Source organism: Flavobacterium sp. I3-2 (assembly GCF_013389595.1).
GTDB lineage: Bacteria > Bacteroidota > Bacteroidia > Flavobacteriales > Flavobacteriaceae > Flavobacterium.
The window spans coordinates 2,652,285-3,113,657 of sequence record NZ_CP058306.1 but is presented as its reverse complement, the minus strand read 5'-3'; the positions used below and the strand labels follow the sequence as shown (position 1 = coordinate 3,113,657).

General features: G+C 30.1%; 401 protein-coding genes, 10 tRNA genes, 6 rRNA genes and 4 pseudogenes (2 of these 421 running past the window's edge). 226 read left to right on the top strand and 195 right to left on the bottom strand.

From position 1 onward, the window contains the following. From HW119_RS14765 to HW119_RS14755, 3 genes are all read right to left on the bottom strand, one after another. Window positions 1-1,898, bottom strand: partial view of a hybrid sensor histidine kinase/response regulator gene (locus tag HW119_RS14765; protein WP_177765696.1) — the 5' portion only. The gene continues 556 nt to the left of window position 1, outside the view; the window shows 1,898 of its 2,454 coding nt (coding positions 1-1,898); the start codon lies at window positions 1,896-1,898; the stop codon falls past the left edge of the window. A 49-nt stretch (window positions 1,899-1,947) separates the two neighbouring features. Further along, on the bottom strand, window positions 1,948-2,478 hold the full coding sequence (locus tag HW119_RS14760) for a rhodanese-like domain-containing protein (protein WP_255497931.1): 531 nt from the start codon (window positions 2,476-2,478) through the stop codon (window positions 1,948-1,950). A gap of 169 nt (window positions 2,479-2,647) precedes the next feature. After that, window positions 2,648-3,787: an acyl-CoA dehydrogenase family protein gene (locus tag HW119_RS14755; protein WP_177765692.1), complete on the bottom strand. Its 1,140-nt coding sequence runs from the start codon at window positions 3,785-3,787 to the stop codon at window positions 2,648-2,650. A gap of 88 nt (window positions 3,788-3,875) precedes the next feature. Here HW119_RS14755 and HW119_RS14750 point away from each other — a divergent pair, with 88 nt between their 5' ends. The 3 genes from HW119_RS14750 (at window position 3,876) to HW119_RS14740 (ending at window position 7,234) form a co-directional block, all read left to right on the top strand. Then, on the top strand, window positions 3,876-4,937 hold the full coding sequence (locus tag HW119_RS14750; protein WP_177765689.1) for an anhydro-N-acetylmuramic acid kinase: 1,062 nt from the start codon (window positions 3,876-3,878) through the stop codon (window positions 4,935-4,937). A 96-nt stretch (window positions 4,938-5,033) separates the two neighbouring features. Beyond that, window positions 5,034-6,260 (top strand): Glu/Leu/Phe/Val dehydrogenase dimerization domain-containing protein, encoded by a 1,227-nt coding sequence (locus HW119_RS14745; RefSeq protein ID WP_177765686.1) that lies wholly within the window; start codon window positions 5,034-5,036, stop codon window positions 6,258-6,260. 53 nt (window positions 6,261-6,313) lie between these two features. Then, window positions 6,314-7,234: an energy transducer TonB gene (locus HW119_RS14740; protein ID WP_177765684.1), complete on the top strand. Its 921-nt coding sequence runs from the start codon at window positions 6,314-6,316 to the stop codon at window positions 7,232-7,234. 115 nt (window positions 7,235-7,349) lie between these two features. On the opposite strand, the gene HW119_RS14735 is transcribed toward HW119_RS14740, so the two are convergent. The 6 genes from HW119_RS14735 to HW119_RS14710 form a co-directional block, all read right to left on the bottom strand. Next, a complete protein-coding gene (locus HW119_RS14735) occupies window positions 7,350-8,111 on the bottom strand; it encodes a hypothetical protein (RefSeq protein ID WP_177765682.1) in 762 nt (253 codons plus the stop codon). A gap of 3 nt (window positions 8,112-8,114) precedes the next feature. Next, window positions 8,115-8,834 (bottom strand): head GIN domain-containing protein, encoded by a 720-nt coding sequence (locus HW119_RS14730; RefSeq protein WP_177765680.1) that lies wholly within the window; start codon window positions 8,832-8,834, stop codon window positions 8,115-8,117. A 43-nt stretch (window positions 8,835-8,877) separates the two neighbouring features. Beyond that, a complete protein-coding gene (locus HW119_RS14725) occupies window positions 8,878-10,089 on the bottom strand; it encodes a SecDF P1 head subdomain-containing protein (protein WP_177765678.1) in 1,212 nt (403 codons plus the stop codon). Window positions 10,090-10,095: 6 nt separating this feature from the next. Further along, entirely contained in the window at window positions 10,096-10,773 is a 678-nt protein-coding gene (locus HW119_RS14720) for a hypothetical protein (protein ID WP_177765676.1), read from the bottom strand. Window positions 10,774-10,861: 88 nt separating this feature from the next. Next, window positions 10,862-11,455 (bottom strand): DUF4291 domain-containing protein, encoded by a 594-nt coding sequence (locus HW119_RS14715; RefSeq protein ID WP_177765674.1) that lies wholly within the window; start codon window positions 11,453-11,455, stop codon window positions 10,862-10,864. A gap of 370 nt (window positions 11,456-11,825) precedes the next feature. Continuing rightward, window positions 11,826-11,910 (bottom strand) — tRNA-Ser (locus tag HW119_RS14710). A 507-nt stretch (window positions 11,911-12,417) separates the two neighbouring features. On the opposite strand from HW119_RS14710, the gene HW119_RS14705 reads away from it, so the two are divergent. The 3 genes from HW119_RS14705 (at window position 12,418) to HW119_RS14695 (ending at window position 14,057) form a co-directional block, all read left to right on the top strand. Next, window positions 12,418-12,855 (top strand): MarR family winged helix-turn-helix transcriptional regulator, encoded by a 438-nt coding sequence (locus tag HW119_RS14705; RefSeq protein ID WP_177765672.1) that lies wholly within the window; start codon window positions 12,418-12,420, stop codon window positions 12,853-12,855. A 14-nt stretch (window positions 12,856-12,869) separates the two neighbouring features. Beyond that, window positions 12,870-13,349 (top strand): DUF2798 domain-containing protein, encoded by a 480-nt coding sequence (locus HW119_RS14700; protein ID WP_177765669.1) that lies wholly within the window; start codon window positions 12,870-12,872, stop codon window positions 13,347-13,349. A gap of 225 nt (window positions 13,350-13,574) precedes the next feature. Further along, window positions 13,575-14,057, top strand: a complete 483-nt coding sequence (locus HW119_RS14695) for a hypothetical protein (RefSeq protein WP_177765667.1) — start codon at window positions 13,575-13,577, stop codon at window positions 14,055-14,057. A 60-nt stretch (window positions 14,058-14,117) separates the two neighbouring features. Here HW119_RS14695 and HW119_RS14690 read toward each other — a convergent pair whose 3' ends face one another. Continuing rightward, on the bottom strand, window positions 14,118-14,831 hold the full coding sequence (locus HW119_RS14690) for a LytR/AlgR family response regulator transcription factor (RefSeq protein WP_177765665.1): 714 nt from the start codon (window positions 14,829-14,831) through the stop codon (window positions 14,118-14,120). Continuing rightward, window positions 14,828-15,931, bottom strand: a complete 1,104-nt coding sequence (locus HW119_RS14685) for a sensor histidine kinase (RefSeq protein ID WP_177765663.1) — start codon at window positions 15,929-15,931, stop codon at window positions 14,828-14,830. The genes HW119_RS14690 and HW119_RS14685 overlap by 4 nt, the downstream gene beginning before the upstream one ends. A 165-nt stretch (window positions 15,932-16,096) precedes the next feature. Here HW119_RS14685 and HW119_RS14680 point away from each other — a divergent pair, with 165 nt between their 5' ends. After that, window positions 16,097-16,537, top strand: coding sequence for a hypothetical protein (locus tag HW119_RS14680; protein ID WP_177765661.1), 441 nt, complete (start codon window positions 16,097-16,099; stop codon window positions 16,535-16,537). Between the two features lie 11 nt (window positions 16,538-16,548). After that, complete coding sequence (locus tag HW119_RS14675) at window positions 16,549-16,755, top strand: hypothetical protein (RefSeq protein ID WP_177765659.1); 207 nt, start codon at window positions 16,549-16,551, stop codon at window positions 16,753-16,755. 117 nt (window positions 16,756-16,872) lie between these two features. On the opposite strand, the gene ribB is transcribed toward HW119_RS14675, so the two are convergent. The 9 genes from ribB to HW119_RS14630 all read right to left on the bottom strand — a co-directional run bounded on the left by ribB (window position 16,873) and on the right by HW119_RS14630 (window position 24,917). After that, complete coding sequence (gene ribB / locus HW119_RS14670) at window positions 16,873-18,003, bottom strand: 3,4-dihydroxy-2-butanone-4-phosphate synthase (protein WP_177765657.1); 1,131 nt, start codon at window positions 18,001-18,003, stop codon at window positions 16,873-16,875. Then, on the bottom strand, window positions 17,996-19,474 hold the full coding sequence (locus HW119_RS14665; protein WP_177765655.1) for an LptF/LptG family permease: 1,479 nt from the start codon (window positions 19,472-19,474) through the stop codon (window positions 17,996-17,998). Before HW119_RS14665 ends, ribB begins: the two co-directional genes overlap by 8 nt. Before the next feature lie 7 nt (window positions 19,475-19,481). Further along, the gene (locus HW119_RS14660) at window positions 19,482-20,108 is read right to left on the bottom strand and encodes a LolA family protein (RefSeq protein ID WP_177765653.1); all 627 of its coding nucleotides are present in this window, start codon (window positions 20,106-20,108) and stop codon (window positions 19,482-19,484) included. Further along, entirely contained in the window at window positions 20,108-22,627 is a 2,520-nt protein-coding gene (locus HW119_RS14655; RefSeq protein ID WP_177765651.1) for a DNA translocase FtsK, read from the bottom strand. Before HW119_RS14655 ends, HW119_RS14660 begins: the two co-directional genes overlap by 1 nt. Beyond that, complete coding sequence (locus HW119_RS14650) at window positions 22,627-23,004, bottom strand: diacylglycerol kinase (protein ID WP_410503960.1); 378 nt, start codon at window positions 23,002-23,004, stop codon at window positions 22,627-22,629. The genes HW119_RS14655 and HW119_RS14650 overlap by 1 nt, the downstream gene beginning before the upstream one ends. Continuing rightward, on the bottom strand, window positions 23,004-23,501 hold the full coding sequence (tpx, locus tag HW119_RS14645) for a thiol peroxidase (protein ID WP_177765649.1): 498 nt from the start codon (window positions 23,499-23,501) through the stop codon (window positions 23,004-23,006). Before tpx ends, HW119_RS14650 begins: the two co-directional genes overlap by 1 nt. A 122-nt stretch (window positions 23,502-23,623) precedes the next feature. Continuing rightward, window positions 23,624-23,881, bottom strand: coding sequence for a DUF6952 family protein (locus HW119_RS14640; protein ID WP_177765647.1), 258 nt, complete (start codon window positions 23,879-23,881; stop codon window positions 23,624-23,626). 6 nt (window positions 23,882-23,887) lie between these two features. Continuing rightward, window positions 23,888-24,196, bottom strand: a complete 309-nt coding sequence (locus tag HW119_RS14635; RefSeq protein WP_177765645.1) for a thioredoxin family protein — start codon at window positions 24,194-24,196, stop codon at window positions 23,888-23,890. 79 nt (window positions 24,197-24,275) lie between these two features. Beyond that, the gene (locus tag HW119_RS14630) at window positions 24,276-24,917 is read right to left on the bottom strand and encodes a peroxiredoxin (protein ID WP_177765643.1); all 642 of its coding nucleotides are present in this window, start codon (window positions 24,915-24,917) and stop codon (window positions 24,276-24,278) included. A 229-nt stretch (window positions 24,918-25,146) separates the two neighbouring features. Between HW119_RS14630 and HW119_RS14625 the strand changes: the two genes are divergently transcribed. Then, a complete protein-coding gene (locus HW119_RS14625) occupies window positions 25,147-27,072 on the top strand; it encodes an amino acid permease (RefSeq protein ID WP_177765641.1) in 1,926 nt (641 codons plus the stop codon). Between the two features lie 76 nt (window positions 27,073-27,148). Here HW119_RS14625 and HW119_RS14620 read toward each other — a convergent pair whose 3' ends face one another. From HW119_RS14620 to HW119_RS14585, 8 genes are all read right to left on the bottom strand, one after another. Then, window positions 27,149-28,372: a hypothetical protein gene (locus HW119_RS14620; protein WP_177765639.1), complete on the bottom strand. Its 1,224-nt coding sequence runs from the start codon at window positions 28,370-28,372 to the stop codon at window positions 27,149-27,151. Window positions 28,373-28,527: 155 nt separating this feature from the next. Further along, window positions 28,528-29,094, bottom strand: a complete 567-nt coding sequence (locus tag HW119_RS14615) for a DUF6642 family protein (RefSeq protein ID WP_177765637.1) — start codon at window positions 29,092-29,094, stop codon at window positions 28,528-28,530. A gap of 103 nt (window positions 29,095-29,197) precedes the next feature. Then, window positions 29,198-29,271: transfer RNA gene (locus tag HW119_RS14610), tRNA-Met, on the bottom strand. A 189-nt stretch (window positions 29,272-29,460) separates the two neighbouring features. Then, window positions 29,461-30,198: a tyrosine-protein phosphatase gene (locus tag HW119_RS14605; protein ID WP_177765635.1), complete on the bottom strand. Its 738-nt coding sequence runs from the start codon at window positions 30,196-30,198 to the stop codon at window positions 29,461-29,463. A gap of 287 nt (window positions 30,199-30,485) precedes the next feature. Then, entirely contained in the window at window positions 30,486-31,049 is a 564-nt protein-coding gene (locus HW119_RS14600; RefSeq protein WP_177765633.1) for a hypothetical protein, read from the bottom strand. Window positions 31,050-31,256: 207 nt separating this feature from the next. Continuing rightward, a complete protein-coding gene (locus HW119_RS14595; RefSeq protein ID WP_177766711.1) occupies window positions 31,257-32,843 on the bottom strand; it encodes an ABC-F family ATP-binding cassette domain-containing protein in 1,587 nt (528 codons plus the stop codon). 246 nt (window positions 32,844-33,089) lie between these two features. Next, the gene (locus HW119_RS14590) at window positions 33,090-34,163 is read right to left on the bottom strand and encodes a two-component regulator propeller domain-containing protein (RefSeq protein ID WP_177765631.1); all 1,074 of its coding nucleotides are present in this window, start codon (window positions 34,161-34,163) and stop codon (window positions 33,090-33,092) included. 186 nt (window positions 34,164-34,349) lie between these two features. Next, window positions 34,350-34,811: a hypothetical protein gene (locus tag HW119_RS14585; protein WP_177765629.1), complete on the bottom strand. Its 462-nt coding sequence runs from the start codon at window positions 34,809-34,811 to the stop codon at window positions 34,350-34,352. Between the two features lie 329 nt (window positions 34,812-35,140). Here HW119_RS14585 and HW119_RS14580 point away from each other — a divergent pair, with 329 nt between their 5' ends. Further along, complete coding sequence (locus tag HW119_RS14580) at window positions 35,141-35,677, top strand: DUF4240 domain-containing protein (protein WP_177765627.1); 537 nt, start codon at window positions 35,141-35,143, stop codon at window positions 35,675-35,677. A 57-nt stretch (window positions 35,678-35,734) separates the two neighbouring features. Here the strand turns inward: HW119_RS14580 and HW119_RS14575 are convergent, their stop codons facing one another. Continuing rightward, the gene (locus HW119_RS14575) at window positions 35,735-38,182 is read right to left on the bottom strand and encodes a tetratricopeptide repeat protein (RefSeq protein ID WP_177765625.1); all 2,448 of its coding nucleotides are present in this window, start codon (window positions 38,180-38,182) and stop codon (window positions 35,735-35,737) included. Window positions 38,183-38,343: 161 nt separating this feature from the next. On the opposite strand from HW119_RS14575, the gene HW119_RS14570 reads away from it, so the two are divergent. Next, window positions 38,344-38,835 (top strand): DinB family protein, encoded by a 492-nt coding sequence (locus HW119_RS14570; RefSeq protein WP_177765622.1) that lies wholly within the window; start codon window positions 38,344-38,346, stop codon window positions 38,833-38,835. Window positions 38,836-38,963: 128 nt separating this feature from the next. Here the strand turns inward: HW119_RS14570 and HW119_RS14565 are convergent, their stop codons facing one another. The 9 genes and pseudogenes from HW119_RS14565 to HW119_RS16960 all read right to left on the bottom strand — a co-directional run. Beyond that, window positions 38,964-39,503 (bottom strand): hypothetical protein, encoded by a 540-nt coding sequence (locus tag HW119_RS14565; protein WP_177765619.1) that lies wholly within the window; start codon window positions 39,501-39,503, stop codon window positions 38,964-38,966. Between the two features lie 66 nt (window positions 39,504-39,569). Next, complete coding sequence (locus tag HW119_RS14560) at window positions 39,570-40,163, bottom strand: hypothetical protein (RefSeq protein WP_177765617.1); 594 nt, start codon at window positions 40,161-40,163, stop codon at window positions 39,570-39,572. 223 nt (window positions 40,164-40,386) lie between these two features. Beyond that, the gene (locus HW119_RS14555) at window positions 40,387-40,779 is read right to left on the bottom strand and encodes a hypothetical protein (protein WP_177765615.1); all 393 of its coding nucleotides are present in this window, start codon (window positions 40,777-40,779) and stop codon (window positions 40,387-40,389) included. A gap of 165 nt (window positions 40,780-40,944) precedes the next feature. After that, window positions 40,945-41,697: a hypothetical protein gene (locus tag HW119_RS14550; protein ID WP_177765613.1), complete on the bottom strand. Its 753-nt coding sequence runs from the start codon at window positions 41,695-41,697 to the stop codon at window positions 40,945-40,947. A 106-nt stretch (window positions 41,698-41,803) separates the two neighbouring features. Further along, window positions 41,804-42,130: a hypothetical protein gene (locus HW119_RS14545; protein WP_177765610.1), complete on the bottom strand. Its 327-nt coding sequence runs from the start codon at window positions 42,128-42,130 to the stop codon at window positions 41,804-41,806. Window positions 42,131-42,150: 20 nt separating this feature from the next. Continuing rightward, window positions 42,151-42,855: a hypothetical protein gene (locus tag HW119_RS14540; protein WP_177765608.1), complete on the bottom strand. Its 705-nt coding sequence runs from the start codon at window positions 42,853-42,855 to the stop codon at window positions 42,151-42,153. A gap of 34 nt (window positions 42,856-42,889) precedes the next feature. Then, the gene (locus HW119_RS14535; protein WP_177765606.1) at window positions 42,890-43,444 is read right to left on the bottom strand and encodes an SMI1/KNR4 family protein; all 555 of its coding nucleotides are present in this window, start codon (window positions 43,442-43,444) and stop codon (window positions 42,890-42,892) included. A 434-nt stretch (window positions 43,445-43,878) separates the two neighbouring features. Further along, window positions 43,879-44,190: a hypothetical protein gene (locus HW119_RS16790; protein ID WP_255497930.1), complete on the bottom strand. Its 312-nt coding sequence runs from the start codon at window positions 44,188-44,190 to the stop codon at window positions 43,879-43,881. Window positions 44,191-44,201: 11 nt separating this feature from the next. Then, a pseudogene (locus tag HW119_RS16960) lies at window positions 44,202-44,444 on the bottom strand (hypothetical protein); the annotation flags it as partial. Between the two features lie 1,088 nt (window positions 44,445-45,532). Between HW119_RS16960 and HW119_RS14525 the strand changes: the two are divergent. From HW119_RS14525 to rrf (HW119_RS14475), 11 genes are all read left to right on the top strand, one after another. Further along, window positions 45,533-47,048 (top strand): 16S ribosomal RNA (locus HW119_RS14525). 59 nt (window positions 47,049-47,107) lie between these two features. Then, window positions 47,108-47,181 (top strand) — tRNA-Ile (locus tag HW119_RS14520). Between the two features lie 121 nt (window positions 47,182-47,302). After that, window positions 47,303-47,379: transfer RNA gene (locus HW119_RS14515), tRNA-Ala, on the top strand. Between the two features lie 227 nt (window positions 47,380-47,606). Then, window positions 47,607-50,490, top strand: a 23S ribosomal RNA gene (locus HW119_RS14510). A gap of 141 nt (window positions 50,491-50,631) precedes the next feature. Beyond that, window positions 50,632-50,743 (top strand): 5S ribosomal RNA (rrf, locus tag HW119_RS14505). A gap of 37 nt (window positions 50,744-50,780) precedes the next feature. Continuing rightward, window positions 50,781-50,855, top strand: a tRNA-Val gene (locus tag HW119_RS14500). 210 nt (window positions 50,856-51,065) lie between these two features. Further along, window positions 51,066-52,581: ribosomal RNA gene (locus HW119_RS14495) — 16S ribosomal RNA — on the top strand. A 59-nt stretch (window positions 52,582-52,640) separates the two neighbouring features. Beyond that, window positions 52,641-52,714: transfer RNA gene (locus tag HW119_RS14490), tRNA-Ile, on the top strand. Between the two features lie 121 nt (window positions 52,715-52,835). After that, a tRNA-Ala gene (locus HW119_RS14485) sits at window positions 52,836-52,912 on the top strand. 227 nt (window positions 52,913-53,139) lie between these two features. Beyond that, a 23S ribosomal RNA gene (locus HW119_RS14480) occupies window positions 53,140-56,023 on the top strand. 141 nt (window positions 56,024-56,164) lie between these two features. Next, a 5S ribosomal RNA gene (gene rrf, locus HW119_RS14475) occupies window positions 56,165-56,276 on the top strand. The 16S, 23S and 5S rRNA genes sit together here with 5 tRNA genes alongside, the layout of an rRNA operon. Before the next feature lie 278 nt (window positions 56,277-56,554). Here the strand turns inward: rrf (HW119_RS14475) and HW119_RS14470 are convergent. Next, window positions 56,555-57,088 carry a hypothetical protein gene (locus HW119_RS14470; RefSeq protein ID WP_177765604.1) on the bottom strand — a complete coding sequence of 178 codons (534 nt, stop codon included), beginning with the start codon at window positions 57,086-57,088 and terminating at the stop codon, window positions 56,555-56,557. Window positions 57,089-57,561: 473 nt separating this feature from the next. On the opposite strand from HW119_RS14470, the gene aroC reads away from it, so the two are divergent. Then, window positions 57,562-58,605, top strand: coding sequence for a chorismate synthase (gene aroC, locus HW119_RS14465; protein WP_177765602.1), 1,044 nt, complete (start codon window positions 57,562-57,564; stop codon window positions 58,603-58,605). Here aroC and HW119_RS14460 read toward each other — a convergent pair. Then, a complete protein-coding gene (locus tag HW119_RS14460) occupies window positions 58,602-59,264 on the bottom strand; it encodes a thiamine diphosphokinase (RefSeq protein ID WP_177765600.1) in 663 nt (220 codons plus the stop codon). The genes aroC and HW119_RS14460 overlap by 4 nt on opposite strands. A 96-nt stretch (window positions 59,265-59,360) precedes the next feature. Between HW119_RS14460 and HW119_RS14455 the strand changes: the two genes are divergently transcribed. From HW119_RS14455 to HW119_RS14445, 3 genes are read left to right on the top strand one after another with little or no spacing between them, the layout of a single operon-like run. After that, entirely contained in the window at window positions 59,361-59,666 is a 306-nt protein-coding gene (locus HW119_RS14455) for a rhodanese-like domain-containing protein (protein WP_177765598.1), read from the top strand. Next, window positions 59,645-60,499: an endonuclease/exonuclease/phosphatase family protein gene (locus HW119_RS14450; protein WP_177765596.1), complete on the top strand. Its 855-nt coding sequence runs from the start codon at window positions 59,645-59,647 to the stop codon at window positions 60,497-60,499. The genes HW119_RS14455 and HW119_RS14450 overlap by 22 nt, the downstream gene beginning before the upstream one ends. A gap of 10 nt (window positions 60,500-60,509) precedes the next feature. After that, window positions 60,510-61,160 carry a DedA family protein gene (locus tag HW119_RS14445; RefSeq protein ID WP_177765594.1) on the top strand — a complete coding sequence of 217 codons (651 nt, stop codon included), beginning with the start codon at window positions 60,510-60,512 and terminating at the stop codon, window positions 61,158-61,160. Window positions 61,161-61,265: 105 nt separating this feature from the next. Here HW119_RS14445 and HW119_RS14440 read toward each other — a convergent pair whose 3' ends face one another. Both HW119_RS14440 and HW119_RS14435 read right to left on the bottom strand, forming a co-directional pair. Continuing rightward, window positions 61,266-61,496: a hypothetical protein gene (locus HW119_RS14440; protein WP_177765592.1), complete on the bottom strand. Its 231-nt coding sequence runs from the start codon at window positions 61,494-61,496 to the stop codon at window positions 61,266-61,268. 10 nt (window positions 61,497-61,506) lie between these two features. Next, window positions 61,507-62,892 carry an MATE family efflux transporter gene (locus HW119_RS14435; protein ID WP_177765590.1) on the bottom strand — a complete coding sequence of 462 codons (1,386 nt, stop codon included), beginning with the start codon at window positions 62,890-62,892 and terminating at the stop codon, window positions 61,507-61,509. A 99-nt stretch (window positions 62,893-62,991) separates the two neighbouring features. Here HW119_RS14435 and HW119_RS14430 point away from each other — a divergent pair, with 99 nt between their 5' ends. The 11 genes from HW119_RS14430 to HW119_RS14380 all read left to right on the top strand — a co-directional run bounded on the left by HW119_RS14430 (window position 62,992) and on the right by HW119_RS14380 (window position 70,823). Next, window positions 62,992-63,498, top strand: coding sequence for a hypothetical protein (locus tag HW119_RS14430; protein ID WP_177765589.1), 507 nt, complete (start codon window positions 62,992-62,994; stop codon window positions 63,496-63,498). A 55-nt stretch (window positions 63,499-63,553) separates the two neighbouring features. Further along, window positions 63,554-63,988 (top strand): META domain-containing protein, encoded by a 435-nt coding sequence (locus HW119_RS14425; protein ID WP_177765587.1) that lies wholly within the window; start codon window positions 63,554-63,556, stop codon window positions 63,986-63,988. Window positions 63,989-64,064: 76 nt separating this feature from the next. Further along, on the top strand, window positions 64,065-64,754 hold the full coding sequence (locus tag HW119_RS14420) for an SIMPL domain-containing protein (RefSeq protein WP_177765585.1): 690 nt from the start codon (window positions 64,065-64,067) through the stop codon (window positions 64,752-64,754). 91 nt (window positions 64,755-64,845) lie between these two features. Beyond that, entirely contained in the window at window positions 64,846-65,562 is a 717-nt protein-coding gene (locus HW119_RS14415; protein WP_177765582.1) for a 3-ketoacyl-ACP reductase, read from the top strand. Between the two features lie 179 nt (window positions 65,563-65,741). Continuing rightward, the gene (locus tag HW119_RS14410; RefSeq protein ID WP_177765580.1) at window positions 65,742-66,530 is read left to right on the top strand and encodes a LamG domain-containing protein; all 789 of its coding nucleotides are present in this window, start codon (window positions 65,742-65,744) and stop codon (window positions 66,528-66,530) included. A gap of 61 nt (window positions 66,531-66,591) precedes the next feature. Next, a complete protein-coding gene (locus HW119_RS14405; protein WP_177765578.1) occupies window positions 66,592-67,371 on the top strand; it encodes a DUF3667 domain-containing protein in 780 nt (259 codons plus the stop codon). Between the two features lie 4 nt (window positions 67,372-67,375). Continuing rightward, window positions 67,376-68,041, top strand: a complete 666-nt coding sequence (locus HW119_RS14400; protein ID WP_177765576.1) for a hypothetical protein — start codon at window positions 67,376-67,378, stop codon at window positions 68,039-68,041. Between the two features lie 21 nt (window positions 68,042-68,062). Then, window positions 68,063-68,527 carry a hypothetical protein gene (locus tag HW119_RS14395; RefSeq protein WP_177765574.1) on the top strand — a complete coding sequence of 155 codons (465 nt, stop codon included), beginning with the start codon at window positions 68,063-68,065 and terminating at the stop codon, window positions 68,525-68,527. Window positions 68,528-68,535: 8 nt separating this feature from the next. After that, the gene (locus HW119_RS14390; protein WP_177765572.1) at window positions 68,536-69,249 is read left to right on the top strand and encodes a hypothetical protein; all 714 of its coding nucleotides are present in this window, start codon (window positions 68,536-68,538) and stop codon (window positions 69,247-69,249) included. A 6-nt stretch (window positions 69,250-69,255) separates the two neighbouring features. Beyond that, complete coding sequence (locus HW119_RS14385; protein WP_177765570.1) at window positions 69,256-69,810, top strand: sugar transferase; 555 nt, start codon at window positions 69,256-69,258, stop codon at window positions 69,808-69,810. A 5-nt stretch (window positions 69,811-69,815) separates the two neighbouring features. Beyond that, window positions 69,816-70,823 carry a hypothetical protein gene (locus HW119_RS14380; RefSeq protein ID WP_177765568.1) on the top strand — a complete coding sequence of 336 codons (1,008 nt, stop codon included), beginning with the start codon at window positions 69,816-69,818 and terminating at the stop codon, window positions 70,821-70,823. Here the strand turns inward: HW119_RS14380 and meaB are convergent. Next, window positions 70,807-71,901 (bottom strand): methylmalonyl Co-A mutase-associated GTPase MeaB, encoded by a 1,095-nt coding sequence (gene meaB, locus HW119_RS14375; RefSeq protein WP_177765566.1) that lies wholly within the window; start codon window positions 71,899-71,901, stop codon window positions 70,807-70,809. The genes HW119_RS14380 and meaB overlap by 17 nt on opposite strands. Window positions 71,902-72,012: 111 nt before the next feature. Between meaB and HW119_RS14370 the strand changes: the two genes are divergently transcribed. The 7 genes from HW119_RS14370 (at window position 72,013) to HW119_RS14340 (ending at window position 81,099) form a co-directional block, all read left to right on the top strand. Beyond that, window positions 72,013-73,233 carry an MFS transporter gene (locus tag HW119_RS14370; RefSeq protein WP_177765564.1) on the top strand — a complete coding sequence of 407 codons (1,221 nt, stop codon included), beginning with the start codon at window positions 72,013-72,015 and terminating at the stop codon, window positions 73,231-73,233. 2 nt (window positions 73,234-73,235) lie between these two features. Further along, window positions 73,236-74,666, top strand: a complete 1,431-nt coding sequence (locus HW119_RS14365) for an FAD-binding oxidoreductase (RefSeq protein WP_177765562.1) — start codon at window positions 73,236-73,238, stop codon at window positions 74,664-74,666. Window positions 74,667-74,907: 241 nt separating this feature from the next. Beyond that, entirely contained in the window at window positions 74,908-77,472 is a 2,565-nt protein-coding gene (locus HW119_RS14360) for an adenosylcobalamin-dependent ribonucleoside-diphosphate reductase (RefSeq protein ID WP_177765560.1), read from the top strand. A 69-nt stretch (window positions 77,473-77,541) separates the two neighbouring features. Continuing rightward, window positions 77,542-78,135, top strand: a complete 594-nt coding sequence (locus tag HW119_RS14355) for a YceI family protein (RefSeq protein ID WP_177765558.1) — start codon at window positions 77,542-77,544, stop codon at window positions 78,133-78,135. A 91-nt stretch (window positions 78,136-78,226) separates the two neighbouring features. After that, window positions 78,227-79,300 carry a peptide chain release factor 1 gene (gene prfA / locus HW119_RS14350; RefSeq protein ID WP_177766709.1) on the top strand — a complete coding sequence of 358 codons (1,074 nt, stop codon included), beginning with the start codon at window positions 78,227-78,229 and terminating at the stop codon, window positions 79,298-79,300. A 167-nt stretch (window positions 79,301-79,467) separates the two neighbouring features. Further along, complete coding sequence (gene pyrF / locus HW119_RS14345; RefSeq protein ID WP_177765556.1) at window positions 79,468-80,289, top strand: orotidine-5'-phosphate decarboxylase; 822 nt, start codon at window positions 79,468-79,470, stop codon at window positions 80,287-80,289. Window positions 80,290-80,292: 3 nt separating this feature from the next. Beyond that, window positions 80,293-81,099: an ABC transporter substrate-binding protein gene (locus tag HW119_RS14340; protein ID WP_177765554.1), complete on the top strand. Its 807-nt coding sequence runs from the start codon at window positions 80,293-80,295 to the stop codon at window positions 81,097-81,099. A gap of 188 nt (window positions 81,100-81,287) precedes the next feature. Here HW119_RS14340 and HW119_RS14335 read toward each other — a convergent pair whose 3' ends face one another. The 4 genes from HW119_RS14335 to HW119_RS16860 form a co-directional block, all read right to left on the bottom strand. Next, window positions 81,288-82,184, bottom strand: a complete 897-nt coding sequence (locus HW119_RS14335; protein WP_177765552.1) for a 3-hydroxyacyl-CoA dehydrogenase — start codon at window positions 82,182-82,184, stop codon at window positions 81,288-81,290. 50 nt (window positions 82,185-82,234) lie between these two features. Continuing rightward, window positions 82,235-83,941, bottom strand: coding sequence for a CotH kinase family protein (locus HW119_RS14330; protein WP_177765550.1), 1,707 nt, complete (start codon window positions 83,939-83,941; stop codon window positions 82,235-82,237). Between the two features lie 13 nt (window positions 83,942-83,954). After that, entirely contained in the window at window positions 83,955-84,347 is a 393-nt protein-coding gene (locus tag HW119_RS16865) for a vancomycin high temperature exclusion protein (RefSeq protein WP_317171537.1), read from the bottom strand. 79 nt (window positions 84,348-84,426) lie between these two features. Next, window positions 84,427-84,588 (bottom strand): hypothetical protein, encoded by a 162-nt coding sequence (locus HW119_RS16860; RefSeq protein WP_317171489.1) that lies wholly within the window; start codon window positions 84,586-84,588, stop codon window positions 84,427-84,429. 90 nt (window positions 84,589-84,678) lie between these two features. Here HW119_RS16860 and purB point away from each other — a divergent pair, with 90 nt between their 5' ends. Next, window positions 84,679-86,025, top strand: coding sequence for an adenylosuccinate lyase (purB, locus tag HW119_RS14320; protein WP_177765548.1), 1,347 nt, complete (start codon window positions 84,679-84,681; stop codon window positions 86,023-86,025). A 42-nt stretch (window positions 86,026-86,067) separates the two neighbouring features. On the opposite strand, the gene HW119_RS14315 is transcribed toward purB, so the two are convergent. The 4 genes from HW119_RS14315 to HW119_RS14300 form a co-directional block, all read right to left on the bottom strand. Further along, entirely contained in the window at window positions 86,068-86,889 is an 822-nt protein-coding gene (locus HW119_RS14315; protein ID WP_177765546.1) for a hypothetical protein, read from the bottom strand. Window positions 86,890-86,938: 49 nt separating this feature from the next. After that, window positions 86,939-87,415 (bottom strand): hypothetical protein, encoded by a 477-nt coding sequence (locus HW119_RS14310; RefSeq protein ID WP_177765544.1) that lies wholly within the window; start codon window positions 87,413-87,415, stop codon window positions 86,939-86,941. 204 nt (window positions 87,416-87,619) lie between these two features. Then, complete coding sequence (locus HW119_RS14305; protein WP_177765542.1) at window positions 87,620-89,395, bottom strand: AMP-dependent synthetase/ligase; 1,776 nt, start codon at window positions 89,393-89,395, stop codon at window positions 87,620-87,622. A gap of 127 nt (window positions 89,396-89,522) precedes the next feature. Continuing rightward, window positions 89,523-90,797 carry a DEAD/DEAH box helicase gene (locus tag HW119_RS14300; RefSeq protein ID WP_177765540.1) on the bottom strand — a complete coding sequence of 425 codons (1,275 nt, stop codon included), beginning with the start codon at window positions 90,795-90,797 and terminating at the stop codon, window positions 89,523-89,525. A 114-nt stretch (window positions 90,798-90,911) separates the two neighbouring features. Here HW119_RS14300 and HW119_RS14295 point away from each other — a divergent pair, with 114 nt between their 5' ends. Then, window positions 90,912-92,993, top strand: a complete 2,082-nt coding sequence (locus tag HW119_RS14295) for a M1 family metallopeptidase (protein WP_177765538.1) — start codon at window positions 90,912-90,914, stop codon at window positions 92,991-92,993. A gap of 466 nt (window positions 92,994-93,459) precedes the next feature. Here the strand turns inward: HW119_RS14295 and HW119_RS14290 are convergent, their stop codons facing one another. Together HW119_RS14290 and HW119_RS14285 are read right to left on the bottom strand one after the other, a co-directional pair. Further along, window positions 93,460-94,491, bottom strand: a complete 1,032-nt coding sequence (locus tag HW119_RS14290; RefSeq protein ID WP_177766707.1) for an AMP-binding protein — start codon at window positions 94,489-94,491, stop codon at window positions 93,460-93,462. 3 nt (window positions 94,492-94,494) lie between these two features. Beyond that, window positions 94,495-95,382, bottom strand: coding sequence for a CPBP family intramembrane glutamic endopeptidase (locus HW119_RS14285; RefSeq protein WP_177765536.1), 888 nt, complete (start codon window positions 95,380-95,382; stop codon window positions 94,495-94,497). Between the two features lie 56 nt (window positions 95,383-95,438). Between HW119_RS14285 and arsC the strand changes: the two genes are divergently transcribed. Further along, entirely contained in the window at window positions 95,439-95,780 is a 342-nt protein-coding gene (gene arsC / locus HW119_RS14280; protein ID WP_177766705.1) for an arsenate reductase (glutaredoxin), read from the top strand. 89 nt (window positions 95,781-95,869) lie between these two features. Further along, entirely contained in the window at window positions 95,870-98,338 is a 2,469-nt protein-coding gene (locus tag HW119_RS14275) for an outer membrane beta-barrel family protein (RefSeq protein WP_177765534.1), read from the top strand. A gap of 74 nt (window positions 98,339-98,412) precedes the next feature. Here the strand turns inward: HW119_RS14275 and HW119_RS14270 are convergent, their stop codons facing one another. After that, on the bottom strand, window positions 98,413-99,111 hold the full coding sequence (locus HW119_RS14270) for an OmpA family protein (protein ID WP_177765532.1): 699 nt from the start codon (window positions 99,109-99,111) through the stop codon (window positions 98,413-98,415). Window positions 99,112-99,132: 21 nt separating this feature from the next. Continuing rightward, window positions 99,133-99,570 (bottom strand): lipocalin family protein, encoded by a 438-nt coding sequence (locus HW119_RS14265; RefSeq protein ID WP_177765530.1) that lies wholly within the window; start codon window positions 99,568-99,570, stop codon window positions 99,133-99,135. 171 nt (window positions 99,571-99,741) lie between these two features. Between HW119_RS14265 and htpG the strand changes: the two genes are divergently transcribed. Continuing rightward, window positions 99,742-101,589, top strand: coding sequence for a molecular chaperone HtpG (gene htpG, locus HW119_RS14260; protein WP_177765528.1), 1,848 nt, complete (start codon window positions 99,742-99,744; stop codon window positions 101,587-101,589). Between the two features lie 243 nt (window positions 101,590-101,832). Next, window positions 101,833-102,951, top strand: coding sequence for a TlpA disulfide reductase family protein (locus tag HW119_RS14255; protein WP_177765526.1), 1,119 nt, complete (start codon window positions 101,833-101,835; stop codon window positions 102,949-102,951). 265 nt (window positions 102,952-103,216) lie between these two features. Here the strand turns inward: HW119_RS14255 and HW119_RS14250 are convergent, their stop codons facing one another. The 7 genes from HW119_RS14250 to HW119_RS14220 all read right to left on the bottom strand — a co-directional run bounded on the left by HW119_RS14250 (window position 103,217) and on the right by HW119_RS14220 (window position 120,871). After that, entirely contained in the window at window positions 103,217-103,819 is a 603-nt protein-coding gene (locus HW119_RS14250) for a hypothetical protein (RefSeq protein WP_177765524.1), read from the bottom strand. A 112-nt stretch (window positions 103,820-103,931) separates the two neighbouring features. Further along, window positions 103,932-105,191 carry a TolC family protein gene (locus HW119_RS14245; RefSeq protein ID WP_177765522.1) on the bottom strand — a complete coding sequence of 420 codons (1,260 nt, stop codon included), beginning with the start codon at window positions 105,189-105,191 and terminating at the stop codon, window positions 103,932-103,934. Between the two features lie 3 nt (window positions 105,192-105,194). Next, a complete protein-coding gene (locus HW119_RS14240; RefSeq protein WP_177765520.1) occupies window positions 105,195-106,328 on the bottom strand; it encodes an ABC transporter permease in 1,134 nt (377 codons plus the stop codon). A gap of 2 nt (window positions 106,329-106,330) precedes the next feature. Then, the gene (locus HW119_RS14235; protein ID WP_177765518.1) at window positions 106,331-107,263 is read right to left on the bottom strand and encodes an efflux RND transporter periplasmic adaptor subunit; all 933 of its coding nucleotides are present in this window, start codon (window positions 107,261-107,263) and stop codon (window positions 106,331-106,333) included. Next, window positions 107,244-107,945, bottom strand: coding sequence for an ABC transporter ATP-binding protein (locus tag HW119_RS14230; protein WP_177765516.1), 702 nt, complete (start codon window positions 107,943-107,945; stop codon window positions 107,244-107,246). The genes HW119_RS14235 and HW119_RS14230 overlap by 20 nt, the downstream gene beginning before the upstream one ends. 173 nt (window positions 107,946-108,118) lie before the next feature. Continuing rightward, window positions 108,119-115,993: a T9SS type A sorting domain-containing protein gene (locus tag HW119_RS14225; RefSeq protein WP_177765513.1), complete on the bottom strand. Its 7,875-nt coding sequence runs from the start codon at window positions 115,991-115,993 to the stop codon at window positions 108,119-108,121. 471 nt (window positions 115,994-116,464) lie between these two features. After that, a complete protein-coding gene (locus HW119_RS14220) occupies window positions 116,465-120,871 on the bottom strand; it encodes a T9SS type A sorting domain-containing protein (protein ID WP_177765511.1) in 4,407 nt (1,468 codons plus the stop codon). 902 nt (window positions 120,872-121,773) lie between these two features. On the opposite strand from HW119_RS14220, the gene HW119_RS14215 reads away from it, so the two are divergent. The 7 genes from HW119_RS14215 (at window position 121,774) to HW119_RS14185 (ending at window position 131,866) form a co-directional block, all read left to right on the top strand. Beyond that, entirely contained in the window at window positions 121,774-122,958 is a 1,185-nt protein-coding gene (locus HW119_RS14215; RefSeq protein ID WP_177765509.1) for a hypothetical protein, read from the top strand. Between the two features lie 321 nt (window positions 122,959-123,279). Then, window positions 123,280-124,146 (top strand): helix-turn-helix domain-containing protein, encoded by an 867-nt coding sequence (locus HW119_RS14210; protein WP_177765507.1) that lies wholly within the window; start codon window positions 123,280-123,282, stop codon window positions 124,144-124,146. An 89-nt stretch (window positions 124,147-124,235) separates the two neighbouring features. Beyond that, entirely contained in the window at window positions 124,236-126,299 is a 2,064-nt protein-coding gene (locus tag HW119_RS14205; RefSeq protein ID WP_177765505.1) for a TolC family protein, read from the top strand. Continuing rightward, on the top strand, window positions 126,296-127,339 hold the full coding sequence (locus HW119_RS14200; RefSeq protein WP_177765488.1) for an HlyD family efflux transporter periplasmic adaptor subunit: 1,044 nt from the start codon (window positions 126,296-126,298) through the stop codon (window positions 127,337-127,339). The genes HW119_RS14205 and HW119_RS14200 overlap by 4 nt, the downstream gene beginning before the upstream one ends. Window positions 127,340-127,347: 8 nt before the next feature. Next, complete coding sequence (locus HW119_RS14195; protein WP_177765486.1) at window positions 127,348-128,310, top strand: hypothetical protein; 963 nt, start codon at window positions 127,348-127,350, stop codon at window positions 128,308-128,310. Further along, window positions 128,307-129,614 (top strand): glycosyltransferase family 2 protein, encoded by a 1,308-nt coding sequence (locus tag HW119_RS14190; protein ID WP_177765483.1) that lies wholly within the window; start codon window positions 128,307-128,309, stop codon window positions 129,612-129,614. Before HW119_RS14195 ends, HW119_RS14190 begins: the two co-directional genes overlap by 4 nt. 110 nt (window positions 129,615-129,724) lie before the next feature. After that, window positions 129,725-131,866 carry a hypothetical protein gene (locus tag HW119_RS14185; RefSeq protein WP_177765481.1) on the top strand — a complete coding sequence of 714 codons (2,142 nt, stop codon included), beginning with the start codon at window positions 129,725-129,727 and terminating at the stop codon, window positions 131,864-131,866. A 111-nt stretch (window positions 131,867-131,977) separates the two neighbouring features. Here HW119_RS14185 and HW119_RS14180 read toward each other — a convergent pair whose 3' ends face one another. Both HW119_RS14180 and hutI read right to left on the bottom strand, forming a co-directional pair. Then, window positions 131,978-133,018, bottom strand: a complete 1,041-nt coding sequence (locus HW119_RS14180) for a formimidoylglutamase (protein WP_177765479.1) — start codon at window positions 133,016-133,018, stop codon at window positions 131,978-131,980. A 209-nt stretch (window positions 133,019-133,227) separates the two neighbouring features. Beyond that, entirely contained in the window at window positions 133,228-134,463 is a 1,236-nt protein-coding gene (gene hutI / locus HW119_RS14175) for an imidazolonepropionase (RefSeq protein WP_177765477.1), read from the bottom strand. Between the two features lie 69 nt (window positions 134,464-134,532). Here hutI and corA point away from each other — a divergent pair, with 69 nt between their 5' ends. The 13 genes from corA to HW119_RS14110 all read left to right on the top strand — a co-directional run bounded on the left by corA (window position 134,533) and on the right by HW119_RS14110 (window position 148,181). Next, a complete protein-coding gene (gene corA / locus HW119_RS14170) occupies window positions 134,533-135,612 on the top strand; it encodes a magnesium/cobalt transporter CorA (protein WP_177765475.1) in 1,080 nt (359 codons plus the stop codon). An 89-nt stretch (window positions 135,613-135,701) separates the two neighbouring features. Next, window positions 135,702-136,712, top strand: coding sequence for a metal-dependent hydrolase (locus tag HW119_RS14165; RefSeq protein ID WP_177765474.1), 1,011 nt, complete (start codon window positions 135,702-135,704; stop codon window positions 136,710-136,712). An 86-nt stretch (window positions 136,713-136,798) separates the two neighbouring features. Further along, window positions 136,799-137,563, top strand: coding sequence for a peroxide stress protein YaaA (gene yaaA / locus HW119_RS14160; RefSeq protein ID WP_177765472.1), 765 nt, complete (start codon window positions 136,799-136,801; stop codon window positions 137,561-137,563). Window positions 137,564-137,680: 117 nt separating this feature from the next. Next, the gene (hutH, locus tag HW119_RS14155; RefSeq protein WP_177765470.1) at window positions 137,681-139,180 is read left to right on the top strand and encodes a histidine ammonia-lyase; all 1,500 of its coding nucleotides are present in this window, start codon (window positions 137,681-137,683) and stop codon (window positions 139,178-139,180) included. 105 nt (window positions 139,181-139,285) lie between these two features. Beyond that, on the top strand, window positions 139,286-140,518 hold the full coding sequence (locus HW119_RS14150; RefSeq protein WP_177765468.1) for an HD domain-containing protein: 1,233 nt from the start codon (window positions 139,286-139,288) through the stop codon (window positions 140,516-140,518). 32 nt (window positions 140,519-140,550) lie between these two features. Continuing rightward, complete coding sequence (gene lpxD / locus HW119_RS14145) at window positions 140,551-141,570, top strand: UDP-3-O-(3-hydroxymyristoyl)glucosamine N-acyltransferase (RefSeq protein WP_177765466.1); 1,020 nt, start codon at window positions 140,551-140,553, stop codon at window positions 141,568-141,570. Between the two features lie 33 nt (window positions 141,571-141,603). Next, window positions 141,604-142,995, top strand: coding sequence for a bifunctional UDP-3-O-[3-hydroxymyristoyl] N-acetylglucosamine deacetylase/3-hydroxyacyl-ACP dehydratase (locus tag HW119_RS14140; RefSeq protein ID WP_177765464.1), 1,392 nt, complete (start codon window positions 141,604-141,606; stop codon window positions 142,993-142,995). A 16-nt stretch (window positions 142,996-143,011) separates the two neighbouring features. Then, window positions 143,012-143,797: an acyl-ACP--UDP-N-acetylglucosamine O-acyltransferase gene (gene lpxA / locus HW119_RS14135; protein WP_177765462.1), complete on the top strand. Its 786-nt coding sequence runs from the start codon at window positions 143,012-143,014 to the stop codon at window positions 143,795-143,797. 30 nt (window positions 143,798-143,827) lie between these two features. Then, on the top strand, window positions 143,828-144,394 hold the full coding sequence (efp, locus tag HW119_RS14130; RefSeq protein ID WP_177765460.1) for an elongation factor P: 567 nt from the start codon (window positions 143,828-143,830) through the stop codon (window positions 144,392-144,394). 3 nt (window positions 144,395-144,397) lie between these two features. Then, window positions 144,398-145,309: a UDP-3-O-(3-hydroxymyristoyl)glucosamine N-acyltransferase gene (locus HW119_RS14125; RefSeq protein ID WP_177765458.1), complete on the top strand. Its 912-nt coding sequence runs from the start codon at window positions 144,398-144,400 to the stop codon at window positions 145,307-145,309. An 86-nt stretch (window positions 145,310-145,395) separates the two neighbouring features. Further along, window positions 145,396-145,686, top strand: coding sequence for a nuclear transport factor 2 family protein (locus HW119_RS14120; RefSeq protein ID WP_177765455.1), 291 nt, complete (start codon window positions 145,396-145,398; stop codon window positions 145,684-145,686). Window positions 145,687-145,780: 94 nt separating this feature from the next. Continuing rightward, a complete protein-coding gene (sucD, locus tag HW119_RS14115; protein WP_177765453.1) occupies window positions 145,781-146,653 on the top strand; it encodes a succinate--CoA ligase subunit alpha in 873 nt (290 codons plus the stop codon). Window positions 146,654-146,789: 136 nt separating this feature from the next. Next, the gene (locus HW119_RS14110; protein ID WP_177765451.1) at window positions 146,790-148,181 is read left to right on the top strand and encodes a peptidoglycan-binding protein; all 1,392 of its coding nucleotides are present in this window, start codon (window positions 146,790-146,792) and stop codon (window positions 148,179-148,181) included. Window positions 148,182-148,191: 10 nt separating this feature from the next. Here the strand turns inward: HW119_RS14110 and HW119_RS14105 are convergent, their stop codons facing one another. Further along, window positions 148,192-148,896: a LuxR C-terminal-related transcriptional regulator gene (locus tag HW119_RS14105; protein ID WP_177765449.1), complete on the bottom strand. Its 705-nt coding sequence runs from the start codon at window positions 148,894-148,896 to the stop codon at window positions 148,192-148,194. A gap of 491 nt (window positions 148,897-149,387) precedes the next feature. Here HW119_RS14105 and HW119_RS14100 point away from each other — a divergent pair, with 491 nt between their 5' ends. From HW119_RS14100 to HW119_RS14090, 3 genes are all read left to right on the top strand, one after another. Continuing rightward, window positions 149,388-150,272: a YihY/virulence factor BrkB family protein gene (locus tag HW119_RS14100; protein ID WP_177765447.1), complete on the top strand. Its 885-nt coding sequence runs from the start codon at window positions 149,388-149,390 to the stop codon at window positions 150,270-150,272. Window positions 150,273-150,366: 94 nt separating this feature from the next. Then, window positions 150,367-152,250 (top strand): DNA topoisomerase IV subunit B, encoded by a 1,884-nt coding sequence (locus HW119_RS14095; RefSeq protein ID WP_177765445.1) that lies wholly within the window; start codon window positions 150,367-150,369, stop codon window positions 152,248-152,250. A gap of 41 nt (window positions 152,251-152,291) precedes the next feature. Continuing rightward, the gene (locus tag HW119_RS14090) at window positions 152,292-154,958 is read left to right on the top strand and encodes a DNA gyrase/topoisomerase IV subunit A (RefSeq protein WP_177765443.1); all 2,667 of its coding nucleotides are present in this window, start codon (window positions 152,292-152,294) and stop codon (window positions 154,956-154,958) included. A gap of 47 nt (window positions 154,959-155,005) precedes the next feature. On the opposite strand, the gene HW119_RS14085 is transcribed toward HW119_RS14090, so the two are convergent. From HW119_RS14085 to HW119_RS14060, 6 genes are all read right to left on the bottom strand, one after another. After that, the gene (locus HW119_RS14085) at window positions 155,006-155,638 is read right to left on the bottom strand and encodes a hypothetical protein (RefSeq protein ID WP_177765442.1); all 633 of its coding nucleotides are present in this window, start codon (window positions 155,636-155,638) and stop codon (window positions 155,006-155,008) included. 308 nt (window positions 155,639-155,946) lie between these two features. Beyond that, a complete protein-coding gene (locus HW119_RS14080; protein WP_177765440.1) occupies window positions 155,947-156,318 on the bottom strand; it encodes a DUF423 domain-containing protein in 372 nt (123 codons plus the stop codon). A gap of 1 nt (window position 156,319) precedes the next feature. Further along, window positions 156,320-157,252: a transglutaminase domain-containing protein gene (locus HW119_RS14075; protein WP_177765438.1), complete on the bottom strand. Its 933-nt coding sequence runs from the start codon at window positions 157,250-157,252 to the stop codon at window positions 156,320-156,322. Beyond that, window positions 157,253-158,098, bottom strand: coding sequence for a substrate-binding domain-containing protein (locus HW119_RS14070; protein WP_177765436.1), 846 nt, complete (start codon window positions 158,096-158,098; stop codon window positions 157,253-157,255). An 85-nt stretch (window positions 158,099-158,183) separates the two neighbouring features. Beyond that, window positions 158,184-161,882, bottom strand: coding sequence for an AAA family ATPase (locus HW119_RS14065; protein ID WP_177765434.1), 3,699 nt, complete (start codon window positions 161,880-161,882; stop codon window positions 158,184-158,186). A 2-nt stretch (window positions 161,883-161,884) separates the two neighbouring features. After that, on the bottom strand, window positions 161,885-163,132 hold the full coding sequence (locus tag HW119_RS14060) for an exonuclease SbcCD subunit D (protein ID WP_177765432.1): 1,248 nt from the start codon (window positions 163,130-163,132) through the stop codon (window positions 161,885-161,887). A gap of 160 nt (window positions 163,133-163,292) precedes the next feature. Here HW119_RS14060 and HW119_RS14055 point away from each other — a divergent pair, with 160 nt between their 5' ends. Next, complete coding sequence (locus tag HW119_RS14055; protein WP_177765430.1) at window positions 163,293-164,726, top strand: MBOAT family O-acyltransferase; 1,434 nt, start codon at window positions 163,293-163,295, stop codon at window positions 164,724-164,726. 10 nt (window positions 164,727-164,736) lie between these two features. Then, window positions 164,737-165,780, top strand: a complete 1,044-nt coding sequence (locus HW119_RS14050; RefSeq protein ID WP_177765428.1) for an SGNH/GDSL hydrolase family protein — start codon at window positions 164,737-164,739, stop codon at window positions 165,778-165,780. Between the two features lie 2 nt (window positions 165,781-165,782). Here HW119_RS14050 and HW119_RS14045 read toward each other — a convergent pair whose 3' ends face one another. From HW119_RS14045 to HW119_RS14035, 3 genes are all read right to left on the bottom strand, one after another. Then, window positions 165,783-166,427 (bottom strand): alpha/beta hydrolase, encoded by a 645-nt coding sequence (locus HW119_RS14045; RefSeq protein ID WP_177765426.1) that lies wholly within the window; start codon window positions 166,425-166,427, stop codon window positions 165,783-165,785. Between the two features lie 182 nt (window positions 166,428-166,609). Further along, a complete protein-coding gene (coaD, locus tag HW119_RS14040; protein ID WP_177765424.1) occupies window positions 166,610-167,062 on the bottom strand; it encodes a pantetheine-phosphate adenylyltransferase in 453 nt (150 codons plus the stop codon). Further along, complete coding sequence (locus HW119_RS14035) at window positions 167,059-168,039, bottom strand: D-alanine--D-alanine ligase (protein WP_177765422.1); 981 nt, start codon at window positions 168,037-168,039, stop codon at window positions 167,059-167,061. Before HW119_RS14035 ends, coaD begins: the two co-directional genes overlap by 4 nt. A 111-nt stretch (window positions 168,040-168,150) precedes the next feature. Here HW119_RS14035 and HW119_RS14030 point away from each other — a divergent pair, with 111 nt between their 5' ends. The 8 genes from HW119_RS14030 to HW119_RS13995 all read left to right on the top strand — a co-directional run bounded on the left by HW119_RS14030 (window position 168,151) and on the right by HW119_RS13995 (window position 177,295). Next, the gene (locus tag HW119_RS14030) at window positions 168,151-168,774 is read left to right on the top strand and encodes a PASTA domain-containing protein (protein WP_177765420.1); all 624 of its coding nucleotides are present in this window, start codon (window positions 168,151-168,153) and stop codon (window positions 168,772-168,774) included. A gap of 5 nt (window positions 168,775-168,779) precedes the next feature. Continuing rightward, window positions 168,780-169,832, top strand: a complete 1,053-nt coding sequence (locus HW119_RS14025) for an RluA family pseudouridine synthase (RefSeq protein ID WP_177765419.1) — start codon at window positions 168,780-168,782, stop codon at window positions 169,830-169,832. Window position 169,833: 1 nt separating this feature from the next. Then, window positions 169,834-170,355, top strand: a complete 522-nt coding sequence (locus tag HW119_RS14020) for an NADPH-dependent FMN reductase (protein WP_177765416.1) — start codon at window positions 169,834-169,836, stop codon at window positions 170,353-170,355. After that, entirely contained in the window at window positions 170,356-171,648 is a 1,293-nt protein-coding gene (locus HW119_RS14015; protein ID WP_177765414.1) for an anthranilate synthase component I family protein, read from the top strand. 55 nt (window positions 171,649-171,703) lie between these two features. Next, the gene (gene tilS, locus HW119_RS14010; RefSeq protein WP_177765412.1) at window positions 171,704-173,020 is read left to right on the top strand and encodes a tRNA lysidine(34) synthetase TilS; all 1,317 of its coding nucleotides are present in this window, start codon (window positions 171,704-171,706) and stop codon (window positions 173,018-173,020) included. Further along, a complete protein-coding gene (locus HW119_RS14005; protein WP_177765410.1) occupies window positions 173,017-174,993 on the top strand; it encodes a protein-disulfide reductase DsbD family protein in 1,977 nt (658 codons plus the stop codon). The genes tilS and HW119_RS14005 overlap by 4 nt, the downstream gene beginning before the upstream one ends. A 10-nt stretch (window positions 174,994-175,003) precedes the next feature. Beyond that, window positions 175,004-175,852 carry a DUF2911 domain-containing protein gene (locus HW119_RS14000; RefSeq protein WP_177765408.1) on the top strand — a complete coding sequence of 283 codons (849 nt, stop codon included), beginning with the start codon at window positions 175,004-175,006 and terminating at the stop codon, window positions 175,850-175,852. Between the two features lie 153 nt (window positions 175,853-176,005). Continuing rightward, a complete protein-coding gene (locus HW119_RS13995) occupies window positions 176,006-177,295 on the top strand; it encodes a glycosyltransferase family 4 protein (protein WP_177765406.1) in 1,290 nt (429 codons plus the stop codon). Window positions 177,296-177,310: 15 nt separating this feature from the next. Here HW119_RS13995 and uvrA read toward each other — a convergent pair whose 3' ends face one another. Next, a complete protein-coding gene (gene uvrA, locus HW119_RS13990) occupies window positions 177,311-180,118 on the bottom strand; it encodes an excinuclease ABC subunit UvrA (protein ID WP_177765404.1) in 2,808 nt (935 codons plus the stop codon). A gap of 232 nt (window positions 180,119-180,350) precedes the next feature. Here uvrA and HW119_RS13985 point away from each other — a divergent pair, with 232 nt between their 5' ends. Both HW119_RS13985 and HW119_RS13980 read left to right on the top strand, forming a co-directional pair. After that, entirely contained in the window at window positions 180,351-180,935 is a 585-nt protein-coding gene (locus tag HW119_RS13985; protein WP_177765402.1) for an RNA polymerase sigma factor, read from the top strand. Then, window positions 180,928-181,122 (top strand): hypothetical protein, encoded by a 195-nt coding sequence (locus HW119_RS13980; RefSeq protein ID WP_177765400.1) that lies wholly within the window; start codon window positions 180,928-180,930, stop codon window positions 181,120-181,122. Before HW119_RS13985 ends, HW119_RS13980 begins: the two co-directional genes overlap by 8 nt. 16 nt (window positions 181,123-181,138) lie before the next feature. On the opposite strand, the gene HW119_RS13975 is transcribed toward HW119_RS13980, so the two are convergent. Then, window positions 181,139-181,798, bottom strand: coding sequence for an endonuclease III domain-containing protein (locus tag HW119_RS13975; RefSeq protein WP_177765398.1), 660 nt, complete (start codon window positions 181,796-181,798; stop codon window positions 181,139-181,141). Between the two features lie 83 nt (window positions 181,799-181,881). Between HW119_RS13975 and bcp the strand changes: the two genes are divergently transcribed. Further along, window positions 181,882-182,334, top strand: coding sequence for a thioredoxin-dependent thiol peroxidase (bcp, locus tag HW119_RS13970; protein ID WP_177765396.1), 453 nt, complete (start codon window positions 181,882-181,884; stop codon window positions 182,332-182,334). 24 nt (window positions 182,335-182,358) lie between these two features. On the opposite strand, the gene HW119_RS13965 is transcribed toward bcp, so the two are convergent. From HW119_RS13965 to HW119_RS13950, 4 genes are all read right to left on the bottom strand, one after another. After that, window positions 182,359-183,795, bottom strand: coding sequence for a TonB-dependent receptor (locus tag HW119_RS13965; protein WP_177765394.1), 1,437 nt, complete (start codon window positions 183,793-183,795; stop codon window positions 182,359-182,361). A gap of 298 nt (window positions 183,796-184,093) precedes the next feature. Then, window positions 184,094-184,426 (bottom strand): DMT family transporter, encoded by a 333-nt coding sequence (locus HW119_RS13960; protein WP_177766703.1) that lies wholly within the window; start codon window positions 184,424-184,426, stop codon window positions 184,094-184,096. A gap of 40 nt (window positions 184,427-184,466) precedes the next feature. Further along, a complete protein-coding gene (locus HW119_RS13955; RefSeq protein WP_177765392.1) occupies window positions 184,467-185,291 on the bottom strand; it encodes a VanW family protein in 825 nt (274 codons plus the stop codon). Between the two features lie 34 nt (window positions 185,292-185,325). Beyond that, window positions 185,326-186,117 (bottom strand): DUF4261 domain-containing protein, encoded by a 792-nt coding sequence (locus tag HW119_RS13950; RefSeq protein ID WP_177765390.1) that lies wholly within the window; start codon window positions 186,115-186,117, stop codon window positions 185,326-185,328. 156 nt (window positions 186,118-186,273) lie between these two features. Here HW119_RS13950 and HW119_RS13945 point away from each other — a divergent pair, with 156 nt between their 5' ends. From HW119_RS13945 to HW119_RS13930, 4 genes are all read left to right on the top strand, one after another. Further along, window positions 186,274-186,837 carry a DUF6646 family protein gene (locus HW119_RS13945; protein ID WP_177765388.1) on the top strand — a complete coding sequence of 188 codons (564 nt, stop codon included), beginning with the start codon at window positions 186,274-186,276 and terminating at the stop codon, window positions 186,835-186,837. Window positions 186,838-186,916: 79 nt separating this feature from the next. Then, entirely contained in the window at window positions 186,917-187,345 is a 429-nt protein-coding gene (locus tag HW119_RS13940) for an adenylyltransferase/cytidyltransferase family protein (protein WP_177765386.1), read from the top strand. Window positions 187,346-187,348: 3 nt separating this feature from the next. Beyond that, on the top strand, window positions 187,349-188,386 hold the full coding sequence (gene galE, locus HW119_RS13935) for a UDP-glucose 4-epimerase GalE (protein ID WP_177765384.1): 1,038 nt from the start codon (window positions 187,349-187,351) through the stop codon (window positions 188,384-188,386). A gap of 343 nt (window positions 188,387-188,729) precedes the next feature. Then, a complete protein-coding gene (locus tag HW119_RS13930) occupies window positions 188,730-190,046 on the top strand; it encodes a nucleotide sugar dehydrogenase (protein WP_317171487.1) in 1,317 nt (438 codons plus the stop codon). A 3,529-nt stretch (window positions 190,047-193,575) separates the two neighbouring features. Here the strand turns inward: HW119_RS13930 and HW119_RS13925 are convergent. The 6 genes from HW119_RS13925 to HW119_RS13900 form a co-directional block, all read right to left on the bottom strand. After that, on the bottom strand, window positions 193,576-195,006 hold the full coding sequence (locus HW119_RS13925; protein WP_177765382.1) for an anion permease: 1,431 nt from the start codon (window positions 195,004-195,006) through the stop codon (window positions 193,576-193,578). Between the two features lie 17 nt (window positions 195,007-195,023). Further along, window positions 195,024-196,196: a porin gene (locus tag HW119_RS13920; RefSeq protein WP_177765380.1), complete on the bottom strand. Its 1,173-nt coding sequence runs from the start codon at window positions 196,194-196,196 to the stop codon at window positions 195,024-195,026. Window positions 196,197-196,200: 4 nt separating this feature from the next. Then, window positions 196,201-196,953 (bottom strand): succinate dehydrogenase/fumarate reductase iron-sulfur subunit, encoded by a 753-nt coding sequence (locus HW119_RS13915; protein ID WP_177765378.1) that lies wholly within the window; start codon window positions 196,951-196,953, stop codon window positions 196,201-196,203. Window positions 196,954-196,961: 8 nt separating this feature from the next. Further along, a complete protein-coding gene (locus tag HW119_RS13910) occupies window positions 196,962-198,881 on the bottom strand; it encodes a fumarate reductase/succinate dehydrogenase flavoprotein subunit (RefSeq protein ID WP_177765376.1) in 1,920 nt (639 codons plus the stop codon). Between the two features lie 7 nt (window positions 198,882-198,888). Next, window positions 198,889-199,539 carry a succinate dehydrogenase cytochrome b subunit gene (locus HW119_RS13905; RefSeq protein WP_177765374.1) on the bottom strand — a complete coding sequence of 217 codons (651 nt, stop codon included), beginning with the start codon at window positions 199,537-199,539 and terminating at the stop codon, window positions 198,889-198,891. 93 nt (window positions 199,540-199,632) lie between these two features. Then, window positions 199,633-200,220 (bottom strand): hypothetical protein, encoded by a 588-nt coding sequence (locus HW119_RS13900; protein WP_177765372.1) that lies wholly within the window; start codon window positions 200,218-200,220, stop codon window positions 199,633-199,635. Window positions 200,221-200,550: 330 nt separating this feature from the next. On the opposite strand from HW119_RS13900, the gene HW119_RS13895 reads away from it, so the two are divergent. From HW119_RS13895 to HW119_RS13825, 15 genes are all read left to right on the top strand, one after another. After that, window positions 200,551-201,174, top strand: coding sequence for a hypothetical protein (locus HW119_RS13895; RefSeq protein WP_177765370.1), 624 nt, complete (start codon window positions 200,551-200,553; stop codon window positions 201,172-201,174). Between the two features lie 2,889 nt (window positions 201,175-204,063). Next, entirely contained in the window at window positions 204,064-206,991 is a 2,928-nt protein-coding gene (locus HW119_RS13890) for a hypothetical protein (protein WP_177765368.1), read from the top strand. A gap of 639 nt (window positions 206,992-207,630) precedes the next feature. Next, window positions 207,631-208,491, top strand: a complete 861-nt coding sequence (gene rfbA, locus HW119_RS13885; RefSeq protein WP_177765366.1) for a glucose-1-phosphate thymidylyltransferase RfbA — start codon at window positions 207,631-207,633, stop codon at window positions 208,489-208,491. Window positions 208,492-208,496: 5 nt separating this feature from the next. Then, window positions 208,497-209,471: an SDR family oxidoreductase gene (locus tag HW119_RS13880; RefSeq protein WP_177765364.1), complete on the top strand. Its 975-nt coding sequence runs from the start codon at window positions 208,497-208,499 to the stop codon at window positions 209,469-209,471. 17 nt (window positions 209,472-209,488) lie between these two features. Beyond that, complete coding sequence (locus tag HW119_RS13875; RefSeq protein WP_177765362.1) at window positions 209,489-210,802, top strand: nucleotide sugar dehydrogenase; 1,314 nt, start codon at window positions 209,489-209,491, stop codon at window positions 210,800-210,802. A gap of 16 nt (window positions 210,803-210,818) precedes the next feature. Next, the gene (locus tag HW119_RS13870; RefSeq protein ID WP_177765360.1) at window positions 210,819-212,378 is read left to right on the top strand and encodes an MATE family efflux transporter; all 1,560 of its coding nucleotides are present in this window, start codon (window positions 210,819-210,821) and stop codon (window positions 212,376-212,378) included. Then, on the top strand, window positions 212,347-212,949 hold the full coding sequence (locus tag HW119_RS16785) for an acyltransferase (RefSeq protein ID WP_177765358.1): 603 nt from the start codon (window positions 212,347-212,349) through the stop codon (window positions 212,947-212,949). The genes HW119_RS13870 and HW119_RS16785 overlap by 32 nt, the downstream gene beginning before the upstream one ends. Continuing rightward, entirely contained in the window at window positions 212,942-214,078 is a 1,137-nt protein-coding gene (locus HW119_RS13860) for an O-antigen ligase family protein (protein WP_177765356.1), read from the top strand. The genes HW119_RS16785 and HW119_RS13860 overlap by 8 nt, the downstream gene beginning before the upstream one ends. Then, entirely contained in the window at window positions 214,075-215,217 is a 1,143-nt protein-coding gene (locus HW119_RS13855) for a glycosyltransferase (RefSeq protein WP_177765354.1), read from the top strand. The genes HW119_RS13860 and HW119_RS13855 overlap by 4 nt, the downstream gene beginning before the upstream one ends. Then, window positions 215,207-215,716, top strand: coding sequence for an acyltransferase (locus HW119_RS13850; protein WP_177765352.1), 510 nt, complete (start codon window positions 215,207-215,209; stop codon window positions 215,714-215,716). The genes HW119_RS13855 and HW119_RS13850 overlap by 11 nt, the downstream gene beginning before the upstream one ends. After that, window positions 215,716-216,996 (top strand): phenylacetate--CoA ligase family protein, encoded by a 1,281-nt coding sequence (locus tag HW119_RS13845; RefSeq protein ID WP_177765350.1) that lies wholly within the window; start codon window positions 215,716-215,718, stop codon window positions 216,994-216,996. Before HW119_RS13850 ends, HW119_RS13845 begins: the two co-directional genes overlap by 1 nt. Window positions 216,997-216,999: 3 nt before the next feature. Beyond that, on the top strand, window positions 217,000-217,749 hold the full coding sequence (locus HW119_RS13840; protein WP_177765348.1) for a glycosyltransferase family 2 protein: 750 nt from the start codon (window positions 217,000-217,002) through the stop codon (window positions 217,747-217,749). 3 nt (window positions 217,750-217,752) lie between these two features. After that, on the top strand, window positions 217,753-218,709 hold the full coding sequence (locus HW119_RS13835) for an MraY family glycosyltransferase (RefSeq protein WP_177765346.1): 957 nt from the start codon (window positions 217,753-217,755) through the stop codon (window positions 218,707-218,709). Next, on the top strand, window positions 218,709-219,179 hold the full coding sequence (locus tag HW119_RS13830; RefSeq protein ID WP_177765344.1) for a transferase: 471 nt from the start codon (window positions 218,709-218,711) through the stop codon (window positions 219,177-219,179). The genes HW119_RS13835 and HW119_RS13830 overlap by 1 nt, the downstream gene beginning before the upstream one ends. 18 nt (window positions 219,180-219,197) lie before the next feature. Continuing rightward, window positions 219,198-219,362 (top strand): hypothetical protein, encoded by a 165-nt coding sequence (locus HW119_RS13825; RefSeq protein ID WP_410503959.1) that lies wholly within the window; start codon window positions 219,198-219,200, stop codon window positions 219,360-219,362. 205 nt (window positions 219,363-219,567) lie between these two features. On the opposite strand, the gene HW119_RS13820 is transcribed toward HW119_RS13825, so the two are convergent. The 3 genes from HW119_RS13820 to HW119_RS13810 form a co-directional block, all read right to left on the bottom strand. Beyond that, the gene (locus HW119_RS13820) at window positions 219,568-220,665 is read right to left on the bottom strand and encodes a hypothetical protein (RefSeq protein WP_177765342.1); all 1,098 of its coding nucleotides are present in this window, start codon (window positions 220,663-220,665) and stop codon (window positions 219,568-219,570) included. A 175-nt stretch (window positions 220,666-220,840) separates the two neighbouring features. Next, on the bottom strand, window positions 220,841-221,329 hold the full coding sequence (locus tag HW119_RS13815) for an ecotin family protein (RefSeq protein WP_177765340.1): 489 nt from the start codon (window positions 221,327-221,329) through the stop codon (window positions 220,841-220,843). 28 nt (window positions 221,330-221,357) lie between these two features. Next, the gene (locus tag HW119_RS13810) at window positions 221,358-221,738 is read right to left on the bottom strand and encodes a hypothetical protein (protein ID WP_177765338.1); all 381 of its coding nucleotides are present in this window, start codon (window positions 221,736-221,738) and stop codon (window positions 221,358-221,360) included. A 4,233-nt stretch (window positions 221,739-225,971) separates the two neighbouring features. Here HW119_RS13810 and HW119_RS13805 point away from each other — a divergent pair. From HW119_RS13805 to HW119_RS13775, 7 genes are all read left to right on the top strand, one after another. Beyond that, window positions 225,972-226,925, top strand: a complete 954-nt coding sequence (locus HW119_RS13805) for an IS110 family transposase (protein WP_177761900.1) — start codon at window positions 225,972-225,974, stop codon at window positions 226,923-226,925. Window positions 226,926-227,998: 1,073 nt separating this feature from the next. Next, window positions 227,999-229,117 carry a Fic family protein gene (locus HW119_RS13800; protein WP_177765336.1) on the top strand — a complete coding sequence of 373 codons (1,119 nt, stop codon included), beginning with the start codon at window positions 227,999-228,001 and terminating at the stop codon, window positions 229,115-229,117. Window positions 229,118-231,592: 2,475 nt separating this feature from the next. Beyond that, the gene (locus HW119_RS13795) at window positions 231,593-234,583 is read left to right on the top strand and encodes a SusC/RagA family TonB-linked outer membrane protein (RefSeq protein WP_177765334.1); all 2,991 of its coding nucleotides are present in this window, start codon (window positions 231,593-231,595) and stop codon (window positions 234,581-234,583) included. An 11-nt stretch (window positions 234,584-234,594) separates the two neighbouring features. Then, complete coding sequence (locus tag HW119_RS13790) at window positions 234,595-235,962, top strand: RagB/SusD family nutrient uptake outer membrane protein (RefSeq protein WP_177765332.1); 1,368 nt, start codon at window positions 234,595-234,597, stop codon at window positions 235,960-235,962. A 2-nt stretch (window positions 235,963-235,964) separates the two neighbouring features. Further along, a complete protein-coding gene (locus HW119_RS13785) occupies window positions 235,965-238,508 on the top strand; it encodes an alpha/beta hydrolase family protein (RefSeq protein WP_177765330.1) in 2,544 nt (847 codons plus the stop codon). A gap of 116 nt (window positions 238,509-238,624) precedes the next feature. Continuing rightward, complete coding sequence (locus HW119_RS13780; protein ID WP_177765328.1) at window positions 238,625-238,864, top strand: hypothetical protein; 240 nt, start codon at window positions 238,625-238,627, stop codon at window positions 238,862-238,864. Beyond that, window positions 238,852-239,586 (top strand): hypothetical protein, encoded by a 735-nt coding sequence (locus HW119_RS13775; RefSeq protein ID WP_177765326.1) that lies wholly within the window; start codon window positions 238,852-238,854, stop codon window positions 239,584-239,586. The genes HW119_RS13780 and HW119_RS13775 overlap by 13 nt, the downstream gene beginning before the upstream one ends. A 42-nt stretch (window positions 239,587-239,628) precedes the next feature. Here HW119_RS13775 and HW119_RS13770 read toward each other — a convergent pair whose 3' ends face one another. The 6 genes from HW119_RS13770 to HW119_RS13745 form a co-directional block, all read right to left on the bottom strand. Continuing rightward, window positions 239,629-239,913 carry a DUF6520 family protein gene (locus HW119_RS13770; protein ID WP_255497923.1) on the bottom strand — a complete coding sequence of 95 codons (285 nt, stop codon included), beginning with the start codon at window positions 239,911-239,913 and terminating at the stop codon, window positions 239,629-239,631. 285 nt (window positions 239,914-240,198) lie between these two features. Continuing rightward, complete coding sequence (locus HW119_RS13765; protein ID WP_177765322.1) at window positions 240,199-240,549, bottom strand: four helix bundle protein; 351 nt, start codon at window positions 240,547-240,549, stop codon at window positions 240,199-240,201. Between the two features lie 179 nt (window positions 240,550-240,728). Beyond that, a complete protein-coding gene (locus HW119_RS13760) occupies window positions 240,729-241,775 on the bottom strand; it encodes a hypothetical protein (protein ID WP_177760573.1) in 1,047 nt (348 codons plus the stop codon). Window positions 241,776-241,818: 43 nt separating this feature from the next. Further along, on the bottom strand, window positions 241,819-242,232 hold the full coding sequence (locus tag HW119_RS13755) for a MauE/DoxX family redox-associated membrane protein (protein ID WP_177765319.1): 414 nt from the start codon (window positions 242,230-242,232) through the stop codon (window positions 241,819-241,821). A 97-nt stretch (window positions 242,233-242,329) separates the two neighbouring features. Then, window positions 242,330-243,235: a helix-turn-helix domain-containing protein gene (locus HW119_RS13750; RefSeq protein WP_177765318.1), complete on the bottom strand. Its 906-nt coding sequence runs from the start codon at window positions 243,233-243,235 to the stop codon at window positions 242,330-242,332. A 3-nt stretch (window positions 243,236-243,238) separates the two neighbouring features. Continuing rightward, the gene (locus tag HW119_RS13745) at window positions 243,239-243,613 is read right to left on the bottom strand and encodes a hypothetical protein (protein ID WP_177765317.1); all 375 of its coding nucleotides are present in this window, start codon (window positions 243,611-243,613) and stop codon (window positions 243,239-243,241) included. Window positions 243,614-243,801: 188 nt separating this feature from the next. Between HW119_RS13745 and HW119_RS13740 the strand changes: the two genes are divergently transcribed. Both HW119_RS13740 and HW119_RS13735 read left to right on the top strand, forming a co-directional pair. Continuing rightward, window positions 243,802-246,180, top strand: a complete 2,379-nt coding sequence (locus HW119_RS13740; protein ID WP_177765315.1) for an aminotransferase class I/II-fold pyridoxal phosphate-dependent enzyme — start codon at window positions 243,802-243,804, stop codon at window positions 246,178-246,180. A gap of 31 nt (window positions 246,181-246,211) precedes the next feature. Further along, window positions 246,212-247,051: an RteC domain-containing protein gene (locus HW119_RS13735; protein WP_177765313.1), complete on the top strand. Its 840-nt coding sequence runs from the start codon at window positions 246,212-246,214 to the stop codon at window positions 247,049-247,051. A gap of 1,418 nt (window positions 247,052-248,469) precedes the next feature. Here the strand turns inward: HW119_RS13735 and HW119_RS13730 are convergent. The 4 genes from HW119_RS13730 to HW119_RS13715 form a co-directional block, all read right to left on the bottom strand. Next, window positions 248,470-249,288, bottom strand: coding sequence for a YoaK family protein (locus tag HW119_RS13730; protein ID WP_177765311.1), 819 nt, complete (start codon window positions 249,286-249,288; stop codon window positions 248,470-248,472). A 12-nt stretch (window positions 249,289-249,300) separates the two neighbouring features. Next, the gene (locus tag HW119_RS13725; protein ID WP_177765309.1) at window positions 249,301-249,792 is read right to left on the bottom strand and encodes a hypothetical protein; all 492 of its coding nucleotides are present in this window, start codon (window positions 249,790-249,792) and stop codon (window positions 249,301-249,303) included. A gap of 97 nt (window positions 249,793-249,889) precedes the next feature. Further along, on the bottom strand, window positions 249,890-251,269 hold the full coding sequence (locus tag HW119_RS13720; RefSeq protein WP_177765307.1) for a sensor histidine kinase: 1,380 nt from the start codon (window positions 251,267-251,269) through the stop codon (window positions 249,890-249,892). Then, entirely contained in the window at window positions 251,262-251,972 is a 711-nt protein-coding gene (locus tag HW119_RS13715; protein ID WP_177765304.1) for a response regulator transcription factor, read from the bottom strand. The genes HW119_RS13720 and HW119_RS13715 overlap by 8 nt, the downstream gene beginning before the upstream one ends. A gap of 1,234 nt (window positions 251,973-253,206) precedes the next feature. Here HW119_RS13715 and HW119_RS13710 point away from each other — a divergent pair. The 9 genes from HW119_RS13710 to HW119_RS13675 all read left to right on the top strand — a co-directional run bounded on the left by HW119_RS13710 (window position 253,207) and on the right by HW119_RS13675 (window position 260,873). Continuing rightward, window positions 253,207-253,872, top strand: coding sequence for a hypothetical protein (locus tag HW119_RS13710; RefSeq protein ID WP_177765302.1), 666 nt, complete (start codon window positions 253,207-253,209; stop codon window positions 253,870-253,872). Between the two features lie 621 nt (window positions 253,873-254,493). Then, the gene (locus tag HW119_RS13705) at window positions 254,494-255,267 is read left to right on the top strand and encodes a sensor histidine kinase (protein ID WP_177765300.1); all 774 of its coding nucleotides are present in this window, start codon (window positions 254,494-254,496) and stop codon (window positions 255,265-255,267) included. Continuing rightward, window positions 255,260-255,925: a response regulator transcription factor gene (locus HW119_RS13700; RefSeq protein ID WP_177765298.1), complete on the top strand. Its 666-nt coding sequence runs from the start codon at window positions 255,260-255,262 to the stop codon at window positions 255,923-255,925. Before HW119_RS13705 ends, HW119_RS13700 begins: the two co-directional genes overlap by 8 nt. Before the next feature lie 302 nt (window positions 255,926-256,227). Beyond that, the gene (locus HW119_RS13695) at window positions 256,228-257,016 is read left to right on the top strand and encodes a DUF2589 domain-containing protein (protein ID WP_218620369.1); all 789 of its coding nucleotides are present in this window, start codon (window positions 256,228-256,230) and stop codon (window positions 257,014-257,016) included. A 94-nt stretch (window positions 257,017-257,110) separates the two neighbouring features. Next, window positions 257,111-257,725, top strand: a complete 615-nt coding sequence (locus HW119_RS13690; RefSeq protein WP_177765296.1) for a DUF2589 domain-containing protein — start codon at window positions 257,111-257,113, stop codon at window positions 257,723-257,725. Window position 257,726: 1 nt separating this feature from the next. Then, a complete protein-coding gene (locus HW119_RS16650; protein WP_218620367.1) occupies window positions 257,727-257,912 on the top strand; it encodes a hypothetical protein in 186 nt (61 codons plus the stop codon). A gap of 12 nt (window positions 257,913-257,924) precedes the next feature. Continuing rightward, window positions 257,925-259,232, top strand: coding sequence for a DUF2589 domain-containing protein (locus tag HW119_RS13685; protein ID WP_177765294.1), 1,308 nt, complete (start codon window positions 257,925-257,927; stop codon window positions 259,230-259,232). Between the two features lie 806 nt (window positions 259,233-260,038). Beyond that, window positions 260,039-260,593 carry a glycoside hydrolase family 19 protein gene (locus HW119_RS13680; RefSeq protein WP_177765292.1) on the top strand — a complete coding sequence of 185 codons (555 nt, stop codon included), beginning with the start codon at window positions 260,039-260,041 and terminating at the stop codon, window positions 260,591-260,593. A 22-nt stretch (window positions 260,594-260,615) separates the two neighbouring features. Then, the gene (locus tag HW119_RS13675; RefSeq protein WP_177765290.1) at window positions 260,616-260,873 is read left to right on the top strand and encodes a hypothetical protein; all 258 of its coding nucleotides are present in this window, start codon (window positions 260,616-260,618) and stop codon (window positions 260,871-260,873) included. Between the two features lie 604 nt (window positions 260,874-261,477). Here HW119_RS13675 and HW119_RS13670 read toward each other — a convergent pair. Next, a complete protein-coding gene (locus tag HW119_RS13670) occupies window positions 261,478-262,038 on the bottom strand; it encodes a hypothetical protein (RefSeq protein WP_177765288.1) in 561 nt (186 codons plus the stop codon). 217 nt (window positions 262,039-262,255) lie between these two features. Between HW119_RS13670 and HW119_RS13665 the strand changes: the two genes are divergently transcribed. The 4 genes from HW119_RS13665 to HW119_RS13650 all read left to right on the top strand — a co-directional run bounded on the left by HW119_RS13665 (window position 262,256) and on the right by HW119_RS13650 (window position 264,916). Further along, window positions 262,256-263,011 carry a hypothetical protein gene (locus HW119_RS13665; protein WP_177765286.1) on the top strand — a complete coding sequence of 252 codons (756 nt, stop codon included), beginning with the start codon at window positions 262,256-262,258 and terminating at the stop codon, window positions 263,009-263,011. A gap of 12 nt (window positions 263,012-263,023) precedes the next feature. Next, window positions 263,024-263,425, top strand: coding sequence for a DUF5675 family protein (locus HW119_RS13660; protein ID WP_177765284.1), 402 nt, complete (start codon window positions 263,024-263,026; stop codon window positions 263,423-263,425). A gap of 11 nt (window positions 263,426-263,436) precedes the next feature. Further along, the gene (locus HW119_RS13655; RefSeq protein WP_177765282.1) at window positions 263,437-263,682 is read left to right on the top strand and encodes a hypothetical protein; all 246 of its coding nucleotides are present in this window, start codon (window positions 263,437-263,439) and stop codon (window positions 263,680-263,682) included. A 514-nt stretch (window positions 263,683-264,196) separates the two neighbouring features. After that, window positions 264,197-264,916, top strand: a complete 720-nt coding sequence (locus tag HW119_RS13650) for a transposase (protein ID WP_177765280.1) — start codon at window positions 264,197-264,199, stop codon at window positions 264,914-264,916. Between the two features lie 148 nt (window positions 264,917-265,064). Here HW119_RS13650 and HW119_RS13645 read toward each other — a convergent pair whose 3' ends face one another. The 3 genes from HW119_RS13645 to HW119_RS13635 form a co-directional block, all read right to left on the bottom strand. Beyond that, window positions 265,065-266,579 carry a hypothetical protein gene (locus HW119_RS13645; protein WP_177765278.1) on the bottom strand — a complete coding sequence of 505 codons (1,515 nt, stop codon included), beginning with the start codon at window positions 266,577-266,579 and terminating at the stop codon, window positions 265,065-265,067. Window positions 266,580-266,765: 186 nt separating this feature from the next. Next, window positions 266,766-266,867: a hypothetical protein gene (locus HW119_RS16955; RefSeq protein WP_410503995.1), complete on the bottom strand. Its 102-nt coding sequence runs from the start codon at window positions 266,865-266,867 to the stop codon at window positions 266,766-266,768. Window positions 266,868-267,354: 487 nt separating this feature from the next. Beyond that, the gene (locus HW119_RS13635; RefSeq protein WP_177765276.1) at window positions 267,355-267,717 is read right to left on the bottom strand and encodes a DUF2200 domain-containing protein; all 363 of its coding nucleotides are present in this window, start codon (window positions 267,715-267,717) and stop codon (window positions 267,355-267,357) included. 110 nt (window positions 267,718-267,827) lie between these two features. Here HW119_RS13635 and pfkA point away from each other — a divergent pair, with 110 nt between their 5' ends. Genes pfkA through HW119_RS13620 form a run of 3 tightly spaced genes read left to right on the top strand, consistent with a single transcriptional unit; the run spans window position 267,828 to window position 270,716 of the window. Then, complete coding sequence (gene pfkA / locus HW119_RS13630; RefSeq protein ID WP_177765273.1) at window positions 267,828-268,817, top strand: 6-phosphofructokinase; 990 nt, start codon at window positions 267,828-267,830, stop codon at window positions 268,815-268,817. Window positions 268,818-268,830: 13 nt separating this feature from the next. Then, complete coding sequence (gap, locus tag HW119_RS13625; RefSeq protein WP_177765271.1) at window positions 268,831-269,835, top strand: type I glyceraldehyde-3-phosphate dehydrogenase; 1,005 nt, start codon at window positions 268,831-268,833, stop codon at window positions 269,833-269,835. A 35-nt stretch (window positions 269,836-269,870) separates the two neighbouring features. After that, window positions 269,871-270,716 (top strand): N-acetylglucosamine kinase, encoded by an 846-nt coding sequence (locus HW119_RS13620; protein ID WP_177765269.1) that lies wholly within the window; start codon window positions 269,871-269,873, stop codon window positions 270,714-270,716. A gap of 29 nt (window positions 270,717-270,745) precedes the next feature. Here HW119_RS13620 and HW119_RS13615 read toward each other — a convergent pair whose 3' ends face one another. Both HW119_RS13615 and fabV read right to left on the bottom strand, forming a co-directional pair. After that, entirely contained in the window at window positions 270,746-271,981 is a 1,236-nt protein-coding gene (locus HW119_RS13615; protein ID WP_177765267.1) for a DUF445 domain-containing protein, read from the bottom strand. Between the two features lie 431 nt (window positions 271,982-272,412). Beyond that, window positions 272,413-273,609, bottom strand: coding sequence for an enoyl-ACP reductase FabV (fabV, locus tag HW119_RS13610; protein WP_177765265.1), 1,197 nt, complete (start codon window positions 273,607-273,609; stop codon window positions 272,413-272,415). Window positions 273,610-273,960: 351 nt separating this feature from the next. Here fabV and HW119_RS13605 point away from each other — a divergent pair, with 351 nt between their 5' ends. Then, window positions 273,961-274,422, top strand: a complete 462-nt coding sequence (locus HW119_RS13605) for a hypothetical protein (protein ID WP_177765263.1) — start codon at window positions 273,961-273,963, stop codon at window positions 274,420-274,422. A gap of 55 nt (window positions 274,423-274,477) precedes the next feature. Here HW119_RS13605 and HW119_RS13600 read toward each other — a convergent pair whose 3' ends face one another. From HW119_RS13600 to HW119_RS13560, 9 genes are all read right to left on the bottom strand, one after another. Further along, window positions 274,478-275,596, bottom strand: a complete 1,119-nt coding sequence (locus tag HW119_RS13600) for a GNAT family N-acetyltransferase (protein WP_177765261.1) — start codon at window positions 275,594-275,596, stop codon at window positions 274,478-274,480. Then, window positions 275,596-276,486, bottom strand: coding sequence for a transporter (locus tag HW119_RS13595; RefSeq protein WP_177765259.1), 891 nt, complete (start codon window positions 276,484-276,486; stop codon window positions 275,596-275,598). Before HW119_RS13595 ends, HW119_RS13600 begins: the two co-directional genes overlap by 1 nt. Before the next feature lie 9 nt (window positions 276,487-276,495). Next, window positions 276,496-277,164: a spermidine synthase gene (locus HW119_RS13590; protein ID WP_177765257.1), complete on the bottom strand. Its 669-nt coding sequence runs from the start codon at window positions 277,162-277,164 to the stop codon at window positions 276,496-276,498. Between the two features lie 33 nt (window positions 277,165-277,197). After that, window positions 277,198-277,677 carry a helix-turn-helix domain-containing protein gene (locus HW119_RS13585; protein WP_177765255.1) on the bottom strand — a complete coding sequence of 160 codons (480 nt, stop codon included), beginning with the start codon at window positions 277,675-277,677 and terminating at the stop codon, window positions 277,198-277,200. A gap of 236 nt (window positions 277,678-277,913) precedes the next feature. Beyond that, complete coding sequence (locus HW119_RS13580) at window positions 277,914-278,138, bottom strand: DUF4261 domain-containing protein (RefSeq protein ID WP_177765253.1); 225 nt, start codon at window positions 278,136-278,138, stop codon at window positions 277,914-277,916. 465 nt (window positions 278,139-278,603) lie between these two features. Next, window positions 278,604-279,236 carry a murein L,D-transpeptidase catalytic domain-containing protein gene (locus HW119_RS13575; RefSeq protein ID WP_177765251.1) on the bottom strand — a complete coding sequence of 211 codons (633 nt, stop codon included), beginning with the start codon at window positions 279,234-279,236 and terminating at the stop codon, window positions 278,604-278,606. Window positions 279,237-279,326: 90 nt separating this feature from the next. After that, window positions 279,327-279,560 (bottom strand): hypothetical protein, encoded by a 234-nt coding sequence (locus tag HW119_RS13570; protein ID WP_177765249.1) that lies wholly within the window; start codon window positions 279,558-279,560, stop codon window positions 279,327-279,329. A 17-nt stretch (window positions 279,561-279,577) separates the two neighbouring features. Next, the gene (locus HW119_RS13565; RefSeq protein WP_177765247.1) at window positions 279,578-280,240 is read right to left on the bottom strand and encodes a peptidoglycan recognition family protein; all 663 of its coding nucleotides are present in this window, start codon (window positions 280,238-280,240) and stop codon (window positions 279,578-279,580) included. Beyond that, window positions 280,237-280,584, bottom strand: a complete 348-nt coding sequence (locus tag HW119_RS13560; RefSeq protein ID WP_177765245.1) for a YARHG domain-containing protein — start codon at window positions 280,582-280,584, stop codon at window positions 280,237-280,239. Before HW119_RS13560 ends, HW119_RS13565 begins: the two co-directional genes overlap by 4 nt. Window positions 280,585-280,948: 364 nt before the next feature. Between HW119_RS13560 and HW119_RS13555 the strand changes: the two genes are divergently transcribed. Then, window positions 280,949-281,335 (top strand): carboxypeptidase regulatory-like domain-containing protein, encoded by a 387-nt coding sequence (locus HW119_RS13555; protein ID WP_177765243.1) that lies wholly within the window; start codon window positions 280,949-280,951, stop codon window positions 281,333-281,335. Between the two features lie 73 nt (window positions 281,336-281,408). Here the strand turns inward: HW119_RS13555 and HW119_RS13550 are convergent, their stop codons facing one another. The 8 genes and pseudogenes from HW119_RS13550 to HW119_RS13515 form a co-directional block, all read right to left on the bottom strand. Then, on the bottom strand, window positions 281,409-281,786 hold the full coding sequence (locus HW119_RS13550) for a GreA/GreB family elongation factor (RefSeq protein ID WP_177765241.1): 378 nt from the start codon (window positions 281,784-281,786) through the stop codon (window positions 281,409-281,411). 306 nt (window positions 281,787-282,092) lie between these two features. After that, window positions 282,093-282,407 (bottom strand): annotated as a pseudogene (locus HW119_RS13545) (radical SAM protein); the annotation flags it as partial. A gap of 47 nt (window positions 282,408-282,454) precedes the next feature. Then, window positions 282,455-283,252, bottom strand: a complete 798-nt coding sequence (locus HW119_RS13540) for a M48 family metallopeptidase (RefSeq protein ID WP_177765239.1) — start codon at window positions 283,250-283,252, stop codon at window positions 282,455-282,457. Continuing rightward, window positions 283,233-283,685: a DUF4870 domain-containing protein gene (locus tag HW119_RS13535; protein ID WP_177765237.1), complete on the bottom strand. Its 453-nt coding sequence runs from the start codon at window positions 283,683-283,685 to the stop codon at window positions 283,233-283,235. The genes HW119_RS13540 and HW119_RS13535 overlap by 20 nt, the downstream gene beginning before the upstream one ends. After that, window positions 283,682-284,095 carry a DUF2752 domain-containing protein gene (locus HW119_RS16950; protein WP_177765235.1) on the bottom strand — a complete coding sequence of 138 codons (414 nt, stop codon included), beginning with the start codon at window positions 284,093-284,095 and terminating at the stop codon, window positions 283,682-283,684. Before HW119_RS16950 ends, HW119_RS13535 begins: the two co-directional genes overlap by 4 nt. After that, window positions 284,092-284,433 carry a TM2 domain-containing protein gene (locus HW119_RS13525; RefSeq protein WP_177765233.1) on the bottom strand — a complete coding sequence of 114 codons (342 nt, stop codon included), beginning with the start codon at window positions 284,431-284,433 and terminating at the stop codon, window positions 284,092-284,094. Before HW119_RS13525 ends, HW119_RS16950 begins: the two co-directional genes overlap by 4 nt. A gap of 117 nt (window positions 284,434-284,550) precedes the next feature. After that, a tRNA-Met gene (locus HW119_RS13520) sits at window positions 284,551-284,624 on the bottom strand. A 768-nt stretch (window positions 284,625-285,392) separates the two neighbouring features. After that, window positions 285,393-285,659 carry a helix-turn-helix domain-containing protein gene (locus HW119_RS13515; RefSeq protein WP_177765231.1) on the bottom strand — a complete coding sequence of 89 codons (267 nt, stop codon included), beginning with the start codon at window positions 285,657-285,659 and terminating at the stop codon, window positions 285,393-285,395. Window positions 285,660-286,016: 357 nt separating this feature from the next. Here HW119_RS13515 and HW119_RS13510 point away from each other — a divergent pair, with 357 nt between their 5' ends. The 3 genes and pseudogenes from HW119_RS13510 (at window position 286,017) to HW119_RS13500 (ending at window position 289,925) form a co-directional block, all read left to right on the top strand. Continuing rightward, the gene (locus HW119_RS13510) at window positions 286,017-286,325 is read left to right on the top strand and encodes a helix-turn-helix domain-containing protein (RefSeq protein ID WP_177765229.1); all 309 of its coding nucleotides are present in this window, start codon (window positions 286,017-286,019) and stop codon (window positions 286,323-286,325) included. 82 nt (window positions 286,326-286,407) lie between these two features. Next, complete coding sequence (locus HW119_RS13505; RefSeq protein WP_177765227.1) at window positions 286,408-287,856, top strand: DUF3945 domain-containing protein; 1,449 nt, start codon at window positions 286,408-286,410, stop codon at window positions 287,854-287,856. 6 nt (window positions 287,857-287,862) lie between these two features. Further along, a pseudogene (locus tag HW119_RS13500) lies at window positions 287,863-289,925 on the top strand (DNA topoisomerase). Between the two features lie 167 nt (window positions 289,926-290,092). Here the strand turns inward: HW119_RS13500 and HW119_RS13495 are convergent. From HW119_RS13495 to tatC, 5 genes are all read right to left on the bottom strand, one after another. Further along, a complete protein-coding gene (locus HW119_RS13495; RefSeq protein WP_177765225.1) occupies window positions 290,093-291,166 on the bottom strand; it encodes an alanine racemase in 1,074 nt (357 codons plus the stop codon). 1 nt (window position 291,167) lies between these two features. Continuing rightward, window positions 291,168-291,611, bottom strand: coding sequence for a GNAT family N-acetyltransferase (locus HW119_RS13490; RefSeq protein WP_177765223.1), 444 nt, complete (start codon window positions 291,609-291,611; stop codon window positions 291,168-291,170). A 158-nt stretch (window positions 291,612-291,769) separates the two neighbouring features. Then, on the bottom strand, window positions 291,770-292,933 hold the full coding sequence (gene nhaA, locus HW119_RS13485; protein ID WP_177765221.1) for a Na+/H+ antiporter NhaA: 1,164 nt from the start codon (window positions 292,931-292,933) through the stop codon (window positions 291,770-291,772). Between the two features lie 23 nt (window positions 292,934-292,956). Next, a complete protein-coding gene (locus HW119_RS13480) occupies window positions 292,957-293,187 on the bottom strand; it encodes a hypothetical protein (RefSeq protein WP_218620364.1) in 231 nt (76 codons plus the stop codon). Window positions 293,188-293,585: 398 nt separating this feature from the next. After that, window positions 293,586-294,374 (bottom strand): twin-arginine translocase subunit TatC, encoded by a 789-nt coding sequence (tatC, locus tag HW119_RS13475; protein ID WP_177765219.1) that lies wholly within the window; start codon window positions 294,372-294,374, stop codon window positions 293,586-293,588. 127 nt (window positions 294,375-294,501) lie between these two features. Here tatC and HW119_RS13470 point away from each other — a divergent pair, with 127 nt between their 5' ends. The 3 genes from HW119_RS13470 to HW119_RS13460 are packed head-to-tail and all read left to right on the top strand — an operon-like array spanning window position 294,502 to window position 298,365. Continuing rightward, the gene (locus HW119_RS13470) at window positions 294,502-295,920 is read left to right on the top strand and encodes an alanine/glycine:cation symporter family protein (protein ID WP_177765217.1); all 1,419 of its coding nucleotides are present in this window, start codon (window positions 294,502-294,504) and stop codon (window positions 295,918-295,920) included. An 8-nt stretch (window positions 295,921-295,928) separates the two neighbouring features. Continuing rightward, complete coding sequence (locus tag HW119_RS13465) at window positions 295,929-297,665, top strand: TrkH family potassium uptake protein (RefSeq protein WP_177765215.1); 1,737 nt, start codon at window positions 295,929-295,931, stop codon at window positions 297,663-297,665. 7 nt (window positions 297,666-297,672) lie between these two features. Next, window positions 297,673-298,365 carry a potassium channel family protein gene (locus tag HW119_RS13460; protein WP_125020142.1) on the top strand — a complete coding sequence of 231 codons (693 nt, stop codon included), beginning with the start codon at window positions 297,673-297,675 and terminating at the stop codon, window positions 298,363-298,365. A gap of 57 nt (window positions 298,366-298,422) precedes the next feature. On the opposite strand, the gene HW119_RS13455 is transcribed toward HW119_RS13460, so the two are convergent. The 16 genes from HW119_RS13455 to HW119_RS13385 form a co-directional block, all read right to left on the bottom strand. Further along, window positions 298,423-299,760 carry a TIGR00341 family protein gene (locus tag HW119_RS13455; RefSeq protein WP_255498081.1) on the bottom strand — a complete coding sequence of 446 codons (1,338 nt, stop codon included), beginning with the start codon at window positions 299,758-299,760 and terminating at the stop codon, window positions 298,423-298,425. Between the two features lie 871 nt (window positions 299,761-300,631). After that, window positions 300,632-301,327, bottom strand: a complete 696-nt coding sequence (locus tag HW119_RS13450; RefSeq protein ID WP_125020144.1) for a DUF2490 domain-containing protein — start codon at window positions 301,325-301,327, stop codon at window positions 300,632-300,634. A 124-nt stretch (window positions 301,328-301,451) separates the two neighbouring features. Continuing rightward, on the bottom strand, window positions 301,452-302,999 hold the full coding sequence (locus tag HW119_RS13445) for a bifunctional metallophosphatase/5'-nucleotidase (protein WP_235830396.1): 1,548 nt from the start codon (window positions 302,997-302,999) through the stop codon (window positions 301,452-301,454). A gap of 47 nt (window positions 303,000-303,046) precedes the next feature. Further along, the gene (locus HW119_RS13440) at window positions 303,047-303,457 is read right to left on the bottom strand and encodes a DoxX family protein (RefSeq protein ID WP_125020146.1); all 411 of its coding nucleotides are present in this window, start codon (window positions 303,455-303,457) and stop codon (window positions 303,047-303,049) included. A gap of 55 nt (window positions 303,458-303,512) precedes the next feature. After that, window positions 303,513-303,851, bottom strand: a complete 339-nt coding sequence (locus HW119_RS13435; RefSeq protein ID WP_125020147.1) for a hypothetical protein — start codon at window positions 303,849-303,851, stop codon at window positions 303,513-303,515. Between the two features lie 3 nt (window positions 303,852-303,854). Beyond that, window positions 303,855-305,315 (bottom strand): MBL fold metallo-hydrolase, encoded by a 1,461-nt coding sequence (locus tag HW119_RS13430; RefSeq protein WP_255497907.1) that lies wholly within the window; start codon window positions 305,313-305,315, stop codon window positions 303,855-303,857. A gap of 101 nt (window positions 305,316-305,416) precedes the next feature. After that, window positions 305,417-305,710, bottom strand: a complete 294-nt coding sequence (gene trxA / locus HW119_RS13425) for a thioredoxin (RefSeq protein WP_125019676.1) — start codon at window positions 305,708-305,710, stop codon at window positions 305,417-305,419. Between the two features lie 2 nt (window positions 305,711-305,712). Then, complete coding sequence (locus tag HW119_RS16775) at window positions 305,713-305,907, bottom strand: DUF6132 family protein (RefSeq protein WP_255497906.1); 195 nt, start codon at window positions 305,905-305,907, stop codon at window positions 305,713-305,715. Next, complete coding sequence (locus HW119_RS13420; protein ID WP_177765213.1) at window positions 305,904-306,134, bottom strand: hypothetical protein; 231 nt, start codon at window positions 306,132-306,134, stop codon at window positions 305,904-305,906. Before HW119_RS13420 ends, HW119_RS16775 begins: the two co-directional genes overlap by 4 nt. Window positions 306,135-306,138: 4 nt before the next feature. Further along, the gene (locus tag HW119_RS13415) at window positions 306,139-306,627 is read right to left on the bottom strand and encodes a methyltransferase domain-containing protein (RefSeq protein ID WP_255497905.1); all 489 of its coding nucleotides are present in this window, start codon (window positions 306,625-306,627) and stop codon (window positions 306,139-306,141) included. A 124-nt stretch (window positions 306,628-306,751) separates the two neighbouring features. Then, on the bottom strand, window positions 306,752-307,126 hold the full coding sequence (locus HW119_RS13410; protein ID WP_255497904.1) for a rhodanese-like domain-containing protein: 375 nt from the start codon (window positions 307,124-307,126) through the stop codon (window positions 306,752-306,754). Next, the gene (locus HW119_RS13405) at window positions 307,102-308,514 is read right to left on the bottom strand and encodes an MBL fold metallo-hydrolase (protein ID WP_177765211.1); all 1,413 of its coding nucleotides are present in this window, start codon (window positions 308,512-308,514) and stop codon (window positions 307,102-307,104) included. The genes HW119_RS13410 and HW119_RS13405 overlap by 25 nt, the downstream gene beginning before the upstream one ends. 74 nt (window positions 308,515-308,588) lie before the next feature. Continuing rightward, window positions 308,589-309,377 (bottom strand): sulfite exporter TauE/SafE family protein, encoded by a 789-nt coding sequence (locus HW119_RS13400; RefSeq protein ID WP_177765209.1) that lies wholly within the window; start codon window positions 309,375-309,377, stop codon window positions 308,589-308,591. 106 nt (window positions 309,378-309,483) lie between these two features. After that, complete coding sequence (locus HW119_RS13395) at window positions 309,484-310,116, bottom strand: Crp/Fnr family transcriptional regulator (RefSeq protein WP_177765207.1); 633 nt, start codon at window positions 310,114-310,116, stop codon at window positions 309,484-309,486. A gap of 10 nt (window positions 310,117-310,126) precedes the next feature. Beyond that, complete coding sequence (locus HW119_RS13390) at window positions 310,127-310,540, bottom strand: DUF6691 family protein (protein ID WP_177765205.1); 414 nt, start codon at window positions 310,538-310,540, stop codon at window positions 310,127-310,129. A gap of 2 nt (window positions 310,541-310,542) precedes the next feature. Next, window positions 310,543-311,091, bottom strand: a complete 549-nt coding sequence (locus HW119_RS13385; protein ID WP_177765203.1) for a YeeE/YedE family protein — start codon at window positions 311,089-311,091, stop codon at window positions 310,543-310,545. 213 nt (window positions 311,092-311,304) lie between these two features. Between HW119_RS13385 and HW119_RS13380 the strand changes: the two genes are divergently transcribed. From HW119_RS13380 to HW119_RS13345, 8 genes are all read left to right on the top strand, one after another. Continuing rightward, a complete protein-coding gene (locus tag HW119_RS13380) occupies window positions 311,305-311,634 on the top strand; it encodes an ArsR/SmtB family transcription factor (protein WP_177765201.1) in 330 nt (109 codons plus the stop codon). A gap of 60 nt (window positions 311,635-311,694) precedes the next feature. Further along, the gene (locus HW119_RS13375; protein WP_177765199.1) at window positions 311,695-312,162 is read left to right on the top strand and encodes a DUF6428 family protein; all 468 of its coding nucleotides are present in this window, start codon (window positions 311,695-311,697) and stop codon (window positions 312,160-312,162) included. A 28-nt stretch (window positions 312,163-312,190) separates the two neighbouring features. Then, window positions 312,191-313,315 carry a chromate efflux transporter gene (gene chrA, locus HW119_RS13370; protein WP_177765197.1) on the top strand — a complete coding sequence of 375 codons (1,125 nt, stop codon included), beginning with the start codon at window positions 312,191-312,193 and terminating at the stop codon, window positions 313,313-313,315. Window positions 313,316-313,319: 4 nt separating this feature from the next. Then, the gene (locus HW119_RS13365; protein WP_177765195.1) at window positions 313,320-313,937 is read left to right on the top strand and encodes a low molecular weight phosphatase family protein; all 618 of its coding nucleotides are present in this window, start codon (window positions 313,320-313,322) and stop codon (window positions 313,935-313,937) included. Continuing rightward, complete coding sequence (arsB, locus tag HW119_RS13360; RefSeq protein ID WP_177765193.1) at window positions 313,937-314,977, top strand: ACR3 family arsenite efflux transporter; 1,041 nt, start codon at window positions 313,937-313,939, stop codon at window positions 314,975-314,977. The genes HW119_RS13365 and arsB overlap by 1 nt, the downstream gene beginning before the upstream one ends. 317 nt (window positions 314,978-315,294) lie before the next feature. Next, window positions 315,295-316,965, top strand: coding sequence for a hypothetical protein (locus HW119_RS13355; RefSeq protein WP_177765191.1), 1,671 nt, complete (start codon window positions 315,295-315,297; stop codon window positions 316,963-316,965). 403 nt (window positions 316,966-317,368) lie between these two features. Next, on the top strand, window positions 317,369-318,256 hold the full coding sequence (locus HW119_RS13350) for a helix-turn-helix transcriptional regulator (protein WP_177765189.1): 888 nt from the start codon (window positions 317,369-317,371) through the stop codon (window positions 318,254-318,256). 59 nt (window positions 318,257-318,315) lie between these two features. Beyond that, window positions 318,316-318,777, top strand: a complete 462-nt coding sequence (locus tag HW119_RS13345; protein WP_177765187.1) for a hypothetical protein — start codon at window positions 318,316-318,318, stop codon at window positions 318,775-318,777. Here HW119_RS13345 and HW119_RS13340 read toward each other — a convergent pair. Then, a protein-coding gene (locus HW119_RS13340; RefSeq protein ID WP_255497901.1) for an IS3 family transposase occupies window positions 318,712-319,886 on the bottom strand; the annotation gives its coding sequence in 2 pieces (ribosomal slippage) (window positions 318,712-319,619 and window positions 319,619-319,886; 1,176 coding nt in all). The genes HW119_RS13345 and HW119_RS13340 overlap by 66 nt on opposite strands. A gap of 75 nt (window positions 319,887-319,961) precedes the next feature. Between HW119_RS13340 and HW119_RS13335 the strand changes: the two genes are divergently transcribed. The 15 genes from HW119_RS13335 to HW119_RS13270 all read left to right on the top strand — a co-directional run bounded on the left by HW119_RS13335 (window position 319,962) and on the right by HW119_RS13270 (window position 333,010). Continuing rightward, window positions 319,962-320,162, top strand: a complete 201-nt coding sequence (locus HW119_RS13335; protein WP_177765185.1) for a hypothetical protein — start codon at window positions 319,962-319,964, stop codon at window positions 320,160-320,162. A gap of 34 nt (window positions 320,163-320,196) precedes the next feature. Beyond that, a complete protein-coding gene (locus HW119_RS13330) occupies window positions 320,197-320,433 on the top strand; it encodes a hypothetical protein (RefSeq protein ID WP_177765183.1) in 237 nt (78 codons plus the stop codon). A 68-nt stretch (window positions 320,434-320,501) separates the two neighbouring features. Further along, a complete protein-coding gene (locus HW119_RS13325) occupies window positions 320,502-321,311 on the top strand; it encodes a hypothetical protein (RefSeq protein ID WP_177765181.1) in 810 nt (269 codons plus the stop codon). Between the two features lie 4 nt (window positions 321,312-321,315). Further along, window positions 321,316-321,939 carry a hypothetical protein gene (locus tag HW119_RS13320; protein ID WP_177765179.1) on the top strand — a complete coding sequence of 208 codons (624 nt, stop codon included), beginning with the start codon at window positions 321,316-321,318 and terminating at the stop codon, window positions 321,937-321,939. Continuing rightward, window positions 321,936-322,427: a 3'-5' exonuclease gene (locus tag HW119_RS13315; RefSeq protein ID WP_177765177.1), complete on the top strand. Its 492-nt coding sequence runs from the start codon at window positions 321,936-321,938 to the stop codon at window positions 322,425-322,427. The genes HW119_RS13320 and HW119_RS13315 overlap by 4 nt, the downstream gene beginning before the upstream one ends. Window positions 322,428-322,461: 34 nt before the next feature. Beyond that, window positions 322,462-323,289, top strand: coding sequence for a PD-(D/E)XK nuclease family protein (locus HW119_RS13310; RefSeq protein ID WP_177765175.1), 828 nt, complete (start codon window positions 322,462-322,464; stop codon window positions 323,287-323,289). A 12-nt stretch (window positions 323,290-323,301) separates the two neighbouring features. Beyond that, window positions 323,302-323,886: a hypothetical protein gene (locus HW119_RS13305; RefSeq protein WP_177765173.1), complete on the top strand. Its 585-nt coding sequence runs from the start codon at window positions 323,302-323,304 to the stop codon at window positions 323,884-323,886. A 92-nt stretch (window positions 323,887-323,978) separates the two neighbouring features. Then, on the top strand, window positions 323,979-324,392 hold the full coding sequence (locus tag HW119_RS13300; protein ID WP_177765171.1) for a hypothetical protein: 414 nt from the start codon (window positions 323,979-323,981) through the stop codon (window positions 324,390-324,392). A gap of 3 nt (window positions 324,393-324,395) precedes the next feature. Further along, the gene (locus HW119_RS13295; protein ID WP_177765169.1) at window positions 324,396-324,704 is read left to right on the top strand and encodes a cyclic-phosphate processing receiver domain-containing protein; all 309 of its coding nucleotides are present in this window, start codon (window positions 324,396-324,398) and stop codon (window positions 324,702-324,704) included. Next, complete coding sequence (locus HW119_RS13290) at window positions 324,679-325,230, top strand: metallophosphoesterase (RefSeq protein ID WP_177765167.1); 552 nt, start codon at window positions 324,679-324,681, stop codon at window positions 325,228-325,230. Before HW119_RS13295 ends, HW119_RS13290 begins: the two co-directional genes overlap by 26 nt. Before the next feature lie 111 nt (window positions 325,231-325,341). Next, window positions 325,342-327,681, top strand: coding sequence for a class I SAM-dependent DNA methyltransferase (locus tag HW119_RS13285; RefSeq protein ID WP_177765165.1), 2,340 nt, complete (start codon window positions 325,342-325,344; stop codon window positions 327,679-327,681). 2 nt (window positions 327,682-327,683) lie between these two features. Further along, the gene (gene rhuM, locus HW119_RS13280; protein ID WP_255497903.1) at window positions 327,684-328,496 is read left to right on the top strand and encodes a RhuM family protein; all 813 of its coding nucleotides are present in this window, start codon (window positions 327,684-327,686) and stop codon (window positions 328,494-328,496) included. Continuing rightward, on the top strand, window positions 328,493-328,681 hold the full coding sequence (locus tag HW119_RS16770) for a hypothetical protein (protein ID WP_255497902.1): 189 nt from the start codon (window positions 328,493-328,495) through the stop codon (window positions 328,679-328,681). The genes rhuM and HW119_RS16770 overlap by 4 nt, the downstream gene beginning before the upstream one ends. Next, window positions 328,681-329,955 carry a restriction endonuclease subunit S gene (locus HW119_RS13275; protein WP_177765162.1) on the top strand — a complete coding sequence of 425 codons (1,275 nt, stop codon included), beginning with the start codon at window positions 328,681-328,683 and terminating at the stop codon, window positions 329,953-329,955. The genes HW119_RS16770 and HW119_RS13275 overlap by 1 nt, the downstream gene beginning before the upstream one ends. Before the next feature lie 43 nt (window positions 329,956-329,998). Then, window positions 329,999-333,010: a type I restriction endonuclease subunit R gene (locus tag HW119_RS13270; RefSeq protein ID WP_177765160.1), complete on the top strand. Its 3,012-nt coding sequence runs from the start codon at window positions 329,999-330,001 to the stop codon at window positions 333,008-333,010. Between the two features lie 206 nt (window positions 333,011-333,216). Here the strand turns inward: HW119_RS13270 and HW119_RS13265 are convergent, their stop codons facing one another. Next, window positions 333,217-334,248, bottom strand: a complete 1,032-nt coding sequence (locus HW119_RS13265; RefSeq protein WP_177765158.1) for a macro domain-containing protein — start codon at window positions 334,246-334,248, stop codon at window positions 333,217-333,219. Next, entirely contained in the window at window positions 334,245-334,760 is a 516-nt protein-coding gene (locus HW119_RS13260; protein WP_317171536.1) for a DUF4433 domain-containing protein, read from the bottom strand. The genes HW119_RS13265 and HW119_RS13260 overlap by 4 nt, the downstream gene beginning before the upstream one ends. 69 nt (window positions 334,761-334,829) lie before the next feature. Here HW119_RS13260 and HW119_RS13255 point away from each other — a divergent pair, with 69 nt between their 5' ends. Next, window positions 334,830-335,129, top strand: coding sequence for a transposase (locus HW119_RS13255; RefSeq protein WP_177765156.1), 300 nt, complete (start codon window positions 334,830-334,832; stop codon window positions 335,127-335,129). Window positions 335,130-335,240: 111 nt separating this feature from the next. Here HW119_RS13255 and HW119_RS13250 read toward each other — a convergent pair. Continuing rightward, a protein-coding gene (locus HW119_RS13250) for an IS3 family transposase (protein ID WP_255497901.1) occupies window positions 335,241-336,415 on the bottom strand; the annotation gives its coding sequence in 2 pieces (ribosomal slippage) (window positions 335,241-336,148 and window positions 336,148-336,415; 1,176 coding nt in all). A 50-nt stretch (window positions 336,416-336,465) separates the two neighbouring features. Between HW119_RS13250 and HW119_RS13245 the strand changes: the two genes are divergently transcribed. After that, a complete protein-coding gene (locus HW119_RS13245; RefSeq protein ID WP_177766684.1) occupies window positions 336,466-337,269 on the top strand; it encodes an IS3 family transposase in 804 nt (267 codons plus the stop codon). A gap of 242 nt (window positions 337,270-337,511) precedes the next feature. Here HW119_RS13245 and HW119_RS13240 read toward each other — a convergent pair whose 3' ends face one another. The 10 genes from HW119_RS13240 to HW119_RS13195 form a co-directional block, all read right to left on the bottom strand. Next, on the bottom strand, window positions 337,512-337,661 hold the full coding sequence (locus HW119_RS13240; protein WP_177765154.1) for a hypothetical protein: 150 nt from the start codon (window positions 337,659-337,661) through the stop codon (window positions 337,512-337,514). A gap of 195 nt (window positions 337,662-337,856) precedes the next feature. Continuing rightward, on the bottom strand, window positions 337,857-338,288 hold the full coding sequence (locus HW119_RS13235) for a hypothetical protein (protein WP_177765152.1): 432 nt from the start codon (window positions 338,286-338,288) through the stop codon (window positions 337,857-337,859). A gap of 10 nt (window positions 338,289-338,298) precedes the next feature. Next, window positions 338,299-338,952, bottom strand: coding sequence for an SLATT domain-containing protein (locus HW119_RS13230; RefSeq protein ID WP_177765150.1), 654 nt, complete (start codon window positions 338,950-338,952; stop codon window positions 338,299-338,301). A 19-nt stretch (window positions 338,953-338,971) separates the two neighbouring features. Further along, entirely contained in the window at window positions 338,972-340,384 is a 1,413-nt protein-coding gene (locus tag HW119_RS13225) for a protein kinase domain-containing protein (protein WP_177765148.1), read from the bottom strand. Window position 340,385: 1 nt separating this feature from the next. Next, window positions 340,386-340,901 carry an HNH endonuclease gene (locus HW119_RS16645; RefSeq protein ID WP_218620363.1) on the bottom strand — a complete coding sequence of 172 codons (516 nt, stop codon included), beginning with the start codon at window positions 340,899-340,901 and terminating at the stop codon, window positions 340,386-340,388. 154 nt (window positions 340,902-341,055) lie between these two features. Then, window positions 341,056-343,086, bottom strand: a complete 2,031-nt coding sequence (locus HW119_RS13215; protein WP_177765146.1) for a UvrD-helicase domain-containing protein — start codon at window positions 343,084-343,086, stop codon at window positions 341,056-341,058. After that, entirely contained in the window at window positions 343,071-345,071 is a 2,001-nt protein-coding gene (locus HW119_RS13210; protein ID WP_177765144.1) for an ATP-dependent nuclease, read from the bottom strand. Before HW119_RS13210 ends, HW119_RS13215 begins: the two co-directional genes overlap by 16 nt. A gap of 129 nt (window positions 345,072-345,200) precedes the next feature. After that, complete coding sequence (locus HW119_RS13205) at window positions 345,201-345,887, bottom strand: hypothetical protein (RefSeq protein WP_177765142.1); 687 nt, start codon at window positions 345,885-345,887, stop codon at window positions 345,201-345,203. 42 nt (window positions 345,888-345,929) lie between these two features. Then, a complete protein-coding gene (locus HW119_RS13200; RefSeq protein WP_177765140.1) occupies window positions 345,930-346,286 on the bottom strand; it encodes a hypothetical protein in 357 nt (118 codons plus the stop codon). A gap of 33 nt (window positions 346,287-346,319) precedes the next feature. Next, on the bottom strand, window positions 346,320-346,553 hold the full coding sequence (locus HW119_RS13195) for a helix-turn-helix domain-containing protein (protein ID WP_177765137.1): 234 nt from the start codon (window positions 346,551-346,553) through the stop codon (window positions 346,320-346,322). A 3,363-nt stretch (window positions 346,554-349,916) separates the two neighbouring features. On the opposite strand from HW119_RS13195, the gene HW119_RS13190 reads away from it, so the two are divergent. From HW119_RS13190 to HW119_RS13180, 3 genes are read left to right on the top strand one after another with little or no spacing between them, the layout of a single operon-like run. Next, window positions 349,917-352,907 carry a SusC/RagA family TonB-linked outer membrane protein gene (locus HW119_RS13190; RefSeq protein ID WP_177765135.1) on the top strand — a complete coding sequence of 997 codons (2,991 nt, stop codon included), beginning with the start codon at window positions 349,917-349,919 and terminating at the stop codon, window positions 352,905-352,907. An 11-nt stretch (window positions 352,908-352,918) separates the two neighbouring features. Continuing rightward, complete coding sequence (locus tag HW119_RS13185; protein ID WP_177765133.1) at window positions 352,919-354,286, top strand: RagB/SusD family nutrient uptake outer membrane protein; 1,368 nt, start codon at window positions 352,919-352,921, stop codon at window positions 354,284-354,286. A gap of 1 nt (window position 354,287) precedes the next feature. Then, on the top strand, window positions 354,288-356,831 hold the full coding sequence (locus tag HW119_RS13180; RefSeq protein WP_177765131.1) for an alpha/beta hydrolase family protein: 2,544 nt from the start codon (window positions 354,288-354,290) through the stop codon (window positions 356,829-356,831). Between the two features lie 90 nt (window positions 356,832-356,921). Here the strand turns inward: HW119_RS13180 and HW119_RS13175 are convergent, their stop codons facing one another. From HW119_RS13175 to HW119_RS13155, 5 genes are all read right to left on the bottom strand, one after another. Continuing rightward, window positions 356,922-357,206, bottom strand: a complete 285-nt coding sequence (locus HW119_RS13175) for a DUF6520 family protein (RefSeq protein WP_255497897.1) — start codon at window positions 357,204-357,206, stop codon at window positions 356,922-356,924. A 245-nt stretch (window positions 357,207-357,451) separates the two neighbouring features. Further along, window positions 357,452-357,802 (bottom strand): four helix bundle protein, encoded by a 351-nt coding sequence (locus tag HW119_RS13170; protein ID WP_177765127.1) that lies wholly within the window; start codon window positions 357,800-357,802, stop codon window positions 357,452-357,454. Between the two features lie 18 nt (window positions 357,803-357,820). Beyond that, window positions 357,821-359,290, bottom strand: coding sequence for a MauE/DoxX family redox-associated membrane protein (locus HW119_RS13165; RefSeq protein ID WP_410503958.1), 1,470 nt, complete (start codon window positions 359,288-359,290; stop codon window positions 357,821-357,823). Window positions 359,291-359,419: 129 nt separating this feature from the next. Beyond that, the gene (locus HW119_RS13160; RefSeq protein WP_177765123.1) at window positions 359,420-360,328 is read right to left on the bottom strand and encodes a helix-turn-helix transcriptional regulator; all 909 of its coding nucleotides are present in this window, start codon (window positions 360,326-360,328) and stop codon (window positions 359,420-359,422) included. A gap of 5 nt (window positions 360,329-360,333) precedes the next feature. Continuing rightward, complete coding sequence (locus HW119_RS13155) at window positions 360,334-360,714, bottom strand: hypothetical protein (RefSeq protein ID WP_177765121.1); 381 nt, start codon at window positions 360,712-360,714, stop codon at window positions 360,334-360,336. Window positions 360,715-360,898: 184 nt separating this feature from the next. On the opposite strand from HW119_RS13155, the gene HW119_RS13150 reads away from it, so the two are divergent. The 7 genes and pseudogenes from HW119_RS13150 to HW119_RS13120 all read left to right on the top strand — a co-directional run bounded on the left by HW119_RS13150 (window position 360,899) and on the right by HW119_RS13120 (window position 368,126). Then, complete coding sequence (locus HW119_RS13150) at window positions 360,899-361,561, top strand: pyridoxal phosphate-dependent aminotransferase family protein (protein ID WP_177765119.1); 663 nt, start codon at window positions 360,899-360,901, stop codon at window positions 361,559-361,561. A gap of 57 nt (window positions 361,562-361,618) precedes the next feature. Beyond that, the gene (locus HW119_RS13145; protein ID WP_177765117.1) at window positions 361,619-363,292 is read left to right on the top strand and encodes an aminotransferase class I/II-fold pyridoxal phosphate-dependent enzyme; all 1,674 of its coding nucleotides are present in this window, start codon (window positions 361,619-361,621) and stop codon (window positions 363,290-363,292) included. Between the two features lie 118 nt (window positions 363,293-363,410). After that, complete coding sequence (locus HW119_RS13140; protein ID WP_177765115.1) at window positions 363,411-364,259, top strand: RteC domain-containing protein; 849 nt, start codon at window positions 363,411-363,413, stop codon at window positions 364,257-364,259. A 123-nt stretch (window positions 364,260-364,382) separates the two neighbouring features. Then, window positions 364,383-365,588 carry an NO-inducible flavohemoprotein gene (gene hmpA, locus HW119_RS13135; RefSeq protein WP_177765113.1) on the top strand — a complete coding sequence of 402 codons (1,206 nt, stop codon included), beginning with the start codon at window positions 364,383-364,385 and terminating at the stop codon, window positions 365,586-365,588. Window positions 365,589-365,640: 52 nt separating this feature from the next. Then, window positions 365,641-366,912 carry a chloride channel protein gene (locus tag HW119_RS13130; RefSeq protein ID WP_177765111.1) on the top strand — a complete coding sequence of 424 codons (1,272 nt, stop codon included), beginning with the start codon at window positions 365,641-365,643 and terminating at the stop codon, window positions 366,910-366,912. A gap of 6 nt (window positions 366,913-366,918) precedes the next feature. Further along, window positions 366,919-367,491 (top strand): annotated as a pseudogene (locus HW119_RS13125) (uracil-DNA glycosylase family protein). A gap of 38 nt (window positions 367,492-367,529) precedes the next feature. Further along, window positions 367,530-368,126: a Crp/Fnr family transcriptional regulator gene (locus HW119_RS13120; RefSeq protein WP_177765109.1), complete on the top strand. Its 597-nt coding sequence runs from the start codon at window positions 367,530-367,532 to the stop codon at window positions 368,124-368,126. 22 nt (window positions 368,127-368,148) lie between these two features. Here HW119_RS13120 and mobC read toward each other — a convergent pair whose 3' ends face one another. After that, window positions 368,149-370,143: a conjugal transfer protein MobC gene (gene mobC, locus HW119_RS13115; protein WP_177765107.1), complete on the bottom strand. Its 1,995-nt coding sequence runs from the start codon at window positions 370,141-370,143 to the stop codon at window positions 368,149-368,151. A gap of 136 nt (window positions 370,144-370,279) precedes the next feature. Between mobC and HW119_RS13110 the strand changes: the two genes are divergently transcribed. From HW119_RS13110 to HW119_RS13090, 5 genes are all read left to right on the top strand, one after another. Next, window positions 370,280-370,891 carry an SCO family protein gene (locus HW119_RS13110; protein WP_177765105.1) on the top strand — a complete coding sequence of 204 codons (612 nt, stop codon included), beginning with the start codon at window positions 370,280-370,282 and terminating at the stop codon, window positions 370,889-370,891. Further along, the gene (locus tag HW119_RS13105) at window positions 370,892-371,269 is read left to right on the top strand and encodes a hypothetical protein (protein ID WP_177765103.1); all 378 of its coding nucleotides are present in this window, start codon (window positions 370,892-370,894) and stop codon (window positions 371,267-371,269) included. Window positions 371,270-371,315: 46 nt separating this feature from the next. Further along, on the top strand, window positions 371,316-372,182 hold the full coding sequence (locus HW119_RS13100; protein ID WP_125020295.1) for a helix-turn-helix domain-containing protein: 867 nt from the start codon (window positions 371,316-371,318) through the stop codon (window positions 372,180-372,182). A gap of 168 nt (window positions 372,183-372,350) precedes the next feature. Beyond that, a complete protein-coding gene (locus HW119_RS13095; protein WP_177765101.1) occupies window positions 372,351-373,820 on the top strand; it encodes a c-type cytochrome in 1,470 nt (489 codons plus the stop codon). Further along, window positions 373,804-375,168, top strand: coding sequence for a c-type cytochrome (locus tag HW119_RS13090; protein ID WP_255497892.1), 1,365 nt, complete (start codon window positions 373,804-373,806; stop codon window positions 375,166-375,168). Before HW119_RS13095 ends, HW119_RS13090 begins: the two co-directional genes overlap by 17 nt. Before the next feature lie 250 nt (window positions 375,169-375,418). Here the strand turns inward: HW119_RS13090 and HW119_RS13085 are convergent, their stop codons facing one another. Further along, entirely contained in the window at window positions 375,419-375,892 is a 474-nt protein-coding gene (locus HW119_RS13085; protein ID WP_177765099.1) for a GNAT family N-acetyltransferase, read from the bottom strand. Window positions 375,893-376,152: 260 nt separating this feature from the next. Here HW119_RS13085 and HW119_RS13080 point away from each other — a divergent pair, with 260 nt between their 5' ends. From HW119_RS13080 to HW119_RS13050, 7 genes are all read left to right on the top strand, one after another. Beyond that, complete coding sequence (locus HW119_RS13080; protein ID WP_255497891.1) at window positions 376,153-376,521, top strand: hypothetical protein; 369 nt, start codon at window positions 376,153-376,155, stop codon at window positions 376,519-376,521. A gap of 201 nt (window positions 376,522-376,722) precedes the next feature. Further along, window positions 376,723-377,649 carry a hypothetical protein gene (locus HW119_RS13075; RefSeq protein WP_177765097.1) on the top strand — a complete coding sequence of 309 codons (927 nt, stop codon included), beginning with the start codon at window positions 376,723-376,725 and terminating at the stop codon, window positions 377,647-377,649. 4 nt (window positions 377,650-377,653) lie between these two features. Then, complete coding sequence (locus HW119_RS13070; RefSeq protein WP_177766676.1) at window positions 377,654-379,633, top strand: TonB-dependent receptor plug domain-containing protein; 1,980 nt, start codon at window positions 377,654-377,656, stop codon at window positions 379,631-379,633. Window positions 379,634-379,668: 35 nt separating this feature from the next. After that, complete coding sequence (locus HW119_RS13065) at window positions 379,669-380,547, top strand: MbnP family protein (RefSeq protein ID WP_177765095.1); 879 nt, start codon at window positions 379,669-379,671, stop codon at window positions 380,545-380,547. Between the two features lie 71 nt (window positions 380,548-380,618). Beyond that, complete coding sequence (locus HW119_RS13060) at window positions 380,619-381,635, top strand: cytochrome-c peroxidase (protein ID WP_177765093.1); 1,017 nt, start codon at window positions 380,619-380,621, stop codon at window positions 381,633-381,635. Between the two features lie 257 nt (window positions 381,636-381,892). Next, a complete protein-coding gene (locus HW119_RS13055) occupies window positions 381,893-382,219 on the top strand; it encodes a heavy-metal-associated domain-containing protein (protein WP_177765091.1) in 327 nt (108 codons plus the stop codon). Between the two features lie 7 nt (window positions 382,220-382,226). Further along, complete coding sequence (locus HW119_RS13050) at window positions 382,227-382,538, top strand: hypothetical protein (RefSeq protein ID WP_177765089.1); 312 nt, start codon at window positions 382,227-382,229, stop codon at window positions 382,536-382,538. 6 nt (window positions 382,539-382,544) lie between these two features. Here the strand turns inward: HW119_RS13050 and HW119_RS13045 are convergent, their stop codons facing one another. The 5 genes from HW119_RS13045 to HW119_RS13025 all read right to left on the bottom strand — a co-directional run bounded on the left by HW119_RS13045 (window position 382,545) and on the right by HW119_RS13025 (window position 386,234). Continuing rightward, complete coding sequence (locus HW119_RS13045) at window positions 382,545-383,924, bottom strand: site-specific integrase (protein WP_177765087.1); 1,380 nt, start codon at window positions 383,922-383,924, stop codon at window positions 382,545-382,547. Window positions 383,925-384,196: 272 nt separating this feature from the next. Then, window positions 384,197-384,281: transfer RNA gene (locus HW119_RS13040), tRNA-Ser, on the bottom strand. A gap of 130 nt (window positions 384,282-384,411) precedes the next feature. Continuing rightward, window positions 384,412-385,551 (bottom strand): glutathionylspermidine synthase family protein, encoded by a 1,140-nt coding sequence (locus HW119_RS13035; RefSeq protein WP_177765085.1) that lies wholly within the window; start codon window positions 385,549-385,551, stop codon window positions 384,412-384,414. Between the two features lie 3 nt (window positions 385,552-385,554). Then, window positions 385,555-385,935, bottom strand: coding sequence for a hypothetical protein (locus tag HW119_RS13030; RefSeq protein WP_177765083.1), 381 nt, complete (start codon window positions 385,933-385,935; stop codon window positions 385,555-385,557). A gap of 2 nt (window positions 385,936-385,937) precedes the next feature. Further along, window positions 385,938-386,234, bottom strand: a complete 297-nt coding sequence (locus tag HW119_RS13025; protein WP_177765081.1) for a hypothetical protein — start codon at window positions 386,232-386,234, stop codon at window positions 385,938-385,940. Window positions 386,235-386,512: 278 nt separating this feature from the next. Here HW119_RS13025 and HW119_RS13020 point away from each other — a divergent pair, with 278 nt between their 5' ends. Continuing rightward, complete coding sequence (locus tag HW119_RS13020; RefSeq protein ID WP_177765079.1) at window positions 386,513-389,977, top strand: pyruvate carboxylase; 3,465 nt, start codon at window positions 386,513-386,515, stop codon at window positions 389,975-389,977. A gap of 141 nt (window positions 389,978-390,118) precedes the next feature. Here HW119_RS13020 and HW119_RS13015 read toward each other — a convergent pair whose 3' ends face one another. Both HW119_RS13015 and HW119_RS13010 read right to left on the bottom strand, forming a co-directional pair. Further along, window positions 390,119-390,514, bottom strand: a complete 396-nt coding sequence (locus tag HW119_RS13015; protein WP_177765077.1) for an ExbD/TolR family protein — start codon at window positions 390,512-390,514, stop codon at window positions 390,119-390,121. After that, window positions 390,495-391,208: a MotA/TolQ/ExbB proton channel family protein gene (locus HW119_RS13010; protein WP_177765075.1), complete on the bottom strand. Its 714-nt coding sequence runs from the start codon at window positions 391,206-391,208 to the stop codon at window positions 390,495-390,497. Before HW119_RS13010 ends, HW119_RS13015 begins: the two co-directional genes overlap by 20 nt. A 182-nt stretch (window positions 391,209-391,390) precedes the next feature. Between HW119_RS13010 and HW119_RS13005 the strand changes: the two genes are divergently transcribed. The 4 genes from HW119_RS13005 (at window position 391,391) to eptA (ending at window position 395,249) form a co-directional block, all read left to right on the top strand. Then, entirely contained in the window at window positions 391,391-392,605 is a 1,215-nt protein-coding gene (locus tag HW119_RS13005) for a bifunctional folylpolyglutamate synthase/dihydrofolate synthase (protein ID WP_177765073.1), read from the top strand. A 75-nt stretch (window positions 392,606-392,680) separates the two neighbouring features. Next, window positions 392,681-392,755: transfer RNA gene (locus HW119_RS13000), tRNA-Val, on the top strand. A 159-nt stretch (window positions 392,756-392,914) separates the two neighbouring features. After that, window positions 392,915-393,742 (top strand): phosphatase PAP2 family protein, encoded by an 828-nt coding sequence (locus HW119_RS12995; RefSeq protein ID WP_177765071.1) that lies wholly within the window; start codon window positions 392,915-392,917, stop codon window positions 393,740-393,742. Then, on the top strand, window positions 393,729-395,249 hold the full coding sequence (eptA, locus tag HW119_RS12990; RefSeq protein WP_177765069.1) for a phosphoethanolamine--lipid A transferase EptA: 1,521 nt from the start codon (window positions 393,729-393,731) through the stop codon (window positions 395,247-395,249). The genes HW119_RS12995 and eptA overlap by 14 nt, the downstream gene beginning before the upstream one ends. A 45-nt stretch (window positions 395,250-395,294) precedes the next feature. Here the strand turns inward: eptA and HW119_RS12985 are convergent, their stop codons facing one another. Further along, entirely contained in the window at window positions 395,295-395,717 is a 423-nt protein-coding gene (locus HW119_RS12985; protein ID WP_177765067.1) for an NUDIX domain-containing protein, read from the bottom strand. A 1-nt stretch (window position 395,718) separates the two neighbouring features. Next, window positions 395,719-396,570 (bottom strand): DMT family transporter, encoded by an 852-nt coding sequence (locus HW119_RS12980; RefSeq protein WP_177765065.1) that lies wholly within the window; start codon window positions 396,568-396,570, stop codon window positions 395,719-395,721. Window positions 396,571-396,746: 176 nt separating this feature from the next. Here HW119_RS12980 and HW119_RS12975 point away from each other — a divergent pair, with 176 nt between their 5' ends. The 5 genes from HW119_RS12975 to gap (HW119_RS12955) all read left to right on the top strand — a co-directional run bounded on the left by HW119_RS12975 (window position 396,747) and on the right by gap (HW119_RS12955) (window position 401,003). Further along, window positions 396,747-397,103, top strand: a complete 357-nt coding sequence (locus tag HW119_RS12975; RefSeq protein ID WP_177765063.1) for a hypothetical protein — start codon at window positions 396,747-396,749, stop codon at window positions 397,101-397,103. 28 nt (window positions 397,104-397,131) lie between these two features. Then, window positions 397,132-397,419 (top strand): DUF3817 domain-containing protein, encoded by a 288-nt coding sequence (locus HW119_RS12970; RefSeq protein WP_177765061.1) that lies wholly within the window; start codon window positions 397,132-397,134, stop codon window positions 397,417-397,419. Window positions 397,420-397,527: 108 nt separating this feature from the next. Continuing rightward, window positions 397,528-398,874 carry an OmpA family protein gene (locus HW119_RS12965; protein WP_177765059.1) on the top strand — a complete coding sequence of 449 codons (1,347 nt, stop codon included), beginning with the start codon at window positions 397,528-397,530 and terminating at the stop codon, window positions 398,872-398,874. A gap of 217 nt (window positions 398,875-399,091) precedes the next feature. Continuing rightward, window positions 399,092-399,964 (top strand): lipoyl synthase, encoded by an 873-nt coding sequence (gene lipA, locus HW119_RS12960; RefSeq protein WP_177765057.1) that lies wholly within the window; start codon window positions 399,092-399,094, stop codon window positions 399,962-399,964. Window positions 399,965-400,007: 43 nt separating this feature from the next. Then, on the top strand, window positions 400,008-401,003 hold the full coding sequence (gap, locus tag HW119_RS12955) for a type I glyceraldehyde-3-phosphate dehydrogenase (protein ID WP_177765055.1): 996 nt from the start codon (window positions 400,008-400,010) through the stop codon (window positions 401,001-401,003). Between the two features lie 572 nt (window positions 401,004-401,575). Here gap (HW119_RS12955) and HW119_RS16765 read toward each other — a convergent pair. The 3 genes from HW119_RS16765 to HW119_RS12945 form a co-directional block, all read right to left on the bottom strand. Further along, complete coding sequence (locus tag HW119_RS16765; RefSeq protein ID WP_255497890.1) at window positions 401,576-401,704, bottom strand: hypothetical protein; 129 nt, start codon at window positions 401,702-401,704, stop codon at window positions 401,576-401,578. A gap of 96 nt (window positions 401,705-401,800) precedes the next feature. Beyond that, window positions 401,801-402,118 (bottom strand): hypothetical protein, encoded by a 318-nt coding sequence (locus tag HW119_RS12950; RefSeq protein WP_177765053.1) that lies wholly within the window; start codon window positions 402,116-402,118, stop codon window positions 401,801-401,803. Then, complete coding sequence (locus tag HW119_RS12945) at window positions 402,118-406,578, bottom strand: translocation/assembly module TamB domain-containing protein (RefSeq protein ID WP_255497889.1); 4,461 nt, start codon at window positions 406,576-406,578, stop codon at window positions 402,118-402,120. Before HW119_RS12945 ends, HW119_RS12950 begins: the two co-directional genes overlap by 1 nt. A gap of 154 nt (window positions 406,579-406,732) precedes the next feature. On the opposite strand from HW119_RS12945, the gene tsaD reads away from it, so the two are divergent. Genes tsaD through HW119_RS12920 form a run of 5 tightly spaced genes read left to right on the top strand, consistent with a single transcriptional unit; the run spans window position 406,733 to window position 410,652 of the window. Then, window positions 406,733-407,755, top strand: coding sequence for a tRNA (adenosine(37)-N6)-threonylcarbamoyltransferase complex transferase subunit TsaD (tsaD, locus tag HW119_RS12940; protein WP_177765051.1), 1,023 nt, complete (start codon window positions 406,733-406,735; stop codon window positions 407,753-407,755). A gap of 2 nt (window positions 407,756-407,757) precedes the next feature. Beyond that, window positions 407,758-408,462, top strand: coding sequence for a 16S rRNA (uracil(1498)-N(3))-methyltransferase (locus tag HW119_RS12935; protein WP_177765049.1), 705 nt, complete (start codon window positions 407,758-407,760; stop codon window positions 408,460-408,462). Between the two features lie 3 nt (window positions 408,463-408,465). Beyond that, window positions 408,466-409,647, top strand: coding sequence for a class I SAM-dependent methyltransferase (locus HW119_RS12930; RefSeq protein WP_177765047.1), 1,182 nt, complete (start codon window positions 408,466-408,468; stop codon window positions 409,645-409,647). Window positions 409,648-409,649: 2 nt separating this feature from the next. Beyond that, window positions 409,650-410,225 carry a hypothetical protein gene (locus HW119_RS12925; protein ID WP_177765045.1) on the top strand — a complete coding sequence of 192 codons (576 nt, stop codon included), beginning with the start codon at window positions 409,650-409,652 and terminating at the stop codon, window positions 410,223-410,225. A gap of 25 nt (window positions 410,226-410,250) precedes the next feature. Then, window positions 410,251-410,652, top strand: coding sequence for a hypothetical protein (locus HW119_RS12920; RefSeq protein ID WP_177765043.1), 402 nt, complete (start codon window positions 410,251-410,253; stop codon window positions 410,650-410,652). A gap of 38 nt (window positions 410,653-410,690) precedes the next feature. Here the strand turns inward: HW119_RS12920 and HW119_RS12915 are convergent, their stop codons facing one another. Then, a complete protein-coding gene (locus HW119_RS12915; RefSeq protein WP_177765041.1) occupies window positions 410,691-412,310 on the bottom strand; it encodes an ABC-F family ATP-binding cassette domain-containing protein in 1,620 nt (539 codons plus the stop codon). 157 nt (window positions 412,311-412,467) lie between these two features. Between HW119_RS12915 and HW119_RS12910 the strand changes: the two genes are divergently transcribed. Then, window positions 412,468-413,856, top strand: a complete 1,389-nt coding sequence (locus HW119_RS12910; protein WP_177765039.1) for a TlpA family protein disulfide reductase — start codon at window positions 412,468-412,470, stop codon at window positions 413,854-413,856. Here HW119_RS12910 and HW119_RS12905 read toward each other — a convergent pair. Then, window positions 413,853-414,242 (bottom strand): group III truncated hemoglobin, encoded by a 390-nt coding sequence (locus HW119_RS12905; RefSeq protein ID WP_177765037.1) that lies wholly within the window; start codon window positions 414,240-414,242, stop codon window positions 413,853-413,855. The genes HW119_RS12910 and HW119_RS12905 overlap by 4 nt on opposite strands. 67 nt (window positions 414,243-414,309) lie before the next feature. On the opposite strand from HW119_RS12905, the gene HW119_RS12900 reads away from it, so the two are divergent. The 9 genes from HW119_RS12900 (at window position 414,310) to HW119_RS12860 (ending at window position 423,837) form a co-directional block, all read left to right on the top strand. Continuing rightward, on the top strand, window positions 414,310-415,074 hold the full coding sequence (locus HW119_RS12900) for a Rossmann-like and DUF2520 domain-containing protein (protein ID WP_177765035.1): 765 nt from the start codon (window positions 414,310-414,312) through the stop codon (window positions 415,072-415,074). After that, window positions 415,058-415,585, top strand: coding sequence for a KdsC family phosphatase (locus HW119_RS12895; RefSeq protein WP_177765033.1), 528 nt, complete (start codon window positions 415,058-415,060; stop codon window positions 415,583-415,585). The genes HW119_RS12900 and HW119_RS12895 overlap by 17 nt, the downstream gene beginning before the upstream one ends. 18 nt (window positions 415,586-415,603) lie before the next feature. Next, window positions 415,604-416,512 carry a UbiA family prenyltransferase gene (locus HW119_RS12890; protein ID WP_177765031.1) on the top strand — a complete coding sequence of 303 codons (909 nt, stop codon included), beginning with the start codon at window positions 415,604-415,606 and terminating at the stop codon, window positions 416,510-416,512. Continuing rightward, window positions 416,502-417,086 carry a Maf family nucleotide pyrophosphatase gene (locus tag HW119_RS12885; RefSeq protein WP_177766672.1) on the top strand — a complete coding sequence of 195 codons (585 nt, stop codon included), beginning with the start codon at window positions 416,502-416,504 and terminating at the stop codon, window positions 417,084-417,086. Before HW119_RS12890 ends, HW119_RS12885 begins: the two co-directional genes overlap by 11 nt. Continuing rightward, on the top strand, window positions 417,086-417,595 hold the full coding sequence (locus HW119_RS12880; protein WP_255497886.1) for a mechanosensitive ion channel domain-containing protein: 510 nt from the start codon (window positions 417,086-417,088) through the stop codon (window positions 417,593-417,595). The genes HW119_RS12885 and HW119_RS12880 overlap by 1 nt, the downstream gene beginning before the upstream one ends. Further along, window positions 417,595-420,072, top strand: a complete 2,478-nt coding sequence (locus HW119_RS12875) for a PIG-L family deacetylase (RefSeq protein WP_177765029.1) — start codon at window positions 417,595-417,597, stop codon at window positions 420,070-420,072. Before HW119_RS12880 ends, HW119_RS12875 begins: the two co-directional genes overlap by 1 nt. A gap of 92 nt (window positions 420,073-420,164) precedes the next feature. Next, window positions 420,165-421,853 (top strand): sodium:solute symporter, encoded by a 1,689-nt coding sequence (locus HW119_RS12870; RefSeq protein WP_177765027.1) that lies wholly within the window; start codon window positions 420,165-420,167, stop codon window positions 421,851-421,853. Between the two features lie 118 nt (window positions 421,854-421,971). Beyond that, the gene (gene nhaA, locus HW119_RS12865; RefSeq protein WP_177765025.1) at window positions 421,972-423,138 is read left to right on the top strand and encodes a Na+/H+ antiporter NhaA; all 1,167 of its coding nucleotides are present in this window, start codon (window positions 421,972-421,974) and stop codon (window positions 423,136-423,138) included. A gap of 48 nt (window positions 423,139-423,186) precedes the next feature. Beyond that, a complete protein-coding gene (locus tag HW119_RS12860) occupies window positions 423,187-423,837 on the top strand; it encodes an NAD(P)H-binding protein (protein ID WP_177765023.1) in 651 nt (216 codons plus the stop codon). A 34-nt stretch (window positions 423,838-423,871) separates the two neighbouring features. On the opposite strand, the gene HW119_RS12855 is transcribed toward HW119_RS12860, so the two are convergent. Further along, complete coding sequence (locus HW119_RS12855) at window positions 423,872-424,744, bottom strand: pirin family protein (protein ID WP_177765021.1); 873 nt, start codon at window positions 424,742-424,744, stop codon at window positions 423,872-423,874. A gap of 324 nt (window positions 424,745-425,068) precedes the next feature. Here HW119_RS12855 and HW119_RS12850 point away from each other — a divergent pair, with 324 nt between their 5' ends. Next, the gene (locus HW119_RS12850) at window positions 425,069-428,509 is read left to right on the top strand and encodes a T9SS type A sorting domain-containing protein (protein WP_177765019.1); all 3,441 of its coding nucleotides are present in this window, start codon (window positions 425,069-425,071) and stop codon (window positions 428,507-428,509) included. 285 nt (window positions 428,510-428,794) lie between these two features. Beyond that, on the top strand, window positions 428,795-431,185 hold the full coding sequence (locus tag HW119_RS12845) for a T9SS type A sorting domain-containing protein (protein ID WP_177765017.1): 2,391 nt from the start codon (window positions 428,795-428,797) through the stop codon (window positions 431,183-431,185). A 97-nt stretch (window positions 431,186-431,282) separates the two neighbouring features. On the opposite strand, the gene HW119_RS12840 is transcribed toward HW119_RS12845, so the two are convergent. Next, window positions 431,283-431,858 (bottom strand): hypothetical protein, encoded by a 576-nt coding sequence (locus tag HW119_RS12840; RefSeq protein ID WP_177765015.1) that lies wholly within the window; start codon window positions 431,856-431,858, stop codon window positions 431,283-431,285. A gap of 121 nt (window positions 431,859-431,979) precedes the next feature. On the opposite strand from HW119_RS12840, the gene HW119_RS12835 reads away from it, so the two are divergent. The 3 genes from HW119_RS12835 (at window position 431,980) to HW119_RS12825 (ending at window position 433,872) form a co-directional block, all read left to right on the top strand. After that, window positions 431,980-432,594 (top strand): hypothetical protein, encoded by a 615-nt coding sequence (locus tag HW119_RS12835; RefSeq protein ID WP_177765013.1) that lies wholly within the window; start codon window positions 431,980-431,982, stop codon window positions 432,592-432,594. Window positions 432,595-432,657: 63 nt separating this feature from the next. Further along, window positions 432,658-433,149, top strand: coding sequence for a hypothetical protein (locus tag HW119_RS12830; RefSeq protein WP_218620360.1), 492 nt, complete (start codon window positions 432,658-432,660; stop codon window positions 433,147-433,149). A 33-nt stretch (window positions 433,150-433,182) separates the two neighbouring features. Then, window positions 433,183-433,872 carry a hypothetical protein gene (locus HW119_RS12825; RefSeq protein ID WP_177764996.1) on the top strand — a complete coding sequence of 230 codons (690 nt, stop codon included), beginning with the start codon at window positions 433,183-433,185 and terminating at the stop codon, window positions 433,870-433,872. 30 nt (window positions 433,873-433,902) lie between these two features. On the opposite strand, the gene HW119_RS12820 is transcribed toward HW119_RS12825, so the two are convergent. Next, the gene (locus HW119_RS12820) at window positions 433,903-434,523 is read right to left on the bottom strand and encodes an L-threonylcarbamoyladenylate synthase (protein WP_177764994.1); all 621 of its coding nucleotides are present in this window, start codon (window positions 434,521-434,523) and stop codon (window positions 433,903-433,905) included. Between the two features lie 20 nt (window positions 434,524-434,543). Continuing rightward, window positions 434,544-436,880, bottom strand: coding sequence for an ATP-dependent helicase (locus HW119_RS12815; RefSeq protein ID WP_177764992.1), 2,337 nt, complete (start codon window positions 436,878-436,880; stop codon window positions 434,544-434,546). A 122-nt stretch (window positions 436,881-437,002) separates the two neighbouring features. Between HW119_RS12815 and HW119_RS12810 the strand changes: the two genes are divergently transcribed. The 3 genes from HW119_RS12810 to HW119_RS12800 all read left to right on the top strand — a co-directional run bounded on the left by HW119_RS12810 (window position 437,003) and on the right by HW119_RS12800 (window position 439,353). Continuing rightward, the gene (locus HW119_RS12810; RefSeq protein ID WP_177764990.1) at window positions 437,003-437,527 is read left to right on the top strand and encodes a hypothetical protein; all 525 of its coding nucleotides are present in this window, start codon (window positions 437,003-437,005) and stop codon (window positions 437,525-437,527) included. Between the two features lie 46 nt (window positions 437,528-437,573). Next, window positions 437,574-437,774: a hypothetical protein gene (locus HW119_RS12805; protein WP_177764988.1), complete on the top strand. Its 201-nt coding sequence runs from the start codon at window positions 437,574-437,576 to the stop codon at window positions 437,772-437,774. Between the two features lie 61 nt (window positions 437,775-437,835). Further along, window positions 437,836-439,353, top strand: a complete 1,518-nt coding sequence (locus HW119_RS12800) for a hypothetical protein (RefSeq protein WP_177764986.1) — start codon at window positions 437,836-437,838, stop codon at window positions 439,351-439,353. Between the two features lie 147 nt (window positions 439,354-439,500). On the opposite strand, the gene HW119_RS12795 is transcribed toward HW119_RS12800, so the two are convergent. From HW119_RS12795 to HW119_RS12765, 7 genes are all read right to left on the bottom strand, one after another. After that, entirely contained in the window at window positions 439,501-440,202 is a 702-nt protein-coding gene (locus tag HW119_RS12795) for a potassium channel family protein (RefSeq protein ID WP_177764984.1), read from the bottom strand. Window positions 440,203-440,302: 100 nt separating this feature from the next. Continuing rightward, window positions 440,303-440,821, bottom strand: coding sequence for a hypothetical protein (locus HW119_RS12790; protein ID WP_177764982.1), 519 nt, complete (start codon window positions 440,819-440,821; stop codon window positions 440,303-440,305). A gap of 90 nt (window positions 440,822-440,911) precedes the next feature. Next, window positions 440,912-442,384: an IMP dehydrogenase gene (gene guaB, locus HW119_RS12785; RefSeq protein WP_177764980.1), complete on the bottom strand. Its 1,473-nt coding sequence runs from the start codon at window positions 442,382-442,384 to the stop codon at window positions 440,912-440,914. Between the two features lie 59 nt (window positions 442,385-442,443). Continuing rightward, on the bottom strand, window positions 442,444-443,307 hold the full coding sequence (locus HW119_RS12780) for a hydroxymethylglutaryl-CoA lyase (protein WP_177764978.1): 864 nt from the start codon (window positions 443,305-443,307) through the stop codon (window positions 442,444-442,446). Between the two features lie 66 nt (window positions 443,308-443,373). After that, the gene (locus HW119_RS12775; RefSeq protein WP_177764976.1) at window positions 443,374-443,991 is read right to left on the bottom strand and encodes a LysE family translocator; all 618 of its coding nucleotides are present in this window, start codon (window positions 443,989-443,991) and stop codon (window positions 443,374-443,376) included. A gap of 4 nt (window positions 443,992-443,995) precedes the next feature. Then, complete coding sequence (locus HW119_RS12770) at window positions 443,996-445,015, bottom strand: quinone-dependent dihydroorotate dehydrogenase (protein WP_177764975.1); 1,020 nt, start codon at window positions 445,013-445,015, stop codon at window positions 443,996-443,998. 93 nt (window positions 445,016-445,108) lie between these two features. Further along, the gene (locus tag HW119_RS12765; protein WP_177764973.1) at window positions 445,109-445,801 is read right to left on the bottom strand and encodes a DsbA family protein; all 693 of its coding nucleotides are present in this window, start codon (window positions 445,799-445,801) and stop codon (window positions 445,109-445,111) included. A 128-nt stretch (window positions 445,802-445,929) separates the two neighbouring features. Here HW119_RS12765 and HW119_RS12760 point away from each other — a divergent pair, with 128 nt between their 5' ends. The 5 genes from HW119_RS12760 (at window position 445,930) to HW119_RS12740 (ending at window position 453,050) form a co-directional block, all read left to right on the top strand. Next, window positions 445,930-446,310, top strand: a complete 381-nt coding sequence (locus HW119_RS12760) for a hypothetical protein (protein WP_177764971.1) — start codon at window positions 445,930-445,932, stop codon at window positions 446,308-446,310. A 70-nt stretch (window positions 446,311-446,380) separates the two neighbouring features. Further along, complete coding sequence (locus HW119_RS12755) at window positions 446,381-450,712, top strand: CusA/CzcA family heavy metal efflux RND transporter (protein WP_177766668.1); 4,332 nt, start codon at window positions 446,381-446,383, stop codon at window positions 450,710-450,712. A 2-nt stretch (window positions 450,713-450,714) separates the two neighbouring features. Next, on the top strand, window positions 450,715-451,854 hold the full coding sequence (locus HW119_RS12750; protein ID WP_177764969.1) for an efflux RND transporter periplasmic adaptor subunit: 1,140 nt from the start codon (window positions 450,715-450,717) through the stop codon (window positions 451,852-451,854). Between the two features lie 118 nt (window positions 451,855-451,972). After that, on the top strand, window positions 451,973-452,404 hold the full coding sequence (locus tag HW119_RS12745; protein WP_177764967.1) for a VOC family protein: 432 nt from the start codon (window positions 451,973-451,975) through the stop codon (window positions 452,402-452,404). Between the two features lie 85 nt (window positions 452,405-452,489). Continuing rightward, window positions 452,490-453,050, top strand: coding sequence for a helix-turn-helix domain-containing protein (locus HW119_RS12740; protein WP_177764965.1), 561 nt, complete (start codon window positions 452,490-452,492; stop codon window positions 453,048-453,050). Between the two features lie 35 nt (window positions 453,051-453,085). Here the strand turns inward: HW119_RS12740 and HW119_RS12735 are convergent, their stop codons facing one another. Further along, window positions 453,086-454,576: a DnaJ domain-containing protein gene (locus HW119_RS12735; protein ID WP_177764963.1), complete on the bottom strand. Its 1,491-nt coding sequence runs from the start codon at window positions 454,574-454,576 to the stop codon at window positions 453,086-453,088. A gap of 126 nt (window positions 454,577-454,702) precedes the next feature. Continuing rightward, on the bottom strand, window positions 454,703-455,794 hold the full coding sequence (locus HW119_RS12730; protein WP_177764961.1) for a DnaJ domain-containing protein: 1,092 nt from the start codon (window positions 455,792-455,794) through the stop codon (window positions 454,703-454,705). A 43-nt stretch (window positions 455,795-455,837) separates the two neighbouring features. Here HW119_RS12730 and HW119_RS12725 point away from each other — a divergent pair, with 43 nt between their 5' ends. Then, the gene (locus HW119_RS12725; protein WP_177764959.1) at window positions 455,838-456,299 is read left to right on the top strand and encodes a hypothetical protein; all 462 of its coding nucleotides are present in this window, start codon (window positions 455,838-455,840) and stop codon (window positions 456,297-456,299) included. A gap of 36 nt (window positions 456,300-456,335) precedes the next feature. Here HW119_RS12725 and HW119_RS12720 read toward each other — a convergent pair whose 3' ends face one another. Further along, entirely contained in the window at window positions 456,336-456,572 is a 237-nt protein-coding gene (locus tag HW119_RS12720) for a hypothetical protein (RefSeq protein WP_177764957.1), read from the bottom strand. After that, a complete protein-coding gene (locus HW119_RS12715) occupies window positions 456,572-457,735 on the bottom strand; it encodes a class I SAM-dependent RNA methyltransferase (protein WP_255497882.1) in 1,164 nt (387 codons plus the stop codon). Before HW119_RS12715 ends, HW119_RS12720 begins: the two co-directional genes overlap by 1 nt. Before the next feature lie 97 nt (window positions 457,736-457,832). On the opposite strand from HW119_RS12715, the gene HW119_RS12710 reads away from it, so the two are divergent. Further along, complete coding sequence (locus HW119_RS12710) at window positions 457,833-458,564, top strand: SAM-dependent methyltransferase (protein WP_177764955.1); 732 nt, start codon at window positions 457,833-457,835, stop codon at window positions 458,562-458,564. Window positions 458,565-458,572: 8 nt separating this feature from the next. Then, window positions 458,573-459,421, top strand: a complete 849-nt coding sequence (locus HW119_RS12705) for a ZIP family metal transporter (protein ID WP_255498079.1) — start codon at window positions 458,573-458,575, stop codon at window positions 459,419-459,421. 413 nt (window positions 459,422-459,834) lie between these two features. Here HW119_RS12705 and dnaN read toward each other — a convergent pair whose 3' ends face one another. Both dnaN and gldG read right to left on the bottom strand, forming a co-directional pair. Continuing rightward, on the bottom strand, window positions 459,835-460,953 hold the full coding sequence (dnaN, locus tag HW119_RS12700; protein ID WP_177764950.1) for a DNA polymerase III subunit beta: 1,119 nt from the start codon (window positions 460,951-460,953) through the stop codon (window positions 459,835-459,837). An 88-nt stretch (window positions 460,954-461,041) separates the two neighbouring features. Continuing rightward, a protein-coding gene (gene gldG, locus HW119_RS12695) for a gliding motility-associated ABC transporter substrate-binding protein GldG (protein WP_177764948.1) crosses the window boundary here: on the bottom strand, window positions 461,042-461,373 show its 3' portion. 1,351 nt of this gene lie beyond the right edge of the window; the window shows 332 of its 1,683 coding nt (coding positions 1,352-1,683); the start codon falls outside the window, past its right edge; it ends in the stop codon at window positions 461,042-461,044.

Here is a 461,373-nt window from a genome sequence, read left to right as displayed (position 1 = left end):
ATTTGATACCCGCTGAAATTAGGCATTTGAATGTCAGAAATAATCAAATCAAAGTTCTGTTTTGTCAAAACAGCATCAAGTAATTCACCATTATTTAAAGTTGAAATTAAGGCTACTTTATCTTTTAAAATTTCAGATAACAATTGCAATTGCATCAAATCATCATCAATAATTAGAACCTTTTTATTGCTTAATTTTCTATCGTTATTAAAATAAGGAATTACTTTTTCGGTGTTTTCAATGTTTTTTCTAATTTTTGGAAGATAAATTGTAAACGTAGTTCCTTTACCAAATTCACTACTAAATTCAATTCTACCTCCAAGCAGTTCAACCAATCCTTTCGAAATATTTAAGCCTAAACCAGTTCCGCCATAAACTTTTTCAATATCTCCATGCGCTTGTTTGAATTCTTTAAAAATATCCGATTGGTATTTTTCTTCAATTCCAATTCCGGTGTCAGAAATTGTTATTTTTATTTCTTGATTTTCGATTTTGGCATCAACCGTAACTTCACCTTGATTGGTGAATTTAATTGCATTGGTTGCAATATTGGTTAAAATTTGTTTGATGCGATACGGGTCAGAATAAAAGAAATCATTTAAATTTTGGTCAACTTCATAAATTAAATCGATATTTTTTTGATTAGCCGAATCTGTCAATGGCTCAAAAGTACTTTCCATCAATTCAAGAAAATTAAAATTTTCTCTTTTTAACGTAATTTTATTGTATTCAAGTTTAGAGAAATCAACCAAATCATTGGATAAATTTCGAATATAATTAGTAGAATGTTTAATGTTTTTGATGTAGTTTTTTTGAGTTTTAGTTTCTAAAGTAGGTTCTAAAAGTTCTGTAAATCCGATTAAAGTGTTCAATGGCGAAACGATATCGTGAGTTACAGTTGCAAAAAACATCGATTTCTGACGCATTAATTTTTCTAAATCAGCATTTAAATTTTCTAGCTCTTTTTTGTATCGATGACTTTTATTTAAATCACGTACAACGATTAATCCTAAAATTAAAACTAAAAGTAAAGCAGCAGCACCAACATAAATTACATCGGTAGTAGTTTCGTCTATTTTTTGTTTCGAAATCCTAATTTTTTCACTAGAATTTGCAATTACATTTTGTTCGACTTGAGCTAATAAAAGCTTAATTTCATCATTCAAATATTTATTTTCTAAAACCAAACGTTCTTCTTTTTGCGTGTATTGATTTTGTAATTTGTTTTCTTTTTGAATGGCTTCGTTAAAAATTTGTTCGGCTTGTTGCGCTAAACTATCTCTTTTGATTTGATGTTGTTCTTCAATTTTAATTCGATTTTCAACTACTTTTTCAAGTTTCTTTTTTTCTTCTTCTTCATCGGTTGAATTGAATATACGCTGAATTAAAGATTTTTTTTCAGTCGGAACCGTTTCAATATTTACATCTGCATACGAATCAAATTTCTTTTTTTCGTTCCTAAACTTCTCAAATGCCTGATTGAAATTATTTGCGTTCAGATATTTTTTTTTCAGTTTAATAATTTCATTGAAGTTTTTTTCTTTGTCAGATATTAAAATTTCAATTGTATTTATTTTTTGAATAATACTTTCATCTTCAATTAGTTTTTTGAAATTGTTTAATTGAATTTTTACGCTATCTGATTGATTTATATATCTTTTTATGTCTTTATTTGATGTAGTTATTAAAGCAATTCGTCCTAATGATTCGGTTGTGTAAATTGAATTTATGGTGTTTCCGACAGCAAAAATAACATCGTTTTCACGTAAAAGTTCTTCACGTGGAGAATTGATTTTTTTAATTTCTGAAAGTAAATAGCAAATCGAAAATAGGGCAGTTGCACCTAGAATAATGTAACCTAGTGTTAGTTTTAGTTTTATCGATTTGTCGTTTATCATTTCCAATTTTTTTCAGCTAGGAAAGTTATAAAAAAAAACAAATGTATTTCTATTCAAAAAAGCTTGATATTTTTTTTACTTCAGAACCCTCAAATTCTATTCTATCATCATTTATATTAACTAATTCATCTAATTCATAGATGTTTTTATAACCATATCCGTATAGATTTAAATAAGTAGGTATATTTAGAGCTAGCATAATTGGTTTTCTGTTATTTAATATTTGAGTTTCAAGTTTGTTTTTAGGATTATACATTTTTGTTGCAAATTCAATTTGGTCTCCTTCGAAATTATTATTACAATAAATCAAAATTAAGGTATTTGGGTCTGGTATTAATTTTTGTAAGTTTTTTTGTGTAAAATCTGTAAAATCCAAATGAATAGCTCCTTTTAAATGCTTTCTTTCATATCTAAAATTAGAACGCGTATCTAAAATAACAACGTTACGGTCTTTACTTTTTGTTAAAAATTCATCAAGACTTATCAAACGATTATTTCGATGAGATTCGACTTCTGTTACGAGATTTTTAAAATCATCATAATCAACATATGCTTTCGGATACTCAATCTTTTTATTCATATCTTCATTTTTTTTAAAATTTTGGGAATAAAACAAGGAAGTTGTAAAACAACAAATTATTAAATAAAATACTTTTTTCATTTCATTTTTTTTATAAAATTTTATTAAAGATATAAAAAAAGTCCGATTTAATTAAAAACCGAACTTTATTATTATATTTTAAAAGAAATTATTTAGCAATTCCTCTTGAAATAACAATTTTTTGGATTTCTGAAGTTCCTTCGTAAATCTGAGTGATTTTTGCATCACGCATCATACGTTCCACATGATATTCAGCAACATATCCGTTACCTCCGTGAATCTGAACAGCTTCGATTGTCGTGTCCATTGCCGTTTTAGAAGCAAATAATTTTGCCATTGCCCCAGAGATTGAAATATCTTCTCCGTTATCTTTTTCAGCTGCAGCTTTGAAACATAACATACGAGCAGCAGAAATTTGAGTTGCCATATCAGCTAACTTAAATGCAATTGCTTGGTGATTGATAATTTCTGTTTTGAATGCTTTACGTTCTTTAGCATATTTTAAAGATAATTCGTAAGCACCTTGAGCAATACCTAAAGCTTGAGAAGCAATTCCGATACGACCTCCGTTTAATACATTCATTGCAAATGCAAAACCAAATCCGTCTTCACCAATTCTATTTTCTTTAGGAACTTTAACATCTGTAAACATTAATGAATGTGTATCCGAACCTCTAATTCCCATTTTTTTCTCTTTTGGTCCAATTTCAAAACCTTCCCATCCTTTTTCAACGATGAAAGCATTGATTCCTTTATGACCTTTTTCTGGATGTGTATGTGCAATTACTAAATAAGTAGAAGCAGTTGCTCCATTTGTAATCCAGTTTTTAGTACCGTTTAATAAGTAATAATCTCCCATATCAACCGCAGTTGTTTTTTGAGAAGTTGCATCAGAACCTGCTTCTGGTTCAGATAAACAGAAAGCTCCGATTACTTCACCTTTAGCTAATGGCACTAAATATTTCATTTTTTGCTCTTCGTTGCAGTATTTTTCCATACCAGCACAAACTAAAGAGTTGTTTACTGACATAACTACTGCTGCAGAAGCATCAACTTTTGCAATTTCTTCCATTGCAAGTACGTATGATACGCTATCTAATCCAGAACCACCGTATTTTGGGTCAACCATCATTCCTAAGAATCCTAATTCTCCCATTGTTTTCACAGCATCAGTAGGAAACTTTGAATGTTCGTCTCTTTCTATGACTCCCGGTAATAATTCAGCTTGAGCAAAATCTCTTGCTGCTTGTTGAATCATTAATTGTTCTTCTGTTAATTTAAAATCCATTATATGTTTCGGTTAATTAATATATTTTATAATCTTCAAATATAAAATTTAATTAGGAAATCTTCAAAATATATGAGTACTTTTAAGCATGAAATTCGAAAAAATTAAAATTTTAGGGATTATGTCGGGAACTTCATTAGATGGAATCGACTTTGCAGTTGTAGATTTTCAATTGATTAACGAAAAATGGCAGTTTCAAATCCATGAAAATGCGACCTTTTCGTATTCGGATGAATGGTTTTCTCGACTTAAATTCGCAGCTCATTTATCAGTTGATGAATTGGTTGAATTAAATAAAGAATATACGTCTTATTTAAACGCTCAAATCCATAAGTTTATATCTGATAATCAGATTGAAAATCTGGATGCGATTGCATCCCACGGACATACCATTTTACATAATCCAAAAGAAGGTTATACCTTACAAATTGGAAATCTTCCAGAAATTAAATCAGGTTTTTCAATTCCTTTTATATGTGATTTTAGAGTTCAAGATGTGAAATTGGGTGGGCAAGGTGCTCCGTTGGTTCCGATTGGTGACCGTTTACTTTTTTCGGATTTTGATTTTTGTTTAAATCTTGGCGGATTTTCTAACATTTCATTTGAACAAAATGATATTCGCATTGCATTTGATATTTGTCCGGTTAACACGGTTTTGAATTACTATGTAAATCAATTAGATTTGGAATATGACGACCAAGGAAAAATTGCAGCTTCTGGTACAATCAATCAAAATCTATTTGATAGTTTAAACGCTAATGATTTTTATTCAAAAACTTTTCCGAAATCTTTAGGAATCGAATTTGTTTTTACTGAAGCTATTCCTACAATTGATAAATTTAACTTACCGATTGCAGATGTTTTAGCAACTTATGTTGAACATATTGCGTATCAGATTTCAAATCAATTAAAAAATAAAAAAGGAAAATTATTGATTACTGGTGGCGGAGCATTCAATGTTTTTTTGATTGATCGGATTAAAAAACACAATCCGAATATGCTTGTTGAAATCCCAAATTCTGAAATAATTAATTACAAAGAAGCTTTGATTTTTGCTTTTCTTGGAGTTTTAAGATTAAATAACAGCAATAATGTTTTGGCTAGTGTTACAGGTGCGAAACACGACCATTCGTCAGGTGTTATTTTTTAAGTTATATTCGATAATCATCTACATATTTTTAGAAATTATGATAGATTCATTTATATTTGTGGAATTAAAAAACAATAAAACAAACTTTAAATTATAATGAAAGATTTATTAAAGAAATTCGAAGACAAAGCACCTGAGGTTGTTTTTCATTGGAATGATTCTGAAACGGAAGCAGAAGGATGGGCAGTAATTAACTCTTTACGTGGCGGTGCTGCTGGAGGTGGAACTCGTATGCGTAAAGGTTTGGATATGAACGAAGTTCTTTCTTTAGCTAAAACAATGGAAGTTAAATTTACAGTTGCAGGACCTGCGATTGGTGGTGCTAAATCTGGAATTAATTTTGATCCAAATGATCCTCGTAAAGAAGGTGTTTTAAAACGTTGGTATAAAGCTGTTTATCCATTGTTAAAAAACTATTACGGAACAGGTGGAGATTTAAATGTTGACCAAATGAACGAGGTAATTCCTATGACAAGTCCATTAGGATTACTTCACCCGCAAGAAGGTGTTTTTAATGGACATTTCAATGCGACTGAAGATCAAAAAATGAATCGCATCAACCAATTGCGTCAAGGAGTTTCTAAAGAAGTAACACATCCTGATTATACACCAAGTGCTGATAAAAAAATTGCTGTAGGTGATTTAATTACTGGTTTTGGAGTTGCTTATTCTGTATATCATTTTTATTCAGTTTTTGGAGGTGATGTAAAAGGTAAAAAAGTAATCATTCAGGGATTTGGAAATGTTGGTGCTGCTGCAGCTTACTATTTTGCACAAATGGGAGCTAAAATCGTTGGAATTATCGATCGTGATGGTGGTATTTTAAATGCAGAAGGTTACACTTTCGAAGAAGTTAAAGAGTTATTCTTAAACAAAAACGGAAATACTTTAGTGGCTGAAAACATGATTCCTTTTGCAGAAATCAATGAGAAAATTTGGTCTATTGGCGCAGAAGTTTTTGCTCCATGTGCAGCTTCACGTTTGGTACAACAATCTCAAGTTGAGCAGATGATTAAATCTGGTTTAGAGGTTATTACTTGTGGTGCAAATGTTCCTTTTGCTGATAAAGAGATTTTCTTTGGACCAATTATGGAATATGTAGATCAGAATGTTACTTTAATACCAGATTTTATTTCTAACTGTGGTATGGCTCGTGTTTTTGCATATTTAATGGAAAGTGAAGTTTCTATTATCGATTCAGAAATTTTTGAAGATACTTCAGCTAGAATTAGAAAAGCAATTGAAAATATTCATAATATTCATACAGATAAAACAAATATTTGCGCTACAGCTTTTGAAATTGCTTTAAAACAATTGGTGTAATTTGTAATAATTTATTTCGTATTTTCGTGTAGAAAAAGAAACCAACCGTTGTTATGAAAACATTTAATTTTACAGAAGAAGAAAAAAAATCTGCATTTATTACTTTTTGCATTTTTTCAATAACGCTTACGATTTTATTTTATATTCGATTTACAATTACTACCGAAACGGATTCCTTTTTAGAAGGTGGAGGCGGAGGTGGAGGTGTAACTGTGAATATTGGAGATAGTGATTTTGGCTCCGGAGATAATTATCAAAGCGAATTGGCTCAAGTTTCTCTTGAAAAACAAGCAAATTCTGTAGAAGATGATTTTGTAGAAGAAACAATTTTAACCCAACAATCAGTTGCGAATTCTGATTATACAATCGAAAAAAAAGAAACAACAAAAAAACCTAAAGAAACCAAGGTAAATATTGATAAGCCTAAAAATCAAATAAAGCAAGAGTCAAAAAAAGAAACTATTTCTAAAGAAACTAATAATGCTTTAGCCAATCTTTTAGGTGGAAATAATAGTGGAGATGGAGATGATTCAAAAGCAGGAAATAAAGGAAAAGCGAATGGGTCGTCAAATTCAAAGAATTACTACGGCTCAGGAAGTGGTTCAGGCTCTGGTAACGGTTCCGGAAGTGGCTCAGGTAGCGGTTCCGGAAGTGGTTCAGGTTCAGGATATGGTTCAGGATTTGGTTCAGGTTCAGGCTCTGGTTCAGGATATTCTTTAGGTGGAAGAAAAGCAATTTCAAAACCTCTTCCTGTTTATAATTGTAACGAATCTGGTAAAGTAGTTGTTGAAGTTACAGTCGATAAAAATGGTAAAACATTAAGCGCAACACCTGGTGTTCGTGGAACAACAAATAATGCAAAATGCTTATTAGATCAAGCTAAAATAGCTGCGATGAACACCAAATGGGAGGCTTCTGAAAAAGCACCTGAAAAACAGATTGGTTCAATTATATATCATTTTACGTTGAATTAATTTTTAAATACGAAAACTAAAAAACAAAAGCCGTAATTGAATTCAATTACGGCTTTTTGTTTTAAGTATCAAATTGTTGATCTAAAGTGATTGTAAATAAATTTAGAGTCGATGTTTAATTAAAAAGAGCTTCTAAATTTTTAATTAATTCTTTTTTAACTTTCTGATTTTTCTTACTTGTGTTTTCAAAATCTTTGTTAGTATCATCAATAAAACTCATCGTTTCAAAAGTTAATTGAGCTTTTTCTTGTTTTAAATGATCAAAGTATTTTATCATTTTAGGAGTTGCTACAAAATAAAATGTAAAGGTTTGTGGTAATTTATCCTGTGTTGAATCGAATACTATTTTCTCACAACCTAAATCTTTCAGAAGCTCATAAATCACTTTTTGTTTAGGTGAATTAACCAATTTAATTTGATAAATTTCGTCCGTTAATTGCTCTCCATAACGATAATAAACGCCCAGTAAAAATGATAATTTTTCTTCGTCTGTCACAAATTTTTCATAGATAATTTGTCCATCACCATTATAAAAATTGGTATGTAATCTTTTAGCAAGATTAGGAACATACAACTCAATATTATTATCATCTTTAAAAACCAATTCATTTTTTACTTTGTAATTATTAGTAATAAAAAAAGAAATATATTTTGCTAAAGATTTTTCTTTTGAGGAATAACGGTCAATTTGAGTTTCTTTTTCGATATAATAAAAACGACCTAAATAATCGCTGAAAGAACCAACTAAAAAAGCATCCGGAAAAATATGAACCCTATAATTTGTCATTTCAAGTTCATTTTTTTTTAAATTTTGAGAAGTAACAGGATTAACAAAAAACGCAAAAAATAAAAAAGAAATTAAGAGATTTGTTTTCATTTGTTATTTTTTACTAATAGAAATATCCCCACTACCTTGAACTTTTTGAGTAACATTTGTAGGATTTCCATATATACGAATATCACCAGAACCAAAAACATAAGCATCAACTTCGTTTGTTGTTGTTGAATCAATATCTCCAGAACCATTCACCTTTAATTCACTTTTCAAAACTGTCAGTTCTTTTGATTTTAAATCACCGCTACCATTTACCATTCCTTTCAATTCGTTTGCTTTTCCTTTCAAAAGAATATCGCCAGAACCATTCACTTCGGCTTTAACGCTTTGACAATTAACGTTCAAAGAAATGTCGCCAGAACCGTTTACGTGCAAATTTAAATCATCAAGATTTAGTAAATTGGTACCGATTATATCTCCAGAACCTTTCAGTTTTAAATCTGAAATTTCTTGAATCGGAACTGTTATTTTTACACCTTTTTTTGATGAATAACTAAAATTATCTTTGAATTTAACAATCAATTCATTGCCTTTTACAACCGTTTCTACATACGGAAGAATATTTGACTCAGCAGAAACTGTTAATTTACCTTCAGTTCCTTTAATCAACTCAACTTTTGCCGAACCAATTAAAGTAATTTTATCATAAGATTCTGTTTGTCTTGAATCTTGAACCACATTTCCGTTTCCTTTGATGGATTTTTGTGCACAGCTAGTTTGACTTATTAGTATAACAGCTGAAATCAATAAGTATATTTTTTTCATTTTGCTAAGTAAGAATTAAATTTTAATTTATTTTTAAAGTTAATCAATTATTTATCTTTTGAAGAGCAACTATAAAATTGTCTATTTCTGATTCTGTGAATTGTCCGTAAATAGAAATTATTCCTGTCGAAATTACCGAAGTTATTATTGGAGCCAAGACTATTTTTTTATCAATAACAATTGCTAGTGGTTGCTCTAAATTGTTTTGAGTTAATTTTTCGAATTTAATTCGTCCCGTTTCATTTAAGGTGATTTCAATTTCAAAAGTAGAAAAATATTCAGATAATTTTTTTTCAACTTTCTCAATATCTGCAATCGGAATGCTTGGATTTTCAGCTAATTTGTAATTAAAAAGTGTCGTTTGATTTTTTTTGTAATTAGTCACTTCATAAAAACCATTTTCGCGATTCACAATCGGTAAATCGTAATTAATTTTTGTTTTTTCACAATCGGCTATAAAATAGGGTGCTGATTTCGAAGGTTCGCTAATCACCATTTTTTCATTTTTTATAGGTGCGATTTTTGTTCCTTTTACTATTGCATTTTTTTCTTCTAGATATAATTTTATGTTTACTAAGAATTTTTCAATATCACTTTCTGTTAAATTATTTTTTTCTAATTCATCATTATTATTAAGTAAATAGGAGTTTTTTCTTTTGCTTATGATCAAGTCTATATTTTCTAGCAATGCGTTTTTGTCAAAACCAATCGTGTAATAATTATAATTTTTGTCAATTTCAAATGTATAGTTTATAACATGATACGGATATGTTGTTATTTCGCTAGCAAATTCAGGATTTTCAGGAACCGCAATACGCAGCCATTTCACATCATTGATTTTCTTTGAAATTATAAAATCAGAATCAGTGCAATTTGGAGATTCGTTAAAAATTGAGACGAGTTTGTTTTCAGAATTTATATCCGAAGTAAAGTCAATAAAACCATGAGCATTAGGTAAATTGCTGACATCTATTTTAATTTCGGATAAATTTCTTTTGTAACTTCCATAGACCAAAATTGGAATTTCGTTTTTTTTGTTTCCAAACAATTTTATGTTTTTTTTGTCAATTTGTTTCCATTTACCAGTCGTTATATAATCCAAGCTTAACAAATAATAAGTATCATTTGGTAAAATGTATAAATAAGTATTTGGAATATCTCTTCCTCCATCGTGAATAATGTACTGACCGACAAATTCAGATTGTGAAAAAGAATTTATTGAAAAGAAAATAAGCAATAATCTAAATATTTTCATTTTATATTATTTTTTTATTGTTCCAAAAAATTCATTTTCAATCCAATCTTGAGTTGCTAACTCAATTTCTTTTTTCATCACTTTTCGAACCTCTTTTTCAAGTTTTGTTCTTTGTTCATCTACCACAAATTTTGCATGATATTCACGTTCTATATTTTTTTTGTAATCAATTAAGGCATTCCTTTCATATGAATTTGAAGGTGTGTTTTTTAAAAATTGAATTCCTTTATGTAAGTAATCATTTGTGTCATAATAAATCTTATTTTTCTCGTTTTTTGTAATTGAAGTTTCAAGATATATTTGAGATTCAATGGATTTTATTTTACCATTTGATTCTACTTCATAAACTTGTTTTCTGAAACCAAAAGGTAAAATATAGGAAGGTAAACGGTCATAATTTGCCCAAAATGAATAAAAAATGATGGTATTATTGATAATCTTATAGATACCGATTTCAACTGTGGCGCTCATGCAATCACCATCTTCAAAATATAAAACATGTGATATTATTTTCAGATGGTTTCGAAATAATGTAACTTCCGTACAATTTTCTGCAGCACATTCAAGTTTTGAAGTTTTGAATATAAGATCAATTCCGTTTATGTTCTTTTTTTCAGATTGTGCAAATAAATCTGAATGTAGAAACAAAAGAAACACACATACAAGGTAAATTTTAAATTTCATAAAAGTGTAAGTTGGTCATTACAACTAATTTACAAAAAAATATTAATGTGCTGGTTATGCAAACAAAAATTCCAGTATAATTAAGCTACTAAAAATCAGTAATAGTTTTTCTAAGTTCATGTGACAACGGATAAATATTTTCAACAGTAAGCAAGATCTTTGCTTCCTCTATTTTATTATCTAACAACAAAGAATGTATTTTTTTACAAAAAGGTGTAATATCATTAATTGAGATAATCCAATCATTTACATAATGACAAACAGCAGTACCATTAAGTCCAATTTGTATACTGCGGTAGTGTAGGTTTTGCAAATGAATATCTTTTTCAGGATCCCATTGTAGGCGTACAGGTGAGTTTTGTAGTTTTATCTTCCATTCTTCTTGTGATGAAAAAAGCGAACTTTCGAAATGTGATAAGCAACTGTTTTTTAAAGCCCATTCAAATCCTTCTCGTTTTATTTTGATAGCTAAAATATGTTCTTGACCTTCTTTGGTTGCCCATCCAGAACGATACATCATCCATAAAAAGGAAGGTTTTATCCAAGTCATTCGTTCCATTTTAAAAGGAAAAACAAATTTTTGATGAGCTACAGCTGAAATGGCTATTTCTTTTCTGTAGGCTTGATAAACTGTTATAGTCTCTTCATTGTAGACAGCACGTATTTGTTTTTCAAATGTCATAAAATGTTTTTTTATAATTAATTTTTTTCTACTAAAAATACGTAAAAATTAACTAAAAAAAATATTAAGATTGCGCGTTTTTTCAACATCGATGGTACGAATTGCAGATCATGCTTTTATATAACATTTCAAAAGGCAAACTGATATTCATAAAAAATTACAATAAACGCTTATTTTTAAATATATGCACAAAAAATTGCTTAGATAAAGAATTTAAGAAGTTTGCAATTTAATCATTCAAAATTACATCAGTTTTTTAGGAGTATTAAATTCATCAAATTAAAAAGAAAGTTAATTAGATTTTTAATTGGTTTTGTTATATCAAATTTTTTAAAATAAAAAACCGATTAGAATAAACTAATCGGTTTAGCGGAGAAAGAGGGATTCGAACCCCCGGACCTGTTACAGTCAACAGTTTTCAAGACTGCCGCATTCGACCACTCTGCCATTTCTCCTTAGGTCTGTAATAATGTTTGTTGTTTCATTATAACGGGTGCAAATATACAAGTTTTTTCAGTATCTACAAGAAGTTGATAATTTTTTTTGTAAATATTTTTTTTTTGAAATATCGTTAAATCTAATTGTAGATTTTTAAATATAGAATTTGTTATGAAATGCCTTCTATTGTTTTAACTGTTAATCTAAATTCTAAATTAGTCATTAGTTACAATATGTTAGTTAACAGTGTTTTGTGAAAAGTGATAGAAATTGATGACTAATTGATTTAATTAAATTAATTTATAATTTCTAAATCTCACTTCCAGCAGATAGCATTTTTTTTGCCAATAAAATTAGTTTTTGTTAAAGCTTCAAAGCTTTCGACATTTTTTATATGATCAGATTCAAAACTCATCTTTAGTACTTTATTTATAATGTAAAATTAAATTATTTTCAAAGGACAAAATATTTTGTATTTATAATTTTAGATGTAATTTTGTAATCGTTATATTTATAACTATATTATGTCTAAAAAAATTGCAATAGAATTAAACTGTGTCGATCTTTTAAAACATGTTTTATACAAAGATTATACGTTTCCGGAAGTTATCAATCATTTAAATTTAACTCAAGAACGCATTTTAATGACCGTTAGAAATTCGGATCATTTGCCTATGGTAACCATTGCGCGTGCAATTGGTTTAGAAAAGGGACCTTTTTCTCAGACTGTTGATAAATTAGTCGATTTAAATTTGCTTTCTCGTGTAAAATCTACAATAGATAAACGTTTGGTTTTTTTAGAATTAACTCAAAAAGGAGAAGAGCTGACGCAATTAATTGAAGACAGCATGGAATTACACTTTTCAAAAAAATTAAATGCATTGACAGTAAGTCAGGTCAATGATTTTTTCAACGCATTAGAGGTTTTAAATAAAACCGCAACAATTTTAATATCTAAATAATAATTATGAACCCAATGCCAGTTAATAAAAGAGAGAATTTAGTTTATACGTTTTTAATGGTTACTGTAATGGCAGGAGTTATGACCACTTATAATCTTGTACTTCATCAGGGATTTTCAATTTCAACCATAAAAAACGCCTGGATTGTTTTTCCGTTAACATTTACAATTGCTTTTATTGTTGAATGGTTTTTTGTAAGTAAAACGGCTCATACTTTAATTCACAAATTTGTTAAAGAAGAAGACGCTTTACCTAAAAAAATACTAATCAGTTCTTTTTGTTTTGTAACGCAAATGGTCATTTTAATGTCGGTAATAGGATCTTTGTTATTTAATGACTTAAATGACAATTGGTTTTCAGAATTATTTATCTCAATTCCAAGAAATTTTATAATGGCTTATCCATTACAAATTTTAATCGCAGGACCTTTAGTTGGTTTTGTATTCAGAAAATTATTTCCTTTAGGAACCATTGTAGATCCGATAAAAGAATAATTAAAATCATAAAAAATAACTTTAGGTTCTCACTTAAAGTTATTTTTATTTTGGATTTATTTTATTTATTAAATTCATAATTGTAGTTTAGTATAAATTTTAAGGTTGTTTGTATAAAAAGATTTAAACCATTTTTATTAATTATTTTCTTTGGATAAGTATTGAACATTTATCGTTTTAATTTTAACCTAGAAATGTTTTTATCTATTGAAAATAAACAAAAAAATGCAACCAAAGTTTTTATATCATTCCAAAGAAATTATTTTTATAACCTTACTTTGGGTTTTAATGAATTTATTTTTTGTGTTTGTTAAATATCATTTTTTACAAGAAAACGTTTTATTTGAAACCGTGAATTTAGTTTCTCATATTTCGATGCAAACAATATATCGAACAACTATTCAAACAATGTTACCTTTAGGTTTGGTTTTAGGAATATTTCATTCGTTTTTTTACAATTGGATTTATCAAAACAAAAGTTTTTTGACTTATCTTTTATCTCGAACAGCTATGTTTTGTGTATTTTTAATATTAGCATTGATGACGATGTTAGTAATAAATCCTAAATTAAACAGTTTACTTTTTTCTGAAAATTCAATTTCTAAAACAACCATTATTTTAGCAATTTTTTGGATTGTAATCGATATTTCAATTAGTTTACTTTTCAAATTAAAGAAAAGTAGGAGCGAAGTCTTCATAAAAGTTTAAAGAAGCTGAAAACTTATTTCTATTATACCAAAGTAAAATCAAATGGAATTGAAATTTAGATTAGAAATTTAAAGTTCCATTTGAATAATTTTTATAAAAATCTTTTTTGTAAACTTCACCCAACGGAATTTCATTTTCATTGATATAAATTGTGTGTGAATCAAAAGAGCTTACTTGGTTCAGATTTACAATGTAGGATTTACTAACTCGAATGAATTTTGAAAGAGGTAATTTTTTCGAAATGGTTTTAAGATTCAAGGCAGTTATTAATTTTTGATTTGCTGTATGAATAATTACATAATCTTTTAAACCTTCAATAAATAAAATGTCATTAAAAAGCACTCTATAAAAACGACGGTCTGCTTTAATAAAAAGATATTCATCCGAATTTTCGTCTAAAGCTTCTTTATTTGGATATAACAATTCAAAATGTTCAGTTGCCCTATTAATTGCTTTCAAAAGTCGGTCAGAATCTATTGGTTTTAAAAGATAATCAAGTGCATTTAAATCATAACTTTTTAGTGCGTATTGTCCGTACGCAGTCGTGAAAATGACCATGGTTTCTGAAGTTATTTTTTTAGCAAACTCCAAACCGTTTAAATGCGGCATTTCAATATCCAAAAAAATCAAATCAACTTTGTTATTTTCTAAAAATTCTAAAGCCTTCAAAGCCGATGAAAACTTAGCCAAGATTTCAATAGTAGCAACTTCGTTTATTAGCGCTTCAAGCTCTTGGCGTGCTAATGGTTCGTCGTCTATAATGATGCAATTCATACCGGAAAAATTAAAGTTACTGTGTATTTATTGAGTGTCGATTCAATTTGTAATTGATGTTTCTTACCAAAAATAAGTTCTAATCTTCTTTTAATATTAACCAAACCTAAACCGTTATAGTTTGTGTTTTTATTAATTGTAATTTTACTATCGGTTGAATTTACGCAGGTAAAATGCAAATGATTATTTATGATAGTTAGGTAAACTTTGACATAAACTTCATCATCGTTTAATGATACGCTATGTTTTATGGCATTTTCAATAAAAACTGTAAATAATCCAGGCGGAATCATCAAGCGATTTAAATCAGATTGTTTGACATTGTTTTCAAATTCAACCTGAAAATTGTCTTTTCTGATTTGTTCTAACCTAAGAAAATTGGTCATGAATTCAATTTCAGATATAAGTAATACTTTTTCTTTATTATTCTCATATAGCTGATAACGTAAAAACTCTGATAATTGTATAATTACTGTATTTGCCATTTCAGGATTGATTCGAATTAAAGCTTTGACATTGTTTAGCATATTAAACAAAAAATGTGGACTTATTTGATTTTTTAATTCATTAAGTTCCATTTCAAATGTAATATTTTTTAGTTCATTGATACGTTTGTTATCTTTAATCCACCGTTGCAATAATTTAATAGTTGTTGAAACTGAAATTAAAGATGCACAAACAATTACAATTCTACTCAAATCATTTTTTAGATAAGAATTTCTTTCAATAAAGGCAGGGTCATGAAGTAAATTGTTTTCTAAAAGCGGATAAAAATAATTTCTGTTTATAAATCCTAAAATGGTAATTCCAAAAGTTGCTAATAAGATTAATAAAATAGTATAAGGAACATATTTTGATTTAAATAAAAAGACAGGAACCAAAATGTACATATTGATATAAAACATAAGTACAAAGATGATGTAAATGTTCAAGGCAATATAATTTCCAACTGGTGAACCGTAAATGGTATTCTGATTTCCTGTAAATGTAATTATGAAAAAAACACTTAGAAACAAAACATGTCTTTTCCATCTAGATTTATCCTCAGTTAAAAAGTCTAAAACTCTTTGGTCTTTATTATTAATTTTAAAATCTTCCATCGTAACAAAAATACTTTAAGTTTTAGTTTGTCAAGTTATTTTTATACAAACCTTTAATAAATTTATATAAAATAAAAGCTCTTTTGTAGCGTTAGAATGTAGGTTGATAGAAAAACAAATATTCATGTTTGTATTTGTATTTATTTTGTACCAAAGTGAAATAAAATGAACATCGAGATTTTTCATAAATTTTCAAATCGTATTGATGCTGATTTGACAAAAGAAGAAAATTTATTGAAACAAATACAAATTGCAGATTCAATAAATTTTATCGAATCATTAGATACAAATTTTAAACTTATAGAATGCACTTCTTATCCTTTAAATATTTTTCAAAAAGACACAAATAGATTTGGGGTTTTATTTTATGAGTTAGCAATTATTGATAATGAGTTTTTGTTTCCGAATATTCACAATCATTATGCAACGTCATTTTATAAAGAACAAATAGGAATTGATGAATTTTGGTTTGTATTCGTTGAAGATAAAGTACATAAAAAGCAAAGTGATTATTTTCAATTTATTGAAAAACATCAATTAAAATATAAGTTTGATAGTTTTTATTTATTTAACTATCAGGATAAGGTGAATAGAAAATTGAAATAAAAAATGTTTTGATGGTAAAGATTTTTAAAACAAATGTTGAAACTACAGCTGAAGCTTTCTTTATTTTAAGAGAGCTTAATCAACTGTATATTGGAAATATAAATTTTGATTTAGAGGATTGTGATCGTATTTTACGAATTGATGCGACAAATTATTCGAGTTCAGATATTATAAAAACATTTGAAAGTTTAGGTTTTTATTGCGTTGAAATACATTGAAATTGAAATTTGAGACTTTTTAATTTAAAAAAACCGATTAGTTTTTTCTAATCGGTTTTTTACAAAGAAAGAGAAATAAGATTTCCCGATAAGGTTCAATTTTTTTATTTGAAAGAATTAAAAATTAATATAATCCATAATTTCTAAACCATATCCAATCATACCAACGCGTTTCGTTTCGCCAGAATTAGACATCAATTTAATTTTAGAAATATTTAAATCGTGTAAAATTTGGGCACCAATTCCAAAATCTTTTGCATCTAAAACTACTTTTGGAGCTTTGGCAACTTCAGTTTCTGATTGATTTGCTTTTAGTTCTGCTAAACGATTTAATAAATTTAAGTTTGAATTATCTTGGTTGATAAAAATAATGGCACCACGACCTTCTTTATCAATTGCTTTAAACATTTTGTCTAACTTTTCTTCGTTATTGTTAGTTAATGTTTCTAAAATATCGTTATTAATTTGTGTTGAATTAATACGAGTTAAAACCGTATCACCATTGTTCCAAACACCTTTTGTAAGTGCAATATGAATCTGTTTGTTTGTAACTTGTAAATATGCTCTTAAACGAAATTGACCAAATTTAGTGTTGATTTCAAAATCTTCTTTTTTCTGAATCAAACTGTCGTGTTTCATTCGGTAAGCAACCAAATCTTCAATTGAAATAAGTTTTAAATCAAAGCGTTTTGCTACTTCAACTAACTGAGGTAAGCGAGCCATAGATCCATCTTCATTTAAAATTTCAACTAAAATTCCAGCTGGTTTAAAACCTGCTAAACGAGCAAGATCGACTGCAGCTTCTGTATGTCCAGTTCTTCTTAAAACACCACCTTCTTTAGCAATTAAAGGAAAAATATGTCCAGGTCTTCCAAAATCTTCTCCTTTTGCATTTTCGTTTACTAAATATGAAATGGTTTTAGATCGATCATGTGCAGAAATTCCTGTTGAACAACCATGACCAATTAAATCTACAGAAACTGTAAAAGCAGTTTGATGCAAAACAGTATTGTTAGTTACCATTGGATGTAAATCTAATTCTTTACATCTTTTTTGTGTTAAAGGAGCACAAATTAAACCTCTTCCGTGTGTTGCCATGAAGTTAATCATCTCAGGAGTAACTTTTTCTGCAGCAGCAATAAAATCTCCTTCGTTTTCTCGGTTTTCATCATCAACTACAATGATTACTTTTCCTTGGCGAATATCTTCAATCGCCTCTTCAATTGTATTTAGTTGAATGTCAGACATTTTTATTTTGTTTTTTATTGAATGTTTTCTTAAAAAATTCTTTTACAGAATATATTATATTATCAAAGCTATTTATACCTCGATCTTTTGTTGCTTTTGATGTAAAGCTTATTGCCAAAGGAAGTAACACTAGAGTTGACAACCAAGCTCCAAGTACTGGCGGAATTCCGTTTTCTTGAGCCAATTTTCTTCCAAATGTATTAATGAAATGATAGGTAATAAAAATTAAAACGGCGAAAACCATAGGTAAACCTAAACCACCTTTTCTAATAATTGCACCTAGTGGAGCACCTATAAAAAACATCAATAAACAAGAAAACGCAACAACAAATTTTTCATAAAAAGAAATGTAATGCTTATTTATGTTTTTTTGTTTTTCAAGCATATTTTGTTCATTATTTTTTAACGTATAATAAATGCTTTCAACGTTAGATGAAGCTAATCTATAAATTTGAGATTTTGTGTTTTTAGATTGCTTATCAATGATTTCAATAATTTCAATAATTTCTATTTTTTTAGAGACTTGAGGAAGCGAATCAAGTTTGTTAATCATAAGATTACTCAATTGTGTATTAACTCTAATACCAAGATTATCCAAATTCGATTTGTTTTCGTCTCTAAAATTGTTATTCAACGAATCCAAAGTATAGTTCAATTGATTAATACTCATCATTGAAGCGGTGTTAGTAATCTCAATTTTTTCTTCTTCTGAATTATCAAATTGTGATAAATCAATATTTATTGTATATTTTTCAAAATATGTTTTTACAAAAGGGACTTTGTTTTGTGAAACATTACTATTTGTTGAAGGAGAAACATCTTCATAATAATTTCCATTAAAAAGATGAAGTTGCAAAATACTTGAATTGTCATCTGTTTCTAATTCACCCTTTTCAGCTTTGATAACTGTTTTGTTTTCAAAATTAGAATTAGATTTAATGTGCATGGTCACGTTTTTTAGATGTTGACCACGATCTCCCGTTTTTTCATCAACTTTGATATTAATATTTCCGAGATCATTAAATTGTCCAGCTGTAATTGCCATTGCTGGTTTGGTATGTAAAATATCTTTACGAAGATTTACAAATTTAAATTCAGATTTTGGAGCTACATCATTAACAAACCAAAATGAAATTCCTGCTAAAATTAAAATGAAAATTATCAATGAACGCATCGCGCGTTGTAGAGAAATACCTGCAGATTTCATAGCGGCAAACTCATAATTTTCAGAAAAATCTCCAAAAGTCATAATTGAAGCTAACAAAACAGATAGTGGTAAAACCATCGGAATCATCTTTGGAGAATAGTAAAATAAAAATTTTACAATAGTAAGAACGTCTAAGTCTTTACCTGCTAATTCAGCGATAAAGACCCAGACGCCTTGTAAAACGAATATAAAATATAATATCGCAAATACCGATAAGAATGTTTTTATAAATGTTGTTAGAATATATCGATCAAGAATTTTCACTCTTTATTTAATCTATTTTGTTGATGTAATATTTTGGATACTTTGATTCGGTAAAGGTAAAATGATTTTTCGATAAAGTTTGATTTGTTTTAAATGATTTTACAGTTAATGTTGATTTTGAACCATTTTTGTAAACGTCAATTTTATTGTATATATGTTTTGTTTTACTATCAATCCCTAGTAGTATCTCTTTTACATCTGATTTTCCGGTAGGTTTTAATTTGATGTATTGAATGTTTCTTCCATTTACATTCTGAGAAATATCCCAAGAAAATGTGTATCCCGAATTAAAAAACGTTAATAACTTAGATGGTGTTAAAGATTCGTCTCCGCTTTTCTTTGGATTTTGGATGGTTACTTCTTCGTCTTCTGGATTTATAGTATAAACTTTTGAACCATCAAATATTCTAGTAATTCCCATATAATTCAGAACATATTTATCTCCACTTAAAGTAATATTACCTTTACTATTCTGACCGTTGTTATTCACATCAAAATCGATAGCAATATTATTATATGATTTTACTTTAGTAGTCACTTCATTAAGTAAAGCTTTTGCTTTATCCGAATTTTGTGCATTTACTTGACTAAAACTAATTAAAGTGATAGCTATAAGGGCAAATAATTTTTTCATTAATTGTTGTTGTTTTCGTTATTCAAAAAATGATCAAGAGAAGCTAAATCTGTGATGTTTACAGAACGCGCTTTACTACCTTCAAAAGGACCTACAATTCCTGCAGCTTCTAATTGATCGATAATTCTTCCAGCTCTGTTGTATCCTAATTTCAATTTACGCTGTAATAAAGAAGCAGAACCTTGTTGTGCAGTTACAATAATTTCAGCAGCTTCTCTAAACATTACATCTCTGTCGGCAATATCTATATCAAGACTTGTGCCAGTTTCTTCACCTACATATTCAGGTAATAAATAAGCATCAGAATAACCTTTTTGTGAACCGATAAATTCGGTGATTTTTTCAACTTCGGGTGTGTCAACAAATCCACATTGCACACGAATAGTATCGTTACCTTGTGTAAAAAGTAAATCTCCACGACCAATTAATTGATCTGCTCCTGGACCATCTAAAATGGTTCTTGAATCGATTTTAGAACTTACTCTAAACGCAATTCGGGCAGGGAAATTGGCTTTAATAATACCTGTGATTACATTTACAGACGGACGTTGTGTTGCAATAATTAAATGAATTCCAATAGCTCGAGCTAACTGTGCTAAACGGGCAATCGGAGTTTCAACTTCTTTACCAGCTGTCATAATCAAATCGGCAAACTCATCGACAACCAAAATGATATACGGTAAAAATTTATGTCCGTTTTCAGGATTTAATTTTCGTTGCTTAAATTTCTCATTATATTCTTTAATGTTACGAACCATTGCATCTTTTAATAAAGAATAGCGATTGTCCATTTCAATACATAATGAATTTAAGGTATTGATAACTTTAGTATTATCAGTTATAATCGCTTCGTCTGTATCGGGTAATTTTGCCAAATAATGACGTTCGATTTTATTGAATAAAGTAAGTTCAACTTTTTTCGGGTCAACCAATACAAACTTAACTTCAGCTGGATGTTTTTTGTATAACAACGAAGTTAAAACAGCATTTAATCCAACCGATTTACCTTGACCTGTTGCACCAGCCATCAATAAGTGAGGCATTTTAGCTAAGTCAAATACAAAAGTTTCGTTTGAAATGGTTTTACCTATTGCAATCGGAAGTTCCATTTCTGCATTCTGAAATTTCGGTGAAGATATCAAACTACGCATTGAAACTGTAGTTGGATTTGTATTTGGAACTTCAATACCAATAGTTCCTTTTCCTGGAATAGGAGCAATGATACGAATTCCTAAAGCTGCTAACGAAAGCGCGATGTCATCCTCTAAACTTTTAATTTTAGAGATTCGAATTCCTGCATCTGGAACAATTTCGTACAAGGTTACCGTCGGACCAACTGTTGCTTTAATTTGCGCAATACCAATTTTGTAATTGTTTAGCGTTTCAACAATTCTATTTTTATTTTCTTCAAGTTCAGCCTGATTAATTGTGATTCCTTTCGTGGTATGTTCAATTAAAAGTTCTGACGAAGGAAATTGATATTTAGATAACTCTAAAGTTGGGTCAAATTCTCCAAAATCGGCTACTAATTTATTAGCTAAATTTTCTTCGATGGTTAATTCTTCTTCAACTTGTTCAATGATAAATTCTTCTGTTGACTCTAAAGGAATTTCAATTTGTTTTGGTGCAACTTCTGTTTTTAAATCAAACGAATTGGTATTGTCTAACGAATGAATTGTTGATAATTCAGGTCCTTCGTATGATTTTTTGTCGTTATTTAATTGATGATTTTGATTGTTAAAAACTATTTCAGATTTTGTTTCTTCATCTTCTTTTAAAATAGTTGGTTTGTTAGTTGGCGGAACTATTTCATTTAAAGTTTCTTTTTCTGTTGGGATTACAACGTTTTTAGTTGTTTGATTATCTGTTTCGTTGTTTTTAATTAATTCTTCAGCTTTTGCAATATTTTCGTCTAAAGTGTTTTTTGCACCTTTTACAATATCTGTAAAACGTTCTGGTGACATTTTGATTCTAAAAAGTAAATAAAATAAAATGAAGAAAACAATTAATAAAGTTGTTCCTAAATTTCCTAAATAACTTTGGATATAAGCATTCATTTCAAAGCCAACGTTACCGCCAAGATATAAATGATTTTTACTGAAATGACCTAAAGATACCGACAAAATAATGATTGCAAATAAATCCCAAAAGATTATTCTTCTCAATTTCGAAGCAGGAAATTTAAAGATAAAATAAGCAGAAATACTGATGGATATTTTTACAAAAAGAAATGAAGCGATTCCAAAACCTTCATAAATGAAAAAATTTGCTAAAAAAGCACCTAGTTTTCCAAGCCAATTATCTGATTTAACATTACTATCTCCGATTAAATCAATTACACTTTGATCGTAATTTCCAGTTGAAAAATAGGAAATGAAACTAAGTAATAAAGCAATACCGGTGAATAAAAAAATTGTAGCAATCAAAAAAATTATTCGATTGCCATTAGTTGCTTTTTTAGGTTCCGTTTTAGCCTTACTTGTATTTTGTTTCGTATTCTTTTTGTTATTGTTTGCCATTAAAATAAATTAAATTTTGGTAAATAAATAATTGCAAGGATTATCAATGTACCAAGTGCTGCAAAAGTTACAGCACCAGCTGCAATGTCTTTAATTTCTCCGATTTTTTTGTGATAGTTAGGATGAATAAAATCAGCAATTTTTTCGACTGCTGTGTTTAGTCCTTCTACACTTAAAATTAAAAAGAAAGCCAAAGTTTGAATCATCCATTCGGTTGCTGAAATCTTAAAATAGAATCCAGCACAACTCATGATGAATAATCCGATTAATTGCGTAATTATTGAATGTTCGGTAGTTGCTAGTTTCTTAAAACCAATAAAAGCATATTTGATACTAGCAATTCTTCCCGAAATAAAAGATTGATTTTTTTGTAACATTATTTGGTAGCTTCTAGAGCAGCTTCGTAATTTGGTTCAGTTGTAATTTCAGGAACTAATTGAGAATAAACAACGATTCCTTCTTCATTTAAAACAACAACTGCTCGAGCTAATAAACCTTTTAAAGGGCCATCTGTTAATTCAACGCCATATTTTCTCCCAAAGTCTGATCTAAAGTCAGAAGCCATAATAACGTTGTTTAAACCTTCTGCAGCACAAAAACGATTCTGAGCAAATGGTAAATCTTTTGAAATACAAATGACAACCGTATTTTCTAAAGAACTCAAGTCTTTATTGAATATACGAACAGATTGCGCGCAAACTCCAGTGTCAACACTTGGAAAGATGTTTAAAACTACTTTTTTTCCTAAATAGTCTGTGAAGTTTAAAGCTGATAAATCGGTTTTAACCAATTCGATATTTTCTGCTTTTGATTGATTTTGAGGAAGATTTCCAATTGTATTTAAAGTATTCCCTTTTAAAGTAACTGTTGCCATAATTTTAGTTTTTTATAGTTTCAAAAATAAGGAAATTTAACTTAGTAATGTAATTTTATTTCACAAAAAAGCGCCTTTGAAAAATCAAAGACGCTCAGGAAATATTTGTTGTTTGTTGAATGTTATTTGTCAATCGAACCTAAAACACGTTGCATGAAAGTGTTTAAAGCTTCTTTTTTAGGCATTCCTGCCTTAACCATTTTGTCTACTTCAACAGCACCATACATGTTCGAAATTAATTCGGCAATTACATCTAATTCTTCATCTTTTAATGAAGGAACTTCGCATAATGCTTCTAAAACTTCAATGGTTTCGTTTACGTAATCTTGGTCGTTATCCTCAATAAATTGAGTCAAATGTTTGATGATAGGTAATTTCATAATTAATTAAGCAATTTCGTTAACTAAATCAGCTAAAACTTCAGCTTTATTGGTTTGTGTTTCGTTTACTAATTTTCCGTCAACAAAAGTTGCGAAAGTTGGTAAGTTAGAAACGTTTGCTAATTTTCTTGATTCTGGAAATTTTTCAGCATCAACAATTACGAAAGTAATATCTTCTTTTTCAGTTGACATTTTTTTGAATTTCGGTTTCATGATACGACAGTTTCCACACCATGAAGCTGAAAATTGAACAGCAACTTTGTTATTTCCGTTTACAATTTCTTGTAAATTATCTTGATCTAATTCTAATAACATGATTTTTGATTTTAAATAAAAATCCAAACTCAAGTTAATGAATTTCAAGAATTTGGATTATGTTAGTTAAATGTATTGATTAGTTTAATTTTGCTAAATATTCTGCAGTAGAATTTCTGTCAGCGTGCATTGCTTCTTTTCCTTCTTCCCAGTTAGCTGGACAAACTTCTCCGTGCGTTTGAACGTGTGTGTACGCATCGATTAAACGTAAAAACTCGTTTACATTACGTCCTAATGGCATATCGTTAACTGCTTCGTGGAAAATTTTTCCTGTTTCGTCAACTAAGTAAGTTGCGCGGTAAGTAACGTTTGAACCTTCGATAACCACTTGGTCTAATTCTTCATTGTATTCAGAAGATTCGATATCTAAAATTCCTAAAGCTGTAGATAAATTACGAGTTGTATCAGCTAATAAAGGGTAAGTTACACCTTCGATTCCTCCGTTATCTTTTGCAGTGTTTAACCAAGCAAAGTGAACTTCGTTTGTATCACAAGAAGCACCGATTACCATCGTGTTTCTTTTTTCAAACTCAGCTAAAGCTGCTTGAAAAGCGTGTAATTCAGTTGGACAAACGAAAGTGAAATCTTTTGGATACCAGAATAATAATACTTTTTTATTGTTTTTTGTAGCTTCTTCTAAAACGTTAATTCTTAAATTATCTCCCATTTCAGAAATTGCGTCAACAGTAATGTTTGGGAATTTTTTTCCAACTAATGCCATGATTTATATATTTTAAAGTTAATAATTTCTCTATTTTATTATACTGCAAATTTACGCCTTATGTTTAGATTTTCCTTATCAAGTTGATTATTATTTCTTATTCAAGAATAGAATTTATTTATACTAACTTTTATTTCTATAATGCTATTCTACTTTTTATTTTTATCTTTATTTTAGCCAAGTTGAATGTGTTATTGAAACATTATTATTTAAATAAAACAAACACTGAATGAATTTATTTCGAAAAAAGTCGGTTACCGATATTTTAAATCAACTAGAATCAGACCAAAAAGATAACAAATCATTAGGAAAATATCTTACCCAACGTGATTTAATTTTCTTTGGAATTGCTGCAATAGTTGGTGCAGGTATTTTTAGTACCATTGGAAAAGCTAGTGCCGACGGAGGTCCAGCAGTAATCTTTTTATTTATTTTTACAGCAATGGCTTGTGCATTTGCTGCTTTTGCTTATGCCGAATTTGCTTCGATGGTTCCTGTTTCTGGAAGTGCTTATACCTATAGTTATGTCGCTTTTGGAGAATTGATAGCATGGATTATTGGTTGGGCATTGATTATGGAATATGCCATTGGTAATATTACGTTGGCCATTTCATGGAGTGATTATTTTACTGGATTACTCGATAATATAGGAATTCATTTACCACAATGGATTCAAATGGATTATTTAACTGCAAGTAGAGGATATGCTGATGCAGAAGCTTTGATGTTAAATGGAAAAACATTTGATAATTTGCCTTTGTATCTACAACATGCGCATCAAGCTTGGTTGAGTGCTCCGCAAATTGGCTCGTTTCATTTTGTAGCTGATATTCCTGCCTTAGGAATTATTGTATTGATAACTTGGTTGGTTTATCGCGGAATGAAAGAATCGCGAAATGCGAGTAATATTATGGTTATCGTTAAATTAGCTGTAATCGCATTGGTTTTAATTGTAGGGATTTTTTATGTCGATACATCGAATTGGGATCCATTTGCTCCAAACGGAATCACTGGTGTTTTAAAAGGAGTTTCAGCAGTTTTCTTTGCTTATATTGGTTTTGATGCGATTTCTACAACTGCTGAAGAGTGTAAAAATCCACAACGAGATTTACCACGCGGGATGCTTTGGTCGATTGTAATTTGTACGATTATTTATATTTTGATTGCTTTAGTTTTAACCGGTATGGTGAATTATAAAGAACTAAATGTTGGTGATCCTTTAGCTTTTGTTTTTGATAAATTAAATCTAAAATGGCTTTCTGGTGTAATTGCAGTAAGTGCCGTTGTTGCCATGGCGAGTGTACTTTTGGTTTTTCAGATGGGACAACCACGTATTTGGATGAGTATGAGCCGTGATGGATTGTTACCTGAAAAATTCGCAACCATTCATCCGAAATATAAAACGCCTTCGTTTGCAACTATTGTTACAGGTTTTGTTGTGGCTATTCCAGCTTTGTTTATGAATCTAACCATGGTAACTGATTTGTGTTCTATCGGTACTTTATTTGCGTTTTCATTGGTATGTGCAGGTGTGCTAATTCTTCAAGATAAAGATATTCCTCGAGGTAGTTTTAAAACGCCATATGCAAATGCAAAATATTTTTTACCATTAATTACGATTGGAATTCTTGTTTATGCATTTACAATTAAAAAATCTGATACAATCGCTTTTATAACAAATGCTCCTGAAATTGTACAACCTCATGATTTGGTAACGTCGTTAAATAAAGATGAAGCTACTATTTTGTTAAACTATTTATCTGAAAACGATTTGATTCAAACTACTGAACATTCAGATGATTTAGAATATAATCTAACGTATTTAAAAGAACATTCAAATGCTGATTATGATAATGTAATTGCGCAATCTCCTTTAAGTTTTGAATCTAAATATGAAACCGGATTTGAATTGTTTAAACATAAAATCCCACTTTGGATTTTTTCGTTCTTTATGATATTTTTTAATATTTGGGCAATTCGTAAAAACTTATCATTAATACCGATGTTAGGTTTGGTTTGTTGTTTTTACATGATGGCAGAATTAACCGTTTGGAATTGGTTGTATTTTGGAATTTGGTTGGTAATTGGTTTGGTAATTTACTTCAGTTATTCAAGATTTCACAGTAAACTTAATCTTGATTTAGAAGCTAAATAAATTCTAAAATTTAGATTTTAATTTAGATTCGGAATATCTATAAATAAACAGCAGTCATTTTTGACTGCTGTTTTTTTTATAATAAAATCATGGCTTGAATAGTAAATACTTGATTTGCATTTTTTGGTAGGTAATTAGATTTTTGATATTCGACTGTTACTTTTGCATTTAATCCATCTATATACCAATTCGCGCCTAATTTAAAGTCATTTGCAGCTTTGTCTAGTCCCGTAAAATCCCGAGTTGAATATGCAATATATGGTTGGAATCTGTTTTTGTATTTTGATTCGCCTTCTCTTATTTTTTTAGGAATAAGATAACCAACATGACCGCTAAATTGGTTTCCATTTCCAACAACAAAACCTTGCAAATAACGATCTCCTAAATCAGAGTTTTGAAATTTGGCGTATGCTGTTATGGATGAGCTTTCGCCAATTGGTGCATCGTAAAATAAATCTAATGCGTAGTGTTTTGCATCTTTTGAGATTAAATTACCATTTAAGTTTTCAACAATTGCATCATTTTGACTGAAAAAACCAGCACCAATATTAAATATTTTCTTGCTTCCTAAATAGGTTCCAACTCGATAAGGAAGAAGGTTCGATTCTTGGTCTAAAAATTGATAATCTACATAACCTGAATAAGCATATTTTGCTTTTTGTAATAAAGCTTTTCCTAAATATTTTTCTTCACCAGGATTTAAAATGGTATTCGAATCGCCGTCTAGCGTTGAAACTACAGCATCACTGATTGAAAAACGATAATTGAATTTGTCAATTTTACCTTTTGCAAACATTCCCAAATGATTTAAATATTGGTCTGATAAGCCTAAAGTTGACCAATCTGACCTATTGTTATCAAGTGTTAACATATTTATAGAACCTTGACCATTACCTCGAGAAATACCACCATAATTATGTAAACCTCCACCTAAAGATAAAAAATCAGTTACTTTGTACTGAAGAATCATTTCGTGAAGAAAAATTTGTACATCGTTTCCTTTTCCCATTGGACTTAGATTGTTGTCAGAAATTCCATTCGCGCCAAAATGAGTTAGGATCATGAATTTATCGTTTAACTGTGAATATGCAATTAAACGGGCTCTTTTTACTGAAAAACCATCATTCTGATTATGACCTTCGTAATCTTGAAACCAAGCTTGACCAAATAAAATGAATCGAATGTATTTTTTTCCGTCGTCGTTTAATTTTACCACATAGCCACTCTCATATTCTGATGCGTATTGTGCTTTTATGGATAATGTAGAAAATAAGAATAAAGCTAAAAGTAGTTTTTTCATTAAAGTTGAAATAATTTATTTGATAATTGTTTTTAAAAATACTTCAAAAAATAGATTTGAAAATGAATAAACTTTTGTTTTTGAGTATTTTTATTGATTTGTATAAAAAATTAAGAAATAAAAAAAGATAATAAAAATATTTTAGTCTTTAAAATTTAATAGTATAGTCTAAAACCCATATTTGTGCAAAGTGCGTACTGTTGTTCAAATAACTTTTCGATGAGTTCAAAAATATTATCATATACTTGATAGAGTTTAAAATAATGATAATCTAAAATATTACTAAAAATAGGGGAGTTATTTGTATAGCCAGAAATTGCTTTGGCGCCAGTAATGTCTAAAAAATATTGTGCTGTTTCTTCATCTAAATTTAAATCTTTAGTGTTGGCAAAGTGTAAAATTTTATTATTTAGTTTTCCTTGAAATACTTCGGCGATTTCTTCAAAAGAATATAAATATCCATCGATTTCAATAGTGCCATTTTTTCCTGAAAGAATTAGATAAATCAATTCATATTCTTTGAAATTTCTATCTGTGTAAACTAAAGTTTCCAAACTTTCTTGAAATGATTCAATACTGTCAAAATTTTTATAAACATTTGTAATACCAAAATTTAAAGTTAGTTTTTCTAACATGAAGAAAACGTTTAATTCGGGATTTTCTTCTAATTCGGAAGTGTTTTGTAGGCAATAAAGTTTATAACTCTCTTCTGCAAAATTCATTTTCTAGTTGATTTAATTGGTGGCTGATAAATTATGAAAAAAAAAAATCTATATTTAAAATTTGAGAATAAAAAAAGGAAACAATTTCTTGTTTCCTTTGTTGTAGCGAAGACGGGAGTTGAACCCGTGACCTCAGGGTTATGAATCCTGCGCTCTAACCAACTGAGCTACCTCGCCATAAATTGGTTAATTGTTTTTCAGATTATAATTTAATATTAATTAAACTTTAATTTTTCCTGATTTCAACGGTGCAAATATAGAGACTCTTTCTAGAAAATACAAGCTTTGTGAAAGTTTTTTTTATCTGTAAGATGTTTTTTTTTATTAACTGTTAATACTCAATTCAATGCGTTTTTTTGTTGTAAATTATTCAAGATAAATATTTTTCATCAATTCTAAATCTACTTTTAATACTGCTTTTAAATAATTCTCAACAGATTGATACGTTTCATTGATTGCCTCAAATGCATTTTTTAAATAAGTAGGTTGAACTAAAAATACATCCGCCAAAGCTGGATTTTGAGAAATATACGTTTGATATTTAGTTTTTAAAAATACGTTTGAAAGCATATAATCTGATTCGATTTCATTCCAATTCACATTTAAAGCTTCAAGAATTAATGCTGTAGCAACTCCGGTTCTATCTTTTCCAGCTGTACAATGATAAATAATCGAAGAGTTTTCGTGGTTTTCAAGTACTTTAAAAAAAGCCGAATATTCTTTTATTGCATCGTCACTTAAAACCATTTCTTTATAAAAATTCATTAAAAGAGGTTTAAAATCGGAAATTCCTTTTTGAATTTCTGTCATAAAAGACTCCATATTAGCAGCTAAAATATCCAAGTGAATTTGGTTTTTACATGTGGTAGGAACTTTGTCAATAGATTGAGATCTTTCAAAATCTGTTCTAAAATCTACAACTGTTTGAATGTTTAGTTGAGCTAACAATTCTAAATCTATAGGTTGTAGATTACTTAATTCGTCTGTTCTAAATAGTAAATTGCGTTTTATTGTTTTACCATCTTTTGTAGGAATTCCACCTAAATCTCTAAAATTGAATCCGCCTTTTATCGGTAATATTCTGCTTGTTTCTTGTGTTGTCATTTTAATTTTCTTATACAGAATCTAAAATTACGTTTTTTCTAGTTTATTAATTAAAAAAAATAACTTATTATTGTTTGTATTACAAACTTAATTACTTTTGAGTCATTGTTTTGATTTTCTATTTCTGGGGAATATTTTTAAATAACTTATTATTTAAATGAAGAGTTTATAATTTTGTATGTAAAAACATTATTAAAAAAAACATTTATTGTTTTGTGTTTACTTTCAATTTAGAAAACATAGTCGTTATTTTAGTAGAAATTTAATATTTAAATGTATCTCATTTTTCATTCAATGTTATGATATATGTATGTAGTATCGAGTTCGTATTTATATTTGACTTTATTAAATTTAAAAACAGATATTTTTAGTTTTGAGGGATTATATGCTTCTAACTCTTCACTCGAACGAATTGTCCATAAACCTTCTTTTTCTTTTTCATATTCTGGATTTTTCAAGTAATCCAAAAATGCTAATTTGTAATAATTTACATGTTGATTTAAAAATAAACCAGCCAAACATCCGCCCGTTCCACAAGCTTTTAAATTTACTAATACATCTTTCTTTCCATCTGCATTAAAGTCTTCAATAGTGGTTATTTCAGTTTGAGAAGTTATTTCTACAAATTCGAAATTTTTAGGTGGAATAATTTTGACATAATTTTCATCAAGTTTTTTAATTAACATAAATAGACTATCGTCGGAATTGTTGGTTAACAATTCTTTAGATAAGGTTTGAAATTTCTTTTCGTCGATAGTATCAGTTTCTTTTTGTTTAGCTACTGCGCATTTGTGAGTGTACGAAGTAAAATTTAGAAACGTTAAAGCTAAAATTGCAATAATCTCTTTCAATTTTGTTTTTTTATAAAGATTTCTTCTTCAATTCTTTTTAAGAAGTATTAATTCTAGAAACAATTATGATTGCTTATTTTTTTAACATTAACAAATTTAATAAAAACAAAAGTAAAAAGCATTTTACATTATATAAAATTCAAAATTAGTCAAATTTATTTCGCCGATTAAATGAAACCACCAACCTTTGCTCCTAATTGTTTATAATTAAAGAACAATCGCTCCCTCAATCTTTATTTGTTCCAAAAATGTTTCATCGTGCGATACAACAATCAATGTTCCTTGATATTCGTTGATGGCAGTTGTTAAAATTTCTACATTCTGAATATCCAAATTATTAGTTGGTTCGTCCAAAATAATAATGTCAGGCGATTTACTATTAATCATCAAACAGCAAAGTAACAAACGCATTCTTTCGCAGCCACTCAACGCATTGCACGATTTATCCCAATCGTCTTTTGAAAACAAAAAGCGGTTGAGTCTGATTTTAATTTCGTGTTCTGGCATTGCCGTAATATTAAATTGTTGCGCTTGTGCATAAACACTCAATTTATTGTCGAGCAAAGAATAATCTTGGTCAATATAAACCGTTTTGTTATCTGCCTTGTAAATTGTTCCTATTGGAGTTTCAATATCACCTAAAATAAGCTTGATTAAAGTTGTTTTTCCAGCACCATTTTTTCCTTTCAAAGCCATTCTTTCGCCACTTGCAATTTCAAAATTCAAATGATTGTTCCAAAGAAGTTTTGTATCGTAAGCAAAATTAAGATTGGTTGCCCTAAACAAAACTTTTCCTTTATGCAAGGCAGAGTTATCAAATCCAAATTTCATTTTATCAATATCGGGTAGGGAAGTGCGAAGCTCGTGCAAGTCTTGCGTTATGCCACCGATTTTTTCTGCATGAACACTTTTTAATTTGGAACTGCTATTTTCAGCATTGTTTCGCAAGGTGTTCATCATTATGCGTGCAACACCCGATTTTTCTTGTTTACCTTTTCCGCGACTGTCTAACTTTTGTTGTCGTTCTATAGTTTCGCGCTCTTTTTCTTTCGCTTTTCGCAAGGCTTTTTCTTTACTTTGAATATCTTGAGTTAAGGCATTATTTTCAATTTGCTTTTGTTTCTTATAAAAATCGTAATTGCCGCCGTACACTTTAATTCCGTGTTTATTTAACTCACAAACGCTGTTCAATAAATTGAGCAATTTTCTGTCGTGACTTACAACAATCAAGGTGCTTTTAGTATTTTGAACAAATTGATATAAGATTTCTCTACTTGCAATATCCAAATGATTGCTCGGTTCGTCTAACAAAATTAATTCGGGTTGATGAATAGAAATTCCCGCCAAAAATACTTTTGTTTTCTGTCCACCACTTAAGGTTTCCATTTTTAGCGATAAGTCCAAATCATCTAATTGCCAATAGTTCAAGGCTTCTTTGCAACGCTCTTCGATGGTCCAATCATCATTCAGTAAATTGAAATTTTCTTCGCTTGTATTTCCGTTTAAAATCTCTTTCAAAGCATTCAATTTGTCTTCAATTCGCAATGCTTGCGCAATGGTTAAATGATTGAATTGTCCAAAAATTTGTGGAACATAATACGGCTTGCTTTCAATGTTTAATAAACCGTTTGAAGCTTGTAATTCTTGAGCGATAATTTTGAGCAAAGTAGATTTTCCTACTCCGTTGTTGCCGATTAATGCAGTCTTTTCGCGATTGTTTACTGTTAAATTGATGTCGCTAAACAGTAAATCTTTGTTTTGATGTATATATGAAATGTTTTGTAAAATAACCATAATTTCTTTCTTAAAAGATGAAACAATTAACAACACGCTTCCAATTTTGGTTGCTGTTCTGAATTTGTCTGAAAGAAATTATTTTTTACATTTTATCTTGTATAGATTTTTGAGTGGTACAAATATAGTTTTTTTTGATGGGTTTGTTATGTAAAATTGAAATTATGATGATGTGTTAAATAATAAATTTATTGAAAATCAAATAGCCTTATAATTTGCCTTTTATTTATAAATTGTTTTTTGATTTTAAAAATGTTTTTCAAATGTTTTCCCATTAAATTTATAAACAGCACCTTCAGCCATTCCAAATAGCAAATTTTTGTTTTGGTCTTGGTAAATGCTCCAAATCATTTGAGAGTTTAACTTTGAATCAATTTTATAATTTGTTAACGTTTTACCGTCAAATTTCCAAGCTCCTGAATCTCTATCTCCAAACCAAATATTTCCGTATGAATCTTCTTCTATAGCAAAAACAGATTGCAATCCTGTGTTTTTATTGAATTGTTCTGATTTAGTATTAGTTTTAAATTCGTTAATAGGAATTAATTTTTTTTGTTCTTTTGAAAAATGAATTATAGAATCTCCTTTTAAAAGTATTACACCAATTCCATTATTTCCAATCCAAATTTGACCCTTTGAATCTGCTAACACACTTCTGATATGCAAATATTCATCATCTTTTAGATTTAATTTATAGTTATCAAAAATATGTACCAAATTACCATCATAGTTAAATAATGCAGCGTAGGTTGCAATCCAAATTTTACCGTTTTTATCTTTTGAAATACCAGTTACGCCATAACTATTGTAATAATCTTTATTTTTAGGTTTTGGAAAAATAAGATATTTCATATGCTCGCCGTCAAACCGATTTACACCGTCTTCTTCTCCTGCATAAAACCATAAATCTCCGTTGGTTTCATTCCAATTAAAAATTGGATTATTAAAACTTGTTGTGTAGGTTTTAATAGTTCCGTTATCATATACACTTATTCCTTTTGCTGTTTCAATCCAAATTTTACCATTTTTATCTTCCTGAACAGAACGAACTTGGTTATCAAATAGACCTTCTTTGTTTTTAAAATATTCAAATGATTTACCATCATATAAACTAAGCCCTTCATTATGACTTCCAAACCAATAATTGCCTTTACTGTCTTGAAAAATAGCACGTATTCCTGAAGTAAATTTTAAGGTATCGGTTTTTGAATTCGTTTCCAACTTTGGTTTAGTTATTTCTTGTTCAGTAGATTTCTTTTCAAAACAAGAAACGTTTAGTGACAATATAAAAATCAAGAAAATCAATTTTATTTTGTGCATTTTTGTTATTATGGATTGATAAACAGTGTTTTGTAATTTACATAAATTTAAAAAATAAAATTGAAATAATAATGTGTTGGTTTGTTTTGGCGTGATTATTTGAATTAAAAATTTAATTTCTTGTGAAGTTAAATCGAAAGTTTACTACTCAATTCATAATTTGCTAAAACTCTATTTAATGGCAGACTATATTAAAAAATCTGAATATCTATTTTCTATAGAATTTAAATCTTTTTGTAAGTTCTCAATTGTCCAATCCCATTCATCACCAGGTACCCAATTTCCACTTAAAGACATCATTAAGTTTTGCAAAAAACGTTCAAATGATTCTGAATTCAAAGAATCTTCTAATTTAAAATAATAAATTCTGTCATATAAAGTTCTGCATTCTAATTTATTATTTATCCATTTATTTATGAGTAAAACTAATTTCTCGTTTTTTGATAATTTTTCTTTTTCAGTAATACCGAAAGCTGGATATAAATATGGTAATATGTCTGACCTCGTAGGTTTATACAAATTAATTATCTTAATCATAAAATCATTCTTTTCAATTGATTCAATACTATTGATTAATTCATTAGGTAAATTTTCTGGGTAAATTTCTCCAATTTCAAATTCGACAAATATCTGTTTTAAAGTCTTCATTTTTTAACTTGTTATTAATGTGGCTAAGCTTGTTGTATGTGACCAAAATTTAAAGCCCAATCTTTATGATTAACCAAAACTATGTATCGTTTTTTTGTTTTAAATTTAATGAATAAAATAGAGATAGGCGAGTAGAAAAAAAATCATTTGAAAAGTTTATTTATTTATGCTATGACTAGATTTATTTTGCAAATAGTTTTTTTTATTGAATCAATATTTAAGTATTAATTTTTTTAGTTTATAAATTTTTGCTATAGGTATGATTTATAAGTTTTTGAAATGTTAAAATTGTATTATATTTAGTTAATAAATACTAACTCTTATTAAAGATGAATTTAAATGCAAAAGATTATATTTCAGAGCAAGAATTTTGGAATATTATTGAACAATCAGAAAAAGGTAAAAATTTAGAACATATTTTGATGCCAATTACAAGACAAGAAATCATTGGTTATGTTTATTGGTGGATTTATTTCAATAAAATTTCATATCGTCAAGATTTATGGGCAGTTGCCTATACTGTTTTAGGAGGTTGTAGTGATGATGGATTTGATTATTTTAGATTTTGGCTAGTTGCCAGAGGAAAAGAAGTTTTTTACGAAGCATTGGAAAATGCCGATTCGTTATGTAATGAATTTTTAAATTTATCCGATGACGAATATCCAGAAGCAGAAGATTTTGATTATGCTTATATCAATGTTTTTAATCAACGATTTGGTGAAGATTCTTTTTATTCAGATGAAGAATGCGATTTTGATTATACTCGTCCAGAAATTGTTTTTACTTGGAATGAAGATGATGAAGAAAGCATTCGTAATATTATTCCAAAAACATTTGATAAATGGTGGGGAAATGACATTTTCTAAACATTATAAGAAAGTCCAATTAAATTAAAAATTGGACTTTTTTTGTTTTTAAAAAAACTATTTAGCAATTGCTTCGTTCCAAATGGTTACAATTTTTGGAGAATAAAAATAACCTTCTTTTGATAAATCTTGTAGTAAGTTTTGATTTACTTTGTAATTTTTAAATTTCTTTTCGATAATTTTAGTGTACTTTTTTACACTGGAATTATCTCTTAATAAATAATTTGTAAGAATCAATCCAATAACTGTATCAATTTCATTTTCATTTAAATTGAATGCTTTTTCAAAATTAATCAAAGCTTCATCAGGTTTGCCAATTTCTAAAAGACAATAAGCATAATTAGAAAACGCCACATCATTTAACGAATTAAAAGCAATATATGTTTGATAGCAAGGAACAGCTTTGTCATATTTTTTCATCATTTGATAGGCTTGCGCTTTTAATAAAGACTTTTCGCTTTTTTCAATATTTAAACGATAGGCATTATTTTTTGAATTTTTTATGTCATTGTCCATCAATTCAAAACTTTTTTCAAAATAGTTTATCGCCTTTTCTGTTTCACCTTGTTTATATAAAAAATCTGCTAAATTGTAATAAGCTGTATATGAATTAGGAAATTTTTCAATCAATGATTGCATGGTTTTCATCATTTTATTTTTGTCGCCCATATCTTGATAAACAGAAGCTAAATTAAGATAAGGTTCTGAATCTAAAGTATTTTTTTCGATGGCAAGGAGATAATTTTTTTCTGCATTTTTTAAATCTTTTTTTCGTAAAAAATAAAAATTACCTAAATTGTAATAGGCACTTGATTCTTCTGAATTTACATTAATAGCTTTTTTCAAGGTTTCAATAGCCATATTCACTTGATTGTTATCAGCATATGTGATTCCTAAATTAACAAGTAATTTGTAGCTTTTTGGATAGTTTTTAATTCCTTTTTCTGCGATTTCTAAAGCTTTTTGGTATTGATTGGAATTAGATAAAAACGAAACGTAATCTATATAAAATTGTTCAATAGAAAGATTACTTTCTTCAGCTAAATTGAAATATTGTTGTGCTTGATTGTCATCATTTAATTGCATATACATTTTTGCAAGTACATAATATGCTGTTGTTTGCTCTGGATTTAATCTTACAGCTTCTAAATAATCGTCTTTGGCTTCTTTATATTTTTGTAAATTTTTATAAGAATTTCCTCTATTATGATATAAAATTGCATATTTCGGATTTTTAATAATTCCTTTTGTATACATTTCAAGCGCTTTTTCTTCATCATCAAGTTCAGTATAACAAATACCCAGTTGATTATAAGCTTCAACAAATTCTGGATTACTTTCGATTGCCTTTTCTAAATAAGGAATTGCAGTTTTATAATCTTTTCTTTTCATGGCATCATAACCTTGATTATAAAAAGGAACATGTGTTTCAAAACCATTTTCAATAGCTTTTTTATATGCTAAATCAGATTCTTCTTTTCTACCTAAATCTTTATATAAAAGCGCTAAATTGTTATATACTTGTTTGTTTTCTGGATTGAGTTCAATGGCTTTATTAAAACTTTTTAAGGCGTCATCATATTTTTTTAAACCCTTGTATGCACTACCTAAATTTTGATAAAAATCAGAATCTTCAAAACCATACTTTTGTGCAAGTTTGAAATCTTTTAAGGCTTCGTCATATTTATCCATATCTAAATAAACGCTACCTCGATTGTAGTAAATCAATCCATCTTTTGGACTTAACGAAATAGCTTTGTTGTAATCTAAAAGCGCATTTGTATTATCTTTTTTATCGCTATATATATTTGCTCTATTGCTATAATATCCAGCAAAATTAGGATTTATATCAATCGATTTGTTTAATAATTCAAGTGCTTTTTCTTTGTTATTTGTATAATAATATGCTAATGATCCATAAAAATGAATATCGGCTTCAAATTGTTCATTGTCTTTCATAATTTGAGAATATTCTTCCATCGAATCGAAGTATGTTTGATAAACACGAATTGCTGTATCGAATTTCCGTTCATCAATTAGAGTAGTTAAAAAATTATTATAATAACGCGCATTTAGTTTTTCAAATTGCAACATTTTCTCATATGCTAGAAGTGCTTCATCGTTCTTTCCTAAAAAACTTAATGAATTTGCTTTTAGGTCATACAATTGGTCATTTTCGTCATCAAGTTTTAAACCTAAATTAGCTGTTGTAATTACATTTTCATATTCTTTGAGATAAGCAAATATATAAGCTTTCAAAACATAGTTTTCAATCGATGTTGAGTCTTCATTTATAGCTTTATTAATGTTGATTAAAGCTTCTTTGTATTTTTTGTTTTTGTATAATTCAAAAGCGATTCTATAATAATCTGTATCATCATCAGTTTTTACTTCAACAGCAGCTGATTCAACTGTTACTTCTTCTGTTGTGGTTACTTGTGCTTGTGCTTGTGCTTGTGAAAATGTAGCAAATACAGAAAATAATAATAATTTGATTTTTTTCATTTTATGTTTTTGTGTTGGTTTTTTAATGTAAAAACTATTAATAATTTACATACTAAGTTAAATATTTTATTAATTGATTTGTTTTTTTAAAAGAGATAATTTGTTTTCCTTTTAAATTCATATCATAATAAATCGTATTTTTGAGAAAAACGAATTAAATCATGAGTATTCAAAATGCATTATTAGTTGAATTAGAACGTGAGAAAAATAACACCTTACGTATATTAAATAACTTGCCAAACGATAAGTTTGATTACAAACCACATCCAAAATCGATGTCTTTAGGCGAATTAACAAATCATATAGTTGAATTACATAACTGGGTTGAATTGGCTTTAGAGCGCGATACGTTTGATTTTCATACAGATTACACACCTTCAACATTAGAAACTGTTGAAGAACTAAAAGAGGCTTTAGAAGATGGTTATTTACGTAACATAACGTTAATTGAAAATTTAACAGAAGCTGATTATTTTAAAACTTGGACTTTGAAAGCTGGTGAACATGTTATTGTTTCGTTACCAAAAGCAGGTGCATTACGTTTTATAATCAACAATCATTTGATCCATCATCGTGGACAATTAAGCGTTTATATGCGTTTGTTAGATATTCCGGTTCCAGGAATTTACGGACCATCTGCTGATGATAAATAATATTTATATCTAAAGTTATAATTACAAATTCAACTTACTAACAAAATTGATTTAAAAAAAAAATTTTTTTAAGAAAATTCCGTATAAACAGTAGTAGGTTTTTCTTGCTACTGTTTTTTATTTCAAAATTAAACACGTGAGTAAACGATTGAAATCTCACAACCTAATTTTTTTCTGAATTCATCAATAAATTGTTCCGTAAAATTAGACCAATACCAAAAGGTAAACCCCAAATTACTAAATCCCCATGTTGGCACAAATGTAAAGTAATGAATATTAGATGATATATTACAAACAGGGCATTTAATACTATCTTTTTCTTTGGACCAATTATCTAAAAAACTCCAATCTTTCAAAGCAATATTCACTTTACATTTTGGACATATACACTCTTCAAGACCATATTCTCCTGCATGAAATATCTCATTTCTTAATGTAATTTCAAGTCCATTAACTATTAAATTAAAGGGTAAATCTCTTGGAAAATTGGTTACTGTCGTAGCGCCCTCCGATATTGCATACCCTTCTTCCGAACTCAAAATGCAATCTGAAAGTGTTGGCTGAACGACATCTTGATTCTGCAACCAATCTAATATTTCCTTAGCTTTTTTATGATTTTCTGGATAGTTAGATATTTTTGGCACAATTGAAATGCTGTTATCGCTCATCATGAATTATTTAAAAAATATTAACACTTACGTTAAGTATAGATTTTTAATTGGTTTAAACAATGATTATTGCCATAAAAACTTTGCGGTTTTACCTTCTTTGCAATCAAATAAAAAACCTGTCCCTCCAGCAAAATTCATTGAAGTTTCGTAAACTGGCCCTTCTTCTAATTGAGCTACAAATCGCATAGGTTTATCACAACAATCACAATTAGGTGTTTCATCGGCCTGCATCCACATAGGTTCTCCAAATAAATGTCCTAATAAAGTTCTAGGACCACCATCCCAATTATCATAAGCAACATCGTAACTTGCACAATCTTGTTCAACAATATTGACTCCATATTCAGTCGTTCGAAGTGCCACATCTGAATTATTTGGAAAAACAAATTCAACAGCACTATCATCAATAATAATTGCTTTATTTCCGCCAGCATTAGCATCCCAATCTTCGCACATGCCCGGATTACTTTGGCATTGAAAAATTAATTCGTAGCCCAAATCTGTTTTAATTTTACCTTGAAATTGCATTTCCTTTTGGCAATATTTACAAATTGGCCATTCAAAACTTGTATTAACTAATTTTACTGGATTACCTCCAAAACTTGTTTCAGTTAATAGATTCGTTTTATTTGCATCATAAACTATTAGCTTCATCATATTATCTTATATTTATTGTTAATCATTGAATTTTTACATGAATACATTGTATTTTATACCTAAATAATTTTTAGTATAGTTAACTATGTTAGAATAAATAGATTTGATTAAATGGATATTGTCATTTAAAAAAGGAGTTAAATTTTTAGCACTTGCTTTGATTTTTACAAAGAGTGAATTTGGTTCAGATCTAAAATTTTACTTTTTGAATAGTTAATAATTTTTACCAAATTTTGGCTATAGGTAAATAATAAAAAGTTGTATCGACCTCTTCCTGCCATGGTGCTTGATGAAAACACCAATATTCAGGGATATTATCAAACCATCGGACTCTATCTTTACTTCCCCATTGATAGCTAACGTTATAATCAACATCATTACTAGTAATAGTACCAAATATAACTGGTGTACTACCACCAGAAACGCCATTAGTATATTGAACAGCTTTTTCTAATTTTAATGAAGTACCTTTGGGGATTTCAATAATTTGTTCTACATCATCTGATTCTATTAATCGATGAAGATATTCCCAATCTGGATGTCTATTGTCCATTAAAATATATGGATAGTTTTTATCTTCCATACTGTTATATGTTTTATATTTAAACAACTTCATATTATTGTTTAATATTACCGTTTTACCTACCCATTCTTTAAAAGGGGCATATTTATTAAGGCTCGTCGTTTTTGTTTTAACTGTTTGATAAAGCCAAAAAATAAAAAGTACTATTACAGAAAATACGACTATTCCAATTATTTTACCTACTGACATAAATTACTATTATTTGTTGTTTTTTATCGTTTCAAGAATTTTCTTCAAATACATATGAATATATGGGCTGATATAAACAAATTCCCCATCTTTCATGACAATGCTTCTCTCTTTCCATTTAGATGTTTGGTCTAATATCAGGATTTCACAAAAATCGGAAACTTTTAATTCTGAATGATTCCCAGTTCCCCCAAGTACACCAGGGTGTATAGGATTGAGATAAACATAAAAATCACCTATTGGATAGAATGGATTATCACTATACATTTGTCGGTACGTGTTGGTTTGTCCTTGATCCAAAATGAATTTCACAATGGTTTCAAAACCTTCCTTTGTTAGTTCTGTATTATTCTCGGCTTCACTACCTAAAGAATCCAATTGTATAGATATTATTTCGGATCGATTTATCAAATGATTATTATAATCGAACTTAATGCCCTCGTTTGTGATATACGTTTCTTTCGATTTATCGGGTTGAATTACAATGTTATATTTTTCTCCCGGAATAAAGTTAAAATCAAAATTAGATTCTAATTGATATATAGCATTAGGTTCAAATTCTATATTCTTTACTTTAATACTTTCAGATAAATCTCTGTCAACTTTAAATCCGGTTATCAATCTTGAGCGTGTTTTGTTTTTATTGTAATACTGCGCTGGACCCGTTTCTTTATAAAAAGTACCAATAAAAGTAATTCTAATTTCTTCGTATTTATCCATAGTTTTATTATTCAACGAATCATGAGCGATCTGAGCAAACATTTTTTGATGTATGCTAAGGTTAATAATTATATAAATGAATATATAGCGCATAATTATTGAATTTTAAATTTCCTTTTGTTTTTTTAATTCGTTTTTGATTTTTCATTTATTTTTTAGGAATAAAGAAAAGCATGATAAAGATTACGAATTGAATAATGAATAAAGCTAATCCGATTGCAATTGTTTTTCCAGCTATTTGTGATAGCTTTTGATCATGCTCTCTGTTGATTTCTACTTCTTGTATAAGCTTTTCTTTCTCACATTCAGAAATATCTATTCTTTCTTTAATTTCTTCGATTTTTGCATGATGAATATTGATAGATTTGAACGACTCTTTTGTAGGAATTAAAATTATATTAATATGATTTTTTAACAGCAAAAAAATTATAATCAATGTTGATAGGCTAAGCAATATTAATATTATTTTATTCATAAATATTTTTTAATGATTATTTACATTTTTTGATTATAGTATTCTATAATCCAATTTTTTGTAGCAGATTTAATTTCTTTTTTTAGAGCTTTTCGTACTTCTTTTTCTAATTTCTTTTGCTCAAGTCCTAGTACAAAATTAGCATTGAAATTTCGTTCTATTAATCCCATATAATCTTTAAGTGCTTCTTTTTCAAATTCAGTTTTAGGTTCTTTGTATATAAAATCCATTCCTATATGTCGACCATTAAAATACTCCTCAAAATAAATTTCATTCTTTTCAATATCTTCATAATCATCAGAGAAAATATTATCTTCAATAAAAATTTTACTATCTAATTTTACAAAGTTTCCATTTTTATCTATTGTATAAACATCTTTTTTGAAGCCATAACGCTGAAACGTGACATTTGTTTGATTTGCCCAATAACTATAAATAACAATAGTATTTTTAATTATTTTATGTTTTCTTATTTCTAATAATCTAATACCACATTCATCATCATGCACTAATGAACTATGTTCTAAAACAGGTTTATCATTTACACTTATAATAAGTATAGTATCGGTACCATTACGTTCAAATTTTCCAGGGAAAAGATCATAATGATCTACACTATTTAATGTATTGAAAGTAACTTCATATCCATTTATTTTTACTTTCTCTACTTGCCCATAAAGAAATATTGGCAGAAAGTAAATAACGAAGATTACAAATTTTTGCATAATTTGTTAGATAAATATTTAAGAAAGACTTTTCTTATTCGATAATAAATTTTTTTGGAAAGTTGTCAATGTTTTCAATATCAAAATATTGATCTGTAACTTGAAATCGATTTTTTTCATACATTTCGATTATTTTTTCAAGAAACATTTCAAGTGTTGGAGCAATTACATTACGGTCATTATCAACATGCCAATATTCAATCAACTGACCTTGCTGTTCAGTAAAAATACCTTTTAAGTCATAGCATATACTGTCACCACCACCGTTTTGAAAAATTGGAATCCAATTTTCATTCCACCAATTTTCGATTTCAAAATCAAAACCAATCATTTCTGTTAGTTCAGAAGCGTCAAATAGCGCCTGTTCTAAAGGGATAAAACAAGAATTATTTACAAATGCTTTATGACAATTTGAATTTTGTCCATTTTTCCATTTATATAAAGTGCGTAAATCTTTAGGGATTACAATTTTATAATATTCTTCGAGTTTATTTAACTGCGAATCATTTAATGGTGCGTTTAATTCTGAATAATATTCAGGTCTTGTTTTTAATAAACATTTTTCTAATTTTTGAATTTTTTCATTCATTTTTTAGTGATTTGGTAGTTAGTTTATTTTAGAGCATTGAATTTTAATGCGTTATTTTAATATGTAATTAAAAGTTGTATTTTCGAATTCAAAACAGTTAAATTTATTTTTGACCTTAAAATTAATGAATTTAATTTAAATAGATTAGTTTTATGAAATGATTGAGTTAAATATTTATGTTAAAATATTGTAAATAAATATTATTTTAAGTTTTTTATTATTCCGTTAATTTGATTCAAATGTCTAATTGTGTGATTAATGAAAAACTGAAAAGTGTCACCTAGTTTTAACTTTATTAAACTAGAAATTGAAATATCTATTCTTACCTTATTCAAGCTTACATTTTTTGAGTTGTTTAGCAATTTTAAAAGTTGGATTTGTTGTTGAATGAATTTATAAATAACGTTTTTGTCGAGTTTGCTGTTTAAAGTATCTTAGTCTTTAAAAGTTCTCATCTTGTTTAGCTTTTCTTTTGGTAACATAATTTTAGAAAAATAGCTACCAAAAATCCCACTTATAAATTCTGTCTCAAATTTAGAATTAGAGTTTTTGCTTTTACTTTCTATTTGTGGTAAATAAAAATCACCGTACAAATTTAAATGTTCTAAGCATTCTAAAACGCTCCATGAACTTGAATTTTCTTTCCATGTCAATGTAGAAAAATCATGTTTTTTTAGCTTTTCAACTCGATTTAGATTTTGTTTTGTTGTTTCTAAAAGAGATTGTATTAATATTTCTGACTGCATAATTTGAAGTTTTATGCTAAGTTCTGAAAAGTTACTTTTTTAAATCTTGATTGTAGTCTAGATTTTTTTAATCTTGATAAAGTTTCTGCACTCATACGTAAATAATTAGCAATATGTCGATTTGGAATTTCTTAAAAAAGTTTAGAGCTTCGATTTAAAACACGTTGATATCTTTCTTTTGGTGAATTTGTCAAGATGTCAATTTCTCTTTGCATTTGCTGTACGACTAAATTCTCTAAAATAGTAGTCCATAAAATTCTATTGTTATTTCTTTTTCAGAAAGTTGAATAATTTTTTCCATTTTATTATTTTTTGAAAATGATTAATAATCAAGATAAATATTTTATATAAATATATGAGTAAATTTCTTTTTAAAAGATTTGATTTTTTAGGCTTTGAAATAAACTCATCAAAAATTTCAAAAAAATTTATAATATCAATACTTGGCTGCTTAACTTTAAGAAATGTGTTTTTTAATCCGATTTAAGTTTTATTTTAAAGATGTTTTTTGTTTATTATTCCAAAATAAGATGATTTTTTTTTGATTTATTCAAATTTTCAAAATCCCCTATGTTTTTTTTAATTTGTTTGTAATTATAATTTACAATTTCTAATTCTACCTATTAACACATTTTCAAATTTCACATTCGTGTATCTATGGTAATTCAAAATTTTATTTGTCATTCCAACGATAGGAGTAATCCTCTCAATACTCAAAACTTTAGTCTGGCTACTAATTTAAATCTCCAAATCAACACATTTCCAAATTTACCTCCGTGCATCTGTGGTAAAATTAAATTTTATATTGTCATTTCGGCGACAGGAGAAATCTTTCTCAATACTCAAATCACTAGACTCATTACTAATTTTAATTTTCAAATCTCCAAATTATTGAATTTTTAATTTTAAATATTTCAATTCCAGTCAACTAAAAAATAATCAAAAAATAACTTCAAAAAAGCTTGTTTGGCATAGAAAGAAGGCGGTATATTTGCACCGTTGAAAAACAGAAGTTCATACAAATCACTAAAAACAAATTTAAAAATTAACAAAAATAAATTTGGAAGATAAGGATTAAAGGTTGTAGTTTTGCAATCCGATTCTGAAACAAGAAACGACGCAGAAGTTCTTTAAACGTTGAAAAATCTTTCAAAAATATTATCAAAATAAATTTGCGAGATTCAAAAAGAGTTTCTACTTTTGCAACCGCTTAGAAGATAAGCGAACAATAGAGAAGACAAGTTCATAGACATATTGGATTAACAGAGAATTAAAGAGTAAGGTTATTCTTTTAGAGATAAAAGAAAATCTTGAACGAACATCAAAAAATATTAAAAATTATACGATGAAGAGTTTGATCCTGGCTCAGGATGAACGCTAGCGGCAGGCCTAACACATGCAAGTCGAGGGGTAGGCATCTTCGGATGTTGAGACCGGCGCACGGGTGCGTAACGCGTATGCAATCTACCTTTTACTAAGGGATAGCCCAGAGAAATTTGGATTAATACCTTATGGTATTACGAATTGGCATCGATTTGTAATTAAAGATTTATTGGTAAAAGATGAGCATGCGTCCCATTAGTTAGTTGGTAAGGTAACGGCTTACCAAGACGATGATGGGTAGGGGTCCTGAGAGGGAGATCCCCCACACTGGTACTGAGACACGGACCAGACTCCTACGGGAGGCAGCAGTGAGGAATATTGGTCAATGGAGGCAACTCTGAACCAGCCATGCCGCGTGCAGGATGACGGTCCTATGGATTGTAAACTGCTTTTGTACAGGAAGAAAAAGTACCACGTGTGGTATATTGACGGTACTGTAAGAATAAGGATCGGCTAACTCCGTGCCAGCAGCCGCGGTAATACGGAGGATCCAAGCGTTATCCGGAATCATTGGGTTTAAAGGGTCCGTAGGCGGCTTTATAAGTCAGTGGTGAAAGTTTGCAGCTTAACTGTAAAATTGCCATTGATACTGTAGAGCTTGAATTTTTGTGAAGTAACTAGAATATGTAGTGTAGCGGTGAAATGCTTAGATATTACATGGAATACCAATTGCGAAGGCAGGTTACTAACAAACAATTGACGCTGATGGACGAAAGCGTGGGTAGCGAACAGGATTAGATACCCTGGTAGTCCACGCCGTAAACGATGGATACTAGTTGTTTGGCTGCAAGGCTGAGTGACTAAGCGAAAGTGATAAGTATCCCACCTGGGGAGTACGAACGCAAGTTTGAAACTCAAAGGAATTGACGGGGGCCCGCACAAGCGGTGGAGCATGTGGTTTAATTCGATGATACGCGAGGAACCTTACCAGGGCTTAAATGTAGATTGACGTATTTGGAAACAGATATTTCTTCGGACAATTTACAAGGTGCTGCATGGTTGTCGTCAGCTCGTGCCGTGAGGTGTCAGGTTAAGTCCTATAACGAGCGCAACCCCTGTTGTTAGTTGCCAGCGAGTCATGTCGGGAACTCTAGCAAGACTGCCAGTGTAAACTGTGAGGAAGGTGGGGATGACGTCAAATCATCACGGCCCTTACGTCCTGGGCCACACACGTGCTACAATGGCCGGTACAGAGAGCAGCCACTGGGTGACCAGGAGCGAATCTATAAAGCCGGTCACAGTTCGGATTGGAGTCTGCAACTCGACTCCATGAAGCTGGAATCGCTAGTAATCGGATATCAGCCATGATCCGGTGAATACGTTCCCGGGCCTTGTACACACCGCCCGTCAAGCCATGGAAGCTGGGGGTGCCTGAAGTCGGTGACCGCAAGGAGCTGCCTAGGGTAAAACTGGTAACTAGGGCTAAGTCGTAACAAGGTAGCCGTACCGGAAGGTGCGGCTGGAACACCTCCTTTCTAGAGATGGTTCAAGTCTCTTACTCTTTACTGTTGATTCAAAAAAAAATAAAATACAGAGTCTCGTAGCTCAGCTGGTTAGAGTACTACACTGATAATGTAGGGGTCGGCAGTTCGAGTCTGCCCGGGACTACAATTTTAATTACGAATTAGAAATTACGAATTAAAAGTATTTTATTACAAAGGAAATTTTAGAAGTTGAGAGGTTATGAATTATAACATTCGTAATTCGTAATTCACAATTAATAAAAATTGGGGGATTAGCTCAGCTGGCTAGAGCGCCTGCCTTGCACGCAGGAGGTCATCGGTTCGACTCCGATATTCTCCACCAGATGGTATCAAGATGATAGTATCAAGAATTAAGATCAAGTCTTAATGCTTTATACAAAAATCTTAATACTAATAAAAGTTCATTGACATATTGAGATACAAATTAAAAAGTAGAAAAATATTAGAAATAATATAAGCACAAAATTAGTCGAAAGACGAAAGTCAAAAAGTTAAAAGTCTTCTGACTTTAGACCTTAAGACTTTCAACTTGAAGACTGAAATAGAGCACAATAAGCAAAATAAGGGCGTATGGGGAATGCCTAGGCTCTCAGAGGCGAAGAAGGACGTGATAAGCTGCGAAAAGCTACGGGGATTGGCACACACGAATAGATCCGTAGATATCCGAATGGGGCAACCCACTATGTTGAAGACATAGTACATCGATAGATGAGCAAACCCGCTGAACTGAAACATCTAAGTAGGCGGAGGAGAAGAAAACAAAAGTGATTCCGTAAGTAGTGGCGAGCGAACGCGGATTAGCCCAAACCAATGTTGTTTCGGCAATATTGGGGTTGTAGGACCACGATATTTTAAGCAAAGCGAATTAGAATAACCTGGAAAGGTTAACCGTAGAGGGTGATAGTCCCGTATAGGTAAGCGATGTATTAGATAGTGGTATCCTGAGTAGGTCGGGGCACGTGAAACCTTGATTGAAACTGGCGGGACCATCCGCTAAGGCTAAATACTCCTGAGAGACCGATAGTGAACCAGTACCGTGAGGGAAAGGTGAAAAGAACCGTGAATAACGGAGTGAAATAGAACCTGAAACCATACGCTTACAAGCGGTCGGAGCCCATTCGTTGGGTGACGGCGTGCCTTTTGCATAATGAGCCTACGAGTTACCGTTGCTGGCGAGGATAAGTGATTCAGTCACGGATCCGAAGCGAAAGCGAGTCTGAATAGGGCGCATGAGTCAGTAATGGTAGACGCGAAACCGTGTGATCTACCCATGGACAGGTTGAAGCTGTGGTAACACACCGTGGAGGACCGAACCCGTTGACGTTGAAAAGTCTTGGGATGATCTGTGGGTAGGGGTGAAAGGCCAATCAAACTCGGAAATAGCTCGTACTCCCCGAAATGCATTTAGGTGCAGCGCTTATAGAGTTTATTAGAGGTAGAGCTACTGATTGGATGCGGGGGTTTCACCACCTACCAATTCCTGACAAACTCCGAATGCTAATAAATGCTTATAAGCAGTGAGGGCATGGGTGCTAAGGTCCATGTCCGAGAGGGAAAGAACCCAGACCATCAGCTAAGGTCCCCAAATGTATGCTAAGTTGAAAAAACGCGGTTTGTTTGCATAGACAGCTAGGATGTTGGCTTGGAAGCAGCCATTCATTTAAAGAGTGCGTAACAGCTCACTAGTCGAGCGAACGAGCATGGATAATAATCGGGCATAAGTATACTACCGAAGCTATGGATTTGACATTTAGTTGTCAAGTGGTAGGGGAGCATTCTAAACTGGGTAGAAGGTGATAGGCGACTATTGCTGGACTGTTTAGAAAAGAAAATGTAGGCATAAGTAACGATAATGCGGGCGAGAAACCCGCACACCGAAAGACTAAGGTTTCCTGAGCTATGCTAATCAGCTTAGGGTTAGTCGGGACCTAAGGCACACCCGAAGGGGGACGTCGATGGCCAACGGGTTAATATTCCCGTACTTGTTATAGTTGTGATGGAATGACGGAGTGATGAAAGCACCGCGAACTGACGGAATAGTTCGTTGAAGTACCTACCTATATCTTTAATAGTAAAATGCGTTAAGGATGGGGAAATACGATAGTACTGAGCGCCTTCGGGCAATTAGATAGTGTGCCTAAGGGCTTCCAAGAAAAGTTTCTAAACCTAGATTATAACAACCCGTACCGTAAACCGACACAGGTAGTCGAGGAGAGAATCCTAAGGTGCTCGAGAGATTCATGGCTAAGGAATTAGGCAAAATAGACCTGTAACTTCGGGAGAAAGGTCGCCAGCAGCAATGCTGGCCGCAGTGAAAAGGTCCAGGCGACTGTTTATCAAAAACACAGGGCTCTGCCAAATCGTAAGATGAAGTATAGGGCCTGACACCTGCCCGGTGCTGGAAGGTTAAGAGGAGATGTTATCTTCGGAGAAGCATTGAATTGAAGCCCCAGTAAACGGCGGCCGTAACTATAACGGTCCTAAGGTAGCGAAATTCCTTGTCGGGTAAGTTCCGACCTGCACGAATGGTGTAACGATCTGGACACTGTCTCAGCCATGAGCTCGGTGAAATTGTAGTATCGGTGAAGATGCCGATTACCCGCAGTGGGACGAAAAGACCCTGTGCACCTTTACTATAGCTTAGTATTGTTCTTGGATAAGTGATGTGTAGGATAGGTGGGAGACTTCGATCCTGCGTCGCCAGGCGTAGGTTAGTCATTGTTGAAATACCACCCTTTGCTTATTTGAGATCTAACTCGTGATACATGAGGACATTGCTTGGTGGGTAGTTTGACTGGGGTGGTCGCCTCCAAAAGAGTAACGGAGGCTTCTAAAGGTTCCCTCAGCACGCTTGGTAACCGTGCGTAGAGTGCAATGGTATAAGGGAGCTTGACTGAGAGACATACAGGTCGATCAGGTACGAAAGTAGAGCATAGTGATCCGGTGGTTCCGTATGGAAGGGCCATCGCTCAAAGGATAAAAGGTACGCCGGGGATAACAGGCTGATCTCCCCCAAGAGCTCATATCGACGGGGGGGTTTGGCACCTCGATGTCGGCTCGTCACATCCTGGGGCTGGAGAAGGTCCCAAGGGTTGGGCTGTTCGCCCATTAAAGTGGCACGCGAGCTGGGTTCAGAACGTCGTGAGACAGTTCGGTCTCTATCTACTGTGGGCGTTAGAAATTTGAGTGGATCTGATTCTAGTACGAGAGGACCGAATTGGACTAACCTCTGGTGTATCAGTTGTGCCGCCAGGTGCATCGCTGAGTAGCTACGTTGGGAAGGGATAAGCGCTGAAAGCATATAAGCGCGAAACCCACCACAAGATGAGATTTCTTTAAAGGGTCGTAGAAGATGACTACGTTGATAGGCTACAGATGTAAAGGCAGTAATGTCATAGTCGAGTAGTACTAATAGCCCGTAAGCTTATGTGCTCTAAGGAGTTGCTTATAAAGTATAGTATTAAGATTTGAGTATTAAGTATGAAGACTAAAGAAAGAATCCTCTACGAAAAAAAATGAAAAGTATCGGAAATATGTTAACAAAATATTGTTAGAGAAACCTAGCAAACCGATTTAAGGTGGTTATTGCGTCGGGGCTCACCTCTTCCCATTTCGAACAGAGAAGTTAAGCCCGATTGCGCAGATGGTACTGCATTTTAATGTGGGAGAGTATGTCGCTGCCTTTTTTTTGAAAGTCTCAATGAAAGTTGAGACTTTTTTATCGGGCGATTAGCTCAGTTGGTTCAGAGCACCTCGTTTACACCGAGGGGGTCGGGGGTTCGAATCCCTCATCGCCCACAAATACTCAGAAATCTTTCAAAAATATTTATAAAATAAATTTGCGAGATTCAAAAAGAGTTTCTACTTTTGCAACCGCTTAGAAGATGAGCGAACAAAGAGAAAATAAGTTCATAGACATATTGGATTAACAGAGAATTAAAGAGTAAGATTAATCTTTTAGAGATAAAAGATGATCTTGAACGAACATCAAAAAATATTAAAAATTATACGATGAAGAGTTTGATCCTGGCTCAGGATGAACGCTAGCGGCAGGCCTAACACATGCAAGTCGAGGGGTAGGCATCTTCGGATGTTGAGACCGGCGCACGGGTGCGTAACGCGTATGCAATCTACCTTTTACTAAGGGATAGCCCAGAGAAATTTGGATTAATACCTTATGGTATTACGAATTGGCATCGATTTGTAATTAAAGATTTATTGGTAAAAGATGAGCATGCGTCCCATTAGTTAGTTGGTAAGGTAACGGCTTACCAAGACGATGATGGGTAGGGGTCCTGAGAGGGAGATCCCCCACACTGGTACTGAGACACGGACCAGACTCCTACGGGAGGCAGCAGTGAGGAATATTGGTCAATGGAGGCAACTCTGAACCAGCCATGCCGCGTGCAGGATGACGGTCCTATGGATTGTAAACTGCTTTTGTACAGGAAGAAAAAGTACCACGTGTGGTATATTGACGGTACTGTAAGAATAAGGATCGGCTAACTCCGTGCCAGCAGCCGCGGTAATACGGAGGATCCAAGCGTTATCCGGAATCATTGGGTTTAAAGGGTCCGTAGGCGGCTTTATAAGTCAGTGGTGAAAGTTTGCAGCTTAACTGTAAAATTGCCATTGATACTGTAGAGCTTGAATTTTTGTGAAGTAACTAGAATATGTAGTGTAGCGGTGAAATGCTTAGATATTACATGGAATACCAATTGCGAAGGCAGGTTACTAACAAACAATTGACGCTGATGGACGAAAGCGTGGGTAGCGAACAGGATTAGATACCCTGGTAGTCCACGCCGTAAACGATGGATACTAGTTGTTTGGCTGCAAGGCTGAGTGACTAAGCGAAAGTGATAAGTATCCCACCTGGGGAGTACGAACGCAAGTTTGAAACTCAAAGGAATTGACGGGGGCCCGCACAAGCGGTGGAGCATGTGGTTTAATTCGATGATACGCGAGGAACCTTACCAGGGCTTAAATGTAGATTGACGTATTTGGAAACAGATATTTCTTCGGACAATTTACAAGGTGCTGCATGGTTGTCGTCAGCTCGTGCCGTGAGGTGTCAGGTTAAGTCCTATAACGAGCGCAACCCCTGTTGTTAGTTGCCAGCGAGTCATGTCGGGAACTCTAGCAAGACTGCCAGTGTAAACTGTGAGGAAGGTGGGGATGACGTCAAATCATCACGGCCCTTACGTCCTGGGCCACACACGTGCTACAATGGCCGGTACAGAGAGCAGCCACTGGGTGACCAGGAGCGAATCTATAAAGCCGGTCACAGTTCGGATTGGAGTCTGCAACTCGACTCCATGAAGCTGGAATCGCTAGTAATCGGATATCAGCCATGATCCGGTGAATACGTTCCCGGGCCTTGTACACACCGCCCGTCAAGCCATGGAAGCTGGGGGTGCCTGAAGTCGGTGACCGCAAGGAGCTGCCTAGGGTAAAACTGGTAACTAGGGCTAAGTCGTAACAAGGTAGCCGTACCGGAAGGTGCGGCTGGAACACCTCCTTTCTAGAGATGGTTCAAGTCTCTTACTCTTTACTGTTGATTCAAAAAAAAATAAAATACAGAGTCTCGTAGCTCAGCTGGTTAGAGTACTACACTGATAATGTAGGGGTCGGCAGTTCGAGTCTGCCCGGGACTACAATTTTAATTACGAATTAGAAATTACGAATTAAAAGTATTTTATTACAAAGGAAATTTTAGAAGTTGAGAGGTTATGAATTATAACATTCGTAATTCGTAATTCACAATTAATAAAAATTGGGGGATTAGCTCAGCTGGCTAGAGCGCCTGCCTTGCACGCAGGAGGTCATCGGTTCGACTCCGATATTCTCCACCAGATGGTATCAAGATGATAGTATCAAGAATTAAGATCAAGTCTTAATGCTTTATACAAAAATCTTAATACTAATAAAAGTTCATTGACATATTGAGATACAAATTAAAAAGTAGAAAAATATTAGAAATAATATAAGCACAAAATTAGTCGAAAGACGAAAGTCAAAAAGTTAAAAGTCTTCTGACTTTAGACCTTAAGACTTTCAACTTGAAGACTGAAATAGAGCACAATAAGCAAAATAAGGGCGTATGGGGAATGCCTAGGCTCTCAGAGGCGAAGAAGGACGTGATAAGCTGCGAAAAGCTACGGGGATTGGCACACACGAATAGATCCGTAGATATCCGAATGGGGCAACCCACTATGTTGAAGACATAGTACATCGATAGATGAGCAAACCCGCTGAACTGAAACATCTAAGTAGGCGGAGGAGAAGAAAACAAAAGTGATTCCGTAAGTAGTGGCGAGCGAACGCGGATTAGCCCAAACCAATGTTGTTTCGGCAATATTGGGGTTGTAGGACCACGATATTTTAAGCAAAGCGAATTAGAATAACCTGGAAAGGTTAACCGTAGAGGGTGATAGTCCCGTATAGGTAAGCGATGTATTAGATAGTGGTATCCTGAGTAGGTCGGGGCACGTGAAACCTTGATTGAAACTGGCGGGACCATCCGCTAAGGCTAAATACTCCTGAGAGACCGATAGTGAACCAGTACCGTGAGGGAAAGGTGAAAAGAACCGTGAATAACGGAGTGAAATAGAACCTGAAACCATACGCTTACAAGCGGTCGGAGCCCATTCGTTGGGTGACGGCGTGCCTTTTGCATAATGAGCCTACGAGTTACCGTTGCTGGCGAGGATAAGTGATTCAGTCACGGATCCGAAGCGAAAGCGAGTCTGAATAGGGCGCATGAGTCAGTAATGGTAGACGCGAAACCGTGTGATCTACCCATGGACAGGTTGAAGCTGTGGTAACACACCGTGGAGGACCGAACCCGTTGACGTTGAAAAGTCTTGGGATGATCTGTGGGTAGGGGTGAAAGGCCAATCAAACTCGGAAATAGCTCGTACTCCCCGAAATGCATTTAGGTGCAGCGCTTATAGAGTTTATTAGAGGTAGAGCTACTGATTGGATGCGGGGGTTTCACCACCTACCAATTCCTGACAAACTCCGAATGCTAATAAATGCTTATAAGCAGTGAGGGCATGGGTGCTAAGGTCCATGTCCGAGAGGGAAAGAACCCAGACCATCAGCTAAGGTCCCCAAATGTATGCTAAGTTGAAAAAACGCGGTTTGTTTGCATAGACAGCTAGGATGTTGGCTTGGAAGCAGCCATTCATTTAAAGAGTGCGTAACAGCTCACTAGTCGAGCGAACGAGCATGGATAATAATCGGGCATAAGTATACTACCGAAGCTATGGATTTGACATTTAGTTGTCAAGTGGTAGGGGAGCATTCTAAACTGGGTAGAAGGTGATAGGCGACTATTGCTGGACTGTTTAGAAAAGAAAATGTAGGCATAAGTAACGATAATGCGGGCGAGAAACCCGCACACCGAAAGACTAAGGTTTCCTGAGCTATGCTAATCAGCTTAGGGTTAGTCGGGACCTAAGGCACACCCGAAGGGGGACGTCGATGGCCAACGGGTTAATATTCCCGTACTTGTTATAGTTGTGATGGAATGACGGAGTGATGAAAGCACCGCGAACTGACGGAATAGTTCGTTGAAGTACCTACCTATATCTTTAATAGTAAAATGCGTTAAGGATGGGGAAATACGATAGTACTGAGCGCCTTCGGGCAATTAGATAGTGTGCCTAAGGGCTTCCAAGAAAAGTTTCTAAACCTAGATTATAACAACCCGTACCGTAAACCGACACAGGTAGTCGAGGAGAGAATCCTAAGGTGCTCGAGAGATTCATGGCTAAGGAATTAGGCAAAATAGACCTGTAACTTCGGGAGAAAGGTCGCCAGCAGCAATGCTGGCCGCAGTGAAAAGGTCCAGGCGACTGTTTATCAAAAACACAGGGCTCTGCCAAATCGTAAGATGAAGTATAGGGCCTGACACCTGCCCGGTGCTGGAAGGTTAAGAGGAGATGTTATCTTCGGAGAAGCATTGAATTGAAGCCCCAGTAAACGGCGGCCGTAACTATAACGGTCCTAAGGTAGCGAAATTCCTTGTCGGGTAAGTTCCGACCTGCACGAATGGTGTAACGATCTGGACACTGTCTCAGCCATGAGCTCGGTGAAATTGTAGTATCGGTGAAGATGCCGATTACCCGCAGTGGGACGAAAAGACCCTGTGCACCTTTACTATAGCTTAGTATTGTTCTTGGATAAGTGATGTGTAGGATAGGTGGGAGACTTCGATCCTGCGTCGCCAGGCGTAGGTTAGTCATTGTTGAAATACCACCCTTTGCTTATTTGAGATCTAACTCGTGATACATGAGGACATTGCTTGGTGGGTAGTTTGACTGGGGTGGTCGCCTCCAAAAGAGTAACGGAGGCTTCTAAAGGTTCCCTCAGCACGCTTGGTAACCGTGCGTAGAGTGCAATGGTATAAGGGAGCTTGACTGAGAGACATACAGGTCGATCAGGTACGAAAGTAGAGCATAGTGATCCGGTGGTTCCGTATGGAAGGGCCATCGCTCAAAGGATAAAAGGTACGCCGGGGATAACAGGCTGATCTCCCCCAAGAGCTCATATCGACGGGGGGGTTTGGCACCTCGATGTCGGCTCGTCACATCCTGGGGCTGGAGAAGGTCCCAAGGGTTGGGCTGTTCGCCCATTAAAGTGGCACGCGAGCTGGGTTCAGAACGTCGTGAGACAGTTCGGTCTCTATCTACTGTGGGCGTTAGAAATTTGAGTGGATCTGATTCTAGTACGAGAGGACCGAATTGGACTAACCTCTGGTGTATCAGTTGTGCCGCCAGGTGCATCGCTGAGTAGCTACGTTGGGAAGGGATAAGCGCTGAAAGCATATAAGCGCGAAACCCACCACAAGATGAGATTTCTTTAAAGGGTCGTAGAAGATGACTACGTTGATAGGCTACAGATGTAAAGGCAGTAATGTCATAGTCGAGTAGTACTAATAGCCCGTAAGCTTATGTGCTCTAAGGAGTTGCTTATAAAGTATAGTATTAAGATTTGAGTATTAAGTATGAAGACTAAAGAAAGAATCCTCTACGAAAAAAAATGAAAAGTATCGGAAATATGTTAACAAAATATTGTTAGAGAAACCTAGCAAACCGATTTAAGGTGGTTATTGCGTCGGGGCTCACCTCTTCCCATTTCGAACAGAGAAGTTAAGCCCGATTGCGCAGATGGTACTGCATTTTAATGTGGGAGAGTATGTCGCTGCCTTTTTTTATAAACTCAAGCTCAAAAGGCTTGAGTTTTTTTGTTTATATGAGCAGCGTGTCCCTTCGGTCGAACCGCTGCCTTTTTTTGAAAGTCCTTTACTGAAAAGTAAGGGATTTTTTTTGTTATATATAGATCGTGTTTTTGTCAATTAGTAAGTTCGTGTTGCAGCTTTTTTGAAAGATTTTACTGAAAAGTGAGGGATTTTTTATTACTCCTTCAGAGTTTTATACAAAATTATTATTATAATAAAAGCTGAATAATATGTACTTACATAAATATTTTTATAATTTATATTTTTTAATAAATCTGTGGACAGACATTTCAGATGTATTGTATTTTAGGCCAATTTTTTTTAATGAAAAATTTTGATTTCTTAAATTCTTAATAATTTCAATTTGATCTTCTTTAATTTTTTGATTATTGTTGTTTAAGTAACATTTTTCAGTTGGTTTAATATTGTACTTTTTATTAATTTCACTTTGGGTTACAAAAGTTAAATTATTAATACTTAAATCTTCTAAGTTGTTGTTTTTTAGAGTTATTTTGGGCATTTCTGTAATTTTATTATAGTTATGTTTGCCAAAAACAAACATTATCAAACGACTAACAAGATGTTTACCAGAGGTGCCCAAATCATATGTATAATAATATTTATCAGAAGTTTTACCTGGATTTTTAACTTTTTTAAGAAATTTATTTGAGCGTAAAGAATAAACTCGTCCGTCTGGATAGATGATATAATATGCTGAAAATGGAAGTAATTTTCCATTACTTTCCATTTGATCTAATTGGTCTAACATTGAAAGTTGTTTCATAAATAACTATTTAGAAATTGATAATAGTTTATTTTCTAATTAATTAAAATTAGAAAATATTTTTCAATGTTTTTTTTGGATTTAGATTATGCAAAGATAAGTTATTGTTTTTTTAAAATCATTTTTTTAACTTAAAAGATACTCATCAATCAGTGAATGTTGAATTTCAAAATAAAAAGTATTAAAATAAATTCAGTTAAATTCGAATTTTCGTATGGATTTCTTTTTTTTATTTTGAATTCTAAATAAATATTAATTTTTTCATATAAAAACATTTAATTTAAATAAACTTTTAATTATTGCGTATTTATTAAAAAAAATAACTATATTGCTAAAGATTATTACTCAATTAGTCATCTTTTTAGATTTTTGTCTGTATTGAGACAAAGTTTGTTTGTTGTTTACTAAATAAAAGCTATCATTTATTGATAGCTTTTTATTTTATCTGTAAATTTGAACTTAAAAATACGAATATGTCAGGAAATACGTTTGGAAATAATTTTAGGCTAACAACTTTTGGAGAATCTCATGGTGAAGCCATTGGTGGTGTTATTGATGGTTGTCCAGCTGGTATGTTTTTAAATATTGAAGCTATTCAGTCTGAATTAGATCGTAGAAAACCTGGACAATCTAAAATTGTTACTCAGCGAAAAGAATCAGATATTGTCCATTTTTTTTCTGGAATTTTTGAAGGTAAAACAACAGGAACCCCAATTGGTTTTATTATTCCGAATGAAAATAAAAAATCTCAAGATTACAATCATATAAAAGAGTTTTATCGTCCAAGTCACGCTGATTTTACCTATCAACAAAAATATGGTCATCGCGATTTTAGAGGTGGAGGAAGAAGTTCTGCTCGTGAAACCGCGTGTCGAGTTGTAGGTGGTGCCATTGCGAAACAGATAATAAACCCAATTTCAATTCATGCTTATGTTTCTTCTGTTGGAAATATTTCAATTTCTAAAAAATATAGCGATTTGAATTTTTCTTTAATCGAATCCAACGTTGTTCGTTGTCCAGATATGGTTATTGCACAACAAATGGAAAATCTAATCTCTGAAGTAAAGAAAAATGGCGATACAATTGGTGGAATTATTACATGTGTGATAAAGAATGTTCCAATAGGCTTAGGAAATCCAGTTTTTGATCGTTTAGAAGCTGAATTGGCTAAAGCAATGTTGAGTATCAATGCTACAAAAGGTTTTGAGTTTGGAAGTGGATTTGAAGGAACAACAATGCTTGGTAGTCAGCACAATGATTATTTTAATTTGGACGGAACTACAAAAACAAATTTTTCTGGTGGTATTCAAGGCGGTATAAGTAATGGAATGGATATTTATTTCCGTGTAGCTTTTAAACCTGTCGCAACTTTGCTACAAACACAAGAAATGCTTTCAATTTCTGGTGAATTAGAAAAAATTAAAGGTAGAGGACGTCATGATGCTTGTGTAGTTCCTAGAGCTGTACCAATTGTCGAAGCAATGGCAGCACTTGTTTTAGCTGATTTTTTGGTTTAATCGAAACATTCCATCATTAATAAAAAGCCGTCTTTATATGAGATTTCAACTATTCCATCCTCAGAAACATGGTTACTACTGCCTGTTCTAAAACCTAGTTCTAGAGATTCATTATTTAATGAATAAGCTAAATTATGTGTAGTTATTCCAGATGCGATTCCGATTGGTATCAAAGAGATAGGTGTGTTTTTTGGATACCATTTTTTAAATGATTTTGGAAGTAAAAAAACTTTAGAATAATCATCTAATAATACAACTTTTAATTGATCCGCAAATTTAACCACATTTGTCAAATTGGTAATTGTATGATCCATTCTACGACCAGTCGCCCAAACAACATTTGCTGATGGAATGTTTCTTTGAATGAGATATTCGTATGCCTTATCTAAATCAGTAGAATTTTGATCTTCGACTTTTATAATTTCGATAGGAAACTGTAAATCTTTATATTTTTCAAAATCAAATTTACGATCAAAATCACCAATCAAAACATCAATTTTTATTCCTAATTCAATTACACGTTCAATTGCAGCGTCTAAAACCACAACAAGCGGTGACCATTCAAGCAATTGGTTTAATAATTCTCTGTTACAAGATTCTCCATTAGCTATTATTAATGAAGGTTCTTGATCGTCGCGTACTATATGATGAGATGACATTTTTCTTTCAAATTTAATACAATTGAAATAACTTTTTAGCTTTTTACATTTGTAATATATGTTTATATTTGACTTCGAATTAATACGCTCAAAATAATGGATTTAGAACAACAACAATGGTGGAATGATTTTCAAAACGATTCTAACGCTGTTTTATTAGATGTAAGAACAGACGAAGAAGTTGAAGAAAGTATGATTCCTAATGCTTTACATTTGGATTTTTATCAAGGACAAGATTTTATCAATGCTTTGGAATCATTAGATAAATCAAAAAATTATTATGTGTATTGTCGTTCAGGAAATCGTAGTGGTCAAGCATGTTTGATTATGAAACAGCTTGGTTTTGATACAACGTTTAATTTAGTTGGAGGAATGAATGAATGGCAAGGACCAGTAATTTAATAAGAAAAGGCGAGAGCCTTTTTTTTGTAAAAAAGCATTTTATATTTAGTGTTTTTTTTCTTTTTTTTATTCAGATTGGATTCGCACAAGTTACTTTAGTTACGTGGAATTTACAGAATTTTGGTAAATCTAAGACGAATCAACAGATTGAATACATTGCTAATTTACTTTGTGAGTATGATATTATCGCAATTCAAGAAGTTGTTACTGGAACTGAAGGAGCTCAGAAAATTGCAAAATTAGCCGATGCATTGAATCGAAAAGGATCAAAATGGGATTACATGATTAGTGATCCAACAAATAGTACGGGTCAAAGATCAGAACGTTATGCTTACTTATGGAAAACAAAGAATATAAATCTAAAAAAAAGAGCATTTTTAGAAAAAAAGTTTGATAAAAATATTGAACGTGAACCTTATATTGCTATTTTCGAATTCGAAAACAAAACTTTCGGAATAGCTAGTTTTCATGCTGTTCCCAAAAAAAGTAATCCAGAATCAGAAATTAAATATTTGAGGTATTTTCCAGAAGAATATCCAAATCTAAATTTTTTTGTTGGAGATTTTAATTTAGCTCAATCTCATTCTGTTTTTAATCCATTAAAAGATTTAGGTTTTGTGCCGCTTTTTGAAAATCAGAAAACCAGTTTAAAACAAGAATGTAAAAATGGAGAATGTCTAGCCAATCCTTTAGATCATATTTTTTATAAAAAATCGGAAATTAAAATCTTAAATAGAGGCGTGATTTTATTTTATAACGATTTTAAAGATTTAAAAGAAGCCAGAAAATTATCGGATCATATTCCGGTTTATGTTGAATTTAATTTGAATTAATATAATTAGAATGTTAGAATTAATAGATTTTATCTTGCACATCGATGCACATTTAGCTGAGTTTTTAGCTGATTATGGAATTTGGTTTTACGCCATAGTTTTCTTAATTATTTTTGTTGAAACAGGATTGGTTGTAATGCCATTTTTACCTGGAGACTCTTTACTTTTCGCAACAGGAATGTTGGCAGCACAATATTCTGAAAGTTTAAATATATGGATTGTAATTGGACTAATGTTAATAGCCGCAATTTCAGGAGATGCTTTAAATTATACAATTGGTCGTGATTTTGGAAATAGAATGTTGAATCTAAAGATATTTGGAAAAAATCCAATTAAACCAGAACATATTGATAAAACTCATGAATTCTATGAAAAATATGGCTCAAAAACAATTGTTATCGCTCGATTTGTTCCAATAGTTAGAACTTTAGCACCATTTGTCGCTGGTATTGGTAAGATGGAATATAAAATGTTTTTTAAATATAATGTTATTGGTGGTATTGTTTGGGTTGTTGGATTAACTTTGGCAGGTTTCTTTTTAGGAAATATTCCAATTATAAAAGATAATTTCTCAAAAGTTGTTTTATTGATAATTGCAATTTCTGTATTACCGATTATTTATTCTTTTATAAAAGAGAAATTTTTTACAAAAAAAGCTTAGTACATTATAATTAAAAAGAGGGAATTCCAATATGAAATTTCCTCTTTTTATACTTCATAAATAAATCAGAATGAAAATATAGAAATTTAAAATTTCTTTAATTTATTATTCTTCAGCATAACGTTCCATTTCACGATCATAGAACTCGCCTGCTAATTTGATAAGTTTTTCCATTTCTTCAGCAACTTCATCTTCTTCATTTGCTTCAATGTCTTCTAAAAACTCAACTTCATCATTTTCTAGATTAACTAAAAAACGAGGAAAATCTAAATGGATGATAAAAATATCATCTGGAAAATCGGTATTATCTGCTAAAACGAATTTTGGTAATTCCATAAATAAAATATTAAGCTTGCGCTTGTTGTGAATGAATTAGTTTTCTTGTCATGTAATTAAAGCGAAGATACGAAAAAATTGCTGCAGCTGTTAATCCGGCTAACAATCCATACCAAATTCCTTCGGCTCCTAAACTGGTATATAATCCCAAATAAATTGCTACAGGAAAACCGATTATCCAATACGAAATAAAGGTGATAATAGTAGGAATATTTACATCTTGTAATCCACGTAATGAACCTAAAACGGTAACTTGAATTCCGTCAGAAATTTGGAAAATTGCTGCAATCATTAATAATTTACCAGCCATTTCTATAACCTCCTGATTCAATAAAGCATTTTTAGCATCAGCTGCATCTAAGAAGAAAAGCGGAATGTAATTATGAAAAATTACAAAAAAAATGGCAAAAACGGTGTATAATAAAATGGTCATTAAAATGATAGATAACGCAACTACACGCAGTTTAACATAATCTTGAACACCTCGTTGGTTACCAACACGAATCATCGCAGCAACACCTAATCCGGATGCGAACATAAAAGTCATTGAAGCCATACTTAATGCAATTTGATTAGCTGCTTGAGCAGATGTTCCAATCATACCAGAAAGCCAAACAGCACCTGTAAACAATCCAACTTCAAATAATGATTGCATAGAAGACGGTCCGCCTAATTTTGAAATTTTAGAACAAATAGCTTTATCAATTTCTTTAAATGAAATTTTCGAAAGGAAAGGTTTAAAATCTTGTAACTGATTTAATGCAAAATACATATAAATTAACATGGCAATACGTGAAACTAAAGTTCCGTAAGCGGCACCCATCATCCCCATTTCGGGGAAAAACCACACACCATAAATCAAAACGTAATTAATTGCCACATTAACCACATTAGCTATTATAGTAGCATACATTGAATATTTAGTTTGAGATTTACCGTCAGCAAATTGCTTAAAAGCCTGAAAAATCACCAAAGGAATTAATGATAAAGCAACCACATCTAAAAAAGGTTTAGCCATTAAAGTTACTTCTTCTGGTTGTTTCATAAAGTCCAATAAAGGCTTCATAAAGTATAAAATTCCAAACAATCCTAATCCCAAACAAGTACACAAAAGCAACCCATTCATAAACACTTTTCTACCTTCGGTTATATTTCCTGAAGTATCTGAAGCTGCTATTAATGGGGTAATTGCTGTAGAAAATCCTACACCAATTGAAATAGCAATAAAAACAAAACTATTGGCTAATGATGCCGCTGCTAATTCGGTCGGACCAATTTGCCCAACCATTATATTATCGATAACACCAACAACAGTATGTCCTAACATGGCCAAAATAATCGGATAAGCTAATCTGAAATTATATCCGAATTCTTTTGTGTAAACACTCAAATTCATTTTAAAAAAATTAGCTGCAAAGATAGTCACAATATTTTAGTTAACTGGAGTTTGTTTTGAATGGTATAAAAATTGAATTAATCTTTAAAATTTTAGATTATGAAAATATACAACTGCGTTTTAATCGGGCTATCTACGTTAGCTTTTTTTACTTCAAATGAAATAAGTGCTCAGCAAATTGAAAATAAACCTTACTATCCAAAAGGGTTTCGTATTGGTTTTGGTTTAACCGGTGGATTACCAACTGATGGCGATTATGAAGGTGCATTAGGTGCCGATGCACGTTTACAGTATGATTTATCACGAAAAACTTCTTTAACTGCAACAACGGGATACACCCATTTTTTTCAGAAAGGTGAAGACGCTGGTTTTATACCTGCTAAGTTAGGTTTTAAAGCGTTTTGGGGAACTCAGTTTTACGCTCAAGGCGAAGTTGGTGCTGCTTTTGGAGTAAATGGACAATTAGATAATTCGTTGATTTTAGCACCATCTTTTGGTTTTGCTAATAAATTTATCGATATCAGCGTGAGATATGAGAATTATACTGAATATAAAACAGATATGATTGGAATCCGACTTGCGTACGGTTTTAGTTTGAAAAAATAAATGAAAAAGATGTTTTTTCAATACACTTTTCCTATTTTTACTTAAAATTAATGACATGAAAAATTTAAAACTTTTTTTTACATTTTTTATTTTAACTTCTACTTTAATAAGTTGTAAATGTTTTAAAAGCAAAGCTTCAGAAACAATGACAAATTTAGAAAACACAAGTTGGCAATTGGTTAAAACACAAAATAGAAATTATGTTTTCAATGAAGAAAAGCCAGACGGAATTTCAATTTCATTTACAGCAGGTAATTTTTCTTCAAGTGATGGATGTAATGCATTAGGCGGAGAATATAAAACCGAAGGTAATTCGATTGAATTTGGTCCGACAAGAGGAACAATGCGTTATTGTGACCAAGAGTTTATGGAAAAATTTGGATATTATGTTGCATTTCATTTAGTTAAAAAGTTTGAAATAAAAAACAATAAATTATATTTATATGACGCTGATGGTCAAACACTTTTGGCAGAATATTCAAAAAAATAATTTGTAGAAGAAGTTAGTTAATTCTAACTTCTTTTTTTGGCATTAGTTTTGAAATACATGAAAAAAATCTAAATACATGAAAAAAATATTTTTTTTAGCTACAGTAATAATTGCGTGTGCTACAACTCAAGCTCAAAATACAATTCAAGAACCAGTAATTGTTGTTAGTGGTGAAGGAAGTGTAAAAGTAAAACCAGATGAAGCTATTTTAACTATTGGTTCTGAAATAAAAGGAAAAGATGCTTCGGTAGTAAAACTTGAAAATGATAAAATCATTTCAAAAATGATTGCCTTTTTAAAGAAAAATAAAATTGCAGAAAAAGATTTTCAATCACAAAATATCAGTTTAAATCGTCAATATGATTACGAAACAAAAACGGAATATTTTTTAGCAACACAAATTTTGACTATTCAATTAAAAGATTTATCAAAATATGAAAATATCATGTTTGGATTAATCGAAGCTGGTGCAAATACAATTCAAGGAGTTGAATTCAAATCATCAAAAACAGCTTCTTTTGAAACAGAAGCGCGTTCAAAAGCTGTTGCTAATGCTAAAAATAAAGCAACTGATTATGGTAAAGCTTTAAATCAACCTGTTGGACAGGCGATTTATTTATCAGAATTTTCTCAGGTTGTCAATCCTAGAATTTATAATATGGAAGCGAAATTGATGTCAGCAGATGCTAGTGGTGGTCAAACAGCTGCACCTGGAGAAATTGTAATAACAAGTAATATTACAGTTCATTATCAATTAGGCAAATAAATACTCAACGACTTCATCAACGAAGTCGTTTTTTTTGTTTTTAATTATACTCCAAAATTAAATTTCATAACTTTGTAAAAACATAAAAAACATGTCAAATTTAACAGGTAAAAAAGCTTTAATCACTGGCGGTGGTCGTGGTTTAGGTAAAGCTACAGCAATTGCATTTGCAAACGAAGGAATTAATATAGCAATAACTGGTCGTAACGAACAAAAATTACAAGAAACAGTTAATGAATTAAAAGCTTTAGGTGTTGATGCCATTTATGAAGTTTTTGATATTGCAAATACTACTGAAGTTAAAACGGGAATAGCTAATATTATTTCTAAATTCGGAACGATAGATATTTTAGTTAATAATGCTGGAATCGCAGCTTTTGGTTCTTTTTTAGAAATGCCAACAGAACAATGGGTTAGTATGATAAATACTAATGTTTTAGGAATGTATTTTGTTACTAAAGAAGTTTTACCTTTTATGGTAAATCAAAATGAAGGAGATATTTTTAATGTTTCTTCAACTGCTGGATTAACTGGTAATCCTGGAACATCGGCATATTCAGCATCTAAATTTGCAGTAATTGGAATGTCAGAATCAATTATGAAAGAAGTTCGTAAAAATAATATTCGTGTTACAACTTTAACTCCAAGTACAATTGCAAGTGATATGTCGTTAGAACTTGGTATCACTGATGGAAATCCAGAACGTGTTTTACAACCCGAAGATTTTGCTGAATTAATCGTTGCAACTTTGAAATTTCCTAGACGAGCACTGATTAAATCTGCTTCGATTTGGTCTACAAATCCGTAAGAAGAATAAAATTTAACAAATCTTTCAATTCTAGAAAATTGGAGGATTTGTTTAAAAAAACTAGATTGATATTAATTTTAATTAATTATTTGTTTCTTGTGCATGACTAGTTGGTATACTTATTGTTAAATATTTAACAAAATGTTATTTTTTTGTTAAATATTTTAAACCGACTAATTATGAAAATGAATTTTAAAATTTTATCATTAGCAACATTATTTGTTAGCGCTATACTAATTTTCAGTTGTCAGAATGATGATAATACAAACACACAAAATCCTTCAACTAATTGTTTACCTACAAATTTACAAAATGGTGTAATTGCAGCTTATTCATTTAGTAATGGCTCACTAAATGATTCTTCAGGTAATAATTATCATTTATCAAATCCAACGAGTGCATTTTCTGATGCTGATCGTGCTGGTAATCCAAATTGTGCTTTTCATTTTAAAAAAGCAAATGGAGATTTTTTAACTAGAGCTAACCCATTATTTTTAAATGATTTTGGTACACAACCTTTCTCAATTTCACTTTGGTATAAATGTAATAATCCAAATCCTACAACAAGCGAATGGGAAAAGTTAATTTCTAGAGATATTGGAGAATTCTGTCCAGCAATTTTTGGACAATGGTCTGTTTCGTTAATCGATTTAAGAAGACCAGTTTTTGGTATAAATGAAAGAAATATCATTTTCAATTTATCAAATACAGAAATTTCACAATGGAGACATTTGGTTGTAACGAGTTTAGGTAATGATTTGAAAATGTATTTAGATGGAGTTCAATCTACTGTGCCTATTACATCTGGAGGTTGTAATCCTGGAACTACGCATATGCCTTCAAATGTTGGAGATTTGTTTTTAGGTATTGACTATGAAGGTTTATTGGATGATATCATTATCTACAATCGAGTCTTATCTCAATCTGAAGTTATTCAATTAGCAAATTTAGCTCCTTGTTGTATGTAAATCAAAAAAAACCAAAATATTAATATTTTGGTTTTTTTTGTATTTTTAACAAAAAAAATTAATGAAAGAAATTTGTAAAAACTGTAAAAATACAATTAGCGATAATTTTTGTGGAAATTGTGGTCAAAAAAAATATAAACGTATCGATAAAAAATATATTTTCGATGAATTACAATATACCATTTTACACACCAACAAAGGATTTTTTTATTCGATTAAAAACATTTTAAGAAATCCAGGAAAAACCGCAAGAGAATATATAGACGGAAATCGAGTAAATCATTATAAACCAATTTTACTTGCTCTGGTTTTAGGTGGAATTACTGCTTTTATTAGTTTTAAAATATTGCATTCAGATAAAATAGTCAATGATTATTATTCTCATCAATTTAATGTTGTAAAAATGAATGAGCAAATGGAGAATTACATGGCTAACTTCAATAAATTCTACACCACATATTATTCACTAATTTTACTCTCAACTGTACCTTTTTTCTCGTTGGCTTCATATTGGGCTTTTAAAAAATGGAAATTCAACTATTTTGAACACATTGTTTTAAATACCTATTATTATATTTATTATACTTTAATTGGTATTATTTTAGCTCCAATTATGTATTTTTTAAATAGTTCAAATCCCATGTTGATGACAAGTTTAATTCTAGTTGTAACACCATTTCTATTGTACTGGTTTTATAAAGGTGTGAATCCTGAAAAGCATTCTTCTGAAATTATTTTGAATATTTTAAAGTTTTTAGCATTTCTAATTCCAATATTTTTAGTAACTTATGTTATTCTTATTATTTTATTTGTTATTTATATAGTTCTATTTATAAAATAATTTTATGAAACCACACCAATCACTTGTATTAATTTGTCTACTTTTTTTGATTTCTTGTGATAAGAAATCAGAAAATATTACTCCAATTCAACCACCAATATCTGAATGGAAATTGACAATTACTGACGAAGAATTAGTAGGTTTTACAAAAGAAATCAAAACCAAAGCCAAATGGTATTATTGGGTTAAAGATAAAGATACCACAAATTTTAAATTTAGATTATCTGAATCAAAGGGTGATAGTTTGGTTCAAATTGTTTTAGAAGTTAAATCTCCAACAGATTTTAAAATTTGTTTAGATAGTTTAAATGCGATTTTCCCTGTGATTGAGAAAGATTTTAAATTGGATAAACTCAATGATTTTTTTATTGACCAAACCATTTATTATCCTGATTTTACAAAAGAAATCACGTCCGAATATGAAACGCAATTTGGAAGAAAAAATGTTTCTCACGGAAAAATAAATTCCTTAATGATGGAACTTCCACTTACTGAAAAACTAAATTCAATTATCAGTAAATACAATGTAAAAGTTAGCGCTTTTAGTATTGAAAAATTTGGTATAATTGATAAAACCAATTTTAGAATTTATCCTGAAAATTATGATTTTTCAGATTATCCAGATTTTTCTATTGGAGGTTTTACCGATATTTTAATAAAAGAAAAGTAATCCGAAAAAAAACTATTAATTATGATTTTTAAATTACTTCTTTTGTTTACACTTTTTGTTTCGTGTGATACAAAGCAAATTGATTTTGTAGATTCTATTAACAAAAACAAAACGGAAATTAAAAATCAAACTCCTGAAATTCAGGAAATAACAATTAAGTATTTTGGAGGAAGAAGTATAAATGACTCAACCGTTTATTCGATTAAAAAAAGTAGCTTTGAATTTCATATTTATCATAAAGACAAAAGTAAAAGTTCTAATATATTAAAAAAAATTGACGAAAATACCTTCAACAATTTAATTAATAGTATTAATTTGACTGAATTTAAAAACATTAAAAACGGGAAATCATTTCAAGAAACAGATGGAAATGATACCGAGATTAGAATAAAAACAAAAGATGAAACTATTTCAAAAAGTAATGGTTTTGGAAATCAAAATTGGGATTTAATCATCAATTTCTTTAATTCTTTTGAATATAATTAAACTAAAAAATGAAGAAATTATATCAAATCATATTTTTTTTAGCCTTTTTAAATTTATATGCTCAAGACAACAATTTGATTTATAAAGTTTTGAATCAATTAAATTTGAAAACTCAAAATGTTGATGTGAATTTAGTAGAAACCAAAGTTTTACCTTATGCAAAAGAACAAACGGTTTTGGTTATTCCTAAATATGATTCGAATCAAGAAAATAACGAATTCACAATTTATGATGCTTACATTATAATTGCTAACAATAAATCTGGTGAAATTTTATATACCTATTTTGAATCTAAAAAATGGACTTCAGATGCGATTAGAATAACTGGATTTAAGATTGATACGGGGCTTTACAAACTTTCAGATAACGTCAGAGCATTTGGTATTCGAACAACATATTTAGGTCGCAGTCAACTTTATCCGTATGATGCAACTCATTTGTCTTTGTACGTAACTTCTAAAAATAAACTAAAACAAATTGCTAATGATATTATTGTAAGTCAATCAAATGGTCACTGGGACGGAAATTGCCAAGGAGAGTTTGAAAATCAAGAAATCATAATTGATATTGCTAAAGAAAAAACGAATGGTTTTTATAATTTAATTCTTAGAAATAAAATTACAAATACCAAAACAAATCGAAAAGGTAACGATTGTAACGAAGTTTCAACTACTGAAAATAAAACATCTAAACTAAAATTTAACGGTAAATTTTATCTATAATAAATCATGAATAAAATAATTTCGTTCTTATTACTAATTTTATGCTTACCTTTTTTAAGTATTTTAGGTTTAGCGATTTTAGTTTTGGAGCAGAAATCGCCTTTATTTATTCAAAACAGAATCGGGAAAAACAAAGTAATTTTTAAACTAATTAAAATTCGAACGATGAAAGAAAATAAAGTTACTTTTATTGGTTCGATATTAAGAAAAACAGGCATTGATGAAATTCCACAATTGATCAATATATTAAAAGGAGAAATGAATTTTGTTGGACCACGTCCGCTTACACAAAATGACATAGAACGATTAGGTTGGGAATTTGAATTTTATTTTAAACGTTGGAGCATCAATCCTGGATTAACTGGTTTGGCTCAACTAAGTCCGATTTGTCATAAAAAAATAAGCATTTTTTACGATTTATATTATGTCAAAAACAGAACTTTAAATTTAGATTTTACAATTTTATTTATGAGTTTCTTAGTTCTAATTTTCGGAAAACAGAAAGTAAAAAACATGATATCAAAACGGCAAAATAAGAAAAAGTCGTTTTCCAAAAAATAAAAAATATGCAAGTTTTAATAAATGGTGTAGGAAATATAGGAACAACTTTAGCTTGTTTAATTAATGACTTTAAAGAAGTTTTGAATATTGATGAAGTTTGTGTTTACAAAAATATCAAACAGAATTGGAAAATAAACGATTTGCATTTTTTGGAAGAAAAAGGAATTAAAATTTTTTATTCTGAAGATATAACGTTAGAAAAAATGGTTCAAAAAGTTGACTATGTTTTTGAGGCTACTGCTAACGGTTTTGGTTTAAAAAACAAATCAGTTTATGAGAAAGCTATAAATTTAAAAGGAGTTTGTAGTCAAGGAAGTGAAAAGAATTTTGGGATTCCGTTTATGTCAAATCTTAATAACAATCAAATTGAATTTAAAAAATTTGTTCAAATTGTTTCTTGTAATACGCACGGTGCGGCTTCGCTTATTAGTAGTTTATCCAACGAAAAACTTACTGATTTAGATTTTGCGGATTTTGTTGTTGTTAGAAGGTCCGAAGATATTGGTAATCACGAACGTTTAGTTGGCGCAAATGTTGTTGCTCGTCATCTTTCGGATTTAAACGGAACGCATCATGCAATTGACGTTAAAGACATGTACGAAACTATTGGAATCGATTGTCCAATTACTTCTTCAGATATTACAACACCTAGTCAATTAATGCATGCTACAAGATTTCATTTAGGATTTAAAACTGAATTAAATCCAGAAATTATAATAAATAATCTTAAGTCAAATGCATTTATTGCGATGTCAAATAAATTTGATTCAAACCAAATTTTTGAATTAGGAAGGCGTTACGGAAAATACGGTCGAATTTACAATCATAGTATTGTGGTTGAAAATAATTTGCTTTTTACTGAAAATACAATTAAAGGTTGGGCGTTTGTACCTCAAGAAGGAAATTCTATCATTTCTACAATCCATGCTTTTTTACTTCAAGTTTTTGGATTAGAATTAGCAGAAGAAAAAATCAAACACATTCAAAATGATTTACTTATTTCTGATTTTTAAAATAAAAATCCAAAACTTCAGTAGCAGCAACAAAGGGTGATTTCTCATTTTCTTGTACCGCTTGTTTGTTCAAATTTATTAAGGATTCAATTCCTTCGGTTTGATTAAAACGTGCTAAAATTTGTTCTTGTATCGTTTCCATCATCCAATATTTATTTTGTTCTTTACGATGATTGTCAAAGTAGTTATTTTCTTTTGTCAATGTAAAATAAGCCGAAAGCATGTCCCAAATTTCAGCAATTCCTTCGTTATAATACGCACTTGCTAGTTTAACTTTAGGTTGCCATTTCGAAGTTTTTGGCGGAAATAAATGCAAAGCTCGGTTTACATCTAATTTGGCATTTCTGGCACGGTCTAAATTATCGCCATCCGCTTTGTTAATTACAATAGCATCTGCCATTTCCATAATTCCGCGTTTAATACCTTGTAATTCATCGCCAGCACCAGCTAAATTCAAAAGTAAAAAGAAATCGACCATACTATGAACAGCAGTTTCGCTTTGACCAACGCCAACGGTTTCAATCAAAATAACATCAAATCCACAAGCTTCGCACAAAATAATACTTTCGCGTGTTTTACGAGCCACGCCACCCAAACTATCTCCAGAAGCAGACGGACGAATAAAAGCATTTTCACTTCGAACTAAATCTTCCATTCGCGTTTTATCTCCTAAAATACTACCGTGTGAAATCGAACTACTTGGGTCAATCGCCAAAACAGCTACCTTTTTTCCGATAGAAGTTAGATACATTCCAAAAGCTTCGATAAACGTACTTTTTCCAACTCCCGGAACTCCAGTAATTCCGATACGAACCGATTGGTTTGCGTGAGGTAAACAAGCATTAATAATTTCGTTAGCCAAAATAGTATGATTCGGATTCGTACTTTCGACCAAAGTAATTCCTTTGCTTAAAGCGACTTTATCGTGATTTAAAATTGCAGAAATAATTTCAGACGGATTAACTTTTTTCTTTCTTAAATTACGGATTCGTTCTGCAGCAACATCACTCATAGATTGAGGTTGTTCAATACCGTCGTTTTCTGTTAATGCTGATTTTTTATTAAAATTTGAATCCATAATAACTGTTGCTTTTTCACAAAAATAAAGAATTTATTACGCAAAAGAAAACTTAAAAACGTACTTTGTTGTTGCTCAATTTAATACTTTTGTAATCAAACAAATTTTGTAATGCAAATTCAAAACGAAACCCAATCGCCCTCAAATAATCAAAGTAAAACGGCTTACAGTATTTTAATAGCTATTAGTTTTGCACATTTTTTAAATGATATGTTGCAAGGAGTTATCCCGGCAATTTATCCTCGATTAGAAACCGAATTTAAACTTTCGCTTGGTCAAATTGGTATGATTACCTTGTGTTATCAATTGGCAGCTTCGTTGTTGCAACCTGTAGTTGGTGCTTATACCGATAAATATCCTAAACCTTATTCACAGATTTTTGGTATGGCTTTTACTTTAATTGGAATTTTAAGTTTAGCTAATGCCGGGAGTTACGAATGGATTTTAGTTTCGGTTGTTTTGGTCGGAATTGGTTCTTCGGTTTTTCATCCCGAATCGTCTCGTGTAGCCTTTATGGCATCGGGCGGAAAAAGAAGTTTTGCACAATCGGTTTTTCAAATCGGTGGAAACATGGGAACGGCTTTAGCTCCGTTATTGGTTGCTTGGATTGTTTTACCTAATGCTCAGGTTTACATTGCGTATTTTGCTTTGTTTGCTGTTTTGGCACAATTCATTTTGTTTTTTATCGGTCGATGGTACGCCAATCATCTAAAGTCTGTTGCAGGAAAAATCAAAAAAGAAATCCTTTTACCTAATTTGTCTCAAACCAGAATCACATTTTCAGTAATTATTTTGTTGGTAATTTTATTTTCAAAATACTTTTATGTTGCTAGTATCACAAGTTACTTTCAGTTTTATATTATCGATAAATTCGGTTTAACCGAAGTACAGGCGCAAGTTTATTTATTTTATTTCTTACTAGCGGTTGCGATTGGTACGTTATTAGGAGGAATTTTTGGAGACCGTTTTGGACGAAAATATGTCATTTGGTTTTCTGTTTTAGGTGCTGCGCCATTTACCTTATTATTACCTTATGCCGATTTAACTTTCACAGCAGTTTTAGTAGTGATTATTGGTTTGATTATTTCTTCTGCTTTTCCTGCAATTTTGGTTTATGCACAAGAATTACTTCCTAAAAAAATCGGGATGGTAAGCGGGTTGTTTTACGGATTTGCTTTCGGAATGGGCGGATTAGGTTCTGCTGTTTTAGGATGGTTAGCTGATGAAACTTCAATCAATTACATATATCATATCTGTTCTTTTTTACCTTTGATAGGAATCATTGCAGCCTTTCTTCCGAATATGAAGAAGGTTGGAACTAAACAAGTTTAATTATGAAAACATACGGAATTTTAACTAACGATATCATCGAACAATTGAATCAAATTGTGTCAAAAGACTTTGTTTTTTTGGATGAAGAAACACGCATCGAATACGGAAAAGACCATACCGAAGATTTGGTGTTTCCGCCTGCAGTTGTTGTTAAACCAAAATCGGCTGACGAGATTTCTCAAATCATGAAGTTGGCGAATCAATTTGAAATTCCGGTTACACCAATCGGAGCAAGAACAGGTTTGAGTGGTGGTATGTTATCCGTTCATCAAGGGATTGGTTTGTCGTTAGAACGCATGAATCAAATTTTGAAAATTGATACAGATAATTTACAAGTGATTACGCAACCTGGTGTGATAACGCAAGTACTTCAAGATGCCGTTTTAGAAAAAGGTTTGTTTTATCCGGTGGATCCAAGCAGTAAAGGAAGTTGCTTTATTGGCGGAAATATCGCCGAAAATTCAGGTGGAGCTCGAGCGGTTAAATATGGTGTTACCAAAGATTATGTGTTGAATTTAGAAGTCGTGCTTCCGAATGGTGAAATAATTGAAACAGGAGCGAATACGTTGAAAAACTCTACGGGATATAACTTAACGCAATTGATGGTTGGGAGCGAAGGAACTTTGGGAATTGTAACTAAGATTGTATTGAAATTACTTCCTAAAAATGATTTTAATGTGTTGATGTTGGTTCCGTTTTATAATATGAATGAAGCAGCAAAAGCAGTTTCTGAAATTTTTAAAGCAGGAATCGTTCCAAGTGCTATGGAATTTATGGAACGTGATGCCATTGATTGGACCTTAAAGTTTACTGATGCCATTGAGATTGGTTTAAAAGAAGGAATTCAAGCTCATTTATTGATTGAGGTGGATGGAAATTATCAAGATGTTTTATTCGCTCAAGCTGAAAAGATCATGGAAGTGGTTGAACAATTTAAAATTGACGAAGTTTTCTATGCAGAAACCGAAGATCAAAAAAATGCACTTTGGAAGTTACGTAGAAACGTTGCCGAAGCTGTAAAATCGCATACTATTTATAAAGAAGAAGATACCGTTGTTCCAAGATATGAATTACCTGCTTTGTTAAAAGCGGTTAAAGATGCAGGCGAGAAATACGGATTTAAATCTATTTGTTACGGACATGCCGGAGACGGAAATTTACATGTGAATATTATCAAAGATGATTTAACTGACGAGCAATGGAAGCATGAAGTACCAAAAGGAATTCGTGAAATATTTGAAAAAACAGTTGCTTTAAACGGAACGCTTTCTGGTGAACATGGAATCGGTTTGGTACAAAAAGAATATATGACTATTGCATTTTCGGATATTTCTTTACAATTAATGAAAAATATCAAAAATGTTTTTGATCCGAAGCAAATTTTAAATCCAGGTAAAATTTTTCCAGATAAATTTTCTAAAAGTAGTTATTAACATTCTTGTATTAATAAAGTTGTAATCCCTTATTAATGTTGACTTTAATGTGTTAAAAACTTATTTTTATTTTTTACTTTAAAAATTTTGAAATTAATTTTTTGAAAACTTTTTTAATTTTTTAAAAAAGCTAAGTTATTGTTTTTTAGGTAATTGACACTTTTTTGTTGTTAACTTTATTTTTGACAATGTTTTTTATGTTTTATTTTTTTATACATTAGTAAAACTAAAAAACGATGTTATGAATACACTTACTTTTCCTGAAATCAAGAAGATATACTCAAATGAGGAAGCAGTTTCTGCTTCAACAGAATACTTTAAAGGCGATACACTAGCTGCAACTGTATTTATTAATAAGTATGCATTAAAAGATTCTGAAGGTAATATTTATGAAAGTACTCCAGATGAAATGCACAAACGTATTGCATCTGAAATTGCAAGAGTAGAAGCTAAATATTCTAATCCGATGACTGAATCTGAAATCTTTGATTTAATCAAAAATTTCACATACATTATTCCTCAAGGTAGTCCAATGACAGGAATCGGAAATCCTTACCAAATTGCATCTTTATCGAATTGTTTCGTAATTGGTAATAAAGGAGAAAGTGATTCATACGGAGGAATCATGAAAATCGACCAAGAACAAGTTCAATTAATGAAACGTCGTGGTGGAGTAGGTCATGATTTATCTCACATCCGCCCAAAAGGTTCTGGAGTTAAAAACTCAGCTTTAACATCTACAGGATTGGTTCCGTTTATGGAGCGTTATTCAAACTCAACACGTGAAGTTGCTCAAGACGGACGTCGTGGTGCTTTGATGTTATCAGTTTCTATCAACCATCCAGATTCTGAAGGATTTATCGATGCGAAGTTAGAACAAGGTAAAATTACAGGTGCAAACGTTTCTGTTCGTATCGATGATGATTTTATGCGTGCGGTTCGCGATAAAAAAGTTTATACTCAGAAATATCCTATCTTTAGTTCAAATCCTGCTTTTTCAAAAGAAATTCAAGCGCATGAATTATGGAAAAAAATTGTTCATAATGCTTGGAAATCAGCAGAACCAGGAATTTTATTCTGGGATACAATCATCAACGAATCGTTGCCAGATTGTTACGCTGACTTAGGATACAAAACCGTTTCTACAAATCCATGTGGAGAAATTCCTTTATGTCCGTATGATTCTTGTCGTTTATTAGCGATTAATTTATTTTCATACGTAGAAAATCCATTTACAAAAGAAGCTTCTTTCAATTTCGAATTATTCAAAAAACACGTGGCAATTGCACAACGTATGATGGATGATATTATTGATTTAGAATTAGAAAAAATCGATGCTATTTTAGTTAAGATTGATCAAGATCCAGAAGGAGAAGAAGTAAAACATATCGAAAGAAATTTATGGTTAGAAATCCGTAAAAAAGCGGGTGAAGGACGTAGAACTGGAGTTGGAATTACAGCAGAAGGTGATATGTTAGCAGCATTAGGAATTCGTTACGGAAGTGAAGAAGGAAATGCGTTTGCTGTAAATATTCATAAAACTTTGGCTTTGGCTGCTTACCGTTCATCAGTTGATATGGCTAAAGAACGTGGTGCCTTTGCAATATTTGATGCAAAACGCGAAGCAAATAATCCGTTTATGTTACGTATGAAAGAAGCTGACCCAGCTCTTTATAATGATATGTTAGAATACGGACGTAGAAATATTGCTTTATTAACGATTGCTCCAACCGGAAGTACTTCGTTATTATCGCAAACTACATCTGGAATCGAACCTGTGTTTATGCCAGTTTACAAACGTCGTCGTAAAGTAAATCCAAACGACAAAGATGTTCGTGTTGATTTTATTGATGAAGTTGGAGATTCTTGGGAAGAATATGTAGTTTTCCATCATAAATTCAAACAATGGATGGAAGTGAACGGAATTAATTCTTCTAAAAACTTCTCGAATGAAGAAATCGATGAGTTAATTTCGCAATCGCCATATTTCAAAGCTACATCAAATGATGTGGATTGGTTAAGTAAAGTTGAAATGCAAGGAGCAATCCAAAAATGGGTTGACCACTCAATTTCTGTAACGATTAATATTCCAAACGATGCAACTGAAGAATTGGTTGATAAGTTGTACATGAAAGCTTGGGAAGTTGGTTGTAAAGGTGTGACGGTTTACCGTGATGGCTCACGTGCCGGAGTTCTTTTGGCAAATGACAAAAAAGAAGATAAAAAAGAAAACGAAGTAGAAATTAAAGAAACTAATTTCCCTACAAAACGTCCACAAATATTAGATTGTGATATTGTTCGTTTCCAAAACAACAAAGAAAAATGGATTGCATTTATTGGAAAAATTGATGACCAACCGTATGAAATTTTTACCGGTTTAGCTGATGACGAAGACGGAATTTTAATTCCACGTTGGGTTAACGAAGGATTTATTATCAAAAATAGAGATGAAAAAGGAAATTCTAGATACGATTTCCAATACATCAACCAACGCGGTTATAAAACAACTATCGAAGGTTTATCGCACCGTTTTAATCCTGAATTCTGGAATTATGCTAAATTAATTTCGGGTACTTTAAGACACGGAATGGCAATTGACAATGTGGTTGAATTAATCAACTCATTACAATTAGATAACGAATCAATCAACACTTGGAAAAACGGAGTTGCTCGTGCATTAAAACGTTTTGTGCCGGACGGAACTGAAGCTAAAGGTCAAAAATGTTCAAACTGTCAATCTACGAATTTAATGTATCAAGAAGGTTGTTTAACTTGTAAAGATTGTGGTTCATCTAAATGTGGATAAGAATTAACAATATTTTAATTATTTCAGTTTAGATTTATAGTAATTTTATCGCTTAAAATATTAAAAATAATGAAAAAGTCAATATTAGCTCTTGCAGTGATTGCTACTGTATTTGCTTCTTGTAAAAAAGAAGAACCAAAAGTTAACGAAGAACAAGTTTTAGAAGAAGTTGTTTTAGAAGAAGTTGCTTATACTAATAAATTAGAGTGGACGGCATATAAAACTCCTGAGAAAATTGGAGTTAACGGAACATTCAATACCATTGAAGTTACTGGAGTTAAAGATTCTGGTGTAGTTGACCAAGATTATACAGGAGCTGCTTTTAAAATCACAACTTCATCAGTTAATACAAAAGATGCAGGTCGTGATGATAAATTAAAAGCAGGTTTCTTTGGTTTACTAGCTGGTGATATCAACGGAAAATTTGTTTCTTTTCAAAACGGTAAAGCAGTTGTTGAATTAACAATGAACGATGTAACTAAAACAAAAGACTTCACTTATACAGTGGTTGATAATGTTTTAAAAATGAACGGAGAAATCGACATCATCGAAGATTTTGACGGTACAAAAGCGTTTAATAGTATTCATGAATTATGTAAAGAATTACACATGGATAAAACTTGGACACAAGTTACTTTAAATGTAGAAATAGCTAAAAAATAAGCTTAAAAAAAATATGAGACTGAAAAGGGGAACTTGTTTAAAAAGTTCCTCTTTTTTTGTACATTTGCAATTCGAAAATCCAAACAGTATGATGTTAGATAGATTACAATATGTAAAACAACGTTTTGACGAAGTTTCAGATTTGATTATTCAACCTGATGTTATCGCCGACCAAAAGCGTTATGTACAGTTAAATAAGGAATATAAAGATTTAAAAGCGTTAGTTGATAAACGCGAAGAATATATAAATGCAGTTGGTAACATTGAAGAAGCTAACGAAATAATTGCAGATGGTTCAGATGCCGAAATGGTTGAAATGGCTAAAATGCAATTAGAAGAAGCAAAAGCTCTTTTACCTGAATTAGAAGAAGAAATCAAATTTATGTTGATTCCTAAAGACCCGGAAGACGCTAAAAACGTTATGGTTGAAATCCGTGCGGGTACTGGAGGTGATGAAGCTTCTATTTTTGCTGGAGATTTATTCCGTATGTACACAAAATTCTGTGAAGCAAAAGGATGGAGAACTTCTGTTGTAGATTTAAACGAAGGAACTTCAGGTGGTTTCAAAGAGGTTATTTTTGAAGTTACTGGAGAAGACGTTTACGGAAGCTTAAAATACGAAGCAGGTGTTCACCGTGTACAACGTGTTCCTCAAACAGAAACACAAGGACGTGTGCATACATCGGCTGCAACAGTTATGGTTTTACCAGAAGCTGAAGAATTTGACGTTCAAATTGATATGAACGATGTTCGTGTGGACTTTTTCTGTTCATCAGGTCCTGGTGGTCAGTCGGTAAATACTACAAAATCAGCCGTTCGTTTAACACACATTCCAACTGGATTAGTGGCGCAATGTCAAGATCAAAAATCGCAACATAAAAACAAAGATAAAGCTTTAACCGTTTTGCGTTCTCGTTTATACGAAATGGAGTTGGCAAAGAAACAAGCTGAAGATGCTACAAAACGTTCTTCTCAGGTTTCTTCTGGTGACCGTTCGGCTAAAATTCGTACATACAATTATCCACAAGGTCGTGTAACAGACCACCGTATCGGAATGGATATTTTTGATATGGATGGTGTAATGAGTGGTAAAATTCAAAAATTTATCGATGAATTACAATTAGTTGCAAATACTGAAAAGTTAAAAGAATCTGAAGTATTTTAATTATATAAGCCTCTTATTTAGAGGCTTTTTTTCTATTTTTTAAAGCATAAACTTCAGGTTATTTTTTATATTGTCCCGCTTTCGCTATTAGTTTTGTTTCACAAAAGCTAGACGCTCAATCGGGGCTAAACATAAACATATTGTTTTATTTTTAAGTTTTTTAAACCATGACAACAAAACAACTGGTAGAACAAATTCGTACAAAAAAATCATTTTTATGTATTGGTTTAGATGTCGATTTAAATAAAATTCCACACCATTTATTACAAACCGAAGACCCAATTTTTGAATTCAATAAAGCCATCATCGATGCAACACATGATTTATGTGTTTCGTATAAACCCAATACAGCTTTTTACGAAGCTTACGGAATCAAAGGTTGGCAATCTTTAGCAAAAACCATTAATTACATCAACGAAAAATATCCTGAAATTTTCACAATTGCCGATGCAAAACGCGGTGATATCGGAAATACTTCAACCATGTACGCAAAAGCTTTTTTCGAAGATTTAGCTTTCGATTCGGTAACTGTTGCTCCGTACATGGGAAAAGATTCAGTGGAACCATTCTTAGCTTTTAAAGATAAACATACCATTATGTTAGCTTTAACTTCAAACGAAGGTGCTTTTGATTTTCAGACTAAAACAGTTGATGGTGAAGAACTTTATAAAAAAGTTATTCAAACATCAAAAAAATGGCATCATTCAGAAAATTTAATGTATGTGGTTGGAGCAACAAAAGCTGAGTATTTTAAAGAAATCCGTCAAATTGTACCAAATAATTTTTTGTTGGTTCCTGGAGTTGGCGCTCAAGGCGGAAGTTTAAAAGATGTTTGTCAGTTTGGTTTAAACAAACAAATTGGTTTATTAATCAATTCTTCACGTGGAATTATTTACGCTTCAAACGGAACTGATTTTGCAACTGCAGCTCGTAACGAAGCTTTAAAACTTCAAAAAGAAATGGAAGTAATTCTTTCGTTTAATTTTTAAATTATGCTTACAATCACAGATCAAATAGGAGTAACATATACTTTTGAAACGGCACCAAAACGTATCGTTTCTTTGGTTCCTTCACAAACTGAAACTTTATTTGAGTTAGGTTTAGAAGATAAAATTATTGGTATTACCAAATTTTGTGTGCATCCGTATCATTTAAAAGCAACTAAATTATCGATTGGTGGAACTAAGAAAGTTCATGTCGAAAAAATTCGAGCTTTAAATCCCGATATTATTGTTGCTAATAAAGAAGAAAACACCTTAGAAATTGTTGAATCGTTAAAAAATATTTGTCCAGTTTGGGTTACAGATGTTCGTTCAGTTGAAGATAGTGTTCAAATGATTGCTGATTTTGGTGAAATTTTTAATAGAAGAACCGATGCTAAAAAATGGATTGAGAAAACGCAATTTGCTCTAGATGATTTTCAGAAATTTGTTTCGGACAAACCAACACGTAAATCGGCTTATTTGATTTGGCGTGAACCTTATATGGCTGCAGGAAAAGATACGTTTATTAATACGTTGTTAACTTTAAATAACTTTACTAATATTTATGATAATCGTGAGGATCGTTATCCTGAAGTTGAAATCCGAAAAATGCGAATTCAGGGAGATCCTGATGTTGTTTTCTTATCATCGGAACCTTACCCGTTTAAAGAAGAACATGCTTTTGAAATTGGCAGAAGTACACATCATGCGAAAACCGTTTTTGTTGATGGCGAAATGTTTTCTTGGCATGGTGTTCGATTGGTTCGTGCATTTGAATATTTTAAGATTTTACACGATCGTTTAGGTGACGAATAAATAAAAATTAGAAATAAAAAAAGCACATCAAATTAAATTTGATGTGCTTTTTTTATTGAAAGCGTAAGTGCGTTAACGGGTGAAGCGATATCCTTTTTCTGAATTTTAATTTAGAAAAAGATTTAGCGAAACACGTGCCGATTAAAAAACGACTTCGGATTTTTTGTAAGCGGAACGCCAAGGTTATTTTATTTCAAAAAATCTTTGTCTTTATAAGCCGGATTTGGGTATTTGTAAAAACCTTCACCAGTTGCAACTCCCAACTTATTTTGATCGATAAAATGCTGCTTAAGATACTCAACTGTTTTTATTTTAAGTGGATCATTTGTTTTTTGAGCCGCCATTTGGTTGATGTTATATGCCGTTGTGATACCAACAATATCTAAAATTGCAAAAGGACCAATTGGCGCACCAGTTGCAATCATCCAAGTTTTATCAATGGTTTCGATGTCCGAAACTTCGTTTATAAGTAGGTTTGTTGCCGCGCTTAAAAAAGGTACTAATAAAGAATTTAGGATGTAGCCTGGCTGTTCTTTATGAAGTGGTAAAGTTACCATTCCGATAGCTTTTGCAAAGTCAACAATAGTATCGAATGTTTCTTTTGAGGTTTCGGAATGTCCCATGATTTCGGCTGTATTATTTATCCAAATTGTATTAGCGAAATGTAAAGCACAGAATTTCTTTGGACGCCCCGTTGCTTGTGCAAACATACTTGGTAATAAGGTTGACGAATTTGTAGCGAACAACGTTTTTTCTGGAGCTAAATTTGCTAGTTGTTTATAGAAACTAAATTTGCTAGCCAGATTCTCTGGAATGGCTTCAATTACTAAATCAGCATTTTTTACAGCTTCTGCTAGATTTGAGTTGTATTGTAGATTTTGGAACGTATTATTTAACTGTTCATCGTTTGCATTTAAATCGCGTTTATAAGCATTTGCTAACGTATCAAATTTTGATTTTGCTTTCTCTAAAACCTCATCGTTTATATCGTAAACAGTTACTTTAAAACCATGAAATGCCGTTTGAAATGCAATTTGATAACCTAAAACACCACTTCCTGCAACTGTAACATTTTTAATATTCATTTTATACTTTTTTTAGTTTTATTAAAATTACAAAAAAAACGAAAATGAACTTATCTATTTACAATGATTTTATGAACTTCTTGTAAATCTTTATTCTTTATTTTAAAGATATAAATTCCGTTACTCAAATTAGATAAATCTATTTGTTTTTGTTGAGTATTAAAATTTTCTGTTAGTACGATTTGACCTAAATTATTGTAAATTTCTAGACTAAAAATTGATTCAATTGTTGAATTGATTTCAACGAAATCTGAAGCTGGATTTGGATAAATCTTGAAATTATTTTTTTGTGAATCGAATTCATTTCTAGAAAGTATATCACATTCTTCATTAAAAACTGTGTCGAGATAAGATAATCTATCTGTTATCCAATCTGACATATAGGTCAGATTTCCTGTATAATAATCAAAATCATCCCAAACTAGAGTTTCTCTTTCATAAACTCCGTTTTGTAATAATAAATTATAATTTGTATTAAACATGTTCATTATTGAAGAATGTGTAATATCATTTTGTCTTAGTGATTGCCATTTTGAACGTAGTTTATCACGAAATCCATTTTCACTACAATCGTTAATTAAACGATCATAAAAGCCATTGGTTAAAAGATCTTGTGTTTCAGTATCATTAGATCCCGTCCACATGGTTCCAAAAGTTCCATCTAAATCCCAAGGTACATAAAAGTACGGTGTGTTTGTATCGTATTTTGCAATGTAAATGTTTTTACCGGTATTGTCCGTGGCTCTTAACAAGTTTAAGAAAATATAATAATCTACTAAATTATCAATATGGAATTTTGTACTGTAATTTGCATAAAAATCGGTATCTGTTGAGTTAATTATAAAATCACTTAAATCATATAAATTTTGCCAATTAATTTCTTCATCTGGATGTTTATATTCGAATCCATCCCATATATCAGAGTTGTTATCAAAAGGAGGTAAGGTATAGAAGGTTGTGTTTCCCCAATGGTCACCTTTGTATAATTCGCCACGAATTGTTCCGTTATGTTTTTTTAATTTTAATTGTTTTCTTTTAACTTTTTCTCCCAAACAATAAATTCCACGATATTCATTATTAACGAAGAGTTCAACATAATTCATTCTTACAGCATTAATAGCTTCGGGTTCGTTTTCAATATAATGTAAATCATTGATTATTCTCCAAATGTCGAAATTTGTTTTATTACGAATTCTTAATGGTTCATTTGCCATAGCTTGTAAATTCCAACTATCTTCTGTAACCATGTTTAATAATGAATGGTCCTCAGTATCTGTTCCTAATGCATCTGTCCAAAACTTAATTTCCATTGATTTTTTAGGAAGGCTTTGACTATAACCACCTCGATATTGAATACCAATATCAGACTCTAAATAATTCTGATTTTTTTCAATCATTTTAAAATTAGCCCACACATCTGGTTCGTCAACAATTGTGTTTGATGTTGAAATTGAGATTATAGGAAACTCGGTAAAATAAAGTATAAAATTGGAATTTTGTGATGGTATGAAAATGGAATATGGTGTTCCGATTTCAATTGTGGAAACAGGACTTATAAAAGAACATAATTCACCAATCATGATATTTGTCTTTAATCCTATCCAATTGGTATTTATATAATCAATATCCATGTTTGTTAAAACTATATGATTTGTTGTATCAATAAAAAATTGATTCTGATTTACAATTATAGTTTCATTTGCATGCATCTTTATGGATATAAAAATGAATATAATAAGTAATTTATATGATTTCATAGTAGTTAATTTTTTATTCAATTTTAATTTTATCTCCTTTAAACTTAGGTTCTGTGCGTCTAAGAATATCTAAAAAAACTTTTAAGCGCGCAAAGTATTCTCGTACTTGTGTTTTTGAAATGGTAACTGTATTGACATCTTTTGCATTAAATCCGAATGCTTCAATACCATATTTATCAGCAATATAAATAGTGCGTTGATTATGAAATTTTTGTGAAATGATAATTATATCGTCTTGACTGAAAATTTCATTAGTACGAACTACTGAATCCAAAGTACGAAAACCTGCAAAATCTAGAAAAATATGTTCTTCTGGAATTCCTCTTTCAATCAATTCTAATTTCATTTCTTCAGGTTCATTATAGCCTTCAACACTATTATCGCCTGAGGCTATTATATATTTTATTTTTCCAGCTTTGTAAAGTTCAACTGCTGTATCAATCCGATTATAAAAATATTGGTTTGGATTTCCGTTTGAATAATTTTTATTGGTTCCTAAAAAGCAATCCTACTTTTTTAAAGGGAACATTTTCAATTTTGTCCGAATGTTTTTCTTTTGTACAATTTATAATACTTCTATTTGCAATAATTGTTGCAATTAAAACAACAATAGAAAAAATGCCAATTGCTTTTAAAATTCTTTTCATTTCAATTAAAATTTCAAAATTCAATATACGTAATATTTTTAAACTCGTAAAAAGCTAACTATATTTGCATCTTAACAACACAATTAAATTATGCTTACAGAATTAAATGCTATTTCACCAATTGATGGTCGTTATAGAAGTAAAACACAAGCTTTAGCACCTTATTTTTCTGAGGAAGCTTTAATTAAATATCGCGTTTTGGTAGAGGTTGAATATTTTATTGCACTTTGTGAATTGCCTTTACCTCAATTACAAAATATTGACAAAGTTATTTATCCGTCGTTACGTAAAATTTATGAAGATTTTTCTACGGAAGATGCTTTATGGATTAAAGAAACTGAGAAAACAACCAATCATGATGTAAAAGCTGTTGAGTATTTTATTAAGCAAGCTTTTGACAAATTAGGTTTACATGAACATAAAGAATTTATCCATTTCGGATTAACTTCTCAAGATATAAATAATACCGCAATTCCATTATCTACAAAAGATGCGTTTTCAAATGTTTATATGCCAACTTTAATCAACGTAATTAACAAGTTGAAAGAGTTAAGCATGGAATGGAAAGACGTTCCGATGTTAGCAAGAACGCATGGTCAACCTGCATCTCCAACACGTTTAGGAAAAGAGATTCATGTTTTTGTTGTGCGTTTAGAAGAGCAATTACGTTTGTTAAACAACGTTCCGTTTGCTGCTAAATTTGGTGGCGCAACCGGTAATTTTAATGCACATTTTGTAGCTTATCCTACAAACGATTGGAAACAATTTGGAGAAGATTTTGTTGAAGGAATTTTAGGATTAAAACATTCATTCCCAACAACACAAATTGAACATTACGATCATTTTGCTGCATTTTTTGATGCATTAAAACGTATTAATACCATTTTAATTGACTTAGATCGTGACATTTGGCAATATGTTTCAATGGAATATTTCAAGCAAAAAATAAAAGCTGGAGAGATTGGTTCATCAGCGATGCCACATAAAGTAAATCCGATTGATTTTGAAAATTCTGAAGGTAACTTAGGAATTGCAAATGCTATTTTTGAACATTTAGCAGCAAAACTTCCAATTTCTCGTCAACAAAGAGATTTAACAGATAGTACTGTTTTACGTAATGTGGGTGTTCCAATGGGACATACAATTATTGCTTTTGAAGCAACATTAAAAGGATTGAATAAATTGTTATTAAACGAATCTAAATTCGAACAAGATCTAGAAAATAATTGGGCGGTTGTAGCTGAAGCCATTCAAACGATTTTGAGAAGAGAAGCTTATCCAAATCCGTATGAAGCATTAAAAGATTTAACTCGTACAAATACTGCAATTACTAGAGAATCTATTCAAGAATTTATTTCTAATTTAAATGTTTCTGATGAAATAAAATCTGAATTAAAACAAATTACACCTAGTACTTATTTAGGAATTCAATTTTAAATATAAACAAAAACGAGAACTTTAAAGTTCTCGTTTTTTTATTTACCAATTCGTAATCAATAGATTTCTAGCTGCTTTTATGCTACATTTTTGATATTTTGAATAGGCTTGTGCCGCTCGATTTCTAATCGATTCATTTGATTCATTATTCACGTAACCTTCTAATGCATCGTGAATAATGTAAGCTTCAGGTGCCATTAAATGACTTGTCCAAACTATCGGATTTACATTATTATCTTGCATCAAAGGACCAAAAAACCGCTTGCTATAACAAGCTAAAATAATCACATCACGTTGTTTTTTGTCTAAATTTATAAATTCATTTTTTAATTGAAAATCCATTAAACCATCATGTCCAATATATGTAATTAAATTTGCATTGCCATTAATTCCAATAACTTCATCATTGATATGAATGGTATCTTTGAACTGTCCTGAACTACTTTTTAAAAAATCAATCGTAGTTTGTTCAATTTCTTTGCCATCATAAGCATCCGCAATTAAATAAAAGTTTTGAGTTTTATGCTTAAAAACCAAGCGTTCAAGAATGGTTTCATCTATTTTAGTTTGTTTCAGTAATTCCCAATCTTTACTCTTTTTAAAATAAGTTCGAACTCCATAACCTGCTCCCCAATATAAATTATTATTCGGATCTTGACCATTCCCAATTTTGGCAGGTACAGGGACAATTCCTTGATATTTATTATCACAAAGAGCAACTAAAATATGTGCCGTTTTAATTGAATCGTTATAAACTAATGAATCTTGAGTACTAATTTCAACATCATTTTTTACATTTTCAATTTTAGTTTGACAGTTAAAAATTAAAAATAAAATAGGCAAGAAGTAAGTCATCTTTTTCATTTATAGAAGTTTAATAAAGAATTTAGGAATTCAAATTCTCAATTACAGTTTATAATAAAATGTATTTTTCAGCTATTAAATTAAAAATACGATTTTTTTTCTTTTCAATAATTTCTTCGTAAAGTTCAATTTTAATAGATTTAATATTCTTGGGTAGTTTTATTGTTTCTTCTTTTGAATAAGTATAATTACAAATTTGATCAAATTTTTTTCTACTAATCGGTTTAATTTCTACAAAGTGTTTTATATAAAAAATTCCGTTACTGATTTCTTGTTTATTTTTAATTTTCTTTATCGTCTTTTGAAACATTTTGTCAGATCGAATTAATCCATTTAATCGATATTCGATTTTCTCATCATTTAGATTAAGAATAGTTATGTAAAAATGTTTTGATTCATTTTTATAAAAAATGCTATTATTTTCTATAACTGTATCTATTTCATTAAAATCATCAATTAAAAATGTAGATATTTTAATTTTTTTATCTGCTTTTGAATTAAATAATGAAAATATTCCTTGTAGCATGACTTTATGTTTTGTCAGTTGATTTAAATATTAGTATATGGAATATATTTAGAAAAATTTTCTAAAATCGTATCTAAAAAAATAATAATTATTTAAAAATATGGAATTTTTACCAAATAAAATATCCCTGATTTCATTGATATTTTATATAAATTTTTTAATAAAAAAATCCCAAAGGAATAACAACCGATGGGATTTTAATTTTTAATGTTGGTACATTTTATTGTACTCGTTTATATATTTTTCTTTTATATGTCTGCGTTTAAATTTTAAAGTAGGCGTAAGGTGACCTGCTTCGATACTCCAAACATCAGGTGTTAATTGAAAAACTTTTATTTGTTCCCAATTACCAAAACTTTTGTTTATATCGTTAATTACTTTTTGAATTCTATTAATTACTTGCTCATTTGCAATAAGTTCTGTATTTGATGTTCCTACATTTAAGTTTTTGCGTTTTGCCCATTCGCGAACAAAATTAAAATCGGGTTGAATTAAAGCTCCAGGCATTTTTTCACCATCACCAACAACCATAATTTGTTCGATAAAACGAGAAGCTTTCATCGCATTTTCTAAAGCTTGAGGAGCGATGTATTTTCCTCCAGAAGTTTTGAACATTTCTTTTTTACGGTCGGTAATTTTCAAGAATCCATCTGTATCAATTTCTCCAATATCTTCGGTATGGAAATATCCATTTTTGATAACTTCGGCAGTTTTTTCAGGATCTTTATAATATCCTAACATCACCGAATCACTTTTGGTTACTATTTCTCCATCTTCAGCAATCTTAACTTCAAAACCATCTAATGGTTTGCCGACAGTACCATATTTTAAATTTCTATTTCGTAAATCATTTACTGCAATTACCGGAGAAGTTTCGGTTAAACCATAACCTTCCATGCAAACCATTTCGGCAGCAGTGAAAGCTCTACCTAAACGTTGCTGAAGGGCCGCACTTCCACAAACAACCGTGTTTAAATTTCCGCCTAAAGCTTGTTTCCATTTAGATAATACTAATTTACGAGCAATACTTAATTTAAAGTTATACCAAGCTCCGTTTTGTCCGTAGGGCTGAAACTCTTCTGCTAGTTCAACAGACCAGAAAAATAGTTTTCTTTTAATACCAGATAATGCAGCTCCTTTTTCAATGATTCTATCATAAACTTTTTCTAGTAAACGAGGAACAACGCACATAACGTGAGGTTTAACTTCAACTATATTTTCTCCAATTCTATCGATTGATTCTGCAAAATAGATTTCTAAACCACCATATTGATACAAATACAAAAGCATACGTTCATAAACATGGCAACAAGGTAAAAAACTTAATGCTCTATCACTTCCATAAACAAATGGTACGCGATTTTGACATCCCATAAAATTTGAAATTATGTTTTTGTGAGATAACATAACTCCTTTTGGTTTGCCAGTAGTTCCAGAAGTATAAATAATAGTTGCTAAATCATCTGTTTTAATATTGCTTTTTCGAACTTCAACTTCTGATTCATTATTTAAAGTATTTCCTAAAGCAATTAAATCATTGATATTTTTACATCCATTTATTTTATCAAATGAATATAAATCTTTAACTAAAGGAAGTTTATCTTCAATAGCTTTAATCTTATTATATAAAATTTCATCAGATACAAAACATAAGTTTGCTTCTGAATGGTTGAAAATATAATCAAACTCTTCAACAGAAACCGTTGGGTAAATCGGTACATTTTGTGCTCCAACTTGTAAAATAGCAATATCCAAAATATTCCATTCAGTTCTGTTCGCAGTTGTGATTACAGCAATTTTATCATTAGGTTGTACACCAATATGAATTAATGCTTTTGAAATTGCATTAACCTTTTCTAAATATTCTTTACTCGAAGTTTTTTTCCAATTACCATTACTTTTTGTAGCAAATTGTACAGGTAAATTATATTTTTCGTGCGCATAGTAAGCGACATCGAATAAACGCTCAACTTTTATCATGTTCTTTTTTCTCTATCACAAATATGAAGAAAATATTTTTAATATAGATTATAAAATTATTTAATAAAATATTTTTTATATGATTTTAAATTCCTAAAAAATAAAAAGAATCCTTAATGTAGGATTCTTAATACCATCTTTTTTTATTCTTTTTTGAACTATCAGATTTTCTAGAATTCGAATTATTTTTTGATGTTGAATTTCCGTTTTTAGGATTTGTTTTCTTTTTATTTCGGAAATCAGGTTTGGCATTTGGATTTTTTTCTTTCCATGGAAACGGATGGTCTAAAACTTCTTTAGCAACAATTCGAGTTAATTTTTTAATTGCCTCCCAATAAACCTTTTCGTCTTTACCGCAAAAAGCAATCGAAGTTCCTTCCATTCCAGCACGACCGGTTCTACCAATTCGGTGAACGTAAGTTTCTGGAACATTTGGCAAATCAAAATTGATAACGTAATTAAGCGCATCAATATCGATTCCGCGCGAAGCGACATCAGTTGCAACTAAAATATCTAATTGCTTATCTTTAAAATTCTTTAAAATTTCTTCGCGTTTATTTTGTGATTTATCTCCATGAATTCCGTCAGCATTTAAATTGTTTTTCTGAAGATATTCAACAATGGAATCAACACCGTGTTTGGTTCTTGCAAAAATTAAAACATTTTTTAAATTTTGTTCAGAAATGATATGGAATAATAGTTTCTTTTTATCTTCTTTTTCGACAAAATAGATGCGCTGTTTCACTTGAATCGAAGCACTCGAAATCGGGTCAACCGAAACAAATGCAGCATTTGTCATAAAATCATCCGCTAATTCACGAACAGCCATTGGCATGGTTGCAGAAAATAAAAGCGTTTGACGATTATCTGGAGTCAATTTAATTACTTTACGAACATCGGCAATAAAACCCATATCTAACATCAAATCAGCTTCATCGATAACCAATTGATGTACGTGGTCTACATTAATATGTTGTTGTTTGTATAAATCTAAAAAACGTCCTGGTGTGGTTACCAAAACATCAATTCCGCTTTTTAACGCATCAACTTGAGGAACTTGATTTACACCTCCATAAAGTACCAAAGTTTTGATATTTGTAAATTGAGAATATTTAACAAAATTTTCTTCTATTTGAATGGCTAATTCGCGAGTAGGAGTCAAGACAACCGTCCGAATTAACTTTCTTTTTTTAGCAGAACCAACAATTTTATGAATATCGTTTATGATTGGGATGGCAAATGCAGCTGTTTTTCCTGTTCCTGTTTGTGCACATCCAACTAAATCTTTTCCTTCTAAAATTAAAGGAATAGCTTTTTGTTGAATTGGAGTAGGTGACTCATAACCAACATCTTTAATCGCTTCTAAAACATTATTGTTTAATTTAAAATCTGTAAACTGCATAAATTGTTATTTGTTGCAAAATTACGTTTTTTTAAGTGAAGCTTGTAATTTGACGCAAATAAATAATCAGATTATAAAAGTTTTACTATTTTTATGACTTACTTTAATGCATCTATGAAAAAAATATTACTTCCTGTATTTATCTTATTATCTCAAATAACAATTGCTCAAAATCAAGTCGATTTTATTAAAGCCAATGCAACTATTGATTTTGATATTTCGCAACGAAAAATTTTAGGAAATGTTTCTTATACATTTGATTTGAAATCTGAAATTGATACCATTAGAATTGACGCCAAAAATATGCAAATTCAATCGGTTTTGATTGACGGTAAATCAGCTGGTTTTAAATATGATAACAAGCAAATTAAATTGTATGCAGGTTATAAAATCGGAAGTAATAATTTAGCTATAAAGTACAATACAATTCCAAAACAGACCGTTTATTTTGTTGGAACTGGAAATGATTTGCAAATTTGGACACAAGGACAAGGAAAATACACTTCACATTGGTTGCCAAGTTTTGATGATTACAATGAAAAGGTTATTTTTAATATGTCAATTTCGTTTGATAAAAATTACCAAGTTGTTTCAAACGGAGTTTTAGCAAATAAAAAAACGAACGGAAATAATGTTACTTGGAATTATCAGATGGAACAACCGATGAGTTCTTATTTGTTAATGTTTGCAGTTGGTAAGTATGATGTTTCTACGCAAAAAAGTACTTCTGGGATTCCGATTGAATCTTACCTAAAACCTTCGGATAAAACAAAATACGAAAGTACATATCAACATACCAAACAAATGTTTGATTTCTTTGAAAAAGAAATTGGTTATAATTATCCTTGGAAGATTTATAGAAATGTTCCGGTTGAAGATTTTTTATATTCAGGAATGGAAAATACAACATCCACCATTTTTAATCAAGATTTTGTAGTTGATAATATTGGAGCATTCGATAGAAATTACGTTAATGTAAATGCGCATGAATTGGCACATCAATGGTTTGGCGATTTAATTACTGCAAAATCGGGTAAAGACCATTGGTTACAAGAAGGATTTGCAACATTTTATGCACTTTTGGCTGAACGCGAAATTTATGGTGATGATTATTTTTATTGGGAGCTTTACGAAATGGCCGAAAAAATTCAGAAAGAAAGTCAAAATCAAACCAATACAACCATCTTAAGTGAAGGTTCAACTTCATTGACTTATTATGAAAAAGGAGCTTGGGCGTTATTTGCATTAAGAAATCAAATTGGTGATGCTAATTTTCAAACAGCTGTAAAAAACTATCTTACAAAATATGCTTTTCAGAATGTATCGACTGATGATTTTTTAAAAGAAGTTGAAAATGTTTGTAGTTTTGATTCAGCTAAATTCAAAAAAGATTGGTTGAATAACAGTAAATTCGATATTAAACAAGCCGTTTTTTTATTGAAGAATAATCCAATGATTCATCAGTATTTAGAATTGATTGACAAACAAGCTTTACCATTTGAATCAAAAAAAGAGTACTTAATTAATACTTTAGTTAATAGTCCTTATGACAAAGTAAAACAAGAAGTTATATATCAAATACATAATGTTTCATATCCAGAAGCAAAAGAATTTTATGATTATGTAGCGCAATCAGATAATCTAAAAGTACGTCAAGCAATGGTTCAAATTTTGAAAGAAATTCCGAATGAATATGTTGAAACTTATGAAACATTTCTAGATGACGAATCTTACATAACTCAAGAAATCGCTTTAAAAAACATTTGGTATCAACGTCCAGATTTGAAACATAAGGTTTTAGATAAATCTAAAAATTGGGAAGGTTTCAACGATAAAAATTTACGAATTACTTGGTTGATGTTGGCATTAGCAACTGATAATTATAATTTAGATAAAAAGCCAAATTGGTATAAAGAATTGGAAGGTTATGCATATTCAAAATACAACAGCAATGTTCGAATGAATGCTATTTCTGCAATGTGGTTTTTGAATCAATACGATAGCAACACATTACCACATTTAGTAAATGCATTAGTTAGCCATAAACCACAATTCAGAAAATTTGGACGTGAAGCTATTATTAAATTGTGTTCTAAAAAAGAATTTAAAAAACATTTTACCGATTTAATTCCTTATTTACCTGAAGACGAGCATGTAGCATTAAAAAAAATAATGAGTGAGATTGATAATCAATAAAACGAAGTATTTATTTAAATGGATGATTTTTTAATTAATTCATTTACTTTTAGTTTTTTTGATAAAAAATTCATTAAAGAAAAAAAACAAAGTGAATAAAAATGATATTAAATTTTTCCTTTAATAATAATTCTGGAGCCAAAATAAATTCGATAATATTCATAGTTATTATTTCAATAATTTAAACAACAGCATTAAGTTTAGATTTAAAATTTGATAAGATCCAAATTGTCATTAAAATTTCTTAAAAACCAATTAGATTTACAAAAAAACTGCTTGTTTTTTATCTTAAATTGTAGAAATTAATATTTGATATCTTGGAACTAAATTTATACTTTAAAAATAATAAGTTAATTAGTCAAGCTGAAATAATTATAAAATTTATAAAAAAATATTTATTTTCTAGTGTTTTTATTTTAAAATAGAAAAAAAATTAATGAATTGAAATAAATTTAGCATTAAGCTTTTATCTTAAATTATCTTTTCTTAAAATTTTACCTGTTGCGGTTTCTTTGAAATTCGTTACAAATTGAATTTCTTTAGGCTTTTCAAACGGCAATAAAACATCAAACATTTGAGGTTCTATTAGATAAGGCTCGCTTTCAATCACCAAAACCAATTTATTTCCTAAAACAATATCTTCTTTACCGATTACAAAAAATCGATACGAAATAAAAGGTGCCAATTTTTCTTCAATTTGTTCAGGAAAAAGCTTGACACCACCCGAATTAATCACATTATCGACGCGCCCCAACCATTTGAATTGATTTGGAGTTTTAAATTCAACCAAATCATTAGTAACTAGTTTATCTGGATTTACGCTAGGTGCATCGATAACTAAACAACCACGAGCATCAACCGAAATTTGAGCATGCGGAAGTGGGGTAAAAAATTCTTCTGAAATTTTCTTAGCTGCGATATGCGTAATGGTTTCGGTCATACCGTAAGTTTCGTAAACTTCAGAAGTCGAATCTAAAATCAATTCTTTAACTTTTAAATCTAGTTTTGCACCACCTACAATTAATTTTTTTATCAGATGAAGTTTATCAACACTATTAATTACTTGCAAAGGCACCATCGCAACAAAATCGTAAGTTTTAATAATTTCACTTAATGGATTTGAGCTTGGATTTACCAAATCTAAATGTAATCCCAAAATCAAAGAGCGAACAAACATTAATTTCCCTGCAATGTATTTTGTTGGTAAACAAAGTAACGCCGAATTGGTTGGTTGTAAATTAAAATGGATTCCGGTAGCTTTTGCAGAATTGATAACTGCTTGCTTTTTTAATTCGATTTGCTTGGGAGTTCCGGTTGTTCCCGAGGTTGTTAATGTAATAAAATCATTCGTATCAAACCATTGCATAATCAAATTTCCAAAATCTTGTTTGTAAGTTTCGTCTGAATTTTGATACTGATTTGCAAGTTCAATTAATTGTTTTTCATCATAAAATTCTCCATTCAAACGGAAATTGTTATGAATATAATTTGTGTTCATCATTTAAATCTTTCCTGTTAATTTATTTTTCCAATCGTTCCATTTGTATTTTTTAGCAAACAAAAAAATCAAAATCGGAAACACTACTAAAACTTGAATGTAAATTTCTGTAAAACTCATCGATTCAACATTTTGCTCAAAAATTGCATTTGTTTGCAATGCCGAATTTTTTGAGGTTACCAAAAGTGCACCAACTAAATTATTCGCCGCATGAAAACCTAAGGCTAATTCTAAACCATTGTCCATTAAAGTTATGATACCTAAAAATAAACCTGTACCGATGTAGAAAACCATCATTTGCATGCCGTAAGCTCCAACTTCTGGATTCGCAATATGTAACAATCCGAATGAAATTGAAGTAAACAAAAGCGGAAACCATTTGTTTTTAGTTAATAAACCTAATCCTTGCATTAAATAGCCGCGAAACAAATATTCTTCAAAACTGGTTTGCAACGGAATTAATACAATTGCTAAAACCAATAAAACAAGAAATGGTCCTAATTTAAAATTGATTAAAAAATCATCTGGTGAAATAAAATATTGAATCAAAATTACAGAAACAAGAATTGCTGCCCAAAGAAAAAATGAAAAGAATATTCGTCTAATATCAATTTTTGGCCTTGCTGTGGTTAAGGAAGTAATGGTTTGTTTATGAAAAAATTTAACCCAAAGAAGTAAAATCACACATAAAAAAGACAGCGGAACAATCATAAAAGCAAAGGTTAAATTCTTTCCAAAAACTTTTATTGTTGCTTCAATCAAATCATTAGTACTTGCATCACTGGCTAAAGTTGCAACATAGTTTAATCCCATAAACAGAAAGAAAACCAATGGAAAAGGTAAATATTTGATTAACGATTCTTTTTTGTTTTTTAATTGTTCGATATACATTTTTTTATATTTTGATTCCATTCGAAGTTACATTAAATTTGATAAAAAATAAAATGATGATTACAATTTATCACAATCCGCGTTGCAGCAAATCAAGAGAAGGTTTATGCTTTTTAGAAGAACAAAAAATACCGCATAGTGTTGTAAAATATTTAGATGAAGGTTTAAGTATCGATGAATTAAATAGAATCATTAAAATATTAAATATTTCACCCATTGAACTTGTTCGTACAAAAGAGGCAATTTGGAAAGAGAATTATAAAGATAAAACACTTACTGACGATGAAATAATTAAGATATTGTCAGAAAATCCGAAGTTAATTGAACGTCCAATTGTGATTAATGAAAATCATGGAGTTATCGCACGTCCATTTTCGAGAATTAATGAGATTATTTAATCTACAAACAACAGCTCTTTAACAAAATATTATCACTAAAACCCGATTGTTTTAGTATTTTTGCTACAAAATTTAAAAAACTTTCTTTAATGAAATCGACACGGTTTTTAACAGTAGTTGCCTCACTTTCTTTTAGTTCATTAGTCTGGGCGCAAACGCCTTCAAATGAAATATTCATCAAAGGAACGGTAGTTGAGGCTTCAACGAACCAACCTCTTGAATATGCTAATATTACACTAATTAGCACCATAAATCCCGACTTGATAACTGGTGATGTTACTGATACAAGTGGTAATTTTAATATTAGTACATCTTCAGGAACTTATAATATTCGTGTTGAATATTTAGGTTATCAAACAATTGAAATTTCTAATAAAGAAATTACAGAATCAACGGATTTGGGAACTTTCAAAATTCAAAATGATTCTGAAGTTTTAGAAGGTTTAGTAGTAACTGCAAAACGTGCTGAAGTTGAGATTAAACTAGATAAACGCATTTACAACGTTGCTGACAATGCCATTGTACGTGGTGGAACTGCAAGCGATGTCCTGGATAACATTCCATCTATTCAAGTTGATTCTGACGGAAATGTAAGTTTGAGAGGAAATGAGTCTGTGCGTGTTTTAATTGATGGTAAACCTTCTGGTTTGGCTTCAAATATTGGAGATGCTTTGAAAATGTTACCATCAGAATCAATCGATCGAGTTGAGGTAATTACCAATCCATCAGCTCGTTATGAAGCTGAAGGAGGAGCTGGAATTATCAATATCATTCTTAAAAAAGGAAGTAATAACGGTACAAACGGAAGTGTATCAGTTAATGTCGGAGATCCTTTAAGTTACGGAGTTAACGCAAATGTTAATCATCGTATGAAAAGCGTAAATCTTTTTGCTAACTTGGGTTATTCGAAAAATAAAACATTCGGAAATTCGATGAACGATTCTGAATATTTTAATGAAGACGGAACAACTTCTCAATTTGTTAATGAGCGTTCTGAAAGCACGAGAGATCGAAATGGTTTTAACGGAAATTTTGGAGTTGAATGGAATATTACAGATAAGTTAACTTGGAACAATGGAGTTACATATCGTAAAAGTAAAGGAGAAATTCCTAAAACATTAAACTATTCTAATTATAACGAAAACTACACTTTAATTGATACTAGAAGTCGTTTAACGGAAGAAGATGATCGTAAAGAAACGAAAGAATACACTACTGATTTCACGTATAAATTTAATGATAAAGGACATCAATTATTTGTATCTGGAAGTATAAGTGATAATACCGATACTGAAAATTCGGATATTTCAACAATTAGTCAAACTGCTAACCTTTTATCTAAAGATGTAACCAGAGCTACAGAAGACGAAAAACGAATCATCGCTCGAGTTGATTATGTATTACCTTTAGGTGAAGGAAGCCAATTTGAAGCTGGATATTTAGGAAATTTTAATGAGTTACATACATCATTTGATATTAATTCTTTGAATAACGCTGGTGTTTTAGAACCAAATGATTTATTTAGAAGCGATTTAGAATACAAAGAACGTGTAAATGCAATTTATGCTCAATACGGAAACAAAATTAATAAATTCAGTTATATGGTTGGTTTACGTTGGGAAGATACACAAATAGATGTAAACCAATTAATAAATCAAGATTTTAATAAGAAAAAATACAATGATTTATTTCCTAGTGCTTTCTTAAGCTATGAATTAGTTGATGGTGAAAATATTTCTGCAAGTTATAGTAGAAGAGTAAGAAGACCAAGAGGTAGAATGTTAAATCCTATTTCGAATTATTCAAGTTCAATCAACTTCTTTATGGGTAATCCAGATTTGAATCCTTCGTTTACTGATGCTTATGATTTTGGGTATATGAAACGTTTCAATCATCAGTTTACTTTGAACGCTTCGGCATACTTCAATAAAACAACTGATGCTACACAATTTGTTAGAAGAGTTGATGGTGTAAATGAAGAAGCTATTCCAATTACAATCAGTGGACCTATCAATTTAGCAACTGAATACAGATATGGATTAGAATTGAATTTAAATTACACACCTTTTTCTTGGTGGAGATTAAATGCAAATGCAAATTTATTTCAAGTTTCAACTAGAGGAAATTATCAATATATTGATTACCTAGATCAAGTGGTTAATCAAAATTTTGACAACGATACTTTTACGTTTACAGGACGATTAAATTCAAGAGTAACTTTACCTGGGAAAGTTGAATGGCAAACAAATGTAATGTATGAAGGACCACAAACAACAGCTCAAGGAAAACGTTTAAGTTCTACAGCAGTTAACTTAGCCTTTAGTAAAGATGTCCTAAAAGAAAAAGGAACTTTATCTTTGAATGTTCAAGATTTATTTAATTCAAGAAAGCACAGAATGGATCTTGATTTAGTACAATCTAAATCTTATTCAGAAATGCAATGGAGAGAAAGAACCATAAATTTATCGTTTACATATCGATTTAATCAATCAAAAAATGATCGAATGAAAAATCAGAAAAAGCAAATGCAATCTGAAGATATAGATGAGATGATGTAAGTTCCAAGTAGTTAGTTTCATAAAAAAAACGTTCAGTGTGTAAACACTGAACGTTTTTTTTATGAAACACTAAACTAGTATCTATTCACTTCGTTTTGGGCATCTCTAATCATATCTTCGTTAGCAACGATGCTAAATTCAACACGACGATTTTTAGCTCTACCTGCTGCTGTATCATTTGATGCTATCGGATCTGCCATTCCCATTCCTTCAGTAGTTAAACGTTTTGTTCCAATACCTTTACTTACTAAATATGCTTTAACAGCATTTGCTCTACTACGAGATAATTTGACATTATATTCTTCCTTACCAACATTATCTGTATAACCATAAATCATAAGTTTTGTGTCAGGATTTGCGATAAAAACTTTGGCAAGTTTATCTAAATTAGCTTTAGCTTTGTCTGTTAAATCAGATTTATCAAATTCAAAATTTACAGTGCTTTCTCCTAAAGTAACTTTAATACCTTCACCAACTCTTTCAACTTCTACACCAGGTAAGGTGTTTTGAATTTCTTGAGCTTGTTTGTCCATTTTTTTACCAATCACTCCACCAACAGTTCCTCCTACAACACCACCAAGAACAGCTCCTAAAGCACTATTGTTTTTACTTCCAACATTATTACCTAAAACACCACCTAAAATAGCACCTGCTGCGGCACCTGCTGCGGCTCCACGTTGTGTATTGTTTGAATTTTTTACTGTGTTACAACTAGTTAAAAAAGTTCCACTAATTAAAGCTCCTAATAACAAGTAAGTATTAAATTTTCTCATAATATTTAGTTTCTATTATTATTAATTTTTCGCGAATTTATAAACAACTTTTGTTCCAGTTGAGTTATCTACTAAATCAAATGAATTAGCTGATTGATTTTCGATTGCTAATTTATAACCTGTAGTAATATGTTTTGCTTTTTCATTTCCAACAAATTTCATATTAAAAGATTGATCATTCCCAATAGTCCAAACTATATTTGACGAAAAAGTTGGACAATCACCAGGATTATCTAAAGTTATTGTTCCTGTATTATTGTTAGGAACAAATTTCCAATGACTACCTTCAAAACATTTAGCATCAGCAACATGAAAAGAAGTTACTTTAAAACCTTTAGGATATGAAACATTTGTTAATGTCCATTCACCTTTTAAACCAATTTGTGATTTAACATCGTTTGTTGGTTTGCACGCCACAAAAGATAATGCAATTAAACCAATTCCTAAAATTTTTCTCATAATTTTAATTTTACTTATACAAAAGTAGCAAATAATGTGCCTTGATAATATTTTTTTATAAAAAAAGAAAAAACTATTTTATGACAGTTTGTCACAAAGTAAATAATTGGTATTTTCTTTGAATTATAACTTAATTATAAATTTAAATAATCATACTAAAATACAAATAAAATGACTTCAGGTAAAATAAATGTAACGGTTGAAAATATTTTTCCGTTAATTAAAAAGTTTTTGTACAGCGATCACGAAATTTTTCTTCGTGAATTAGTATCAAATGCAACCGATGCTACTTTGAAATTAAAGCATTTATGTTCAATCGGAGAAACTAATGTCGAATATGGTAATCCTAAAATTGAAGTTCGCATCGATAAAGAAAATAAAAAATTACATATCATTGACCAAGGTTTGGGAATGACTGCTGAAGAAGTTGAAAAATATATAAATCAAGTAGCGTTTTCTGGAGCTGAAGAGTTTCTAGAAAAATATAAAGATTCTGCTAAAGATTCTGGTATTATTGGTCATTTTGGTTTAGGATTTTACTCTGCATTTATGGTCGCTGATAAAGTTGAAATCATTACAAAATCTTACAAAGAAGCACCTGCAGCACATTGGACTTGTGATGGATCACCAGAATTTACTCTAGAAGTTTCTGACAAAACAGATCGTGGAACAGAAATCATTTTACACATTGCTGAAGATTCGTTAGAATTCTTAGAAGAATACAAAATCAACGAATTGTTAACGAAGTACAACAAATTCATGCCAGTGCCAATTAAATTCGGTACAAAAACAGAAGGTGAAGGCGATGAAAAAGTAGAAGTTGACAACATCATCAATAATCCGAATCCAGCTTGGACAAAACAACCATCGGATTTAACAGATGAAGATTATAAGAAATTCTATCATGAATTGTATCCCATGCAATTTGAAGAACCTTTGTTTAATATTCATCTAAATGTAGATTATCCGTTTAATTTAACTGGTATTTTATATTTCCCTAAATTATCTGGCGATTTACAACTTCAAAAAGATAAAATTCAACTGTATCAAAATCAAGTTTTTGTAACCGATAACGTTGAAGGAATTGTTCCGGAATTTTTAACGATGTTAAAAGGTGTTATTGATTCTCCGGATATTCCGTTAAACGTTTCGCGTTCGTATTTACAAGCTGATGGGAATGTAAAGAAAATTTCGAATTACATCACACGTAAAGTTGCAGATAAATTAAAATCGTTATTCAACGAAAACCGTGAAGATTTCCAACAAAAATGGAATGATGTTAAAATGGTTTTAGAATACGGAATGCTTTCTGAACCTAAATTCTACGAAAAAGCTGGAAGTTTTGTATTGTATCCAACAACTGAGGATAAATTCTACACTTTAGAAGAATTAAAAGTAGCCTTAAAAGATAAACAAACAGATAAAGACGGAAAATTAATTGTTTTGTACACTTCAAACAAAGAAGCACAACACAGTTATATTGAACAAGCTAAAGCTAAAGGTTATGAAGTTTTATTATTAGATTCTCCTATCGTTTCGCATTTAATTCAAAAGTTAGAAATGGATAACGAAAATCTATCTTTTGTACGTGTTGATGCGGATCATATTGATAATTTAATTAAAAAAGATGAAAATACTATTTCTATATTATCAGAAGATGAACAAACAAAACTGAAAGAAGTTTTAGAAAACATTGTTCCGAAAGCAACTTATACGGTGCAAACAGAAGCTTTAGATAGTCACGCAGCTCCGTTTATGATTACGCAACCTGAGTTTATGCGTCGAATGAAAGAAATGCAAGCTACTGGCGGTGGAGGAATGTTTGGAAATTTCCCTGAAATGTACAATTTGGTTGTAAACACAAATAGTGAATTAGCAACTTCAATCTTACAAACCGAAGGAGAAAAACAAACAGCTTTAATAAATCAAGCGTTAGATTTAGCTAAACTTTCTCAAGGTTTATTAAAAGGAGAAGCTTTAACGTCTTTTATCAAACGTAATTTTGAAAATATCAAATAATTAGCAAATAGGAATTTTATTAAATAAAATTCCTATTTTTATTAACGATTTGTTGAATTAAAATTTAAAATTAGATGAAAATAAATTTTATATTTTAAATAAATAAAGTTCAATTTTTTTACAAATGAAGTTTTATTAAATAAATATTAAATAAGTTTTTGAATTTTAATTTAAAAATATTGAAATTGAACACTTATTTACTATTTTTGCTTAATATTTTTTAAAATAAATAATAAATTATAAATGAAAAAAATTTTTACTTTAGCTTGTGCTGTTGCAGTACTTGCTGCATGTAACAAATCAGCTGATAGTTACACAATTAATGGTACTGTTCAAGGTTTTGAAGATGGTACTAAAGTTTATATTTTAGAAGAGGGCGAACAAGATTTTATTAAACTTGATTCAGCTGAAATTAAAGGTGGTCTTTTTGAATTTAAAGGTGCTGCTACTGAAACTGATTTGAAATTCATAGAATTAGGTTCTACTAAAGAGTTTATTGTTCCTTTTATTTTAGAGAACGGTGAAATTAAAGTTACTTATGACAAAGCAAAACCTGAAGATTCTAAAGTTGTAGGTTCAAAAAATAACGATTATTTAGCTACATATAATACAGAGGCTTTTAAATTACAAAAGCAAGCTAGAGATTTTCAACAAGCGAATAATGATAAAATGATGCAAGCGCAACAAGCTCAAGATATGGCAACAATCGAGAGTTTAAGAGCTGAATATAATGCAATTGGAGAGAATATTAAAAAGCAAAATATTGAATTCTTAAAAACGAATAAAGACGCTTTTATTTCTTTATTATTACTTGAGCAATTAACAGCTTCTCAGGCAATTACAAACGAAGAATTTAAAACATTTTATGATGCTTTAGATGCAAGTTTAAAAACAACTAAAAGAGGTAAAGAACTTGCTGATAAATTAGCAAATATGGAGAAAGTAGCTATTGGAAAAATGGCTCCAGATTTTTCTGCTCCAAATACTGAAGGAAAAATGGTTTCTTTAAAAGAAAGTTTAGGAAAAGTAACAATTATTGATTTTTGGGCTGCTTGGTGTGGACCTTGTCGTCAAGAAAATCCAAATGTAGTAGCTTTATATAACAAATATAAAGACCAAGGTTTAGCTATCATTGGTGTTTCTTTAGACAAAGATGCTGAAGCTTGGAAAAAAGCAATTGCAGACGATAATTTAACTTGGACTCAGGTTTCAAACTTAAAATACTGGGAAGATCCAATTGCTAAAGAATACAATGTTCAGAGTATTCCTGCAATGTTTGTTTTAGATGCTTCTGGAAAAATTGTAGCAAAAGACTTAAGAGGTCCAGAATTAGATGCTAAAATTGCTGAGTTATTAAAATAATATTTTTATTTAAATCAGTAAATAAAATTAAAATACATTTTAAAAGTCCTGAAAAATTGATGTAGTTTTTCAATGATTAAAGAAATCAAACAGTAGTAGCTTTCATGTTGCTACTGTTTTTTTTATGGTTGTCTATTTTTATCACAATTAAAAAAATCAGTAAAATCATTGTAAACTCACTAATTCAATTTATTTTAATCTACAAAATTGATGTATTTATTGTTATTTAAAATAATGTTGTTTTACAACGGATTATCAGATTTGTTTATCGTCTAAGATATTCAATTTCAGTTCTTGATTTTAATTTCTTATTTAAAGAAAAAAACATCACACCAAGTAAAATTAGATAAGCAATAGAAAGCTGTAAACTTCCTAAATTTGCCAGTATTAGTATAAATGAAAGAAATCCTCCAGAGTTACCAATTATTTGATAAACGGCTCCATTTTCAATTTCTACAGCTAAATATACAGACCAAAAATATAAAAGAGTAACAATAATTAAAGCAAATATTTGAGGTTTAGCATACCTATAAATCGTTGGAATTTCTTTACTATAATAAGCTAAATTAAAATCAGATTTTAAATATTCGAAAACCTCATCTTTAACTTTTTCGTTATCAAAAAAAAGTTCTTCTTCAGAGTTAACTCCAAAATAAATCTTAATGAATTCATTTCCTTTTTGATTTTCGATTAGCTTAATATATGAATAGGGAATAGGAAATAATTTTTTCAGAATATTAGTGTCAATTTTTTCTTTGTTAAGATAATTGAATTCATTTTTATCAATTATACCTTTATATATTTTTTGATTATCAATTACAATTATGTTATTCTTTTTTGATGATTCAAATTTCCAAATTTTTGTCATTTTTTTAATTTCATTATTAGATAGTTTAACTCTCAATTTTATTAAAAAACTATTTATTGAAACTTCTTTTTTATAATAAATACTAAGTTAACAACTAAAGAATTGTAATGATTTATTCAAGTTGCTTTTTTAGTAAATCATAATTTAATTGCCATAGTTTTTGATTTTGACTAAATAAGTTTTCAATTTCTTTAGTATATTCAGTTATCAAAACAGTACCAGCATCGACCTGACTTTTTATTATTGAGACATTTGTTTCAGCCAAAGCAACAATTTGTTTAAACGTATTTATTTTTTGTGTTAGCAATAAAATCTCATTTTGCTTTTGTAATTCGGACGTTTGTTTTTCTTGGGTTAAAATTTCAATTTTATTTTGAGTGATTTCTTTTTCGTATTCAAACTGTTTATTTTTTAAACTTGTTTCAAAATTTTCTGTCAACGGAATTCGTAATGTTAGATTTACGTAACTATTTCCAAACCAATTTTCAGATTGATTTATTTTTAACTGATTATCATAAAACTGACCACCATAAAAAGCATTAAAAGTTAGTTTCGGAATTGAACTTAATTTATTGTTTCGAATCTCGATTTGCTTGGCATCTAAATCCAATTGCAATTGTTCTATTTCAAAATCGGAAGTTTCATAATTTACATAAATGATTTCTTCAATTGAAGTTGAAATCAAATCAAAAGCAGAAATATCTAAATAATTAGCTAATTGCAACCATTTGTTTTTTAAAACCATTTCGGCTTCATCCGCCGTTAACGTTAATTCGTAAGCTTTTTGTAAAGCAGTATTTTTTTCTAAATCAGAGGCTCTACCTGCTTCATTTCGTTTTATTAAAACTGCTAAAGTTTCTTTGTAATTATTTTCGTTTTGAATAGATAATTCAAATTGCTGTTGAGCCAAATAGGTTTGAGCATACAAATCGATAATTAAATTTTTGAATGTTTCAACCGATTCTTTTCTTGATAATTCACTTTTCTTAGTTAGATTTTCAGCTTGCTTTATTTTTAATTGATTCTGTGAATTGAATAAATCTAAACTAAGTTGTAAACCTGCTTTTGCCGACCAATCCGTAGCAAATTTAAGTGGAGTAATTTCGCCAGGTTGTGCGTTTGGGTCAAAAGCAATGGCAGGAACCGGCGTAACCGGAACAATTAAATTACGTTGTATATTTGCTTCGCCATATAGTAACGGTAAGCGTTTGTTTTTTTGAATTTTGAGATTGATTTCTTGTTTTAAAACATCTAATTCGGCTTGTTTGTATTCGCGATTGTTAGCTAGCTCTAAAGCTTTTGATAAAGATAATTCTTGCCCAAATGTTTGTGCAGAAATCAATAAACTGATATAGATTACTATTTTTTTCATGATTTAAAAAACAGAAGCAGGTTCTAATTTCGAAATTTTTCGAACGGCAAATAACGAACCTCCAATTGAAATAAATAATGTGATTCCTAATAGAAAAGAAATAAACTCAAAACTAAAATTTATTTCAAGACCACTTTTTTTAACACCTTGACTAAAACCTATTAAAAGTAAAAATGCTATCGAAAAACCAATTAATGCATAAAGTAATGCTTGAGTGATTAATAATCTGTTTACGTAAGATTTATTTGCGCCAATTGCTTTTAATGTTCCGTAATCTTTGACGCGGTCAAGTGCCGAAGAATAAAGCGTTAATCCAATTATAAAGAAACCTGAAATCATTGCAAAAACGACTAAAGTTCCGAAGCTCATTCCCATATTTGAAGAAATAAGAATTTCTTTAACTGTTGATTTTTGGAGTGCCTTTGCATCCCAAGCCCGAAGATTTGGATATTGTGAATTGATGTTTGAAATTACGTCTTGTTTATTTGTTTGCTTATTGATATTTAAAACAATCAAACTTACTTTAGATGGTTCAATATTTCCGTAATAACGGGCGTTAAACAGATTAGTATAAACATAATTTCCGCCAAAAGCTTGCGCATTTTTAGTAATCAATTTTACTTGTGCACTTTTTGAATTTAATTCAATTTGTTTATTTAAATGTAGTTTGGTATTCCAAGATTTTGCATTAAAAAATTCGACTGAAACAGCTTCAGGTAAGGTTAAATCATTTAGGTTGCCCTGAAAAATTCGCGATTGATTTGGACCAATAACAAAATCAGGTGCGTCGCTTCCTATGATTTGAACGGATGCGGTATTACCATCTAAAAATTTAGCTTCTGCATTTCCAATTACAACAGGGTAGGCTTGCTCAATTCCGTTTATGGATTGTAATTGTTGTACATAACGGATATCGATTTTTGTTAAAGTATTTGCGTTTTGCGTTTGCGATTCAATAACCCAAATTTGATTGTCTTTTACATTTGCATTTCCAACTAAATTTCCCATCAAGCCCATTAAAAAAAGTAATAAACCAACTTGTTGTCCAATCAAAAAGATACTAATTACAATGGCTGTAATTATTCCTACAGATTTGGCTCTATCAAACCGAATAAATTTCCAGGCTAATGCAAACATATTTATATTTTAATTTTACATTCAACTTTTTGATTAATCAAAAGTGATTTATTTTCATTAGAAATTGCAACAGTAAATCTGCGAACACGTCGGTCAGAACCTTCACCGATGGTTTCGTAAATAATCGATTTATTTTGAAGACTTGATGCGGCGAAAGAAATAGTACCTTTTGCAATCATTGTGTTTTGTCCAACCAGATAAATTTCAACTTCTTGACCTGTTTTAATGTCCGAAGCATAAAGTTCATCAACTTCACCTTCGATTACTAAATCAGATAATTCTGCTAGTTCACCAAAAATAGAATTTGCAGTTAAAACTTGTCCTAAAGCAACATCAAATCGAATTAAAATTCCTGATTGTAATGCTCTAAATTCTTGTTCATTAAGTTTATTTAAAGCAGTTTTTAATTGAACTTCTTTTTCGTTCATTAATTCATTATTAGCTACTTTATTTAGTTTGCTTTGATTTACTTTTTGAAGTTGTTGTACATAAGCTATACTATCTAAATATACTTTTTGCTTCGTTTCTGCTTTTTGGTTGTATAATTTTTTCGAAGTTAAAAAAAGTTGCTTTAATTCATTCAGCTTAATTTGTTCAATTTCATAATCAACAGCACTTGCTTTATTTTTATCAAGTGTTGCTTGTAGACTTGATTTTGCTAATTGAACGTCTAAATTTTCAGATACCGCTTTCATCTTAAAAATCAATTCACCAGCTTGAACTGTATCACCCATTTTTTTGTATAAAGCAACCACCTGATTGGTTTGCGAGATCGAAAGCGGAATAATTCCATTTTTAGGTAAAACTTTTCCAATACCTACAACGGTTGAAATTTTTTCTTGTGAATTTTCTATTGACTTGCTTTCTTTTTCTTTGTCAGAGCAACTCAAAAAGAGGAAACTTAATATAAATAAACTACTTATAATCTTCTTCATTTGAAATGGTATTTGATATTTTTCCTTCTTCGACATAAATAATTCGGTCAGCAAATTTTCTTAATCTTAAATCATGCGTAACAATGATAACGGCTCTATTTTGGTGAGCCAATTGTTTTAATTCTTCCATTATTAAAGCACCACTTTTAGCATCAAGTGAAGCTGTTGGTTCGTCACACAAAATAATTTCCGGATTTGTTACCAAAGCACGTGCAATTGCAACCCGTTGTTTTTGTCCACCACTTAATTTTTTGGGTAGGTTGTTTTTTCGATCAGATAAATTTACTTTTTCTAAAGCAACGATGGCTTTATTTTTTGCGTTTTTATTGTTTAAACCTTGCAGAAGTAATGGTTGCATTACATTTTCTAGAGCTGTTAAAGGTTCTATTAAATTAAATTGTTGAAACACAAAACCAATTGTATTTAATCTGATTTGAGCTAATTCGTTTTCAGATAATTTATTGACTTGTGTATTTTTTAGAAAAACATCACCCGATGTCGGATAAATTACACACCCGATTAAAGATAAAAGCGTTGTTTTTCCAGAACCAGATGGTCCCATAATTAAGGTAAGTTCACCTTTGTTAAAAGTTTCAGTTGAAGTATCCAAAGCTGTAACTAAAGTATCTCCAGATTGATACGTTTTCTTTACGTTTTCGACACGAACTATTGCTTGATTCATGCTTTTTATTGTTAGAATCTTTATTGCAAGATATTAATAAATTAAGTTATTTCCGAATCTCTTTCGGATAAAAGAGATGTTTCTTATTTTAAATTTCTACTATTTTTTAGAATAAAAAAAACGAGGAATTTCAATTAAGAAATATCCTCGTTATAAAAATTAAATTGGACGATTTAATTTTTTATGATTTTAATAAATTGTTGTTTCGATTCGGTTTTAAGTTGAATCATATAAGTTGCAGAGCTTAAATCAGATAAATCCACTTCGATGTTTTGACTGTTAGTAAATACTGATTTTACGTTTCTTCCAGTTAAATCAAACACATCAACTTGAATGATGTTTTCAAAATAAACAATGTTTAATTTATCGTTAACCGGATTCGGATAATATTTTAGTTTATCCATTTCAAATGCATCGTTAGATAAATAAACATCCACGGTTACAGCAAAAGGTAAACTCGGACATCCGTTTGTTCCAATATTTACTGCATAATATGTCGTTCCGTTAACTAACGGCATGTTTGGAGATAATGGATTCGTACTCGTTATTGCATCATTTTCTGTAATATACCAAACTGCAGTTGTAGGATTAATTAAAATTTGATTTATAACCGAACCTTCAACAAATGATTGTGGAGAAATACCCGTTGGACTTTCTGGTAAATCTTTAATCACAACGGATACAGCAGCTCTTGCAGTTTCACAATTATACTGACTTTTTGAAACAAAGTAAGTTCCTGTTGTTAGTGAATCGTAAGGCTGTAATTCATTTGGATTCGATGGTGAATTATACCATTTATAAGTTACTCCAGTTGGTGTAGGAATATATAAATCTGAAACCTGTGCACTTCCACAAAATTCAAAATTGCCTATATTCGGTGAACTTAAATTAATTATTCTGGCAGTTACTGCTTTTCTTTCAGAAATACATGCGCCAACTTTTTGTGCAACATAGTAAGTTGCATTTGCTAAAGCTGTTGATGTTGGTAATATCGTATTTGAATATGAAGTTGTGTACCAAATTAGCTCCGCGCCTGCAATGGCATTAATTTGTAAATCAGCAATCGTTGCATTTCCACAAAAAGTTTGAATACTATCTCCCGTTGGTAAAGTAGGAGGTGTTGAAATTTGAACTGTTACTTGTGTTCTAAGTTCACTTTCGCATCCATTAATTGTTTGAGTTGCAAAATAGGTACTTGCATTTGTTAAATAAGTATTTTCATTTAATTCAGTAGTAGAATTTATTGAAGCATACCATTTAATATTTGAACCAGAAATCTCAATGTTTGAAATTTTAGAATTAGTATTTGAACAAAATTCTTGAATAGCGTTTGCTGTTGGCGCTATCGGATTTGGAGTAATCGTAACGATAACTTCTGTTCTTTCAGATTCACAATTCGAAACGGTTTGTGAAACAAAATAACTTTTTGTAGTTAAAACAGTTGTTGAAGGTAAAGCATTTCCACCTGTTGCTACATCATACCATTTTAAATTAGTTCCTGTAGCTACTAAATCCGCAATCGTTTTGTTTTCAGCAAAACAAAATGTTTGAGCCGTTGCCGTTGGAGCCATTGGATTTGGCGTAATCGTAATGATAACTTCTGTTCTTTCAGATTCACAATTCGAAACGGTTTGCGAAACAAAGTAACTTTTTGAAGTTAACACAGTTGTTGGAGCTAAAGTGTTTCCACCTGTTGCTTCATCATACCATTTTAAATTAGTTCCTGTTGCAACTAAATCTGCAATCGTTTTATTTTCAGCAAAACAAAATGTTGGAGCATTTGCTGTTGGTGCATTCGGATTCGGAGTAATCGTAACAACAACTTCTATTCTTTCTGATTCACAATTCGCAACTGTTTGTGAAACAAAATAACTTTTTGTTGTTAACACAGTTGTTACATCTAATGGATTTCCACCAGTTGCTGCATCATACCATTTTAAATTAGTTCCTGTAGCAACTAAATCTGCAATCGTTTTATTTTCAGCAAAACAAAATGTTTGAGCAGTTACTGTTGGTGCATTCGGATTCGGCGTAATCGTAACAATAACTTCAGTTCTTTCAGATTCACAATTCGAAATTGTTTGTGAAACAAAATAACTTTTTGTTGTTAACACAGTTGTTACATCTAATGGATTTCCACCAGTTGCTGCATCATACCATTTTAAATTAGTTCCTGTAGCAACTAAATCTGCAATCGTTTTATTTTCAGCAAAACAAAATGTTTGAGCAGTTACTGTTGGTGCATTCGGATTCGGCGTAATCGTAACAACAACTTCTGTTCTTTCAGATTCACAATTCGCAACTGTTTGCGAAACAAAATAACTTTTTGTTGTTAACACAGTTGTTACATCTAATGGATTTCCACCAGTTGCTGCATCATACCATTTTAAATTAGTTCCTGTAGCAACTAAATCTGCAATCGTTTTATTTTCAGCAAAACAAAATGTTTGAGCAGTTACTGTTGGTGCATTCGGATTCGGCGTAATCGTAACAACAACTTCTGTTCTTTCAGATTCACAATTCGCAACTGTTTGCGAAACAAAATAACTTTTTGTTGTTAACACAGTTGTTACATCTAATGGATTTCCACCAGTTGCTGCATCATACCATTTTAAATTAGTTCCTGTAGCAACTAAATCTGCAATCGTTTTATTTTCAGCAAAACAAAATGTTTGAGCAGTTACTGTTGGAGGTAATACAATTGAAGGTTCTGTTATTACAATGTTTTTTGTTATAAAACATCCATTTGCATCGGTTATTTTAACATCATAAGAACCTAGAGCTAATCCTGATGCTGTTGCTGAATTTCCTCCAGATGGAGACCATAAGTAGGTGTAAGGTTCAGTTCCTCCAGAAGCAGTTACAGAAGCAGTTCCATTATTTGCTTGAAAACATAAAACATCTGTTTTATTTATTGTTGCTGTAAGTAAAGTAGGTTCATCTACGATTACTGTTGCAGTAGTTTGACATAAATTAGAATCTTTTATTGTAACAGTATAGTTTCCAGAAGTAAGTCCAGATGCAGTTGCTGCAGTTCCTCCAGATGGAGACCATAAGTATGTGTAAGTTCCAGTTCCGCCAGTTACGTTTACTGTTGCAGTTCCATTAGTTCCACCATTACAAGAAACATCCGTCTTTGTTGTCGTAGCGATAAATGCATCAGGCTGTGTGATGATAAAAGTTTCTGTTTTGGTACATAAATTTGAATCGGTTACTGTAACTGTGTACGTTCCAGCAGCAAGCCCAGTTGCTGTTGCTGCATTTCCTCCAGAAGGCGCCCATGAATATATGTATACACCAGTTCCACCAGTAACATTTACAGTAGCAGAACCATTCGTACCTCCATTGCAAGAAACGTTCGTTTGCGATATTTTTGTAATTTCAATAGCTGGTGGTTCATTTATTGTAAAGTTTTTTACTATAGAACATCCATTCCCAGCGGTAATTGTAACAGAATAATTTCCTGCAGCAAGATTTGTAGCCGTATCACCATTTCCTCCAGTAGGTGACCATACGTAAGTAAATGGTCCAACTGCTCCTGATGGTATTACGGTTGCAGAACCTGTATTTTTACCATTACAAGTTACGTCAGTTTTTGAAGTGGAAGCGACTAAAGTATTGGTTGTGTTTATTGTAAAGTTTTTAGTAATACTACATCCATTAGCATCTGTTATCAAACAGCTATAATTGCCTGCCGTTAAATTAGTAATTGTTGCAGTAGTAGCACCTCCAGGCGTCCAAAAATATTGATAATCACTTTCACCTCCAGATGGATTTACAGTAGCTTCTCCTCCAGTAGTACAAGTAGCATTTATTTGTGAAGTAATAGCTGTCAATACAGAAGGCTGATTAATAGTAAAAGTTTCAGTTATAGTACATCCATTAGAATCTGTAATTACACAGCTATAATTACCAACGACTAAGCCAGTAGCAGTAGCAGCTGTTCCCCCTGAAGGAGACCAACTATAGGTATAAGTTCCTGAACCTCCTGATGCAACTACTGTAGCACTTCCTGTAGCAGTGCCGTTACAAAGAACATTTGTATGTGATTTTGTAGCTGATAAAATAGAGGGTTGAGTAATAGTGAAACTTTGAGTTTTAGAACAAGAATTTGCATCGGTTACCGTTACTGTATATGTACCTGCTGCAAGTCCAGACGCAGTTGCAGCGGTTCCTCCAGATGGAGCCCATGAATATGTATATCCTGGGGTTCCGCCAGTAACGTTTACAGTTGCAGTACCATTTGCACCTCCATTGCACGAAACGTTCGTTTGCGCACCTACCGTTGCAATTAATGCTGAAGGTTGGGTAATAGTGAAACTTCTTGTTGCCTCACAGTTATTAGCATCAGTTACCGTCACCGTATAAGTACCTGCAGCAAGTCCTGTTGCTGTTGCTGTCCATTGTACAGGAGTTGTATTCCAAGAATAGGTATAGCCTGGAGTACCACCTGTTGCCACAACTGTTGCAGTTCCATTGGTGCCTCCATAACAAGAAGCATTATTTTGTCCTACAGCTAATGTGTTTAAAGCTGTATTTGGCTGTCCAATCGTAAAACTTCTAGTAGTTTGGCATGAATTAGCATCAGTTACTGTTACGGTATAGTTACCTGCTGAGAGACCTGTTGCTGTTGCTGCAGTTCCACCAGAAGGCGCCCATGAATAGGTGTATCCCGGGGTTCCTCCAGTAACGTTTACAGTTGCTGTACCGTTGGCACCTCCATTACAAGAAACATTAGTTTGTCCACCTGCCGTTGCAATTAATACTGGAGGTTGAGTAATAGTGAAACTTTGAGTTGAAGAACAAGAATTTACATCGGTTACAGTAACTGTATAGGTTCCTGCAGAAAGTCCAGTTGCAGTTGCTGCAGTTCCACCAGAAGGAAACCATGAATAGGTATAATTTCCGGTTCCACCAGTTACGTTTACTGTTGCAGTACCGTTGGCACCTCCATTACAAGAAACGTTCGATTGCGCTGCTGCCGTTGCAATTAATGCTGGAGGTTGGGTAATAGTGAAACTTTGAGTCGTAGAACAAGAATTTGCATCGGTCACAGTAACTGTGTAAGTTCCTGTAGCAAGTCCAGTTGCTGTTGCTGCAGTTCCTCCAGAAGGCGCCCATGAATAGGTATAATTTCCAGTTCCACCAGTTACGTTTACTGTTGCAGTACCGTTGGCACCTCCATTACAAGAAACATTAGTTTGTCCACCTTCCGTTGCAATTAATGCTGGAGGTTGGGAAATAGTAAAACTTTTTGTTTCTGTACATCCGTTTGCAAATGATATAATTACATTATGTTCTCCAGCAGAAAGATTTGTTGCTGTTGGACCCGTTTGTGGTGGGGTTGTATTCCAAGTGTAAGTAACAGTATTTAAGCTATTTAAAAAATTTGAAATTAAATCATAAATTCCATCTATTTCATGTGGAGCTATTGGATGCGAGTTATCAATTTGATTCATTAATAAATTGAAATAATAACTCACATTATTTTCTATATTAACTGAAGCAGTTCCGTTATTTTCTCCATAGCAACTTAAATTTGAGATAGTTGTTTGAATATCTAAAGGAAGAAAAGTGAAATCAAGTTTAGCATATGCAGGGTCTATTTCATCATAACCTCTTAATTCTATTGTACTGTCTTCACATAAATATCCACTCCAAACTTGATTGTTTGAACTGTTTAAGCAACAATTAGTTTGAAACCATACTTTAGTTCCATTTATCCAAAGTTCTCCGATATCATCTAATGCATTTACAGCCACGGAATAGTACCCGCTTGTAAAACCACTTCTTTTAGCGCTCCATGAAAAATAATTTACATCTACAGTACACCCTTGGTATCCTTGAGCACTTGAAGGTGAATTGTGAGTCGACCACTGACTACGTGTATCAAAATTTAATTCATTAATAACATAGAAACCTGCATAATTGGAGTTCCAAGAATTTTCAATGTTAGGACCAGAATTCCAAGCATAAAAATTCCATACGTTATCACCAAATACCGTTGGATCACCTACTGATAATGTAGTTGGTTCTGTAATTATTACTTGATTACTAACTAAACAGTTATTTGCATCTTTAACAGTAACGGTATAAGTTCCTGCTGCTAGTCCAGTTGCTGTTGCCGCAGTTCCTCCAGAAGGAGCCCATGAATAGCTATATCCAGGAGTTCCACCTGTAACGTTTACAGTTGCAGAACCATTAGCACCACCATTACAAGAAACATTAGTTTTAGATGTTACTGCTGAAAGTACAGTTGGTTGATTAATGGTAAAGGTTCTAGTGGCTTGGCATGCATTCGCATCGGTTACCGTCACCGTATAAGTTCCTGCAGAAAGCCCCGTTGCAGTGGCAGTTGTTTGAGCAGGAGTGGTGTTCCAAGAGTAGGTGTAAGTAGGAGTTCCTCCAGTTGGCGCTACTGTTGCTGTACCATTCGCGCCTCCATTGCAGGATACGTTGGTGTTGCCTCCTCCAGTTAATACGTTTAAAGGAGCAACTGGCTGACCAACTGTTATATTGTTTATTATGGAGTTGCAATTATTTGTGTCCGTAATTGTAACAGAATAAGTGCCAGCAGTAAGATTTGTTCTATCCTGAGTTGTTATTCCAGCTCCCCAATTATATGTATAAGAACCGCTACCGCCAGTCGGTGATATATCTATTGAGCCATTATTTCCACCATAGCAGCTCACGTCAGTAATAGTAACTCCTGTTATTATAACAGAGTTTTGAGTTATAGTAAAGTTTTTTTGTATTGAAGTTCCTTCATTATCTGTAATTGTAACAGTATAATTAGTTGGGGATAAGCCACTGGCAGTCGCTCCAGTTCCTCCCGATGGAGACCATAAATAGGTATATGGAGTTTTTCCTCCTGAAGGTACAACTGTTGCCGTTCCGTTGCTTATACCATTACAAGCAATTGTTTGCGATTGTGTAGCAGATAAAGCTACATTGGTTGTAAATGAGACTGTACTTCCATAAGATGTTTCTACTGAATTCTGTGTATATGCTCTGTAATATATTGTTGTTCCAGCAGGTAGTCCAGTAGCATTTACAGTAAAAGAACCAGTGCCATTAAGTGTCGCTGCTACTTTTGTTACGCCAATACCACCAATGACAGGATTTGTAGTTAACGACCAAACAATACCTCTATCTAAAACACTAGTATCACCGCCATTATCGTTTGTGCCTCCTAATGTAGCTGTATGTGCTCCAAAATTTGTTACAGAAGTATTTGTTGTTGCTGTGGGTACTGATGTACAAGTTACATTTGGAGTATAGTTGCTGGGTAAAATTCCCTGTGTGCCCGAAGGATTAGTAGTCGTTGATGTAAAAGTCCAGTTAGTGTAGGTATTAATACTTGTTCTAATTTGAGTAGCTGTGCCGGTTAAAGTTCCAGAATATTTTGCATAATATTGACTAGGTTCTGGTCCACCGGGAAATAATGATACACAATTTACACCATTTGTTAATCCTTGAGGTAGAATACTTTCCGAACCACCAAGATAATTTGTTTCTAAAGAATTATTCCATTTAGTCGTACCGTCATAATTACTTGCATTATAATCACCATGTACACCAGCTAAAAAAGTTATGGTTACTGGTGAAATTGTAGGTCTCATGGCATTGCCAATACTTTGATACGCTAGCATCTGGTCTCCTGCGGCTAAGTTAAAACTGTAAACAGGTCCTTCTGGATTAATTACAAAATCAGCTGTTGATCCGCCTGTTACTGTAAAAACATTGTTTGTTGCAGTTTCGATAACAGAGATGATTTTTCCACAGGTCACACCAGAAGGTATCGTCCATCTGATATGTGGTTCACCACTGCCTATCCAGCCATTTGCGGAGAGACCTTCTTCAGTGAAGTAAACAACTTCTCCAGCAGGTAGATTTTTTAGGGCTATAAAGCTGAAACCATCTAAGCCTCCTATATCAAAGCCTATAAAAGCGATGTCACCAGGTCCTAAAGTAGTCTGTCCTTTTACATTTTGATGAATACCAAAAATGCAAAATAGCGTTAAAAATAAAAGTAATTTTTTTTTCATATTTTAAAAATTGAAGTTTAGTATTGAGATTTAAATAAATTAATAGCTTTAATCAAATAAACCGAGAAATCTTTTGGTTAAGAATTTCTCGGTTAAACAACAGATATTTAAGCGTTTTTAATTAAATCTTTTTTACAAATAAAAAATTGAAAACAATTAGGTAATAATTTTTCATAAAAGTAAAAAAAACTATTTTTCTTTTTTTTAATAGGGGGGAGACAAATAGGAGACAAATAAGTTTTTTGTTTTAATTTGTTGTTAATCAGGTGTTTTTTTTGTATGTGTTAACTGTTTTTATATTCAAAATAACTGCTTTTTATCGAAAGTTGTTTTAAAAAAATCTATTTAGGATTAATAAATTTGACTAAAATAAAATGTAGAAGTTTATAATTTCTACTATTTTTAGGATATAAAAAAACGAGGAATTTCAATTAAGAAATATCCTCGTTATAAAAATTAAAAATGTTTGATTTATTTTTTAATGATTTTAATAAATTGTTGTTTCGATTCGGTTTTAAGTTGAATCATATAAGTCGCAGTACTTAAATCAGATAAATCCACTTCGATGTTTTGACTGCTAGTAAATACTGATTTTACGTTTCTTCCAGTTAAATCAAACACATCAACTTGAATGATGTTTTCAAAATAAACAATGTTTAATTTATCGTTAACCGGATTCGGATAATATTTTAGTTTATCCATTTCAAATGCATCGTTAGATAAATAAACATCCACGGTTACAGCAAAAGGTAAACTCGGACATCCGTTTGTTCCAATATTTACTGCATAATATGTCGTTCCGTTAACTAACGGCATGTTTGGAGATAATGGATTCGTACTCGTTATTGCATCATTTTCTGTAATATACCAAACTGCAGTTGTAGGATTAATTAAAATTTGATTTATAACCGAACCTTCAACAAATGATTGTGGAGAAATACCCGTTGGACTTTCTGGTAAATCTTTAATCACAACGGATACAGCAGCTCTTGCAGTTTCACAATTATACTGACTTTTTGAAACAAAGTAAGTTCCTGTTGTTAGTGAATCGTAAGGCTGTAATTCATTTGGATTCGATGGTGAATTATACCATTTATAAGTTACTCCAGTTGGTGTAGGAATATATAAATCTGAAACCTGTGCACTTCCACAAAATTCAAAATTGCCTATATTCGGTGGACTTAAATTAATGATTCTAGCAGTTACAGCTTTTCTTTCAGAAATACAAGCGCCAACTTTTTGTGCAACATAGTAAGTTGCATTTGCTAAAGCTGTTGATGTTGGTAATACCGTATTTGAATATGATGTTGTGTACCAAATTAACTCCGCGCCAGTAATGGCATTAATTTGTAAATCAGCAATCGTTGCATTTCCACAAAAAGTTTGAATACTATCTCCCGTTGGTAAAGTAGGAGGCGTTGAAATTTGAACTGTTACTTGTGTTCTAAGTTCACTTTCGCATCCATTAATTGTTTGAGTTGCAAAATAGGTACTTGCATTTGTTAAATAAGTATTTTCATTTAATTCAGTAGTAGAATTTATTGAAGCATACCATTTAATATTTGAACCAGAAATCTCAATGTTTGAAATTTTAGAATTAGTATTTGAACAAAATTCTTGAATAGCGTTTGCTGTTGGCGCTATCGGATTTGGAGTAATCGTAACGATAACTTCTGTTCTTTCAGATTCACAATTCGAAACGGTTTGTGAAACAAAATAACTTTTTGTAGTTAAAACAGTTGTTGAAGGTAAAGCATTTCCACCTGTTGCTACATCATACCATTTTAAATTAGTTCCTGTAGCTACTAAATCCGCAATCGTTTTGTTTTCAGCAAAACAGAATGTTTGAGCAATTGCCGTTGGAGCCATCGGATTTGGAGTAATCGTAACAACAACTTCTGTTCTTTCAGATTCACAATTCGAAACCGTTTGCGAAACAAAATAACTTCCTGTAGTTAAAACAGTTGTTGGAGTTAAAGCAGTTCCACCTGTTGCTACGTCATACCATTTGATATTTGAACCTATTGCAACTAAATCTCCAATTGTTTTGTTTTCAGCAAAACAAAATGTTTGAGCAGTTGCTGTTGGAGCCATCGGATTTGGAGTAATCGTAACGATAACTTCTGTTCTTTCAGATTCACAATTCGAAACCGTTTGTGAAACAAAGTAACTTTTCGTAGCTAACATAGTTGTTGGAACTAAAGCGTTTCCACCTGTTGCTACGTCATACCATTTTACATCAATTCCTGTTACAACTAAATCAGCAATCGTTTTGTTTTCAGCAAAACAAAATGTTTGAGCAGTTGAAGTTGGAGCATTCGGATTTGGAGTAATCGTAACGATAACTTCAGTTCTTTCAGATTCACAATTCGAAACGGTTTGCGAAACAAAGTAGCTTTTTGAAGTTAAAACAGTTGTTGCATCTAATACATTTCCACCTGTTGCTACATCATACCATTTTAAATTAGTTCCTGTTGCAACTAAATCTGCAATCGTTTTGTTTTCAGCAAAACAGAATGTTGCAGCTGTCGCCGTTGGAGCCACTGGATTCGGTGTAATTGTAACGATTACTTCTGTTCTTTCAGATTCACAATTCGAAACGGTTTGTGAAACAAAATAAGTTTTTGAAGTTAAAACAGTTGTTGCATTTAATACATTTCCACCTGTTGCTGCGTCATACCATTTGATATTTGAACCTATTGCAACTAAATCTCCAATTGTTTTGTTTTCAGCAAAACAAAATGTTTGAGCAACTGCTGTTGGTGCATTCGGGTTTGACGTAATCGTAACGATAACTTCTGTTCTTTCTGATTCACAATTCGAAACCGTTTGTGAAACAAAATAACTTTTTGAAGTTAAAACAGTTGTTGAAGCTAAAGCGTTTCCACCTGTTGCTTCATCATACCATTTTAAATTAGTTCCTGTTGCAACTAAATCTGCAATCGTTTTGTTTTCAGCAAAACAGAATGTTTGTGCACTAGCTGTAGGCGCAGGTGTATTATTAATGGTTACCACAACAGCTGTTCTATTACTTTCGCAAGCGTTTAAAGTTTGGCTTACATAATAGGTTCCAGATGTTAAGACAGTTGTTGAAGCTAAAGGCGTTCCACCTGTAGCAGCATTATACCATTTGATGTTTGAACCTGTTGCTGTTAAGCTAGCAATGGTTGCACCCGTACAAAATGTTTGTGAAGTTGATGTAGGTGCATGGGTTTCATTAATGGTTACTACTACTTCCGTACGGGGTGAGGTACATCCTGTTTCAAAAATCCAGTTGTAATATCCCATATAATAAGAAGGAAGGTATTCATTGCCTGTAATAGAAGCTACTGCTGAACTATAAGGATAAGAGGCACCATTCGTATTTCTCAATATTCCATCAGAAGGTAAAGTGGTTTCTATTACATAGGTTCCTGGTAGTAATTGAAGATCAATAGGAACTACTTGTTTTACAGTTCTGTTTGCTCCAACGGTGGTATAATCAATGGTACCAACGGTTGCGGAACCTGTTGCTCCTCTTTGTTTAAAGATCATTCTACCAGTTTGTCCGGCAGTAGAAGGATAGATATCAATACTCTTTAATTTTGTTGGTTCAAAAATAGTAAAATACACATCCCATTCTGTACTCCAATTGCCTGATGTTGTACTTACTGCTGCCGCATTTAACGGACCCGTTGATTCAAGAGAAGACACTTGATACCAGAATGAAGAAGTAGCAGATACGGTTGTTGTATAGGTATTTCCTGAATGGATTGGAGTTGTTGATGTTGCTGAATTGTACCAATTCACGATTCCTTGTGTATTTACTTCTAAAGTAACCTCATGAGAATCACAGAACGATAAATCTGAAGCACTTGTGGTTAATTCATATTCCAGAAGATTACATAATGTAGTAAAAGATATTCCACTCCAAGTACTTTCATCTGTTGTTGCGCAAAGTGATTGAACATAGATAAGATATTCTGTTTCAGAATTTAAACCTATTATCGTCTCAGATAAATTAGTAGTATTAAGTGTTTGAACTAGCCCTGTGGCATCACCAGGTTGCCCACTTGTTCTAACTTCTATTTTGTATCCTAATGCAGGTAGATTTCCCTGTGTAGGAGCATGCCATAACAGTTGTGCAGAGTTTTTAGTAATTGTTTGTACTGTTATGTTTAATGGTTTAAAACAAGTTTGTGTAATTTCACCAGATAAAGCAAAAATATGCAAAAAACTACTAGCTGGGTTGGTTTTTGTAATGGCAACTTCTTGGATGATTTTATTTTGATTGAGAGGATCAATATCAATGGCTATTTGAAATAGTTTTGGATCAAACATATTGTTATCTGGATTTTGAGCACCAAAGAGAGGTACTCTTCCAATTCCTCTGATTGCAACTTCTGGTGTACCGTAGTTGTACCAATCAGGTACCATTTGAGAACCAAGTGTTTGCGTAGTTCCATCCGTAAAGGTTATGGTTCCTGTAAAATTTGAGATACCACTTCCCGAAGTAGCTAGAATAAAGAGTTTACTTAATTTATTAGTTGTTTGAATCACCAAAGTACCCGTACCATTATTATCATTAATCTTTAAACTGTTATTCTGAATATATGGTGCTAATTGAAAGGTTAATCCTGGTGTACTTGTTGCAATAGAAGTAATTAAGCCATTAGCTGGTAAACCAACCGTGGCATTGGGGTAAGTAACGCTCATCAATGCTGTATTAGCACCATTGCTTGCTGCGTCAACCGATGCTGTAGTGTAGGTAGATGCTGGAGAATTTTCTGCAATAATATCTACATTAAAACCAGAAGTGACGTGCAAAGTAGTGTAGTCTTGAGCTTGTATTTGTATTACAAAAAATAATGATAGTAATAAAAAGTAAAGTTGTCTCATTTTAAAAATTTAATAATAGTTTTTATTTAGAATGCAATTAAATATTATTTATAAAATATTTTGATTGAAATTATAAATTAGCTTATTTATATAAACTAAATAAACCGAGAAATTTTTGGTTAGAAATTTCTCGGTTCAACAACAAATATTTATTAAGTGTTTTTTGTGTTTTTAAATGTAGACTAAAATTTTATTTAAGGGATTAATTCTGTACAAATCCCATTTTGTAAATTTTAGTAGTTCAAAAGTAGTTTTTTATATAATTAAAATAAAAAAATAGGGGTAGACAAAAGGAAGACAAATGTTTTTTGTTTTTTAAGTGTCTGTTTTGTAGTGTTTTATAAAATTGTTGAATTTCAAGGTATTTTGCTATATTTACCAAAAAATCAACTATCAAAAATTCAATATATATATTATTTATCTTTTTTAGCTTTAGTGTAGGTCTATTTGCGCAAAGTAATAATGATCTTTATACTAATATTATCAATGAAAATAAAACTGAAATTTCTGAAAATGGTTTAAAAAATAGTATCCAGAAAATTCAGAATAATTTAAGTTCAATTCAAAAGAAAAATACACAAATTCTTTATAAAGTTTTATTAGCAAACCAGATTGCAAATAATAGTAAAGACATTAATGATAAGTGTACAAATCTTTATAACGAAGCACTTTTTTTAGTAAATCAGACTGATAATGTCGGACTTCAAATTTGGGTAGAAACACAAGTAGGTTTTTATTATTATAAATTTTATAAATATGAAAATGCTTCCAACTATTTTTTTAAAGTTTCTAGATTACTAAACGAAGTTTCGGATCATGAAATTGTAGATCCGTTATCTGTCTTGAAATATAATGCCTATTTCTTTTCATCAATTAATGAAAAGAAAATTAGTAATTTATATTTGAAACGCGCATTGGCTTTGACTTCTAAAACACAAAATGATTATGCGACTATTCTTAACGCAATTGGTTGTAACTATTTCTGTTTAAAAGATTATAAATTAGCTAATGATTACTTTAATGAAACTATTTTATATTCAAAAAAGAATAATGATTCGTTACGATTAGCTAAAGGTTATGGCGATTTAGCTCAAATTTATATTTTAAATAAAGAATATAAAACAGCTGAAAATTTATTGCTTGATGATATTCAAATCTCTAAAAAAGTTAATAATCCTAAGAATGTCATGTTTGCTCAAATCAGATTAGGAAATTTATATTTAGAACAAAAAAAATTAAACGCTGCAAAACAAGTTTTCAATTTAGCATTAGAATATATTCATACTCAAGAAAAATTAAAAAGCTGGGAAGCAGACATTAATAAAGCTTTGTTATCCATAGCGATTTTAGAAAACAATGCAAATGATGAATTGAACTTTCGAAGAAAATTAGATTTTCTAAGACCAATTGTTGATACGATTGATGGCGCAGAAGTTTTAAAGAAAATCTCTTGGAAAAATCAAAATGAAATCGCTAATTGGAAATTTGAATCTGAACAAATCAAATTAGAAAAAGCATCTTTTATGAAAACTACTTTTATTATTATTAGTGGTTTACTTCTATGCTTACTTGTTCTTTTTATAGTTATTTACAGACGAAGATTTAAATTACAACAAGTTTATTATGATAATTCAATTTTGACAGCTCAACTTGAACAACTTAAAATTGAAAACGCTTTAAATGAAGCTAATGACTCTCTTAAGTCAATTAAAACTTACTTAATTGAAAAAAACAGGCAAATTGTTAAATTAGAAACCGAAATAAAAGATCTTGCAAAAAAATCTAAAAAAGATGTTTCTAAAGAAAAAATTGAATTAGATAAATTGATTTCTTCTCATTTGATGACAAATGAAAATTGGTTTATGTTTAAACAATCTTTTATAAATGAAGAACCAGAAATTTTTAATTACATTACAACAAATTTTAGCGACTTATCAGAAGCAAATCTTCGCATAGTGCTTTTAAATAAAATTGGACTAAAAAATCAAGAAATTGCAAATTTACTTGGGATAACGATTCATGGTGTTAAAAAAGCCAAACAACGTTTACGAGTAAAATATGGTGAATTAATCGAAGAATTGGTTTAATATTTCAATCTCAAAAAAACTCAATAGAAAAATAATTTATTTTATTTGTTAATGATTTGTATTTACCCAAAAATACATTTCCAAAATTTCTTTTTAAATTATTTGTTAAATCAAAATAGCAAATTTAAAAAAAAGTAAAATGTAGCTATTTTTGAATTTTCATTTCTTCAATAATTTATATTAACGTTAAATTATGTTATAATTATTATAATTTTTTGACAAAATAAAGTTAAAAAATATTTATGACCATTTTGTTAATCAAAATGACAACTGTTTCAGTTTTTAACTACATAATTTTGCAAATAACTAAAAGATATAATTATGTACGCTGTTTCAAAAGAGTTAGAAATTAAAGGATTTAGTATTATTTCGATAGATAATCTTATAACTAAAAATAATGGTTCTTCTGATTTTAATACAATGGAATATTTTATAATATTTATTGTATTTGAAGAAACAAAAATTATAGTTGAAGGAAGACCTTATTTTATCGAAGCTAATAATTTAGTTTTTATTGCTCCGCACAAAAATGTAACTTATGAATATGGAAATTCAGAAAATACAATCGTTGCTTTTTCGTCTTCTTTTTATGAAAAATCTGCTAAAGATAGTTTTATACTTAATTCCGAATTATATTTTAATGATATTCACGACATATATGTTTCTCCGGCTATTGGATCAAAGGAAGTTCTCAAAGCATTAATTATAGAACGAATTAATTTATATAAAGAAAAAGAAATTGGAATTTATATAGCAGTTGCTCATAATTGTGTTGAAATTCTTTTGCTTGACGGACTTTTAAGTTTAGAAGAAAAGTCTTGTGAAGAAACTTGTGCACATTCTACATATTTGGACAAGGTAAATAAATTTAGAGTTTTGTTACAAAAATATTTTAAAAAGGAAAAAAGTGTTTCTTTTTATTCTGAAAAACTCAATGTTTCGCCACAACGACTTTCTGTTATGACAAAAGCTGTTATTGGAAAAGGTGCAAAACGAATTGTAGTTGAAAAAGTTTCTAATGAAGCACTTCGTATGTTAGAAAACTCAATATTAAATATTTCAGAAATCGCAATTGAACTTGGATTTGCTGATGAAGCAAATTTCAGCACCTTTGTTAAGAAAAATTTAGGAAAATCACCAAGTGAAATGCGTGAATTTTTGTTAAACAGTGTAAAAATCACAAATTAAAAATGTAAATTAAAAAACGAAGCTACTTTTAGAATATCTAATTTTGCAGGTATTTTTAAACGATTTAGTTTTTTAAAAAAGTATTAAAAATGAGATTATTATGGAGCTTGATTTTAATTTTTTTGTTTTGTGTTGATAGTAATGCGCAAACAAGTAAAAAATCAAATCAAGAGTTAGATCAACTAGTAATTGAATACAACGCACTTTTTTTTGCTAGTAAAAAATTAGTTGAACAAGTCTATCATAAAACACAATCTTCTGACAAAGAAATTTTACTAAAGTTTATTGATCAGAATGAAAATCTAGTTAATAAAAAAAGTAGTAGCCAAAATTTTAACGAACAAAATTCAGTTTCGAATATTGGATTGAAATGGGTTTCTGACTTTACTCATAATTTTGGATTAGGTGGTTCTGATGATGAAGATATTTATTTTAGGTCAAAGGTTTCAACAGGATTAGATTGGGTAATTTTTGGAGAAGGTAGTTATTTTAAACACAAAAATGATTTAAAATTAAATCTTATCGAAAATCGAAAAGATTCATTAGAATTGATGTTATTGAAGAAAAATGATGTTTCGCAAAAAAAAATAGAAACACTTCAATATATTTATGATATGCAACGTATTGAAATTTTAAAAAAATACGCTGATTTCCTAAAAGCAAAAGTTGATTACACAAACAAATTATTTGCTTCAAAATTGATTAATCTTCCTGAAAAAATAAAAGTTGAAAACGATTATTCTAAGATAAAAAACAATCTCGATTTGAGTGAAAATTTTTTATCAAATCAAGATAATCAATCGCTTTTAAGTGAATATGGAAATATTCCGAATGTCAATTATGATTTGCTAAATATTGACAAAAAAGAATTGACAGATCTTTTAGCAATTGATTCAGAAATTGTTGAACTTGAGAAAGAGTTAATTCGAAAAGACCGAAAAAATTCGGATCGACCGAGTTTCAGAACCAAAGTAAGATATAATGTTTTTAATTCAGAAGGCGATTTTAATCGTTCGTTTGCTAGCGTTGGAGCTTCGTTATCAGTTCCAATTCGGTTTGGAAAAGATCATGCTCTTGAATATAAAATCGAAAGTTTTGATGAAAAATTAGAACTTCAAAAATTAAAAACTCAAGAGCGTTTAGAGAAACTCTATTTTGATTTTTATTCTAAAAAGAATGAATTAAAGAATTTACAAAATGATTTGAAACTGATTGATGCGCTTTTAGATAATGAAATTCAGATTTATGAGAAACATATTATGAATTTCAGTCCAGAAAAATACATCGATTTTGCTATGCAATTTCTAAAAAAGAAGATTGAAATTTTAGATGTTAATCAAACGCTTTCGGAGTATTTTATAACATATCAATTAATCACTGAACAGAGTAAAAAAACAACTTCGCAAGTTTTTAATTCAAATGTTTTAGAAACACCTTTTGAGATTTCATTGAAAGAAGAAAGTTCAATAACACCGAGTTCTACCTATTTATGGAGTAATACATTTAAAACAGAAACCAATGAATCTTTGGTAACCATTCTAAATGAGAATAAAATAAAAACCGTATTTCTTTCTCCTGGAGAAAATAATGATGAAAAGTTAAATGATTTTGTTGTTCAAGCCAATCAAAATCAAATTAAAATTCATCGATTAATAGGAGAGAATTCATATGCACAAAATCAGCTTGGATTAAAAAAATTGATTCGAAAAATCAATCACATAGATAAAAATACTTACACAGGAATACATTTGGATATTGAACCTCATACTTTTTCTGATTATCGTGAAAATATGGATAGCTACGTCGAAAACATGAATACTATTTTCACACAAGTTAACCAATTGTGCAACGAAAATAATATGCAGTTAAGTGTAAGTGTACCAATGAATTTAACCGAAAAAAACGCAAAAGTTTTGAGAAAATTAAAAATCAAAACTTATATAATGGCTTATGAAAATGTGGATCAAAATAAGTTATTAAAACGCACTGAAAAATTGAGAAATATTTTAAAAGATAATTTTGTTTGGGTTTTGCGATTAAGCGATTTTAAAAATGACGAAGAATTAAAAATGGCATTGAAAGAATTGAAAAATCAAGGAATTACAGAAATTAGTTATTACGATGTTTCAGCGCTATTAAATCCAAATGAATGAAAGTCAAATTCACAAAAGATATTGTAGTCGATAACTCGCAACCAGAAAAATCAAAAAGAAGAAGATGGGATAGATGGTTATATATTGGAGTATTGGTTTTATTGTTAGGGTCTTTTATAAGATGGCTTACAACACCTTGGTTTTTTGATTATGCTCATGGAATTTTATTGCAAGAACAATACGATGTAAAATTTACAAATGATATTCGTGTCTTAGATTATAAAATACATGAGGATGATTATGTACTTAAAGGGGATACTTTGTTTGCTTATGAAAGATTTAACGAAAATTCAAATGATAAAAACATCCATTTAGATTCGCTACAAATGCTACGAAATCAAAATAATGGAAAAGATGCTTTAATTGCAATCGAAGCTCAAATAGAAAAAAGAAGGCTTTTTTTAGTTGCCTTGAAAAAACGATTAAATTACTGGTTGTCTGAACATACAAGAAAAGAAAAATTAGTTTATTTAAATGTAATCACGCAAAATGAATTAGCAAATGTCGATAGATCAATTGATGATACAAGATATGAAATTGCAACGGTTCAAGCTGAGTATCAAGTGTTGGTAAATGAACGCTTAAAGATGCTTCAAAGTCTTTCATATGCTAATCAATTAAATAAAGTTGGTTTACATTATGCAAATCAAAAAACGTATTTTATTTCGCCAGTGGATGGTAAAATAGATCGAATTGTAGTTCAAGAAAATCAAATTTGCTATAAACCAGAAAAGGTTTTTTCAATCATCAGACCTGTTTATTTTGTTCGCGCTTATATCGAAATGTCTGATTTAGATAAATTCGAAATAGGGGATGATGTTGTTGTGGTACTACCATATGGATACAAAAATCTTGCAGGGAAAGTTAGTAAAATGTATGCTGTTTCTGAAACTAAAGATGATGTTATTGTTGATAATTCTATAATTGATTATAAACATGGAGTTGTTGTTGAAATTTTACCAACAAATTGTAAAGGTTGGGATAAATTGAAAGTAAGTAATATTCCTGTAAAAGTTAGAAAGGGATTAATTAATATATAAAGTTTATTATGTTAGATAGTATAATTGAAATTCATGGAAAGAAAGTTTTGCTTTTAGAATATGCGATAGTAAATAATATTTTACCTGACCCAAAATTAGCTGATGTATGGGTGGTTAATCATAATGATCCAAAATTAGTAAAACGTTTTTTATATCAAATTATTCGTTCAGAAGATATACGAGTTTATTTAAAACCAATTTTTTTACAAAAAGAATTAAAAAAAACTTATGCTTTAAGTGCTGATGTATTAAAGAGCTTAAGTGATGGATATATCAAATGGTTAAATTTTATTGACAAAATTCCATATATAGAAACGATTACCAATTTTATTGAAAAGAACGCATTTAAATATGATGTTTTTGATAAAAAATCAGATGAATTTTACACTTTAAAAATTCTAGATTATTATTATACTCGCAAAAAAAATATCGTTCCAATAATTAATAGAAAGTCTTTATCTGGTTATTCATATACCAGAATTGAAGCTTTTTTTGAAGAAAAAAAAGAAGCTTATGCAAAATCACGAATGTTATTAAGAGAGTCTTTTCTTGGAGGTTCATTGTCTAGAAATTATGTTGATACTTCTCATTTGTGTAAAAATTGTCACAGTGGATTTTTAAATTTTAGAGAAAAATGTCCAAAATGTTCTGAACATAACTTAAAAGTTAGAAATCTTATTCATCACTTCAGATGTGCTTATGTTGGTGTTGACAAAGATTTTGTATTAAAAGATCAATTAGTTTGTCCTAAATGTTCGTCTGAATTAAAAAATTTAGGAGTTGATTACGACAAGCCTGGGAAAATTTTCTTTTGTAAGAATAAAAAATGTAATCATGAATTTCAAGAAGCACCAATTGGAGTACATTGTGTAGATTGTAAATTAGAACAAAGTCCAGATGAATTGATTGTAAGAAAAATATATGCATACGAATTAACTAATTTAGGTTTTCAACAAGTTTTAGAGAAATGATAGAATTATGGGATAGATATTTCTATATGTGGCATGTTCTTGATTGGCAAACTTTGATGAAATGGGGATGGTATATTTTTGTTTTAGATATTCCTAGGTTTTTTATCGTAGAGGGTATTGCCTTATATTGGAGTAAATTCAGTAGAAGAAAAACAAAGCATTTATGGGAAAAAGCTAGAGAAGATTTGTTAAATGAAATGCCTTTAGTAACTGTTTTGGTTCCTGGACATAATGAAGGTAAACATCTTTTCAAGCTTGTTCAGTCGATGAATAGACAGACATATAAAAATTTAGAGTTGATTGTTGTCGATGATGGTTCTACGGATGATACAGCAATAATTGCACGTTCTTTTGAAAAATATGGTCAAATAGATAGATTTATTTCTGTTAAAGAAAGAGGTGGTAAAGCTTCTGCTGCTAATTTGGGACTTCGATATTCAAACGGGAAATATGTAGTTCATTTAGATGCAGATTCATCATTAGATAGTGACGCTATTGAAAAAGTACTCATACCTTTTTATAGATTTGAAAATATTGGTGGAGTTGGTGGAAATTTAATTGTAAGAAATGAAGAAGAATCATTAACTACAACAATGCAATTTTTAGAATATTTGCAATCAATTAGTGTTTCTAGAATTGTTCAATCAAAATTAAAAATATATAAAATTATTTCTGGTGCATTTGGTGCATTTCCAAGAGAAGTTTTAGAACGAATTGGAGGTTGGGATATTGGTCCAGGTTTGGATGGAGATATTACGGTAAAAATTAGAAAGATTGATTACCATACAGTTTTTGAAGAAGAAGCGATTTGTAGAACGCACGTTCCAGTTACTTGGACTGCTTTGACTAAACAAAGATTGAGATGGTCAAGATCATTAATTCGATTTAGATTAAGAAAACATAAAGATGTTTGGATGCCTGATAAAAATTTTAGATTAATAAATTTTATGTCATTTTTTGAAAATGTTTTTTTTAGTCTTGTTTTAGATTTTTTATGGTTTTTCTATATGTTCAAAATTATTTTAACCGATCCAACTTTCATGCTAATTTGGTTTCCTTTTAAATATACCATTTACCTTGCAATTACATTTGGTCAATACATGTTTGCTGTATCGGTTAATAAAGACAAGAAAAAACTTCTTTCTAAATTGATATATCTTCCTCTCTTTCCAATTTATATGGGATATTATATGCGTATTGTTCGTACAATTTCATATTTGGATGAGTTGTTTTTTTATGATTCCTATAAAGATGTTTGGAATCCGTTAAAAACTTCGAAAAAAGCAAAGGAATATGGAATGTAAAAATGAAAAAACAACAAGAAAAAGATAAAATAACAAAACGATTATCTAGTTTGTATATTTTATTTTTGCTCAAAATTTGAATGCCCTATTATAAACAATAATTATTAATTATGAAAAACAAAAAATTTAAATTAACATTCTTAGGCGCAGCACTTTGTTTTGCTCTAGTAGGATGTTCGAGTGATGATTCAACAGAAACAACAAACAACAATTTAGAGTCTAAAGTTCTAAGTAATGACGATGTTACTATTACATACGGAAATAGTTTATTGAATCATTATTCAGAAAGCAATAATTCTAAAATTAATCTTATAAATGGATATTCAGCTCGTTCTGGAAATTCATTGCCAACTTATCAAAATCAAGCTGTAACAGGAGCTATCAATCTTGTTACATTAGCTAATAATTCTAACGTTAATACTGAAAGCGGTAAAGTTTATTTCGTTCCAACAGGAGAATCTTTTAGCGGAAGTATCAACTTAGTTTCAGGAGCTAAATTAATTATCCAAGGTACATATTCAGGAACTTTGAATTTTAATGGAGCTGCAGAAGTTTATGTAGAAGGAACAGTATCTTCTACCAACCAAATTAATGTACCAGCTAATGGTAAATTAGTTGTTGGACCAAATGCTACCTTTGGAACTCAAACTATTATTCATTTAAATGGTAATGGTGAATTAGATAACTTCGGTGTTTTTACTTACAAATCAAACACAATTGACGGTATTTTAAATAACTACAAAACACTTGTTTTTAATGGTTCACAAAATTTTACTGTAAATGGAAATAGTATTATAAATAATAAATGTAACGTTACTTTCGAAAAAAACACACAGTTTAATGGGAAAATTTTTAATGAATCTAAGGTTACTTTTAAAAACGGTTTTTCTATTAACGGAAATGGACGTATTAATGTATCAGGCGGATCGTTTACAGATGTAATAAACGGACAATTAAGTATTGATGGTTTAGTTGAGAATTCATCTGTAAATACACTTACCAATAGAGCAAGAATTAATTTAGGTTCAGGTGTTACTTTAGGTAATATGAATGCAAATCCTGCTTTTAAAGGTGGTATTGATATTAATACAAACTTAACAGCAAATCAGTTAAAAATAGCTTCAGAAGTAGTTTTAAATCACAATACTTATATAGCTAATGATGGTTGTATTGATGTTACTTTAGGTACTATTTCTTGTACGGCTACTTCAATCAACTTAAATTATTCAGGAATTTTTGCTAGCCCAAAAATAAATGCAAATGGTGTAGAAATTACATTAAGTGCAACAGATGTTAGAGTTGAAAATGGTAAAGCTTATGTTTCTTACCACACAAATGATGAAGAATTTGGAGATGCTCCTTACGGAAGTGTACGTGTATTTGATATTGCTGGTTCAAATCCTGTTCTTATTGCTCAAGCTGATTTTAACAAAGCAGAATTTAACTCTTTAGAAATCCACAACGAAACATTGTATGCTGTTGGTAATAATAAAAATGGCGCAATTATGTACACTGTTCCATTAGTTGATGGAATGTTTACAAATTCTTTAGATGCAATTAAGTCAACTAATTTACCTTCTTTATCTGCTAAGAATATTTATTTCAATGGAAATGATATTTGGTTAACATCTAGCGGAACAAATGGAGGGTTAATGAAATTAAATTCTGATTTTACATTAAATTCTATTGTTGATAATAATGTGGGTGCAAAATATGTAGTTGCAAATGCAAACAATCAAGTTTACTTAGCTTTAAATAACAAAGTACCATATATTAGATTTGCTGATGAAACTGGAGCAAGTCGTTTCAATCCTGTTAAAACCTATCAATCAATTGAATTAAATGTAACTGATGGTAAAAATACTTTAGCATTAGATTCTGATCCAGCTAATAAAGATTATGTTTATGCTGCATTTAGTGACAAAGGAGTAGCCAAATTTGATATGACAACTGGTGAATTAAAAGCACAATTTATTCCAAATGAATTTAGAGGTTTAGATGGTTATAAAGTGTTGAAAAACAACGGAAGATCTAACGCAGTTACTGTAGATGGATGTTTTGTTTATATTGCTAATGGGGGTGATGGAGTTGTTGCTTTAAATAAAAATACTTTAGAATATGTTGGACATTTTAGATTAAATACAACAAATTCAACAGTAGATCAAAAATCTGCGAATTATGTATATGCTAAAAATGGTTATTTATTTGTAGCTTCAGGTAGAAATGGTTTAGCAATTATTAATGCTAATTAATATATAAAAATGGAGTGAAAGCTCCATTTTTTTACATCTTTTATTTACTAAACAATACAAACAAAAAGTGGAATTTTCAAATCGAAAATTCCACTTTTTTATTTAATGTTTTTATTCAATTACTTCTAGATTAGGTTTTATAAAATCAGTAATTAAATAACTAATAAATTTGCCTAAAACGGCTTTGTTTTCTTCCAATTCAAAATTTGGTGCACCTTCGCAAATATGTAGATAAGCAACGTTTTCTAAATTTGCATAATAGTTTACAAATTGTCTGGCTTTTTTTGTAGAAAAACCAGAATAACTCATTGCGCTTGATGGCATGTGAATTATCGCGTCTAAATCGATTTCAATTCCAAAAGAATTTTCTTTGATGTGCTTAGCAGCATATTTTAATTCCATCTTGAAATCTTTTTCTAAACGAATTTCCATTTGCTCATACGTATTAAACTTTACACGTTGGCTGTTTTCTTTTATTCTCGAAAAAATTTCTTTTGAAGTGTAGTTTTCATGAATTCCAAATATGAAATAATTACCTAAGAAATCTTCTTCAAAAGCATATGAAAATCCATTTCCGCTATGTCTTCCTTCTAAAGGACGAAAATCGGTATGCGCATCAAAATTAATTACATTCACTGCGCGTCCTTTAGCTAGTGCTAATCCTTTAATGTTACCATAAGCGTTATTGTGGCCTCCGCCAATAATGATTGGAATTTTATTCGCTTTGACAATTTTTGAAACTAAAAATGAGATTTCTTTATCAATTTTTTCAACAAGTTTAAATAATTGTTTACGTTCTTCTTTTATTGAAGGATTTAAATTTGCTGCTAATTGATTTTCTTCTTCAAAATTAAAATATCCCAAAACACCAACATTATTTCCTTTACAAGTTTTGTTATGTTGAATGTTTAAAAGTGATTTTAAAGCAATTTGCCAAGTATTTTCTGTACCAATTCTACCAAAATTCGCTTTAACACCAATTGATTCGCAAATTCCGAAAATGATATATTTAGATGCTGTTTCTGCTAAAAATGAATCAATAGTTTGATTAGAATCTAAAAAATCAATTCGTTCTCCAAATTTGATTTCTCCAACTCGAAGATCAACTAATTTATTTCTATCTGAAATGTTAAAAAATGAAAAGTTATTCATAAGTAAATGATTGGAATCATTAGTAAATTCAATGACTATAGATTTATTTTATAATAAAATTAGTATTAATTATATATTAAAGTGTTGATTGTAAGATAATTATTTGTAAATTTGATATGAGTAAATATAAGTCGATTGTATCGATTATAAAATCTTTTTCATAACTATTTTTTTTTTACACACTAAGTGCAAGCTTAGTGTGTTTTTTGTTACATGAACTGTCCGTTTATAATTACTTTCTCTATTAAATTGCTTCCAAATGCATATGGAATTTGATAAAAAGATTCAATTGGTTTGGTGATAATAATACTTGCTTTTTTACCTTTTGTTATACTTCCGTGAGTGTTTGATAAATCCATTGCATAAGCAGCATTGATTGTTGCAGCATTGATTGCTTCTTCTGGGGTCATTTTCATTTTTATGCAAGCCGTCGCAACAACAAAATTCATATTTCCTGAAGGAGTTGTTCCCGGATTAAAATCAGAAGCCAATGCCAAAGGTAATCCTGCTTCTAACATTTTTCTTGCAGGCGTGTATGGAATCGAAATGAAATAGGAACAAGTCGGCAAAGCAACTGGCATAGTTACACTGTTTTTTAGAACTTCAATATCTTCATCGGTTACAATCTCTAGATGGTCTACTGATAAAGCATTATTTTTTACACAAGCTTCAATTCCATTAATTGCAGTAAACTGATTAACATGTATTTTACTTTTCAAACCATATTGATTTCCGACTTCCATGATTCGCGTTGTTTCTTCAACAGAAAAATAACCTGATTCCAAGAAAGCATCAACATAATCAGCTAGTTTTTCTTCTGCAATTTTTGGAATCATTTCATCACAAATTAAGTCAATGTAGGCTTTATGATTGTCTTTATATGACAAAGGAAATGCGTGAGCTCCCAAAAATGTAGCCTTGATTTCGATTGGATAATTTTCGTTCAAACGTTTAATTACACGTAGCATTTTCATTTCTGCTTCTAATGTCAATCCATATCCCGACTTGATTTCAATTGCGCCTGTGCCTTGAAGCATCACTTCTTCCAAGCGAACTTTAGATTGTTCGTATAAATCTTCTTCTGTCGTTTCTTGTAGTTTTTTGGCAGAGTTTAAAATTCCACCACCTCGATTAAAAATTTCTTCGTACGATAATCCATTGATTCGATCAACAAATTCTTGTTCACGGCTTCCAGCGTAAACCAAATGCGTGTGGCTATCTATCCAAGTTGGTAAAACAATTTTTCCAGCTGCATCATAAATTTCTGCATCAATTATATTTGGACAATTTTCCATTTTTCCAAAATCAGAAATCAAATCATTTTCAAGATATAAAAATGCGTTTTTGATCGATGGTAAAATTTTCATTTCACTTCCAGATACTTTGTCAATACTGATTTCTCTGACCTGAAGTAGTTCTTTTATATTGGTGATTAAGATTTTCATTTGCTTTAATTTGTTGTAAAAATAAGAGGATATTTTAAAAAATAACTATATTTAAATAAAAAATAGATTTTGAAACGAATAAAATTTAATAAAGTAAAAAAATTACAACCTTATAATTGGGAATATAACGGAATTTATAAAGATGAAGTTACTGATATTGAGGTTTTTGTTTATGATGAAGAATCTTTTTTTGAAAAAAAATACAAAGATGGAAATCAAATTGAAAATACCATATCAAGTATAAAACCTGATGAAATGTTATGGTTTAATTTACATGGTTTTAATGATGTTGAATTATTTCCTGAAATTTCAAAATGCTTTTTAATTCCTCTATCTACTTTAAATCAAGTTTTGAGTTTTTCTCGTAGAACACGCTGGGAGGAGCAAGATGGCATTATGTTTTTTAATTTAAAAGCTACATTTCCTAAATTAGTTGAAGATAAAATTCAGATTATTCCAATCAGTTTTGTTATTAAAGAAAATCAGTTATTCTCGTTTCAAGAGAAAAAAAATAATCTTTTTGAACATATTCGTGAACGTATTCGTACAAAAACAGGTAATGTTATAAAGAAAAAAGAAGATTATCTTTTGTATTTAATGTTAGATGCTATCATGGAAAATTACTTTTTGACTTTAGATAATATTGAAGATGAAGTTGAAAGAGTAATTCTTGAAGCAAAAACAGCCAAAAATCCAATAGTTTTAGAAAAAATCCAATTGAATTCAGAAAATCTAAACGATTTAAAACGTGCTTTAATTCCAATTCGAGATGTGTTGTTTAGTCTAAAAAATAGTTCGTTAAGCGAAGAATTTTCTTTTTTAGAAGAAAGCAATCAAGTTTATTTTAGTCGTTTACATCATAAATCTTTAGAAATTATTGACCAAATCGATTATGATTTAAATCAATTGAATAACGCTTCTAGTTTCTTTTTTTCTATGCAAAGTCATCGAATGAATGAGATTATGAAAGTGTTGACAGTTGTTTCGGTAATTTTTATGCCACTGACTTTTATTGTTGGAGTGTATGGTATGAATTTTAAAAACATGCCTGAACTTAATTATGAAAATGGCTATTATATTGTACTTAGTGGCATGTTTGTTTTAGCTATTCTTATGGCAATGTATTTTAAATACAAAAAATGGTTTTAATCTGAATTAATAACTAAAACCAATATTAAACGGAATGTTTTAATCTTTCAAAAGTGTATCTTTGTACGCTTCGAATTATTTAAATTTTAATGGATTCATTATCTCAAATCGTTTTAGGTGCTGCTGTGTCAAATGCAGTTTTAGGTAAAAAAATCGGAAATCACTCAATTGTTTACGGCGCATTGATAGGCACAATTCCTGATTTAGATGTCTGGATTGCCAAATTTTTTTATAATCCGATTACACAAATCGAAGTACATCGCGGTTTTTCACATTCCATTTTGTTTTATATACTTCTCAGTTTCATTTTGGCATTTGTCGTAAGTAAAATTGAGAAAAAAAATAACGTCAATTTTAAAGAAAGTTATCTAGCAGTTTTTTTAATACTATTAACGCATTCGCTTTTAGATGTTTTTACAACTTGGGGAACGCAGCTTTTTTGGCCATTTTACGACAAATTAGCTATTAAATCAATTTTTGTAATTGACCCACTTTATACTATTCCGTTTTTAATTTGTTTATTGATTTCGATGCGAATAAACAAAGAAAATCCGAAACGTTTTTTATGGAATGCAATAGGATTAGTAATCAGTTCGACGTATTTAATTTTAACTGTTTTTCTTCAGTTAATTGTAAAAAATAAAGTTGAAGAAAATTTAGAAATTAATCAAATTCAATATACAAGTTTGGTTGTGAAGCCAACTGCGATGAATACCATTTTATGGAATATTATTATTGAAACCGAAGACGCGTTTTTGATTTCTGATTATTCTTTTTTCGATACAAAAGAAATGAAATTTGAAACGCATTATAAAAATCACGAGTACATAAAATTAATTTCGAACGAACTAATTATCAAGCAATTAAAGCGTATTTCAGAAAATCAATATATTGTTACAAAAAATGAAGATAAGCTTTTGTTTAATGATTTAAGATTTGGTTTGTTATCAAATAATCCAAACGATATTAAATATGCTTTTTCGTATGAATTGTATGATGAAAATGGAGTTTGGAAAGCTAAAGAGGTTGAAAAAGAAAAACGTGACGGTTTTCAACTTTTACAAAAATTATGGACGCGTTTAAAAGGTAATCAAAATTGATTATTTCTATGACTTAATCAATAAAATCATTTGTGAATTACGTAATTTGTATTGCGTTTCGTTTAATTTTGAAAATAAAATAAAGCATGAAATTAGTTATATCGCCAGCAAAATCATTGGATTATACAACTGCAGTTCCGACTGAATTGGTAACAATACCGTTTTTTTTAGAGACTTCTAAGACCATAAATAAATCATTAAAAAAATTGTCTCCCAAAGATTTATCTGAATTGATGTCTATTTCAGATAAATTAGCCGAATTAAATTGGCAACGTAATCAAGAAAGAAATTTTGAAGCAACAACAGTTTTAGAAAATGCACGTCAAGCAGTTTTTGCATTTAATGGCGAAGTTTATACTGGTTTAGATGCGTTTTCAATTCCTTCTTCAAGCTATGAAGTTTTAAATGATAAAGTTCGAATTCTGTCGGGAATGTACGGTATTTTAAAACCATTTGATTTAATTGAACCCTATCGTTTAGAAATGGGTAAGAAATTGAAAGTAGGGAAAAAAGAAAACTTATATCAAATATGGAAACCTCTAGTTACTGATTTTCTGAATAAAGAATTAAATGCAGATGATGTTTTGGTTAATTTAGCAAGCACTGAATATTTTTCGGCTGTTGATACAAAATTATTAAAAGCAAAGGTTGTTACTCCTGAATTTAAAGATTACAAAGACGATAAATTAAAAATGATTAGTTTTTTCGCAAAGAAGGCAAGAGGATTAATGGCGCGTTATATTATTGACAATGAAATTGACTCAATCGATGGTTTAAAGTTTTTTAATGCAGAAGGTTACGCTTTTGATGAATCGTTATCTACTGAAAATAAATATGTATTTACTAGATAATTTTTATAAAAAAGATTAAAATGATAAAAGAAGTGTAATTTTTATTACTATTTAAAGGTTTTGTTTGTATTTCAATTTTTTATTAATGAATTTTGAAGCATTAACAAACTTTAAAAGATGGAAAATATTCATTATATATGTTCTGATTTAATTACTATTGAAGAACTAAATACAATTTTAATAGAAAACAAAAAAGTTGCTTTATCTGAAGAAGCTTCTGCTAATATTGAAAACTGCAGAAAATATTTAGATGCAAAAATGGAAAATTCTGTAGACCCGATTTACGGTATAAACACAGGATTTGGTTCTTTATGTAACGTAAAAATTTCAAACGAAAACTTATCTAAATTACAAGAAAATCTTGTGAAATCTCATGCTTGCGGAACTGGTTCTGAAGTTCCGAATGAGATTGTGAAGATAATGTTATTTCTTAAAATTAAATCATTAAGCTTCGGAAATTCGGCAGTGCAATTAAAAACGGTAGAACGCTTAATTGATTTTTACAATAACGATGTTTTACCAATTGTTTACGAGCAAGGTTCGTTAGGAGCTTCGGGTGATTTGTCTCCTTTAGCACATTTATCATTACCATTATTAGGAGAAGGTGAAGTTTATTTTGAAGGTTATAGACAACCTGCTTCAAAAGTTCTTGAAAAATTTGGATGGGAACCCATAGTACTTCAATCAAAAGAAGGATTGGCATTGCTAAACGGAACTCAATTTATGAGTGCGTATGGAGCTTACGTTGTAATTAAATCGATGAAATTATCTTATTTAGCTGACTTAATTGGTGCAGTTTCATTAGAAGGTTTTGATGGTAGAATTGAACCATTTAATGAATTGATTCATTTGGTTCGTCCACATAAAGGTCAAATTGTAACGGCTCAATTTTATAACGATATTTTAGATGGAAGCGAATTAATTGCACAGCAAAAGGAACATGTGCAAGATCCTTATTCATTCCGTTGTATTCCACAAGTTCATGGAGCTTCTAAAGATGCGTTAGATTATGTTAAAAAAGTTTTCAGAACAGAAATAAATTCGGTTACAGATAATCCGAATGTTTTCTATAAAGAAGATATCATCATTTCTGGAGGAAATTTCCATGGTCAACCTTTAGCTTTGGCTCTTGATTTCTTGGGAATAGCAATGGCTGAATTAGGAAATATTTCTGAAAGAAGAACATATCAATTAATCTCAGGTTTAAGAGGATTACCTCCATTCTTAGTAAAAGAACCAGGATTGAATTCCGGATTTATGATTCCGCAATATACAGCTGCAAGCATCGTTAGTCAAAATAAACAATTGGCAACTCCGGCTTCAATTGACAGTATTGTTTCAAGTAATGGGCAAGAAGACCACGTAAGTATGGGAGCGAATGCTGCTACAAAAACTTTGCGAATTGTTGATAATTTAGAACGTATTTTGGCAATTGAATTAATGAATGCTTCTCAAGCTCTTGAATTTAGAAGACCTTTAAAATCGAGCGAATTTATTGAGAGTTTTGTTGGAGCTTATCGTGATGAAGTTTCTTTTGTTGAAGAAGACAGAATTTTACATTATGATATTGAAAAGTCTATAAATTTCATCAATTCTTTTCAGATTGATTTTGAATAAAAATTAAAATAAATTAATATTAAGAAAACAGCACTTTTAAGTAAAATTTTAAGTGCTGTTTTTATTTTATACTTATCTTTGTGCGTTATTTCTAATAAAAAAAATTTGATTACCTATAACAAATTAAAAATACTAAATGATCCTATTTACGGATTTATATCAATCCCAAATTCATTGTTATATGATTTGATTGAACATCCGTATTTTCAGCGATTGAGAAGAATCAATCAAATGGGATTGTCTTATTTAGTATATCCAGGAGCTACTCATACCAGATTTCATCATGCTTTGGGCTGTATGCATATGATGCAAAAAGCTGTTCAAGTTTTGAAAAGTAAGAATGTTGAAATTTCTCAAGAAGAAGAAAATGCTTTATATATTGCTATTTTACTTCATGATATTGGTCATGGTCCTTTTTCGCATGCCATGGAAAATAGTATTGTTGAAAATGTGCATCACGAAGAAATTTCATTGTTTTTTATGAACGCTTTAAACGAAGAATTTAATGGCCAATTAAGTTTAGCAATTGAAATTTTTAAAGGCAATTATCACCGTAAATTTTTACTGCAATTGATATCTAGTCAAATGGATATGGACCGAATGGATTATCTTAAAAGAGATAGCTTTTATAGCGGTGTTGCAGAAGGAAATATTAATTCGGAACGTTTGATTCAAATGATAAATGTTCATGATGATTATTTGGTAGTTGAAGAAAAGGGAATTTACTCTGTAGAAAAATTTTTAGTAGGTCGTCGTTTGATGTATTGGCAATGTTATTTGCACAAAACAAGTGTAGTTGCAGAAATAATTTTGACAAAAATTTTAAAACGAGCAAAAGAATTGGTTCAAAACGGAACCGATTTATGGTGTTCAGATGCATTAAACTTTTTCTTAGTCAATCATGTTGATAAAGCTGACTTTGATAAAGAAGCTTTAAAAAAGTTTGCTCTTTTAGATGATTCTGATATTATTGGAGCTTTAAAAAACTGGCAGTTTCATGATGATTTTATTTTATCAACTTTAAGTAATAGCATCATAAACCGAAATTTATTTCATATCTTGAATGTTGAAGAAGATAAACAAGATGATGTTTTAAAATTTTATAAAGATCAAATAAACGTTCAACTACAGTTGAATTCTCAAGAATTAGAATATTTTGTTTTTGGAGGAATGATGAAAAATAAAGCATATGATAAAAATGCAGAACCAATCCGAATTTTAACTAAAAACAAAGAAATAATTGACGTTTTACAAGCGTCAGATCAATCAAATTTGGCCGCATTGTCCGTGCCAGTAAAGAAATATTTTGTGTGTTATCCTAAAAACATAACACTTTAAAAATATTCAATAATTTTATTATTTTTGTAAATATGAAAATTACAGCAGCTCAAATAGCAGAAGTGTTAAATGGTGAAATAATTGGAGACGAAAACGTTTCTGTTTCAACATTGGCAAAAATTGAAGAAGGAACTCCAGGTTCACTTACTTTTTTGTCAAATCCAAAATATACTGCTTTTATATATGAAACTAAATCTTCGATTGTAATTGTTAACAAAACATTTGTGCCAGAACATCCAATTTCAGCTACACAAATTAAAGTTGATGATGCTTATAAAGCTTTTTCAAAAGTTTTAGAATATTACAATCAAGTAAAATTAATGAAATCAGGAATTGAACAACCAAGTGTTATTTCTGAAGATGTTACTTATGGAGAAGATTTGTACTTAGGTAGTTTTTGCTATATTGGTAAAAATACTAAAATCGGGAATAATGTAAAAATTTATCCTAATTCTTTCATTGGTGATAATGTTGTAATAGGTGATAATACCATTTTGTTTGCTGGTTCAAGAGTTTATTCTGAATCTGTAATTGGTCAGAATTGTATCATTCACTCAGGAACTATTATTGGTTCAGATGGTTTTGGATTTGCTCCACAAGAAGACGGTTCATATTCAAAAGTTCCACAAATCGGAAATGTAATTATTGAAGATAATGTCGAAATTGGTGCTTGTACAACAATAGATCGTGCAACTTTAGGTTCAACAATTATCCGAAAAGGAGTGAAGTTAGATAACCAAATTCAAATTGCACATAATGTAGAAATTGGTGAACATACCGTTATAGCTTCTCAAACAGGTGTTGCGGGTTCAACCAAAATCGGGAAATATTGCGTGATTGGTGGTCAAGTTGGAATTGTTGGTCACATAACAATTGGTAATCATGTAAAAATTCAAGCACAAACAGGTGTTGGAAAAAGTATAAAAGATGGCGATGTAATCCAAGGTTCACCTGCAATGGGGTACAATGATTTTGCTAAATCTTACGTGCATTTTAAAAATTTACCAAAAATTGTAAATGAATTTTACGAATTAAAAAAAACAATAAAATAAACGATATATTCGTATAAAAATTGAATGAAAAATATGGCTAAGCAAAAGACTATTGTACAAGATGTTACCATTCAAGGAGTAGGTTTGCATACAGGACAACAGGTTACAATGAGTTTAAAACCTGCACCAATTAATAATGGATTTACTTTTGTTCGTGTTGATTTAGAAGGTTGTCCTGTTATTATGGCAGATGCTAATTTAGTAGTTTCTACTGAACGCGGTACAAATTTAGAACACAAAGGCGTGAATTTACATACCACAGAGCACGTTTTAGCGGCTTTGGTTGGTTGTGATTTAGATAATGTTATTATTGAGCTAAATGCTTCAGAACCACCAATTATGGATGGTTCTTCAAAATATTTTGTTGAAGCTGTTGAAAAAGTTGGTTGCGTTGAGCAAGATGCAGAACGTTATGAATATATTGTAAAAGAAGTTATTTCTTTTTCTGATGAAAGAACAGGAAGTGAAATCATCATTATGCCAGCTGATGAATACCAAGTTACAGCAATGGTTGATTTTGGAACTAAAGTTTTAGGAACTCAAAATGCAACATTAAAATCAATATCAGATTTTAAAACTGAAATTTCTGAAGCACGTACCTTTAGTTTTTTACATGAATTAGAAACACTTTTAGCTCACGGCCTAATTAAAGGAGGTGATCTAAATAATGCCATAGTTTATGTAGATAAAGAAATTTCTCCTGAAACTTTACAGAATCTTAAAAAAGCTTTTGGAAAAGATGAAATTACGGTAAAATCTAATGGAGTTCTAGACAACTTAACATTACATTATCCTAATGAAGCTGCACGTCATAAATTACTTGATGTAATTGGAGATTTGGCTTTAGTTGGAACAAGAATCAGAGGTAAAGTTATTGCTAACAAACCAGGACATTTTGTAAATACAATGTTTGCAAAAAAATTGTCTAAAATTATTAAAAACGAAAAAAGAAATCAGATTCCAACTTTTGATTTAAATAAAGAACCTTTAATGGATGTAACTAAAATTATGTCAATGTTGCCTCATAGATATCCTATGTTGTTAGTTGATAAAATTTTAGAAATGAACGATACTCAGGTTGTTGGGTTGAAAAATGTAACCATGAACGAAGATTTCTTTCAAGGGCATTTTCCTGGAGCTCCAGTTATGCCTGGGGTTTTAATTGTAGAAGCAATGGCTCAAACAGGTGGTATTTTAATTTTGAGTACCGTACCAGATCCAGAAAATTATCTTACTTATTTTATGAAAATAGATAATGTAAGATTTAAAAATAAAGTTTCACCTGGTGATACATTAATTTTTAAATTAGATTTATTATCTCCAATAAGACGAGGTATTTGTCATATGCAAGCTATCGCATATGCAAATGGAAAAGTTGCTGCAGAAGCTGAGTTAATGGCTCAAATTGTAAAAAAGACAAACTAACAATAATAATATAAAGATGAATCAACCTCTAGCATATGTTCATCCTGGTGCAAAAATAGCAAAAAATGTTGTTATTGAGCCATTTACAACAATTCATAATAATGTTGAAATTGGAGAAGGAACTTGGATCGGTTCTAATGTTACGATTATGGAAGGTGCAAGAATAGGAAAAAATTGCACAATATTCCCAGGAGCCGTAATATCTGCTGTTCCTCAAGATTTAAAATTTGGCGGAGAAGAAAGTTTAGCAATAATAGGTGATAATACTACAATTCGTGAATGTGTTACGATTAATAGAGGTACAATTGCCTCAGGTAAAACGGTTATTGGCAATAATTGTTTAATCATGGCTTATGCTCATATTGCACACGATTGCGAAATAGGTAATAATGCGATTATCGTAAATGGTGTAGCATTAGCAGGCCATGTGAAAATCGGAAACTTTGCTGTTATTGGTGGTTTAGCTGCCGTTCATCAATTTATTACTATTGGTGACCATGCAATGATTTCTGGAGGATCTTTAGTAAGAAAAGATGTTCCACCATATACAAAAGCTGCTAAAGAACCTTTATCTTACATCGGGATTAATTCTGTTGGATTAAGAAGAAGAGGTTTTTCAACAGAGAAAATACGCGAAATACAAGATATTTATAGAATTTTGTATCAAAAAAGTTATAATACAACCCAAGCTTTAAGTATAATAGAAGCAGATTTAGAAGCAACTTCAGAAAGAGATGAAATCATTCAATTTATTAGAAGTTCATCTCGTGGAATTATGAAAGGTTATACAGGAGCTTATTAAAAAATATAAAAAAAAACAAACAAATAAATTATGGCAAGTACAGCAGACATCAGAAACGGATTATGTATTAAATACAACAACGATATTTACAAAATTATTGAATTCTTACACGTAAAACCAGGTAAAGGACCAGCTTTCGTAAGAACTAAAATGCGAAGTGTTTCTAACGGAAGAATTTTAGAAAATACATTTTCTGCAGGACATAAAATTGATGTAGTTCGAGTTGAAACACATACATTCCAATTCTTATATCCAGAAGGAAACGATTTCCATTTTATGAATGTGGAGACTTTTGAACAAATTACTTTAGACAGAAACGCTCTTGATGCTCCGGATTTATTAAAAGAAGGTACTAACGTAATGATTCAAATTAATACAGAAACAGAAGCTCCTTTGTCTGTAGATATGCCAGCATCTGTAATTCTTGAAGTTACTTATGCTGAACCAGGAGTTAAAGGAAATACTGCAACAAATGCTACTAAACCTGCAACTGTTGAAACTGGTGCAAACGTTAACGTACCATTATTTATCAACGAAGGTGATAAAATTAAAATCGATACTGCTACAGGAGCATACATGGAACGTATTAAAGAATAATTAATGCGTTTTCCTAAAACATATAATTTAGAAACAATCGCTCAAATTATTGGTTGCGATTATATTGGAGATCCTAATTTTGAAGTTTTAGGATCAAATGAAATCCATGTTGTTCAGCCTGGAGAAATAGTATTTGTTGATCATCCTAAATATTACGATAAAGCATTAAATTCAAATGCTTCTGTAATTTTAATTAATAAAGAAGTTACTTGTCCAGAAGGTAAGGCACTTTTAATTTCAGATGATCCTTTTAGAGATTTTAATAAAATATCTACTTATTTTAGACCTTTTCAGCAGTTGGAAAACGCAATTTCTCTTTCTGCTAAAATAGGTGAAGGAACTATCTTACAACCAAATGTTATTATTGGAAATAATGTTACAATTGGTAAAAATTGTTTGATTCATGCTAATGTTATTATTTACGACAATACGATTATTGGAGATAATGTCATTATACACTCAGGAACTGTTTTAGGTGCAGATGCTTTTTATTACAAAAAAAGAGAAACCTTTTTTGATCAATTGATTTCTTGTGGTAGAGTTGTCATTGAGGATAATGTAACTATTGGAGCTTCTTGTACGATTGATAAAGGAGTAACTGGTGATACAACAATTGGAGCAGGTTCTAAATTAGACAATCAAATTCAAATTGGACATGATACCGTTATCGGAAAAATGTGTTTGATTGCATCCCAAGTTGGTATTGCTGGTTGCGTAGTTATAGAAGATGAAGTAACTCTTTGGGGACAAGTTGGAATTATAAGTGGAATTACTATCGGTACAAAGGCTTCGGTTTTAGCACAATCTGGTGTTACTAAAAGTTTAGAACCAAGTAAAGTATATTTCGGAACTCCCGCTGAAGAAAACAGAGAAAAATTAAAACAAATTGCTTATTTAAAACGCTTAATCAAATAATTTTTTAAATTATGAGTAATAGAGATTTAGTTGTGAAATTTTACGAATCTGCAGGAATTTTGAGTAAAAGTTACTGCCTAGAAATTATGCATCCTGATGTAACATTGGAATGGTATAGTTCTAAAGGTTTATTAAATTTAGATTTAAATGATCTGTTAGCTTTATCTAAAGAATTAAAACATAATTATTATTCATTAAGAGCTGAAGTACAAGAAGTAATGGAAGATGATGATCGAATAATGATTCGATATAGTTATTTTGTTAGGACTTTTGAGAATATTGATGAAGAAATGATACTCGCTGTTTTCTTTACTACTTGGCAGATTAAAGATAACCAACTCTATAAAGGTTGTCAAATGAGCCAATTATTAGAATAATGAAGATTTGCTATTTTTTTAAGCTAAAAAAATTTTATAATCAATTTCAAAACCTTATTTTTGTTTTATAAATCAAAAAACAATAATAAAAATTATGAGTGTTTTAGTAAATAAAGATTCAAAGATAATTGTACAAGGATTCACAGGTAGTGAAGGTACCTTCCATGCTTCTCAAATGATTGAGTATGGAACAAATGTAGTAGGTGGAGTTACACCAGGAAAAGGTGGTACTTTACATTTAGATCGTCCTGTGTTTAACACTGTTAAAGATGCTGTTGAAAAAGCTCAAGCAGATACTTCAATTATTTTTGTTCCGCCAGCATTTGCTGCTGATGCAATAATGGAAGCTGCAGAAGCTGGAATTAAAGTAATTATCTGTATCACTGAAGGTATTCCGGTTGCTGATATGGTAAAAGCTTACGACTATATAAAATCTAGAAATTGCACTTTAGTTGGACCAAACTGTCCAGGTGTTATTACTCCAGGAGAAGCTAAAGTTGGTATCATGCCAGGTTTTGTTTTCAAAAAAGGTACTATCGGAATTGTTTCTAAATCAGGAACTTTAACATATGAAGCTGCTGATCAAGTTGTTAAACAAGGATTAGGAATCACAACTGCTATTGGTATTGGTGGAGATCCAATCATCGGAACGACAACAAAAGAAGCTGTAGAATTATTAATGAATGATCCAGAGACTGAAGCAATCATTATGATTGGTGAAATCGGAGGTCAATTAGAAGCTGATGCTGCTCGTTGGATTAAAGAAAACGGAAACAAAAAACCAGTTATCGGTTTTATCGCTGGTGAAACAGCGCCTAAAGGTAGAACAATGGGACACGCTGGTGCAATTGTTGGTGGTGCTGATGATACTGCTGAAGCTAAAAAACGTATCATGCGCGAATGTGGAATTCACGTAGTAGATTCTCCAGCTGAAATTGGTAAAAAAGTAAAAGAGGTTTTAGGTTAATAATCCTTCGAAACTATATAAAAGTCTAAACAATCGTTTAGGCTTTTTTTTGTATGTATTTGTGAATAAGAATGTTATATTCTGATTTTGAATATTAAAAATATATTTTATACTTTTGATCAACCAAACTAAACTTATGAAATTAAAATATTCCTTTCAGATTAAATCAAAATATACCACAAGATACATGTTACTAACACTTACATCTACATTTTTTATTTTCTTAACTTCTTGTTTTAGTAAAGATGTAAACTTAGTTAATAATGAGTCAAAAACTGATTCAATTTCGATTTCAGAAAATCAAAACAAACAATCTAATTTAATAGAAAAAGATTCGTTTGTATTTTTGATAAACAAAAGAATTATTCAAAGTAAAGTGATGAATCCAAAAGCTGAAAATTCAGTTTATGAACCTGCAATTAATTCTCCAAAATCTGCTACTTATACAAAAGACGGAAATAAGTTTTACATTAATTCATTAGAAGGTTATACAACTGTAGTTTTTGATGCAAAGACTTTAAATAAAATTAAAGAAATCAAACACAAATTTACTGTTGATAATAATTATTTATTTAAAAACAATGAATCCAGTGTTTTTGACTATAAATACAAACAAGAACGTAAAGAATTTAATCATTTTTTAGGTAAACCTGTAGAAAGTTGTTTATCTCACGACGGAAAATATTTATGGGTTACTTATTATAGAAGAAATTGGGATGAAAAAGCAGAATCACCTTCGGCTGTTGCAATTATTGATACCGAAAAAGACGAAATTGTTCGTGTAATTCCTACGGGTCCACTTCCAAAAATGATTGTTGCTTCACCAGATAATAAATTTGTTGCTGTTACACATTGGGGAGATAATACTGTTGCTCTGATTGATATCTCAAGTTCTAATCCGATGGATTTTAACTATAAAGCTCATATTGTGGTTGATTATCGTTTAGCTATGAATTTTGATGAAAATACAAATCGAGATTCTGAATGCGGTAATTGTTTACGTGGCACTATTTTTACTCCAGATAGCAAAAAACTTTTAGTTGCTAAAATGGGGGGAAATGGTATTGCAATAATTGATGTTGATAAGCAAGTAATGGTTGGAACCATTACAGGTTCTTATCTAAATTTACGTCATTTGGTAATAAATAAAGATGAATTATTTTTGAGTTCTAATAAATTTGGAATGGTTCAAAGAGCCAATTTAATTGAATTATTTAATATTGAGATTGATGACAAAAAGATTTTAAATTTTAAAGATTGGCATTCTGTTAAACTTGGAACAGGAGTTCGAACCATCGATGTGACCAAAAATAATAAATACATTTTTGCATGTGTAAATAACGACAGTAAAATAGCTGTTATCGATGCAAATAAAATGGAAAAGATTTTTGAAATTGATGTAGCTTCTTTTCCTGTTGGAATGGCTTTATCGCCAGATGAAAAACAATTAGTTGTAACTTCGCAAGGTAAAAGCGGAACTCCAGGTTCAGGAAATACAGTCACGGTTTACGATGTGATTTATAATTAAGTTCAAAATGTTAATGCACATAGCTTAATTTTTTTATAAGTTCAATAAAGCTTGAACTATTACTTTTATTCAGAATATTCTTTCTATGAGTCAGAATGGTGTTTTTACTAAGATTCAATGTTTCTGAAATTTGCTGACTATTCAATCCATTTTTGATATAATTCAAAATTTCTAATTCACGTTTGGTTAAATTGTACCTGTTTTCAGCGTCGATATATGAATTTTGTGATTTATCATAAATTTTAAAATCTCTTGTATCAGGTTTTTCTGAATATTCAGTTTTTTTATGATTTACTAAAGTCTTCGTAAGATGTCCACTTTCATTTACTTCTAAAGCTTGACATTCCTGAAAAATCCGAATGTAACTTTCGTTTTTTGTTTTAATACGATAAGAATATGAATGTGTATATTTAAAATGTTCATTAAATGAAAGCTTATTCGTGAATTCCAAAAAACTTTCTTCACATTCAAAGAAATATTTCAAATCGTCAGGATGAATGATTTTAAGAAGTAAATCAAGACTTAATTCGTTAGGTTCATAACCAGTTACAGTTTCAAAAGAAGAATTTGTAAACAAAATAGTATTATTGTAGCAATCAAAAATAAAGAAATAACTGTGTATTTGTTCAGGAGTTTTAATTTCATTGTCAATTTTTGATTGTGATTTTTGTGCTTTGACTAAATTATCCCATTTTTGTGTGTTAATTTTCTCCACTTTTCTTATTCTTTTAAGTGTTTGTAAAAAACAATTATTATGCGATAAAAATAGAAAAAATATTATAAAAATACCACAAATAGGGTATTTTAAATCTGTATTAAAGGATGGATATTTGCATGTGTTAATTAGTTATTATTTATAATTAAAATGATTGATTTACTTGTAAAAATATTTGAATTAATTTACTATTATAATATATAAATATATTTTTTGACTTTAATGGCGTTGTTTTAGAATTTTATTAACCAAGAAAAACACTTCTGAAAACACTTTGAATTAAAAAGACAATGTAGTCAAAAAAATGAAAAAAGGAAATCTCTTTATTTTGAGATTTCCTTTTTCGATTTAAAGAAGTGATATTTTTTTTATTGATTATTTTTTTTGCATTAAGTTATAATTTCCATGTAATTAATTTTAATGATTCTAGTGTTTTTTTTAAATAAAACTTTTGAAATAAAATTGTAATTTTATTGCTTTAAAACAAAGTGATGAATTTAAAAGATAAACTATTTTACAAGCTTTTTATTAAATCTGTTAACGATTTTTTTGAAGAAGAGTGTTTAAAATTTAGTGCTTCTCTTACATATTATACCATTTTTGCTTTGCCATCTTTTGCAATTATTTTAATAACTTTTTTAGGTTATTTTCTTGGAGAAGAAGAAGTTTCAGGAAATTTATTTCGTCAAATAAATCGAATGGTTGGTAACCAAGCTTCAAGTCAGATTCAAGAAATAATCAATAATTCAAAATTAACTAAGACCTCAATCATTGAAACAATAATTGGGGTAATTACGCTTCTTTTTTCTGCAAGTGGAATGTTTGGAGAAATTCAAAGTTCGATTAATGATATTTGGAAAATTAAAGCCAAAAATAGAAAAGGAATGATTAAAGCAGTAATTGACCAATTTTTTTCATTTTCAATGATTGCTGTGTTTGGGTTTATACTAGCTGTTTCTTTGTTGATAGATTCATTTATTGATGTATTGTACGACAAAATAGCAAAGGTTGTCAATATTGAAAAGTTGTTAATTGCAGATTATTTAGATTCGTTTTTAGTTTTTCTAATCATAACTTTTATTATCGTTTATGTTTTTAAGGAACTTCCGGATGCGGTTATTAAATTTAAGGATGCTTTTATCGGTGCTTTATTTACTGCTATTTTATTTATGATTGGTAAATGGGTTATAGGTGAATATCTAGAAAATTCAGATAAGTTTACACTTTATGGTACGGCAGGTTCTATTTTAATATTATTATTGTGGATTTATTACTCTGCAATTATACTTTATTTTGGTGCGGTTTTTACTAAAAATTACGCTTTAATTTATGGAAATTCTATTGTTCCAAATGAATATTCTGATTTTAAAGAATAGTAAAATTTCCAAATTATTTTAAATTTATAGATAAGCTAAGGCTTTTAAATGTCTGTAAAAATTACTAAATTAGCACAAAATCCAAATCCTTTTTATGCAAGAACAAACACAATATACCGAAGATAATATACGCTCGTTAGATTGGAAGGAACATATTCGTATGCGTCCTGGAATGTACATTGGAAAATTAGGTGATGGTTCATCTCCAGATGACGGTATTTATATTCTTATTAAAGAAGTTATCGATAATAGTATCGATGAATTTGTTATGGGAACAGGTAAAACCATTGAGGTTACAATCAAAGACCGCATGGTAACAATTCGCGATTACGGTCGTGGAATTCCGTTAGGAAAAGTTGTTGACGTTGTTTCTAAAATGAATACAGGAGGTAAATATGATTCTAAAGCTTTTAAAAAATCAGTAGGTTTAAACGGTGTTGGTACAAAAGCAGTAAATGCACTTTCTAATTTTTTTCGTGTCGAATCTGTTCGTGACGGACAATTAAAATGTGCCGAATTTTCTGCGGGTAATTTAGTTCTTGAAGAAGAAGTTGTTGAAACTACGCGTCGTAAAGGAACAAAAGTTTCTTTTACTGCAGATGATACCATCTTTAAAAACTATAAGTATCGTAAAGAATATATTGAAAAGATGCTTAAAAATTATTGTTACCTAAACACAGGATTAACAATTATTTTTAATGGCGAGAAATTTTATTCTGATAACGGTTTAAAAGATTTATTAGAAGAAAATATCGATCAAGAAGATATGGTTTATCCGATTATTCATTTGTTGGGTAACGATATCGAAATTGCGCTAACACATAGTAAATCTCAGTATTCAGAAGAATATTATTCTTTTGTTAACGGTCAAAATACGACACAAGGCGGAACGCATTTAAGTGCTTTTAGAGAAGGTGTTGTACGTACGATGAAAGAGTTTTACAATAAAAACTTTGAAGCTTCTGATATTCGTAAATCAATTGTAGCTGCTATATCTATTAAAGTAGAAGAACCTGTTTTTGAATCACAAACCAAAACAAAATTAGGTTCAACCGAAATGGGACCCGATGCACCATCTGTTCGAACATATATTAACGATTTCATTAAAAATAATCTCGATAATTTTTTACATAAAAATCCAGAAGTTGCCGAAGCACTTTTAAAGAAAATTCTTCAGGCAGAACGTGAACGTAAAGAATTATCTGGAATTCGAAAATTAGCTAAAGACCGTGCTAAAAAAGCAAGTCTTCACAACAAAAAATTGCGTGATTGTCGTGTGCATTTAACCGACATCAAAAACCCAAGATATCTTGAAAGTACGTTGTTTATCACCGAAGGTAATTCTGCATCAGGTTCGATAACAAAATCTCGTGATGTAAATACTCAAGCTGTTTTCTCTTTACGTGGAAAACCTTTGAATTCTTATGGAATGACTAAAAAGATTGTTTATGAAAATGAAGAGTTCAACTTATTGCAAGCTGCTTTAGATATCGAAGAAGACTACGAAAACTTAAGATATAACAATATCGTTTTAGCAACTGATGCCGATGTCGATGGAATGCACATTCGTTTGTTGATGATTACATTCTTTTTACAATTTTTTCCTGAATTAATCAAAGAAGGACATTTGTATATTTTGCAAACGCCTTTATTTAGAGTAAGAAATAAAAAGAAAACAATTTATTGTTATTCAGAAGAAGAGCGTGTGGCAGCAATTGAAGAGCTAAAACCAAAACCAGAAATTACCCGATTCAAAGGTTTGGGAGAAATCTCTCCAGATGAGTTTGTTAATTTCATCGGTCAGGATATTCGATTAGACCCTGTGATGTTAGATAAAGCAAGTTCCATTGAACAGCTTTTAGAATTTTATATGGGTAAAAATACACCGGACCGCCAAGGTTTTATTATTAAGAATCTTAAGGTTGAGTTGGATGTAGTTGAAGAAAAAAAGAAAGCTGAATTAATCGAATCAGAATAAAATATAGAGTAAAATTTAAACTTTTATTTCTAAAAAAATAAATGGACGAAGAAGAAAATTTAGAACCAATTTATAACGACCAACCAGATACAAACGAATTATCAGGTCAGTTTTACGATAACCAAGAAGATATAGGTAACGATTCTATTAAGAAAGTTACAGGTATGTATAAAGAATGGTTTTTGGATTATGCTTCTTATGTAATCTTAGAACGCGCGGTTCCGGCTATTGAAGACGGTTTTAAACCAGTTCAACGACGCATTATGCATTCTATTAAAGAATTAGATGATGGTCGTTATAACAAAGTTGCAAACATTGTAGGACATACGATGCAGTATCATCCACACGGTGACCAAAGTATTGGTGACGCTATGGTGCAAATAGGTCAAAAAGATTTATTAATCGATACGCAAGGTAACTGGGGAAATATTTTAACAGGTGACGAAGCTGCTGCTTCTCGTTATATCGAAGCACGTTTAAGCAAATTTGCTTTAGACGTTTTGTATTCTCCAAAAATTACCACTTGGCAATTGTCTTATGACGGACGTAGAAATGAACCGGTTAATTTGCCTGTAAAATTTCCGTTGTTATTAGCGCAAGGTGGAGAAGGTATTGCTGTTGGATTATCGACTAAAATTCTTCCTCATAACTTTAATGAGTTGATTGATGCTTCAATCAAACATTTAAAAGGAAAACCGTTTACATTATATCCAGATTTTCCAACGCAAGGAATAGCAGATGTTTCTAATTATAACGATGGAATGCGTGGCGGACGAGTTCGTGTTCGTGCAAAAATCACACAGTTAGATAAAAATACTTTAGTTATATCTCAAATTCCTTTTTCGACTACAACAACTAGTTTGATTGATAGTATCTTAAAAGCTAATGAGAAAGGAAAAATTAAAATCAAGAAAATTGAAGATAATACGGCTGCAGAAGTTGAAATTCTAATTCATTTACCAGCTGGTGTTTCTCCAGATAAAACAATCGATGCACTTTATGCTTTCACAGGTTGCGAAACGTCGTTGGCGCCACTTGGTTGCGTAATTGAGAATAATCTACCGTTGTTTACCGGAGTTAGTAATATGCTTCGAGTTTCGACTGAACGTACGGTTCAATTATTAAAACGCGAACTAGAAATTGAACTTGGTGAGTTAGAAGAACAATGGCATTATTTATCGTTAGAACGAATTTTCATCGAAGAACGAATCTATCGTAGAATTGAAGAAGAAGAAACTTGGGATGGTGTAATTACAACTATTGACGAAGGTTTAAAACCATTTATCAAACATTTAAAACGTGAGGTAACCGTTGATGATATTACACGTTTAACCGAAATTAAAATCAAACGTATTTCTAAATTCGATATCGATAAAGCGCAAGAAAAAATTGAAGCTTTAGAAGGAGATATCGAACAAGTAAAATACAATTTAGAACATATTATCGATTTTACGATTGATTTCTTTACACGTTTAAAAGAAAAATACGGAAAAGGTCGTGAACGTAAAACCGAATTAAGAAGTTTTGATACTATTGAAGCTACTAAAGTAGTTTTACGAAACACCAAGCTTTACGTAAATCGTGAAGAAGGATTTATCGGAACTGGATTAAAACGCGACGAATATGTTGCTGATTGTTCGGATATCGATGATGTCATTGTCTTTTTGAGAAGCGGTGTAATGATGGTTACGAAAGTGGATGATAAAAAATTCATTGGTAAAGATATCATTCACATTGCTGTCTTCGATAAAAACGACAAACGTACCATTTACAATATGATTTATCGCGATGGAAAATCGGGACCTTCGTATGTAAAACGATTTAATGTTTCGGGTGTTACTCGTGATAAAGAATACGATTTAACGCAAGAAAAACCAGGTTCGCAAGTCCTTTATTTTTCATGGAATCCAAACGGAGAAGCAGAGGTTGTAACTATTTTATTACGTCAACTTTCGAATGTGAAGAAATTGAAATTCGATTTGGATTTTGCCGAGCTTTTAATCAAAGGACGTTCATCAAAAGGAAATTTAGTAACTAAATATTCAATCAAAAAAATCGATTTAAAAGAAAAAGGAATTTCTACTTTACGTCCGCGTAAAATTTGGTTCGATGATACAGTAAGTCGTTTAAATGTTGATGGAAGAGGGGAGTTGCTTGGTGAATTTAAACCAGAAGACCGTTTACTGATTATTACGCAAAGTGCTAAAGTAAAAACGATAATTCCTGAATTGACCACGCATTTTGATGAAGATATGATTGTCTTAGAAAAATGGATTCCGAATAAACCAATTTCTGTTGTTTATTACGATGGTGAAAAATCGAAATACTTTGTAAAACGTTTCTTGGTTGAAAACGAAAATAAAGAAGAGTTTGTAATTACAGAGCATCCATATTCTAAATTAGAAATTGTTTCAACCGATTATCGTCCGATGGCTGAAATTATCTTTGCTAAAAATAAAGGAATTCAGAAAGAAAATATGGAGTTGAACTTTGAAGAATTTATTGCTGTAAAAGGTATTAAAGCAATCGGAAATCAATTAACTTCTGATAAAATCAAATTGATTAATTTGTTAGAATCGTTGCCTTTTGAACTTCCTGAAGAAGAAATCAAAGAAATTATTTTAGACGAAATTGATGAAAATAATTTAGGACTTGAAGAAGACGGACAAATTATCCTTTTTCCTGAGGCTGAAAATCCGACAGAATAACAAAAGCTTCCTAAATCAGGAAGCTTTTATTATTATATTATAAATGATTATTGAACTTTCATACAGTTCTCATAGACAAATGCTCCATTCATTAAATTATTATTTAATTTTTTCGATGCTAGTTCGTTTTTAGAATTATCTTTAACTAGAGACAGCTCGAATTTAAAATCTGACCAAGAATTGTACTCTAAAAATTCTAGTTTTTGTTCGCAATTCAAATCAAGCTTAAACAACTTAGATTCAATGTTTTTAAATAATAATTTGTTATAATAATCACTAAAAGAATCATATCCGTATTTTTCAACTAATAAGTTGTAATTCTCAACGATTTTTTTTCTTGATATATCATTTAAATCAATGGTTTTATTTAAATTATTGAATAATAAAACACCTTCGTTTACTGATTTGAAAGAAGTTTTACTTAAATTGTTTTTTAACCAACTTTCAAAATTTGAATCAAAATCGTCTTTTATATCTATTTCTTCAGAATCTACTTTTTTGAAAAACTCTTTAGATAATTCAAACTCTTTTGTGTTTACATCTGAAAAATAAAAGTTGTCTGAATTTTCCATTAGTTCAATAAATAACGGGTCGTTAGAAATTTTATCAGTTATATTCTGAGAAATAACAAACTGATTAAAAAAAAGAGCCAGAAATAAAGTGCCGAATATGTTTTTCATAATTTTTTAGTTTAATTAAATAACGAAACCTTACTTGTATTAAGTATAAAAAATATAAAGAAAATTTTTCTTTTTTAATTTATTTAAGTATTGAATAATTTGTGTTTGATAAAAACTTTAAAACGACACCGATTGTTTGTTGTGAGTTAGGATTGACTTAAAAAACTACAAATACGTTAATTTTGAAAATAAACTAAACGGATTCATTGACTTTAGAAAGATTATAATTTAAAAATTAATGTTGATTTGTTTACTTGAGATTAATCTAATAAGCAATAAGTAAAATATTAAAATGAGATGAATTAGAATTAAATGAAATTTATAATTATCGAAATCCATCCAGCAACAAGTAACAATCCACCAATTGGAGTGATTGGTCCAAGAAAACGCCATTTTTTATTTAAGGCACTTGTTATTGTCAATCCATAAATACTAAATGAAAAGAAAATAATACCAAGTGTAAATAATATTGAAAGTGTATCTATATTACTAAACAGTTGCGCATTACATCCTATTATGATAAGTAAAATGGCATGATACATTTGATATTTGATGCCAGTTTCATAATTCTTTAATTGTTCATCATTCATGAATTTTTTGAATGCATGCGCTCCAAAAGCACCAAGAATTACAGAAAGCGCACCGAATGTTGCACCGATAATTAGTATTGTTGTATTCATTTTAATCGAAGGTTAATTGTCCTAAAATTTCTTCTGACATAAATGGTCCGCCAGGATATTTAGCTGTATAATCTAAGTTTAACCAAACTTTTCCACGTTCATCAATGTGATAAAAAATTTGTTTGCCTTTACTTTCATTCTTGAATAGAACTTCTTGAATTAAATATATAATGTTTTCAATGTTAGATTCGTCTCCGATTAACATTTCAGGATACATATGTGCTTGTGTATGAATGATTCTAGGTGTTCCACCAATAGCGCGTATCAAAGATGCCATTAGAATTGCATGGTCGTCACAATCTCCAGAAAAATGCTCTAAAGATTCGGTTGCTTTTGCAATATATTCTCTGTTTTTTGGGTCGTTAACATAATTCCATCTTCCTTGAACTTCCTTGAAAATAGCAAAACATTGAATGATTTGTCTGTAATCATGAAAACCTTTAACATCTCTAAAATGGTTAGTGGTTGCTTTTAAAGCAAAATTTCTAACTTTTGGATTATCATATTCAACCGCAGCTTCAATTTTTGATTTATTCGGAAAAGGTAAAAGTTTTGAAACAAAAACATCCTGTGGATGTGCATCGGCTGACATAGCAAAAATCATAGCTCGGTAATCTTCATAAACCGAATTAAATCCGTAACCCTGAAACAAAGTTCCCCAAACCAAAGTTCCAAGATAAATTATAAGAATAAAGAAAATAAACCTTTTAAAATAACTCAACAAAAATTGCATACCGATTATAATCGCTAAGAAAAGTAAAATTCTGTCAAGGTGAATCGGCCAATCAGGGTCAATTAAAACCTGATGTAAAATGATAAATACAGGAATTAATATTAAAATATTCAGAATAAAAATAACAATAGAATCCCATGGCTTAGGTATCCTAAACTTTCGAATTGTGGCTTTAAGCTTAACTATTGTTGGATTTGACATTTATTTTATAACCTCGTTAAAATTCAGGGTAGATTTAATGATTCCTAATTCTAATAATTGATTTTGTATTTGTTCGAATTGTTTTTCAGTTAATTGCTTTTGCGACCATTTTGTAATCTTAAGCCATTCTTGAATGTCTTCTAACTTTTGTTCGTAACGCGAAGCCAAAGTTTTGTCGATACTTGGTATTTGTTTAAACTCAATAGTTGTGTAATTAATAACTTCTAAAATGTTTTTAATAACCGCTTGGTTGTTTTCGTAAAATTCTTTTCGAGCAACAATTACAAAACAAGGCCAAGGTGTAGGACAAACTCCAATTCGTCTAAAAATATTTTTATCTACAATAGGTTGCGTCATAAAACGGTCCCACATAAAATAGTCGGCTTTGTTTTCTGTTAAAGCAATAACTGCGCCATCTAAAGTATTTACAATCTCATACGATAAAACATCTGAATTCCAACCTTCATTTTTTGCATTTACTATTGCCATAAGTTGCGAACCAGAACCATTTCTGCTTATGGCAACTTTTTTATCTTTTAAATCAGAAATAGTTTGAAATGTACTTTGTGCCGCCACATGAATTCCCCATTGTAAAGGCGAAGCAACATATTGTTGTAGTACAACAGATTCATTTCCGTTAGAAATGTCTTTTAAAATACCTTCGGTTAAAATAACGGCTAAATCGGTCTCGTTTTCACGAAGCATCTGACACATTTTGCCGGTACCTTCAGGAACATCGGTCCAATCTAAATCAATTCCAATTTCATTAAACTCACCATTTTCAAGGCAAAACTGCCATGGTAAATTAAAGTGCTCAGGAACACCAACAATTTTAACCGTTTTCATTTTAAAAATTTTATGCTAAGATAATAAAGCTAAAGTTTTTTCTTCATAAAAATTAAATAAAAAAATCGTTCATTTGAACGACCTTTTAAATAGAAATTATTTCAATAGAACTTCGTCCATTTCCTTGCTTTTCGATATGAATTTGAACCGGAATTCGCTCTGTCATTTCAGAAACGTGAGAAATTACGCCAACTTTCTTACCTTGATTTTGCAAACTTTCCAGAGCATCCATTGCAATTGCTAAAGTTTGCGCATCTAAAGTTCCAAAACCTTCGTCAATAAACAACGATTGAATATTCATTTTTGACGATGAAAGTGATGACAATGCCAAAGCTAAGGCTAACGAAACTAAGAAAGATTCGCCTCCAGAAAGTGAATGTACCGAACGAATTTCACAAGCCATATCGTTATCAATAACTTGTAAACTCAAGGTGTTTGGAATGCGTTCTAATGTATATCTACGATTGATTTTTTCTAATTGAATGTTTGCATATCGCAACAAAATATCAAGTGTGTATTCTTGGGCAATTTTCTTAAATTTTGCTCCATCAGCGCTTCCAATTAATTCGTTAAGCTGGCTCCATTTAGTCAATATTTCAATTAAAGCTTCGCGTTGTTTTAATAAAGTATTTTGAGAATTTCTGTTTTTTGAATCATTTGCAATTTGATTTTTGATTGAAATAATACGTTCATTTGCCAACTGGATTTCAGCTTCTAATTGTAAAATAACAGTATTGATTTCTTCTTCAGAAATTGTTGGTTTGTTGTTTAATTCGTGTTTTGATAAAGCTGATTTTCTGTCGTTAACCAAAGTTTCTTGATTGCTGATTTGAGTGAATAAATCTTGAATGTAATTGCGTTCGTTTTGTAGCCATTCAACATTTAATGTCACAAAATCAAATACTTTTTCGAACGGAATTTGCATTTTGGTTGTCCAAATTTCAATTTGATTTGAATTCTTTTGTAATGATATTTCAATCAGATTCAACTGTTCAATCAAACTTTCTTTGCGCGAATTCCATTCAATTAATTGCGATTGATACGTTTGTAAAAGTTGCTTTTGGTCTTCTGATTTTTGAATTAAATTAACGAATTCTGTTTTTAATTGTGCTTCAATTGCATCAACAGCAGCGCCATTAAAATATTTCTTTCTTTCGTTTTTTATTTCATTTAAATGATTTTCAACTTCAATCAATTCAATTTTTGATTGTTGAATTTCTGCGGCTTTTTCACGAATTGTTTTTTCTGATTCCTGAATTTCAACCTTTATCTGAAAATGTTGTTCTGTAATTTGTTCAAATTCTTTTTGCTGATTTTTCCATTGACTACTAATTTCTTGATGGTTTAAAATAAAAGCTGTCGAATTTTGTTGCCAATAATTAAACCATTGTTCGTTTTGAAGTAAATTATTTACTTCTTGAATTTGTCTTTTATAATTTGAGCTTTTTAATTTAATACTTTCAGAAAGAAATTCAATTTGATTCGAATTTTTTCCAATTTCTGATTTTAAATCAAATATTTCTGATGTTATTTTTTGTTCATTTTGATGAATTTCGGCAGCACTAAATTGTAATTTATCTTTTTCAAAAACTAACTTTCGTAATTCTTGTAAACTAAGTTCATTTTTCTGAATATCGATTTCCATTTTTCTTAAATCAATATTCAAATTTTGTAGAGTTTCTTCAAGATTGGTATTTAAATTTTCAAAAGCAAATGTTTCATTAAGCAATTTAATTGCATTTTCAGCTTTTATTTGTATCGATTTTTGTTCTTCAATATCTTTTTCAAACTGAATAATTTCTTGTTTTAATTGTGCTTCCTTAATAGTGATTTGTTCAAGTTCATTTTCTAATTTTATTAAATCATTTTGTGTTTCGTTAGCAACATTTTCTAACGGATTATGAATTGCATACGGATGTTCAGCAGAACCACAAACCGGACAAGGTTCACTTTTAATTAAATTTTCACGTAACGAAATTACATTTTCAGATTTTTCAAGATTTAATCGTTCAATAAGCTTTCTTAAAATTTCTTTTTCAATGTTTTTAGTGTTTTTAAGAACCTCGAATTCAAAAATTTGTTTACCAAAAACAATAGTATTTTGTTTCGCATTTTCAATTTTTGAAGCAGCTAATTTCATAGAATCGCTCCATTCAATGAGTTTGGTTAAACCTTGAATTGTCTGATTTTTTAAATCTTTTGAGTTTAATAATTTTTTATATTCGTTTTCCTTTTCTGAAATATTTTCTTTTTCTAATTGTTTTTGTATATCGATAAGTGTATTCGAAATGCTTTCTTTCTTAGTAAGAATTTGTTTTTGAATGTTTTCTTTTTCAAAAAGTTGTACTTGTAAATTTTCATTCATAAAAACCAATTGATTTTTTTTGTTTTCTTCAATCGGAATTTCTAATTTATTCTTTTCAGCTTCTTTTAAATAAGTCAAAACTAACGGTTCGTTAGTTACATAACTTTCATAAATTCGATGTTGCTCAAACCAATTTCTGATTTGATTTTGCTGTTGGATTAATTGATTTTCAAATGTGTTTTTATTTTTAAAATCTGTATTTAATTTATCTAAAACCGAAACAATTAAATTGTGCTTTTGAGTTTTTTCTAAATAATTTTTTTGTCCAGTTTCTATTTGATAATCTAATCTTCGAGCAATTTGATAAAGTGGATAATTTGTATTAATTTGATTTTGAATCTCTTGAATTTGAACGTCAGTTTTATTCAAGTCAATGGTTAAATGATTGATTTTATTTATTTGTAAATCAATATTTTGCTTTAATTCGCTTTCGTTTTTTTTACTTTTTTCTATTTCTATTTTTTGTTGTTGATATGATAAAACAACTTCTTTAATTTCCTGAAAAGATTCAATTGTTTTTAAGTGATTTATTCTTTCTTGTTGCGTTAAGATTTGTTCACGTTTTTCATCTAACGTTATTTGCGCTAAATGTAAATGTTGCTGAATTTCTTTTTCTGTTTTATACCAATCTAAAATTGTTTTGGAATCTTTTGATTTCAGATTCATTTCAATCATTTGATTTTCTAAAATTAAAATTTCAGAATTCAAATCGGCAATTTGTTCATCCGAAAGCAATTCAAAAACCTCTAATTTGTTGCTTATTTTTTCAACTTCATCTTTTTGATTTTTGTATTTTTCGTATATTCTTTTCGATATTTTACTATAAATATCTGTTCCGGTAAGTTTCTCTAAAATATCAGCTCTATTATTGTCATCGGCTTTTAAAAACGAAGTAAATTCGCCTTGAGCCAAAATAACCGATTTGGTAAACTGTTCGTATTTTAAACCAATTAAACGTTCAATTTCAGCTAAAACAAATGTTTTTCTGCTTTCAGGAAAAGCGACATCATCTGTGATATTATGTAACAAAATTACTTCTGATTGAATGGCTCCAGTTATACGATTATTTGCTCTGCGAATGTTCCATTCAGAACGATAATATTTCCCATCAACACCAATAAATGTCAATTTTACATGTCCTTGAACAGCACCTTTTCGCAAAAGTGTTTTTACATCTTTGTTAGAAATGGTTTTGTCTTTAGTATCTAAAATCTGAACCGTGGAAGTTAAAGGAGCTAATCGTGGCGTTTTATTGTATAAAGCCAAACAAATGGCATCTAACAAAGTCGATTTACCGGCTCCGGTTGCTCCTGTAATTGCAAATAATCCAATAGAATTTAAAGGTTCACTTTCAAAATCAATTTGATAACAACCGTCAATCGATGCAATATTGTTTATTTCTAAAGCAGTAATTTTCATAATTAATTTTGGTTTTCTTGATTAATTTCAACTAAAATATCGTTAAACATTTGATTGAATTCTTCGGGGATATCTTCGTTATATTTATCGTTATAAATGGTGTTTAAAACTTGAATAGGTTGCAAATTATATAATTCAATTTCGTTTACTAAAACATTTTCATTTGACGATTTGTCTTTTCGAGGAAGCTTGGTATCAATTCGAGCTAATCTCACATTTTTAGTTTGTACAATTTCTTGAATCCTGTTTTTTAAATCAGGAATTGGCTTATCTAACAAAACTTTGACTTCGAGGTAAGGTGCGTTTTTATCTTCATCATTTTTAATCGGAAGATTTTCTAATTCAAATAAAACTTCTTCCCAAACTTTATTTTGTTTCGGAATACTTAAAAGTGGTGTATGAATTGGAATTTCAATAATTTCTAAGTTTTCAAAAATTCCTTTATTGATTTCAAAAATAACGACTTGATGTTTGTATGTTTTTTCAGAAAATGATAACGGAATCGGACTTCCAGAATAACGAATAGCATCGTTTGCCGAAAGTCGTTGTGGTTTATGAATATGACCAAGAGCTACATATTTTAAATCTGAAGGAAAACTTGAAGTATTGATGTTTTCTACGCCGCCAATAATCGGTCTTTCGGCAGTATCTTCAATATTAGTTTCAACACCCATTGCGTGTAAATGGCCCATCGCAATGATGGTTTGATTCGATTTTTTCTTTAAATTTATGTTATCAAAAGCTTCGGTATAAAATTTAGAAATTCCGTAATTATATTCATAAACTCCAGCTTCATTTTTTGGATAATCGCCAATTCGTAAAAACGGCACAGCTAAACAAAATACTTCAACTTCATTTTGATAGTTGGTTAACGAAATGGTTAATGCATCATAATCAATAGATTTATCAACATTTTTTTTTACGTTACCAATTATCGAAACTTTAGTATTTTGAAGTAGGGGAATGGGCATTTCTAAACGAATTGCCGAATCGTGATTTCCTGCAATTATTACAACTTGTAGATTTGGATACGCATTGGTAATTTCACTTAAAAACGAATAAAACAAAGTGATTGAAGCTCCAGAAGGATTTGCGGTATCAAAAATATCTCCAGCAACCAACAAAACATCGATATCTTGTTCTGATATGGTTTGATTTAACCAATTTAAAAAAGCTTGATGTTCTTGATGACGGTCAAAATCATAAAACGTTTGTCCGATGTGCCAATCTGAAGTATGTAAAAATTTCATTAATCTTGTTTTTTAGCTTCACAAATTTAAAGTTTATTAACGACAAGATGTGACATCAACTTGCTGTTTTTATTTAATTTCTTTTCATATATTTCAGTTTGCTTTATAAAATTTAGTTATTTTTGAGATCCTTTGCTTTTTCGTAATTAATATATTTTCAATGTTATTTAATTCTATAGAATTTATGTTCTTTCTGCCAATAGTTTATCTTTTATATTGGTTTGTAACGAACAAAAAATTAAGTTTACAGAATATTTTACTATTAGTTTCAAGTTATATTTTTTATGCTTGTTGGGATTGGCGATTTTTATTTTTATTGATGTTTTCTACATTCTTAGATTATTTTTGTGGAATTCGAATTGATAAAGAGCAAAATCAATTCAAAAGAAAATTATGGTTGTTTTTATGTGTTGGAATTAATGTTGGTTTTTTAGGATTTTTTAAATATTACAATTTTTTCATAGACAATTTTGTTTTATTAATTGAATCTTTTGGTTTTCAAGCTCATATTTCTTCTTTACAAATTATTCTTCCAGTTGGAATTTCATTTTATACTTTTCATGGTTTATCATACGTAATTGATATTTACAAACGAAAAATTTCATCAGAAAAAAACTTTGTTGAATATTCACTTTTCGTAAGTTATTTTCCTCTTTTAGTTGCTGGACCAATCGAAAGAGCTACTCATTTATTACCTCAAATTAAGAAACCTCGTTTTTTTAATCGTGAACAATCTGTATCTGGATTAAAACAAATTTTGTGGGGCTTTTTCAAGAAAGTAGTTATTGCAGATAATTGTGCTTTTTTTGTAAATCAAATATTTGATAATTCAGCAGAGCAAAACGGAAGTACTTTATTTTTAGGCGCGGTACTTTTCGCTTTTCAGATTTATGGTGATTTTTCAGGTTATTCAGATATTGCAATTGGAACTTCCAAACTGTTTGGAATTGATTTATTAAAGAACTTTAATTTCCCGTATTTTTCGCGTGATATTTCCGAATTTTGGAGACGTTGGCACATTTCGTTATCATCTTGGTTTCGTGATTATTTATATATTCCGTTAGGAGGAAGTAGAGGTGGAACCTGGATGAAAGTCAGAAATACTTTTATTATTTTTATTGTAAGTGGATTTTGGCATGGTGCTAATTGGACATTTATTGTTTGGGGAGCATTAAATGCAATTTTTATGATGCCAGCCATGATTTCTGGAACAAACAGACATTATTTAGACGTGGTTGCTCAAGGGAAAATTTTTCCAACAATGAAAGAAATATTGCAATTATTTTCCACTTTTACATTAACTGTTTTTGCTTGGATATTTTTTAGGGCCGAAAACTTAAATCATGCATTAAATTATATTAAAGGAATTTTTACGAAAAGTTTTTTCTCTATTCCTGAATTTGAATTAAAAACAATTGGTATTTTAATTACCTTTTTTATGGTTGTTGAATGGTTTGGAAGAGAGCAAGATTATGCAATTGACAAATTCTTTTTAAACAAGAAGTATTTGCGATATACCTTTTTCTATTTGATTATTATTTTAGTTTTTTGGTTTGGAACCGATAAACAGCAATTTATTTATTTCCAATTTTAACTAACAAAAAATGAAAAAATTTATAATAAAAACAACGTTGTTTATTTCGCCATTTATTGTTTTACAGTTAATTGCTCTTTTTTTATTTAATACTAAAAATGGTGATTTAATTCGTGTTGGTCAGATGTACGAAATGTTTCCATCATATCGAAATAACTTGACAAATGAATTAGAAAATCAAACTTATTTTGAAGAAATTAATGATATAAATACAAGTGGCAAAAGCATTAAATATTTTTTAGTTGGCGATTCATTTACAAATGATAAAAATGGATACAAAAATTATTTAGGTTTTTTGAGCAATGAAAAAGTTGCTTCACTACATTTGAATTTATTAGTAAATGACAATCCAATACAAACGCTTTATGCATTAACAAAAACTGATTTTTTTAGAAATAATAAAATAGAATTTGCTGTTGTAGAAAGTGTAGAGCGATATTTAGCTTATAGAGGAAATACTTTTGACCCAAATATTACAATTGAAAAAACGAAATATGAACCGCCTTTTTATGAAGCTGAGAGAGATTTTCATTTTAAGTTAACTGATAAAGAATTTCCAAATAAATCTATATTTACTTTACCTTTTAATACTTTTAGATATTTTAATGAAGCAGAAGATTTTAATCAAATTTATCGTTTCAATACCAAGAAAAATTTATTTTCTGTAGATAAAAATGAAGTTTTTTGTTATCATGAAGATTTAGATTTACTTGCTGATAATAATTGGCCAAATAATATTGAAAATTTAAAAAAAGCTCTTGAAAGTTTGCAAATTGAATTAGAAAAACAAAATGTAAAATTAGTTTTTTTACCAGCTCCAAATAAATTGACTGCATATTATGATTATATAATTACAGAAAAAAAGATTGAAAAACCTATTATTTTAAGTGAAATAGAAAATACAACTAAAAAATATATTTATGTAAATCCGTTAAAAAGTGTGAATGCATTTGATAATAATAACAAAAAGGACTTTTATTTTTATGATGATACACATTGGTCATTTTTGGGTTCAAAAGCAGTAGCAGAACAAATTATATCGGAAACAAAATAATTTTAGGTTTTACAAATTTTGAAAATAATGTCTTTTATTTCTTTAGATTTATTTAATGTCATTAGATGACTTCCATTTTGAATTGTAAAGTCAGCTTCTACATTTCTGATTGGAATAATTTTATCATTATTACCATGAATATGAATAACATTAGTTGGGATTTCAACATTTTTCCAATGAGAAATTTCGTTGATAGCCCATTTCATAAAAAGAATATCAGTATCTTTTATAATAGCTTTTAGCAATTGTTTTTCTTCGATTGAATTTGCTCCAAATAACCAATTTAAAACAAAATTTGATTTAGTTAAAATAGAATTAGGTATTAGTTTAGTCGCTTTTATTTTGCCTAAAAAACGATAAAGCCATGGAAGTTCATATTTTGTTTTTGCCGATGAAATTAAAATAATTTGCTTTGCTTTTTTAATTTTGGCTATTTCCATTAGCATCATTCCGCCAAATGAAAGCCCTATTAAAATGGGGTTTTCGTCTAGTATTTTTTCTGAAATTGTCTGTGCGTAGTTTTCAATAGTTTCATTTTTTTGAGGGGAAATCCAACTGATATGTACAATCTGAAGATTTCCAAAATCAATTTTTTCAAATGCACGATAATCAGCGCCCAAACCACTAAAAATATAAATTGTACTCATTTAAGTTTGATTTGTTTTTCTTCAATTTTTCTTGAAGAATAAAAACTAAATGTAGAACTTTAGATCGAAGTTTTATTGCAATCTGAACAAAAATATAGATTAAAAAAAGTAAAATAACATGTCTCAAATTTATAACCAACTTTTTGGGACATGTCATTTAAGATTTTTCAATCGGACTTTTTTTATTTTCTAACTGCCTTAGGAACTAAAACAGTATAATCACCACCATTTCTTAAAACATCTCGAACAATACTCGAACTGATGTAAGATGTACTTGCTGCCGTAAGTAAAAAAACGGTTTCTATTTTTGACAAAACGCGATTGGTATGTGCGATTGCTTTTTCGAATTCAAAATCAGCCGGATTTCTCAATCCTCGTAAAATGAATTGCGCATTTTTCTCTTTACAAAAATCAATTGTTAAACCTTGATACGTTTCAACTTTTATTTTTGGTTCATCTTTAAAAGTTTCTTCAATAAAATGTTTGCGTTCTTCTAAAGTAAACATGTATTTTTTGTCGGCATTTACGCCAATTGCTACAATAATTTCGTCGAATAACGGAATGGCTCTACGAATAATATCTTCATGACCGTTTGTAATTGGGTCAAAAGAACCTGGAAAAACTGCTTTTCTCATCTTAATTTATTTAAAGCTAATTCAATCGCATTACCAAATAATTCAGGTAATGTTATGTTTGCAGCTCTTGCTTGTTGAGGCAAAATACTTTCTGCAGTTAACCCTGGAATGGTATTCATTTCTAACATAAATGGTTCTCCGTCTACTAAAATAAATTCACTTCTAGAAAATCCGCTCATGTTTAAAATTTTATAAACACGTTTTGCAGTTTCTTCAACTTTATTTTTTTCTACTTCAGAAATTCGAGCTGGAGTTATTTCACTAGATTTTCCTTGGTATTTGGCTTCGTAATCAAAGAAATCATTTTCAGAAACAATTTCGGTAATTGGTAAAACAATTATTTCGCCTTTGTAATTAATAACACCAACAGAGACTTCAGTTCCTTTTAAATAACTTTCAATTATTATTTCGTTATCTTCTTTATACGCGTTTTCGATAGCAGTTAATAAATCTTCAGATTCTTTCACCATCGAAATTCCAAAACTAGAACCCGAACGATTTGGTTTTACAAAACAAGGTAATCCAACTCGTTTAATAATTTCTTCAGTATTTATTGCATCTCCTTGGTTTATTAAATACGAAATTGCAGTTTTAATTCCATAAGGTTTTAAAACAGAAAGTAAATCTCTTTTATTAAAAGTTAATGCAGCTTGATAAAAATCACAACTGGTTTGTGGAATATTTAACAATTGTAAATAAGCTTGCATTAATCCATCTTCACCTGGAGTTCCGTGAATGGCGTTGAAAACCACATCAAATGTTATTTTTTGGTTATCGACAACAACTGAAAAATCATTTTTGTCAATTGAAAATTCATTTTCATTCTCATCGACATAAACCCATTTGTTTTTTAAGATGTGAATTTTATATGGAATGTATTTTGAACGATCTAACTGCTGCGAAACAACGTTTCCGCTTATCAAAGATATCTGATATTCACTAGAATATCCGCCCATTATTATGGCAACTTTTTTCATAAAGATTTCTGTGTTAAAGGAATATATTTTTTTTGAAATAAAAATCTATCAAAACAAATTTATAAAAAAGCTACTAACAATTTATTTATATCTTTGTGAAAATTAAATTTTATGAGTTTGCTTAATTTTATAAAAAGTCGTCAATTTTTTGTTTCTTTATTTTTAGCAATTGTTATCTTCCTAGCTTTGGGTTTTATTGCCCTACAATCATTAGGTATTTTTACTAAACATGGAGATGAAATTGCACTTCCAAATCTTACTAAAATGACTATTGAACAAGCAACAGAAAAGCTTGATCAAGAAGGTTTGAAATTAATTGTTTTAGACACAGTTGACTTTGATAAAAATTATCCACCTTTAACTATTGTTTATCAAGATCCTATTTTTGATTCTAAAGTAAAAGAAGGTCGTAAAATTTATGTAAAAGTAAATGCCAAAGGTTTTTCATCTGTACGTTTACCTAACTTAAACGATAGGACTTTACGTCATGCAATTGCCGCAATCGAAGCGATGGGATTACAAAAAGGAGAAATTCGTTACGAACCTCATTTAGCTAAAGATGTTGTAATTCAGGTCGAACAAGATGGTCGTATTTTACGTGCTGGAGATAAAGTACAGAAAAATTCGAAAATTGACTTTGTTGTTGGTGACGGTATGTTAGGATTTAAAGTTGAACAAGACACAATTAATGATGCATTTGAAGATGTCGCGCCTGCGGTTGATTCAATTTTTTAAAATATATGTTAGAAGATAATACAATTGGACCTGACGAATTAGATGGTGATTTATTTGAACACTTCAGATTCGAGGCAGGTAAAGGACAAGCTCCATTACGCGTAGATAAATTTTTGATGAATTTAGTTGAAAATGCTACACGTAATAAAATTCAACAAGCTGCAACAAACGGAAATATTTTTGTTAATGATATTACGGTAAAATCAAATCATAAAGTCAAAGCAAATGATGTGGTTCGTGTTTTAATGGAACAACCACCGTTTGAAAATATCATTATCCCAGAAAATATCCCTTTAGATATTGTTTACGAAGATGATGATTTACTTGTTATTAATAAACCTGCAGGTTTGGTTGTGCATCCAGGTCACGGAAATTATACCGGAACTTTGGTAAATGCATTGGCTTATCATTTTGAAAATTTGCCTTTAAATAGCTCAGAACGCCCTGGTTTAGTACATCGAATCGATAAAGATACATCTGGATTATTGGTTGTAGCTAAAACTGATTGGACCATGTCTGAACTTCAAAAACAATTTGCAGCTAAAACAACAGAGCGTGAATATATTGCTATTGTATGGGGAAATGTTGTAGAAGATGAAGGAACTATTGAAAGTTATATAGGTCGTCACGTAAAAAATCGTATGCAAATGGCTACATTTCCAGACGATTCAACAGGAGCAAAGTATGCAGTTACACATTACAAAGTGTTAGAGCGTTTAGGATATGTTACATTGGTTTCTTGTAGATTAGAAACAGGAAGAACACATCAAATACGTGTGCATTTAAAATCAATTGGACATACGTTGTTTAATGACGAACGTTACGGCGGAAATATGATTTTAAAAGGAACTACCTTTACAAAATACAAACAGTTTATTGACAACTGTTTTCAGATTTTACCTAGGCAAGCCTTACATGCTAGAACTTTAGGTTTTATGCATCCAATTAAAAAAGAATTTATGCGTTTTGAAACAGATTTGCCTCAAGATATTCAAACTTGTATTCAAAAATGGAAAACGTATTCAAGTAATCACGAAGTAGTAGAAGACGACGAATAATATGAAAACAATTGCATTTGTAGGAAGTAACTCATCAAAGTCAATAAACAAACAATTGACTTTATCGTTACTAAAAAATCAGGAAGTAGAATTTATTGATATTCAAAATTGGAATATTCCAATGTATAGTGAAGATGCTCAAATTAAGGATGGTTTTCCTGAATTAATTAATCATTTAGCTAATCAAATTTCAACTGCTTCAAATCTTATTATCTCAGTAAACGAGCACAATAGCGATGTTTCAGCATTTATGAAAAATATTTTAGATTGGCTTTCTCGTCATACCAAAAAAATATTTACAGATAAGAATGTTTTGGTTTTGAGTACATCAAACGGTCAAAGAGGTGGATTGTCAGCAAATGAATTTACTGTTGGTTTTTGTACTAGAAATGGAGCTGTAAATGTAGAAAGCTTTACATTTCCATCGTTTTCTCAATATTTCGATTCAGAAAAACAAGAAATATCAGATAATGATAAGAAAACTGAATTTGAAACCATTATTTCAAATTTTATAAAAAAATAAATGAAGCGTATTTCTAAACAATTTCCTATAAATAATGCGGATGAATTCAAGAAAAAACTTTTGCAATTCACACAGCAATTCAGAGAAATTACTTATTTAGAAAATAATAAACATCAAGCAAAATACAGCACATTCGATGCTGTATTTGCATTTGATGCCTTAACGACTTTACAAACCGACACATTTCAAGGTTTCGATAAGTTAAAAGAACACCAAAATCAATTAAACGATTGGCTTTTTGGATATTTATCTTATGATTTAAAAAACGACGTCGAAGCGATTTCTTCAAATAATTTTGATGGATTAGGATTTCCTGATTTGTTTTTTTTTCAACCTAAAAAAGTAATCTTTGTTTCAGATTCATTCGCAGATTTTCATTATTTGAACATGTGTGATGATGAGTTAGATTCTGATTTTAAAGAAATTATTGATATTACTTTAAGTGAAGATTTAACTCATTCTGAAATTATAATTAAAGAACGAATTTCAAAAGATGCTTATTTATCTAAAGTAGAAAAGGTTAAAGAGCATATTCAACGTGGTGATATTTATGAAGCTAATTTTTGTATGGAATTTTATGCAGCTAATGCAATTATAAATCCTACTTCAATTTTCGAAAAATTAAATGCGATTTCTCGTCCGCCATTTGCGTCGTTTCTTAAAAATAATAATCACTTTTTGATGAGCGCTTCGCCAGAGCGTTACATTAAAAAAGTAGGAAAAAAGATTATTTCTCAACCAATTAAAGGAACAGCAAAACGTGGTCAAGATAAAGAAGAAGATGATGTGTTAATTGAAAATCTTAGAACGAATCCCAAAGAACGCGCAGAAAATATTATGATTGTTGATTTGGTTCGAAACGATTTATCTAAAACTGCAAGTAAAGGATCTGTTGAAGTTGAAGAACTTTGCAAAATTTATACTTTTGACCAAGTGCATCAAATGATTTCAACGATTGTTTCGAAAGTTGATGAAAACATAAACGTAGTTGATATCTTAAAAACCACTTTTCCGATGGGAAGTATGACGGGAGCCCCCAAACTTTCGGCTATGCAAATTATCGAAAAACTCGAAGAAACTAAACGTGGTTTGTACAGTGGAGCGGTAGGTTATTTTACACCAACTAACGATTTTGATTTTAATGTCGTTATCCGAAGTGTTTTATATAATCAAGATGAAAAATATGTTTCCTTTTCGGTTGGAAGTGCCATTACTTCAGAAGCTATTCCAGAAAATGAATATGACGAATGTTTATTGAAAGCTGCTGCAATGAAAAAGGTTTTAAATTTATAATAGTATTAATATTCTTAATGATTTTTTAGTTGTAATTTAGACTTTTTAAACAATTATGTTAGTCGAATTTCAAAAACATTTAAATCAAAAATTTTCTTTTTTACAAGACAAAAAAATCCTTTTAGCAATTAGCGGTGGAGTTGATAGTATGGTACTTTTAGATTTATTTAAAAAGTCACCATATCAAATTGCTGTTGCGCATTGTAATTTTAATCTTCGTTCAGAAGCAAGCGATTTAGATGAGCAATTGGTTAAAGAATATTGTAATGAAAATAACATTCATTTTTTTGTAAATTCTTTTAATACAGTAGCATATGCAGAATTACATAAACAATCAATTCAAATAGCTGCACGTGAATTACGTTACCAATGGTTTGATGAATTATTGAAAAATAACAATTTAGATTATTTAGTAACAGCACATCATTTAGATGATTCGGTTGAGACTTTTCTGATAAATTTTACACGCGGAACAGGTTTAGACGGTTTGTTAGGAATTCCTGAAATTAATGAACAAATCGTAAGACCATTACTTATTTTTTCTCGTAATCAGATTTTAGATTATGCCATTCAAAATAATATTGCTTGGCGTGAAGATGCTTCAAACGCAACAACAAAATATCTTCGCAATAAAATCAGACATGATATAATTCCGATTTTAAAAGAAAAAAATGCTGACTTTTTACAATCCTTTCAGCAAACAATTTCAAATCTTAACGATATTAAAAACTTAGCTGACGATGCTTCTGAGATGGTTAAGCAACAAGTTTCAATTTCAACCGATTACATTTTAGAGATTGATATTCAAAAATTAAAAGCGTTTAAAAATTATAAAGCTTATTTATATCAATGGTTTAAAGATTTTGGATTTACTGCTTGGGATGATATTTGTAATCTTTTAGAAGCAGAAACTGGAAAAAAAATACTTTCAACTAAATATATTCTTTTAAAAAATAGGAATTCTCTTATTTTAAAAGAAATTTCAGTAATAAATAATGATGTTTTTTTAATTTTTGAAAAAGATAAATCAATAGTTTATCCAATAACTCTTATATTTGAAAGTTTGATTTCTGAAAATTATGATATTCAGAATAAAAATCAGATTTGTGTTGATGCGAATCAACTCAAATATCCATTAAAACTACGCCGTTGGGAAGAAGCTGATTATTTTTTTCCAATTGGAATGAAAGGTAAAAAGAAAGTTTCTAAATTTTTTAAAGATGAGAAATTTTCAATTTTCGAAAAAGAAGCTACTTGGATTCTTGAAAATGGAAATCAGGAAATCATTTGGATAGTAGGGCATCGTATGGATAATCGTTATAGAATCAACAATCAAACTATAAATAAAATTAAAATTAATTTAACTAAATGAAGAAGCTATTAAGTTTTTTATTGCTTGTTTTTACTGTTTTTTCAGTAAATGCCCAGTTACAAGACCCAGTAAAATGGAAATCTAAAATTGAGAAAATCTCGGATTCGGAATACAAAATAACCTTAGATGGAACTATCGAAGCCGATTGGCATATGTATTCTCAGTTCACACCAGAAGGTGGAGCTTTACCAACGGAGTTAATTTACAAAAACGCTGAAGGAAATTATACTTTTGAACCTAAAGCTACAGAAAGTGAATATAAAAAAGCTTTTAATGATATTTTTGAAATAGATGAATATTATTGGGCAGATAATGTACAATTAACTCATGTTTTAAAAGTTACAAATCCTGATTTAAACGAGATTCAATTACATTTAACATACCAAACATGTATTGATGTTTGTATTAATAATGATAAATATTTTGTTTTTGATGTTAAAAATTTGACTTCGAAAGAGGTTGCTAATTTTGAAGAATCAAATGCAAAAGCAAATACTGATGATAAAGCTCAATTAGATAATACAAAGGAAGCTAAGTCCGAAAAAAAGTCTGAATCACGTGGACTTTGGACAATTTTTATCTTATCTTTCTTAGGCGGATTTACTGCGCTTTTAACACCTTGTGTTTTTCCGATGATTCCAATGACAGTGAGTTTTTTCACCAAGCAAAGCAAATCCAAAGCTAAAGGAATAAAAAATGGAATAATTTACGGTTTGTCAATTATCGTTATTTATGTGATTCTTGGCTTAGCTGTAAGTAAAATATTTGGTGCCGATGCTTTAAACGCTTTATCTACAAACGTTTGGTTTAATATCATTTTCTTTGTTTTATTAATTGTTTTTGCATCTTCGTTTTTAGGAGCGTTTGAAATTATGTTACCAAATTCATGGGCAAATAAAGTGGATAAGCAAGCAGATAGAGGCGGTTTAGTCGGAATCTTTTTTATGGCATTAGCTTTAGCTATTGTTTCATTTTCATGTACAGGTCCAATTGTTGGTACATTATTAGTAGAAGCTGCTTCTAAAGGTGGAATAGCACCTTTGGTTGGAATGTTCGGTTTCTCATTAGCACTTGCACTACCTTTTATGTTGTTCGCGATGTTCCCAGGTTGGTTAAATTCAATGCCACGCTCTGGAGGTTGGATGAACACAGTAAAAGTTTCATTAGGTTTCTTGGAATTAGCTTTAGCATTTAAATTTTTATCAAATGCAGATTTAGTTCTTCAAAAAGGTTACTTACAAAGAGAACTTTTCTTAACGATTTGGATTGTAATTTTTGGAGCATGGGCAATGTATTTATTTGGTAAATTCATGTTACCTCATGATTCTAAATTAGAAAAAATTTCTGTAGGCAGATTGTTTATGGCATTAGTTGTATCTATGTTTACAGTTTATTTAGTTCCAGGATTATGGGGCGCACCTTTAAAATTAATTTCTGGTTTCCCTCCGCCAATGACGTATGCAGAAAGTCCTTATGGTGTTGGAAATTCTAGAAGTGCAGGAACTATTGCTGAATTACCAGAAGGAGCAAAAGAAGGGCCTAATGGAATTGTTGCTTTTTTAGATTATGAAAAAGGAATGGCATACGCGAAAGAACAAAATAAACCTGTTTTATTAGATTTTACAGGGCATGCTTGTGTAAATTGTAGAAAAATGGAAGAGCATGTTTGGTCTGAAACAGATGTTCTAGGTAAGTTACAAAACGAAGTGGTTTTAATTTCATTATATGTCGATGATAAACAACATTTGCCAGAAAATGAACAATATGTTTCAAAAACCACAGGAAAAAAAATTGAGACAGTTGGAAATAAATGGAGTGATTTCCAAATTGAAAAATATCAAGCAAATGCACAACCTTATTATATAATCTTAGATAATGAAGGTAATAATTTAAATGAACCAGTAGGATATACTCCAGATAAAGATGAGTATTTAACTTGGTTAACTGAAGGAATTACAAACTATAATAAATAATAAAAGCAATATGAAAAAGTTAATTGTCACTGCATCATTTTTAATGATAGCAACGATTTCAAATGCACAAGTAATCACACCAAAATCAAGTCCTAAAGCTGAAGTTGAGCAAATGGTTGGTCTAACAGAAGTTGATGTAAATTATGCTAGACCTGCTAAAAAAGGAAGATTAGTTTATGGCGATTTAGTTCCGTTTGGAAAAATTTGGAGAACAGGTGCGAATGAAAATACTACAGTCGAATTCAGTGATGATGTAATTGTAGGTGGACAAAAAGTACCTAAAGGGAAATATGCTTTATATACTTTACCAAAAGCAGATACTTGGGAAGTTTATTTGTACTCTGATACTTCGAATTGGGGATTACCTGCAGCTTGGGATGATTCTAAAGTAGTAGCAAAAACAACTGCTAATCCGGTTGCATTAGCAAACAATGTAGAAAATTTTACTATTGAAATCGACCAAATCGATAACAATACTGGTGAAATAGTATTAAAATGGGAAAAAACGGCTATTCCAGTTAAGTTTACCGTTCCAACTCATGAAAAAGCAATGGCTAGTATAAAATCTACATTAAATGAAAATGCCAAAGCTTCTGATTATTATGCTGCTGGACAGTATTTGTTTCAAGCTACAGATGATACAAAATTAGCATTAGATTACATCAATAAATCTATTGATATGCAAGGTGGAAATGCACCTTTCTATATGTTAAGACAAAAATCTTTAGTACAAGCTAAATTAGGTGATAAAAAAGGTGCTATTGAAACTGCTAAGAAATCTTTAGCTGAAGCTGAAAAAGCAAATAATGCAGATTATATTAAAATGAATAGAGATTCAATTAATCAATGGTCTAAATAATAATTCAAATTTTAAGTTTAAAAAGTCCTTTGTCATTTTTTTTGATGAAGGACTTTTTTAATGAAATTAAATCATTCGTTTAAAACTGTTACAATCGCTTTAAAAGTGGTATATTTGATATGAATTTCAAAGGATTTTAATTCTTTATTAAAGATGAAGAAAAAAGTTTTAATTATTACTTATTATTGGCCTCCGGCTGGTGGTCCTGGTGTACAACGTTGGTTGAAATTTGTGAAATATCTTCCTGATTTTGATATTGAACCAATTGTGTATATCCCTGAAAATCCTAATTATCCAATTGTTGATACACAATTAGCGTCTGAAATTAATCCAAATATAATTATTCTGAAAAATAAGATTTCTGAACCTTATAAATTAGCAGGTTTTTTTTCAAAGAAATCTACAAATACCATAAGTTCAGGAATTATTCCGAATAAAAGAAAGCAATCCTTTTTAGATAAATTCTTACTTTATATTCGCGGAAATTTCTTTATTCCCGATGCTCGAGTAGGATGGGTGAAGCCTTCGGTCTCATATCTCGAAAATTATCTAATAGCTAATCCTGTTGATTTAATCATAACAACCGGACCGCCGCATAGTTTACATTTAATTGGACTTGAACTTAAGAAAAAATTGAATTGTAAATGGTTTGCTGATTTTCGTGACCCTTGGACAACCATCGGATATCATAAAGAATTAAAACTTACACAAGCATCTAAAGAAAAACATTTACAGCTTGAAAGAGAAGTTTTAAACTCAGCTAATCATATTTTAGTTACGAGTCCGACAACTAAAAAGGAATTTAGTAAGCTAACAACAAAATCAATTTCTGTTATAACTAATGGTTATGATGTCGAATATATTGAAAAGAGACCTATGGATTCTAAATTTTCAATTGCACATATTGGCTCTTTTTTGTCTGACCGAAATCCTAGAATATTTTGGAAAGCTTTATCAGAATTAATCAAAGAAAATAAAGATTTCAGAGATGATTTTGAACTTAAATTAATAGGAAAAGTAAGCCAAGAAATTTTAGATGTAATTTCTGAATTTAAATTAAGTGATTATTTAAATAATCTGGGTTATTTGTCACATAATGAAGCTTTAATACAACAAAAAAGTTCTCAAGTTTTATTATTAGTTGAAATAAATTCAGACGAAACCGTAGGAATTATTCCTGGAAAATTATTTGAATATATGGCAGCAGAACGACCTATTTTAGCAATCGGACCGGAAGATGCGGATTTTGCCCAAATAATTAAAGAAACCAATTCTGGAACTTTTTTTACTTATGAGCAAAAAGATGAAATCAAAGAGCAAATTTTAAAACTTTATGATTTATATAAACAAAATGAATTGAAAGTTTATGCCATGGGATTGCAATATTATAGTCGAAAAAAACTAACCGAAAAGTTAGCTAATATCATAAAAAATGAGGCTTAATAGCCTCATTTTAATTTACTTCAATTTTTCTTTTAAGTAAAAACCTGTAATAGATTCTTTGTTTTTAATTATTTCTTCAGGTGTTCCAAAAGCAATTAAATTACCACCGTTTTCACCACCTTCAGGACCTATATCAATAATCTGGTCGGCACATTTTATCAAATCTAAATTATGTTCAATTACAATAATAGAATGTCCGTTTTCAATCAAGTCATAAAACGATTTTAATAATTTTTTAATGTCGTGAAAATGTAATCCGGTTGTTGGTTCATCAAAAACAAACAAAGTACGTTCTTTGGTATTTCCTTTACCTAAAAACGTAGCCAATTTTATACGTTGCGCTTCACCACCAGATAAAGTTGATGATGATTGACCTAATTTTACATAACCCAAACCAACGTCTTGTAAAGGTTTAATTTTAATAGCTATCTTAGTTTGCTGTGTTTTTTCAAAGAATTCGTAAGCATCATCAACCGTCATATTTAAAATATCGTCAATGTTTTTACCTTCAAATTGTACTTCAAGGATTTCCTTTTTAAAACGTTTTCCATGACAAGCTTCGCAAGGTAAATGCACATCGGCCATAAATTGCATTTCAATCGTAACTTCACCTTCGCCGTTACAAACTTCGCAACGACCGCCATCAACATTAAATGAAAAATGCTTTGGTTGGTAATTTCTGATTTTAGAAAGTTGTTGTTTAGATAAAAGATCACGAATATCATCGTACGCTTTTAAATATGTAATCGGATTTGAACGCGAACTTTTTCCAATTGGATTTTGGTCGATATATTCTAAATTTTTAATATGAGAGAATGAACCAATCATATCATTAAATTTACCAGGTTTATCGGCTGTTCCTGTAAGCTTTTTCTGTAAAGCAGGATACAATATTTTTTTAACTAACGTACTTTTTCCACTTCCCGAAACTCCGGTTATAACTGTTAAACAATCTAACGGAAAAACAACATCTATATTTTTTAGATTATTTTCTCGAGCCCCTTTTATTTCAATGAAATTCTTAAAAGAACGACGTTTTTTTGGAACTTCGATTTGATAATCGCCATTCAGATATTTAGCTGTTAAAGAATCTGATTTTAAAATTTCATCATAAGTTCCTTGAGCAACCAACTCACCACCAAACGAACCTGCTTCTGGTCCAATATCAATAATTTGGTCGGCAGCTTTCATAACATCTTCATCATGTTCGACAACGATAACTGTATTTCCAAGTTTTTTTAAATTTAATAAAACTTGAATCAGCTTTTCAGAATCTTTTGGATGAAGTCCGATACTTGGCTCATCTAAAATATACATCGAACCAACTAAACTACTACCAAGTGAAGTTGCTAAATTGATACGTTGTGATTCGCCTCCTGATAAGGAATTAGACGTACGATTTAACGTTAAATAATTTAAACCAACTTCAGATAAAAATTCTAAACGATTGTTTATTTCAATTAATAAACGTTTTGCAACTTGCTGATCGTATTCGTTTAATTCTAAGTTTTTAAAGAATTCGCGTAAATTTTTTATTGGTAATTCAACTAAATCCGAAATAGATTTAGAAACTATTTTTACATAATCAGCTTCCGGACGTAATCTTTTTCCGTGACAAGTTGTACATTTTGTTTTACCTCGATATCTCGATAATAAAACGCGGTTTTGTATTTTGTAATTTTTCTCTTCAAGTTCTTGAAAGAAATCATTTAATCCAGTAAAATATTTATTTCCTTTCCAAACCAATTCTTTTTGTTCATCGGTTAATTGATAAAATGGCTTGTGAATTGGGAAATCAAAATGGTGAGAATTATTTACCAATTGGTCTCTAAACCAACTCATAGTTTCGCCACGCCAAGGATAAATCGCATTTTCATAAACAGAAAGAGCGGTATTGGGAATCACTAAATCATCATCGATCCCAACAATATTTCCGTAGCCATCACAAGTTGGACAAGCGCCGTACGGATTATTAAAACTGAATAAGTGAATGTTAGGTTCTAAAAAATGAATGCCATCTAATTCAAAACGATTGTTGAATTCAAGTTGTGTTCCTGTTCCAATTTCACGTAAAAATAAAGTACCTTTTCCTTCAAAGAAAGCGGTATCAATAGCATCGGCCAAACGACTTAAAAAATCTTCATCATTTGGTTTTACAATCAAACGATCGACAATTAAAAAAACAGTTTTGAATTTAAATTTTTCGTTTTTAGCATCTTCAATAAATTCGTCTAAACGAACGGTTTCTTCATTGATTAAAGCTCGTGAAAATCCTTGTTGAAGTGCAATTTTAAGTTGCTCAAAGATGGATCTTTTTTCTGAATTTTTGATTTCTGAAAGTAACATCCATTTAGAACCTTCTTCAAAACTTTTTATCGCATTGATAACATCAGTTACGGTGTGTTTTTTTACGATATTTCCAGAAATAGGCGAGTAGGTGATTCCAATTCTTGAAAACAATAATTTTAAATAATCATAAATTTCAGTCGAAGTTCCAACCGTAGAACGTGCATTTGTGGTATTTACCTTTTGTTCAATTGCTATTGCAGGTGCAATACCTTTAATATATTCAACTTTTGGCTTGTCAATTCGACCTAAAAATTGACGTGCATAAGATGATAAACTTTCAACATAACGTCTTTGTCCTTCGGCATAAAGTGTGTCAAAAGCTAAACTTGATTTTCCAGATCCAGAAAGACCTGTAATTACAACCATTTCATTTCTTGGAATCACAACATCTACATGTTTTAAATTATGTAAATGAGCTCCTTTTATTATGATATTTTTCTTTGGATCTATGTTTGAAAAATCGATTTCTTTCATAATTATTTTAAATAGCTCCAAATTTACGGATATTTTACTGCTTACAAAATCCTTATTGAATCTAAAAAATCTTTTTTTTGAAAATTTTAATTTTATTTTATAATTTTTTTAATAAAAATGTAAAGTATAATTTTATTTTATATATTTGGAGTTCAAACCAATTAAAAACAAGAAGCCTATAATTTAAAAATACTACTAAGAATTTATTTAAGAAAACTTAAAAGTGTTTATTATGGCTAATTGTGTTTTGTCAGATGCTATATTGGTGAACCAATATATATCAGGAAATGAGGTTGCGTTATCTCATCTAATCGACCGTCATAAATCAAAAATCTACGGATTTATTTATTCAAAAGTACAAGATAAAGATGTCGCTAATGATATTTTTCAGGATGCTTTTATCAAGGTAATTCATACATTAAAAACAAATAAATATAACGAAGAAGGTAAATTTTTACCCTGGGTTATTCGTATTTCACATAATTTAATTGTCGATTCGTATCGCAAAAGCAATAAAATGCCTATGCAACGTGATAAAGAAGAATATTCTGTTTTTGATTATATGGTCGATTCAAGTCCAAATATTGAAAACTTTTTAATAAGTAATCAGATTGAATTGGATGTGAAACGTTTAATTGATATGTTACCTGAAGACCAACGCGAGGTAATTAATTTACGTATTTATGACGATTTGAGCTTTAAAGAAATTGCAGATTTAACCGGAGTCAGTATCAATACTGCTTTAGGTCGAATGCGCTATGCTTTATTGAATTTGAGAAAAAATATCGAAAAAAATCAAATTATTTTGAATGACTAACAATATATTTAAAATTGTTTCGTTTTTATATAAACGAAACAACTTAAATATGACAAAAAACTACTCAGAAGAAATTATTGAATGTAAAGAACCAGACCAATCATTGGTTGATTTTATTTTAAATTATTCCAAAGCTTTACATGTTAATACACATTGTAAGATTCAGAATTTTACAATATTAAATTAAAAACAAAAGCACTCAGTTATTTGAGTGCTTTTTTGTTATATTCGTTTAAAACTGATTTTCTTCCTATTGTTTTTGTGATGATGTCTTTTTCTAAATCCCATCCTCGCGCTGGCGAATATTCACGTCCGTACCAAATCATTTGTAAATGTAAACGATTCCAAGTTTCCATTGGAAAAATTCGCTTGGCATCTTTTTCGGTTTGTTCGACATTTTTTCCGTTAGTTAAATTCCATCGGTACATTAATCGGTGAATGTGTGTATCTACAGGAAAAGTTGGAATATCAAAAGCTTGTGCTAAAACTACACTCGCCGTTTTATGTCCAACTGCAGGAAGTTCTTCTAAATCTTCAAAATTAGCAGGAACAATTCCATTATGTTTATCAATTAAAATTTGTGACAAACCATGTATTCCTTTAGACTTCATTGGCGCTAATCCGCATGGACGGATAATATCCGCAATTTCATCAATTGATAATTTAATCATATCATACGGATTATCAGCTTTAGCAAACAAATGTGGTGTTGTTAAATTGACACGAACATCAGTACATTGCGCAGAAAGTAAAACGGCAATTAATAAAGTATATGGATCTTTGTGATCTAAAGGAATTGGAATTTCTGGATATAAAGTTTCTAACGTATCAATTACAAATTGAACTTTTTCGGCTTTTGTCATTTTAAATGATGATTATCCACAAAGATAGTATTTAAACATTTTAAAAATCATCAAAAAAGGCTAATTTTACAAAAAGAAACAAAATGAATATTTTAAAAATAGGAGATAAAGCTCCAAATTTCTCGGCAATTGATGAATTAGGTAACATTCATAATTTATCTGATTATAAAGGAAAAAAAGTTGTTGTTTTTTTCTATCCAAAAGCTTCAACACCTGGTTGTACAACAGAAGCTTGTGAATTAAGAGATAATTACCAGCGTTTTTTAGCTGCAAATTATGTTGTTCTTGGTGTAAGCGCTGATAGTAAAGAGCGTCAACAAAAATTTAAAGAAAAAAATAATTTACCTTTTCCATTGCTTGCAGACGAAAATAAAGAAGTTATCAATGCTTTCGGAGTTTGGGGACCAAAAAAATTTATGGGAAAAGAATATGATGGTATTCATCGTACGACTTTTGTGATTGATGAAAATGGAATCATTGAAGATGTAATACTAAAAGTAAAAACTAAACAACATACTTCTCAGATATTAAAATAAAAGACCGAAAATCGGTCTTTTATTTTATACAAAAAGTTTTTTATCTTTTATTATTTTAGAAACACTTTCAGGTAAATATTTTTCCCAATCGGATTCGTTATTTCTAATTTTCTCTAATACTTCATGAGAAAAAACATTTAAGTTAGTTTCATTATATTCTAAAATATCAACCATCTGATTTTGATTTTTGAAGAAATCGTATAAAACTTGAAATTTAGAATCTCTAACTTTTAAATTTTTAGTATCAATTATATCTTTATTTTCTTTAGAAGGATAAACGTAAATTTCTAAATTTCGATTAAATAATCTTCCAAGAGCTTCAAAAATTCCACCACTTAAATGTTTGTAATATGTTTCGTCAAAAATATCAAGTAAATTAGAAGCTCCAATCGTTAATCCAATTTTTTCGTTTGAGTACTGAGCTAAATAATCAACAACTTTATAATATTCTCTAAAATTAGAAATCATAACAGTTTGTCCTAATGAACATAATAATTCGGCACGGTCAATAAAATCTTGTTCATCAATTTCACCTTCCTTTAATAAATTATTTAAAGTCATTTCAAAAATTACAGTTGTTTCGGCTTCAGAAATAGAATTTCTTTCAAGAAATTGTTTTAATGAATTCTCGTACATATTCATATTTACAACAGTAACTGGGCGGAAACTTCCTCTAAGAACTAATATGTTTTTACGAAAAAGCGTGTTTGCAGGTAAAATATTTTTTCCATTAGGAGCAAACATAACTGCATCAGCCATTTTATTTTTTACCAAAAACAAACTCATTAATCTGTTATCAACATCTTCGAAATCAGGACCTGAAAAATTAATCGTATCAATTTCTAATTGATCTTTATCTAAATGATCGTAAAGATGTTTAATTAATTTTTTTGGATCGTTATTTTGATAAAATGCACCATAAATTAAATTTACACCTAAAATTCCTAAAGTTTGTTGTTGTAATTGTACATCATTCTCTTTGAATTGAATGTGCAAAATGATTTCGTTGTATCCACCATTAGGAATGGTCTGAAAACGTAAACCAACCCAACCATGACCTTTAAATTTTTTAGCAAAATCAATAGTTGCAACTGTATTTGCGTAACTAAAATAAACGCGTTCTGGATTCTCATTTCGATCTAATCGTTCTTCCATCAAACGAGTTTCGTGGTCAAGCATTTTTTTTAATCTACTTTCGGTAACATACCGACCATCAGATTCTGTAGAATAAATCGCATCACTAAATTGTTTATCGTAAGCAGACATTGCCTTAGCAATAGTTCGTGACGAACCTCCAGATCTAAAAAAATGCCGTACGGTTTCTTGTCCAGCTCCGATTTCAGAAAAAGTACCGTAAATGTTTTTATTTAAATTTAAGCGTAAAGTTTTATCAGATATTGCAGGTTGATGTTCGATAATTCGATCTCCATTTAAAACTAAATCGTTTTCAAAAGCTTTCATAAAGGTTGTATGATTTTAAAAAAATAAATATACGATTTTTAGTGCATTTAATTTTCTATTATAATATCTTTTTCTGACAAAAATTAGTATTCTAACTTAGAATTATGATTAAATTAAAGTTTGATTTTTGATAGTTTAACTAAATTTTTTTCTAAAGAAAGTAAAATTGTAGTATGTTTATTAAGTTTTTTTTAATTTTTTTGTATTAATTGATATGCAAACAAAAATTCTTGTATAAGTCAAGCTACTTTTTTGTATAAATTAATCCGTTGGTTATTACAAATAGTTAAAAAAAATATTAATGTACTGTTGATTTCGAAAATAGATTAATGATTAGAACTCCAATAATGATAAAGAGTAAGCCAATAATTGCAGGTAAATCTAAAGTTTGTTTAAAAACAAAATAGCCAATAGCAGAAATCAAAACAATTCCTACACCAGACCAAATCGCGTAAGCAATTCCGATTGGAATGCCTTTTAGAGCGTGAGATAATAAATAAAAAGAAGTGATCATTGCAACGGCAAAAATCAAAGTTGGTAAAGGTTTTGTAAATTGTTCGGTTTTTTTTAAAAACGAAGTTGCTAAAGTTTCACAAAAAATGGCTGCCGCAAGAAAAAGATAATTTTTCATATTCATAAAGATTCTATTTTACAAATATCTACAAAGTATTTCAATCTTCCGAAAAATCTATATAATGTTCCGGTTCATAAGTTACTCGAGCAAAATTCTTTTTTAACAGTTCAGATTTTATAACATTTCCATTTTGCTTTAGGATCGAATCACGCCAAATTTCGTTTTTTCGATAATATTCATTTTCTTTTTTCAAAAAATGATGGTCTTTTTCAAAAATATGATAAGCATGTTCCAATTCTTCATTAACTCGAAGTTCACCTTCCAAATATTTATCTCCAACACTTAATAGAATTTGAAAGGTTTTATTGGTATGATTCTCAAATTGAAAATCGATATAATTATAAAAGATAGCTGCTCCGCTTCCAAAAGGTAAAATACGTCCTTCATCCGGAAATGGATCAAATGAATGATTAGATTTCTCAGTTATTGTCAATGGACTGTGCATCACCATCCAATGAATCATGTTCGAAATTTGACAAATTCCACCACCTATTCCAGGTCTAGCTTCGCCAAACGAAAGTTCCATTCCCATTAAAAAACCTTTCTTTTTTGTTGGGCGTCCAACAAGTTTGCAAAAAGAGAAAGTTTCTCCTGGTTTGATTATGATACCATTTAAATTCTGAACTGCAATTTTTAAATTAGTTATTTTATTGAATTGTAGTTGTTCGTTATTTTGACCTAATTTTCGTAACAAAACCGATTGGTGTTTTTTTACACGAAACGGTAAAGCTTCGCAATCGTGAACTTTTGAATAAGATTTTCCATCAAAAAACCATGCTGTTTTTCGTTTGGTTCTTCTTAGCCAAACAGCTAAAAAATACAACGTAGGATGCATTTGACTGATCAGTTTTCTTTGTTTCATAAATTTAGTAAGTGGTTAAAAAAATAGGGTTTATTTATAATTTAAGTTTACATGATAAACCATCGACAAATTCACCTTTAGAAATAGAAATTTCAATCTTGTGATCGGCAGAAAAACCTACTGTTTCTTTATCTTTAAAACTGACATTATTACGGATTACATATTCAGAAATATTCATTATAAACGAAAAAATTTCTTCTAATTCTAATTTTGAATTTACAATTTCTAACTCTAATTTATTAAAAGATTCAAGACCAAATGTATAAACAGAATTACCAAAATCAGAGGGTCTAAGTCCAATGTAAATCCATAACGGAACCGGAATTTCGTTGTTTTTTATATCATTCAAATAATCTAGGTATTGTTCTTTTGGGATAAGTAAAGACTGACTTCCTTGATAAATTCCTATCGATTCTGAAGTTTGTAACAACGAACATAAAACTTTCGAAAGTAAAAAATGACGTTCTAAGTTTGTTTTTTTGCCAGACATGATAGAAACAATGACATGACCATCTACATGTTTAAGTTCATCTGTTGCATGCTTCCAATTGTAGGCGTATTTGGCTGTATTTTCTAAATCTTCATACGGAATTGAAGCAGGTATATAAGCAATTGCTACACGTTCTCCATCAATTGATAATATTGCTGTGTCATCATCTCCATCGTCATTGACCACATTTAAGTTCCAATAATTTTCTAAATGCGAAATAATTTTTGCCAATTCATAACGATTACCGTTCGTAAACATGGGCATTGCCAAAAGCATTTTGCTTTCTTTTGCAGGTATTTGTGCTTGATTTTTTTTAAAGAAATTAAAAAATCCCATAAGTGTTGTTTGATGTTTTTTAGTGAAAATCTAAGATTAACAAAAAAGAATTGTCTAATCTTTATAATTTTAATTTTTAAATAATTTAATTTTTTTCTAACCGTTAAATTAATTGAATCTTTCAATTATATTTGGGCGCTAAAAAAACAATTAAAAATGAAATTTATAAAAAAATATTTGAGTTTGATTACCATTTTTGGATGTTATGACGTGTCAAACGCACAAATGGCTTATGATGGTAATAGTGATTATAAAATATTTGTTGGATATATAAATGTTGATGGTAAATCAGGTATTGATTTTCAATTCGATTCGGCTTTGACAGAATTAGTTTCTGTTGGAGTAAGGTTAAATTACTTGATAAAACCGGGGAAAGACAATAGTAACGAGGAGAATTATGGAAAAGTATTTACTAAAGTTGATAATATTTTACAAAATTATAATGCTGGAATTTTTGTTAGATTTCATTTTGGGCCAACTTTTAAGATAGCCGAAACCATGGATCCTTTTTTGGGTTTAGACGCAAGTGTTAAATCGTTAGGAGCTCACGCAGGATTTAAATATAAATTATCAGATGTAATTGGTTTATATGCGATGTACAATTATAGTTTTTCATCGTCATTTGCAGGAGATACCGATTTAGAAAACGAAAGTTTTATAAATTATTATGGAAAATCCAATGCTGTTTCGGTTGGAGTAACCTTCAATATAGATTATTAATGTTTTATTTACAGTTATTGCTTGTTTTTCTTTAAAAGTAATAATAAATTGCAACACCAAAATTAAAAAACATCACAATATGAAAATTGGAATTACTTTCAGTGCATTTGATTTATTGCACGCAGGGCATATTAAAATGCTAGAGGATGCTAAGCGTCAATGCGATTATTTAATTTGCGGTTTACAAACAGATCCGACTTTAGATCGTCCAGAAAAAAACAAACCTTTACAGAGTGTTGTTGAGCGTTTTATTCAGTTAGAAGGATGTAAATATGTTGATCAAATTGTACCTTACGCTACCGAACAAGATTTAGAAGACATCTTAAAAGCTTTTAAAATTGATGTTCGAATTTTAGGTGAAGAATATCAAGATAAGAATTTTACTGGTAGAACATATTGCGAAGAAAAAGGTATCGAATTGTATTATAATGCAAGAGACCATCATTATTCTTCAACTAGATTAAGAACGAAAGCAGCTGAATTTGAAAAATTAAAAAGAGTTATTTAATTAATGAAAAAAATACTTGTTACAGGAGGTTTAGGCTATATTGGATCACACGTTGTTGTCGTTTTGCAAGAAGCAGGATTTGATGTGACAATTATTGATGATTTTTCAAACTCTTCTATAAAAGTTTTAGAGAATATTTTTTTGATTACAGGGATAAAACCAAGTTTTTTTGAAATTGATTTAAAAGATAAAGTAAAAGTTGATACCTTTTTTAAGGCTAATAAAATAGACGGAATTATTCATTTTGCAGCCTATAAAGCTGTTGGTGAGTCGGTGCAAAAACCTCTAGATTATTATCGTAATAATTTAGAAGGATTATTAAATGTGCTTGAATCAATGGAACAATACCAAATTGATAATTTCATTTTTTCGTCATCTTGTTCAGTTTATGGACAAGCAGACCAAATGCCAATTATAGAAAAAACACCTTTGAAGCGCGCAGAATCACCTTATGGTAAAACCAAAGCTATGGGAGAAGAAATCATTTCTGATTTTACCAAAGCGATGAATAAAAATGCGATTTCGTTACGATATTTTAATCCAGTGGGTTCTCACAAAAGCTATTTGTTAGGAGATAAATCAAGCGGGATTCCAAATAATTTGTTGCCTTATATCACACAAACGGCTTCAGGTTTACGAGAACAATTAATAGTTTTTGGAAAGGATTATGAAACCAAAGACGGAACTGCAATTAGAGATTATGTCGATGTTAATGATATTGCAGATGCTCATGTATTAGCACTTCAGTATTTATTACATAAAAAAAATAAAGATAAATTAGAATTTTTTAATCTTGGTTCCGGAACAGGTTCTACAGTACTTGAAATAATTGAAGCATTTGAAAGAGCAAATAATTTAAAAATACCGTATACAATTTCAAACCGACGAGAAGGTGATATTCAAGAAGCTTATGCGGATTTTTCAAAAGCAAAAGAAAAACTTCATTGGCAACCAAAAACGTCATTAGAAATTTCGATGAAAACCGCATGGGAATTTGAAAAGAAATTAAAAGAAAATGAATTCAAAATACCTAATCATTAAAGAATTATTTGATTTACAATTTAAGTTTGTAAATACAATCGAAATTGAGAATTGGTCAGTTTATAACAAAACACTTAAAAACATAAATCACATTCTAAATGAACAAAATATTCTTAGTTCCTCACATTTACATTCTTAAAATTTAGCTTTGGAAATTTTTTTGAATCATAATTATATTTCAATCGATGATTTTCAGTATTTTAAATCGCTGTTAAAAGATTTAGAAAACCATAAATAATAAAAGTGCTTAGATTAATAAGCACTTTTATTATTTATATAAGTTTTAACAAGGCTTATTTTTGTTTTTGAAAATAAGTATCTAATTTGTTTTAAAATTATATTGATGAAAAAAATTAAATTAGCAATCATAGGATTGGGCTATGTTGGCCTGCCATTAGCTAGACTTTTTGCTACCAAATATGCAGTAGTTGGTTTTGATATAAATCAAACCAGAATTGATGAATTGAGAAAAGGAATAGATGCAACTCAAGAAATTGAAAATAAAGACTTACAGTCTGTAACCATTGATCATGTGCCTTTTGATTCTGAATCAAAAGGATTGTATTGTACCAATCAAATAGATGACATTAAAGAGGCCAATGTGTTTATCGTAACGGTTCCTACACCGGTTGATAAAAACAACAGGCCCAATTTAACTCCACTCCATAAAGCATCAGAAACCATATCAAGAATTTTGAAAAAAGGCGATGTGGTCATTTATGAATCAACTGTTTATCCTGGGGTAACCGAAGATGAATGTATTCCGATATTAGAACGTATTTCAAGTTTAAAATTTAATGTTGATTTTTTTGCAGGATATTCCCCAGAACGAATAAATCCAGGAGACAAAAAACATACGGTCGATAAAATATTAAAAGTAACTTCAGGTTCCACGCCAGAGATTGGCGTCTTTGTTGATAATTTGTACAAATCAGTAATTGTTGCAGGGACACATTTAGCTTCTTCGATTAAAGTTGCCGAAGCATCTAAAGTTATTGAAAATTCACAACGCGATATTAATATTGCTTTTGTAAATGAATTAGCAAAAATTTTTGCACTAATGGATATTGATACAAATGAAGTCCTTGAAGCAGCAAGTACCAAATGGAATTTTCTGCCTTTCAAGCCAGGATTGGTTGGAGGACATTGTATCGGAGTTGATCCATTTTATCTTGCTCAAAAAGCTCAAGAAATTGGGTATTATTCAGAATTAATCCTAACTTCAAGACGTTTAAATGATTCTATGGGGCCTTTTGTAGCTTCTCAAATTATCAAATTGATGATAAAAAATGATTTAAAAATAAAAGGTGGTAAAATATTAAACTTAGGAATTACTTTCAAAGAAAATTGTCCTGATATTCGAAATTCAAAAGCCATTGATGTAATTAAAGCATTAGAAGAATATGGACTTGAAGTAGTAACGTTCGATCCATGGGCAAATCCAGATGAAGTACAGCTTGAATATGGTTTTAAATCAATGAATAACATCGAAGAAATTTTTAAAATCAGCCAAAAAATTCACGGTTTTGATGCAGTTGTATTAACTGTTGCTCATCAAGAATTTCTAAAATTAAATTTACGCGATTTATTAAATAAAGATGGGGTTGTTTATGATGTAAAAGGCGCTTTACCTAAAAATATGTACGACAAAAGATTGTAATTTAGGAAAAAGAGAATAGGGAAATCGGGAATTGAACTTTAAAACGATATTTCGATTTAGAACGCAGCATAAATCCTATTGCCTACAGCTAAAAAAGGAAAAGTGAATCGAGAAATAGGGAATTGAATTTGAAAACGATAATATGATTTAGAACACAGCATAAAGTCAAAAATTTAAAATAAAAAGTTTAAAGTCGAAAAGGAAAAGAGAATCGGGAAATTGGGAATGGAGTAAAAAAAGTATTTTCAAACTATTTTGTAGAATCGTAAACCCCGACATACAGTATCTTAACGAGAATCTGCAAGGTGAAATTTCGTAAGAAAGCAACCGCTGACCGAAGCGAAGCAAGACCGGTTGTTTTTAGAAATAAGCCGTAGTAGATCGTTTAAATACTGCGTCGGAGCACTTTTTCTTTCTTTTTGGTGCTTCAAAAAGGAAAAACAAGATACAAGAATCTAAAACGTACTATTAAAACCTTAGCAACTCAAAAAACAAATACTACATCAAGTGCAGCATGACAAAATAGAATATTTAGTACTGTTAAAAACGTTCATTGAATTGAGAATCGGGAAATAGAGAATCGGGAATTGAATTTGAAAACGATAATATGATTTAGAACGCAGCATAAAGCCTATTGCCTACAGCTAAAAAAGGAAAAGTGAATCGAGAAATAGGGAATTGAATTTGAAAACGATAATATGATTTAGAACACAGCATAAAGTCAAAAATTTAAAATAAAAAGTTTAAAGTCGAAAAGGAAAAGAGAATCGGGAAATTGGGAATGGAGTAAAAAAAGTATTTTCAAACTATTTTGTAGAATCGTAAACCCCGACATACAGTATCTTAACGAGAATCTGCAAGGTGAAATTTCGTAAGAAAGCAACCGCTGACCGAAGCGAAGCAAGACCGGTTGTTTTTAGAAATAAGCCGTAGTAGATCGTTTAAATACTGCGTCGGAGCACTTTTTCTTTCTTTTTGGTGCTTCAAAAAGGAAAAACAAGATACAAGAATCTAAAACGTACTATTAAAACCTTAGCAACTCAAAAAACAAATACTACATCAAGTGCAGCATGACAAAATAGAATATGAGTACAAACAAATACGTTCATTGTAATTAGGAAAAGGGAATCGGGAATTGAATTTGAAATATACTGTCATTCTGAGCGCAGTGAAAACGAAGTCGAAGAATCTGTGTACTAACAAAATACGTTCATTGTAATTGGGAATAAGGAAATAGAGAATCGGGAATTGTATTTGAAAATGTAATAATTTGAAAATGAAATAAAATATTCAGTAGAATCGTAAACCCCGACATACAGTATCTTAACGAGAATCTGCAAGGTGAAATTTCGTAAGAAAGCAACCGCTGACCGAAGCGAAGCAAGACCGGTTGTTTTTAGAAATAAGCCGTAGTAGATCGTTTAAATACTGCGTCGGAGCACTTTTTCTTTCTTTTTGGTGCTTCAAAAAGGAAAAACAAGATACAAGAATCTAAAACGTACTATTAAAACCTTAGCAACTCAAAAAACAAATGCTACATCAAGTGCAGCATGACAAAATAGAATATTTAGTACTGTTAAAAACGTTCATTGAATTGAGAATCGGGAAATAGAGAATAGGGAATTGAATTTGAAAACGATAATATGATTTAGAACGCAGCATAAAGCCTATTGCCTACAGCATAAAGTCGAAGGTTTAAAGTCGAAAAGGAAAAGAGAATAGGAAATTGAATTTGAAAATTTCAAAATGAAACTAATTATTAAGTAGAATCGTAAACCCGACATCAAAAAGAAATACGTTAAGAAAATGAAGCAATTTTCGTAAAGAATCATTTGGCTGACTGAAGCTTTGAAAAAGCAAGATTATTCGAGCGTTAATATTTGTTTTAATTCTCATGAATACTGCGCCTTACACGCTCAGTGTAAATAGCCAAGTCATAAAGGCTTGTATTTGAAAATGATTTAGTAAAATGCGCACATTTTTAGAATTTCTATTTGCAGTCTTGATCTTTTGTAACTTTTGCATCAAGGTAAAAGTTAAATGAAAATGCAAAAAACTAATCAAACATTTGAAAAACTAAATGCGATACTACATCAAGTGCAGCATGATATAATAGAATTTGAAGTAATAACAAAAACGTTCATTGTAATAGGGAATAAGGAAATAGAGAATCGGGAATTGAATTTGAAAATGATATTCTGATTAAAAACACGGCTTACAGCCTAAGACTTACAGCTAAAAAAGGAAAAGAGAATGGGGAAATAGGGAATTAAATTTGAAAACGATAATATGATTTAGAACGCAGCATAAAGCCTATTGCCTACAGCATAAAGTCGAAGGTTTAAAGTCGAAAAGGAAAAGAGAATAGGAAATTGAATTTGAAAATTTCAAAATGAAACTAATTATTAAGTAGAATCGTAAACCCGACATCAAAAAGAAATACGTTAAGAAAATGAAGCAATTTTCGTAAAGAATCATTTGGCTGACTGAAGCTTTGAAAAAGCAAGATTATTCGAGCGTTAATATTTGTTTTAATTCTCATGAATACTGCGCCTTACACGCTCAGTGTAAATAGCCAAGTCATAAAGGCTTGTATTTGAAAATGATTTAGTAAAATGCGCACATTTTTAGAATTTCTATTTGCAGTCTTGATCTTTTGTAACTTTTGCATCAAGGTAAAAGTTAAATGAAAATGCAAAAAACTAATCAAACATTTGAAAAACTAAATGCGATACTTCATCAAGTGCAGCATGACAAATTAGAATATTTAGTACTGTTAAAAACGTTCATTGAATTGAGAATCGGGAAATTGAGAATCGGGAATTGAATTTGAAAACGATATTGTGATTTAATACTCAGCTTAAATCCTATTGCCTACAGCTAAAAAAGAAAAAGAGAATCGAGAAATAGGGAATGGAGTAAAAAATGCAAATTAGAAAATGTACTTTCAAACTATTTCGTGGAATCTTAACCCCCGACATACAGTATCTTAACGAGAATCTGCAAGGTGAAATTTCGTAAGAAAGCAACCGCTGACCGAAGCGAAGCAAGACCGGTTGTTTTTAGAAATAAGCCGTAGTAGATCGTTTAAATACTGCGTCGGAGCACTTTTTCTTTCTTTTTGGTGCTATCAAATCGAAGATTCACAGACTCCTTAATTTAAAATATAAAAGTGGAGGTAAAAAGGAAAAACAAGATACAAGAATCTAAAACGTACTATTAAAACCTTAGCAACTCAAAAAACAAATACTACATCAAGTGCAGCATGACAAAATAGAATTTGAAGTAATAACAAAAACGTTCATTGTAATTAGGAAAAGGGAATCGGGAATTGAATTTGAAATATACTGTCATTCTGAGCGCAGTGAAAACGAAGTCGAAGAATCTGTGTACTAACAAAATACGTTCATTGGAATTGAGAATAAAGAATAAGGAATTGAATTTGAAAATTTTAAGATTTGAAAACGATATTCCGATTTAGAACACAGCATATGACCTATTGCTTATAGCTTATAGCTTAGCCTATTGCCTAATATGCCCCAATCATACGCATCCAAGAAGTTCCTACAACTAAGAAAATAAGCATTAAAAATAAACCTATAATTAAACCATAAATCCACCAAGATTTTAGTTCAACATAACCACTACCAAAAAATACAGGTGCTGGACCGTGACCGTAATGCGTTAGCGTTCCGTATAACGAACCTGTGAATCCTAGCATTAATGCCAAAAGTAATCCGGGAACTCCTAAAGAAATTCCAACAGCTAATAAAGCGGCATACATTGCTGCAACGTGAGCTGTGGCACTTGCAAACATATAATGGCTAAAGAAATATACAGCTAATATAAGCGGAAACGCATAATGCCAATCCATACCACCCATTTGCGTTTCAATTAAACTACTAAACCATTTAATAAATCCTAATTCGTTCAGTGAACTTGCCATCATTACTAAAACAGCAAACCAAACAATGGTGTCCCAAGCACCTTTTTCTGATTTTACATCATCCCATGTTAAAACAGAACTTAGTAATAAAATTGCTAAACCAATAAATGCCGTTGTGGTAGCATCAATACTAAACAAATCGCCTGTAATCCATAAACCAAGAAGGATAAAGAAAGTAACCAACATCAAAATTTCGGATGTCTTAAAAGGTCCCATTTCTTTTAGCTTTTCTGTTGCAATTTTTGGAGCATCGGCAGTTTTCTTTAATTCAGGAGGGAATATTTTATACAATACCAAAGGCATCAATAAAAAAGCTACCAAACCAGGAATAATTGCTGCTTGTGCCCAAGACATCCAAGTGATTTTTAATCCCATATCAGCGGCAAATTTTTGACACATGGGGTTACTTGCTGTTCCGGTTAAGAACATCGCCGAACCAATTAAATTAGCATAATAACAATTTAATGTTAAGAACGAACCTAATTTACGATGTGTTTCTGGCTTTTGTGGATCAGAATCAAAATTCAAAGCAGTAGCTTTCATAATCGGATAAATAATACCTCCACCACGAGCTGTGTTACTCGGAATTGCAGGAGCTAAAACCAAATCAGCTAGTCCAATTCCGTATGCTAATCCCAAAGTTGTTTTTCCGAAAACCTTGATGAATAAATAAGCGATTCTGTTTCCTAAACCGGTTTTGATAAAACCACGAGCGATAAAAAATGAAATTCCAATCAACCAAATGACTTTATCTCCAAAACCTTTTAAACTTAAAGTGATTGATTTACCAGGTTCACCCGGAGCAAGTAATTGAAAGCTTGCAGTTAAGCCAACAGCAATCATACACATGGTTCCCATGGGTGCCGCTTTTAAAATAATACCGAAAATAGTAGCCACAAAAATGGCAAACAAATGCCAAGCTTCAGGTACAACTCCTTCTGGAATAGGACAAAACCAAATGGCAATTCCAACCGCAAGTGTAATGGCTAGTTTTACTAAATTAACTTCTTTCATAACTATTTTTTTATGGGTTATAATCTACATTGAAATTGTACAAAGGCTAAACTTGAATTGTAATTTTTGGTGTTTGCGATGTTGGTTTTATAATTATCGAATTGCATTCCGATTTGCAAACGTGCACCATAGTTTTTAAGAAATTCTAAACTGAGCATGGGCGTCCATGTTTGTCTCGGATTGGAATCTATTTTTGAGCTTGCATCTAAATATTCATAACGTAATGAAAGTTCAATTGCCTTAAATCTTGGATTACCAATCTCGTACCTTAAGTTTGGAAGTATGTAAAAACCTTGTAACATATAATCATCAATATTTAATTTTGCTGCTTCAACTTCATCTAATGTAGCTAATACACTAGCATATAAAACATGATTGGTGGCTTGGTAGCCTTCAATTCTAAAATCAACGCTCCAATTTTTAGCCAAGCTTACCTTGTATGTAAAATCGAAACCGTAGGCATATACTTTATGTGCATTTTCCTCACCAATCCCACCACTAATTCCAACAGCAAAATCTTTCTTTTTATCTAAATTTAACCAAACTCTACTTGTATAATGTTTTCCATTATTATTATCAGTGGTGTTTTTTCCGTTTCCATTAGTAATTGCAACTGAGTAATTCATAGGAATTTTTCCCAAATCTACTTGTCCACCTGCAGAGACCCCAATCTGAAAACTTTGCCAACCATTGCTACCCATTAAATAATATGCATTCGACCAATCAATAGATTTGATGATATCAACCGCATGAGAATCTTCAATTCCAAATTGAGGTCTAAATTGCCCGGCTTGTATTTGTAAATGTTTGTTAACCGTGTACTTAGCAAATGCATTTTCTAACACACGCGTTTTAGGATCATTTTTAAAATCGGCTAAATTGATTAAAGTGTTCAATTCTAAATTTTCAGAAATTTGTGCTGCTAAAGAAATACGCATACGTTTTATTTCGAAAGAATTATCAACTGATTTTCCATCGCTATGTTGTAATCCGTTGATATCAACATCTTTTTTAAAATTAGCCAAATATCTTGCTTGAAAAACACCTCCTAATTTTAATTTGGGATATTTTACTTCTTCTTTTTTGGTTTCGACAACATGTACTTCTATTTTTTCATAAACCGGTTCCTGAGCTTGAATGTTTTGAACAACAAATAGGCTAAAAATACTAATGATAAGTTGTTGTTTCATGGCGCTATTTTTTAGATTTTAAAAAGCGAGAACGATTGTATTCGTAGTTCATACGCGCAATATTCAAAACAGAAATACCTTGCGGACATTCCACTTCACAAGCTTCAGTATTGGAACAATGACCAAAATCTTCGGCATCCATTTGATGTAACATTTTCAGAACTCGCGCATTGCGTTCTATTTTTCCTTGAGGAAGTTGAGCAAATTGCGAAATTTTTGCTGAGGTAAATAGGGCAGCACTTCCATTCTTACAAGTTGCTACACAAGCACCACAGCCAATACATGCTGCAGCATCAAAAGCACTTTCAGCAATTTCATGAGAAATAGGAATTGAGTTAGCCTCAGGAGCTTGACCTGTATTTACAGAAACATAACCACCCGCAGAAATAATACGATCAAAAGCAGTACGATCTACTTTTAAATCTTTTTTTATAGGAAATCCTGCTGCACGGAAAGGTTCGATATAAATGGTTTCATTGTCTTTAAATTCACGCATGTGCAACTGACAGGTCGTAGTGTTTTTTAACGGTCCATGAGCAATTCCGTTGATAACCACACCACATTGCCCACAAATTCCTTCCCTACAATCGTGATCAAACTCAACAGGCTCTTCGTTTTTTCGAATCAACTCATCGTTTAAAGTGTCTAACATTTCCAAAAAAGACATATGTGTATTCACGTTATCTAAGGTATAATCAACCAAACGCCCTTGATCTTCACGATTTTTTTGTCGCCATATTTTAAGATGTAATTTCATAAGTTGGTTTATTTATAACTACGAATAGTTGGTTGCACAAATTCAAAGGTTAAAATTTCTTTATTTAATATCGGTTCTTTATCTAAAGATCCAGGCCATTCCCATGCCGAAATAAATTGAAAATCTGTATCATTTCGTTCAGCTTCTCCGTCTGGTGTTTGGAATTCTTCACGAAAATGCGCTCCGCAAGATTCATTTCTGGTCAATGCATCGTAACACATCAAAACACCAATTTCAAAATAATCTGCTACACGACCTGCTTTTTCTAACTCCGCATTCATTCGGTCAGAAGCACCTGTTACATTTACGTTCTTATAAAATTCATCTCGTAATTTGTTAATCGCTTCAATTGCAAATTCTAAACCTTCCTTATTTCGAGCTAAACCGCAATAATCATAAAGTAATTTACCTAATTTTTTGTGATAGTAATCCACGGTTTGATTGCCTTTTATTTGAAGTAATTGATCTAGTTTTAGTTTAGATTCAGCCTCTGCTTTATCAAAAGCTTCATGATTTGTACTGATTTTTCCTTCCTTAATTTGATCAGCCAAATAGTTAGCAATGGTATATGGAGCAATAAAATAGCCATCAACAGACGCTTGCAGTAAAGAATTTGCTCCTAATCTGTTTGCGCCATGATCGGCAAAATTTGCTTCGCCAAGAGCAAACAAACCAGGTATTGTAGTCATTAATTCGTAATCCACCCAAAGGCCACCCATAGAAAAATGGGCTGCAGGTGAGATCATCATAGGTTCTTTATAAGCATTGATTCCGGTGATCTTTTCATACATAGTAAAGAGATTACCATATTTCTCGGCAATTTTATTTTGACCTTGTTCTTTTATTGCTTTAGAAAAATCTAAATAAACCGCATTTTTTAGAGCACCAACTCCATAACCTGCATCGATACGTTCTTTAGCTGCACGCGAAGAAATATCTCGTGGAGCTAAATTTCCAAAAGCTGGATAACGTCGTTCTAAATAATAATCGCGTTCTTGTTCTGGAATATCATTTGCGATACGTTGTTCGTCTAGATTTTTCGGGACCCAAATGCGACCATCGTTTCGAAGCGATTCAGACATTAAAGTCAACTTAGATTGATAATCGCCAGACTGAGGTAGGGAAGTAGGGTGGATTTGTGTCCAACTAGGTGATGCAAAATACGCACCTTTTTTATAAGCACGCCAAATTGCCGAACCGTTACAACCCATGGCCAAGGTCGATAAATAATATATTTTTCCGAAACCACCTGTAGCTAAAACCACCGCATGAGCCGCATGACGTTCGATTGCACCTGTTTCTAGATTACGAACAATAACGCCACGTGCACGGCCGTCAATCACAACCAAGTCTAACATTTCGTGACTAGCAAATAGCTGTACCGTTTTTTTATCAACCTGACGCATTAACGCTTGATACGTTCCTAAAAGTAATTGCTGGCCCGTTTGTCCGCGTGCATAAAACGTTCTACTTACTTGAACACCACCAAACGAACGATTATTTAAATAACCGCCGTATTCTCTACCAAATGGTACACCTTGTGCTACGGCTTGGTCAATTAAGTTCACAGAACACTCTGCAAGTCTGTAAACATTAGCTTCACGTGCTCTAAAATCTCCGCCTTTTAACGTGTCAACAAACATACGATAGATGCTGTCTCCATCGTTTTTGTAATTTTTTGCAGCATTTACACCACCTTGAGCAGCTACTGAATGGGCACGTCTAGGCGAATCTTGAAAGCAAAACGATTTGACATTGTAACCCATCTCACCTAACGAAGCTGCTACGGATGCGCCAGCTAAACCGGTTCCTATGACGATAACGTCTAATTTTTTTCGATTGGCTGGATTAACTAAACGAGCATTTTTTTTATAATTTGACCATTTTTCTTCTAATGGTCCATGAGGAATTTTAGCATTTAATTTCATCGAAAAACTATTTAGAAGTGAAAAATATATAAACAGGCATTAAAGCAAATCCAACGCAAATTAGTATGGCATACGCAATTCCAAAATATTGAATCCATTTTACAAACTTTGGATTAAATAATCCTAATGTTCTTATGCCACTAGAAATTCCATGTGCTAAGTGATAAGCTAATGCAATCATTGCAACAACATAAATAGCCACTAGCCAACCTTGTTGAAAAGCAGTTACAACTACCGTGTATAAATCTTTATTACCCCAAGGATCTAAACCTATGGACCCAAACTTATAGACATACCAAAAGTTTTGAAAATGCAATACAAGAAATAACAAGATTATCAATCCAAGAAAACCCATATTTCGACTGCTCCATTTACTGGCTCTATCACGGGAGTCTTTTTTATAAGTACCACCTGATTTTTTGTTTTTAACAGTAATGATCCAAGCATAAATTGCATGCAAAAGAATTGATAAGTACAAAACATAGGAAACGATTTTTATAAACGCATTTCCTGTTAGAAAGTTAGAGTACCAATTGAATTTTTCTTGCGCCTCATCAGGTGATAAAAATAATTGTGTGTTTCCTAAAAAATGTATCAAAAGAAAGAAACAAAGAAACAGTCCAGTAAAAGACATGAATAGTTTACGTGTTGTGGTCATATTTTTTTTATTAAATAGCTAAAAGTTATTTTTTTCGAAGCTTTATTCCGTATTACTAAGCTGTAAGTTTTAAATACACTAAAAAAACAATTTCTATAATATTACAATTCTTGGGTTTAAAAAGTATATTCTGTACCGTGTTTTATCTTTGTAGCTTACAGGTATTGTCTTTAAAATTTTGGCTAAAAAAAAGCGTTTTTTCTTTCCACTTTTAGTAAATGCAGGAATTTTTACCACACTTAGATTATCGTCCTCTGGATTATTTTCCCAATCTCCAATCCAACCTTGTTTCATTATCTTTTTAAAGTTTTCTAGTGTTATCTCAGAATCCGTAGATAAAATTTCATTAAAATTACTTGTATCTATGTTTTGATGATATGTTTTACAAAAATTAAGAATGGGCTCAAAGTATTCGGCTTTTATGTTATATAAATCCAGTTTCCTACATACCGTACTTAAACTATATTCGGTTTTAATTGTGTGAATTAAACTCTCAAATTGTTTAGCATTTAGAACGCCAATCGAATTGTAAAACTCATCAAGTGTAGATTTAATGAATTCAGATTGATTTCTTGAGGTATTATGCTCTGCTTCCAATAAGGATTGCAAAAAATCAATTCTTTTATGACTTGGTACATAATGTAAATCATATAGCAATTTTATTTTGTTTAGCTCTTTCATGTAGTATATTTTTTGTTTTTTTTTGTTAAATATATATAAAAAAAATAAAAAATTAACCAAGTGTGGTTTTTTTTCTATTCCAATTAAAAATAAATAATTTATTAAAAGAGAATTACCAAAGGCAACTATTTAAAAGGTGTTAGTTAAAATAGTGTTTTATGATGATTATTCGTTTTTTTTATTTATTTATTATTTTATTTATTTTAAAATTAAGTTTTTGTTTGGTTTTATTCTAAAAAATATCATAATTTTTTATTTTGTCTCGGTAAAAAGTTCTGCTTGGCATACTTGTTGAATAATGTTTAGTATAAATTATAAAATTATATCAATATGAAGAGTAAATTGAAAATTACCGTGTTATTTTTATTAATTTCATTTTTTTATTCAAATGCACAAGATGCAAAAACTACAGTTGAGTTAATTCAATCTTCTAAAGAAAAAATAACTGAGTTAAATGCTGAAGCAGCTAAAATTGGTGAAGCTATAGAATTGAAAAAGCAAGATTTAATTATAAAAGATAGTCAAGCAAAACAGTTAGCTATTCAAACCTCAGAAGCTAAAAAATTAAAAGATAAAGTAAAAACAGAAGATGCAAAACGCGTTCAGAAAACAGCTGATCAAGAAGTAAGTTATATAAAAAAAGAATTAAAAAATCTTCAAAAATCTCAAAAAGAAAAACTAAAAGAAGCCAAACAATTAGCAAAATCTAACAACTCTATAGAAAAAGCTCAAAAAAATGTAACCAAAACAAAAGCTAAACTTTTAAAAGCAGATAACAACCTAAAAAAGACCACAACACAATACGAAAAAAATATGTTGAACAAAAAGCTAACTTTAGAAAAAGAGATAAAAGCAAAATCTAAAATTCTCAAACTAGATACCCAAGTAAAAGAATTAAAGTTAGAGTTGAAAAAAAATGAACTAATTCTTCAGACAGAACAATTAAAATTTTAATCTGATTTTTTATAAAGCCTCAAAAAATTTACACTTTTTGAGTTTTTTGTATTTAAAGGATCTTCTCATTGCACAATCTCATTGGTTTTATTACAGATTGATTTCTGTTAACTGAAAAATTTTTTTCAAAAAGTTATTTTTATTACTGTTTTTTGATTTATGTAATTATATTAACCTGTAGTGTATTATAGAATTCCCTCAGATATACAGATTTTTACCCATTAAACTACGTAGGACAAACAAATTACGAAACTTATTGAATGTATTAGATTCAAAATCTGTGAAAATTTAATTAGGAGTTAATTTTATCTATCAATTTGAATCTGCGCATCACCGAATCAGGATTAGAATTTGAAAATGTGATAATTTGAAGATTTGAAAATGAAATGATCTGAATGTAAGTCAAAAGTTTCAAGTTCAAAGTTTCAAGTTCAAAATAGAATATTAAGTAGAAACAAAGCGTATATAGTAACCAAGTAACCAAGTAACGAAGTGACCGAGTGACCGAGTTTAGAACTACAAAATAAAATATTAAGTAGAAACAAAGCGTATATAGTAACCAAGTAACCAAGTAACCAAGTGACGAAGTGACGAAGTAACCAAGTTTAGAACTACAAAATAGAATATTAAGTAGAAACAAACTACGTTCATTGAAAAACAAAACACAATATTCAGCAGAAACGTAACCCGACATCAAATAGGGAATTGGGAAATTGGGAAATAGTAAATCGAGTACTAAATATACTCGGTAGAACAAATAAAAAAACAGACTAAAAAAAGCATTTATAACCTATTTTGCAGAATCGAAACCCCGACATCAAATAGTGAAATAGTGAAATAGTGAATGTAGTAACCAAGTTTAGAACTACAAAATGGGATATTAAGTACAAATAAAACACGTTCATTGAAAAACAAAACACAATATTCAGCAGAATCGTAAACCCGACATACAGTCAAAATACGAGTAGTCTAAAAGTTGAGAAAAGCGTAAAATCAAAAAGCTGACTGAAGCTTTGAAAAAGCAAGACCTTTTTGATTTAGCGTTCGAAACCATTTAGACCGTATTTAGACTGCGTCGAAGCACTTTGCTTCTTTAGTGCATTTAAAGAAGAAGAAATAAAATAAAGAATTACAATTCGCACTATTAAACCAGTATACAAAAAACAAGATGCTATTAAAAACGGAACAAAGAAAGCATTTATAACCTATTTTGCAGAATCGAAACCCCGACATACAGGATTTTAACGAAAATCTGCAAGGTGAAATTTCGTAAGAAAGGAACTGCTGATTATTCGAGCGAAAATATTTGTTTTAGTTCTCATGAATACGTCGCCTTACGCGCTCAGTGTAATTAATCAAGTCATAAAGGCTTGTATTTGAAGCTTTGAAAAGGCAAGACCAGTTCCTTTTAGAAATAAGCCGTAGTAGATCGTTAAAATACTGCGTCGGAGCACTTTATTCGAGCGTTTATATTTTTTTTTGTTCTCATGAATACTGCGCCTTACGCGTTCAGTGTAAATAGTCAAGTCATAAAGGCTTGTATTTGTCTTCTTTAGTGCATTTAAAGAAGAAGAAATAAAATAAAGAATTACAATTCGCACTATTAAACCAGTATACAAAAAACAAGATGCTATAAAAAACGGAACAAAAAAAGCATTTATAACCTATTTAGTAGAATCGAAACCCCGACATACAGTCAAAATGCGAGTGTCTAAAAGTTGAGAAAAGCGTAAAATCAAAAAGCTGACTGAAGTTTTGAAAAAACAAGACCTTTTTGATTTAGCGTTCGAAACCATTTAGACCGTATTTAGACTGCGTCGGAAACCCCTTTTGGTTCTTTTGGGGGTAATCCAAAAGAATAATATAAGAATCAAAAAACTTAATATGATGCTAACCCGAGCTTGCGAACTGTACCAAGTAACCAAGTAACCAAGTGACGTAGTGACGAAGTAACCAAGTAATCAAGTAACGAAGTGACGAAGTAACCAAGTTTAGAACTACAAAATAGAATATTAAGTAGAAACAAACTACGTTCATTGAAAAACAAAACACAATATTCAGCAGAATCGTAAACCCGACATACAGTATATTGACGAGAATCTGCAAGGTGAAATTTCGTAAGAAAGCAACCGCTGACCGAAGCGAAGCAAGATCGGTTGTTTTTAGAAATAAGCCGTAGTAGATCGTTAAAATACTGCGTCGGAAACCCCTTTTATTCAAGCGTTAATATTTGTTTTAGTTTCTCATGAATACTACGCCTTATACGCTCAGTTTGAAAAAATAAGTCATTTAGGCTTGTATTTGTTTTCTTTAGTGCTTTTAAAGAAAAGAAAAAAACAAGATGCGATACTGCATCAAGTGCAGCATGATATAATAGAATTTGAAGTACTAACAAAAACGTTCATTGGAATAGAGAATCGGGAAAAGAGAATCGGGAATAGAACTTTAAAACGATATTTCGACTTAGAACTCAGCTTAAAGCATACAGCCTATAGCCTAAAAAGGAAAAAAGAATGGGAAAATAGGGAGTTGAACTTTAAAACAATAATATGATTTAGAACTCAACATAAAGCCTATTGCTTAATGCAGACATTTAATTTGAAAATGTTATAAGTTAAAGATTTTTTTGAATATTTACTAATGTTATTTGTTGTTCAATATTTTAATATTTAGTTTTTTTAATCTACAATTTAAACGTGTTTTTTTCAATGAATCAATTTTTAAAGTGAATTATTTATCATGTAATTGTATTTTCACCTTTTATTCCTTAATATTCATTATTCATCTTTAAAATTTCATGCATTATAACTTTAAATTAGTTTTTTAATCTAAAAAAATACGTTTTGTTAATTAATAATAATATTTTTACCTGAAAAACATTATTATTTTATGAAAAGTTCTAAAAGGCATATCTGTTTACTTTCTCTAGTAGTAACCAGTAATTTATTTGCTGTAAATGACACAAAACGTACAGCTATTTTTTATAATTCATTTTCACATGAAATAAATTGTAAACTCAAAACGAATTCTAATCAATATTTTGAAGAACAAAGTGATGTTTCAGGAGAACCAATCTATAATTTGTTTTATTTAGCTAGAGCAATTTCTACAAAAACAAATAGTTTAGACGCTTTAGGCTATTTGAACTACCTAGCACAAAATTCGAAAAGTGATACCTTGCTGATATCTTCACTTCAAAAAAACTTAAGTAATAATATAAGAGAAGAATTAAAAATTGATTTAAACAATTACTTCAAATCAGTTTTAGGAGTTGATGCTAAGTTTGATGGTATTGAAAAAAAATACAAAGGAATATTTAGCGGTAGGAATGCGAAGATAAAAAATGACATTGAGGAACTAAATAAAGTTATCTATGCTTACAGAAATGTAGATATTATAACTCCTGTAAAAGATTTCATTTTTACTAATTCAGATGGTTTTATTGTAGATGATTTAAGTGATGATTTTTTTAAAAAAAATGTAGAAATACTATCAAACACTGTTTTTCTAGATTCAAAACAGTATAAAGAAATAATTAACAACTTCAATTATATTAAAGATCCAAACAAGAAAACGTTTAAAGAAGAATATGATAAATTAAGCAATTCAAATTTAAATGTGTATTCATTTGTTAAATATTATAAATCGTATTATTCAACTTTATCAGACTCTAGAAATAAATTAGTGAATAATTTAGTGAATAATTATTTAGATAATTTAATAGCTTATGAAGAAAAGGGGATTTTTCAAATAGATCGAAATCAAATCAACGCTAGAATCAATGAGACGCGTAGGGTAGTTCAAGAAAATAATCAGGAAATATCAGGATATAGAGTTCCAAGTCAAACAGATATTATCAACTCTGTTGCCCAATTTATGGCTAATAGAGCTAAGCAGGAAACTATGATTTGGTTTGTACAATATTTACAAAGAGAAATTCAAAACCCATTATTATGGGATACCTTTCCGGAAACGAAGGAAGTGCTTGAAACTTTTGATCTTGATAGACTGAAAGATTTAAATGATAATTGGCGTACAAGTTTGTCATCGGATTTTGTAAAAATGCCAACAAATCTGATCAATAGTAGTTGGTTAGAAAATCAAGCTGTTTATAACAATCGTTTATCTGAATTACAAAATATTAAAGCTACAGTTAAGAGTGTAAATTATTTTCAAAAACTAATAAATGAGCGTCACAATTACAGATCTATATTAAAAAATTTTTATGAAAAGGGAAAAGAGAGTGATTTCTATAATAATCAACAACACTTAAAAGATATAACAGCTCTTTTGTATATCGTTTCTAATGAGTTTTATACCATTTATGACAAAAAAATGTATTATATAACTTCAGAGCAGATTAATAATATTTCAGAAGAGCAGTGGAAAGATTTATTGGATTTAATCGAAATTAAATACGGAGTTTACGAAAAACAAGTCTTTCAAAATATTTTTACAGATAAATTAAATACTAGTAAACGAAAGCAATTAGCAAATTTGTTATTAGACTTCTCTCAATTAGACGCATTAAGTAAAGCAGCTTTGGATGAAAATCATCCCTCATTTATTTTGGCTTGGAACAAAATGATTGATTTATTAAAATACGTAGATCCAAATTACAATGTTACCTATGATAGCTTTAATTCTGATATGTATTCAGAGATTGATCAGTTACAGATTTTGTATAAAATTGGTCAACAAATTGTGAAAAAAGATTTCAAGGCAGTTACTCAAAATACTATTACATTTATAAAACCTATTTTTTCAAACTCAAATTATACGATAAATATTCAAGACAATACAATTAATGTTTTTTTCAACGCATCTGCAAAGCCAATTAAAATTGTAGATGCAAATAAAATCAAAAGGACAAAAATTGAATGTAATAATGTTACTATTAGTTTTGAAAAATATAAAGAAAATCAAATTAAAATCGTTGGAGAAACTGAAAATTTTTTTACCATTTCAGAATTAAAAAATGAACTTAAATCAGTAAAAATTGCTATTGCCAGCAATGAATTAATCAATTTTAAAGCCAATGACAATTCCTTTTTGTCTATGATTTTTAAAGAAAATTTTCCAAGTTTAGATTCAAAAATAGATGAAGAAAATATTCAGAATTCTTTAATTCTCACAAACTTACTAATTGATTTAGTTGAAAATCCATTAAAAATAATGAGTAATAGTAATTATGAAGTTTTCGATATTGAATTTGATGATTTTCAAGGTAGTTTTAAAAATAATGCAATAAATAAACTTTTAAAAACAACTACTATTTTTTCTGAAATCATAAACGCTAAAGATGAGAAAGAAGTTTATTCAGCTATTGAAGAAATGTTTTCGCCTAAAGAGTCCTATATGATAAAACGAAAAAATAAAAGTACTTTCACGATAAATGGATATGTAGGTTTGTTTACTGGTTATCAATTTGTTCAGAGTCAGCCAAGTGATTATAAAAATTCATTTATTTATGGAGTAACGGCACCGATTGGTCTAACCTATTCGGGTAAAAGATTCGGAACCTTTGTACAATTTTTAGAATTAGGAAATTTAGTTAATCATTATTTGTGGTCAAGTTCAGATTACAGTCACAAGCAAAAGGTAAGTATAAAAGAATTATTTAGTCCAGGAGTTAAATTTTTATTTAACATCCCAAAAACACCATTTGTAGCTTATACAGGAGCCAGTTTCGTTCAGGTAGACAAGTATTTAAATGACCAACAACTTATAGTTAATAATCGAGCAATAGATTTAATTCAATGGACAATCGGATTTAAAATTGATATTCCTTTTTATACCGTTTTTAAAAAAAATTAACATTGTAAGAACTTCATGCAAAAAATAATTTGTGAGTTACGTTATACGTTGTTGATTAGTAAATTTTACAAATTAAAAGAGGTAATAATTTATAGTTTTGGAAATATTTGCTGAAATTATTTGCTGTTAGGTTCAGTTTATACTCATTACAGTTTTTCCAAATCTTTAATCTTTCAATTGACATTATTCAATTGATGGTTTATAAGTGAATTTTTTCAACCATTAATTTTTAAAGTAAAAGTTAATTAGTTAACTGTATTTCCTATTTTTTATTACTTTTTTTAGTTTCATAAATTATTTACCTTTTTGTTTTTTTCGACAGAAAAAATAAAAACGACAACTAACTTCACATTTTTGATAGTAAAAAAGTGAGTTAAATTCAATATCGCTAAGTAATTTTAGCTTTTTGAGATTATTGATTTGAGTAATCGTTTTATTTTTAACAAAATGTATTATTTATTGTTTATTTGTTAACTTTTTTATTGCTAGCTTGTTAAAAATAAAATATATCACAATAAAGTTTGGTTGGGTAATTAGGTTTATTTACTTTTACAACCGAATGTTAAAAAGAAAGCATTATGTAAATAAGTGCTATTTTTTTAACAATCAAAACCAAAAAACCAAAAACAAAAACAACACATGAAGGGAATTATTTTAGCCGGAGGTTCGGGAACGCGTCTGCATCCGTTAACTTTGGCGGTAAGCAAGCAGTTGATGCCTGTTTACGATAAACCTATGATATATTATCCGCTTTCGACTCTTATGTTAGCAGGAATTAATGAGATTCTTATTATCTCAACCCCTCATGATGTACCTCATTTCAAAAAACTTTTAGGAGACGGAACCCAATTAGGTTGTCGTTTTGAATATGCAGAGCAGGCTGAACCAAACGGATTAGCTCAAGCTTTTATCATTGGAGAAAAATTTATCGGTAACGATAAAGTAGCTTTGATATTAGGAGATAACATCTTCTATGGTTCAGGTATGTCAAAACTGCTTCAAAGTTGTACGGATGTATCAGGCGGAGTCGTTTTTGCATATCCTGTGAGTGATCCAGAACGTTACGGAGTTGTCGAGTTCAACGAAAACAATCAAGTCATATCAATTGAAGAAAAACCTTTAAACCCTAAATCAAATTATGCAGTTCCAGGTTTGTATTTTTATGATAATAGTGTCGTAGAAATTGCAAAAAGCATCCAACCTTCAGCACGTGGCGAGTACGAAATCACCGATGTAAACAAAAGATATTTAGCCCAAGGAAACCTAAAAGTAGGTGTTTTTGATCGCGGAACAGCTTGGTTAGACACCGGCACCTTTACTTCTTTAATGCAAGCCGGGCAATTCGTACAAGTCATAGAAGAACGTCAAGGACTTAAAATCGGAGCAATCGAAGAGGTAGCCTACCGTATGGGATACATCAACAAAGAACAATTAACCAAAATAGCCCAACCACTGATTAAAAGTGGTTATGGTGAATATTTAATGAAAGTTTGTAAGTAAACATAATGAAACACATATTAATTACAGGGGGAGCAGGCTTCATCGGTTCTAATCTAACCGAATATTTCTTAAACAAAGGTTATAAAGTAACATGTTTAGATAATTTTGCTACGGGATATCGACATAATATCGAAGAATTTTTTTCTAATGAAAACTATACATTGATTGAAGGAGATATTCGTGATTTTGAAACTTGCCAAAAAGCAGTACATAACGTAGATTATGTATTACATCAAGCAGCATTAGGTTCAGTTCCAAGATCGATAAATGACCCAATTACTTCAAATGAAGTTAATGTTTCTGGTTTCTTAAACATGTTAGTAGCAGCACGTGATGCAGGTATTAAACGTTTTGTGTATGCAGCATCTTCTTCAACCTATGGTGATTCGGAAGCTTTACCTAAAGTAGAAGATGTTATCGGTAAACCATTATCACCTTATGCGGTTACTAAGTATGTAAATGAATTATATGCCGATGTATTCGCTAAAACGTATGGAATGGAAATCATTGGTTTGCGTTATTTTAATGTTTTTGGTCGTCGTCAAAACACACGTGGCGCTTATGCAGCGGTTATTCCATTGTTTACGAAATTGTTAATTCAACACGAGTCACCAACGATTAATGGCACCGGTGAAAATTCTCGTGATTTCACGTACATCGATAATGTAATTCAAATGAATGAGTTGGCAATGTTAACCAAAAATCCATTGGCAATCAATACCGTGTACAATACAGCTGTAGGTGATCGTACCAACTTAAACCAATTGGTAAGCTATATAAAAGAATTTTTAACGGCATTTGATTCGGAGATTTCTAATATTCCTGTGAATCACGGTCCAAACCGCCAAGGAGATATTCCACATTCATTAGCGTCCGTACATAAAGCTAAAGAATTTTTAGGTTATCAACCGACACATGTCATTCGCCAAGGTCTGCAAGAAGCTGTAACTTGGTATTGGAATCATAAACACTTATTATAATATATTAATCAAAAAAAATGAATACACAACACAAAATTGCCGTTATAGGTTTAGGCTACGTAGGTTTACCATTAGCACGTTTGTTTGCAACTAAATTTCCAGTGGTTGGTTTTGACATCAATCAAAAACGTATTGGTGAATTAAATAATGGAAATGATTTTACATTAGAAGTTTCAGATGAAGTTTTACAGGCTGTTTTAGTAAAAGAAAATCCTTTCGCAACGGATACAAACGGATTGTACTGTTCTCATAATTTAACTGATATCGAAACGGCAAATGTTTATGTAGTAACCGTTCCAACACCTGTAGATAAAAACAACCGTCCAGATTTAACACCGTTATACAAATCTTCAGAAACGGTTGCTAAAGTTTTGAAAAAAGGAGATATTGTGATTTATGAATCAACGGTTTATCCAGGAGTTACGGAAGAAGAATGTATTCCTGTTTTAGAACGCGTTTCAGGTCTGAAATTTAACGAAGATTTCTTTGCAGGTTATTCACCAGAACGTATCAACCCAGGTGACAAAGAACATACGGTTGAAAAAATACTAAAAGTTACTTCTGGTTCTACTCCAGCAATTGGTGAGGTTGTGAATAACTTGTATAAAGAAGTAATTGTTGCAGGAACGCATTTAGCACCATGTATTAAAGTAGCTGAGGCAGCTAAAGTAATCGAAAACTCGCAACGTGATATTAATATTGCTTTTGTAAACGAACTTGCTAAAATTTTCAATTTATTAGACATCGATACTCATGCGGTTTTAGAAGCAGCAGGTACCAAATGGAATTTCTTACCTTTTAAACCAGGTTTAGTAGGTGGACATTGTATTGGTGTAGATCCGTATTACTTAGCGCAAAAAGCACAAGAAGCAGGTTATCACCCAGAAATAATTTTAGCTGGTCGTCGTTTAAATGATTCTATGGGAGAGTATGTAGCTTCTCAGGTGATTAAAACCATGATCAAGAAAAAAATCAACGTATGTGGTGCACGTGTATTAAATTTAGGAATTACTTTTAAAGAAAATTGTCCAGATGTTCGTAATACCAAAGCGGTAGATGTAATACATGCCTTACAAGATTATGGCGTAGAAGTAGTAACGTATGATCCATGGGCTAACCCAGCCGAAGTAATGCATGAGTATAACCTATCTTGTCATTCTGAGCTTGTCGAAGAATCTATACAAAACGATTCAAAAACGAAATACGATGCCATCGTATTAACCGTAGCACATAAAGAATTTACAGATTTAGATTTAAACCAATTCTTAAAAGAGGGCGGTGTTGTTTATGATGTAAAAGGGATTTTAACTGAGGCTGATAATAGATTATAAATTTTCATTAATCCAAATGTTACAATCACATAGAGTTTTAGTAAATACTATAGCACTTTATTTTAGAATTATAATAAATTCTATTGTAGTTTTATTTTCAACTAGAATTGCTTTAGAAGAATTAGGAGTAGATTCATTTGGATTGTATAATTTAGTTGCTGGAGTAATCACTTTGTTGTCATTTTTTTCTGGCGCTCTAACTGTTTCAACGCAAAGATTCCTTTCGTTTGCAATTGGTGAGAATGATATAAAAAAGCTTAATAAGGTATTTAATTTAAGTTTAGCTGTTCATTTCGGATTAAGTTTTATAGTTATTATTTTATTTAAATTATTACAACCTTTTTTATTTGATGGTTTTTTAAATATTCAAGAAAAAGATATTGAAAATGCAGTAACTGTTTATAACGTAATGATATTTTCTTGTGCTGTTACCATTTTTACTATCCCTTTTAACGCAGTAATTAATGCAAGAGAAGAAATGTGGTTTTCTTCAATATCAGATATTATTTCAATTTTGTTGAAACTTTTTGCTGCAATAATGTTGTTTTATATAATAAATGATAAACTGATTGTATATAGTTATTTGATGGTTTTTGCAATTATCATTGGTTCCTTGATAAACATTTTATGGTGTAAATTTAGATATAATGAATGCAAATTAAATTTTAAACTTCAAGAAGGTGATATACTACTTTTTAAAGAGATGTTTAGTTTTGCAGGATGGAATACTTTAGGTTCACTTGCAGTTGTTTGTAGAAATCAGGGAGTAGCAGTAGTATTAAATATTTTCTTTGGTACATTTGTTAATGCAGCTTACGGTGTAGCGAATCAATTGAATTCTTTAGTAATTACTTTTGCTAGTACTTTAACGACTGTTTTTACACCAATGATTGTTAAATCTAAAGGTGCTAATGATCATGACAAGATGATATTTGTTTCAGTTTTTTCTTCAAAAGTGTCTTTTCTGTTGTCAAGTTTTATTGCTATACCTGTATTATTACATACAGAATTCATATTAAATCATTGGTTAAAAGTAATTCCAGGTGGGACAATAAATTTTTGTAAGGCTATTATTATTACTTTTTTAATTATGCAATTATACCCTGGCATTACAAGAGCAATATATGCTGCAGGAAAAATAAAATGGTATCAGATTTCGATTTCTATTTTATTAATTTTGAATGTACCAATTGGTTATTTATTATTTAGTTTAGGTTTTGCACCTGTTGCTATTTTGTATACAATGATTTTAGTACAGTTTTTAACATTACTTACAACGATATATTTTGCTAAAAAAATAATTAATTTGAATGTAAAAGAATTTCTTATTAATTCAGTTTTAAAAGCATTTATTCTTTTTCTTGGGGTTTATAGTTTAGGAGAAATATTACAAAAAACACTTCAAATTAATAAATATTTAAATTTTATAACTACTTCTGTTTTTCTTGCTATTATTTATATAAGTATTTTTTATATTTTTATATTTAATGACAAAGAAAAGGCACTTCTAGTAAATTTATTTACTAGTTTAAAAAATATAATTAATGAAAAAATTTCTAAGAAAAATAGTCGATAAATTATCATTTATTAAAAACAAGAAAAAAGCTACCTTAAAAGGAAAAGGACAAAAGTTTTATCGTTCAACTCAAATTACTTTAATTGATTCATCTAAAAAAGAGGATGTTGTAATAGAGTCTAATGCACGTATACATGGTAAAATTGTTTCTAGTAATGGAGGTAAAGTTTTTATTGGAAAATATGCCCATTTAGGTCCTAACTCAAAAATAGCATGTATAAATTCTGTATATATTGGAGCTTATACTGGTGTTGGATCAAATGTATCTATTGTTGATAATAACTATCACCCAGTAAATCCTGAAGATAGAAAATTTATGAGACAAACACCAGAAGGTTCTTTCTATAGGAAATGGAAGCATTCTGAAAGTAAAGCAATCTTTATTGGAGAAAATGTCTGGATTGGAGAAAATTCTAGAATTTTAAAAGGAGTAACAATAGGTAATAATTCTATTGTAGCTGCTAATACAGTGGTTACAAAAGATGTACCTGAAAATGCAATTGTAGCCGGAAACCCTGGTAAGATAGTAAAAACAGATATTAATAATTTACCAAGAAAATTTAATGACTAATTTTATTTTATATTTATTTTCTTTTTTTTTAGGATTTGGTTTGTTCGATCCGTTTGGTACTAATGGTTTGTATTTTGATGTTTTAACGATATTATCTTTGGTTTCAATTTTATTTAGAAATGGGTTTTCTTTTATTACGAATCGTTTTGATTTACCAACTAAATTACTTTTTCTTATAGCTTTATTATTATTTTTTAGTGCTTTTTTATATGGTGTATCATATTCTGAATTTCTACCTATTAATTTTAAGTTTATATCTGCTGTAATTATTTTTTGGTTCTTTTCAATAGAATTTTCAAAATCTCCTGAATTTGCTTTTAAATGTTTATTAATATTTTCAATTTCATGTGGATTAATCTCTTTAGGATATGTCTTAGGTATTTTTAATTCTCAATTTGAAATACTAAATGGACGACTGCGAATATTTGGAGAAAATCCGAATTCTATAAGTTCTAGGATGGCTATTTCTTTTATTATTTTGTTCTATAACTTTCTAATAAATCCACTAAAATTAAATAAAATTAATTTAGTTTTTTTGTCACTTTTGCCAACCTTAGTTTTTTTTACTATTGACACAGGATCTAGAGGTTCGTTATTAATTTTGGTATTGTCTATATTCGTAATTGTTTTTTTATCGAATATAAAAAAAGTATTAAAAATATCTTTATTAATTTTAAGTTTAATATTTATGTTTTTTATGTTTGTCTATTTGCAAGATTCAGATATTATGTCTCGTTTTCAAAATGAAGGATTGACAGATTCTCGTGACGAATTATGGACAAATGCATTAATTATTTTTTCTGATAATTTATTAATAGGTGTAGGTGAGGAAGGCTATAAACTTGAACTTTCAATATTATCAAATAGAGTTTTAGATACTCATAATTTGATTATTTATTTTCTAGTTACTGGTGGCTTGATAACTACTAGTGTTTTTTTGTATTTTTTGATATTAATTTTTAAAAAAGCATATTTTCAGATAAGATTAAAAAATTCTTTACCAATGATTTTTTTTGTTTTCTTTTTTTTCTTAATGAATAAGACAGGTGGAATCATTACTTATTTGATTATGTGGTATTTCTTGGCATATATTAATTCATTTAATTATAAAAAAAATTCTATTTCATGAGTTCAATTCTATTACATGCATGGACCTTACATAAAAAAGACAATCAATATTATATGCCCTATACACATTGGATATATTTGAAAGAAATTGTTAAATATTATGATAAAGTTTGTTTACTTTCTCCTGTAAATCTTAATTTAAAAGATGAAACTAAATTTGAATCAGTAAGCATGTTTAAAAATGTCAGAATATATGAACTTCCATATACGGAAGGCTATATTCAGGCTATTAAGCATTTCTTTACATATGTTGATGCGTATAAAACTTTGTCTAAAGAATATGATAAAGTTTATGCACGTTACCCTATTCCTTTTGGTTGGCTACAAGCATCTTTTTTTAAAAACAAAAAAAGAATTATTCATTTTGTTGGAGACCCTACAGATACGATAATTAATAATCCAAATCTGTCTCCATTAAAAAAGAAGATTTATACAACTTTTTTCAAACCCGAGCATTTGATGTTTATGAAAGCTTCTAAGCATGCTACCGTATTTACTAACGGTTTTCATTTAACTGAACGGTTAAAAAAATATGATATTAAAGCATTACCTTTAGTATCTTCCACACTGAATGATGAAGATTTCTTTTTTGAAGAAAAAAAAATCAATCAGCTTTCACCTAAATTAATTTATCTGGGTTATTTAAGAAAAGCTAAAGGATTAGATACATTAATTACATCATTTAAATTTCTTCAAGAAAATATTCCTAATGCTTCATTAACAATTGTTGGTCATGGTGAAATGGAAGAAGAGTTAAAAGTGATGATAGATAATCAAAATATCAAAAATGTTATTTTTAAAGGGCATATTGATAATAGAAAGGAATTGAATAGTATTTTACGCAGTAATGATATATTTGCTTTTGCATCTTTATCTGAAGGTTCTCCTAGAGTCATTTTGGAAGCAATGGCAAACGGATTAGCTGTTGTGAGCACTCCTGTTGGTTCTTTACCCACAACGTTTACAGATGGAAAAGAAATCTTATTTGCAGACTTTAACAATCCTAAAATGTTTGTTGATAAATATCTTCAAATAATAAATAATAATAATACCTATAACAATATCAGAAGGTCATCTTTCCAGAAAGTATCAAATTATAAAATCGAAAACTTCTTAAAATCAATTTTCTATGAAGCATAAATTAATATTATTCTATTCTTGGTTTATTAGGACCTTATTTTATTTTATTCCCGATTTACCTTTTACAATGAGAACTAGAGGTTGGTTCTATGGTTTAGCTATGAAAAAATGTGGCAAAGATTTTCAAGTAACAAATAATGCTTTATTAAAAGGTTTACATAATTTTAGTTTAGGAAATAATGTTTTTATTGGAAATAATACTGTTATTATGGGTAGTGGTGAGTTAATAATAGAAGATCAAGTTATGATAGCACCTAATTCTGTAATAGTAATTGGTAATCATACCTCAATAAATAATTCATTTAGATATGGTCCAATAAGAAAAGGTAAAGTAATATTAAAGAAAGGAAGTTGGATTGGAGCAAATTGTTCAATAGCAATTGGTACAATATTACCTGAAAATTCAGTATTAGGCGCGAATAGTTTTATTAGTAAACCTTTTGATAAAGCAAATAGTTTATATGCGGGTACACCTGCGAAATTTATAAAAGAGTTATAATGCATTCATTAATTTTCAAACTTGGTATTAAATCAAGAAACCCAAGTTTGCTTCGTTTTTATAGAGAATTAGTAAAAACAGATTCAGCCTCTCTTGAAGAGTTAAAATCAATACAAGAAAATAAGTTTAAAGAATTAATTGATTTTGCTTTTAACTATTCTCCTTATTATAAAAAGAAGTTAAATGACTTGAATATCGTAAGAGATGATATTAATTCAGTAGATGATTTAGTTAAGTTACCTATTCTTGAAAAAGATGAATTGAGAGATAATGCAGAAGCTATAAATAGTACATTTAAGTTTAATAAAGTAATTGTTTCTGAAACATCTGGGACTTCGGGTCAGCCACTTAAATTTATAAAGGATGAAGAATGGGATTCAATGAATCGAGCATCCATGTATAGAGGCTATTCATGGTATGGAGTTAATCCTTGGGATAAAAATGGATATTTTTGGGGATATAATATTTCGGGTAAAGATCAATTTAAAATCAAATTATTAGATGTACTTCAAAATCGATTTAGAATATTTTCGTACAATGAGAACGAAATAATTAAATTTACAAAAAAACTTAAATCAGCTGATTATATCGAAGGTTACTCATCAATGATTTATGAGGTTGCTAAACGTATTAATTCAATTGAAGGTATTCAAAAACCTAAAAAAATTAAATTAATAAAAGGGACTTCAGAAAAAATCTATGATAATTACCATTCAGAAACAATAAAAGCATTTGGTTCTAAAATAAGAAGTGAATACGGTGCAGCTGAAGCTGGATTAATAGCTTTTGAATGTCCAGAAGGCTACATGCACATAAATAGTGAAAATGTAATTGTTGAAGAAATTAACGGTGAGATTGTAGTGACTAATTTGATGTCTAAATCTTTTCCCATAATACGTTATAAATTAGGTGACAAGATTACATTAGCTCAAGATAATTTTAAATGTAAATGCGGTCGACATCATCCTGTAATTTTAGACGTTTTGGGGCGTGTTGGTAAAAATATTATAGGTTATCAAAATAGTTATCCTAGTTTGACTTTTTATTATGTATTTAAGAATTTAGCATTGAATCACGATATAATTTTAAATTATCAAGCGATTCAAAATGAAAGAGGCGTGATTATTTTGAAAATTGAACAAGAATCTCCAGAGTCTAAAGATTTATTGACAATAGAACTTCGTAAGTATTTTGGCAGCGATATTTCATTTGAAATAAATTTCGGTGCTAAACTTCATACAATGGAAGGAAAACTAAAGGATTTTATAACGACATTATAATTTATGAAAGTTTCTATAATTACACCTGTTTATAATGCTTCTCTTTTTTTAGAAGAAACTGCTAGATCTGTAATAGGGCAAACGTATCAAGATTGGGAATGGATGTTAGTTAATGATTGTTCTACTGATAATTCTTGGGAAATTATGCAAAAGTTAGCAGAAAAAGATAATCGAATTAAAATTTTTAATAACCCAATAAATCTGAAATCTGGTAAAACTAGAAATTTTGCAATTAAAAATGCTTCAGGCCGTTTTATAGCTTTTTTGGATGCAGATGATAAGTGGCACAAAGAAAAGTTAGCCATACAAATACCTTTTATGTTAAAAAATGATTATCATTTTAGTCATACATCTTATGGTTATTTGAATGAATACGGAAAAAAAATAAAATCAACTTTCCATGTAAGTCCTATAGTTAATTATAAACATCTTTTAAAGAGAACTGAAATTAGTTGTTTAACTGCTGTTTATGATTCCGATAAAATTGGTAAATATTATATGTCTGAACATGCCCGTAAACAAGATTATGCACTTTGGTTATCAATCCTTAAATCCGGTGTTAATTGCTATGGCATTGATCAAGAATTAGCTTATTATCGTCAAGTTAATAATTCAGCAACAAGTAAAAAGTATAAGCTTATTCTTAAACATATTTCTTTTCTAAAAGATACGCAAGGTTTCAGTTATCCAAAGGCTTTATATTACACTTCTTATTGGATGATTAATGGTTTTATTAGATATTTTATTAAATAATTTATGAATTATATTATAATTTTAATTGTCCTTTTTGTAATTGAACTTATCTATTTCAAGATCGCAGACAAATACAACATTATCGACAAACCAAACGAAAGAAGCTCTCATACAACTATTACACTAAGAGGAGGAGGCGTAATTTTTTATTTTGGAGCATTAATTTTCTTTATTTTTTCTGGCTTTCAATATCCCTATTTTTTTCTTGGTTTAACAGCAATTACTGTCATTAGTTTTTTAGATGATATTTTTACACTATCTAATAGAATCAGATTGTCAATTCATTTAACGTCAGTATTATTGATGTTTTATCAAGTTGGTCTTTTTGAACTGTCTTTGTGGTTAATACCAATTGCGTTGATATTATGTATTGGAATTATAAATGCATATAATTTTATGGATGGTATTAACGGAATTACAGTATCAAATAGTTTGGCTATTTTAATTCTATTAGCTATTTCTAATTTACAAATCAATTTTGTAGATGCTAATATTATTTATTATACCATTCTATCATGTTTAGTTTTTGGGTTTTACAATTTTAGAAATAAGGCAAAATGTTTTGCGGGTGATGTTGGGAGTGTTTGTATTGCTTTCATTGTTGTTTTTTTAATAGCTTTATTGATAATCAAAACTCAGAATATTAATTACATATTATTTTTAACTGTTTATGGACTAGATACTGTATTAACGATTGTTAGAAGATTATCAAAAAAAGAAAATATATTCGAAGCACATCGTTCACATCTGTATCAATATTATGCAAACGAAAATAAGTCAAATAGATTATTGATTTCATCTATATATGGATTGCTACAATTGTTGATTGGTATTATTGTTATTTATTGTACCAGGTTCAATTTAACCATACAGATAATATCTTCAATTTCCATTATTGTAATTTTTGGTTTAATATATTTATATTTAAAATATAATTTGATTAAAAAACATAACTTATAATGAAACAGTTTATTCTATATGGTTTTGGAGGTCATGGAAGAGTTGTAAAAGATGCGATTGAAAAAAATGGAGCTTCGGTAATCCATATTTTTGATCAAGAACATCCTTACGATGCCTCTATGTTTCCAGATATTGAACTAATTATTGCGATAGGGAATAATGAAGTTCGAAAAAATATTGCTGCTGAAATAGTTCATCCATTAGGAATTGTTATTCATCCTATGGCATCAATTGCACAGGAAGTAACAATAGGCAAAGGGACAGTTATTTTAGCAAATGCGGTCATACAAACAGGGAGTACTATCGGTGATAATTGCATTATAAACGCAAACACTACAATAGATCATGATGCAATAATAGAAGATTTTGTTAGTATTTATGCAGGTGCTTACATTGGTGGAGGTGCTAAAATAACTGAAGGTAAAACAATTGAGCCAAATGCTGTAATAAAAAGAAACACTTTTTTTTAAATACTTTTTTATAGATCAATGCATTTGCAACCAGTTTTTAAAAACGTACCGTATTACGGTGGTACGGTAGCAGAAGAACTTTTTGAAAACGGTTTATGTTCACCTTCGGGATCTAACTTAACCGAAGACGATAAAGTTCGTATCGCTACTATAGTGAAAAAAGTGTTTAAACAGCATATATAGCAGCAAAAAACGACAAGCTAAAATTTGTCGTTTTTTGTTTTAAGCGACGTTTTTTGATAAGTGGTAATTATTTTATTTTTTGAGTAAAGTTTTGCATTTTTTTATCAAATACTAAACTTAATCCTAATTTTAAAGCTAACCTAATCGAAAGGGCAACGGGCAAGACGTTCAACCGTAGGGACTGAGCGCAGCTAAAGCTAAGTTTTTATTCATATTTATAAATTTGTATTCCACTTGAATTAGCGTTTAGCAATTTGTCAGATTTAAAAATGTACCTTTCCCAATAACTTCCTCCATTTTGCATATCAAAATTCAAGGTCTTATCTACATTTCCTTTCTCATTGATGAGAGCGTATTTAATTGTTTTAGTTTGAGTGTCTTTTATAATTCCCCAAGATGAATTTCCTTTTGAAAATGTATAAAATCGAGCTTCTTCCCATCCTAATTCAGCATAACTTTTACTTATTGATTTAATAGAATCATTTTCTAAATTGATGTAGTAAATTTTTAAATATTTTTTTGAGTTGTAGTAAACACCAGGAAAAACGCTTACGACTGTCAAAATATTTCCATTTATGTAACTATCAAGAAAATACTCCGTTTCTTTTGAATTCAATGAAATTTCAGAATATTTTCCCTTTCTGAAGGTCATAATGTTCATTGGATTAGTAGGATGAATATATTGTCCAAATAAATAGATATCTGAACCATTTGCAATTACTTTTTTTGGCTTTGGTTGATAATCACTACTTTTAAATCTCACAATTTCTTTGTTGCTAAGATTGTATTGAATGATTTCGGATTTTGAATTGCTTGAATTTGAAATTCCATCACTTACTGTATGACCAAAAATCAAATGATCACCCTCAATAGTAATATTTGAAGGACTTAAGGATGTTGTACCGAATGGTACTTTATTTTCAATTACTCCATCTAAACTAATGATAAATAGATTAATCTTAACATCTTGTGTTAAAGGCTGAACAGTACCTTGAGTAACCAGAGCATAAATTTTATCTTTGTGTCTTTTTATTGAGTAAATTATGTTTGAATGCGCATCATTAATTTTAAGAGTCCATTTTGGTTTTAAATTTATGTCGTAATTAATCAAATAAGCATCGGTAGAATTCCCATCGTTTATTTCTGTTTTAAATGTATAACCAGCACAGTAAATATCATCATTTTGCCAATCGATACTCTCCACATATTGAATTTTTTCGAAGCGATATTTTACAATTAATTCTTGACTATAAGAAAAATTTACAAAAAGTAAAACTATAATAAATAGAAATTGATTTTTCATTTTAAACTTGTTCTTATATAAAATTAAAACTAAGATTTATATACAATAATATTTAAAAGGTTTAAAAATCGCTATGACATTCTGAGAAATTTTGATTTGTTGCTTATTGGATGTTTTTCGAATTTATAAAACCTCGAATTTATAAACGAAGTTGGCGTAATATTAACAAATAAAATTATTTAAAATTAACCGTAGTAAATTCTTTTGTTATCGTGTTCCATAATCGATATTCTAAAGTATAGCTTTCTGGTATATAAAAAGGGATAGGATAGTAACTGTTATATTCTAGAAGTAAAGAGTTATCACTAAGAATTTTTCTTTTAACTCTCTTCTCCTTTTTGCAACTGTCATTCATAAACCCTTCAAAAACTTCGGCCTGATTTGTAGTTAAATCATAATAAGGGAAACGTCCGTCTTTAATCCCAGAGCCTTTAACCAACGCATCTGGTCTAAAATAAAAATCAGCTTTACTACAAGGATATAGTTCCGTCTCCATACCAAAGCGAACTTCAACTTTGAATTGATCATCGTTTTCTATTTTAGGGAAAATTAAATCCACGCGTTTGTAACCTTCTTTTGGTTGTGGATAAGTTGGTGTGTTTTGTGCAAATGTAGTTATAGTGCAAAAGATTGCTAATATTCCTACAATAAGTTTTTTTGTCATTTTTAATTAAGTGTATTTTTCTCTGGGGTTATTTATTTTTTAATTTGTATTCAGTTACAAAATTTTGTAGTGCTTTTACAAATTCAGGATTATTAACCTCTTTTAATTCACCCATATCATTAGTTTTTTTAATTTTCTCTAACATGCCATTTTTTTGCAATCGTTTGTATTCAGTTTGTAATGCCAGGGCAAGTCCAGTTGATTCTCTAGGAATTGATTGAATTAGAGTAGTGTTATCTACTTCTAAAATTTCCCCAACTTCATTTAACCTCTTCAAGCTTGGCTGGGCAGTATTTGAATTCCATTTGCTTATAGTGGTATCATCCATATCTAAATAAAGAGCAAGTACTTTTACTTGTAACTCTGAGGTATTTAAGATTTTTTTTATATTATTAATTTTTTTTGCCATTTTTTTTAAAAACTTGCATTATATTCCAGTTTATTTATTATATTTGTTTTAGCGAATTGATAATTAAACTGTTTCAGTTATAATTAAACGATGTTGTCTCGAGTCAAAACGACCAATTTTCCATCGAGATCATTGTGAAATCGCTCCATGTCTCAAAAAAGTTTCGTACTTTCGCATACGGCATGGGCGGTTTTCACGTGTGCTTTAGATGGAAGCTTTAACTTTTGTTATTGTTGGGTTTGGTCGCCCTTGACTCTAAAGTGTGAAACCGCCTTGCCTTTTTTGTGCAAAATTTTTTCATACTCCAAGATGCATCGTTCCATAAACCCAAACTATAAAATTATGAGAACGAAATTTTTAACATCCATACTCAAACCACCTACTTAACAGTCGGGTGGTTATATCCCAAACTGCTACAAAACCAAAAAAGGGGCTAACTGTTAGTTAAATCAATTATAGCCATAATTCCCTAACGGCCATGCCCCCAAAAAACCTTGTTTTAGGTAAATACCATCTATTTTTAAACTCGCCCTTTAAAAGTAATGCTTTATTTTGGTTTACCAAAAAAACAAGGCAATTATTGTAGCTGTAGCAGTTTTTGGGTTTTATTTTAGTATCAAAAGTAAACTTGGTTTTTTCCCAATATCATTTCCCTTTTTTTTCCAAGGTCAACATGAAAAAAAGCCAAGTTGTACACAACATCCTCTTAATTATAGGTTCGTACACCCTATAAGTATATTTTTTAGAATCCCTTTGTTTGTAAGGGTTCCATCAGTGTTTTGCTAATCTAAACATACCGTTTTCTAATTATTTTATAATAAATATTTTCCAACTTGTGAATTATATTCAAAAAAAAGTTGTATGGGAACAGGATAACTGCACACTTTAATTACCTATACATTACCTAAAAACTTTTATTTGTGTAAGAATACTCATGCCCCAAACTTAAAGTATAGATACTCCATAGATAAAGCATAGATAGTGCATTAAATGAATTGGGGAGTAGGGAATGGGGAATAAGGAATTGAATTTGAAAATGAGATAATTTGAAGATTTGAAAATGAAATGATTATATGTTCTAGGTTTAAAGTTTAAGGTTCAAAATAGTATATTCAGTAGAAACAAAGCGAATTAGCGAATCAGCGATAAAAGGAATAGGGAATGGGGAATAAGGAATTGAATTTGAAAATGAGATAATTTGAAGATTTGAAAATGAAATGATTATAAGTTCTAGGTTAAAAGTTTAAGGTTCGAAATAGTATATTCAGTAGAAACAGAGCGTATATAGTAACCAAGTGACGTAGTGACGTAGTAACGTAGTAACGAAGTGACGTAGTGACCAAGTAACCAAGTGACCAAGTTTATAACTACAAAATGGAATATTAAGTACAAATAAAACACGTTCATTGAAAAACAAAACACAATATTCAGCAGATACGTAAACCCGACATACAGGATTTTGACGAGAATCTGCAAGGTGAAATTTCGTAAGAAAGGAACTGCTGACCGATACTTTGAAAAAGCAAGACCAGTTCCTTTTAGAAATAAGCCGTAGTAGATCGTTAAAATACTGCGTCGAAGCACTTTATTCGAGAGTTAATATTTGTTTTGGATCTCATGAATACGACGCCATAGACTTCCAGTGTAAATGGTCAAGTCATTAAGGCTTGTATTTGTCTTCTTTAGTGCTTTTAAAGAAGAAGAAAACCAATACAAAACTCAATTCTCACTATTGAAACCAAAGTAATCCTAAGAAAACAAATGAGATACTTCATCAAGTGCAGAATGACATAATAGAATCAAGTTAAAACAAAATATGTCAATTGAAAGAAAGGAATCAATATTCAGTAGAAACAAAGCGAATCTGCATTTTAAGGAATAGGGAATGGGGAATAGGGAATTGGGAAAATGTGATAATTTGAAGATTTGAAAATGAAATGATTATATGTTCTAGGTTTAAAGTTTAAGGTTTAAAATAGTATATTCAGTAGAAACAAAGCGTATATAGTAACCAAGTGTCCAAGTGACGTAGTGACCGAGTAACCAAGTTTAGAACTACAAAATAGAATATTAAGTACAAATAAAACACGTTCATTGAAAAACAAAACACAATATTCAGCAGAAACGTAAACCCGACATACAGAATTTTAACGAGAATCTGCAAGGTGAAATTTCTTAAAAAAGCAATCGCTGACCGAAGCGAAGCAAGACCGGTTGCTTTTAGAAATAAGCCGTAGTAGATCGTTAAAATACTGCGTCGGAAACCCCTTTTGGTTCTTTTGGGGGTAATCCAAAAGAATAATATAAGAATCAAAAAACTTAATGTGATACTGACCCGATCTTGCGAACTATACGAAGTAACCAAGTTTGTAACTACAAAATTGAATATTAACTACAAACAGAACACGTTCATTGAAATAGGGAATTAGGGAATAGAGAAATAGTAAATGGAATTATAAGTAAACTATTTATTACAAATAAAATAAACGGACTAAAAAAAGTATTCACAACCTATTTTGCAGAATCGAAACCCCGACATACAGGATTTTGACGAGAATCTGCAAGGTGAAATTTCTTAAAAAAGCAACCGCTGACCGAAGCGAAGCAAGACCGGTTGCTTTTAGAAATAAGCCGTAGTAGATCGTTAAAATACTGCGTCGGAAACCCCTTTTATTCGAGCGTTAATATTTGTTTTGGTTCTCATGAATACTGCGCCTTACACGTTCAGTGTAAATAATCAAGTCATTAAGGCTTGTATGTGTTTCTTTTGGGGGTAATCCAAAAGAAAATAACCAAATCCGCACCCGAGGACAAAGTCCGAACGGAACGAATTTAAATCCGGATCCAAGTTATAATATTTAGTAGTATATATCAGCTTCATTGAAAGAAGAAAATCAATATTCAGCAGAATCGAAACCCCGACATACAGTCAAAATGCGAGTGTCTAAAAGTTGAGAAAAGCGTAAAATCAAAAAGCTGATTATTCGAGTGTTAATATTTGTTTTCGATCTCATGAATACTGCGCCTTACACGTTCAGTGTAAATAGTCAAGTCATAAAGGCTTGTATTTGTTTTCTTTAGTGCATTTAAAGAAAAAGAAATAAAATAAAGAATTACAATTCTACTTTAAAACGAAAACAAAAAATAAGATACGATACTGACCCAATCTTGCGAATTGTACGAAGTAACCAAGTAACGAAGTGACGAAGTAACCAAGTTTATAACTACAAAATAGAATATTAACTACAAACAAAACGTTCATTGAAAGAATAAATACAATATATAGCAGAAATAAACGGCATTTAGCTCTAACAGGAGCATCAAACCAGTGAAACGAGCGTAATCTTTTTGAGTTGCTTGCAACGATTCAAAAAGATAGTGAGTAAACTGAGGTTTGATCCTGATAGAGGTAGCCGTAAAAAAAGACTTTTGTTTCTTTTAGTCATAAAAGAAAAGTATGAAATTAAAATGTTTCGCAGAATAGATTATTCAGTACAAACAAAAAACGTTCATTGATAGGTAATTTTAAAAACGAATAGAATTAGAATAAGTTTGGCGACCATTCAGAAAAATAAAAAACACACACACAGCAAGCCTCTTTGCTATATCAGAAAGTTAGGAGCCTGCGTTTTCAACCCACATTAAGTAAAAGAAAATCATTTTTATTAGAATTAGTTTATTAATGTTAAAACAATCGAACCACGCAAAAAATTCTTTTCATAGTAGGTTTTATATTTTATTAAAAAGTCGTGGTTCGGGAGTTTTTTTAGGGAATGGGGAATGGGGAATGGGGAATAGAAACAAAATATTCTAAACTAATAACTAAAAGCTAAAGACTAAAAATTAAAAACACTTTTAATATTTTTTATTTTGTTAGTTAAGAGTCAGGTACACAGTTATGATAAAAATTAAGTTTAACCCGCTAGGTTCTAGTTTGAGACGGATTAACTGTGTACTGAAGCTCTTTTTGGGAAATTGGGATTAGGGAATTGAATTTGAAATATACTGTCATTCTATGTTTGCAAATAGTTATTTTTAAATATTGTAAATCGAGAAAGAAAAGAAAGGGTAAAGAAGTAAGACTATTGATTGTCATTTGTCATATAAGACCGTTCAGAATGTTAGTTCCTTTACCCTTACTACAAAATTTGGACAGAACATTAGGTTATAAAGCCTGTATTTAGAATAGGTAAATTAGTGTAGTAATTTCTTTTCTGATAAAACATTTTATGTATGTGTAAAATTATTGGAATTGACATTAGCAAACAAACTTTTGATGTAAGTTTTAAGCGAAAAGAACGATGGGATTATTTTGTTTTTCCTAATGAAGAAAAAGGATTTAAACAGTTGTTAAATTTGATAGAACAAGTAGATTGGGTTGTTATGGAGGCTTCGGGCAGTTATTATTTCCCATTAGCTACTTTTTTAAGCAGTCGGAATATTAAAGTTTGTGTAGAAAATCCTTTGGTGATCAAGCGTTTTAGTCAGACAATGCTTTATCGTGCTAAAACGGACAAAAAAGACGCAAGAACAATAGCCGAATATGGTGAAAAGTATGACTTGAAACAGTGGGAACAAGAAAGTGAAAATTGTACGAAGCTTCGACATTTATACACACGAGTTGAACTGTTAAATAAACAAATCCAACAAAACAAACGCCAATTAGAAGCCTTTGAAAGCAGTGGTTCGTTAGACAAATTTTTAGAAAAGACTATAAAAAAAGATCTTTCCAATCTTGAAAAAACCAAACATAAAATCGAAGTAGAAATGGAACGATTAGCAAAACAGCAATACGGTCAGACTATCGAGAATATTGAGAGTATTCCAGGCATAGGTAGAAAAACCGCAATGATGCTATCTTTGATAACCGATAACTTCAAGAAGTTTGAGAATTATAAACAGCTCATCGCTTATGTAGGGTTTAGTCCCAGAATATATCAAAGTGGAACCAGTGTAAAGGGAAAAGGACATATTTGTAAAATGGGTAAAGCACAAATCAGAAAGTTGCTTTATATGTGCAGTTGGTCAGCTAAACATTGTAACAAAACTTGTAAAGAAATGTACGACAGATTGAAAAGCCTTGGAAAACCAGAAAGAGTAATTAAAATAGCTATTGCAAACAAACTATTAAAACAAGCGTTTGCAATAGCTAAAGCGAATGGTAAATATCAAGAAAATTATTGTTAAAATAGTTGCATAGAAACACAGAACATTCTGAGCGCAGTGAAACGGAGTCGAAGAATCTTTGTACAAACAAAAACGTTCATTGTAATAGAAAATATGAAATAGAGAATCGGGAATTGAATTTGAAAATGAGTTGATTTGAAAATTTGAAAATGAAATTAAATCTTCCGCAGAATCGAAACCCGACATACAGAATTTTGACGAGAATCTGCAAGGTGCAATTTCGTAAAAAAGTAACCTCTGTTCGAAGCGAAGCAAGTCTGGTTACTTTTAGAAATAAACCGTAGTAGATCGTTAAAATACTGAGTCGAAGCACTTTTTCTTTCTTTTTGGTGCTTCAAAAAGGAAAAAGTAAAATACAAAAATTTAAATGTACTATTAAAACAAAACAAACTCTTGAAAACTAGATGCGATGCAGCATCAAGTGCAGCATGACAAAATAGAATATGAAGTACAAACAAAAACGTTCATTGTAATAGGGAATAGGGAAAAAGAGAATCGGGACTTCAATTTGAAAATGTAATAAAATATTCAGTAGAATCGTAAACTCGACATACAGTATAAATGCGAGAGTCTAAAAGTTGAGAAAAGCGTAAAATCAATGAGCTGACCGAAGCTTTGAAAAAGCAAGATCTTATTGATTTAGCGTTCGAAACCCTTTAGACCGTATTTAGACTGCGTCGGAGCACTTTTTCTTTCTTTTTGGTGCTTAAAAAAGAAAAGGAAAAAGACATAAAAATAAAAAAATCCCCCTGAGTAAAGTTGGCGCTCGCATCAGGGAGATAAATATTAATCAACTCGAATTATTAACTAACATCACAAAATCATGAAAAAATTACTTTTACAGCACTAACCGTACCCCTAACGTACGTGCTAATTTTGCAGTTATGTAGTTTAAAAAACTACGTAAAAGAAAAAAAAATAAAGCTATTAGCTGGAGTTTCTTAAAAAAGGGATATAAGCTATGAAAACGTATTTTCTTTCTATAGAAAATAAAAATGCGGTGAATAATAGTTTTAATGACCGCATATTGTGCGGTAAATAATAGTTATATTTACTGCATAAAAATCAATACCATGGCAATATACATTCATCAATTAAAAAACTGGACGCATTTTATATGGGATAACGATGTACTTATTCATAAACTAGCTCATGTTAGAAATGTGCAAGGAAAGTTAGTGGGTAAGCTGGAGATTCTAGGATTTGATCTCAAAGAAGAAGCTAATCTGTTAACATTGACAGAAGATGTCATAAAATCATCAGCTATAGAAGGTGAACAATTAGATAAAGATCAGGTAAGGTCATCAATAGCTCGAAGATTAGGACTTGATATATCCGGACTTATTCCATCAGATAGAAATGTGGATGGTGTAGTGGAAATGATGATAGATGCCGTAAATAATGCCTTACTTCCATTAACAGAAGAGAGATTGTTTAATTGGCATGCTGCGCTCTTCCCAACAGGTAGAAGTGGTATGTATAAAATTCAAGTCGCTCAATGGCGCGAAGATATTGATGGACCAATGCAAGTTGTTTCTGGACCATTAGGAAGAGAAAATATACATTTTCAAGCACCAGATTCTAAAAATGTATCTAATGAAATGAGAGATTTTTTGAAATGGTTTAATGAACAGCAAAATTTAGATACGGTTCTTAAAGCGGCAATTGCTCATTTTTGGTTTGTCACCATTCATCCTTTCGATGATGGTAATGGACGTATAGCAAGAACTTTAGGAGATATGATTCTAACCAAAGCTGATGGTAATAACAAAAGGTTTTATAGTATGTCTTCGCAAATTCGTCAAAATAGAAAAGAGTATTACGAAGTTTTAGAACATACCCAAAAAGGCGATCAAGACATAACAAAATGGCTACTTTGGTTCTGTGATAACTTATTACTGGCTATAGAAAACGCAGAGCAAATTTTAACTAAAGTAATACAAAAGCATCATTTTTACCGTTTATTTGGAAGTAGGATAGAAAATGAACGACAAAAGAAAATAATAACCATGATGTTAGACGGTTTTGAAGGTAAATTAAACACAACTAAATGGGCAAAAATAAATAAAGTATCAACAGATACAGCCCTAAGGGATATAAATGATTTACTCAAAAAAAATATTTTACTAAAATCAATATCCGGTGGTAGAAGTACAAGCTATGAATTGAATTTAAAGAACATCACAGATTAACTTTTTATTTTTTGAAAGATATGAAAATCGTTGGAATAAGGAAAAGAGAATAGGGAAATAGAGAATGGGGAATTGAATTTGAAATATACTGTCATTCTGAGCGCAGTGAAACGAAGTCGAAGAATCTTTGTTCAATCAAAAACGTTCAATGTAATAGGGAATAAGGAAAAGAGAATCGGGAATCGAATTTCAAAATTTAAAGATTTGAAAGATTTGAAAATTTGAAAAAGCAGTTTAAATTATTAAGTAGAATCGAAACCTGACGTACAGTATAAATGCGAGAGTCTAAAAGTTGAGAAAAGCGTAAAATCAAAAGCTGTTTATTCGAGCGTTTATATTTGTTTTGGTTCTCATGAATACAGCGCCTTACACTTTCAGTGTAAATAGCTAAGTCATTAAGGCTTGTATTTGAAGCTTTGAAAAAGCAAGTTTTCAAATGATTTAGAAAAATGTGCGCATTTTTAGTATTTCTATTTGCAGTCTTGAAATCGAGAGGTAAATTTTGTTTTATTTTAAGTAGGAAAGTAAAAACCTCGAAGATTCACGAATACTAAAACAAATAATAACGATGAGTAATTTTTGTAACTTTTGCATCAAGGCAAACCGCAGGTTCACCGACTCTTTAAATTTAAAAATAGCAAAGAGGAGGTAAAAGTTAGAAGATAAAATATAAGAATCTAAAATGTACTATTAAAACCAAAGCAACTCAAAAAAACAAATACTACATCAAATAAAAATAATCAAAATGAATTAAAAACATAATTATTGTAAACTCTAGAATTTGAACATAAAAATCAAATAAAATCATATACCTACAAGGTTTTGAAAACCTTGCAGGAAAAAAAAATCCCTCTGAGTAAAGTTGGCGCTTGCATCAGGGAGATAAATATTAATTAACTGATTAAAACAAGCAAAATAACCAAATCACAGAATTTTCATTATTCATAATAGATAGGTAATTTTTCATTTCGAAAGTCGCGGTTTGGTAGATTTTATTTAGGGAAATGAGAATGGGGAACAGAGAACCAAATTTGAAAGTTTGAAGATTTAAAAATGAAAATAAATATTCTATTCAGTAGAATCGCAAACCCGACATACAGTATAAATGCGAGAGTCTAAAAGTTGAGAAAAGCGTAAAATCAATGAGCTGACTATTCAAGCGTTAATATTTGTTTTTGTTCTCATGAATACTGCGCCTTACACGCTCAGTCTGAATAGCCCAAGTCATTAAGGCTTGTATTTGAAGCTTTGAAAAAGTAAGATCTTATTGATTTAGCGTTCGAAACCCTTTAGACCGTATTTAGACTGCGTCGGAGCACTTTGCTTCTTTAGTGCATTTAAAGAAGAAGAAAAAAGATAAGAAATTGTAATACGTACTATAATAACCAAATGTAGTCAGAAGGTAGAATCAAAACCCTTTGAAAAAGCAGTTTAAATTATTAAGTAGAATCGTAAACCCGACATACAGAATTTTGACGAGAATCTACAAGGTGCAATTTCGTAAAAAAGTAACCTCTGTCCGAAGCGAAGCAAGTTTATTCGAGTGTTAATATTTTTTCAAGTTTCTCATGAATACTACGCCTTACACGTGTATTTTAAAAAGCTAAGTCATTAAGGCTTGTATTTGGTTACTTTTAGAAATAAGCCGTAGTAGATCGTTAAAATACTGCGTCGAAAACCCCTTTTGTTTCTTTTGGGGGTAATCCAAACCGAAGGTTCACCGACTCCCTAATTTAAAAATAACAAAGAAGAGGTAAAAGAACAAATAGAATTATAAATCTAAAATAAACACTTGAAAAACTAGATGCGATGCTGTACTTCGACGAAGCTCAGTAACCAGTGCAGCATGACGAAATAGAATATTTAGTACTGTTAAAAACGTTCATTGTAATAGGTAATAGGGAAAAGAGAATAGGAAATAGAGAATCGGGAAAAGAGAATCGGGAATTGAATTTGAAAATGTATTAATAGCATTTTCAGCAGAATAAAATTACGTTCATTAAAATGATTAACTTAATATTCAGTAGAATCGAAACCCGACATCAAAAAGAAATACGTTAAGAAAATGAAGCTTATTGCGTAAAAAATCATTTGGCTGACTGAAGCTTTGAAAAAGCAAGATTCAAATGATTTAGCAAAATGCGCGCATTTTTAGAATTTCTTTTTGCAGTCTTGATTTTTTGTAACTTTTGGATCAAGCCAAAAGTTAAAGCAAAATGTAACAATCTAAAACGTACTATTAAAACCAAAACAACTCAAAAAAACAAATGCTGTATTAAGGCAAAATGAACAAAATGAATTAAAAACATAATTATTGTAAACTTTAGAATTTGAACATAAAAATCAAATAAAATCATATACCTACAAGGTTTTGAAAACCTTGCAGGAAAAAAAAATCCCCCTGAGTAAAGTTGGCGCTCGTATCAGGGAGATAAATATTAATCAACTCGAATTATTAATTAACATTACAAAAGTATGAAAAAAATTACTTTTACAGCACTAACCGTACCCCTAACGTACGTGCTAATTATGCTGTTGTGTAGTTTAAAAACCTACGCACAAGAAAAAACACTGACTCTATCTGGAGTAGTGAAAGATGCCAACGGTCCACTAGCTGGAGTAAACGTGTGGCAAACCGATACCGAAAATGGTACCCAAACCAACGAATTGGGATTCTATACCATTCAAATTCCATTAAATACCCAAGTAACTTTTGATTATTTAGGTTACAAACCGCAAACGTTTACTGTAAAAACCAGCACTTTAAATGTTACACTGGTAGCAGATGAAAACACTTTAGATGAACTGGTAATTAATGCGGGCTATTATACCGTAAAAGACAAAGAACGCACCGGTAGTATAAGTAAAATAACCGCAAAAGAAATTGGTCAACAACCAGTTGCCAACCCACTGGCCGCTATGCAAGGACGTATGGCAGGGGTAAACATTACGCAGAATAGTGGTGTCCCTGGCGGTGGCTTCGATATACAAATAAGAGGGCGCAATAGTTTAAGAACCGAGGGAAACGCGCCCTTGTATATCGTTGATGGTGTACCCTATGCTTCGCAGTCAGCTTCAGATCAAACACTATCAGGTCAAATATTTAGTAAAGGTAACGTAAGTCCTTTAAATAGTATTAATCCAAACGATATAGAAAGTATTGAGGTACTGAAAGATGCCGATGCAACGGCTATATATGGTTCTCGTGGGAGTAATGGAGTAGTACTTATTACGACTAAGAAAGGAAGCTCTGATAGAACCACATTTTCATTTCAATCAACTACTTCAGTCAGTACCGTAGCCAAGTATATGGATTTAATGAATACAGCGCAATATTTACAAATGCGTCGAGATGCCTTTGCTAATGCAGGTGTCACTGATTACCCAGCCAATGCCTATGATGTAAATGGTACTTGGGATGAAAATAAATATACCAATTGGCAAAAAGAATTTTTGGGAGGTAAAGCTGTTTCTCAAAATACCCAGTTCTCAGTAAGCGGCGGTAATGGTAAAACCAATTATTTATTTAGTGCAGGACATCGAAAAGACGAAACGGTTTTTCCAGGTGATTTTGGTTATAAACGAACTAATTTTTTATTAAATGTAAACCATCAATCAAAAGACGATCGTTTTTATTTTCAATCTACAGTACAAAAAAGTAATCAAAAAAATAATTTGATGGTTACAGATCTGACTTCTCAAATATTTTTAGCACCCAATGCACCAGACTTGTACGATGCAGAAGGTAATTTGAATTGGGAAAACAATACGTTCGAAAATCCGTTAGCAAAACTAAATGCAACCTACACATCTCTATCCAATGATTTTTCAGCAAATGTTGTGATGGGCTATGCACTTATTAAAAATTTAAATGTTTCAATAAACGCCGGTTTACAAACTACAAATAATGTAGAAGTCAAGAAAGTACCCACTACAACTATGAACCCAGCACTGGGTTTTACCAGCAAAGACTCTTCTGTTAGTAGAACTTTGTTTTCTAGAGATGGTTGGATTATGGAACCTAAACTGTCTTATAATTTGGAAACCAATACAGGAGTTTGGAATTTCCTTATAGGTACAACTTTTGAAGAACGTAAACAAGACATTCTAGGCTTACGTGGTAACGGCTTTTTGTCAAATGATATGTTGGATAATCTTCAAAGTGCTACTTCACAGCATATTCTCAAAGATGCAGATTTAATGTATCGTTATCAAGCATTTTATGCACGTGTAAATTATATACATCAACAAAAGTATATTTTAAATCTTACAGGACGTAGAGACGGTTCAAGCCGATTTGGACCAGGTAAACAATGGGGGAATTTTGGTGCTGTGGGTGCTGCTTGGTTGTTTAGTAGAGAAAATGTATTTGATAAATCGTCTTGGTTAAGTTTCGGAAAACTAAGAGCAAGTTACGGTATTGCAGGTAATGATTTAATAGGAGATTACCAGTATTTAAATACTTTGGGATTAAATTTTCTAAAATACGACGATCAAATTGCTTTGGAACCAATGAGGTTATTCAACCCTGATTTTAGTTGGGAAACCAATAAAAAAATAGAAGTCGCATTAGAAATAGAACTTTTTAAATCAAGATTAGCTCCTTCAATTGCTTATTATAGAAACCGTTCATCAAATCAATTGGTTGGGATTCCGTTACCTGGGACTACAGGTTTTGCAAATGTGCAAGCAAATTTAAATGCAACAGTCGAAAATTCGGGTTGGGAGTTTACTCTACGTAGTATCAATATGTCCAAAAATCAATTCTTTTGGTCAACAAACATCAATATTAGTTTACCTAAAAATAAACTAATCGCCTTCCCAAACTTAGAAGAATCAACCTACGCCAATACTTACGAAATTGGGAAACCTACTTCGATACGTAAAGTATATACCTATACCGGAATAGACCCAGAAACAGGCTTGTTTACTTTTGAAGATCTAAATGGAGATGGAAAAATAGATGTCAACGACCGCAAAAAAGCTATGAACATCAATACCATGATGTTTGCGGGAATACAAAATAGCATCAATTATAAAAACTGGTCGTTAGATTTCACAATTCAATTTGTTAAGCAAAATGCATTATCTCCATTGTCTAATATGTCTCCTTTAGGATATAATGTGAATAATTTGGCCATGACTTCTGATTATTTTTCTCAAGAAAACCCTAATGGTGGTTATCAAATGCCAGTTTTACAAACAAATTCTTTAGGTACGCAGGCTTACGAGAATTACAAAAACAGTGATCAAATGATTATTGACGGTTCATACATCCGTTTAAAATCGCTGCAACTACAATACAGTTGGCAGTTAAATAATAAATCTAACTCGCGCATTGCAACCTACATTCAAGGTCAAAACTTATTTACGATAACCAATTACCCAGGTAGCGATCCAGAAACAGCCATTGGTTATTTGCCTGCTTTAAGAACTATTGCTTTAGGATTTAATTTTAATTTTTAATTTTTTAGATTATGAACTTACCAAGATATATGATGCTTAGTTTTAGTTTATTGATAATAAACCTAAGCTGTAGTGATTTTTTAGAAACAGATTTGCCAAAAGATCAATTGGATCAAGTAAAGGTGTTTAATGATGTTGCAACTGCAGAAGCAGCAATGAATAATGTATATGTGATGTTAGTTGAGGGAGGATTTTTAAATGGTAATACAGCAGATAATCCATTTCTGATGGCGTGTTATACGGATGAATTAGAGGTGGTCTCAACTCAAAATACCGATCCTAGAAAATTCTATGACGCCGTTATTCTTGCTGATAATACAGCTGTGAAAAGACTTTGGGACACAACCTATAAACAAATTTATACGACTAACAATATCATCGAAGGAGTTGAAAGTTCACCGAATCTTTCAGAAGCTACAAAAAATAAGTTGATTGGAGAGGCGATAGCAATTCGTGGAATGCTACATTTTTATTTAACGCAAACTTTCGAAGACGTGCCGTATATAAAAACAACAAATTACAATTTAAACAAGAGTATTGCAAAACAAAGTACAAATGAGGTTATGAATTTAGCCATAGCTGATTTAAAAGAAGCCGAATTATTATTGAACGATGAGGTTGCTAACACAGAAAGAATTCGAATCAACAAACCTGTAGTTCAAGCTTTCTTGGCTCGTATGTATTTGTATCAAAAAAAATGGACAGAATCTTTACAATATGCAAACTTAGTTATTAATAACCCACTTTTTGAATTAGAACCTATTGAAACCTTGTTTTTAAAAGAAAGTAAAAGTGCCATTTGGCAATTAAAACCAACTATTGTCGGTTTTAATACTTACGAAGCGATGTCTTATATATTTACAGCAAATCCGGCTCCGATTGCACAACTTTCGCAAAGTCTATTGAATGATTTTGAAGTAGGTGATTTACGCAAAACACAATGGGTGAAATTTGTAGGTGACACAGGTACAAATGCTCATGCTTTTAAATACAAACAAAGAGGTTTTTCTACACCAACAAAAGAATACTCGATCGTAATACGTATAGAAGAAATGTATTTGATTGCTGCTGAAGCAGAAGCACAACTAGGGAATTGGTCAAATTTTAATGATTATTTAAATGCTATTCGTACAAGAGCAAACATACCAGCTCTGAATATTACAGATAGTAATTTAGCAGAAAATGCCATTTTAAACGAACGTAGAATTGAGTTTTTCTGTGAGTTTGGGCATCGTTTTTACGACCTTAAACGAACAAATAAACTAATGAGCTTATCTGCAGTTAAACCTAATTGGATGGATTATTTCAAAAATCTTCCAATACCTCAAACAGAAATTTTGTTAAATGGTAATTTAAAACCACAAAATACAGGATACTAATTATGAGATTTTTAAAACAAATAGTAATCTATATGTTTTTGATGCTTTCTTGGTCTATGATGGGCCAAGAAACATCAAATAAATCAGAAATGATTACGACAGAATTTGTAAGTGATTCAGGCAATATCATTGCTTACAATCTCACTGTAGCAAATAAGAGTCATTTTATAATAAAAGATTTAGCTACCGTAAAAGAATATAAATTGGAAATAGGTTCCAAAAAATTTTATATAAATGATTATCTGGGGGCTATTTATGATTTTAAAAATAAAGAACTGCATTTCATTGATTTTAAAACGCAGCAAATAAAAGTGTTGCAAAATATTGGAAAGCTTGATATTTTAAAGAATCTAGATAGGTTGGTTTATATGGAGTTAAAAACCAATATGCTGTCGATTTTAGATCTTAAAACATTTAAAACTACTTCATTTGATAAAGTTAAATTTTTTAGTTTAAGTCCCAACGAAAGTAAACTTGTAATGATTGATGAAAACAATTCATCTGTACTCTTAGATTTAAAAACAAATAAAAAAGAGGTATTTCCAAATCTTGATAAGGTAGAAGACCCCATAAAAAAAGTTGTTTTTAATGAATTAAATAGCGTATTTTATTTGATTACCAATTCGGTTGATGATATGTTTGTTTATGAAGTTCAAAAGAACGATTTAAAAAAAATAGGTAAATATCCTATAGTAAATGAAGTCGAAAAAACAGTCATTGATACCTTGTTTAATGATTTACGATTGTTACCTAATGATGAATTGGTAGTTGGAGTAAAACCTTTACAGAAAAAACGTTCAGAACAAGATGCAGATGTTCAAATTTGGAGAGGCTCTCAAAAAGGATATACACCAAATGTAGATCATCAAAAAAATGCCACCAATCAAATCGCCTTAATAAATTTGAAAACGGGTAATTGGATGTCTTTAGCAGACATTAGTTTCAATCTGATTTTTAAAATCGATGAACAAAACCAAATTTATGGTTTTGATATGTTTGGTAACGATAGTTTATCTTTTTTAGATTCTGCAGTATCTATTTATAAATATGATTCTTATAAAAAATCTAAAATAAAAATTAATGATATTAATACTTTAAGTAAAAACATTTTTAGTTACAAGTCCTTTCATCCTTTAATCTTTTTTTGGAAAAATAATTGGTATTATTATGATGAATCACTAAACAAAAAAGTTGCAATTACAGCAAGCTTAAAAGATGATTTTTATAGTAAATATGTCACTTACACCAATGAAATCACAAACAATCCGATTAGTTTTCCTTTAGAATGGAATGAAAGAGGACTTTTTTTTACTTCTGAAAAAGACATTTGGTATTTTGATTTCAAAACGAAAGAAATAGAAAAAAAAACAAATGGTGATAATAAAGGTAGATCATATCAAATAGCCAGTGCTAATTATAATTTATTTTCAGAAAATTGGATTTGGTCTGCAATTCCACTAAATACAAATAATTATAAAGATTTGATTTTACATTATTCCACTTTAATGAATACGAAACAAGGGATTTCTTTTTTTACAGACAAAGAAAAGTTAATTGATTTAACCGAAGATCAAGCTGCGTTTACACAAATTAAAAGGTCAAAAAATTTCATTATTTATATAAAAGAGAAACCGAACAGTACACCAAAAATGTATGTATACGATATTCACAAACGTAAGGAATCTTTAATTTATGATAGTAATAGTTTTGATACTGAAGTTGAAGAGGTTTTATCAAAATACGAATTTTGGAAAAAAGAAAATGGTGAATTTGCTGGTGGTATTTTACGATTTCCCAAAAATTATAATCCTAAATCATCGAAAAAATATCCAGTAATAGTATTTGTTTATGATAAAAAATATCATCTTCAAAACACTTATTTTTCACCAGAGATGTTATCTGTTGCAAAAATAAATTTTAGAACTTTTATAGCAGATGATTATTTTGTTTTGGAACCAGATATTTATTATAAAGTTGGAGAAACCGGTAATTCTGCATTGAATAGCGTAAACGAAGTTATCGATTATTTTGCAGAGAAATATCCGTTAGATACTTCAAAAATGGGAATGTACGGTCATTCTTTTGGGGGTTATGAAACCAATTTTATAATTACACACACCAATCGTTTTAAAGCAGCGATTACAAGTGCAGGTGTTGCTGAAATAATCTCAGAGTATTTTAATTATAGCCAATATTCGTTACAACCCAATTTGTGGAGATATGAGAACCATCAGTTTCGTTTAGGCAAAAACTTCTATCAAGATAAAGAAATGTATATTAAAAATTCACCACTTTTTCATGCTCAAAATGTTGAAACACCTTTGTTATTAATAACTGGAAATAAAGATTATGTAGTGAATTGGCAACAAAGTTTATTGATGTTTAACGCTTTAAAAAAATTAAATAAAGAGGTGACTTTATTAATTTATGAAAATGAAGACCATTACATTCATAAAGAGAAAAATCAAAAAGATGTAAGCTTGAAAGTCAAACAGTGGTTTGATTATTATTTGAAAGATAAAGAAAAACCGAAATGGTTAGATTAGTTTATACAATTAAAACGATATTAATAGTGTTGGTTGTAAAATATTAACTTAAATTGGGGTTGATAAATGAGCACTTTTCTTTATATTTGTATAACTCACATATAATTAGGTGTCTTATGGATAAAGAAACAGATGTATTAAAATTAGAAAACGTTGAATTATTAAGTCGTTTGGCTAAAAAAGCGTCTAAAAAAGCTATGATTGTTTCTAAAGCATTAGATTTATCAGTCCAATATGTTCAAGGAAATCAGATAGTAGAACGCAATGCAAATGGTGAAATACGTATAATAAAAAAAATAGAAAAATTAGCACTTCCACAAGATCTTAAAAAAGGTGCCAAATTATGTCTAAAGTAAAACGATTACGTGTTTTTGCGGGACCTAATGGTTCAGGAAAATCTACATTATTTGAAACGATTGCATCCAAATTTAATGTAGGTGATTTTATTAATTCTGATTTAATTGAAAAAGAAATTTCTGAAAAAGGCTTTATTGATCTTGAAAGATATGGTTTAAAAGTCACTACTGAAGATTTTGAATTATTTAAAAAAGAACCAGCCTCAATAACTTTGATTCAAAAGGCATCTAGTAAAGGAAAATCTATTGATGTTAATTTGAAGGATAATGTTTTAATAGATAAATCAAAAGATACACATAGTTACGAAGCTGCTTTTATCACCTCATTTATACGCAAACAGTTATTAGATAAAGGAAAATCTTTTTCTTTTGAGACCGTAATGAGTCATTCTTCAAAGTTAAACGAGTTAATAGAAGCTAATTCAAAAGGATATAGAACATATTTGTATTTTGTCTGTATTGAAGATCCTTCAATTAATATTTCTAGAATCGAAAATAGAGTTGATAAAGGTGGACATCCTGTAGCTAAAGAAGATGTAGTCAGACGCTATTACAATACACTAAACAATTTAATTCCAGCTTTAAAATTGGTTGATAAAGCATACATATTTGATAATTCTACTCAAGATATGTATTTATTTACTCAAGTTAAAAATGGTGAAATAGAGATTGTTTCTGATAGCATTCCAAATTGGTTTATTACAGAATTATCAAAAATGTAAATATCTATAAAAAATAGGGCTGCAATCGCAGCCCATTTTAAATTAATTTTTAAAAAGTGTAAAACTACACTGTAAACCATCTTTAATAGGACTTCTATAATAAGTGACTCCCGAAATAGTACAGATATCTCCACTATCTGGATTACAATCAACCCACTCTAATTGACATTCTTGTCCTGGAGGCTGTGTAGCATCATAGTGATATCCGAACATAGCAGCTTCATCAGATTTCTCAAGCTGTTTTGCTGCATTTGATGCAAAAGCACCTACTACGCCTAGTACTATTACACCGAATGGTATCAAGGCTTTTTTAAAATTTGTTTTCATAATATTAATTATTTAGTTGGTTTACTCTTTTATACAGGTTTTCAACCGTTAATCCCTGCTATTGGCCAATAGATTTTATTTAGTGAATAGGGAGTTGGGAGTAGGGAATTGGGAGTAGGGAATTGGGAGTAGGGAGTAGGGAGTAGGGAATTCCCTTTTTTCCCTCTTTCCCCTTTCCCCAATTCCCCTTTCCCTCTTTCCCCTTTCCCCAATTCCCCCTTTCCCCAATCATTCCCTCTTTCCCCAATCATTCCCTCTTTCCCCAATCATTCCCTCTTTCCCCAATCATTCTCTCTTCCTCAACGAAGCAATAAGCTTTATCAGCATTTTTTTTATAAGGGTTAGATTCTGAGTCAAAATAGAAGTAGAGGTACAATAGGTTAATCGATTCGAAATTTCTAACAGGCATTCTATTTCAGAAATTGAGCCTAGTGAAATGTAAAGAAATCGGATATATTCTTTAGTTGAGTTTTTAGAAACCCCCTCAGCTATATTGGTAGGAATAGAAACAGCTGCTCTTCGTAATTGGCTGGTAAGTCCGTATTTCTCTTCACTAGGAAAATCAGCCGTTATTTGATAAATGGATATAACAAAATCTAACGACTTTTGATAAACTTGTAAATCTGTATGCATCATAATAATATTATTTTAAATTTATTCTCTCATTCCCTCTTTCCCCATTTCCCCATTCCCATTTCCCCATTTCCCCATTCCCCGAATCATTCCCCAAATCATTCCCATTTCCCCAAATCATTCCCATTTCCCCAAATCATTCCCATTTCCCCATTTCCCCATTTCCCTATTTCCCCATTTCCCTATTTCCCCATTCCCAATTCATATTTAACCAACTCATTCCCAACCAACCCAAAGAAATAGGAATCATTCAATACAAATTCTTTGATTTTATCTTTTTGGTGGTCGTAAGCATAAAAGCTATACAAGTATTCGTTTTTGTTGTAATCGTAGACATCAATAATACTGGCTTGATTCCACATACTTTTGGGTTCATTCTTACCTAATAATTCCGATTTTATGTATAGTTTACCATTGTACGCGTAGGTTTTGGCATTCACTTTATGCGGTGGAGCACTCATTTTACGATCGCCATTAGCTAATTGGGAAACTTTAATTTTGGCTAGGGTAGTGGTGTCAATGGTTTTGCCTTGAGTAAATGTGTTAGATTGTGAATGATATACTAAATATTGATTTCGATACGTGTAGGTATAAATGCCTTGCTGTGTTTTTTGGTCGGTAACCAATTGTCCGTCGGTATCAAAAACACCATCGATTTGTTTTTGTAAAGCATTTTCATAAAGTTCAAAAGTTACGGTATCAGTGACTAATAGCTTACCTAAAACATGTTCGCCGTTACTAGCACGCTGACTCCTAAATAAAAAGGTATTTTCTGTTAGAGGTTGTAATAGTGAAAAGTAGATGGTTTCGGTCATAAATTTATGAGCATACCAGTTGCTTGTATTTCCTTTGTAGATGATGGGGATGCTTCCGTCGCTTACAAAAAAAGTATCATTTTGTACACGAACTAATAAACTACGGAAAGAACGTTCGGTTTCATCGAGCTTTATTTGATGTTCTACTTTTGTTTTTAAATCCTTAGAAATGGCAGTGATTAATAAAGGAGCGGTATAATTTCCTAAATAAATGGTATCTTGGGTTAATCCAGCTATATAATATGAATTGACTCCCAAATCTAAATACTCTGCTTTATCAATGTGATGCGGCATAAACCGTCGAACAAACGGATTTTCTTTTTTCATCAAATGTTCTGATGTGAAAAAGAGAATCAGCACCAAGGTTGTTGCTAGGGTTATGGTTAAAACGATATAGATTATTTTTTGTTTCATGTTCTTCTATTTATATGTTATATTTACTCATTCCCTCATTCCCTCATTCCCTCATTCCCCAAACAATTCCCCAAACAGCAACCACACAAACCCCTAGATTGAACCATAAGTGTTCCGTCCATCCCATTTTTTCAAGTACACCACCACAAGAGCAGGGTACAAACGGACTGTAATTTAAGATGAGGTAGATGTAAACGGTAAAGGCAGTCATGAAACCTAGAAATAAATAAAGCCCTAAAGTTCTGCTTTTGGTAAAGCAAAGCATTAGGGCTATAATAAGTTCACCAAACACAACACCGTATGCAATTGGTGTGGCAAAGGCGCTTAATAAAGGAGATTGTGCAATTTGAACTTGAAAGTTTTCAAAGTCAATAAGCTTACTAACTGCTGCATATACAAAAAGTATAATAAAGAAGTAGATACAAACAAGATTACTAATTTGTTTAAAATTACGCATGGCTTTACATTTTGGGTTTTGTAAAGTTGCTTATTGTAAATTTTAAAAAAATGTATTTTGGGTATAAAAAAAAGTATGATAGGTATTTTTTTTAATTTTAATTAACCACTTCTTGTGCTTTTAAACGAACTTGATTGGGAAGAAGGTGATAATGTCTTTTAAAAAATTTCACAAATGACGAATAGTCGTTATAACCCACCATATAAGCGATCTCTTTAAATGCCAAAGTACCCGTTTCAATTAAGATTAAAGCATGTTTCATTCGTATTGAAATGAAATATTCGTAAACATTGCATTGATATTGTTCTTTAAACATTATTTTTAGTTTATAGGAATTGATACCAAAATCTAAACTGAGTTGTTTAAGGGATAATTTTTGATTGAGAGGGTACGAATCGATATACATTTTAATTTCTTCGATGATGATTTCGTAACGCTTGCGTTGTTTTAGTTTGGAATGATTACGGTTTGTTTGGTTTAGTGATGCTGCATTTTTAGATTCGATATATAATTGGTATAAATTAATAATGACAGCATTTCCTTGTTGTAATATTTTGATATTAAAAAAGAAAAAATCATCAAATAATAGCATATTGGGCTTTAAAATAGATAAGGATTGATTTGGTTTGGCAAAAAATTCTTCAATGTAATTTGCGCTTGATTTGTCAATGATATTAAAAAGAGAAAGCCCTTTAATTTGATTAAGTTTTACATCAAAATCGGTTAAAAAGGATTCGCAAGTATTTTTAATAATGAAGTCCTTGTTCAGAAACAATAGGTAATGTTTGTGGAGCTTCTGAAAATCGTTTGGTTTAATAAATGAAAGATGTAATAAGCGTTCACTTAATTCTTCATTCATTAAATTAAAAATAGATTCGAGCGATTCAAAATCATCTTTTCTATGGTGTATTTTTAAAGTTTGACCAACTTTTCCAGCTCCTAAGCTGATAAAGGCATCTAGCATATTATGCCATCTTTTCTTAGATATTTTAAATTCAATCATAGTTTAAAGGGGTAAGGTTAAATATTTTTCAGCTTCTTTGATACTCATAAAAATGGCTGTAGGTACTTTGGGTTTATTTATATTGATATAAAAACGCGCCATATGATATAATGGAATATTTGTCGAAACAAGAGCGACTTGCGTTAAAAGACTAGAACCGTAAATAGATAAATACCTACGGGCTTCACTATCAATACTTAGGATGTCAGAAACATCGCATATTGCTTTATATTTTGTAAAAGATTGTAAACGTAATCGGTCAGCAACTAAAGCAAGTGCAATTTCATGATTGATGATTAAATCTTTTTTAAAACGAACATACAATACGCCTTGTTTTAACTCATATTGAGCTAGGTTATTTTCGTAATTTTTGTTCATATTGTTATAAATTTAGATGTAAATCTGTTTATTTTGTAAAAATATTAATGTTTTTTGTATTATTTGGTTAAATTTTATCTTATACGTGTAAGATAGGTATAAAAAAAGGTATTAAAAGTATTTTTTTGACTTATGTTGATGGTTTAGACTAGTTTAATTTGCAATTTTAAAGTTCTAATTTTTTTATTATGGCTAAAATTAATCACAACAACCCATTTAAAACCATCAGCGATTTGATTGAAAATGCTAAAGAGCAACATACGGTACATTTGTATGCAGAAGATTCGTTTTTAAACGGAAATTCGCTACAAATAAAAGGTAAAAAATGTTGGCATTTTGCAACCACCGGGTATTTAGGGTTAGAACAAGATATACGTTTAAAAAGCGCAGGAGCTGAGGCTATTATGAAATACGGAACCCAATTTCCCTTGTCAAAAACATATATCTCACATCCCTTATATGCTGAATTAGAAGCATTACTTAAGCAAATGTTTGGGCAAGAAGTGATTATTTGTAAAAACAGTACGTTAGCACATTTGGGAATTATACCCCAGTTAGTAGATTATGATGAGGTTGTAATTTTAGACCATCAGGTACATTGGAGTGTGCAACAGGCTTGTAGTATGCTTAAAAATAAAGGATGTGTGGTAGAATTAGTGAGGCATAATAATTTAGAACAATTAGAAACGTTATTGATAAAATACAGACGAACCAAAAAGAAAATTTGGTATATGGCTGATGGTATTTATTCTATGTTTGGTGATCGTGCTCCTATCGAAGAATTGAAAAATTTATGTAAAAAATATAGCGAATTGCATTTGTATTTTGATGATGTACATGGTATGAGCTGGAAAGGAACTCACGGCACAGGCTTTGTAAAAGCACATTTTGATGTGGTACCACCAAATGTTACTATAGTGGCAACTTTAAGTAAAACCTTTGGAGCAAGTGGTGCGGTTGTAATTTGTGGCGATGCAATAAAACATAATGAAATTAAAAATTTTGGAGGTCCTTTGACCTTTTCAGCTCAATTAGAACCTGCAGCTGTAGCGGCAGCTATTGCTTCGGCAAAAATTCATTTGTCTGAAGAAATTTACAAACTCCAAGATACTTTAAATCATAAAATAGCTTTGGCTAATGATTTATTTACAAAGTATGACTTACCCATTATTTCGTTTGCCCATACACCTGTTTTTTATTTGGGGACGGCTTTACCCCAAACGGCATTTAATTTAGCGAATTATTTACATGCCGAAGGTTTTTTTGTAAATCCAGGTATCTATCCTGCTGTTCCAATGCGAAATGCTGGTTTAAGAATCACGGTTTCTAACCACAATGCAAATGAACAAATAACTGATTTAATAACTTGTATTGCTCATCATTTTCAAGAAGCTTTAAATAAGACCAATAATTCAAGAAACTTAATCGAAAAAGCTTTTAAAATTAAAGTGTCTGATGATAAAACGGATGCTGAAACGAAATATGTTTTAAAAAGTTGGAATTCGATTTCTGAAATTGAAGAGGAATTATGGAACGAAGTATTGGGAAATGAAAATGCGTTAGATTATCAAGGTTTTACATGGCTCGAAAAAACCTTTAACTCGCTCGATACTTCGAATATAAACTATATGTCTTTTAAATATTATGGTTGGTTTTTAGATAATGAGTGTGTTGCTTTAACCGCTGTTACCGAATCAATTTGGAAAGAAGATGTTTTGGCTACAGCATTTGTTTCTGATAAAGTAGAACAAATTCGAAAAGAAAATCCGTTGTTTTTATGTGCTAAAGCTTGGTCTATTGCGAGCCCATTTACAGAAGGCAAACATTTGTATATAAAAGATAACGATACAAAAATTTTAGAAGTAGTTGTGGATGATTTACTCAAAATTTTTGAAGCTACTGATGTAAATAAGTTCTTTTTTAGAGATTTTGACTTGAATAAAAAAGAAGAACAACTTTTTTTTAATAAAGGTTTGGTCAAAATTCAGATGCCCGATACCTGTATATTTAAATGGAACCGAGAGACGGATATAACTAAGTTACTTTCCAAAAAAGATAGGAGACATTTTAAAAATGACATACGGCCTTTTATTGATGTTTTTGATTTAAAAAGTAAAAAATACCTGAATAATGAAGAGTTAGATGATGCTTATAAATTGTATGCTCAAGTAAAAAATAACAACCTGGCAATTAATAATTTTATGTACGATAAAAAGGTATTCGAGGCGATGAATGCCCATCAAAACTGGGAGTTTATTGTAGCTACATTACCCAATACAGATAAAATTATAGGTTGTGTATTCTGTTATGTCAACCATACCAATAAATCATATAATCCGATTTTAATTGGTTTGTTTGACGATGTTGAATTACGTTTAAAATTATATCGACAACTTTTATATAAAACTATAACTGTTGCACAAAAAATGGAATTTGAAACTGTTTTTTTAGGGTTTTCTGCTGTTTTTGAGAAAAAGAAATTAGGAGCTCAATCCTATTCGAAATTTGCTTACGTTTTGGTGAAAGAAAATTTTGACACAGACCAACTATCAAATTTTGAGAATTAAGTTTTAGTATTTACCCCTTAACTTAAAGTGTATGTTACAGTCAAAAATTCAAGAGGTCATTAAAGATTGCTCTTGTGATGTTGCCCTATTTGAAACTTGCGACATAGCACAAGAAAGTAAATTAAAAAAACAAATAACATTAATAAAAACGGGTATTACCAAACTTAACCAATTGGTAAGAGATAATGAATTTGAGTCGGTTGATTTTGAAATTGAATTTTTTAAAAAACATAAACCTGAGTTGATTTCTGATTATCTTTATTTAAATCTATTACTGCGTTTGTATCAAGAAGTTCCGCAAATTGCTTTTAATGACATATCAGTATTCAAAAAATACAGTAAAGAGGCCTATACTTTTTTTAAAACCGAACCGTTTTTTTATAATTACTTAAAGCAAAACGATTGTAGTAAAGACGATTTGTTTTTTAAACGTCTCGAAACTACGTTAAATTATTATTCACCCAATCATTTGTTTTCAGACATCCGAAGCACTTGCTCTCATGGCTTACTAACTGCAAAAATGAAAGCTTATGAAAAATGGTTAGCGTTTTGTAACAAAAAAATAAAGGCAATTAAAAATCAAAATACAAGCAAAACCTCTACAGTAGAAGTTTCTCCTTTGGTTTGGCAGGCTCATAAGGTAGATGCTATTGAACTGGTTTATGCTTTATACTACTCTGGGGCTGTAAATGTGGAACAATGTACCTTACAAGAATTGGCTTTACAATTTGAGAAAATATTTAATATCGAGATTTGTTCGCAATTGTACCGCGATTTCTTAGATATAAAACGTAGAAAAATTGATTCGACTCGCTTTTTAAATAAACTGGCTGATAAATTGAAATTTAAGATTGAACAAGGGTATTTTTAGGGAATAGGGAATAGGGAATAGGGAAAAGAGAATAGAATTTGAAAATGAGTTGATTTAAAGATTTGAAAATGATTTTCCGATTTAGAATTCAGCTTACAGCATATAGCTTACAGCCAAAGAATGTATAATTAATTTGAAAATGAAATTAAATATTCCGCAGAATAGATTATTGAGTACAAGCAAAAACGTTCATTAGAATAGGGAATAAGGAAATAGAGAATCGGGAATTCAATTTGAAAATGTAATAATTTGAAAATTTGAAAATGAAATTAAATATTCAGTAGAATCGCAAACCCGACATCGAAAAGAAATACGTTAAGAAAATGAAGCTTTTTGCGTAAAGAATCATTTGGCTGACTGAAGCTTTGAAAAAGCAAGATTCAAATGATTTAGCAAAATGCGCGCATTTTTAGAATTTCTTTTTGCAGTCTTGATCTTTTGTAACTTTTGGATCAAGCCAAAAGTTAAAGCAAAATGTAACAATCTAAAACGTACTATTAAAACCATTACAAACTCTTGAAAACTAGATGCGATGCTTTCCAAGTCAAGTTTGACAAAATAGAATATTTAGTACAATCAAAACAAGTTCATTGAAATAGAGAATAGGGAAAAAGAGAATCGGAAAACGAATTTGAAAATTTAAAGATTTGAAATCATATTCTGATTAAAAAAACGGTATACAGCCTATTGCCTAAAGCTTAAAATGAATATTTAATTTGAAAATGAAATTAAATATTCCGCAGAATAGATTATTGAGTACAAGCAAAAACGTTCATTAGAATAGGGAATAAGGAAATAGAGAATCGGGAATTCAATTTGAAAATGTAATAATTTGAAAATTTGAAAATGAAATTAAATATTCAGTAGAATCGCAAACCCGACATCGAAAAGAAATACGTTAAGAAAATGAAGCTTTTTGCGTAAAGAATCATTTGGCTGACTGAAGCTTTGAAAAAGCAAGATTCAAATGATTTAGCAAAATGCGCGCATTTTTAGAATTTCTTTTTGCAGTCTTGATCTTTTGTAACTTTTGGATCAAGCCAAAAGTTAAAGCAAAATGTAACAATCTAAAACGTACTATTAAAACCATTACAAACTCTTGAAAACTAGATGCGATGCTTTCCAAGTCAAGTTTGACAAAATAGAATATTTAGTACAATCAAAACAAGTTCATTGAAATAGAGAATAGGGAAAAAGAGAATCGGAAAACGAATTTGAAAATTTAAAGATTTGAAATCATATTCTGATTAAAAACACGGTATACAGCCTATTGCCTAAAGCTTAAAATGAATATTTAATTTGAAAATGATATTCCGATTAAAATGCGGTATATAACCTAAGGCTTGAAATCTTAAGAATGGTATTTAATTTATAATTTTTTAAAAAAAATCAACTTAAATTAATAAGTTGATTTTTTTTTAAGATTTAAATATAGTTTGAGTAGTATTGTTTTGTTGTTTAAACCTAATAAGAAACAAAACTATTGGATCATTCCTTTTGTATATTTTATGATATCTAAATTCTGTACTGAAATGTCGAGCATAAATCTTATAAAAATCGTAAACTATAACAACTAGTAAACAAACAGAAATGAGATAAAATATGTAAAATTTAAAGTAATGATAAAAAATACCTGCAAATATAGCACCTAATAAATAAGATATAACTATAACTAAAAGTACTTTGGCTCTACTTACAAGTGCTTTGTTTTTTCGATATTTTTTCATTGTAAACATCGAAAATAATATACCTAAATCTGTAGTGGTACCTGTAAGATGCGTTGTTTTAATAGCAAAATTTGAAATACTAGCTGTTAAGCCATTTTGTAATCCGGTTGAGAAAAGCATCAAAGCAACAAGTAATTCCGTTTGATTTTGTTGACCACTATAATATTTATTACCATAATAACCAACAAAGATTAAGCATATGATTTCCAAAACCAATGGCAAGGCATGTGCAAGATATTGGTTGAATTTAGTTACATTAATTACAATTAAATTCGATAAAAAATTACCAAGAAAAAATAAAATTATCCAAAGAGCTACAACGCCAACTTGCCCCCAGTTTCCCTTACTTATTTCTGCAGATAATATGGCATAATGTCCTGTGATATTTGAAGTGAAATTCAAAAATATTATTAACGATGCAATATTTATAGTACCGGCAGTAAATGCAGTAAGACCACCTAATTTTATATTGTCTGATAAAGTTCTACTTGTACTAAATTTTCTTAACATAAGATTAAAATATTATGAAAAGAAACCTGCAAGTCTCTCTTTTTCAAATGATTTTATAGGCGTTTCTATTTGAATTTCATATTTTGGTAATTCACATTTTTTAATATTTTTATTCAAGCAGAAAATATTTTTTAAAGTACTTTTGGGTTTGGTAGCACTAAAATAAATTTCGTCAATTTTATTACAAGATATAACTTGATTAAAACGCGATTGAAAATATCCGTTGTAAAGTATAAATTTTGAACTTATAAAATACTTGGCATATTTATTTTTTAAAATACCTAGCGCTTCATTAAATTCGTTAGTTTTTAGCTTTTGAATAATCGAAGCGTCAGACTGAAATAAAAGGTCACGAATAGAATCGCCTTTATCATAACCTGTAATAAACACAATATGGTAAGTTTCTTCAAGTTGTTTAGATACAGCTTCGGATAAAAGAGTTTTTACAATGTTTAAAGATTCTAATGAAAAATCTGTTGGAATTAAAATATTTTTTGTCTTCATTTTTATGTGTTATTTATTATGAAGACAAAGCTATGTTCGTGAAATTAGAATATTATTTAAATGAAATTAAAATGCTATTATAGAAATTAAAATGAGATTAAAATTCTTGTATCGTCGGAATTTTAATTTCTACAGTTGTTCCTTTTTTAACTACAGAATTTACAATCACTTCACCATTATGCATTTGAATGATGTTTTTGGCAAGAGGTAAACCAATACCATAACCTTCATAATTTTGCGTATTAGAGGCTCTAAAAAACGGATCGTAAATTTTATTCATATCCTTTTCGGGTATACCTATTCCGTCATCTTTCACAATAATATAGACATGTGTATTTGTAGCTCCTAAAGCAACCTTGACTTGTTGGTAATTTGAATATTTACAAGCATTACTAATAATATTAGAAAGTGCTAAGTGTAGCAATTGCTCGTTGCCTTTTACCTTTAATTTTTTAGGATTATCAGGTATCATACTTAAGTCAACAACAATATTATTTTTATTATTTAAACGTTTTAAAGTTTCAATTACATCCCAAAGCAATTGGTCTGTACGAGTTAAATCCATTTTTTGAATTTTACCATTAAATCCAGTTTGGGCTATTAATAAAAGTGCATTTAACTTTTTATCTAACTTTTCGGCTTCGTTTAATACAATTCCTAAAGTTTGTTTATAACTCTCTTTATCTCTTTCTAAAGCAAGTGAAACCTCTGCTTCGCCCATAATTGAAGTCAGTGGAGTTCTTAATTCATGCGATACATTTCCAATTAAGTAATTTTGTGTTTCAAAAGAAGTTTCTAATCGATTAAGCATATCGTTAAATGTATCAATCAAATCACTTAATTCTTTGTTGTAATTTTCATTAGCTAATCGTAAGTGTAAATTTTCGGTGCTAATTTGCTTTACTTTTTTAGTGATAACTCCAATTGGTTTATAAAGTGTTTTAGATAGATAAAATGAAAATATAGCCGAAAAAAACAAAGCTAATAACAAGCATATCAATAAGGTTTTTTCTAAATAATTTAAATAATAAACAACATATACATTTTCAGCCTTAACAACTGCTATATATTCCTTGTTATCAAATAAAAAACGTTTAGCTACAAAAGAATAAGTATCATTATTAAAAGTTGCGTATTCTTTTTTATAAACTTCATTAAAAAAATGATTAGGAGCATCTATGATTTTTTCAATATTTTCTAATTGTTTTTTATTTTGTATCTGTAATATATAGTCTTTTTCTTCTGGAAGTTCTGACTTACCAATGATTTCATTTACAATGTTTTCAAAGTTTGTTGGAAATTGATTGTTTGATAAAATAAGCGTTTCAATTCTAATTTTTAATAATTCATAAAAACGTTCGTGAGAAAACCGAACAATAGAAAAGTAAACTAAAAAACTAAAAATGAATAATATGGTTGATGAAGCAATCGTCAACATCAACATGGTTTTTATTTGTGTTGATTTAAATTTAATCATGAGCTGTTTTTAAAACATATCCCATACCAATTACCGTATGAATAATGCGTTTTTCTTTTCCAAAATCTAATTTTTTTCTTAAATAGTTTACATAAACATCAACTACGTTTGTACCTAAATCATAATTAACTCCCCAAACGGCATCCAATATTTCTGTTCGAGATATTACTTTACCAGGATTCTGTAAAAAATACATTAAAAGCTTATATTCTGTCGAAGTTAAATTTATTTCAAGTCCCTCTCGGGTTACTTTTTTATAGTAATCATTTACAGTTAAGTCGTCAAATTTGTAAATGTATTTATTGTCAATTAAATCTTCTTCATTTGTACCAATCACATGATGCGTTCTTCTAATCAACGATTTAATTCTTGCTACAAGTTCAACAAATTTAAAAGGTTTTACTAAATAATCGTCTCCGCCACTTTCTAAACCAATCACAATATTTTCTGACGATCCTAAGGCAGTCAAAAATAAAATAGGAATTGTTTTATTATTTTCTCTGATTTCTTTGCAGACTTGTAAACCATTAATATCTGGAAGCATAATGTCTAAAATAATCAAATCAAAATGATGCGTATGAACCATTTTAAGTGCAGTTTGACCATCAAAAGCTACTGAGATTTCATAACCCAATTCTTGTAAACCTTTCTTAATAAATGAAACTACACTAGATTCGTCTTCAACTAAAAGAATTTTTTTCATCAAATGCATGCTTTTTGTTTTCTAAAAGCAAAGAAAGTAAACTTTAGTTATTTTAATAAAGTAATTTGATTTTTTTTATCGATAACTTAAACGAATATAGTCGAAAGGATGTTTTGAGATTAGGGAGCTTGGGATTTTTAAATTTGAAAATGAGGATTAGGTTAGAAGGTACTAAAGTTATAAGGTAAGTGAATTTGTAATTAGTGACAAGTAATAGGTAACGAGTGACGAGGTGGCTGGTAACGAGGTGAGTAAGTATAATAAGGAGTAGGGAATCGGGAATAGAATTTGAAAATGAGTTGATTTGAAGATTTGAAAATGAAATTAAATATTCCGCAGAATCGCAAACTCGACATACAGTATAAATACGAGAGTCTAAAAGTTGAGAAAAGCGTAAAATCAAAAGGTGTTTATTCGAGCGTTAATATTTGTTTTCGTTCTCATGAATACGGTGCCTTTCACTTTCTGTATTAAAGAATCATATATAGCATAAGGCTTGTATTTGAAACGAAGTGAGTTCTTTTGATTTAGCGTTCGAAACCCTTTAGACCGTATTTAGACTGCGTCGAAGCACTTTGCTTCTTTAGTGCATTTAAAGAAGAAGAAAAAAGATAAGAAATTGTAATACGTACTATAATAACCAAATGTAGTCAGAAGGTAGAATCAAAACCCTTTGAAAAAGCAGTTTAAATTATTAAATAGATTCGTAATCCAGACATTAAAAGTAATTGTTCTTTTTAATGTTACCCTAAACTCGTTTTACTTCGTATAGTTCGCAAGCTCGGGTCAGGGTCTCATAAGCAAAGGAAATGCGATGCAGCATCAAGTGCAGCAAAACAAAATACATTATTTAATAGGTTAAATCTTATTTATTGAATAGCGAATTTAAAAAAGAGAATCAGAGATTTATTATGAAATCTAATAATTTGGAAACAAAACATAATTTAAACTAAAATAAATAAAAAGTAAGATGTGATTTTGTAGTGTTGACAACCATTAAAAGTAAAATGTAATGTATTTTTAATATGCAATTTGTTTAAATAGAAAAAAATAGAAATTACATAATTATATTTAGTGAAATTATCTATTTATTGTTGTTTTTTTAATTTAAAAAAAATTAAAATTAATAAATTAGACAAATTTTTAAAGAGTCAGTATGATTTGTTAAAATGAATAAAATCAGCTGAATTAATAAAATTTTAGAACTGCATTTTTAATTTTAAAAACTATACGAATGAATTTAGAAACTAACAAAACAATGAAAGAGATTGTTACGAATTTACAAAATTGGCAAACACATAAAAAAGATGTGGATTTAATGAATGATTTATTAAGTAAAGCAGATTCTTTTAAAATTGATTATAAAGTCGCTGAAGATAATTCAGAATCGTTTCATTTATATCCTGCTTTAGTAATTTTTGAAGACGAAAATCAAAATAAATCGTTTGAACTTGTTTTTTATATGATTTCAAAAAATAGAGATACGGATGAATTTTTAGATAAACATATAGAAACCATTGGAGAATTCATTAAAGAATTTAAAGTTATAAATAAGCAGTTGTTACAAAATACGCAGATTACTGAAGAAGAAGCTCAACTTAGAAAAGAGCGATGGAAGACCGATCTAAAGAGTTGGATAAGAGAAAATGAAATGTTTGAAGTATTTGATATTCCAAGTGAAGACTTTAATTTAAACGATGAAGTAATAATGCAAGGGCATTTTGGTATGAAAGTAGCCGAAGAGGATAAAGTATTATCAGCAACAGGCTTTTCTCCAGATATCATAATTCAGCAATTAAATCTAGATGGATCATCTACTTCATTTTTTGATATGGCTAGGCTGAGTCCTCCATTTGGAAGAAGAGATATTGAATTTGCATTGTTGAATAAAGCTATGTAATCTTTGAAGAACCTTAAAAATGAACGATTATTATTTTATAGCTGCTAAAATTACAGGGATTATAACTTTTATTTCGTTTATATTGTGCTTTATTAATGTTTATTTTTTCAAAAAATTGAATAAACATGATAAAGCACTTTCGTTATATATAATTTTTTGTTTTCTATTTGATTTATTTAATTACATTTTAGTTCAATTTAAATTTCCCAACATTGGTATGTTACCTTTATTTAATCTTACGGAAGTAATTTTACTAATGTATTTTTTTATGTTAAAGGGCATCAGTAAACGAATTTTTAAAATTGCTTTAATAACTGCCACGGTTATAAATTGCTTTGATTTTATAAGTTATTTATATATAGATAATTACATATTAAATAAAGGGAGGATATTTAATTCATTATTATTTGTAACCATTATTTTATACATATTAGCTAATAAATTAAATGATTTAAAAGATTTAAAACTTTTTTATATCATGCTTATTTATTTTACAATCAGTTTTATACAATTTTTATTGCTTGAATTTTTTATTTTTATTCCAGACGATTCAATTTTTATCACTTGGATTTTGTATGCAGTGATTGGTGGCATGTTTTATGTAAAAACAACACATTTTTTATGGAGAAGTACGAGAATTTTAAATACATAATCCCTTACACAGTCGTAATAATTTTATTTGTTGTTGGTTTGATATTTGTATTTATTAAAATTCATTTCAAAGCACAAAAAAAAATATTTATAGCTCAAATAAAACAAAATAAGTTAGAAATTAATCATCAGAAAGAACTATTGAATAGCATAATTCAAGTTCAAGAAGATGAAAGAAAAAGAATGGGACGTTTAATTCATGACGACATCGGAAATCGAATTCACATTTTGTCTATTTGTGTGCAACAGATTGAAATGAATGAATGTAGGAGTAAAGATATTTTATTAAAACAGCTTCCTTTATTAAGCGATGCTACCCGAACTCTTGCGCATGAGATGTATCCAGTAGAAATTGAATATTTAGGATTGATTGGTTTTTTAGAAGAAATACAAATTTCTCTTTTCAATAAGATTGATTTCCAAATTTGTACTTCTGAAAATTTTGAAATAAAAGATTTTCAAACTCAATTGCAAATATTCAGAATCATTCAAGAGTTTCTAAATAATGTGATTAAGTACGCAAATGCCACAGCTGTTACCTTATTTTTACGTCAAACCAATACGTATTTGAGTGTTTTAATCTGTGATAATGGAATTGGTTTTAATGCGAGTAAGGTAAAAAAAGGTATGGGGATGAAGAATATAGATTTTCGTGTGAAAGCACTTTTTGGAAAGCATAAATGGAAAAGTAAACCGAACAAAGGAACCTCCTTAATCATAAAAATTAAAAATAAAGATGCATAATAAAATAAATATTGGTTTAGTTGACGATGATTTAATTTTGTTAGAAGGTTTGGGCTTACTGTTATCTACAATACCAACTTTGAATATTGCATTTTCAACGACACAACCAGATGATGTGATTCGACAATTAACCGAATTAGATAGCCAAGTTTTTCCGAGTGTTTTATTAATTGATATTAAGATGGAACCTATAAATGGTTTTCAATTGGTAGAGCTTGTTAAAGAAATGTATCCCAATATAAAAATAATCATTTTATCATCTTACTACCGTCAAAGCTATTTAGGGCAAATGGTAAAACTTGGAGTTTCTTCTTTTTTACCAAAAAATTCTCCGAAAGAGTTATTGTTTGAAGCAATAAAACAAGTGGCTGAAAAAGGTGTTTTTTTTACAGAAAAAGAACAAAAACTTTTAATTAACTTTCTTCAAAATAAAAAATCTAGGTATAATGAAGAACCTGTTTTAACAGAAAGAGAAACTGAAGTTATAAAATTAATATGTAAAGAATTTACCAATCAAGAAATTGCAGATAAATTGTTTTTAAGTAAACGCACGGTTGAAACACACAGACAGCGAATTTTAGAAAGAATTGGTGCTAAAAACACGGTTGGTTTGGTTGTTTATGCTGTAGTTAATCAGATATATAATCCGCACGAATAGATTTGTAGTACGTATAAATACGGAATTTGAAATTTCGTATTTTATACTGATTCTTTTTTTTTTTGATTAAACGTACTTTGTCTTGTTCAAGTTTAATACTTGGGCAAGACATTTTTTTTTATTCTTTTTTAAGTTTAAAGTGCAAAATAATTAAGGCGCCTTAGAATTCATCAAATTTAAATGCTTTTATACTTAAAATTAGAATTAAATCGGATTATGAAGAAAACGTGAAGATTGTTTTCTAAAAAACATGGCGTATTCCGAAAAGCCTTATGAGTAGGATAAGTTTAAAATTATGAATTATGAGTGAATTAGCTAATATTGCTGAGCAATTTCAAGGATTACCAATGGACAGTTTAATAGGAGGTCCATTAAACGCTATAGCCGATGCAAATGGTAAAATGGCAAAAAGTCAAACACAGTTTATCCTCGAATCTGGTTTTAATATTTCTAAAAAAAATTTAGTCCGTTACCAATGGAACAATAATGCGTGGGAAGCCGTAAATGAACAAATTGCTGTTTATGATCCTATTATGATTAATTTATCTTTAAGTCGACCTTCTTTAGATGAAAATGGAAATCAATTATTAATTGATCAGTATGATGAAGCAACAAAGTCAACAAAAAAGGTTGCTGCTCCAAATGCAGAATTTACAATTAAAGTACCCTTGTTATCTGTGATTCCTATCAATTCTTTAGGAGTCCAATCTGCAGAGATTAATTTTGAAATGGAAGTTAAATCTAGCTCTGAAGAAAAAACTTCTGAATCATCTAAAAAGAATTCTGAAGGATCTGGTTCTTTTGAAGCTTCAATGGGCTGGGGACCTTTTAAAGTAAGTGTTAAAGGTTCTGCTAGCTATTCTAGCGAGGATGCTAAATCTAGAGATACACATTATCAAAAAAGTAATAATGCAAAATATACAGTAAATGTTAAGGCAGGGCAATTACCGTTACCAACTGGTATTACAACCATTTTAGATATTTATGCTAAAAATATTTTTCCTGTATCATCTGTAAAACCAGAGACATTATCAGAAAATACAGATAAAAAAGACAATAAGAAAGATGATAAAAAAGAAATTAAAGAATAAATCTTAATTATTTTTAAATATAAGTCACACAGATTTATTTAAAGAAATCTGTGTGATATTATTCCTGATCTAAATTCAATTTTAAAACGTAATTATGAATAATAATAAAAATCAGCCTAATGCCAATGCTTATTCTTTAAATAACGATCGTGATGATGGTTTAAATAATGAAGCTTCAGTCTATTTTGATGTTCAGAATTCAGACCCTAATTTCCGAGATCAAGAATCTGAAATTAATTTAGATTCCATTATTAGTGCACCTATGGTAGCTGTTTCTAAAGCGAATTCAATTATGCTTAGTGGACAGTCAGAATTTATACTTAATTATTGTTTTGATAGAATAATAGCGTCAGATAATTCAGTTACTTTCCAACCTAAGATGATTGTGCTAGTTGTAAAAAAAGATTCTGAAAAAGATTCATTTATTGAAATACCACTTTTAACCTTACTACCTATTAATTCGCTAGCTATTGATAAAATGAAAGTGAAATTTAATATGGAGATTACTTCTATTTCTAGCTATAAAGCTAACAATAACGATAGTTTAGAACGAAAAGCTCAACTAAGTGGTAAGCTAAGTGGCGATAAAAAAAATATAGGGAATACTTTTAATTCAAATAAAAATTTAAGTGTTTTTGTTGAAGCTTCAAAATTGCCTTTACCCAATGGGTTGTTAAACATAATTGATATGTATAGTAAAATAAATTAAGATGGTAGATAATAATACAAAAATAAATTGCCCAGATTGTAATGAGGAAATCATTATTAATACAAAACAGTTGTTACTAGGAGTTAAATTTTCATGCTTTAACTGTAATCTTGTTGTAGGGTTGGCAAATGAAAGCAAATCGGTGGTTAGCGATGCTATGAATCAATTTTCTAAAATTAAATCTTAAAAAAAAATAAAAATGCAAAGTTTTGAATTATTTGTAAAGTCTTTACAGTCAGCTATTGTAAATTCTTCTGAAGCAATTAGAAAAAGAAATGAATCTATTTTAGATGAATATTTTTTTAAAGAAACAAGTGAAATTATTTTAGAGAATAAAGAGTATAATAAAGAATTATTTACATTGATTCAACCAATTCGTTCAAATGATATTTTTATAGAATATGTAAGTAATGAAAATTTAAATATTGTTGGCGAAACAAATCTTAAACAAGGTATCTTATATAGTGTAAAACCAGATATTTCAAAAGAGGATGTTTTATTAGCTGATTTTTTATTAGAAAGCTTTACGTTTTGTAAAAACAATAATCTATTAAAAATTATAAAAGAGCAAAACACTAAAGAACTCATCCAATCAAAATTATACAATAGTACTTTATTTGAAAACATTAAAAAAGATTCTGAATCTAAAGAAATTACTTTTAATGAAATAAAAATAAAGAAAAAAAATTACATTGATTTAGAAAATGAGTTAAGAATACTAGAGACTAAACGAAATGAGTTTTTTGACAAAAAACAAAATGTAATTTCAGAAATGGGAGTGCATCATGAACAATTAAAAAAACTTGATTTAAGCTTAAATGAACTAAAAAAAATTGAAGCTAAACTTTTGAGTTTTAATAAAGGTATTGACAAGATATCTAATGAATTGGTCAATATTGAAGCTGAGGTAAATCAGAAAAAAATTAATTTAGATAATGAAAAATTTTCAATAGATCAGTTAGAAATTAAACTCCAAGGTCTTATTCAATCCATTTCAAATTCTGAACAGGCCCAAAATTTATATATCAATAATTTATTTAAGTTAATTCAGGACGGATCAAATCTTGTTAAATTAATTAAAAATACAAAAATAGATAAAGAAGCAATTATTGAATTGATTAAAAATAGCAAACGATATATAAAAAAGAATATCGAATCCTTAGTACCTAAGACGGTTCGAGTGAATTACCCAGCTACTTTTGATTATGCGACTCCTGATAATGAGAAAGAATATAAAACTATCAGTACTCCTGTTGAAGTACCTTTATTAACTCTTGTTCCAATAAGTAATTACAATATTGAGAAGGCAACTTTTAATGCAAATTTTAAATTTGATGTAGTAGATGAGCAAGTGATGATTGATTTTTCTAAAGATATAATAAAAGAAAATGAAGTGTCTAATAACTACGGAAAGCTCGAAATTGTATTATCTCCCCAACAAACTCCTGAAGGCTTAAGATCGTTAATAGAAAGTTATGAAAATTTCTTGAAGCGTCAAATTACGTAACACGAATTTATTACCGAAATAAAAAATAACAATCAATTAAATGTATAAATATGAACTATTTAAATATTTGTTTTTTAATGATAAGTTTTATCGGTCACAGTGAAAACTGGGATGTAAAGAGAGATTCTATTTGGAAAAATATAAAAACGATTATTTTATAGATTGGAATACAACAAACTTTGTTACTCAGAGTAGTGTTGATTCAACAAGTTTAATGTATCATAGAGTTTTCGATAAATTCAAAGATATTTCTTGTGATAAGGATAATGAAAGAATAAAAACAGTATAATATGCGGGACTAAGTTATCCTATTGAAATTAATGTAAATGTAGGCGAAGTCTTTTATAAAATTGTCCCCAAGTATTTTGAAAACTCAAAATTTACTCTTAACCAATCTGTTTATTACTTAGACGCTGTAGAATATACCTACATTTCTAATAATAACGAAAATTTAGAAAGTTATTTGGGCTTACCACTTAGTTCGGTATCAGTTGATTACAAAGTGTACAAAATAATAGCACAACAAAACACCACAGTTTTAAATCATACATTGCACCAACAATACAGAGTTTAAAACATACCTCATCTGTTTTATATAGAACTCGTGGAGGAATTGTTCAAACCATAGTGCCTAATATTTGTAATTCAGCAATATGGAAAAAGTAGCGGATGATAGTATGCAAATAGCTCCAAAAACAGTACCTAAATATTAATTCTAGAAATTAATTTTTAGAATCATTTAATAGTGGATAATATTTTTAAATCAATACGAATGATTGGTTTATTTAACTAAATAAATTTATAATATGTTATACCAAAAATACAAATCGTTATTTAATAAGTACAATGTAAATACGGAATTACGAATTGCACATTTTATGGCACAGATTGAGCACGAATCTAACTTAAAACCAATAAGTGAAAATTTAAATTATTCGAAAGAAGGTTTGTTAAAAGTGTTTCCTAAGTATTTTATAAAAGACAATGTCGATCAGTTTGCAAGAAAACCTGAGAAAATTGCGAATAGAGTATACGCTAATAGGATGGGAAATAAAGATGAACAATCTGGTGACGGTTGGAAGTTTAGAGGTCGTGGTTTTATTCAATTAACTGGGTTTAATAATTATTATGCTTTAAGTAATGCTGTAAATATAGATTATCTGAATAATCCAGATTTGTTACTAACAGAAGCAGATGCTTTAATTGCAGCTCTTTGGTTTTGGTCTAATAATAATTTAAACCATTTAGCAGATCTTGATGATATTGTATTGATTACTAAAAAAATTAATGGAGGCTTAAATGGAATTGATGATAGAAAGAATAAATTATTAAAATGGAAAAAAGAACTTTTTGTAAAATAAACCTAACTTAAAAAATAAAATTATGTCAAAATTTAAAAGTGCAGAAATTAGAAACGGTAAAGTTATTATCTTCAATGATGAAATAGATAAAGCTACAGCCGAATTGAGAATTAAAAAAGGTAAGGATGTTTACGGAACTAGAAGACAAGCTGAAACTCTTGCAGAATCCTTATCAGACGGGCAAGGTTCAATGAAGCATGCGCCACACGTAATCGATGGTTATAAACATTTTCATGATTTAAACCATGTGTATACTGGACACATTTTCTATGGAGAATAAAAGTTTTTAAGGGATAAATTTTTAATTTATTCCTTTTTGTTTTTTATTACAAAACAATACATATTTTAGTAATAAACATATGAGTACTATTTGTTTGAAAATGAGTTGATTTGAAAATTTGAAAATGATATTGTGATTTAGAACTCAGCTTACAGCCTATTGCCATTGCCTAAAGCCAAAAAAGGAAAAAAGAATCAAGAAATCGGGAATTAAACTTGAAAATGATATTGTGATTAAAAACACGGCTTACAGCCTAATGCTTACAGCTTACAGCATATAGCGTAAAACGATATTTAATTTGAAATTTTGAAAATGATATTATGATTTGAACACGGCTTAATGCTTAAAGCCTAAAGCCTATTGCCTAAAGCCTACAGCTTTAAAAAAAACAGTTTTTAAGTCAATATATCAAAACAACAACCTCGTCGAAATCAAAACCACAATACAAACAAAATTCATTTACAGTGATATAGCTGTGTTTTTCTTTTTTATAAAAAAGTCTCATTTTTTCTAGAATTCTCACACTTTGTCGGTAACTTTTACCTGTGATTAATTGAATATCTTTAGGATAAATACAAATTCGATTCAATTTTTTTGTCATGATTTACAGATTTATAATATTGAAATTTTTCTCTAATGTTTTTACAAATGGACTACCATAATTTTTGCGAATTTCTTTTAAACTCAAAGAGGTAATTAAATGTAATTTAATACCTGTTGAGTCTTTCAATTTCGCCTCGATTATCAATTTAATGATGGAAGTATTTTCAGTAATTTTTTCTAATCCAAAGTCGTCTAAACAATATCTCTTTTTACTTTCAATGAATTTTTCTTGTATGGCTAAAAGACCATATTTTTTATAGTAATTATCTATTTCCAAGCAACTCTTTAATTGATATGTATTTCTTGTTTTGAATAAAAAATTTAATAAATACATTAGTGTTGTTTTTCCAGATTCTGGTTTGCCAATAAGAAGTATTCCTTTATGAGGATTAATTTTAGATGTGCCTTTAGATGTACAATCATTACTGAAATAACGAGACAAATGAGTTATCGTTTTTATAACATTTCTGTTTAATCTAAATTCTGAACCGTAAATTAATTTTCCTCTTTTTTGAATTTGCTTTAAGATTATTAAGAATGGTGTTGTAATTGATAAAGTCATGATTCATTTTTTTTGTTTTAGCTAATTTCAATACTAAAATCTTTTGTATTTCCCAACTTGGGATTTTTTTTCTTTATCATGTACAAACGATGCCAAAAATGCCATTTAGAATACTTGGCAATTTATTCCATTTGAAATGTTGCAATTTTGAATTGTACAAACAAATAAAGTTGCAACACATTGTTTTACAAAATGTTTAATATTTAAAAAAAATGACATGGCAGGACAAGATGGAATTATTAAATTAAAAGGTACTCTAGGAGGTATTACCTTTTATAAATCAAGAGATGGTTATTTAGCAAGAGAAAAAGGTGGTGTAGACCGAAAAAGAATTGCAAATGACCCTGCTTTTAAAAGAACACGCGAGAATGGTCAAGAATTTGGTACCGCTGGTAAATACGGTAAGTTTTTAAGAAATGCAATTAGACCTATTGTGCAATCGGCTTCTGATAAACGAGTGGTTAGTCGTATGTTAAAAGCTTTGATGCAGATTATAAAAACAGATAATATAAATGAACGTGGCTTACGAAATCCTGTTGATGGTGATTTAGAAATGTTGAATGGCTTTGAGTTTAATAGTATGGGTGTTTTAACGAGTAGCTTATTTACTCCGTTTACCGCAACATTAGATCGTAATTTAGGAGAAGGTGAAATCGAAATCCCTGAAATGGTTCCAAGCCAAATGATTGCTGCACCGACCGGAACTACACATTTCAAATTTGTTGCTGCTGCAGCTGAAGTCGATTTTATTCAAGGTAACTCGAATGCTTTCTACAGCAGTTCACAAGAAATTCCTTGGAATAATGATTCGATTCCGTTGACAACTCTTATCAATAATGTAACTCCAAATAGTATCTTACCGCTAATTCAGGTATTAGGAATACAGTTTTACCAGCAAATTAATAATGCATTTTATCCTTTAAATAATGGAATGTTCAATGCTCTAGCGATAGTTAATATTATTAAACCATAGAACCATAGCATCATGTTTATTTTAAAAAGAACTTATCTCAAAAACGCTACTCATGGCGAATTGTTTATAAACGGTGATCATATTGCTTATACTATAGAACTTCCATGGCTTGATAATCAAACACAAATTTCTTGTATTCCCGAAGGACAATATAATTTGAGAAGAAGATATTCAACCAAGTTTAAATGGCATTGGATTGTTGAAAATGTTCCCAATCGTTCACATATTTTGATTCATCCTGCTAATAATGCCTTAATTGAATTAAAAGGTTGCATTGCTCCAGTTACCAAAATCACTGGTGAAGGTAGAGGAGAATCTTCTAAAAAGGCGATGCAAAAAGTTTTAGAAACATTAGCTAAATTCAAAGTTAATGGGCAAGTGAAATTATTAATTATTGAGGAAACTCAAACTTAAATTTTTAGATTATGAATATACTAGATCGTGCACAAGCACCAACTCCAAATTTTTTTAAAACCTTAAGGACTGTAGGTTTAATTTTAGTAGCCGTTAGTGGTAGTATTTTAACAGCTCCAGTTGCATTACCAGCAGCTTTAATTTCGGCAGCTGGTTACATAGCAGTCGCTGGTACAGTATTATCAGCTGTCTCGCAAGTAACTGTTGATGATAAAGCAAATGAATTAAAACCTGCTTTTGAAAATGCAAAATTATAAACTTAGTTTTGTCGGAGGTTTACTCTTTTCTTGGTCATACAGCTTATCTGTTGGAGAAATTTATAAAACTATTTTTCTCGCAACAATTGGAGCAATTGTAAGTTTTTTAGTTAGTTATTTACTAAGAAAATTTTTAAAAAAATAATACTTTAATGAACCTTGAATTTATTTAAGGTTCATTTTTTTATATTGTCGTCTTAAAACTAATTTGGAAAGTTTCTTTTTAAATTAAGATAGCGTTTGCTTTATAAATTTAGTATTTTTTCTTGATTATACAATTGCCTTTTTTTAGCAATTGTTTTTGTTTAATAATCGTTCTTTGCTCTAATCCACCCATAAAATATTACAGAACCCAAGGTCAAAAAAGTATTGATACGATTGTTTTTTTTAATTTTATTGATTTGTTATTTAAATAACATCAATAGCGTCAGAGTACTGATTCGTTATTGCAGTAATTGCTTAGAGGTCAGTTTTTACAGCAAAAAGCAAAGATTCAGCTATTTTCGCTGAACTTATGGATCAAACCATTGGAAATTTAAACTTAAATGAATTTCAAATTGATGAAGTTTTAGCCGATGTTAGTTACAGTAGCGGAACAAGTTTACAATATTGTGAAGACAAAAATCTGAATGCTTGGATACCCAATTTCGGACAAAATGAACCAGAACGCAAAGGTTTTATTTTTAATAAAGAAGCGAAACGGTACGAATGCGTTCAAGAAGGCGGAAATAAGGCGTATTTACCCTTTAAACGTACTTTAATGGATAGTAAAGATTATGAAAAGAAATCTTACAGAAGTAGCGAACAAGATTGCGGAAAATGTCCGCTAAGAGAGAGTTACTGTGGTAAAGTAACCAAGTTTAAAAAATTAGAAGAAAGCATTCATAAACCACTTTACGACAAAATGCATGAGAAACTAACCCAAAATAAAGCATATCATCGTAGGCTAGTCAAACGTCGAAGTGCTACAGTAGAACCCGTTTTAGGGACCTTAATTAATTTCTTTAATCTGAAAAAGATTAATTGTCGAGGAATGGCACAGTTCGATATATTTTCTATATCCTTAGAGTTAAATTCGGAAGTATCTCCATTTCGTTTTACAATCCATATTGATAAACCTATAAATACTAATATTCCTGATAAAATTAAAATTTTCAATGTGTTCTTTTTTAATATTAATACTAAACGTTTTGGAGCTTGGCGAACGTACCGGAAATTGAAGCGAGAAGTTTAAATTTAGCGAGACAGTAAGCAAAAGCCAACTAATTGGATAAATTTAAACAAATTATTCAATTAGTTGGCTTTTGTTATATTTATTCTGAAACTTTAATTCTATCTAAAACCCTCAATTTAGCAAAATACATGTTATTAGGCGGCGTTTTTTATTTGAATAGATTTTTTATTTTAGCCCAAAATCCTTCTTTTTCATTATTTGGAATTCCTTTAGTTTTATGCCACCGTCGTACAATTTCTTTTATTTCTGCTTGTCTATTTTTATAATTTTTAGATTCGTAAACATACTTTTCGCTAGGCGCAATCTCTATCTTTTCTAATTTTCTTGTTTCTTTATTAAATACTTCGTGGTTAATAAGTTCTCCCCAACTATTCCAATTTTTTCTGGCAATCATTTGGCCATCTTTATACGTTAGTTCAGCTTCTTTATCACCATTTTCAAACCAAACTTTATAAGAATTTCCGTCTATATTTTTTCCGTTTTCTAACACCTGTTCCATTCTTTTTTGACCATTCTCAAAATAAGAAACTAAAATCCCACTGTAATTGCCTTTTTCGTTAAAAGGTTGAATAAATTCTATGTTCCCTGAGGAATAATAATTTTTCCAAGTTCCTATTCTTATTCCTTTATTATAAAAATGCTCACTCTTTAATTTTCCATTATCATACCAATGCTTTGAGGAACCATCAACTTTATCATTTATATAGAATGCTTTATGTTTAAGTTTTCCATTATCGTGATATTCTTCATAATCACCGTTCTTAATAATTGTATGAAGATTGCTATCGTGATTTTTCAATGCTTGCTCTATATATTCGTCTTTTCCTTCCCAATTTTCAAGGATATGCTCCATTTGCCAAGGATAAAGAAATTCATTGAGTTTCTCTGCGTCAAATTCAACATCATTAATGTTTTGTGGTAAATGAGTAATTAATGCAATTGGGGGATATAATCCTAAATTTTGATATGCCAATAGTTTGTGATGTCCATCTAAAATATAGTAAGATGAATCGAAATCCTCTGAAGTTAAATAAGAATTAAATAATATAGCAAAAGGTCTTTCTCCATTATTTATTTTATCTTCAAAGTATTTTACTCTTTGTTGGTCAATATTTTCTTTGGGTTGAGTTGCAAAAAAAGATTGCCAACCTGTATAAATTCCGTCAGTAGAATATTCTAAAATGTCAGAAGGGTAATATTTTTTTGAAATTTCATTTTTTTTAAGGAACGATTTATATTCCCCTTTAATAATTTCAATATTAGGTAAATTTGTAGTTTTTTGAGCAAAAACAACTTCTAGTTCATAAAAATGAATTGTTGAAAAGTTATCAGAAGAAATTTGATATTGAAAAAATTCTTTTTCCTTATTTGAATAAAAGCTAAGTTTATATTCGCCATTTTTAAATAATTGTAATAAAGGTTTCAATATTTCATATAAATCTTTGATGTTTTCAGTAAAATCTTGATTTAAATTTTCATTTATTTTATTTCGAACAGTATTCCGATATTCTTCGTTATAAGATAAAACACAAAAGTATTTTCCAACAGAACCTCGGCAGTCATACCACACTACCGTCAATGGGTAATTAAACTGTATATAACTCCCAATGTCACTTAGTCCAATTGAGCAAATATTTGTTCCATTTTCAATCGTGAATTTCATAACGAGGTTTAGTTTAAAATGTTACCTAACGTTTTGGGTATTGCCGAAGACGGGGAAATCGAAGCGAAAAGTTTCTATTTTGCACTGACGCTAGCCAAAACGAATTTATATGAGATAAATTTAATAAAAAAACGAATATAATTCGTTTTTGGTGATCATATAAGTACGAACTTTGAATTTAGCAATTTAGCCCCACTTTTGATAATACCTTCCTATATTGGCTTTATATTGGTGTTTAGGAACTACAATAGGTTCAAAACTTCCGTCTCTATCACGAGGAACTGAAATTATAGTTTCGCCATGTTCGCTTTTTAATAGCTTAGAAGTCGAACCATTCGCACATTGTTACTATCATTTTTTTCGTTTTTAGAGTATCCTAAACGCGTGTCAAGTCGCCTTGTAACATCGCTTCGATTAAATCAGAATGTAATTCCTTTAATAATTTACTTAAATTTTCTTAAGTTTTTAAACCTTGTAAAAGTCCTTGGTCTTTGATAATTTTGCCTACTGATGTTTTCATAATAAACGGTGTTTAATAAATTTAATAAAAAAAAGAAGCTGTCTTAATACCTTGAAATTCCCTCATTATTTTTTTTATTAATAGATTATTATCTATATATGAATCTTTTGAGTAAAATAAAATCACTGAAAATAACTTTTTTATAAATTATTATTAGTTTTTTTCTATTTTGAGTTCTGAGAAGGCTTCTTTTCTATTTATACAGTTTTTTGGATACTGCCGGAAATAATAAAGTCAGAAGAAATTCTGATTTAATTATTTCCTAAATATTTTATCAAGCGTTTTTCCTTTAGCTAACTCGTCAATTATTTTGTCTAAATAACGAGCTTTTTTAGTTAGTGGTGTTTCGATTTTTTCAATGCGGTATCCACAAATTACACCTTTAATTAAATGTGCATTTTCATTTAAATTCGCACGTTCAAAAAAAGTTTCAAAGGTTACTTTTTCTTCTATCAATTCATTAAGTTTTTTTTCATCAAAACCTGTTAACCATTCAATTACTTGGTGCAATTCGTCAACTGTTCTTCCTTTGGTTTCAACTTTTTTAACATAATGCGGATATACCGAACCAAATATCAACTTGGCAATTTTAGCATCGTGTTCTGGTGTTGTTGTCATATATATTTAATTTTTATAGAAAATCTGAATTTAAAATTACAAATTAAACTACAATATATATTGAAAATTCTAGTTATTTCCGTAAATTTACTAATAACAACTAATGAAATATGAAATCTGATAAAATAAAAAATATTGCTGTTTTAACTTCAGGAGGTGATGCTCCAGGTATGAATGCTGCCATTCGTGCTGTAGTTCGTTCTTGCGCATTTTATGAAATAAATTGTATTGGTGTATTTCGCGGACTTCAAGGTTTGATTGAAGGTGATTTTAAAGTTTTAGGACCTCGAGATGTAAAATATATTGTAAGTAAAGGAGGAACAATTCTAAAATCAGCACGTTCCAAAGAATTTGTTACTGCCGAAGGTCGTGCAAAAGCATATGAAAATTTAAAAAAACATCAAATCGATGGTCTGATTATTATCGGAGGAGATGGAAGTTTTACAGGAGGTTTAGTTTTTAGTAAAGAATATGATATTCCTGTAATTGGTATTCCTGGAACTATTGACAATGATATTGTTGGAACCAGTCACACCATTGGTTTTGACACAGCTTTGAATACGGCAATTGATGCAATAGATAAAATTCGTGATACGGCAACTTCTCATAAACGTTTGTTTTTTGTTGAAGTAATGGGACGAGATGCTGGACACATAGCCTTAAATACTGGAATTGGAGCAGGAGCAGAAGAAATCTTGATACCAGAAGAAAATATTGGATTACCTAAATTGTTAGAAAAACTAAAACGTAGTAAAGCTTCAGGAAAATCTTCTTGTATTGTTGTAGTTTCTGAAGGTGGAAAAATTGGTAAAAATGTATTTGAATTAAGTGAATATGTTGAAGAAAATCTTCCTGAATATGATGTTAGAGTTTCTGTTTTAGGTCATATGCAACGTGGAGGTTCACCTTCTTGTTTTGATCGAGTTTTAGCAAGTCGATTAGGTGTAAAAGCTGTTGAATTATTAATGCTTGGAAAAACACAATTAATGGTAGGTTTGATTAATGATCAAGTTGATACAACGCCATTGGAAAAAGCAATTAAAGGAGAAACTTCAATTGATGAAGAATTAATTAGAATATCAGATATATTATCTATTTAAAAATAAAAAAAATATGGAAAAAGTAAATATTGGAATTAACGGATTCGGACGAATTGGTCGTTTATTATTGCGTGAATCTTTTGGGCGAAACGATATTAATGTAGTTGCAATCAACGATTTAATGGATGTTGAACAGTTGGCTTATCTTTTGAAATACGATTCAGTTCATGGTCAATTCAAAGGAACAATTGAAACAAATAATGGCAATTTGGTTGTAAATGGTAACGAAATTAGAATTACAGCAGAGAAAGATCCAGCAAATTTAAGATGGAATGAAATCAATGCTGAAATAGTAGCTGATTGTACTGGAATTTTCAAAACAATTGAAGCCGCATCAGCTCATATAAAAGCAGGAGCAAAGAAGGTTGTCTTATCTTTTCCTTCAGATGAAGTTCCTATGTTTGTTATGGGAGTAAATCACAACGAAATTACATCTGAAAACAAAATTGTTTCTAATGCAAGTTGCACTACAAATTGTTTAGCTCCGGTTGCAAAAATTTTAAATGATAATTTTGGAATTGAAGAAGGTTTAATGACGACTGTTCATGCTGCAACAGCAACCCAAGCTGTAGTTGATGGTGCTTCTAAAAAAGATTATCGTGGTGGACGTTCTGCCTTGAATAATATTATTCCATCAAGTACAGGAGCTGCAAAAGCAGTAACAAAAGTGATACCATCATTGAAAGGCAAATTAACTGGTATGTCTTTTAGAGTTCCTGTTGCAAATGTTTCTGTGGTTGATTTGACTGTGAAATTATCAAAACCAACTACGTATCAAAATATTATGGATGTGTTTAAAAAAGCTTCTGAAAATGAATTTAATGGAATCTTAGGGTTTACTAATGAACCTGTTGTTTCACAAGATTTTGTTTCAGATACACATACTGCAATTATCGATGCAGATGCTGGAATTGCACTGAACGAAACTTTCTTTAAAATAGTAGCTTGGTATGATAATGAATATGGATATTCTGCAAAACTTTTAGACTTAGTTGTGCATTTATATTCGGTAAAATAAACCTATTTTTGCATTAACTAATTAAGTTAATACGTATGAAATTAATTGTTGATAGCGGTTCAACTAAAGCTGATTGGATTTTATTTGATACTAATGGAAGTTTTATTAAAACATTTGCGACGCTAGGTTTAAATCCTGAAGTGGTTTCTATTGATGAAGTTTTAAAACGTTTAAATATTTCAGAAGATTTAATGGTTTTACAAACAAAAGTAAGAGAAATTCACTTTTACGGTTCAGGTTGTGGTACGATTCGTTCAAAAGAAATGATGCAAGTTGCATTGCAAAAGTTTTTCACAGAAACTTCTATTTTTATTATTAAAGAAGATACCTATGCAGCTGTTTACGCCACTTGTAAAGAAAATGAAAAAGCAATTGTTTGCATAAACGGAACGGGCTCTAATTGTAGCTATTTTGACGGTTCAGAAGTTATTCAAGCTGTAGATTCATTAGGTTATTTAGCAATGGATGATTGTGGAGGTGTTCAATTTGGTAGAGAAATGATTCGTTCTTATTTTTTTAAAACAATGCCAGAAAATTTACGAGTAAAATTCGCAACTTCTTATGATTTAAATTCAGATACAATCAAAAATAGATTTTATAAAACTGAAAATCCAAATGCTTATTTAGCTTCGTTTTTGCCGTTTTTAATTGAACATAAAAGTGAATCTTTTTTTAAAGAACTGATTGAAAGTCAGATTACTTTTTTTATAAATAATTATATCAAACAATTTGAAAATTATAAAGAAGTTCCCATTCATTTTGTTGGTTCTGTAGCATTTTTATTGAAAGAAAACTTTGAGGAAATTTTAAAACAAAATGAATTAACACCTGGTAAATTTTATCAGAAACCTTTAGATGGATTAATTAATTTCTATAATTAAAAAAAGTTCAGATACATTCTGAACTTTTTTTATGTAAATAATTGCGTTAAACTATAAATTAATAATCCAACAATTCCACCGACTAAAGTACCATTAATCCGAATAAATTGTAAATCTTTACCAACTTCTAATTCCAGTTTTTCACTCAATTCTTGACCATCCCAATCATGAACTGTTTTTGAAATTATGTTACCAATTTCTGAGCTGTTTTTTAATGCTAACTTATAAATCATTTTTTGAACAGTTTGATTTATTTTTGCTTGCATAATCAAGTTGTCACGCAAATTTTCACGAATTTCTTTTAAATATTTTTCGATATATTGATTTAAAGTAGAATTTTGATTTTCTAAATTATCAATTAAACTCAATTTAGAATTTTGCCAAAATTTAATAGCAAATTCTTGAATTTTTTCATCTGTGATAAAATCATTTTTCAAATTTTCAAATCGCACTTTCCAATTTTGATCCGTTTGTATTGTTTCACTAATTTCATATAATTTAGAAGATATTTCATTTCTAATTGTATGATTTTCATTTGATTCAATATCATCTAAAAAAGAAATAATTCCAGAAATCAATTGATTTGTAACAGCTTTTCCACCAATTAATCCTAAAATTGGATTTTTTTCGACTACTTTGTCATATATCGCTTCTTTGTTATTTTCTACATAATGTTTTGCTTGCGGAATAATTAATGAAATCAATCGTTGATGTTCTCTGATTTCGAGTACATAAAAAAGCCCTTTAGAAATTAAAACTTGAAGATTAACCTCATCAATTATTTCTTTTCCTTTGACAGAAATTAATTTTGAGATTTCTACATCATCAACCTTCAAAATGATATTTTTTAACACAATTTGCATTTCAACGATGAATTTATTGAAGTTTTTTTCATTTGAAATCCAATTTAAAATAAATTTACTTAAATCGATTTTACTTATATACGGACGTATTGTTTCTTGATTTAGAAAATTCTCGCTGACAAAATTTCCTAAATTTGCTCCGAGAGCATTTTTATTGTTGTTAATTAAGTTTGTATGCGGAATTTTAATTCCCAATGGATATTTAAAAAGTGCAGTTACCGCAAACCAATCTGCTAATGCGCCAACCATTGCAGCTTCAGAAAAATATTTCACGTAATTTATCCAAGATTGATTTGTGTATTTTGAAAGAAACAACATAAAAACATATATCACAGCCATTAAAAAAAATAAACCTGTGGCAATTAATTTATGTTTTTTTAATTGTTGTTTTTTGTTATTCATAATAAAAATGTTTTTATAAAGTTAGTAAAACTTTCTAAACACATTTTGAAAATTTATCCACATCTTTTTGATTTTTTTAATTCAAAAAAATATAATTCTTGTAAGATTAATTTTATTATAAATAACAAAACTTCATAAAACTTACGTTTTTTTGAAAATAAAATTATTTTATAATTAATTTCTGTTGACAAAAATAATTACTTGTTAAATATAAAAAATAAAATTATTTATAATTTATAGTTGAATAATTAATTTATGTAAATAACTATAAATATTTGTTGTGTAAAGAGTTGATTGTTTAATATAGATTTTTTTTATACTGAAATTATAGTAGAAATATATAAATCTGTATTTAATGATTAAATTATATAGTTTTTTTAAATAAAAAAAAGCACCTTAAAATAGGTGCTTTAAACTTTAAATATTTGTTTTTATTTAATACTTTCAACCATTACCATTTCATTGGTATCTGCATCGTAATCAATTCCATCAAAATTAAAACCAAATAAATTAAAGAAATCTTCTCTATATCCAGCGATATCAGAAATTTCTTCTAAGTTTTCTGTTGTAGCTTTTTCCCATAACGCAGCAACTTCAGCTTGAACATCTTCGCGCATTTCTAAGTCATCAACACGAATTCTTCCGTTTTCATCTAAAGAAACTCCGTTTTTATTGTATAAACGTTCTGAGAATAAACGTTGCATTTGCTCTATACAACCTTCATGAATTCCTTTTGCTTTCATTACTTTGTATAATAATGAAATATATAAAGGAACTACAGGAATTGCAGAGCTAGATTGTGTAACTAAAGCTTTGTTTACTGAAACGTAAGAAACACCGTTTAAATCAGCTAATAAACTATTGATTACAGGAACAGTGGCTTCTAAATCGTTTTTAGCTTGACCAATTGTACCATTTCTGTAAATTGGGAAAGTTAATTCTGGTCCGATATAAGAATACGCAACAGTTTTAACTCCTTCAGCTAAAACTCCAGCAGCTTTTAAATCTTCCATCCAGAATTTCCAATCTTCACCACCCATTACTGCGATAGTATTATCAATATCTTCTTGATTTTCAACAGGATTTATTGTTATATCAGAAACTACTCCTGAATGAAAATCTACAGTTTTGTTTGAGAATGGTGCACCAATAGGTTTTAATACAGATGCGTATGCAACTCCTGTTTTTGGATGCGTTCTTCTTGGAGAAGCTAAACTATAAACGATTAAATCAACTTGACCTAAATCTTGTTTGATTAATTCGATAGTTTGTTTTTTAATATCATCAGAGAAAGCATCTCCGTTGATTGATTTTGCGTATAAACCAGCAGCGTGAGCTTCTTTCTCAAAAGCAGCAGAATTATACCAACCTGCAGTTCCTGTTTTTCCTTCAGAAGCTTCTTTCTCAAAAAATACTCCAATTGTTGCAGCATCAGAACCGAAAGCAGCTGAAATTCTTGAAGCGATACCAAATCCAGTTGAAGCACCGATTACTAAAACTTTTTTAGGTCCGTTTTCAATTTTACCTTTTGATTTTACGTATTCAATTTGATTTTTAATGTTTTGAGCAGCTCCTTCTGGATGTGCTGTTAAACAAATAAAACCTCTTGTTCTTGGTTTAATTATCATTGTTATTTCTATTTTTTAAGTATGTTGAATCTATAATCTGATTAAATTGAATCATCTTTTTCAAATGATAATTCAATTCAAAAATCTATCAAAGTTACTTATTTATAAGTTCATATAAAAGTAAAAATATTTTAACTAAAAATTTAATTTAGAAACACTTTATATTTAATGAATAATCAAAAAAAAGGTGGTCGAATTTAGATAAAACAAAATAAAAAAGAATTAAATTTTAATTCTCTATTTTTTCTCTGTGATACTGTCTGTTTTGTACTAAAAAAAGAATATAAAAAAAACAAGATACTTTTTTTTGTTAAATTTTAAATTTTATTTATTATTTTTGTTAAAAAAAATATGAAAAGAATAAGTAGAATTATTTTAGTATCATTCGCAATTGCTACATTAACATTAATGAGTTGCGGTAGTAAAGACCAAGTTTTAGAAAAAGGAACTGCAATTGAGTCTACAAAAGCAGCTGTTGATGCTATTACATCAGACAAAAAAGCAAATGAAGGTAAACGATTTACAATTGAAGGGTATCTTAATTATACACCTTTACATCGAGTTTATACAAATCGTTATCAAACAGTTCATGTAAATTCAGAACCGAATAAAAAAGGAGAATGGATTGGAGATATTTCTATGAAATGGGGAGAAAATGAAAAAAATAAAGTTTTTGTTACTGAAACAACAGGAGAAACATTTTTTTACGACAATGAAGGGAAATCTTTAACTAATAATGATAAAGTTAGTATTTCTTTTAGTGTTTCTGAAGATGAAACGTATCCAATTGATATTAGAATTGACAAATTATAAAATTGATAATTATATTTAAAAACAAATCCTTCAGAATTAACTGAAGGATTTGTTTTTAAATATCTAAACGAAAAGTTTTTCTTTCTTTGTGAGTAATAGGATTGAATTGCTGCCAAAGTTGTTGAATCTTGTTATTCTCGATTAACAATGGATTTGTTTCAACGGTTTTAATTCCCCTTCTTTTAAAATTAACATGTAAATCTCTAAAAATTAAAGCTGTAATACCTTTATTTTGAAACTTAGGGTCTACACCAATTAAATAAAATTCGACATGATCATTTTTTCTCATGGCTTTCAACAAATGAAACCATCCAAAAGGCAAAAGTTTACCGTTTGCTTTTTGAAAAGCTTTAGAAAATGAAGGCATGGTTATTCCAAACGCAATTATTTTTCCGTTTTCATCTACAATGCAACTGATGAAATCCGGATGAATAAAATTCAAATATTTCTCTTTATAATGATCAATTTGAAATTGCTGAATTGGAACAAAACTTTGTAAATCGGCGTAACTTTTATTTAAAAGTCCAAACATCTCATCAACATACGGAAGTACATCTTTTATTGATTTGAATTCTAACGAACGAACTTTATATCTTTTTTCAATAAGTGCTGAAATTTTTGTCATATCAATCGTTTCAGTAATTTTTTGAATTTTCATAAAATATTCAATCCATTCAGCTTCTGGCTTATACCCCAATTGATTTAAATGTTTTGCATAATAATCAAAATTATAAAAACCAATCATTGTTGCAGTGTAATCAAAACCTTCTGTAAGCATTCCGGCTTTGTCCATATTTGAAAAACCCATCGGACCTTCAATGTATTCGACTTTATGTTCTTTTCCGAAAGCGATAACCTTATCCAACAAAGCTTTGGTTACCTCAATATCATCAATCATTTCTAGCCAACCAAAACGCGCTTTATTTTTTTTAAGCTCGTTAACTTCGGTCCAATTGATTATAGCTACAACGCGCCCAACAATTTCGTTGTTTTTATAAGCGAGAAAATATTTAGCTTCTACAGTTTTAAAAATATCTTGATTTGGATCAAAACTTTTTAATTCATCGTTAATTATTGGTGGAACCCAATATTTATTGTCTTTATATAATTTAAACGGAAATTTAACAAAATCGTTTAATTCTTTTTTAGATAAAACTTCTCTAACTTCAATCATTATTCTATACCTTCTACGGTTTCTTGTTTGTATTTTTTGTGCGTTCTCCAAGAAGCACCGATTTGTCCATTCATTTTATGTGGTGTATTTCCGATTGAGGTTCCGCCAGAAATATCCAATTGTAGATTTTTATTAACTAAGTAAGTAAAACCACCACGTAAAATACAATCGTCTTTAAAGTTTTGTTTTACACCTTCATATTTTCTAAAAAAACCTTGGTTTTCAGCAAAAACTGACCAACGTTGACTAAAGCCATAAGATAAAGTTGCGATGTAACCATAGCTTCTAAAATCGTTATCTGTTGCGTTTTCAATAATTAAATTTGTAACAAAAGACAAATTATTATTGATATGCTGTTGTGTAATAATCATTCCTTTAAGTGTTGTAGAAGGCATGTTTTTTGGAAAGTAATTTTCATCTCCTTTAAAATCTGCACCTAGATAAACTGCAACTGCTGGTACTAATCTTCTCCATTTGTATCTTTGATTAGCTTTCCAACTGTAAACATTTCGTTTTTCAACATAGTTACGATATGAATCGTAAATCATATATTTTGCACCGATTGAAGATTGTCTAAAACTATTAAAATTTTGCTTCTGGTCGAAAACAACTTGTTTTGTATTATCGTATTTTAAATCAGCAACAAATTCTAATTGCTCAAAAAAAGCTCCATATCGAAATTGTAAATCAACTAATGTATGATTGTTATATCTTTCGTTACTATATTCATCTTTCTGGAATCCAAGTCCAGCTTCAATTTGTAAAATAGATTTACTAACCGAATAAGCTCCCATCGATAAACTAGGTCTGTTCGAATTAATTTCTTTTGTGTATTGTGCATTTGCCAAAAAACCAAAAAACAGAAAACAGCTTGTGAAAATTTTCTTCATTATCGTTTGTTATTCGTATTCTTTATGGATTAAAAAAAGTTCGTTTTTATCGTCTATATTTGGAAAACTTTGTAAGACAAATTTACTGTTTTCAAATTGATTTTTATAAGATTTATTTTTTTCAAGATCAATTTTATTCAAAACTATTGTGTTGAATAAAATATAACCTTTAGGTTTTAAAATTCTTTTAATGTTGGAAATAAAAATTTCTGAATAAACAAAATCTGGCATGAAACAATCTTCGAAAATATCAATGATTATTAAGTCATATAGTTGGTTGGTTTCTGTAACAAATTTATTAGCATCTTCTAGAATTATTTCAAAATTGGGAATTGTATTAATTTGAAAATATTTTTCAGCAACCTTAAGAACTATTGGGTCAATTTCAATTCCTGTCATTTTATTTTCAAATTTGAATTCTTTAGTTAATGTTTCAACAACACTTCCTCCAGCAACACCAAGCAATAAAATATGCTGCATTTGATTGATGTTTTCAATTCCAATTTTTAGTAATCCCTTACGTAAAACCTTTTGTAAATTTCCGTATGAATAATTAGTATGTTTTGTATCAAGAACCATTTTGCCGTTGTTCCAAGTAAGTTCCAATTGATCACTAACGTTTGAAGGAATGATTTCAATCGGAATAGGCATTATATAACTTAGGAATTTCTTTATCATTGGATTGCTTTGAAATTCAAATATAATAAAAGTTTACTTCGGTCGGAACGATTTGAAAGTTCCATCTTTATAAAAGAATAAAATTTGTTCAATTTCAGATTCATTTCTCAATGGAGATAAAGGAACTTCGTTGTCAATTTGTTGAATGAAATCAGAAGTTGATTTTTGAAAAGTGTTTTTAGATTCATGTTTCTTCTCGATATCTAATTCTAAATTAGAAATTTCATTTTGATCATTATTTATTTCTTTATTAAATTCAAAATCATTTTTTGAATTTGAAATAGAGGCTATGGCTGCTTTTAAAAATGGGCCTTCGCCAATTGCTAACCAATTCAAATTGATTTGAGGAAAGGCTTCGTAAGTTTTCAAAATAAAATCTAAACTAGGTTTATTTCTTCCAGAAAGTATATGCGACATACTCGAACGTTGTACACCAATTTTGTCTGCAAAAGTAGAAGCGTTTAAAGAAAACTTCTCAAAAATAAATGATAAACGTTTATTAAAACCTTCCATAATTATAGATTACAAAGTGATTGTTACAAATGTAAATAATATTATTTAGAAATAAAAACGTAATTTAAATCACGAAAACAACATATAGTTTTACTTTAGTTGATTTAAGCTAAATCTTTGATTAATAGTTAAATATAAGTTTAAATTAGGTTGTTTTAAATTTATTTACAATTGTAAACTTTAAGTAATTTACAATTGTAATCTATTCAAATAGAGCATTGTTTTACATTTGTAATCTACATATTTAAAATATCAACTTTAAAGAATCTTCTTAAAAATTTACCCTCTGATTTTTTAATCAAAATCTTTTGATTTACTGTAAATTCAATTGTTTTATTATCTTTTAAAGTCACATTTTTTCTAATCACATAGCTCGCAGTTTTCAAAATAAAAGTATGAATTTCGTTTATAGGTGATTTAGAATTAACAATTTCTAATTCTAGTTTATCAAATTGTTTCATTCCAAAAGTATAAACTGAATATCCGTTTTCTGACTTTCATATGCCAATATAAATCCTAAGCGGAATTGGAATTTCATTGCTGGCAATTTCATCATGAAAATTCAAATATTGTTGTCTCGGAATTAATAGAGTTTAGTTTCCTTGATAAACACCAATTGCATCTGAAGTTAATAAAATGGAATATATAATTTTTGAAAGCAGGAAGTGTTTTTCTAAATTAGATTTATTTCCATTCATAATTGAAACAATTGCATAACCATCGATATCTTTAATGTCGTTTAAAACATTTGTCCAGTTATACGCATAGTTTGCAGTTGGCTGAAATATTAATAAGCGGTTTTGATTTAGGTTAAAGTATGTAATAACATTTAGTGTTTTAACTTAAAATTAAACATACATGATGTTGTTTTTTACTGAATCTTCTAAATTTAATTTTCATCATCTAAAAAATAGAATAGTATAAATCTATTTATCGTAATAAATCCAAAGTAAAACGGGTTTTTCTGTTTTAATTAATTTATTATCAAGATATGTCATCATTTGATCATCTGTAACCGGACAGCCGTGACTAAATCCCATAGGTAAATGAAACGGATAAATTTCTGTTGAAGAAACTGGTGTGTAGGAGTGAAGTACAACAATACGCTTAAATGCATTGTCGTTAGTTTTTTCAAGACCGTGAAGTTTATAATGTATATTAATTCCGAATTGACTATACGAACGCGCTCCAATTTTAAATTTACCAATAGAAGACAATAAGCTTCCTTCTTCATTGCTAAATAATGGTGTTGCTCCTGTACTTTTTTTATTGCCTTTTCCACTTCCATGAGCACAAAGAGCGCTTTTTACAATTTCATTATTTTCGAAATTATAGACAAACATTCTGTTTTTTCCTGAATGAATGGTCATGTCAACGAGGATACAAAACTCAGTATTAAAATTATTTTCTTTACAAAAGTTAAGAGCTTCGGTTGCTTTTGTTTTTATTTGTTCAGAAAATTCGTTTTCAATTTCTTCTTTATTATTTGAATTTGAGCTATTTTCTTTACAACTTATAATTACAATTAAAAGCATAAAAGCTAAGATTGATTTTAGCATATTTTAATATTTTTAAAAAGAAAACCATTTATTTATGTAAAGTTTAAAATTACATAAATAAATGGTTTTTAAATTTAAATGCTTCGATAGTTATTTGTTCTTTTTGTTCCAAACCGAAATGACATTTCTGATTTTACGTGTCCTTTCGTTTAAAACTTCATTATCTTCATAAGCGACTTCTAATTTATGCACAAACTTTTCTGCTATTTTTCTTTTTCCACCTGCATTTTTATAAGTTCTTAAAACATCTAAAACATCAGTTGAAAAATGTTCTTCTTGCCTTACAATTCTTTTTAAGGTCTTGAATAGTTCTTGATCTGTCATTTTTTTGTTTTTTTTGGTTAGATTTCATTTTTCAGATTTAAATCTGTTATTAATTCTCGAACCTTATTCATAAAATCTTTTCCTGGATCTTCTTTTCCTGTAAAATAATTAGGATCTAAATCTTTCCATAATTTAGATTTTCTAAATTTACCATATTCATAATGTCCAATTAAATATTCAATAGGATATTCATTACTAAGTTTGCGAATCAAAAAAGCATTAGCTTTAACTTGTTTTTCTGTCAACGGTTGTGTTTTACTTCCGATGTTTTCAACTCCAACAGCGCAATAATTTAACCCGATGGTATGTCTAGCAAACAAAGTATCAGGAATGATTTGATAAATAGTTCCATCGCGATCAACTAAATAATGTGCTGATACATTTAACAAACTTTGTTTTTTATTGTATGTTCTTGAATTTTCTATTTGTGTTTTATTAAAATAATTAAAATTGCTCGTTACAGTTCCGCCAGCTGTATAATGTAAAACAATAATTTTTGGAGTAATTAAAGGTTTTTCTTGAATTAATCCATGATGATCTTTGAGATATTCTATACTTAATTTTTCTCGTTCTAAATTATAAATAATTGGCTTTTGTATAATTTTAAAATCATTTGATGATTGTGCAAAAGCAATTTTTGAAAACCCAATAATACAGTAAAGTATTACTAGATTTCTCATTCAAATTTCTTTATAAATTCAATATTTTTCTTCTCAATATCGGTTAAAAATTTATCTACATTTTTATATCTACCATAATACCAATCTTGTTCATTGAAATAATCTTTCATTTCTTGAGTATTGAAAATATAACCGTGTCGAGCATAAATTTCATTTCGCATTACTTTAAGGTCAAAACTATTAAGACCTTTTAAATCCTTTGCATTTAAAATTCGTTGCGATGCTTCTGGATATAATCCTGGAAAATATTGTTGTTGTTTTGCTGGTCTTTGCGCATGAACTTGCGAAAAAGATGTATTAGGAATTAATGCAAATAATCCTAACAATAAGAGAATTCTTTTCATTTTATAGTGGTTTTATATAAGTTGGTATCACTAAATTATGAAAATAAAAGATAGGTTTCTAAAATATTTGCAAAAAAATATTTTTCACATAATGAAAGTTTAAACATTTTATTTACAAATGCTTATGTTGTTTTATTCTTCTTGCTAAAACATCTTTTTTTAATATTAGAAAAAAAAAATTAAAAAGAGTGTAACAAAAAAATAATTTCAGATACTAATTGTTAAAAGAGATTTAAATTCTGATTTATTATCTAAAAAAATAAATTATTCAAGTTTTATTTGATTAATTAAATAATTATAAAATCATCTTAAATTAAAAAGAAAAAATAAAATATAAAAAATTAACATTTAAAGAAAAGAAATTATGAAAAAAGCAGTTTACTTATTTATGTTCTCAATGGTTACTTTAATTGGAGCTACAATTTACTCTAATAAACAATTTAATAATGATGGTTGTGATTTATCAGGAAAATTAGTTGAAAACTCAAGTTCTGAAGTTATTGATAATGCATTAGTGACCGTTTCTGATAACGGTAAAGTTATCGCTCAAACTACAGTAAAAAATGACGGTTCATTCGCTTTTAAAAATTTACCAAATAGATTGTTAAGTCTAAGTATTGAAAATGTTGCTTATACTACTGTCAATAAAACTATAAACTTAGTTAATGCAAACAGTTTCAATTTTGGTAACATATCATTAGATACACATGTTAATATATTAGAAGAAATGATTATTCTAGTTAAAAGATAAGATTTGTGATTTATATCTCCAAAAAAATGGTCGAATTAATTTCGACCATTTTTTTTTATAAAATTTGATTGTATTAATTATCTTGAATTTTTTCTACTTTCAAAATCTCATAAGAAATTTCACCATCATTTGTAGGCCATTTTACAATGTCACCTTCTTTGTAACCAACAATAGCGATTCCTACATCAGATAAAATAGAAAATTTGTTTTTGTTTGGTTTAGCTTTTGAAGGTCCTACAAAAGTTACAGTTTTAGTTTCGTTTTCTGTTTTAACAGTTACGATTCTATCAACTGTAACAATATCGTTTGGTAATTCTTTTCTGACTACTTGTTTGGCAAATTTTAATTCGTTTAAAAGAATTTCTTCTTCAACTTTAGTAACTTTTCTTCTACGAACGTGATCTTTTATTAAATCATAAACTCCGGTTGTTAAAATGATATTTTCTGACATGATATTTTTTTAAAAAAATTTAATAAATACAATACTCCAGCTCTCTAATGAAATTTAGATGCAGTATATTTATTTCTAATAAGTTTTATTTATTGATACAAAAGTGACCCTGTAGGAGTATTTACAGGGTAGAAGTGATAAATTCTTTTGAATCTTTTAGGAAAATATCGTCAAGCAAATAGTATAACGAACTGAAAAGTCGTTCTAATCTGTTATCCGATAAATAATAGTTAGAAAGGTTCATTATTTAATATTTTGTACAAAAATAATATTTTAAATTCTGAAAGACAAGTTTTTAATATTTAATTAAAAAAGAACTTTGTCATTTTTACGTAATTCATCTAAATAATTGCGTTTGTCATCTCTGTAGAATAAATTCATTGTTTCGAAAGGAATTAATTTTAAATCTTTATTTACTATATGAACACATGATTTTTTTACCGCACGGACATCAAAATCATGAGCATCCATAAAATTCATTATTATATTTCGAAATAAATTATCATAATCTAAATTTGGAGCACAAACTTCTGGTAAATAACACAATAATTGATTTACTTTTGATTGTACCTTATCAACTGAAATTCCTGTGCTAAAAATGTCAATTAATTGAATTTTCAGATGTTATTGATTAAAGTTAGTTTGATTTAAATCGTTTTTTTTATTAATTATTCAAAATTTAGAAGTTGTACTTGTAGTTTATTCCATGTCGAATCAGTAACAACTTGATTATAATCTATTTTTGATTTATTGATTTTTCTGAAAACGGATTTAGATCTTTCTTTTGAATTAGGATGTGTACTGATCCAATTTTCAAATTCTGTATTTGATTCGTTTTTCGAAATTCTTCTCAAAAAATCTGCAAAAGGAATCGGGTTAACGTTTGCTTTTTCTAAATAAATAACAGCAGTCAAATCAGCTTCTTCTTCTTTTTTTCGATCAAAAGCAGTTGAAGAAAGTGTGTGTACTATATTTCCTATCACTTGATTATTGCTACCTGAAATTGCAGAAAGTAAAACAGTTAAACCAATTTCTTGAGTTAATTTTTCGTTTATATGATCCAGTTGTATATGTGCTAATTCATGTGAAATGACACCTAAAAGTTCTTCTTGATTTTTAGATTCAATAATCAACTGTGAATTTAAAACCAAGTGACCATCAGGTAATGCAAAAGCATTTACTTCGTTTGTATTGATGATATGAATTTTAATAGAATTAGTATCAATACCGTTTGCAGTCGCAATATGATTTACCAAAGAATCAACAGTTTGTTTAATATTCTTGTTTTTAATTTCGTCCTCACCCATGGAATAATATTCCCAGGTTAATTCACCTAATTTTTCTTCAGTTTTTGAATTTAGTTCGTTTATTTTAAAAATATTAACCCAATCAATTTGAGTAAAACCGAACCAAATTCCTAAAAAGAAACAAATTGTAATTGAAAGTTCAAATAATATCTTTTTCATTTTTAGGACTTAAAATTAAATTAGTTAAACTTCCGTAAATCCACCATTCAACTTGAACACCTTTTCTTGTTTCAATTGCTGAATAAACAGTCATAACAAATTCGGTTATATTAAAAATAACTAAAACCAATAGATAAGCAAAATAAGCATTTGAGATATTGTTAAAATCAATAATTATTGAAATGGTCCACCAAAAAGCAATGTTATTGACAATTAGTAAAATGAATTGGGAAATCAATGCTTGTGTACAATGCCATTTTACAAAATAGGTCGATTTTCTATTTGCAAAAAAGAATATTAATGTACAAATCAGATTTACAATCGGTATTGGTAATCCAACAATAATTCCAACCAAAGACATGAGATAACTATTTGAAGCTTTTTCTCTTTCATGTTCAGTTGGCGTAAAATTTAATTTTTTAACTTTTATCATAGCTGTTTATTTATGTTCCAAATCCAATTTAATACTAACAGAATAATTGCAGGAATATAGAATTTTGGTTTACTCATTTTTTTTTCAAAAGCTTTGTAAAAATTGAAAAATGATTCTTTTTTGAGTACGAAATCATATAAAATCCAAATTGGAATAATCATTAAAATTAAAAAAATAATGAATCCAAGAGGATTTATAACAAAAGCTTCTGGTAAATTTCCTTTTAAAATTGATAAAACCGATCTTGTAGAACCACAAGAAGGGCAGGGTAGTGAAGTTAAATTTTTAAAATGACAAACTGTAATTCCAGCTTCTTTCTTTATATTAATAAAATTATAAATCAGCCAAATGTAACTAAAGATACAAGCTGTAAATATGAAAAAATACAGCTTGTTTCTAGATTTTATCATAATCTAGCGTACATCATTAAGGTTTCAAAATTTTTTTCGCGTGTCGCTCCCATAATTAAAAATAAGTCAACAATTGCCCAAATGTAGAAACCACCACAAGTTAAAAGTTTACCAATTCCTATTCCTACGTCACCAATCATAAATCTATCGATTCCAAATAATCCAGCTAATAGCGAAACAATTAAAATAGTTGTTGGGTCTTTAAATTGAATAGAAGAGATATAAGCCCATTTTGAATCATCTAATTCTAATAATAAATTTCTAATGTTATATATCTGATGACTTTCAAAATATTTAGCGTTTGTCATCATGAACATATCAACTTTTTGCGCATCCATTGCAATTTTTATTTTTTGATTAATATAACGCTAAGATAGAAGATATAGATTTTTTAACAAATTTTTTTATAAAATTTATTATAAAAAAAAGGAAACAATTTCTTGTTTCCTTTGTCGTAGCGAAGACGGGAGTTGAACCCGTGACCTCAGGGTTATGAATCCTGCGCTCTAACCAACTGAGCTACCTCGCCATTTTAGTGTTGGTTACACTTTGCGGAGAAAGAGGTATTTGAACCTAATCTCTTAAAGTTAATAAAATCAGCTGTTTTCAATTAGTTAAATAAAATTGCCACGAAATTGCCACAATTTTGAAATTAACTTGAAACTGATTAAATATATTATTTAGCTTACAATTTAAGATATTAAATCTTTAATCAATATGCGTAAAATTTAGAACTTGAATGAAAATATTATTTCCATGTTGAATATTTTAAAAGCTTGTACTTTTGTTATTTTCAACGGTGCAAATATAGCCCTGTTTTTAATATCTACCAAGTTTCTAAATACATTTTTTAATAAAAAACGGAAACTTTTTTCTTTTGATTAGTAATCAAATAGTTAGTTTTGGTGATTTTATCCACTTTTTTTATTAGTATGATAAAAAATCTATTTTAAATTATTCATCTATGAGAATTTGATGATATTTAAGTAAAGAATTATCATCATTATACTATGTTTAATTGTATTAAACTTCTAAAACCTGGATGGTAAGATGGAAAGTATTTAATGTACCCAAAAGTTTGTAATTCCTTAAAATATTTATGATACGTTGGAAAAGTACGTATATGTGATAACTGCATAAGTTTTGACCTACTTACTCTTATATTATTCACATCATTTTGTAAATGAGATAGTCTGCATATTGCCAATAATAAAGAGATATGCCAAACGTTTATTCTATCATCTTTATTAATTTTATCAAAAATGATAAATAATTGTTGAGTTTTCATAAAACAATATTATTTAAACATGTTTATTAAATCGCTTTTTTTATAATAGTAAGATCCCATTATTTGTTTGAATTGAATTTTTCCAGAGATACGCAAGTTCTGAAGTGTCCCAGGAGATATATCAAGAAATTTTCTTACCGATTTACTTCTAAGCCATTCTGAATTTAAATCATCTTCATTAGTTTTTTTTATTTCTATTTCCAAAAATTCTTTAATATCATTCACAATAAGAATACGCAATTGTCTTAAATCATCTTTTGTTAGCATGTTTTCCATATCAATCAAATTTTAATTTTTTGCAACCTAATTTTATTTAGGTTTATTATCATTCAAAGGGAATAAAGTAGCTTAGTTTTGCATTAGTTGTCTATGATATCAGTCTTCTATAATTTGTAATTTTTTTTTACTTTCCAAATTCTCCAAAAAAACTTTTTTTCTACCCACATATACCAATTGACTTATAGTTTAATTCATCTTTCACTTGCACTAATAAACCCCTCATATTATTGATTAAATCAGTGATTTTTACGAAGTGTTAATATTTTCTTAAATCAGCAAAACCAATTGGCAATACTTGGCTTAAACATTTATCGTCAAGCTTCAATTTTGCATAGTAAACTTAAACCGAATACTATGAACATAGAAAGAATTGAATTTTTAGCATGGATGGAACGAATAATGGAACGTTTCAATATTTTGAGTGAGCACATGTATAATTTACAAAATAAACGTAATAGCATCGATGGAGAGGAGCTGTTAGATAATCAAGATGTTTTACAAATTTTAAAAATCAGTAGTCGTTCACTACAGCGATACCGTTCTTCTGGTAAACTTGCCTATTACACCATCAGCGGGAAAATTTATTATAAATTATCAGATGTTCATCAATTTATTCGTGACAGCTTAAATCCTACTTTACCTAAAAAGAAAGACAATCAATGACAAAGCTTACCACTAAAAGTCAAACCAATTAGAATAAATAGATCCCCAACTATTTTCGTTTCTAGATTTTAAAATATAGACAATGGAAAAAGAAAAAGTCAAAACACATGAAAGTTCTGATCAACTACATGATATTTTACTGGTATTAGACAAAGAAAAAATGAAAATAAAAGCTGTCAAGAATATTGATGAAAATGGGAAAATGAAAACAGTTTCTCCAATCAATAAAAACGAAAGTCAATTTGTCAAAATTGATAAACAGGGTGATTTCATTTCAAATTTTGTTTCAAATTTTTTAAGACAATTAAAAGATCCTACCCAATTTATTTTTTTTAAAATTCCTGCAAAACAAGCTATTGAAAAGGCACAGCAATTTCAAGAACAAATCAATGATCTAACATCCTTAGGTAAAAAATCAATGGAAGAACACGAAATTAAGTTTGACCGTAATTTAAATAATGAAATTAAAAATCAAAATCATATGGAAAAATCACAAACACCAACAGAATTGAATGAATATCGTTTTAAAACCGACCAAATCGATTGGTCAACAATGAACAATCTAGGATTGAGTAAAGAACGACTTGAAAAATTAAATCTTTTAGATCCCCTATTAAAAGGTTATAAAACCAACGAATTAGTTCCTATTAGCGTAAATATGGGAGGAGCAATTGTTAGAACAGACGCTCGCGTGTCGTTACAACAAACAGAAGAGGGTAAAATAGTTGCAGCAATTCATGGAATTAGAAAAGAGCCTAATTTAAATTTTGAATTTTTCGGACACCAATTTACAGATCAAGACAAAAAAAATTTACTAGAAACAGGTAATATGGGACGAGTAGTTAATTTGGTTAATTCTAAAACAGGAGAAAATATTCCTTCAATTGTTAGTATTGACAAGTTAACAAATGAATTAATTGCACTTAAATCAGAATTTATTAAAATTCCAGACGAAATTAAAGGAGTAAAACTAAATGAAGCTCAAAAGCAAACTCTGCAAGAAGGTAAGCCTTTAAAACTCGAAGGAATGATTTCCAAAAAAGGCACCGAATTCTCAGCCATCGTACAATTTAATGCAGATAAACGTTATGTGGAGTTTCAATTTGATAAAAATACCAATCCTTCACAAACCCAAAACAAACCAAATCCTCCTCAAGAAACACCAAAAGCTTTTAGAGGAAAAGATCTCAACGATGATCAATATAATAAACTTAAAGAGGGACAAACGGTCTATGTTGATGGTTTAGTTGATAAAAAAGGACAGAATTATCAAGGATACATCACGATGAATAAAGAGTTTGGAAAAATTGAATTCTCATTTCAAAATCCAAACAAATTAAAAGAACAAGCTAAACCAACACAAGCCCATAAAACACAAGTTGCTGTAAATTCTGAAGGAAAAACAAATGAAGCAACCAAAAAAATAAAAGAACCCTTAAAGTCCGCTCAAAACAATCCTGAAAAGCCAAAACAAAAAGTAGATCAAGAAAAACAACAACCGACTGTAAAATCCAAAAGACAAAAAATCTAGCAATTTATGAAAACGATCATCACAGAAAAACCAAGTGTTGCAAGAGAAATTGCTTATGTGCTAGGTGTAACGGAAAAAAACGATGGTTACTTAAAAGGTAATGGTTATTATATTACTTGGGCTTTTGGTCACCTAGTAGGTTTAGCCATGCCTGAGGATTATGGATTGTCGGGTTTTGAAAAAGCAAATTTGCCCATACTTCCTAATCCATTTTTATTAACCGTTCGAAAAGTAAAAAAAGACACTAAATACACCATAGATCCAGGAGCTTTAAAACAGCTTAAAATTATAGAAAAGCTCTTCGATAAAAGTGAAAGTATTATTGTAGCTACAGATGCTGGTAGGGAAGGAGAGTTAATATTCAGACAAATCTATGCTTATTTAAATTGTACCAAACCATTTCAAAGACTTTGGATTAGTTCTCTTACCGAAAAAGCGATTAAACAAGGATTTGAAAATCTGAAAGAAGGAAATACTTTTGATGGCTTGTATTATGCTGCCCAAGGACGTAGTCGTTCAGATTGGCTTGTGGGAATAAATGCTACACAAGCACTCAGTATTGCTGTAGGCAACGGAATGTATTCTTTAGGTCGAGTACAAACCCCAACTTTAGCATTAATCTGTAAACGTTTTTTAGACAATAGAAGTTTCGAAGTTAGTAATTATTGGCAAATAGAACTTCTATTTAATAAAGATTATATAGAGTTTAAAGGTAGTTCGCAAATAAAATGGAACGAACAAAATGCAGCAATAAATTCCTTAAAGTCCATTCAACGTAATGAAAAAGCTACCGTTGCATTAATAGAAAACAGAAACCTCACAGAACAAGCTCCATTATTATTTGATTTAACGGGACTGCAAAAAGAAGCAAATAAAAAGCTAAACCTTACAGCAGAAGATACCTTAAATATTGCACAAAGTCTCTACGAGAAGAAATTCATAACGTATCCTAGAACCGGAAGTAAACACATTCCTGAGGACATGTGGGATGAAATTCCGAAGTTATTAAGAGCTTTACAAGAGCATGAAAAGTATAAATTAGAAGTATCTAAGTTAAAATGGGGGCGTTTCAATAAACGTATTGTAAATGATCTGAGAGTCACCGATCACCACGGATTATTAATCACAGATAAAATTCCTTCAGCTTTATCGGCAAAAGAAAATGCAATTTATAATTTGATCGTTTTTCGATTGCTTGAAGCCCTTTCATCATCTTGTATTAAAGAAATAACAGTTGTGAATTTAGAAGTACTACATTACGAATTTACAATAAAAGTTGTTAAAATAGTAGACGTGGGGTGGAGAGCTATAAAAGGAAGTCTTTCTGAAGATGATAATGAGCTATTACAACATTTACCAAATCTTAAAGTAGGAGACGAGCTAAAAATTAAAAGGCATTAATGTTAGAAAAACAAACCAAACCTCCAATGCTTTATACAGAAGCAAGTCTTTTATCAGAAATGGAAAACGCTGGAAATACTATTGAAAATGATGAAGCAAAAAAAATATTAAAGAATATCGGAATTGGAACACCAGCAACCAGAGCGTCAATCATCGAAACTTTATTTAAACGTAACTATATTGAAAGACAAAAAAAAGCATTACTTCCAACCCAAAAAGGCTTGTTTGTTTATCATAAAGTAAAAAATATGAAAATTGTAGATGTAGCTTTAACAGCTGAATGGGAGATTCAATTTGAGAAAATCGAAACCAGAAAACTAAATCCCAATACTTTTCAAAAAGAAATTGAAGTATTAACAAAATCCATTACAGAAGAATTACTTCAAACTACTACTATCCAAAATAGTCAACCAAAATTAACTTGTCCTAAATGTAAAACGAATCATCTTCTAATTCGGGATCAGATTGTGAAATGCTCAGACGAACTTTGTAATTGGGTACAGTTTAGAAACATTTGCGGCATACAGTTAACAATCAATAACATTGAGGCATTGATAAGTAAGGGTAAAACAGGACTGCTAAAAGGAATGAAAAGTAAATCAGGAAAAATTTTCAGTGCTTTTATCATTTTGAATGAAAATTGTAAAACATCTTTCGAATTTGTTTAAAAATGAAATAAAAGATATAATTTATATAGGAAACAGTTCTTTCTTTCAATAATTAAAATCTTATTATATTACAAGAAACCCTCCAATTTTGAAGGGTTTCTGATTAAACTTTAAATGTTGTAATCTTTACTATTAATTAGTAGAAGATATCAAAAAAGATGAATGATCTATGTTGTTATTACTTTGTCAATATACCTTGAATTCATAATTCTAACAATTCCCATATAATCTAATTGTAATGTAACAATGCTACCTACTGCATAATTATGCTCATTTTTTCCCAGATCAAGAACAATTATGTCTGAAGTAGCTGCTTCAATTTTAATATGGTCATCTAAAGGATTTAAATATTTAATATCTACATCCAATAAACCAATATCAATTAAAGCCCGAATACTTTTTTTACCCAAATCATTTAAATTAAACTTTGGGATGTCACCAGTAACAGAAGTTCCCATTTCACCAGATGGGATTAATGGTTTTTCATATAATTCAATTATTTCAGCACAGAGTTCAAAAACATTTTGTTTTAGTTCTTTATAATTTGATTGATCATAAGCATTAGTACCCATAAATAAAGTTTCACCAATTCTAAAATGATTAATCTTACTATCTATAAGTTTATTTTGTAACAAGGGTATAGTCACTGAAGAGCCGCCTGAAATATATTTTAATTTAGTTTTGTATTTTAACTCTACAAGCTGTTTATAAAGGTATAACTGATTAAGTTTATCAGAGTTTGGCAATATCCCATACAAACATGATAAATTACTTCCAATTCCAATAATTTCTATATTACTTAATTGATGAGCATTATCAAACAATTCTAAAAAATCTTCTCTCATTACACCCTCGCGTAGTTCTCCTAAATCAATCATTAAAATTATTTGATGCTTTTTGTTATTCTTTTTAGCTTCCTCATCTAAAAGCTTAATAGTATATAAGCTAGAGTTTAGGCTAACGTCTGCATATTTAATAATTTCACTAATTACCCCTTTAGCAGGTGGTTTAATATAGATTGTTGTGCAATCAGGTTTTCTATTTTTTATAATTTTTAAATTACTGATTCTAGAATCCGAAAAGCTTTTAATATCAAGAGAAAAAAGAATTTCTAAAAAACATTTGTTTCCACATAATATTTTGGTTACTACAGACCATTCAATTTCTTGATCTTTAAAGAAAGCATTAAGATATTTATAATTATGATAAAGTTTGTCTTTGTTTAGTATAATATGTGCCATCTTATTTTTCTAATCTCATTTCTAAATACTTATTTGTGAAGCCTAATTTTTCATATAAATACTTTGCTGGATTATCATTTTCTACATGTAGTGCAATATTACCTTTTGTTTCTTCAATGATTTTTAACATTAAAAGTTTACCAATTCCTTTTCCTCTATTTTTTTTGCATGTGGCAATATAAACTAAAATATTTTCCGGAATATAACCAGACATTCCCGTTTCGTTTATAACAGAAATCCCTATGATTTCAGAATTTTCTAAAGCTTCAATTATAAAACCAGAAGTTGTTCTTTCGGTCAATTCATTAAATACATACTTAAGACATTTGCGAATGTCTTCTTTTGTATCGCCATACTCTTCTAAATTTTCATATAAAAAATTAATAATATTATTTATTTTTAAATCAGAAGGTTTGTTCGTTTCATCCCATTTAATCACTTGCATATTGTTAGAATTTTAATGTTAATTCTCTCAATTTACAATTAATTTGATAATAATAAAAAAAACGCGTCTTAATTAACTTTTTTTATACGAAATTCTTAAAATTAATCAAGTTTTGTTTGTAGATATCTAATATTTGAAATATGTAGTAAATTAGAGGTTTATCTTTTTGTAGATCTTAATAATACAAAGCCTAAAACACCTGCAATTAAAGAGGAACATAAAACAGCCAACTTTGCTTCTTCTACGAAAGTAGAATCTGAAAATGATAGATTAGAAATAAAAATTGACATAGTAAAGCCAATTCCTGCAAGAAATCCTATTCCAATAATATGTTTAAAGTTACTACCTTCAGGAAGTTGACCTATCTTAAGTTTAGAACAAATAATAGTACTCAATACAATTCCAATAGGTTTTCCTAAAATAAGTCCCAATCCTATTCCTAGACCTAAAGGTGATGTAAGGCCTTGAATCATTTCATTTTCTATCGTAATATTAGTGTTTGCAAACGCAAAAATCGGTATAATTAAGAAATTAACAGGTTTCACCAAAGCATGTTCTAATCTTTCTAAAGGTGATTCTACAGCAGTATCATTTGTAGGGATAGTCATTGCAACTAATACACCGGCTATTGTTGCGTGAATTCCAGAATGATGAATAAAGTACCAAATAAATATTCCAGGAATTAAGTATAAATATGGATTTTTAACTTGAAAACGATTCATTAAAATTAAAACGATTAATCCAATTCCTGAATAGCCAAGATAGGTTAGATCTATACCCGATGAGTAAAATACAGCAATGACTAGTATAGCTATTAAATCGTCAACAATGGCTAATGCAGCTAAGAAAATTTTTAAACTTATTGGAATTCTTTTATCTAGAAGTGAAATAACAGCCAAAGCAAAAGCTATATCCGTAGCCATAGGTATTCCCCAACCACTCGCACTAGCTTCACTATTATTAAAAAAGACATAAATAAAAGCAGGTACAATAGCGCCCCCAATGGCTGCAAGTATTGGTACTATTGCCTTTTTAGGTGAAGACAATTCCCCTTCAACAATTTCTCTTTTTATTTCTAAGCCGACTAGAAGAAAAAAAACAGCCATCAACCCATCATTAATCCACATAGATGTACTGTAATTTAAATGTACATATTCATTTTCAATTCCAAATTTATAATCTAAAATGTTTTGTAAACTTTCTGATAAGGATGTGTTGGCAATAATTAAAGAGAGAATTACACATAAAAAGAGTAATAAACCTCCAAAGTTACTTGATTTTACAAATTCTTTAAATACTTTTAGATTGATAGATTGAATCATGGTTTTAATTTAAAATTATAATATTAAGCTGCAATTAGCGCGATTAAATAAGCAATTAACGAAACTATAAAAAAAATGGTTATGATAATACTCTTCAGAATATTACCAAACAACCTCACGACTAAAAACTTATGAATGGTCAATTTATTAACGAAAGTCATAAATTTAAACTCGTCTACTGATTTTTGTTGTCTGTATTCATAATCTTTTTTAATTTCTTCTTTTATTTTATCTTCAGTTATAAAAGGTTCCAAACAGTTTTTACACGCAGTACTGTTATCTGTGAAAATTCCACATTTTAAACATTTTCTTGTAATCATAGCATTCAAGAATTAAAAATAAAATTAAACCTAAGAAATAAGCAATAAAATCAAAAAAATCAAATGTATATCTTGTATACCAAAATGGAAATATAATCTCAAAAACGAAACCATAGTATAACCAAATAATTAGCATATATCCAATGTTGTCAACTAAAATAAAACCATACAATTTTTTTAGAATTAAACTACATATCTTTAATGTAAGTGTCATGGAAATAAAATCATTGCAATAATTGTTGATAATTGGATAGAGTTTAATCCCTTGGTATTGAAGTAGCAATATTATTGTAGAACATACTATAAGTAAAAGATAACTAATGATTTTAGTTTTATATGTTAACTGTTCGATTGAATTTACATAAATAGGTACTAATTTCATATAAACAAAATAATGGAATAACTAATAATATTAGACTTAAAACATCAGGAGGCGTAATAATTGCTGAAGCTATTAATATAATAACGTAAGCATATCGTCTATAATGTTTTAATAAATCATGATTAACTATTCCTAATTTGTTAAGATAATAAACTAGAATTGGCAAATTGAAAATAACACCTGTTGCAATTATAGTACTTCTTAATAACGAAATGTATGAACCAATATCAATTTGATTTTTAATTATTGAACTGATTTGGACATTTGTTAGAAAGCTAATAGAAAGGGGAACAATAATATAGTATCCAAATATCACCCCAACAAAAAACAATAAAGAAATATTTAAAACTTGAAACTTTAAATTAATTGACTTAGAAGCTGAAAACTTTTCTTTAATATAAGTTAAAAGCTGAAAAATTATCCAAGGAAAGGATAGTATAAAACCAAATGTAATTGAGGTATATATTAATACACTTAATTGTCCCTCCATGGTTCTATTTTGTAATATAAAATTAAATTTTTCTACACATAAGGAAGGATCTATTCTATATGAGCTAACTAATTGACAATAGATTTTATAAGTTATGAAATTTTTATTTACAGGTGCAAATATAATCTCTTCAAAAATAAACCGATAAAAGATAAGAGATAAAATTGTTGAAATAAGCACACCAATGAGGCTTTTAAAAATAAAAAAACGTAAGTCAACTAAATTTTTTATAATGGATTTTCTATTCATTTAAATTTAGGTTAATTGCAAATATAATAAAAAAAGATTAGAGGTTAATCGAACATTTTTTCTCGGAATTATTACATTTTCTATTTTAAAAAACAAATTGTAAATTACAAGCTTTAAAAAGCGAAAAATGAATTTTATAGAGAAAGTGAACGATTATATTTGGTCTAATTATTTAATTATACTTTGTATTTCTTCTGGAATTTATTACAGTGTTAAATATAACTTCTTACAAATTACTTTAATTAAAGATATGTTGAAACTTCTATTTCAAAAAAGTAATTCAACTCAAGGTATATCTTCATTTCAAGCTTTTACTTTAGCAATTTCTGGTAGAATAGGTACCGGCAACATAGCTGGTGTTGCTACAGCAATTGCGATGGGGGGACCGGGTGCGTTGTTTTGGATGTGGATTATTGCTTTTTTAGGTAGTGCCTCTGCCATTATCGAAGCCTCATTAGCTCAATTATATAAAGAGAAATCTTCTGTTTATTTCATTGGAGGACCTGCATTTTATATAAAAAAAGGACTTAATTCAAAGATAGGAGCAATAACTTTTTCAGTAGTAACAATTATTAGTACAGGATTTTTACTACCTAGTGTACAAAGTAATAGTATTTCATTGGCAAATACTGAAGCTTTTCAGTTTCCAAAAGAACTTGTAGGAATTATTTTAGTTGTTTTAGTAGCATCAATAGTAATTGGCGGAGTCAAACGTATTGGTAGACTAACAGAATTAATTGTTCCATTTATGGCACTTGGTTATATTATGATGGCTTTAATTATTATTATACTAAATATTAATAAATTACCCGATATTTTTGTTTTAATTGTTTCATCTGGTACTTCATTGCACTCTTTTTATGGTGGTATTGTTGGTAGTGCAATTGCTTGGGGGATAAAACGTGGTATTTACAGTAACGAATCCGGACAAGGTACTGCTCCTCATGCAGCAGCGGCCGCAGCAGTCACTCATCCAATTAAACAAGGCTTAGTTCAAGGTTTTTCTGTATATATTGATACATTATTTGTTTGTACCGCAACAGGTTTGATGATTTTGTTTACAAATCAGTTTAATGTAATGGACACTGAAGGAGGTTTTCTAATAAATAATCTTAAAGATGTTCAAATGGGTCCCGCTTATACGCAATATGCAATTGCAAAACATTTTCCTTCGATAGGTAAAGAGTTTGTAGCCATATCCTTGACATTCTTTGCTTTTACAACAATTTTAGCTTATTATTATATAGCCGAAACGAATGTGAAATTTTTATTCAAAAAGAGAAAGTGGACACTTTATCTTGTGCAGCTTTTACTTTTTACGTCAGTTTATTTAGGGGCAATAACAACAGCTAAAAATGCGTGGACACTTGGAGATATTGGAGTAGGGCTTATGGCTTGGATTAATTTAATTTCGATATTTTTGCTTCGTAATGTTTTTTCAATTTTATATAAAGACTATAGAAATCAAAAAAATATTGGAAAAGATCCAGTTTTTGATAATTCAAAATATAAAATCGAAAATGTGGATTGTTGGAATAGTAAATAGTTTTTGTAATGATAACAAATCTTTTTTTTAAAAAAATTTTATCTGGTTTATATAAGTTTAGTTTAATTCTAGCAATTATTTTACTAATAGCCCTTTTAGGTTTCGGTTTTCCAAATGATTATAAATTATTTGTCAATATATTTTTTATTATAATACTAGCGATAGGATTATTAAAAACTATATTAAAGTTTTTTTATACATCTGATAAATTTATTTTTCGTGTTTTTGTATTTGATGTATTGAGTGTACTTTTTATAGGTTATTGTGTTTACATTCAATTAGCAGATTATTCCATATATTTTGTTAGTAAATATTTACAATTTGCGATTTTACTTAAACTAGTTAGAGAGTTTGCAAATCCAAATTTTTCATTTAATAGAAAATATATTACACCCCCTCAGTTGTTTATTATAAGTTTTATATCAATTATTATTTTAGGAGCTTTATTACTTTTATTACCCAAGGCAACAACCCATCCAATAAATTTTTTGGATGCTTTTTTTACTTCAACAAGTGCTGTATGTGTTACTGGGTTAACTGTATTTAATGTTTCAGAAACTTTTACAGTTTTTGGACAAACCATAATATTATTGTTAATTCAAATAGGAGGGTTGGGTATACTTACTTTTGCCGCTTATATAGCTTATTTTTTTAAAGGAAATAGTTCTTATGAGTATCAAATAACACTTGGAAATATATCCAACAACGATGCTTTTAGTGAAGTTTTTGGTTTTATAAAAAAAATAATTTATATCACATTTTGTATAGAATCTTTAGGAGCTCTGATCATTTTCTTTTCTTTAGATGATTTCAATATAGGTATTTTTGATAAAGTTTTTATATCCATTTTTCATTCTATTTCTGCATTTTGTAATGCTGGTTTTTCAACGCTACCCAATGGATTAATGCAAAATATAACAATTAATAATTATTCATTTCAACTTATCTTAATTATTTTAATTTTCTTAGGTGGAATTGGTTTTCCAATTCTAGTTAATTTAATTAAGTATTTAAAATATTTCTTTAAAAAAGTATTTTTACGTTTTTTTTATAAAACTACAGAAGAGAAAAACTGGATATTTTCTTTAAATTCAAAAGTGAATCTATTTACATCATTAACAATTTTTGGAGTCTCTACGTTAATAATATATTTCGAAGAATTTTATTTTACATTGAATGAACATACTGGTTTTGGAAAATTTGTGTCTGCAGCTTTTGTTTCAATGACAACAAGAACAGCCGGATTTAATACAATCAATTTTTCTGAACTACAATTTTCAACTATTATTCTAATTTTACTTTTAATGTGGATAGGTGCCTCACCAACTTCTACCGGTGGAGGTATTAAAACAAGTACCTTTGCAATTGCTATTTTAAATTTTATTAATATTGCAAGAGGTAAAAATTCAATTGAAATATTTAAACGTAAAATTAACGAATCTGTTGTTCAAAAAGCTTTTGCAACCATTACACTTTCATTTCTAGTTATTGGTTTAGGAGTTTTTTTGATTTCTAAATTTGATAGTAACTTACCACTTATTGATATAGCATTCGAAGTTTTTTCTGCTTATTCTACCGTTGGTTTGTCTTTAGATACCACAGTCTTGTTATCAGAACCTAGCAAAATAGTTATAATTATAATTATGTTTATTGGACGTGTTTCAATGATTACAATTTTGACAGCTTTTTTTAAGAAAAATATTTCTTCCAGATATTCATATCCTAGTGGAGATATACTAATATAAATATTTTATGAAACTAATTATAATCGGTTTAGGAAATTTTGGCTCATCTCTTGGTATTAAAATGACAAAATTAGGTCATGAAGTTATTGGAGTTGATAGTAATAATGAGAGGGTAGAATATTATAAAGATAAATTTTCTTATACCATTTGCTTAGATGCAACCGATGAGATAGCTTTAAGTAAATTACCAATTAATAATACCGACATTGTTTTAGTGACTATCGGAGAAAATGAAGGAGCTAATATCATGGCTACAGCTAATTTCAAAAACAAGAATGTAAAGAGGTTAATTAGCCGTTCAATAAATTCAGTTCACGAAAATGTTCTACATGCTATCGGAGTTGATCAAATTATAAGACCAGAAGAAGAATCTGCAGAAAGATGGACTAAAAAATTGAATGCTAAAGGTATTATAGATTCTTTTGATTTAAATAATGATTTTAGTATAATCGAAGTCTTATCACCGAAAGAGCTTGTTGGAAAAACCTTTGATGAGATTCAATTTAAAAAAAATTATAATATTTTAGTAATGACAATTATTAAAAATAAAGAAGAGACTAGTTTTTTAGGTCAATTTAAGATGGTACCCCAAGTTCAAGGGTTTCCTTCTTCATCTACTGTTATAGAAAAAGATGATGTATTAGTAATATATGGTGCAAATAATGATATATATAAATTTATTAAAAGATTTGTAGTCTGATAAAAATAATTATACAATATATAACTTAGTCTCATTTATAATCAGTTCGAAGTCTATTTATTTTTTTGTGTCAAATTCTTGAATATCTATTTCGTCAGTATCCCATTTGTTTATCAGCCATTTTTTTAATTTTGTTGTATCTAAATTTTTTGTTGATTCATACATAAACATTGGTTTTTCAACTATAGAATCTTTAGATATTATGTGATTTTGTAGGCCTACAGAGTAATTTTTTATTTCCGGAAATACAATTGATATATCTGTTATAAAATCTTGATCATACAATTGATACTTTGCTATTGCTTGTCTTAAATTTTTAATTTGGATATCATCACCTTTTGATATATTATTATTCTTTTTCAGCTCAGCTAATATTTCTTGTTTTAAATCTTGAGTATTTTGTTTAATAATTAATTCTGAATTTGGTATTGTATAAATTTTTAGTAAATCATTTAATCGATTCAATTCTAATGAATCAAATTTCTTTGAGATTAGTGCAATTTCAACTTTTTTTGGATTAGACTTAAAATTTATTTTTTTATAAATAATAGTATGCCCTTTTTCCACAAATTCTTTATCTAAAAATACATTCACATTTTGATTATATTTTTTTTCTTGTAAAAGTTGATATGCAATGTACAAACTAGGAATAGTAATTAAAAATAAAAGTATCGTTATTCCATATCTCACATTTTTAGCAGTTTTAAGATTTGTAGTAATTTCTTGTGGTTTGTATTTTAAATATTTAATTATCAAATAAGTTGAAATACCAATAAAAAAACAATTTATAGCATAAAGATAAACTGCTCCAACAAAAAATTTAAAATCTCCTGTTGCCAGACCAAAACCTGCGGTACATAAAGGCGGCATCAAAGCTGTTGCAATTGCTACACCAGAAATTGGATTTCCCTTTTCTTTACGTGTTATAGATATGGCTCCAACGATACCTCCAAAGAAAGCAATCATTACATCATAAATAGTGGGAGATGTTCTTGCTAACAGTTCTGATTGAACTTCTTTAAAAGGACTTAGATAAAAGTAAATAGTCGATACTATTAAACTTACACAAGTTGCTATTAACAAATTTTTTAACGACTTGGATAGTAATTGAAAATTAAATGTAGCTAAAGCAAATCCAGCACCTACTATTGGTCCCATAAGCGGAGATATTAGCATAGCGCCAATAATTACAGCTGTAGAGTTCATATTTAAACCAATTGATGCAATTAGTATAGCACATGCTAAAATCCATAAATTTGCTCCGTTAAAAGAAATATTATTAGTAATATCGACTAGTACTTTTTCTTTATTTTCTTCGCCTTCGTGAAGATTCCATGGATTAAAAATTTTCATAGCTAATTTTTTTCTTAAATATAATTTTTTTTCAAGAAGTATTAAAATTTTATAATGCTTTACTCTTTAGAAAGTAATGTTTTTAATTATTTATATAGAAATCATTAGTTCAATATTAAAATTGGAATTTTTAGCTTAGAAAAAGATTAAACAATGTTGAACATGAATATAAATTTATTTATTACTTAAGATAATTTTTACTATTATTTAAAGACGTTTTATTTTGATAGTATTTAAATTTATACTGATTTTATTCTCGGACTTGAATTATTTTTAAAATTTTTAATTGTATTTTTTTTTTGTTATACAGACAAATATTGTAATAAAACTAAAAAAAAAGGCTAAAAATGAAAATAATGACTTTTTTTTAAACACTTGATAAATATTATTAATATATCAATGGTTAAATTTCACTAATTGATTATTTTAAATAGTTCGAAATAAAGAGAGGTGTAGATGATTATTACTTGTGAGTGTTTATTATACATAACATTGTTAAATATAAGCCTTTCATATTTTAGTAAGTATTTGGATATTAATCCGAGTTGAAACATATTCAAGCTTATTCAATTATTGCATAATTGACTTTATTTTAAGTATGTTTTTATTTCATCCATAAATGCTAAAAGACATAATTATTATTCTGAAATATAAATTTCTAACGATCTTGTTAAGATACAAAAATCTCTTTTTCCACACATTTTAAATCTGAGTAAAAGAGATTAATCTTTGAATTTTTATTAGGTTTTAATATTATATCTCTTTCTTTAATATTTCAATAAACCACGATGTAACTTTAAATGTTTTAGAAAATTATAGAGCTATTTCTAGTTTATTAATTCGTTTTTAATTATATAATAAGTCAAAATATCTTTTTAAGCCTTTCAGTTTTTCTTTATTTTAATATATTATTTTATAATTTATATTGAATATTTATGAATACATTAGGTTTCCTTTCTAGTTTTACCGTTAGCTGATTTGGATTTAGCTGGTCAATATAACCTAATTCTGCAATCCATTTTTTTGAAAATTGATGTTTCAAACTCAAGTTAAAACGCATTTGATCCAATATTAGTGAATTGGAATTAGAATTTTTATGAAAGATTTCGTAAAACGGTCTTAGTATAGTTTTATTAGTAATTTTGATATCTATACCTACGCGATTTCTCCATCTAAATTCATTTTTTTTGTTGGAAAAAAATCTAAATTCAATGGCTGTTCTAGCATATAAATGAAATCTTTTTTGTTGAATAAATTGATACTCTGCGGCTAAACTATTTCTGTATTCTTTTATATGTGACTTTAGATAAAGTTCGTCTTTGTTCTTATATTTTATGTGGTCAAAAAAAGCCACAGGGGATAATGAAATTTTCATTTTTTCATTAAGTGAATAATGCATCCAAATACGTCCAGAATTTAAAAAAGGGTGTTTAGGTATGCTTTCTGTAGCAATTGTTTGTAACCGATATTGTAACTCTGCATCATAGGTAATTCCTAAAGAATCTTTTACAGAAAACGTAGCTCTCAACCATAAGTTATTGGATTGAGCAACACTATTAGTTGAAATCAATAAAATGAATGATAGTATGTAATAAATTTGCTTGGTCATTTTTAAATGTAATGTTTACAAATCTATAAGTAAGTTTACATTTGATTAGTTACTATTGTTACATTAGTTGATTAAAAAAGAATAGCGAACTCATAAAAAAATCCCCTGAATGGGGATTAGTATCTTATTTAAACTCGTATCCTGTTTCTTTCATTTGGGAGAATACATTATCACCTAAATCTACTGCCTGAGCACGACCATCAATTTTCGGACTTACCGTTTTGTGGTGTTTCAAGTAATCTCTAACAGCATCATGCAATGTGAATTTTTGAATGACCGCATTTTTAGCATTTGGCATTCTACACATTGTCGATAACGGTTCACCAGTACGATTACAAGATGCCATTTTATACATTTTGTCTTTTTCTAAAGGCTTTCCTTGAATGGTTACTTCTAATACACGTTCGCCGATCTCTTTGCTGCTATCAAATTTTAATGTCATGCCAGAGAAGCGTACCAACCAACCGCCAAAACGTTTTAAAGGATCTTTAGCATATACATTATTGATTTCTTTTTCTAGCCAATCTAAAATTTGTTGACCAGAAACTTCTGCAATTTTCATTTTTTCATCTACCGGAAGCATACGCCATAAATCTCGTTGTGTAATGGCTGCTTTTCCTTCTTCATTCGGTAAAATTGGCACCCCAAAACGGAAACCATTAGAGGTTGCAAAATCTACACCTGTTTTCCATAGCAAGGCATCGGTAATTAAATTATCCATCGGATTTTCTACTACCAAATAACGATACAAAGGCGTTGTAGTATACCCCAATACTTCGTTCATTTCTTTGGCAAATGGTTTTAGTTGGCGATCAATTACTTTTTGAACTTTTTTATCTGCCGGATATTTTTTAGGATCAATTTCTATCAAATTATATTGATAATCTATCATTTTTCCATTTTCTACCGTAACGTCCAATCTTCCTAAAAACGAACTAAAAGCGCCAGGTTCTACTACTTTACTGTATTTACCTTCAATAGGTTTTCGAATGCGTTCGTGGGTATCATTTCCAAAAATAAAATCTACGCCTTCTACATCGGGATGATTGGCTAAAGCTACTTGTTTGGAAATACCAATATGAGCGACAATAAATAATAGGTCGACTTTTCTAACAGTTTTCATTTCCGAAACTAAGGCTTTCAGATTATGATTAACTTCTGTAAATGCAATACCTTCAGAATAACCAGGATTTTGACGAATAGGGATTTCAGGATCATTATAAGAAATAAAACCTATTTTAACACCTTTCATTTCTGTAATCCAATGCTGAGGGAACATAGGGTTGTTATCCGTTTTATGAAACATATTGGAGGTAATGACATTGGTTTTGTAATTGTTCATCAATTCCATCATCACTTCTTTGCCATAAATCACTTCCCAATTGCCAGGAATCAGCAAATCATAATTCATTTCGTGGATAATTTTTGGGAAAATAGCACCTTGTGAGCGAACACTTTCTCCACTTCCTTGGTAAAAATCACCACCATCAATCAAAAGCGTCCCTTTAGGATTTTCTTTTTTGATTTGATCTACAACGGTTTTAATATGAGCTAATCCTCCAGCTTTACGAAAGGTAATTTGTCCGTTTTCCACAAATAATTCATCGTGAGGATTCATATATGCATGGATATCTGCTGTCTGTAAAATGGTTATTTTTTGTTGTTGTGCCATAGTTACGAATGGAATAGACGCAAGTAAGGTTAAAATATATTTTTTCATTATTTAGTTTTTGGAAAGATTTGATACGGAAGATTTTTATTGATGATAAAGAAAGACAAGCCACCAAAAATGACTATGTTCTTCCATAAAGGTCCAAACAATATACCTCCATTTATTTGAATAGTTAAAGTAATCGGAATCAATAAAAGCACTAAAGCAATGGCACTGATTCTCGTGTAAATACCCAACAAAAATGTAATTCCGAAAAGTAATAATAAAAAGCCTGAACTTAACGCAAGGAAATGTGGATCAACAATGGAACTTAAAAATTCACCACTTGGTGCTTCTAAAATTCGTTTGGCAACGCCTTGAGGTTTTTGTAAATGATTTATTCCTGCGGCGATAAAAATGCCACTCACAGCGATGCGTAACACCAATATTGATGTACTAGAAACGGTTGTTTCTTTCATATTTTTAAATAAAATTTAGTGACTAATAAATTAAAAAACTTAACATTAGTGCATTCTAAATTCTAAATAAACAATGTAGGATATACGAGGGAACTTTCTCCTTAAAAAAGAAAATAAAAGAATTTGGTAAAACGACTTGAGTAAAACGGTCGTTATCAATTTTTAAAACATCTGAAAAAAGAAATGGTAGTAATTTCGCAATTTGTAAACGATGTTGTTGCTGGGTTGTAGCATAAGTTGTTACACAAACCTTGGCACTATTTTTACCATTGTAAGTCGTTTGAGTTTGCGTAATACTGCCTTTAATTTGTTGTTTTACGGCACAAGGAATCATCATTAGTCCTGAAATCAAGACTAATGATAAGTAGAAGAATATTTTCCTTGTAGCTTTCATATATTATTTTACCAAAGGTAATTTTTTAGCAGACCAATCGTTGATACTGCCGCTGTAATTTAAAATATTTGTGTAGCCTAATTTTTCTAGAATAGAGTAGGCCATAGCACCACGTACACCACTTTGACAGTGAATAATCACAGGTGCATCTTTTTGGATTTTAGAAACGTTTTTCTCTAAAGAATTCAGAGTAATGTTTTCAAAACCTTTGATGTGACCACTTGCGTATTCCGTTGCTGTACGAACATCAACCAACTGAACATTTTTGACTTTCATTAATTGTTGAACCTCTTTAGCTGTAATAATATTAGAAGTTTTCAAACCATTTAATTCTTTTACATCAGAAATATAACCATAAATGTTGTCCATTCCAATGCGTATCAATTTACGTTGTAAATTTTCGATTTGATCTTCATTGCCCACCAATACTATTTGATTGTTGTAATCTACCAAAGATCCTACAAACGTTGCAAATGATTTTCCACCTTCAATATGTAAACTACCTGGAATAAAGCCTTTCGCTACTTCCTCTTTTTTACGAGCATCAATCACCAACACATTATTTTTGATGGCATTCTCTAATTCAACAGTTGATAAATTTTGAATTTTTGGTACTTCAATCAATAAAGGTCGTACCGATTTATTCCATTGTTTCATTACCGCAAAATATTTAGGTGGTTCAGGCTGACCATCTAAAATAAATTTAGTAAACGCATCTTTATCATTCAAGTATTGAAAAGCAGGGCTTGTTGCCATTTCTTGTTCCAATGTAGATTGAGGAATGTTGCTCAAACTTTTACCACAAAACGAACCAGCACCGTGACCAGGCCAAATCTCTGTGTTTTTAGGTAATTTAATGAACTGATTCAATGATGTAAACAATTGATATGCTCCTTCAAATTGCGACCCTTTTTGACCGGCCGCTTTTTCTAATAAATCAGGACGACCCACATCACCTACAAAAATAAAATCTCCTGTAATAGCTTTAGTTGGTGCCGTCTGATCTTTCGTGTTTTTTACTAAAAAAGTTAAGCTTTCTGGCGTATGTCCGGGAGTGTGTATCACCTTTAGTTCAACATTTCCCAATTGTATAATTTGCTGGTCTTTTAATGGTTGATGATCAAAAGCATATTGCCAATCAGGTCCACCTTCGTTAGATAGTAATAAATCCGCTTGAGTAGCTTTTGCTAATTCTGGTGCCCCACTTAAATAATCGGCATGAATATGTGTTTCAGTAACATATTTTATCGTTAAACCATTCTTTTTCGCGTATTCTAAATACGTATCGATATCGCGTTTTGGGTCAATTACGATGGCTTCATTTTTATCATTCGCAATGATGTAACTCGCTTGTGCAAGTGTTTCATCGTAAATTCGTTCAAACTTCATATTCTGAGCATTTAAAGTATAATGAGACACTAAAAATACGCCTAAGGCTTTAAATAACAATAACTTATGTTTCATGGTGATGGTTTTAATAAGCCTAAAATACACAACTGTTAGGAAAAGTTATGTAACATTTGTTACACAAAAAGCACTGCCCATAGGACAATGCTTTTTTTCTATTATAAATTTTCTTTTAGTAAACGTTCCAACTCATTCGCAGGAAAAACACCTGCTTGGCGCCAACGAATTTGTCCATTTTTGAAAATGATTAATGTAGGTACGCTTCTTACTTGGTACTGAGCGGCTACCGATTGGTTTTGATCGACATCGATTTTGATTACCGATACTTGATCACCTAAGTGTTGTTTTACTTCTTCTAAAATAGGAGCTTGCATTTTACAAGGTCCACACCAAGTAGCAAAAAAGTCTACTAAAACAGGTTTATCTTGATTAATGATTTCTTCAAATGTCATATCTATTTTTCTTTTTTAAATAATGAAAATACCAACCCTCCAATCATACCACCGTACAATGTACTGTTTCTTGGGTTTGATGTAATAGCACATGTGCCAGAATTGCATCCCACATAATGCCAATACAAATACCCTACTATAAGACCTACAGCAACACCTATAATGGTTATGATATGTTTTTGAAAGAATGTTTTCATTTGATTTCTGTAAATGTTGTTTCTCTATTATTTTTTGATTGATTGCGTGGTACAGAACACCCGTTGGTACCACAACAACCTATATTGAACAAAGGCATAAGTGCTAGTACCACACCGATTCCAACAAACAACCACTGCTGTAAATCAATTCCTTGATAAATGATTGCAATGGCCATGGCCAATCTTAGCAAACGCATCAAATTCCATGATTGAATCCACTGTTTCATTGGTTTATTTTTTGATAAAATGAATAAATACTTCACTTCCTTGTCGTGGAGGAATACTGTTGTAACATTCTTCCATGGTTTTGATATCGAAAAGACTTTCAAAAATGGGTTTATATTCACAAGGGCAACCTCCAAATGGTGGAAATGGATTATTGAACTGTTTGTCGAATAGAACTCCTACAATTCGTCCGTTTTCCTTTAAAATGTCGTGCATTTTTGCGGCATATTCCTTTCTTCTGAACGGAGGAATGGCACTAAAAAAAGTTTGCTCTATGACCAAATCATAACCACCTTTATGTTCGAAGAAATTTTCTAACAAGATGGTGATGTTGGGATTGTTTTCAAACTTTTGTTTTAAATTTTCAACCGCCTTTGGTGCAATATCAATTAAGGTAATATTAGTGAATCCTTGCTGAACTAAATATTCTGCTTCGTAGGCATTTCCGCAACCAGGAATCAGAATCGCGGTATTTTTATCCGCGATCCCGTCCATATATTATGTAATTGCAGGGGATGGGTACCCAATATCCCAACCTGTTTCTTGTTTTTCCCAACGTGTTTCCCAATAGTGTTGATCCATAGGAACATCACATTGCGTAATACAACATGCTTCTGTTTTATTTTCCTGCTCCATTTTTAATTTCATTTATTTGTTGCCAAGTACCACCATTTACTACATTAGTAAAACCATTCTGTTCTAAAATAGCTTTGGCTTGACCACTTCTGTTTCCGCTTCTGCAAAATACCACAATACTTTCGTGATTTTTGAATTTTGATAATTGATTTTGTACTTGATCTAAAGGTATATTTACCGAACCAGGAACGTTTCCTTCTGCAAATTCAGCGGGTGTTCTAACATCTACTAAATAGGCGTTACTAATGATGTTATTTAATTCTTCGTTGTTGTTCTCTGAGAACATATTTTTTAGTAATCCAAACATAATAATGATAATTAAACCTGAAAAAATTATTTTAAAACTTTGCTTTGACATACGAAATCGGTTTTAGGTATTTGTGTTTCAGCTATGGCTTTGAATCCGCCTTCAATTTCGATAAAGTTTCTATACCCACGCGCTTGAAGAATACTTGCAGCAATCATACTTCTGTAGCCTCCTGCACAATGTAAATAAAACGGTTGTTTAGGATCGATATCGTTTACCCAATCGTTAATGTAAGCCAAAGGTTTACTATACGCATCTTCTACGTGTTCTGCTGCATATTCCGATTCTTTACGAACATCAATCACCATGGCTTCTTTACCTTCAATTTGAGAAGCAAATTCTGTTGCAGTTATTCTATTAACTGTATCGATTTCTTTTTCAGCATCTTTCCAAGAAGAGAATCCACCTTGTAAATGGCCGATAACGTGATCAAATCCTACACGACTTAAACGCGTTACTGTTTCTTCTTCCATATCAGCATCTGTAACTAATAAAATCGGTTGATTCACATCAACAATCATAGACCCCACCCAAGGAGCAAAATCACCATTGATGCCAATATTAATCGATTGAGGAATAAATCCTTTAGCGAAATCTCCATTGGCACGAGTATCTAAAATTAGAGCTCCTGATTGTTCAGCTGCATTTTCAAATTCTTCTACCGACAAAGCTGTCATTCCTTGAGATAAAACAGTTTCGAAACTTTCGTATCCTTTTTTATTCATCGCAACGTTCATTCCAAAATAGGCAGGTGGAGGTAATAAACCATCGGTAACGGCTTCAATAAAAGCTTCTTTAGAAGGTTGATTTAAGGCATAATTCATTTTCTTTTGATTACCTAAAGTATCAACCGTTTCTTTCATCATATTTTTACCACAAGCCGAACCTGCTCCGTGAGCTGGGTATACCGTAATATCATCTGCTAAAGGCATAATCTTGTTGTATAAACTATCGTAAAGCATTCCCGCCAATTCTTCTTGAGTCATACTAGCGGCTTTTTGAGCCAAGTCAGGTCGACCTACATCTCCTAAGAACAACGTGTCACCACTAAAAATTGCAGATTCTTTTCCGTTCTTGTCTATTAATAAATAAGTTGTACTTTCTAAGGTATGACCCGGTGTGTGTAACACTTTAATTTTAATATTTCCGATTTCAAAAATTTGATTATCCTCCGCTATAATTGCTTCGAATTCAGGCTGAGCGGTTGGTCCGTAAACAATCGGTGCACCTGTTTTTTGACTTAAATCTAAATGTCCACTTACAAAATCGGCATGAAAGTGCGTTTCGAAAATGTATTTTAAAAGCACGCCATCTTTGGTTAAACGCTCTAGATAAGGTTGCGTTTCTCGCAAAGGATCTATGATTGCTGCTTCACCTTTACTTTCTATATAATAGGCACCTTGTGCTAAACATCCGGTATAAATTTGTTCTATTTTCATTTTGTATATCTTTTAATTTGTGTTGTAAATTTCGTGAGATTTTTTTATATAAATGGTAACATTTGTTACAATAACTATTTTATTATGAGTTCTTTAATTAATATGATACATCCCATAATCATCACAAAATATCCAAAAATGGGTTTTAATTGTTTGGCATCTAATTTTTTGTTCAATTGAACTCCGAAGTACATTCCAACCAAGGCGATAGCTAAAATTTTTATTAAAAAGGAAAAGTTTAAAGATGAGATATCGTGTGATCCTAAAAATCCAATAAATGATTTAACCCCAATAATAAATAGTGAATTGGCTACGGCTTGTTTTACACTCATTTTTCCAAAAATCATTAATATAGGTACTATAATAAATCCACCACCAGCACCAACAATACCTGTTATTAAACCTTCTAATAATCCTGCAACCATTAAGGCTATATGATTATATGAACAATCGATACAATCAGGATTATTTTTCTTTTGTTTAATCATAAAAAAACCAGAAGTCAGCATTAATAAAGAAAAGAATAACATCATAAAAGTGTTTTTCTCGATCTCAAATCCCAAAAACTTGAAGTAGGGTGGGATTGATGGAAGAACAAAAGAACGTATTGTATATAAGGCTATCATTGAAGGAATACCAAATTGAAGTATTTTTGTGTAAGACAACTTCTTTTGTACCACATGAGGTGTTGCCGCAATTAAACTTGTAATACTAACTAGAGCTAAAGAATATGTCGTAGATAACGTGGCAGGAATTGCAAATAGATACACTAAAACAGGTACGGTAAGAATGCTTCCACCTCCACCAAATAAACCAACCAGTAAACCGATGACAACAGTTAATATAAAACCTATGATTTCCATTGTTTTTAATTTTATACTACAAAGGTCTATCTATATTAATAAGTAGAGCGTAACATTTGTTACAGATCGATGCAGCAAAAAAAAGATGTTTCTACTGAAACATCTTTTATAAAATCGTAATGCTGTTACGTTGTTGCTTAATAAAACCTTCATTTTCTAATGCTTTTATCAATCGAGAAATTACCACACGAGAGGTATTCATTTCATAAGCAATTTCTGCATGTGTTTTATTTACTGTTCGTGTTTTATTAACACTAGCAACTTCTATTAAATAATTTTTTAATCGACCTTTTGAATCATTAAAAGCTAAATTATCTATAGAACGCATCATTTCGTCTAAACGATCTTGATAACTATTAAAAACAAAAGCGCGCCAAGTTGCATATTTGGCTAACCATTCATCCATTTTTTGAACCGGAATCATCAACATTTCACCATCGGTTTCTGCCGTTGCACGGATGTTACTTGTTTTTGTCCCCAAACAACAGGTCATAGTCATGGCACAAGTATCACCTTTTTCTAAATAGTACAATAAAAGCTCTCCATCATTATCATCATCACGCATAATTCGTATCGCACCATGCAAAAGCAAGGGCATATGTGAGATAGTTTGATTTAAATCTATTAAGATTTCATTTTCCTCAAAGGAACGAATTTGCCCAATTTGAACCATTTCATCTATTAATTCTTCTTCAAAAAGCGAACTAAAATAACTTTCTAATAAACTTTTATTTATCATATTTATTTTATTAATGAGGTAGATAATCTTTTAATATTCCGTACAACCATGTACCTGTTAATGCTGCTAAAATTACAATAATTATAGAATAAGTTCCTGCACCTAAAAGTACAAAGATAGGACCAGGACAAGCACCAATTAAAGCCCATCCTAAACCAAAAGAAATACCACCGAATAAATAGCGACTAATTGACTTATCTTTCGGTTTAATAACAATTGGATTACCATCAAGGTCTTTGGCACTCTTTCTCTTAATAAATTGTATTCCAATCAATCCAATAACTAATGCTGAACCAATAAATCCAAACATATGAAAAGATTGAAATTGAAACATTTCTACTATTCTAAACCATGAGGCTGTTTCTGCCTTATACATAGTGATTCCAAAAATCACTCCTAACACAATATATAAAATACTTCTCATTTTTAAAAAATTATTGGTAATAATAAATGAACCATGATTAATCCTCCGATAAAGAAACCGATAACAGCAATTAATGAAGGTAACTGTAAATCACTTAAACCTGAAATAGCATGTCCTGAAGTACATCCGCCAGCATATCTACTTCCAAATCCAATAAGTAATCCTCCAATGATTAAAACAGCTAATGAATTTGCATTCAAAGTTTCAAATATTTCTGTAGGACCATAACTTTTTCCAACACTATTAAATCCAAGGTTTTGCAAATACTCAGTTGTATATGCAGATATTTCAGGAATTTGATTGTTTGACAATACATTTGCAGCTAAATAGCCTCCAAGCACAGCACCAACTAAAAAAAGTAGATTCCACTTTTGAGCTCTCCAATTAAAATCGAAAAACGAGCATGTTTTACCTGCACCCATTGCGGAACAGATAGTTCTGAAATTTGAAGAAAAGCCAAAACTTTTACCTAAATAAATCAAAGCAAGCATTATAAATGCAATAATAGGACCTCCTACATACCAAGGCCATGTTCCAAATATCCAATCCATAGTTTTAATTTTTATTTTGCGAATTTCAAACATTATTTACTACTATTCAGTAACATTTGTTACAGTTCACTCAATTTAATGCGCCTAAGCTAATAATTGATTTATAAGTTTTTTTTGTATTAAAAAAAAGAGGTTAATCTGATATCTAAAATAATTAATGAAAATTTTCAATTTGAAATAATAATCGTAATATTGCAATGATAATAATAATTCATGGGTACTACTAAGTCAGAAATATTTACAATAGAGCAAAATAATTTAGCTACATTATTTAAAGTATTGGGGCATCCAGCTCGTATTGCTATAATTCAGCACATCATCAAACAAAATGCTTGTATATGTACAGATTTGGTAGATGTATTAGGTTTGGCACAAGCTACTATTTCGCAACATTTAAAAGAACTGAAGAAAATAGGAATTCTTAAAGGTGCAATTGAAGGGAAATCGGTTTGTTATTGTATTGATCTAAAGGTTTGGGTATCGATTCAGAATGAGTTTTCAAGTTTTTTTAATCAAAACGTAAAAATAGAGAAATGCTGTTAAAGCATTTTTTTAAATAAATCATCGTAATATTACGATTAATAAATGATAATTAAAAAGTATATGAAACTTTCAGAAATCAAAGAAATTTTACCAACATTAGATGATGTTGTTTTTCAATTAGAGGATGGTACTTTCGTTCCAGAACATTTTCACGTTACAGAGATAGGGCAAATAACTAAGAAATTTATTGATTGCGGTGGTGTTGTTAGAGATGAAAAAGTTGTTAATTTCCAATTATGGAATGCAGACGATTATGAGCATCGTTTAAAACCTGGAAAATTATTAAACATCATTCGTTTATCCGAAAACAAATTAGGAATTGAAGATGCTGAAATAGAAGTAGAATATCAATCGACTACAATCGGTAAATATGATCTTGAATTTAATGGAAAACATTTCATTTTAAAAAATAAAAAAACAGCTTGTTTAGCTGAAGATGCTTGTGGTATTCCAGTAGCAACAGAAAATAAATTTATAATAAAACAAGAAAAAGTGTCTTGCTGTACACCTAATTCTGGATGTTGCTAATATTATATTTTTGTCTATAAAAATCAATATGGATCAAAAAATACAAATTAAGGAAATTGCAAGGTTGTTTTTCAAGCTTGGAGTGATTGGCTTTGGTGGTCCTGCGGCTCATATTGCTATGATGCAAAGAGAAGTGGTCGCGAAACGGCAATGGATGAGTGATCAGCAATTTTTAGATTTATTAGGTGCTACCAACCTCATTCCTGGACCTAATAGCACTGAACTAGCTATTCATATCGGTTACGACAAAGGCGGATGGAAAGGTCTATTAGTTGCCGGACTATGTTTCATATTTCCAGCAGTATTGATTACCGGAATTTTCGCCTATTTTTATCAGAAGTACGGACAAATTCCAGAAGTTTCACCTTTTTTATATGGAATCAAACCAGCCATTATTGCAATCATTATTGGTGCCATTTATCCACTGTTTTTAAAAGCGATAAAGAATGTTTACCTAGGTGTTTTAGCAATTGCTGTAGTCGTTTTATCGCTTTTAGGTATCAATGAAATTTTTTTATTGGTAGGCGCTGGCTTTTTTATGCTTTTAGTAAAAAATTTTCGCCAATCTCGTTCCATGAAAAGTTTTGTTCCTTTAGCTCTATTTCCTGTATTGCATGGATCGTTTCTGTCTACGATAAACCAATCCTTATTTTGGACTTTTCTAAAAATTGGTTCAATTCTTTTCGGAAGTGGCTACGTTTTATTTGCTTTCTTAGATACCGAGTTGGTAGATAAAGGCTTACTCACGCGAATACAACTGATGGACGCAATTGCAGTTGGACAATTTACACCGGGACCTGTTTTTTCATCTGTAACTTTTATTGGATATCAAATCAACGGACTTTCGGGTGCTATTGTATCTACTTTAGCCATTTTTCTACCCTCATTTATTTTGGTTGCTTTAATACATCCTTTAATGAAGTTTATAAGAAGTAACCAATCATTTGCGGCTTTTTTAAATGGTGTGAATGTAGCATCTGTAGCGATTATTTTATCTGTTTGTATTATTATGGGTAAAGAAACCATTACCGATTTGAGAAACATTGCAATTGCATTGATCAGTGCCGTAATAGTTTTTCAATTCAAAAAAATCAATAGTGCTTTCATTGTATTATTTGGTTCCATACTAGGCTACTTACTTATTCAATTTTAAACCAATGCAAAACCAATTATTATACACTATTCAGAATAATGTTCTGAGTCAAGAGATTTCTGATGACAGAAAAGCTATTTTACAACCTTTGGTTGTTTATATTCAAGAGAAAGTCAATCGTAAGCAAGCTGTAAATCTCAATTTCATTTGCACGCACAATTCACGCAGAAGTCATCTAGCACAAATATGGGCACAATTTGCAGCATACTATTATAATGTTCAAGATGTCAATTGTTATTCAGGTGGTACAGAAATTACAGCCTTGTTTCCAAAAGTAATAGAAACTTTAAGTCATCAAGGCTTCCAAATCCTCAAAATTGCTGAAGGCGGTAATCCTATTTACGCAATAAAATATGATGAAAATAGTTTACCGATTATCGGATTTTCTAAAAAATATGATCATCCTTATAACCCTAGCTCAGAATTTGCGGCAATAATGACTTGCTCACAAGCAGACGGTGGGTGCCCTTTTATTGCAGGTGCAGAAAAACGAATTCCAATTACATACGACGATCCTAAAATTTCTGACAGTACAATAGAACAGAGTGAAGTTTACCAGCAACGAAGTATCGAAATAGCAACCGAAATGATGTACATTTTTTCTCAAATACAAGTTAATTAATGCAGCCTAAATTAAAATTATTAGATAGATACTTGACCTTGTGGATATTTATCGCAATGATATTCGGTGTTTTAATTGGATATATATTTCCAAATACGCCAATAGTAGTAGAACGTATGAGTGTGGGAACTACAAATATACCTTTAGCTATAGGTTTAATTATTATGATGTTTCCGCCATTAACCAAAGTAGACTATACTTTATTACCACAAGCATTCAAAAATAAAAAGGTAATCGGTATATCCTTACTATTAAATTGGGTTATAGGTACAGTTTTAATGTTTGGCTTAGCTGTGTTATTTCTTCACGATCAGCCTGATTATATGTCCGGATTAATTCTCATTGGATTAGCCCGATGTATTGCTATGGTTATAGTTTGGAGCGATTTAGCAAAGGCTAATAGAGAATACACAGCAATGTTAGTCGCACTAAATAGTATTTTTCAAGTATCAAGTTATAGCTTTTTAGTTTGGTTATTCATCAACATATTACCAACCAAATTAGGTTTAGCAAATTTTAATGTTTCAGTATCGATGACGGAAGTTACACAAAGTGTATTAATCTATTTAGGAATTCCTTTTTTAGCAGGATTTATCACCCGATACACTTTAATTAGAGAGAAAGGTATACAGTGGTACAATCGTGTATTCGTACCCAAAATATCCCCCATAACACTTTATGCATTATTGTTTACTATTGTGGTAATGTTCAGTTTAAAAGGGGATAAAATTCTTGAACTACCTTTAGACGTTATTAAAGTAGCGATTCCATTAGTTATTTATTTTGTAATGATGTTCTTCATCAGTTTCTTTATCAATAAAGCAATGAAAGTTCCATATGATAAAAATGCATCCATTGCATTTACAGCAACAGGTAACAATTTTGAACTAGCTATTGCAGTTTCTATAGCCATATTTGGTATTCATTCACCACAAGCATTTGTAGGAGTTATTGGACCTTTAATAGAAGTGCCAGTACTGATACTTTTAGTAAAGGCAAGTTTATGGTCAAAGAAAAAGTATTATTCCCAAAGTACCTAAATGTTATTTTTGGGCTATTGACAAATTCCATCTCTTTTTATATCAATCCACACAGTTCACAAACTTACCGTGCATTTCGAATTGCAATTGAATCATGTTCTCTAGAAAGTTTATAAATCGTAGTTGAAAGTTAACTTATGATGCAGTATCACGGTTTTTGAGGTCTTAAACTCGCATTGAATCCTATTCAAAATGAACTAGAAATTCTATAATTAATGAAAATGCTATTCTTTTGTGTTGAAAATTTTTCAGAAATAAGTTTTTGATGTTTTTTATTTTAAATTTGTTAAAGGTTAAATTTAAGAATAAGGGTATTTATGACGATTGCAGCAGTTTTAGAGAAGGTAGCAATAACAAAGAAAAATAAAGCATTGTTATTAAAAGTACGTGAACTAGACGAAGATCCTAAAGGTAGGTTTATAGGTTTTGTTGATGATGAGCACGCTAGTTTTGATGTAGCAGTAACCATTAAAAATAATGAATTACAGGAACATCGCTGTGATTGTTCTTTAAAAGACCCTCTTTGTATCCATCAGTTGGCTGTTTTAATGCATCTTAGCAATCAAACAAACGTTACTACAAAAAAGCGTGCAACTAAAAAAACACCAAAACTAACAGAAGCCCAAGAACTTTTACAAGAATTAGATTTACAAGAACTAAAAGCGTGGTTGCATCCGTTTTTTACTGTGAATAAAGAGGTAGAAATTCAATTTTTATTAGCTTTCTCAAAACAAAATACGTCTTATGAATTAACAGACATACCTCCTTTAATCACAACTGCTTTTACTTCGGTGATCGCAAAACGAAAAAAGATAGAATTAAACGAACTTAAAAAAATCATTCAATATCTTGAACAATCATTAACACCCGTTTTTCAATACCTTCAAACAATTAGTACCCATACTAAAGCGTTTCTTTTGTTAGAAAAAATAATAGAAACTCTAGAGGATAAATTTTATACCTACACGGTTCCAGGTACGCGTTTACAAAAATATGTAAAGCAGTTAATCAATCAATATTCGTTGCTATTAAACAACACACAAGATATTACTCTATGGCAAAATGCAGTCGACTCCTTACTTCATCAACTTTTTGTAATGAATTTTGGTAAAGTGCATTCCCTTTTAATAGAAACAATTTCAAGCTTAAATGAAAACGGAACCAAAGTACAAAAAGCATACATAGCAGCACAAATTGCGCAACGTTTGCAAGAATTTATCGATGAAGATTTTTGTTTTCAAATAGAAATCAATCAACAACTTCTCGAAATACTAATCGAGAACAATAAATTAGAAGAATGCCAAGCATATTTTACACCGTATCCGTACCAAAATACATTCAATCTTTTATTGTTAAACGGATTGAAAAAAATAAATGTTTCCGAAACGTTAGTGTATTGCTATGAATTAATTAGTTACAATACAAAAGTAGAGTATAACCTACCATATTTAAAAATCATTGAAGAACTTTTAGAAAACGATCCAAATTCATTAAATGAATTGGCAGCTATAAAGCACGATTTGTTTTCGTTTGAACCTACTTTAGAACGATACAAATTTGTAGTGAATCATTTAGATGACCCTTCTTATCTTACAAAGTTTAAAACAAACACCTTAGTTCGTTTGCAACATAAATTCGATGAAGACGAAAGCTATATTACATTGTACTTACAAATTTTAGATTATGAAGGTAATTACAACAAAATGATTGAAGCAGTACAGGTTATCCCCATATCTTTTACTATTTTAAAACCTTATATTACAAAACTTACAGCATTAGATAAAAAGGCAGTATTTTATAGTTTAGCTAACCATATCGTATCAAGTTTAATTCTTAATAAATCGGTAGCTCAAGAACATGAAATTCGTGGTTTTGCACAAACATATTTTACCAAACAAGAAGTGAATTTGTTAGTAGTATCGTTTTGGCAACGTTTTTTTAATTATTATCCAGAACGCATCCGCATTGATTTTTTTGCATTTTTTTAGAAGTGAGTAACATCTGTTATATTTACTCAACTCCATTTCTAAAAATTCTAATGCTAAATCATTACATATAATTAATGTATTCTTCTTGAATGCAATGATATAAAATGATGCTAAAGAAGCTTCTTCTGCTTTAGAATTCCAGTTTTTCAATAGGTTAAAAGTACTTATAAAAAAATAAAGCAATTTAAAACCAATATTACACTGCATAAACGTTTTAAAATAGATATTAAATTTAAACTAATCTTAATAAAGAAATCACTAAAATAATTAAAACGTGAAATTACACTTTAAAAAAGCAGACTTCTATTTAGTTTTAAATCGCAGTAATTTTTTTAATATGAATTAATTAAGCTAATGTTATCAATAGAGTATATAAAAATATATAGTAATCTCCTTCTTTATTATGGCCATAAAAGATACAATAAAACGACATTTAACTATTATAAAATTACTAAGGAAAAGTAGTTTTTCACTCAAACAGATATTAGATTATTTAATTGAAGAAACTAATTTGACTGGATTTGATCTGCAAATTAGTGAAAGAACTTTTAAACGTGACCGAGAAGATATTGAAGAGATTTGGGGAATAAAAATAAAGCATAATCGTAGAGAAAATGTTTATGAAATTACTAATGACGATGACGATTTATTAACTGATCGGTTAATAGAATCTTTAGACATGGTTTCTGTACTTAATAGATCACGAAACGTTTCAAAATACATTTATTTAGAAAACAGAAAGTCGAATGGAATCATGTATTTTAATGATATTTTGTATGCTATTGAAAATCAGTTCGTTTTAGAATTTACTTTGAATAGTTATTGGAGCGCAAGTTCAAATCGAAAATGTGTACCTAAAGCAATTAAAGAAACACATAATCGTTACTATTTAATCGCTTGGGATCTTGATAAAAAAGAATTCCGAAATTTTGGACTAGATCGTATCTCTAATTTCAAACTTACGTACCAATCCGCAGCATCTCCTTCTATCGATATCGATCAATTTTATAAGCATGCTTTTGGAATTGAATGTTACAACGATCCTGAAAAGGTGATTTTAAAGTTTCAAAAATCACAACAAGCGTATTTAGAATCTTTGCCTTTGCATACATCTCAAACTATTATTAATTTGAATGATGGTTTTATTCAAGTTGAATTATTTGTACACCCCACAAATGAATTAGTTATGGAAATTATGAAATACGGTGCTATTTGCGAAGTTATACAACCACAAACGTTACGTAATCAAGTGAAAGAAAAAGTTAGCGAGTTTTACAGTATTTATTTTTAAAAGACATATTTTGTCTTACTTGTAAGTTATTTTTGAATCGAATTTAAAATAAATAAAAAATGAACCATATAATTCACTTAAACGCATTACTTCAAAATGTTGTAAATACATACGATTCTACAAAGGATATTTATGTAGAAATGTACAAATACTACACCAACTTCTTTAAGGAAAAAGATATTCTTACTGAAAGCGACGTGGTAATTGGTGTAGGTTTTACCTATTCTTGGATGCCGACTATACTTAAGAATTTGAATTTGTCTAAATTAGACAGAGTAACAAGTATTTTAAATAACGTAAAGCAAGGTGTTGAGATTTCTGATGACGACTTACTTCTTTTGAAAGAATTCAGTAACAATTCATTAGTAGGTGCAAGTAAATTGTTACATTTTATAAATCCGGAACAATATGCAATATGGGATAGTTGGATATGCAAACAAAAAGTACAGTATAAGTTAAGCTACATTTTTATAAATTTTGTTTTGATTATTAAATTCTTCAATTGTTTTGTAATTCAATGAGCTATGCCTTCTTTTTCTGTTGTACCAAATTTCAATGTATTGAAATATTTCGCTTTCCATTTGTTTTTTGAAAATCAGCTTATTTCTATAAATTAATTCTGTTTTTAGAGATTTAAAAAAGCTCTCGGCTACTGCATTGTCCCAACAATTTCCCTTGCGAGACATACTTCTGATTACTCCATAAGATGCTAAAATATTGGTGAATTTCTTTGTAGCATATTGTACCCCTTGATCAGAATGAAAAATCAATCCTTTTTCAATTGGTCTGTTTTTTATTGCCATTCGAAAGGCAGCTAGTGATGTATCATCGGCACTCATCGTATTACTTAAACTCCAGCCAATTAATTTTCTATCGTACAAATCAATAATGGTTGTTAGATACAGAAACCCATCTTTTGTTTGGATATAAGTGATATCGGACACCCATTTTTGACTAATTCGAGTGGCTTTAAAATCTCTATCAAGTACATTTTCTGCAATCAAGTAATTGTGTTTCGAGTTGGTTGTAACTTTGAATTTCTTGCTTAATTTACTTTTCAAGCCAAGCTCTTTCATATATTTGGCAACGGTTACACGAGATATTCGATATCCTAAAGCCTGTAATTCTGCTGTAATTCTTGGACTTCCATAGCGTTGTTTGAATTCAAAATAAAGTGTTTTGATTTTTTGCTTTAGTTTATTCTTTTTCAATGCTTTCTTTGAAATGGATCTCTTTTTCCATTTATAATAACCTCTAGAACTGATTTTTAAGATGGAACACATTTTCTCAATCGGAAATTGCCGTTCATGATTCTTAATGAATCTGTATTTCATCGATCGCTCTTGGAGAAAATGCTGATTGCTTTTTTTAATATATCGCGCTCTAACTCGGCATCTTTGAGTTTTTTTTCCAATTCGTGAATACGTTCTTGTTCGGGAGTAAGTTTTAAATTTCCGTTGCCAGGAAAACTACCCGTACCAAATTGCTGATATTCCTTTCGCCATTTATAAAGCAAAGAAACTTTTATACCAAGCTCTCGCGCTAGCTCTGATAAATTATTTCTATCATTACTTAATTCTACTGCTCTTATTTTAAAAGCGGTATCATAGATTTTTCGTCCTTGTTTCATGAGTCAAATTTAAGATTTTAGTCTTAACTTCTACTGAACGCTAAGTTAGTATATCCAAGTCGTGTTTTTAAATTTTTGAATAATAATAAAGCTGCTCACAAATACAAATTAGAAAAAGTACATGTTTATCGTGAATATTTGTCTTATTTAAGTAATTTGAAAGCATCAGAATCTTTAAATGATGTTATTGCCGTACTTAAAACAAAGATAGGTTATCCAATTAGTGATTATAGAGCTTTAGAGTTATTGTTTTTCTTAGGTTCAAAAAATGTATAAATCAATAACAATAGAAATCATCAACAATCTTATCTTGAGTCGAAATATTGTATTTGATCAAATCGTAGTTTTCGCAATGGAAACCGATTTTAAACACATAAAAGATACATTTGATATAGGTGATGCCTATACATTTGAATTGAAACATTTTGAAGATAGTCAACATCCTCAATTAAAGCGTTTGGTTCAAATATGTTCAGATCTTGAAGGCTCTATTCTGTCTCTTATGAACTTAAATGGAATCGATGAAAACGAAGTGAATTTTAATTAAAAAAAACTAATTTATAATTTAATAGAGTTATAATTGTAGCTTTAAATATAAACCAGAAAATCAAACTTATGAATTACAAAAAAGAATTTAAAAATGCTTTAGAATTTGCTGAAGCTAAGAATCTGTATTTAGGATCGGGAAATCCGAATGGTAAAATATTAGTTATAGGCAAAGAACATTATTATGATCATAAATCAGAATTGAACTCGGACAATTTTTATAAAGAGATATTAGAAGTTCGTGAAAATGATATTCACAAAAATCTATCTTCATGGAGAAATAACATAACTGAAAGTTTTTCACCTCATTGGAATGATGACTTAGATTCAACGATAATCAATTCAAATCCATTTACAATTTACTGGAATCAGAAAAATAAAAACAATCGAATTGTTAATGGAGTAGGAAATGGAGGAACAAGTAATACCTACGTTAATTATCAGAAGATTTATCAAAATGTTTTTTTATATGGAGTAAAAGAAAAAACTATAAATTTTCAAAAAGAATTTTTTATTTCAGAGCTAAATGATCTGCCATCTAAAAAAAGTTTTAATTTCCAACGATTAAATGATTTAAGAAAAAGTTTAATTGAGGAAAGAAAAGAATTATTTAAAAAAGAATTTTTCAGAAGTTTTCCAATAACTATTATTGCATCTGGGCATTATCCTTCTCAACATAATTTTGACATAGAAAAAATATTTAATGTTAAATGGACGGAAGAAACCATAAACGTAGGAAATTCTTGGTACAATTTGCATTATAGCAATGATAAGAAACGAATTCTTATTCATACCAGACAATTAAGTACCTCCGTTAGTTCTGAATTAATTGATTCAATTAGCCAAATGATATTAAACTTCATGAATTCTATTAAATAATAAGATGCAAATTTCAAATACGATTTATGATATAATAAATTCAGAAGTATTTAAAAATCAGTTAACTAAAATAAACAGTAACTACTCAAATCTGAAACAAGAAGGATTAATTAGAAATGCTATTCTTGAACAGTTTAATGATTTATGTACTAACGAAAATTTAAGAGCTTTTGCTGAGCACCCTCGTGTAAATAATACAAGAGTAGATTTATCAATTGTAAATAGAGCTCATTTATCTGTTCCATATAAAATTGAATTTAAACATCATTTTAGCAATCATGATAAATGTTTTGTGAATTATGGGAAACGAATTCAGAAAGAGTTTATTGACAGAGATAGTAATATGTTCATATTAGTTGTCCAAACTTTGGATTCTTCAGCTAAACAAAATTTTGATGATTCTTGGGGTATTTCAACCAATATTGCTAAATATCAATCAAAAGATGGTGAATGGATAAAAAATCTATCAACTTGTTTTGATAAATTTTTAAATGATTCAGATAAAACAGAATTGTTAGAAATAGTAACAATTGACGTAACAATTCCTTATCCTTCAAAATATCATTTTTATATATTGAAGAAAATCGATTTTTTTTTAAATAAAATTATTACATATACGATACAATGAAAACCTTTATAGCCTTAGATTTTGAAACTGCCAATCAACACCGAAGTAGCGTTTGTAGTATCGGATTAGTATTTGTAGAAAACGGCATCGTAATAGATAAATATTATGAATTAATAAAACCCATCCCTAATTTTTATAGTCATTGGAATACCAATGTACACGGTTTGGTTTATGATGATACTGTATATTCTGAAAATTTTTCGGAAATATGGGAAGATCTTTCAAAACGAATAAAAAAAATGCCGTTAGTGGCACATAATAGTATGTTTGATGAAGGTTGCCTGAAAGCGGTTTTGTCTGTGTATGATTTGCCTATTCATAAAAATCCATTTTTTTGTACCTATCGTAAATCTAAAAGTATGTTTCCAAATTTACCAAATCATAAACTTAATACCGTTGCAGCATATTTAGGTTTTGAGCTTGAAAATCACCATCACGCCTTGGCAGATGCCGAAGCATGTGCACATATTGCTTTACAGGTTTTTTAAGTTTAGTATATTTATTAATTAAATATTCATGATTATGAATGAAAATACAGATTTATTATCTGATTTGTTAACTCAAACGGAAGAAGTTTATAAAAATACTTTGATTAAGAAGAATTTAGTTTTAAAAAAATTAATAGAAGATATATCTTATAAAAAGATTAAATTACATCACATTGATTATTCTAAATTAAATGTTATTCAAACAAAGTCAAGGTTAATGGGATTTGAAAATATACTCATTGATTTTGAAAAAATATTAGAAAAGGAAAATGCTCTTTCAAAAGAAAAGTCGATAAGATTCAATGTTTTAGATTTTTTTAGAATTGATGAAACCTTACATAGCCGATTATTAGGATTTTTTCTTGACAAAAATGCAAATCACGGACAAGGTGATTTATTTTTAAAAAAGTTTATTGAAAACTTAGGATACAATGATTACGATGAAGGGAAGTGGAATGTAACTGTTGAAAAGCAAAGAATTGATATTTTAATAGAACGTAACCATCCACATTCAGTAATCATTATTGAGAATAAATCAAATGATGCGATAGATCAAGAAAATCAAATTTACAGATATTGGCATAGAACAATTTATTGTAAGAATAAAGAAGAATGTGCTAATAACGATAAATACAAGATTATTTATTTGGTAGCTAATGATGCAAAACTACCTTCAGAAAACACTTTATTTAAACCAATTAATTTTCCTGATAATTTAGCAGCCGTTGTTCCTTTAAAGATAGAACGGTGGAATTTCAATAATGAGATAAAATGTTGGTTAGAAGATTGCTTAAACCTAATAGGGAAAGAAAATTATAGATTAAAAGAATATATAAAGCAATATATAGAATTTTGGAATTAAAAATATAATAAAATGAACAGAGAGTTTTTAAACGAAGCAATTAATTTATTTGATACACCTGAAAAGTGGAGTTCATTTATTGAGCTTTCAAACAAAAAAGAAGAAATAAGGAATTTCTATTTAAGAAATACAGAAGCTGCTTTGAATAGAAGATTTCGAGAGCTTGATGTTGTAGAAAGTTGGGATGTTTCTTTCAGCAATAATCAGTATAAATGGTTTTTAAAAGAATTTGGAATTAATTCAATATGTGTTTATTTTAATCCTGTTGATGCAATATTTCGTTTATTAGGGGATAATAATGTTTTTGATTTAAATAGAACAAATTCAGAATTAAAAACAGAATATTTTTCTCCAATCTTAAGTTTTATAGAGCGCATCGACGGAGTAAATGACGGATGGGAGTTAATTACAGAAAAAGGTAATTTCAATTTTGATTCTCCTTACGATGGTAATTTTACTGGAGATAAATTAGCATGGTATGCCGGAAATAGAACAGAAGAGTTTGTTAAACAAATTGCTGAAAAAGTAAATAGAATAAGAAGAAATCCAGAACTTAGCCAATTATTACGAGAATTAAATGAAAAGTGTAAAAGATAATATAAACTCTCCCGAAAATTTAATTTCGGGAGAGTTTTTTTAAAGGACATGTTTTGTCTAAGTATGAGATTATTTTTGAAAAAAAAATAAATATGAATTTCAAATTAGAACTACTTAAAAAAGAACTCGAATTAGAATTAAAGCATGATGAAAAAAACAAAGCAATACTTGCACAGCAATATGATAAAGCAGCAACTATTCGAGATGAAGAAAAAACGATTACATTAGCTATTGATGAAATAATTTGTCAAGTAGAAAAGATGTTTAATGAAACCATACTAACTGCAGAAAACTATAAACAACAAAAAGAATATAGTAAGTTGTTAATGCGGTATAATGTTGAAACTGAAAATATAATATTAAAAGAAAAAATTATTGCTTCAATCAAATATTATAATCAAATTAGAACTATAGAGTTATCTAATAAAAATAAAACATTATATATAAATTTGGGATTAGAAATTGAATGTTTAAAAACATACTTTAAAGATTGTTTCTCATTATAAATTATGAAAAAATTATACCTAGACGATTTGCGTCCCATTCCTACAGACTTTGTTGGACTTCGGTCGTATACAGACTTTGTTGCATACATCACTCAAAACGGTTTGCCCAATTTTATTTCGTTCGATCATGATTTAGGTTTAGAAGAAAGCGGTTTTGACTGCGCCAAGTGGTTGGTTAATTATTGCTTAGATAAAAAGAAAGAGTTGCCAGAATTTACCATTCATAGCCAGAATCCAGTGGGTAAACAAAATATTGAAAGTCTTTTAAATAATTTTAAAAAACGAAATGACAGAACTATTTTACAAGAATAAATCTATTGTTGCGTTTTCCGATACGCACGGTATACACAGAAAACTACCTTACATACCCGCAGATATTGTAATTTTCTTGGGCGATGCTTGTACTTTTGGAAACAATACACAATTGCATGATTTTTTAGAATGGTTCAGTCATTATCCTGCCAAACATAAACTTTTTATAGCCGGTAATCACGAATTGCAATGGCTGTATCAGCCCAATGATTTTTTACAAGCATTTCCTAAAAACATCATTTTTCTTGATAATAGAGCCATTGCGTTAGAAGAAATTAATTTTGTTACGGTTCCTGCTCGTATAGAACTAGTTAAACAATCCAAATTAAAGCTTCCCAATAAAGTAGATTTTCTTTTAACGCATGCACCACCTAAAGGAATTCTGGATAGTGATATGGACTGTTCAAATTTATTAAAATATGTACTAAAAGTACAGCCCTGCTATCATTTGTTTGGACACATTCATGAATGTAGAGGGAGTACTATATTAAATAACAACATCCATTTTGTAAATGTTTCAATCTAGTTTTTTAATAAATAGTGGTATTACTGAATATTTATGTGTATTCACAAAATACCTTTTTTGAAATCCTTTAACATTTCATATATTTACCTACTTATATACATAGTAAAATACATGACTCATAGTTCCCATAATAAATTAGTTAGTTTCATTTGGTCTATTGCCGATGATTGTTTAAGAGATGTTTACGTAAGAGGTAAGTATCGTGATATCATTTTACCTTTTGTAGTTTTACGTCGTATCGATGCACTTTTAGAACCAACTAAAGCAGAAGTACTAGAAGAAGTTCGCTTTCAAAGAGAAGATTTAAATCAGGTTGAGTTAGATGCTAAAGGACTTGAATCTGCTGCTGGTTATGTGTTTTACAATACATCTACTTGGACCATGGAAAAATTACGTGGTACGGCAACAAACTCACAACAAAAGTTAGTAGCTAATTTTGAAGAATATTTAAACGGATTTTCTTCAAATGTAAAGGAAATTATAGAGAAGTTTAAATTAGCTGCTCAAATTCAACACATGGCTAGTAAAGATGTGTTACTTGATGTTTTAGAAAAATTTACTTCACCATATATCAATTTAACGCCTTTCGAAAAGAATGATCCCGAAGGTAGAAAGCTCCCAGCATTATCCAACCTTGGCATGGGGTATGTTTTTGAAGAATTAATCAGAAAATTTAACGAAGAAAATAACGAAGAGGCTGGAGAGCACTTTACACCTCGTGAAGTAATTCAGCTTATGACAACTTTGGTTTTCGAACCTTTAAAAGATAGGTTGCCAAGTATTATTACCATTTACGATCCAGCTTGTGGAAGTGGTGGAATGCTTACAGAAAGCGAAAATTACTTGGTCGAAGAATCGGACATGAAATACACAGGTGACGTGTATTTGTATGGTAAAGAAATTAATGATGAAACCTACGCCATCTGTAAATCAGATATGATGATTAAAGGGAAAGATCCTGAAAACATCCGAGTAGGTTCTACCTTGAGTACCAATGAATTTTCGAACATGAAATTCGACTTCATGTTATCGAATCCTCCGTACGGAAAATCATGGGCAACCGAGGTTAAATACATCAAAGATGGAAAAGATGTTATTGATACTCGTTTTCAATTTAAATTAAAAGATTATTGGGGTAATTGGGAAACCGTTGATGCTACACCAAGAACTTCTGACGGTCAGTTGTTGTTTTTAATGGAAATGGTGGATAAAATGAAACCTGCTTCTGCTAATAAAATAGGTAGTAAAATTGCATCGGTACACAACGGTTCATCGTTATTTACGGGCGATGCGGGCTCAGGTGAATCTAATATCCGTCGTTATATTATTGAAAACGATTTATTAGACGCCATTGTGCAATTACCAAACAATATGTTTTACAATACGGGTATTACTACGTATATCTGGTTGTTAAACAATAACAAACCTAAAGACCGTCAAGGCTATGTGCAATTATTAGATGCTAATAATTTGTACCAAAAACTGCGTAAAAATTTAGGTTCAAAAAACTGTGAATTAACGAATAATCAAATCCAAGAAGTTGCACAAGCTTATTTGGATAATTTAGAGGAAACGAAAGATGGTTCTGATTTAAAAATAAAACGTTTTAAAAACAGCGACTTTGGTTATTACAAAGTAAACATCGAACGTCCTAAGCGTTTGCGTTCGCAATTTACAGAAGAAGCTTTGGCTAATTTACGTTTCGATAAATCGTTAGCTGCTCCTAAAAAAATGCTTTACGAAACCTATGGTGAAGAAGTGTACGCTGGTTTAGTTGCCGAGGAAACGTCTATTTACAAACGAGCCGAAAAAGAAGATTGGGGTTTAAACAAAAAACAGTTGAGTAAATTAATGGAGAAAGCTACTTGGGAAAAGCCCAAAAGCTTATACGATGCCGCCCATCAACTTTGGAAATTAATCGGTAATGAAGCGTTTACAGACTTCAATACATTTTCTGCTTTAGTAGATGATGTGGTTAAGAAAAACAAACTGAATCTTTCAGCAACTGATAAGAAGGCTATTTTAAACACCATTTCTACTTACGATGCAACAGCTGAAAAAGTAATAAAAAAAGTTGAAAAACTTTCTGGAGATAAGTTAGATCAATTACTTAACAAGTTGGGATGTACGGTAGATGAATTACCTTTCTTTGGATATTATCCAACAGAAAAACCAGGTGAATTTATTACCTATGAAACCGAATCAGACTTACGCGATAGCGAACAAATCTCCCTAAACGAAGAAATTTTAACGTATTTTAAACGCGAAGTAATTCCTCACGTAGAAGAAGCTTGGATCAATTTAGATTCGGTAAAAATTGGGTACGAAATTTCGTTCAACAAATACTTTTACCAACATACACCTTTGCGAAGTATAGAAGCCATTACTGCCGATTTATTAGCCTTAGAGGAACAAGGAGATGGTTTATTGGCTGAAATTTTAAAATTTTAGTTATGGAACAAGACAGTAATCTTTTAATTTATCAAACGGAAGACGGTACAACTAAAATTGAAACCCGTTTAATTAATGAAACCGTTTGGTTAAATCAAGCGCAAATGGCCGAGCTGTTTCAAAAAGATCGCTCGGTAATTAGTAAGCATATTTCAAACATTTTTTCGGAAGGAGAATTGGAAGAAAATAGCAATGTGCAAAATTTGCACATTGCAAATTCCGATAAGCCTGTAAAGTTTTACAACCTCGATGTTATTATATCAGTTGGTTATCGTGTAAAAAGTTTACAAGGCACTAAATTCCGCCAATGGGCAACCCAACGTTTACGTGAATACATCGTAAAAGGTTTTACCATGAACGATGAGTTATTAAAACAAGCAGGTGGTGGTAATTACTTTGACGAGTTGTTGGCGCGTATTCGTGACATTCGTTCATCTGAAAAAGTATTTTGGCGCAAAATCTTAGATATTTATGCAACCAGTATTGATTACGACCCCAAAGCAGAAAGCTCGCAATTGTTTTTTAAAACCGTTCAAAATAAAATGCATTATGCAGCACATGGACAAACAGCAGCCGAAGTTATTTTTAATCGCATATCGGCAGATAAACCAAATTTAGGCTTAACAACTTTTAAGGGAACTAAGCCCACTAAAGAAGAAATAAAAACGGCTAAAAATTATTTAACCGAAGACGAATTAAATATTTTAAATAGAGTAGTTACAGCGTATTTAGAAGTAGCCGAATTACAAGCCTTAAACCGCAAACCCATGTACATGAACGATTGGGTGGCACGTTTAGAAGATTTTTACGTATGACAGGTACCGAAGTTTTAGAACATGCAGGTACAATATCGCAACAGCAAATGCTACAAAAAGCAAGCCTGGCGTATGAAACTTATAAAGAAAAAATAAAAAACGAACTTACTCGTGCAGAGCAAGATTTTGTACAATTTATAGACCAAACAGCTAAAACACTTGAACGTAAAAAGAAAAACAACTAATGCAAAAATACGAACACTATAAAGACAGTGGCATCGACTGGATTGGGCCAATTCCTGAGCATTGGGAGGTAAAGCCTGGTTTTACTGTGTTAAAAGAGAGAAAGGAAAAAAATAAAGGAATGATTTCTAATAATGTACTTTCTCTTTCTTACGGTAAAATTATAGAAAAACCTGTAGAGAAATTAACAGGATTAGTACCCGAAAATTTTGAAACATACCAATTAGTTTATAAAGGTGATATAATCTTTAGACCAACTGATTTACAAAATGATAAAGTTAGTTTAAGAACTGGTTTATCTAAATTTAATGGTATAATTACAAGTGCATATATAAACTTACAGCCTATAAATACAGAGCCAAAATTTTTACATTATTATTTGCATACGACAGATACAAATAAAGTAATATACGGTTTAGGTTCTGGACTTAGACAAAACATTTCTTTTTTAGATTTTAAGAGATTTAGTTTCGTAGTTCCCCCAATCCACGAACAAGAAGCTATTGCAAAATTCTTAGACTATAAAACAGCGAAAATTGATGCGTTGGTACATACCAAAGAGCAACAAATAGAAAAGCTAAAAGAATTGCGTCAAGCAAAAATCCATCAAGCCGTAACCAAAGGTTTAGATGCCAATGCACCTACAAAAGATTCAGGTGTTGATTGGATTGGTGAAATTCCAGCACATTGGGAGGTAAAGAGGTTGAAGAATTTATTTCAAATTGTAAATGGAGCCACACCAAGCTCAGCAATACTAAGTTACTGGGGGGGAGATATTACTTGGGTAACGCCTAAGGATGTTAACAATATAAAGTATATTAGTGAATCAGAAAGAAATATTTCAATAAGTGGTTATAAAAGTTGTGGTACATCGTTAATCCCTAAAGGTTCTATTATTTTGACAACGAGAGCTCCAATTGGTAAAGTTGTAATTGCAAATAAGGAATTATGTACAAATCAAGGTTGTAAGTCTTTAGTTAAAATAAATAATCAAAATAATGAATTTATCTATAGTGTTCTAGATATTTCTAGTAAAGTTTTAAATTCATTAGGTACAGGAACGACTTTTATGGAATTAAGCAATGTAGCTTTAAAAAACTTTCAATTACCAATTCCCCCAATCCAAGAACAAGAACAAATTGTTGCTTATTTGGATGAAGTGACTGGAAAAATAGACCAAGCCATTGCCCAAAAGCAAGAACAAATTACCAAACTAAAAGAATACAAACAAAGCTTAATTAACGACGTGGTAACGGGGAAAGTTAAGGTTTGTTAAATGCAATTAACCCAAAAGAACATAATAATGAAAACCATTTTTTATGGCAACACAATATAACGAACAAGCTTTAGAATCGTTAATCGAAAAATCGTTAACGGGCTATTGTTTAGAAGAACTAAAAGCTGAAAGTATATCCATTGATCGTGTACAAGAGCTTCAAAAACAATATTTAAAAGGAACAGGTTATTACATAGGTGCTCCTTCAAATTTTGATAAAAAGTACGCATTAGATACAGCACGTTTTTGGGATTTTCTCGAAGAAACACAACCAAAAGAAGTTGAAAAACTAAAAGTTTCAAGCGATTGGAAATTAAAGATATTAGAACGCTTTGACCGTAAAGTAAAGAAAGATGGTATTTTAAAACTTCTTAAAAAAGGGTTAGAAGTAGATAACGCCCATTTTACGTTATTTTATGAAGCACCTAGTGCAAGTAGTGCCGAATCTATTAAAGATAACTTTAATAAAAACCAGTTTTCAGTAACACGGCAATTGCGTTATTCAACGGTGAATCCAGGCGAAGAAATTGATATGGTGCTTTTTGTAAATGGTATTCCATTAGCTACCATGGAATTGAAAAACGCTTGGACGCATCAAACGGCAGCGGTTCATGGTATTGAGCAATATAAAAAGTCACGAGATAACAGTCAACCCTTATTACAGTTCGGTCGTTGTTTGGTACACTTTGCTGTAGATACCGATGAGGTTTATATGACCACTAAATTAGACGGTACCAATACGTTTTTCTTACCATTCAACAAAGGAAACAATTTCGGTAAAGGCAATCCTATAAACCCTATTGGGCACAGAACGGCCTATTTGTGGGAAGAAATTTTTACCAAAACCTCTTGGGCAAGCATCATTCAACATTTTATGTTGTTAGAGGGCAGTGAAAAAGATCCTCTATCTAAAAAGTTTTATATTTTTCCGCGATACCATCAGTTAGAAGTGGTTAAAAATTTAATGGCAGATGTAAAGGAAAACGGTGTTGGTAAAACCTACTTAATTCAACATTCTGCCGGTTCTGGCAAGTCGAATTCCATTACGTGGGCAGCCTTTCAATTAATTGAAATTGAAGATGAAAACCAACGCCCTATGTTTGATTCGGTGATTGTAGTAACCGATCGTAGAATTTTAGACAAGCAACTACGTGACAACATCAAAAGTTTCTCTGATATTAAAAACATTATTGGTGCAGCCTTTTCTTCTAAAGATTTAAAACTTTCGTTAGAATCAGGTAAACGTATCATTATTACAACCATACAAAAATTCCCACACATCGTAAAGGATATCGATGAAATGGGCGACAAGCGTTTTGCTATTATTATCGATGAAGCACACAGCAGCCAAGGCGGTACTGCTGCCGACCAAATGAATCAAGTATTAGGTAAATTGGTCGCGAATGAAGAAGGCGAGGTAGACGCGCAAGATCTAATCATAAATGCCATGCAAGCACGTAAAATGCGTAGCAATGCCTCGTATTTTGCTTTTACGGCTACACCTAAAAACAGTACCTTAGAACGCTTTGGTACGCAACAAGCCGATGGTTCATTCAAGCCGTTTCATTTATATACCATGAAACAAGCCATTGAAGAAAAGTTTATTTTAGATGTATTAGCCAATTACACTACGTATAAAAGCTACTACCATTTACAAAAATCAATTGAAGACAATCCTGAATTCAATACCAAGAAAGCACAAAAAAAGCTAAAAGCATTTGTAGAACGTGACAAACGTACCATAAAAGCAAAAGCGGAAATTATGCTCGACCATTTTATGGAACAGGTGGTAAACAAAAAACTTTTAAAAGGCAAAGCCAAAGGTATGGTAGTAACGCAAAGTATAGAATCTGCCATTCGATACTATGATGAACTTAAAGCGTTACTAAAAGAACGTGGCAATCCATTTAAAATCATCATTGCTTTTTCAGGTGAAAAAAACGTGGAAGGTAATGAATTAACTGAGGCTAAAATGAACGGTTTTGCCGAAACCGAAACGAAAGATCAGTTCAATACAGATGAATATCGTTTGTTAGTTGTAGCTAATAAATACCTAACAGGTTTCGATCAACCAAAGCTAACCACCATGTATGTAGATAAAAAGTTACAAGGTGTTTTATGTGTGCAAGCCTTATCTCGTTTAAACCGATCAGCAGATAAATTAGGTAAGCGTACAGAGAGTTTGTTTGTTTTAGATTTCTTTAATGATAGTGCTGATATAAAAGCTTCTTTTGATCCGTTTTATACGGCTACCACATTAAGTAGCGCTACTGATGTAAATGTGTTACATGATTTAAAAGATGCTTTAGACGATTCTGCAATATATGAATGGAGTGAAGTAGAGGAGTTCAATACCTTGTTTTTTAAAGGAGCTTCAGCTGATGAATTAAGCCCTATTATTGGAAATGCAGAAGATCGTTTTAACGAATTACTAGATTTAAGCGAAGACAAAAAAGCCGATCTAAAAATTAAAGCCAAGCATTTTGTAAAAGTGTATGGGCAATTAGCAGCCATCATTTCTTTTGAAAATATGAATTGGGAAAAGTTGTTTTGGTTTTTAAAATTCTTGATCCCTAAAATGATCGTTAAAAAAGCCGAGGCTGACGCATTAGATGAGTTATTGAATAGTGTCGATTTATCTACTTACGGTATTGAGCGTGTACGCTTAAACGAAACCTTGGTATTAGATAGGGAAGAGTCTCAACTCGATCCTGCTAATAGTAATCCACGTGGGGCACATTCCGATGATGAAAACGATTTATTAGAAAACATCATCAACGATTTTAATACCCGTTGGTTTGCCGATTGGGACGCTACAAATGAAGATAAACGCCAGTTTTTCCAAACTTTTGTTGAAAAAATTCAAGAGCACCCTGATTATGAATCAAAATACTTGAATAATAACGATACCTATACGCGCGAGTTGGCCTACGATAAAATTATGGAGCAAGTAGCCCTTTCTATGAGAAAGTTGCAGTTAGATTTTGCAAAACAGTGGATGGACACCCATTTTAAACAAGATTTTAAATCGGGTACGCAACGATTTTTAAGATAAAATAGAGATAATATAAAAAGCAAAGGCTAATAAACCTTTGCTTTTTTGTTGTTAGTTAATGTTACTTGTTAAACTTCATTACATGTTATTAAATATGATTTCCAATATCGTATTTATTTAAAAACATTCCCTATTCCCTAATTCCCTAATTCCCCATTTCCCTAAAAAATTTACAGTCTTTTGTTTTGTTTTTCTATGAAGGATAATTAAATAGAATTTAAGTTCTTCAAAGCTATATCAATAAATTGTGGTTTTGTAGTAAACAAGGTACGTTTTCTATCACTCCAATTTTCAATGGTGTGTTTAATGAGCTGATTATCATGGATATTTTCTGTTTCTTTTATAAAATCAACAGTAGATAATAGTTCCAATCCAAAGTTCGAATAAAAGCCACGTAGAAAGGACTTGGTTTTATTTACAATTTCTAAGTATTTGCTATGCTCAGGTAAGTTCAAATAAGCGGTAATTTCTTCTTCTGCCTCTGTGATAATCCCTAGGTTATCAAATGGCTTTTTGTCTTTAGAGCTGTATCCGGTAATATAACTACCATTTAAATAATACAGCACATGTTTTACTTTTCCAGAATATGGTCCGTAGAAATGTTTTTTAAATTCCAGTTTAAATTCATCTTTAGCTCCGAATTTTTGTAAGAAATATGCAATTTTCTCTGCCGAAAACTCTGAAATAAATTCACCGTTCTTTACCAAATCGTAAAGCATAGCCAACAGCATCGCTCTTGCAGGTGTTAAAGCAACACGCTCTTTTTTAAGTATCTCTTTTATCGCAGTGTTCGGTTCGTAAATGTAAATTTCACACTCTAAATCTTGTAAATAGTCAATAAGTAAATTCTTCACTTGGTTCCAATCTAAACCTCCATTACCAGCTCCTAAAGGTGGTATAGCTATCGATTGAATCTGATATTTTTTAATAATATCTATTAAGTTTGCTAATCCATTAGTAATATATTCGTATTCAGAAGGCTTTCTCCAAGAAGTTTTTGTAGGAAAATTTATAATTAATTTAGAACCATTAAGTAAGGTTTCTTCTTCATAAACGAAAGAATTTCCAATGCCAATAGTACCGTTTTTACAAGCTTTTGCGTAGGCTTTAAAATTGTTAGGAAATTGGTTTTTAAACTGCAATGCAATTCCTTTACCCATAACACCATCAGTATTAACGGTATTTACTAATGCCTGCGCATTACTTTCTAATAAATTACCTACTATAAAATGTATCATACTGAAAAATAATAATTGGGTCTAACTACAATCTTTTTTTCTTCAATACCAAAATGTACTAATTTTGATTTTGCCTTTTCGTTATAGCAAATATAACCTAAAATATGATTAGTTGGTAAATCATTTTCTAATAGCAATTCTGCTTCTTTTCTTCTTTTTTTATCCAAATCGTTTTCATCATGCCAATAGATATCTTGTATAGCGTCCCAGTCTAATAAGTGCTCAATTTCATTTATACGATCTTTAGTATATTGGGTAGAGAAGGAGTCTATGGCATGACCGTCTGTGAAAATAAAAGGAATATTCGAATGTACTATTTCTTCAACCGTAGTTACACAGTAAACTATATCTTCTGCTAAAGTTTGTTTTACACCATTATGTCCCCATTGAATAACGTATAGCATCGGAAAACGATAGCCAAAGTAAAAGGGGATATAATCTCCTAATAGTTTACCATTTTTTAAAGCTTTACCAGCTCTGGTTGTAATAATAGAAGAATCTCCAATTGGAATAAAATTACGGTTTGGATATACTAACTTAGCGTTCAGTAGAAGTTAAGACTAAAATCTTAAATTTGACTCATGAAACAAGGACGAAAAATCTATGATACCGCTTTTAAAATAAGAGCAGTAGAATTAAGTAATGATAGAAATAATTTATCAGAGCTAGCGCGAGAGCTTGGTATAAAAGTTTCTTTGCTTTATAAATGGCGAAAGGAATATCAGCAATTTGGTACGGGTAGTTTTCCTGGCAACGGAAATTTAAAACTTACTCCCGAACAAGAACGTATTCACGAATTGGAAAAAAAACTCAAAGATGCCGAGTTAGAGCGCGATATATTAAAAAAAGCAATCAGCATTTTCTCCAAGAGCGATCGATGAAATACAGATTCATTAAGAATCATGAACGGCAATTTCCGATTGAGAAAATGTGTTCCATCTTAAAAATCAGTTCTAGAGGTTTGGATATGCAAACAAAAAGTACAGTATAAGTTAAGCTACATTTTTATAAATTTTGTTTTGATTATTAAATTCTTCAATTGTTTTGTAATTCAATGAGCTATGCCTTCTTTTTCTGTTGTACCAAATTTCAATGTATTGAAATATTTCGCTTTCCATTTGTTTTTTGAAAATCAGCTTATTTCTATAAATTAATTCTGTTTTTAGAGATTTAAAAAAGCTCTCGGCTACTGCATTGTCCCAACAATTTCCCTTGCGAGACATACTTCTGATTACTCCATAAGATGCTAAAATATTGGTGAATTTCTTTGTAGCATATTGTACCCCTTGATCAGAATGAAAAATCAATCCTTTTTCAATTGGTCTGTTTTTTATTGCCATTCGAAAGGCAGCTAGTGATGTATCATCGGCACTCATCGTATTACTTAAACTCCAGCCAATTAATTTTCTATCGTACAAATCAATAATGGTTGTTAGATACAGAAACCCATCTTTTGTTTGGATATAAGTGATATCGGACACCCATTTTTGACTAATTCGAGTGGCTTTAAAATCTCTATCAAGTACATTTTCTGCAATCAAGTAATTGTGTTTCGAGTTGGTTGTAACTTTGAATTTCTTGCTTAATTTACTTTTCAAGCCAAGCTCTTTCATATATTTGGCAACGGTTACACGAGATATTCGATATCCTAAAGCCTGTAATTCTGCTGTAATTCTTGGACTTCCATAGCGTTGTTTGAATTCAAAATAAAGTGTTTTGATTTTTTGCTTTAGTTTATTCTTTTTCAATGCTTTCTTTGAAATGGATCTCTTTTTCCATTTATAATAACCTCTAGAACTGATTTTTAAGATGGAACACATTTTCTCAATCGGAAATTGCCGTTCATGATTCTTAATGAATCTGTATTTCATCGATCGCTCTTGGAGAAAATGCTGATTGCTTTTTTTAATATATCGCGCTCTAACTCGGCATCTTTGAGTTTTTTTTCCAATTCGTGAATACGTTCTTGTTCGGGAGTAAGTTTTAAATTTCCGTTGCCAGGAAAACTACCCGTACCAAATTGCTGATATTCCTTTCGCCATTTATAAAGCAAAGAAACTTTTATACCAAGCTCTCGCGCTAGCTCTGATAAATTATTTCTATCATTACTTAATTCTACTGCTCTTATTTTAAAAGCGGTATCATAGATTTTTCGTCCTTGTTTCATGAGTCAAATTTAAGATTTTAGTCTTAACTTCTACTGAACGCTAAGTTAGTATATCCAGTTATTATAAATGGAAAAAGAGATCCATTTCAAAGAAAGCATTGAAAAAGAATAAACTAAAGCAAAAAATCAAAACACTTTATTTTGAATTCAAACAACGCTATGGAAGTCCAAGAATTACAGCAGAATTACAGGCTTTAGGATATCGAATATCTCGTGTAACCGTTGCCAAATATATGAAAGAGCTTGGCTTGAAAAGTAAATTAAGCAAGAAATTCAAAGTTACAACCAACTCGAAACACAATTACTTGATTGCAGAAAATGTACTTGATAGAGATTTTAAAGCCACTCGAATTAGTCAAAAATGGGTGTCCGATATCACTTATATCCAAACAAAAGATGGGTTTCTGTATCTAACAACCATTATTGATTTGTACGATAGAAAATTAATTGGCTGGAGTTTAAGTAATACGATGAGTGCCGATGATACATCACTAGCTGCCTTTCGAATGGCAATAAAAAACAGACCAATTGAAAAAGGATTGATTTTTCATTCTGATCAAGGGGTACAATATGCTACAAAGAAATTCACCAATATTTTAGCATCTTATGGAGTAATCAGAAGTATGTCTCGCAAGGGAAATTGTTGGGACAATGCAGTAGCCGAGAGCTTTTTTAAATCTCTAAAAACAGAATTAATTTATAGAAATAAGCTGATTTTCAAAAAACAAATGGAAAGCGAAATATTTCAATACATTGAAATTTGGTACAACAGAAAAAGAAGGCATAGCTCATTGAATTACAAAACAATTGAAGAATTTAATAATCAAAACAAAATTTATAAAAATGTAGCTTAACTTATACTGTACTTTTTGTTTGCATATCCAGTCTTTTACATCAGACAAAATTTCAATTCTTTTACATTCTAGTGCAAAATAGATGTTTTCGTCTTCTTCATTTTGAAAAATATTTCTTAAACCTAGTTTATTTATATAAATATCAATCTTATCTGGTTTTATTTTACCATCAACAACATCTATGTAAGGTTGTTGGGTTTCATAGGCAAAATTAATTTCATCTAACTCAGAAATTTTTTGGTTTAATAAACTTTTTTTTTCTTTATAAATTCAAGTTTATTATGTGCTTCATAAGCATCATTAAAAAAATAGAATTCATCTTCATGTAGATTATTAATTAAATTTTCATCACAACCTTTAAGTGGTCGAATTGCAAGTAGTTTAAAGCTCATAAGTATTATTATAATTTTTCTAGTTTATTTAAATTGGTATTTTCAGATTCTTTAATCTTAAATTAAACATACTTAACAAGTTCATTGATATTCAATTTACTATCATTGCAAAGTTTGTTATATAATTCAAGGGTAGTTTTGATCATGTTTTTAATTTTTGATTATTTGAGTTAACAGGCTAGGGATGAGGTATAATTACAATTTACCTTCTTTTTGATGATATAAATATTCTTCCCATTCGTAAGGACCTTTATTACCAATACTTTCTTCTAAAAATTCAATTCCTGAATCTGAAAGTTCCCCAACTTTTATGAAAGGTCCCATTTCATCTACTTTGATAAGTAAACAAGGTACTAAATGGCTATTTTTATATGTAATACTACATGGTTTAGTAGGTTCTTCTGAGAAATGAGTTAAAAAATGTGCATCATTCATTGCAATATTTGTTCCCTTATAATCTACACTAGTTATCATTGCACCAACAAAATCAGTATCTGTTCTAGTTTCTAGAAATACCATAAAATGACCTTTAATTTTTTTACCATTTTCATCGTAATACACTTTGTGATTACTTTCACCCTTAAGTATGTATCCTTTTTTACAATCTTTTATTTCTATGTAATTCATGTTCTTTGTTTTAAATAAAGCAAACTATTATTATTAAAATAGGAGTAAAGCTAATTATTAAAGTATACCACCCATACCTTAACCAAAAGTTTTTTCTTTTAATTCTCTTTAATTGTTTTTCAGTGAGTTCTTTAAAATATTCTGTATGGCTTGCTTTAAAATTATCATAATCTATAGCAATATGATTTTCATATTTACTCAATATGGCTTGATATTCCTTAGCAAGTTTTTTAGCAAAACTATTCTTATCCTCTTCAGTTGGATTTTCCAAAGTTTTAAATGCTCTCAGTTTATTGTACAAAACACTTAATTCCAACCCACAATTATGAAAGTCTTTAGCTCTTAAATAATAATTTTGAGAATTTTCATGTTGAGATAGTACTAGTAATATGATGCTTAGAGCTGTAACCACATAATTGATTAAATCCAAATTAATAGCTGAATGTATGTTATATACAGAAATTAATCCAGCAATAATCAAATAAGCTGATAAAATAGATAAGCTAATGTTAGACATCTTAGAAATTATAGTCAATCTCTTATCAGCTTCAAATCTAGCACCTTTGGTTGACCATATTTTATAATTCAATTCTTCAAGAAAACTTTTTTCTAAATATTGTTTTGATCCTGCAAAAATTGATTTAGTTTCTTCTTGTTTAGACATATCTTTTATTAGTTAATATTTATACAGTTATATGAGCTTGTATATCTTTAAGTAACAATTTGTATTCATCATTAGTCATTTTATTATGTAATCCCATGTAATGGTCAAATTCACCATTTAAACTATTGATTATTGCCATTTTCTGTACAATTAAAAATGATCCTTGTAAAAACAATGATAATTCTTTACTAGTATCGTTTGGTTCTTCAAAAATTAAGTTATGCTCATCAATAAAAATTATTTCCTCATTTTTATGATTAAATTTTTTATTGAAAAAAGGTTTCATTTCTTGTAATTCCAATCTAAAATAACTCCATTTTGTATCTTGCATCGATTCAAATATTAGTTCTTTAGGTTTCATTAAATAGGAATTATTTATTAAAATAAAATCAATCCCGTTTATTTTTATAATCTCAGCAATTTCAAAATCTAGCCCACCAGATATAGGAAAAAAACTATGATTCAGAGCATCATATGTGTTAAAAAGAATATTTAAAACCTTTCTTATATCAAAAGTGTTTGTCCATCTAGCTGACTCAGTTATGCCAAAGGGAAATAACATAAGTAAAGCATCATTCCATTCTATAGAATTTCTTAATTTATAATTAGAATTACTTTTTAACCAAAAACTAAAGGATTCTTGAAATTCCACAATTGTAGGTCGTTTTTCAGGATCGTTATGCGTAGCAGCTTCTAATAGTTTTTCTAGTAATAGAATAGAATTATATTCAGTTACTCCAATCAATCTCATTTTATTAATTTTAACATCCAAATTGTTCATTAAAGAAAAATTACTAAATCTGTTATATTGTCCGTCAAATGTTAGCCAGTTTTTAGTCAGAATGGCATATATAGTTTTTGCTAATGAATATACATCTGCTTTTTTGTAATTAGCAATAGTTGATATTCTTCGCATTTCTGGTGCTATAGTAAAAGCCGGACCTATTTTTTCGTTTGTACCTGAAATTCTTTCTTTCCTAGGGAAATTTGCTAATCCAAAATCTGATAATTGAGGCTCTCTATCAACTATTATGATGTTTTCAATTTTTATATCTCTATGTGTTATATCTTGAGAATGTAGATATACTAATGCATCAATAATTTTTTCGCAGATTGTAAATTGTTCATCTAAGTTACTTCTTTTTATGTAATCCTTTAACGGAATGCCTATTGGCATAATATAATAGGCCTCATTCTTGCTAATATAAATAGTAGGTGTATGGGCTTCAATTATCTCAATTATATTTGAATGATTTATTTTACTTAAAATAGTAATCTCATCAATAAACCTCAAATAGGCTTTTTTGTTTGTTGTGTTTTTTAAAGTTTTTTTTGCAAAATAATTTCCTTTTTTATCAATAACTTTTTCCACAAAACCATTTCCGCCTTGTCCTAATTTATTTACAATTTTATATTTTTGTAGCTTCTTCATATTAAAACAATCTGTCACTTTTACCTTGATTACAATCAATACATGAAGTAATTAGGTTATTCAAACTATCAGTACCTCCTTTAGCTACTGGTATTATATGATCTACTTGTAGTTTTACTCCATCCGTTGCTTTTGATCCACAATACTGGCACATGTGGTTATCTCTTTCTAAAATAGCAAACCGAACAGCTTTTGTAATTGTATTTCTCCTAGAAGTAGCTTTTCTTTTTGTAATTGTTTTATTTTTAAATATGTAATTGTAATATTCGAGACACTCGGTGTAATGTTTATTTTTAATGTTTATAAATTTGTTCGATCGTTCATTATCCCAATCACCATCACAACTGGCCATACCTTTAGCAAATCGTAGTCCATTTTCACTATCAAATAGATTAACTTCAGGGCACATATTATAATAATACAAAAATGATCTCTTTTTACTCCAGATTACTGCTTCACCACTCAAAGGAATACTGTTTTCATTAAAATCCTTTGGTAATATGTGTTCTTTTTGCAAGGCAGTAATAATGTTATTTTCATGATCAATTTCATGAAAATCCGAAAAAAAATAAATTGTGAATGCGCGTCTGGTACAATAATCTAATATCGGACATCTTAATACACAATTACTCTTTCTGCTAATGTCATAGTATTGTGATTGGTTCATTATCTTAAACTATTTTTTTAATTTCAACTTCTTTAAAAAAATCTAATAATTGTTTTTCTTCATCTTCATCAGACACTAATCTCACACAAATCAAATTCTTAATTGTTCTTGAACAGGCTACATAGAAAAGTTTTTTATTTTTTGATTTCTTTGATGAGTCTTCCTCATTATCATAAATACTTTTAAAATTGTATTTGTTCCAAAAATATTCGTCCATTACAACCATGACATTTTCAATTCCAGAACCTTTGGTTTTATGCATAGTTATATAATCTGAAGTATTATTTTCATCAATATAATTATAGTAATTCAAGACTTCAGAGAATTTTAATTTTTCAGAAAATAAATCATTATAGAATATTTTTCTTTTAAGACTTTTTTCAAATTCTTCAAACTCTTCAGTAGAAACAGAAGCATCCTTTGCTGTCATTTTCGTTGATGAATTTCCTTCATCAAAATACAAAGACTCTAAATATTGAAATCTAACATCATTTTTTAAATTTTCGAGATAAGCATCTCTATTTGAAATGTATTGCTTGTATGAATCAGATTTATTTATCAATTTGTTGCCAAATGCAAATTTTAAGATCCTGTTAACCGATTGATTTGTATTTAATAATGCATCGAAAAATCTTTTTACCCTTATTTTATCTTTAACAGATTTTAATTCGAACCCGTATTTCCTTAGTTTTACAAAAACGAAATTATAGTTCTTATTTTTATAAGCAGAACAAAGTTCATATATTTCTATTAATTGAATCCTTTCTAAAGTTTTCTCAATTTCTTCCTTAACTTCTGTATATCTATCATTGAATATTTGATAAAGAATCCTAAATCCTAGTTCGCTTGAAATAGATTTATTGGTTAACATTAGTTTTTTAACTTCAGGATTATCGACTGAAACTTGGGATATTAATCTATTAAGAGTGTCAAAGTAATTATTTTTATCTTCAATACTACTGAAAGCATTGGGCTTGTTTCTATAAATAGAATAGTATAATTTTACTTCTCCTTTTCTATCTTCAATAGTTTCAATATTTTTTAAAGCTAATTCTTGGTTAAGTCCATCAGTTCTAATTCTATTTATAAAGTCGATGACTTTATCTGAACATCTAAAATTATCCTCTTTTTTAATTTTGATTAATTTATTCTCATATATCTCTTTTTCTACATCGCCTATTCCATCATCATAAATTCCTTGCATAGAATCACCAAAGAATCCAATGGTTGTTTTATTATTTTTTGGGATTGAATTTAAAAAAATATCAACTATTTTTTCATTTGTATCTTGATACTCATCAATCAGTATGAAATCAAATTTGTCACTTACAATTTTTCCCAATAAAGAATGTTTTTTAAATAGAAGAGATGCAATGTGTAATAACTCATCGTGTCCAAAAGATAGTTCTTTGAACTTATTATAACGAGTTTCATTGTATCGGATTTTATTATAATCAATGGATTTAATAATCTCCAATATTTTTTCATTCAATTTATCTGCTTCAGTATTTAAATCGTCATTGAATTTTATTGGTTCTTTATCGTATTCTCTCTTACCTATAACTTTAGAAGTTTTTTCTCCAGTTGTCGTAAATAATTTACCAGCATATTTTCCATATAACTTTTTATATTTTTCGTGTTCATTCTTTTTATACTCTTTTTCATCTTCTTCAGCATTTAGTTCTTTTCTAGTAATCTTTTCAACTTTAAAAATTTCAAAGATTACTTCGTGAATATTTTTTTTATAATCTTTAATTAAATCGTTTAAAAAAGAATGTATTGTAGAAACAATGAAATTTTTATTTTCTCCAATTCTATCTTTAATTTCATCAACTGCAACATTTGTTAATGTAATACAAACACCTTTTTTGTCTGGATAAGTGTTAGAAATATATTCAAGAATTTGTTTTAAAGATTCGGTTTTTCCACTTCCTGCTCCACCTTGTAAAACAAAATTTTTAAATTCTTTTTCAGCATCTTGATTATCATCAATAATCTGTTTTATTTGCTCGATTGGTTTTAGTTTGCTATCCATTTTAAACCTTCTTTAATGTATAATGGGGTTTTCCATTCAACTTTACCAGTTAATGCTAAATATAAAAGTGAAGAAGCGAAGTCTGATTTACCATTTACTTTTAATATCTCCTTTGTCAATTCATAAAAATCAGTAACTGAATCAATAAGTTTAGCTTTATGCTGGATCCCACGAATTTCATCATCTTTATATTTTATAATTTCTTTTAAATTCAAACTAATAAATGAATCTTCAAAGCTTCTACCATGATATCCTAATTCTTCAATCTGGTAAGCAATTTTTATATAATGAGAATCATCATCTTGTAGTGAATCTGCTTTAAGTTTTTCAAACCAATCTTTAAATTCTAGAGAATTTGCTTCAGGTTTGTTTAAAAATTCTTTAATAGAATAATTACTTGTATTATCTCCTTCTATTACAGCACAAGCAACATTGCTTTTACTTTCTTTTTTCCCTTTAGATGCTGGTGTTATTATTAATTTAGTTGTATCAATATCAGTAATTATAAGAGTTTTAATTTCTAAAAACTCCAAAAAGTATTTAAATACTTTTGAATTTGCTCCTACTTCAATTATTGAAATATTTTGTGATGATATTTTATGATCTTGATCTACAACCAATTTATCATATTGGCTAATAAAATATGGTAAAAGCATTTTTTCTGTAGTTCCCTCGATAAGAATTATTTTTTCAGCAAAGAATAACTCAGATGAATACAATGTTAGGTACTGTTTTAAAAATTTAAAATAATCTTCTTTGCCTTTATATTTAATTTCTAAGTCAGTATAGAAATTTTTAATATTAATATTTCCATCTTTAAGTTTAAAATAACGCAAATCAGAAAAATTACATTGCGAAACTATGTGCGATGAATGGGTCGAAATAAAGGTTTGTAAATTAACTTCTTTGTTAATCTCTCGTATAATCTCTTGTATTTTTTGACTAAATACATATTGCATCTGAGGATGAGTATGAGCCTCTGGTTCTTCAATAAATAATAGGTTAATATCTTTCTTCTCTTCTAGAAAATACTTTTTCTTAACTTCAATTTGAAGTAATAAATAAAGAATGTTCACATATCCTAATCCATTCAAATGTTCAGGAAGATTATTTGATCCGTCTCCATAAACAATTTTAGAATGATTGGTAAATAATTGTTTAGATTCTAAATCTGAAACAACTCTCAAATCTTTTATGTCAAGAAAGTTCTTAGCGTTCTCCAAAAATGATTTAAAGTGAATCTGATACTTTTCATCTAAGGTAGAATCCATTGTCGAAATCGCATCATTAATCTCAAAGAAATCATCTGATGATTCTTTATGCTCTTTATTAAAATATTGAGTAGTCATTTCTGACAAGGCCCTTTTACCATTTCCAGTTGTTTCAGAGCTTGAGACATTTCTTTTCGCGTGGATGACCTGAAAATTAATTAAGTTTCTAATTGACGAAATATCTTTTTTAACTAAATTTCCTCTATTTGCAGGTTCTAAGTCAGATTCATTTTCAAAGACATACACATTCTTATTTATTAAATAATCGGGCAAATTCTTCTCAATGAATTTTTCTCTACTAGTTTTTAACTTTGACAAATCATTTATTAAATTATCTTTAGCAATTGAGCATTCAAAAAGTATTCTCACAATATTTACAGAGGGGTCTAAATCTAATATAAAATCAGATATATTTTCTAAAGAATCATTAATATCATACTTTATTTCGAGAATCATCTGGATAGATAAATCTTCAATCACAGTACTCTCATCTATCTTATAAATTTTATCTCTCAATGATGTTGAAAAGTCATAGAAATTAAATTTAAAACTTTCATTTCTATAAAACTTGTCAAAAAGCATTATAAATGAAGTTTTACCACTATTGTTTCTTCCAATTAAAAGAGATAATTCTTGTTTCTCATTTTCATTTAATAAAAGAGTGGTGTCTTTTAGCAATCTGAAATTTTTAATTCTAATTTTGCTTATGTACATAAATGTTTTATTAAGGAATAATATGCTAATCTTTAAAAGAAAGATTACTTTGTGAATAAATATTAAATGTTGAAATTCAGTTTTAACTAATTGCTTTTGGCATGTTTTATTCTGAAAGAAATATCAATTTTATAAACTTTTAATCTCTAACAATGTTGTATTTAATATAGAAGGCATTCTTGAGTTAATCATTTCAAGAAAGGTAATACTTGACGCATTATAAGTATCAATTGCTATGCAGTAATGTTGTGAAATTGTGTATTCACCAGAATATTTCTCAAACAAAAACTTGTATAGTATTTCACAGAAAAGACCAAGTTCTGATTTAGTAAATCCATTAAGTTGAGGTACAAGTATTATACCTCCTATAGTTTCAATTCCATTTTCTTCAAATAGAAACACCAAATTTGGATTTATGTAAATAGGTAAATGTTGTAATGTTAATATTTTTGAAGTTTTTTCAACTGTTTCAAAATTGATTATATTATCTGGTCTTAAACTTAAAATATCAAATTCTTTGAAACTTCTAAGAATATCTAAATTTCTCTCATACATTGTTTTGTCTTTCAGAGAAGTAGTTTTACTATATTTGTCTGTTACCTCATCGATTTTTTCGTCATAAAATTCATCCTTTCCACGTTTGAAGGTATTATAAATAGAACTATTGCTAATACTCCAATAGTTACCACCAGTCTTATCCTCACTATCTTTAACCTTAGCTTTCCTTGTTTTAAGCTTTAAAGCGAAATTCCTTTTTGTTTTTTCAGATCCTTTTTTTCTAAATTCAATTAATTCTTTGATTGTAATTTTTTCCATGTTTCATAAGTATTTATTTATTTTTTTGGCTGTGCTATTATTTTACTCCAACTCCTTATGAAACCCCATCTTTAAAAGTTCCTTTTCCATAGGATTAAGTTCTTTTTTTCGAGCCTCACTATAGAGTGTATACAACTCTTCCAAATCTTCAATTCCTAAATCTTTGACCGACTTACCCCAATTGTACAAAGCCATTTCTCTGTAAGAAGCGTACAGACCTGGTTTTACTTGATAACCATTATTTTCTTTTCCTTGGATAGGAGTAAAGAAGTCTAACAAACCATTGATTTGAGTTTCTTTGATTATCTCTGATTTGATTACTTTCAAATCTTTAGTACTTTCTTGAGCATAACTAAAAGAGGATAGGAGTATTGATAGGTAGAGTAGTAGGTTTTTCATGAGTGTAAATTTATTTTATTGGTATAAGTTTGATTAGTTCCCTAAGTTTTCAAAGAAATCTTTTAAGCTTAATTTCCTAGCTGAACATATCTTATAAAGTGTTTCTACAGGAATATGATATGTGTTTTCTCCTTTTATCTTGCGTATAGTACTTTCTTCTACATTATGTAATTTAGCAAATGAAGTCTGTGATTTACCCTGATCTAACCAAGGTTTAAGCCATTCTTTAACTATATAATTACATATTTTTTTATTTATATCAATCATTTTTTAAGATTTAAAAACATTTTATTAAAAAAAAACACGTTCGTTCGACCGTGGTTGAAAAAATTTTATTATATTTGTATAAGCGAATTGATAATAAGTCTGTATAAGACGAATTAAATACGATGTAATCTCGAATCGAAACGACCAATTTTATCTTCGAGAGTATCGTGAAATCGCTCCATGTCTAAAAAAAGTTTTGTACTTTCGCATACGGCATGGGCGGTTTTCACATATGCTTTAGGAGATAGCTTTATAACATTTGTTTTAAAGACGGGTTTGGTCGCCCTCGATACTAAAGTGTGAAACCGCCTTGCCTTTTTTTGTGCAAAGTTTCTTCATACCCAAGAGTACATCGTTCCATAAACCCAAAAACCTAAATTATGAGAACGAAATTTTTAAACTCCGTAACCCAACCTCCTTAAAACTTAAGGTACCTTTTTACCCTTGTAAACCAGTAACGTACACCGTTTAGTAAAACAGGTATTGCCCATACAAAACACTAAATACGTGTACAAACCACCATTTTGAAAACGTTTATAACTTTTTCAACAGGCTATTCTATGTCTTTAAATTCGCACTTTAAAAATAGAGGCTTTTTTTAGAAGTTACAAACATATTGTTAGATATTTTTTAAAATAAGTTTTACAAGGGGAAAATGTTTCTATAAAATAGTAGAAAATCAGTGGTTTTTTAGGAATCATTTAAATGAAGGTGAAATAGGGAAGTAGGGAAATGAATTTGCAGTAATCTGGTTAGGAAGTTATAAAGTTAGACGGTTATAAGGTAAGTGAATTTATAATTAGTGACAAGTAACGGGTAACGAGTGATCAGGTGAGTAAGTGTAATAGGGAAAAGGGAAAGGGGAATGAATTTAAAAATGATATTCCGATTTAGAACACAGCTTATAGCTTAAAGCCAAAGAATGAATATTCAATTTGAAAATGAAATTAAATATTCCGCAGAATCTAAACCCGACATCAAAAACAATTTTTTTTTTATTGTCACCCTGAACTCGTTTCAGGGTCTCATAAGCAAACAAGATGTGATGTTGAACCAAGTTCAACATGACAAAATAGAATATTTAGCACAAATAAAAAACGTTCATTGAAACTATAAATCTATACTCAGCAGAATCGTAAACCCCGACATACAGTATAAATATGAGTGTCTAAAAGTTGAGAAAAGCGTAAAATCAAAAAGCTGTTTGAAGCTTTGAAAAAGCAAGTTTTTTTTGATTTAGCGTTCGAAACCATTTAGACCGTATTTAGACTGCGTCGGAAACCCCTTTTGGTTCTTTTGGGGGTAATCCAAATCGAAGATTCACAGACTCCTTAATTTAAAATATTAAAGTGGAGGTAAAAGAATAAATAAAATATAAAAATCTAAAACGTTCTATTAAAACCTAAACAAACACTTGAAAAAAACAGATGCGATGCTGTCCCGTGCTTGCGAACTGTACGAAGTAAACCAAGTTTAGCATGACAAAATAGAATATGAAGTACAAACAAAACACATTCATTGAATTAATAATTTGGAAAAGAGAATTGAATTAGAATAAGTTTGGCGACCATTAAGAAAAATAAGAAAAAACACACAGCAACGCCCTTTGCTATATCAGAAAGCTGGGAGACCTGAATTTTAAATCACAATAGATAAAAGAAAATCATTTTTATTAGAATTAGTTTATTAATGTTAAAACAATCGAACCACGCAAAATGTCATTTCATAAGGTAGATTTATAAGTTTTTATATAAAAGTCGTGGTTCGGGAGTTTTTTTGGGGATATAGGGAGAGGAAATGGAAAAATAATATTCTAAACTAATAACTAAAAGCTAAAGACTAAAAATTAAAAACACTTATATATTTTTTATTTAGTTAGTTACAGAGCAAAGTACACAGTTATGATAAAATTAAGTATAACCCGCTAGGTTCTAGTTTGAGACGGATTAACTGTGTACGTAAGCTCTTGAATTTGGGAATAGGGAATTTGGGAATAAAAACTAAAAAACAAAACCGAAAAATATTCTAAATATCAACTACATAGATACTAAATAGATAAAGCATAGATACAGTATGGATAGTGCATGAATCACTTTTTAATCAAAATTGACAAAACATAGATTTTTATTCTAATATTTTAAATTTTATTAGAATATTTATCAAAATGGAATCGGGTATTTTTTAAGAAGTAGATAATCAAAGATAATGAATATTTGGGAATACATTAGGGAACAAGGAAATAGGGAAATAGGGAATAGGGAATTGAATTTGCATTATTTCGGTTAGGAAGTTATAAAGTTAGACGGTTATAAGGTGAGTAAGTGTAATAGGGAATAAGGAATAAGGGAATAGGGAATAGAATTTGAAAATGTAATAATTTGAAGATTTGAAAACGAAATCAAAAATTCAGTAGAATAGATTATTAAGGAAAAACAAAAACGTTAATAGTAATAGAGAATCGGGAAAAAAAATTGTGAAAAGAGAATCGGGAATTGAATATGAAATATTCTCTCATTCTGAGCGCTGTGAAAACGAAGTCGAAGAATCTTTCTACAAACAAAATATGTTCATTGAAAGAATAAAATCAATACTTAGCAGAATCGTAAACCCGACCTACAGTATAAATACGAGTGTCTAAAAGTTGAGAAAAGTGTAAAATCAAAAGGTGTTTATTCGAGCGTTTAAATTTTGTTTTTGTTCTCATGAATACTGCGCCTAAGACTTCTAGTGTAAATAATCAAGTCATTAAGGCTTGTATTTGTACAGAAGTGAGTTCTTTTGATTTAGCGTTCGAAACCGTTTAGACCGTATTTAGACTGCGTCGAAAACCTAGTGTGCTGAGATTGTCGAAGCATATTTCTATTGGGGTTGTCCAAACCGAAGGTTCACCGACATTTTAAATTTTAAAATAACAAAGAGGAGGTAAAAGAAAGAATAAATTATAAAAATCTAAAACGTACTATTATAATCGAAACATATATAAAAAGCTTGATGCGATGCTTGCCAAGTTCAGCATAACAAAATGGAATACTAAGTAGAAACAAAACTCGTTCATTGAAAGAATAAAATCAATACTTAGCAGAATCGTAAACCCGACATCAAAAAGAAATACGTTAAGAAAATGAAGCTTTTTGCGTAAAGAATCATTTGGCTGACCGAAGCTTTGAAAAAGCAAGATCCAAATGATTTAGAAAAATGCGCGCATTTTTAGAATTTCTTTTTGCAGTCTTGATCTTTTGTAACTTTTGGATCAAGCCAAAAGTTAGAGAAAAAAATAAAAAAATCCCCCTGAACAAAGTTTGGCGACCATATCAGGGAGATAAATATTAATCAACTCGAATTATTAATTAACATTACAAAAGTATGAAAAAAATTACTTTTACAGCACTAACCGTACCCCTAACGTACGTGCTAATTATGCTGTTGTGTAGTTTAAAAACCTACGCACAAGAAAAAACACTAACTCTAAGCGGAGTTGTGAAAGATGTCAACGGACCACTAGCTGGAGTACTCGTGTGGCAAACCGATACCGAAAATGGTACCCAAACCAACGAATTGGGATTCTATACCATTCAAATTCCAATGAATACTCAAGTAACTTTTGATTATCTAGGTTACAAACCGCAAACGTTTACTGTAAAAACAAGTACGCTTAATGTAACTATGGTGGCAGATGAAAATATGCTTGATGAAATGGTAATCAATGCGGGATACTATACCGTAAAAGACAAAGAACGAACAGGGAGTATTTCTAAAATTACAGCAAAAGAAATTGGACAACAACCAGTTGCCAACCCACTGGCCGCTATGCAAGGACGTATGGCAGGGGTGAACATTACGCAGAATAGTGGTGTCCCTGGCGGTGGCTTCGATATACAAATAAGGGGGCGTAACAGTCTAAGAACCGAGGGAAACGCGCCCTTGTATATCGTTGATGGTGTGCCGTTTGCTTCGCAATCAGCCTCTGATCAAACATTATCAGGTCAAATATTTAGTAAAGGTAACGTAAGTCCTTTAAATAGTATTAATCCAAACGATATAGAAAGTATTGAGGTACTGAAAGATGCCGATGCAACGGCTATATATGGTTCTCGTGGGAGTAATGGAGTAGTACTTATTACGACTAAGAAAGGAAGCTCTGATAGAACCACATTTTCATTTCAATCAACTACTTCGGTGAGTACAGTAGCTAAGTATATGGATTTAATGAATACCGATCAATATTTACAAATGCGTCGAGATGCTTTCGCAAATGCAGGCATCACAGATTACCCTGCAAATGCTTATGATGTAAATGGTATTTGGGATGAGAATAAGTACACCAATTGGCAAAAAGAGTTTTTGGGAGGTAGAGCCGTTTCTCAAAATACCCAGTTCTCAGTAAGCGGTGGTTCTGGCAAAACAAATTATTTGTTTAGTGCAGGGCATCGAAAAGACGAAACGGTTTTTCCAGGTGATTTTGGGTATAAACGAACTAATTTTTTATTAAATGTAAACCATCAATCAAAAGACGATCGTTTTTATTTTCAATCTACAGTTCTAAAAAGTAATCAAAAAAATAACCTTATGGTTACTGATTTAACTTCTCAAATATTTTTAGCACCCAATGCACCAGACTTGTACGATGCAGAAGGTAATTTGAATTGGGAAAACAATACGTTCGAAAATCCGTTAGCAAAACTAAATGCAACTTACGAATCTCAATCAAATGATTTTTCAGCAAATGTTGTGTTGGGTTATGCACTTATTAAGAATTTAAATGTTTCATTAAACGCAGGTTTACAAACTACAAATAATGTAGAATTCAAGAAAGTTCCTACAACAACAATGAATCCGGCACTTGGCTTTACCAGTAAAGATTCTTCTGTTAGTAGAACATTGTTTTCTAGAGATGGGTGGATTATGGAACCTAAACTGAATTATAGTTTAGTAACCAATACAGGAGTTTGGAATTTTCTTCTAGGAACCACTTTTGAGGAACGCAAACAAGATATACTAGGCTTACGAGGTAACGGCTTCTTGTCAAATGATATGTTGGATAACCTTCAAAGTGCTACTTCTCAACTTATTCTCAAAGATGCTGATTTAATGTATCGTTACCAAGCATTTTATGCGCGTGTAAATTATATACACCAACAAAAGTACATTGTAAATCTTACAGGACGTAGAGACGGTTCAAGTCGTTTTGGACCAGGTAAACAATGGGGGAATTTTGGGGCTGTGGGTACAGCTTGGTTGTTTAGTAGAGAAAATGTATTTGATAAATCGTCTTGGTTAAGTTTCGGAAAACTAAGAGCAAGTTACGGTATTGCAGGTAATGACTTAATAGGTGATTACCAGTATTTAAATACATTTAGATTAAATTATCTAAAATACGACGAACAAATAGCTTTAGAACCCACAAGATTATTCAATCCTGATTTTAGTTGGGAAACGAATAAAAAAGTTGAAGTTGCGTTGGAATTAGAACTTTTTAAATCAAGAATAGCTCCATCAATTGTCTATTATAGTAATCGTTCATCGAATCAATTAGTAGGGATTCCGTTACCAGGTACTACAGGTTTTGCTAGTGTACAAGCTAATTTGAATGCTACTGTTGAGAATTCGGGTTGGGAGTTTACACTACGTAGTATCAATATGTCCAAAAATCAATTCTTTTGGTCAACAAACATCAACATTAGTTTGCCAAAGAATAAATTAATCGCCTTCCCTAACTTAGAAGAATCAACCTATGCTAATACTTACGAAATTGGGAAACCTACTTCGATACGTAAAGTATATACCTATACCGGAATTGATCCAGTAACAGGCTTGTTTACTTTTGAAGATTTAAATGGAGATGGCAAAATAGATGTCAACGACCGTAAAAAAGCTATGAATGTCAATACAATGATGTTTGCGGGAATACAAAATAGTATAAATTATAAAAACTGGTCTTTAGATTTCACAATTCAATTTGTTAAACAAAATGCCTTATCTCCATTGTCTAATGTATCTCCTTTAGGCTATAACGTAAATAATCTGTCCATGACATCTGATTATGTTTCTAATGAGAACCCTAATGGTAGTTATCAAATACCAATTTTACAAACAAATTCATTAGGTACACAAGCTTACGAAAATTACAAGAACAGTGATCAGATGATTATTGACGGTTCATACATCCGTTTAAAATCACTGCAATTACAATACAGTTGGCAATTAAATAATAAATCTAACTCACGCATTGCAACTTATGTTCAAGGTCAAAATTTATTTACGATAACCAATTACCCAGGTAGTGACCCAGAAACAGCCATAGGTTATTTACCAGCATTGAGAACTATTGCCTTAGGATTTAATTTTAATTTTTAATTTTTTAGATTATGAACTTACCAAGATATATGATACTTAGTTTTAGTTTATTAATGATAAACCTAAGCTGTAGCGATTTTTTAGAAACAGATTTGCCAAAAGATCAATTAGATCAAGTAAAGGTGTTTAATGATGCTGCAACTGCAGAAGCTGCAATGAATAATGTATATGTAATGTTAGTTGAGGGAGGATTTTTAAATGGTAATACAGCAGATAATCCATTTTTGATGGCTTGTTATACAGATGAATTAGAAGTAATTTCAACTCAAAATACGGATCCTAGAAAATTCTATGATGCTGTAATTTTAGCTGATAATACGGCTGTGAAAAGGCTTTGGGATACGTCCTATAAGCAAATTTACACAGTTAACAATATCATAGAAGGAGTTGAAAGCTCACCGAATCTTTCTGAAACTACAAAAAATAAGTTGATGGGAGAGGCTCTAGCAATTCGTGGAATACTACATTTTTATTTAACGCAAACTTTTGATGAGGTGCCGTATATAAAAACAATAAATTACAATTTGAATAAAAGTATTGCAAAACAAAATTCGAATGAGGTTATGAATTTAGCCATAGCAGATTTAAAAGAAGCCGAATTATTATTGAATGCTGAGGTTGCTAACACAGAGAGAATTCGAATAAACAAACCAGTAGTTCAAGCTTTCTTGGCTCGTATCTATTTGTATCAAAAAAAATGGATAGAATCTTTACAATACGCTGAGTTGGTAATAAACAATCCGCTTTTTGAATTAGAACCTGTTGAAACCTTGTTTCTAAAAGAAAGTAAAAGTGCCATTTTGCAATTAAAACCAACCATTAATGGGTACAATACTTATGAAGCCATGACGTATATTTTTACTGCAAATCCGGCTCCGATTGCGCAACTTTCTCAAAGTCTATTAAATGATTTTGAAACTGATGATTTACGCAAAACGCAATGGGTGAAGTTTGTAGGTGATACCGGTACAAATGCACATGCTTTTAAATACAAACAAAGAGGTTTTTCATCTCCTACAAAAGAATACTCGATCGTAATACGTATAGAAGAAATGTATTTGATTGCCGCAGAAGCAGAAGGACAACTAGGTAATTGGACTAATTTTAATAATTATTTGAATACCATTCGTACAAGAGCAAACATATCTGCTCTGGATATATCTGATAACAATTTAGCACAAAATGCAATTTTAAGCGAACGTAGAATTGAATTTTTCTGTGAGTTTGGACATCGTTTTTACGATCTTAAACGAACAAATAAACTAATGAGTTTGGCTACAGTTAAACCCCATTGGATGGATTACTTTAAAAACCTTCCAATACCTCAGACTGAAATTTTGTTAAATGGTAATTTAAAACCACAAAATATAGGTTACTAATATGAAATTTATAAAACAAATTGTAATCTATATGTTTTTGATGCTTTCTTGGTCTATGATGGGCCAAGAAACATCAAATAAAGCAGAAATGATTACAACCGAATTTGTAAGTGACTCTGGTAATATCATTGCTTACAATCTCACTGTGGCAAATAAAAGTCATTTTATAATAAAAGATTTAGCTTCCTTAAATGAGTATAAATTAGAAATGAGTTCTCCAAAGTTTTATTTAAGTGATAAAAATGGAATGATTTATAATTTGAAAACCAGAGAACTGCATTTCATTGATTTTAAAGCCCAGCAAATAAAAGTATTGCAAAATATTGGAAAGGTTGAAATTTTAAAGAATATAGATAGATTGATCTATATGGATTTAAAAACCAATACGTTGACGATTTTAGATCTAAAAACTCACAAATCTACATCTTTTGATAAAGTTAAATTTTTTAGTGTAAGCCCCAACGAAAGAAAGCTCGTAATGATTGATGAAAACAATTCATGCGTACTTTTAGATTTAAAAACAAATAAAAAAGAGGTGTTTCCAAATCTCGATAAGTTAGAAAGACCAATAAAGAAAGTTGTTTTTAATGAATCAAACAACGCATTTTATTTGATTTCCAATTCGGTTGATGATATGTTTGTTTATGAAGTCCAAAAGAATAATTTAAGAAAAATAGGTAAGTACCCTATAGTAAATGAACTCGAAAAAACGGTCATTGATACCTTGTTCAATTCAGTACGTTTATTATCTAATCAAGAGTTAGTTATAGGAGTAAAGCCTTTACAGAAAAAACGTTCAGAACAAGATGCAGATGTTCAAATTTGGAGCGGTTCTCAAAAAGGATACACGCCGAATGTAGAGCACCAAAAAAATGCGACCAATCAAATCGCCTTAGTAAATTTGAAAACAGGTAATTGGATGTCTTTAGCAGATGTAAATGTAAATTTAATTTTTAAAATCGATGAGCAAAATCAAATTTATTGTTTTGACATGTTTGAGAATGATAGTTTATCATTTATAGATTCAACTGTATCTATTTATAAATATGATACTTATAAAAAATCTAAAATAAAAATTAATGATATGAATACTTTAAGTAAAAATATTTTTAGTTACAAGTCCTTTAGTCCTTTAATCTTTTTTTGGAAAAACAATTGGTATTACTATGATGAATCACTAAATAAAAAGGTTTCGATTACAGCAAACCTAAAGGATAATTTTTATAGTAAATATGTCACTTACACCAATGAAATAACTAATAATCCAATAGGTATTCCTTTGGAATGGAACGATAGAGGACTTTTTTTTACGTCTGAAAACGATATTTGGTATTTAGATTTCAAAACGAAAGAAATAGAAAAAAAAACAAATGGGGATAATAAAGGTAGATCATATCAAATAGCCAGCGCTAATTATAATTTATTTTCAAAAAATTGGATTTGGTCTGCAATACCATTAAATACAAACAATTATAAAGATTTGATTTTACATTATTCCACTTTAATGAATACTAAACAAGGGATTTCTTTTTTTACCGACAAAGAAAAACTAATTGATTTAACAGAAGATCAAGCTGCTTTTACACAAATAAAAAGGTCAAAAAACTTCATTATTTACATAAAAGAGAAACCAAACAGTACACCAAAAATTTATTTATACGATATTTATAAACGTAAGGAATCTTTAATTTATGATAGTAATAGTTTTGATACTGAAGTTGAAGATGTGTTATCAAAATACGAATTTTGGCAAAAAGAAAATGGAGAATTAGCAGGAGGAATATTGACATTTCCAAAAAATTACAATCCTTTTTCTTTACAAAAATATCCTGTTGTAGTTTTTGTTTATGATAAGAAATATCATAAACAGCATACTTATTTATCACCCGAAACCTTGTCAGTCTCCAAAATAAATTTTAGAACTTTTATAGCAGATGATTATTTTGTTTTAGAACCAGATATTTATTATATAAATGGAGAAACCGGTAATTCTGCATTGAATAGTGTCAACGAAGTTATTGATTATTTTGCAGAGAGATATCCAATAGATACTTCAAAAATGGGAATATACGGACATTCTTTTGGAGGATACCAAACCAATTATATAATTACACATACCAATCGTTTTAAAGCAGCTATTACAAGTGCAGGTGTTGCCGAAATAATCTCGGAGTATTTTAATTATAGCCAATATTCGTTACAACCCAATTTGTGGCGCTATGAGAACCATCAGTTTCGTTTAGGCAAAAACTTCTATCAAGATAAAGAAATGTATATTAAAAATTCACCACTTTTTTATGCTCAAAATGTTGAAACACCCTTATTATTAATAACCGGAAATAAAGATTATGTAGTGAATTGGCAACAAAGTTTGTTGATGTTTAACGCTTTAAAAAAATTAAATAAAGAGGTGACATTATTAATTTATGAAAATGAAGATCATTACATTCATAAAGATAAAAATCAAAAAGATGTAAGCTCGAAAGTCAAACAGTGGTTTGATTATTATTTAAAAGATAAAGAAAAACCAGAATGGATAGATTAGCAATTTATGTAAAATGCTTTATTAATTAACAATTCAAATAATAAATGTTTTATATTTAAATTAGGGCTGTTCATAACAGCCCTTTTTAAATTAATTTTTGTAAAGTGTAAAACTACATTGTAATCCATCTTTAATAGGACTTCTATAATAGGTTACTCCAGAAATAGTACAGATATCACCACTATCTGGATTACAATCAACCCACACAGGTTGACATTCCCCTTCTGTTGGGCTTGAGGCAACGTAATGATAGCCTAACATAACTGCTTCATCAGCTTTCTCAATCTGTTTTGCTGCATTTGATGCAAAAGCACCCACTACGCCTAGTACAATTACACCGAATGGTATCAAGGCTTTTTTAAAATTGTTTTTCATAATATTAAAAATTTAATTAGTTGGTTTACTCTTTTATACAGGTTTTCAACCGTTATTCCCTGCTATTGGCCAATAGATTTTTATTTAGGGAATAGGGAGTAGGGAGTAGGGAGTAGGGAGTAGGGAGTAGGGAGTAGGGAATTCCCCATTTCCCTCTTTCCCCATTTCCCTCTTTCCCCATTTCCCTCTTTCCCCATTTCCCTCTTTCCCCATTTCCCATTTCCCCATTTCCCTCTTTCCCTAATTCATTCCCTCATTTTCAATGAAGCAATAAGCTTAATCAACATTTTTTTTATGATGGTTAAATCATTAGTTAGAATGGAGGTTGAGTTACAATAGGTTAAACGTTGAGTAATTTCTAATAAGCATTCAATTTCAGAGGTTGAGCCTAATGAAATGTACAGAAACCGTATATAATCTTTAGTAGAATTTTTTGATACCCCTTCAGCTATATTACAAGGAATCGAAACAGCTGCTCTTCTAAGTTGACTTGTAAGCCCAAATTTCTCATCATTTGGAAAATCAGCCGTTAGCTGATATATTGATAGTACAAAATCTAACGATTTTTGATATACTTTTAAATCTGTATGCATCATAATAATATTATTTTAAAGTCATTCCCCATTCCCTAATTCCCCATTCCCTATTTCCCATCTCCCCAAAGAATTCCCAACCAACCCATAGAAATACGATTCATTCAACACAAATTCTTTGATCTTGTCCTTTTGATGGTCATACGCGTAAAAGCTGTACAAGTATTCGTTTTTATTGTAATCGTAAACATCAAGGATGCTGGCTTGGTTCCACATACTTTTGGGTTCATTTTTGCCTAATAATTCTGATTTTATATAAAGTTTACCATTGTATGCGTAGGTTTTCGCATTTACTTTGTATGGTGGTGCACCCATTTTACGATCGCCATTGGCTAGCTGGGTAATTTGTATTTTGGCTAGGGTAGTGGTGTCAATCGTTTTACCTTGTGTGAATGTGTTAGATTGTGAACGATAGACTAAATATTGGTTACGATACGTGTAGGTATAAATACCTTGATGTGTTTTTTGGTCTGAAATTAATTGTCCATCGGTATCAAATACACCATCCATTTGTTTTTGTAAAGCATGTTCAAAAAGTTCAAAAGTTACGGTGTCTGTTACACTAAGTTTACCTAAAACATGTTCGCCGTTACTAGCACGCTGACTTCTAAATAAAAAGGTATTTTCTGTTAGAGGTTGTAATAGCGAAAAATAGATGGTTTCGGTCATGAATTTATGAGCGAACCAGTTGCTTGTATTTCCTTTGTAGATGATGGGGATGCTTCCGTCACTTACAAAGAAATTATTGTTTTGTACACGAACTAATAAACTACGGAAGGAACGTTCGGTTTCATCGAGCTTTATTTGATGTTCTACTCTCGTTTTTAGATCTTTAGAAACAGCTGTGATTAATAGCGGAGCCGTATAATTACCTAAATAAATGGTATCTGGGGTTAGCCCGGCTATATAATACGAATTGACACCTAAATCTAAATATTGTGCTTTGTCAATAGGATGCGGTAAAAATCGACGTACAAACGGATTTTCTTTTTTCATCAAATGCTCTGATGTAAAAAATAAGATAATAACAAGAAGGCAACTAGTAAAAATTATTGCTATAACAACTACCACGCTACGTTTAATCTCGTAATGATACAATAGTATCAATACAGTAAGTATAGAAATAATAATATTAAACCAAAGGTGTTCGGTCCATCCCATTTTTTCTAATATACCACCACAAGAGCAGGGTACAAACGGACTGTAATTTAAAATAAGGTAAATGTAAATACTGAAGGCAATCATAAATCCCAAAAAAAGATAAAGACCCAATTTTTCAGTTTTACGAAAACAAAGCAGTACAGCAATAATAAGTTCGCCTATAACAACGCCATAGGCTATGGTAGTAGCAAAGGCACTTAATAAAGGGGATTGTGCTATTTGTACTTGAAAATTTTCAAAGTCGATTAATTTACTAATCGAGGTATACACAAAAAGTATAACAAAGAAGTAAATACTTAAAAGAGTTGCATTTTTAATAATATTTTGCATGATATTATTGATTTTATTTTAGTAAAGTTCAATAATGTAATTTTATTTTAAATGCAGAATAAGAATTAAAAAATATAAAAAAAGGTTTATTTACAGCTGTCTTTTGGGTATTTTGAGTTATTTGTGGTTTTATTTTTGATGTAAGTTTTTTACTTTACAACGAACTTCCTTAGGAAGGATGTCAAAATAGGTTTTAAAGTAATTCACAAATGCAGAATACTGTGGGTAGCCAACCATGACTGCGATTTCTTTGAATGCCAATGTACTGGTTTCAATAAGTAAATAGGCATGTTTCATTCTTAGAGAAATAAAATATTCGTAAACAGAGGTTTGGTATTGTTCCTTAAAAAGTTTTTTTAGTTGATTGGAATTGATGCCAAATTGTTTACATATTTGATTTAAGGTCAGTTTTTTATGTAAGGGATAGTGATCTACAAATACCTTTACATCTTCAATGATAAACTCATTTCTTTTACGTTCTTTTAAACGATTGATTTCAAAATTTTCTGTCATAAAAGGTTTGAAGTGCCTAGAGTCCAAATACATTTGATATAAATTTATAACCAAAGTTTTATCATCATTCAAAGTAGTTATATTAAACATATAGTTTATATCAAATAAGGTAAGTGTTTGTTTGGAAAGTCCTGAAAAATCCATTCTATTTTGAATCCTATCTTTCAAATAATCTGCTGTTTCGGAATCAATTAAGTCTAAGAAGTTTAAATTTTTAATATCATTAAAATGCAAGGATTGGTTAGTTATAAAATCATCACTTACGTTAGTGATTTTAAATTCTTTATTTACAAGGAAAACATATTGATTTACATATTTCTGAAACTCGTTTGGTTTTACAAAAGATAAATGAAGTAAACGATCACGCCATTCTTCATTCACCAGATTAAATAAAACTTCTAAACATTCAAATTCATCACCTAAATTTTGAATAAAAACCTGTTGGTCTAGTTTACCATTACCCAAATCAATAAGAGCTTCAATTAAATAATTCCATCTTTTTTTGCTAACAATCAATTCTTTCATATAAATTAAAGTTTTTTAATCGATTTAATGTAATCGATGGCTTCATTGATTGATTTAAAAAGTTTAGTAGGAGCTTTTGGATTATTAATTCTTATGTAGAAGAGTGCCATAGTGTATACAGTAGCGTTAGTAGACACCAGTGCTACATTGGCTAATAAATTAGAACCATAGGTTGATAAATAAGTACGTGCTTCGCTGTGTATTGATTTAACATCTGATATATCGCAGATAACATCAAAATTTGAAAAGGATTGAAATCGCAATCTATCTTGCACCAATTTCCTTGCTACATCATAGGTGATGTTCAAAGATTTCTTAAAAGTAATGTATAAGATTCGATCTCTTAATTTATATCCTGCATATTTATTTTCATAGTCATAATCCATAGTTTAATTTTAAGGGGTATGATAAACTTTTATAAAAATATCAATCTTTTCTATAAAATTTCAGTTTTTTAAACTTAAAAAATGCAATATAAGAACTAATAAGTATAAAAAAAGAATTAATTCAAAAGGTTGTAAAGTGATTTATCTGATTTATTATCAATTTTAAAATTCTAAAATTGATAATATGGCTAAAATTAATCACAATAATACCTACGATACGATTGATCGAGTTATTGAAAATGCAAAAAATAAACAGACGATTCATTTATATGCAGAGGATGAAACATTAAAAGGAGATTCACTTTGCATCAATGGAAAAAAACTATGGCATTTTGCTACAACTGGATATTTAGGCCTAGAACAGGACATTCGAATTAAGCAAGCTGCAGCAGAAGCTATCTTTAAATATGGGACGCAGTTTCCTTTATCTAAAACGTATATTTCGCATCCATTATACCGGACATTAGAACAAAAAATAGAGTTAATACATGAGGAGCCAGTTATTATAGCGAAGAATAGTACGTTGGCTCATATGGCGGTTATACCACAAGCAATCAGTGATAATGATGTGGTTATACTTGATCATCAAGTGCATTGGAGTGTGCAAACAGCTTGTCAAATACTTAAAACCCGTGGTGTTCCGGTTTTATTAATTCGACATAATAATATGGAACAGTTAGAAGATTATCTTGTTAAATATAAAGATAAGCATCAAAAAATTTGGTATATGGCTGATGGAATTTATTCCATGTATGGCGATCATGCGCCTATTGATAAATTAAAACAATTAATAAAAAAATATCCTTGTTTACATATTTATTTTGATGATGTACATGGGATGAGTTGAATTGGAGAAAGAGGAGCAGGGTTTGTAAAAAGTCACTGGAGTAAAATACCTGAAAATATGGTTTTGATCAGTACGTTAAGTAAAACTTTTGGAGCAAGTGGGGCTACCATAATTTGTGGAGACAAAGAATTGCAACAGAAAATTAAAAACTTTGGAGGTCCTCTTACTTTCTCAGCTCAGCTAGAACCATCTGCTGTGGCTGCCGCTATTGCATCAGCCGATATTCATTTGAGTGGTGAAATAGATAAACACCAAAAAGAGTTAAATGAAAAAATTAATCTTTTTAAAAAATTAGTCAAAAACTATAATCTTCCTCTGATTGCTTATACTGACACACCTGTTTTTTATTTGGGAACAGCTTTACCAGAAACAGCTTATAATTTAGTTAATCGCTTACAAAATAAAGGTTTTTTTGTGAATCCAGGGATATATCCTGCAGTTCCATTAAAGAATGCAGGTATTCGTATTACCATTTCCAATCACAACCAAAGGACTGAAATTGAAGAACTCGCAAGTGTTTTACATACGGAGTTTCCATTGGCATTAAAAGAAACGAATAACACTATTGAATATATTAACAAAGCTTTTGGCTTATCTACTAGAAGTGTTACTATATCAGATTCAAACTTAAAGGTTTCTACTTTTAAAAGCATAAAAGAAATCGATAAAACGATTTGGAATTCTTTGTTAGGTAAAGATAATGCACTTGATTATGAAGGAATGCTATTTGTAGAATCGTATTTTGGAAACTTAGATAAAAAAAATCCAAACTGCATGGATTTTGGATACATAAAAATTGAATCACAAAAAGTACAAATTTTGGCACTTGCATCAGTTTCAATGGCTTTATGGAAGGAAGATATGTTATCGAATGTATTAGTTTCAGAAAAACTTGAAGAAATACGAAAAAAAGATCCATTTTTTTTAGTCAATAAAACCCTTAGTACAGGATCAACTTTTACAGAAGGCAATCACATGTATATGGATGCAAACTACAAAAACCAAAGGGTATTGAAAGACGTTTTGCTATATGCATTGGAACAAGAATTCAGTTTAAAGGAAGCTTCCAAAATGGTTTTAAGAGATTTTTCGAAAGGTGATGCTCTTGGTAATTACTTCCTAGATAAAGGATATTTAATTGTTGAGATGCCTCAAACGGCTATTTTTGAAGCTTTTGATTTTACAGCGAGTGCCGACTTTGAAAATGTTTTAACTAAAAGATCCAAACGTCATTTTAAAAATGATATTCTACCGTATATTGATACATATGAAATAAAAATTCAAGAACAGCTTTCTGATTCGGAATTGCAAAAAGCTTACGAACTTTTTTTAAATGTCAAAGAAAATAATTTGGCAATAAATAACTTCACCTATGCCTTTGGACTTTTTGAAGCGATGAATAAAAATAACAATTGGTCATTTTTGCAAGCCTTAGACCCATTAAATCATGAGATGGTTGGTGTTGTTTTTTGTTATAAAAATGGAACTAATAATTCATTTAATCCTATTTTAATCGGTATGAGTGATTCAGACCAACATCGACTAATTTTATACAGACAGTTGCTATTCCAAACCATACTTTATGCTAAAAAAGAAAATTTCGAGAAAATTTATTTTGGTGTATCAGCCATTTTTGAAAAAAGAAAACTAGGAGCAAAGGTCTATGATAAAGAAGCTTATGTACAACTTATAGACCATTATGCGACTGATTTTTTAGAAAGTTTTAAATGATGTTTTAACTCTTGATTCATTTTGATCACAATTAGTTTTTCTTAGTTTTAACCACACTTTTTATTATTTTATTTCTAATTGTAACGTAAACCCCTGTTACTAATAAATAACTTTATTCATGAATGTTTTTAATGATAAATTGAATATAATTAGAAAAAAAGAACAAAAAATTTCTTTTACATCATCTAGTATTATAGAAGAATCATATCAAATGATTTTACTTCTAAAGGATTTACTTTTGGAATTAAAAACCATTGTATTAACAAAGGGTTTCAAAACAGAGATGGAAGAAATTTACTTCTTCAAAATAGTTAAACCTGAAGTTTTAGGAAAGCTTATCTATTACAATAAAGTATATCGTATTGAGACGGGTTGCCCTGTTAACAACGGAAAGTTATTTATAAAATACTTCACTAAACATTTAGAGCAATTAAAAACAAGTTATAAAGAATATGTTTGTAATTCAGATTTTTATAAATATTACAAATCAAAAAGAACTGATTTAGATTCCAAATTTTTCAGACTAAATCAAATTGATTTACATGGAGGATTAAATAGTATTGTCTTTGAAATCGATGAAAAATTTTCGACTTATTATGATTACAAAGTATCGAGAATCATATCAAATGATTTATTATATGAATATTTAATTCAACGAATGGATTCCGAAGAAAAACCATCTATTTTTCAAAATCAGCCAGTGGATGGGTATAATAAAGATGTATTTTGGACCGATTCTAAAAATGCATTGGTTGAGCTCATTTACGCATTACATGCTTCTGGTGCGGTTTCAAACGGACGCGTCGGAATTTCAAAGATGAGTATGGTTTTTGAAATTATATTTAGAGTAAAATTAGGCGACTTGCATCATTCTTTTCATAGGATGAAAGACAGGTCAGGAAGCAAGACCGCTTTTTTAGATCATCTAAAGGCTAATCTAGAAAAATACATGGATAATGGATTGTGAAAAGATAAATAGTGATATAGTGTTTAACATTTTTTTAAGAGTTTAAATCGAAACTTATGATTGCAGTCATAAAAAGTAGCTACGTTGTCAGCCTAAATTTGCTGTACAATTATATTATTAACTATGCTTACAGATAAACATAAACAAGTTATTTTGGCAACTGTTCCTTTGTTAAGAGAAGGTGGTGTTGCCCTTACCAAACATTTTTACAACCGCATGTTTACATATCATCCTGAATTAAAAAACCTGTTTAACATGGGGAATCAAAATTCAGGAAAACAACAAACAGCATTAGCAATGGCTGTTTTAGCATATGCGGAAAATATTGCTAATCCTGGTGTTTTAATGCCTGTTGTAGATATGATTGGTCACAAACATACCAGTTTAAACGTACAACCTAAACAATACGATATTGTTGGTATACACTTGTTGGCCTCAATAAAAGAAGTTTTGCAAGATGCAGCTACTGATGAAGTACTTGAAGCATGGACTTTGGCATACAATCAATTGGCTGACTTGATGATTGGTCACGAACGAAAAATGTATCAAAACAAAAAAGAAGAAACAGGTAATTGGATAGGTTGGCGTTCATTTATTGTAAAAAGTAAAGTTGAAGAATCGTCAGAAATAATTTCATTTTACTTAATTCCTAAAGATGGTAAAGAAATTCCAAATCATCTACCAGGACAATACTTAAGTATAAAAGTGTTTTTACCAGAAATGAATTTAGAACAAATTCGTCAATATAGTATTTCTTGTGCCCCAAATGGCGAGTATTTTCGTATTTCTGTAAAACGAGAAAAAGGTGTAAATATTCCGGTAGACGGTTTGATTAGTAATTATTTACACGATCATATTTTTGAAGACAGTGAAATAGTGTTGAGTGCTCCAGCAGGAAATTTTGTGCTGCAAGAAAACAAAAATAAAAAAGTGTTTATCAGTGGCGGAATCGGTCAAACACCTTTATTGTCTATGTTAGAAACATTAAATTTAAACGAAAAAGTATTACAAGATGTCGTTTGGATTCACGCCTGTCGTAGTAAAGAAGTTCATGCCTTTGCAGATAAAGTAAAATATATTCAAGACAATCATCCCAATGTACGCAAATATCAATTTTATGATGTTATAGAAGAATCTGTTGTCGATACAAATGTTCTGAAAGGTCATGTTGATTTTACAAAGATGGAAGATTGGAAATTTGATAAAGATGCAGAATATTATGTTTGTGGACCGCGTTCTTTTATTGAAAAAATGATCAAAGATTTAAAAACGAACCAAGTAAATGAGGAGCAAATTTTCTTTGAAGAATTTGGACCCAAATCATTATAATAGATTTTTTTAATTAAAAAAACGGAGAGGCTTAGCTTCTCCTTTTGTGTTTATGGATTTTAAAACGCATGTATCCCGAAAAAATTATCAATGGGTAAAATGGAGTCGCATTACTCTTTGTTCTGCCTTGGTAGGAATTGCCGTAGGATTGCTTACTTTAATGTTTAAAAGTTTGGTAGAACAATATGAACATTTACTGTTGCATAAGGCTAAAAACTTTAAGCCATTCTTTATTGTTTTTCCGTTTATTGGTTTGGCGCTGATTTACTTTTTGCGTCAGTTTGTGTTTAATAAAAAGAAAAATAATGGAATCACAGAAGTATTGGAGGCTGTTCGTTCTCAGAAAAAGATTCCTTCTTATAAAGTGCTGTCTCATTTTTTCAATGGATTTCTTACCGTTGTTTTTGGAGGAACTACCGGTATTGAAGTTTCAACCGTCGTGGCAACAGCAGCTTTGGGAGATATGGCTTCGAGAAAGGATATTATCTTTAAAAAATACAGAAAAGAATTTATGGGAGCAGCAATTGCCAGCGGCGTAACTATTTTATTTTGCAGTCCGTTGGCGGGTTTGTTTTTCTCTTACGAAACTATTGGAAAACAGAAAACTAAAGTGTTTTGGATTACACATATTCTTAGTGTGTTTTTTGCTACCGCTATTCTTCTTTTAATGAATGTACATCCATTGGTAAATCTCAACGCATATGTTCAAGATTGGAAGTATGAAGCCCTACCGTTTTTTATAGTATTAAGTATATTAACAGGAGCTTATGGCGTTTATATGACGCGAATGGTAACGTATTCAAAGAAAGTTTCTTTTTTTGAAAATCATCCATTACTTCAATTGCTTACAGGATCGATATTGTTAGGAAGTGTTTTATTTTTTCTTCCCGAATTGTACGGTTCTGGTTATCATACCATCGTTCAATTCACACAAGAGGTAAACCACTTACTTTGGTTTGTAATTCTTGCTTTAGTTTTGGTAGTTTTAAAACCTTTTACTACGGGGCTGACGTTGAAATTAGGTGGAGACGGTGGTGTCTTTGCACCAAGTATTTTTGCAGGTGTTTGTTTAGGGTTAATTGTGGGGGGGGTAACCAAAATGTATTTTATGCCCGAAGCATTGGTTCTAAATTTTGTAATTTTAGGAGTTGCATTAACAGTAGCAGCTACGTTACATGCGCCTTTTACCGCCATCTTTCTAACCTTCGGTATTTTTAATTCCTATGTTTTATGGTTACCTTTAGTTGTGCTAACATTTGTCAGCTATCTTTTATCAAAAAAGATATATCCATACACGGTTTATACGCTGGCATTAAAAAAATAACAAAATATGTTTAATAAATTACTACAGCAGATCCGCGCATGTACCGTGTGCGAATCTTTTTTGCCGTTTGGTGCGAATCCAATTATACAGGCACATCCCAAATCTAAAATTATTATTATTGGGCAAGCACCTGGAATTAAAGCGCATCAATCAAACATACCTTGGAATGACCCCAGCGGAGATCAATTGCGTAAATGGTTAAATGTAACCAAAGAACAATTTTATAATCCATAATTTTTTGCGTTAGTTCCCATAGGGTTCTGTTATCCAGGCAAAGGTAAGTCAGGTGACCTTCCGCCAAGAAAAGAATGTGCGCCTTTGTGGCATGAGCGATTGTTAAACGAAATGAAAGATGTACAATTAATTTTATTGGTTGAACAATACGCTCAGAAGTATTATTTAAAAGAGAATAGTTACCAAAATATAACTGAAAACGTTTTGCATTTTTATCAATATTTACCAGACTATTTCCCTCTACCACATCCATCACCTCGTAATTTTATATGGATTAAAAAAAATGAATGGTTTATAGAAAAGGTACTCCCTGAATTAAAAAATAAAATCAAAGTAATTTTATGATCAAGTTGTTTAGGTACATTTGTTGTTTTTTTTAAATTATGATAGACGAAGAGCTTTTAATACAGTTTGGAGCAGAAATCCGAAAAGTAAAGAAAAATGAAATCATTTTTGAGATAGGTCATTTTCCAAACTTTTACTACCAAATAAAAGAAGGTAATGTTAAAATGAATAATTTCACCGAAGATGGAAAAGAATTCATACAAAATATTTTTATCAAAGGACAAAGTTTCGGAGAACCTCCCTTGTTTATTGATGAACCCTATCCTGCTAACGCTGTAGCTGTAACAAAAGGTAAAGTTTTACAAATAAATAAATTAGCTTTTTATGAAATGTTGCAACAACATCCAGAAGTTTCATTAGCATTAAATAAAAGCTTAGCCCGAAGATTGTACTATAAATCCATTATGGCACCAGAATTATCTTCACAAAGTCCAGAAAAAAGATTATTGAAGCTTTTAAATTATCTAAAAAAGCGTGAAAAAGAAAAAGGAATTGAATTTGTTGTAGATTTATCTCGACAGCAATTAGCTGATTTAACGGGCTTGCGTGTGGAAACTGTGATTAGATCAATTAAAAAGATTGAGAAAAAAGGTGAGTTGCAAATCAGGAATGGCAAAATAGTTTTACTGTTTTAATTTTTTTATTTTATATATTCTATTATCTTATCAAATGCTGTAAATGAGGATCATTTTTGATACGTTTCATTTCATTTTCTATAATAGAAACAATATCAGATTTAATCTGACGATAATTAGTATCTATTTGTTCTTTCATGTTTTCTTCTCCTAATTCATTTTTAAATGAACGTATTTTTGGTATTTGCTGGTAAGACTTAGTTTCAGATTTAACTTTTTCATTATCTACAACAATTTCAGCATGGAATATTTTTTGTTCGATACGTTCATCAAAATTATCTGAAACAGATCCAACGAACATACCTTGAGTTAACGTTGAAATTTTTGAAGCGGGTATTAGGCTATCTAATTGAGTAGAAATTGAGGTTGATTTATCATTACGATTAATGGTTAAACTTTGTCTCTTTTGTAATATTTTTCCAAAACGTTCTGAAAGTGTTTTGGCTGTTTCTCCAACCACCTGACCACTGAAAATATTACCCACTGTATTTTGGATTACTTTAGCTTCTTTGTCTCCATAATCTCGAATCAATTGTGAAAAATCCTGAAATCCCAAACAAACGGCCACTTTATTGCTTCTAGCAGTAGCTATAAGGTTATCTAAACCTCTGAAGTAAATCGTAGGAAGTTCGTCAATGATGACCGAACTTTTTAATTGCCCTTTTTTATTAATAAGCTTTACAATTCTTGAATTATATAAACCTAATGCAGCAGAGTAAATGTTTTGACGATCAGGATTATTACCTACACAAAGTATTTTTGGCTCTTTGGGATTATTGATATCCAATGTAAAATCGTCTCCCGTCATCACCCAATACAATTGCGGACTGATCATTCTTGATAACGGGATCTTTGCCGATGCAATTTGTCCTTGTAATTGGTCTTGAGCTCCGCCTTGCCACGCATCCATAAAAGGGGAGAGGTAGTTCTCTAAATCGGAATATGAAGTTAAAATGGTAAATACTTCCGAATACTTTTTATTTAATAATTCAATCGCATGTGGAAATGTACAATACTTTCCGTTTTCATATATTTTCAAATACCAAATAATAGCTGCAAGTAAAATAATAGGACTCTCCACAAAAAAATCTCCTTGTTTTTGAATCCAGCTACGGTTTAAATTCAACATAATGGTATAAGCCGCTTCATAGGCATCGGATATATCCGTCATAAAATCCGGATTGAGTGGATTACAACGATGACTTTTACTTGGATCATCAAAGTTGATTACATAAAATTTCGGTTGAATCTTATATTTGTAACGATGTATCAATAAATGATTGTAAGCAATGGTTGAAAGATCATCAAATTTAAAATCATAGATATACATCGAAAAACCTTTTTCAATCTGCTGCTTGATGAAATTATTAACCACAGCATAGGATTTTCCAGAACCTGGAGTACCTAAAACAATAGTTGCTCTAAACGGATTCACAATATTAATCCACCCATTGTTCCATTTTCCTTTATAATAAAATTTACTAGGTAGATTAACAGAATATTCGTTTTCCATTAATTTTGTTTCTTGCTGAAAACTTTCATTTTCATTATTAAAAACATCGTGCATAAGGTTAGTACGAAGCAATCGACTCATCCATAGCCCTGCCATCAGTAAAGCTATAAATCCTAACGAGATAGAAAGGATATACAGAAATGTTCCTATTAAAGGAGGTAATTTTAGTAACGGTGTGTTCAGAAAAAACAATACAAAACCAACACCTAAAGCAACATAAATTTTAGACCAGGTTATTTTTTCATTCTTAACACCTTTAGTTCCCAAACAGCTTAAAGCTAATAAAGTCAAAGCAAATACTTTGGTATAAAGTGTATGTCCAAATAAACCAGCTGTTCTATTGAAATTGCCAAATATCTTATTGATGATTTCTAATGTCCAACCACGTTCTAAAAAGAAACCGTAGCAGAACCAATACAGATGCATCAATACCAAAAGAATACTCACTGCCCTCATAAATGCCATTATTTTGGCTAAACCTCTTAAATCGTCTTCTCCTTGCATAATTTTAAAATTACATTTGAGAAAATTTAATAAAAAGGATGCTAGTTTTTAGATTATGGCATTCATTAGAAATAAGAGGTAGTGTTTTACTAATTTTATTAGTGTTTTAATTATTTTATAGATAAATTTGAAGTTTATGAAACCAGTTATTTTTCTTATCCTTCTCTGCATTATTGCCAGCTGTTCTGAAAAATCAGAAAAGCTACCCTATTTAGGTAACTCGACCGTAATAAATAATGTCGAAACACAGCATAGTATAAAGGATTTTTCTTTTCTAAATCAGGATAGTTTGGCTATTACCAACGAAACATTTAAGAATAAAATTTATGTAGCCGATTTCATTTTTTTAAGATGCCCTACTATTTGTCCGGTTATGAATAAGGAACTTAAAAGAGTTTATGATGCTTTTAAGGACAACGATAATATATTATTTGTTTCACATACTGTTGACCCGGAAAATGATACTATTCCTGTACTGAAAGCTTATTCTGAAAATTTGGAAGTAAACCCTAAAAAATGGCATTTTTTATGGGGAGAGCAGAAAGATATTTTTGATATTGCCAAAAACAGTTATTTTACTCAAGCTTACGAGGATTTGGATGCTCCGGGAGGTTATGCCCATAGCGGAGGATTTATTTTAGTAGATAAAAATCGGCATATACGAGGTGTTTATGATGGAACCAATAGTGTTGATGTTGACAGATTAATAAAAGAAATTGTAATTTTGCTGAATGAAGAATCAAATTAGATGAAAAAAAGTATATTGTTCATATTACTTTTATCCTTTCTATACCAAAGCACATCAAGCATTTGGATTATTACTTCATTCTATATAAATCAAGATTATATTGCTAAAAACATCTGTATTAACAGATTTGATGCTATTCCCGTATGTAACGGAAAATGTTTTTTAGAAAAAGAACTTTCTGCTGACGCAGAGAAAGAACAGCAAATACCAAATATTAAAAATAAAGAAGTACATCCTTTATTTCTCCAAGTCATAAATTATAAACCTGTTACGGCTTATATTCAGGCTTTCACTCAGATAGATTATCCTGAATACACCTCCAATTTTATACTCTCAAAATTAGTTTTTTCTGTTTTTCAACCACCCGAGTTTGTTTAATTCTTTATTGAACAAGTTAATTAAAAACAAAAACTAATACAATAATATGCAAACAGACCGCTTGCCGGTTTGCGATATTGGTTTGTTTGATGATACAACGGATTTCTGGATTGATTCCATTGATAACCTTTTGGGGAAATATTCTTTTTTAGAACATCCTCACGAAAGTACTTTTTATACTTTTCTAATTGTAGAAAAAGGAAGAGGTGAAATTATTATCGATAATAATAAAATCCGTATTGATGATGCTCAGGTATTTATCATTAAACCAAATTGCATTACCGAACTATATTTAAACAGAGAAGCCATTGGAAAAATAATATGCTTCACAGAAGACTTCTTCTCATTAAGGTACAACAATAATGTACTCAATCAATTTTCCTTTTTTAATAGGGAATCTAAAATTGTAATAAGGGTTTCAAACGATAATTTATCTTATCTGAAATCTTTAATATTATTTATGCATAACGAGTTTACCAACAAGAAGAAAGCTTCTAAAAAAGCCCTTCGCTCGTTTCTGAATATTTTACTTATCGAGATAGAACGTTTCTATAATCCATTGAGGAATATGGAATCTAATAATCCGACAAAAGAAAAAGTTCAGAAATTTCAGAAGCTAATAGAGAAGAATTTCAAAACAATGAAGCTACCATCCGATTATGCTAGAATATTGAATGTGAGCACAAATTATCTGAACAAGATTTGTAAAAAAACTTTAGGAGCGACTTCAGGTGATTTAATCAGAAGACACGTAGTACTTGAAGCACAAAGATTGTTACATTACACCAATTATTCTATTAATGAAATTGCAAACGAATTAGGGTTTGAGCACACTTCTTATTTTGTTACCTTCTTCAGGAAAACGACAAGTCAGACTCCAGAACAATTCAGAAAGAAACGAACAGAAGAATAAAATAATAAATAGCTGAATTGAAAATAGAAATTACGAGACTTTAAAAATTAAATACAAGTCCTTTTTTAATAAAGAAGCAGTATTGTTTAGTTAAACAATCTGCTTTTTTATTTTTCGGTTAATCCTTATCTATAAAGGAAATTTGCCAAAACAAAAACAGAAACGATTATGGATTTTCCTATGTTTCATCTTGATTGGCTAAACAATCGGATGCTTATTGCAGGAATTGCAACACTTCACGTAATTATAAACCACGGTTTGGCAGTCGGTTTTATTCCATTAGTAACCTGGTTAGAACAAAAAGGGCTTAAACGAAGCGGAGCTAATCAAATTACAGATTTAGAATGGGATGAAAAAGTGTATAAAATGATGAAAGTCGCTTTTATCATTACTACGACTATTGGAGCAATGACAGGAGTCGGAATATGGTTTTCAGCTTCTTTAATCAGTCCTTCATCAATAGGTTCCTTAATACGGGTGTTTTATTGGGCTTGGTTTACAGAATGGATTGTATTTGTTACCGAAGTCGTTCTGATTATGATTTATTTTCTTACTTGGAAAAACAGCAATAAATCGCTCAGAGCAAAAATCCGTCACATACGTTTCGGTTGGTTTTTAAGTTTAGCATCTTGGATTACAATGACAATTATTGTGGCAATTCTTGGTTTTATGATGGATCCTGGGAATTGGAACAGTAATCCGAATCTCATTAATGGTTTTACCAATCCGCTTTATCTTCCTCAATTGGCTTTCAGGACACCTATGGCAATGTTAATGGCAGGTGTATTCGGACTATTATTAGCCACAATATTCACAAAATACGGAACAGAAATCAGGAAAGATGCTGTAAAATCTATTTCAAAATGGATTATCCTGTGGGCTCCATTTACACTTTTCGGAGCATTTTGGTATTATAAAGCGATTCCTGAAGGAATGACCGCCAATATGAGTACGGCTGTAGGAACTATAGACTTTGCACAATACTACGGTTTACTTAAGTATTTCATCATAGGAGGAGTTAGTTTATCGGTTGTAATAGCTGTTATTGGTTTGTTTAAAGCAAAAGTAATACGTCCATATATGGTTGTTTTACCTGTCGTGTTTGCTTTTGCCTTCTTAGGCTTTTTTGAACGAGTTCGGGAATTTGTCCGAAAGCCCTATGTCATTGGTCAGTATATGTATTCAAACCTTTTATTGGAAGAAGATATGGTCGTTTATCAGCAGGACGGAATCTTGAAACACGCTACATATACTTCCGTCAACGAAGTTACGGAAGATAATAAACTTGAAGCAGGAAAGAACGTATTTATGTTGGCTTGTAGCAGATGCCATACAGGACAAGGTGTAAACAGTGTAGTAGATGTTTTTGAACGAATGACAGGTACAAAAGATACTTTGAATGTAGCTATAATGGCTGCTTATATGCCGAATATGCATACGGGACGAAATTATATGCCTCCTTTTCCCGGAAATGAAGCAGAAGCAGAAGCTTTGGCAATTTACATCAGGCATCTTCAGGATTCAGGAGAGTCGATAGAAGGAGTTCAAACCGAAGGTGTAATGGTCAGTTCAGACTATACGGTTAAGGCAGTAATTAACAAACAAAATAAAACAAACGATAATGAAGATGATAAATAGTTTATTGATTAGCTTACAGACAAACATACCGACACCTGTTCCTAAAGACCTTCCCTTGCCATTGCCTTTACCCGAATGGCTTTTGATTATCATTTTGGTGATTTCTTTTTTAGCACATTTGGTTTTTGTCAACCTGATGCTTGGAGGAACATTACTTACACTTTGGTCACAAATAAAAGGATTAAAAGACAAGAAATACGACTTGTTGGCAAAAGAAATTGCAAGCACTATTACTGTAAATAAAAGTATTGCTGTTGTGCTTGGAGTAGCTCCACTTTTAAGTATCAATGTGCTTTATACTGTTTATTTCTATTCTGCAAATGCTTTGACAGGATTGGTTTGGATAGCTGTGATTCCATTGGTTACCATTGCTTTTTTACTTACCTACCTGCACAAATATACCTGGAAAGTATTTGAGAATAATAAGGCGATACATATCTCTTTTTTAGGTTTGGCAACAGTCATATTGCTATTTATTCCTTTTATTTTCCTGACAAACATCAACCTGATGATGTTTCCCGAAAAATGGGCTGTAGTAAAAGGCTTTTTTAATGCGATGATGCTTCCTAATGTTTTCCCGAGATATTTTCATTTTCTTTTTGCTTCATTGGCAGTTACAGGGTTGTTTTTGTTTTGGTATATGAGTCGTAAGAATTATGAATTCGAAAATTTACTCCCCGGATTCACAAGGTATGATATTCAGAAAAAAGGATATTCTTTGGCTCTTATCGCTTCAATCTGCCAAATGCTTATGGGACCCATAGTATTGCTTACACTTCCCGCCAAAGGAATGGGTTGGAATTTAATTCTTGTAATCTTTACAGGAGTTGCAATGGCACTTCCTGCGATGTGGATGATGTGGAAAGGATTACAGGCTTCCAGAGAAAATATCGGAAAGAACTTTTATAAGGTAGTCACCCTAATGACTATTACGGTTGTTTTTATGGGTTCGGGAAGACAGATTTACAGAGCCAATGCGTTAGAACCACACCAAAAACTGGTTAAATTAAGAACCGAAGAATTTCAAAAAATAAAAAAAGAAGCTATTGTAAAAAGCAAAAGAGCACAAGCAGCAGAAAATTCGGCAGACCTCTCTTTGGCAGATAAAGGTAAAAAAGTATTCAATCAAAACTGTGCAGCATGCCACAAACCTAAAGAAATGCTTGTAGGTCCGCCGGTTACCGAAATGGCTACCATCTATAAAGACAATAAAACAGATTTAATCAATTGGATAAAAAAGCCAGGAAAAAAACGCCCTAATGCTCCACAAATGCCCGGTTTTCCTCAAATATCTGATGAAGACATGAGTACTTTAACAGAATATATATTAACAATTAACGAATCATAAACTATGACAACATTTCTTGTAATAATAATGATTATATTATTTTTCACAGCAATAAAATATCTCATTGATATTAATACATTAGCTTTAAGAATAAGCAAAAATAAAGAGCTAAATCAACAGGAAAATGACTTAGAAGACAAATACCAGTTTATTAAAGGACTTTATTAGTTAAAAAGTATTATTGCCGCCCTAAGTCCTTTTTTATTTTGGTTGTAAAAGGAGTGCGATCGTCATTAAGCACTCCTTTTAATTAATCGATTTTTTTACTTAGTATATGCTGTTGTCCCATAATTCCCTCTAAATATTTTTCAGTATCAACAAAACCTACATTCAGATAAGTATGATATGCATTGATATTCCTGACGTTTACAGATAATACTATTTCATTTGTTTCAGGATATCTTTGTTTCAATAAATCTGTAATTAACAATACCGATTTCTTACCTAACCCTCTCCCTTGATAAATTGGGTTTAGGGAAAAAGACCGAAGAAAAATAGCAAATTTGTTATCTGTTAGTTTAAATTTATCACTGCCTTTATCAAGAATAAAAAAACCAATGGGTTCATCATTATACATTATAGTTATAACCGATTTTTGAAAATCCGAAAAGACCCCATCTTTTTTACATTGATCAATAGATGAAGTAAATTCAACCTGTTCGGGAAGTAATTTATAATTTAACGGCTCATAGTACTTCTCATTGTACGAAACTAATTGTAACATAAAAGATTTTTTTACTCAAAGTTACTATTTGCTCAGTAATTAGCTTATTTTTTCCGTAAAAACATAACTTCTGTTAATTGATATTTACTTAATCAATCCATTTAATTACACATTCAATCCAAAATTTGGCTATTGATAAAAAACGAGTGAATTTTGCATCGTGAAAATTGATTTTGATATAAAATATCTTTTGATATGATTAAAATCATAGATTAGTTATTAGTGTATCAATTACCTTTGTCCCAAATTAAACTACTTTAGTGAAAAAACTTATAGTCATATTAGCATTGTTTATGCTTTTTAAGCCTGTGATTCCGGTTTTGGAATACGTGGTGTTTTATGACTATATTAAAAATGAGCTTTGTGAAAACAAAGACAAACCCAAACTTGAATGTAACGGAAAATGTCATTTGAAAAAAGAATTGGCAAAATCTTCCGGTTCAACTGAAAAAGGAAACGATAAAAAACATTTTTCTGTAGAGACAAGTATTGTTTTCTATCAGGAAATAGAAGAGAATTTTGGGTTCAAACAGCTCTTCTACCTACACAAATCAAAAGTAACTTCAAATTATAATTTGTCTTACTCTCATTTAGAGACAAATTCTGTATTCAGACCTCCAATCGTTTAATTTTAAAATAGTGTTGCTATTAGATATTGATTTCTTCAATATCTAAAACTGATTATGGTAAATATTCAGCTAAGAACACTAATAATCTATTTTGTCAACAGTTGCATTACAATGTAAGAACGCTTTATAAATCAAATAGCGCCGTAGTCTCATATAGCACCTGTTGACACGCAATAGTTTTTAATTAAACACTCATCACAAATGAAATTTTTTAAACATTTTGTAATTGCAATAGTACTTGCAGTTACAACCTCGTGCACGCTTGATAAAACGGATTTTGAAGCCGAAATCAACCGAGACGTTACCGAATATTTTGAATTTAAAGAAGTTACTTCATTCAATAGCGATAATTACAAAATCAGTATTGAAGCTTTAAACGGAACTTTTTATAAAGGATATAATGAAATTCGTTTAACCATTACCAATACCCAAACCAATGAGGCTCTGAATAATTCGGAGGTTACTTTTTTGCCGATACTTACCGATTCCGATAACAACAAAATTTCGTGCCCACACAGGTATCATTTGGTTTATAATTCTGAAGAACAGTTTTATTCAGGATATGTTGTATTTACAAGTATAAGCAACCCAATGGAAAACTGGGACTTGTATATCAGTTTCACAGGTAGTAATCAAACACATACGTTTAGCCAGTTGGTTACTGTCCAAAATCAAACCAATATGAACCTGAATATGACTTCATTTACAGGTAATGACGGAGAGCAGTATTTTATTGCACTCGTTGCTCCTCAAAAACCAAAGGTTGCCGAAAACGAATTGGTTGCAGGAATTTACAAATACAACCAGCCTACTGAACCGGCAGGAACTTTTCCCGACCCATCGCAATTTTCGTACGCTGAAGTAGAAAACTATACGTTGCTTTTAGACCCGAGAATGCCCGAACCATCTATGGGAAACCATTCTTCGCCTAACAACGTGGATTTAACCCAACAGGCAGACGGATTGTATTATGGAGTAGTCAATTACACGATGACCGGAAACTGGACATTGAATTTCATGATGTTAAATCAAAACGGAGTACTCATCAAAGGAACGGAAGTACCAACCGATTTCACACCCGGAATCGAAGGAGCAAAAAGTGAACTTCATATTAATATCTTGTTCTGATGCTATGAGATATATTACAATTATAGTTTGCTTTTTGGGAATATTTGCAAATGCTCAAAACATTGAGAATGATACGCTGGCAACAGAATTAGAAGAAATTAAAATAGATGTGGTTGTCAAAAAGAAAATCGAAAGCGAAATGAAAATGGCGGTTACGGTTGATGAATTTCTGGCATCTTCCGATCAGATAAGTTTCATTAAACGTGGAGCTTATGCATGGGAACCCTTGCTGAATAATATGAATAGCGAACGTTCTACCATTACCATTGACGGAATGCACGTTTTCGGAGCTTGTACCGATAAAATGGATCCGATTACTTCGTATGTGGAAAGCAATAATCTTTCTGCAATCGACATCAAATCAGGTCAGGAAGGTGGTATGCACGGTTCAACAGTTGCAGGAAGTATCGATTTGAAACGGAAAAGTACTTCGTTTAGTGAAAATAAAGAATGGAAAGGTGCTTATCAATCAGGATTTGAGTTTAACAACAAGCAATTTTTCAATCTTGGAAATGTTTCTTTTTCGAGTAATAAGTTCGTAGCAGATGGAAGTATTTCGTATCGAAAAGCAGAGAATTATTCTGATGGAAATAACAATGAAGTCAATCATTCGCAATTCAAAAAATTCAACAGTTCATTAGGATTGGCTTACAAAACAAGTGAGTTGTCTTCTTTGCGAGTTGATGTTATTTTTGACCAAGCGAACGATGTGGGGTATCCCGCACTTCCAATGGATTTATGGCTTTCACGGGCTTTGATTACTTCGGTTTCCTACAAGCAATTATTTGAAGAAGGATTGGTACGGGTTTGGGATTCAAAAATTTATTTCAATGCCATAGAACATTATATGGACGATACCACTCGACCTGAAAATCTGGTGCATATGGATATGCCCGGTTGGAGTACCACTTACGGATTGGTTTCTAAAATCAACCTAAAAAAAGGCAACTATTCTTCTGAAGTACAACTGAATGCGTATGATAATTTGTCAATTGCAGAAATGCGAATGTATCCGCAGGACAGAAGCGAACGCACCATGTTTGCCTACAGCTGGCCTTGGGTTACTACCCAATATGCAGGACTTTCGATGAATAATTCTTTAGAGGTTACCGAAAAGAGCCAGATAAATTTTGGAGGCTCTTTAGGATTGAATTACAATCATTCTAAATATGTGGACTTCAACTGGATTTTTCATCCGGGAGCATCACAGAAAAAAACAAGATTTTTGCCAAGTCTGTATGCACGTTACAATGTAGATGTCAAACAGTTTAATTTTTCTGTAGGAGGTGGTTACGGTCATCGTGCACCATCTGTTTCGGAAGGTTACGGATATTATATCTACAACAGTTTTGACCGTTACGATTACATCGGAAATCCTGATTTAAAAAACGAAATTTCCTATGAAGTTAATGCAAATGCAGGTTTCAAGGATGAAAAGTTTAGTCTTCAGGCAAAAGCCAATTATTTTCATATTCAGAATTACATCATCGGAAGAATTTTAAGTATGGGAAGCCCGATGAATTATCAATCAGTTGGAGTAAAAGGCTATACATCGTTGGATTATGCAACGCTTTTCAATTTTTCACTCAATGCCAAATACGATATAATGGAACATTTGCATTGGAAAGGAACATTGACCTATGCCCGTGGGAAAGATAATAAAGATGGGAATTTACCTTTTATCCGTCCATTGAGCTATCAGACTTCGCTACAGTACCATTACAAAGATTTCGGGTTTCAGACTTCGATAAACGGAGATTTGGAACAAATAAATTATAGTCCTGAATATGGTGAAGATCAGACACCTTCTTACATAGTTTGGAATCTGTCTGCTGATTATACTTTTTATATTAACAATTTCAGAACAACTATTCAGGTAGGAGCCGAAAACATATTGAATGAATATTACAGTACCTATGCCGATTGGGGAAATATCCCAAGAATGGGACGTAATATTTTTACGTCTTTAAAAATTAATTTTTAACTATAAAATAAATACTAATAACTAAATTTTAAAAAATGAGAAATCTAAAAAAGTACCTTTTGTTATCTGCCGTTTCATTGGCATTTGTATCATGTAGCAGTGATGATGATGCATCAGCTGTTGCAAACAACGTAATCTTGTCTTTCAAAAACACTTTTGGTGATACCGAAATTATTTTGGGAGGAGCTACTTCTTCATCAGCAAGTGTAAACACTTCAGATGCAGGACAAGTGCATCGCTTTTCAGAATTGAAGTATGTGATCAGTAACATTCGTTTGATTAAAGCCGATGGAACCGAGATTCCTTATAATGTAAATGATTTAGATAAAGGGGCTATGGTTATTGACCAATCAAAATCATCTTCATTAAGTTACATTATGAATAATATTCCGACGGGTGAATATAAACAAATAAAATTCGGATTGGGTGTACGAAGTGATTTAAATACGTTAGACCAAACCAGATTCCCGAATTTCTATGCTACAGCTGGAGCAAATGACACGGAAATGATGTGGGAATGGGGAACAGGTTATCGTTTTACTAAAATCGAAGGATTTTATGATACGGATAACAAAGAAATGTCTATCCATACAGGAAGTACGGTTGAAGGAACAAATGGAGATGAATCCACTTACATTCAAGGAGTTGATGCTTACAGAAACATTGTTTTAGACTTGCCTGTAAATGCGGTTGTAGGAAGCAAAGCACCTAAAATCAATATCAAAGCAGATTTTGATAAATTATTAAGTGGTGTTTCTAATACCATTACGCTTTCAACTGGAACAGGAATGGGAGATAATGCAACGCCTAATATTCATACAGCTGTTCAAATGGTGAAATTTGTAGATAATATAGGAGGAAACGGTACAACAGATAATAAAGGAATGTTCTCTGTCCTTAACGTAGAAAACTAATTTAGACTTACAAGAGCCTTCTTAAATCAGAAGGCTTTATCTAAAAAATCACTTCAAATAATTCATAGAAAATGAAAGTTTTTCAGAAAATTTTACCTCTTATATTTTTGTTGGCATCTTGTAGCAAAGATGACTATGAGCCAATTGTATACGATAATCCCGAATTATCAATAAATATTCCTGTTGTTTTTCCTGAGTTAAACAATTCATTTTATGCAAACAAACCAACAAAGTATGGAGTAGCATTAGGAGAAAAACTATTTCACGAGAAACGTTTCAGTGCAGACAATACTATTTCGTGTGCAAGCTGTCATATTCAGTCCAGTGCATTTGCAGATAATAATGTACAGGCAATCGGAATTGAGGGAAGAATTGGGCTTCGTAATACACCGCCTATTCAGAATCTTGCTTTTATGAGGTTCTATAACTGGGACGGAAGTAAATTAAGTTTAGAAAATCAGCCGATTGTTCCGATTATCACACACGAAGAAATGGATTCTTCTATTTTGGAAGTTATCGGTAAAATCCAAAACGATGCATCTTATAAAGAGCTTTTTCAGAAAACATTCGGCGATGAAAACATTACACCTGAACGAATTTACAGAAGTGTTGCCCAATATGAATATACTTTGATTTCAGCCAATAGTAAATACGATAAAGTAAAACGAAACGAAGCAACATTTACCGAAAACGAAATGCAAGGCTATCAGGTTTTTCAGCAGAAATGTACCACTTGTCACAGTACGGAACTCTTTACCGACCAAACATTTCGAAACATCGGATTTCCTATCAATACAAATTCTAACGAGGCAGGAAGAGCGAGAGTTACCGGAAATATGGACGAATATATGAGTTTTCGTGTACCGTCTTTACGCAATGTAGAGTACACCTCACCTTATGGAAGCTTCGGGCAGTTTGCAACACTGAAAGACGTCTTGGATTATTTCGACAATGGAGTTTTAGGAGCAGATAATCTGGATCCTGTTTTCAAAAATAATGGGAATAGAATTCCACTTACCGAACAGGAAAAAGAGGACTTAATTTCATTTATGAAAACATTGAGTGATTTAGAGTTTACAGGTCATTAATATTAAAATTCATTTGAAGTAAATATTAGTTAAATAATCAAAAATTTAAGAGATTGAAATACACTGAGTTGGAAAACAGAAACCACTCTGAATGGGATTTCTATGGTTCAAAAAAATTAAAATGTAGTAATATGAAATGCCCATTAAAAAATTTTATAATCGACATAATATGTTTTTTGGGCATTCCATCTGACCGTTGAAAAAACAATAAAAAATAAAAGATTAAACATTATATCAAATTAGTAGGCTTATCAGTTATGTTTTTGATTGTTTCCTGCAAAGGAGAAGTACAGAAAGATAAAACGCAATCAACAGAAACAAAAGAAGTGGCTGTTTTACCTGAAAATTTAGAAGAGGTAAATTTTGAAATAAACGGAATGACCTGTGCTTTAGGTTGTGCCAAAATGATAGAAAACAAATTAGCAAATGCAAAAGGTGTTGATTCTGCCAAAGTAGATTTTGAAACCAAACTGGCTTACATTTCTTTTGACAAAACACAGCAATCAAAAGAAGAATTACAAAAAAGAATTGAAGCTTTATTGGACGGAAACACCTATAAAGCTTCTGAAATTATAAAAGAATAAAAATCAAATGAAAAAAATAATAACATTAGCATTGGTGTTATTCCTTAATACCATATCAGCCCAAGTAAATATTGATTTCAAGACACAGCCATTCCCATCGGACTGGACAATGCAGGGAGGTTTTGAAATAAGTAATGCCGAAATACATCCAAGATGCCAACAAAATGCACTGATAGGAAGCATCTTTGAACAGGAATCTATGTTTTGGATTCAAACAGCTTCCTATGACTATAATGGTGGAGATATTGAAATAAATCTTACCCACGGCATCAAAGACTTATACCACGCTTTAGGAGTAAGATATGATTCAAACTTTTGAATTTATTTATAATAAACTTTTTTTAAGATTTTCTATTTCATTTTGACATTTCATTATCTTCGAAATCACTTGAGAATCTGAAGTTTTATGTGACTCAATAGCTAATTGAGTTATCTGATTTTCAATTGTTTTTAAAAGAGTTATTGCATCAGAATAATTCTTATAAGTATTAGAAGCAATTTTAGTTTCCAAAAGATTCATTTCTCTACTAATGGTTGATTGTTCAGTCAGAGCGTATTCTTCGGTTTGTTTTATGGATTGATGACCAAGCATTTCTTTAACTACATGCATTGGAACCCCATTATTTAGTGTCACAGTACTTCCAAAAGTTCTCCTTGCTTTATGAGTTGTAAGATTATCATCTATTTTACATAGTGTTGCGATTTCTTTCAAATACTCATTCATTTTTTGATTTGATTTTACAGGAAGAAGTAAGTTGCTTTTTAAACATAATGGGTGTTCTTTATATTTTTCTAAGATTTCTATTGCTTTACTTAGAAGTGGAATAGTGGTAGAGGATCCTGTTTTTTGTCTATTCGAAACAATCCAAGCTTTGTCGTCTATACCAATCTTAATTTCATTTTTGTTGAGTTGTTTCACATCAATATAAGCCAATCCAGTATAACATTGAAAAACAAATATGTCTCTAACTTCGTTTAATCTATCAGAATCAAAAACTTTATTTTCTAATGTTAAAAGTTCTTGAGAACTCAAAGGAGTTTTTTTGATAGTAATTTTTTTAATTTTATAAGCTTTAAACGGATCAGTGGTAATAATGTCTTTGGAGATAGCTCTGAAAATAATTTTTTTAAAATTTGCAATGTATTTTACAGTACTATTGTTTTGACAATTTCTAACGGTTCTTAAAAAAAAATCATAATCTTGAATAAACTCATAGTTTAATTGTCTAAACTCTAAATCATCAACTTTATACTTTAATTTTATAAATTGCTCAACGTGTGATCTAGCTGTAACGTATCTTTCGTATGTACCCATACTATACTCACCTTTAGAAACTAATGCGAAAATTTCGTCATTATGTTTTTGAAATTCTTCAAGTACTTTTGTATTTGCTACAGTATTTCCGAGTACATAATCAATAAGTAGCTTTGATGTAATTGAGATATTACGATTTATTAGTTGTATTTTATAGTCATCGACTTTTCGTCTCAATGAATCTAAAAAATAATTTAAAGCTTTTGCATCTTCTTTAGTACCAATTGCTTTTTCATTTTTCTGATTCCACCTTGATGACTCCCATTTTCGTTTCGTAGATGCTTCTTTCTGTATTCCATTAACAGTGATTCTTAAATAGATATATCGTAAATCGAATCCTTTATGATGTGTTTTTAGAAAGAAATTTAATCCGTAGCTTGTTTCTAACATATTATATAAATTTAAATATTGATAAATATCGAACTACAAATATTTAAATTCAAGTCGTTAAATATATTTACATGTTGAAAATCAGGTGTTTATATTTGTTTTAGTGGCAATAATTTTACCTGTAAAAAATTGCCATTATTTTGCCACAGAATTTTGAGCATTTTTATAAATTTTGATGATTCTTAGGCACAAAAAAAAACCTGCATATCTTAAAGATTGCAGGTTTTATAGTCCTTTAGGCATAAATCAATACTAAAACTGATTATTACTTGCGGAGAAAGAGGGATTCGAACCCCCGGACCTGTTACAGTCAACAGTTTTCAAGACTGCCGCAATCGACCACTCTGCCATTTCTCCTTTGGTCTGTAATGATGTTGTTTGTTACATTATTACGGGTGCAAAGATATTTACTTTTTCTTTATTCGCAAGGCTTTTCGTGATAAATTTTTAAAGTTTTTTATAATTGACTAACAATCAATATTTTTGGTTACTCAATTATATGAGGAATAAATCTACTTCTGTCGTTTGTTATCAAAGAATCACTTTCTCTGAAAGAAATTCCGCATGATTCTTGACCAATAATCCAACTTCCAATAATTGTATATCCACTGTGATTTTTTATTAATGGAGCTAATTCTTGATAAACAAATCCCTCGTGTCCATAATCACCAGTTGTCGATTCGATAATTTTGTTGTTACTAATTATAGAAATGTTTGCACCTTCTCTCGAAAGTAAAGGTTTTTTTACAAAACTTACCATGTTTTTCGCATCGTTAAAATACGTTTCTAGCAACAATGAATGATTTGGAAACAATTCCCATAAAATTGCTAAAATCGCTTTGTTAGAAAGAATCATTTTCCAAGAAGGCTCAATCCATTGTGCCTCTAAAATATCATTAGTAATATGATGACCATATTCTTCATTAACCATCCATTCCCATGGATATAATTTAAAAATATCTGTTATAGGTTGGTCCTGTAAATCAACAAAATTGGACCCATTCCAACCAATTTCATCTATATATAAAAGTTGTGTTTGAATTCCGGCTTGAATCGCGCAATCTCTTAAATATTCAACATTACTTAAATCTTCTAATGATTCTCTTACACAAGTAAAATGTAACGATTCTCCTTTTAAATAAGGTTTGATTTCTTTCCAAGAATTTACCAGTTGTTCGTGTACCGAATTGAATTGGTCTTTAAAGTTTCCGAAATAATGTTGCATCCAATGCCATTGAACAACTCCGCATTCAAATAATGAAGTAGGAGTGTCTGCATTGAATTCTAACATTTTTAATTGATTTCTGACTTGGTCATAAGCAAAGTCAAATCGACCATATATACTTGGAGTTTCGTTATTCCAACTACGTTCAATATGATGATGAAAATAATTTGGAATATGAAATAGATGATACTTTTTATTTTCGATAACATGTTCAACAGCTGTTAAACACATTTGCCACAATTCTGTTGTAGCATTATAAATTTCGTCTGCAAACGATTCTGAAATGCTAAAATAATAATCATCAATCCAATATGGAATTCCATTATCAGAATGATAACCATAACCGATTTGTTCGACACGATTTTGCCAATTTGTATCTTTTACTAAATGTTTGATTTTCATTTTTTATGAACCTGCTTTAGTATTAGAATTAGTTGTGTTTGAAGTTTTTCCAAAACCACCTCTAGAAGTTGCTTTGTTGTATGCTTGAGCTTTTGCAGGATTATTACCCACAACCGATTTTTGATTTAAACCGCCACTTGCATAACCAAGGCCTCCACCCATATGACGAAAAGCCATATACCATAAAAGAGCACTTCCCATTCCTGAACCTCCGTTGTTATGTTGCGAATAGTTTTGTGTTACTTCAGTGTAAGGAGCTGTTGAATCAGCACGCATGAAAACTTTTTGTGCAATTTCTTCATTTTCAGCTTTTGGTTTATTACATGATGCTAAAACTGATGTAATAAGAAGTAATGTAACCGCTTTAGATGATCGCTTTTTCATAATTATTGGATGGTTACATAAATTGGAATTTTATCTAAACTAAGTGTGCTATCTTGTGATGTTTCCCAAGTATTTTCTTTTTTTAAAGTTACAACTGTATCAACAGCAGTTGCAATTTGTTCGCTATTAAACCAAATAATTTGTTTGGTGATATGGAAAACGGTATCTCCACTTGTTTTTGTGGTTAACACAACTTCTCTTGCAGATTTCTTATCTAAATTTTCAAGATTATCTTCCTTTTGTGAATTGCTACATGATACAATCAAAGCAAGAAAAGGAATAAAAAATAATTTTTTCATCATTTACATTTTTACAAATATCGGCATTTTAGATATAATTTTCAACTGATTATTTTTTTTTAAAAATGTATTTATAGATTAAATTTTTTATAATCTTAAAATTTAAGAATTTATTTTAATTTAAAAAGATAATAAAAATGAATAATATAATTATATCTTAAAAAAAGATGTAAAAACATCATGAGATCACTATGTTGATTATCGAATAAATTATCAAAATTGGTTTTTTGTTGTATTTTTATGAAAATTTTTACATTCAAAAATATTTAAACAGAACAATGACTACTGTAGACAACACAACTTACAACCGTTCTATTAAAAAATTATTAGTAGCCAATCGTGGTGAAATTGCAATTCGCGTTTTAAGAGCAGCTTCTGAAATGAGAATTAGAACTGTAGCGATGTACACTTTTGAGGACCGCTATTCATTGCATCGTTACAAAGCAGATGAAGCTTATCAAATTGGTGCAGACGATCAACCTTTAAAACCTTATTTAGATATCGAAGAGATTATCAAGATAGCTAAAGAAAATGAGGTTGATGCTATTCATCCAGGTTACGGATTTTTAAGTGAAAATGTAACTTTCGCTCGAAGATGTCGTGAAGAAGGAATTATTTTCGTTGGTCCACAGCCTGAGGTTATGGAACAATTAGGAGATAAAATCGCAGCTAAAAAATTAGCTCGTTCTATCGAAGTTCCGGTAATTGAAGATGCCATTCTTTCTATCGATGCAGCTCATGAAGTAACCGACCGTGCAATTGCCATTGGTTTTCCAATAATTTTAAAAGCGGCTGCCGGAGGTGGAGGTCGTGGAATGCGTGTGGTAAAATCTGCTGAAGAAGTGTTACCTTCTTTTCTAGAAGCATCTAACGAAGCATTAAAAGCTTTTGGTGATGGAACTATTTTTATTGAGAAATTCATTGAATCTCCTAAACATATCGAAGTGCAATTATTAGCCGATAATTTCGGAAATATTGTGCATTTATTCGAAAGAGATTGTTCGGTTCAACGTCGTTTTCAAAAAGTTGTTGAAATTGCTCCAGCTCCAAATCTTCCAGAAAAAACGAAACAAGAAGTTTATGATTATGCAATTAAAATTGCTAAAGCTGTAAATTATAATAATGCAGGAACGGTTGAGTTTTTAGTTGACAAACACAATCAAGTTTATTTTATTGAAGTAAATCCGAGAATTCAAGTTGAACATACAGTTACCGAAGAAGTAACAGGAATTGATATTGTTCGCAGTCAAATTTTGATTGCTCAAGGAACTAAATTATCTGACCCTAGAATTCATATCGAAAACCAAGAAAGTTTAAAAATAAACGGATTTGCAATTCAATGCCGTATCACTACAGAAGACCCTGCAAACGGATTCAAACCAGATTACGGTACTTTAATTGCTTATAGAAATGCTGGTGGTTTTGGAATTCGTTTAGACGAAGGAAGTGCTTATCAAGGCATGAAAATTTCTCCATTCTTTGATTCGATGATTGTAAAAGTCACCGCAACCGGAAGAACACTTTCTGGAGCTGCACAACGTTTACATCGTTCATTGACTGAATTCCGTGTACGTGGTGTAACTACAAATATGATGTTTTTAGAAAATGTTATTAATCACGAAATTTTCCGAAAAGGAGAATGTACGGTTAATTTTATTGACCAACATCCTGAGTTATTTCAAATTGCTGAACTAAAAGATAGTTCAACTAAGATTTTAAAATATTTAGGAAACATCAGTGTTAACGGGCATTCTGATATTAAAAATTACGATTCATCAAAAGTTTTTAGAAATCCAGAAGTTCCTGTTTTCGATAAATCTAAAACGTATCCAAAAGGGAGTAAAGATTTATTAAATGAATTAGGTAGAATCGATTTCTTAAAACAAATCAGAGATGACAAAAAAATTCATTTTACAGATACAACGTATCGAGATGCGCATCAATCTTTAGTTGCAACTCGCGTTCGTTCTAAAGATATTTTAACAGCAGCTGGCGGATTTGCTCAAAATAATCCGCAAATGTTCTCTTCTGAAGTTTGGGGCGGAGCTACGTTTGATGTTGCTTTACGTTTTTTACAAGAATGTCCGTGGGAACGTTTACAAGAGTTACGCAAAGCTATGCCAAATACGTTACTTCAAATGTTATTCAGAGGAAGTAATGCAGTTGGATATTCGGCTTATCCGAGAAATATCGTACAGCAATTTATTGAGAAATCATGGAAAAACGGAATCGATATTTTCCGAATTTTCGATTCGCTAAACAATTTAGAATCGATGTTGCCAGCAATTGAATTCGTGTCTAAAAATACGCAAGCTATTGCCCAACCTTCGATTTGTTACACTGGCGATTTACTTCGAACAGAAAATAACAAATACAATTTAACGTATTATACCGATTTAGCAAAACGTTTAGAAGATGCTGGCGCGCACATGTTGGCAATTAAAGATATGGCTGGTTTATTAAAACCAAATGCTGCCGAAATTCTAATTCCTGCTTTACGCGAAGCGGTTCAAGTTCCGATTGCATTACATACACATGATACAGCCGGAACTCAAATTGCAACATATTTAAAAGCGATTGAATCAGGAATTGATTCGATTGATTGTGCTTTAGCTTCTTTCTCTGGAATTACTTCGCAACCAAATTTAAATTCAATGGCGGCTTTGTTGGAAGGAAACACAAGAGAAAATCCATTAAACAAACAAAGTTTAAACGAACATAGTAATTACTGGGAAGCAGTTCGTGAATATTATTATCCATTCGAGTCGGATTTAAAATCGGCAACAGCAGAAGTTTATGATAACGAAATTCCTGGAGGACAATATTCTAATTTACGTCAACAAGCAGAGGGTGTTGGTTTAGGAGATAAATATCAAGTTATTAAACACAACTATAAAGCGGTTAATGAATTGTTTGGCGATATCGTTAAAGTAACTCCAAGTAGTAAAGTTGTTGGAGATATGGCTTTATTTATGACAGCAAACAGCTTGACTAAAGAAGATGTTTTGGACGAGTCTAAAAACTTATCATTCCCTGCATCTGTAATTGGTTTCTTTAAAGGTGATTTAGGAGTTCCGTTTGGTGGATTCCCTGAAAAATTGAGAGGAATTGTTCTTCGTAATGAAAAAGAAATTCCTGCTCCAGCGGCTCAAATTTTACCTGATGTAGATTTAGAACTTTCTACACAACAATTCTATAAGAAATTCCCTAATTCTAATTTCTTAGATTATTTATCGTTCCAAATGTTCCCTAAAGTTTATGAGGAATATTATAACAATAAAGAAAAATATGGTGATTTAAAAGAATTACCAACTCCTATTTTCTATTATCCGTTAGAATTAAATAAAGAAATTAAAATAACCTTACATAAAGGTAAAGACATTCATGTTGAACTACTTCATATTGCAAAAGCCAATGAAGAAGGAATTCGTCGTGTAACTTTTAGATTAAACGGAACACATCGTACGGTTAAGATTAAAGACAATTCGGTTAAATCTGAAAAAGTTGCTCACGAAAAAGTATCAAATCCTGAAAATCAAATTGGTGCTCCTTTACAAGGTAGTTTATCAACAATCTTAGTTAAAGAAGGCGATGTTGTTTCATCAGGAACTGCTTTATTCATTATCGAGGCAATGAAAATGGAAAGTACCGTTTCTGCTCCAAAATCAGGAAAAATTAAACGAGTTGTTCTTTCATCAAACACCATGGTTGATCAAAACGATTTGATTATTGAAATGGAATAATTAAATTATTAATTTATAGAAAAAGCTATTTTGAAATAAATTCAAAATAGCTTTTTTTGTTTGAATCAATTGCATTAATTCTCAAAGTAAAGAAATGATGCAAGTATCTTAAAAAAAAACTGTCTAAATAGACAGTTATAATTATTGTGCGCTTGTTGCAATTACAAATTTTAAATTGTGTTTTACTCCAATTTGAAGTACATCAACCAAATCTTGAACTTGTAAATTATAAGGAATTCTTACAACTACAGTTTGTTCTTTTGCAGGATCTAATTTCGAAAGTAAATTAGTTTCCAAAGATTCAAATGGAGTTAATTCCTTATCGATATAAAATTGTTTATCTTCTGTAACCGATAGTGTTATTAACTGCTTGTTTGTTTTCTCATTTGATTCAGCCTTTGGAAGCGTCATTTTAATCACATTTGGATTAGCAAGTGTTGAAATGATAATGAAAAACAATAACAAGAAAAACATAATATCACTTAACGAAGAAGTAGCAATTTCGGCATTAAAACGTTTATTTCTTTTGATTGCCATTTGGACGTTGTATTATGTTAATAAATTCAAGTATATTTTTCTGAATATTCAATGCAAAATTGTCAATTTTACCATTTAGAAGGTGATAAGCTGCATAAGCAATAATACCAACAATAAGTCCAGCTCCACTACTAATCATTTTTTCATATAAACCTCCAGAGATGTTAGCAATTGAAATATTTTCTGTAATTGAAATGTTATAGAAAATTTTGATAACTCCAGAAATTGTTCCTACGAATCCTAGAGTAGGAGCGATACCACCTATTAAACCTAGGTGATTTAGTTTCTTTTCCATTTGAGCAATTTCTATATTAGAAACTTTTTCCATGTTAGATTCAATTTCAGAAATTGGTCTTCCAATTGTTAAAACACCTTCTTCAATAACATGAGAAGTTGCTGTATCATCTCTTCGCGCAGTAGAAATAGCTAAATCTAAATTTCCAGCAGCCAATTGATTTTTTACATCTAAAATCAAATTAGGATTGTTTTTAGCTACTTTATTAATATAGAAAGTTCGTTCAAATATTAAGTAAAATGTGTAAATTAATAATAATATAATTGGAATTAAAAAAACACCACCTTTTAAAATAAATTCAATTAGCGAAATTTCCTTTTCTGTTGTCATAGAATTAATAACACTACCAGCTGCCTGTGTTAGAGTATCGTTTTGAGCTTGTAAAACAAATCCAATCATAAAAATTTTTATTTAGTTTTTAATAAAAAAATGTTCCAATTTTGTAAAAGATTTCATTCCAAATAGGATGAATATAGAAAAATCAAATATAAAAAAATATTCCTACTAAAATCGTACGGATTTAAATCAATTTAAAAACTTTTATTATTAGTTTTATTATCTAAAATATCATAATTTTACTGATGAATTATCAAGAAACCATTGATTGGATGTTTAACCAACTTCCTATGTATCAAAAAATTGGTGCACAAGCATATAAAAAAGATTTAACAAATACACTTGCTCTAGCAAAACATTTAAATTTTCCTGAAACAAAATTTAGAAGCATTCATGTCGCAGGGACTAATGGAAAAGGTTCTTCATCTTCAATGATTGCGTCAATATTACAAGAAGCTGGATATAAAGTTGGATTATACACTTCACCTCATTTAAAAGATTTTCGCGAAAGAATTAAAATAAACGGAATTGAAATTTCGAAAGAATTTGTCATAAATTTTATTTCGACAAACAAAATATTCTTTGAAGAAAATCAACTCAGTTTTTTTGAAATGACAGTTGGATTAGCTTTTGAATATTTTGCCCAACTACAAGTTGACGTTGCAATTATCGAAGTTGGATTAGGAGGAAGACTTGACTCAACAAATATCATTACACCTTTGGTTTCTGTAATCACAAATATTGGTTTTGATCATGTTGCGATTTTAGGGAATTCATATCAAGAAATTGCTTTTGAAAAAGCTGGGATTATTAAACCTAATGTGCCTGTCGTAATAGGTCAATATAATAATGAAACAAAACCTGTTTTTATAAGCAAAGCTAACGAAACTCAAAGCAAAATTATATTTGCATCTGAATTAGATTTACCAGAAGTAACTTCGGATTTAAAAGGTAATTACCAACAATTTAATAAAAAAACAGTTCAAGCAACGATTCAGGTTTTACGTAAACATTTTAAAATAAGCGAAGAAAATGAAGTAAATGGTTTTAGAAATGTTGTTAAGAATACCAATCTGCAAGGTCGTTGGCAAGTTTTGAGTAAATCACCTTTAATTGTTGCTGATACAGCTCATAATAAAGATGGTTTAGAAATTGTTATGAATCAAATAACTGAACAAGATTTTAACAAATTACTATTTGTTTTTGGTGTTGTAAACGATAAAGATTTAGCTGAGATTTTACCTTTATTACCTTTGAATGCAAAATATTTTATTGCTAAGCCAGATGTTCCTCGTGGTTTAGAAGCTTCTGATTTAGGAAAAAAAATGGAAAAATTTGATTTGAATTTTGAGGTTTTCGATTCTATTCCTTTAGCTCTTGAAAAAGCAAAACTAGAAGCGAATTCTGATGATATGATTTATATTGGTGGTAGCACTTTTGTGGTTGCAGAAATTTTATAATATTTTTTTTATTTTTATTTGCAAAAACAAAAAAGCTTTTTATATTTGCTATGTTCTTCTTTTAAAGAAGTTAACGGGCGATTAGCTCAGCTGGTTCAGAGCACCTCGTTTACACCGAGGGGGTCAGGGGTTCGAATCCCTTATCGCCCACAAAAAAGACCTACATTTCAATGGATTTGTAGGTTTTTTTTTATTTCATTTTTAACATAAGACTATTGTTATTTATTAAATGATTTTGTTTATTTGACTATAATTTTATTTTTATAACAATAATGCTGTTTAAAATAAATAATACCACCAATTAAAACTATGAACAAAACCGTTATTGAAAATTTTGCTAGATTCAATGCCTCCTTATTGTATTTACCTACTTTTTTATTATTAGCAATTTTGTCTTTTTTGTATTCGAGAAATGCGCTAAATAATGAAGCTTATGTAAATTGCCAAAAGGATTTTTTTCTTTTTATGAATTCAGAATTAGCTGAATATCCTCGAACCTTATACAATTTAACACAACTTGGAGATGCATTAATCATCATGTCATTTTTAACTATTTTTATAGTTTACGCTCCAAAAATGTGGGAGTCATTAATAACTTCTTCAATAGTATCAGCTCTTATAGTTTGTGTATTAAAACCATTATTTGGTATTCAACGTCCTGCTGCTGCTTTTGGTACTGAACATTTACATATAATAGGTAGAAAATTAATGGGAAGTAATAGTTTTCCTTCGGGACATTCTGTAACTGTTTTTACCGTATTAACAATTGTTTTGATTGCATTTATGCCGAAAAAAATCAAATATCAAATCATTTGGTCCATTACTATTTTTTCTTTTGGTATCGTTTTAATATTAACTAGAATAGGAGTAGGAGCTCATCATCCATTAGATATTACTGTAGGTGCAATTGTTGGATATGTTTCTGCAATTATTGGATTAACGATTAATAAGAAATATAATATCTGGGGATGGATTGGTCAAAAAAAGTTTTATCCCGTTTTTATTTTCATTTTTCTAGTTTGCAGTATTATAATGGTGTTTAAAATTTATGAAGCTAATCTGATTATCTTTTATTTTGCACTATTAAGCTTATTAATTTCTCTTTTTGTAATTACCAATCTTTATGTTAAAAAGTAGTTTTAAACTATCTAAATTTGTTTTGCTTATATGCTTGATGAATTTTTTATTCTTTCATTATCCTTTTTTCAAATATATATTTTCAAATGTAGATTACACTTCATTTAGTGGAGCTTTGCTATGTTTTAGCATGCTAATATTAGTTGTTCTAGCAAATTATTTCTTTTTTTATTTACTTTTTTTTGTTTCAAAAATTATTGGTAAATTTTTTACAATTTTATTTTTCTTAATCAACTCGATAGCGGTTTATTTTATTAATTCTTATAGTGTAATTATTGATGAAAGTATGATTGGAAATATTCTAAATACCAATTTTGACGAATCAAGTAGTTTCTTTTCATTCAAATTAATTATTTATTTAGTTTGTTTTGGCATCCTACCGAGTATTTTCATTTTTAAGGCAAAAATTGAAAAGATAACATTAAAAAAATTCCTAATCAATTCGGGAATAAATCTTGGGTTAATACTTTTAATTGTAGTCGCTAACGCTTCGAATGTTTTGTGGATTGATAAAAACTCAAAAGTAGTTGGAGGATTGGCAATGCCATGGTCATATGCTGTAAATACACCTTTATACTATATTCATCAAGCTAAAAAAAATCAAAAAGAAATATTACTTCCTGATGCTAAAATCACGAATAATGAAAAAAGTGTAGTTGTATTAGTAATCGGAGAATCTGCACGTAGCGAGAATTTTTCATTGTATGGTTATTCAAAAAATACCAATCCTTTACTTTCTCAAACTGAAAATGTATTTAGTTTTAATGCAACTTCTTGTGCAACATATACAACCGCTGGAGTTAAATGTATATTAGAACATGAAAACACTTCTGATTTATATGAAATTCTTCCAAATTATTTAAATCGAAATGATGTTGAAGTTATTTGGAGAACAACAAATTGGGGTGAACCTCCAGTACATATTCAAAATTATAAAAAACGCGAAGATTTGTTCGTTAATTGTAAAGGTGTTGGTTGTGACTACGATGAAGTTTTATTGAATGGATTAAAAGATGAAATCTTAAATGCTAAAAAAAATAAAATTCTTATTGTTTTACATACAAGTACAAGTCACGGACCAACTTACAGTAAAAAATATCCACCTGAATTCGAAGTTTTTAAACCTGTGTGTAATTCTGTTGAAGTGGCTAACTGTTCACAAAATGAGTTAATAAATGCTTATGACAATACTATTATTTATACAGATTATATCCTTTACAATGTAATTGAAACACTAAAGGAATTTCCTGAATATAAAAGTTCAATGATTTATGTTTCAGATCACGGTGAATCTTTAGGAGAAAAAAACTTATATATGCATGGTGTTCCAATGAGTTTGGCACCGAAACAACAATATGAAATTCCGTTTATAGTTTGGGTTTCAGATGGTTCAAAAGAATTGAAGAAAAATAATGCTTTGACACAAAACCATGTTTTTCATTCAGTCTTGAATTTCTTAAGTGTTGATAGTCCAATTTATAAAGAAGAAATGAATATCTACAAATAACAAAAAAGCAATCTCAAATAAAATGTAGATTGCTTTTTTGTTTCTTTAAATTAAATTAAATTTTGAAATTGCATCTGAAATTATATCAGAATGATCAAATGCAGTAGGAGGTAAGTTTTTGATATTAAACCATTTAAATTCTTTTGCGTCATCTGCAGCTTTAGCAACCACGGAATTTTCTATTCTAGAAAAATAAGCTACACTTACAACATGACTTCTTGGGTCTCTAAACGGTTTACCATAAGCGCCAATTTGAAAAACTTCGTCAACCTTAACACATGTTTCTTCTAATAATTCACGTTTCGCAGCAGTTTCTAAATCTTCGTTTTCATCTACAAAGCCACCTGGAAGTGCCCAACAATCCATAAAAGGATTTTTTAATCGTTTAATTAAGAGAATTTCGATATTGTTATCAATCTCCCGAACAACAACATTATCAACCGTTACAAATATCTTTGAAATATACATTTTAAATATTTTTATATTGAGAATATAATACAAATATAATAGCAAACACAGCCATAATAATTCCAAAAATATTCTTTTTTGACAATTTTTCTTTAAATAAAAAAACTCCCAAAATGGTTGCAAATGAAATAACTCCAAAATTCATTACAGCAAAAACCGTTGATGGATTATCACTATAAATTTTGTGAGCTTTTAAATAAAAATAGATATTTGAAAAATTCAAAAGTCCCAATAGAATTCCATAGAAATAAACAGACTTATTGATTTTATATTCTTTTTTCTTAAACAAGAGTGACATTAACAATGAAATTATAAAACAACCTGTAAAAATGAAAAATAAATAAGTTGTGTATGGATGCGTTTTTTGCAATGCAATTTGTTTAAAAAGTATATCAATAATACCATACCCCAAAAAAACCAATGCTAAAAAAATTGAATTGTTTTGAACAGTTTTATCATTTTTATATAACATTAAAATTACAGAACCAAATCCTAAAATTATTCCAATCCATTTAAATAACGAAATAGATTCGCCAAATATTAAAAAAGACGCAGAAATTGGAATGATTAAAGAGATTCTTTGTGCAATATCAGTTTTGATAATTCCTGATTTATTGATTGACAAATTTAAAATAAAAAATATTGTAGGCATCAAAATCATCAAAGGAAAAACTATTTTATAGTTTAAATGAATACTTGAAATATTTACATCAAAAAGACTGTAAGATAGTATAATTGCAATAAGATAATTAAAACTAATCATTATAAAACCTTCATTGAAATTAGGTTTTATTTTTTTGAATAAAATACCAACGAATACGCTAGAGAAGATACTTATAAATAGAAAAATCATTTTAATAGAATTTAATGAAGCAAAAGTATAGTAGTTATTTGTAAATATAAAATAATTTCTATTTTACATAATATATATTATAAGTCATAATATTTATAAAAATTAATCTTTAAAAAATTATGCTATAAATTATAATAAACATATTTTTGCAACAAATTGATATAAATAGATACACAGTGGAAAATTCAAATGCACAAAAGTTAATTAAACAAATTCAAGGTGAAATTATTTCGAACGGTATTGATGTAAACACAATCGTTCCTGAGTTAAAAAAACTTAGAGAATTTGCTTTGTTAGAAGAAAATCCTGTTGTAGTTAAGGCTTTGCGTTTAGCTTACGAACACATTGAAAAGAATAATGATTTCTTAATTCAAATTCCTTCAGATGAACCTGTTGATGAAAATGAAATAAATGAATTTGGTTCGACTAATACAGAAAGTTTAAACTATTTATTGTCATTGATGTTAGACTTGCAAAACAAACATAACATTTTAGATTTAAAAGAATTTAATAAATTAATGCTTGAGTTTTAGTTAACTACTAAAGCTCTTTTTTAGTATAATGAAAAAACTTTTCAAAATAATAGCATATCTAGAAGGAATCTCTTATTTATGCTTGTTTTTTAACATGTTTGTAATTAAAAACATGAATCTTGTTTTGTACAAACAAATACTTTTTCCATTAGGTATGGCTCATGGATTGTTATTTGTACTGTATGTCGTAATGGCTATATTTTTGGCGATTGAATTGAAATGGTCATTGAAAAAAGCATTATTGATATTAGTTGCTTCTATTCTACCCTTCGGGACTTTTTACTCTGAAAAAAACTGGGTAGAACAAATGAAGTAAGAAAAAATAATTAAACAGTTGCTTTTTCTAAATATTTACTTATTTTTGCCATATTATTCTATATTTGAGTAATAAAAACAAAAATCTAAATAATTTAAAAAAGTATTTATGAAAAAATTATTATTACCATTACTAACTTTATTTATTGCAAATAATTCAGTTACAGCTCAAACCTCAGAATTTAACAAATGGTCAGTTGAATTAAATGGTGGAGCGAACAAAGCATTACATAATTGGGGTGAAGGTTATAGTGCTCCTTATAATTTTTTACATGCTGATGCGGGGGTCCGTTTCATGATTAACAGTAAATTTGGATTAAAAGCAAGTTTCGGTTACGATAATCTAAAAAACGGTGATAGTTCAAAATCATTTAAAACTGACATCTACAGATATAATTTAGAAGGTGTTATAAACGTTGGTAGAGTTTTATCGTTTGAAGAGTGGACTAATACAATTGGTATTTTATTACATGCAGGAGCTGGATATACTACTTTTAATTTCGGTAATTTCCCAGACAGAAATGATGATGCTGTAAACATTATGGTTGGTTTAACTCCTCAAATTCGTTTAAGTAATAGAATTGCCTTGACTCTTGATGTAACTGCAATCAACAACTTTAAACAAAAATATACTTGGGATGGTTCTGTTAGACCAAACGATGACTTAAAAGCCTCAGGTACTGTTGAAGTTGATGGTGAAAAAGGATCTGTAAACATTTCTGTGCCTGACCCTTCTAAAAAATTCTTAAAACATTTAAATCCAATTTTAAATACATCAGTAGGTGTTACTTTTTATTTAGGAAACAAACCTACTCATGCAGATTGGTATGTTAACAAAAAAGATAACACGGAGATTGTTGAAATGCAAAATGAATTAGAAGAAATTCAAAACAAATACAATGCTCTTGAAGAAAAATTAAGAGATTCTGATAATGATGGAACTCCAGATTATTTAGACAATTGTATTAGTGTTCCTGGTCCGATTGAAAACAGAGGTTGTCCTTGGCCAGATAGAGACAATGATGGCACACCTGACCATTTAGATGAATGTCCAGATGTAGCAGGTCCTAAATCAAATCACGGATGTCCTCAAATGGAGAAAAAAGATATCGATGTATTAAATGGTTATGCTAAAACAATTTTATTTAATACAAATCAGTCTACTTTTCAAACCCAATCTTATATTGTTCTTGACGGAATTGTTAAAAAGATGAAAGAATTTCCAAATTCTAAATTCAATATTAATGGATATACTGATAGTACAGGTAACTCAAGTATAAATCTACCTTTGTCTGACGCAAGAGCTAATGCTGTTAGAGATTATTTGATTAAAAATGGAATTAAATCTGATAGATTGACTGCGAAAGGATTTGGTTCTGCAGATCCAATTGATTCTAACAAAACAGTAGCAGGAAGAGCTAATAACCGTAGAACAGAAATTGTTTTAATAAAATAAATGATATTAAAAACGTGAAATTAAATATTTCACGTTTTTTTTATCTATTAACTTGATAATTTTTTTTGCGATTTAGTATTGAAAAATATAGGAGTTTTAATTTCTTATATTAGTTTATCAATATTCTTGAATAAATCTGTTATTAATCATAATTGTAATTTTTATTAAAATTAAACTTGATTATTCATTATATTTGTTGGAGATAGTAATCTATAGCATGGAAACAGTTTTAGACACAAATAAACCAACGCAAAATAAACCAAAATGGTTACGCGTTAAATTACCTACCGGAAAAAAGTATACTGAACTTAGAGGGTTAGTAGATAAATATAAATTAAATACTATTTGTACTTCAGGAAGTTGTCCAAATATGGGTGAATGTTGGGGCGAAGGAACTGCAACATTTATGATATTAGGAAATATTTGTACACGTTCTTGTGGTTTTTGTGGTGTAAAAACTGGTCGTCCAGAAACAGTTGATTGGGATGAACCTGAAAAAGTTGCTCGTTCAATAAAAATTATGAATATTAAGCATGCTGTCTTAACTAGTGTTGACAGAGATGATTTGAAAGATGGTGGATCTATCATTTGGGCCGAAACAATCAAAGCCGTTCGAAGAATGAACCCTACCACTACTCTAGAAACTCTAATTCCTGATTTTCAAGGGATAGAAAGAAACATAGATCGTATTTTAGAAGTTAATCCAGAAGTTATTTCTCATAATATGGAAACCGTTCGTCGTTTAACACGCGAAGTTCGCATTCAAGCAAAATATGATCGTAGCTTAGAAGTTTTACGTTATTTAAAAGCAAACGGTGCCAATCGTACAAAAACTGGAATTATGCTTGGTTTAGGTGAAACTGAAGAAGAAGTAATTCAAACAATGCATGATCTAAAAGCTGTAAATTTGGATGTTCTAACAATTGGACAATACTTACAACCAAGTAAAAAACATTTACCTGTTAAAGAATTTATTACTCCAGAACAATTCAAAAAATATGAACAAATCGGATTAGAACTTGGGTTCAGACATGTTGAAAGTGGAGCTTTAGTTCGTTCATCTTACAAAGCTCAAAAACATATTTTATAATAACTTTGGTCGTTCTATATGAACGACCTCATTTTTTTGGCTAATGAAAACAAGAATTGCAATTAATGGATTCGGAAGAATTGGTAGAAATTTGTTCCGTTTATTGATTAACCATCCTACAATAGAAGTTGTAGCTATTAATGATTTAGCTGATAACAAGACGATGGCTCATTTATTAAAATATGATAGTATTCATGGTAAATTATCTGAAGATGTTATTTTTGACGAAAATCATATTATAGTTGACAACCATAAAGTTGTGTTTTTTCATGAAAAAGAAATTTCAAAAATAAATTGGAAAGATTTAAAAATTGATATTGTTATTGAAAGTACAGGAAAACATAAAACTACAGAATTACTTCAAAATCATATTAATAATGGTGCAAAAAAAGTTATACTTTCAGTTTCACCAGAAGATAATTTAATCAAAACTGTCGTTCTAGGTGTTAACGATTCTATTTTAGATGGAAGTGAATTAATTGTTTCAAATGCTACTTGTACAACAAATAATGCAGCTCCAATGATAAAAATTATAAAAGAACTTTGCGGTTTAGACAAAGCTTTTATAACAACTGTTCACTCCTACACTACTGATCAAAGTTTACATGATCAACCTCATAAAGATTTAAGAAGAGCAAGAGCTGCAGCCCAATCGATGATCCCAACAACAACTGGAGCTGCTAAAGCATTAACTAAAATTTTTCCTGAATATGAAGGTCGAATTGGTGGAGGTGGTATTCGTGTGCCTGTTCCAGATGGATCACTAACTGACATCACTTGTTATGTAAATAGAGATATTACTGTTGATGAAATCAATGAAGCATTTAAAAAAGCTTCCGAAAATGAGCTAAAAGGAATTTTGGAATATACAGAAGATCCAATTGTTTCAATTGACGTTGTTGGAAATTCTCATTCTTGTCTTTTTGATGCTCAATTAACTTCTGTACTGGATCGTATGGTTAAAATTGTTGGTTGGTATGACAATGAAATTGGATATTCATCTAGAATAATAGATTTAATAGAAAAGATAACTAATTAAAAATCAGAAAAATTACAATACCCTCAAAAAGTCAGAGATTATTTGGGGGGGTATTTTGATGGAAAGAAAAGTAAGATTCGATTTAGCATTTAAGCTGAATTGTGTAAAAGAAGCATTAAAAGATCATAGATCCGTAAACTTTATTTCATCTCGAGAAGAGTTTGATGAAAGTAGTTAATAATTCGAATTAATTAATATTTATCTACCTGATACAAGTGCAAACTTTACTAAGTTTTTTTTTCTACAAGGTTTTCAAAACCTTGTAGGTATACGATTTTATTTGATTTTGAAGTTCAAATACTTGAGTATATAATATTTAATTATGTTTTTAATTCATTTTATCTTGATGAAGCATTATATGAAGTTTTTCAAGAGTTTGTTAAGGTTATAATAGAACTATTTTAGTTCATTATCCTTTTCTTTTTCTTTAAAAGCACTAAAGAAACAAAGTGCTCTGACGCAGTATTTTAACGATCTACTACGAATTATTTCTAAAAACAACATTAGATTTTTCGTCCTTGTTTCATGTGCTAAATTTAAGATTTTAGTCTTAACTTCAACTGAACGCTAAGTTAGTATATCCAATCTATAGATTCAAAAACCTTATCGATGATACCAACAGGATGTGTCTTGGGAATTAAATCATCAAACGAATAATGTAAAAGTATGGTCTGATTCTGATTGTAATGTTGGAATTTCATAACTAAAATCTTTGAAAACCTCAATAATTTTAAGGTTTTTGTCTAATTTTTGAACGAGAAAAACTGCCTCGTTATGAGACAGTTTTTTATTATTTCCTAAATATGTATGTTACTATTTAAACTTTTAAGTTTTTGAACAAAATCTTCTTTTAAATGTTCGATTTCAAAAGTTCCTTTTTTATCTCCACTCAAAACAATTACACCTTTTGCAGTTAGTTCAATTGAATCTATCAAATCGATATTAATGAATAAAACATCACTAATTTCTTTGGGTTTAGCTGGATAAAAAACCATACGTTTATTAGTTAACATCAAATCGCCTTCTTGATTTTTTTCATCTTTTACATTAGCAATAAAAATTGCTTTTTCATCTGGTTGAAAGCTATTTTGAAAAGCTTCAAATATGTGTTCCATTATTTTTCTTTATTAACTGGTGGTTCGTGACTATCACTTTGTTCTTCTCTTCTATTTTCTTGAAATTTTAGAAAATCAACACCGTAATCATCATCCGGAATTTGTTCTTCTTTTTTCTTATTATTTTGTTCTAAAGCTTTTTCTTTTGCACGCTTATCTGCACGAATCATAATTTTACGAATTAATTCTTTGAAAGTATCAAAACCGACTTCGTAAGTTAAACCAACACCTTGTGTATAACCAATTCCTTCACCAATATAGTTGATGTCGTTTTCTCGATTAAATACTCGACCGCGTAAAGTTCCATCTTCGTTTAATAATAACTGAATTTCAACATCACCAATAATAACATTGTCTTCAGCTCCACCAACAGGAACTCCAAGTTTACCATTTACAAAAATACGATCACTAATTTGAGTTTGAAGGGTTACACCAACTCGAGCTGCATCGTCATCTGCTAATGGATTACGAGCACTTTGAGAATAAGTCATTCCAATCTTAACTTTACTATCTTCATCTGAAAATAAATCATCAAACAAACTACTAGCTCGTTCAAATAAACTTCCGTAAACCACAGACGTATCCGTATTCGAAGTAATAAATCCACCAGTTGCTAATAAAGCCATAGCTTGTGTTTCTCTAGTATCTTTATCAGCTAATTTGTATTCAATTTCAGATTTAATAGTTGAGCTAATATTTGGGAAATTAATCTCAAAATCAATATTTGGATTGCTTAAGTTTCCAGTAAGAACAATGGCTACATCGGTATCAATTTTTCTATTAATTGCCGAATTTTCAATAATAATTGCAGGATTTGCTTGAGTTTTATAAATCGCACTCAAATCTAAAGCCGCATTTAGTGGATCACCATCCCAACGAATGGTTCCGTATTTTTTAACCGTAAACTTTTTATCAATTAGAACACCGTATTTAAAATTATAATAGCCTTCATATACTTGAAAATCTCCCCACATATTAAAACTTCCCAAAGTATTAATTTGCATCGTAATGAAACCAGCACCTTTTCCTTTCATTGCATGACCGGTAACTGGATCTAATATAATTTCTATTTCAGCATCCGGAGTTATTTCAAATTCAAAATCTAATTGAATACCACCAAATTGATTTATGCTATTTTGTTCTACAATACCAAGTTCTCGGTTTCGTTTTTCTTCAGGAGAAAGAAAATGAATGAAATTATTATCTCCAACTCCACTAGAATCACCTAACGGAATCTTGATTGCAGTTCCTTTTTCGGATTTAGCTTCGATTTTTATATGTAAAGCTTCGGCTGGTCCAACAATAGTAGCAAAACCATCTATAAAAGCTTTTCCATAATACGGTGTTCCTTCAATATACTTGGTATCTAATGCTAATAAATTATTTGAACTCAAGCGCACATTCAAATTCCAATCTTGAAAACCTTTATGTGCAATGGTTCCGTTTACAACCCCTTTTGTTTGATATTTAGAATCAATGATATTTGCATTTCGTAATATGAATTTAGATTCCGTGACATCTAAAGTTGTATTTTCTTCAAAAAGATAATCCACACCTGTAAAAACAGGACGCATTCCCGAATTTTTAAGATATAAACGTCCATCAATAACTGGTTTTTTATGTGTTCCTTTTATAGCTACACGACCAGAAGCATCTCCACGAACATCGGCCATAATACTAGACAATAATGGAGCAATTGATTTTAAATCAAAATCTACAAAACCAGCCTCTAAATCTAAATTACTTGTGTTTTTTAATACATTGATATTTCCATTTAGAAAGAAACTTTCCACGTTTTCATTTTCAATTGTTGAATGGACTTTAAAATTTCGTAAAGACTCATCACCTTTTACATCAAAACTAAATAAACCTAAAAGAATATCGTTTACTGTTAAATTATCTATCGTTAAATGTGAAGTTGGTTTAAAAACTTTATTTTCTTGTATAAAAGAAATATTTCCGTTTACTAAACCTGCAAAACTAAGATTATTTAAATCAGGTGTCACTTTAGCTAAATCAACTTTGTCAAAAGTTAAATTCAAATCTTTATACGTTGAATCTCGCATAACGCCATTTAACTTAACCATCTGTTCGTTATGAGATAATGAAATTTCTTCTACATTAAAATCTGTCAGTTTTTTATTAAATACAATTCGATTTGACGAATCGTCTTTTTCATTCAAATACCATAATGAATTTTTGAAGTTAACTTCAGATTTTTGTAATCCAACTATTGATTTATTTCCTTCATCAATCGTATAATACAAGTTTAAATTATAATAATCTTTTGCTTCTTTACCTCCTTTAAATTCAGTACGAGCAAATAAAGTATCATTCTGAGTTATGTTTAAGAAATTAAAATCTGTAATATCATAATTTGGAATCTGAATAGAATCAATAGTTATATATGTATTAAATAATGGGTTTTTATTATCAATTGTTACATCAATTGTTTTTAGCGAATTCTTAGCAAAGTTTACAAAAGGAGAATTTAAATTGAATTTAAACTCACCATCATCAGCATTGATATTACCTTTGACTTTTGTGTTTTCACTTATTTCAATATTAGGTACAAAAATTTCTACAATTTTACTGTTAATATCAAAATCAAATTCCATGAATTGACCTTCATTTAACTTGTTCGGTTTGTAATTGGTGTAAATACTTCCTAGAGCATTTTCAATAATATCTTTTACTTGTTTTAATTGATATTTTCCACGTACATAACCATTTAAAATATCAGGTGAATTCATTTCAATCGTGCGAACACCTTCATCATCAAATGAAGATTTTAGTTCAAAGTTATCAAAGTAAAATTCTTCTTGTGAATTTTGATAAAAAGCATTTTCTACCTGAAGCGTTCCTGCAAAATCATCAACTGAATTTCCAGTTGCATTTAAAACAATGTTTCCTTTAAATTCTGAAATTGAATCTTTAACTAATTTTAGAGCATGTAAATCGATATGTTCTACATCTAGTTTAAAATCATAGGCTTTTGCTTTTTCACTGAAATCGATTGTTCCATCAAAATCAACTAAAGCATTTGCATCTTTACTAATCAAAGAACCTTGATATTGTGGCCATTTTAAATTTCCATCAATACTAATATTTTTAAAAAAATAATTATTAAAAGCAAATGATTCGATGTCTCCACTGACATTAGTATCTAAACTTTCAGCATCAAAACCTTTTCCATCTACAATTAAATTCAATGTAGTAGAACCTATATTTTGTTGTGATATTAAATTTCCAATATTAAAATTCTCAAGATTAATTTCTCCAAAATATGTAGCTAATTTTGGTTGATTTAATTTCTCCATTGAAATTTTAGCAACAGCTTTCCCTAAATTAGAAATCGCTTTGAAGTCAGCATCTAAAGTAAAATTTGAATATTGAATGGTTCCGTTTAAATCAATCATTCCAAGTGCGGTCAATTGATCCGGAAGTGATTTACCTAAAACATTCGGAAGTAAAGAAACTGCGTTTTCACGAGAAATGTATAATCTATCAAGTTGAGTAGAAATTTTAAATTCTTTTTCTTTATCTAACAAATTAATTAATTCAAAATTACCTCGAATTTGCGAATTTAAATTGTCCGTCAAATTTGTATTTGATAATTTGAAATTATTTAAAGTTCCTTTCAATTTAGTTTTTAAGTACAATTTCTTGTCTTTACCAAATTCACTATAAAAATTATGAAGTTCGTTAGTAGCTAAAATTGATTTTTCAATATCAATTTCAAGATTTACTTTGTCAACAAAATATTTCAAATCACCTACTTCATAATTCATTTGTATTGAACCTTTCAATTCTGATTCTTTTGTTTCAAGATTTAAATTAGCAATTTGCATCGATGTTTTGGTCATCGAAAAATCAGTTTTTAAATCTTTTACTTGAAAACCATGATGATCATCAAAAGCCAAATTGGTAATATTTGCAGAAATATTTGGACCTTTAATTAATAGATTATCTAAAGCCCCGTTTAAATTTGTAAAATCTAAGCTTTTAGGATTTTTATTATTATCGTCAGTAATACTAAAACTTCCATTCTTAACTTCAATGTGATTAATTTTCATTAAGAATTTACCTGAACCTGGTTTTCCATCATCAAAAACTGCAATGAATTTATCAAGATTTGATAATGTATCACCTTTGTAAGTATGGATATGAAAATCTAATTGCTCTACTTTTGTAGAGCCAAAAAATAATTGACCGTTTATCAGTTTTTTGAAATCTAAAATATTTGTATGTAATTTTCCAATATCTCCAAGTGTATTCTCGTGATCATCATTTACAGAAACGTTTTTTAAAATTACATTTCCATCAATTCGAATTGCGACCATTCCGATTGAAGTATTCAAATTAAACGCTTCGTTTATCTTTTTTGATGCAAATTGAGCTATCGCTGTTTGTACTACAGGCGTGGTCAAAGCTACTGATACAGCAATGATTAGCAACAAAATTACTAACAGAATTCGAAATAGTATTTTAGAAAATTTTTTGATAGTCGTAATTGTTTTAAATTTGCTTTTGGAAATTGTATTTTTAATAAACAAAAATATAGAATTTCAATCAAAATCTGCTATCAAAAAGCAGTAAACTTTTAATGAAAAAATGAAAAATCAAGATACTTATATTTTGGCAATTGAAAGTTCTTGTGACGATACTGGAGCTGCTGTTTTATTAAACAATAAAGTCATATCAAATGTTGTTGCAAGACAAGAAATACATGAACAATATGGAGGTGTAATTCCTGAATTAGCTTCAAGAGCACATCAACAAAACATTGTTCCAACGATTGATGTTGCATTGAAAAAAGCAAATATCACAAAAGAACAGCTTAGTGCAATTGCTTTTACTCAAGGTCCTGGATTAATGGGGTCGTTATTGGTTGGTGGATCTTTTGCTAAATCTTTGTCAATGGCTTTAGATATTCCTTTAATTGCTGTGAATCACATGCATGCGCATATTTTGGCTCATTTTATCGATGAAGCTGGATTTGAAAAACCTACGTTTCCTTTTTTAGCTTTGACGATTAGTGGTGGACATACTCAGATTGTTAAAGTAAATTCATTTTTTGATCTTGAAATTCTTGGCGAAACTACTGATGATGCTGTTGGAGAAGCTTTTGATAAAACCGCTAAAATTCTTGGTTTTCCTTATCCAGGCGGACCTTTAATAGATAAATTTGCCAAAAAAGGAAATCCAAAAGCATATGCATTTACAAAACCAAAAGTACCTGGATTAAACTTCAGTTTCAGTGGATTAAAAACACAAATTATGTATTTTATACAGAAAAATGTAGCCTTAAATCCAAATTTTATTGAAGAAAATAAAGCTGATATTTGCGCTTCTGTTCAATATACCATCATCAATATTTTAATGGATAAATTGAAAATGGCGGTTTCAGAAACAGGTATTAGTCAAATTGCAATCGGTGGTGGAGTTTCCGCAAATTCAGGGATTAGACAAACCTTGAAAGATGCTGAACTAAAATACGGTTGGAAAACGTTTATTCCTAAATTTGAATACACAACAGATAATGCTGCTATGATTGGAATTGTAGGTTATCACAAATATTTAGAACAACATTTTAGTGATAGTACAACTGTTTCTAAAGCAAGAATAGAATTTTAATTATGCAATTATTTTACACTTCTGATATAAATATCGAATCCGAAACTTACTTTTTTGACAAAGAAGAAAGTAAACACATAGTTAAAGTTTTACGTAAGAAAGAAGGAGATATTTTATATGTAACCAATGGTTTAGGTTTTTTATTTAAAACAGAAATAACAGTTGTTTCTGAAAAAAAATGCACGATTAGAATTATTGAGCATGAACAAAAAGAAAACCTTCCGTTTTACATTCATTTAGCTGTTGCTCCAACAAAAATGAACGACCGTTTTGAATGGTTTCTTGAAAAAGCAACCGAAATTGGAATTCAAGAAATCACACCAATTATCTGCGATCATTCTGAAAGAAAAATTTTTAAAACCGACCGATTTGAGAAAATTGTGCTTTCGGCTATGAAACAATCGAATCAATTTTTTCTTCCAAAATTAAACGAGCCAAAAACGTTTAAAGAATTCATGAATTTAAACCATGATGGAAATTTGTACATTGCACATTGCGAAGAAACAGAAAAGAATGATTTACACAAAAACATTCCAATAAACGAAAAATACACCTTGTTAATTGGACCTGAAGGAGATTTTTCAACCAAAGAAATCGAAACAGCAATCAATAATAAATTTAAACCTGTAGCTTTAGGAAATACACGTTTAAGAACAGAAACTGCAGCTGTTGTGGCTTGTCATACTTTTGTTTTAGCAAATTCGTAAATTATGGATGTTTCGTTTTTACTAAAGCCCGAAATTCAAGAATTTATAAATAATAATCTGACTTCGGATATTCAAAAATTAGCTTTGAAAAAAAATCCGTTTCCAGATTTTGATTGGAAAACAATTATCAATCAAATTCACGCCAAACAAAAAGCACAACATAAATTACCTACTTGGTTTAACACTAAAAACGTACTATTTCCTTCTGTTTTATCCATCGAACAAACATCGTCTGAACCTTTAGCAAAATTCAAATCAAGTCTAATTTCAGGTAAAAAATTAATCGATTTAACTGGAGGATTTGGAATTGATTGTTATTATTTTTCGAAACATTTTACGAAAGTTGTTCATTGTGAATTTAACAAAGAACTTTCAAATATTGTAGCTTCGAACATAACTGCATTTGGAATTCAAAATATAAAAACATCTAAAGGTGATTCTTTAGAAACTTTACAGCAATTAAACGAATATTTCGATTGGATTTATATTGACCCAGCTCGTCGAAGTGATTCCAAACAAAAAGTTTTTTTATTAAAAGATTGTACGCCAAATGTTCCAGAAAATTTAACGGAATATTTTAAATTTACGAATCGTATTTTAATTAAAACAGCTCCAATTTTAGATATTTCTGCTGGAATACAAGAGCTTGAATTTGTAAAAAAGATTTACATCATAAGTTTAGAAAATGAAGTTAAAGAGTTACTTTGGATTTTAGAAAAAGATTTTAAAAATCAGATTGAACTTGAAGCGGTAAACATCGATAAAAACGGAAATGAAATTCGATTTTCATCACAAATTGAAGACGATTTATTTTGTGATATTGATGAACCGATGCAATATTTGTATGAACCTTTTAGTTCGGTTATGAAAACTGGAAATTTCAATAAAATTGCGAATTATTATAAAGTTTCTAAATTACATCAGCATTCACATCTGTACACAAATAACGAATTAATTGATTTTCCTGGTCGAAAATTTGAAATTGAAAACGTACTTCCGTATCAGAAAAAAGAAATGAAAACGTTTTTCGAAAATCAAAAATGTAATATTACTATACGTAATTTTCCAATTTCGGTAGAAGAAATCAGAAAAAAATGGAAAATTAAAGATGGTGGCTCAAAATTTGCGTTCTTTACAACCAACAATAAAAACGAAAAAATAGTAATCGTTTGTAATAAAATATAACTATGAAAAAAGCATTACTTTTCCTTTTATTAGGAACTTTTATGAATGTTCAAGCTCAGAATAAAAAATGTTCGATTGATTACGAAATTAAAAACGATTCTGTTGATTTAATTAAACTTAATGATCAATTGATTTTTGAAAAAAACTTTTCAGAAAAAACAGAAAGTATTTTATTTTCATTGGTAAGAAATTCTCAAGAAAATGTATTGCAATTTCAATGGTTAGAAAAAAGTAAAGAATTTACAATTAATCGTTGTTTTGACCCAAATTCAACAATTCGAATCGATTTGATTAACGCTGATTTTGTTGAACTTAAATTGTACGATAATGAAATTTGTGCGCAATTGGTTTATGATGATGTAGCTAAAAATAATATTCGCGTTTTAAATACTTATTTTAATATAGAACCCGAAGATTTGCAAAAATTAACGAGTTCTAAAATGTCTCTTTTAACAGTAAATTACGCGACCGGAAAAGAATATTATAATATTAAAGACGTATTGATTTCAGAAAATTCGAAAACAGAGACCAAACCCGCTTTCTTTTTCATTAACGAAATTCCTTGCTTAACTAAATAATTTAAACGCTCAATAAAACATAAAAATGTTGTATCAACCAATTTTTAACGAATTTTACGAACTTGTAAAAGACAGTATTTCTAAAGGAACATTTGCTAAACTAACCCTAGCAAAAACCATGGGTGACACCGAGATTAAAAACGTTTTTGTAAAATTAAATATTTTAGAAAATAACACTTACAATTTTGCTTTTCTAACGAGATATAAAACGGAAGAAATAGAAAGTAATCATTCGGTAGAAGAAGCTTTTGTTGTATTGAGTTCGTATATCAAAAATCCATTTTTAACTGCTTTGTTATTTACAACAGATAACGACGTTACTTTTAAAGTAAATAAAAAGAATGTTGGTTCGATAATTTATCAGAATCCAACTTTTAAAAACGTTTCTCCGGTAATGCAAGAAATGATTGATAAGAAAACAATATAAAAAAACTCGATTCAGCTGAATCGAGTTTTTTAATGTTATTATACTGTGTACATTTTTGCACGTAATTCTTTAATTTTTGGATCTTCTAAATAATCGTCAAATGACATATAACGATCAATAACTCCATTTGGTGTTAATTCGACAATTCTGTTTCCAACAGTTTGCGCAAACTCGTGATCGTGAGTTGTTAATAAAACAGAACCTTTAAAGTTTTTCAATGAGTTATTGAAAGCAGTTATCGATTCAAGATCTAAGTGACTTGTTGGTTCGTCTAACATTAAAACGTTAGCTCTAAGCATCATCATACGAGAAACCATACAACGAACTTTTTCTCCACCAGAAAGTACAGAACCTTTTTTCAAAGCTTCTTCACCAGAGAAAATCATTTTACCTAAAAATCCACGAACATAAACTTCGTCTCTTTCTTCTTCAGTTTTAGCCCATTGACGTAACCAATCTACTAAAGTTAAATTCTCAGTAAAGAATGCATGATTATCTGAAGGTAAATAAGATTGATTTGTTGTAATTCCCCATTCAAATGTTCCAGCATCTTGTTTTAAATTATTATTTAAAATCTCATAAAATGCAGTAGTTGCACGAGAATCTTTAGAGAAAATAATTACTTTATCTCCTTTATTCATATTTAAATCCACATTTTTAAAAAGCACTTCGCCTTCCACAGATGCAGCTAAATTAACAACATTTAAAATTTGATCTCCAGCTTCGCGCTCTTGTTCAAAAATGATTGCAGGATATCTTCTTGAAGAAGGTTTGATATCATTTACATTTAATTTTTCAATCATTTTTTTACGAGAAGTTGCTTGTTTTGATTTTGCAACGTTTGCTGAGAAACGACGAATAAATTCTTCTAATTCAGCTTTTTTCTCTTCTGCTTTTTTATTCTGTTGCGCACGTTGTTTAGCAGCTAATTGAGAAGATTCATACCAGAATGTATAATTTCCTGAATAGTGATTAATTTTACCAAAATCAATATCAGAAATATGTGTACAAACAGCATCTAAAAAGTGACGGTCGTGAGAAACAACTAGAACTGTATTTTCATAATTTGCTAAGAAATTTTCTAACCAACCAATAGTTTCAAAATCCAAATCGTTGGTAGGCTCATCCATAATCAAAACATCAGGATTACCAAATAAAGCTTGTGCTAATAAAACACGAACTTTAAGTTTTCCTTCCATATCTGACATTAACATATAATGAAAATCTTCAGAAATACCTAAATTAGATAATAAAGAAGCTGCGTCAGAATCTGCATTCCAACCATTCATTTCATCAAACTGAATTTGTAATTCACCGATTCGATCTGCATTTTCATCTTTATAATCTGCATAAAGATCATCCATTTCTTTTTTAACGGCGTACAACACTTTATTACCCATCAAAACTGTTTCTAGAACGGTTTGTTCATCAAACATATTATGATTTTGGTTTAAAACCGACATACGTTTTCCAGGTTCTAATATTACATGACCTGAAGTTGGGTCAATATCACCTGCTATAATTTTTAAGAAAGTAGATTTTCCTGCACCGTTTGCACCGATGATTCCGTAGCAATTTCCTTGTGTGAAAGTTGCATTTACTTCATCGAACAAAATACGTTTACCAAATTGTACTGATAAATTTGAAACTGTTAACATGATTCTTTATTTGTTTTGGAAATGCAAAATTAGTAAATATTATCCATTATTGCTATTTTCAAGTCTTTTAAATATTTACAATTAGTTTAACGACTTTTTAACAAAACCTACAATTCTAAAAAACTATTTTTGTAGATAAAACAAACTTCAATTTTCAATGTTTAGTCAAAATTCTTTTTATAAATGTCTTTTTTTATCCATTACTACTTTATTGTGTTCTTGTAACAAAAAAACAGTAGATAAAAACGATTTCCATGCGTATTTTGGTGGTGAAATTATTAATCCAAAGGCATCTTATATTCTTTTTTGCAAGGACAATAAAGTTATCGATACGCTTCATATTAATAGTTTAAATCAGTTTTCTAAAAAATTTGATTCTTTAACTCCTGGTATGTACATCATCAAACATGGAGATAAAATAAAATATGTTTTTTTTGACAAAAATGATAGTTTAAATATAAGAATAAATACAAAAGATTTTGAACATGCTTCTTCTTTTTTTGGAACTGGAAAAAACAAGAATAATTTTTTACTTGAAATCTTCGCATCAAACATTGATGATAAAAACAATTTAGATTTTCATTATAGTAAGAATTATAAAAAATTCAAAAAAAGTAATGATTCTTTAAAAGATGCAAAAACTGCTTTTTATTTAAGAAGAAAAACCGAAATTGGTTGGAATCATGATTTTGATTTATACGCAAAAGCAATTTTAGATCTTGAATATTTTACTCGTTTAGAGATTTATCCATTTGCTCATTTAGAATATACCAATCAAAACATCAAGGATAGTCTTCCTAAAGATTATTACGATTTTAGAAAAAAAATAAACTTCAATAACGAAAAACTTAGTGAGTTTGCTCCATTTACAAGATATCTAGCTATCATGTTAAACTCTATTGTTTCAGATAGAAATCTTGAATCTGATTATGATCAAAATATTGCAAAACTTCAGATTGTAGATTCCTTAATATCAAATCAAAAAGTAAAAAATAAGATTTTAAATAATATTGCATTTGTTTATTTGTTAGAAGATCAAAATATTGAAAACAACAATAAATTTTTGAAACGTTATTTTGAAATTTCTACCGATTCTACACAACAAAATGAGATTCTTAAAATCAAAAATTCAATTAAAAATTTAAGTCAAAATAATAAATTACCAAATGTTGAGTTGGTTGACTCTAAAAATAAACTTTTTGATATAAATAAAAATATAAATAACAAAACAGTTATTGTTTTTTGGACTAAAAACGCGATTAATCATTATAATGCATCACAAAAAAAGATAAATGTACTTTCACAAAAACACAAAGATTATGATTTTATTTCTGTAAATATTGATCATGATTTTGATTATTGGTCTAAACTTGTAGCATATAGAAACAATCCAAATACTATTGAATTACAAGTAAAAGATTTTGGCGTTTTGAAAGATTTATGGATTATAAATAGATTAAATCGTACTATTATTTTAAACAAAGACGGTTCAATAAAAGAAGTTTTTGCAAATATTTTTGATGACGATTTCGAAGATAAACTTTAATCAATAGGTTTTAGATTATTATCTCTGAAATACGTAATTTTAGATAAGAACATCGTTGCCATTTTATCAGCACGCCAAATAGCTTCTTGTGCTTTTTCTCCGTCAAAATGCGATAAAACCACATCAGAAAAAATACTTTTCCATCGATTAAAATGCGAATCATCAACTGGTAAATGCGCATGCGGAGGAAATGGACGTCCGGAATATGTATAATCTTCTAAAAGAATCGTTTGCCAAAATCGATACATTTTTTCTAGATGTTCAGGCCACCGATCTTGAATAATTCCGTTAAATATAGGTCCAATCAAATCATCTTTTTGAATTTTATCATAAAAAGTATCCACCATAAATTTGATGTCTTCTAAATTTTCAATATCCTTTTTCATATTTAATTTTCTTTAGATTTTCATAAAAACAATTGCTCAAACTATAAGTTTACCTTACTTTTACTTTATGAATAATGTAATTGTTTTAGGGTCTGGAAATGTTGCGTCGCATGTAATTCAATTTATAAACGAAAACAACGAACTTAATTTAGTTCAAATTTACGCAAGAAACTCGAATAAAATCGATAATTCAATCAATAAAAATTTAGTAACTGATGATTATCTAAAAATCAAAGAAGCAGATATTTACATCATTGCTGTTTCTGACAACTCAATTGCTGAAGTTTCGAAAAATTTACCTTTCAAAAACAGATTTGTAGTACATACTTCTGGTTCGGCTGATTTAGATCAAATTGATTCCAAAAACAGACGCGGTGTTTTTTATCCTTTACAAACGTTTTCTAAAAATAAAACTGTTGATTTTTCTCAAATTCCTTTTTGTTTAGAAACAGAATTTGAAAATGATTTTCCGATTTTAGAATATTTTACTCAAAAATTCAGTTCAAAAGTTTATCGAATTTCATCAGAACAACGAAAATATATTCATGTTACGGCAGTTTTTGTAAGTAATTTTACGAATCATATGTTTACTATTGGTAATGAAATTTGTAAAGAAAATGACATTCCTTTTGAAATTTTTAAACCTTTAATTCAGGAAACATTTAATAAAATCAATGAACTTGAACCGGTTTTAGCTCAAACCGGACCTGCTGTTCGTAACGATTCAAACACATTAAAAAAACATTTAGAATTAATTACCAACGAGAAAATAAAATCACTATATTTAAATATTTCAGAATCAATTCAAAATTATAATGTCAAAAAGTTATAAAGAGTTAATGAACGACATCAATACATTTATATTCGATATCGATGGCGTATTAACTGATGGGTCAATTCATGTTGCTGCAAACGGAGAATTATTGCGCAATATGTTTATAAGAGATGGCTACGCAATGAAAGCGGCTGTAGAAAACGGATACAATGTTTGTATTATTTCTGGTGGAAGTAATGACGGTGTCCGAACCAGATTAAAAAATTTAGGAATCAACGATATTCATTTAGGCGTTTCCGACAAAGTAGAAATTTTAAAAAAATACATCGATATCAATAACATCAAAGCAGAAGAAATTCTATACATGGGAGATGATATTCCAGATTACTGGGTGATGCAAGAAGTAGGTTTAGCAACCTGTCCTCAAGATGCAGTTCCAGAAATTAAGAAAATCAGTAAATATATTTCTCATATAAATGGAGGTCGAGGCGCTGTAAGAGATGTTATCGAACAAGTAATGAAAGTTCAAGGCAAATGGTTTGAACATTTCAATGCAAAATTTGACTAACATTTAAAACCATGAAATATGAAAGTTTTAAGAAAAGATCAGCTACAAATAGGTGTTCAACTTTTAGTAATTGTTTTACTAATTCGGTACGGACTATTTAAAACTATAGGCATTGAAGTTGCTTTATCTGATCTTGAATTCTTTTTATTCATTATTTCTTTTGGTTTCATTTACGCAGGTGGATTGTTATTATTTGCAATTTTAAAGCAAGAAAAATATCCTGAACGTAAAATTCTAAAAAATATAGAAAAAGCTTATTACATTTACCTAGGATTAAATTCTATAGGAATTGGAATAAGCTTTTTTTTAGCTAATGAAATTGGTAACGTAGGTTACTTTGGATTTTTCATTGCTTTAGCTGCATTACTTTATTTATACATTACACAATGGATAAAAATTCCACTTTTAAATAATATTGTATTTGCAAGTATTGCTTCCTACCCTATTTTTACGGGAATCATTTTAGATTTGGTCCCAAAAATTGAAATGCAAAATCCATTTTTTCCTTACATGGATTTGTTTTCCATATTATTTTACTTTTCAACTTTAATTACTTTGCTATTCTTTATAAAAACATTAGTACTTGATTTAAAACATGTTAATGAAGATAAAGAACATCATAAAAAAACATTAGCAACCATGCACGGTATTGAAAAAGGAGCTTGTAGAACTTCTTTTCTTATTTTTATTCCAATTCTTTTAATTGTATTTTTTGCCCTAAATTATTTCAATACATTACAACCTTTAGTTATTTATTGTTTAATTGCGATAGCTGCACCTTTATTATTTGCTTTTTTACAATTAAATAAAGCTAAAGAAATCAAACAATTTAGCACATCAAACAACATTCTTAATGTAATAATTTGGTTAACTATAATTTCTATAGTATTTTTATTTTTTAATATAAAATACTATGTTGCTTCATAAATTATTAGAAGAAAAAAAACTCATATTAGCCTCAAATTCACCAAGAAGAAAACATTTTTTAACCGATTTAGGATTAACATTCGAAGTACAGCCATCGAATGTAGATGAATCTTATCCCGAAAATCTGTTACATGCTCAGATTACAGATTATATTGCTAAAGTAAAAGCTGATTTTTTTACTGATTTAGATGAGAATGAAATCGTAATAACTTCAGATACTTTGGTATGGAATAATGGAATTATTCTTGGAAAACCTGAAAATAAAACACAAACTTTTGACATTATCAAAAGTCTTTCGAATAAAACACACGAAGTTATTTCTTCTGTTTGTTTAAAGTCTAAAACCAAAATTAAAATATTTAATGCAATCACATTTGTTACTTTTACTGAGTTAACAGATGAAGAAATTTTGTATTATATCGAAAACTTCAAACCTTTTGATAAGGCCGGAGCTTATGGCATTCAAGAATGGATTGGATTAATTGGCATTAAAGAAATCAAAGGTTCTTATACCAATGTTGTTGGTCTACCGATGGAAAAATTATATCATGAACTTTTAGATTTTTTACAATAATGGAAATAAATATTAAAGAATTTTATCCGGAAATTATCGCTACCGTTTTAGTTATCATCATTGCTATTATTCTAAAATATGTTAGTAAAAAAATTATTAAAAAAATTTCAGAAGTATCTGAAAAAGCAGAAAATAGACGTCGAATCATAACCAAATATATCGATTGGATGATTTATACATTGTTTATTATTTCATTATTTGGAATTTGGGGAATCGACACTAAAAATGTAGTTACTTACATCACTTCAATTCTTGCATTTATTGGAGTTGCTTTATTTGCACAATGGTCGGTTCTTAGTAATATTACAGCCGGAATTGTGATGTTTTTTTCATTTCCGTACAAAATCGGAGATATAATAAAAATAGAAGATAAAGATTTTCCTATCCAAGCTGAAATAGAAGATATCAAAACTTTTCATACTATTTTAATTACTGCAGAAGGTTCAAAAGTTACTTATCCAAACAATCTTTTCTTACAAAAAGCAGTCGTAATCGTAAAATCTAGCTAATGTTTAACCGATTAAAATATCTGATATTATTAGCTGTAACCTTACCTTGTTCAGCTCAAAAACCAATTAAACTTACACCTTCTGAAATTTATCATAAGGTTGAAAAATTAAACACATTAGCTTCTGCTTTATATATTGCAGCACATCCTGATGATGAAAATACGCGATTAATTACCTATTTATCAAACCATGAACATGCAGAAACTTCTTATTTGTCACTAACTCGTGGAAATGGAGGTCAAAATTTAATCAGTAATGAACTTGGTGATGTACTTGGAATTATCAGAACACAAGAGCTTTTAAACGCTCGTAAAATTGACGGTGGAGTTCAGTATTTTTCGACAGCAAACGATTTTGGTTTTTCTAAACGTCCGAGTGAAGCTTATGACAAATGGCAAAAAGAGCAAATTTTAGCTCAAGTAGTTTATACAATTCGAATGCTTCAGCCCGACATTATTGTAAACCGTTTCGACCACAGAACCGAAGGAAATACGCACGGACATCATACAGCATCGGCGCAGTTATCTGAATTAGCTTTTAATGATGCAGCAAACTCTAAAAAGTTTTCAAATCAATTAAATCAAGTTACGACGTTTCAACCGACACGCTTATTTTTTAATGCTTCGTGGTGGTTTTTTGGCGGAAAAGAACAATTTGCCAAAGCCGATAAATCAAAATACATTCCATTAGAAATTGGTGTTTATTATCCATTATTAGGAAAATCAAATCAAGAAATTGCTTCATTAAGTCGAAGCCAACATCAATCTCAAGGTTTTGGAGACATGTCTTCGCGAGGTTCAGATATTGATTATTTAGAACTGATTTATGGTCCGAAATTAAAAAACGAACAAAATCTTTTTGAGGGAATCGACACTTCGTGGAACAGAATTAAAAATGGAAAAGCAATTGGAAATAAAATTGAAAACTTATTGCAAAATTTCGATTTTAAAACTCCTGAAAACAATGTAAACGCGTTGGTTGAAATCTATAGTTTAATTCAAAATTTAGAAAATTCAATTTGGAAAGAACGAAAACTAAAAGAAGTAAAAGATTGTATTTTATTTTGTACAGGTTTGTTTTTTGAAGTTAGTAGCGACAATCAATTTATATCACCAAATGAAACAGCATATTTTAAATTTGAACTAATAAATAGAAGCAATTACCCAATTGAATTCAATCAGGTTAATGTTTTTGGTGAACAATTAAAAAATATTGATGCAAATTATTTATCAAATAATGAAGCTAAAATAGAAACTTTTAGTTTAAAAGTTCCAAATAATATACAACTTTCAAATGCTCATTATTTAGAGAATTCCGAAAATTCATTCTACAATCAATTTAAATCTTTAGATGAATTAAATTACAATATTGAATTAAAAATCAATGACATAAACATAAATTTTGAAAACAAAATAGTTTACAAATTTAAAGACGAAGTTAAAGGTGAAGTTTATGATAATGTTTTAGTTGTTCCGAAAGTTAGCGCTTCAATTAAAAACAAATTGAACATAATCGAAAATCAAAAAAGTCAAAAAATTGAAACTTTGTACAAAAGTTATGTTGATAATTTTTCGGGTAAAGCACGTTTAGTTTCTAAAAATAATCCTGAAAAAAAAACCGATTGGAAAGAAATTAATAATTTAAAATATTTACAAGAAACACATCTAACTTTTGAAGTTGCTGTTTCTGACAAACTTTCTGAAGAAATTTATCAACTTGAGGTCATTTCAAATGATGAAATTTTTGATAATGACGTTCAAATTATAAGCTACAACCACATTCCTACTCAAGTACTTTTAACAAAGTCTGAAGCAAAAATTAAAAGAATTGAAATAGCAAAATCAAATTCTAAAATTGCGTATTTAATGGGTGCTGGAGATGACATTCCGACGAATTTGCAAAACATTGGATATGATGTTGATTATATTTCAAGCGAACAAATCTCAAAAGAAAACTTACAAAAATATGATGTCGTTATTTTAGGAATTCGAGCATTTAATACGATTAACGAACTGAAATTTAAAAACAAAATTCTATTTGATTTTGTTTCAAATGGCGGAACTTTAATAAATCAATACAATACCAATCATTCGTTAGTGACCGAAAAAATTGCACCATATAAATTGCAATTATCAAAAGATAGAATAACAAACGAAGATGCAGAAGTTAAATTCTTAAACCCGACGCATCCGGTATTAAATTATCCGAATAAAATCACACAAAATGACTTTACAGGTTGGGTTCAAGAACAAGGTTTGTATTATGCGAACGATTACGATTCGAAATTTATACCTATCTTAGAATCCAAAGATTTTAATGACCCAAAAACGCAAGGTATTTTATTAATTGCGCCTTACGGAAAAGGTTATTATGTTTACACCGGTTTGAGTTTCTTTAGACAATTACCTGCTGGAGTTCCGGGTGCTTACAAGCTTTTTGCAAATTTAATTGCTTTGAAAAATGAAACAAAAAAATAATTTTAAATGGCGAAGAAGTTATAGTGTTGTACTTTTTTTGAATGTGCTTTATTTGGCTTTTTTCTATTTTTTAATGAGATTATATTCATAAGATGAATTATATAGATTGGATAATTTTAAGTTCAACACTTTTATTTATTGTTATTTACGGAACATTAAAATCAAAAGGAAGTAAAAATGTTGAAGAATATATTTTAGCTGACCAAAATACCAATTGGTGGACGGTTGGTTTATCTGTGATGGCAACTCAAGCAAGTGCGATAACTTTTTTATCAACACCAGGGCAAGCCTTTCATGACGGTTTAGGATTTGTACAATTTTACTTTGGTTTACCCTTAGCGATGATTGTAATTTGTATGGCGTTTATTCCTGTTTTTCACAGATTAAAGGTTTACACCGCTTACGAATTTTTAGAAAACAGATTCGATTTACGAACCCGAACATTAGCCGCAGTTATTTTCTTAATTCAACGAAGCGTCGGAACAGGTTTAACCATTTATGCACCGTCAATCATTTTATCGTCAATCTTAGGATGGAATCTGACTTATATAACGGTTACAATCGGAATTTTAATCATCATTTATACCTATTTCGGAGGAACAAAAGCTTTAAACGTTACGCAAAAACAGCAAGCTTTCGTTATTATGTTTGGTATGATGATTACTTTTTTATTGATTATTTATAAATTCCCAACAGAAATCACTTTCAACAACGCACTAGATATTGCATCGATAAATGGAAAAATGAATATTTTAGATTTTTCTACTGACCCGTCAGAAAAATATACGGTTTGGAGCGGAATTACAGGAGGATTTTTCTTAATGTTGGCTTATTTTGGAACTGACCAATCGCAAGTTGGACGTTATTTATCAGGAAAATCAATCAAAGAAATTCAAATGGGATTGATTATGAACGGAGCTTTAAAAGTACCGATGCAGTTTTTTATTCTTTTAGTTGGTGTAATGGTTTTTATCTTTTTTCAGTTTAATAAATCTCCTTTACATTTCAATCCGAATAATACACGAATGATCGAAAATTCGGCATACAAAGCACAATATCAAGAATTAGAAAATAAATTAGATGCCGTTTTAGACGAAAAAAATGAAATCACGTTGCTTTATTCTGGTCAATTAAATCAAGATTATGACAATCCGATTTTAGAAGAAAAAATGATTAGTTTAAATGAAAATGAGCAAAACATTCGAAAAGAAGCTTCTGAATTAATCAAAAAAGCAGACCCAAAAGCTGAAACAAATGATAAAGATTATGTTTTCATTTATTTCATTCTTAATTATTTACCACATGGTTTAATCGGTTTACTTTTGGCAGTTATTTTTTCGGCAGCAATGTCATCTTCAGCTTCTGGATTATATGCAATCGCTTCAGCTTCTTCAATCGATTTGTACAAATCACATGTAAAAAATAAAACAGATGAAGAATATTTAAAAGCAACGAAAGTTTCTGTCATTTTTTGGGGAATCATTTGTATTTTGACTGCTTGCGTTATTAATTTATTTGAAAATTTAATTCAATTAGTAAACATTATTGGTTCAATATTTTACGGAACCGTTTTAGGAATTTTCTTGATTGCTTTATTTATAAAATATGTAAAAGCAAAAGCTGTTTTTTGGACAGCACTATTTACTCAAATTGCAATTATTTATATTTTCTTGTTGGATGTTGTTGGTTATTTATGGCTGAATTTAATTGGTACGCTTGGAGTTATCATACTTTCTATAATCGTTCAATTCTTTATAAATATGAATTCAGAAAAAAGATGATTTGATTTTAAATGAATAGTTAAAATTTTAAAATCAAAGTCCAAATTAATAAAGTTCACTAAATTTACGTTTCTTAACTAAACGAACCTTAAAAGCTTAAGGTTGAAAATTCTATAAAATGTCTCAAAAAATTAACTTAACCGTATTTAAAGAATTTCTAAAATCGAGTAATTTCGGAGGAATTCTTTTATTCGTTTGCGTTGTTTTATCATTAGTAATAGCAAATAGCCCTTTGGCAGAAAATTTACAAACACTTTTAGACACCAAATTAGGTTTTGAAAATGATTCAGTTCATTTAAATTATTCCGTTTTAATGTGGATTAATGATGGATTAATGACCATTTTCTTTCTTTTAGTTGGCTTAGAAATAAAACGTGAAATTGTTGAAGGCGAATTATCATCTCCCAAAAAAGCTTCGTTGCCTATTTTATGTGCTATTGGAGGAGCAATAGTTCCTGCAATAATTTATCTTTCATTAAACTCAGGAACGGAAACTGCTTCGGGTTGGGGAATTCCAATGGCAACAGATATTGCTTTTGCTTTAGCTGTAATTTCATTATTAGGTAAAAGTGTTCCTTCAAGTATTAAAGTATTTTTGGCTGCATTAGCCATTGTTGATGACTTAATTGCAATTTTAGTTATTGCTTTCTTTTATTCAAACGGAATTGAAATCACTTATTTATTATATGCTGGAATTGGAATGGTTGTACTTATTGCAATGAATCGTTTTAATGTTCAGAATCCATATTTATATTTAATTCCAGGTGTTTTTATTTGGTATTTTATTCATCATTCGGGAATACATGCAACCATTGCAGGAGTTTTAGTTGCTATGACTATTCCGACAAATGATACAGATATAGAATCTCCATTAGAACGTTTAGAGCACGCGATTGCAAGACCTGTAAATTTATTTATCATTCCCATATTTGCCTTTGCAAACACAAACATAACGTTTCAACAAGAAATGCTTCACGGTTTAACTTCACCTATTGGTTTAGGTATTTCATTTGGATTATTCTTTGGAAAACCAATCGGTATTTTATTAACTTCTTTCATTTGTACTAAATTAAAAATTAGTCATTTACCAGAAGGAAGTCGTTGGGCACATATTGTTGGAGTTGGATTTTTAGCTGGAATTGGATTTACGATGTCCATATTTGTTTCGCTTTTATCATATAAAAATCCGTTATTTGTAGCAGAAGCTAAATTATCAATCTTACTAACTTCGGTAATTGCAGGATTGGTTGGTTTCTTCTTTTTAAAATCATTAAAGCAAAAATAATCATTATCTAAGCAAGTGTTTTTCACTTGCTTTTTTATTCAATATATTATGAAAGCAATTGTAATTGGAGGTTCAGGCGCAACCGGAAAAGCCTTGATTAATCAGTTGATTTTAGACGATTCTTATTCTGAAATCATAAGCTTTGTACGAAAACATTCCACTATTAAAAATCGTAAACTAAAAGAAATTATCATTGACTTTGAAAAGTTAAGTGATTATAAAACTGATATAATTGGAAATGTTGCTTTTTCTTGTTTAGGAACCACTTTAAAAGTTGCAGGAAGTAAAGAAGCGCAATGGAGAATTGATTATGAATATCAATTGGAATTTGCCAAAATTTGTAAAGCAAACAATATAAAAACATTTGTTTTGGTTTCGTCTGTTGGAGCAAATAGTGGTTCTAAAATCTTTTACTCAAAGATGAAAGGTTGCTTAGAAAATGATATTAAGAATTTAAATTTTAAGCAATTATTTATTTTTCAACCACCAGGTTTAATTCGACCATTTTCAGACAGAAAAGGTGAAATTCTCGGAATAAAAGTTATTCAGTTTTTCAATGCAATCGGTTTATTTAAAAATTATAAACCTTTACATGTTGATGATTTAGCAAAAAATATGATTCAATCTACTAAACAACTTCCTGATGGAACTTATACTTTGAAATCTTTAGAAATAAAAAAAATACTCTCAACGTCATAATTAAAATTGAGAATATTTTAGTTGTAAAATAAACTTATAAATTTCCGAATTTACCAGAATTAAAGTCATTAACTGCCTCCATTAATTCTTGTTGTGTGTTCATAACAAACGGACCGTAATGAGCAATTGGTTCGTTTATTGGTTCGCCTGATAAAACCAGAACTATTGCATCTTCATTCACTTTTACTGTAAAAATTTCTCCATTTTTTTCCATCAAAGCCAAATGATCTGTTGGTACTTTCTCTGTATCATTAATACTAATGTTTCCTTCTAAAACCAACAACATGGTATTATAATGTTCTGGGAAAGAAAACGAAACTTCTGCTCCTAATTTAGCTTTTAGATTGTACATATGAATTGGAGTAAAAGTAGAAGCAGCACCTGCTATTCCATTATAATTTCCAGCAATAATTTCAACTTCACCTAAATCATTTTTCAAATCAAACCTTGGAATATTTTCATTTTGAATAGCTTGATATTTAGCTTCTGTTTTTTTAGCATCAGCCGGTAAATTTACCCAAAGTTGCACCATTTGAAAAATCCCACCTGTTTTACTCCATTCCGTTTCATGAAATTCTTTATGTAAAACTCCAGAAGCAGCAGTCATCCATTGTACATCGCCTTCACCAATAATTCCACCTCCTCCACTACTATCTCCGTGTTCAACACGACCTTTATAAGCAATGGTAACGGTTTCAAAACCTTTATGCGGATGAACTCCAACACCACGCGGAATTTCTGACGGTGGAAAATTATATTTAGAATTGTAATCAAACATAATAAATGGATCCATGCTTTGCATATCCATACGATATGCACTTGGAATGAAATTATGAACTCTAAATCCATCTCCAACAAAATGTGGTTCTCTCGGACTAACTATTATTTCGACATTTCTTGTTTTCATATCTTTTTATTTTATATACCAAATTTACAATGATAAAAATTATTAAGTAATAATCTAGATTAAGAAGTTGCAAAAACATTCAAAATAAAATATTCTAATAATTTCAATAATTAAAAAGTTTAAATCATAATTTAGTTTCCTTTATAGAATATTTAATTGTATTTTATAAATTAAAATTTAAAAAACAAATGAATTAAAATAAAATAACGACAATAAATTATTTTTTTTAGTTAAAAAAACTAGTATTATATAAAAATTTATATTTATTTTTATACTGATTTCTATTTTTTTTAATAAAACAAACCACTTATAAACAAAAATATTATGAAAAAAATCTGTTTAATTTTTATATTTCTTTTTTGTTCAAATCACATCGTTCTCGCACAACAATATGTACCAGGAGCAAATAACATCCTTTATGTAAAAAAGAATGCAACAGGTTCTGGAAATGGCGACTCTTGGAATAATGCAGTTCCAGAATTAGCAGATGCATTAAAATGGGCGCATGTTAATAAAGCTAATTTTAATAATACTCCATTGCAAATATGGGTTGCTGGAGGAACTTACAAACCAAAATATTCACCAGAAGATGGTTCAAATTTTGGTACAAATCAAAACCGAGAAAATAGCTTTTTAATGGTGAAAAATGTTAAAATGTATGGTGGATTCTCAGGAAATGAAACAATTTTATCTCAGCGAAATTTGACTTTACCAGTAAACGAAACAAATTTATCTGGTAATATTGGAATTTTGAATGACTCTTTAGATAATACTTACCATGTATTAATAGCTTCGGGAGATTTAGGTTCTGCACTTATTGATGGTTTTACTATAAAAGAAGGTAATGCAAACCAAAATTTATATATACAAGTTAATAATAAATTAATTGATCATTCAATAGGTGCTGGACTTAGCATTTCCGATTCTTCATTGACTATTACGAATTCTATTTTTAAGAATAATTTTGCCAAATCAGGTGGAGGAATTGCTACATATAAATCAATTGGAACTGTAATAGATTTCTTGGTTACAATTTCAAACTCTTCGTTTATTAATAATTCATCATCAAACTATGGAGGAGGTATAGCTGTAAATAATTATAAAATAAATATAATAAATTCAAATTTTAACAATAACACTGGAGATTCTGCAGGTGGAATAAATATAAAAGAATCTGTTGTAAATATTACAAACAGTAATTTCAATGGAAATACTGCCAGTTTTGGAGGGGCTATGCAAATTGGTTTTGTTTGTACAACTACTATTTCAAAATGTAAGTTCATTAATAATTCAAGCACTTTTGGCGGAGCAATCAAGAACAGTTCCAATTTAAACATTTCAAATTCATCTTTTATTGATAATTCTTCTGAATTTGGGGGAGCAATCTATAATTCCAATTTTTTTAATACTCAATCCCAATTTACAGTAGAAATTTTAAATTCTATTTTCAGAAATAATTTTGCACTTACACAAGGTGGCGCAATTTTAACAAATAATAATATTATAACTAAAATAACAAATGCTACTTTTAGTAAAAATAATGGAAATGGAGGAGCTTTATATTTAGAAATAGACTCGAATGTTTCTATTAATAATTCAATTATTTGGGGAAATTATAACAATACTCCAAGTAATATTAATAATATTTATAAAGTACCAAACAGCAATTTGACTTTTAAAAACAGTTTAATCCAAGGTAGTGGAGGTAGTACTAACTGGAATACTTCTTTTGGTACAAATAATGGAAATAATATAGATACAAATCCATTATTTACAAATTATTCAAATAATAATTTTACTTTGCAAAATAATAGTCCAGCTGTAAATGCCGGTAGTAATGCTCTATATGGTCCAACATTACTTTCAGATACTGATTTACAAGGTAATCCACGTTTAATAAATGGAATTATAGATTTAGGTGCTCATGAAAAAACTTGCGGAGTTACTTTATCAGTTGCCAGTACTAATGTGAATTGTAGCTCAGCCTCAAGTGGTTCTATAAATCTAACTATTTCTGGAGGAGTTACTCCTTATTCATACTCTTGGAATGATGGAATAACTACAGAAGATAGAAGTAATTTGAGTGCGGGAATTTATTCAGTTACTATTACTGATGCAAATGGTTGTACGGTAGCTACCTCTGTCACAATTAATCAGCCAACTGTAGTAGCATTACCAACAGCATCGAATCAAACGTTTTGCTCAAGTCAAAATGCAAAAGTTTCTAATTTAGTAACAACAGGAACTGCGATTAAATGGTATAGCTCTGCAACATCAACTACGCCATTAGCAGCGACTACAGCTTTAGCTTCTGGAAACTATTTTGCAACGCAAACAGTAAATGATTGTGAGAGTAATCGTAAACAAATTACAGTTACAATTATCAATACAGCTTTACCAACGACGTCGAATCAAATGTTTTGCTCAAGTCAAAATGCAAAAGTTTCTAATTTAGTAGCAACAGGAACTGCGATTAAATGGTATAGCTCTGCAACATCAACTACGCCATTAGCAGCTACTACAGCTTTAGCTTCTGGAAACTATTTTGCAACGCAAACAGTAAATAATTGTGAAAGTACACGTAAGCAAATTACAGTTACAATCACCAATACGGCTTTACCAACGACATCGAATCAAACGTTTTGCTCAAGTCAAAATACAAAAGTTTCTAATTTAGTAGCAACAGGAACTGCGATTAAATGGTATAGCTCTGCAACATCAACTACGCCATTAGCAGCTACTACAGCTTTAGCTTCTGGAAACTATTTTGCTACGCAAACAGTAAATGATTGTGAGAGTAATCGTAAACAAATTACAGTTACAATTGCCAATACAGCTTTACCAACGACATCGAATCAAACGTTTTGCTCAAGTCAAAATGCAAAAGTTTCTAATTTAGTAGCAACAGGAACTGCGATTAAATGGTATAGCTCTGCAACATCAACTACGCCATTAGCAGCGACTACAGCTTTAGCTTCTGGAAACTATTTTGCAACGCAAACAGTAAATGATTGTGAGAGTAATCGTAAACAAATTACAGTTACAATTATCAATACAGCTTTACCAACGACGTCGAATCAAATGTTTTGCTCAAGTCAAAATGCAAAAGTTTCTAATTTAGTAGCAACAGGAACTGCGATTAAATGGTATAGCTCTGCAACATCAACTACGCCATTAGCAGCTACTACAGCTTTAGCTTCTGGAAACTATTTTGCAACGCAAACAGTAAATAATTGTGAGAGTAATCGTAAACAAATTACAGTTACAATTGCCAATACACCAAATAGTCCAACTGGAATTTCTCCTCAATCTTTTGTACAAGGTTCGCAATTAAATCAAATTATAATTAATCCAGTATCATCGGTCTTTTATTTAACTGAAGTAGATGCAAGTACTGGCACAAATCAATTACCATTAAATACACCACTTGTGAATGGCACAACTTATTATGCTGTTGTAATTGGAACTAACGGATGTCCAAGTTTGCCATTGCCAATTACAGTAGATGTTTATTTAACGAATGACAAGTTTGATATGGATAAATTAAAATATTATCCAAATCCGGTTGATGACATATTAAATATCGAATATTTCGAGAAAATTGTACAAATTGAGATTTATGATTTAACAGGAAGAAAAGTTAAATCATTAAATACAAATAATCAAAATATCGAAGTTGATTTATCTGATTTGACCTCTGCAGCTTACATGATTCAAATGAAGACCGAATCAAAAGAACAATTCATCAAAATCATAAAAAAATAAATAAAAGTAGGAAATTTTAATTATTTGAAATTTCCTCTTTTTTAATATTTTTAATTTTTTTTGTTTGTTTTTATTCAAAAATTGTTTTGCTTATCTAAAATTCAAATCTTAAAATATTTTACACTTTAAGTTAAATTGTTGTATTAAATACAATTTAAAATCTTAATAAATTGCTTTTTTTGTATATTTTTACAAAATAAATATACCAATATGTGTGTGTTGTAAAATTATTATACCTAATTATATTTAATTAAAAAGCATTTACCACTTATAATAAAAAATACTATGAAAAATTTATGTTTAATTATCTTATTTCTTTTTTGTTCAAAACACATTGTTCTCGCACAACAATATGTACCAGGTGCAAATAATATCCTTTATGTAAAAAAGAATGCAACAGGTTCTGGAAATGGCTCATCATGGAATAATGCGATTCCTGAATTAGCTGATGCATTAAAATGGGCGCATGTTAATAAAGCCAATTTCAATAATACGCCATTACAAATTTGGATTTCAAGTGGTTCTTATAAACCAAAATATTCTCCTCAAGATGGTGCAAATTTTGGTACAAATCAAGGTCGAAAAAATAGTTTTTTACTGGTGAAAAATGTATCTATCTATGGTGGATTTGCTGGAAATGAAACTGCCTTAACACAAAGAGTTTTAAATTCATCTACAAACGTAACTATCTTATCAGGAGATATAGGAATTTTAAATGATTCTCTTGATAATACAAATCATGTTTTAATAGCTTCTGGAGATTTAGGTAATGCTGTTGTTGATGGTTTTACTATAAAGGACGGAAATGGAACTGAAAACGGATCATTAATTGTAAATGCTAATTCTATAGTAAATTCGCAAGGTGGAGGTATTTATGTTATTAAAAGTAATTTAATTTTTTCAAATAATATTCTGATTCAAAATTATGCAAAATATGGTGCAGGAATGTATGCAAATAAACCAATATCAGAAACTTCGGATTTTTTGATTAATATTTTAAATTGTAATTTTAAGAACAATAATAGTAATCAAGGTAGTGGAATCTATTTAAATAATTATAATGCTTCAATAACAAATTCGACTTTTGAAAACAATGCGGCAAGTTTCTATGGTGGTGGAATTTATAATGTAAACTCAACCCCAACTATTACAAACTCAAGTTTTATTAATAATTCAGGTGTTTATAGTGGTGGTGCAATACAAAATGATCAAAATTCTTCAACAATATTAATAAGTTCAAACTTTATTGGTAATTCAGGACAATATGGTGGAGCCATAAGTAATAAACAAAGTTCTTTAAATATTTCAAACTCTATTTTCAATTCTAATTCAGGAAATTATGGAGGAGCAATAAGTAATTATTTTAGTTCAATGAATATTTCTAATACCAAATTAATTGAAAATTCTGCTAATTTTGGAGGTGGAATTCACAATAGAAATACTTTATTAAATATAATAAATTCAACGTTTTTACTAAATTCTGCTTCTTTTGGAGGTGCAATCGATAACATAGAAACGAATAACACAACTATTACGAATTCAAATTTTAGTAAAAACAGAGCAAATTACGGAGGAGCAATTAGAAATGATTCTTATGTTACCACATTTATAAATAATACGATTATTTGGGACAATTTCAATTCTAATCAAACTAATATTAATAATATATTGGCAGACAATCCAAATAACTTATTTTGCAAAAACAGTTTAATTCAAGGAAGTGGCGGAAGTAATAATTGGAATGCAACTTTTGGAATAAACAATGGAAATAATTTAGATACTAACCCGTTATTTACAAATTTTGCATTAAACGATTTTTCATTACAAAGCAATAGTCCTGCTATAAATGCAGGAGATAATATAATTTACGGAACTACATTACTCGTAGATACTGATATATTAGGAAATCCTCGTTTAGTAAATCAAATAATTGATATTGGAGCATATGAAAAAACTTGTGCTATTAATTTTACTGTAGCAAAAACAAATGTAAGTTGTAATTCAATATCAAGTGGTGCAATTAATTTAACTGTAACAAATGGATTACCACCATATACATTTATTTGGAACGATGGCTTTACAACCGAAGATAGAACAAATTTAACTGTAGGTGAATACACTGTTATCATTAAAGATGCTAACAATTGTACTACAAGTACTAGTATAACAATTCAAGCTCCTGATTTAATTCCTCAGTCCCCAACTGGAGTTTCTCCACAGTCATTTGTTCAAGGTTCTTTAATAAGTCAAATTATAATTAATCCATCAACAGCTGTTTTTTACATTTCTGAACAAAATGCGTTGACAGGTACAAATCCACTTTCACCAAACTTGCCACTTGTAAATGGAACAACGTATTATGCAGTTGTGATTGGCGCAAACGGCTGTAGAAGTACGCCCTTAGCGATTACAGTTAATGTTTATTTATCTAATGATGAATTTGATTTGGAGAAATTAAAATATTATCCAAATCCAGTTAATGATAAATTAAATATTGAATATTTCGAAAACATTGTTCAAATTGAAGTTTATGATTTATTAGGAAAAAAAGTTAAAACTTTTCAAACTGATGACAAACATGTAGAAATTGATTTATCTGAATTAAGTTCATCAAATTATATATTACAACTTAAAACAGCAGCTAAAAAACAATTCATAAAAATCATAAAAAAATAAAAAAACTCAATAAGTTTATTAATAAACATGCCCCAAAAAGTTAGTTACTTATTGGGGCATATCGATTTTAAAGTATTAAATCGGATTTTTTTTATGCTTATTTCAATCTAACAAAAAATGCGTTTTTTGGAATATCAAAAGTTTGAATTCCGTATCCTGAAGTAGATGGAAAAGAAGAATATAATTGCATTGTATTCGTTTTTAAATCAATACTTTTTACAATTCCGCAATGTCCCCAAGTTGATGTCCAAAATTGAACTAAATCGCCTTCAAGAACTTCATTTTTATCATCAATTGAGATTCCGATTCCTTTTTTAATTAAGGCATAATATACACCTTTGGGAACATTTGAATTCGCTTTTAATAATGTTTGAATATCTTCATTTGTAATGATTCGAATTCGTTTTTTATCATCTTTATTCAAAGGTTGCATCTTTTCTAGAACCTGAATAACTAATTCGGTACAAACTGCTTTTTTATAAGTTGATGAAATTTCGGGACCGTATTGTTTGACAATTCTAACAAGCTGTTTATTTTTCTCAGGAATTTCTTGTTTTGCTTCCTGTTTCCATTGACTTTCGGATAGATTATCTAAAAGTTTATTACTACTGATTAATAAAAAAGAAATTTTCAAAATCAGAAGAATTCTAAAAAGACTAGAAATCTGATTCATTTTAAAATTTGTTTGGTTAAATAAAAACATAACTTTTTATGAATTTACTAAAATTTAATCAAAAATACACTTCATTATTTACAAAAAAAAGCTACATTTAAAGTAATTAAATTCCATCAAAATGAAATCCATACATTTAATTCTACTATTATTTACAATTAGTTTTTTTAGTTGTAACAAAAAAACAACGAAAAATGAAATAGATTCCATAGAATCAATTCAAAAAAAGCAAATTGAAAATTACGATAAAACGTATGCTGATGCAGGCGAATTGATTGCCGATTTTTCGATTAATCTAAAACCAAATAAAAAAGAGATTGCAAATTGGGGAAATGAATTGATACCTTGGATTAGCATCGAACATGCACCAAATGAAATTTCGCGATTGGTAAATCCGGATGAAATTTTAATTAAACAAACTTCAGCTAAATTGATAATTGATTATCCATTAAACAATCCAGCTATCATCGAAATTACAAATGTGAATGGATTTTCTCGTAAAGATTTAATTTTAATAATCAGTAAAAAATACATTGAAATTTATAATGAAGAAGAAGCTTCTGCAAAAACAAAAACGATTCCTTTAGAACAACGAACTGGTTTAATTAACAGAAATCAGACCGATGGAAAATATGGAATTTGGGGACATGATATATCAGATTTAGGATTAAGTGGAATTGAATTGTATCAAAATAAAGCAGGACAAATTACCATTTCATTACAAATTGAATCGTAATCTTTTAATTTTTCTTTCGTCAACCAACTATTTTAAAGTAAATCAAGTATGAATCAAAAAAAAATGACATTAAATAATGTAGATATAGATTTAGAAATCGTTGATAATCTACTAATTGAAAATCGTAAAATCGAAGCAATAAAATATATTATCGATAAATGTAATATGGGTTTAAAAGATGCCAAAGATTTTATAGATTTTTACAGTTCAGGAAATCAAAATGAAAGTGTGAATTTTAATGTTTCTAGACAAGAAAGAGTTCAAATCAAAATGCAAAATAATACTATTCAAGTAAAATATTTCGATAATGATGAACTTGGAACTTATGTTGACCCAAATCATCCTTTGTGGCAAAATGTAAAAAGAATCATGACTAATAACGAAAGAATTAAAGAATATGAAAAGTCATTTTTTGAAGAAAAAAATGAATCTTCACATAGTAAAAACTCTAGAAACGCAAATCCAATAACTATTCAAACAAAAAATTCTGGAAATCTTATAATTATTGTACTCATTATTATTGCTATTCTTGTTTCATTGTACTTGATGAATTAAGAGATTCTTAAACTTATTTCCAACCAACTATTTATGAAAAATAAATCTTTAATCATCGTATCCATTCTCTTTATGGGAATAGGTTCAATTTTTTATATCCAAAATTCTAAAACAGAATCCAATAAAAGTAAAGTTGAAATAATTGATCATTACGATTTTAAAAAAGATTCAATTTTATATTCCGATTATTTAAAACAAGTAAAAAATCAGAAAAGTAATTTTACAAATATTAGTGAAGCTAAGAACTTTTTGTTTGAAATTTATAATAAAAATATTCCTGAATATTGGATTGGTACAAAATGGAATTTCAATGGAACAACAAGAATTCCAAACAAAGGAACGATTGCTTGTGGTTATTTTGTAACAAATACACTTTCAGATGTTGATTTTAAAATTGAACGTGTAAAATTAGCTCAAGAAGTTTCTTCTAAAATGATTAATCAGCTTTGTGTAAACATCAAGCGATTTGGAGATTTTAGTAAATTAAAAGATTATATCAACAATCAACCTGACCAAAGTGTTTTTATTATCGGTTTAGATTTTCATACTGGATTTGTATTGAAATCGGGAAATAAAATTTATTTTTTACATTCAAATTATATCGACAACGAGGGAGTTATTAAAGAAGAAATTGATAATTCTATTGCTTTAAGAAGTACTAAAACTTTTATGATTGGAAATTTGACTGAAAATGAAGAACTAATTTCAGAATGGATAAAATAAAAAAGCTTCTAAAAAAATAGAAGCTAAATATTATAAGACATCTAAACTACCTTTTCCTTCACGAATAACTTCGGGTTCATGACCTGATAAATCAATAACTGTCGAAGCAAAATTATCACCATAACCACCATCAATAACCAAATCGACAATATTTTGCCATTTCTCAAAAATCAATTCAGGGTCGGTTGTGTATTCCAAAAGTTCATCTTCATCATAGATAGAAGTTGAAACAATTGGATTTCCAAGTTTCTTTACAATATCAATAACAATATTATTATCAGGAACACGAATTCCAACTGTCGTTTTCTTTTTAAACTCTTTAGGAAGATTGTTATTTCCTGGTAAAATAAACGTATATGGCCCTGGTAAAGCACGTTTTAAAATCTTAAACGTACTGGTATCAATTTGTTTGATGTAATCAGAAATGTTACTTAAATCACTACAAACAAATGAAAAATTAGCTTTTTCAAGCTTAACACCTTTAATTTTAGCAATTTTTTCTAACGCTTTTGTATTCGTGATATCGCAACCTAAACCATAAACAGTATCGGTCGGATATATAATCAATCCGCCATCTTGTAAAACTTTAACAACCTTATCAATTTCTTTTTGATTGGGATTTTCTGGATAAATTTTAATAAACTGTGCCATAACATTTTTTTTACTAAAAATTACGAAATTACATTCAACTTAGCAAATCGAAGTAATAATTTTTTAATTCCGCCAACTTCAAAATGAATTTCGGCTTTTCTATCTGCCCCTATTCCTTCTAAATTTAAAATTTGACCTCTTCCAAAACGTTCGTGCATAACGGTTTGTCCTTTTTCTAAACCAGAAGTATCAGCTTTACCTTGTGTTGAAGAAATAGCTTTTGAAAGTTCTTTTAACTTACGAATTTGCGGACCTTCTGATTTATTGTTAATTTCAGAAAACGATTTTGGTGGTGTTCCTGAAATCGGTTTAGTTTGTCTGAATTTAGATTTATCAACATCTCCAAAAATATCCGAATCGATACTTGATTTGTATCTATAATTTTTTTCTGGAGGCGTTAAAAACTCCAAATATTGTGGGTCGATTTCTTCAATAAAACGCGACGGGTCACAATCTGTAAGTTTTCCCCAACGATAACGAGATTGTGCATAAGTTAAATACGCTTGATGTTCGGCACGAGTTAAGGCTACGTAAAACAAACGACGTTCTTCTTCTAATTCGCTACGCGTATTCATACTCATGGCGCTCGGAAACAAATCTTCTTCCATTCCAACACAAAAAACAGTTGGAAATTCTAATCCTTTTGCCAAGTGAATCGTCATTAACGCCACGCGGTCATCATCACCTTTATCATTGTCTAAATCGGTTGCAAGTGCCACATCTTCCATGAATTCTGACAATGCACCACGCGCACCATCAACTTCTTTTTGACCTTCGATAAAATCTTTAATACCATTTAATAATTCTTCAATATTCTCAAGTTTAGCAATACCTTCTGGTGTTCCATCTTTTTTTAATTCTTGAACTAACCCCGTTTTTTTAACAATATAATCAGCTAAATAATACGCGTCTTGAGTTTCATTTATTACCTGGAAATTTTTAACCATAGTAACAAAATCGTTGATTTTATTTTTAGTTCCTGCGGTAAGTTTTAAATCAATTTTATCGATATGTTCCATTACTTCAAAAATACTTCGTTTGTAATGATTCGCAGCAATGTTTAATTTTTCTACTGTTGTATTTCCAATTCCACGTGTTGGGAAATTGATGATTCGCACCAAAGCTTCTTCATCTTTTGGATTAATTACCATTCGAAGATAACCTAGAACATCTTTTATTTCTTTACGTTGATAAAACGACAATCCGCCATAAATACGATACGGAATATCGCGTTTACGCAAAGCATCTTCCATTGCGCGAGATTGCGCATTGGTACGGTAAAGAATCGCAAATTCTCCATTCATTTTTTGATGCATCATTTTTTCTTCAAAAATGGTACTTGCAACAAAACGTCCTTCTTCGGCATCGGTTATCGAACGATGTACTTTAATTTTTGGTCCGTCTGGATTTGCTGTCCAAACCACTTTATCTAATTTGGTTTTATTTTTATCGATGATGGTATTTGCCGCTTCTACAATATTTCTAGAAGAGCGGTAATTTTGCTCCAATCGATAAGTTTGAACTCCTTTATAATCTTTCTGGAAATTTAAAATATTATTGATGTTCGCTCCACGAAATGCATAAATAGATTGTGCATCGTCACCAACTACACAAATATTCTGAAAACGGTCTGACAACGCTTTTACAATCAAATATTGCGAATGGTTGGTATCTTGGTACTCATCAACCAAAATATATCTAAAACGGTTTTGATATTTTAATAAAACATCTGGATGCAACGTTAAAAGTTCGTTGGTTTTTAATAATAAATCATCAAAATCCATCGCCCCCGATTTAAAGCATCGTTCTACATATTGCTGATAAATATCACCAACACGCGGTTTTTTAGCCATTGCATCAGCTTCTTGTAATTCGGGATTATTGAAATAAGCACGAACTGTAATGAGACTATTTTTATAAGAAGAAATTCTATTTAAAACTTCTTTTGGTTTATAAATATCACGGTCTAATTGCATTTCTTTGATAATTTGACCTATTAATCGTTGACTATCTTGAGAATCATAAATCGTAAAATTAGAAGGATAACCTAATTTATCAGATTCCGCACGAAGAATTTTAGCAAATACCGAGTGAAAAGTTCCCATCCAAAGGTTTTTAGCCTCAGAATGACCTACGATTTTAGAAATACGTTCTTTCATTTCACGCGCCGCTTTATTCGTAAAGGTTAACGATAAAATGTTAAACGCATCAATTCCTTGATGCATTAAATAAGCAATTCGAAGGGTAAGAACCCTTGTTTTACCTGAACCGGCTCCTGCAATTACAATCATTGCGCCATCTTTCTGTAAAACAGGTGCTCGTTGAGCTTCATTTAACTGATTTATTAATGCTTCCATATTTTCTAATTTCAAAAAATCAAATTTACTACTACATTATGGTTATTACAAGTTTTTTAATATTCACAAATTAATATTTGTTTAATGTTTGAATATTCTTAATTTCGAAAAAAATAAAAACAATGGACATTAAAGAATCAGCTATCATTCTTTTAGGATTAATTATAATTGTAGTAATTTATTATTTCTTAGACAAAGCAATTAATAAAAACAGAAAACCTAAACATTTTCAACAGCCAAATTTCTTTCAAGAAGAAAGTAAACCAAAACGTCAAGCAACTCCACAATCGTTACAAGCTTATGAACGTTTAACTATTTTAATGGAGCGCATTGATTTACCTAAGTTGTTATCGCGTGTTCAACCTATTTCGAACTTAAAACAAGATTACGCTAATTTTTTGATTCAAAACATAGAACAAGAATATGATTTTAATTTATCGCAACAATTGTATGTTTCTGAAGAAAGTTGGGCTTTAATAACAACAGCCAAAAATACAGTAATTCAAGAAATATTAAAAACTTCATTAAAGAATGATGTAGTAGATGCTGATGGTTTACGTATGAAATTATTAAGTAAATCTGAAAATAATACAGTGGTTGACCTAGCTAAAACGCGTTTAAGAAAAGAAGTTTCTGAAATGATTTAATTTTTCGGAATGATATTTGTTATTATAGAAAAAAAATGTATGAATTATGAAAAAGGTATTTTTACTATTAAGTCCGATATTATTTTTCGCTTGTGATACCAAAGGTGATTGCGGTTGTGAAGTTTATGAAATAATTGTCAATGAAGACGATGTTCAAACCTATAGACTTTTGGGTACACGTGAAGGATATTGTTCTCAGTATGATGATTTAGAAGGATATTATTTTTTTGATGTGAATTGCGATTAAATAAAAAGCTTTATTAGATAAACTAATAAAGCTTTTTTATATTTTAGAGCAAAACTTGACCATGAAAACTCTCTTAATACTTTGTTTATTCATTTTAAATGTTGGATGCAATTCACAAAATTCAAAAACTTCAGAAAATGAAATTGATATTTTCGGTTCAATTGGACCATCGGTAAAATATAAAGAAAAATATTACTGCTTTTTTCGAAACTATAACGACCTTTATAATACGCAATTTACAAGTACATTTTACATTTTAAATGAAAAAGGTGAACCAGAAAGCAAGATTGAAGTTCCAGACGAACTACAAACATTTTACTATGATTTGTATGTAAAAAACGACACTATTTTTACTACCGAATATAACAATAACCAAACCTTTTATTTAGATTTTAATAGTAAAACTTGGACAAAAACTAAAGAAGGTTCAGATTCATTTTATAAAGATAAAGCTTTTGAAGTTTATTCCTTAGACTTCGGAGAATGGGGTTCAACAATTTGGTTTAAAGATTTAAAAACAAATCTACAATATGAAATGCACGGACACGCTCCAATTATCAATAAAATAAAAAACATTTATTATGTAACTACTGAAAATGCGGTTTATCAAATTGAAAATCCAACTAAATTAAAGAAAAGTGATAAAAATTATAATCTTGAAAAAATACTTCATGATAAATTTTATTACAAAGAAGGAAGCTTTTCTACATTAGGAGCAAAAACTTTAATTGAATTTGATTATGATGAGTTTTCAGATGATAATACTCAAATTTTAACATCATTCGTTTCAAACGATAGTTTATTTCATATTTATAAAGATTCAATTTCTACAAAAGTTGGCTTTATTGAAAATCAAAATTTTATTCAAACACATGAATTTTCAAAGGATATAAAACCGTTACAATTTTATTATGATTGGCGAATGCCAATTGTTAACGAAAAACAAATAATTCAATTTATGACCAAAAATGAAGGAGAATTTGGATTTATTGAAATTAAAAATGGTAAAATTGAAATTAAAAAATTTATAAATTCAAATAAGGCACCAAAACTGTCATCTAAAGATATGATGGATTGGTTTAAAAATACTTTTAATGTTTATTATGTAGGTTTTGAATCTTTAAAACTTAAAGATATTGATGAAATTGAAAAGTATATTAAGGCAGTAGATTTAGCTCAAAATCGTAAAATTGACCATTATTTATTAGATAACTTAGATAAAAATACCATAGAAACTCCTAGAATTTATAGTAAAATTGAGTTACCAAATCATAAGCTATATACATCTTATTACTACAAAAAAAATAACAAAGAAATAATATTGATTCAGTTTGAATGGAAAATGGATAAACCAAATCAGAGTTTTGAAGATTATATAAATACAAAATTTCAGAGTAATTCAATAAATAAAAATCGTTTCAATGAACTAAATAAATATTTAGATAATTATATTGGAAAACCAATAAATCATGAAAAATCTGAATATCGTGAAACTATAACTTGGAAAAAAGATAACAAAATAATCGAATTGAGTATTACAGATTATGAAGTCAATGTAACTATTTTAAAAAACAAATAATGTATTATTAATAAATAACCAATCATTACACAAATCCTTGAGTCTTTAAAAATAATATATTTATCTATTTAATCATAACTTACGTCATAAAAACGTTGTGTAATTCTATAAAAACAAAAAAAAGCTCCAAATTGAAGCTTTTTTTTATTATTCTTTCTGTGCACCGCTGTTGTTAACCTTTTGAACTACACTTGTAATATAAACAGTAAAAATTGGAAACATCATCATTCCTAAAGCAGCTAAAACAACGGAGAGAATTTTACCTGCTATTGAAACTGCATAAATATTAGAACCAACTGTTGTGACATTCATAAAAGCCCACCAAAGTGAGTCTGAATATTCTTTAATTCCGGGATTTATACCTTGTTCGATTGAAAAAAATAATAAACTCGAAAAATAAACAGTTGCCAATAACATGGTTAAATAAGAAACAAATAAACTGGTAACTTTGCTTTTTGTGAATCGTCCAACTATAATTGCAAGTGCATATCCTCCACGAACCAAGGGAATAAATCTAACGAAATATTTCATTTCTTCGGAAAGTGTGATGTGATAATAATCAATGATGTTTAGGTAAGGAATCGAAATGATAAAAAATAAGAAATGTGTTTTTAGATATTTCCATTTTTTATTTGCTAGAAAAAATTCCAGAAAAAAATCAAACAAAAAAATAGCACAAATTAATAATTGCACTTTTAAATACGAACTTTCAGTTTGAAAAGGAATGTTGTTAAATGTATCTATTGAAATACTTATCACTAAAAAAAGTGATAATATTAAAATGATAACATGCATAAAACTGTAAATGTCGTGTATAAACTTTGCCTTTGTAGGAACAATTGACTTCATTGAAATGAGTTGTAATAATTACAAAGATAATATATAATTAGGAAATACAAATAGAGCAATTAAGACGAATAATGATTCACTTTAAATCCACTTCACCCATCTAATTAGATGGCGTTTCAGTGTCTATAAAATTTTTCTTTGCTGGTTTTATGACCAATTCAGAACTTAAATTTGGTAATTTTTTTAAAACCTCTTCTTTTGACTTACCAGAAGTATCAATAAATTTCCAATTTAAACCATTATCAATAGAAATTCCAATAAAAGTATAAATTCCCTTAACTAAACCTTTAGGTGTCTTAACAAATAAATTTTCGTCAATTGTAAATTGTAATTCATTTCCATTTTTAACTATTTCAGATGGATCTAAAAAAGAAACATCTACAATTTCAAAACCTTCTTCTTTCATCTTTCCAAACATTGAAGTTATAGTGACACGCATTTGTTCCTTCGTTAAAGGATGATAAATTTTAGGATAGGTATAATCAATAATTTTTTTATAATTAGAATTTAGAATAGCCGTTTTTAATTCTTCTAGTTGATTGTTCGCGTTTGTATTAGAAGTTTGTGCAAATGAGTTATTAGTGTTTAAGATTAAAAAAATGATAAAAAAATAATTCATGAAGATTGTTTTTGATTTTATAATGACATCCTAAGTTAGAAAAAAACCACCTACGAAGGTGGTTTCAATAATATATATTTTTATTAAAAATTATCTCGAATAATTCGGAGCCTCTTTAGTAATCGTAATATTATGAGGATGTGATTCTCCAATTCCTGAAGCAGTTAATTGAACAAAACGAGCAACTTCTTGTAAAGTAGCTACATCTTTTGCTCCACAATAACCCATTCCAGCTCTTAATCCACCGATAAATTGAGTCATCGATTCGATTAATTCTCCTTTGTAAGGAACACGACCTTCGATTCCTTCAGGAACTAATTTTTTAACATCATCTTCCACATCTTGGAAATAACGGTCTTTAGATCCGTGTTTCATAGATTCAACAGACCCCATTCCACGGTAAGTTTTAAACTTACGTCCTTCAAAGATAACTGTTTCTCCTGGAGATTCTTTTGTGCCTGCTAACATTGAACCTAACATCACACAGTCAGCTCCAGCTCCTAAAGCTTTAGGAATATCACCTGTATAACGTAAACCACCATCAGCAATTACAGGAACTCCAGTTCCTTTAAGAGCAGCAGCAACTTCCATTACAGCAGAAAACTGTGGAAAACCAACACCAGCAACTACACGAGTTGTACAAATTGAACCAGGTCCAATACCAACTTTAACCGCATCAGCTCCAGCTTCTGCTAGATATAAAGCAGCTTCAGCAGTAGCAATATTTCCTACAACTACATCAATTTGAGGAAAAGCCGTTTTTACTTCTTTCAAAGTATTTACTACTCCTTTTGTATGACCGTGAGCTGTATCGATAATTAATGCATCAACACCTGCAGCAACTAAAGCACCGGCACGTTCAACAGCATCAGCCGTAACTCCAAGAGCAGCAGCAACACGTAAACGTCCAAATTTATCTTTGTTTGCGTTTGGTTTTAATGTCAATTTTGTAATATCACGGAAAGTAATTAAACCTACTAAATTAAAATCTGCATTTACTACAGGTAATTTTTCGATTTTATTTTCTTGAAGAATTTGTTCAGCATCCTGAAGTGTAGTTCCTTCTAAAGCAGTAACTAAATTTTCTTTAGTCATTACTTCTAAAATAGAACGTGATGCAATTTTTTCGAAACGTAAATCTCTATTAGTAACAATTCCTTTTAAAATGTTGTTTTCATCAACAACAGGAATTCCACCAATACTAAATTCTTTCATTGCAGCTTTAGCATCGCCAACAGTTGCAGTCATTTGTAAAGTAACTGGGTCGATAATCATACCAGATTCAGCACGTTTTACTTTACGAACTTCTAAAGCTTGTTGTTCAATGGTCATGTTTTTATGTAAAACACCAATTCCACCTTCACGAGCCATTGCGATTGCCATTGCACTTTCTGTTACTGTATCCATAGCAGCAGAAATGATAGGCACATTTAATGTTATGTTTTTTGTAAATCTTGTTTGAATGCTTACTTCTCTTGGTAATACCTCAGAGTAATTAGGTATAAGAAGTACATCGTCGTAGGTTAGACCTTGCCCTACTATTTTAGCTGTGTGTGCTTTCATATTGCAATTGTTGTAGAATTGCACGCGAATTTACTGAAAAAACATAAAAAATCAAAATTTTAATGATAAAAATTGAATATTTTTAAAGCTTCGTTATAAGACGCCTCAAATGACATAGCCTGAATATTTGTTTCTACCTTATTTGCAGTAAAATAAGAAAGCATTTTTTCTGTTGGCATATTTCCGGTTAAATCATCTTTTGCCATCGGACAACCACCAAAACCTTTAATTGCGCCGTCAAAACGTAAACAACCTGCTTTATATGCTGCATCAACTTTTTCAAACCAAGCCGTTGGTGTTGAATGTAAATGAGCTCCAAATTCGATATTTGGATATTTTGGAATTAAATTTGAAAACAAATAATCGATATCTTCTGGAGTTGAACTTCCAACTGTATCAGATAAAGAAAGAATTGTAACGCCCATATTTGCTAACTTTTCTGTCCATTCTCCAACGATATCCACATTCCAAGGATCACCATACGGATTTCCGAATCCCATCGAAAGATAAGCAACAACTTCTTTATTAGTTTTATTTGCAATCTCTAGAATTTCATCTAAGGTAATTAATGATTCGGCAATCGTTTTATGCGTATTTCGCATCTGAAAGTTTTCAGAAATAGAAAACGGAAAACCTAGATATTGAATTTCTTTATGAACCGAAGCCATTTCAGCTCCTTTAGTATTTGCAATAATCGCAAGTAATTTCGAACGCGTTTGCGATAAATCTAGTTGAGCTAAAACTTCAACGGTATCTTGCATTTGCGGAATGGCCTTTGGAGATACAAAACTTCCAAAATCAATCGTATCAAATCCAACACGTAATAACGATTGGATGTATTGAACTTTTTTTTCTGTTGGGATAAAAGCTTTGATGCCTTGCATAGCATCGCGCGGACATTCGATAATTTTAACTGGCTTCATAGTCTTCAAAGATAATAGTTTCTGAATAACGTACAAAAAAAAGCCTTATAAATATTGAATATGAAATTAAAAAAACATAAAAATTGCTAAAGTCACAAAAACTACTATTTGCAACCATTTAAGAATTAGATTAAAAGCTTTGCTTTCTCTTAAAACTAAAGTTAATGAAGATGCAATTATAGCATACAAAACAAAAACAATTAAAGCTTGAATCATAAAAATACTTCCTAATGTATACACCTGAATTTTTAAGTTTCCAATATTCGGATTTAAAAATGTTGGAAAAAGCGCCAAGAAGAACAACATCACTTTTGGATTTGAAATATTCATAATCAAACCTTGAGTGACATTTCTTAAAGGTTTATCTACATTGGTTGATGATTCTTTTAAATGAAAACTTGCGGAAGATTTAAAAACTTGATACGCAATCCATAAAAGATATAAAGCACCAAAAATTTTTATCGCTTTAAATAACCAAGGAATAGCTGTAATCACAGACGAAATTCCGAAAGCTAATAAAGTGGTATGGAATAATAATCCAGTTGCTAATCCAAAAGCGGCCGCAATTCCGAAATTACGGCCTTTGGAAATACTTTGTGACAAAACGTACATTACATCTGGACCTGGTGCAATAGTTAATACCAAACTGGTTAAGAAAAAAGAGAGAATGGTATCTAATGTCATTTTGTTATTTTCTGTTTAAAATTGCTTGATTAATTTCTTTGATTAAACCTGGCCCTTCATATATGAAACCAGTATAAATCTGAATTAAAGCAGCTCCTGCATCTAATTTTTCTAAAGCATCTGCTGCAGAATGAATACCTCCTACTCCAATAATTGGGAAAGATTTATTGCTTTTTTCTGATAAGAAACGAATCACTTCTGTTGAACGCTCACGTAAAGGTTTTCCTGATAAACCACCAACTTCTACTTTATTTTCAGATTTTAAACCTTCGCGAGAAATCGTTGTGTTTGTTGCGATAACTCCAGCAATTTTAGTTTCGTCAATGATTTCAATAATATCTAATAATTGTTCATCTGTTAAATCTGGTGCAATTTTCAACAAAATTGGTTTTGCTTTAGGCTTTTTTAAATTTTTTGATTGAAGCGTTCCTAACAATTCCATTAACGGTTCTTTATCTTGTAACGCACGAAGATTTGGTGTATTTGGCGAACTTACATTTACTACAAAATAATCAACATAATCGTATAAAGCATCAAAACATATAGCATAATCATCAACAGCATTTTCGTTTGGAGTAACTTTATTTTTTCCAATATTTCCACCAATTAAAACGCCTTTATTTTGTTTTAAACGTTGAACCGCTAATTCAATTCCTCCGTTATTAAAACCCATTCTGTTAATGATTCCAGAATCTTCTTTTAAACGGAATAAACGTTTTTTTGGATTTCCTTCTTGCGGTTTTGGAGTAATCGTTCCAATTTCGATAAAACCAAATCCAAAAGCATCTAACTCATTATAAACCTTAGCGTCTTTATCTAAACCAGCGGCAAGTCCAACCGGATTTTTAAATTTTAATCCAAAAACCTCGCGTTCTAATCTTTTATCATTTACTTGATAAATCGATTTAATAATTGAACGAACTCCTGGAATTTTCTGAGTATTTTTAATTAATGAAAAGGTGAAATGATGCACTTCTTCTGGGTCAAATTTAAAAAAAATAGGACGAAGTAAAGATTTATACATAGTTTTAGATGTGTTGTTGATTTTTTTACAAAAGTAGTATTTCTTCTGTCAAATTAAAATAAAAAAATGTGCTTAAAAAACACATTTTAAATTTTAATCACATCCGTCAATCGAACAAGAATTTGCATCATTAGTTGTATTCAAATTTTGGATTTCAGAAAACGCTTGTTGCATCGCATCTGTAAACACTTCAGCTGGTTGAGCACCTGAAACGGCATATTTATTATTTAAAACAAAAAACGGAACTCCACTTACTCCAATTGAACGCGCTTCTAAAATATCTTGTTGAACTTCATAAGCAATAGTTTCGTCATTTAAAGCTTTATGTATGGAATCAGCATCAATTTCAACTTGTTTACCTAAATCTAACAAAACATTAGTACCTGCAACATTTAAACCTTTTTCGAAATGAGCTTTAAAAAGTAATTCTTCCATTTCGTTTTGCTTTCCAAATTGCTTTGCAAGATGCAATATTTTATGTGCTTTTAATGTATTTGCAGCAATCGGATTTGCCACTGAAAAATCAATTCCAGCTGCTTTTCCCATTTCATTTAATCTTTCTTGCATTTGATTATATTGAGATTCTGAAAAACCTTTCTTTTCCATCAAATATTGTTTAGATGTAAATTCTCCGGAAGTTTCAGATAATGTTGGGTCTAATTGAAAGCTTTTCCATTCAATTTCAATTTCATCTTTGAAAGCTAAATTAGCTAATGATTTTTCAAAATTTTTCTTTCCTATGTAACAAAACGGACACATTACATCCGACCAAATTTGAACTTTCATATTTATAAATTTTCTCAAATATAAGATTTCAAAAATAGATTTTTTTTAATTTTTTGCTAAAATATAAACATACAAATAATAACGTATTTTTAATATAGAATATAAAAAATTGCATTAATTTTGTTGCTATGAAACAATGGATAATCATATGGGTTGCTATTTTGCAATTAGCTTCTACAACGCAATTTTCGCAGTTGTACAAGCTACCTGTTTTTATTAGCCATTATTTAGAACACAGTAATAACACATTTAATTTTGATGAATTAAAAATTTTTATTGTACATCATTACGGTGGACATGAAATGGATGAAGATTGGGAAACAGACCAAAAATTACCTTTTATGAATGCAGACCGTGTGCATTTGGATCCATGTTATATTTCAGATTTTAATTTTAATTTATCACCTGAAATTTTCGAAAAAATCAGTCTTCCACAAACTATCTGGAAGAATCAAATCATAACTTTTCCTTATTTAAATTCTATTTGGGAACCACCTAAATTCGCATAATCTTTTTTTGTAAATAAGAGCACTACTTCTATTGAAGTAAGTGCAAATATTCATTTTAAAATAGATTATGATGTTGAATAAAATCATTGATTTTTCAATCAAAAATAAATTCATCATAGGATTATTTACCTTAGCACTTGTAATTTTTGGTGTTTTTGAGGTGAAGAAATTACCTATTGATGCACAACCTGATATTACTTCAAATCAGGTTCAAATTATTACCGTAGCGCCTTCTTATGGTGCCGAAGATATAGAGAGATTGGTAACTTTTCCAATCGAACAAGCAACTGCAAACATTGCTGGAATTACGGAACTTAGAAGTTTTTCTCGTTTTGGATTATCTCTAGTTACTATAGTCTTTAATGATGAAACCGATGTTTATTGGGCACGGCAACAAGTTAGTGAACGATTAAATCAAGTTAAAAGTCTAATTCCATCAGAGATTGGTGAACCACAGCTTGGACCAATTTCAACTGGTTTGGGAGAGATTTATCAATACGTCGTTCGACCTGAAAAAGGTTATGAAAATAAATACGATGCTACCGAATTGAGAACTATTCAAGACTGGGTAGTTCGTCAACAATTATTAAGTGTTCCGGGAGTTGCTGATGTAAGTAGTTTTGGTGGAAAACTTAAACAATATGAAATTGCAATAAATCCACAACGTTTACAAGTTTACAACTTAACCATTAACGATTTGTTCGACGCACTTGAACAAAACAACCAAAACACGGGTGGAGCTTATATAGAAAATGGTCCTACTTCAATGTTTATTCGTTCTGAAGGATTAATTGGTTCTATAGAAGACATTCAGAATATTATTGTTAAACAATTAAACTCAGGTATTCCATTACTTTTAAAAGATGTGGCCGATGTTCGTATTGGGCATGCAACACGTTACGGAGCAATGACTTTCAATGACAGTGGTGAAGTTTCTGGAGCTATTGTAATGATGTTGAAAGGTGAAAATAGTAACGAAGTTGTAGTTCGAGTAAAAGAACGAATCGAAGAAATTAAAAAAACTTTGCCAGAAGGAGTTGTCATTGAACCGTTCTTAGACCGCAAAAAAATGGTTGATAACACCATTCAAACAGTAGAGATTAATTTGTTAGAAGGTGCCTTAATTGTAGTATTTGTTTTGGTTCTGTTTTTAGGAAATATTAGAGCAGGTTTTATTGTAGCTTCAGTAATTCCACTTTCGTTATTGTTCGCCATTATAATGATGAATATGTTTGGAATTGGTGGTAATTTAATGAGCCTCGGTGCGTTAGATTTTGGTTTAATTGTCGATGGTGCTGTAATTATTGTTGAAGCTGCAATGCATCAATTATATCATAGTAAAAAATTTGGTAGTAAACTTAGACTATCAACAGATGAGATGAATCAAACAGTAGGAAGTTCTGCCAAAAAAATGGTCAATTCTGCTGTGTTTGGTCAAATCATTATCTTAATTGTTTATTTACCTATTTTTTCATTAGATGGAATTGAAGGAAAAATGTTTAAACCAATGGCACAAACTGTTGCTTTTGCTTTAATCGGGGCATTTATTTTATCGTTGACTTATGTACCGATGATGACTTCATTCATCTTAAGCAAGAAGAAAAAAACTAAACCAAATGTATCTGATATAGTTTTAGAAAAAGTTGAGTTAAAACATCAAAACTTATTAATCAAAGCCATCAAATCAAGAAAAATAATTTTAGCAACTGTAGCTGTAATGTTTGCATTAGCAATCTTTTTGATGACACGCTTAGGTGGTGAGTTTATACCGTCATTAGAAGAAGGAGATTTTGCAGTTGAAGCGCGTGTTTTACCCGGAAGTAACATTTCGACAACTATCGAATATACATCTAAAGCGGCAAAAATCTTAAAAGAACGTTTTCCTGAGGTTGAAAAAATAGTTACAAAAATAGGAAGTGGAGAAATTCCAACCGAACCCATGCCGATGGATGCAGGTGATATGATTATTGTTTTGAAACCAAAAAAAGAAAGGACTTCAGCCAAAACTTTTCCTGAATTGTCTAAATTGATGAGTGAAGCTGTTGCCGAAGTTCCCGGATTAACTACAAGCTTTCAATATCCTGTTCAAATGCGTTTCAACGAACTAATGACAGGAGCACGTCAAGATGTGGTTGTGAAAATATTCGGCGAAAATTTGGATAGTTTAGCATTTTATGCACAAAAAATGGGAAATGTAATTCAGAAAGTTGATGGCGCTCAAGATTTATATATTGAACCAATAAACGGAATTCCGCAAGTAGTTATCACATTTAACCGTTCATTATTAGCACAATATGGTTTGAATATAGGCGAAGCTAATAAAATAATTAATATGTCTTTTGCAGGTCAGTCGACCGGAAATGTTTTTGAAGGTGAACGCAGATTTAATTTAACAGTTCGATTGGATGAAAAAAGTCGTTCGAATATCGAAGACATAAAAAATATCCTAATTCCTACTCCATCTGGAATTCAAATTCCTTTAAATCAAATTGCAGATGTATCTTTTAAGAATACACCAAATCAAATCCAAAGAGAGAATGCAAAACGTAGAATCATTATTGGATTTAATGTCAAAAATAAAGATGTACAAACTGTAGTCGAAGAACTTCAAAATAAAGTTGAAGCAGAGATACAATTACCCACAGGATATAATACGACTTATGGTGGTGCTTTTGAAAATTTAAATCAAGCTAAAGCACGATTAGGAATAGCAGTTCCGGCAGCATTAGTTATGATTTTTATTATGCTTTACTTCGCTTTTAAATCAGTAAAATACAGTTTATTGATTTATACTGCCATTCCACTTTCTGCAATTGGTGGGGTTTATTTTTTAGTATTAAGAGATATGCCTTTTAGTATAAGTGCTGGAGTTGGATTTATTGCACTTTTTGGAGTTGCGGTTTTAAACGGAATTGTGTTGGTTTCTGAATACAATAGATTGAAAGAATCGGGAATTACAAATACCACACGAATTGTTTTAATGGGAACTCGCACGCGTTTGCGACCGGTTTTAATGACGGCTTTCGTAGCTTCATTAGGATTTTTACCTATGGCGTGGAGCAATGGTTCGGGTGCAGAAGTTCAGCGTCCGCTTGCAACAGTTGTTATTGGTGGTTTATTAATTGCAACTTTCTTAACCTTATTTGTACTACCTATTTTGTACATTTTAATAGAAAAAATAGATATGAAAACATTTAAAAATAAAAAAATAAAAAAGAAAAATTTAAGCTTACTTCTTGTATTAATCTTTTTTTGTTCGGGATTTAATGCTGTAGCTCAAACCTCTTTTAATTATGATGAACTAATTTCTATTGGATTAAAAAATAATTTAACCGTTAAAAAATCAAAATTAGAAACTGAATATCAACAAAAGAATGTAAAATCGCAATTGAGTATTCAACCTACTGATATTTCGGTTGAATTTGGTAATATCAATGCAAATGTGTTTGACCAAAAAATTGCGATAGAACAACGTTTTCAATTTCCTTCGTTTTATTCAAAACAAAAACAATTGAATAAACAGCAAATTGAAACTGCCTTTTTACAAGAAAAAGTGTCAGAAAAGATACTCGAAAAACAAATAGGAAATTTATATGCCGAATGGCAGTTTCTGAATTTAAAACAGCAAATCAATATAGAAAATGTTCGTGTTTATAGTGCGTTTTTAAAGAAAGCTACTTTACGATTTGAAAAAGGTGCTAGTAATCGGACTGAAGTAGCAACTGCAAAAATAAGATTTCAGAAAATTGAAAATGAAGGTAAAACAATTCTGACTCAAATTGAAAATGTAAAAATCGAACTTCAGAATTTACTTCAATTAACTTCTGATTTCACTTTAAATATTGAAGAAAATCAATTTGAAATTCCGATTAAATCAAAACAAAAAAATCATCCTATAATTTCTCATCAAGAAGCCGTTTTAAAAGAAACACAATTAAAATTAGAAGTAGAGAAAACAAAACGTTTACCCGATTTTTCTATAGGATATTACAATCAAAGTTTTAAAGAAATCAATTCAAATCGATTTCAATCAGTAATGATTGGGATTGCTTTACCCATTTTTAGAGGAAGTACTAATGCAAATGTAAAATCGGCTGAAACTGCAATCAAAATTCAAGAAAACGAAATACAAATGCAACGAAATAATCTGAATCAAGAAATTACACAATTAGAAAATGAGCTTTTAACTTATGAAAGTATTATTGCATCTTTTAAATCAACACAATGGCCTGAAGCGCTTTCGTTACAAAAAAATATCGAACAGCAATTATTGTCTGGGGAAATCAATTTTTTAGATTGGGTTATTTTAAACGACCAAATTATTGAATTACAAAATCAGTTCGCAGAACAATTATTTACTCGAAACATCAAGGCCAATTCACTTAATTTTTTAGCTAATTAATTATGAAAAAATACATCGGAATATTATTGAGTTTAATTGTTTTATCATCATGCACTAATAAAACAGAAAATCAAACAGTAGAAACGAAAATCGAAAATAAAATTCAAAATCAAATTACTTTAAGCGATACACAACTTCAAAATATAGACTTACAAATAACACGTGTTGAAAAAGGAATAATGCCCACAACGATTCGTTTAAATGCACGAACAGCAACAACTCCTCAAGACCAAATTTCAATTACAAACATGCTAGGCGGATTTGTAAAATCCATACCTGTTTTACCAGGAAATCTGGTTAAAAAAGGACAGATTGTTGCTATTTTAGAAGATCCAAGTTATGTTCAACTACAAGAAGATTATTTGACAACGAAAGCTTTAATTACCAAAGCAAATGCCGATTATTTACGTCAAAAAGAATTAAATGAAGCTCAGGCAGCAAGTACAAAAGTTTTAGATGAAGCTAAAGCAGAATTGAATTTATTGCAAATTAAAAAACGTGCTCTTGAAGAAAAATTAAAATTAATTGATATTAATCCGAATCAAGTTTCTTTAACTAACTTAAAAAGAAGTTTGTCAATTACTGCTCCAACTTCAGGAATTGTAACAGAAATTTATGTTAATCGTGGTAAATATGTTTCAAGTTCAGAACCTATTTTAGAAATCATTCAAACAGGAGCGCCGATGCTTAATATAAAAGCATTTGAAAATTCTTTAGCATTATTAAAAATTGGACAAGAATTAGAAGCTTATACAAATACAAACGTTGATGAAAAAATAACAGCTAAAATCGTTTCGATTTCACAACACATTAATACGGATGGTTCTGTTGATGTTTTAGCTAAAATAGTTAATCCAAATCAAATGAAATTTACAACGAATATGTATTTCAATGTTGAATTAACTTCTGAATCTAATTCGGCAGATTTATTACCTGAAGCTTCAGTTATTCATTTTGAAGGTAATGACTATGTTTTTGAAATGAAATCAAAGAATAACTTTCAATTGATTCCTGTTAAAATCGGAACTAAATCAAATGGAAAAATTCAAATAACATCGCAATTAGATACTTCAAAACAATATGTAGGTAAAGGTGCTTATGCCATTTTAATGGCAATGAAAAATAGTCCAGAAGCAGAATAATTAATTTAAACGCATTTTGTAAAAGAAATGCGTTTTTTGCTTAAAACATAATATCAAAATAAAAAATATCGAATCATAATTTTATTACTTTTATCATTCAAACTAAAAACAAAAAATTATGGCACAAGTAAATGCTTATTTAAATTTTAATGGTAATTGCGAAGCGGCTTTTACATTCTACAAAAATGCTTTTGGAACTGAATTCGAATACATGGGGCGTTTTAAAGACATGCCTTCTGAATGTGAATTAAGCGAAGAAGAAGGAAACAAAATAATGCATGTAACTTTACGAATTAGTGAAGAAACTGTTTTAATGGGAAGCGATGCTAACGAAAAATTTGGTCCGGCTGCAACTTTTGGTAACAACATTTCAATCTCAATAAATACATCATCTGAAGAAGAAGCAAACGATTTGTTTAACAAACTTTCTACTGACGGAACAGTTACAATGCCTTTAGCTAAAACTTTCTGGGGTGCTTATTTTGGTATGTTTATCGATAAATTTGGAATTAACTGGATGGTTAATTACGATTACGAAACAACTAAATAAAAATTATATATAAGAAAACGCTTTTTATTTTTATTTGACGGCTCTTTATAATATATTTGAAAAAGTAAAAAACTTTTAAATTATTATGAAAACGATTCGAATTAAAAATATGGTATGTCCACGATGTATAATGGTGGTTGAAAAAACATTAGAAGATTTAGGATTCGATTTAAACGATGTTGAATTAGGCTTAGTAGAATTTCACGAACCTATTACGTTAGATGACCGTAATAAAATAGAAGAAAAATTAGTGCCGCTTGGTTTTGAGATTTTAGACGATAAAAAGAGTCAAACGGTTGAGCGAATTAAAACTCAGATTATTGAGCTAGTTTCTAAAGAAGTAAACGATTTAACCATTACGCTTTCTGAATATTTATCGAGTAAGTTACAAACAGATTACAATACTTTAAGTCAATTATTTTCAACACAAAAATCGCAAACTATTGAGCAGTTTTACATTCTTCAGAAAATAGAAAAAGTAAAAGAATTATTAGTTTACGACGATTTATCATTGACAGAAATTGCTTATAAAATGAATTACAGTTCGGTTGCACATTTAAGTACGCAATTCAAAAAAATTACGGGTTTAACACCAAGTCATTTTAAAGAAATAAAATCATTAAAAGACGAAATGATTAATAAATAAGCTAAAAAACTTCCTTTGCGGGAAGTTTTTTTTATTTACAATATAAAGAATATAAAATAAGCGATATTTATTAATGTTATAAATCCGAGTATAGAATCATATTGTTCTTCGAATCTCATTTTTTTATCAACAAAAATCACATAAATCTCAAACAATAAAAATAAAAAATACAAGATTGGAATTGGACTATTAAAATTGATAATAGAAACATAATGCGTTAACTCCTCTCCTCCGGCTCTAATACGAACAAAACTAATATTATCTGTAAATACGTTTTTTCCGAGATATAAAAATTTAGGTTTGTAAACAGAATACAAATTACTTATTTGCTCTGAAATTTCAAACTCACCTTCATTTGTACGAATATAAAAATGATGTTGATTGCTTCTTCCTGATTTAATTTCTCTTCCATAAATATCAATTACTTGAACAGGTATTTCATTTTTAGGAATTAAGAATAAAAAAAATATAGCTAGAATATTAAATACAGCTGAACCGATTGCAACTTTTGTCAATGTAGAAAAAGTGCTTATTTTTTGTTCTACATTTTTTTTAAAATCAGCTTTACTATTTGATTTTAAATATTGATTAGGAAGTCCAAAATCGTTCATTTTAGAATCACCTTGTTTTTTAATCAGATAAAAAATCTGAAACCAAGTTACAATTGGAATTACACTAATAAAAGCAAATTTCGCTTTTGAATTAAAATCATGAAAACGTTTAATTGCCTGAATATAAAGCAACGTATAATAGAAACCATTTACAATTAAACATAACAAAGAGTCTAATAATTTATCTGAAATAAAAAATACCATTGCAACCAAATACACAGCAGTAAATAAAGCCGTTCTGAATTGATATGTTTTAACATCAATTCTTCCGTAAAGTCCAAATACATTTTCTTTTTCAAAATGTCGAGCGTCTATGTGCGGATTTTCATTTATAAGCTTAGCATAAAATGAAATTTTATCATCTTCGTAATTCGCTTTCGGTTCAAAATTTGAATGATAAGAATGTACGGTATTTTCTGTTTTTGAAATTTGTTTTTTCTTTAAAACAATTTGACTAAATACATAATTTTTAGAAACTGAATTGAAGCAGAATAATTCAACTAATAAATTGGTACTAACTTCAGTAATTCGTATTTTTTTACTTCCCGCTTTTTCAACTTTGCCAAACGGGCGTAATTCAACAACATCAGCATCAAAAACTTCCCATGTAAAAGTCACAACATCACCAACTGTAAATTCTGAATTGTCGCAATAAAAAACCGCAATCGTCGGAACGATATTAATTTCTTTTTTTTGTTGCTGCTTTGCAAAATCAAGTAGTTGATTGTAATGAAAACGTCTTGAATCATCAATCAAAACTTCATAAGCTTCTTTAATTTCAATAAAAAGTAAAGAAGCATTTTGTGCAGGATTTACATCGGGATGGTATTTTTTTGAAAGATTACGATAAGCTGCTTTTATTTCAATTGTATTTGCAGAACGAGAAATTTGTAAAATAGAATAATAATCTTTCATTTAAGAAATCTAATTAGTGATATTGATAAATCAATTTTAATATATAAAAAATCAGTTATTACAATTTTTATTAGTATTATTAGTTATAAAATTAAACTAAATCAACTCGATAAAATTCAAAAATAACTAAAACAAATTACTATATAAAACATAACTCATTGCTAAACTAAACACAAAAAAGAAACCTAAAACAAAGCCAAAATTGTCATTTGATTTTTTTTCTCTTATGAATGTTAGGTAAAACTGAACCATTAAAATAAAAATATATATAACCGCAAAATTTCCAACATTATTATAATAAGAAACATTTTCTTTTAAAGAAGCTTCATCTGTTTGAATTCGATAATAAGCCAATTCATTGTTTGCAGTACTTGTCCCAAAAATAACAATTCTATGATTCATAGCTTGTAAGTTTTCTGCCATATATTGCGGAACCTCAAGTTTAAAATCATCAAATTCAATAAAATAATCTGTCCAACCATAATCGGAATTAGAAAATGCTCGAATGGCTTGAAGTTCTGTTTCTTTGATAAAAAAATAGGGATATGAAAAATAAATAACGAGATTGACACAAGCAAAAAGCCAAATGAAAATTTCTAATCCGTCTGGTCTATTTATTTTGAAATTAAAAATGTTGATTTTTTTATTTTGATTTGGTGTACTTGAATTTGATTCATCAATTTCACTGTTTGAATCAAAAGAAACCGTTTCGTAAAAAGTTTGTGTCGGAATTTCTCTCTTTTTTAAAACAATTTGACTAAAGACATAATTTTTAGAAACTAAATTAAAACAGAACAATTCAACTAATAAATTAGTACTAACTTCAGTAATTCGTATTTTTTTACTTCCCGCTTTTTCAACTTTGCCAAACGGACGTAATTCAACCACATCAGCATCAAAAACTTCCCAAGTAAAAGTCACGACATCACCAATTGTAAATTCTGAATTGTCGCAATAAAATACAGCAATTGTCGGAACAATATTAATTTCTTTTTTTTGTTGCTGCTTTGCAAAATCAAGTAGCTGATTGTAATGAAAACGTCTTGAATCGTCAATCAAAACTTCATAAGCTTCTTTAATTTCAATAAAAAGAAAAGTAGCATTTTGTGCGGGATTTACATCGGGATGGTATTTTTTTGAAAGATTTCGGTAAGCTGCTTTTATTTCAATTGTATTTGCAGAACGAGAAATTTGTAAAATAGAATAATAATCTTTCATTTAAGAAATCTAATTTGTAATATTGAATATTGATTTCCAATTTATGAAAAAATACTCAATAATTTCAAGCATTCTATTTATAATATTAACAATTGTTTTTTATAAAATTCCAAGAACAGAAATTAAAAGTGAATTTATAAGTCAAACGCAGTTAGGAACAAATCCGATACTTTCGTCTTGGAAAGTAAAAACTGCACATGCCGAATTTATATCGCCAAATTCGGTTGATAATTTTAATGATAAAACTGTTTATTTAGGGAAAGAATTTTTTGGAGATGACGTAGTTTATTTCAGAAGTGCTTATTATTATGACAAAGGAAATGTTTTTGTAAAAGGAATCCATACTAAAGATTATGGGTATATTTTTATCAGCTTATTGATGGGATTGCAATTTTTTATTTTAATCGGTTTTAATCCTAAAAAAGAACATTTATTTCTTAACGCATTTTGTATTTTCTTGATTGTTTTGCAATTTATTTATATGCTAAAAGTTTGGATTATATAAAAAAACTGAAAGCTCATCACTTTCAGTTTTTTTGTTTTACCAATTTAATTCTTTAACGCCTTTTATAAAAATCCAGCGTACATAAACCTTTTGACCTTGTTGTGTATCAAAAACTTTAAATTGTGGCGCTAAGATTGTTGCAACCACAGCTCCAGCCAATGAACCCCAAATTGAAGTTAAGTCAGTAAAAAATTCAACTCCCAATCTTACAATGATAAATAAAATTGCGAAACAAAAAAATTGTGCTATAAATACTTTCGTTTTTTTACTCATTATTCTTGATTATTTTGAAATTTAGTACGTTTACTACCAGCATACATTTCGTATTTTACCAAACGTGATTCTAATTTTCCATTAAACAATTTAATTTTTCTTGAAGGTTTTAATCCAACAAATTTTAAAGCTTCAATGTTTCCTGTTATAAACCAAGAATTGGTTCCTGGATAACTTTGCTTTAATGTATCACCAATCTCGCGGTAAAAACGTTCTAAATCAATATCTAAACGTTCACCATAAGGCGGGTTGAAAACCATGTGTAACGGACCTTCGGTCTCCTTTTCAGTATCAAAAAAATTAGCTTCTTCAATTTGAATATAATCATCCAAATTTGCATTCTTGATGTTTGATTTTGCTTTCATAACTGCCGAAGGTGCTTTGTCATAACCTTTTATGGTATAATGAAATTCGCGCGTTTTGTTTAATAACGACGTTTCAATTTTTTCAAATAAATCATTATCCCAATCATTCCATTTTTCAAAAGCAAATTCTCTACGATTTATGTTTGCTGGGATGTTACAAGCAATCATTGCAGCTTCTGCCAAAAAAGTTCCAGAACCACACATCGGGTCTAAAAAGTGTGAATTTCCATCCCAACCAGACATCAATAAAATACCAGCTGCTAAAACTTCATTAATTGGAGCTAAGTTAGTTGCTGTACGATATCCACGGTGATGTAATGAAGCGCCTGATGTATCTAAAGAAACTGTACAAACATCATTTTGAATGTGGATATTTATGCGAACATCTGGATAATCTTTATCGATATCTGGACGTTTTCCAATATTATCTCTAAACTGATCTACAATTGCATCTTTGGTTTTTAAAGCCACAAATAACGAATGATTAAAATGATCCGAATTTAGTGTTACATCAACAACAAACGTTTGATTAACTCTAAAAACTTTAGACCAATCAATACTTTGAACACCTTTATATAAACTTTGATCGTTGTAAACTTTGAAAGTAGCAATAGGTTTTAAAACTTTTAAAGCTGTACGCAAAGCTAAGTTTGCTTTGTACATAAAACCTTTATCGCCATAAAAACTCACCATTCGAACACCTTGTTCTACTTGTTGAGCACCTAATTGATTTAATTCTTTTGCTAAAACCTCTTCAAAACCGAAGAAAGTTTTTGCCACCATTTTAAAATTTTCCATACTTGATATTCCCTTCCGTCAGGAATCATAAATTTAAATTCTATATATCTACAAAAATAACTTATTTTTGTATGTTATAAAAAAATAAAACGCCCTAATGCAAAAAGAAACAAAGACTTGGTACGCCTCGTGGTTTGATACGCCTTACTACCACATTTTATATAAAGATAGAGATTACGATGAAGCTCAATTATTCATCGATAATTTAAACCAATATTTAAATTTACCCGAAGATGCAAAGGTTTTAGATTTAGCCTGCGGTCGCGGCCGACATTCGATTTATTTAAACAAACTTGGTCACAATGTGATTGGTGCAGATTTGTCTGAAAATAGTATCGCTTATGCCAAACAATTTGAAAACGATACATTGAAATTTGAGGTTCATGATATGCGTAAACCTTTCGATGAAAAATTTGATACCATTTTAAACTTATTTACAAGTTTTGGTTATTTTCCGGAAGAAGAAGATAATGTTACTACATTAAAAGCAATTCAAGCAAGTTTGACAGAATATGGTTTAGCAGTTATGGATTTCATGAATGCTGAAAAAGTAATTAAAAACTTAGTTCCGACTGAAATCAAAACTGTTGAAGGAATCGATTTTCACATTACAAGAAAATACGAAAACGGATTCATTTACAAGAACATTAAATTTGAAGACAAAGGAGAATCATTTGATTTCACAGAACGCGTTCGTGCTTTAACTTTAGAAGATTTTGAAACGATGATGGAAAAAGCTGATATTTATTTATTAGATATTTTCGGAAATTATAAACTTCAGAAATTTCACAATCAAGAATCAGATCGTTTAATAATGATATTTAAATAAAAACAATGCTGATTTATATTTTACCTTTTGTATCAATTATTTTAGGTTATTTAATAGCTATTTTTTTTCAACCTAAAAACAAACAAAACCTAAAATTACTTTTAGCTTTTAGTGGTGCTTTTTTGTTAACAATAACTGTTTCGCATCTTCTTCCTGAAGTTTATTATCATGAAATAGAAAAGGAAATTAAAACCGAATTAGTAACGCAGCAGCAAAATAACCATAAACATCACGATCATGATCATGCACACGAAGGTCACAATCATGTTGAAGCAGATCATAATCATGATTCGCATCAAATAGCTGAAGTTGATGATCACGCTGGTCATAACCACAATCACAATCACGGTTCTTTAAAAATTATCGGATTGTTTATTATGATTGGAATTGTATTTCAGATTGTTTTGGAATATTTTTCTAGAGGCGCAGAACATGGTCATGTGCACATTCATGAGAAAATGTCAAAAATACCTTGGGCGCTTTTTATCAGTTTAAGCTTACATGCGCTTTTAGAAGGTATGCCGTTAAGTAAACAAAATAATTTAGCCTTAGGAATTGCGATTCACCACTTACCTATTGCTATGATTTTGACCTCATTTTTCATGCAAGCACAATTAAACAAGAAAAGTATTTTCTTATTTATGATGTTCTTCTCGATTATGACACCGTTAGGAACATTTGCATCAGAACAATTGAGTTTCTTATCCAATTATTATACCGAAATATCAGCTATTGTAGTCGGAATTTTATTCCATATTTCTTCGACTATTATTTTTGAAAGTAGTGAAGGACATAAGTTTAATTTAGCAAAATTAATTGCTATTATTTTAGGAATCCTTCTGGGATATTTTGTTTAAAAATGACTAGAACTTAAAAGTACATATATAGTTTTCGATAATTTTAAAAATTAAAAATTTAGACAGTAGCGCTTAAATGTTGCTACTGTTTTTTGTTCTATAGATTCTAAATTTTAAATTTCATCTTGATGTATTTACTTTTAAATTAACATGTGATTCTGATGTTCAAACTGTACATTCTTCTTCTCTAGATGTTTTACTTTAGATTCAAAATCTAGAATTTGTTTTATAGTGACTTTAATAAAGTATCTACCCTGATTTAAAAACTTAAGGTGTAATTTCGTTGACTACGTTTTATATAATTATTTGATTCTTTCATAACAACTTTTTTTGTGTATTACTATTTCAGATTGAAACATAAAAAAAATGTTTCGAATTAAAATTCGAAACATTTTTTTTAAAATATTATAAATTTAGTTATTTAACATAACTGGCATTACAAGCATTGTAACTGTTTCACCTTCGTCTAAACCGTCAACCGGAGTCAAAATTCCAGCACGATTAGGTAAAGACATTTCTAACAAAATTTCGTCAGATTGTAAGTTGTTTAACATTTCTGTTAAGAAACGTGAATTGAAACCAATTTGCATATCGTCTCCTTGATAATCACAAGTTAAACGCTCATCTGCCTTGTTTGAGTAATCGATATCTTCTGCAGAAATGTTTAATTCTGTTCCTGCAATTTTTAAACGAATTTGATGTGTTGTTTTATTAGCATAAATTGCAACACGACGTACTGAACTCAAAAACTGAGTTCTAGCGATGATTAATTTATTTGGATTTTCTTTAGGGATAACCGCTTCGTAATTTGGATATTTTCCGTCGATTAAGCGACAAACTAATGTATAATTATCAAACGAGAACATCGCATTAGAATCGTTATATTCGATTTTAACTTCAGCATCTGAAGTCATTAAAATACTTTTTAAAATATTTAATGGCTTTTTAGGCATAATGAAATTAGCTTCTGTAGAAGAAGTAATATCTGTACGAGAATATTTAACTAATTTGTGCGCATCTGTTGCTACAAAAATGACTCCAGTTGGTGCAAATTGAAAATAAACTCCAGACATAACCGGACGTAAATCATCATTACCAGCAGCAAAAATGGTTTTGCTAATTGCAGTAGCTAAAATCTCAGCAGGAATTAACGTTGTAGAAGGGTCTTCTAATAATTCTGCTTTTGGAAATTCTTCACCTGGAGCATACGCTAAAACATATTTTCCTAAGTCTGAACTAATTTCGATTGTACTATTATCTTTTACAGTAAAAGTTAACGGTTGTTCTGGGAACGTTTTTAAAGTTTCTAATAATAAACGAGCTGGAACTGCAATGCTACCTTGACTTGTAGATTCAATTTCTAAAGTAGCAGACATCGTTGTTTCTAAATCTGAAGAAGAAACTTTTAATTGATTGTTATCAAGTTCAAATAAAAAATTGTCAAGTATATGCAGCGTATTACTACTATTAATAACACTTCCTAAAACTTGTAATTGTTTCAATAAATACGAGCTCGATACGATGAATTTCATGTGAATCATTTTTTAATTTGCCTTTTCTGACAATTATTTCTACAAATATATTTTATTAATGTCAATAAAAAAAGTTATTTTATCAACACTATTTTGTGTATTTCTTTTTTCGAAGATAGGTAAATATAAAACCAAAGATTATTAGTAAAACTATTGGTAATCCAACAATTAACGTTCTAATTTTATCATAATCTTTATAAACTTCTTCTTTATTTAAAAGCGGTAATTTCACATCTTTAGTTCGAATGTTGATAAGTCCGTTATCATCTAAAAGATAATTTACCGAATTCATTAAAAACTCTTTATTACCAAATAAATTATTTGTCCATTTATCGTAACCCAATTCCATAGGTTCATAATTCTGGTCTAACTGATTTCTAGCAACATCGCCATCCGCAATAACAACCATTTTATTGGTAA

What these genes read in the sequence shown, in the direction of transcription:
- HW119_RS14760 (WP_255497931.1), bottom strand. Translation starts at nt 2,478, where the DNA reads ATGAATAAAAAGATTGAGTATCCGAAAGCATATGTTGATTATGATGAT.
- HW119_RS14755 (WP_177765692.1), bottom strand. Translation starts at nt 3,787, where the DNA reads ATGGATTTTAAATTAACAGAAGAACAATTAATGATTCAACAAGCAGCA.
- HW119_RS14750 (WP_177765689.1), top strand. Translation starts at nt 3,876, where the DNA reads ATGAAATTCGAAAAAATTAAAATTTTAGGGATTATGTCGGGAACTTCA.
- HW119_RS14745 (WP_177765686.1), top strand. Translation starts at nt 5,034, where the DNA reads ATGAAAGATTTATTAAAGAAATTCGAAGACAAAGCACCTGAGGTTGTT.
- HW119_RS14740 (WP_177765684.1), top strand. Translation starts at nt 6,314, where the DNA reads ATGAAAACATTTAATTTTACAGAAGAAGAAAAAAAATCTGCATTTATT.
- HW119_RS14735 (WP_177765682.1), bottom strand. Translation starts at nt 8,111, where the DNA reads ATGAAAACAAATCTCTTAATTTCTTTTTTATTTTTTGCGTTTTTTGTT.
- HW119_RS14730 (WP_177765680.1), bottom strand. Translation starts at nt 8,834, where the DNA reads ATGAAAAAAATATACTTATTGATTTCAGCTGTTATACTAATAAGTCAA.
- HW119_RS14725 (WP_177765678.1), bottom strand. Translation starts at nt 10,089, where the DNA reads ATGAAAATATTTAGATTATTGCTTATTTTCTTTTCAATAAATTCTTTT.
- HW119_RS14720 (WP_177765676.1), bottom strand. Translation starts at nt 10,773, where the DNA reads ATGAAATTTAAAATTTACCTTGTATGTGTGTTTCTTTTGTTTCTACAT.
- HW119_RS14715 (WP_177765674.1), bottom strand. Translation starts at nt 11,455, where the DNA reads ATGACATTTGAAAAACAAATACGTGCTGTCTACAATGAAGAGACTATA.
- HW119_RS14705 (WP_177765672.1), top strand. Translation starts at nt 12,418, where the DNA reads ATGTCTAAAAAAATTGCAATAGAATTAAACTGTGTCGATCTTTTAAAA.
- HW119_RS14700 (WP_177765669.1), top strand. Translation starts at nt 12,870, where the DNA reads ATGCCAGTTAATAAAAGAGAGAATTTAGTTTATACGTTTTTAATGGTT.
- HW119_RS14695 (WP_177765667.1), top strand. Translation starts at nt 13,575, where the DNA reads ATGCAACCAAAGTTTTTATATCATTCCAAAGAAATTATTTTTATAACC.
- HW119_RS14690 (WP_177765665.1), bottom strand. Translation starts at nt 14,831, where the DNA reads ATGAATTGCATCATTATAGACGACGAACCATTAGCACGCCAAGAGCTT.
- HW119_RS14685 (WP_177765663.1), bottom strand. Translation starts at nt 15,931, where the DNA reads ATGGAAGATTTTAAAATTAATAATAAAGACCAAAGAGTTTTAGACTTT.
- HW119_RS14680 (WP_177765661.1), top strand. Translation starts at nt 16,097, where the DNA reads ATGAACATCGAGATTTTTCATAAATTTTCAAATCGTATTGATGCTGAT.
- HW119_RS14675 (WP_177765659.1), top strand. Translation starts at nt 16,549, where the DNA reads ATGGTAAAGATTTTTAAAACAAATGTTGAAACTACAGCTGAAGCTTTC.
- ribB (WP_177765657.1), bottom strand. Translation starts at nt 18,003, where the DNA reads ATGTCTGACATTCAACTAAATACAATTGAAGAGGCGATTGAAGATATT.
- HW119_RS14660 (WP_177765653.1), bottom strand. Translation starts at nt 20,108, where the DNA reads ATGAAAAAATTATTTGCCCTTATAGCTATCACTTTAATTAGTTTTAGT.
- HW119_RS14655 (WP_177765651.1), bottom strand. Translation starts at nt 22,627, where the DNA reads ATGGCAAACAATAACAAAAAGAATACGAAACAAAATACAAGTAAGGCT.
- HW119_RS14650 (WP_410503960.1), bottom strand. Translation starts at nt 23,004, where the DNA reads ATGTTACAAAAAAATCAATCTTTTATTTCGGGAAGAATTGCTAGTATC.
- tpx (WP_177765649.1), bottom strand. Translation starts at nt 23,501, where the DNA reads ATGGCAACAGTTACTTTAAAAGGGAATACTTTAAATACAATTGGAAAT.
- HW119_RS14640 (WP_177765647.1), bottom strand. Translation starts at nt 23,881, where the DNA reads ATGAAATTACCTATCATCAAACATTTGACTCAATTTATTGAGGATAAC.
- HW119_RS14635 (WP_177765645.1), bottom strand. Translation starts at nt 24,196, where the DNA reads ATGTTATTAGAATTAGATCAAGATAATTTACAAGAAATTGTAAACGGA.
- HW119_RS14630 (WP_177765643.1), bottom strand. Translation starts at nt 24,917, where the DNA reads ATGGCATTAGTTGGAAAAAAATTCCCAAACATTACTGTTGACGCAATT.
- HW119_RS14625 (WP_177765641.1), top strand. Translation starts at nt 25,147, where the DNA reads ATGAATTTATTTCGAAAAAAGTCGGTTACCGATATTTTAAATCAACTA.
- HW119_RS14620 (WP_177765639.1), bottom strand. Translation starts at nt 28,372, where the DNA reads ATGAAAAAACTACTTTTAGCTTTATTCTTATTTTCTACATTATCCATA.
- HW119_RS14615 (WP_177765637.1), bottom strand. Translation starts at nt 29,094, where the DNA reads ATGAATTTTGCAGAAGAGAGTTATAAACTTTATTGCCTACAAAACACT.
- HW119_RS14605 (WP_177765635.1), bottom strand. Translation starts at nt 30,198, where the DNA reads ATGACAACACAAGAAACAAGCAGAATATTACCGATAAAAGGCGGATTC.
- HW119_RS14595 (WP_177766711.1), bottom strand. Translation starts at nt 32,843, where the DNA reads ATGGTTATTTTACAAAACATTTCATATATACATCAAAACAAAGATTTA.
- HW119_RS14590 (WP_177765631.1), bottom strand. Translation starts at nt 34,163, where the DNA reads ATGCACAAAATAAAATTGATTTTCTTGATTTTTATATTGTCACTAAAC.
- HW119_RS14585 (WP_177765629.1), bottom strand. Translation starts at nt 34,811, where the DNA reads ATGAAGACTTTAAAACAGATATTTGTCGAATTTGAAATTGGAGAAATT.
- HW119_RS14580 (WP_177765627.1), top strand. Translation starts at nt 35,141, where the DNA reads ATGAATTTAAATGCAAAAGATTATATTTCAGAGCAAGAATTTTGGAAT.
- HW119_RS14575 (WP_177765625.1), bottom strand. Translation starts at nt 38,182, where the DNA reads ATGAAAAAAATCAAATTATTATTATTTTCTGTATTTGCTACATTTTCA.
- HW119_RS14570 (WP_177765622.1), top strand. Translation starts at nt 38,344, where the DNA reads ATGAGTATTCAAAATGCATTATTAGTTGAATTAGAACGTGAGAAAAAT.
- HW119_RS14565 (WP_177765619.1), bottom strand. Translation starts at nt 39,503, where the DNA reads ATGAGCGATAACAGCATTTCAATTGTGCCAAAAATATCTAACTATCCA.
- HW119_RS14560 (WP_177765617.1), bottom strand. Translation starts at nt 40,163, where the DNA reads ATGATGAAGCTAATAGTTTATGATGCAAATAAAACGAATCTATTAACT.
- HW119_RS14555 (WP_177765615.1), bottom strand. Translation starts at nt 40,779, where the DNA reads ATGAAGTTGTTTAAATATAAAACATATAACAGTATGGAAGATAAAAAC.
- HW119_RS14550 (WP_177765613.1), bottom strand. Translation starts at nt 41,697, where the DNA reads ATGTTTGCTCAGATCGCTCATGATTCGTTGAATAATAAAACTATGGAT.
- HW119_RS14545 (WP_177765610.1), bottom strand. Translation starts at nt 42,130, where the DNA reads ATGAATAAAATAATATTAATATTGCTTAGCCTATCAACATTGATTATA.
- HW119_RS14540 (WP_177765608.1), bottom strand. Translation starts at nt 42,855, where the DNA reads ATGCAAAAATTTGTAATCTTCGTTATTTACTTTCTGCCAATATTTCTT.
- HW119_RS14535 (WP_177765606.1), bottom strand. Translation starts at nt 43,444, where the DNA reads ATGAATGAAAAAATTCAAAAATTAGAAAAATGTTTATTAAAAACAAGA.
- HW119_RS16790 (WP_255497930.1), bottom strand. Translation starts at nt 44,190, where the DNA reads ATGCAGTCAGAAATATTAATACAATCTCTTTTAGAAACAACAAAACAA.
- HW119_RS14470 (WP_177765604.1), bottom strand. Translation starts at nt 57,088, where the DNA reads ATGAAACAACTTTCAATGTTAGACCAATTAGATCAAATGGAAAGTAAT.
- aroC (WP_177765602.1), top strand. Translation starts at nt 57,562, where the DNA reads ATGTCAGGAAATACGTTTGGAAATAATTTTAGGCTAACAACTTTTGGA.
- HW119_RS14460 (WP_177765600.1), bottom strand. Translation starts at nt 59,264, where the DNA reads ATGTCATCTCATCATATAGTACGCGACGATCAAGAACCTTCATTAATA.
- HW119_RS14455 (WP_177765598.1), top strand. Translation starts at nt 59,361, where the DNA reads ATGGATTTAGAACAACAACAATGGTGGAATGATTTTCAAAACGATTCT.
- HW119_RS14450 (WP_177765596.1), top strand. Translation starts at nt 59,645, where the DNA reads ATGGCAAGGACCAGTAATTTAATAAGAAAAGGCGAGAGCCTTTTTTTT.
- HW119_RS14445 (WP_177765594.1), top strand. Translation starts at nt 60,510, where the DNA reads ATGTTAGAATTAATAGATTTTATCTTGCACATCGATGCACATTTAGCT.
- HW119_RS14440 (WP_177765592.1), bottom strand. Translation starts at nt 61,496, where the DNA reads ATGGAATTACCAAAATTCGTTTTAGCAGATAATACCGATTTTCCAGAT.
- HW119_RS14435 (WP_177765590.1), bottom strand. Translation starts at nt 62,892, where the DNA reads ATGAATTTGAGTGTTTACACAAAAGAATTCGGATATAATTTCAGATTA.
- HW119_RS14430 (WP_177765589.1), top strand. Translation starts at nt 62,992, where the DNA reads ATGAAAATATACAACTGCGTTTTAATCGGGCTATCTACGTTAGCTTTT.
- HW119_RS14425 (WP_177765587.1), top strand. Translation starts at nt 63,554, where the DNA reads ATGAAAAATTTAAAACTTTTTTTTACATTTTTTATTTTAACTTCTACT.
- HW119_RS14420 (WP_177765585.1), top strand. Translation starts at nt 64,065, where the DNA reads ATGAAAAAAATATTTTTTTTAGCTACAGTAATAATTGCGTGTGCTACA.
- HW119_RS14415 (WP_177765582.1), top strand. Translation starts at nt 64,846, where the DNA reads ATGTCAAATTTAACAGGTAAAAAAGCTTTAATCACTGGCGGTGGTCGT.
- HW119_RS14410 (WP_177765580.1), top strand. Translation starts at nt 65,742, where the DNA reads ATGAAAATGAATTTTAAAATTTTATCATTAGCAACATTATTTGTTAGC.
- HW119_RS14405 (WP_177765578.1), top strand. Translation starts at nt 66,592, where the DNA reads ATGAAAGAAATTTGTAAAAACTGTAAAAATACAATTAGCGATAATTTT.
- HW119_RS14400 (WP_177765576.1), top strand. Translation starts at nt 67,376, where the DNA reads ATGAAACCACACCAATCACTTGTATTAATTTGTCTACTTTTTTTGATT.
- HW119_RS14395 (WP_177765574.1), top strand. Translation starts at nt 68,063, where the DNA reads ATGATTTTTAAATTACTTCTTTTGTTTACACTTTTTGTTTCGTGTGAT.
- HW119_RS14390 (WP_177765572.1), top strand. Translation starts at nt 68,536, where the DNA reads ATGAAGAAATTATATCAAATCATATTTTTTTTAGCCTTTTTAAATTTA.
- HW119_RS14385 (WP_177765570.1), top strand. Translation starts at nt 69,256, where the DNA reads ATGAATAAAATAATTTCGTTCTTATTACTAATTTTATGCTTACCTTTT.
- HW119_RS14380 (WP_177765568.1), top strand. Translation starts at nt 69,816, where the DNA reads ATGCAAGTTTTAATAAATGGTGTAGGAAATATAGGAACAACTTTAGCT.
- meaB (WP_177765566.1), bottom strand. Translation starts at nt 71,901, where the DNA reads ATGGATTCAAATTTTAATAAAAAATCAGCATTAACAGAAAACGACGGT.
- HW119_RS14370 (WP_177765564.1), top strand. Translation starts at nt 72,013, where the DNA reads ATGCAAATTCAAAACGAAACCCAATCGCCCTCAAATAATCAAAGTAAA.
- HW119_RS14365 (WP_177765562.1), top strand. Translation starts at nt 73,236, where the DNA reads ATGAAAACATACGGAATTTTAACTAACGATATCATCGAACAATTGAAT.
- HW119_RS14360 (WP_177765560.1), top strand. Translation starts at nt 74,908, where the DNA reads ATGAATACACTTACTTTTCCTGAAATCAAGAAGATATACTCAAATGAG.
- HW119_RS14355 (WP_177765558.1), top strand. Translation starts at nt 77,542, where the DNA reads ATGAAAAAGTCAATATTAGCTCTTGCAGTGATTGCTACTGTATTTGCT.
- prfA (WP_177766709.1), top strand. Translation starts at nt 78,227, where the DNA reads ATGTTAGATAGATTACAATATGTAAAACAACGTTTTGACGAAGTTTCA.
- pyrF (WP_177765556.1), top strand. Translation starts at nt 79,468, where the DNA reads ATGACAACAAAACAACTGGTAGAACAAATTCGTACAAAAAAATCATTT.
- HW119_RS14340 (WP_177765554.1), top strand. Translation starts at nt 80,293, where the DNA reads ATGCTTACAATCACAGATCAAATAGGAGTAACATATACTTTTGAAACG.
- HW119_RS14335 (WP_177765552.1), bottom strand. Translation starts at nt 82,184, where the DNA reads ATGAATATTAAAAATGTTACAGTTGCAGGAAGTGGTGTTTTAGGTTAT.
- HW119_RS14330 (WP_177765550.1), bottom strand. Translation starts at nt 83,941, where the DNA reads ATGAAATCATATAAATTACTTATTATATTCATTTTTATATCCATAAAG.
- HW119_RS16860 (WP_317171489.1), bottom strand. Translation starts at nt 84,588, where the DNA reads ATGAAAAGAATTTTAAAAGCAATTGGCATTTTTTCTATTGTTGTTTTA.
- purB (WP_177765548.1), top strand. Translation starts at nt 84,679, where the DNA reads ATGCTTACAGAATTAAATGCTATTTCACCAATTGATGGTCGTTATAGA.
- HW119_RS14315 (WP_177765546.1), bottom strand. Translation starts at nt 86,889, where the DNA reads ATGAAAAAGATGACTTACTTCTTGCCTATTTTATTTTTAATTTTTAAC.
- HW119_RS14310 (WP_177765544.1), bottom strand. Translation starts at nt 87,415, where the DNA reads ATGCTACAAGGAATATTTTCATTATTTAATTCAAAAGCAGATAAAAAA.
- HW119_RS14305 (WP_177765542.1), bottom strand. Translation starts at nt 89,395, where the DNA reads ATGATAAAAGTTGAGCGTTTATTCGATGTCGCTTACTATGCGCACGAA.
- HW119_RS14300 (WP_177765540.1), bottom strand. Translation starts at nt 90,797, where the DNA reads ATGCAGTTTACAGATTTTAAATTAAACAATAATGTTTTAGAAGCGATT.
- HW119_RS14295 (WP_177765538.1), top strand. Translation starts at nt 90,912, where the DNA reads ATGAAAAAAATATTACTTCCTGTATTTATCTTATTATCTCAAATAACA.
- HW119_RS14290 (WP_177766707.1), bottom strand. Translation starts at nt 94,491, where the DNA reads ATGAACACAAATTATATTCATAACAATTTCCGTTTGAATGGAGAATTT.
- HW119_RS14285 (WP_177765536.1), bottom strand. Translation starts at nt 95,382, where the DNA reads ATGTATATCGAACAATTAAAAAACAAAAAAGAATCGTTAATCAAATAT.
- arsC (WP_177766705.1), top strand. Translation starts at nt 95,439, where the DNA reads ATGATTACAATTTATCACAATCCGCGTTGCAGCAAATCAAGAGAAGGT.
- HW119_RS14275 (WP_177765534.1), top strand. Translation starts at nt 95,870, where the DNA reads ATGAAATCGACACGGTTTTTAACAGTAGTTGCCTCACTTTCTTTTAGT.
- HW119_RS14270 (WP_177765532.1), bottom strand. Translation starts at nt 99,111, where the DNA reads ATGAGAAAATTTAATACTTACTTGTTATTAGGAGCTTTAATTAGTGGA.
- HW119_RS14265 (WP_177765530.1), bottom strand. Translation starts at nt 99,570, where the DNA reads ATGAGAAAAATTTTAGGAATTGGTTTAATTGCATTATCTTTTGTGGCG.
- htpG (WP_177765528.1), top strand. Translation starts at nt 99,742, where the DNA reads ATGACTTCAGGTAAAATAAATGTAACGGTTGAAAATATTTTTCCGTTA.
- HW119_RS14255 (WP_177765526.1), top strand. Translation starts at nt 101,833, where the DNA reads ATGAAAAAAATTTTTACTTTAGCTTGTGCTGTTGCAGTACTTGCTGCA.
- HW119_RS14250 (WP_177765524.1), bottom strand. Translation starts at nt 103,819, where the DNA reads ATGACAAAAATTTGGAAATTTGAATCATCAAAAAAGAATAACATAATT.
- HW119_RS14245 (WP_177765522.1), bottom strand. Translation starts at nt 105,191, where the DNA reads ATGAAAAAAATAGTAATCTATATCAGTTTATTGATTTCTGCACAAACA.
- HW119_RS14240 (WP_177765520.1), bottom strand. Translation starts at nt 106,328, where the DNA reads ATGTTTGCATTAGCCTGGAAATTTATTCGGTTTGATAGAGCCAAATCT.
- HW119_RS14235 (WP_177765518.1), bottom strand. Translation starts at nt 107,263, where the DNA reads ATGAAGAAGATTATAAGTAGTTTATTTATATTAAGTTTCCTCTTTTTG.
- HW119_RS14230 (WP_177765516.1), bottom strand. Translation starts at nt 107,945, where the DNA reads ATGAATCAAGCAATAGTTCGTGTCGAAAACGTAAAGAAAACGTATCAA.
- HW119_RS14225 (WP_177765513.1), bottom strand. Translation starts at nt 115,993, where the DNA reads ATGAAAAAAAAATTACTTTTATTTTTAACGCTATTTTGCATTTTTGGT.
- HW119_RS14220 (WP_177765511.1), bottom strand. Translation starts at nt 120,871, where the DNA reads ATGAGACAACTTTACTTTTTATTACTATCATTATTTTTTGTAATACAA.
- HW119_RS14210 (WP_177765507.1), top strand. Translation starts at nt 123,280, where the DNA reads ATGTACGCTGTTTCAAAAGAGTTAGAAATTAAAGGATTTAGTATTATT.
- HW119_RS14205 (WP_177765505.1), top strand. Translation starts at nt 124,236, where the DNA reads ATGAGATTATTATGGAGCTTGATTTTAATTTTTTTGTTTTGTGTTGAT.
- HW119_RS14200 (WP_177765488.1), top strand. Translation starts at nt 126,296, where the DNA reads ATGAAAGTCAAATTCACAAAAGATATTGTAGTCGATAACTCGCAACCA.
- HW119_RS14195 (WP_177765486.1), top strand. Translation starts at nt 127,348, where the DNA reads ATGTTAGATAGTATAATTGAAATTCATGGAAAGAAAGTTTTGCTTTTA.
- HW119_RS14190 (WP_177765483.1), top strand. Translation starts at nt 128,307, where the DNA reads ATGATAGAATTATGGGATAGATATTTCTATATGTGGCATGTTCTTGAT.
- HW119_RS14185 (WP_177765481.1), top strand. Translation starts at nt 129,725, where the DNA reads ATGAAAAACAAAAAATTTAAATTAACATTCTTAGGCGCAGCACTTTGT.
- HW119_RS14180 (WP_177765479.1), bottom strand. Translation starts at nt 133,018, where the DNA reads ATGAATAACTTTTCATTTTTTAACATTTCAGATAGAAATAAATTAGTT.
- hutI (WP_177765477.1), bottom strand. Translation starts at nt 134,463, where the DNA reads ATGAAAATCTTAATCACCAATATAAAAGAACTACTTCAGGTCAGAGAA.
- HW119_RS14165 (WP_177765474.1), top strand. Translation starts at nt 135,702, where the DNA reads ATGGATTCATTATCTCAAATCGTTTTAGGTGCTGCTGTGTCAAATGCA.
- yaaA (WP_177765472.1), top strand. Translation starts at nt 136,799, where the DNA reads ATGAAATTAGTTATATCGCCAGCAAAATCATTGGATTATACAACTGCA.
- hutH (WP_177765470.1), top strand. Translation starts at nt 137,681, where the DNA reads ATGGAAAATATTCATTATATATGTTCTGATTTAATTACTATTGAAGAA.
- lpxD (WP_177765466.1), top strand. Translation starts at nt 140,551, where the DNA reads ATGAAAATTACAGCAGCTCAAATAGCAGAAGTGTTAAATGGTGAAATA.
- HW119_RS14140 (WP_177765464.1), top strand. Translation starts at nt 141,604, where the DNA reads ATGGCTAAGCAAAAGACTATTGTACAAGATGTTACCATTCAAGGAGTA.
- lpxA (WP_177765462.1), top strand. Translation starts at nt 143,012, where the DNA reads ATGAATCAACCTCTAGCATATGTTCATCCTGGTGCAAAAATAGCAAAA.
- efp (WP_177765460.1), top strand. Translation starts at nt 143,828, where the DNA reads ATGGCAAGTACAGCAGACATCAGAAACGGATTATGTATTAAATACAAC.
- HW119_RS14125 (WP_177765458.1), top strand. Translation starts at nt 144,398, where the DNA reads ATGCGTTTTCCTAAAACATATAATTTAGAAACAATCGCTCAAATTATT.
- HW119_RS14120 (WP_177765455.1), top strand. Translation starts at nt 145,396, where the DNA reads ATGCATCCTGATGTAACATTGGAATGGTATAGTTCTAAAGGTTTATTA.
- sucD (WP_177765453.1), top strand. Translation starts at nt 145,781, where the DNA reads ATGAGTGTTTTAGTAAATAAAGATTCAAAGATAATTGTACAAGGATTC.
- HW119_RS14110 (WP_177765451.1), top strand. Translation starts at nt 146,790, where the DNA reads ATGAAATTAAAATATTCCTTTCAGATTAAATCAAAATATACCACAAGA.
- HW119_RS14100 (WP_177765447.1), top strand. Translation starts at nt 149,388, where the DNA reads ATGAATTTAAAAGATAAACTATTTTACAAGCTTTTTATTAAATCTGTT.
- HW119_RS14095 (WP_177765445.1), top strand. Translation starts at nt 150,367, where the DNA reads ATGCAAGAACAAACACAATATACCGAAGATAATATACGCTCGTTAGAT.
- HW119_RS14090 (WP_177765443.1), top strand. Translation starts at nt 152,292, where the DNA reads ATGGACGAAGAAGAAAATTTAGAACCAATTTATAACGACCAACCAGAT.
- HW119_RS14085 (WP_177765442.1), bottom strand. Translation starts at nt 155,638, where the DNA reads ATGAAAAACATATTCGGCACTTTATTTCTGGCTCTTTTTTTTAATCAG.
- HW119_RS14080 (WP_177765440.1), bottom strand. Translation starts at nt 156,318, where the DNA reads ATGAATACAACAATACTAATTATCGGTGCAACATTCGGTGCGCTTTCT.
- HW119_RS14075 (WP_177765438.1), bottom strand. Translation starts at nt 157,252, where the DNA reads ATGTCAAATCCAACAATAGTTAAGCTTAAAGCCACAATTCGAAAGTTT.
- HW119_RS14070 (WP_177765436.1), bottom strand. Translation starts at nt 158,098, where the DNA reads ATGAAAACGGTTAAAATTGTTGGTGTTCCTGAGCACTTTAATTTACCA.
- HW119_RS14065 (WP_177765434.1), bottom strand. Translation starts at nt 161,882, where the DNA reads ATGAAAATTACTGCTTTAGAAATAAACAATATTGCATCGATTGACGGT.
- HW119_RS14060 (WP_177765432.1), bottom strand. Translation starts at nt 163,132, where the DNA reads ATGAAATTTTTACATACTTCAGATTGGCACATCGGACAAACGTTTTAT.
- HW119_RS14055 (WP_177765430.1), top strand. Translation starts at nt 163,293, where the DNA reads ATGTTATTTAATTCTATAGAATTTATGTTCTTTCTGCCAATAGTTTAT.
- HW119_RS14050 (WP_177765428.1), top strand. Translation starts at nt 164,737, where the DNA reads ATGAAAAAATTTATAATAAAAACAACGTTGTTTATTTCGCCATTTATT.
- HW119_RS14045 (WP_177765426.1), bottom strand. Translation starts at nt 166,427, where the DNA reads ATGAGTACAATTTATATTTTTAGTGGTTTGGGCGCTGATTATCGTGCA.
- coaD (WP_177765424.1), bottom strand. Translation starts at nt 167,062, where the DNA reads ATGAGAAAAGCAGTTTTTCCAGGTTCTTTTGACCCAATTACAAACGGT.
- HW119_RS14035 (WP_177765422.1), bottom strand. Translation starts at nt 168,039, where the DNA reads ATGAAAAAAGTTGCCATAATAATGGGCGGATATTCTAGTGAATATCAG.
- HW119_RS14030 (WP_177765420.1), top strand. Translation starts at nt 168,151, where the DNA reads ATGAGTTTGCTTAATTTTATAAAAAGTCGTCAATTTTTTGTTTCTTTA.
- HW119_RS14025 (WP_177765419.1), top strand. Translation starts at nt 168,780, where the DNA reads ATGTTAGAAGATAATACAATTGGACCTGACGAATTAGATGGTGATTTA.
- HW119_RS14020 (WP_177765416.1), top strand. Translation starts at nt 169,834, where the DNA reads ATGAAAACAATTGCATTTGTAGGAAGTAACTCATCAAAGTCAATAAAC.
- HW119_RS14015 (WP_177765414.1), top strand. Translation starts at nt 170,356, where the DNA reads ATGAAGCGTATTTCTAAACAATTTCCTATAAATAATGCGGATGAATTC.
- tilS (WP_177765412.1), top strand. Translation starts at nt 171,704, where the DNA reads ATGTTAGTCGAATTTCAAAAACATTTAAATCAAAAATTTTCTTTTTTA.
- HW119_RS14005 (WP_177765410.1), top strand. Translation starts at nt 173,017, where the DNA reads ATGAAGAAGCTATTAAGTTTTTTATTGCTTGTTTTTACTGTTTTTTCA.
- HW119_RS14000 (WP_177765408.1), top strand. Translation starts at nt 175,004, where the DNA reads ATGAAAAAGTTAATTGTCACTGCATCATTTTTAATGATAGCAACGATT.
- HW119_RS13995 (WP_177765406.1), top strand. Translation starts at nt 176,006, where the DNA reads ATGAAGAAAAAAGTTTTAATTATTACTTATTATTGGCCTCCGGCTGGT.
- uvrA (WP_177765404.1), bottom strand. Translation starts at nt 180,118, where the DNA reads ATGAAAGAAATCGATTTTTCAAACATAGATCCAAAGAAAAATATCATA.
- HW119_RS13985 (WP_177765402.1), top strand. Translation starts at nt 180,351, where the DNA reads ATGGCTAATTGTGTTTTGTCAGATGCTATATTGGTGAACCAATATATA.
- HW119_RS13980 (WP_177765400.1), top strand. Translation starts at nt 180,928, where the DNA reads ATGACTAACAATATATTTAAAATTGTTTCGTTTTTATATAAACGAAAC.
- HW119_RS13975 (WP_177765398.1), bottom strand. Translation starts at nt 181,798, where the DNA reads ATGACAAAAGCCGAAAAAGTTCAATTTGTAATTGATACGTTAGAAACT.
- bcp (WP_177765396.1), top strand. Translation starts at nt 181,882, where the DNA reads ATGAATATTTTAAAAATAGGAGATAAAGCTCCAAATTTCTCGGCAATT.
- HW119_RS13965 (WP_177765394.1), bottom strand. Translation starts at nt 183,795, where the DNA reads ATGAAAGCTTTTGAAAACGATTTAGTTTTAAATGGAGATCGAATTATC.
- HW119_RS13960 (WP_177766703.1), bottom strand. Translation starts at nt 184,426, where the DNA reads ATGAAAAATTATCTTTTTCTTGCGGCAGCCATTTTTTGTGAAACTTTA.
- HW119_RS13955 (WP_177765392.1), bottom strand. Translation starts at nt 185,291, where the DNA reads ATGAAACAAAGAAAACTGATCAGTCAAATGCATCCTACGTTGTATTTT.
- HW119_RS13950 (WP_177765390.1), bottom strand. Translation starts at nt 186,117, where the DNA reads ATGGGATTTTTTAATTTCTTTAAAAAAAATCAAGCACAAATACCTGCA.
- HW119_RS13945 (WP_177765388.1), top strand. Translation starts at nt 186,274, where the DNA reads ATGAAATTTATAAAAAAATATTTGAGTTTGATTACCATTTTTGGATGT.
- HW119_RS13940 (WP_177765386.1), top strand. Translation starts at nt 186,917, where the DNA reads ATGAAAATTGGAATTACTTTCAGTGCATTTGATTTATTGCACGCAGGG.
- galE (WP_177765384.1), top strand. Translation starts at nt 187,349, where the DNA reads ATGAAAAAAATACTTGTTACAGGAGGTTTAGGCTATATTGGATCACAC.
- HW119_RS13930 (WP_317171487.1), top strand. Translation starts at nt 188,730, where the DNA reads ATGAAAAAAATTAAATTAGCAATCATAGGATTGGGCTATGTTGGCCTG.
- HW119_RS13925 (WP_177765382.1), bottom strand. Translation starts at nt 195,006, where the DNA reads ATGAAAGAAGTTAATTTAGTAAAACTAGCCATTACACTTGCGGTTGGA.
- HW119_RS13920 (WP_177765380.1), bottom strand. Translation starts at nt 196,196, where the DNA reads ATGAAACAACAACTTATCATTAGTATTTTTAGCCTATTTGTTGTTCAA.
- HW119_RS13915 (WP_177765378.1), bottom strand. Translation starts at nt 196,953, where the DNA reads ATGAAATTACATCTTAAAATATGGCGACAAAAAAATCGTGAAGATCAA.
- HW119_RS13910 (WP_177765376.1), bottom strand. Translation starts at nt 198,881, where the DNA reads ATGAAATTAAATGCTAAAATTCCTCATGGACCATTAGAAGAAAAATGG.
- HW119_RS13905 (WP_177765374.1), bottom strand. Translation starts at nt 199,539, where the DNA reads ATGACCACAACACGTAAACTATTCATGTCTTTTACTGGACTGTTTCTT.
- HW119_RS13900 (WP_177765372.1), bottom strand. Translation starts at nt 200,220, where the DNA reads ATGAAAGAGCTAAACAAAATAAAATTGCTATATGATTTACATTATGTA.
- HW119_RS13895 (WP_177765370.1), top strand. Translation starts at nt 200,551, where the DNA reads ATGAAGAGTAAATTGAAAATTACCGTGTTATTTTTATTAATTTCATTT.
- HW119_RS13890 (WP_177765368.1), top strand. Translation starts at nt 204,064, where the DNA reads ATGAAAAGTTCTAAAAGGCATATCTGTTTACTTTCTCTAGTAGTAACC.
- rfbA (WP_177765366.1), top strand. Translation starts at nt 207,631, where the DNA reads ATGAAGGGAATTATTTTAGCCGGAGGTTCGGGAACGCGTCTGCATCCG.
- HW119_RS13880 (WP_177765364.1), top strand. Translation starts at nt 208,497, where the DNA reads ATGAAACACATATTAATTACAGGGGGAGCAGGCTTCATCGGTTCTAAT.
- HW119_RS13875 (WP_177765362.1), top strand. Translation starts at nt 209,489, where the DNA reads ATGAATACACAACACAAAATTGCCGTTATAGGTTTAGGCTACGTAGGT.
- HW119_RS13870 (WP_177765360.1), top strand. Translation starts at nt 210,819, where the DNA reads ATGTTACAATCACATAGAGTTTTAGTAAATACTATAGCACTTTATTTT.
- HW119_RS16785 (WP_177765358.1), top strand. Translation starts at nt 212,347, where the DNA reads ATGAAAAAATTTCTAAGAAAAATAGTCGATAAATTATCATTTATTAAA.
- HW119_RS13860 (WP_177765356.1), top strand. Translation starts at nt 212,942, where the DNA reads ATGACTAATTTTATTTTATATTTATTTTCTTTTTTTTTAGGATTTGGT.
- HW119_RS13855 (WP_177765354.1), top strand. Translation starts at nt 214,075, where the DNA reads ATGAGTTCAATTCTATTACATGCATGGACCTTACATAAAAAAGACAAT.
- HW119_RS13850 (WP_177765352.1), top strand. Translation starts at nt 215,207, where the DNA reads ATGAAGCATAAATTAATATTATTCTATTCTTGGTTTATTAGGACCTTA.
- HW119_RS13845 (WP_177765350.1), top strand. Translation starts at nt 215,716, where the DNA reads ATGCATTCATTAATTTTCAAACTTGGTATTAAATCAAGAAACCCAAGT.
- HW119_RS13840 (WP_177765348.1), top strand. Translation starts at nt 217,000, where the DNA reads ATGAAAGTTTCTATAATTACACCTGTTTATAATGCTTCTCTTTTTTTA.
- HW119_RS13835 (WP_177765346.1), top strand. Translation starts at nt 217,753, where the DNA reads ATGAATTATATTATAATTTTAATTGTCCTTTTTGTAATTGAACTTATC.
- HW119_RS13830 (WP_177765344.1), top strand. Translation starts at nt 218,709, where the DNA reads ATGAAACAGTTTATTCTATATGGTTTTGGAGGTCATGGAAGAGTTGTA.
- HW119_RS13825 (WP_410503959.1), top strand. Translation starts at nt 219,198, where the DNA reads ATGCATTTGCAACCAGTTTTTAAAAACGTACCGTATTACGGTGGTACG.
- HW119_RS13820 (WP_177765342.1), bottom strand. Translation starts at nt 220,665, where the DNA reads ATGAAAAATCAATTTCTATTTATTATAGTTTTACTTTTTGTAAATTTT.
- HW119_RS13815 (WP_177765340.1), bottom strand. Translation starts at nt 221,329, where the DNA reads ATGACAAAAAAACTTATTGTAGGAATATTAGCAATCTTTTGCACTATA.
- HW119_RS13810 (WP_177765338.1), bottom strand. Translation starts at nt 221,738, where the DNA reads ATGGCAAAAAAAATTAATAATATAAAAAAAATCTTAAATACCTCAGAG.
- HW119_RS13805 (WP_177761900.1), top strand. Translation starts at nt 225,972, where the DNA reads ATGTGTAAAATTATTGGAATTGACATTAGCAAACAAACTTTTGATGTA.
- HW119_RS13800 (WP_177765336.1), top strand. Translation starts at nt 227,999, where the DNA reads ATGGCAATATACATTCATCAATTAAAAAACTGGACGCATTTTATATGG.
- HW119_RS13795 (WP_177765334.1), top strand. Translation starts at nt 231,593, where the DNA reads ATGAAAAAAATTACTTTTACAGCACTAACCGTACCCCTAACGTACGTG.
- HW119_RS13790 (WP_177765332.1), top strand. Translation starts at nt 234,595, where the DNA reads ATGAACTTACCAAGATATATGATGCTTAGTTTTAGTTTATTGATAATA.
- HW119_RS13785 (WP_177765330.1), top strand. Translation starts at nt 235,965, where the DNA reads ATGAGATTTTTAAAACAAATAGTAATCTATATGTTTTTGATGCTTTCT.
- HW119_RS13780 (WP_177765328.1), top strand. Translation starts at nt 238,625, where the DNA reads ATGGATAAAGAAACAGATGTATTAAAATTAGAAAACGTTGAATTATTA.
- HW119_RS13775 (WP_177765326.1), top strand. Translation starts at nt 238,852, where the DNA reads ATGTCTAAAGTAAAACGATTACGTGTTTTTGCGGGACCTAATGGTTCA.
- HW119_RS13770 (WP_255497923.1), bottom strand. Translation starts at nt 239,913, where the DNA reads ATGAAAACAAATTTTAAAAAAGCCTTGATACCATTCGGTGTAATAGTA.
- HW119_RS13765 (WP_177765322.1), bottom strand. Translation starts at nt 240,549, where the DNA reads ATGATGCATACAGATTTACAAGTTTATCAAAAGTCGTTAGATTTTGTT.
- HW119_RS13760 (WP_177760573.1), bottom strand. Translation starts at nt 241,775, where the DNA reads ATGAAACAAAAAATAATCTATATCGTTTTAACCATAACCCTAGCAACA.
- HW119_RS13755 (WP_177765319.1), bottom strand. Translation starts at nt 242,232, where the DNA reads ATGCGTAATTTTAAACAAATTAGTAATCTTGTTTGTATCTACTTCTTT.
- HW119_RS13750 (WP_177765318.1), bottom strand. Translation starts at nt 243,235, where the DNA reads ATGATTGAATTTAAAATATCTAAGAAAAGATGGCATAATATGCTAGAT.
- HW119_RS13745 (WP_177765317.1), bottom strand. Translation starts at nt 243,613, where the DNA reads ATGAACAAAAATTACGAAAATAACCTAGCTCAATATGAGTTAAAACAA.
- HW119_RS13740 (WP_177765315.1), top strand. Translation starts at nt 243,802, where the DNA reads ATGGCTAAAATTAATCACAACAACCCATTTAAAACCATCAGCGATTTG.
- HW119_RS13735 (WP_177765313.1), top strand. Translation starts at nt 246,212, where the DNA reads ATGTTACAGTCAAAAATTCAAGAGGTCATTAAAGATTGCTCTTGTGAT.
- HW119_RS13730 (WP_177765311.1), bottom strand. Translation starts at nt 249,288, where the DNA reads ATGTTAAGAAAATTTAGTACAAGTAGAACTTTATCAGACAATATAAAA.
- HW119_RS13725 (WP_177765309.1), bottom strand. Translation starts at nt 249,792, where the DNA reads ATGAAGACAAAAAATATTTTAATTCCAACAGATTTTTCATTAGAATCT.
- HW119_RS13720 (WP_177765307.1), bottom strand. Translation starts at nt 251,269, where the DNA reads ATGATTAAATTTAAATCAACACAAATAAAAACCATGTTGATGTTGACG.
- HW119_RS13715 (WP_177765304.1), bottom strand. Translation starts at nt 251,972, where the DNA reads ATGAAAAAAATTCTTTTAGTTGAAGACGAATCTAGTGTAGTTTCATTT.
- HW119_RS13710 (WP_177765302.1), top strand. Translation starts at nt 253,207, where the DNA reads ATGAATTTAGAAACTAACAAAACAATGAAAGAGATTGTTACGAATTTA.
- HW119_RS13705 (WP_177765300.1), top strand. Translation starts at nt 254,494, where the DNA reads ATGGAGAAGTACGAGAATTTTAAATACATAATCCCTTACACAGTCGTA.
- HW119_RS13700 (WP_177765298.1), top strand. Translation starts at nt 255,260, where the DNA reads ATGCATAATAAAATAAATATTGGTTTAGTTGACGATGATTTAATTTTG.
- HW119_RS13695 (WP_218620369.1), top strand. Translation starts at nt 256,228, where the DNA reads ATGAGTGAATTAGCTAATATTGCTGAGCAATTTCAAGGATTACCAATG.
- HW119_RS13690 (WP_177765296.1), top strand. Translation starts at nt 257,111, where the DNA reads ATGAATAATAATAAAAATCAGCCTAATGCCAATGCTTATTCTTTAAAT.
- HW119_RS16650 (WP_218620367.1), top strand. Translation starts at nt 257,727, where the DNA reads ATGGTAGATAATAATACAAAAATAAATTGCCCAGATTGTAATGAGGAA.
- HW119_RS13685 (WP_177765294.1), top strand. Translation starts at nt 257,925, where the DNA reads ATGCAAAGTTTTGAATTATTTGTAAAGTCTTTACAGTCAGCTATTGTA.
- HW119_RS13680 (WP_177765292.1), top strand. Translation starts at nt 260,039, where the DNA reads ATGTTATACCAAAAATACAAATCGTTATTTAATAAGTACAATGTAAAT.
- HW119_RS13675 (WP_177765290.1), top strand. Translation starts at nt 260,616, where the DNA reads ATGTCAAAATTTAAAAGTGCAGAAATTAGAAACGGTAAAGTTATTATC.
- HW119_RS13670 (WP_177765288.1), bottom strand. Translation starts at nt 262,038, where the DNA reads ATGACTTTATCAATTACAACACCATTCTTAATAATCTTAAAGCAAATT.
- HW119_RS13665 (WP_177765286.1), top strand. Translation starts at nt 262,256, where the DNA reads ATGGCAGGACAAGATGGAATTATTAAATTAAAAGGTACTCTAGGAGGT.
- HW119_RS13660 (WP_177765284.1), top strand. Translation starts at nt 263,024, where the DNA reads ATGTTTATTTTAAAAAGAACTTATCTCAAAAACGCTACTCATGGCGAA.
- HW119_RS13655 (WP_177765282.1), top strand. Translation starts at nt 263,437, where the DNA reads ATGAATATACTAGATCGTGCACAAGCACCAACTCCAAATTTTTTTAAA.
- HW119_RS13650 (WP_177765280.1), top strand. Translation starts at nt 264,197, where the DNA reads ATGGATCAAACCATTGGAAATTTAAACTTAAATGAATTTCAAATTGAT.
- HW119_RS13645 (WP_177765278.1), bottom strand. Translation starts at nt 266,579, where the DNA reads ATGAAATTCACGATTGAAAATGGAACAAATATTTGCTCAATTGGACTA.
- HW119_RS13635 (WP_177765276.1), bottom strand. Translation starts at nt 267,717, where the DNA reads ATGACAACAACACCAGAACACGATGCTAAAATTGCCAAGTTGATATTT.
- pfkA (WP_177765273.1), top strand. Translation starts at nt 267,828, where the DNA reads ATGAAATCTGATAAAATAAAAAATATTGCTGTTTTAACTTCAGGAGGT.
- gap (WP_177765271.1), top strand. Translation starts at nt 268,831, where the DNA reads ATGGAAAAAGTAAATATTGGAATTAACGGATTCGGACGAATTGGTCGT.
- HW119_RS13620 (WP_177765269.1), top strand. Translation starts at nt 269,871, where the DNA reads ATGAAATTAATTGTTGATAGCGGTTCAACTAAAGCTGATTGGATTTTA.
- HW119_RS13615 (WP_177765267.1), bottom strand. Translation starts at nt 271,981, where the DNA reads ATGAATAACAAAAAACAACAATTAAAAAAACATAAATTAATTGCCACA.
- fabV (WP_177765265.1), bottom strand. Translation starts at nt 273,609, where the DNA reads ATGATAATTAAACCAAGAACAAGAGGTTTTATTTGTTTAACAGCACAT.
- HW119_RS13605 (WP_177765263.1), top strand. Translation starts at nt 273,961, where the DNA reads ATGAAAAGAATAAGTAGAATTATTTTAGTATCATTCGCAATTGCTACA.
- HW119_RS13600 (WP_177765261.1), bottom strand. Translation starts at nt 275,596, where the DNA reads ATGATTGAAGTTAGAGAAGTTTTATCTAAAAAAGAATTAAACGATTTT.
- HW119_RS13595 (WP_177765259.1), bottom strand. Translation starts at nt 276,486, where the DNA reads ATGAAGAAAATTTTCACAAGCTGTTTTCTGTTTTTTGGTTTTTTGGCA.
- HW119_RS13590 (WP_177765257.1), bottom strand. Translation starts at nt 277,164, where the DNA reads ATGATAAAGAAATTCCTAAGTTATATAATGCCTATTCCGATTGAAATC.
- HW119_RS13585 (WP_177765255.1), bottom strand. Translation starts at nt 277,677, where the DNA reads ATGGAAGGTTTTAATAAACGTTTATCATTTATTTTTGAGAAGTTTTCT.
- HW119_RS13580 (WP_177765253.1), bottom strand. Translation starts at nt 278,138, where the DNA reads ATGAAACAATTTGATAAACTAGAATTAGAAATTGTTAATTCTAAATCA.
- HW119_RS13575 (WP_177765251.1), bottom strand. Translation starts at nt 279,236, where the DNA reads ATGCTAAAATCAATCTTAGCTTTTATGCTTTTAATTGTAATTATAAGT.
- HW119_RS13570 (WP_177765249.1), bottom strand. Translation starts at nt 279,560, where the DNA reads ATGACAGATCAAGAACTATTCAAGACCTTAAAAAGAATTGTAAGGCAA.
- HW119_RS13565 (WP_177765247.1), bottom strand. Translation starts at nt 280,240, where the DNA reads ATGAGAAATCTAGTAATACTTTACTGTATTATTGGGTTTTCAAAAATT.
- HW119_RS13560 (WP_177765245.1), bottom strand. Translation starts at nt 280,584, where the DNA reads ATGAAAAGAATTCTCTTATTGTTAGGATTATTTGCATTAATTCCTAAT.
- HW119_RS13555 (WP_177765243.1), top strand. Translation starts at nt 280,949, where the DNA reads ATGAAAAAAGCAGTTTACTTATTTATGTTCTCAATGGTTACTTTAATT.
- HW119_RS13550 (WP_177765241.1), bottom strand. Translation starts at nt 281,786, where the DNA reads ATGTCAGAAAATATCATTTTAACAACCGGAGTTTATGATTTAATAAAA.
- HW119_RS13540 (WP_177765239.1), bottom strand. Translation starts at nt 283,252, where the DNA reads ATGAAAAAGATATTATTTGAACTTTCAATTACAATTTGTTTCTTTTTA.
- HW119_RS13535 (WP_177765237.1), bottom strand. Translation starts at nt 283,685, where the DNA reads ATGATAAAAGTTAAAAAATTAAATTTTACGCCAACTGAACATGAAAGA.
- HW119_RS16950 (WP_177765235.1), bottom strand. Translation starts at nt 284,095, where the DNA reads ATGATAAAATCTAGAAACAAGCTGTATTTTTTCATATTTACAGCTTGT.
- HW119_RS13525 (WP_177765233.1), bottom strand. Translation starts at nt 284,433, where the DNA reads ATGGATGCGCAAAAAGTTGATATGTTCATGATGACAAACGCTAAATAT.
- HW119_RS13515 (WP_177765231.1), bottom strand. Translation starts at nt 285,659, where the DNA reads ATGGAAAACATGCTAACAAAAGATGATTTAAGACAATTGCGTATTCTT.
- HW119_RS13510 (WP_177765229.1), top strand. Translation starts at nt 286,017, where the DNA reads ATGAACATAGAAAGAATTGAATTTTTAGCATGGATGGAACGAATAATG.
- HW119_RS13505 (WP_177765227.1), top strand. Translation starts at nt 286,408, where the DNA reads ATGGAAAAAGAAAAAGTCAAAACACATGAAAGTTCTGATCAACTACAT.
- HW119_RS13495 (WP_177765225.1), bottom strand. Translation starts at nt 291,166, where the DNA reads ATGGCACATATTATACTAAACAAAGACAAACTTTATCATAATTATAAA.
- HW119_RS13490 (WP_177765223.1), bottom strand. Translation starts at nt 291,611, where the DNA reads ATGCAAGTGATTAAATGGGATGAAACGAACAAACCTTCTGATTTAAAA.
- nhaA (WP_177765221.1), bottom strand. Translation starts at nt 292,933, where the DNA reads ATGATTCAATCTATCAATCTAAAAGTATTTAAAGAATTTGTAAAATCA.
- tatC (WP_177765219.1), bottom strand. Translation starts at nt 294,374, where the DNA reads ATGAATAGAAAATCCATTATAAAAAATTTAGTTGACTTACGTTTTTTT.
- HW119_RS13470 (WP_177765217.1), top strand. Translation starts at nt 294,502, where the DNA reads ATGAATTTTATAGAGAAAGTGAACGATTATATTTGGTCTAATTATTTA.
- HW119_RS13465 (WP_177765215.1), top strand. Translation starts at nt 295,929, where the DNA reads ATGATAACAAATCTTTTTTTTAAAAAAATTTTATCTGGTTTATATAAG.
- HW119_RS13460 (WP_125020142.1), top strand. Translation starts at nt 297,673, where the DNA reads ATGAAACTAATTATAATCGGTTTAGGAAATTTTGGCTCATCTCTTGGT.
- HW119_RS13450 (WP_125020144.1), bottom strand. Translation starts at nt 301,327, where the DNA reads ATGACCAAGCAAATTTATTACATACTATCATTCATTTTATTGATTTCA.
- HW119_RS13445 (WP_235830396.1), bottom strand. Translation starts at nt 302,999, where the DNA reads ATGGCACAACAACAAAAAATAACCATTTTACAGACAGCAGATATCCAT.
- HW119_RS13440 (WP_125020146.1), bottom strand. Translation starts at nt 303,457, where the DNA reads ATGAAAGAAACAACCGTTTCTAGTACATCAATATTGGTGTTACGCATC.
- HW119_RS13435 (WP_125020147.1), bottom strand. Translation starts at nt 303,851, where the DNA reads ATGAAAGCTACAAGGAAAATATTCTTCTACTTATCATTAGTCTTGATT.
- HW119_RS13430 (WP_255497907.1), bottom strand. Translation starts at nt 305,315, where the DNA reads ATGAAACATAAGTTATTGTTATTTAAAGCCTTAGGCGTATTTTTAGTG.
- trxA (WP_125019676.1), bottom strand. Translation starts at nt 305,710, where the DNA reads ATGACATTTGAAGAAATCATTAATCAAGATAAACCTGTTTTAGTAGAC.
- HW119_RS16775 (WP_255497906.1), bottom strand. Translation starts at nt 305,907, where the DNA reads ATGAAAACATTCTTTCAAAAACATATCATAACCATTATAGGTGTTGCT.
- HW119_RS13420 (WP_177765213.1), bottom strand. Translation starts at nt 306,134, where the DNA reads ATGAAACAGTGGATTCAATCATGGAATTTGATGCGTTTGCTAAGATTG.
- HW119_RS13415 (WP_255497905.1), bottom strand. Translation starts at nt 306,627, where the DNA reads ATGGACGGGATCGCGGATAAAAATACCGCGATTCTGATTCCTGGTTGC.
- HW119_RS13410 (WP_255497904.1), bottom strand. Translation starts at nt 307,126, where the DNA reads ATGTCAAAGCAAAGTTTTAAAATAATTTTTTCAGGTTTAATTATCATT.
- HW119_RS13405 (WP_177765211.1), bottom strand. Translation starts at nt 308,514, where the DNA reads ATGAAAATAGAACAAATTTATACCGGATGTTTAGCACAAGGTGCCTAT.
- HW119_RS13400 (WP_177765209.1), bottom strand. Translation starts at nt 309,377, where the DNA reads ATGGAAATCATAGGTTTTATATTAACTGTTGTCATCGGTTTACTGGTT.
- HW119_RS13395 (WP_177765207.1), bottom strand. Translation starts at nt 310,116, where the DNA reads ATGATAAATAAAAGTTTATTAGAAAGTTATTTTAGTTCGCTTTTTGAA.
- HW119_RS13390 (WP_177765205.1), bottom strand. Translation starts at nt 310,540, where the DNA reads ATGAGAAGTATTTTATATATTGTGTTAGGAGTGATTTTTGGAATCACT.
- HW119_RS13385 (WP_177765203.1), bottom strand. Translation starts at nt 311,091, where the DNA reads ATGGATTGGATATTTGGAACATGGCCTTGGTATGTAGGAGGTCCTATT.
- HW119_RS13380 (WP_177765201.1), top strand. Translation starts at nt 311,305, where the DNA reads ATGGGTACTACTAAGTCAGAAATATTTACAATAGAGCAAAATAATTTA.
- HW119_RS13375 (WP_177765199.1), top strand. Translation starts at nt 311,695, where the DNA reads ATGAAACTTTCAGAAATCAAAGAAATTTTACCAACATTAGATGATGTT.
- chrA (WP_177765197.1), top strand. Translation starts at nt 312,191, where the DNA reads ATGGATCAAAAAATACAAATTAAGGAAATTGCAAGGTTGTTTTTCAAG.
- HW119_RS13365 (WP_177765195.1), top strand. Translation starts at nt 313,320, where the DNA reads ATGCAAAACCAATTATTATACACTATTCAGAATAATGTTCTGAGTCAA.
- arsB (WP_177765193.1), top strand. Translation starts at nt 313,937, where the DNA reads ATGCAGCCTAAATTAAAATTATTAGATAGATACTTGACCTTGTGGATA.
- HW119_RS13355 (WP_177765191.1), top strand. Translation starts at nt 315,295, where the DNA reads ATGACGATTGCAGCAGTTTTAGAGAAGGTAGCAATAACAAAGAAAAAT.
- HW119_RS13350 (WP_177765189.1), top strand. Translation starts at nt 317,369, where the DNA reads ATGGCCATAAAAGATACAATAAAACGACATTTAACTATTATAAAATTA.
- HW119_RS13345 (WP_177765187.1), top strand. Translation starts at nt 318,316, where the DNA reads ATGAACCATATAATTCACTTAAACGCATTACTTCAAAATGTTGTAAAT.
- HW119_RS13325 (WP_177765181.1), top strand. Translation starts at nt 320,502, where the DNA reads ATGAATTACAAAAAAGAATTTAAAAATGCTTTAGAATTTGCTGAAGCT.
- HW119_RS13320 (WP_177765179.1), top strand. Translation starts at nt 321,316, where the DNA reads ATGCAAATTTCAAATACGATTTATGATATAATAAATTCAGAAGTATTT.
- HW119_RS13315 (WP_177765177.1), top strand. Translation starts at nt 321,936, where the DNA reads ATGAAAACCTTTATAGCCTTAGATTTTGAAACTGCCAATCAACACCGA.
- HW119_RS13310 (WP_177765175.1), top strand. Translation starts at nt 322,462, where the DNA reads ATGAATGAAAATACAGATTTATTATCTGATTTGTTAACTCAAACGGAA.
- HW119_RS13305 (WP_177765173.1), top strand. Translation starts at nt 323,302, where the DNA reads ATGAACAGAGAGTTTTTAAACGAAGCAATTAATTTATTTGATACACCT.
- HW119_RS13300 (WP_177765171.1), top strand. Translation starts at nt 323,979, where the DNA reads ATGAATTTCAAATTAGAACTACTTAAAAAAGAACTCGAATTAGAATTA.
- HW119_RS13295 (WP_177765169.1), top strand. Translation starts at nt 324,396, where the DNA reads ATGAAAAAATTATACCTAGACGATTTGCGTCCCATTCCTACAGACTTT.
- HW119_RS13290 (WP_177765167.1), top strand. Translation starts at nt 324,679, where the DNA reads ATGACAGAACTATTTTACAAGAATAAATCTATTGTTGCGTTTTCCGAT.
- HW119_RS13285 (WP_177765165.1), top strand. Translation starts at nt 325,342, where the DNA reads ATGACTCATAGTTCCCATAATAAATTAGTTAGTTTCATTTGGTCTATT.
- rhuM (WP_255497903.1), top strand. Translation starts at nt 327,684, where the DNA reads ATGGAACAAGACAGTAATCTTTTAATTTATCAAACGGAAGACGGTACA.
- HW119_RS16770 (WP_255497902.1), top strand. Translation starts at nt 328,493, where the DNA reads ATGACAGGTACCGAAGTTTTAGAACATGCAGGTACAATATCGCAACAG.
- HW119_RS13275 (WP_177765162.1), top strand. Translation starts at nt 328,681, where the DNA reads ATGCAAAAATACGAACACTATAAAGACAGTGGCATCGACTGGATTGGG.
- HW119_RS13270 (WP_177765160.1), top strand. Translation starts at nt 329,999, where the DNA reads ATGGCAACACAATATAACGAACAAGCTTTAGAATCGTTAATCGAAAAA.
- HW119_RS13265 (WP_177765158.1), bottom strand. Translation starts at nt 334,248, where the DNA reads ATGATACATTTTATAGTAGGTAATTTATTAGAAAGTAATGCGCAGGCA.
- HW119_RS13255 (WP_177765156.1), top strand. Translation starts at nt 334,830, where the DNA reads ATGAAACAAGGACGAAAAATCTATGATACCGCTTTTAAAATAAGAGCA.
- HW119_RS13240 (WP_177765154.1), bottom strand. Translation starts at nt 337,661, where the DNA reads ATGAGCTTTAAACTACTTGCAATTCGACCACTTAAAGGTTGTGATGAA.
- HW119_RS13235 (WP_177765152.1), bottom strand. Translation starts at nt 338,288, where the DNA reads ATGAATTACATAGAAATAAAAGATTGTAAAAAAGGATACATACTTAAG.
- HW119_RS13230 (WP_177765150.1), bottom strand. Translation starts at nt 338,952, where the DNA reads ATGTCTAAACAAGAAGAAACTAAATCAATTTTTGCAGGATCAAAACAA.
- HW119_RS13225 (WP_177765148.1), bottom strand. Translation starts at nt 340,384, where the DNA reads ATGAAGAAGCTACAAAAATATAAAATTGTAAATAAATTAGGACAAGGC.
- HW119_RS13215 (WP_177765146.1), bottom strand. Translation starts at nt 343,086, where the DNA reads ATGGATAGCAAACTAAAACCAATCGAGCAAATAAAACAGATTATTGAT.
- HW119_RS13210 (WP_177765144.1), bottom strand. Translation starts at nt 345,071, where the DNA reads ATGTACATAAGCAAAATTAGAATTAAAAATTTCAGATTGCTAAAAGAC.
- HW119_RS13205 (WP_177765142.1), bottom strand. Translation starts at nt 345,887, where the DNA reads ATGGAAAAAATTACAATCAAAGAATTAATTGAATTTAGAAAAAAAGGA.
- HW119_RS13200 (WP_177765140.1), bottom strand. Translation starts at nt 346,286, where the DNA reads ATGAAAAACCTACTACTCTACCTATCAATACTCCTATCCTCTTTTAGT.
- HW119_RS13195 (WP_177765137.1), bottom strand. Translation starts at nt 346,553, where the DNA reads ATGATTGATATAAATAAAAAAATATGTAATTATATAGTTAAAGAATGG.
- HW119_RS13190 (WP_177765135.1), top strand. Translation starts at nt 349,917, where the DNA reads ATGAAAAAAATTACTTTTACAGCACTAACCGTACCCCTAACGTACGTG.
- HW119_RS13185 (WP_177765133.1), top strand. Translation starts at nt 352,919, where the DNA reads ATGAACTTACCAAGATATATGATACTTAGTTTTAGTTTATTAATGATA.
- HW119_RS13180 (WP_177765131.1), top strand. Translation starts at nt 354,288, where the DNA reads ATGAAATTTATAAAACAAATTGTAATCTATATGTTTTTGATGCTTTCT.
- HW119_RS13175 (WP_255497897.1), bottom strand. Translation starts at nt 357,206, where the DNA reads ATGAAAAACAATTTTAAAAAAGCCTTGATACCATTCGGTGTAATTGTA.
- HW119_RS13170 (WP_177765127.1), bottom strand. Translation starts at nt 357,802, where the DNA reads ATGATGCATACAGATTTAAAAGTATATCAAAAATCGTTAGATTTTGTA.
- HW119_RS13165 (WP_410503958.1), bottom strand. Translation starts at nt 359,290, where the DNA reads ATGCAAAATATTATTAAAAATGCAACTCTTTTAAGTATTTACTTCTTT.
- HW119_RS13160 (WP_177765123.1), bottom strand. Translation starts at nt 360,328, where the DNA reads ATGAAAGAATTGATTGTTAGCAAAAAAAGATGGAATTATTTAATTGAA.
- HW119_RS13155 (WP_177765121.1), bottom strand. Translation starts at nt 360,714, where the DNA reads ATGGATTATGACTATGAAAATAAATATGCAGGATATAAATTAAGAGAT.
- HW119_RS13150 (WP_177765119.1), top strand. Translation starts at nt 360,899, where the DNA reads ATGGCTAAAATTAATCACAATAATACCTACGATACGATTGATCGAGTT.
- HW119_RS13145 (WP_177765117.1), top strand. Translation starts at nt 361,619, where the DNA reads ATGGTTTTGATCAGTACGTTAAGTAAAACTTTTGGAGCAAGTGGGGCT.
- HW119_RS13140 (WP_177765115.1), top strand. Translation starts at nt 363,411, where the DNA reads ATGAATGTTTTTAATGATAAATTGAATATAATTAGAAAAAAAGAACAA.
- hmpA (WP_177765113.1), top strand. Translation starts at nt 364,383, where the DNA reads ATGCTTACAGATAAACATAAACAAGTTATTTTGGCAACTGTTCCTTTG.
- HW119_RS13130 (WP_177765111.1), top strand. Translation starts at nt 365,641, where the DNA reads ATGGATTTTAAAACGCATGTATCCCGAAAAAATTATCAATGGGTAAAA.
- HW119_RS13120 (WP_177765109.1), top strand. Translation starts at nt 367,530, where the DNA reads ATGATAGACGAAGAGCTTTTAATACAGTTTGGAGCAGAAATCCGAAAA.
- mobC (WP_177765107.1), bottom strand. Translation starts at nt 370,143, where the DNA reads ATGCAAGGAGAAGACGATTTAAGAGGTTTAGCCAAAATAATGGCATTT.
- HW119_RS13110 (WP_177765105.1), top strand. Translation starts at nt 370,280, where the DNA reads ATGAAACCAGTTATTTTTCTTATCCTTCTCTGCATTATTGCCAGCTGT.
- HW119_RS13105 (WP_177765103.1), top strand. Translation starts at nt 370,892, where the DNA reads ATGAAAAAAAGTATATTGTTCATATTACTTTTATCCTTTCTATACCAA.
- HW119_RS13100 (WP_125020295.1), top strand. Translation starts at nt 371,316, where the DNA reads ATGCAAACAGACCGCTTGCCGGTTTGCGATATTGGTTTGTTTGATGAT.
- HW119_RS13095 (WP_177765101.1), top strand. Translation starts at nt 372,351, where the DNA reads ATGGATTTTCCTATGTTTCATCTTGATTGGCTAAACAATCGGATGCTT.
- HW119_RS13090 (WP_255497892.1), top strand. Translation starts at nt 373,804, where the DNA reads ATGAAGATGATAAATAGTTTATTGATTAGCTTACAGACAAACATACCG.
- HW119_RS13085 (WP_177765099.1), bottom strand. Translation starts at nt 375,892, where the DNA reads ATGTTACAATTAGTTTCGTACAATGAGAAGTACTATGAGCCGTTAAAT.
- HW119_RS13075 (WP_177765097.1), top strand. Translation starts at nt 376,723, where the DNA reads ATGAAATTTTTTAAACATTTTGTAATTGCAATAGTACTTGCAGTTACA.
- HW119_RS13070 (WP_177766676.1), top strand. Translation starts at nt 377,654, where the DNA reads ATGAGATATATTACAATTATAGTTTGCTTTTTGGGAATATTTGCAAAT.
- HW119_RS13065 (WP_177765095.1), top strand. Translation starts at nt 379,669, where the DNA reads ATGAGAAATCTAAAAAAGTACCTTTTGTTATCTGCCGTTTCATTGGCA.
- HW119_RS13060 (WP_177765093.1), top strand. Translation starts at nt 380,619, where the DNA reads ATGAAAGTTTTTCAGAAAATTTTACCTCTTATATTTTTGTTGGCATCT.
- HW119_RS13055 (WP_177765091.1), top strand. Translation starts at nt 381,893, where the DNA reads ATGTTTTTGATTGTTTCCTGCAAAGGAGAAGTACAGAAAGATAAAACG.
- HW119_RS13050 (WP_177765089.1), top strand. Translation starts at nt 382,227, where the DNA reads ATGAAAAAAATAATAACATTAGCATTGGTGTTATTCCTTAATACCATA.
- HW119_RS13045 (WP_177765087.1), bottom strand. Translation starts at nt 383,924, where the DNA reads ATGTTAGAAACAAGCTACGGATTAAATTTCTTTCTAAAAACACATCAT.
- HW119_RS13035 (WP_177765085.1), bottom strand. Translation starts at nt 385,551, where the DNA reads ATGAAAATCAAACATTTAGTAAAAGATACAAATTGGCAAAATCGTGTC.
- HW119_RS13030 (WP_177765083.1), bottom strand. Translation starts at nt 385,935, where the DNA reads ATGAAAAAGCGATCATCTAAAGCGGTTACATTACTTCTTATTACATCA.
- HW119_RS13025 (WP_177765081.1), bottom strand. Translation starts at nt 386,234, where the DNA reads ATGAAAAAATTATTTTTTATTCCTTTTCTTGCTTTGATTGTATCATGT.
- HW119_RS13020 (WP_177765079.1), top strand. Translation starts at nt 386,513, where the DNA reads ATGACTACTGTAGACAACACAACTTACAACCGTTCTATTAAAAAATTA.
- HW119_RS13015 (WP_177765077.1), bottom strand. Translation starts at nt 390,514, where the DNA reads ATGGCAATCAAAAGAAATAAACGTTTTAATGCCGAAATTGCTACTTCT.
- HW119_RS13010 (WP_177765075.1), bottom strand. Translation starts at nt 391,208, where the DNA reads ATGATTGGATTTGTTTTACAAGCTCAAAACGATACTCTAACACAGGCA.
- HW119_RS13005 (WP_177765073.1), top strand. Translation starts at nt 391,391, where the DNA reads ATGAATTATCAAGAAACCATTGATTGGATGTTTAACCAACTTCCTATG.
- HW119_RS12995 (WP_177765071.1), top strand. Translation starts at nt 392,915, where the DNA reads ATGAACAAAACCGTTATTGAAAATTTTGCTAGATTCAATGCCTCCTTA.
- eptA (WP_177765069.1), top strand. Translation starts at nt 393,729, where the DNA reads ATGTTAAAAAGTAGTTTTAAACTATCTAAATTTGTTTTGCTTATATGC.
- HW119_RS12985 (WP_177765067.1), bottom strand. Translation starts at nt 395,717, where the DNA reads ATGTATATTTCAAAGATATTTGTAACGGTTGATAATGTTGTTGTTCGG.
- HW119_RS12980 (WP_177765065.1), bottom strand. Translation starts at nt 396,570, where the DNA reads ATGATTTTTCTATTTATAAGTATCTTCTCTAGCGTATTCGTTGGTATT.
- HW119_RS12970 (WP_177765061.1), top strand. Translation starts at nt 397,132, where the DNA reads ATGAAAAAACTTTTCAAAATAATAGCATATCTAGAAGGAATCTCTTAT.
- HW119_RS12965 (WP_177765059.1), top strand. Translation starts at nt 397,528, where the DNA reads ATGAAAAAATTATTATTACCATTACTAACTTTATTTATTGCAAATAAT.
- lipA (WP_177765057.1), top strand. Translation starts at nt 399,092, where the DNA reads ATGGAAACAGTTTTAGACACAAATAAACCAACGCAAAATAAACCAAAA.
- gap (WP_177765055.1), top strand. Translation starts at nt 400,008, where the DNA reads ATGAAAACAAGAATTGCAATTAATGGATTCGGAAGAATTGGTAGAAAT.
- HW119_RS16765 (WP_255497890.1), bottom strand. Translation starts at nt 401,704, where the DNA reads ATGAAATTCCAACATTACAATCAGAATCAGACCATACTTTTACATTAT.
- HW119_RS12950 (WP_177765053.1), bottom strand. Translation starts at nt 402,118, where the DNA reads ATGGAACACATATTTGAAGCTTTTCAAAATAGCTTTCAACCAGATGAA.
- tsaD (WP_177765051.1), top strand. Translation starts at nt 406,733, where the DNA reads ATGAAAAATCAAGATACTTATATTTTGGCAATTGAAAGTTCTTGTGAC.
- HW119_RS12935 (WP_177765049.1), top strand. Translation starts at nt 407,758, where the DNA reads ATGCAATTATTTTACACTTCTGATATAAATATCGAATCCGAAACTTAC.
- HW119_RS12930 (WP_177765047.1), top strand. Translation starts at nt 408,466, where the DNA reads ATGGATGTTTCGTTTTTACTAAAGCCCGAAATTCAAGAATTTATAAAT.
- HW119_RS12925 (WP_177765045.1), top strand. Translation starts at nt 409,650, where the DNA reads ATGAAAAAAGCATTACTTTTCCTTTTATTAGGAACTTTTATGAATGTT.
- HW119_RS12920 (WP_177765043.1), top strand. Translation starts at nt 410,251, where the DNA reads ATGTTGTATCAACCAATTTTTAACGAATTTTACGAACTTGTAAAAGAC.
- HW119_RS12915 (WP_177765041.1), bottom strand. Translation starts at nt 412,310, where the DNA reads ATGTTAACAGTTTCAAATTTATCAGTACAATTTGGTAAACGTATTTTG.
- HW119_RS12910 (WP_177765039.1), top strand. Translation starts at nt 412,468, where the DNA reads ATGTTTAGTCAAAATTCTTTTTATAAATGTCTTTTTTTATCCATTACT.
- HW119_RS12905 (WP_177765037.1), bottom strand. Translation starts at nt 414,242, where the DNA reads ATGAAAAAGGATATTGAAAATTTAGAAGACATCAAATTTATGGTGGAT.
- HW119_RS12900 (WP_177765035.1), top strand. Translation starts at nt 414,310, where the DNA reads ATGAATAATGTAATTGTTTTAGGGTCTGGAAATGTTGCGTCGCATGTA.
- HW119_RS12895 (WP_177765033.1), top strand. Translation starts at nt 415,058, where the DNA reads ATGTCAAAAAGTTATAAAGAGTTAATGAACGACATCAATACATTTATA.
- HW119_RS12890 (WP_177765031.1), top strand. Translation starts at nt 415,604, where the DNA reads ATGAAAGTTTTAAGAAAAGATCAGCTACAAATAGGTGTTCAACTTTTA.
- HW119_RS12880 (WP_255497886.1), top strand. Translation starts at nt 417,086, where the DNA reads ATGGAAATAAATATTAAAGAATTTTATCCGGAAATTATCGCTACCGTT.
- HW119_RS12875 (WP_177765029.1), top strand. Translation starts at nt 417,595, where the DNA reads ATGTTTAACCGATTAAAATATCTGATATTATTAGCTGTAACCTTACCT.
- HW119_RS12870 (WP_177765027.1), top strand. Translation starts at nt 420,165, where the DNA reads ATGAATTATATAGATTGGATAATTTTAAGTTCAACACTTTTATTTATT.
- nhaA (WP_177765025.1), top strand. Translation starts at nt 421,972, where the DNA reads ATGTCTCAAAAAATTAACTTAACCGTATTTAAAGAATTTCTAAAATCG.
- HW119_RS12860 (WP_177765023.1), top strand. Translation starts at nt 423,187, where the DNA reads ATGAAAGCAATTGTAATTGGAGGTTCAGGCGCAACCGGAAAAGCCTTG.
- HW119_RS12855 (WP_177765021.1), bottom strand. Translation starts at nt 424,744, where the DNA reads ATGAAAACAAGAAATGTCGAAATAATAGTTAGTCCGAGAGAACCACAT.
- HW119_RS12850 (WP_177765019.1), top strand. Translation starts at nt 425,069, where the DNA reads ATGAAAAAAATCTGTTTAATTTTTATATTTCTTTTTTGTTCAAATCAC.
- HW119_RS12845 (WP_177765017.1), top strand. Translation starts at nt 428,795, where the DNA reads ATGAAAAATTTATGTTTAATTATCTTATTTCTTTTTTGTTCAAAACAC.
- HW119_RS12840 (WP_177765015.1), bottom strand. Translation starts at nt 431,858, where the DNA reads ATGAATCAGATTTCTAGTCTTTTTAGAATTCTTCTGATTTTGAAAATT.
- HW119_RS12835 (WP_177765013.1), top strand. Translation starts at nt 431,980, where the DNA reads ATGAAATCCATACATTTAATTCTACTATTATTTACAATTAGTTTTTTT.
- HW119_RS12830 (WP_218620360.1), top strand. Translation starts at nt 432,658, where the DNA reads ATGACATTAAATAATGTAGATATAGATTTAGAAATCGTTGATAATCTA.
- HW119_RS12825 (WP_177764996.1), top strand. Translation starts at nt 433,183, where the DNA reads ATGAAAAATAAATCTTTAATCATCGTATCCATTCTCTTTATGGGAATA.
- HW119_RS12820 (WP_177764994.1), bottom strand. Translation starts at nt 434,523, where the DNA reads ATGGCACAGTTTATTAAAATTTATCCAGAAAATCCCAATCAAAAAGAA.
- HW119_RS12815 (WP_177764992.1), bottom strand. Translation starts at nt 436,880, where the DNA reads ATGGAAGCATTAATAAATCAGTTAAATGAAGCTCAACGAGCACCTGTT.
- HW119_RS12810 (WP_177764990.1), top strand. Translation starts at nt 437,003, where the DNA reads ATGGACATTAAAGAATCAGCTATCATTCTTTTAGGATTAATTATAATT.
- HW119_RS12805 (WP_177764988.1), top strand. Translation starts at nt 437,574, where the DNA reads ATGAAAAAGGTATTTTTACTATTAAGTCCGATATTATTTTTCGCTTGT.
- HW119_RS12800 (WP_177764986.1), top strand. Translation starts at nt 437,836, where the DNA reads ATGAAAACTCTCTTAATACTTTGTTTATTCATTTTAAATGTTGGATGC.
- HW119_RS12795 (WP_177764984.1), bottom strand. Translation starts at nt 440,202, where the DNA reads ATGAAGTCAATTGTTCCTACAAAGGCAAAGTTTATACACGACATTTAC.
- HW119_RS12790 (WP_177764982.1), bottom strand. Translation starts at nt 440,821, where the DNA reads ATGAATTATTTTTTTATCATTTTTTTAATCTTAAACACTAATAACTCA.
- guaB (WP_177764980.1), bottom strand. Translation starts at nt 442,384, where the DNA reads ATGAAAGCACACACAGCTAAAATAGTAGGGCAAGGTCTAACCTACGAC.
- HW119_RS12780 (WP_177764978.1), bottom strand. Translation starts at nt 443,307, where the DNA reads ATGAAGCCAGTTAAAATTATCGAATGTCCGCGCGATGCTATGCAAGGC.
- HW119_RS12775 (WP_177764976.1), bottom strand. Translation starts at nt 443,991, where the DNA reads ATGACATTAGATACCATTCTCTCTTTTTTCTTAACCAGTTTGGTATTA.
- HW119_RS12770 (WP_177764975.1), bottom strand. Translation starts at nt 445,015, where the DNA reads ATGTATAAATCTTTACTTCGTCCTATTTTTTTTAAATTTGACCCAGAA.
- HW119_RS12765 (WP_177764973.1), bottom strand. Translation starts at nt 445,801, where the DNA reads ATGAAAGTTCAAATTTGGTCGGATGTAATGTGTCCGTTTTGTTACATA.
- HW119_RS12760 (WP_177764971.1), top strand. Translation starts at nt 445,930, where the DNA reads ATGAAACAATGGATAATCATATGGGTTGCTATTTTGCAATTAGCTTCT.
- HW119_RS12755 (WP_177766668.1), top strand. Translation starts at nt 446,381, where the DNA reads ATGTTGAATAAAATCATTGATTTTTCAATCAAAAATAAATTCATCATA.
- HW119_RS12750 (WP_177764969.1), top strand. Translation starts at nt 450,715, where the DNA reads ATGAAAAAATACATCGGAATATTATTGAGTTTAATTGTTTTATCATCA.
- HW119_RS12745 (WP_177764967.1), top strand. Translation starts at nt 451,973, where the DNA reads ATGGCACAAGTAAATGCTTATTTAAATTTTAATGGTAATTGCGAAGCG.
- HW119_RS12740 (WP_177764965.1), top strand. Translation starts at nt 452,490, where the DNA reads ATGAAAACGATTCGAATTAAAAATATGGTATGTCCACGATGTATAATG.
- HW119_RS12735 (WP_177764963.1), bottom strand. Translation starts at nt 454,576, where the DNA reads ATGAAAGATTATTATTCTATTTTACAAATTTCTCGTTCTGCAAATACA.
- HW119_RS12730 (WP_177764961.1), bottom strand. Translation starts at nt 455,794, where the DNA reads ATGAAAGATTATTATTCTATTTTACAAATTTCTCGTTCTGCAAATACA.
- HW119_RS12725 (WP_177764959.1), top strand. Translation starts at nt 455,838, where the DNA reads ATGAAAAAATACTCAATAATTTCAAGCATTCTATTTATAATATTAACA.
- HW119_RS12720 (WP_177764957.1), bottom strand. Translation starts at nt 456,572, where the DNA reads ATGAGTAAAAAAACGAAAGTATTTATAGCACAATTTTTTTGTTTCGCA.
- HW119_RS12715 (WP_255497882.1), bottom strand. Translation starts at nt 457,735, where the DNA reads ATGGAAAATTTTAAAATGGTGGCAAAAACTTTCTTCGGTTTTGAAGAG.
- HW119_RS12710 (WP_177764955.1), top strand. Translation starts at nt 457,833, where the DNA reads ATGCAAAAAGAAACAAAGACTTGGTACGCCTCGTGGTTTGATACGCCT.
- dnaN (WP_177764950.1), bottom strand. Translation starts at nt 460,953, where the DNA reads ATGAAATTCATCGTATCGAGCTCGTATTTATTGAAACAATTACAAGTT.